A 461,373-nucleotide genomic window follows, 5' to 3' on the forward strand; every position below is an offset into this window, starting at 1 on the left:
CGACACCGTGATGTCGTTCAACGCCATGCGCACCCTGACCGGGTGCCTGCTGGACATCGAGGCCAGCGCCGACCTCGCCGACTGGGGCCACCCACCTCTGCTGCTGCTCGTCCAAGACCAGCCGGCCCCCACCGCATCCCACCGCGCACGACGCCACATGCGCGTCACTCATCTACCGGTCAACGACCGCCGCATGAGCCGCTACCGCGCCGGACTCGCCGAATTCCTGCCGGACCTCGCCGCCGCGCTGGAACCCGACCGGCCGGTCGCCCGGCCCACGCTGGCCGCCTGCGTCGACATCAGCCTGATAGCGGACCTCCTCGCCGACCCCACGCCCGGACTGCGACTGGTGGCCTGGGCCGTCTGCTACGAGGACGTCCTCGTCGAGCCCGACGAACTGCACGAGATCCGGCGGATCGACGCGGTCGACATCGACCGCCGCGGCTACCAGATCACAAGACTGCGCGGAGAGCAGCAGCCCGTGGTCTTCATCGACGAGCAGTGCGACACCGACGACGCGCCGGCTACCCGCCCCGGGCTGGCATACCTCGTCGCATCCACCCACCGGCCCGACCAATCCACACCAACGACCTCCTGAACGTCGACCTCGCGTCGACGAGCGCACCCACCTGACCTCGCCCCGCCGGTCGAGCACCGTGCTTACGCCCACACCCCGTGGCCGACGACTTGACCTTCGTCGAGAGAAAAGCGTCGATCAGACCGGTCATTGTCCGCGCCGGCCACCAGGGGCATCACCGCGCCGAGCCGGTCGGTGACCCCTGCCCGGAACCCGACGAAAGGTCACCCTCGATGTCTTCTCCGCGCCGCCGAATCCGCCCATCGCATCGGGCCCTGCTGCCCCGCGATGTCACCGACCCCCTGCTGTGGCGGCTCGCCGTCGATGTCCTCACCGCCCACCAACCCGGACCAGGCAACCGGTGCGCCAACCTGCAGTGCCCCGACCAGGCCGGGCCATGCGAGCCCGCCAGACAGGCACAGCGGGCGATGCGTGCCGCGCGAGCCACGCCACCGGCACACCGACCGCAGCCGGTGATCAACCGCGAGCGCGTACCTCAGCGGCCGGGGCGCGACGCCGGCGGGTTCGTCGGCTGGTTCACCGCCGGTCTCGCCGCCACCGCGACGCACCTGCGATCGCGGATCCCGCAGCGGCTGCCCCGCCGGATCCCCGGCGCGACCCTCACCCCCGCGTACGCCGCGTAGCCGCAGCCCAGACGCAACGACCAACGCCACCGAACCCCCGACCAGGAGGACCTCATGACCTTCCGTACCGAGACGACCCTCGCCGGCTACGCCCGAGCCGCCATCGAGATGAAGACCCGCATGCACGAGTACTGCGCCAGCACCGCTGGCGGCGAGTACACCCGGCCCTTCGTCGAGACCCTCCTCGCCAGCCGTCCCGAAGACCACGGCGACGAGGCGCATCCCCACCAGAAGCTCACCGACGTCATCAACCGCGCCAGCAGCGCGGTATGGGCGCGGGGCGAGGCATACTTCCTCGCCCTCGCCATGACCGCCGTCGTCGCCGCAGCCGCCGAATCCCTCGACCTCACCGGCGACCTCCTCACCGCCGACGCCGCCCCCACCGACGGCGGCGTGCTCTTCCTGCCCGAACCGAACCACCACCGCAACCTGGCCGGACAGGTCAGCGCCATCGCGGCGATCACCTGGGCCACCATCGCCTCCCCCAGCGGACGGTCATGGCTGATCTGCGGCTGGGCCAACCGCGACGACCCGAGGATCCCCATGCCACCCGCATCCAGGGCTACGCCCGACAGGACCCGACCCTGCCGTCGCGCCTCGGCCCGTACGTGATGACGGACATGAACATGCTGCCGATCGCGGCACCCGTGCCTGCCGTCACACACCCGGACATCGACGAGCCCGACCGCGACTGGGAGACCGCACCCGACGGCCGGTACGTCATCGCCGACGCCACCGCCCGCACCCGCGTCTGCGCGGCGATCGCCTACGCGTTCTGGCGCATCCAGGCCCAACCCATCAGCGTCGCCACGCCCGCGCCACTGGACCGGCCCGCCCGGCGCCGCGCCGCACGCGCCCGCATCGTGCACGACACCCGCGTCGTGATGCTGCGGCGCACCTCGGCGTTGCCCGAACCCGCCGACGGTCCCGCCAAATGGCACTACCACGTCCGGTTCGTCGTACGAGGCCACTGGCGCCGCCTCATCGACAAGCACGGGCAGGCGCAGAGGATCTGGGTCCGCGTGCACCTCAAGGGACCGGACGACGCGCCGCTGCTGCACGGCGAGAGGGTCGCCGTCCTCGCTCGCTAGCCCCGTCACCCACACCGAACCGACACCGACCGCGCGGTCCACGACGACCGCGCGGTCGTCGCCGTACCCGAACACCATCACGACGAGGAGACACGAACCGTGGGAACCACCTGCTACGTCAGCGCCACCGACCCCGGCCAGCCGAGTATCGTCCGCGCCCGCTACGTCCACTTCGACGGCTACCCCTTGGCGCTCATCGCGCAACTGCGCGGCATCTGGGCCAGCGCCGCCCGCCGCGACACTCAAGCCCTCATCGACGCGGTCCTCGCCCACGACTGGTACTACCTCGGATCCGACGTCACCCCATCATTGCGGTCGTTCCCCCACCAACACCCGGTCGGGGGAGTCGGCGTGACGTTCGACGACACCGAGCCGGAGCCCGCCACTGTCTTCCCGCTCAGCCGCGCCGCCGACCTCGGCGCCTCGTGGATCTACGTGATCAACCCGGCCGACGACACCGTCACCGTGCACACCGGCGACGGCGAACCGGTCGGTGTCCACAGCCTCGGATAACCGGCAACCAGGAGGGCCAACCGTCATGCCCGGCCACGTCTCACACCCAATCCAGCGACACGCCACGCCATGCCGCGCCCCCACCGCGCGGCCCTGCCGCACACGCCCCCTCGACCGTCGGGAGCGGAGATGAAGCTCCGATCCCTGGTGTCACTCGCGGTGGCGCTCGTCGCCGTGTTCATCCTCTGCGCCGGTGGCCTCGGCGGATTCCTCGGCAGCGGCACCGCCGCCGGCTGTGTCCCCGTGGCCACCTCACCCGGCTCCTCTTCAACCATGACGGCGTCACCGCCGGGGCCGTCGGCCCTGTGGCCGGCGATCGGCGACTGGGACAGCGACCAGGTCGGCAACGCCGCCACGATCGTCACCACCGGTGCACGCCTCGGGCTACCAGCCCGTGGGTGGGTGATCGCGGTCGCCACCGCCATGCAGGAGAGCACCCTGCGGAACCTGGCCGGCGGCGACCGGGACTCGGTCGGGCTGTTCCAGCAGCGCCCCAGCCAAGGGTGGGGCAGCCCCGCCCAACTCCAGGACCCCGTCTACGCCTCGGAGAAGTTCTTCGCAAAGCTGACCACGATCAGCGGCTGGCAGACGATGCCGCTCACCGACGCCGCCCAAGCCGTGCAGATCAGCGCCTTCCCCGACGCCTACGCGAAATGGGAGGCACCGGCCACCCAGCTGGTCACCGCGATCGCCGACATCGCCGGCTTACCTGCCGACGGCCTGGCCGGATGCGGTGCCAGCGGTCCGTGGACGCAGCCGGTGCTCGCCCCCGTGGGCTCCGGGTTCCGCAGCTCCGCCCGGCCCGGCCACGACGGCGTCGACCTCAGCGCCCCGCGCGGCACCATCATCCGCGCCGCGTCCGCCGGAACCGTCCGCACCGTCCGCTGCAACGCCGTCCACGCCGACACCGGCGCCGAATGGGGCTGCGACCGTGACGGCGACCCCGTTCTCACGCGCGGGTGCGGCTGGTACGTCGACATCGACCACGTCGGCGGGCTGCTCACCCGTTACTGCCACATGGACCAACCCCCGATGGTGGCGGTCGGGCAGCCGGTCGCCGCCGGCCAGCCCATCGGCGTCGTCGGCTCGACCGGCCACAGCTCCGGCCCGCACCTGCACTACGAGGTGCACCACAACGGCGATGCCAGCCCGAACGGCGCCATCGACCCGGTGCCCTTCATGGCAGCTCACAACGCCCCGCTCGGGCGAGCAACGTGAACGGTGATGGGACACCGATCAGGGGCGGTCGTGCAGGAACCACGCGTCACCCCGGGTAAGCGCGATCGCGAGTTGCCACTGTTCGCACTGCAAGCTGCCACCGACGGCCATCAGTTGCCCGGCGAGCTCCCACGCCTGCGAGCCTGGTCGCGGCCGGCGTTGTGCGGTGAACTGCAGCATGGTTCCCCAGGCGGCGATGAGGGCAGCGCCCCACCGCTGCTCCCACTGCCACATGGCCGCTGCCAACGCTGGACGACCGTTCTCGCGGGTCGCTCCGAAGTAGGGCACCCAGCCGGGGGCCAGCCACTGCGACGTCGTGGGCAGCAGCACCAGCTGAACCTCAGGCCAGGTGTGCCATCTGCTGGTGCCGACGAGGTATTCAGACCCGCTGAAGGCTCGGGAGGCGAGCCCCGGGTCGGCGAGGAGGGTGTCATAGGTCCACCGCTTTAGAGCTGTCGAGGTGGTCGGCAGGGTCAGCTGCTCGAGTGCCGAGGCGACCATGTCGAAACCCAGAAACGCCTGAACATAGCGCTCAACGTCTTCCTGCTCCTGGACGTCAGCGCTGCCGTATCGCTGATACACCGACCACGGATCCAGCGTCCGAGCCACTCGATCCAGGCCGGCGAGCTCATCAGCATCCGGTTCGTGGTAGTGGTCGCCCGGCAACGTGAAAACGGGCCACCGGCCGGTAGCCGGCATGGCCGCATGAGCCGCCCGCCACGCATCGAGTAGTCGAGCAGGATCGACCTCCCCCACCAGGAAGGTGTGGCCGAGCCCCTCCCGCACGGGGTGGCCCTGCAGAGCAGTCCCCCGCAGGGCAGATGCGATGTCGCCCGCGTCGTCCATCCGTGCAGCCATACGAGCACGGTAATTCCAGCCATCGACACGCCCGCCTGAGCCGCAGCCTTCCTCCCACCGGAGGTGGCCGGTGGGAGGAATACCGCGCGGATCGAATACCGCCGTCTCCCAGCAAGGCCATGAGCAATGCCGGCGGATCCCATAGCCCCCGAGCGGCGGTCGTCCCAGCCGGCACGACCGCCGCGACCCCCATCCACATCCCTGAGGAGGAAATGCACGTGAGCACACCCACGCTGATCGGTGTCGCCGCGTTCCGCGGCAGGTACACCGCCCGCTACATCCAGTTCGGTGAGGATCCGGAGGTCCTGGTGCCGCTGCTGCGCCGGATCTGGACCGACACGTTCGGCCGCGACACCGACGCCATGGCCGCCGCACTGCTGGCCCGCAACTGGTGGTCCCTCGCCGTCAATCCCAAGCCTCGGCGATGGGACCGGCAGCTGCCTGTGCCCGGACTGGGCTACCCGGCCACCGGCGAGAACGACACGGTCCGGCAAGGCTCGCTGCGTGAGGCCGTCGACGGGTTTCTCGAGTGGCTGTACCTGCTGCATCTCGACCAGCGGCGGCTGGTGGTGTACGAGGCGACGGTCCACGGCCGCTGGCTGCGGCACAGCGCGCACCACCTCGACCCGGTCGAGGACCTGTTCGTCACCGAACCCGCCCTCGACGAGGGCGGCCCGGGGATGACGGTGTGCACCGTCTGCGGCGCGGTCGACGAGATCGACCACGTCGAGGTGCCGTCCATGGCCGGCTACGGCTACGACACCGCCACCAGCTGCACCCGCTGCGGCTCCTCGGTCGCCACCGACCCGATGTTCGGCGACCGCGTCACCCGCAAGCCCTGGCCGCCGCACGCCCCCAAAACGGGTGACGCGACGGGCAGCACCCGATGAACACAACCCGCCCGACGCCGCCGCCTACCCGCAGCGGCGGCCCCTCCACTCACCGATCGGAGAGCACCATGATCTACCAGACCGGCCAGCGCGTCGCACTGGTCCACACCAGCGACCCGTACACCCGGTTGCGGCCCGGCGACACCGGCACCGTCCGCCGCCACGACCAGCGGCAGAACATCATCGAGGTCACCTGGGACAGCGGCTCGATCTTGTCGATGTGCCTCGACGACGGCGACCGCATCGCACCAGTCACCACCACCCCGCCGCCCACCGGCGGACTGGTCGCCGAGGCCACCGGATGGGCCGCCGCGCTGCAGCGGATGCGCGCCGCCGGCATCGAGGCCGGCCGCACCGCCGCCGAATGGTGGGCTCAGGACACCATCGGCGCCCGGGCCGGCGGTGACACGCGCCTGGCCGCGCGCCGGATCCTGGTCGGCGTCGAGGACGGCGATCCCGCCGTCCTCGACGCCCTACCCCACTTCACCTCGGTCGGCGAATCGGTCGACACCAGCGGATGGGAGCTGTTCGCCGACGCCACCGGCGACGTCACCGGCTGGTTCGGGCTGCGCATCCAGCCGCGCGACGAGGCGATGACCGTCTACCGCGACGCCTTCGACACCGCCGCCACCGACCGCGTCGCCGAATTGTGTCACCTCGCGGCCAGCCCCACCGGCCGCGACGTGTCCCACCTGCACCCCGACCGGGTCCGTATCGGCGACGTCGGCGTGTTCTCCGGCGAGTGGGCGCGCACCACCGGCCCCGACGGCGGCGACCGCATCGCGGTCGGGTTCGTCGGCACCCTGATCGACCACTGGAACGGGTGGGCGGTGTTCTCCTGCACCCGCGAAGTGGCCGAGGCGATCGTCGCCGACCAGCAGCGATACCGCGACCAACACCGCCACAGCCTGCGGGACAAGGGCGTGCCGGAGGACGAACTGGACCGGCGGGTCGACGCCGTGCTGACCAACTTGTCCTTCGACGGCGACGTGATCGTCGCCGACCAGCGCGCCCTGTCAGACGACCCGGAAGCCATCGAACGCATCGCCCCGGACGGCGACGGCCGGTACGTGGTGATGGGCCGGAGCTGGTGCTGGGAGGCCGTCGACCCGTACGCCTGCGACCGGATCGTCGGCGACCTGCCCGACCCCGACCAGGCGTAGGGCGCAGACCCGACCACGCCGGACCGGCACCGGCATAACCACCGCAGACAGGTGACACCGACAAGGAACCGAAACACCTTGCTCGGGCCGGACACCGGCCTGCGATTCCCGATTCCGACCGCGCCTTGCCACCAGGTAGGCGCTCGACCTGAACACCGCTCCGCGTAGCCGAGCACGGCTACGCGCGCTCTTCCCGCCCGCTGTGGCCCACCAACGCCGCCGCGCGCCCCGGGAAGGGGCGCGCGGCGGCTTCAATCGCCAAGGAGCACCCATGCCACACCTGACCTGCACCCCGACCCGCCGGACGCTGACCGGCCAGACGCCGGACCTGCTCGGATGCGACTTGATCAGCTCCGAGAGCGCGGGTATCGGTTGCACGCCGACCGCAGCCATCGTCGGAGGTGCCCGGTGACCTCACCCACTCGACCCGCCAAGCCGAAGGCCAAGCCCCGCCCCATGTTCGGGCCGGTCCTGGCTCTACTCGCGGCTGAACCGAGCCGTGCCTTCTCGATCAGCGACTTGGGCAAGGAACTGCACGGCCGTTCGTCGGGGGCAATCGGCTCCGCGCTGAATCGCCTCGTCGACCGCAAGTGGGCGACGATGTCGACCGGAACACCTCGCCGATACACCATCACCGCCGAGGGCGTCGACGCGTTCACCGCAGGAGCCGGCACCAGCCGCGCCCCCAAGGCCGTCGCCCCCACGCCCACGGCGCCCGCCGCGCCGGCACCTGCCCCGACCGGCCCGGTTCCCCCGCGTCCCGGCGCTGTCCTGCGTCCCAACGGGGTCTGGTACCTGCCCCGCCAGCTCGGCGACAGCACTGACGTCGAGGTGCTGCGCCGGCTGCGCCGAGACACCATCGCGGTCCTGCTCTACGGGCCACCCGGCACCGGCAAGACCAGCCTCATCGAGGCCGCCTACGCCGACGCGATCACCGTCGCCGGCCACGGCGACACCACCGTCGAGGACCTCGTCGGCAACTACGTCCCGCTGCCCGACGGCGGCTTCGAATTCGCCTACGGGCCGCTCGTGACCGCCATGCGCGAGGGCAGAGCCCTGTTCATCGACGACGCCACCCTCATCCCACCCCGCGTGCTCGCCGCTTTGTATCCGGCGATGGACGGCCGCGCCACCATCACCATCGCCGCCCACCACAACGAAGTCGTGACCGCCACCGACGGATTCTTCGTCTGCGCCGGCCACAACCCCGGCGTGCACGGCGCCATCCTCACCGAAGCCCTCGCCTCCCGGTTCTCCGTGCACATCGAGGTCACCACCGACTTCCAGCTCGCCCGCTCCCTCGGCGTACCCAACGGCGCCATCGACGCGGCGATCGCCCTCAACGCACGGATGCGCACGCACGAGATCGACTGGGCGCCGCAACTGCGCGAGCTGCTGGCGTTCAAGCGCGTCGCCGCGAGCCTCGGCCTCGCCGCCGCCGTGGCCAACCTCGCCGCGATCGCACCCGAGGCCGACCGGCAAGCCGTCGTCGAGGCCCTCCAGCGGGCCTACCGCGGCGCCACCATCACCCCCCTCACCCTCGGCAAGCAGAAGTAAGGCAGGCCTCCATGACCAGCGTTTCCGCGCACCTGCGCCCCTCCAGCATCGGCCCCGCTCCGGCCCCGGCCGCCTCACCCTGGAGCCCCTGGTCAGCGGCCTGGACCACACAGGCCGCGCTGCTGACCAGCCGACCCGACGCCCGCGTGACCGTCACCCCGGCCGCCGGCGGCCCACCCGGGTTCAGCTACCCCGCCACCGCCGACATCCAGGTCGACGCCGACCTCATCGGCGACCCGGAGATCGCCGACCCCTGCCGGCCCGGGCACCGGTCGAAGGTTCCCGTCGCCTACGGCGTCCTACTGCACGAATGCGCCCACGTCATCCACTCGAAGTGGGATCCACCACCGACCGTGGCGCCCGTCGTCCGGGAAGCCGCGCTCCTGCTCGAGGAGTCACGCATCGAGGGACGCTACCGCGACACTCGATCCCGCGACCGGCGGTGGCTACGACGCGCCGTCACCAGCATCATCGACCCCGCCGACACACCCACCGACACCAAATGGAGCGCCGCCTACGCCGCCGGACTGCTCCTCGCCCGCGTCGATGCGAAGATCCTCTACAGCGGCGACGTCCGCGAGCCACGACGCGCCATCACCAAGGTCCTCGGCCGCAAGCTGATCCGGGGCCTGCGTGCCATCTGGCGGGAAGCCCACACCGTCGGCGACACCGATACCACCCGCATGATCGAACTCGGCGAACGCTGGTGCCGCCTGCTCGGCATCGACCCGACCGTCACACCGAGCCTCCCCGCCGACGACGCGGCCACCAGCGCGATCGCGGCAGCCATCGCTGGTGCCCTCGACGCCATTCTCACCAACCCCGCCGACGCGCCGGAACCGGCAGGCAACGGACCCCGGGCCGACGGGCCCGGCATCCACGTCGACACTGACACGCCGATCACCTGGGCCGAACGCGACGCCCGCGACGCCGAACGCCAGGCCGCCAACCGGCTCACCGCCCTGCTGCGCCGCGCCCGCCACCGAGAACCCGCCCGCACCCGTGAACCCAGCAGCGCACCGCCCGGACGGCTGCGTACCCGTGCGGCGGTCACCCTCGCCGCCCAACGAGCCAGCGGTGCCATCCCCACCGCGCAGCCGTGGCAGCGCACCGTACGCCGCCCCGTCCCCGACCCCGAGTTGACCGTCGGCATCCTCATCGACGCGTCCGGCTCGATGGAGGACTTCGCGAAACCCATGTCCTCCGCCGCGTGGATCATCGCCCAGGCCGCCACCCGTGCCGGGGCCACCAGCGCGACCCTCGCCTACGGTGACCGGATCACCGTGCTCATCCCACCCGGTCGCCGCCCGGCCAAGGTCCGCGACATGCGCGCCGACGCCGGCACGGAACGGTTCGTCGAAGCCTGCGCCGAAGCCGACCGGCTCCTGCACCTGTCCACGCCCGGCACCGGACGGCTGCTCGTCGTCGTCTCCGACGGCCACTACGTCAACCCCGACGAAAGCCAGGCCACCATCACCCGCCTCCACCACGCCGGCTGCGCCGTCCTCTGGCTCGCACCCGACAACAAAGGCTGGCCGTCCAGGGTCTACGACAACACCACCACCGTCACCGTCGATGACCCCACCACCTGCATGAACCTCATCGGCCAAGCCGCCATCGACGCCCTGACCAGGGCTTAGGAGAGGCCGGACCGGGCTCTCGGCGATCGCGTCGGGAGCCCGGTCCGACCCGCCCGGTCACACCGCAGGGCTTCATTCCACATCTGCGAACGCCCCTGCTTCCATCGAAACGGAGAGCAGCATGCCCGACAGTGGGCAGCGCCTACTGGGCCTGGGCGGCCAGCGGCTTCTCGGCGGCTGGGCCCTCGGCTGCCGGCGACGACGTGGCGCGGGCGGCGGCGATCGCGGCCTGTCCGGACGGCACCATGATCGCCACGATCATCACGGCGATGGTGACCAGGCCAGCCACGATCAGCAGGGCTTGGACGCTGATCACGTCGGCCAGCGGGCCGAACACCACCATGCCGATCGGGGTGGCCAGGGCCATCACGATGCCGACGTAGCTGAACACCCGGCCGTGCTTCTCCGGCTCCACCGTCTCCTGGATCAAGGTCATGAACGGGGTGGAGAACAGGGGAACCGCGAACCCGAACAAGAACATGAAGCCGTAGAAGACCCACAGGTTGGTGCTGAGGCCCATCGCCACGGTGAAAATCGCGAAGCCGAAGGTGGAGATCAGGACCAGTCCGATCCGGCTGCGCTTGGCCAGCCAGGTGGAGATCAACGCTCCGCCGAGCAACATTCCTACGCTGAACGCGATCTCCAGTACGGCCAGCATCCACTTTTCGCTACCGAAGGTGCGGGCCACCATCAGCGGCGTGACGAACGACGGCGCGACGGTGAGCATGAAGATGATCGCGAAGACCAGCAGCAGCCAGCGGACGATCCGGTGGGTCCAGATGTACTGCATGCCCTCGACCAGGTCCTGTCGGTAGCTGGTCGTAGCCTCGGTCACCCGATCCAGGGTGGGCACCGCGACCAGGGCCAGCAGCCCGATGCCGATCACGGCGGTGATCACGTCCAGGAAGAAGACCGGCACCACTCCGAAACCGGCGTAGATGGCGGCAGCCGCCGCCGGAGCCAGCAGGGCCATCGCGGAGCTGATGGTCTGGAACATGCCGTTGACCCGCATCAGCTGGTCAGCCGGCACGATCTGCGGAATGATCGCCTGCACCGTCGGTGTCTGCACCCCGGCCCCGAACGAGCGGACCGCGACCGCCAGCAGGATCACCCACAGGTCCGTGATGCCGTTCAACATCAACAGGGCCAGGACCAGCGTCGCCGCCGCGATGCCCGCGTCGGCGATGATCGTCAGCGTCTTGCGGTTCATTCGGTCGGCCAGCACCCCGGCGAAGATCGACACGACACCCTGGGGGGCGAACGCGCAGACGGCGTAGAGCGCGATCGCCAGGCCGGACCTGGTCTCCAGCGTGACGTACCACATAACCGCGTACTGGACGACCATTGAACCGAACAGCGACACGGTCTGGCCGGACAGGAAGAGTGCGACGTTGCGTTTCCAGTGTGCGGGTGCCGGCGCGGGACTGGTCTCGGAGGCAAGGCTTGTCTCGGGCACGGTCTCCTCAATCAGGGCGGTCGGCAGCGCCGGCAAGATAACCGCAGGGCGTGAGACCGTCGGGGCGCTCGCGAACGGCCCAGCCCGGTTCGAAAGGCCGGTTCACCCGTACGTCGGTGAGCACTCGCCCAATCAACCCAACCCGGCAACCGTCCGGGCGGAGCCGCGGTCACGCCTGGTGAGGCAGTTGACTTCCGGCAGCGTGAAAGCTCTCGTGGCGCGCCCAAGATTGTACCGTTGCAGGGTGGCTGCGGCTCGCAATTTAATCGGGAGCGGCGCTGGTCGCCGCCCACCTGAACAGGGCGCCTCCACATACCTCCTTGACGGTCCGGCGGTCCTTGCGCGGAGGTCGCTCCGTGGCCGTCGCCGCCTTCTGGTGGCATCACTCGCTCTGGCCGATTCGTCATGTGGGCGCCGAAGGCTGTTGTGTCCGTTTCCTCGCGACGCCCGGCCTGCGGGGGTAGTCCGGCGGCAGGTGCCGATAGACCGAACGCAACGACCTGCCGATTCTCTCGGCAAGTAGTTCAGGGTCCATGTTCGGTTCTTTGCGCAGCCAGTAAGCCACTGCTTCTGCGATTGCCCGGGGAGGTTCGGCCTTTCGGTCATCGCCAGCAACGTCCTCGCCGTCTACCAGGTGTGCGGCGGCTGGTTCGTCCAGCGGCGGCACGGCTTGTGGCAGAACAACGCCCTGGCTCTGGGCAGGCAGGTGTTGCTCGCCGACGGGAGCGCGTTGGCGGTCCCGCTCGGGCTTTGGATGCGGCTCGTGCCGGCCACTGCCTGGTGTGTCCGCTGCGGAGGTGGTGCCCGCCGGGGGCAGCGACGGGGCGGGCTCGGCTGCCCGTGGCATCTCGGCGTGGCCTCCTCGTCTGCACCAGCGACGGCGGCGGCCGGCGCCGTTGGCTGCGATGATCCGTTCTGGGGTCAGGTCCGCAGCGAGCAACGTGGTCAGGCCGCTGTAGTCGGCGGTGGCCGAGAGGTGCGCGGCGATCTTGTCGAGGTCGTACACCCGCACGGCGATGTCGGCGGTGGTGGTGTCCAGGGCCGCTCGGATCCTGCGGTGCAGCACTCTGACGATCGCGGCGTTGCGGTGTTCCCGGGTGATCGCGGCGCGGGCTTGCCGTAGAGACTCGTAAAGGTCCAGTCCGTCTGCCTTGGAGATCGCCCGGGCGCGAAGGGTGACGGCGGGATGTCGGATCCAGTGCCCGAGCAATTCGTATGCGGGTGGTGCGGGTGAAAGGTTTCCGGTGGCACGCAGGCGGTCGCGGCGTTGGTTGCCGGCGTGAATGAGCCAGACGAGGTATCCGAGGGCGGACATGCCGGCGTAGAACCCGCCGAGTAGGTGCTCGGGATGGGCGGCCCAGTTGAACGTCACCGCGCCGGCGGCGATCGCCGCTGAGAGCAGGCGGGAGGCGAGTGCCCGTTCGCCGAGGCGGCGTCTGACGTCCGCGTCGGCCATCACCACCACGCCGCCGAGTTCCAGCGTGGCGACGGCGGGGACGGCGATGGCCAGCGGAATGTCGAGGGCCTGGGCGGCACCGGTCACCTGACCGACGAGTCCTACGGCCAGCACCAGGACGTAGAACGCCTGCCGGGTCCGGGTGGCACGCCTAACCGCCTTGAGTACCTCGGCGTCGAGGTCATCGCAGGTCACCGGTACGGCGATGCGCCGCCGCGAGTAGGCCGGCTGGTGACCGGTTTCCGGCGATGTACCTTCGCCGAAGGGCGGGGTCGGTCGCGGGTCGGCGCGATCATCGGTGGCTGGCGCCGGAGGCCCGGTCGAGTCGGTGGCGGTTTGGTCGGCCTGATCGGCACGTGCCGTCCAGGGCGGGGGGACCGAAGGCGCGGTCATGCCAGGCGTCCGTTGTCGCAGGGGCGCGGTCGTCCGGCGGGCCGGTGGGGTTGTGGGCCGGCGACCAGGTAGTCGGCGAGGGCGAGGGTGGCCTCGCTCGGGGTGGCGTCAATCTCGGCGAGGCGGCGAGTGAGGATCTGGCGTAGGGCGTGGATCTCGTCGAGGTGTCCCAGGGCGGCGTGAGCCCGCATCGCCTGCTGGTACAGCGGCTCCGCGTAGGGGTCGTGCCTGATGGCAGCCTCCACGACCGCGAGGGCCTCGTCCGGATCCGGTGTCGTGGTAGCCAGAGCGAGGTGGGCGTCGCGTGCCTGCCGGCGGATGCCTTCGCGGTGGGCTTCGATCCACTCGTAGTCGAAGCCGTCGGCGAGGCCGCCGCCATAGGCGTCCACGGCGCGACGCAGTGCGGCAAGCCGGTCGACGCTGCTGGTGGCGCCCTCGGCGTCACGCAGCGCGGCACGCATCCGCCACAGGTCCGTGTCGATCGCCTGTTGGTTGAGGGCGTAGCGGCGGGCGGGGTGGGTGAGGTAGGTGCCGCGGCCGCCGGTGCGGGCGAGGGTCTTGCGCAGCGCGGACACGTAGGTGTGCAGCCGGTGCGGTGCCTTCGCCGCGGGTGCGTCGGGAAGCAGGTCGTCGAGGATCGCGTCCTGGGTCGCTTCGCCGTCGTGCACGGTGAGGTAGACCAGTAGTTCGAGGGCCTTTGCCCGCAATGGCAGGCTGGTGTCTCTGTCGAGGATGCGGACGCCTCCGAGGACCTGCACCCCGACCAGCCCTCCACCACTTTCCGGCTGGTCGTCGGCAGCGGGCGATGGGGAACTCAGGCGGTGGATGTCCGTCGTCGCGGGGTGGCTCGCGCTGGGTGGCGGCGTGGTTTCGCCGTCGGGCGGCAGGCCAGCGTCGACTGCCGGACCGCCGTCCGCCGCTGGACGAGGCTGCGGCTCTCGGATGCTTGCGTGTCGGCCCTGGGCCGGGGGCTGGTGTGAGCCGGCGTGTGCCTCGGCGAGCGTCGCGAGCAGGTCGATGGTGTCCGCGGGGGTCAGGACGGTCAATCGGCCGGCAGCCGGCAAATGCGTTCCCTGCTTTCTTTTCCCGTCGGCGGCCGTGGTGGTCCCGTCGACGTCGACGTCGACGGTGTCCCCGTCGGGCCAGGCGCCGAGCAGGACGCCATGGATGTCGAGGCGCTGCCCTTGGGTGAGCAGCGCGGTGGTGCGGGCCCGCTCGTGTGCTGCGGTGGCGTCGGCGATGAGCAGCAGCGGTGGCAGCGCTTCGGCCGACGGGTGGGCGTCGCGCAGCGCGGCGACGGTGTCGACCTCGTATTCGCAGCACACCCTGGTGCGGTGCAGGATCTGCTCCTCCACAGCGCTGAGAGCGTCGGTGAGGGTATCGGTGACGGTCAAGCGAGGCGTGTCCACGACGAGGCCTGCGTTGTCATCCAGCAGGGTGGCCAGCATGGCGGACGGAATGACCACCCGGCCGCGCTCGTCACGTTGCCCTATGGCGTCGGCGGCGAGTGCGGACACCAGGAATCCGCGTACCGCTGCCTGCGCGGCCGGACCGGTCAGTCCGAGCCCCGACGCCGGCCGGACCCCGGTCACCCGGCTGGCCAGCGCGGCTGTGACCATGCCCGCGTCGGCCGAAGATCCGTACTGGCCATTGTTGGGAAACTCGGCCAGGGCAGGGTCGACGTCGGCGTGGAGGTGGCCGGAGGTGGCCGCCACGGGGATGGCCCTTGTCGCTGCCTGACCGGAGGTGCTGTCGGAATCCCCGCTGGTGACCGCAGAGGTGGACGTTGGCGTGGAGCCGGGCAGCGCGCGGCGGATACGGGCCAGGACGGCGGGCAGCGGCGGTACCTGCGGATCGTGCCCGGAGTTTTCCGCTGACGCGTTGCGGATGGGGGTGTGGTGGTGTTGCCGGTAGGCCCAGGCGAGAGTGCCGGCGGCGAGCACCGCAGCGGCCAGTGCCGCATCGATCCACCCTCGGTCGCCGAGGGATACCCCGGGATGGTCGCAGTCCCGCGACGATCCGTCGGGATGGGGTGAGGCCGGCGCCTCGGGTGTGGCGGTGGCCGGTGCGGTCGACGGGCTGGTGTCCTTGTCAGGTGAGGGTGGCGTGTTGTCCGGGGTGGTGTCGGGTACCGGGCGTGGGCTGGTGGACGGCGCGGGTGGGGCTGGAGTATCCGCGCGGGTGGGCAGGCTCAACGTCCAGCCGGGCCGGATGAGGTCGGGGTCGGTCAGGCTGCCGGTGGTGAACCGTGCGCCACGGTTGAGGGAATAGATCTCCCGCCACCGGTCGGCGTCATCGAGCCGACGAGCGGCGATTGCCGACAGGGTGTCGCCCCGGCGCACCGTGACGGTCCGCCGCTTCGAGGTGTCACCGTCGTCCGGCTTCGCCGAAGACCCGGCGGCGCGAGCGTCGCTGTCACCGTTGGCGGGCGGCGGGATGGTGCTGTTTGGGGAATCTGTGGCCGTAGCGGCGAGGGCGGCGGGAGCAGCGCCGCCGACACCGACGGTCACGGCGGTAGCCCCGAGCAATGCTGCGGTCAACCCCTGCAACGGTCCCGGAAGGCGCAGCCGGGCAAGCCGCTGCAGGCGACGGCTCGCCCGGGCGTACAGGTGGGTGAGCATAACGGTGGCTAGCAGCGCCCAGAGCGCCCAGCCCACAGCGATCGCCAGGACGGCGAGGAATCTCGGTGTCAACGGCTGGCTGACCCACGCCCGTACCTCGTCGCCGTCCGGCCACCGCACACTGGGGCGGCCGAGGCCGCACAGCAGCAGCGCGGGAGCGCCGATAACGGCCAGAGCGGTCAGGGCCCTGCCGACGCGAGCTGTTGTCCGGATGCCCATGACGTCCTTCCTGCCGACCGGGTGAGGTGTGCGGGGAACGTTAGGCCCGGACAGGCGGGTAGAGACGGTTTGGGCGTGACACACAAGGTCACAGCGCCTTACACGACCTTACAAACGCAGGTCACGCCAATTGCGATAGTCCTTCCATCCGGTCGCGTGGCCGGAGTGGGCACTGGCTATGACGGCCGAGATGGGCTACACCGGGACGGCCATAACTGGACCCACCACGGGCGGTCTCGCCGAGAGCCAAGTAACGGTACGTAAGGGCCCAGACTGCTGGTGTGCCGCACAACAGTGCGCAGATCTGCCGATGAGCGCGCACCTGATCATGGCGGTACGTAAGGCGCCACTCCGCGCAAGGGTCAGTCCGGGACTGCCGGGCGCAACACGTGTCGGGGAGCCGGCTGCGGCGGTTCCTCGTCGGTCGTCGCCGCAGGCTCTCTCTGGGCGTGCCCCGTGGTTTCAACGCCCGGCTGGATACCGGCATCGTTGATGGGTTGCGGCCCGCTTGGGCGCACCGGAAGCAGCAACAGCGCCACCAGGTTCTGCCAGATGTGCACCATGATGGCTAGCAGCAGGCTGCCCGAGATCAGGTAGATGGCGGTGAACAGGGCGCCGAGGATGGCGACGCCGATCATCCCCTTGCGCCCCTGGTAGGCGTGGGCCGCCACGAACAGTGCCAGGCTGGCCGTCACTACCAACGCCAGGGGCAGGTCGTACAGCCGCGTGCCGGCGGCGATAAGGAGCCCGCGGTAGACCGCCTCCTCCGTGATGCCGGCGGTGGCCGCGACCGCCACCGACAACCGGCGCTCGTGCGGGGTCTGCGGGACTATCAGAGCGGTTCCGACCGGAATGGGGATTATTTCTCCCCGGCGTGTCCGGCGGCGTGCCCGCAGAGCACCGACTGTGGTGGTCACCAGCATGTACGCCGCGAGCAGGTAATCGATGCCGTCGCCGCTCGGCCAGGTCCAACCAAGGTCGATGACGGACAGGTCGGCGCTCACGAACGCGATCAGCGGGACGAAGGCCGCGGTGACCCATGACTGAACGATGAAGTCGCGGTAGAACCGGGTCCGCCGTCTCGGGTCGGCGGTGAGCTGCTGAATGAAGCGGTCGCGGTACCGCACGCCCAGACCTGTCCCGACCAGGATGATGGCCAGCAGTGTCGCGACCAGAACATGCGTGGTCAGTTCCAGAGCCGCGTTCACAACGACGATCATGGTTACCCGGGGGGATAGAGGCAACCCTTCACTCGGCGCGAGCTTGGGCCCTGTCACCCAGGCCAACCGACGATCGCGCGGTGGACGAGACATCCGCACATGCCGCAGACAACGCGCGTGGGGTCGGCGCCAATCGCCGCTCGGTAAGCATCAGCGCCTGACTACGTTCGGTAGCCGAGAGTAGCGACAGTCAGCCCATGGTGGGGCCAGTTATGGCCCGTCTCGGTGGACCCCATTTTGTCCGTCATAGCCAGGGCACGGATCGCTGACGGCAAGCATCGATGTTCCGTCGTACTGGCGTCTTGCTCCGACCGACTTGAGCCCCTGGCGCCACGGCGTGAGGGGAGGTGCCGTGATGGTGGCCGACAGGACCGATGGGATCCCGGGTGTGGGTGGCAGCAGGCGAATGCTGTGGTTACAGGCGGACCGGGCCGCTGCTGGCGTGCGGGATCTGGTGGATGCTGTCGGTGGCGCGCAGTCCCGCGAGGGTCAGCCGGCGGGTGTAGGCGTCGCGCAGCCGGACAGCGGCGCTGTGGTCCCCGAGTGCGGTAAGGATGTCGATGGCCCGGCGGTGCAGGTCCTCGTTGTAGGGGTCGACGCGGATGCCGCTCTGAAGGATCTTCAGAGCCTGATGCGGGTCGGGTTCGGCGGACGCGGCGGCGGTGTGCGCGTCGATGACGAGGCGGCGGGTGGCCTCCCGTGGTGGGTCGGCCCAGGGCCAGGTGTGGTTGTCGGCGAGGTCGCCGGTGTAGGCGTCTATGGCGGCGCGCCATGCGGCGCAGTGGTTGGTGAGGGTGGTGGCGGCGTGGTGGGCCGCAGTGTGGAGCCGCCACAGGTCGACGTCGATCTGGTCCGGGTCCAGGCGGTAGCGGTCGTCGGTGTGCTCGATGATCGCGACGGTGGTCGCGGCGCGGATGGTGGCGCGTAGGTCGCTGAGGGTGGTGTAGAGGCGGCGGGTGACGGTGTGGGCGGGTAGGCCGGGCCAGATGGCGTGGACCAGTTGTGTGGTGGTGGCGCCGTCGGGGTGCACGGCGAGGAAGACCAGCACTTGCAGGGCGGCGCTGCGGCGGATCGTGACCGGTTGTCCGTCGACGAGTAGGGCGGGTTGGCCGAGCACCCGCAATTGGACGAGGGACGGTGCGGGCACCGGTGACTGGGGTGTGGTGTGCGAAGTGTGCCTGCTGGGCTGGCGGGGGATCCGCAGGTGGCCGCCATCCACACTTCGGGGCGTGGTGGGTTCGGTGGTGTCGTCTTGTAGCGGGGGAGTGGGGTGGGCGAGGACGGTGAGCAGGTGCGTCGCGGCGGTCTGGTCGAGGACACACAGCCGCGGTTCGGCCTGCCCGGTCTGGTCGTCGCGGGTGTGACCGTGGCGATCGACGTGCCAGGTACGCCCGAGCGGTTCGGCGCCGAGCGTGACGAGGTGGGCGTGCCCCGCCAGGGCGGTCAGCTGGCTGGCCGTCGCGGTGGACGCCGGATTAGTGACCAGCACCAGGGGTGTCATGGTCGTGTCTCCGTCGAGCCCCGCTGGTGGGGGCGAAAGGGCGGACAACAGCGTGACAGCCTCCTCGCCCGTGTCCACGACCCGCAGTCCGGGGATGGAGTCGGCCACTGCGGTGATGTCAGGTACGAGGGTGGTGAGAGCGGCGCGGGTAATGACCACCCGGGTCGTAGGGGGTGGGTCGCGTAGGGCGGTGAGGAGCCGGGTGACGAGGACACCGCGGGCGGCGTCGGCGGCGCCGTCGCCGGTGAACGCCACGCCGGTTCCTGGCAGGCCCGGCACCGCCGCGCTGGAGGTGGTTGCCGGCTGCTGGCGGTCGGCGACGGCTGCTTGCACGGCGGTGACCGTGGCTGGCAGCGGTGCCAGCTGCGACACTTCGTCCGTGGTGTAGCCGGGTTGGTAGGCGCGGCGGCGGCGCAGCCACACCAGGGCAGCGGCAGTGGCGATCTGCTGGGCGGTGTTGTCGGGTAGCCAGCCGCCCGGCACCGCCACCCCGGCGTTGGTGTGGTTCCACGCTCCGTCGGCGGTGTGCGGTTGGACGCCGCCGACGGGGGCGGGTGCGGGTGGGGCTGGGGGGTTTGTGGTGGGGGTGTGGGCGGTGGTGAGGGCGGCGGCGCCAGCCACGCTGGTGGCGGCGGCCTGCCACGGTGTGGGCAGCGGCAGGCGGCGCAGCCATCGGGCGCCTGCCCGTATCCGGTGTGCGGCGGTCACCGCGACCGTGTAGGCCAGGCCCAGCCAGAGGAGCCAGGCCAGGGCGGTGAGCCCGGCGGTGAGCGTGCGAGAGGTGAGCGGGTCGGCGATCCAGTGGCGTAGCTGCGCGCTGGTCGGCCAGCTAGTCAGCGGCGGCTCGGTGAGGGTGGCTAGCAGCCAAGGTGGTATCGCCAGCATCGCCGCGACGAGGGCTGCGCCGGCCAGCCGGCGAGGCCACCTCATCCCCGATCCTCCCCGACGGCCATGTGCTCGTGGGACGCGACGGGTCGGCTCATCCGGCCAGCCTGACTGGGGTGTGGGGGCGCAAGAGGCGGGTCCACAGCTGGCGCAGCCACCACACGGCCACGGCGACCGCGTAGATCGCCCCGAGCATTCCCGTGGCCGGCCAGCTGACCAGCGCGGCGGCGATGACCGCCAGGGGCGCGCCCAGGATCAGCCGCAGGACCGGCTGGGACACCACGGCCATGACCGTCCCGACGCCGAGGAGCGCCCCACCGACGCGGCCGGCGACGTCGATCCACAGCACCATGTCCGGCCACCGGTCCGCGGTGACGCAGTACTGGATGAGCAGCATCCCGAGCCCGGCGGTGACCACCGACCCGGTGGGGAACGCCAGCAGCCGCGACCACCCACCCTCCGGGATACGCCACTGCCGGGCGGCGACCAGGGCCATCACCGCCGCGGCGGCGACGACCGGCGCGACCGGCAACAGCGCCCAGCGGAGGAAACCGTTGACGGGCTCGCCGATGTAGAGGCTGCCGACCACGGCGTACATGCCGGCGACCGCGACAGCCAGAGACGCTGACGCCAGGATCCCGGTACCGATCTGGGAACCGGGGCTCACCGGCGTGGTGGGCCGGGCGGCGAGCGCGGACGCGAGGACGGTGCCGGCGCCGAGGCTGGCGATCATGGCGAACACAGCGGCCATCGCCAGTTCACCCCAGTTGAGCCAGGCCTGCCGATACATGAGGGCGCCGTGCCACTCGGCGGTGAGAAGGAACTGGGAGACCAGGCCCAGCGACGCGAAACCCGGCACCGCGATCCCCGCTGCCCGCCGCACCGGCGGCACCGGCTCCCCCTCAGGCGACACCGCCGCCGCTGCCGCGTCAACAGCGCCGACGTCCGCGGCGCCGCGCACGGCCGCCGATGCGGGCTCCATGACCACGATCGGCGTCAGCGGTAGAGCCTCGGTGAGAACCTTCTGCAGCAGCGGCAGCCGCGCGACACCACCGACGCAGTAGACACCAGCAACCTCTTGCGCGCTGACCTCCGCCGCGGCGATCGCCTCCGTCGTCAGTTCGGCGACCCGCTGCAGGACGGGCTGGGCGGCCTGTTCCAGCAGGCCAGCGGTGAGCACCACGGCCGACGCGTCCGGCAGAGGCACCGTCACCGCGGCGCGGTCGGCCAGGGCCTGCTTCGCCGCGCGAACACTGGCCGCGAGAGCCCACCGCTGGCCATCTCCCTGAGGTGGGCTGGTGGCCGTCAGCGTGGCGGTGAGGGCGTCGTCGATCGCCGTACCGCCGGCGGCCGGGTCCGACAGGGTGGCCAGGACCTCGAACCCGGCGGGACCGCGCCGCAGAACGCTGACCTCCGCACCGGCCCCGACGTCACAAACGACGATGAACGCCCCGACCGGCAGTTGAACCCCGGTCGCGAGGAGGTGCCCGGCAACCGCCACTGGCGCCTCGACAAGACGCGGCTGGGGAAGGCCCGCCCGGTGCGCGGCGCGGCGCAGCCAGGTGCGTCGGCGCGGTCCCCAGCCGGCCGGCACCACCAGCCGCACGTCCTGCAGCGGAGACCCAACCGTGTCCTGCGCCTGCGCCGCGACACGGCGCAGCGTCGCGGCGACCAGGCCCACGACCTCGACCTGCTGCCCTGCAACGCTCAGGTGCTGCTCCGGGGACTGTCGCGGAGCCGGGATGAACCTGTCCGGGGCACCGACGGCGGCCTGCCAGGCCTGATGGCCTGTCAGCGTGTACCCCTCGATGGGCAGGAGGACCGCGCTGGGCAACTCGGGCTCACCATCGAACAGCAGCGGCGTCCAGGTGCCGTCCGACCAGGCCAGCACAGCGGTCGTGCTCGCGCTACCACAATCGATCGCCAGCCGCGCCTGCCCCGCCCCCATAGGCCACAGTCAAACATGAGGATCACAATCACGTCACCCGGCAATTACTCACCGGGATCTACGGGGTGTGACAACGTCGGCCCACGTGCGGGCCATGCGCGGGACAGCGCCTGACCGACCCTTTCTCGAAGACCAGCCACGCCTGCCGCTGCACCGCTCCGGCTTTCCCGCCGGCACACCTTCCGCCACCACGCGGTGACCGCCTGCTCGTTCCGCTCCACCGCCTTTTGCGCCGGCATTACGGGCGGCCGGACTGGTAAACGACAGTCCCGACGGCATGCCGCTGGTCGCGGTGTGGCTTGTTGCGCTGTACGCCGACCTGCTGCTCGCCGTCGTCGTCGACATCGTGACGCGGAGACTTCCCACGCCCACCGTGGTACCACGGGCGCTCGCCGTGGGTGAGCTTCTCGCCGGCCACGCCGTAGCCACCGGCCAGGCACGCACCCTGGTCACCGCTGCGATGCAGGCCGGAGTGCTCGGCGGCGGCAACCTGCTCCTAGCCATCGGCGGTGACAGCGGGATGGGAGTGGGCGACGTGCGGCTGGCGACGCTGCTCGACGCGTCGCTGGGCACTCTCGGCTGGCCCGCGGTGCTGTGGGATGGCCTGCTGCCCTACGGCTCGCCCCCATTGCGCTCACCCGCCTCACGCTGCCGCCAGCCCGACCACGCCTGCGGCCCGTACCTGCTCGCCAGCGCCTTCCTATCGGTTGCGCTCGTCGGCCCCTGAATCCCCGGCAAACAGGCGCGGGGCCGGGGCGGCACGCAACCTCGCCGCCCCGGCCCCAGCATCCCTCGTACCCCGGCTCGCGGTCGCCATCGGGACACTGGCCCTGGTTCCACCGGCCTATCGATGGTGTTGGTGCAATGATGGAAGACGTGGGAACTACGAGAACTGCTACGCCTGCTATCTCACCGCTTGCCGGCGAGCCCATTAAGCGGGCCGATGCCGAACAACTCGCGGGAGTGCTGAAGGCATTCGCCGACCCGGCCCGACTGCGACTGCTCAGTCTGATCCAGTCCGCTCCGCAGGGCGAGGCATCCGTGAGTGACCTCACCGCGCCGCTCGGTCTCTCCCAGCCGACCGTGAGCCATCACCTTCGGATCCTCACCGAGGCCGGCCTGATCGAGCGCGAGCAGCGCGGCGTCTGGGCGTACTACCGCCTGGTCCCGTCCGCGATCGCTGCCATCGCTGACCTGCTGACGCCGCCCCGCAAGCGGGCGACGAAGCGGGCCCGCTGAGCGGCACTGCCGAAGGCCGGCGCCGGCCGGTCCCTATCCGTGGTCCGCACACCACCCCAGACCGCCCGGCATCGTCTTACTCGACGAGGCTGGCTTGCCGGCGGCGCAGGGTACGGATCCATCCCTGGGCGGTGTGCCGCAGCACGTTGTAGTGATCGACGACAGCCGCCACACCGCAGCCTGCTGGTACACCGACTCGATCAGCGCGTCCCCGACGACCCGGACCTACCGTGGGGGCTCCCCCAGTGCTGCTCGGTAACCGGCGCGAAGGGTCAGCTGTCGGAGACACCCGAGATGTCGTCGTTGTCCGGAGCGCCGTCCGTGGAACTGCTCGGGGAGTTGCTCACCGGCCTCCGGGCGAGTGCCGAGGAACCGACGATACCTTCAGCAACCGACCACCACCGCCCCAACCCGCTCGTGTTCAGCCCAACCCGCCGATACCTGCCGCATCACCTGCGCCTGCAGTTGCTGCGGATCCGCGGCGAGGAGACGGCACGACCGACACAGAGCTGGTAACGCGGTGTTGCTCTCCACAGGATTGTTCGGCTGGCAGCGGAACCCGACCGGTACCTCTTCTGATGTGGGAATGCAGTACTTCAAGAGTGTCCCAGCACGCTTACACATGAGAAGCGCCTTGACGTGTTGCGGTTGCATCCGAACCTCCTAGCCGGCGACGCCAGCGACCTTGTGCCACAGTCCACCAAGACCGGCGGTGAGAGGCTTCAACCAACCCATCACGCGCGAGCTGTTGACGTAGCAGCTCGCGACGGGCGGCCTCCACCTGCAGCGTCCGCTGGTCGCGCTAAACGGCTCTTACCTCTACAAGCGACAGGCGACCGACCTCTCTGTGCTGTTACATGAAACTCGTACGGCACCCACCGCCGGAAGCCTCGATCTTGCCGTCGGAGACGACGCCGATTGCCGAACCCAACTCAAACCCCGTGCTGCGGAGGTGCGGCCGGTGGGAGCCACCGCTGGTCGTCTCCGACGGCCGGACCATACGGTGCCGAACGTGCGAGCCCCTGCTTTCAAGCTCCCATGAACTCGTGCGCGATTGCGAACCCCCTAGGCATCGATAACCGTTGTTCGCGTCATGGCTGGCGCTGCGATCATGATGAACGCGAGGCGTAGGCCTTGGCAGTTGGCACGGCCATCGACGAGTACCCCCGCGCGCTGATCTGGGCGTGGCTGGCCGCTCTGGTTGCGGCGAGGGTCCTGTTCGTGGTGGCCGGTCTCCTCGCGGCGTCCGGAAGGAGCAGACCACCGGACGATGCAAGAACGTCGGCTCGGTGCAGCAGACCGCTCCACGGTTTGGGCGGGACCTGGGGGTCGAAGGCCCCGCCCACCGTGGAGGCGCGTACCTCATCCTCCAATATGGATAGCGTGGTGAGTCGAGGTGCTGTTACACCGATTCCGACCGCCTCAACCCTTAATGTGGTCTTCGAGCGCCTTGCATACCCACGCGCGGCAGTAACTGGGCGGACGCGAGTGCGTTGTTGCGCTACCCGGGCAGTGGCGAAGCCCATAGCAAGAACCATCACCCCGCGCGGAGGCGCCCCGGGCGATGGCGGCCTGGCGGTGGCTGTTTCCCGGCACACCGCCCTGCCGGCGCTGCTGCGGTTAGCGCTGCCCTGCGCGGCGAGAGTCTCCGCCCTGACGGCCTCGGGCACGGTGCCGGAGCGGATACTTGTGGAGAGCTACCATGATTTCCTGTATTCGCCCCTGGCGAACGCGGTGCAGGCCGCCTCGCCTGGCTTGACTCCGGATGGGTGCCCGATGAGCGTCGACCACGGTGACCGCGTCGCCGCCGACCCGCACGGTGAGACGACCCGGGCGTTACCGGTGTTGAAGGCGCGCTGGGTTCGCGGCGTTCAGTTGGACGCGGATGAGGTGGCCGGTGTGGCCGGGTCGGCCGACGAGCGGCTGATGTTCCTCAGTGGTGAGGTGGACCGGCTGCGGCGGGAGAACGAGCTGTTGACGCAGCGGGTGGAGTCGCTGCGCTATGGGGCCCTGCCGAGCGCCGCCGATCGGCAGGGCCCGGACCCGATCGTGGTGGAGTTGGCGGCGCGGGCGCTGGACGAGGCGAACCGGGCGCTCGGTGAGGCTAGCAAGGAGGGCGCGGAGATCATCGCCGAGGCCCGGCGGCAGGCTGACGAGATCATCATCGAGGCGCACCGCCGGGCCGAGGCGGTCAGCGCGCAGCTGCGGCAGGCCGTCGGCGGGTAGCCATTTTCAGGACAGATCAGTCGACCCCGCGCTTCCTGAGGGTGCGGCGGGTGGCGGGGCTTGAGTAGGCCTTGTCGGCCCGCACGCAGTCTGGTCTCTTCCTTGGTCGCCCAGGGCCGGAGGTCTTGACCCTGACCTGGTCAAGCAGTGGCAAGAGCTGGGGGTTGTCCCGGCCTGCCCGGGCGTGAGCAGCACGATCACGGGCAGACCTCGGGCGTCGGTCGCCAGATGGATCTTGGTGCTCAGTCCGCCGCGCGAGCGGCCGAGGGCCTCCCCGGGTTGCGCGAGACCCTCGATCTCGACTGCGTGGCAGGCCCCCGTTTTCCGGGCGCCGGCTGCGTGCTGGTGTGCACGCACCACGTGGAGTCGATCGAGAAGATCCATTCGATCTTCCCGGCGTCGCCCTTACGGGTCTGGACGTGGGCGAGGATGCGGTCCTAGGTTCCGTCGGTGGTCCACCGCCCGTAAGCGTTCGTGCAAGGTCTTCCAGGGCCCGTAGCGTTCCGGGACGTCCCTCCAAGGTGCGCCGGTGGGCAGCTGCCGTAGGACGCCGTCGACGACCTGCCGGTGGTCGCGCCACTGCCCGCCCTTGCCGGAGGAATGCAGGAGGGGGCCGATCAGGTCCCACTGTTCGTCGGTGAGGTCGTCACGCCCAGTCATGTCGTGCTCTGCCTCAGGAACTGGTGCGTGCGCGGCACCCTGAGCCGTTTCGGCTCAACGGCTCACCGAGGCGCGACGTGACGGAAACGTCGCCGCTGAGGGAAGTTGTAGCTGGGGGAGAGAGGCATGATTGCCTGGGGCGCCCGACGATCGACCGAGCTGCAGGTACTTTGATCGGGTAAGGGCCGTAGTGCTGCGAAGCCGCTGGCCAGTAAGGGTGAGGATCGTGTTCGGGGCGGTTCGCTTGATCTTCAAGGGTGGAGTGATTCCCCGTGGGGTTCGAGCGAGATCTGGCATCAGTCGCGGAGCGCGGGTGGTCAGCGGTAGCACCGCCAGGCGTATGGATCCTCAGAGTTCAGCGTTCGGGCGTAGGCGCCCGATCCGTACGTGTCGCGGCAGGCAACGTCCATGTCAACGACGGACGCGAAGAGAAGCTGCCTACATTGCCAACCGCTGTCGTTGCGAGGCTCCGCTGAGCCCCCGCCGTGCTGATCGCAGTATTGCTGGACCATGCTCTTCACCCCGTCGTTCGATGGGCCGAGCAGGAGCGGACTCGAGCTTTGGGTCTGCGTCGGCGTAGCCGGGGTCGGTGTCGGGGGCGACGTGGCGGAATGTGTGACTGACGGCGCGGCGCTAGGCGCGGCGGGACGCATGGCTGATGGTGTAGTCCGGGGCGCGGCGGAGGAGGTGCGCGGTATCACGGAACTTGGCACCGCCGACGGCTTGTCGGGGAGGGCAATCGGTTCCGCAGATGAGCCCGGCGGAATGGTTGCCGTCGACAGCGGCAGCCCGCCTTCCGGCGACCGGTCCGACCCCCACAGAAATGCCAGAGCGCAGAGCAGCGTCCCCAACGCGAGCCCGACGACCGCGATCAACCGGCGCCGCTGCCGGGCCTGTCTTGGGCGGGTATCAAACTCCCGGGTGAGCTGCCCTCGGGGCTGGCCGCCCTCGACCGGCGTGACGTGCCGGGTGTCGGGCTCATCGTGGCGGTAATCGTTGTGGCCGGCGAGATCGTCGTGTGGGTAGTACTGCTGGTCGGCATAGCCGACCTCCGGTAGGGCGTATGTCTCCTGCGGCGCGGCGTACGCGTCCTCGTGGGCCGGACCGGCGTCGATCGGTCCGTACGGCTCCTGGGTCCGCTGTTCCTTCCGACAGTCCAGCCCGTGCTCGTTGTACTGATGGGTCTGGTCGGACTGGTAACGCTCCGGTTCCCGGTAGGCCGCTGGGTCGGGCCGCCGGTACGCGTACTCGTGCTGACCGTACGCCCCGCCGGGCTGCTCGTACTCATCCTCGTACTGCTGGTGTGCCCCGTGCCTTGCGTGCCGTCCTTCGTGCTCGTGGTTTGTTTCCCCAGGTGGGTATTCCTCGTACGGGCTCGACACGCTCTCGCGCCAATTCGGCACGGCAGCCGGCTGCCACTCGGAGTACGTGTCTGAGCCGCTTGCTGCTGGTTCCGACAGTTGAGAGGTCCAGCTGTCTATGTCACTCGGCGAGTCGTGACGTTGGGCAGCCCCATCGGCGGGGCGATTGGTCGATCTCTCGGCCACGATTGTCTGCCTCCTAGAAGCACAGGTGCGGACAGCTAGCTGACCTTACCCGCCATCGGCCGAAAGTCCACCGACCCATCCGACGAACAGGTGACAACGGGCCCCGCTGGCCGCCTCCGATGAGTGCGACAAGATCCGAAAAGGTGCTGCTCGAGCAACCAAACGCCGACAGGAGCTCGGCCCCCGCCCCCGGCTCGGCTGCGGTGGAACGTGGGGGGTCGGCGTGAGGAACGCGCAAGAGGTCTGGCGCCGCGGGGTGGCCGACGACGGCGTGGCGCTGGACGTCGCGGGAGACCTGCGGGGCGTCCCGGAGCTTGCCACCGTCGATGGCGACCGTTTTGTGGTGGCCTTAACACGTACCGGCCACCCTGCTTCCTCCTCGCCAACACACCGATCAGCAGAACACTTGGGCGAGGCATGGCCCATCCCGCGTCGGCCCGGCGGTCCGCCCGAGCCCTGACAAACTATCGAAGTCGAGCCCGGCGTTGCTCGTGTCGTCAGTCCTCGAGGGCACTCGGCGACGCATACGCAACGCAGGCTGTTGGCTTGCCGGTCATGAGCAGGTTTACCTCGGCAACAGCCTCGCCCGAAGGCGGGATCAGCTCGGGGAAGGTGAAGCCACCGCCGGCGATCTTCTTGCTGGCGTCGTAGCAGACGACGTCTACCTTTGGGCTCTTGAGCGGCTCCGTTTTAGGGTTAGTTACCTCGACCTTGGCCGCGAATTCGTCGCCGTACTCCGATTTTGCCACGGTGACGGGGCCAGTCTTGATCTCGGGAAAAGGCTCGGAGGGAAAGCTGCCCTTGTCCTCGATGAGCAGGGTTGCCTCGACCTTGGCGGCCTTCTTGCCCTTGGGTACCTCCACTTGTGTCTGGACCGGAAACTCCTGTCCGACGCGAGAGAAGAACTCGACCTGCGACTCGCTCGCGAGTAGTTCACCGTTGGCGTCCTTGACGTTGAACTGGACCGTCACGGTTTGCCCCACCTTGTCGGAGGTGTTCTGTACGATGGCAATGAGCGACACATAGACGTCCCTCTGACCGAATCCGGTCTTCAAGAGCGAACCAGATGGCTTTTCCTCAGCCCCTGCTGCCGGCCTGTTAGTCCCACCCGTCGAAGAGTCCTGCTCGACTTTGTCGGACCCACCGCATGCGGCGAGGAACAGTGCAGAGCACGCGACGAGGGCGGCAACCCGCGTATTAATCAAGTTGGTCTCCATTCAGATCGTTGATGGGCTCGAAGACGATAGCGCTGCTTACAGCCGTCAAGCCCGATGTGGTCATGACTGCCCGGTGCGACGCGTCTGGGAGCGGCAGGAGCAAGACCACCTCCGAGGTGGAGAAGCGGTCGCATCGCCTGCTCCTGTCGCGTCCATGGGGGCATCCGTACATATCGGCGTTGACAGGTAACGGATCGTTACGTCTGCAGGGCGTGGTGCTCATGCCGGGACAGGGCTTGCTCAGCACTAGGCACGGTGACAGTGAGCCCCGGCCCGCCTGTAGAGCTGGAAGGGAGGGCTTGAGTCCTCACCGTCGACGTCGTCGTACTGATCCACGCACTGTCGGCCGAGCTGGTCCATGCCGTGGGCTCACTCAACCCGCAACGCCTCACGTCGCTCGGAAGCGTTCGCGCACGATGGCGAACATCGCGGTGGCGCTCCCACCAAGCCCTTGCCGCACGGCGCCCAAATGTTGGTGCACCGTCCCCAACATCAACTCCTCTAGGGAGGGAGAGCGCACCATGTGCGTCCGCGCTACGGCACCTGCCATCCGGCACGGGGGCGCGCGCCACCTGGATGTCGGCCTGCACTGGCTGAGAGTTGGCCAGGGGTCACCGGCTCGCACGCTGACGGTTCAGGCAGCTGAGGGAGCGGTGGATCGGCTGCCGGGCGCCGGAAGCTGCTGCCCAGGGAGGGTGGCCGATTGTCGGGCCTGCCGGCATCAGTCTAGTTCTTTCGGGCGTGTGGGCCGGCTGGGTGCAGTCCAGGTCAGCCGTTTGGTGAAGCGCAGCCGCGTGCAGGTCCCGGCGGTGGAGACGACGTCGAGGTGGTCAACGAGCGCGGCGACGATGTGCAGGCCCCGTCCCGAGGTGGCCGATGAGTCGGGCATCTGTGACCGCGGAAGTACGAAGCCATCGCCTCGGTCGGAGACCTCGATTGTGCATTGGTCGTCGTTGACGGTGACGTCGACGGTGTAGTCGGCCGCGGCCACGGCGTGGACGACGACGTTGCCGCACGCTTCGGTGAGCGCCAGTTGGATGTCGGTCCGGCAGTCGTCCTCGACTCCGACGCCGGCCAATGCGCCGTCGAGTGCGCGGCGAGCCATCGCGACGGTCGCCGCGTCACGAGGCAGATCTAGCGACAGCCGCAGCAGCACGAGGGTCACCTCCCGTGCGCCGTTGCTTACTCCTCTGATGCTGCGATACCAGGGGACGATGGCGAGAAACGGTCCTCAGGCTCAGCCGAGATTGAGCAGCCGGCAGACGAAGGGGCTGCCACGTGGACGGGGTGAGCTGAGATTTCGGTTCCCGTTCAACGTTGCCGTCATCGACGGGCACACCGACTGCCAGCGCTTCGACCACAGCGACTGGGATCGTTATCTGGGGGCAATAAATGGCTGTGTTGTACATGGTCATTCAGTTGGGCCTCAAAGTCGATCATGGTTGTGTCAGTCGTTGCGGTAGCGATCGTCCCCGCCCTCGATGTATGCGGTCTGGCTCTCGCTGGCGTAGCACCTCTCATCAGCGGTGGCGGCCGATCGATGCCGAATCCCGGCTTGTGGGCCGTGCCGGACAGCACTCGCACGGCCTAGCCGGGCCGGTCAGGAACAGCACCGAGTTGTCGCCGCGACTGGGAGACAGACGTTGGGGCGGTGAGGTCTGAGGGTTGCCGAGATGACACTCCCATCGGTGATCGCAGCAACCTGCTTAGGCGACCGAGCGGCGGATCCCCGGGGGCCGGGTTGATCCGGGGCCGGGGGCCGCGCTCGCAAGTGTCCCTTTAAGTACAGGCGACGGATGTCCCGATGCCGTTACATCAGCCGATCGAAGGCTCCGAGTAGACCTTGGGTCCCGAGACAAAGGGGATGTTTGTACTGGCCTTTCGGTCCCTTCCCAGCAGTAGATCGGGTCAGCTTCGTCGTGCGGGCGGTGCCGGAGGGCGGCGCGGATGTGCCGCCAGCGCGGGTGGTGACGGCGACGCGAAGGCGAAGCTTGCGTCGAGACGACGAGGTTGCCTCGGGGTGTGATGAGCCCCAACATCTAGTGCGTAATAGGTCGGCGCCACGGGAGTGATGCGAGGCAGCAACCGACACAAGTTCTCCCAGTCGGGGCGAAGATTCACGGGCAGATGCCCCGACCTGCAGACGCTTGTCGGTGAACAAGGGTCGCGCAACTTTCAGGGATAGGTAGCCTGCCACCATGAGCGACGACCCGGGGGCAGCCGACCGGTTTAAGTCGGCACAGGCACGCCCTGGCGGTGGCGCGCCGCTGATGTCACAGCACTTCACCGGCGAGACCGTCACCGCGCTCCGACACGCTCTCCAGGCGAAGGTCTTCGCTGCGGGTCTTGTGGGCGATCCGGGTCTCGACTTCGTGCTCGCGGTGCATGAACTGGTCACCAACGCCGTCCGACACGGCGGCGGTCACGGGCGCGTTGACCTACGCCGTGAGCAAGACGTCCTGATCTGCGAGATCACCGACCACGGTGCGGCGGCTGACAACCTGCCTGTGCGGCTACCGGCGGTCGATGTCGCCGGTGGCCGTGGGTTGTGGCTGGCCCACCAGTTGACGGAAGGGCTCATTCTCACCCGCCGACCCGACGGGGTGACCGCCACAGTCGCCGTATGCTTGCAGCCATTGGCCGACCCCGACATCAGCGCATTATCGGCCGCACCACCGAACGACGGCCTTAGCAGCCCTGGGGAGGGCAACGAGTGACGAACCTCCAGCCAAGCTGGCAGCATCAGGTTCGCGTCGAGCCGGACCGCAGGACCGTCTTGCTTTCTGGGGAAATCGACGTAAACGGAGCGGAACACCTCCTAGACCTTCTCAGTCACACGATCACCGCGGCGCAGCGGGTCGACGTCGACATGGCAGCGGTCCAGTTCCTGGACTCGACTGTTATCGGCGCACTGATTACCGCCCGGAACACGGCGGCGGCAGCTGGGAGACAACTCGTCGTCACGAATCCCAGCAGGATCGCCCGTCGAGTCCTGGGTATCACCGGTGTACTCGACGCCCTTTCATCCACCAGCGCCTGACGAACCTTCATCGCCCGGAGAACCAGCCCGGTGGTGGCCGGATCGAGGTGCCGGAAGCACGGTGTCGAGGTGGACCTCGAGGCCGTCGCCTGAACCCGGCGTGTAGGAGCGGCTCCGCCCCGCTGGCCGGGGCGACGGTGACAGCCCCGGCCAGTTGGGTGGATCAGCGCAGCGCCCACCGGGTTGGTGGGTTGTTGCGGGGTGGGACGAGCGGACGCTGCAGGGGTGAGCGGGTGTTGCGGCTGGACCGGTCGGTCCAGAACGGCGATAACCGCCACATCGTGTGTGTGGTGGTGTGGTCGCCGACGGGGAAGGTGTCCCGGTGGGTGTAGCCGTGTCGTTGGAACAGGTCGCGGTCGGTGTCGGTGAAGACCTCGGCGTAGGTGGGCAGGCTGAGCGTGTCCATCCGGCGCTGCGCCCCAGCCAGGACCGCTGCGGCGCGGTTCGAGTCCGTCGGATCGGGCGCGGCGAGCAGCGCCAGGTGGTTGTGCGCTCCAGTGGGACGGCGCGCGGCGAGTGCCTGGTCGAACTGGAGGAACCTGTCCTGGTGCTCGCCGCAGGCGTCGGCGAGCCGGTCCGTATACCGGGCGGGGGGCGGGATGGGTCGGTAGCGGTGGAACCAGATGGTGGCGGCCGTGCCGTCTGCGAGCAGGAAGGCGTCGCCGAAGAGTAGTGCGTGTTCGGTCCAGATCCGGGCCACTGCGGCGAGGATGGTCGGCCGGCGTTGCTCGTCGGGGACGAGCCAGGCTCCGAGGGCGGTGGGGGACAGGGTCTCGGTGACGAGATCGGCGATCCGGTCGATGTCGCACCACCGGGCGCGGACGATGGGCATGCTCACGTTCATGTGTAGCTCCTGGTCACCAGGTGATCGGGTACGTCAGGGAGGTTGCCGGCGTCGTCGCGGGACCGCCGCGGGCCGGCGCGGGCCGTCAGGCATACAGGTATGCGGAGGCCGCCGGTGCCGCGCGGACGGCACGGATCGGCCCGCTGGTCAGGCGGGTCGGATGCCCGGGCGGGGCGAGTGGGACAAGATTGCGTCGCTGCCGGTCCGGTGGCAGCGGTGCTCGACCAGGCTGGGCGTCCATACCGATGTCAGGGCGTCGGCCGGGTCCCCGTGAACGGTGCTGGGCGAGCCGCATCCGCTGCTGCTGGGGGCGGGCGTGGCTGGCGTGGAATCGGCGTTGGGCGGAGGCAGGTGCGGCCTGTCTGATCGGGCGAGGCGCTGCGGGGACGACAGCTTCGCCGAATGCCAGTCCGTCGGGGCGTAACCCGAAACGGGCCGGGCAGCTTCGCTGACTGCTTCGGTACCGGACCCGGTGCAGCAGCGCGGGCCGGCGCCGTTCATGCCGCCGCCAACTGTGCCGCTCGGCGGCGCGGGTAGCGTCGGCGTGGGCAGTGGTGTGGCCGGCGGGCCGGTGGGCGGGTCCAAGAGGTCCGTCACCGGGTCAAGGGTTTCGAGCACGGGGTCTAGCGGCTCGAGCACCGGTTCCAGTTCTCGCCAGACGGGGGAGAAGATCGGGGCGAGCGGCTGGGCCACCGGGCTAAGGACGTCGGCTACGGGGGCGAGCAGGCCGACCCGCACCGGGCTGGTGATCGGTCGTAGCTCCTTGCTCACCGGGTTGATTACCGCGGTGCGGACCGGCTCTGTGACCGGACGGAGAACGTCACTTACCGGTGTCAGCGACTTCTCGCTGCGCGGCCGGGCGCCCGGGCGGCGGGCGCCGTCGACGGGGAACTTCGGCGTGTCGACCTGGACGGGTGGGTCGGCGGTGGGGTGATCTTGGTTCGCTGGCCGGGCTGGGGGACGGCCCGGTGCGGGGTGAAGGCCGGCTCCGCCCGGCGTGGTGCGGCGGGCCGGCTCGTCGGTGGGCACTTCCGGTGCCGGCAGTGGTGTCGTCGTGAGGATCGGGCGAAGGACGCCGGTGAGCATGTCGACCGCGGCGTCCACCGGCACGGTCGACGGGCGGTCGGCGGCGTAGGCGACCGCAGTGGTGGCGGCTTCGTGGACGCCCCACGCCGCGACAACCCCGCCGAGCAGGAGCCCGAGGCGCAGCGTGACCTGCGTCCACCGCCCGCCCCGTCGACTCATCCCGGCACCCCCAACTCCAGGCCATCGCCGACGATCAACGTCCGTACTCTACCGAACGCGATCCGTCGCTCACAGTTTGTCGCCGATCGAAGTTGGGCGCGTCGCGCTGCCTGTCATGTGGGGTGCTCCGGCCCGATGGAGCCGCCCCCGGGCGTATTAGGATGAGCATCGCCGACGCTGCGCTGTCGACCATTTGCGTCCGGGCAGCCCCTGTCAGCCCGTCGACGACTCGGCAGAGGCAGCCCGCACCCCGCGCCGCTCCGCCGTCCGCATCGAGAAGACGGCCGTTCGTTGCGTCACGTGCATCGTTGTAACGGAATCGAGGAGGGTGAGCGCTTCCCTGGTATGGAAGGCCTGTCGCCTGCCGAAGCAGGAAGAGCGCCGGAGGTAGCACCACGAAATTGGGCGGGTGAACATCGCAGAGCGCCGATGCTGATTGCCTGTACCACCGAGGCCACCGCTAAGGACTCTCTCGCCCACTCCGGCTGCCGTCCGTCGCCCCCCGTTCTGACACAACAGGCGCAGCACGGCGAAGGGCCCGGACCGCACCAGCTGGCGTTCGCCCAGTTCGTCCGTCACGCTGTGGATGCCTCGCGCCGTCAACGCGGTTGGACGCTCAACCAGACCGCAGCGTGCGCCGGCGTGGGCCGGTCAACGATCTTTCGGTGGCTCAACGGGGATTGGACCGACTATCCCCAACTGGAGAGGGTGCGCCGCTTCTGTCGGGCGGTCGACGCGCCCGTGGCTGAGGCGATGCGAGCGCTCGGAGTGCCATCATCGGAGGCCACACCGCCAGGGGTAGCCGCCACTGACGGCGTCGAGGCCGACATTCACATGATCCTCGCGCGGCTATCCGACCCTGAGGTAGTGGCGGAGGAGAAACACCACATCCGCATGCTGCTCCGCTACCTCGCTCACCGCAGGGCCCAACGGCCAGCTTAGACCTGCAGCTGCCCCCGAGCTGCCGTTCCTTTCCCTCGCGAGAAGGAGGTAAAGAGCAGGTGGCCTGGAGGATGGAAAGCAGGAACTCCCGGGGGGCCGCAGTGGACGATGACGGGCAGTTCGACTGCGACGACGAGACGGTCGCGAAGCTGACCGCGTTCGCCGGCTGTCCTGTGCCGGTCACCCGACAAGGCCGGAATATGGCCTAGCGAGCGACCACGACCCCGTGTGGCGATGTCTGGCGGTGTGGGCGTCAGCACCTCACGCCTTGCCGGAGGTCTCACCTCGTCTCGAGCCGCCACACGTCAAATCTCATGGTCACAACAGCCAGGTCGTCGGCTCACTCGCTTACTAGCACGTCGCGACGCCTAGCCCGTATTTGGGTCTGCAGTGATAGGTGGCATTTGGGGCGGCTTGCCCTGGTGGCGGCTGAAAGGATGTCGTTGCGCCCAAGCCCTACCCTCGCAAGTTCCGGGATGATGTCGTGCGGGTGGCCCGTGACCGTGATCCGGGCGTGACGGGCGAGCAGGTCGCGAAGGACTTCGGAGTCCACCCGATGACGTTGTTCAAGTAGCTGCGCCAAGCTGACGTTGACGCAGTCGTGGCTGCCGGCACCCAAAGTGTGGTTCAACCGCCGCACCTGAACACCTGAGGAGGCTGCGCCGTCGGCCCCCACGCCGAGGTGAGGATGGGCCTTCCGCGCCGAGGTGAGGATGGGCCTTCCGGTCGTTCCTGCACCCCTGGTGACGAAGATCGAGATTTGACCGTGTCAGCTTAGGTTGGCGAACGCCTCGACGTTGCGGGTTTTGCCGGCGACAACAAGGATGTCGCCGGCATAGACGACTGTGCCGGCGGTGGTGTAGGTGAAGTCCTCACCTGGTCGCTTGATCGACACCACCGTGACGCCGTGCTTGGAGCGAAGCCCTGCGTCGGCGAGGGTCTTGTCGAAGGCCTCCTCGGGGGCGCGAGTCTTGGCGATGGCGTAGTCGTCTTCGAACTCGATGAAGTTGAGGATCTTGCCGGTGACGAGATGGGCGACGCGTTCGCCCATCTCGTGCTCGGGAAGTACGACGTGATGGGCGCCGACGCGCTCGAGGATGCGGGCGTGCTGCCGGCTGACGGCCTTCGCCCAGATGTTCGATATACCGAAGTCGGCCAGCAGGGCGGTGGTGAGGATGCTTGCTTCGAGGTCGGTGCCGATGCCGACGACGGCGTGGGTCATCTCGTGCACGCCGAGCTGTCGCAGGGCGACCTCGTCGGTGGTGTTGGTGACGGCAGCGTGGGTGAGCTGGTCGGCGTAGGTTTGCACCACAGTGGGGGCGGCGTCGATGCCGACGACCTCCCAGTCCTGGCGGATGAGCTCGAGCGCCAGGGAACCGCCGAAGCGGCCCAGGCCGAGTACGGCGATGCGGTTGCTGCTCGCGGACTTCCTAGCCAACGATTGGTCGCTCCTCAGGTAATTCGTAGCGGCGGGTGCGTTCGCGCAGCGCCAGCGCGGTCGCGGCGGTGATCGGACCCAACCGGCCGACGAACATCAGCATGATCAGGATGACATGCCCCGCGGTGCCAACCTGCGCGGTGATGCCGGTGGACATCCCGACGGTAGCGAACGCCGAGGTGACCTCGAACAGCACCTCGTCGAGTCGAAACGGGGTCAGCGCCAGCAGGGCGGCGGTCGACGCGGCGACGGCGGCGACGCTGAGCAGCGCGATGGTCAGCGCCTGACGCTGCACGCCGGCGGGTAGCCGACGGCCGAGGGCGTGCACGCTCGGCTCGCCGCGGATCTCGGCGAGGATGACGAAGCCGAGCAGCGCGAACGTGGTGACCTTGATGCCGCCAGCGGTGCTGGCGCTGCCGGCGCCGATGAACATCAGCGCGTCGTGGATGAGCAGCGTGACGTCGTTGAACTCGCCCACGTTGAGGCTGTTGAACCCGGCGGTGCGCGGCATGACCGCGGTGACGAATCCGGCGAGCAGCTTGCCGCCGATCCCGAGGCCGCCCAGTGTGCCGGGGTTCGACCACTCCGCGACGCTGATCGCCAACCAGCCACCGCCGAGCAGCACGACCGTCATCCCCACCGTGATCTTGGTGTGGATCGACCAGCGGCGCGGCGTGCGGAACTCGCGGCGCAGCTCGAACAGCACCGGGAAGCCGAGCCCGCCGATGATCACCGCGGCGGCGATGGGCAGGCAGATCAGCGGGTCGTCGACGAACTGCATGAGGCTGTCGGCGTATAGGCCGAAGCCGGCGTTGTTGAACGCCGAGATCGCGTGGAACACCCCCAGGTACAGTGCTCGGCCCGTGCCGTGGCCGTAGCCGTCGGCGAACCGCCAGGCCAGCACGGCCGCCACGACCGTCTCGACGATGAGACTGATCCGCATGACACCTAGCACGACCCGGCGGACCTCACCGACTCCGATCGCCTTCGTTTCCGCCTGGGTACCCAGCTGCAGGCGCATCCGCAGCCGGCGCGCCACCAGAAGGCCGAGTAGCGACGCCAGCGTCATGATCCCGAATCCGCCGATCTGGATCAGGCCCAAAATCACTGCCTCGCCGAACCCGGACCAGAAGGTGCCGGTGTCCTCGATGACCAGCCCGGTCACGCACACCGCCGACGTTGCGGTGAACACCGCCGTTATCAGCGGTGCGCTGCGGCCACTCTCGGTGGCGAACGGCAGCGACAACAGGGCGGAACCGGCCAGCACCGCCACCGCGAAGCCCAGCACCACCAGCCGAGCCGGATGCCGCACCGTATCGGTCAGCCGCGTGGTCACCGCCGATGGCACGCGGAACCGACGTATCCCGGTCCCTACGAGGGCTGCCAGCCGTCGCGTACCTTCGCGCAGGCCACGTGCCACTGAGCGCCACCGACCGTGCGCTTTCACCGGATCGCGGCCGGCCATCGGTTCCCAGACCAACAGCGCCGCACCCAGCACCGCCGCGACGAAAACCGCAACGACCGCAAGCAGCCCCACCAGTAGCTGCACCCAGGTCGACTCCACCACGTCATGATTCACCCTATGGGCGTGCCGCCCAGTGTGAGCCTCCCACATCGCGCGGCCGCCGCCCGCTGGACCGCCCGTACACCGTCGCCCGAACCACCCAAACAACTCCTCCGCCAGGTTGTCGCCGGCGCGCTCCCCAGCAGCGTGCAACGCCACCAGGTGGCCTCCTGTCGCCGGTTCAGCCTGGGCTGCTTGCCACTTGCCCGCGCCGGCTGGGGTTCGCCCTCCGGCCGCCTCACCTCCTCGGGCAGGAACAGCGCCGTGGGGTCCTTCGTGGTGAAGTCGTACAGGACCACGGAGTCCGGTAGTCCGACCGCGAGGTATCGCGCGTCAGGAGAAAAGTCCATGCTGATCCGGGCGCCTCCGGCACCGGTGGCGAACCGGTCGAACTCGGCACCGTCGGCGGTAGAGACGACCACCCAGTCGCCGGCCAGCCGGGCCTGGTATTTACCGTCCCGGGTGAGCTGGGCGCCAGCGAGTCTCCGACGGGCCAGGTCGAACTCAGGACTGGGCGGCGCCGCGCTAGGTCGTCGCTAGGAGTTGTCGAGGTGTCGGTACCTGTCCTTGGACAGCGGCCTCGCCTACCTCGGACGACCGGCCCCATCAGCCCGCGCCTGCATTGTTAGTCGTCGTCTTCCTTGCCGCGCTCCTGCGAGTATTCAGCGAGTAGGTCCTGCAGGCGGGTGACGGTGTCGGCGCTGATCCGGCCCCGGTCGGCCGCCTCGGCAATACGCTCGCTGAGTTCGCGGATTCGTTTGGTCCGGTCCTTGGGCTTGCCTCGGTGGAGGCCGGCGAGCTTGTCGCGCAGCTCGTCGGCCGTCTCTCGGTCGATCTCGTTGCGGCTTTCCGCGTTATCGATCACCGCCGCCAGCTGCGCGGCCAACTGTCGCAGGCTGATCGGGGTGAGCTTGCCGGTCGTTGGTCCGGCGCTATCCGAATCCGGCGACGTGCTCGGCACGGGCTGCTCGACGGGTGTGACGACGACCGGCCCTTCGACGGGCCGACTGTCGGGTTCGTCGCCGAGGGAGAGCATCCCGGCCAGCCCAACGACGAGGGCGATGCCGGCCGCGACGAGCACCGTATATAGCCGCTTCGACTGAGTCGGCGAACGGCCCGGCGACGCGGGGCGCACCAGCCGCGCTACCGGGGAACGGTCGATGAGAGTCGGCGGGTGAGCGGGTGCCGTCACCCGGGCGGTCGCGCGTCCGGTCGGCAGGGTGGGCAGGATGGCGGTGGGCGGGTTGGTCGGCCGGCCGACGTCGAGCCGGCTGGCTAGCTGCGCTGCGGTGGGGCGGCGGGCCGGGTCGGTGGCGAGGCAGGCCAGGGTCAGCTCGGCGATGTCGGGCGGCAGCCCGGGGATCCGCGGGGGCGGCACCGGCGGGTGCCCGGCGTGCACCTGCAGCGCGTCCTCCCAGGTCTGCACGGGCAGCGGGGCCCGGCCGGTGAGGGTGCGGTAGAGCAGCGCACCGAGGGCGTAGACGTCGCTGGCCGGGTTCGGCGGCCCGGGCCGCATCCGCTCCGGGGCGAAGTACGCGGGCGTGCCCATCAGCAGCTCGCCGGTCTGCCCCGCCCGCGGGTGATGGGGCCCGGCGAGCGCGGCGATGCCGAAGTCGAGCACCTTGGCGCCGGTCTCGGTGAGCATGACGTTGCCGGGCTTGACGTCGCGGTGCACCACGCCGATGCGGTGGGCGGCGGCGAGCGCCGCGGCGGCCTGCCCGGCCATCCGGACCGCCTCCGGCCAGGGCAGCGGCCCGGCGGCGAGCCGGTCGGCGAGGCTGCGCCCCTCGACCAGCTCCATCACCAGGTACGGCACGACGATGCCGCCGTCCAGGGCCGCCTCGCCGTAGTCGTACACCTGGGTGACGTGCGGGTGGGTGAGCCGCGCGGCGGCGCGGGCCTCGCGCTGGATGGTGGCCCGCAGCTGCGGGTCGGTGGCGAACTCGCGGGTGAGGGCCTTGACCGCGACGGGGCGGTGCAGCACCTCGTCGTCGGCGCGCCACACCTCGGACATCCCGCCGAGGCCGATGCGCTCGCGCAGGACGTAACGGTCGTGCAACCGCAGGGTGGGCGAGAACGGCGACATAGCCGTTCAGTTTGCCTGGCTCGCCCGACCGGCTACCGACCGCCGTGCCCCAGTCCCGCCCCGCCGCACCTGCCCGGCCAAATCCCGGGGCTGCGGAAGTTTCCGTGTTTTTACTTGGGTTCGTTGGACGGGCTTGGGCATCACTAGGTGCGCGTCATGCCCTTCCGTAGCCCAAGCTAGCCGTATGCAGGATCCTGCCGTCGCGGTACGGGTTGGTCTGGCGGGCTGTCGGAGGGTCAGGCGGGTGTAGCGGGTAGGCAGAGGGGCGTACCCGTAGTGGGGTCCTGGCACAGGTAGCGGTCACCTTCGTGCATCCATCCCCACAGCGACTCCTGGAACAGGGGTTGCCCACAGTGCCGGCACGCCACAGTTTGCTGCTGTTGTGGCGTCTTTGCTGGTGCCTGGCGGACCGGGCGGGGTACGTCATTCATCGTGGTTGCCCCAGTACGGCATCGGAGGGTTGAGTGGCTGGGCGGGTTTGCGGCCTGGGTCGGGTCTCTCACATGCTGAGGGCGACGACCAGCAGTGCGAGGGCTCCAGTGAGCAGGGTGATTCCCTCGAGCAGCACGTAGGGCCGCCACTGGGCGGTGTGCCAAGTCGTGACGGGCGGTGGGTGGGCCAGGTTCGTTCCTGGCGGTCGGGTGGACACCGTCCGGGAGTTCAGTAGGGGCCACTTCGCTGGTGGGTGCTGCGCTCGGGACCTCGTCATGCTGTCTCCGCGTATATCGGTGTCAGAGCCCGGGCGGCCCTCCGGAGGGTCGGGGGGAGGAGGGGCGAAGAACCGCCCGGGCGTGAAGGCCGTTCGGCCTTTCATTTCTATAGGCGATGCGCGGACGGTCCACATTACATAGATGTGTCACACTGGATTGCCTCGGAAGGTAACGCCTCGGCTACCGAGTGTTCTGGTGGGCGCGCCTCCTGCGCGCTGGAAAGCCTCTTTAGCCCGATCCCGCCCAAGCAGGGCGCAAGCAGCGGCTTGGCCTTCTCGCACCGCCTTCTGACAGGAATGGCCCCGCTACAATCTGTCGCCCCTGTCGCGTGTGGCACCCGCCGATGAGGCAAGCAGAGTTTTAATTGCTGCTCGACGAGGGGTTTACAGCCTGGTCCCCATTGGTGGCGTCATCGGCGGTGCGGTCTGTCGCGACGAAGGACGGCTCGTCGATGATGAAGCGCCGAACGACCGGCCCATTGGGGTCGCCGTAGTCGAGCACAATGTCTGTGGCCGCGGCGCTGGTTCTGCGGCTGCCCTCCGCCGGGCCGCCGGACCTAGAGGACGGGGTTTCAAAGCGGCCCTCGATGAGGCGCACGCTGACGCGGTAGACCGCGTCATCTGTGGATGTAGGTCCACCGACGATTACGGCGATGGCCGGGTCGACAGGAGTCATGCCCGTCGCGAGGTGGTCCGCCGGTGAGCTGTTTGGCGTCGGTGTGATGCAACGGCAGGCGCGGCCGCGAGCGTGCAGAGCTCTGGTCAGTTGCCCTGCGAAGGTCAGGTGTGCCGGGGAACACACAACCGCCACGCGCAGTGCCCGTCCTGCTGCTGCCGCGACGATGCCGTCGGCAACGCCTGCCAGGACCTCCCGCTCCTGCGTCTCGAATGCCAGATCAATGGCCACCTGCGCCTCCGGTTCAAGTTTGCCGCTATGGCCATGCCCGGTCGACCTGACATCGGTCAAGGGCATGGTGTTGCTGGTCCGATCGCCCGTTCCTGAAGGGCTTCGAGTACCGCCCGATCAGCGCACAGGAGGGGCCTGTCGTTACAACATGCCCGTTGGGTCGATTTGAGTACGTTGAGACGCTCCGCGGGAGACTCCCTCTTTCGTCGCAATCATCCGTTGAGGGAATGCGGTGCAAATTCCACGGGGCGGGGGAGTGCCGCAGCCCTGGCCAGTCCCGAGCGACTTGTCCGGAGTGGACGCGGTTTCGGCCGGGCATGGGCATGGGGAAGCGGCGATTGTGAAGGGGCAGCTGACAGATCCCCGGGCGTGTGTGAGAGGCAGGCCCGGTCAACGCATCCACGTCGGCATACGCCACGCCGGAGCGACTCATGACGCCGTCGATCACCAGCGGCAACAGGCCCGACGGCACTCGCAAGATCATCAACCTTGGTTACATGATCTTAAAGAACATCGACTGCGGTAGCCGCTACGTGTCGTCCTGTCATCCCATGATTGCTTTGCGCTGTCCGTTTTGAAATGCTGTCGGCGAAGGCATCGAGGAGGGGGTCCCGTGTCGGAGGATGAGCTGGTTCTGGCAGCCGGCGAGCCTCCGATCAACTTTCGCGCGCACGAGCTCCGAGCCGGTAACCTCGCCGGTGCGCGCGACGACTTCGAGCAGCTGATTCGTGAGTTGGTGGCCGCATGCCACCGAGGTGCGCGCCTGATCGCGGCCAACCCGGGCGACTGGGGTATCGACGTCGTGGTCGGTGACCTGGCGGGACAGATCGTGATCTGGCAGGCGAAGTACTTCATGCCTGTGGTGACCGCCTCCCACCAGGGCCAGATCCGCGAGTCCTTTTCGTCGGCGATGAAGGCTGCGGCGGAGCATGGCCACAAGGTGCGCAGGTGGACCTTGTGTGTTCCCGCGAGCATGGACGCCCCGATGGACAAGTGGTGGTCCACGTGGAAGAAGAAGGCGGAGAAGGACTTCGAGGTCAAGATCGAGCTGTGGCACGAGGGTGAGTTGCGGCAGCGTCTGATCTCGCCGGACGCTGCTAACGTCCGGCGCCACTACTACGACCCGTACCGCAACCCGGCAAAGCCGAAACTGGACCGACCCGGGGTGGTCCAGGTCGAGCCGGAGAAGGCGACCGCCCTAGAGACCGCGCTGTTCGTCAGGCAGCTCCGGGAAGCCGGGCACCAGCAGGTCAGCTCCGCGAAGCTGGAGTTCTTCAACGCCGAGCTGATCGCGCGCGAGATCGTCGACAAGGATGTGCCCGCTGAGGTAACTGCCCTCGTTGAGGCAGATGCGACCGTGCACAGCATCTGGGAGACGTCTTTCAACGAGGTGGCCGAACTGCACCCCACTGGCCCCAAACTGCCGGGTCTGCACGCGTCGGTGATGAGGCAGATTCGCGGCATGGGCGGCTCCTGGCCGGCGGAGCTACGGTCGACGCCCGTGCATCGGTGCGGCATGATGCACCGGATTGTCGAGGACGGCCGTGCGGGCTGGGTCCCTCACTGGGAAGACGTGGTTGTCAAGCATCGGGACGAGCGGCCCGCGCAGATGCCTGCGCCGGCCCAGCGGGATCCTGACGTCGAGTCCGCTGGAGCCCTCACATGACCGCGCCGTCGGACTCAATCCACACCGTCCACCGGTCGCCAGTGGCGGTGCCGGAGGACGACACGGTGTTCCGGCTGGCTCAACTTGTGCTTCTCCTCCACGTGGTCGCCGAGTTCCATCCAGATGGTGTAGAGCTGGAACGGCTCGGCGCATACGACTTCATCGCCGCGAACCCCCTGCTAATGGCGTCGAGCGATGACGACCCGGACCGGTTCGAACTTCTCATGGCGGGCTTCGACGACCGGGCGTTGTCCTATGCGAGCGCGGCGCAGAGGTTTGCCACCCGGCGAGAGCGGCTCAAGCACGACTTGGCGCTCCTGCTCGCCTACGATCTGGCGACCACCGCAGTCCGTGGCCACGTGCTATACCGATTGACGAACGCTGGCGTCGACATGGCGATGCGGTTCACCGCCATGTATGCGCGCTCCTACACGACCGCGGCGACCATTGTCGTGCGCAGGTTGAGGAAGGTCCGACCCGGACCGCTTCGGGAGCGGGTGAGCGAGTGGACCCGCCAGTCCTCGGGCCCTAATCGCATCGACCTGGCCGACCTGTTCGTGGAGCCCGAAGCGCTGAACGAAGCGGACGCCTTCGCTCAAGACAGCGTGGGTAGGCCGTCATGACAACACCCGCGAACTCCGCATTGCCGCCGCAGGGCAGACGAGGCATCCGAATCCGCCGGCTACGGCTCGTCGGACCCGAACGTCACTACCAAGTCGACTTCGTCGATACTGAGACAGGCAATCGCAACTCCTTGTCTGTCATTGCTGGGGCCATCAGCACGGGCAAGTCGACCGTCCTGGAGTTCATCGACTACTGCCTAGGCGCGAGTGACTACCCTCGCCACCCGGAAGTGATCGCGAAGGTCCTACACGCCTTTGTTGAGCTGGAACTGTCCGGTGTGCCCTATGTCATCGAGCGTGGCCTCGGCGATCAATCCGGCCACGTCTTCCTCCGCCCAGGCAGGCTCGATGACGGCGCTGGCCCCCCTGTCGAACGGCGGCCGATCAAACCGCCTGGCAGCCCGGACAGCCTTTCCTCCCTCCTGCTGATGCATTGTGGGCTGGAAGGCGTCCAGCTCCGCGAGGCCCCTACCCAGGCAAACTCCGGCACAGACCCGCTTAGTTTTCGAGATTTGATGAGTCTGTGTTTTCTACCCAACGAGCGCGTGGCCAGCAAGTCCCTGCTGTTCGAAACCCAGCATATGAAGGCACTCAAGCTGCGCCAGGTCGTCGACGTGATGTTCGACGTCCACGACGACCGAGCGGTAGACCTCGGACAGCGCATCAAAGACCTGGAGACACGGCTTGCCCGGGCACGGGTGGCGTACGAAGCGGCACAGCAAATTGTCGAGGAACAGCGACTCGGTGGTCGTATGGAGCTGGAAATGGCCCGTGACCGAGCGGCCGAGGAGCTCGCCGTCCTTGCCCGAGAACAGGACGCAATCGACCAGCGTGTAGCCGCCGCCGCAGGATTCGCCGAGGCACAGCGGCGGCGACACCAAGCAGCCGCAGAAGAAGCACGTCGCGCTGATGCGATCCTTCGTGACCGGGAAACCCAACTCCGCCGGATGGTTCCGCTGCGGGCACAGTACGCCGCCGACGTGGCCAAGCTGATCATGCTCACTGAGGCACATCAGCTCTTCGACCCACTCCAGATCAAGGTGTGCCCAGCATGTTTGTCCGCCCTCGGGCGAACCATCAAGGTCGAAGACGGGGCGTGCGGCTTGTGCCATAAACCGGTCGCCGAGGCGACTGGCGCGCTGACTCTCGGCGACGTAGTGCCCTGCGCCCCGCCGGAGCGGGACGAGGTCATCAATGGCACGGCTGCCGGGCCGAGCGAAGAAGACGGCACCCTGCCGGACGTCGACAGCTTCCTCAGCCCGTTCGATGTCAGCACTGAGCTGCGCGCGACCAAAGCACGCCTGGCCGAACTAACCAGGTTTGTGGATGACTTGGACGCCGAGGTTAACCAGATCAGGCGGCGCGTGGAAGCCGCTCGCACTGCTGAACAGCAAGCAGCAGCCGAAGTTGACCACGTCACCACTCGGGCGATCAGCCCGTACCTCGCCGAACGTGACGCTCTTGCCCGGCGGCGCCAAGACGCCACCGCCACGGCTCAGCTTGCTGCGGCGGGGTTACAAATGGTCAGCAGCCTTGAACGACGAGCCAACGACGTGCTTCGCTTGGAAACCTCGGTCAAAGCCCTTCGCGAGGAGCTCGCCACTGCTGGGCAAGATCAGACGGACCGATCCGCGGTCATCCGAACCATCAGTGACCGGTTCGCCGCGATCCTGGCTGACTGGCGGTATCCGAAACTCAGTGGCGCTCGTCTGAACGACGAACTGGTCCCCTTCGTGCGCGACCTCCGATACACCTCGGCATCCTCCGGCGGCCGGACCCTGATCTCCCTCGCGTGGATCCTCGCGATCTTCGAGGTCTCCTGGGAGTCGGGTGGCTCCCACCCCGGCTTTCTCTTCCTGGACAGCCCTCAGAAGAACCTCGGGCAAACAGGCGAACGCGATGCCGAGTTCGCCGACACCGTCACGATCGCGGACTTCTACAAACATCTGCACACCTGGCTCACCGGCCGCGGGGCCGGGGCCCAGATCGTCATCGTCGACAATGCGCCGCCCGCCGAGGTCGAAGACGACGTTGTCGTTCGTTACTCCGGACGGGCGGACCAACCGCCCTACGGCCTCATAGACGACGCAGTCGCCTGAAGCCCTGCGCGGGCTGTGCCCGCAAGCGGCCGAGCGCATCCCGGCCTCACCCGGCCACATATGTGTTCCGCTTTGAGCGCACTGCCATAGACAGCCGCAATCGTGGCCGGGCTGGCGCGGACGAGCCACCTAGCCATAGCGCCTGTGCGCTACCCGAGCAGGACCGCGACCACGATGCTGATGAGCGCGACGAAGAACCCGGCTATGGTCCACAGCGTCTGCCGGCGGGTCCATCGCAGGCTTGACCGGGCCACGTTCTCGCTATCCGGCGATTCGGGACTCGCACCGGCGTTGCCGCGACCAGCCTGGTTGACCTGGATCTGGTTGTTAGAGCCGCTGACGTACAGGGCGACAGCCTGGTCGGCAGCCGCCGACAGGGGAGCAGCACCGCCTGCATCCTGCTGCGCTTCACCCGCTTCCACCCGCACCTCCATCACGATCGAGACGGCCGCGGTGCGCACCCGGTCGAGCAGGCCTTCGTAGGCTGCGGCGGCGATGCTCCAGTAGATGCGGCTGTACACCGGACGGCCGGCGTTCTGCGCGATGGCGGCACGCAGCCTTGATTCGTCAGGCACGTCGAAGACGATGAGCCCGCGGCTGTGCTGGTTTGCTCTGGCAACGATCGCCGCGATCTCGGCGACGCTGTCGCGAACCTCGCTGCGGCCGTCCATCTCGATGAGAATCTTCCGCACCTCGTCAGGGACCAGGTGCAATGCGATCCGCTCAGGCTGGCCCCGGACCGAGCCGCGGTGAACGTCGCCGAGCAATGCCGCACCGACCGTCCGGTATGCCGGCAGGGCGTCATCGGCACGATAGCCGTTCAACTCGCGCTGAGCCCATTCACGTAGGCGCACTGAGCGGACTTCCGCTCCGATGGCGAGACACATGCGTAGGCAATCTGGGAGCGGGGTGTCGCCGAGCAGCGCACGCTCGATATCAGCGAGACGCCGCATAGTGGAATCGGGCACGGGCAACATGATGCCATCGACAGGCTCGGCTGACGGAGGTGACGAGTGACCCCTCTGTTCCGGGGGGTTCCCATGGCGGTGATTCCACGGTGCCCGGCGGCACTTGCATTCGAGACGGGGAGGTGACGATGAGGATCAAGAACCTCATCGCGTCGGCAATGATCGTAGGGACGGGTCTGGTGCTCGTTCCGGGGACCGCCACTGCGGCCCTGAGTGACTGCGACGCGGCCTACGGATCAGAAGGTTAGGGGTTCGAGTCCCTTCGGGCGCACAAGATCATCAGGGGTCCGAGCTGCGGGAACGCGGTTCGGGCCCTTTCTGCTGTCCGGCCTGTTGGGACGGTGGGTGTCACGTGGGTGCGATGTGGGTGCAGCCCCGGAAGCGACCTTCTCGCGGGTCTGTCGGGACGTGACCTGCGGCTTTGCGGCCTGCTTGCGCTTCGTCGGGGCCGGAGCACCTGTTTTCGGTTCGTCGGCGCCGGGGTGCCGGCTTTGGGGCCGCGGTCGGGCCGGTTCTTGCGGGCACTGGCTTTGATCTTTTTGCGGGTGCGACGGGCGGCGTTGAGGACCAGTCGGGCGGTGGCGTCGGCGCAGCGGCGTTGGATCTGCGGCAGGACGCTGGTGTAGGTGTCGGCGGTGACCACGACGCTGGAGTGCCCGAGGAGGTCCTGCAGGGTTTTCAGGTCGGCGCCGGCTTCGTGGGCGAGGGACGCGGCGCCGTGGCGCAGGTCGTGCAGCCGCACCGGCGGCAGCCCGGCCCGGCGGACGAGGATTCGGAAGCGGGTGGTGGCGTAGTTCGGGTTGATCGGTTTGCCGTCGGCGCGGGTGAACACGTATCCGCTGTCGGTCCACGGCGTGCCGTTCTCCGCCGCCTCCGCCTTTCGGTCCTGCTCATGACGGCGGTGCACGCGCAGGATCTGCACGCTGCGTTTGTCGAGGGCGACCGACCGCCGCCCGGCGGGGGTCTTGGGTGCGCCTTGACGACCTGGTAGCCGGCGGTGGTGCGGTTGCGTTCGATGGTCAGGGTGCCGCGGTCGAGGTCGATGTCTGACCACCGCAACCCGCACAGCTCACCGCGGCGCAGTCCGCGCAGCCCGGCGAGCCACCAGAGGGCGAACAGAGGGTCGTCGTTCACCGCACTGAGGAACTCGGCGAGCTGGTCGGCGGTCCAGACCGCCACGGCCGGCCGGGCGCCGGTCTGTTCCCAGGACTCGACGCGGGCGTCGGTCCAGACCGTGGCGTGGGGTTGCTGGTAGCCGCTGATCTCGATGTGCCGGGCCGGGTTGCAGTCCAGGACTCCTTCCTTGACCGCGAGGTTGAGGGCGGCCCGCAGGGTGGTGCGCAGATGGTTCATTGCCGAGGCCGACTGGGGGCGGCCCTTGCTGTTTCTCGTCGCCGCTATCTGAGCGAACACGGTGCGCAGGAGCGGGGCGTCGAGGTCGGCCAGGCGGTAGCGGCCGAGGTGGGGGATGAGGACGGTGTCGACGTCGCGGGTGTAGTGAAAGCGGGTGGTGGGCCGGATCTTCGTGCGGTTGTCGAGCCAGTGCCGCAGCCACCGCTCGACCGTCCAGCCCTGAGCCGTCCGGTCGGCCTCGGTCGTGGTCAGCCATCCGTCGCGGGCGTGGCGGGCGGCGGCCTGCGAGGGGTAGCCACCGCGGCGGACCCGCTCGGAGCGGCCGAGCAGGTTCGTCGCGGAGCAGTGGAAGTACCAGGTGCCATGGCCACGTTCGCCCAGTCGGGGGCAGGACTGTTCTAGCCGCCGCCGTTGGTCGTCCCGGCACCCGCACCGTTTGAGGATCACACCCGAGGCCGTCATGAGCGTGCCCTTCTGAAGGAGTCACCTGTTGCACCGACGCTGCCCGACCTGTGGGTACGGGCACGTCTCTCGACGCTCGCCACCTGTGACTTCCGGACATCCGCACACTTGCCCACCCGAGAACCACGGTGCAACTCTCGTCGACGGCCGAGGCCCAGGCAGTGGGTAGGGCCGGTCTGGCCAGGTCGCTCCAGCTGGCGTCATGGGGCACTCATGGGCGACGGTGACGGGACAAAGGTTCCTCTCCGCGAGATGCCGATACGTCGATCGCTGAGCGCCACGGCCCGAATGGACCAGGGTCCTGGTAAAGACGAAGTGTGGGGCGGCGCGTTCTTGCTGCGGACGCAGGAGAGTCGCCGTCGCTCTTGCGGGCCGCCGCCTCCCGACCACGTCGTCGCACCCTGAACGGCGACCGGTGCAGGACCTACCGCGCTAGTTGTCCGGTTCGCCCGGTTGCGCTGCCACAAGATTTAACTGGAGTCGCGCGTTTGCCCATGACTGCTAAATCCTGGATTTGTGGCAAACTTTGACGCATGAACGGCCCCACTGAGCAGGAATTGCTGACCGCCGCGTTCGACCAGTTCACCGAGCTGATCACGGACGACGACATGAAGGTCAACCGCCGGGCCTTCGAGGACGGCGACGCAGGACACGACGCCATGTGGGACATCCAGGCGGCGAACTACCACTGCACGCTCATCGTCCAGGCGTTCAGGCGCTTCATCCCGCGCGACGTTGACCGTGTGCTAGGTGGAAACCACCAGCTCATGCGCCGGGTCGTCCGAGAACCGATCATCGTCGTCGCGCCCTGGCTCAGCCCGCGTTCAAGGGAAGTGCTCCGCGAGCAGGACATCAACTACATCGACCTCACCGGAAATGTTCTAGTCCGGATCCCGCGGCCAGCGATTCACATCAGGCTCGATGGCGCCCAGCAGGACCCGAACCCGCCGGCGAAGCCACCCGTCCGGCTCAAAGGTCCCGGCAGCAACGCTCTGGTACGCGTGCTCACCGACTACGCACCGCCGTATCGGCTCGTAGATCTCGCTGCGGCCAGTGGCCTCAGCAACGCCTACGTCTCGCGCACTCTGACCGCACTCGTCGACGACCGCCTAGTCGAACGCGACCCGAGCAGCAAGGCTGTCACCCGCGTCGACTGGCGAGAACTGCTGCGCGCCCGAGCGCAGCACTACAACCTGCTCAAGAGCAACCGCAGCCAGACCTATATCGCACGAACCGGCGTCCCATCGCTGCTGCGGAGGCTCAGCAACGACGACCAGGCCGTCATCACCGGCAGCTATGCCGCAAACGAGTACGTGCAGATTGCCGCCCCGACGCAGCTCGCCCTCTACGTCCCCGACATCGCCGCGACCGCATCCCGATTCGAGCTCATGCCCACACAGCAGGGCGCCAACATCATCCTGCTCACCGCAGCCGACGCATCCCAACTGGCCCGTGCCCGCATGGCCGAAGACGGCACATTCCACGTTGGACTTTCACAGCTCGTCATGGATTGCCTGGCGGGCAACGGCCGTCTCCCAGAGGAGGGCGAGGCACTGCTGGACTGGATGTCGGGCGATCCCGCGGCCTGGCGCCAAGACCATCTGCCCAAGCCGGTGTAGCGTCGGCGGGTGACCGCGCCCGATCCCCTCGTGTACGTGGCTGCCCGCCGCGTCCTCCTCAACGCACTGGACGCTCTTGGCGAGCACCGCGCCGCCGTTGTACTGGTGGGCGCGCAGGCGATCTACCTGCAGGCGGGCGAGGCGGACCTAGAGGTCAGCGTCGCCCCGTTCACCGCCGACGCTGACCTGAGCATCGACCCGGCCAGGCTCGGCCCCGACCCGCGCATCGCCGAAGCGATGACCGAAGCAGGCTTCACCCTCAAGGTGAAGACCGACAACGGCGGCATCGAACCGGGCACGTGGCTGGCACCCGCAAAGATCGAAAAAGAGACCGTGTTCGTCCCCGTCGACCTCCTCGTTCCCGAAGCGCTCGCACCCGGACGAGGCAAACGCGACGCCCGGCTGCCCGACCACGGAAAGAACGCCACCCGCTGGACGCCAGGACTCGAAGCGACCATCGTCGACAACACCGAGATGACGGTCGGCAGCCTCGAACCAGACCTCGACATCCGGCAAGCCACGATCAGAGTGGCGGGCCCCGCAGCCCTCCTGGTCGCCAAGAGCCACAAGATCGCAGACCGGCTGACTGACAGCGACCGCGGTCGCGCGCATCGCGTCAAGCCCAAGGACTGCGCCGATGTCATCCGGCTAATGCGGGCTCCCACACCGCCGGACGCCGTCGGCACCCGTCTGGCCGAACTCGCCATGAACCCCATATGTGGCGCCAGCGTCGCCGCCGGCGTCGACCGCCTAGTCGCGCAGTTCGGCGGGCCAAGCAGCCCTGGCGTCGATCTCGCAGTCACGGCGCTGGCCGGAGCGCTTCCCGAGGAACTGCTGCGTGGGCTAGCCCCCATCTACGTTGAGACGATGCTCCGCGCCTATCGGGGGCGCTCTTAAGGATCTTGCTCCCAGGTATCGAGTAGTTGATCAAAGCATCCAGTTCGGGCCCCGGTCGGTGCCGGTGGGGCTCCCGCTGCGGCGATGGTGATGGGTGTGGTGCTCCATGGGTGCTCGGATGTCGGCACTCCATCAGCACGGACGCGACTGTTCCAGCATCGCAGCAGTTTCACCCTACGGATCAGATTCGAGTCCCTTCGGGCGCACTACAGGATCAAGGCCGTGACCAGCGAAACGCCGGTCACGGCCTTGATCCTTTGCCCGGATGTGCCGTGATCTCCCACGATGTGGGAGTTTGGTGCTCGGTTGTCACTGTGCTGTCAGAGCGGGGGATCGTGTCGCCCTCGTCGGGTACGGCCGGGTCTCTACCCGCGAGCAGTACCTCGATCGGCAGGAGGCCGCGCTGACGGCGGCCGGCTGCACGCGGTGCTTCTTCGGTAAGGCCAGCGGAAGAAACGCCGGCCGGCAGGGCATCGCCGACGCGTTCGGCTATATGCGGCCTGGCGACGTGCTGACCGTGGTGTCGCTCGACCGGCTTGTTGGGGCTGGTCAGGGTAGTGGGGCACAACCTTGAGTGCAGGTTGTCGATGCATGGTGTTCGCCTTGCATCACGAAACTAGAGCATCGACACATTGACATTCCTGATATCCTTCGCGGACTGTGATCATCCCGTAACGGAGGGTGTTGGATTGTGGGTAGGTTACGTTGGCCATTGATCGTGGTCCTGGTGTTGGCCCTGGTGGTCACGCTCGGCGGGATGGAGACGCTGTCGTCACGGCGAGATCCCGGGGGTGAAACGACAGCGGCCGCCGACGGTCGGGGCGGGGAGGGTCTTCTCTCCCGGCTGGGCGATGCCGCGAAGGGCTTGGTCGACGGCGGGTCGCGTCCGGCGAAGCCGGAGGTCGTCGCTGCCGGGCTGGCGGTGCAGGAGAAGGCGGCGCCGGCGAAGGTGTGGCCGGCGCAGAAGCGCGTCAGGGAGCTCGTCGGTAAGCGTACTGAGCGCGGTCGTGTGTATCAGCTGTCCGATGGGCGGATGCAGGCGGAGATTTCGGCGGTGCCGCTGCACTACAAGGACGGCAAGGGGCGATTCCAGCAGATCGATACGACGGTGCGCCCGACGAAGGACAAGGGCTATGTCCAGGGCAACCGGACCAACAGCTTCGCCAGCCTTTTCGGCGACAGTTCCGATGATCTTGTGCGTTTCGAGCGCGACGGCCGCAGCATCGAGTTGGGTCTGGCTGGCGCAGCCAGAGGCGTTACGCCGAAGGTCTCAGGTTCGACGGTCACCTATCCGGGCTTGGCCGGCGGGGCGGACATCGTCTACGACGTGACGTCCACCGCCCTCAAGGAGAAAATCGTTCTGCGTCGGGCGCCAGCTGGGCCGGTGTCGTGGACGTTCACGCTGGAAACAGCCGGCTTGACCGTGCAGCAGCGTAAGGACGGGTCGATCGCGTTCGTACCTCCGTCCGGTGGCGAGCCGGTCTTCGTGATGCCAGCGCCGTTCATGTACGACGACAAGGACGACGTGTCCTCGCCGCACGGGAAGGTGTGGAGCGACAAGGTCACCCAAAAGGTGACGCGGGTGTATGGCCAGACGACGGTGACGGTGTCGGCGGACGCTGGCTGGCTCGCCGACCCGGCGCGGGTCTATCCGGTGGTCATCGACCCGACCATCAAGATCCAGCCTGTTCCGGACGACGCGCAGGACGTGGCCATCTACTCGGGCAACACCGCCAAGAACTACAACGACACGTACCAGTTGCCGGTTGGTACCGACGAGACCCAAGCGTGGCGGTCGCTGCTCAAGTTCGATGTGGCGGGCGCGGTACCGGCGAACACGCCGATCGACGACGCGCAGTTGCAGTTGTACTACTCGCAAACCCTCCCGCAGTGGGCCTACGACGTGCCGATGGAGGCGCGGCGGGTCACCACGGCATGGACCGAGGATGGTGCGACGTGGGCGAACATGAACGCCAACATCGCCGGCGCCCCGGCGGGCAATGTGGTGGTCAAGGACGACGGTGACGCCGGCACGTCCGTGGTCGGTAGTTGGCCGTCCTCGGGCAGCACGCTGACCTCGAAGGCGGTCGGTACCGACTACCGATACCACGGCAGTTCCGCCTCGACAGACACCCACACGTGGGTGCCGACGATCACCGAGTCGGGTGACTACCAGGTGGAGGTGCACTACGTCGGCTATTCCGACCGCCCCACGAATGCGCCCTACACCGTCCATTATAGCGGCGGATCGAAGACCTATCCCGTGGACCAGACCACTCCGGCGAGCGCCGGGAAGTGGGTCACCCTCGGCACCCACCCGTTCGTGGCGGGCACGACCGGGAAGGTCGTTCTCAACGGTGTGCCGGGAACGTCCGCGATCGCCGACGCGGTGCGGTTCACCAAGGCCGGCGCGGTGAAGAAGTACGCGAAGTCGAGCGTGTGGAACTCGTTCCCGGTCCGCAATCTCGTGCAGGACTGGGTCAACGGCACTCACCCCAACCACGGCTTCATGATCAAGGCGCTGGACGAGTCGACCAAGGACCGTGGTGGGCCGGTCTACGAGGCGTCGGAGTACGCGTACGCCAACGACCGGCGGGACTTCAACCTGCCGAAGCTCGTCGTGACGTACGGCCGGCCGGGGGTGACGGTCGCCCCGCCGACCACGATCACCTCGACCGGTGCGGTGCTGGGCTGGCCGGCGTATGTCGATCCGTCGTCAGGCACCGGCGACGACATCGTGGAGTACCAGGTGCACCGCAGTGTGCACCAGACGTTCACGCCGTCGGCGGCGACGCTGGTCGCGCCGGTCTCGGCAGGCACACTGACCTATCAGGACACGACGGCGGTGCCGACGGCGGCGGACAACACCAACCCGATGGCCCGGAAGTTCTACTACTACATGGTCGCGGTCAAGACCCAGGACGGGCAGCTGACCGCCGGGCCGACGCAGCCGGCGATGCTGCCGAAGGCCGGTCAGATCACCCGGATCTACCGCACCGGGGTCACCGACACCACCCTGTCGGCCGCCCGGCCCACTCAGAACGTGGACGTCTACGACGGCGACCCGTACGTCGGACCGGGTAACAACTCGACCGTCTACGGTGACAGTCGTGGTGTGGTGAAGTTCCCGACGCTGACCGGCGTCCCGGCCGACGCGCAGGTCGTTGGTGCCGAACTGCGGATGTACAACACGTACCTCTACCCCGGCAGCGACACCGACGAGTACGTCGACGTCCACCGCCTCACCCGCACGTTCGACGAGGCCACCGCTACGTGGACGAAGGCCAATGCCACCACCGCGTGGACCACGCCCGGCGGTGACTACGACACCACCTGGAAAGCCGGCTTCAACGGGTTCACCAACGACCCGGAGTGGGCGACGTGGGACGTCACCAACCCCGTGAAGGGCTGGGTCGCCACGCCGACGAGCAACACCGGCTTCCTGCTGCGCATGCGCGACGAGGCCACCGCGACCGCCCGGGCGATGCTGCTCTCCTCCGAAGGTGAGGAGCCGCTGCTGCGCCCGACGCTGGAGGTGACCTACCTCGAGCAGAGCGCCGAGTCGACCTACTACGCGGCCTCCACGCCGCAGACGCTCACCCCAAACGCCACCTACACCGTTCCGGTGACTGTGTCGAACCCGACGCTGGCGGCGTGGAACCCGACGGACTGGGAGTTGTCGTACGACTGGAAGCGGGCCGACGGCGTCACCGACGGCACGGACGCCAGCTACGAGCTGCGCACCCCGCTGCCCGCGAGCATCGCGGCGGGCGGCACCGTCGACGTCACCGCTCAAGTGAAGACGCCGCCGTCGTCGACGGAGGGCAGTAAACGCACCGAATACATCCTGCGGTGGCAGCTACGCAACAAGATCACCGGTAAGTGGCTCTCCGAAACCACGCCGATCCAGGCGCTGCCGCAGAACGTGGCGGTGGAGGAGCCGACCTCCGACCAGCTCGGTCTGGAGAAGTTCTACTCGTACGCGGGCAAGAACACCGGCGCCGGCGGCACCCTGATGAACAACCTGTACGCCGGCAACACCGTCTGGTCGTACAACGCGTTCAGCAACCCGTCACGAGGCCTGTCGACGTTCGTCCGCCTCGCCTACAACTCCCTCGACACCAGTGACACCGTCGCAGGGTACGGCTGGTCGTTGCAGGCGTCGTCGATGATGCGCCTGGGCACCCCCCTCGATTTCCACCCCAACCCGAATCCGACGAAGGTCACCCTCACCGACGGTGACGGCACCAGCCACTGGTTCACCTGGGACGTCACCGCGAACGAGTGGAAGGCGCCCAAGGGTGTGCACCTGCACCTGCAGAAGCACAGCAGCGTGGACTGTAAGCCGAACACGCAGGAGCCGAGGGCGTGGGTGCTCACCAGGCCCGACCGCACGCAGTTCTTCTACGACTGCGAGGGCTTCCTGTCCAGCACGGTCGACAACAACGGCAATGAGATGCGCTTCGTCTACGAGGAGCGCAAATCCAACAACAAGCCGACGAAGTTCCTCAAGTACCTGCTTGACGCGACCGGCCGGCAGACCTTGACGATCGACTACTTCGCCAAGGGCCAGGCGTTCGACTACATCGACGACACCACCTGGACCCGACAGTCGGGCACCAACCTGACCAACCCGAAGATCATCGACCACGTCTCGCAGATCACCGACATCTCCGGACGCAAGCTCACCTTCACCTACACGGACAAGGGCCTGCTCGGTGAGCTGATCGACGGCGCCGGCTCCAGCCAGCCGAAGACGTTCAAGTTCGCCTACGACATGACCCAGGGCAACAAGAACGTCAAGCTGGTCAAGGCTACCGACCCGCGCGGCAATGCCACCGACGTGACCTACAACTACCCGCAGACCGGTGACGACCCGAAGTGGCACTGGACCACCAAGTCGTACACCGACCGGCTCGACAACCTCACCCAGTTCGCCTACGTCGACCCGGACGGCCCGCAGGAAAACGCCGTCCACACGACGGTGACGGACGCGGAAAACCATGCCACCCAGTATCAGATGGACGGCTACGGCCGGCCCGCGCAGACAACCAACGCCAAGAACCAGGTCACGAACCTCGAATGGGACGGCGACCACAACGTCACCAAACTCACCGAGGCCAACGGCGCCGTCTCCACCTGGGCGTACGACGCCAAGACCGGCTACCCGACCGAGATCAAGGACGCCGAGGCGGTCAGGAACGGCACGTCGGGCACGGTGTTGACCTACCAGCGGCAGCTCAACGGCTACGTCGCTGACCTTACCGAGAAGACCAGCCCTCAGGGGCGTAAGCACACCTTCGGCTACGAGGCCGACGGTGACCTCGCCTGGCTGGTCGACCCGATGGGCAACACCACCACCGACCCGGACGACTACAAGACCACCTACACCTACGACGCGTGGGGCCAGATGCTGACGGCCACCGACGCCAACGGCAACACCACCGTCAACAACAACTTCGATGCCAACGGCTATCCACAGACCATCACCGACGCGAAGAGCAAGTCGACGACCTTCGTCTACGACGTACGCGGGCAGGTCACGACGGTCACCGACGCAGACCAGAAGGTCACCCAGCAAAACTACGACACCTTCGGCCGCCCGCTGGACACCATAGTCCCAGTAAAGCAGTCCGAGGGGCGGTTCATTACCACTCCCGCGCCGACGTATGACCAGAACGACAACGTCCTGCAGTCGTACGCCCCGAACGGCGCGGTGAGCACAGCGCTCTACGACGAGGCCGACCAGATCATCCACACCTTGGCCCCGGTGGACGTCGCCGGAGACCCGCAGCGAAAGACGTCGTTCACCTACGACAAGGTCGGCAACCTGCTCACCACGATCGAACCGAAGGGCAACCTCACTCCTGACGTGCCCGACGACTACGTCACCACCACCACCTATGACGCGATCTACCAGTTGACCAGCGTCGTCAACGCCGAAGGCGACACGATCAGCTACGAGTACGACAACGTCGGCAACGTCGTGACGGTGGTCGATCCGCGTAAGAACGCGACCGCCGACACCACCGACTACACCACGAAAATGGAGTACGACTGGGCGCACCGGCTTGTCAAGAGCATTGACGCGCTGGGCAAGTTCACCACCGCCACCTACGACCTTGACGGTCTGGTCACGTCCACCGCCGACCAGCTCGGCAACATCACCGAGGTCACCCTCGACCCACGGGGCAAGCCGTCGCAGGTAAGGGTGCCGCACGTCGACAACGCCGGCACGATCACCCACCGCACCACCAAGTACGAGTACGACCAGGTCGGCAACCAGACGAAGGTGATCAGCCCGCGCGGGGTGGCGACCACCAACGACCCGGACGACTTCGCCACGGTTACCGTCTACGACGAGCTGAACCGGGTGAAGGAGACCCGCACCGCGTACGACGAGGACGATCCCCGCTACACCACGGCGGACGTCACCACCTACGACTACGACAACGTGGGCCGGCTGGCGAAGACGAGCATGCCCCCGTCGACGGGGGAGACGGTGCGCAACGACACCACCTACACCTACTTCGACAACGGTTGGGCGCAGAGCAGCACCGACCCGTGGGACATCCGAACCACCTACGACTACAACGAACTGGGTGGGCAGACCCGTCGGATGGTCACGTCGGCGGGTGGTTCATCGAACCGGACGATGACCTGGACATACTTCCCCGACGGCAAGCTGAAGACCCGCGCTGACGACGGCGTGCCGGTCGGCAAGCAGGTCGTCCTGGTCGACAACTCCGACTTCAACAACACCACCGCTACCGGGCAGTGGACGGCGGCGACGACACCGGATACCGGAAAGTACGGCCACAACTACGCCACTCGCCCCGCAGGCACCGGTACGAACGTCTTCACCTGGCAGTTGAACGTGCCACAGGCCGGCACGTACGAGGTGTTGGCACGTTACCCGCAGGTCAGCGACGCGGCGACCGACGCGAAATACGCGGTCGCGCACAACGGCGGCAACACGGCGAAGAGCGTCAACCAGAGCACCAACACCGGCACCTGGGTCAGCCTCGGCTCGTACAGCTTTACCGATGGCAACACCCACACGGTGTCATTGTCGGATCAGGCCAGCGGCACGGTTGTTGCGGACGCGGTGAAACTGGTTCGCGACAACTCCGGGGACACCGACAGCGAGAAGCACGACTACGCCTACCAGTACGACCCGAACGGCAACCTAACCACAATCACCGACTCGTCACCGAACGCCCGCGTCGACGCCTACACCGTCGAGTACACCGGACTGAACCAGGTCCAAAAGGTCATCGAACGCGACGGCGGAACCATCAAGAACACCACCGAGTTCGCCTACAACGAGAACAGCGCCCCGCTGACCACCACGCACGACCGGCAATGGGCCAGCTACGCCTACGACCCCCGCGACCTGGTCTCAACGGTAATTAACGGCAAGTCCGAGACCGATCCGGACAAGAAGACCACCACCTTCACCTACACCGACCGGGGTGAAAAGGCGACCGAGGTCAAGGGTAACGGCAACACCGTCGACTACACGTACTACCTCGACGGGCTGCTCAAGACTCAGGTCGAGAAGAAGCCGAACGCGACAATCGTCTCCCAGCACACCTACACCTACGACCTCAACGGCAACCGCGCCCGCGACGTCGCCAAGAAGATGAACGCCGACAACCACGCGGCGTACCTGAACACCACCAGCGACTACACCTATGACCCCCGGGACCGCCTGTCCACGCTCGTCAAGACCGGTCACGGCGCCGACACCGAAACCTACATCCACGACGCCAACAACAACGTCATCAACCAAACCATCAAAAACACCACAACCACCTTCAACTACGACCGCAATCGACTGCTCACCGCCACCACCAGCGGCGGGACCGCCTCGTACAACTACGACCCCTTCGGCCGCCTCGACACCGTCACCTCCGCGGGCACGGTCATCGAACGGAACATCTACGACGGCTTCGACCACATCGTGGAGAACCGCAAGGGCACCGGGGCGAACGCCACCACCACCCGGTTCGCCTACGACCCGCTCGACCGCACCACCACCAAGACCACCAACGCCGGTGCGGCGGACGAGAAGACCACCACCTTCAACTACCTCGGCCTATCCAGCGAGATCCTGGACGAAGAAGTCGCTGGCGAACTCACCAAGTCGTACCAGTACTCGCCGTGGGGTCAGCGACTCTCACAGGTCACCCACAACGACGACGGCACCGAGGAAGACGCCTACTACGGCTACAACCCACACACCGACGTCGAGACCCTCACCGACGACACCGGCAACACCAAGGCCACCTACGGATACACCGCCTACGGCAACAACGACGACACCCACTTCACCGGCATCGACAAACCCGACGCCGCAGACCCGACGAAGGAGGCATACAACGCCTACCGGTACAACGCCAAACGTTGGGACCAAGGCTCCGGTACCTACGACATGGGATTCCGAAACTACAACCCCGGCCTCAACCGATTCCTCACCCGAGACAACTACAACGGTGCCCTCTCCGACATGAACCTCGGCCTCGACCCCTGGAACAACAACCGCTACGCGTTCGGGGGAGGTAATCCCATCTCAAACGTCGAGATCGATGGGCACGGGTTCACTGACTTCGTTGCTGCGGGAGTGGCGATGCTTGCCAACGCCGCTGAGTCCGTGGGAAAGACTTTGCTGGGCGACGACGTCAACGTGCCAGGTGACCCGATCGCTGAGCAACTCGCGTACACCGACACGGTCATCCAGGCGTCCAACGAGGCAGGGGTGGACCCTCAGACCGTCATGGCACTGCTGCTCAAGGAGGGCAACATCCGTGCCCTGGGTGGGGATGCAGCGAAGGACGCGGAGCGGCTGCAGATCGGACTTCATCAGCGGGGTCTGTATCCGGCGGGCGGAAAGCCTTCGATCGGTATGGCCCAGATGCAGGAGGGGACGTTCGACAAGACCAAGGCGAACCATCCTGAGATATTTGCCGGCCGGGAGTGGAGTGAAATGGTCGATGATAACGAACTGGCCATCACGGCAATGGCGTACCATGTAAAGGATCTGCAAGCCGAACTCGCGGCGGTAGGGAACAGGTCGAGCCTGCGGACTGATGAGCTTATAGCAGTCGGTTACAATCAGGGTGCGAAAAACATGCTGGAGTTCGCGACCAGTGGCCGAGCGCCGAACCCTGAATCGGCAAGTGATGCGGAGAAATATCTAAATGGCCAAGACGTCCGCCCGGGCTATAACTTCTTCCGTCAGGTGGCGGCCTACGGGATGTCCCTTGGTCCGGCGGAGGCATGCGCCCAATGCCTGATCATGTGAGGGCGCTGTCGGGGCGGCGGATCATGTCGGCATTGTTGCTGGTGACGTTGCTGTGGTTAACAGCATGTCAGACCGCCAGACGCCCCAGCGAGAGTGTGCAGCGATGCGCCCGAGGGCTCACCGTCGACGGGTATGCCCAGACGCAGCCGTACGAGGACCGGACCTGGTTGGAAGTCGGATTCATTGGCCCGGCATCAACAAGCGGAGCAGAGAAGGTGAAGCTCGATCCGGCCGGGAAACTATCACTGGCACTGGTTCCGCAGCGGCCGAGTGGGCCGTATGTGGTGATCGCCGAAGGTGAGGTGCGGTTGGCGGCCGACACCTGCTCTATCTCGGTAGAGAAGTTGAAACAGGGTTTAGAACCGCCAGGGCACCTGGGCATCTCACCAGAGCAGTCGGCTGCCGTGGCTGGCGGGGAGAGCGAGTTGATCATCTTGATGATCGGCCCGGAGACGATCTGACGGGCACTGGTTCCTGGCATGCGGTTCGGAATGGTGGGGTGCGTACATCGAGGTACGCACCCCACCGCCGTGGTCGGCATCTTGTGTTCGGCACCGGGAGTGGCCTGGGAGCGCCGGCGATCAGGGCCGTTTTCCATTGAGTCGATCGCTGCGCCTACGGGTCGAAGCGGTTACGCAGACGCCGCCGGCTAGCAAGGAGAACGCCAGTACATGCAACAGTCGTACGCCCGACGCGGCGACATGGCGGGAGGCCGGTAGTTGCGGTAGCACCATTACACCGAGTGCGAGTGTGGTCGCTCCGACCGAATAGAACACTGCTGGCCACGCCGGCCGCCTCTGGTCTACGGGCGTATGTAGACGCGGGACATGGCGCGCCAGTCCGACGACGACTGCTCCCCCAATCGCCGTGCTGGTCAAATCCGATACGGTCCACCAATGCACGCCGGTGGCGGCGTACCAGTCGACGCCGAGTGCGCGTAGCCAGCCGTCAGTGTGGGTGAGGAAATCCCAGCCGAGGTGACTGGCGGAGCCCAGTAGTGCGGAGGCGATGGTGACCCACCAGCGGTGCCGGACCGAACTGAGCATGGCATATTCGGGCCAGTGGAAGGTGGTACTGGCCGGCAGGTGCGGGGCGACCACGGCGGCGCACTGGCGGACCAGCCAGGCGTATACGAGTGCCACCGGGAGGCACCACCAGAGCAGGCCAGTCACCGTGTGGGTGCCCGCGACCTCCCACCGAGTCCCCATCAGTAGGTACGCCATGTCGGGCGACATCGCCCCGGTGCACAGGGCAACGCCGTCGAACCACCTGGGCCGCCAGAGTTTCAGCGGTAGCACTACAGCCAGATGCGAGGGGAAGGTTAACGGCACCCAGCGGAGGCTACCGCTCCCTGACCGCCGCGCACATCCTGCTGCCGCCGAACGCAGATCTCGCGGGCCTGACGCTGTCGTTTGGTGCTCCGGTGGTGCTCGGACGTTCGGCACCCAATCAGCACGGGCGCGACTGTTCCAGCATCGCAGCGGCCCTGCCAGCCGTCGTCGGCGGCGGCCTGTTGAATGCAACGCCTGGACCAGCGGAAACGAAAAGCCCTCCGTGTGGACGGAGAGCCGCTGAACCAGTACGTTATAGGAGTCTAAGCTCACGATAGAGATATTTTGCCCGGTTCCGACTACGGATCAGAAGGTTAGGGGTTCGAGTCCCTTCGGGCGCACTTCACGACCAAGGCCGTGACCAGCGGAAACGCTGGTCACGGCCTTGATTGCTTCTGCGTGCTGGGACGAGTCTTCCCAGTATTTGCTGGTGCTCCTGTGATGCTCCGTTGTCGCTGTGCTGTTTCGGCAGGGGTCCGTGTCGGTCTGAGCTGTCCCAGTCGTTTGCATGTCGGCTGGTCTGGATCATGGTCGAGGCGCCGGTGCGTCAGGGCGCAACCGTCGTCCACTGCGGTTACGGCTGTGGATCTTGCCATGAGATGTTGGCGCTGGTCGGTATTGATCCGGTGCCGTCCTACGTCTGGTACCAGGGTTCGCCGCAGCGCTGCCCCGGTAGCTCGGACCGACCGGCGGCGGCCGTTCCGTCCACTCGCGGCCTGCGGGCGACCGGACGAAAGTGCCAGCCGGGGGTACGGCGCAATGCGGCACCGATCTCGTCAAGCACCTCTGTCGGTACCGGCGTCCTCGTTGTCGGGTCAACGAGACTGCCGAGAAGCTCCCTTGTGCTCTGCTGGAGCTCCCGACCAAGCTCGTTACGCTCGGTGCGGATCCGGTAGCGGCGGCTTACCGTCGCGAGCAGCAGGCACGCGGCAGTGCCGACCCCGATCAAGAGGCTCGGAGCCAGCCGTCCGGCCGGAACGCCCGTCGCCATCTGGCGGATGCAGAACACCACCAGCGACACCGGCGGCAAGAGGGCCAAAGAGGTGACTACGACCAGCCACCGGCGTTCCCGGCCGAGTGCGGCGCGCCAGCCGCCGTCGTTGAAGGTGGCGAGCCGACAACCAATGCGGTTTACCCGCAACAGTTTGATACGCATCGCCTCGCGGGAACGCAGGTCGGGTTGGATGGATTCGGTCAGCATGGCCTTGGCCCCAGCCACCACTGTTCGATAGCGGACCTTCGGTGTCAGACGGTTATAGCTGCCAGCGGCGTATCGCGAGAGGTACCAGCCGGCCAGCCCCACTCCGACCAGCACCCAGAAAAGACCCTGTGCGCCACGTTCGCCGCCGGCGTCGCTGGTCAGGTTGATCCCGTACGAGACGGGAATCTGAGCCACGACGGTGGCCAGGGGAATCGCCGCCGCCGACACCCAACGATCCTGAGGAATCCCGTGCCACCGACGCTCCAGACGCCACAGCACGGGCAGTCGGGCAAGCCACCGTGCCAGTTCGGCCGCGCCGAGCAGCACCATCACCAGCGCCGCAGCCACCGTAGAGATCGTCAGATACTGGATGACCAACACACCAGCCGTTCTCGTCAGAGCGGCCCTCGGCGGGCCGTACCACACCGCGCTGGTGCAGCGTAATCAATCGGCAACCCGGTGTGAAAGCCGTCCATGACGGTGTCTGCGACATCGGCCGCCCACGAAGGCAGAGCGGAGCCTCTCCGGTGGCAACCCGTATAGCGGCGTACGCGGGATCAGCGTGCAGAGCGGCTACGTTTTCGCCGTGGGCGACGTGATGGAGGCGGTGCGTGGGCCTCGTGACCGCAAGCTGGACGACGTCACCGCTGCCGAAACCGGCCCCTGGAGAGGTTCGTCGGGACAACTACGGGGACCCGCAAGAGAGTTCGAGGACGTGGATCGGGCGGCGCTCCGATGTGCTCGGACGTTCGGCACCCGATCGGCATGGGCACGACCGTTCCAGCATCGCAGCAGTTTCACCGCCCGCCGACCGTCTCGGCCCGTTGAGCGCAACGCCTGGACCAGCAGAAACGAAACAACCTCCGTTTAGGCGGAGGACAGCTGGATCAGTACGTTATGGGATTCTCCGGTGGTTTCGGAGATGTCTTGCCCGGTTCCAACTGCGGATCAGCAGGTCAGAGGTTCGAGTCCCTTCGGGCGCACTTCACGAACAAGGCCGTGACCAGCGGAACGCGGGTCACGGCCTTGATTGCTTCTGCAGGTCGGGGCAGAGCGTCCCAAGCATCGATCTTGGTTCGTGGAGTGAGCAGTCGGTCGGGGCGACTCGGACCGGCCCTACGCGGCCTGCTCGCTCCGTTTCCGATGCGAGCGGCTGACCGCGTGGGCCGGCCGGTGACAGGGCCAGGTCAGAGCGCCGGGGACAGGTACAGGAGACGGTTGGGCGAGCCGGCCCCCGGGTTGATCACGACCGGGCTGGCGACGCTGAACAGGTAGCTGGCCACCTGGGCCGGTGTCCAGGACGGGTTGTTGCTGAGCACCCGAGCGGCGACGCCGGCGACGAGCGGCGCGGCGTGTGAGGTGCCGCTGATCGTCTGGGTCGCGGTGATCGAGTTCCACCAGGCCGACGTGATGCGGTCGCCGGGAGCGAAGATGTCCAGGCAGGGGCCGAAGTTCGACCAGCTTGCCCGGTTGTCGTTCGTCAACGTCGCGCCTACGGTCAGCGCGGCTGGCACCGACGCGGGTGAGACGGTGCAGGCGCTCACGTTCGAGTTGCCGGCCGGAACCGTTACCGTGATGCCGTCGGCGACCGCGTTCGTCACTGCGGTGTTGAGCGCGACGGTGGGGCTGGTCAGCACGCCGATGTTCGCCACGGCCGGCTGCCCGGCGGAGTGGTTGGCGATCATCCAGTTGATCCCGTTGATCAACATCGACAGCGTGCTCGGCAGGGCGCAGTCGAACACCTTGACCGCGACCAGCACAACGTTCTTGGCCGCCCCGTAGGTCGTCCCGCCGACGGTGCCGGCGACGTGGGTGCCGTGCCCGCTGCAGTCGTTGGCCGGGAGCGCGCCGTCGACGGCGTCGTAGCCGTACACCGCCTGGCCGCCGAAGTCGACATGGCTGATCTGGATCCCGCTGTCCACGATGTACGCGCGGACGCCGGTCCCGACACTGGTGAAGTTGTAGGTACCACTGAGTCCCAGCGACGCGTCGATCCGGTCGAGGTTCCACGGCGCGTTCGTCTGGGTGGTGGCCAGGCTGATCAAACGGTCCTGCTCCACCACCGCTACCGCCGGGTCGGCGGCCAGCCGGCGGGCCACCAGCTCTGAGGTCCGCACGGAGAAGCCGTTCAGCGCGTCGCGCCAGACCTGGTCCGGGCGGAAGCCGTACCGGTCGGCGAGGCGGGACACGCCAGCCTGCCGATCGCCGACCGTACCGCCGCTGTCCTTGAGGGTGACCACGTAGCTGCCGGGTACGGGGGTGGCGTTGCCGGTGCCGATGATCTCGCCGGTCGTCCCGGACCGCGGATCGGTGGCGGGTGTCGCAGTGGCCGGTCCGGCAGCCACGGTGAGGAACATGACCGTGGTGGCGAGCGTGGCCATGGCGGCCGTCCCGGCTCGACGCTCGCGGGCGAAGATCGTGTGGCGGTGGAATCTCATCTCCCAGCCTCCTTTGTCCCGGCCATTCCGGCGGGCCTACGACGCACCGATTGAATGGTCCGAACGGTTTTGCTGGATCGTACAGCCGATATAAGGCCGGATTCCATGGTCGTATTCGTGAATACAATCGATAAAGGTCTTTTCCAGCGTGGAGTGAGAAGAGTTCTGGCTCGATGTATCAGGGCTGCTTCTGGGGCCTCGACTACGGCTTGCTGCTGTCTGCGGGGCCGTGGTCGGCCTCGTCCTGGGCGCGGCCCCGGGCCTCGTCGAACGTGGCTGGGTCAGAGTCCGATGAAACTCCACTGCCTTCGCTCGGGGAGCGACCTTGTTTCTTCCGCAGCGGACTCAACGGCACCGGAGGGCTCCGCCCGGCGGTCGCCAGGTGGGGCCTCCGCGCGGAGCCACAGAACGTTGACGGACAGACCTCAGCGGCGCACCGCATGCAGTGGCGCACGCACCGCTCCATCGTTGACCCGCAGAGACATCGCCTGCGGCGACGTTGCGGTCGGGACAGGCTGCGGCGGGGCGTTGCAGGTCACGTCAGGTTGGTTGCCGGGCTTGCGCTGCGGCAGCTTGCCCGTCGCGAGGTAGTCGGCGATGGCGCTGATGATGCACGGGTTGCCGTTGAGCGAGTTGACGTGGGTGGTCTGGCCGACCTCCGCCAACAGCGAGCCGTTCGGGAAGCGGCGCCGCGCCTCGAGGCTGCCCTCGAAGGGCGTGGCCGCGTCCAGCGTGCCACTGACGAACAGCACGCTCTGGACCTTCGAGCCGTCGACTTCGACCGGCTTGGAGACCTTGCCGGGCCAGAAGAGACACGGCGCGTTGTACCAGGCGTTGTACCAGGTAGCGAACGGTGCGCTGCGGAACGTGCGCCAGTTGTCGCGCCGCCAGGTGTTCCAGCTGTGCGGCCACCGGGCGTCGGTGCACTGCACCGCGTTGTAGACCGCGTAGCCGTTGTCGTTGGCAGGGCGGAAGGAGTTCTCGTACGCCGCGACCAGCAACTCGGCGTCGGGGTCGTTGACGGCGTTGGCGAACAACTCGGCCAGGGTCGGCCAGATCCACTGGAAGTAGCCGGCGTACATGAAGATGTCGGTGAACTCGGCCGGGCCGACGACGCCGCCGGCCGGCGCCCTGCGCAGGTTGTTCTGCACCGCGTACCACCGCTGTCTGACCTGGCCGGTGGTCTTGCCGAGGTGGTAGACGTCGTCGAACTTCGCCACCCACTCGAACCACATGCGCAGGTTGCGTTCGAAGTTCACGTCCTGATCCAGGCCGGTCAGGTACCAGACCTTGCGGGGATCGATGTTGCTGTCGAGCACCATGCGGCGCACCATCTTCGGGTGCAGCGTGCCGTACACCTGACCGATGTAGGTGCCGTAGGAGACGCCGTACAGGTTGACCTGGCCGACGCCGAGCGCCTTGCGGATCGACTCCACGTCCTTGACCGTGTCAAGCGTGGTCATGTGGTCCAGCAGCGCGCCGCCGGCCGCCCGGCAGGCGTCAGCGTAGTTCTTTGATCGGTTGAGCCAGGTCTGCTCGATGTTCCGGTTCCACGGGACGTACTCCGGGCGTGGCCCGTCGAAGTAGTCGTTGTCGCAGGACAACGCCGGCACACTGGAGCCGACGCCACGCGGGTCGAAGCCGATCCAGTCATATGCATTCCCGACGCTGGTGGGGACGCATTCTGCCGGCGACGTGCAGAGCCCGGAGTTGCCGGGGCCACCCGGAAGGGACAGGATGACGCCCTGGTAGTCCTTGGCGGCTACCGTCGACCTGATCCGCGAGACGGCGATCTGGATCTTCCTGCCGTTCGGCCTGCTGTAGTCCAGCGGCACGTCGAGCAGGCCGCACTCAGCGCCGACCCCTTGCGGATCGGGCGTCCCGCAGGGTTTCCATGTGATCTTGCCGGCCTTTGCCGTGTCCGCTCCGGGCGCCGCTGAGGCGCCGTTCGCCGCAGGTGCGACTGCCACGGCCGCCGCGGCGATGAGGAGGGCGAGGCCCTTCGCGATCTTCCGATCCACAATTCCCCCTCATTGCAGAACTGGTCGCGCTCAGGAATTGGCTCGAGCCGAACAATGGAACGCTGCCCCGTTTCGGGTATGCCAGGCGCGCAGGGATTGCGCGGGACTCATCCCCCCCACCCGGACAAGACCCACTGTAGACCGCAGATCAGGACGGCAATTCTCACAGAGTGCTGTGAGGGTAACCGAAAACAGGTCATTCACATGGCTCTGCCTGCGGCCGGGTCAGGGCTCGGTGCTCGCGTCCCACCTGGCCCAGCCATTGGCACCGCCCACCGTGGACGGCGCGCTCGCTCACCTGGAGCCGTTTATAGCCGACGGCCGCGAGCCGCCGCCTCGACCTACCGTAGGTCCACGCACGTTGGGAGGTGCCGGCAGTCGATCACCTACGGCAGTCTCGTGACGTGGGTCTCTCCCATCGCATTCCCCTGACGGCTTACCAGTCTGAACTCTGGTTTGCCAGCTCGTTGCGTCCCGAGCTTCCGCAGTTCAACACGCTTGCCTACGAGCGACTGACCGGAAAACTGGATCTGACCCACCTGAAAACGTGTGTCGAGCGGGTCGTGCGGCGCAACGACGGGCTGCGGCTTCGGTTCGACGAGACGAACGGGACGCCGTACCAGTGGGTGGATGAGGACGTCCCGGAAATCGAGGTCGTCGACCTGTCCGGTGACCGGGACCCCCGCCAGGCGTGCCTGTCGTGGATGCGGCGGCCGTTCTCCCGCGCGTACTCCCTGAAACGCGCCAGGATGTTCGACGTGGCTCTGCTCAAGGAGAGCGAGTCGAGTGTGTACGTCTACCTAAACGTGCACCACCTGGTGTGCGACGGGTGGGGAATCCATCTGCTGATCAGCCAGATCAGGGCGGAATACCAGCAGGAGTCGGCCGATCGGGCGCCGTCGTACCTCGATTTCGTGACGGAAGCGGGCCGTTACCTGAACTCCGACGAGCGTGCCACGGACATCGCGTTCTACCGCGAAGAGCTCGCTGGGGTCGAGCCGGTGTTGTTCACGAGGAAGGCGCCGGGTGGCTCGTACCGGACCGGCCGCCACACGTTCACCGTCGAACGGGCCCGGACCGGCGAGCACGGCTCGATGTTCGCCATTGTCGCCGCCGCGTTGACGGTCTACCTGTCCCGCATTCACCGCACCGGCGACGTCGTCTTCGGCGTCCCGCTGCTGAACCGGCGCACCGCTGCCGAGCGGAACACCGTCGGGCACTTTGCCAACGCATTGCCCCTGCGGATGAACACCACCGGGCGGGAGACGTTTCGGGAGTTGGTGACGCGCCTTCGCGGCTCCACCCGTGCCATGCGCGCCCACGAACGCCTGCCGGCCGGTGAGCTGCTCCGGGAGCTCAGGCCTTCGGACGCCGGGCCGCGCCACCTGTTCGACGTGACACTGTCGTCCCTGCGGTGGCCCAGCTCCGAGGAGATTCCGGGAGTGGCACGGGAACCGATGGTGTACGGCCACGCCCACGAGACCGACGCGCTGGCGATCGTCGTCAACGAGTTCACGGAGGACGGCCCGGTCGTCATCGACATCGACTACGCCGCGGACGTGTTCGACGACGACTTTCCCATCGAGTCGCTGGCCGGCCATCTCACGACGTTGATCGGCAACGCGTTGGACGCGCCCGACGCGCCGGTGTCGAGTCTCGCGATGCTGGCGCCGGCCGAGCACGCACGCCTCGTACAGGCGGCGAACCCGGCGCGGATCGGGTACCCGAGGCACCAGACGTTGCCCGGCCTGTTCGAGGAGCAGGTCGCGCGTACGCCCGACCGGACAGCGGTCGTGACCGGCGCCCTCACCTACGCGGAGTTGGACGCTCGCGCCAACCGGGTGGCTCGGGCCTTGCGGAAGGATGGGATCCGGCCGGACGACCGGGTGGCCGTGCTGATCGAGCGTGACGCGACGATGCTCGCCGCCATCCTCGGTGTGCTCAAGGCCGGCGGTGCCTACGTGCCCATCGATCCCAGCTATCCGGCCGACCGCATCCGGTTCCTCATCGAAGACAGCGGCGCCAAGGTCGTGCTCGTGTCCGGCGCGACAAGGCCGCCCGTCGTGGACGCGGTGGTGCGCGACGTCGACGCGCTGACCGGTTCGCGAGCGGCGGTCGAGCCGGTGGCGACCGCTGACGACCTGGCGTACGTCATCTACACGTCGGGCTCGACCGGAAAGCCCAAGGGCGTCATGGTGGAGCACCACTCGGTGGTGAACCGGTTGGTGTGGATGCAGCGGCGCTATCCCATCGGCGACGCCGACGTGTTGCTGCAGAAGACACCCATCTCCTTCGACGTCTCGGTGTGGGAGCTGTTCTGGTGGACGCTCGCCGGAGCGGGGCTGGCGCTGCCACCCGCCGGCGCGGAGAAGGACCCAGAGGCGATCCTCGGCGCGATCGCCGCACACGGCGTCACCGTGATCCATCTCGTGCCGTCCATGCTCGGGCCGTTCCTCGACCTGATCGAGCGCTCGCCGCGACTGCGCGACTCCGCCGGCACGCTGCGGCTGGTCTTCTGCAGCGGCGAGGAGCTGACGCCGGGCAGGGTCGAGCAGTTCACCCGGATATTCGGTGATGGCGGCCCGAAGTTGGTGAACCTGTACGGGCCGACCGAGGCCACGGTCGACGTGTCCGCCTTCGACTGCCCGCCGGGGCCGGTGTCCCGGGTGCCGATCGGCCGGCCGATCGACAACATCCGGCTCTACGTCCTGGGTCGTCACGGCGAGGTTCAGCCGGGTGGGGTCGCCGGCGAGCTGTGCGTGGCGGGTGCCGGTGTCGCCCGGGGTTACCTGGACCGCCCGGAGCTGACCGGGGAGAGGTTCGTCGAAGACCCGTTCCACCCGGGCGAGCGGATGTACCGCACCGGCGATCTCGCGCGCTGGTTGGCCGACGGCAACCTCGAGTTCCTGGGCCGTATCGACGGTCAGGTGAAGATCCGGGGCAGTCGCGTCGAGCTGGGGGAGGTCCGCGACAGCCTTGCCACGTTCCCCGGTCTGCGCGACGCGATCGTGATCGACCACCGGTCCGAGGCGCGGGGCACCTGTCTCGTCGGGTACTACGTCGCCAGCGAGGAGGTCGACCCGGCGCGGCTGCGGACCCACGTGGCGAACACGTTGCCGGAGTTCATGATTCCCGCGTTCTTCGTACGGCTCGACCGGATCCCGCTGACGCCGAACGGAAAGCTGGACCGGTCCGCGCTCCCGTCCCCGGCCGCCGTGGACGTGCCGGACGAGCCGCCGCGCACCGAGATCGAGGCGGCGCTCGCGGCGATCTGGTCGGATGTGCTGGGCGTGGAGCGGGTCGGCATCCACCGGAACTACTACACCATCGGTGGTGACTCGATCCTCGCCCTGCGGGTCAGAGCCGAGGCCGAGAAGCGTGGGCTTCACTTCGAGCTGGCCGACCTGGTGCGGTATCCGACCGTCGCTGCCCTGGCGCACCGCGTCTCGACCGAGGCGCTGGCGGACCCGATCCCGGACCTCGTCCCGTTCCAGCTCGTGTCGAGCACGGACAGGTCGCGGCTGGCCGGTGTGCAGGACGCCTACCCGGCGACGCAGCTCCAGCTGGGTCTGCTTTACCACGGCGCGGAACACGACGGATCCGCCGTCTACCACGACGTCTTCCGTTACACGGTCCGGATGCCGTGGCGCGAGGAGCCGTTGCGGGAGGCGTTCGACCGGCTCGTCGAGCGGCACCCGGTGCTGCGGTCCTCGTTCGACCTGGGCAGCTTCTCCGAGCCCCTCCAGCTGATCCATCCACGGGCGCGCGGCGGCCTGGAGATAGCCGATCTCCGCGCGGTCGGCGAGGACGCCGCCGAGGCTGAGGTCACCGCGCACATCGAGCAGCGCTGCCGCCACCGGTACGAGTTCGACCGGGCGCCGCTCTACCTGATCCGCGCGCACGTCAGGCAGTCCGCGGTGGACCTGGTGTTCAGCTTCCACCACGTGATCCTGGACGGCTGGAGCGTCGCGAGCCTGATGAGTGAGCTGCTGCGCGACTACCTGCACCTGTCCGGTGCGGACATCGCACCGGTCCCGGCCGCCGCGCCGCCCTCGGCGGCGGCATACGTGATCGACGAGCGCCGCACCATCGAGTCGGCCGTCAGCAGGCGCTTCTGGCGCGAGGCACTCGAGGGTGCCGAGCTGACCCAGCTCGACGGCTTCCGCCAGTATGAGCCGCCCGGTGACGACCGGCTGAATACCCGCTGGGTCAGGTTGCCGGACGGGCTCGACACACGGGTCCAGCAGTTCTCCAGATCCCACGGACTTCCGGTCAAGTCGGTACTGCTCGCCGCACACTGCCTGACGCTGCGGCTACTGTCCGGGACGGACGATGTCACCACGGGCCTGATCACGCATGGCCGCCCGGAGCGACCCGGAGCGGAGAGCATCGCCGGCCTGTTCCTCAACACCGTGCCGCTGCGGGTCGGCCCGGCGTCGAAGACCTGGCTGGAAGTGGTGGGCCAGGTCTACCGCCAGGAGCGGGACATCCACCCACACCGGCGCTACCCGCTGCATGCCATCCAGAACGACCGGGGCGGCGCGCCGGTGCTGGAGACCGTCTTCAACTACGTCCACATGCACGTGCTCACGCCGATCTTCGAACTGCCCGGCGTCGAGCTGCTGGATTTCCAGACCCGGGAAGAGACCAACTTCACGCTGCTGCTCAACGCCGTCGTCAGCCCGACGGACGGGCGCATCTCACTGCGGGTGGACACCGACGGCCGCACGATCACGCCGGCCCAGACCGACCTTCTGATCGACTACTACCTCGCGATCCTGCGCCGGATCGTCGACGACCCGCACGCCGCGGTGGACTTCACGTTCCTGGCCGACCCGCCGGCCAAACCGCTGCCCGCCGTCGAGTCGCCGAGCGACATCGTGCGGCGCCTGGAAAGCCACGTGGCGCGCACTCCGGACGCCATCGCCGTGGCGTACGGGACCGAGCGGTGGACCTACGCCGAGTTCGACCGCATCGTCAACCGGGTGGCCTGGCGGCTGGTGTCGCTCGGCGCGGGTCCGGGCACGTGTGTCGGCATCGCCATGGACAGGTCGCCGGAGATGATCGCGACGATCTACGCCATTGCCAGGTCCGGTGCGGCGTGCGTACCGATCGACGTCACCTACCCGCAGGAGCGGATCACGGCGATGATCGAGCAGGCCGCACCCGTGCGGATCGTCGCGCATGCCCCGCGCGCCGGCCTGATCGCGGATCCGGCCCTGCTCGTGACCTGGGAGTCCATCACGGAGGACGCCGATCCGGTCGCGCTTCCCGCGATCCATCCGGAAAGCCTCGTCTACATCCTGTTCACGTCCGGGTCGACCGGCACCCCGAAGGGGGTGGCCCAGCCGCACCGCGCGCTGGACAACTATCAGGCCTGGCAGACGAACGTGCCCAGCGGCGCGGTCGGAGGCACGACCCTGCAGTTCGCGCCGCTCAGTTTCGACGTGTCGTTCCAGGAGATCTACACGACGATCAGCGGCGGCGGCACCTTGCGGATCATCGACGAGGAGCAGCGGCGAGACATGCCGAGCCTGCTGCGCCTGCTCGACCGCGAGGGCGTCGAGCGGATCTTCCTGCCCTACGTCGCCCTCCAACAACTCGCCGAGGCCGCGATCATGCTCGGCATCGTTCCGAGCAAGCTTCGCGTGGTGATCTCCTCGGGCGAGCAGCTGCGGGTCACGGCCGAGATCCGGCAGTTCATGGCCGCCCTGCCCGGTGCCATTCTGGAGAACCAGTACGGCCCGACGGAAACGCATCTCGTCACGGCGTACCCGCTGGCCGGCGACCCCGCGGAGTTCCCGAACCTGCCGCCGATCGGTCCGGTCATCAACGACGTCGAGCTCTACCTGCTCGACGAGCGGCTGCGCCCGGTGCCGCGCGGAGTGCTGGGCGAGCTGTACTTCGGTGGAACCGCGTTGGCCGACGGGTATCACGGCCGGCCGGAGCTGACCGCGCAGCGTTTCGTCGCGAACCCGTTCGGCGAGCCGGGCAGCCGGCTCTACCGCACCGGTGACCTGGCCAGGGTGCTGCCCGGCGGAGCCCTGGTCTGGGCCAGGCGCACCGACACCCAGACCAAGATCCGTGGCTACCGGGTGGAGCCGCTCGAGGTCGAGATCGCGATCATGGCTCTGGCGCAGCGCTTCCCGGGCATCCGTGAGGCCGCAGTCGTCGCGCGGCGGCGGGATGGCGCCGACTCGTTCCTCGCCGCGTTCCTGGTCGGTGACGCGGGCGCGGTCGACCTGAACGAGGTGCGAGCCCTGCTGCGTGAGTCGTTGCCAGACCATCTCGTGCCGTCACACATGACCTGGCTGGACCGGATGCCGCTGACGCCGAGCGGCAAGCGGAACGACGCGGAGCTGCGCCGGATCCCGCTGGCTGCCGTCAGTGCCGCCGAGCAGGTCGCACCGCGCGACGCCTACGAGCGTTCGCTGGTGGAGATCCTCACCGAGCTGCTCCACCTGCCCTCGCTCTGCGTGCACGACAACTTCTTCGAGATCGGTGGTACGTCACTGACGGCGATGCGGCTGGTCGTGGTGCTGGAGAAGCGGTTCAGGGTGAGCGTGCCGCTCTCCGCGTTCGTCACCACGCCAACCGTCGCCGGGCTGGCGGCGCTGCTGCGTTCCGGCGGCGCCAGCCTGACCTACGACCCGCTGGTGCCGATCCGCGCGGGCGGAGACCGAACACCGCTCTTCCTCGTGCATCCGCTGGGCGGCAACGTGCTCTGCTACGTGCGCCTGGCCAGGCACCTGCCGGCCCAGCAGCCGGTGTACGGATTGCAGGCGGGCGGGAGCGACCCCGGGTCCAAGCCGCTCGGGTCGATTCCCGAACTCGCGCGCTCCTATCTCGAGGCGATCCGGCGGGTCCAGCCGAGCGGCCCGTACCGCATCGGCGGCTGGTCCTTCGGTGGGGTCGTCGCCTTCGAGCTGGCGCGCCAGCTTCGGCGCGAGGATCCAGCAAGTGTCGAGCAGCTCATCCTGCTCGATCCCATCGCCCGCCGGCCGGGCACGCGCGACCCGGTCGCCGACCACGCCTTGCTGGAATGGTTCTTCTGGGAGCTGATCTGGCTCGAGCGCAGCGGCAAGGCACCCGTCGAGGCCATCCCGGACGGGCTCGCCGAGGAGGAGAAGTTCGACTTCATCATGGCGCGCGCGACCGCTGCCGGGGTGCTGCGGCCCGGCAGCTCGCGGGCGTCGGTACGCCGGCTGTTCCGGATGTTCTCCGCGCACTGGGAGGCACTCATGGCCTATGAGCCCGGAGTCCTCGACCAGGACCTCACCCTGGTCCGGGCCAGCGACCGGCTGCCGATGGTGCTGCTGCCCATGCACACCGCCGCCGGGACCCTCCACACCGACCCCGCGAACGGCTGGGCGAGACACACCAGCGGGCGGATCGACGTGATCGACGTGCCGGGCGACCACATCGTCCTGATGGAGGAACCCTACGTGGCCGAGGTCGCCCGGCGGATCGCCGAGGCGCTGGACAGCCGGGAAGAGGCGGCGTGAAGGCGATCATCATTGGCGCCGGCATCGGCGGCCTCGCGGCGGCGGCGAGCCTGCGCCGGGTCGGTGTCGATGCCGAGGTCTACGAACGGGCCGGCGAGCTGCGCCCGGCGGGGTCCGCACTCTCGCTCTCGATCAACGCGCGGATCGCTCTGCGTACCCTGGGAATCGAGCTCGACGTCGAGCGCGGCAGCGTCTACTACAGCCTGGACTTCCGCACCGCCCGGGGCCGCCGGATCCGGCGGATCCCGTTCGGGCACATCGGCGAGCGGCTCGGCGCGCAGAACGTCGCCATCCACCGCGCGGATCTGCAGCAGGCGCTGCTCGAACACCTCGACGCCACGGCGGTCCGGCTCGGCGCGACCGCGACCGGGTTTCAGGTGGATGCCGACGGCGTCCGGGTCGACTTCGCGGCCGGCGGTGTGGCGCGCGGCGACGTGCTCATCGGGGCGGACGGCTTCAACTCGGCGATCCGGCGGCAGCTGGTGGGACCGGAGGAGGCTCGGGAGCCGGGCTACGTGTGCTGGCTCGCCACCTTGCCGTTCCGACACCCCACCGTGACCGACGGGTACTGCGCCCACTACTGGGGCCGGGGGCAGCGGTTCGGGCTCGTCGACATCGGCGGCGGGCGGATCTACTGGTGGGGCACCAAGAACGTCCCGGATGCCCGCGGGTGGGCCGGGGGCAAGGACGAGATTCTCCGCACGTACGCCGGGTGGGCGCCGGAGGTGCGGGCCGCGATCGCCGCGACACCGGCGGCGGCCATCATCAGTGTGCCGGCCCAGGACCGTCCGTTCCTCGAGCAGTGGGGGACCGGGCCGGTGACGTTGCTCGGTGACGCGGCACACCCGATGCTGCCGAGCATGGCGCAGGGGGCCGCCCAGGCCGTCGAGGACGCCGTCGTCCTCGCGCGCCACCTCGGCGCCGCCTCCGACGTGGACGAGGCCCTGCGGGGGTACGAGGCGGAACGCCGCGAACGGGCCAGACTCATGGTGGACTCCTCCTCCGCGTTGAGCCGGGTCGAGCAGCTCGACCGTCCGGTCGCCAGCCTGCTGCGCGACCTCTACATGCGATTCGTGCCGCGATCGGTGATCGACCGGCGCAACGAGGCGGCGATGACCTTCGACGCACGATCGCTGGCGGTGCATGATCATGGCCATTGATGCCCCGGCCCGGGCCGTGCTTCCGGAGGTCCGCCGGCCGTTGAGCCCACTCGAGCGCTGGTACTGGATCGCCGACCAGGTGTCCCCGCTCAATGTCATCGCCCGCGTCCGGGTCACCGGCCGGCTGACCCCGTCATTGCTCCGCCAGGCGCTCGGCGCGTTGCGGGTGCGGCATCCGTTGCTGCGCGTCGCGATCGAGTCCGGCGCGGACGGTCCCTGCTTCGTGCCGACGGACGCGCCCATCCCGCTCCGCTGGGTCGCGGGCACGGCCGACGACGACTGGCTTCGCCAGATCAACGAGCACGAGATGGTCCAGGCCGTCGACTGGCGCACCGGCCCGCTGTGCCGCACTGTCGTCGTGACCAACGACGACGTGCACGACCTGATACTGACGCTCCCGCACTGTATCGCCGACGGCACGACGGTGCTGTCACTCGTCAAGGACTGGCTCACGCTCGCGGCCGGCCGTGGATCGGACGTGCGCGAGCCCGGTCTGCCGGCGTCCGAGGAGATGTTTCCACGACGGCACCGTGGCCGGGCCGGTGCGCGTCGCCTGCGGTGGCAACGAAGTCGCGACGACCGCCGGCTGCGGCGCCTGCGGCCCGCCCGGGTGGAGCCGAGCGAGTTCGTCCCGTTCACCGCCCGCCGGACCCGCGTGGTGCACCGGTCGCTCTCGGCGGATCAGGTCGACGCGCTGCTGCGGGCCTGCCGCCGCGAGCGCACCACCGTGCACGGCGTGCTCGCCGCCGCCATGGTCGCCGCCGTGGCCGGCGACGGCCCGGAACGCCCCGCCGGCGTGGCGATCGGCTCGCCGATCAACTTCCGCGACGGGCTCGTGCCGCCGGTGCCGGACACCGCCGTCGGCACCTATGTCGCCACCGTCGGATCGCTCGTCCCGGTCGAGACGTCGCTCTGGTCGATGGCCAGGACCATCAGCCGGGACCTGGTCAGGCGCAAGCGCCGCGGAGAGCACTTCGGCATGGTCAACCTGGTCGGCGGCTCGTGCCCGATGACCGTCGAGGAAAGCGCGCCGCTGATCGACTTCATCGAGACGCAGGGCCCGGTCAACCTCTGCATCTCCAACATCGGACGGTACGACTTCCCGGCCAGCATCGGGCCGTGGCAGCTCTCCGGCGCCCAGTTCCTCGCCGGCCTGTCGGTGTGCGGGTACTTCGTCGCCACGGTCAACACGAGCCATGACCGGCTCCACTGGAACTTCAGCTACGTCGAGGGCGGGCTGCCGCGGGATCGGGCCGTACGCCTCGTCGCGGCGAGCTTCGACGCGGTCCTCGCTGCACTGGGAGAGGAGTAGGGCGTGTTCAGAAGGCGAAGACCGTTGTCACCAGGCGGAAGGCCGGTCGTCATCACCGGTGCGTCCTCCGGGCTCGGCCGGGCCGGGGCCCTCCATCTGGAACAGATCGGCTTCCGGGTGTTCGCGGCCGTACGGCGCACCGAGGACGGCAAGAAGCTTCTCGCCGAGTCACGGTACGACCGCATCTCCCCGATCATCCTGGACGTCACCAAGCCGGACGAGATCAGCTCGGCGGCCGACGAGGTGTCCGCCGCGGTGGGTTCCTCGGGACTGTGGGGTCTCGTCAACAACGCCGGCATCAGCGTTCCCGCCCCGCTGGAGTGCCTGCCGGCCGAGCAGTTGCGGCTGCAGTTGGAGACCAACCTGGTCGGTCAGCTCGCGGTGATCCAGGCGTTCCTGCCGCAGCTTCGCGCCCGCCGGGGCCGGATCGTGAACGTGACGTCCGGCCTCGGCCGCATCGCCCTTCCCTACCTCGGCGCGTACGCCGCCTCCCAGTTCGCCAAGGAAGGCATGAGCGACGCGCTGCGCCGCGAGCTCGCGCCGTTCGGGGTGTCGGTGTCGGTGGTCCAGCCGGGTGCGATCCGGACCCCGATCTGGGAGAAGATGGCCAGCGCCGGCCGAGACATCATGGCCACGGCCCAACGGCGTGACCTGTACCAGGGATCGTTCGACCGATTCCTCGCGATCAACGCGCATCAGCTCGAGGTCTGCCGGACCACCCCGGACGACTTCGCCGCGGTGGTGGCCGAGGCCCTCACCGCGCGGCGGCCCAGGACCCGCTATCCGGTCGGCGCGGACATGCGCAGGACCCGGGTGCTGACCCGGCTGCTCCCAGACTCCGCGCTCGACAAGCGGCTGTCCCCACTTGTCTCGACCGACTGAGGAGGACCCATGAGTGACCAGGAGATCCGTGCGCGGGCGCAGGCGGCGTTCGCTCGAAACCTGCAGTACATCGAGGCCGAGAAGATGCGGGAATGGGTGGACCTGTTCACGCCGGACGGCGTGCTGGAGTTCGCGTACGGCCCGCCGGGTGTGCCGTTCCGCTTCGCCGGCCACGACGCGTTGTACGAGCACATGAAGAACTTCCCGGAGCTGCTCCGGGTGCGCTTCGCAGACCTGGTCTTCCACGACACGGTCGACCCCGAGCTGGTGATCGCCGAGTTCCGGGCGGACGGCAAGGCGGTCCCCACCGGCCGCGCCTTCCACCAGACCTACATCTCGGTCGTGCGGACCAGAAACGGGAAGTTCGTGCACTTCAAGGACTTCTGGAACCCGTTGCCGGTCATCGAGGCGCTGGGGATGGACACGATCGAGCAGATCGACGCCGCATAGCCACCTGATCGGAGGCTCCATGCGCCCGGGCGATGCTTCCTCGGTGCTGTCTGCTCCCGCGCTCGCCGACGGGCTCGACCTGGTGGTCGACCTGACCGCGAGCCGAGGCTCCGCGCCGGTCGACACCAGGGCTGGCGGAGTGGAGTTCACCGGCCGGGCCGGGTGCCGGCCCGCTGTCCAACGAGGTGTGGGAAGTCGCGGCCCAGGGAGAGGGGCACCAATGCGGTTGGCCGACAAGATCATTATCGTCACCGGCGGCACCCGAGGCCTCGGCCGGGCCATCGCCGAGCAGTTCCACGCCGAGGGCGCGACCGTGATCTGCGCGGCCCGCAATCCCTACGACATCGGGGAGGTGGCCACCGATCGCCTTGTCTACCGTCGGGTCGACGTGACGGAGGAAGAGTCCGTCCGCGACCTCATGCAAACCACGGTGGATACCTTTGGACGCATCGACGTGCTGGTGGCCAACGCCGGCGTGAGTCGAGACGGCAAGATCGTCAGGCTTGCCCTCGACGACTGGGACATCACCGTCCGCACCAACCTCACCGGCGTCTTCCTCTGCACCAAGGAGGCCGCCGCCCACATGACCGCCCGTGGCGAGGGCAGGATCATCACGGTCTCCTCGTGCGTCGCGACCAAGCCCGTCCCTGGCGCCGCCGCCTACAGCGCCACCAAGGCCGCGGTGGAGGCCTTCACCCGCACCGCGGCCATCGAGCTCGGGCCCAAGGGTGTCACCGTCAACTGCCTGGCCCCCGGCTACATCAACGGTGGGATGGGTCGCCGGCTCGCCGCCGCGCCAGAACGCTGGCAGCGCTACCAGTCCCGGCTCGTCCTCGACCGTCTCGGCACCCCGGAAGAGGTCGCCGCCGCCGCGATCTTTCTCGCCACCCCCGCCAGCTCATACATCAACGGCCACATCCTCGAAGTCAGCGGCGGCCTGCGGTGGATGGCCTGACCGCCGGTCGGCACGTCCGGCTCGTCGCGTCGAACCGGTACCAGGAGTTGTCGCTCGCCGCGAACGCCGTCACCGCAGCGGTGCAGCACGCGGCGGCGACCGCCGGGGAAGTCCCGGGCCGCACTCGGCCCGCCAGGCCGGCGGCCGCCGTGGCCAGCCCGACGAGCCCGATGCCTCACCGGTGCGTGGCCTGCGCATCGCGGTCGACTAGCCCAGTGCACTGCGCGTGCACCGGGTCACCGCGTTGTCAGCCTCCGGGACCTCATCCCGCCGGCAAGGGCCCCGCTCGGCGCCGGAAGCGGCGCGGTAGCGCCTTTCCTGCCTTGCTCCGTGTGTCCGGCCGGTGGGCCGCCGGTAAACTGCGCGGCGGCCTCAGTCCGTGCCCTGCGCACTGTGGCCATCGTCAGCGACCGGCGCATCATCGATCGTTCCCCGCATCCGCGGACGAGAGGCGAACCCCAACATGACGGCGGTATCGGGCCAGCGACCGACTGCTGCGGATCCGGCGGTTGCCGGGCAGGCAGCGGAGGACCTACGGGCGTTGTTCGGGCAGTCCATCGCCGTCTTCGCGTCGCTCGGGGGGCCGGCACATCTGGTCGAGACGGCGAATGCGGCGTTCTTCTCCGCCATCGGCGAAGACCGGGCGCGTACCGGGGTCGCGATCGCCGAGCTGATGCCCGAACTGGCCGGTCAGGGTTTCATCGCGCTGCTCGACCAGGTCTACCGCACGGGTGAGCCCTACACCGGCCGTGACGTCCGGGTGGTGCTGGGCGCCGGGCCACACGCGCGGGAGGCGTTCTTCGACTTCACGTACGAGCCGCGTCGCGACGCCGACGGTGACGTGACCGGGATCCGTGTGATCGGGGTGGAGACCACCCAGGTCAAGCATGCCCAACGACTGATGGCCGAACATCGTGCCCTGTTGGAGCAGATCGCCCGCCAGGCACCCCTGACCGAGGTGCTCGACGGGATGGCCCGCTGTATCGAGAACCTCGCACCGCAGGAGATCCTCGTCTCCGTTCTGCTCGCCGACTCCGACGGCCGGCACCTGCGCCACGGCGCCGCGCCCAGCCTGCCCGACTTCTACAACGAGGCCATCGACGGGATCGCCACCGGTGAAGGCGTCGGCTCCTGTGGCACCGCCGCCCACCGGCGGGAACCGGTCGTCGTCACCGACATCGCCACCGACCCGTTCTGGGACGACTTCCGGGACCTGGCCGGCCGGGCCGGGTTGGCCGCCTGCTGGTCGACGCCGATCCTGGCCCGCGACGGCGGCCTGCTGGGTACCTTCGCCATGTATCACCGCACCCCACGCGTCCCGCAGGACACCGATCTCGCCCTCGCCCGGGTCTTCGCCGGCACAGCGGCCCTGGCCATCGAACGCCACCACATCGAGCAGGGGAAACTCGCCGCCGAAGCACGCGCCAAAGCAGCCCACGACGAATTGACCAAGGCGGTACGCGCGGAGCGGGAACTGCGCGCCGAGGCTGAGCAGCGCGCTGCCGCCGCCGCGGAACTCGCCGCCCAGATGCGTGCTGCCGCAGCCGCGCAGGCCGCCGCACCACACCCCGAGCACTGCCAACTCGGCGGCGTCCAAGGGTGCACCGCACCAGCCGAGATCAAGATCGCCGATTCGTGGGGCGACTCGGCGTGGGGCTGTCCCGTCCACGTCGAGGAGGCCATCCTCAACGTGCGGTCGGTCTTCATCGCCAGCGAGGTCCTCGGCGGGTTGGCGGCCTACCTCAACCGCTAGCCACGACCACGGCAGGGCCGCCCGGTCAGGGTTCGGGCGGTAGCGCCGCTGGTTCTCATCGCCGTCGGCGCGCCGGTGTCGACCCGGCATTGGCAACCGCGAGCGGGCTGACGGTCGGGCGCTCAATCAGTCGGCAGGAGCGGACGCATGAACGTCCGCTCGTATCGCACGACACAACCCGAGTCGTCGCGGATGCGATCAGCGGCGACGAACTCCGGGTCATCGCCGAACCGGGCGCGGTAACGCTCGTAGGCTGCCAGGCTTTCGAAGCTGAACAGCGCTTCGGCCTGGTCACTGGCCCCTTCGGAGGGCAGGAAATAGCCGTGGTGCACGCCACCGTGCTTGTTCACAAGCCGCATCCATGCGCGGGCAAAGCGTTCAAACGCCTCGATCTGCTCAGCATTGATGGTGTAGTGCACGACGCAAGTGATCATGGCACCACCATAGGGCCGTGGCCGGGAAGATTGAGCCACCTGTCACGCCCGCAGAAGAGCAGGGGCGTACAAAAAGATCCCCACCGGCGTTTCCGCAGGTGGGGATCTCTCCAGCCCGACGAGGTCAGTTGTCGGGCGGGGACGGATCGTCGGCCTTTCGAGGGCCGACGGGCCGCCCGGGAAGTTAGACCAGTTGCCGGGCGCGGGTGGCGATGACGGTGGCGGTGCCGCTGCTGGACAGGCCGGAGATCAGGTGCGCCCGGTAGGTGCCGTTCGGAAGCACGGTCCACAGGTCCGGGGTGCCGTCGGCGTTGATGTCGGCCGCCTGGAGCGTGCTGATCGTGACGCCGGTGTTCCAGTTCGCCGCCACCTGGTACTGGGTGTGGGCCAGCGTGCCGGTGCCGTCACCGTTGTCGACCATGGTGACTCCGGTCCACAGGTACAGGTCACCGGTGCCGGCGTTGCGCAGGAAGAGCGCGATCCCTGAGGCGGTCTCGGTGCTGGCGAGGCTCCAGTTCTGCCAGTCGGTCCCGCCGGTCGGCGTGGGGTTGGTCAGGCCGGTGACGCCGTAGTAGAGGCCCGGCGCGAAGTAGTTGGGGTGGTAGCCGAGCCGGTAGCCGTTGGTGGCGTCACCGGCGATGCCGAGGAGGTCCGGGATGCCGGTGTCGACGCCGTCAGCCTGGAACGCGTTCACCAGTTGCAGCGGGCTGTTGCCGTTGGCGTCGATCAGGTTGTCGTATCCGATGGAGAACTGGTTGCCGCTGAGGGCAGGGTTGGTCATCGTGCCGTCCCCGGCACCGCGGATGACGCCACCGTTACCGGCGGAGGTTCCGGTCGGGTGGTAGTACAGGAAGTCCTGGTGGTCGGCGCCGGTGAAGCGCCCGGTGATGACCTGGGCGCCGTCGAAGTCGGTCGGGGCGTTGTACTGAGTGACACCGGTGCCGCGCAGGCCGATGTTGCTGGCCGGGGCCTGTACCTGGCCGGTGCCGACGCCGGTCTTGTGGGACTTCACGCCGAGCCCGGACCAGACGCCGGAGCCGAGACCGGTGCCCGGGCCGCCGACAGCTACCAGGTCGGGGACCCCGTCGCCGTCGAGATCCTTGTCGACCGGGCCGGTGGTGACGGCGGGTGTGGGCCTCGGCGCGGCCTGGGCCGGCAGGGCCGGGACGAGCGCGGTCACCGCGAGCGCGACGGGCGCGGTCCAGGCGAGCATGCGTCGGGTACTGAACGAATTCGTCAAAGGATTCCCCCGTGCGGTGAGTGGGTTGCCGCCCGGACGGTACTGGACGACGGCAACACTTCCTGCCATCCCGGACGTCAGGAACCGCACCTCGGTGCCTGTTCTGGTGCGGCCGGTCGCGGCCGTCGACCGACCCGGCAAGACATTGACATGTTTACATGTGTCCATCAATTCGTGTATGAAGGCTGCAAGCACGTCTGGGTGCTGGTTCCTCGGAGGGAGCGACGATGAAACATGCCATGCGCCGCCTACGAACGGCGGCGGTCGCGCTCGGCGCCTGCACACTCGGGCTGAGTCTGATGTCGGTACCCGCCGCCGAGGCGTACTCGGTGCAACCCCTCGCGCCGCAATCCGTACGGGCACCCGAATCGGATCAGTTCTCGGCGGAGGGCGTCACCACGGTCGGTGAACTCCGCACCGTCACCGGCACGCTCTCCTCCGCCGGGGACGGCCGGACGCAGGTCATCCGGCACCCCGGTGCGTCGTACGTCAAGGTGCACTTCAGCGCGCTGCGACTGGCCCACGGCGACTACGTCACGGTGTCGAGCCCCGACGGCCGGGAGAGCTACCGGTACGACCGCTACCTGAACCGGGCGACCGGCTCGGACTACACCACCGACGGGCAGCCGGGCTTCTGGGCGATGTCGGTGGAGGGCGACACCGCGGTGGTGACGATGCACAGCAGCCGCGCCTCCCGCGGCAACGTCGCGACCATCGACCGGTTCTGGCGCGGCTACGACCGCGCGGAGATCGCGCAGCACAACCTCTCCACGCAGTCCGTCTGCAGCACCGACGCCCGTCGCGACGTGGTCTGCTACCAGAACAGCCACCCCACCGAGTACGCGCGCGGCAGGGCGGTGGCGCGGCTGCTGATCAGCGGCGGTGGGATGTGCACCACCTGGCGGGTCGGCAACACCAACCGGATGCTGACCAACAAGCACTGCTTCTCCACGCAGGCCGCCGTCAGCGGCAGCGAGATGCAGTTCAACTACCAGTGCGCCACCTGCGGCGGCTCGAACCCGGGCGCCGGCACCAAGGTCAGCGGCGCGACCCTCTACAAGGTGAGCAGCGGCGGCTCCAGCGAGCTGGACTACGCCCTGTACTCGGTGAACAACTTCACCAGCATCCAGAGCTTCGGCACGCTGTACCTGGCGACGACGGCCACCACCACCGGCACGCGGATGTACATCCCGGGGCACGGCGACGGCAGCCCGAAGCGACTGTCGATCTACGAGGACACCCAGAACGGTGCGACGTGCACCGTGAAGAACGCGAACTACAACGCCTCGAACATCAGCTACAGCTGTGACACCTCCGGCGGCAACTCGGGCTCGCCGGTGCTGAACTCCAGCCACCGGGTGATCGCCCTGCACCACCTCGGCGGCTGCCCGTCGAACCAGGGCGCGAAGGCGCACGTGATCTACAGCCAGATCGCCAGCCTGATCGACAACAACGGCTGACGACGACCGACGCCGACGGGCCGTCGGGGCGCGACACGCACCCCGGCGGCCCGTCGGCGACGACAGTGGCCCGCGGCGCCTATCCTCGCGGCCATGGGAGCTGTCAAGCCGTGGCACGTGTTCGCCCTGACGATCTGCTGCCTCCTGCCGGCCGTGGCGGCGGTCGTCGGCGGGGTCCTGGCGGCCCGCCGGTCGCGCAACCGGCGCTGATCGGCGGGCGCGGCGGCCTCCGTCCCGCTCGGTGAGGGCGCACAGGCGGAACCCGCTGCCTGCCGGGCACGCGAGCACGGTGGACACGTCAGGCCGGCACCGGCTGGTCGAACTGGGTGCGGTACAGCTCGGCGTACCGGCCGCCCCGGGCCAGCAGGTCGGGGTGCCGGCCGCGTTCCACGATCCGGCCCTGTTCGAGCACCAGGATCTGGTCGGCGGAACGGATCGTAGAGAGTCGGTGCGCGATGACCACGCTGGTCCGCCCGGTCAACGCCTCACCCAGCGCCGCCTGCACCGCCGCCTCGGAGGTCGAGTCGAGGTGTGCGGTGGCCTCGTCGAGGATCACCACGCGCGGGCGGGAGAGCAGCAGCCGGGCGATGGTGAGCCGCTGACGTTCGCCTCCGGAGAGGCGGTACCCCCGCTCGCCCACGACCGTCTCCAGACCGTCCGGCAGCGAGCGGATCAGGTCGGCCAGCCGGGCGCGACGCAGCACGTCCCACAGGTCGTCCTCGGTCACGTCGGGTCGGGCGTAGAGCAGGTTGGCGCGGATCGTGTCGTGCAGCAGGTGACCGTCCTGGGTGACCACCCCGAGGGCGTCCCGGACCGAGTCGCCGGTCAGGTCGCGGACGTCGCGCCCGGCGAGCCGGACGGCGCCCTCCTCCACGTCGTACAGGCGCGGCAGCAGTTGCGCGATGGTGGACTTGCCTGCGCCCGACGAGCCGACCAGGGCGACCATCTGTCCCGGCTCGGCGCGGAACGAGATCCCGTGCAGCACCTCCTCGCCGCCGCGGGTGTCGAGCTTCGCCACGTCCTCCAGCGAGGCCAGGGAGACCTTCTCGGCCGACGGGTAACCGAAGCGGACGTCGTCGAACTCGACCGCCACCGGCCCGTCGGGCAGCGGCCGGGCGTCCGGCCTGTCCTCGATCATCGGCTTGAGGTCCAGGATCTCGAAGACCCGTTCGAAGCTGACCAGCGCGCTCATGATCTCCACCCGCGCGCTGGCGAGCGAGGTCAGCGGCGCGTACAGGCGCGACAGCAGCAGGGCGAGCGCGACGACCGCGCCGGCGTCGAGCTGCCCGCGGATGGCGTACGCGCCGCCCAGGCCGTACACCAGGGCCAGCGCGAGGGAACCGACCACGGTGAGGGCCGTGATGAAGACGGTCTGCAACATGGCGGTACGGACGCCGATGTCGCGCACGCGCCGCGCGCGGGCGGCGAACTCGGCGGACTCCTCCGCCGGCCGCCCGTAGAGCTTGACCAGGGTGGCGCCAGGCGCGGAGAACTTCTCGGTCATCCGGGTGCTCATCGCCGCGTTGAGGCCGGCCGCCTCCCGTTCGAGCCGGGCCAGCTTCCGGCCCATCCTCCGCGCGGGCAGCACGAAGATCGGCAGCAGCACCAGCGCCAGCAGGGTGATCTGCCAGGAGAAGGTCAGCATCACCGCGAGCGTGAGGAGCAGTGTCACGGCGTTGCCGACCACGCCCGAGAGCGTGTCGCTGAACGCCTGCTGCGCCCCGATCACGTCGTTGTTGAGGCGCGAGACCAGGGCGCCGGTGCGGGTCCGGGTGAAGAAGGCGACCGGCATCCGCTGCACGTGGTCGAAGACGGCGGTCCGCAGGTCGAGGATCAGGCCCTCGCCGATCCGCGCCGACTGGTAGCGGGTGAGCAGCCCCAGCCCGGCCTCGGCGAGCGCGATCAGGGCGATCGCCACGGCCAGCCGTACCACCGTCGCCGTGTCGGTGCCGGAGACGATCGCGTCGACCACCCGCCCGGCCAGCACCGGTGCGGCCACGGTCAGCACCGCGGCCACGACGCTGCCCGCCAGGAACCACGCGAGCAGGCGGCGGTGCGGGCGGGCGAAGCCGCCGATCCGCCTGAGGGTCGCCTTGGAGAAGGGTCGCTCGTCACGCTGATGCATCGCGTGGTGCAGGGACATCCACGCGGTGACTTCCATGCTCATGCCGCGAACCTAGGACCTGGAGCGAGGTTGAGGTCAAGCGAATTCGTCCCCTGTGGAGGCGGAAACGCCTGGCGATCGAGGGGTGCCCCTCCGACACTCCGCGGCGGCGGTGTCCGTCCGCTCGCGGACATCGCCACACTGGGATACTCTCCGTGCTGCTCCAGTCACGATGTCGTCGTTCGAAGGGGAACCCATGGTGGGCCGTGAGCCGGTCGCGGAACCGTCCTTTGCCAGCGAAGACTCCAAGCCGATGCCCTGGTCGCAGGCGCGTGAGCGGCTGACGGAGGCGGGAGAGTTCTTCCTGTGCACCGTCCGGCCGGACGGCCGGCCGCACGCCGTGCCGCTGCTGGCGCTGTGGCTCGACCGGAGCATGTACTTCTGCTCCAGCGAGACCGCCCACAAGGTCGACAACCTCGCCGCCAACCCGCACTGCGTCCTCACCGTCGGCAGCCCCGAGCTGGACCTCTCGATCGAGGGCACGGCAGCCCGGATCAGCGACCCCGCGACGCTCAAGCGCGTCGCCGAGGCGTACGGGGAGAAGTACGGCTGGGAGGTGACCCCGGTCGACGGTGGGATCGACGGCGACGGGATCGGCCCGTCGCCGTACGTCGTCTTCGAGGTGACCCCGGCCAAGGTCATCGGCATGGACAAGGGGTCCGGCTTCAGCGCGACCCGGTGGCGGTTCGAGTGAGCACGCCGGCCGGGCGCGTCAGCTGAGCGCCGAGGCGTGCCGGGCGGTGCGGTGCGGCCACCAGTAGGCGATGGCGACGCTCGGCGTCGGGGGGCGCCGTCGCCGGGTTGATATCCTTCGCCGTGCCGACCCACCTGGCCGGCTCGACCCCGCTCCCCGCGTCACCGATGTCCCGGGCGCGGCCGTCGGCGACACGGAGCAGCTCAGCACAGTCGAGAGCCGAGGCGATGATGACCACCTTCAGTTGGTCGGAACTTCGGCGCGATCCCGTCCACGAGGACGACCACCTGCTCGTGCTCGACAAGCCGCCGGGCATCTCCGTGATGGGCGAGCGCCACGCCGAGTCCCTGACCGACCTGGCCGCCGCCGCCGGGGAGCCGGTGCACTGGGTGCACCGCATCGACAAGGTCACCTCGGGGCTGCTGCTGCTGGCCAGGACGCCGTCGGCGCACGCCTCGCTGACCCGGCAGTTCGCCAACCGGGGTGCCGACAAGCGCTACCTGGCCTGGGTCGAGGGGGCGCGGCTGCCCGAGACCGGCACCATCGACCTGCCGCTGCGGCCGGGCCGCAAGGGCACCATCCGGATCGCGGGCGAGCGCGAGGCCATCCGCTACGACGCCGACCGCCGCCGCTTCGCGCTGCCGGAGTCGGCCGTCGACCGGTCCAAGCCCTCCTACGAGTCCCGTACCGACTTCGCCACGGCGCTGGTCAGTGGCGACCGTACGCTGCTGGTGCTCAAGCCGGTCACCGGTCGGCGTCACCAGATCCGCGTCCACCTGGCCTGGCTCGGCTTCCCGATCGTCGGCGACCCCCTGTTCCACCGTGGGCAGGCGGACCAGCGGACGTACCTGCACTCGTGGGGCTGCGAGATCACCTGCGACTGGCGGGACGAGCCGCGTACCCGGTTCTGGGCCGCGCCCGGCGAGGAGTTCCTCGACGTGTTCGCCGACGGCCGGAAGCCCCGGCTCGACGACGCGCTCGACGCGCTCGCCGGCTGACCCGGCGCGCAGCGGCACCGCCGCTCCGGGCCGCGGCCCTCACGGGCAGCGGCCGACGACCGGGCGGACCCGCGCCCGGTCGCCCCGGACGGACCCCCGAAGGGCGTTCCGTTCGGCGGGGCAGCCGGAAGTTCCAGCCCAGGTGGGCCGTAGGTGTCGTTTCAGACAGATCCGGCCCCATGTTCCCGCTCGGCATAGCGGCGCGGCGGGCCCGACCATTAGGCTCGATTTGTTGAGTGGAGCCGTCCGACATCGTCTCTACTCGATGCCGGGTTGCGAGTATTGGCTGGTAGCGGCACCGAAGGGCAGGACGGAGTGACCCGAGACGGCGAGCCAGGGGCCGACTTCGCCGAACGCGAGGACAGCAGACGCGTGGCGTACGAGGTGACCGGCGCGCCCGACGGCTTCCCCGTCTTCCTGCTCCACGGCACACCCGGCAGCCGGCGTGGCCCGAAGCCCCGCGGCATCGTCCTCTACCGCATGGGCGTCCGGCTGATCGCCTACGACCGGCCCGGCTACGGCGACTCCGACCGTCGGGAGAACCGCGACGTCGCCGACGCCGCCCGCGACGTCGAGGCGATCGCCGACCACCTGGGCGTGGAGGAGTTCGCGGTCGTCGGACGCTCCGGCGGCGGCCCGCACGCCCTCGCCTGCGCGGCCGATGCCCGCCTGCGCGGCCGGGTGACCCGGGTGGCGGTGCTGGTCAGTCTCGCCCCGTGGAACGCCATCGAGTTGGACTGGGTCGGCGGCATGAACACCGGCAACGTGCGCGGGTTCGGCGCCGGCAGCCCCGACACCGCCGCCGTGGTGGAGGAGATCCGCCAGCGCGCCGAGCGGGCCGCCGCGGACCCACGGCTGCTCCTCGCGGACCTGAAGACGGAGATGAGCGCGGCGGACCGCCGGGCGGTCAACGACCCGGCGCTGCGCCGGCTCATCACCGACACCTACGCGGAGGCGCTCCGCTCCGGGCCGTACGGGTGGATCGACGACGTGCTGGCGTTCCGCCGCCCCTGGGCCTTCGACCTGCGGGCGATCGACACCGCGGCGACGCCGGTCCGGCTGTGGCACGGCGCCGACGACAACTTCGCCCCGGTCAGCCACGGCCGCTGGTTGGCCGCGCAGATACCCGGCGCCGAGATGGAGGTCCGGCCCGGGGCGGCGCACTTCGACGCGGTCGAGGAGTTGCCGCGCATCCTGCGTTGGCTCGTCGACCCCGACCCCGCGTTGAGCGCCGACCTGCTGATCGGCGCGCGGCCCGGTCAGTAGGGATGCGGGTCGAGCACCCGCCGCACGTACCGCCCGTCGCGGAGCACCACGACACTGGGGTGGTGCTGCCCGACCCGGTTGGCGAGCCGGTCGGCGATCCGCATCCGCCCGATGCTCACCCGGCCGCCGGACAACGCCTGGTTGACGGTCTCCAGGTTGCCCCGGGCCCGCAACGTGTCGGGGTGCTCGGGCCCGAGGACCTCCGCGAGCTGCTCCACCACCGCCAGCAGCCGGTCGCGTCCCCGCTCCGGCTCCCCGGTGAGGATGGTGAACACCGCGACGTTGTTGGCCGCCGCCATGGTGAACGGGTGCCGGTCGCCGAGCGCGGCGATCATCGCCGCCGCGGCCGCCTCGGTGAGCGACAGGCTGGTGCCCGTGTCGCCGGCGTCCCACTGGGCCACGCCCAGGTTGACCCGGCAGACCAGCGAGTACGGGTGGTCGGCGCCGAACACCTGGACGAACTGCTGCTCCACCTCGACCAGCTCCGCCAGGGCCTGCGCGTTCTGCCCCTGCAACATCAGGTTGGCCGTCCGGCTGAGCCGGCTGAACAGGGTGTCCGGGCTGGCCGGCCCGAGGGTGGCCAGCAGCCGCTGGTAGGTCTCGTCGAGCAGCTGGGCCGCCTCGGCGATCTCCCCGGTGCTGCGCAACGACACGGCCAGGTTGGCCTGCGCGGTGAGCAGGTCACGGGACTGCTCGCCGAAGAGGTTCCGGTAGCCGGTCACCACCTCCCGTAGCAGCGCCACGGAACCCTCGTAGTCGCCGGTCTCCCGCAGGTCACGGGCGAGGTTGTTGGCCGACACCAGGGTGTTCGGGTGCTCCGGCCCGAGGACGACCCGCAGCCGCCGGTTGGTCGCCTGGTCACCTTCGAGCGCCCGGTCGAACATGCCCATCAGCCGGTACGACACGGCCAGGTTGTTCGCCGCGGTCAGGGTCCGCCGGTGATCCTCGCCGAACACCTCGACCGATGCGGCGTACGTCCGCAGGCTGCGCTCCAGAGCCTCCGGGTAGCGGCCCAGGGTGCGCAGATCCGCCCCGTAACCGCCGGCGGTCATCAGCGTGTGCGGGTGGCTGTCGCCGATCAGCTCCTCCTGCTGGTGCAGGGTGTCCTCGTCCAGCCGGAGGGCCTCGTCGAACCGCCCGAGGCTGCGCAGCACGTTCGCCCAGTTGAACCGCAGGTGCAGCAGTTGGACGCGCAGCTTGCGGTGCTCCGGCCCGTCGGGCGGCAGCTCCGCCAACAGCCCCGACCAGACGGCCTCGGTCTCCCGCGCGTACCGTTCGCCCTGCTCGTACCCGCCGCTGACGTAGATGTAGCGGACCCGGTCGATGACCAGTTGCCGGACGTCGTCGTCCCGGCAGGAGATCGCGTCGGAGCCGTCGAGGTGCGGCCAGAGCATCCGGAACCGTTGCCGGTTCACCGGGTCCTCCACCTCACCCGGAGGTCGCGACCCGGCGAGGATCTGGTGCACCTCGTGCTTGGCCGTGACCAGCTCGTCGTCGGTCATCCGGGCGCGCAGCGCGGTCTGCAGGAGCCGGTGCACCTGCACCCGGTGGGCGTGCGGGTCGAGCTTGATGAGCGCGAGCTTGTTCATCCGCTGGACCAGCGTCGCCGCGATGTCACGTTCGGACACCCGGTCGGCGACCCGCGCGGCGACCACCGGGTCGTGCGGGGCGATTACCCGCGCCACCCGGTCGCTGTAGAGCAGGTCGAGGGAGATCTCCGGGGCGAGCACCGACGCGAGCTGGAGGAGACGGTACGCCCCCGGGGAACCCTCCTTCAGCCGCTGGAGCGGGAGGTCCCAGACCTCCGTCTCCAGGCCGGTGCGGCGCAGCCCGGCCAGGTATTCCTCGACCGGCGTGCGGGTGTCGGCCAACCACGCCCCGACCGTCGCGACGAAGATCGGCACGTTCTCCACGGCGTCGGCCACCCGCTCGGCCTCGGCGACGCTCATCAGGTGTTCGCCGAGGCGGGCGCGCAGGTGCGCCACGCTCTCCGCCCGCTCGAACTCGTCGACGTCCACCGCCCGCGCCAGGTCGCCCCAGTCCGGGTTGCGGGTGGTGACCAGCACGTGTCCGTTGCCCTGCGGCAGGTAGGGCCGGACGTCCTCGTACTGGTCGGCGTTGTCGAAGATGAGCAGCCAGTGCGGCGGCGGGCTGCCGTCGGGGCGGCGCTCGGTCTGACCCAGCCGCTGCCGCAGGGCGCGGTTGGTCTCCGGGATCGTCGTCTGGCTCGGCAGGCCCAGCTCGTCGCTGAGCTCCGTCATGATCACGTCGACGAACTGCGGCGGGTCGGCGGCGACCCACCAGATGATGTCGTACGCGCCCCGGAACCGGTGGGCGTACTCGATGGCGAGCTGCGTCTTGCCGAGACCGGGACCGCCCCGCAGGGCGACCGGGGTGCCGCTGCCGCCCGACGCCCTCAGCTCCTCACGGAGCCGGCGCAGCAGGTCCTCTCGCCCGGTGAAGCGGGCGTTGCGGGCCGGCGCGTTGAAGACCGTCGCGCGCACCCCGGGGAAGCGGGCGGGGCGCAGGCCGGCGGCGCCCACCGTGCGTCCCACCAGCTTCAGCAGGTGGGTCGCCGCGTCCTCGGCGGTGAGGTCGTGCACGGCCGTCCAACTGCCGACCGGGACGTCCGGCACGGGCGGGGTGTCGTCGACGTGCACGGCCAGCCAGCCCGGTGTGGCCCGGTCGTCACCGGCGCCGGAGCGGGCGCGCCAGGCCGCCAGGTAGGCGCGGGAGACCAGCCGGACCTCGCGGAAGGCCGTGCCCGTCTGCTCGGGCGCCGGCCCGTCCAGGGAAGCGGTGACCACCCGCAGGTCCGCGGAGTTCAACACGGCCTGCGCCCACTCCGCCCACACCTGGTCCTCGGGCACGTGCCGCAGCAGGATCAGCTCGTCCACGACCGTCGGCTTGCGTTCGAAGCGCTGCACCGTCCGGCGGCGCAGCTGGTCGTCAATCCGGGGCAGGCCGGTGATCCTGCCGTTGGTGATGTGGCTGGTCAACGTCTCGTACGCGGACAGCAGGGTGGTGCGCCCGCCCGGCTCGTCGCCGAAGGTCGCCAGCGTCTCCTCGTAGGCGTAGTACGCGCGGTAGGGCACCTCGACGGTGAGCCAGTAGGCCTGCCGCTCGCTGTCGGTCATGCCGCCCGGCAGGCCGGCGAACTTCTGCATGGCCAGCGACCGCCCGGCGTCCCGCTTGCCCTTCTCCCCGTCGTCGACCCGCATCGGCACGGGCAGCACCCGCCGGGCCCGGCGCCCCTCGTAGTCGCGGACCCGGGCGGCCACCGCCGCGGCGCCGTCGATGCCCTGGTCGCTGAGGGTGAAGCAGTCGACCAGGACGTCGGGCAGGTGGATGGTGCAGATCTCGGCGACGTCGCTGATCCCGGTGCGGCTGTCGATGAGGGCGTAGTCGTAGTGCCGCTTCATGTCCTCGCGCAGCGCGTCGAAGAACTGTGCGCCGCCGAGCCGGTTGTAGAAGTTGTCCCAGTTCAGGCCGGTCACGCTGGTCGCGTAGTCGGGATTGTGCCGCCCGGCCAGGAGCAGGTCGAGGCTGCCGCCGCCGGGGAACTCCCAGCTCACCGAGAACGCGTACCGGTGGACCCGCGCGTACTCCCGGTGCCAGTCGCCGGGCCGGGGGTCGGCGCCGGTCTCCTCGCGCCGGCGGGCGTTCTCCCATTCGTAGTCCAGGATCAGGTCCATGACGCCGCCGGTGGTGGCGACCTGCTCCGCGTCGAGGAACGGGGCGTAGAACCGGTGCAGGCCGGGAGACTCCAGGTCCCAGTCGGCGACGAGCACCCGCTGGCCGTTCGCGGCGAGGATCCAGGCGGTGTTGGCCAGAGCCATCGTGCGGCCCGTACCGCCCTTGTAGGAGTAGAAGGTGATGACCTGCCCTTCGCGCGATGGCGTCATCGCTCGTCCTTCCCTCGCGTCGTGTCGAACGGCCGCACCGGCGGCAGGGTCGCGCCGGACCCCGGCGGTCCGTCGAACGGCCGGGCCGGGCGCAGGCTCGGCCTCGGGGTGACCGGGCCGTCCGGCGGGTCGACCGGACCGTACCGGAGGAACTGCTTGCGGGCCTCGGTCACCAGCAGCGGGGTGCAGCGCTCGAACTCGTCGATCGCCCGTACCGGCATGACCCGGGGGAACCCGGCGGCCTGCAACGCTTCGGAGACCGACTCGGGTGCCGTCGCGCCACGCTCGTGACCGGCGGCGATGACCAGCGGGACGACCCAGCGGGGCAGGTCGTCCAGCGCCGAACGGATGGCGGCGGCACCGGTCGCGGCGTCCACCAGCACGACGGTGGGGCTCTGCGGCGCCAGGACCCGGGCCGCCGCCAGGTCGACGACCCGGGTGGGCAGACCGAGCCGCTCGGCGGTCGCGGCGACGTAGTCGGCCACGGCCAGCTCGTGCTGCCCCGCGTAGGGCCGCCACCGCGCGTGGTCGGTGAGGGTGGTGACCACCAGCGCCGGGCCGACGCTGTCGGGCACCGGGTGGCTGGACAGCGTCGCCGCCCGGGACCGGGCCAGCGGCTGGGTCTCGGTCACCGTGACGATCTGCCTCGCCAGTGCCTCGAGGACCCGCCGGTACTGGTCGTGGTAGGCGCTGAGCTTGCAGAGGGCGCGCAGGCCGTTCTCGGCGTAGTCGGCCCGGTCGCCGGCGTCCGGGACCAGGTCGAGGGCCCGGGTCGTCTCCGGCCGCTCGCCCCAGGACGGTAGCGGCAGCCACAGCACCGGCACCAGGTGCCGCTCGGCCTGCGCCGGGGCGAGCCGGGTGAGTCGGCTGCGGAACGACTCGCGTTCGCCCAGGGCCCACGCGTTGCGGAAGTAGTTCGGTGAGTGCAACGGCACGAAGACGTGCGCGAGGCTGAGCGCGTCGGTGAGCGTCTGCCTGAGGTCGGCTCCCGGGTTGACCTGGCCGTCGAAGAAGCCGGCGTCGAGGTCGCCGCCTCTCGTGGCAGCGTGCCGGACGGCGGTGGCCAGGTCGTTGAAGAACCGGTTGACCCAGTAGTCGGTGTCCGGCCGGACACCGGCCGACAGCGGCACCGAGTGGGCGTAGCTCAGGAAGAAGTAGGTCTCCCGGCGAGATGCGCCCCGGGGCGGAACGGGGTCAGACCACGTCATGTCCGCCCTCCTCGAACGTGGTGCGCAACTGCCGCACGTCGGCCGGGACCTGCGCCTGCACCCAGTGCGTCCGATAGGCCCGGGCGACCCGCTGCGCCAGCCGCCAGACCACCGCGTCGTAGGCGGCCTTGCCGGTGTCGCCGAGGCTCAGCAGACCGTAGATGCCCTCTTCGTGGTATTGCGGAGCGATCTCCGGGGGCAGCCGGGTGGGGGTGAACATCTGCCTCCGCGACACGGCCGCCGGCAGCCGGCGACGCTCCACCAGCGACCAGTTGACCGGGATGACGGGCGTCTCCCCCGCCGACGGCTCGGCGTCCGGCCGGGTCAGAATCGGCCGGCGGGTGAACGCGTCCCACTCCCGGGCGCACCACGCGCTGTTGAGGTAGTGAGTGGAGATCAACGGGATGAAGACCTGGCAGTGCCCGGCGGCGAAGGCGAGGTCGTCGGTCCACACCTGCCCGCCGTCGAGCATCCGGTCCATGAATCCGGCCGTGCGTCCCGGGCCGAGGCCGAGCAGCTCGACGACATGGTCGGAGAGGTCGACGAAGAGCTGGAAGACCTTCTGGTTGGTGTCCCGGGGCGCCGCGACCTGGTTCTTCTTGTGGGCGTAGCTGAGAAAGAACACGGGGGCGCTCTCGTCCTCCCAGAACGTTCCCTCTGGCAACTGAGGCTCCCGACCGGTGCGGTGACTCCCGACCGTCCACAGTATCGACCGTGGCCAACCCTCCGCTGCCCCGCTCGTCACCGCCGGTGCTCATCCATCCACCCCCGGGCGAAGTCGACGGCCACCCGGATGTCCGTGAGCCGACAGTCGGCGCCCCCGACCGACCCGCGCCGCACCGCGCCGGCGTCCGTCAGGGCCCGGCCGATCAGCGGAAAGTCGGTGTCGTGGAGATCGAGGGCCCGGAAGTCGCGCCGGACCCGCCGCCCGGCGGCGTCGCGCACGTAGCACCGGTACGCCCGGTCGGCCGGCGGCCGGCGCAGCCGGTACTCGGCCAGGTGGAACGCCGTGCAGGCCGACCAGTCGACGCCGAGCAGCAGCACCACGGCGTCGGCGGCGTAGAGCGCGCCGAGGGGCGAGCGTTCGCCGAGGTGGCAGTCGAGGTCGTGGACGGCGGTCAGCCGGGCCGCGTCGGGGCCGAGGGCGGCGAAGGAGGTCTGCGGGTGGCGGCTCCGGGACGCCCCCGGCTGCCGGCGTACGTGCTCGGCGAAGATCCCCATGCCCTCGGCGGGGCTGCGCTCCGGGTCGAACGGAGCGATGGCCGCCTCCGCCGCCGCGACCCCGGCGGCGCCCAGGCCGGCGGTCGCCACCCGGAACGCCCGCGAGGTGGTGGAGTTGCCCGCTGTCTGCGCCGGTACGACCACCGTGCCCGACGCGCCCAGCACGTCGGACAGGGCGGCCAGCAGCGCGGCGGGGCCGCCCGCCACCCGACCGACGCGGGACAGGGCGCAGTGCACCAGCACGGTGGCCCCCGGCCGCAGTCCCAGCGCCCGCAGGTCCGCCGTCAGCGTGTCCCGCCGGAGCGGGCCGGCGGTCACGCCCACCCGTCCACGGTGGCGCGCATCCCCCGGACGAACCGCTCGCCGGCGGCGGTCAGCGCGCCGAGGCGGAGCAGGGCGTCGATGGCCCCGTCGGTCCAGTCCCGGTAGCGGCGGAAGTGGCCCCCGGCGGCCGACCCGGGGCGGTGGCGCCACACGTCGGCGACCGCCAGGTGGGCGTAGACGCCGTGCAGCACACCCTCCACCGGGCGCTGGTCGTCCCGCCACGGCACGCGCAGCGTCCGGGTGTCGTCGCGGTCGAACAGGTCGCAGACGTCCAGCACCGCGCTGAGCTTGAGGTGCTGCACCTCGTGCACCAGCAGCACGGCGAGGGTGGCGTCGTCGGGTACGGCCGTGACGGCCACCGCGCCGAAGGCGGCGCCGGCGGCGGCGCTGCGGAACCGGCCGGTCGGTTCCGCGCGCAGCGGCACGACGGCCCGCAGCAGGGTGCGCACCCCCGCCGCGTAGCCGACGGCCTCGGCGTCGATCCGGCGCACCGCCCGCTCCACCTGCCGCGTCCACCGCGGCGCGGCGGCGCCGGACAGCCGCGGTTGCACCGGCAGGTCGTAGCAGTCCCGGTGCGGATCGGTGTCCTCCACCAGCAGCCGGTGCCCGTCGATCCGGACGGAACGCACCGGCCGCCAGCCGTCCGACCCGTCCTCGCCGGCCGGGTCGCCGTCGCGGCCCGCGTCGGCGGTGACCCGCCGGCCGGCGAGCCGCACGTCGCCGTCGTCGGTGACGAGCCGGACGACGCCCCGCTCGCAGCCGACGGCGAGCGCGCCGAGCGTCGGCAGGCTGACCACCCCGTCCCGCACCGGGACGGGCAGGTCGGCCCGGACCCGGGCGCGGACGGCGGCAGCCGCCGCCACGCAGGCCAGGTACGACAGCTCGGCCGCCCCGTCCCGGCAGCGCCCGGCCCACCGGCGCACGAAGGGGTGGGCCAGCACGGCCCGGACGGCGTCGGGGTGCGCGTCGTCCAGGTGGACCAGCAGCCGCCACCCCTCGGCCGCCACCGGGTCGCTCGCGGCCCGCTCGCTGAGCGCGACCAGCAGGGCACGCACCAGCGCCAGATGGACGGCGGCGAGCTGCGCGGCCGAGCCCGCCGTGCCCGCGCCGGTGGCGAGGTCGTCGAGCACGCGCGGGCTGAGCTGGTCGGCGGGCCGGGCGTGCTCGTCGGCGACCGGGGCCGCCGTCACCACCCGAACGAGCTCCAGCAGGTCCGGGCAGTAGACGGACGGGTTGTCGAAGCCGTCCCCGGCGCGGTAGCGGTGGGCGTAGAGCCCGCCGCCGCAGTGCCCGACCGCCGGGCACGCGCGGCAGGTCGCGCAGAGACCGGCAAGACCGGTCTGCCGCACGGCGATCGCCGGGTGGGCCGCGGCGTCGTCCACCCGGTGGCGGAAGACGTCCAGGCCGGTGGCCGCCGCGCCGTCGAAGGCGGACTTGAGCGAGTCGACCTGCTCGAAGGTGCCGTCGGTCTCGACGACGACCAGGTCGGCCGGGCCGAGCCCGACCGCCTCGCTGCGGCTGCCGTGCCCGGACGCGGTGGAGAGCAGGGACTCCAGCAGGCGGATCGGCACCGGACGCCCGTCGGCCAGCCAGCGCCGGTGGACGGCCAGCAGCCAGTCGGCGTACGGGGTGGCGAGGCCGTCGGGCCGGGCGGGCGGGTTGTCCCAGTTGGCGTGCGGCAGCAGGAAGTCGACGTGCGGCGGTTCCTCGGCGAGCAGCGCCTCGTACACCCGGATCGGGTCGTTGGCGAGGTCGACGGTGCAGAGGATGCCCGCGTAGCTGCTGCGGTACGCGGGGCTGCGCAGCAGCGACAGCGCCCGCAGCACCTGGCGGTGGCTGCTCGACCCGTTGGCGTGGCGGCGGTGCCGGTCGTTGGCGGCCCGGTCGCCGTCGAGCGAGATCCCCACCTTGACGTCGTGGGCGACCAGCACGTCGCAGGTCGCCGGGGTGAGCAGCACACCGTTGGACTGCATCCGCAGGTCGAGCCGGGCCACCGGGCCGACGACGCGCCGCAGGGTGGCGGCGGTGGAGTCGAGCCGGGCGGCGCCGGCGAGCAGGGGCTCGCCGCCGTGCAGGACCACGCGTACGGCGTCGAGCCGGTGCGCCGCAGCGTGCTCCGCGATCCGCTCGGCGACGGCCGTAACCGTGGCGGGGTCCATCACCCGGGGCTGGCGCCGCCAGGACTGGTCGGGGTGTTCGTAGACGTAGCAGTGGTCGCAGGCGAGGTCGCAGCGGCTGACCAGCTTCAGCACGTACTGCGTCAGCGGGGCGACGTGCCCGGTCGGCTGCCCGTCCGGCTCAGATCGCAGAGCTGAAGGCCGCGACATCGACACGCGCCGGACGATCCTCCCTCCGGCCGGCCACCTGCGCGACGGACCGGGCCCGGTCGAGGGAGATCCGGCCGAGCGGGGTACGCCGGAGGTCGTCCAGTGGCGGCGGGGTCGGATCGGGCTGGCGTACGGTGCGCTCCACGTCGGTTCCCCCATTTGGAGTCGGGAGTGGACGGACGGCCGCCCACAACGACGGTCAACGACGACTATCGACGATGCTATATGGCACAACCTGTGATGTCACGGCTGCGCAGCGCCATCCTGCTCGATCATCCTGGCCATCCAGCCCTCGTTGGACAGCGAGATGACGCGCTCCGCCTCGGCGACGAACGCGTCGTCGTCGGCCCAGCCCAACCCGGCCTCGCGGACCGTGCGCAGCCGGGTCAGTTGGTCGGCGGTGCGGGCGTACTCGATCTGGTGGTGCTCGTACTGCTGGGCGGAGCCGTAGCCGACCAGCGCCGTGGTCACGGCCGCCGCGACACCGATCCAGGCGGTGAGCCCGAGGTTGTCGCCGAGCACCCCGACCGTCGCGGAGACCAGGGCGGCGACGATCGTGAGCCCCGTCGCCGCGTACCGGACCCGCCTCGCGGCGCGGGCCATCCGGCAGGCCGCCGGCAGGTAGTAGACGTCGACCTGCCGCTGGATCCGTTCCGTCACGTAAGTGGCCACGTCGGAGACCGCCGGCAGCGCACGGACGGCCGGCGGCGCGTCCAGGGTGCGGCCGACCAGGTCGCCGGCGTCGTCCATCAGCGCGTCGAACCGGCCGAGCAGGACGGCGTCCCGGTCCGCGCCGCCGAACGGGGCGACCCCGGCGAGGTAGCGGTAGGTGTCCGCCTTCAGCGCCTCGGAGACCGAGCGGAGCCGGGTCCACGCGTGCACCGCGTCCCGGGAGGACCACCGGGCCGCCAGCGGCACCACGAGCAGCGCCGCCGCCGCGACGATCGCGAGCGCCCGCCCCGCACCGGGATGGGAGTGCCCGAGCTGATTGGCGAGGGTGCCGCACACGGCGGCCCCCACGGTGAGCGCGGCGATGGTCAGCCGTGCACGGGTGATCGCACGCTTGGCCTCGCCGGACGCCCGTGACCAGGCAGCCTGCCGCTGCCAGACCGTCGCGACCGCTGCCGGGACATCGAAGTTCGCCACGATCCGATGGTAGGACGGCCGCGCCCGTGCCAGGGGGACCCGAAATGGCCGGAGCCTGACTCGGCGGCCGGCGGGTCAGCGGGGCAGGAAGCTGTCGTACGCCTCGTCGTACCAGTCGGCCTCGTTGTGCCGGCGGATCGTGCCGTTCACCCGGGTCAGCATCAGCCAGTTGTCGTTGAGCACCAATGCCGCGTCCTCGGGCCGGCTGGCCAGCACCCGGCCCACGGTCCGCAACATGCGCGGCCTGCCGAGGTCGCTCAGCGTCTCCTTGCGCATGTGAAAGCCGATGTCGACGTGGTTCTCCGGCTCCCACGCCCACACAGTTCCGTCCGCCTCCGCCTCGTAGTACCCGTGGCTGCCCGACGTGATGCTGACGGCGAACCCGCACTCATCGTTGAGATCGGCGCTGAGCAGGCGGTTGCCGGCCGGCGTCGGTGTCTCGGCGGCGCCCGGAGCGGTGAGTTCGGCCAACAACTCCAACGGGATGTCGCCAGCGAGCGTCAGTCGATAGGTGATGGACATGTTCGGCCTTCCTCAGTCCCGCCGGACGATCTCGATGATCGTGCCGTTCCGTGTGACCGCCACCAGTTTCCTTCAACGCCGGTACCGGCCAGTCGTCGAACTGTTTCCGCAGGGCGGCGAGGTCCCCCCGCCAGTCCTGGAGATTCAGCACCACGCGCTGCGTCTGGGCGTCCGTGATCTTCCTCGTGACCGCGCTTCCGATGGCACGGACCGAGGTGGTGGGACCGGGAGCGTAGCAATCGAAGACTTGCCCCTCGACCAGGTAATCCGGTGATCTTCCTGGATCGACGACATCGCCGGTGTTCCGCTGCGCATCGACGATCTCCTGCTTCGTCGGGTTCTGGTGCACCCGGTAGCCCCTGTCGGCGATCAGGTCGGCGGCCTCGTTCTCCAGTTCCAGGCTGCGGCGTTCCGTCGGTCTCTCCTTGGCCCGGATCGGGGTGCGTCGGCCGGTCGGCGTGCCGCCGGAGGTGCCGGTGGCCGGCTTGCTCCATGGCGTGGGGCTGTCCGTGTGGCCTTCGTGCGTCGGGTCCTCGTGCCTTGGGCCTTCGGGTGTTGGGCCGTGGTCGGCGGTGGCGGTGTCGTCCGTCGGCGTGGCGACGGTGGGGGCGGGGTCTGTGGTGGTGGGGCTGGCCGGGGTGGGGCCGCCAGCCCCGGTCAGTTTCCCGCCGACCCCAGTTGCCGGGCCTCGGCGATCGCCGTCTCGACCGCCTGTCGGGCGGTGGCGGTGCGTTGGACGACCAGCGTCAGGACCTGCGTGATCTGCTCCAGGGACTGGATGAGGGGTCCGGGTTGGCCGCCGTGCAGGACGGTGGTGACGAGTTGTCGTGTCTGGCCGACCTGGGCGATGGTGGCGGCGGCGGTGTCGCGGATGCCGTCGACGGCGTGGTGCACGGGTGTCAGGCCGGTGATCGTCTCGTGCGGGCTGGCTTCCTGCGGGACGGCCGCGGTGCTCTTCGTGGCCTCGCCGATCGTGGTCGCGAGGCTGCCCAGGCCGCCCCTGACGGTGGCGATGCCGTCGCGTATCCGGGTGAGGCCCGCCGCCACGGCGGCGAAGCCGGCGCCGGCGGCGCGCAGGGCCACTTCCTGCGCCTGGTTGTCGGCGGCGGACGCCAGTGTCTGCGCCCTGTCGACGCCGGTCGTGAGGGCGCGCAGTTCCCCGGTGATCTTCTCGATGTGTGACACGCGGCCGACTTCCCCCGATCGACGACGGTGCGGTACCCGAAGCTGAAACCTAGCGACAACCGCCCCGGGCCACCAGAGAGTTCGGTCCGGGGCGGATCAGTCGGCCCGGTGCAGCGGTCCCCACTCCGCCGACGCCTGCGCCTCGACCACCCGGTCCGCCTCCCGCAGCGCCCGCTCGGACACCCACGCGACCGGCCGGCGACACCGCACCAGCGGCTCGTTGTCCGGTCCCCGGCCGCGCTGCTCGCCGGCCAGCACCCAGGGACGTACGCCCGGGCCGCGTAGCCGACGCAGGTGGCAGTAGTCGTAGAGCCGCCGGGCCACCCAGAGCCGCAGCGGCCGATCGCCCCACCACGACTCGACGGCGAGCGGATTGGCGGAGAGGCCGGGCAGGTCGATGCCGGTCAGCGCGTCCTTGCTGGACTGCCCGGACCCGTGCTCGCCGGACAGGTCGACGCCGGGACCGCGGGACCACCGGACGTACAACTGCTCGCCGGGGGCCGCCTTCCGCAGCAGGTCGACGAGCTGGTCCAGCTCGTCGACGACCGGCATCACCGCCTCGTACCGGACCACACCCATGTGTTCCAGATGCCCCACCCGGAGCCACTCATTCATCCCGCTGCGACCGCTCCGCGCGATCCGGCCCGGTACCGGAGCAAGATCCCCGGTACCGGGCCGGACGCCGGTCGTACGACCGCTTCAGGCCGGCGTGGCCGTGGCCTTGCGGTGCCGCTCGGCCCGGCGGCGCACCTGCGTGTACGCGCTGGTCAGCCCCATCGCCCGGCGGACCTCGACGAGCGTCTGCCGCACCTCGTGGCGGGTCCGTTCCGTGCCCTCGAAGATCAGCTGGTCGACCAGCCCGGGCTCGGCCTCGATCCGGGTCCGGCGCTCCCGGATCGGGTCCAGGAACCGGTCGAGCGCGACGGCCAGTTTCTCCTTCACCTCCACGTCGCCGACCCGCCCGGCCCGGTAGCGCTCCTTGAGGTCGTCAACCTGCGCCCGATCGGGGTTGAAGATGTCGTGGTACGCGAAGACCGGGTTTCCCTCGACGGTGCCGGGCACGTCGGCGCGGATCCGGTTCGGGTCGGTGTACATGCCCATCACCGCGCGGCGGACCGTCGCCGAGTCGGCGGAGAGCGCGATCGTGTTGCCCAGGCTCTTGCTCATCTTCGCCCGGCCGTCCGTGCCGACCAGGGGCGGCGTCTCGGACGCGATCGTCTCGGGCACGGGGAACACCGCACCGTAGAGGTGGTTGAAGCGCCGGGCGATCTCCCGCGTCACCTCCACGTGCGCCGCGTTGTCCTTGCCGACCGGAACGACCTGTCCCTTCACGCAGAGGATGTCGGCGGCCTGGAGCACCGGGTACCCGAGCAGGCCGTACGGCATCTCCTCCTTGCCGGCGTCGCGCGCCATGTCCTTGAGCGAGGGCACGCGTTCCAGCCGGGGCACCGTGACCAGGTTCTGGAAGAGGGTGTTCAGGTCGCCGACCTCCGGGATGGCCGACTGGAGGTAGAAGGTGGCACGCTGCGGGTCGACGCCGGCGGCCAGGATGTCGGTGACCATCTCCCGGGCGTTGCCCGCGACCCGCTCGATGTCCTCGCGGGTGTTCCGCGTGGTGAGCATGTGCAGGTCGGCGATGATGAAGAAGCTCTCGTAGCGCTGGTGCAGCCGCACCCGGTTGGCGATGCTGCCGACGTAGTGGCCGAGGTGCAGCCGCCCGGTGGGGCGGTCCCCGGTGAGCATCCGTGCAACGGACATGGTGGTACGCCTTTCGTGCCTGGTGGACGAGGGTGTGCGCGGGCGCGCGCCGACCGGGGAGGTCATCCCGGGCCGGTCAGGGTCGGCTCAGTGAGCCGAACGCCATCGCGCGCCGTCGCGGAACCGCAGTCCACCGGCACGAAGTACGTCGATCATCCGCTCGCGGCCGTCGTCGGAGCGGGTCGGAGAGAGGGTCACGACACCGAGCGGGAGGCCGTCGACCGGGTCGACGACCTCCGGCGCGTAGCTGATCGGCCGGACCATGCCCCCACGGTAGCGGGTCCGGCCGTTTTCCGTGCCCGCGCTCAGCCCTGCCGGTAGCTCTCCCGGTAGTAGTCGCCGATCCGGTCCCGGTAGCCGGGCTCGCCGTACGCGTCCGGGTCGAAGGCCGGTGACTCCTTGACCTGCTCGCGGGTGCGGTCCACGTGCACCGTGCGGTCCAGGTGGTCCACCCGCGTCACCGTGCCGGCCGGCAGCAGGACCTTGCGGCCGAAGATCCACGGTCCGGTGTCCACCACCAGCCAACGGGCGTCGGTGTCGTCGCTGGCCTCGTCGACCGAGCCGATCCGCCCGTCGGTGGCCTCCACCCGGTAGCCGACCAGGTCGAGCGGGGTGCCGGGGCCGGGGGCGTCCGGTCCGTCGCCGCCGGACTTCGGCCCGTCCGGAGGGGCGGAGTCGGGGCTGGCCCCGGAGTACCCGCCGGCGAGGGCGGACGGGTCGCGCCAGGCCCAGGGATTGAACGTCGACGGCTGCACGGGTCACCTCCGATGACGGTCTGCGCCGGTCCCGGAACTCAGTGCCCCGCCCGCGCCCCCGGGAAACAACACGGCAATTCCTGGTTCTGGTGACGCATCTGCCGCAGAAAAGGGGGACACGGATGTACCGCACCATTCGTCGGCTCGGGGTCGTGCTCGCCGTCGCGCTCGGGCTGGTCGCCGGGGCCGGCGCAGCCGCGCAGGCGGCCGTCGTCAACCCGGTCACGCCGCAGTCGCTCTGCGGGCTCGGATACACGGTCCTGGACCAGGACCCGATCCGGCACGCGGAGACCGGCGCCCGGCTCGGCACCGTCTATCTGCTGCACAACCCGATGGTCGGCTACGGCTGCACGGTCACCGTCAAGTCCGCGTACGCGGGGGCGCTGACCCGCACGCAGGTCTACCTCGCCGCCCAGTACCTGCCCACCCAGACCGACGACGGCGACAAGCTCTGGGCGGCCGGACCGGCCCGGGCGTACGTCAAGGGCGGTTGCATCATCTGGGGTGGTTTCATGGCCGATCCGAGTGGCGCGATCCATTATCACGACCGGGCGAACCCCGCGATCGGTGGCATCGGCACCTGCTTCTGAGGGAGTGATTCGGGAGGTCCGCGATCTGCGGGCCTACCGTTTCCGGAATCCCGTCCGATTCGCCCACCGCAGTTTTGAAATGGCGAAAGAAACCGTCACTGCTCACCCCCTCTCCGGCCTTCGGCGCTGCCGCGCGCCCGACTTCGGGCCGGCCGTGGCCGGACTCTCGCCGGGCTTCGTCTGCCTGTTGCGCTTCGACCGGGGCACGGGCCACGACCGCAGGGTGTACGAGTGGTGCCCGCGCCGCGGTCGGCGTACGCGCTCGCCGGCGCCTGCGCCGGGGAGCCGGCAGCACAGCGACCCGCCGTGCCCGGCCTGCGCCACCCGGTCACCTTCCGGCAGCTCCGTCACCCCTGACCGTCGACGACGCCGGCCCCGGCTCCCGATCGTGGGGTCACCGGTTCCGTCGCTATCGGTGCCGGCGGTGGCGGGCCGCTGACCTGCGCCTCGGGCCGGCCGGCCGACCGGCCCGCCAGCTCGCGCTGGCATACTCGGCAGCCATGGTGTTGTCGCGCGGCTGGGCGCTCTTCCTCATCGGGGTCGGAATCTGGACCTGGGTGATCTGGCCGAGGTTCGCCGTCGCCATCTGGAAGGACCCGCAGTCCTGGTCCACCGGCACGATCGGGGAGTTCCCGGCCACCGGCTTCCTCTGGATCCATGCCCTGCTGATCGCGGCGTCCCTGCTCATCGGCACCACCGTGGGTGTGCTCGGCGTCCGGGCGTGGCGGGCGGCCCGCCGGCGCGCCGACCGCCAGGCATCCTGACCGACGCCAGAGGGCCACTCCACCACTCACTGGGTTGCACCGCCGCCGGGCCACTCCACCGGCCACTGCGGTGCACCGCCACTGGGCCACTCCATCACCCACTGCGGTGCACCGCCACCGGGCGACTCCACCGCGCACCCAGGCCGACCGTCACCGGACCGCTTCACCGCCACCGGGCCCGTTCCACGTCGGGGAAGGCGCACGACGAGCTGGCCACCTCCACGCTGGGGGAATACCGGCGGTCCATGGCGCGCTGACTACCTCCGTCGGCCACCCAGCGGCTGGCGTGTGCGGATCAGGCGCGACGGCCCCGGGTGTGGACCTCGGCAGGCGGCGACGCTGCCCGTGGCGGTGCCCTGCGACTGGGACGGAAGCGTCGCACTGCTGAGCAGGCCATATAGCGAGCGGGAAATGATGTGACCGGGGACGCTACCCCCGGATTTGACGTTCAAACCCGCAGACGCGTAACTTTCTCTCTGCCAGCGCGGAACGGGGCAAACAGGGCGAAAGTCCTGAGGCGCCGAACCGGACTGGCGCCGGGTCAGACGGGTCGAAATCCCGGACGACGCGGCCCCGGGCGGGGCTCGCCGGATCTGCTGCGAGGCGGATTTGGCGCAGCGAAGCCGACCGGGTAAGGTTCACGGCCGGCAGGGAACCGGGCGAGCTCGCGGGAAACCGCAGAGCGGCCGGTCTGCCAAATCCGATGATCAACGCGGCGGTTCGCTGCTGCGTGCGCTTGTCGGAGCCAACCCGTACGAAGCACGACAGACCGGGACAAACGGTTTGACACGGCGGAGACGGTGAGGTAACGTAGTAAAAGTGCCCGGCGCGAGAGCGGCGGGTGCGGTGAACGAAATGCCCCGGGTCGGGGGCTCCACGGTGTGGGGTTTCCGGGCGGTGTGTGGTTGTTCTTTGAGAACTCAACAGGGTGCTTGATAAGCCAGTGCCAAATTGATTTATACCCCGGACTGGCAAGCCATTCGTGGTTTGTTGGTCTTGGATTCCTTTGGCAACACTTTTTGTTGCCGGGATGACTGTTTCAACAAGTTTTTGTTGGAGAGTTTGATCCTGGCTCAGGACGAACGCTGGCGGCGTGCTTAACACATGCAAGTCGAGCGGAAAGGCCCTTCGGGGTACTCGAGCGGCGAACGGGTGAGTAACACGTGAGCAACCTGCCCTAGGCTTTGGGATAACCCCGGGAAACCGGGGCTAATACCGAATAGGACCACCGGTCGCATGGTTGGTGGTGGAAAGTTTTTCGGCCTGGGATGGGCTCGCGGCCTATCAGCTTGTTGGTGGGGTGATGGCCTACCAAGGCGACGACGGGTAGCCGGCCTGAGAGGGCGACCGGCCACACTGGGACTGAGACACGGCCCAGACTCCTACGGGAGGCAGCAGTGGGGAATATTGCACAATGGGCGGAAGCCTGATGCAGCGACGCCGCGTGAGGGATGACGGCCTTCGGGTTGTAAACCTCTTTCAGCAGGGACGAAGCGTAAGTGACGGTACCTGCAGAAGAAGCGCCGGCCAACTACGTGCCAGCAGCCGCGGTAAGACGTAGGGCGCGAGCGTTGTCCGGATTTATTGGGCGTAAAGAGCTCGTAGGCGGCTTGTCGCGTCGACTGTGAAAACCCGCAGCTCAACTGCGGGCCTGCAGTCGATACGGGCAGGCTAGAGTTCGGTAGGGGAGACTGGAATTCCTGGTGTAGCGGTGAAATGCGCAGATATCAGGAGGAACACCGGTGGCGAAGGCGGGTCTCTGGGCCGATACTGACGCTGAGGAGCGAAAGCGTGGGGAGCGAACAGGATTAGATACCCTGGTAGTCCACGCTGTAAACGTTGGGCGCTAGGTGTGGGGGGCCTCTCCGGTTCCCTGTGCCGCAGCTAACGCATTAAGCGCCCCGCCTGGGGAGTACGGCCGCAAGGCTAAAACTCAAAGGAATTGACGGGGGCCCGCACAAGCGGCGGAGCATGCGGATTAATTCGATGCAACGCGAAGAACCTTACCTGGGTTTGACATGGCCGCAAAACTCGCAGAGATGTGAGGTCCTTCGGGGGCGGTCACAGGTGGTGCATGGCTGTCGTCAGCTCGTGTCGTGAGATGTTGGGTTAAGTCCCGCAACGAGCGCAACCCTCGTTCGATGTTGCCAGCGCGTTATGGCGGGGACTCATCGAAGACTGCCGGGGTCAACTCGGAGGAAGGTGGGGATGACGTCAAGTCATCATGCCCCTTATGTCCAGGGCTTCACGCATGCTACAATGGCCGTACAATGGGCTGCGATACCGTGAGGTGGAGCGAATCCCAAAAAGCCGGTCTCAGTTCGGATCGGGGTCTGCAACTCGACCCCGTGAAGTCGGAGTCGCTAGTAATCGCAGATCAGCAACGCTGCGGTGAATACGTTCCCGGGCCTTGTACACACCGCCCGTCACGTCACGAAAGTCGGCAACACCCGAAGCCGGTGGCCCAACCCTTGTGGAGGGAGCCGTCGAAGGTGGGGCTGGCGATTGGGACGAAGTCGTAACAAGGTAGCCGTACCGGAAGTGCGGCTGGATCCACCTCCTTTCTAAGGAGCACCTTCACCCGAAAGGGTGCAAGGAGCCCGCGACCTGCGAATGTCGGGTCGGGGTGCTCAATGGCGGAGACACTGGCGAGTTGGATGCCGGCAACGGCCGGGATACCTAGTACGGCCACCTTCGGGTTGGTGTGGAACGGTTCCTCCTGGTGCGGCTGGGTTTGGCGACAAAGCACCCTGTTGGGTCCTGAAGGAACAACCGTTGGTTGTCTTTCAGAGGCTGGTTCGGAGTTTGAACTCCGGAAGCTTGCCAGGCATGGCCTGGTCTCGCATACCGATCACTGTGGTGGTGCTGGTGTGGGGCTGTGGGTTGTGGGTTGGTCGTTTGTTGAGAATTGCACAGTGGACGCGAGCATCCTTTGTGGTCAAGTTGTCAAGGGGCGAACGGTGGATGCCTTGGCACCAGGAGCCGATGAAGGGACGTGGGAGGCCGCGATAGGCCTGGGGGAGCTGTCAACCAAGCTGTGATCCCAGGGTGTCCGAATGGGGAAACCTGGCTGGAGTCATGTCCAGTCACCCACACCTGAACACATAGGGTGTGTGGGGGGAACGCGGGGAAGTGAAACATCTCAGTACCCGTAGGAAGAGAAAACAAATAGTGATTCCGTGAGTAGTGGCGAGCGAAAGCGGATTGAGGCTAAACCGGCTGCGTGTGATACCTGTCAGGGGTTGCGTGGTTGGGGTTGTGGGACCCTGCTGAACAAGCTGACACTTGTTCGAGAAGTTACAAAGCCAGTTGCTAGCCGAACAGTCTGGAAAGGCTGACCGTAGGCGGTGAGAGTCCGGTAGGTGAAAGTGGCTGGTCTTCTGTGGGTGTTCCCGAGTAGCGGCGGACCCCTGTAATCTGCCGTGAATCTGCCAGGACCACCTGGTAAGCCTAAATACTTCCTGGTGACCGATAGCGGACGAGTACCGTGAGGGAATGGTGAAAAGTACCCCGGGAGGGGAGTGAAATAGTAACCTGAAACCGTTCGCCTACAATCCGTCGGAGCCTTGCGGGGTGACGGCGTGCCTTTTGAAGAATGAGCCTGCGAGTTAGTGGCATGTGGCGAGGTTAACCCGTGTGGGGGAGCCGTAGCGAAAGCGAGTCTGAATAGGGCGTTCAGTCGCGTGTCCTAGACCCGAAGCGGAGTGATCTAGCCATGGGCAGGCTGAAGCGCGGGTAAGACCGCGTGGAGGGCCGAACCCACCAACGTTGAAAAGTTGGGGGATGACCTGTGGTTAGGGGTGAAAGGCCAATCAAACTCCGTGATAGCTGGTTCTCCCCGAAATGCATTTAGGTGCAGCGTCGCGTGTTTCTTGCCGGAGGTAGAGCACTGGATGGTCTAGGGGGCCCACAAGCTTACCGAAATCAGCCAAACTCCGAAATGCCGGTAAGTGAGAGCGCGGCAGTGAGACTGCGGGGGATAAGCTTCGTAGTCGAGAGGGAAACAGCCCAGATCACCAGCTAAGGCCCCTAAGCGTGTGCTAAGTGGAAAAGGATGTGGGGTCGCATAGACAACCAGGAGGTTGGCTTAGAAGCAGCCACCCTTTAAAGAGTGCGTAATAGCTCACTGGTCAAGTGGTTCCGCGCCGACAATGTAGCGGGGCTCAAGCACACCGCCGAAGCTGTGGCATTCACATTTTTACCTCGCTTGGACTTGATTCCTTGTGCAGGTGTGTGGATGGGTAGGGGAGCGTCGTGCCGGGGGTGAAGCAGCGGGGTGACCCAGTTGTGGACGCGGCACGAGTGAGAATGCAGGCATGAGTAGCGAAAGAAGGGTGAGAAACCCTTCCGCCGGATGACCAAGGGTTCCAGGGCCAGGCTAATCCGCCCTGGGTGAGTCGGGACCTAAGGCGAGGCCGAGAGGCGTAGTCGATGGACAACGGGTTGATATTCCCGTACCCGCGAAAGAGCGTCCCTGATGAACCTCGTTGTGCTAACCACCCGAACTTGGGGCGGTCTTCGGACCAAACTGGGGGAGCGTGGGAACCTGGCGGGTAGTAGTCAAGCGATGGGGTGACGCAGGAAGGTAGCTGAGCCCGGCCGGTGGTTGTGCCGGGGTAAGCGTGTAGGCCGTGTTGTAGGCAAATCCGCAACACATGAAGGCTGAGACGTGATGCCGAGCCGATTCAGGTGAAGTCAGTGATCCTATGCTGCCGAGAAAAGCCTCTAGCGAGTTCTTAGCGGCCCGTACCCCAAACCGACACAGGTGGTCAGGTAGAGAATACCGAGGCGATCGGGCGAACTGTGGTTAAGGAACTCGGCAAATTGCCCCCGTAACTTAGGGAGAAGGGGGGCCGGAGACGTGAAGCCCCACGCGGGTGGAGCGTTGTATGGCCGCAGAGAGCAGGGGGAAGCGACTGTTTACTAAAAACACAGGTCCATGCGAAGAAGTAATTCGATGTATATGGACTGACGCCTGCCCGGTGCTGGAACGTTAAGGGGACCTGTTAGCTCTTCGGGGCGAAGCGGAGAACTTAAGCGCCAGTAAACGGCGGTGGTAACTATAACCATCCTAAGGTAGCGAAATTCCTTGTCGGGTAAGTTCCGACCTGCACGAATGGCGTAACGACTTCCCCACTGTCTCAACCACAGGCCCGGCGAAATTGCATTACGAGTAAAGATGCTCGTTACGCGCGGCAGGACGGAAAGACCCCGGGACCTTTACTATAGCTTGACATTGGTATCCGAATTAGCTTGTGTAGGATAGGTGGGAGCCGGTGAAGTCCATACGCCAGTATGGGTGGAGGCAATCTTGAAATACCACTCTGGTTGATTTGGGTATCTAACTTCGGACCGTTATCCGGTTCAGGGACAGTGTCTGGTGGGTAGTTTAACTGGGGCGGTTGCCTCCTAAAGGGTAACGGAGGCGCCCAAAGGTTCCCTCAGCCTGGTTGGCAATCAGGTGTTGAGTGCAAGTACACAAGGGAGCTTGACTGTGAGACTGACAGGTCGAGCAGGGACGAAAGTCGGGACTAGTGATCCGGCACTTGCGAGTGGAAGCGGTGTCGCTCAACGGATAAAAGGTACCCCGGGGATAACAGGCTGATCTTCCCCAAGAGTCCATATCGACGGGATGGTTTGGCACCTCGATGTCGGCTCGTCGCATCCTGGGGCTGTAGCAGGTCCCAAGGGTTGGGCTGTTCGCCCATTAAAGCGGTACGCGAGCTGGGTTTAGAACGTCGTGAGACAGTTCGGTCCCTATCCGCCGTGCGCGTAGGATACTTGAGAAGGGCTGTCCCTAGTACGAGAGGACCGGGACGGACGAACCTCTGGTGTGCCAGTTGTCCCGCCAGGGGCACGGCTGGTTAGCTACGTTCGGAAGGGATAACCGCTGAAAGCATCTAAGCGGGAAGCTCGCTTCAAGATGAGGTATCCCACCCACCTTTGGTGGGGTAAGGCCCCCAGCTAGACGACTGGGTTGATAGGCCGGAAATGTAAGCCCGGTAACGGGTTCAGTTGACCGGTACTAATAGGCCGAGGACTTGACTACCAAGCTGCTACGCGTCCACTGTGCAACTCTCGATAAACGAACAACAGACCACTCGTGTTGTGGTGTTGTTTGACATGTCGATAGAGTTACGGCGGTCATGGCGGAGGGGAAACGCCCGGTCACATTCCGAACCCGGAAGCTAAGCCCTCCAGCGCCGATGGTACTGCACTCGGGAGGGTGTGGGAGAGTAGGACACCGCCGGACAACTTTTCCAGTCGAGGGCCGCCCCATCCGGGTCGGCCCTCGACTGCGTTAGCGTCGTGGGTGACGCAATGAGGAAGGATGTACCTGTGAGTTCAGGATCGCAGGGCGGAGATCGTCCCCGTCGCTACGAAGACCGTTCGGGTGGGCGCGAGGGAGCACCGCGCCGCGACGACCGGCCCCCGTACCGGGAGGACCGGGGCGGCCAGCGCGGCGGGTACGCTGGCGGCAACCGTCGTGACGGTGACTCCCGTGGTGGCGACTCCCGTGGTGGCGACCGCCGAGAGGGCGGCTTCCGGTCCGGTCCGCGTGACGGAGACTCCCGCGGTGGTGGCGCCCCTCGTCGGGACGCCGGCGACCGCCAGGGCGGCTTCCGCGGCGACCGTGAGGGCTTCCGGGGCGGAGACCGCCGCGAAGGTGGCTTCCGTCGGGACGGTGACGAGCGATCCGGCGGCTACCGCGGCGGCGACCGCCGTGAGGGTGGCGACCGTCCGGGCGGCTTCCGTGGGGGCGACCGCGACGGTGGTTTTCGCGGTGGTGACCGTCGTGAGGGTGGTTTCCGTTCGGGTCCGCCGCGTGAGGGTGGCTTCCGTGGCGGTGACCGTCGTGAGGGTGGCGACCGTCCGGGCGGCTTCCGTGGGGGCGACCGCGACGGTGGTTTCCGTGGTGGTGACCGCGAGGGTGGTTTCCGTGGCGGCGAGCGTCGTGAGGGTGGTTTCCGTTCGGGTCCGCCGCGTGAGGGTGGCTTCCGTGGCGGTGACCGTCGCGAGGGTGGTGACCGTCCGGGTGGCTACCGGGGCGGTGACCGCGAGGGCGGTTTCCGCGGCGGCGACCGGCGCGAGGGCGGCGACCGCCAGGGTGGCTACCGTGGCGGCGAGCGCCGCGAGGGTGGTGACCGTCCGGGTGGTTTCCGCGGTGGTGACCGTCGTGAGGGTGGTTTCCGTTCGGGTCCGCCGCGTGAGGGTGGCTTCCGTGGCGGTGACCGTCGCGAGGGTGGTGACCGCGAGGGCGGTTTCCGTGGCGGCGAGCGTCGTGAGGGTGGTTTCCGTTCGGGTCCGCCGCGTGAGGGTGGCTTCCGCCGCGAGGGTGGCGACCGCCCGGCCGGTTTCCGTGGTGGCGACCGCCCGGCCGGTTTCCGTGGTGGTGACCGCGAGGGCGGCTTCCGCGGTGGGGATCGCCGTGAGGGTGGCGACCGTCCGGGTGGCTTCCGTGGTGGTGACCGCGAGGGTGGTTTCCGCGGTGGCGACCGTCGCGAGGGCGACCGTCCGGGTGGCTTCCGTGGCAGTGACCGCGAGGGCGGTTACCGCGGTGGCGATCGCCGTGAGGGTGGTGACCGTCCGGGCGGTTTCCGTGGCGGCGAGCGTCGTGAGGGTGGTTTCCGTTCGGGTCCGCCGCGTGAGGGTGGCTTCCGTCGCGAGGGTGGCGACCGTCCGGGCGGTTTCCGTGGCGGTGACCGCGAGGGCGGCTTCCGTGGCGGCGACCGTGACGGTGGCTTCCGTGGCGGTGAGCGTCGCGAGGGCGGCGACCGCCAGGGCGGGTACCGTCGCGAGGGTGGCGACCGGCCGGGTGGCTACCGTGGCGGTGACCGCGAGGGCGGCTACCGCGGTGGCGACCGGCAGGGTGGCTTCCGTGGCGGTGACCGCGAGGGCGGCTACCGCGGTGGCGACCGGCAGGGTGGCTTCCGTGGCGGTGACCGCGAGGGCGGCTACCGGGGTGGAGAACGGCAGGATGACCGTCGTGAGGGCGGCTTCCGGGGCGGAGAGCGTCGCGACGAGCGGCGGGAGCGTCCGGCGGCGGAGGGGGAGCGTACGGCGGCCCCCGCGCTGCCCGACGAGATCGTCGCGACCGACCTCGACAAGGACGTCCGGGCCGAGCTGCTCTCGCTGGCGAAGCCGGTCGCCGAGACGGTCGCCCGGCACCTGGTGGCGACGGGTCAGCTGATCGACGAGGACCCGACCGAGGCGCTGGCGCACGCGCTGGCGGCCCGTCGGCTGGCGTCCCGGATCGCTGCCGTCCGCGAGGCCGTCGGCCTGGCCGCGTACCACGCGGGGGAGTGGCAGACCGCGATCGCGGAGCTGCGTACGTACCACCGGATGAGCGGGTTGCAGAGCCACCTGGCGGTGCTCGCGGACTGCGAGCGGGCGCTGGGCCGGCCCGAGCGGGCGATCGACCTGTTCCGTGGCGCGGACCGGGAGAAGCTGGATCAGGCCGTGGCGACCGAGCTGCTGATCGTGGCGGCCGGGGCGCGCGGCGACCTAGGCCAGAAGGACGCCGCCGTGGCCATGCTCCAGGTTCCCGAGCTGACGGCCGAGACGGCCGAGCCGTGGACGGCCCGGCTGCGGTACGCGTACGCCGACGCGCTGCTCGCGGTCGGTCGTCGCGACGAGGCCCGCGAGTGGTTCTCCCGGGCCGCCGACGTCGACACCGAGGGCGAGACCGACGCCGCCGAGCGGCTGCTGGAGCTCGACGGCGTGCTGATCGAGGGCGACGAGGAGGACGAGGAGTCCGCCGAGTCGATCGCCGCCGGCCCCGGCGCCCCGGGTGCGGTGCCGGCCCGACCGGACGCCGACCTCGCCGGCGACACGGAGCCGACCGCCGACGAAGACGACGCCGACGAGGACGACGCCGAGGACGAGGACGACGAGGACGACCTCGACGACGAGGACGACGAGGACGACCTCGACGACGAGGACGACGAGGACGACCTCGACGACGAGGACCTCGACGACGAGGACCTCGAAGACGAAGACGACGACGAGGACGACGAGCAGGACGAGGCCGCGGTCGCGGCGGTGCCGTCGGACGACCTGGCCGACGACGAGCTGACCGACGACGAGGCGGGCGCCGTCGCCGCCGGGACGCCCGGCGACGGCAGCGGGACCGCCACCGACGGTGGCGAGCCCACCGCCTCCGGCGAGTCGGAGACCGCGCGGCGATGACGACGGGTGCCGGGGAGCGGCTGGTCGACGGGTACGCCCTGGTCGTCTTCGACCTGGACGGCGTGATCTACCTGATCGACCGGCCGGTCCCCGGTGCGGTCGAGGCGGTCGGCCGGCTGCACGCCGAGGGCCGGTCGGTGGCGTACGCGACCAACAACGCCTCGCGCCGCTCCAGCGAGGTGGCCGACCTGCTCACCGGGATGGGCGTGCCCGCCCGGCCCGAGGAGGTGCTCACCTCCGCGGCGGCCGCCGCCGAGCTGCTTCGCGATCAGCTTCCCGCTGGCGCTCCGGTGCTGGTCGTCGGCACCGAGGCGCTGCGGGCCGAGCTGCGCGCGGTCGGGCTGACCCCGGTGTCGCGGGCCGACGAGTCGCCGGTCGCGGTGGTGCAGGGGTTCGGCCCGCAGGTCTGCTGGGCGGACCTGGCCGAGGCGTCGGTGGCCGTACGCGGCGGCGCGACCTGGGTCGCCACCAACACCGACCCGGCCCTGCCCAGCGGTCGCGGACCGCTGCCGGGCAACGGTGCCCTGGTCGCCGTGCTGCGCACCGCGCTCCGCCGGGATCCCGACGTGGTCGTCGGCAAGCCCGAGCCGGCGCTGTTCACCACGGCGGCCCGCCGTGCCGGCGAGGGCCGGACGCTGCTGGTCGGCGACCGGCTGGACACCGACATCGAGGGTGCCCGGCGGGCCGGGCTGGACAGCCTGCTGGTGCTCACCGGCGTGAGTGACGCGGCCGAGCTGCTCGCCGCCCCGGCGCACCGCAGGCCGACGTACGTCTCGATGGACCTGGCGGGGCTCTTCGACCCGGCGGCCGTGGTGCGGGTCCCGGGCCCGGCCGACGCCGGCGGATGGTCGGTGGCCTCGCGGGACGACGCGCTGGAGCTGTCCGGGTCGGGCCGCCCGCTGGACGCCCTGGCGGCGCTCTGCGCGGCCGCCTGGTCGACGCGGCCGGCGCCGATCCGTCCCGGCTCGGTCGAGGCGGAGAAGGCACTGGCCGAACTCGGCCTGTCGGGCTGACGTCCGCCGGCACCACCGGTCGGAGATGCGCTGCGCGTCGGCGGGGCCGACCGCCCCGCCCCGCGCCGGTGACCTCAGAGCAGCTTGCGCAGCTTCATCAGGTCGAGCGGGTTGGCCTTGATCGACACCCGCCGGGACGTGACCGCGCGGGTGATGTCGAGTTCGCCGCGGACCAGTGCGAGCAGGTCGTCGCTGCTGGTGCTCAGCGCGATCTTGGCCTTCGGGTCGTCGCCGTCGGCCAGGTCGACCAGGCGGCCGCCGGAGAGCCGGCCGTGGAAGGCCGTCTCCAGGTCGGTGATCCGGCAGGCCAGCGTCCGGTCGAAGTCGACCTTCTCCCGCACCGTCTCCGCGTTGCGGTCCAGCCGGGCCGCCAGATCCCGCAACGCCTGCCGGCATTCGTCCACGCTGGCCACGATCGCCCCCTCACCGCTCGCCACGCCGTCCCCGGCACCGTACCGCACAGGGCGTCGTGAGGTCCCCGGTAGCGTGGCACCTGCACACCCCCGCCCCGCGGAAGGAATCAGGCATGCAGGACGCGTGGCGCGCCTACCTCGAGCTGGCCATGGGCCTGACGGAGGCGCCCCGGAAGAAGGCCCAGGACGCGGTTCGCCGGGTCGTCGGCTCGGGCGGGGCGACCGCCGCCCAGCTGCAGACCCTCGCCGAGGAGCTGGTCTCCACGGGCGCGGCCAACCGTGAGGCGCTGACCAAGCTGGTGCGGTTCGAAGTGGACCGGGCCCTCGGCGCGGTGGGGCTCGCCACCGCCGACGAGGTCGCCGAGCTGACCCGACGGGTGCACGAACTGGAGCGCCAGCTCCGGGACGCCAGGGCGACCCTCGGCGCCCCGCCGCCCGTGCCCGCCGGCACCGCGGAGCCGGCGCACCCGGTGCCCGCCGGTGCCGGGCCGTCGCCCGCCCCGGGCGCCGCCGAGCCGGCCGTACCGACCTCGGCGGCCCCCGCCCCGGTGGCGAGGCCGGCCGTCGCGAAGAAGGCGCTGGCCAAGAAGGCGGTCGCGAAGAAGGCGGTGGCCAAGCGGACGCCGTCGGCCCTCGCCCCGACCGAGGACGCCGCGGAGCCGGTCCGGCCGGCGAAGAAGGCACCGGCCCGCAAGCGGCCGCCGGAGGGCGAGGCGTGACGCGCCCGGCCCTCGCCGGGGGCGGGTCGTGAGCGGCCCCTTCCGGCCCGGCCCGCCACCCGGCGCCCGCCCCGGCCCGCCGGGTGCCGGCCACGGCCCGGCGACCGGTGCCTTCCGCCCCGGCCCGCCGCCCGGGGCCCGGCCGGGCCCGCGCCCCGGTCCGCCGTCGCTGCCGGAACCAGTCGAGGACCTCGGCGAGGACCGGCATCCCGCGGTGGACGCCGCCGTACGGGCGATGGCCAACGCCGCGACACTCGCCCCGGCCGACCAGATCGCGCAGTACGAGGCGGCGTACGAGACGCTGCGGGAAACCCTCGCCACCATCGACCAGACCTGACCCGACCGGAGAAGAACCACGCATGGCACGTCGTAACCGGCTGGACGCCGAACTCGTCCGCCGCGGGCTGGCCCGGTCCCGGGAACAGGCCGCCGCGCTGGTGGAGGCCGGCCGGGTCCAGTTGCGCGGCGTACCGGCCCGCAAGCCCGCCGCGATGGTCGACCCCGCCGATCCACTCCTGGTCACCGGCGAGGACCCCAGCGCGGAGTACGTCTCCCGGGGCGGACACAAACTGGCCGGCGCATTGGCCGCCTTCGCCCCCGGTGGGCTGACGGTGGCCGGCCGGCGGTGCCTGGACGCGGGCGCCTCCACCGGCGGCTTCACCGACGTGCTGCTGCGCGCCGACGCGGCCGAGGTGGTCGCGGTCGACGTCGGCTACGGGCAGCTCGCCTGGCCGCTGCGCAACGATCCCCGGGTGCGGGTCTTCGAGCGCACCAACGTCCGTACGCTGACGCCGGAGGTCGTCGACGGCCCGGTCGACCTCACGGTCGCCGACCTGTCGTTCATCTCCCTGCGGTTGGTGCTGCCGGCGCTGGCCGGCTGCACCCGGCCCGACGGTGACCTGGCGCTGATGGTGAAGCCGCAGTTCGAGGTCGGCAAGGAGCGGGTCGGCGCCGGCGGGGTGGTCCGGGACCCGTCGCTGCGCGCGGAGGCCGTGCTCGACGTGGCCGCCGCGGCGGCCCGGCTCGACCTCGGCCTGGCCGACGTGGCCGCGAGTCCGTTACCGGGGCCGAGCGGCAACGTCGAGTTCTTCGTATGGTTACGCCGGGGCGCACCGCCGGCCGACCCGGAGCGGGTGCGCGCGGTGGTGACCGCCGGGCCGGGTGGTCCGGTGCCGTCCGGCGACCTGCCGGACGCGGCGACGGAGGAGGTGGCCGGGTGAGTGAGCTGGCGAGCCCCGCGGTCGCGGGCGTGCCGCGCGGAGGCCGCGCGGGCGTGACGGGACGGCCGTCCCGGTGAGCCGCGCGGCGCTGCTGGTGACGCACACCGGTCGCCGGCGCAGCACCGAGCACGCCCGCGCCGTCGCCGCCGACCTGATCTCGGCCGGCTTCGAGGTGCGGGTCGTGGCCGAGGAGGCCGACGACCTCGACCTGCCCGGGGTGGTGCCGATGACCGGCCCCGAGGCGGCCGAGGGCGCGGAGATCGTCTTCGCGCTCGGCGGGGACGGCACCTTCCTGCGGGCGGCGGAGCTGGCCCGCCCGGCGAAGGTGCCGCTGATCGGCATCAACCTCGGCAAGGTCGGCTTCCTCGCCGAGGCCGAGATCGACGACCTGGACAGCGCGGTACGCGACGTGGTCGAGCGTAACTACACCGTCGACGAGCGGCTCACCCTCGACGTGACGGCCGAGTTCGACGGCGGCCCGACCATCGAGTCCTGGGCGCTCAACGAGATCAGCGTCGAGAAGGGCGAGCGCGCCCAGATGCTGGAGCTGCTCGTCGACGTGGACGGCCGCCCGCTGTCGCGCTACGGCTGCGACGGCGTGGTCTGCGCGACCCCCACCGGCTCGACGGCGTACGCGTTCTCCGGCGGCGGGCCGGTGGTCTGGCCCGAGGTGGAGGCCCTGCTGCTGGTGCCGATCAGCGCGCACGCGCTGTTCAGCCGGCCGCTGGTCACCGCGCCCACCTCCACGTTCGCCATCACGGTCGACCCGTTCACCACCCTCGCCGTGATGTCCTGCGACGGCCGGCGGGTCTACGACCTGCCGCCCGGGGCACGGGTCACCGTGCGGCGCGGCGCGCTGCCGGTGCGCGTCGTACGGCTGCGGGACCGCCCGTTCACCGACCGGCTGGTGGCGAAGTTCGACCTGCCCGTGCACGGCTGGCGCGGCAACCGCCGGTGACCCGGGGGCCCGGGCGGCGCCGACGGGCCGCACCCGGGCTGCCCCGGCGGGGTGTCGGCGGGCGGACGCACCGGCGCGCCCACGCCGGCTGGTCAAGTGTCGGGGGCCGCGTCTACTGTCGGTTGCTGTGCTGGAAGAGCTGCGCATCACCGGACTGGGCGTCATCGAGGACACCACGCTGCCGCTGACCGGCGGCATGAACGTCATCACCGGCGAGACCGGGGCGGGGAAGACCATGGTGGTCACCGGCCTCGGCCTGCTCTTCGGCGGGCGCGCCGACGCCGGCCGGGTGCGCGCCCAGCCGGGCCGGGCGGTGGTCGAGGGCCGGCTGCGGCTCGAGGGCCGCGTCGCCGCCACGGTGCACGCGCGGATCACCGACGCGGGCGGTGAGCCCGACGAGGACGGCTCGGTGCTGCTGAGTCGCACCGTCACGGTGGAGGGCCGCTCCCGGGCGCACCTGGGCGGCCGGAGCATGCCGGTGTCGATGCTCGGCGAGGTGGGCGAGCAGGCGGTGGCCGTGCACGGCCAGTCCGACCAGCTGCGGCTGCTGCGGCCGGCCGAGCAGCGGGCCGCGCTGGACCGCTTCGCCGGCCCGGAGCACGAGAAGCTGCTCGACGCGCTGCGCGAGGCGTACGCCCGCTGGCGCGCGGTGGTCGACGACCTGACCGACCGGCGGCGCAACGCCCGCGAGCGCAACCAGGAGGCGGACCTGCTGCGGCTCGGCCTCGACGAGATCACCCGGGTGGACCCGCAGCCCGGCGAGGACGACGAGCTGAAGGCGGAGGCGCAGCGGCTGGAGCACGCCGAGGGGCTGCGCACCGCGGCGCAGGTGGCCCACCAGTGCGTGGCCGGCGGCGTGGAGGCGACCGACGAGACCCCGGACGCGGCGGCGTTGCTCGGCACCGCCCGCCGCACCCTGGAGGCGCAGGCCGGCACGGACCCGGCGCTGGGTGAGCTGGCGGGGCGGCTGGAGGAGGCGGCGACCCTCGTCACGGACGTCTCCGCCGAGCTGTCGGCCTACCTCGCCGCGTTGGACGCCGACCCGGCCCGGTTGCAGACCGTCTACGAGCGGCGGGCGGCGCTGCGCGCGCTCACCCGCAAGTACGCCGACGACGTCGACGGGGTGATCGCCTGGGCCGAGCACGCCCGCACCCGGCTGTCCGACCTGGACACCTCCGACGACCTGCTGGAGGAGCTGGACCGGGAGGCCTCCCGGCTGGCCGGCGAGGTGGCCGACCTGGCCGGCCGGGTGTCGACGTCGCGGCAGGAGGCGGCGACCCGCTTCGCCGAGCAGGTCACCGTGGAGCTGGCCGGGCTGGCCATGCCGCACGCCCGGATCGAGGTGGCGGTGCTGCCCCGCGCGGCCGGCCGCACCGAGCCGACCCTGACGGTCAACGGCACCGAGGTCGGCGTCGGCCCGGACGGCGGCGACGAGGTCGAGCTGCGGCTGCTGGCCCACCCGGGCGCGCCCTCGCTGCCGTTGCAGCGCGGCGCCTCCGGCGGCGAGCTGTCCCGGGTGATGCTCGCCATCGAGGTGGTCTTCGCCGGCTCGGGCGGTCCGCCCACGCTGGTCTTCGACGAGGTCGACGCCGGGGTCGGCGGCCAGGCCGCGGTGGAGATCGGCCGGCGGTTGGCCCGGCTGGCCCGCAGCCACCAGGTGCTGGTCGTCACGCACCTGCCGCAGGTGGCCGCCTTCGCCGACCGGCACCTGGTGGTGGCGAAGGACACGGGCGGGGCGGTCACCACGAGCGGGGTCCGGGTGGTGGAGGACACCGAGCGCGCCCGGGAACTCGCCCGCATGCTCGCGGGTTTGCCCGACTCCGACCTGGGTATCGCCCACGCCGAGGAGCTTCTCGCCGTGGCGGCCCGCGAAAGGCGCCCGTGAGGCCGGCGATTGTGAGCACAGGCACACCAGCCTGCGCGTTAGTGTGCTTCCCTGGGTAGGCGGCCCTGCTCAGGCATGTCGCGACAGAATTGCCTGCCTCACATGCCAGGATGGTCACGATGCGTCTACCCACGTTGCGCCGGACCCGGAACGCGGAACCGGGCAGGATCCTCGGCACCGCACGCCTTGACCGCCGGACAAAACGCCTGGTCGGCCGGCTCCGCCCCGGTGACATCGCGGTCATCGACCACGTCGACCTCGACCGTGTCGCCGCCGACTCGCTCGTCGCCGTCGGTGTCGGCGCCGTGCTCAACGCGAAGCCGTCGGTCTCCGGCCGCTACCCCAATCTGGGGCCCGAGGTGCTGGTCGCCGCCGGCATCCCGCTCCTGGACGACCTGGGGGAGGGGGTCTTCGAGCGGATCCGCGAGGGCGACACCGTCCGGATCGAAGGCAACACCGTTTTCCTCGGCGACGAGCCGGTGGCACACGGCAGCCTCCAGGACGCCGAGACGGTGGCCAAGTCGATGGCCGACGCCCGGGAAGGGCTCTCGGTCCAGTTGGAGGCGTTCGCCGCCAACACGATGGACTACCTCCGGCAGGAGCGCGACCTGCTCCTCGACGGGGTCGGCGTGCCGGAGATCCAGACCGAGATGCAGGGGCGGCACTGCCTGATCGTGGTGCGCGGCTACGACTACAAGGCCGACCTGGACGTGCTGCGCCCGTACATCCGCGAGTTCAAGCCGGTCCTGATCGGCGTCGACGGCGGCGCGGACGCGCTGGTGGAGGCCGGCTACACGCCGGACATGATCATCGGCGACATGGACTCGGTCACCGACGACGTGCTGCGCTGCGGCGCCGAGGTGATCGTGCACGCCTACCCGGACGGCCGGGCGCCCGGCCTGGCCCGGGTCAACGGCCTCGGGGTCCCGGCGGTGACCTTCCCGGCGGCGGCGACCAGCGAGGACCTGGCCATGCTGCTGGCCGATGAGAAGGGCGCCTCGCTGCTGGTCGCCGTCGGCACCCACGCCACCCTGGTCGAGTTCCTCGACAAGGGCCGAGGCGGGATGGCCTCCACGTTCCTGACCCGGCTCAAGGTCGGCGGCAAGCTGGTCGACGCCAAGGGCGTGAGCCGGCTCTACCGGCAGAGCATCTCCGGGTCGTCGCTGCTGCTGCTGGTGCTCTCCGCGATCGCGGCGATGGCCTCGGCCGTGGCGGTCTCCACCGTCGGCAAGGCGTATTTGGGCGTGGTCTCCGAGTGGTGGAACAATTTCGTGTTCCAGCTCGAACAGCTTTTCTAGCGTCCCACCGACCAAGAGGCGACAGGTGTGATCAACTTCCGGTACCACGTGGTGTCCCTGACCGCTGTCTTCCTCGCGTTGGCCATCGGCCTGGTGGTCGGCACCGCCGCCCTGAACGGGCCGGTGGCCGACTCGCTCAAGGAGAACGTCAACGGGCTGCGCAAGGACAACCAGTTGATGCGCCAGGCGGTCCAGAACATGGAGAAGGAACTCGAGCTCGAGGAAGAGTTCGCCGCCCAGATCGCGGAGGTCGTCCTGCCGGGCACGCTGACCGGCAAGCGCGTGCTGGTCGTCAGCCTGCCCACCGGGCGCGACCACACCGAGGGCGTGGTCAAGATGCTCCAGCTCGCCGGGGCCCAGGTGACCGGTCGCATCGACCTGCAGGACAAGTTCATCAACCCGGACAACAACAACAACCTGCTGGAGCTGGCGGTCACCGCAGCGCGCCCCACGAGCGCGCCGACCGCCGGGCTGCCCGGCAACGGGCACGGCGTGGAGACGTCGACCGCCCTGCTGGCCAGCGTGCTGCTCGACCGGGCGCCCGGCGCGACCCCGGTCAGCGAGGCCGACCGGCGGGCGGTGCTCGCCGCCTACAACAACGCCAACTACCTGACCACCGAGAAGCCGGTCACCGCGTCGGCGGAGGCCGTCGTGCTGGTCAGCGGGCAGCCGTACGTGGACAAGGACTCGGCGAAGAAGGACGAGTCGGTGCTCATGGTCGCCGAGCAGCTCGACCAGGCCGGAACGATCGTCGTCGGCGGCAACGGCTCGGCCGGGGGCAACCTGGTGGCCGCCGTCCGGAGCGACCCCGTGCTGGTGCAGACCATCTCGACCGTCGACAACGCCAACACCAACCAGGGCCAGCTGGTCACCGCCCTCGCGCTGGTGCAACAGGTCACCGAAAAGAAGGCCGGTCAGTACGGTGTCGCCGACAACGCCACCCTGCTGCCTAGACTGCCCCAGTGAGCGAACGACGTACCCCGGTGTCCGGATCCAGCTTCGCCGACGTACGGCGGGAGGGACGCGCGTGAGCCTGCTCGGTCGACTGCTGATCGCCGGCGCGGGCGCCGCCGCCGCCCGGTACGCGCTGCGCGAGGTGCGCACCTCACCGGCCGGGCCCGCGCTCGACCGGACCAACTTCCGCGGTCGCACGGTGACCCTGGCCGCCGGCCCCGCACTCGCGGCCGGCGCCGCCGCGACGGGCGCGTTCGGCGCCTCCAGCGGCCCCTCGGGAGCCGCGGCCCTGGTCGCCGGGGTGGGCGCCGGGGCCGTCGGCCTCTACGACGACGTGGTCGGCGCCCGGCCGGAGCAGAAGACGGCCAAGGGCTTCGCCGGGCACCTGGCCGCGCTGCGCGAGGGCCGGGTCACCGCCGGGCTGGTCAAGGTCGTCGGAGTGGGGGCCGCCGGCCTCGGCGCCGCCGCGCTGCTCGCCGCCGACCCCCGGGTCGCCGCGCACCGGCGCCGCCAGCGGCAGGGCCCGCTCCGCCGGGGCGTCGACGTGCTGCTCGGCGCCGGTGTCATCGCCGGCACGGCGAACCTGCTCAACCTGCTGGACCTGCGGCCCGGCCGGGCGCTGAAGTCCGGCCTCCTGCTCGGCGCCCCGCTGGCCGGCGGCCCGCACGGCGGGATCGCCGCCGGTGCCGTCGGCGCCGCCGCCGGCCTGCTCCCCGCCGACCTCGGCGAGGACGTGATGCTCGGCGACAGCGGCGCGAACGCGCTCGGCGCGCTGCTCGGTGTGGCGCTGGCCGCGCGTACCGGGCCTCTCGGGCGGGCCGGGCTGCTCGCCGTGCTCGCCGGCCTCACCGCGGCCAGCGAGAAGGTCAGCTTCACCCAGGTCATCCAGCGCACCCCCGGGCTGCGCGAGCTCGACGCACTGGGCCGGCGCGCCGACTGACGTGACGACCCCGGCACCCCTCGCCGGCGCCGGCCGTGTCGCCGGAGCGGCCGCGCTCATCGCCGTACTCACCGTCCTCAGCCGGCTCGCCGGCTTCGGTCGCACCGCCGTCTTCACCTGGGTCGTGCAGAAGAGCGACCTCGGCGGCATGTACGTCATCGCCAACACCGCGCCGAACATCATCTTCGAGATCGTGGCCGGTGGCGCGTTGGCGAGCCTGGTCGTACCGCTGCTGGCCGGGCCGGTCGCGGCCGGCGACCGGCGCGCGGTGTCCGCCACCACCGGGGCCCTGCTCACCTGGACGGTGACCCTGCTGGTGCCGCTGGCCGTCCTGGTCGCGGTGGCGGCCGGCCCGATCGTGTCGCTGCTCAGCGAGGGGCGCTCCGAGGCCGAGCTGGCGGCCGGGGCGCGGATGCTGCGGGTCTTCGCCCCGCAGCTGCCGCTCTACGGCGTCGGCATCGTGCTCACCGGGGTGCTCCAGGCGCACCGCCGCTTCGCCTGGCCGGTGATCGCGCCGCTGCTGTCGAGCCTCACCGTGATCGTGGTCTACCTCGCCTTCGGCGGTGCCGAGGGACGCGGCGCGAGCGTGGCGCAGGTGAGCCGCGGCAGTGAGCTGATCCTGTCCGCCGGCACCACGCTGGGCGTGGTGGTGCTGTCACTGTCGCTGCTGATCCCGCTGCGTCGGTTGGGTCTGCGGCTGCGCCCCGGCTACGCGTTCCCGCCCGACGCCCGGGCGCGGGTGGGCGGGCTGGCGATGGCCGGGGCCGTCACCGTCACCGCGCAGCAGCTCGCGCTGCTGGTGCTGCTCAACCGCGTCTCCGGCGGCCCGACCGGTTCGCCGCAGGTGTTCAACCTGGCCCAGACCATGTACCTGCTGCCCTGGGCGGTGCTGGCGGTGCCCCTTGCGGTGGCGGCGTACCCGACGCTGGCGACCGCAGCCGCGGCGGGGCGGGACGAGGACTACCGGCGCACGCTCTCCTCGACCGTGCGTGGGGTGCTGCTGTTCAGCTGCCTCGGCGCGGCGGCACTGGTCGGCACGGCCGCGCCGGTCGCCGCGTTCTTCTACCCGGGCGACCCGGGCTCCACCGCCGCGGCCATCGTCGGTTTCGCCCCCGGGCTGCTCGGCTACGGCCTCTTCGCGGTGCTCTCCCGCGCCCTCTACGCACGGGGCGACACCCGCCCGGCGACCTTCGCGATCACCGCCGGCTGGCTGGCGGTGCCGGTGGTGGCGGTGCCGCTGGCGGTCCTCCTGCCGGTGGCGGACCGGGTGCTCGCGGTCGCCCTGGCCAACTCGGTCGGGATGGTGCTGCTCGGCGGGCTGCTGCTCGTAGCGGTGCGGCGCTCGGCCGGGCGCCCCGCGCTCGCCGGAGCGGGCCGGGCCGGCGCCGCAGGACTGCTCGCCGGGGCCGTGGCCGCGCTCGCCGGAACGGCCGTCGCCCGCTGGCTCGACGCGGCCACCGGCGGCACCCCGACGACACCGGGCGCACTCGTGCAGGGCATGCTGTCCGGAGTCCTGGTCGGCGTCGTGTTCCTCGCCGTCGTCTGGCTGGTCGACCGGCGGGACGTGACGCCGCTGCTCGCCGGGGTGCTCCGGCGGCTGGGCAGGGCGGGCCGGCGTGGGCCGGCGGCCCCCGCCGATGGGACGGGCGAGGGCGACATCCCCCCGGAACGGGGTGGCGGGAAGGAGACGGTGTCCCGGTGAGCGGGTGCAGGACGGGTGACCGGCCGACGACTACCGACGAACGGGGGTGGTCGCGGTGACGCAGCCGGCACCGTTTCCCGGCTGGCGCGGCACGGTGGCCCTGCTGCTCGCCTCCAGCACCGGTGGCGTCGGGCAGCACGTCCGCTCGCTGGCCGGGGGCCTGACCGCCGCGGGTGCCTCCGTGCTGGTCTGCGGCCCCGCCGCGACGCAGGAGCAGTTCGACTTCACGGGCGTCGGCGCCCGGTTCCTGCCGGTGGAGATCCCGGCCAGCCCGACCCCGGCCGACGCCCGCGCGGTCACCGCGCTGCGCCGGGCCCTCGCCGCCGAACCGGTCGACGTGCTGCACGCCCACGGCCTGCGCGCCGGGCTCGTCGCCGTGCTCGCCCGCCCGGCCGCCCCCCTCGTGGTCACCTGGCACAACGCGGTGCTCGCCGGCGGCCTGCGCGGTGGCGTGTCCCGCCTCGTCGAGCGGGTCGTCGCCCGGGGCGCCCGGGTGGCGCTCGGCGCCTCCACCGACCTGGTCGAGCGGGCCACCGCGCTGGGCGCGGCGGACGCCCGGCTCGCCCCGGTCGCCGCGCCAGCGCTGCCCGCGCCGCGCCGCCGCCGGGCCGCCGTCCGCGCCGAGTTCGGCGTCGGCCAGGAGCGGCCGCTGATCCTCTCCGTGGGCCGGCTGCACCCGCAGAAGCGGTACGACGTGCTGGTCGACGCGGCCGCCCGGTGGCGTACCCGGACCCCGGCGCCGGTCGTGGTGATCGCCGGCAGCGGCCCCGCGTACCTGCCGTTGGCCGCCCGGATCTCCGCCGCCCGGGCCCCGGTGACCCTGCTCGGGCACCGCACCGACGTGGCCGACCTGCTCGCCGGCGCCGACCTGGCGGTGGTGACCAGCGACTGGGAGGCCCGCCAACTCTTCGCACAGGAGGCGATGCGGGCCGGCGTACCGCTGGTGGCGACGGCGGTCGGCGGCCTGCCGGAGCTGGTCGGCGACGCCGCGGTGCTGGTGCCGCCGGCGGACGTGGACGCCGTCGACGCGGCCGTGCGTGCCCTGCTCGACGACGAGGCCGGGCGGGCCGAGCTGGGGCGGCGCGGCGCCGCCCGGGCCGCCACCTGGCCCAGCGAGGCGGACACCCTGGCCCAGCTGGCGGCGCTCTACGCCGAGCTGGCCCCGCACGGCGCCGGACCGGCCGCTCCCGGCGCCGACGCCCCGTCGACGGGACGCCGGTGATGCGGCGCAGAATCGCCCCGATCCTGCTGACCCTGGTCGTGGTGGCGCTGGGCATCACCGCGCTGACCGCCCGCCCCGAACGGGAGGCGTCGCCCCCCGGGCGCACCGCCGACTTCGTGGTGCTGGTCGGGGTCGCCGGACTGCGCTGGGAGGACGTCGACCCGCAGACCACGCCGACGTTGTGGCGGATGGCCCAGAACGGCTCGATCGGCTCCCTGTCGGTCCGTTCCGCGCACCGGCCGACCTGCCCGGTGGACGGTTGGCTGACCCTCGGCGCCGGCAGCTACGCCGCCTGGAACGGCAGCCGCCAGGCCGGGGGCTGTCCACCGGCCCAGGTGACGGTCGAGCAGCCCGACGGCATCGGCGCGAACCTGCCTGACCAGGAGAGCGTCGTCCTGCACAACCAGGAGCGGCTGCCCTGGGGCACGGTGCCCGGCGCGCTGGCGGAGTCGGTGCGCTGCTCGGTGGCGGTCGGGCCCGGCGCGGCCGTGGCCGCCGCCCGACCGTTCGGCCGCGTCGACCGGTACGCGCCGGCGCTCCCGGCGGACCCGGCGGGCCTGCTCGGCTCCTGCGTGCTGAGCATCGTCGACCTCGGCACCGTCACCGGCGAGGATCCGGCGGCCCGGGCCGCGGTCGCGCGCGAGGCCGACGCCCGCCTGGCCCGGGTGCTGGCAGCCCGGCCGCCCCGCTCGTTGGTGATCGTCGCCGGGGTGTCCGACACCGACGCCCCGTCCCGGCTGCACGTCGCCGTCGCCGACGGGCCGGGCTGGGAACGCGGGTGGCTCACCTCGGCCAGCACCGGCCGCGAGGGCTACCTGCAACTGGTCGACCTCGCGCCGACCGCGCTCACCGCGCTGGGCCGGCCGATGCCGGAACGGCTCTTCCTCGGCCGGCCGGCCGAGTCGGTCGGCGGGCGGCCGGCGGACCTCGCCGCCGCGATCGCCGCGCCGGCGGACGCCGACCGGGAGGCGGCCGCCCAGCGCCGGGTGGCCGACTGGTTCTTCACCCTGCTGGCCGGCGCGCAGGTGCTGCTGGCCGTGGCGGTGCTGCCGCTGCTGCGCCGGGCCCGCCGGCACGCCGGCCCGTACGGCCCGGAGCCGGTCTCGCGGCGGGTGGTGGCGGTCGTGGAGCTGCTGCTGATCGCGGCGGCCCTCGCCGTCCCGGCCGCCCTGTTGGCCGACGCCGTGCCCTGGTGGCGCGGGGACCACGCGGGCGTCTACTTCGCCGGGGTGACCGTGCTGCTGCTGGTCGCCGCGACCGCCGTGGTGCGGCTCGCGCCGGGGCACGCGAGCACCCTCGGCCCGCTCGGCGCGGTGGCCGGCCTGACCACGCTGGCCGTGGGGCTGGACGTGCTCACCGGCGCCCGCCTCCAGCTCAACGGGGTGGTCGGCTACTCCGCCCTGGAGGGCGGCCGGTACGCCGGGCTGGGCACCGTCGGGCTCGGGGTGTTCCTGGCCGGCTCCCTGCTGAGCGCGGGGTGGCTGGCCCAGCGGGTCCGCCGGTCCTGGCGGCCGCCCGTGATGGTGGCCGTCGGCGGCGCCGCCGTGCTGGTCGTCGGCAGCCCGTACCTGGGCTCCGACCCGATCGGCGCGATCGCGCTGACCGCCGGGCTGAGCGTCGCCGCGGCGATCAGCGCCGGTGGCTGGCTGACGATCAGCAGGCTGGCCTGGGCCACCATGGCCGGGCTCGCGCTCACCATCGGCTTCGCGGTGCTCGACCTGCGCCGGCCCGCCGCCGAGCGGGGCAGCCTCGGCCGGTTCCTGGCCGCCGTCGGCGACGGCACCGGCGGGCTCACCGTTCACCGCTCCAGCACGGCCAACTTCGAGACCCTGGTCAACAGCCCGCTGACGGTGCTGGCCCTGGCCGGTGCCCTGCTGGTCTGGTTCGCCCTGCTCCAGCCGTGGGGTGGGCTGATGCGGCTGTTCGGCATCTATCCGGCGATGCGGGCGGCGATGGCCGGCACCGCCGTCGCCGCGGTGATCGGCGGGGTGCTGGGCGGCGACGCCCTGGACGTGGCCGGCGCGGCCGCCGCCCTGGTGGTGCCGATGGCGGCGCTGGCCGCGCTCCGGGTGCTCGACCACTCCACCGACCGCACGCTGCCCGACGCGGGCCGCCCGCGCGACGAGGGGCCCGGCGGCTCGGGCGACGGCTCGGGCGGTGACGCCGGCGGGGGGCCGGACGGCGACGGCCCGGACCGGCCGGCACCGACCGGCGCGGGGTCGGGCGCCGCCCGTACCGCGGATGCGGGCGCGGGACCGGTCGCGGCACCGGCGCCCCCGGCCCCGCGCGCCCCGGGCCCGGCTCCCGGGGCGTCCGGGCCGACGGCCGGGACCGGCGCGGGGAAGCGCGCGCCGGCCGGCCGGGCATCGATCGAGGTCACCGCCACCTGAGTCGGGGGCGGCACGTCCCGCAGCCCGCTGCGGGTGCGCCCGGCGGGCGGGCCGGCAGAGGTGTTACCGTGGAATCCCGTGGATCGCGTGATCACTTGGCTGATCGGCACGGCGGTCTGCACGACCGCGACGGACGACACGGGAGCAGGCCTTGGCCCCTTCAGCACGGACGACCAGGCACATTTTCGTCACCGGGGGAGTCGCCTCCTCGCTGGGTAAGGGCCTCACCGCCTCCAGCCTCGGCAACCTGCTCACCGCGCGCGGTCTGCGCGTGGTCATGCAGAAGCTCGACCCCTACCTCAACGTCGACCCGGGGACGATGAACCCGTTCCAGCACGGCGAGGTCTTCGTCACCGAGGACGGCGCCGAGACCGACCTCGACGTCGGGCACTACGAGCGGTTCCTGGACCGGGCGCTCTCCGGCAAGGCGAACGTCACCACCGGCCAGATCTACTCGGAGGTGATCGCCAAGGAGCGGCGCGGCGAGTACCTGGGCGACACCGTCCAGGTCATCCCGCACATCACCAACGAGATCAAGTCGCGGATCCTGGCGATGGCCGACCCGGACGACGACGGCCAGGTGCCGGACGTGGTGATCACCGAGGTCGGCGGCACCGTCGGCGACATCGAGTCGCTGCCGTTCCTGGAGTCGATCCGCCAGGTCCGCCACGACCTCGGCCGGGACAACTGCTTCTACCTGCACGTCTCGCTGGTGCCCTACCTGGCGCCGTCGGGCGAGCTGAAGACGAAGCCGACCCAGCACTCGGTGGCCCAGCTGCGCAGCATCGGCATCCAGCCCGACGCGCTGGTGCTGCGCTGCGACCGGGAGATCCCCGACAAGGTCAAGCAGAAGCTGTCGCTCTACTGCGACGTCGACCGCGAGGCCGTCACCGCCGCCCCGGACGCGCCGAGCATCTACGACATCCCGAAGGTGCTGCACCGCGAGGGCCTCGACGCGTACGTGGTGCGCCGGCTCGGCCTCTCCTTCCGCGACGTCGACTGGACCAGCTGGGACGACCTGCTGGACCGGGTGCACCAGCCCCGGCACACCGTCACCGTCGCCGTGGTCGGCAAGTACGTCGACCTGCCCGACGCGTACCTGTCGGTGAGCGAGGCGATCCGGGCCGCCGGCTTCGGCCACCGGGCCCGCGTGCAGCTGCGCTGGGTGCCCAGCGACGAGTGCGTCACCCCGTCCGGCGCGGCGGCCGCCCTGGCCGGCGTGGACGGCATCGTCATCCCGGGCGGCTTCGGGGTGCGCGGCATCGAGGGCAAGATCGGCACTGCCCGGTACGCGCGGGAGAACGGCATCCCGCTGCTCGGCCTCTGCCTCGGTCTGCAGTGCATGACGATCGACGTGGCCCGGCACCTGGCCGGCCTGGAGGGCGCCAACTCGCTGGAGTTCGACGAGGAGGCCGCGCACCCGGTCATCGCCACCATGGCCGACCAGGAGGACATCGTGGCCGGCAGGGGCGACCTGGGCGGCACCATGCGGCTGGGGGCCTACCCGGCGGCGCTCGCCGAGGGCTCGCTGGTCGCGGAGGCGTACGGCAGCACCGAGGTCAGCGAGCGGCACCGGCACCGGTACGAGGTGAACAACGCCTACCGCGACGCGCTGGCCAAGGCGGGCCTGCACATCTCCGGCACCTCGCCCGACGGGCGGCTGGTGGAGTTCGTCGAACTGGACCGGGGCCTGCACCCGTTCTTCGTCGCCACCCAGGCGCACCCGGAGCTGAAGAGCCGGCCGACCCGGCCGCACCCGCTGTTCGCCTCCTTCGTGAAGGCGGCGGTGACCTACTCGGAGGCCGACCAGCTCCCGGTCGACCTGGACGCCGCCGAAAGCGCGGCGGCGAAGAACGCCGCCCGCAACGGCGGCGCCGCCGCGAAGGCGACGTCGGCCTCGTGAGCGAGCGGGGCACCGGGCACGACGGCGGCGTGAGCGCCGTCGAGCACCGCTACGAGGTGCGTTCCCGCACCGAACGCTACCGGGGCAGGATCTTCGACGTGGTCAGCGAGGAGGTGACCATGCCGGGCGGCGGGACGGGGGTCCGCGACTTCGTCCGGCACGTCGGCGCGGTCGCCGTGGTGGCGCTCGACGCCGCCGGTCAGGTGGTGCTGATCCGCCAGTACCGGCACCCGGTCGGGCGGCACCTGTGGGAGTTGCCCGCCGGGCTGACCGACGTCTCCGGCGAGGACCTGGCCGCCGCCGCGGTCCGGGAACTGGCCGAGGAGGTCGACCTGACCGCCGGGCGGATCGACGTCCTGGTGGACCTGCACAGCTCGCCGGGCTTCACCAACGAGCTGGTCCGGGTCTTCCTGGCCCGGGACCTGGCCGACGTGCCGGCGGAGCAGCGGCACGAGCGGCGCGAGGAGGAGGCCGACCTCCAGGTCGTCCGCATCGACCTGGACGAGGCGGTCGGCATGGTCCTCGCCGGCGAGATCACCAACGCCTCCTGCGTGACCGGGCTGCTCGCCGCCGCCCGGGCCCGCGACACCGGTTGGTCGGCGCTGCGCCGGGCCGACGCGCCCCTGCCGGGCTGAGCCGGGGGAGAGAACGCGAAGGGGCCGTGCGGTACGTCCGCACGGCCCCTTTCGTCGTTCCGGGTCGGTCAGTCGCGCAGCGGCCGGCCCTGCCCGTCGACGCCACCGTTGATCAGGATCAGGATGCCGTCGATGAAGCCCCAGAGGCCGCCGATGCCGCACGTCACGAGGGACACGATGAGCTGGATGACGCCGGTCTTGGTGTCGCCCATGTAGAAACGGCCGATGCCGAAGGTGCCCAGCACGATCTGCAGGACGCCCGCGACGACCTTGCTCTTGTCGGAGACACCCGACGGGTACCCGGGCTGGTTGGGGAAGCCGGGCTGGTAAGGAGGTGTGGTCATGAGGCGACACCCTAGTGATCCACTCGTCTCCTGTCCGCAGCGGCACCCGAAGAGTGGGACGATAATGGATGAACACTGTCCTGACGGCTGAGGTGCGGGTCCCACCGCCGGCCCGGTTCACGCCTGACACATCGTCAGCGGGTGCGGGCACCGGATGTCACTGTGCTGCCTCTTCGGGGGCGGCGACGCGCCTAGACTGCCGCCGGCGGGACCGGTGGACCGCGGCGGCAAAGGGGCCGTCGTGGCACCGCGCAGTCGGGGGAGCGCAGCCCCGAAGAGAGGTGTCTGCATCGTGAAGGTCGGAATCCCACGCGAGGTCAAGAACCACGAGTACCGCGTGGCGATCACGCCGGCGGGCGTCAACGAGTTCGTCCGCAGCGGTCACCAGGTCTTCGTCGAGTCCGGCGCCGGCGTCGGGTCCAGCATCGGCGACGACGAGTTCGTCGCCGCCGGGGCCAAGATCCTGGCCACCGCCGACGAGGTGTGGGAGACCGCCGAGCTGGTGCTCAAGGTCAAGGAGCCGATCGCCGAGGAGTACCACCGGATGCGCGAGGGGCAGGTGCTCTTCACCTACCTGCACCTGGCCGCCTCGAAGGCCTGCACGGACGCGCTGGTCGACCGCAAGGTCACCGGCATCGCGTACGAGACCGTCGAGCTGCCCGACCGGTCGCTGCCGCTGCTCGCCCCGATGTCCGAGGTGGCCGGTCGCCTCGCCCCGCAGGTGGGCGCCTACCACCTCCAGCGGCAGGGCGGCGGGCGCGGCATCCTGATGGGCGGCGTCTCCGGCGTCTACGCCGCGAAGACCGTGGTCATCGGCGCCGGTGTCTCCGGCATGAACGCCGCCGCGATCGCGCTCGGCCTCCAGGCCGAGGTGCTGCTGCTCGACAAGAACGTGGCCCGGCTGCGCCAGGCCGACGCCATCTACCGCGGCCACCTCCAGACGGTCGCCTCCAACGCGTACGAGATCGAGCGGGCCGTGCTGGACGCGGACCTGGTCATCGGCGCGGTGCTGGTGCCCGGCGCGAAGGCCCCGACCCTGATCTCCAACGAGCTGGTCTCCCGGATGAAGCCGGGCAGCGTGCTGGTCGACATCTCCATCGACCAGGGCGGCTGCTTCGAGGACTCGCGTCCCACCACCCACGCCGAGCCGACCTACCAGGTGCACGACTCGATCTTCTACTGCGTGGCGAACATGCCGGGCGCGGTGCCGCACACCAGCACCTACGCGCTGACCAACGTCACCCTGCCGTACGCGCTGGAGCTGGCCAACCACGGCTGGCGGGAGGCGCTGCGTCGCGACCCGGCGCTGGCGCTCGGCCTGAACACCCACGACGGGCAGGTCACCTACGGCCCGGTCGCCGAGGCGCACGGCATGGCGACCCTCGCGCTGGCCGACGCGCTGGCCTGAGGGGTGGCGGGCTGACCGGCACACCGGACGGGGCCGGCGCGGGCGTGGAGCCCGCGCCGGCCCTGCGTCGTGCCGTGCGCGGCTACCTCGACCACCTCACCGTCGAACGGGGACTGTCGGCGAACACGCTGTCGTCGTACCGTCGGGACCTGGAGCGCTACCTGGCCACCCTGGCGGCGGCCGGCGTGCCGGACCTGGCCGCCGTGGGCCCGGGGCAGGTCGAGGCGCACCTGGCCCGGCTGCGCGCCGGCGATGAGGAGCACCCGCCGCTCGCGGTCTCCTCCGCCGCGCGGGCGGCCAGCGCGGTGCGCGGCCTGCACCGGTTCGCGCTGCGCGAGGGGCTGGCCGGCGCCGACCCGAGCCGGGACGTCCGCCCGCCCACGCCGCCACGCCGGCTGCCCCGCGCGCTGCCGGTCGACGCCGTGGTGCGGCTGCTGGAGACCGCGGGGTCGGTGACCGCCGCCGGCGATCAGGCGCCGCTCGCGCTGCGCGACCGGGCGCTGCTGGAGTTCCTGTACGGCACCGGGGCGCGGATCTCCGAGGCGGTCGGCGCCGCCGTGGACGACCTGGACGTCGACGAGGGCACCGTGCTGCTGCGTGGCAAGGGCGGCCGCACCCGGCTCGTTCCGATCGGGGGGTACGCCGTCGAGGCGGTGCGGGCCTGGCTGGTGCGGGCCCGGCCCGGGCTCGCCGCCGCCGGCCGGGGCACCCCGGCGGTCTTCCTCAACGCCCGCGGCGGCGCGCTGACCCGGCAGGGCGCCTGGACGATCCTGCGTCGCGCCGCCGAGCGGGCCGGGCTGCCGGTGGACGGCCCGGAGGCGGTCTCCCCGCACACCCTGCGCCACTCCTACGCCACCCACCTGCTCGACGGGGGCGCGGACGTACGGGTGGTGCAGGAACTGCTCGGCCACGCCTCGGTGACCACCACCCAGGTCTACACCCTGGTCACGGTCGAGCGGCTGCGCGAGGTGTACGCCACCGCCCATCCCCGGGCGCGGGGTTGACCCCGCCCGGCCCTCGCCCGGGCGGAGGGGCGACCGCCGGCCGCCCCGCTCCGGTGGCCGCCGGCCGGTTCGCGCGGCGCGACGGCGCCCGGGGCGGTGTGCGGTGTACGCCGCCGACGGCTGGCCTGGTCGGCGGGGCGGCGACACGCCGAGCGGGTGCGACCGGGCCGCCGGGCGGTGGCGTACAGTCGGCATCGGCGCGGACCTCCTGGGGCGATGGTGATGCGGACCGGGGTGCGCAGCGGCGCCGCGAAGGACGTCGGACGGCTCCGACGCCGGGTGGTCGTCGGGAGGGGGCAACGAGCACATGGCTGGCAACGGTGACCGTGCCGAGACCTGGACGTCGGAGCTCCGCGAGCAGCAGGCCACGCTCGGGGCGGATCTCGGTCCGGCGGATCCGGCGGCATACACGATGCGTAAGCCGATTCCCGAGCCGATGCCGACCGATCGGCACGGCCCGGCCCGGATCATCGCGATGGCCAACCAGAAGGGTGGCGTGGGCAAGACCACCACGACCATCAACCTGGGCGCCGCGCTGGCCGAGTACGGCCGCAAGGTGCTCCTTGTCGACTTCGACCCGCAGGGCGCCCTCTCGGTCGGGCTGGGGGTCAACCCGCACAACCTCGACCTGTCGGTCTACAACCTGCTCATGCAGGACGACGTCACCGCCGAGGACGTCCTGATCAAGACCGACGTGGCGGGGCTGCACCTGCTGCCGGCCAACATCGACCTCTCCGCGGCCGAGATCCAGCTGGTCAACGAGGTCGCCCGGGAGATGGCCCTGGCCCGCGTGCTCCGCTCGGTCCGCAAGGAGTACGACTACATCCTGATCGACTGCCAGCCCTCGCTGGGCCTGCTGGCGATCAACGCGCTGACCGTGGCGCACGGCGTGCTCATCCCGCTGGAGTGCGAGTTCTTCAGCCTGCGCGGGGTGGCCCTGCTGCTCGACACCATCGACAAGGTGCGCGAGCGGCTCAACTTCGACCTGGAGCTCGAGGGCATCCTCGCGACCATGTACGACAGCCGCACCACCCACTGCCGCCAGGTGCTCCAGCGGGTGGTGGAGGCGTTCGGCGACAAGGTCTACCAGACGGTGATCACCAAGACCGTCAAGTTCCCCGAGTCCACCGTCGCCGGTGCCCCGATCACCACGCTCGACCCGGCCTCGTCCGGTGCCCGCAACTACCGCCAGCTGGCCCGCGAGGTGATCGCCGCCCAGGCCGAGCGGTAGACGGCGATGCACCTTCGCGCCGACCCGGCCGGGGCGTGGACTACGGTCTTCCGGTGACCGCGCCACCCCTCGACCCTCCGACGACGCCGGAGCAGCCGCCCGTACGGGCCGCCGAGGCCGTCGCCGAGGTGCCGACGGACCCGGCCGGCGTGCCCGAAGCGGCGGAGAGCGCCGGGTTCACCGTCCGGCTGGCGAACTTCACCGGCCCGTTCGACCTGCTGCTCCAGCTGATCGGCAAGCACAAGCTCGACGTGACCGAGGTGGCCCTGCACCGGGTCACCGACGAGTTCATCGCCTACATCCGGGCGATGGGCGACCAGTGGGACCTGGACGAGGCCAGCGAGTTCCTGCTCATCGCCGCGACCCTGCTCGACCTGAAGGCGGCCCGGCTGCTGCCCGCCGCCGAGGTCGAGGACGAGGAGGACCTGGCGCTGCTGGAGGCGCGGGACCTGCTCTTCGCCCGGCTGTTGCAGTACAAGGCGTACAAGGAGGCGGCGGCGCACATCGCCGCGCTGGAGGAGGTCGGCGGCCGGCGCTACCCGCGCGCGGTCACGCTGGAGGCCCGGTACGCCGACGCGCTGCCCGACCTCGTGCTCGGCATCGGCCCGGAGCGGTTGCTGAAGCTGGCGGTCAGGGCGATGACGCCGAAGCCGGTGCCCGAGGTCTCCATCGCCCACGTGCACATGGTCCGGGTCAGCGTTCGGGAGCACGCGGGCATCCTCACCGAGCGGCTGCGCCGCGCCGGCACGGCCACCTTCTCGCTGCTCTGCGCCGACTGCGAGGCCACCCTGGAGGTGGTGGCCCGGTTCCTGGCCCTGCTGGAGCTCTACCGGGAGGGCCTGGTCGCCTTCGTCCAGGAGCAGGCCCTGGAGGAGTTGACCGTACGCTGGACCGGTCCCGCCGAGGGCGGCCCCGACCTGCACGTCGACGAGTACGCCGGCACCCCGCCCGAGCCCGCCGAGGCGGCCGGGGGACCGGACGGGAACCAGGGAGGAGTAGAGGGATGAGCAGCGACGAGCGCCGGGACTCCCTGGCCGACCAGGCCGCCGCCTGGGTGCCGCCCTGGCAGCGCCCCACGGCCCCTTCCGCAGCTCCCGAAACCAGAGATCCTGTTATCTCCACGCCCACGGAGGGGCCTGAACCTACCGAGATCTCTGGAGCTGCTGAGGGTGCGGCAGAGCCTGCGGTGGCGGACGCTCCTGCGGAGGCCGGCGGGTCCGGGGAGGCTGGCGGCGGGGAGGGTAAGGGCCCTCGGGGCGTATCGGCGAAGGCTGCTGCGGGGCGACGGCGGGCGGCACCGGCACCCGAGCCGGCGCCGGAACTCGACGACGCGGAGCTGCGCGGGGCGCTGGAGGCGATCCTGCTGGTGGTGGACGAGCCGGTCAGCGAGCTGGTCCTCGCCCAGGTGCTGGAGCAGCCCGCCGAGCGGATCGGGCCGATGCTGGACGAGATCGCCGCCGGCTACACGGCCGCCGGACACGGCTTCGAGCTGCGCCGGGCCGCGGGTGGCTGGCGTCTCTACACCAGGCCGGAATACGCCACCTATGTTGAGCGGTTCGTACTGGACGGGCAGTCCGTGCGGCTGACCCAGGCCGCGCTGGAGACACTGGCCGTGGTCGCCTACAAGCAGCCCGTCACCCGGGGGCGGATCTCCGCCATCCGGGGTGTCAACTGCGACGGGGTGATCCGTACCCTGGTCTCCCGCGGGTTGGTCGAGGAGTGCGGCACCGAACCGGACAGCGGGGCGTTCCTCTACCGGACCACCACGATGTTCCTGGAGAAGCTCGGGCTGAACAGCGTCGACGACCTCCCGCCGCTGGCCCCGTTCCTTCCCGACGACGTAGAAGAGCTTGCCGATGCCACGCGATGACCGCACGCCCCGCCCCGACGCGCCCGCCTTCGAGGGGGCCGAGCGCCTGCAGAAGGTGCTGGCCGCCGCCGGCGTGGGCTCCCGGCGCGCCTGCGAGGACCTGATCTTCCGCCGCCGGGTCACCGTCGACGGCCGGGTCGCCCAGCTCGGCGACAAGGTCGACCCCGCCACGGCCGTGATCCACGTCGACGGCGAGCGCCTCGTCGCCGACACCCGACTGGTCTACCTGGCCATGAACAAGCCCCGAGGGGTCGTCTCCACCATGGCCGACGAGAAGGGCCGCACGGCGCTCGCCGACTTCCTCGGCAACCGGGTGGAGCAGCGGGTCTACCACGTCGGGCGGCTCGACGCCGACAGCGAGGGCCTGCTGCTGCTCACCAACGACGGCACCCTCGCCCACAAGCTGATGCACCCGTCGTACGGGGTGCAGAAGACTTACCTCTGCGAGGTGTCCGGGCCGATCCCGCGCAACCTCGGCAAGCGGCTGATGGCCGGCGTGGAGCTCGAGGACGGGCCGGCGAAGGTCGACTCCTTCCGGGTGGTGGACACGCTGGGACGGACCGCCCAGGTGGAGCTGAGCCTGCACGAGGGGCGCAAGCACATCGTCCGCCGCCTGCTCGGCGAGGCGGGCCATCCGGTGAGCCGGCTGGTACGTACCGCGATCGGGCCGATCCGGCTGGGCGACCTGCGAGCCGGGCGGACGCGGCGGCTGACCAACGCGGAGGTCGCCGCCCTGTTCAAGGCCGTGGGTGACTGACCCCCGAGTTCGGGGTACGGCTGCCGGTAGGCTCCCTGGCGGCCCGGCGCCGGCGGCGCCCGTCGGGCGGCGCGACGCCGGGCATCATTGAGAACGTTTGGACAACCGCTCGCGGCACATCCGGTGTTTCGTGAGGTACGGGCTGAGGAGGACGACGGTGGAGGAAAACGAACGGGCCGGGCGATGTGTGGTCGCTGTGGACGGACCGTCCGGTTCGGGTAAGTCCACCGTCTCGCGGCGGCTCGCCGTCGGCATCGGTGCCCGCTATCTCGACACCGGCGCAATGTACCGCGCCATCACCTGGGCGGTGCTGCGCTCGGGGGTCGACCTGACCGACGCCGAGTCGGTGGCCAAGGTCGCCGGCGAGGTGGACCTGCGCATCGGCACCGACCCCCAGGGGTACGGCGTGACCGCCGACGGCGTGAACGTCGACGCCGAGATCCGCGGGCCGGAGGTGACCGGGGCGGTCTCCGCCGTGGCCGCCGTGCCGGCGGTGCGCGCGCTGCTGGTCACCCGGCAGCAGGAGATGATCACCAACGCCGGCCGGATCGTGGTCGAAGGCCGCGACATCGGGTCCGTGGTGGCCCCGGACGCCGACCTGAAGGTCTACCTCACCGCCTCCGAGGCGGCCCGGGCCGCCCGACGCAGCGCCGAGGACGCCACCGACGTGGCGGCGACGGCGGCCGACCTGGCCCGGCGGGACCGGCTCGACTCGACGCGCAAGGCCGACCCGCTGACCCAGGCCGCCGACGCCGTGGTGCTGGACACCACCGAGTTGGGCATCGACGAGGTCGTCGGGCGCCTGCGCGACCTGCTGACCGATCGGGGAGTGGCATGACCGACACCGACGGGTGGATCGAGCTGCGGGAACCGGACGTCGACACCGAGGAGCCGACCGGTCCGCAGCCGGTCGTGGCCGTGGTCGGCCGCCCCAACGTGGGCAAGTCGACCCTGGTCAACCGGATCATCGGCCGCCGCCAGGCGGTCGTCGAGGACGTCCCCGGGGTGACCCGGGACCGCGTGCCGTACGACGCGCAGTGGGCCGGCCGGCAGTTCACCGTGGTGGACACCGGCGGGTGGGAGCCCGACGCCAAGGACCGGGCGGCCGCGATCGCGGCGCAGGCCGAGACGGCGGTCGCCACCGCCGACGTGGTGCTGTTCGTGGTCGACGCGATGGTCGGCTCGACAGACGTGGACGAGGCGGCCGTACGGATGCTGCGCCGCAGCGCCAAGCCGGTGATCCTCGTCGCGAACAAGGCCGACAACACCGCCATCGAGATGGAGGCGACCTCGCTGTGGTCGCTGGGCCTCGGTGAGCCGTACCCGGTGTCGGCGCTGCACGGGCGTGGTTCCGGCGACCTGCTCGACGCCATCATGGACGCGCTGCCGGAGGCCCCGAAGATCGTCGAGAACCGTCCGCGCGGCCCGCGCCGGGTGGCCCTCGTCGGTCGGCCGAACGTCGGCAAGTCCAGCCTGCTCAACCGCTTCTCGGGCGAGGAGCGGGCGGTCGTCGACTCGGTCGCCGGCACCACCGTGGACCCGGTCGACAGCCTGGTCGAGATCGGCGGGGAGACCTGGCAGCTGGTCGACACGGCGGGCCTGCGCAAGCGGGTCGGCAAGGCCAGCGGCACCGAGTACTACGCCAGCCTGCGGACCGCCTCGGCGATCGAGGCCGCCGAGGTCGCCGTGGTCCTGCTGGACTCCAGCGAGCCGATCAGCGAGCAGGACCAGCGGATCCTGTCCATGGTCACCGAGACCGGCCGGGCGCTGGTGATCGCCTTCAACAAGTGGGACCTGGTCGACGCCGACCGCCGGTACTACCTGGACAAGGAGATCGAGCGCGAGCTGCGCCGCATCCCGTGGGCGATCCGGCTCAACCTGTCGGCGCAGACCGGCCGGGCGGTCGACAAGCTCGCGCCGGCGCTGCGCAAGGCCCTGGCCAGCTGGGAGACCCGCGTACCGACCGCGCAGCTCAACTCGTGGCTGACGGCGCTGGTGCAGGCGACCCCGCACCCGGTGCGGGGCGGGCGGGCGCCGAAGATCCTCTTCGCCACCCAGGCGGGCGTGGCTCCGCCGCGCTTCGTGCTGTTCACCACCGCGCCGCTGGACGCCGGCTACCAGCGGTTCGTCGAGCGCAAGCTGCGCGAGGAGTTCGGCTTCGAGGGCAGCCCGATCGAGATCTCCGTACGCCCCCGCAAGAAGCTCGGCCCGGGCGGCCGGGGCAAGGCGCACGGCTGATCCGCCGAACCTGAAAGCCGGGTGGGAGCACGCTCCCACCCGGCTTTTCGCTGCCCAACCACCTCCCCTATCCTCCTAGGACGCCTTAGGGGAGGTGGGCGGGACGACGCGTTCCGGCCCGGGAGGGGGCAGTGCGGACGGCGCGAAGATCCTGCGCTAAGCTGTACCGGCTGTCGCGGGGAGATCCGCGCGGGAGCATCGGGACGTGGCGCAGCTTGGTAGCGCACTTGACTGGGGGTCAAGGGGTCGTCGGTTCGAATCCGGCCGTCCCGACAAGGTGTTATCGCAGGTCAGAAGGCTGATTCGAGAAATCGGGTCGGCCTTCTTGGGTTCTTGGGAACAACTGCGGTCAAGTGCGCCGTCTGGCAGCGTTCCTTGACCGCTGGTCAAGCCGTGTGGCCAGCCCTGTTACTTGCCGAGTCGCTTTCTTCGTTTCGTCAAGGCGGCCCGGCCCCGGCCTGCTGGCGACCTCCGGCCGGCATCGGCCGGGCTGGCCGGCCACGCTTCTCGACAGGCACCCGCAGCCGACTAGCCACCTCGGTTGGCACTTGGGGTAGTTCCTGACTCCGAGGCGGTCGAAGACGGGTTGGAAGTGGCACTTGCAGTTGCCTCGATCTGCCACGGGACAACCGGCGTGGAAGCCGCAGGGTCGGGCTGCGCTCGAGCCCACAAGAGGAGTAGGGCGGCAGTCATCACTATGGGAGTCAGGACGCACGCGACAGTTACCACCACCACGGTCCGAGTGCCGTTGCGAGAAGACTCCAGCACCTCGGTCCCCGCTTCAGCACCCATGCCAGGGGAGCCGGTGGCACAGTCGGTCCGGTTCTGTCGCCTCGGGAGGGCGTACACGCCCACCGGCAGGAGGACGAGCCACAGCGGCGCCAGCAGGGGAGCGAGCGCCGGCCAGATGGGCCACACCGGTTCGGCGAGCCTGTTCATGTCCAGGACCCTCCAGGTTAGTCCGACGCCTGGGAGTAGGCCGACCGTCACCAGGGTGCCGACCAGCAGGGGTACGGGTGGACGGCGCCGTGCCAGCAGCCAGAACAGCGCCGTGCCGGCAGCGGCGCCGAGGAGGGTGCCCGTGATCGTGACGGCAAGAAACTTGTCGGGCACGGCCGGTGCGACGGTCAGCCTCGACCCGCTCGCCGAGTGGGCAAGCGTGACCGTCAGCCCGTCCCGCTCGGCCCGCCAGTCGTCGCACGGGTAGCTCGGCTTGCGACGGAGGCCCTGCCATCCCTGCGTTGCTGCGTTGCGTCGTAGCTGCTCGGAGAGCGCGCAGTCGGCACGGCTGTCGTACCAGAAGTCCACCTGACCCGAGCCGAGGTCGTCGGCTGCGAAATTGACGCCCCACCGGGAGCCATGCACGACCCGATCCGAGTCGTACGGCACCGCATCGGGGAGCAGCTCCGCCGCCACGCTCCGCGCCCGGTCGTAGCTAGGCGGCGTGACGCCGCGGCCGCCGTACCAGGAGCCGACGCTCAGGCCGACGGTGCCCAGCAGCACCGCGCCGAGCAGCAGCATCGCAACGCGCCGCAGCCGATGACCCACCGGCCCACCCCCTGTCGCAGTGCGGTACAGGGTAGCCCCCGCCACTGTCTCCCTGGTGCCCGGCGAATGCCCGCTGCGGTCGCCAGGCGTCAGCATCCGGGGACCAGGAGGGGACCACACGGTGTGCACGATGGTGGCCGGCATGCCGTCGACTGCACGGCCTGATCTTGGGTATAGCGTGCGTGACGTGCGTGGACGTGTGGCGAAGCGTCCTGGGGATCAAGGGGTCGTCGGTTCGAATCCGGCCGTCCCGACAGTAAAACGGCAGGTCAGGGCCTTGATTCACCTCGGTGGGTCGAGGCCTTCTTGCTGTTCCCTCTCACAATTCATCATGTACGCGCGTACTGCTGAATCTCGGGGCGTTGGAGTCACCCGAACAGCCTTGATTCGAGGTGCTCAGCCGCCACCTTCAGATGGTTGCTGTCGACGTAGACGTCGCCCGCCTTCAGCCGCTCCTTCTTCTGCAGAGTCTGAAACGCCTTCAGAACCTTCGCGGCCGTCGCCGGCATGGTGAGCCGCGTTTGCCGGCCGCCGACTTGGCCTGCTTCTCCTCGACCTCGCGTCGACGAGCGTCCGGTGTTCTCCCCGGCCGCGATCGTGCCGGCCTCGAGGTCGACATCGGACCAGGGCAGCCCACACACTTCGGCCGGTCGCAGGCCCATCGGCGACAGCAGGCATACGGCGTACAGGCGGTCCTTCGTGAAACCGGTCAGGAATGCCTTGACCTCTTCCTGGGTCCAGGGCCTGCGCTCAGCTTGTGCTTCGGCGGTCCGGTCGGCGAGCTTCGGCGCGTCCTCGATGGGGTTGAGCCGCAAGTTGTGGATGGGCGTCGGCCGCCGTGAACGTGGCGATGTCGGGGCCTGTCGATCGGCGGCCATCACTCGCTCCGGGTGCGCCCTGCCCGAGCGCCTGTGAACGATAACAGAGCCGCAGCCGGTCGCATCCGCGGTAGCGATCCCATCCGGCTCGCCGAGCGTTTCGTGAGGCAGAAGTGACCAAGCGGCTGGGCCGTCCTGACGGATGAGTGCGTCGTGGGGCTGAGGAATTGATGATTAGTTACGTCTTGACGACGGTGATGTTATCGCTCACCCTCGATGTCGAGGCTGACTGCGGCCGTGGCTCACCGGGCGGGCCCTCGCTGGTCGACCTCGCGATCGTGACGTCCCCCCCCAGGGCATGCGGACGTCACCTCAGGACATCCGCTGGCGACAGCGACCGGACTGCCGGTGTCGGTGCCGTCCACCTCGCTGACCGTCCGCGAGTCGCGTCCGCCGTTCCGGACCGGCTTCCCGAACCAACTGGCACATCACCACCACCGGTATTGATGACTGGATAGGAACGCCATGACATCCAAGAGAACCCTGCTGTCGGCGATGGCCCTCGCCGTGGCGCTGACTGCGGGTATGACGGCGACGCTGGACTCCACGGCCAGTGCCGGGACCACCCTGAAAGCGTCCGCAGCCGAGAGGGGTCGCTACTTCGGCGCGGCCGTCGCGACGGGCAAGCTCTCCGACAGCCAGTATGTCGGCATCCTCAACCGCGAGTTTAACAGCGTCGTCGCCGAGAACGAGATGAAATGGGACGCCACCGAGCCCCAACAGGGCCGGTTCAGCTACACCGGCGGCGATCGTCTCGTCAGTCACGCTCGGGCCAACGGCATGAGCGTGCGGGGTCACGCCCTGCTCTGGCACGCGCAGCAACCGGGTTGGGCGCAGAGCCTCTCCGGTAGCGCGTTGCGCAACGCCGCGATCAACCATGTCACCCAGGTGGCCAGCCACTTCCGAGGCCAGATCCACTCCTGGGACGTAGTCAACGAAGCGTTTGCCGACGGTGGCGGCGGCGGACGGCGTGACTCCAACCTGCAGCGCACGGGCAACGACTGGATCGAGGCGGCGTTCCGCGCCGCCAGGGCGGCCGATCCCGGTGCGAAGTTGTGCTACAACGAATACAACACCGACGGCGTCAACGCGAAGTCGACCGGTGTGTACAACATGGTGCGGGACTTCAAGGCCCGAGGCGTGCCGATCGACTGCGTCGGTATCCAGTCCCACCTGGGCACCTCGCTCCCGGGTGACTACCAGGCCAATCTGCAGCGCTTCGCCGACCTCGGGATCGACGTGCAGATCACCGAGCTCGACGTCATGAAGGGCTCCAACCAGGCCAACATCTATGCCGCGGTCACGCGCGCCTGTCTGGCCGTCTCGCGTTGCAACGGCATCACCGTGTGGGGTGTGCGGGACAGCGACTCCTGGCGCGGCACCGACGACGCCCTGCTCTTCGACCGATCGGGCAACAAGAAGCCGGCGTACACCGCCGTCCTCAATGCCCTCAACGAGGGCGGCAGCCCGCCCTCCACACCGCCACCGGGCTTTCCGGTGGACACCAGTGCCTGGTATGTGCTGGTGAACCGGAACAGTGGCAAGGCATTGGACGTGTACAACCTCGCGACCAATGACGGTGCACGGATCACGCAGTGGGCGCGGAACAACGGCAACCAGCAGCAGTGGCAGTTCGTGGACTCGGGTGGTGGCTACTACCGGTTGAAGTCCCGGCACTCCGGCAAGGTGTTGGACGTCTACAACTTCTCCACCTCCGACGCCGCGGCGATCGTGCAGTGGAGCGACGGCAACGGCACGAACCAGCAGTTCCGGCTCGCCGAATCGTCCGGAGGTTACGTGCGTGTGATCAACCGCAACAGCGGCAAGGCCGTGGAGGTGCAGGGCGCGTCCACTAGCGACGGGGCGAACGTCGTCCAAAACACCGACTGGGGCGGCAACAACCAGCAATGGCAACTGATCCGTATCGGTTAGCTGGTCTTCCGTTCGGTGGCGCGGACGGCATCCGTTCGCGCCATCGCAGGCGGGCAACCGGCCAGGGACGTGGCCCGGTAGCCGCATCGCGCCCGCACGACGAACACCGTGCCGACGCCGGACGTCGGCACGCACCCCAAGCGACCCGCGTGCGTTCCGCTCGCCGATGACCCCGACCAGAGGAGTGGACCATGAGTGCCATCGGTACGGCCCGTCCCGCCCTTCCATCGAGGCGTCGCTGGCGGTCAGGCCTGGCCGCGGCGGCTGCGGCGGTCATCGCGGCCGGCACGTTGGTCGCCGTGAACGCGGCCCCCGCGGCCGCGGCGCCCGTGGACACCAACGCCTGGTACGTCCTAGTGAACAGGAACAGCGGCAAGGCGCTGGATCTCTACGCCTCGGCCACTAACGACGGTGCGCGGATCAGCCAGTGGACGCGGAACGGCGGGGCGAACCAGCAGTGGCAGTTCCTGGACTCAGGTGGCGGCTACTACAGGCTGAAGTCCCGGCACTCCGGCAAGGTCCTCGATGTGCACAACTGGTCGACCGCCGACGGCGCTGCGATCGTGCAGTGGTCCGACACCAACGCGACGAACCAGCAGTTTCGGCTCGCGGACTCGGACGGCGGTCACGTCCGGCTGATCAGCCGGCACAGCGGCAAGGTCGTGGAGGTGCAGGGTGCCTCCACCGCCGACGGTGGGGACATCGTGCAGTACTCCGACTGGAACGGCGCCAACCAGCAGTGGCAGCTTGTCCGCGCGGGCAGCGACGATCCGCCGCCGGGAGGCACCGGGTGCGGTAGGGCCCCGACGCTGTCCAGCGGCACGCACACGATTCAGAGCAACGGCAAGAGCCGCTCCTTCATCCTGCGGGTGCCCGCCAACTACAACAGCTACAAGCCCTACCGGCTGATCTTCGCGTTCCACTGGCGTGGCGGCACCATGCAGGAGATCTCCTCGGGCGGCACCAGTGGGACGGCATGGTCCTACTACGGGCAGCAGGAACAGTCGAACAACAGCGCGATCCTGGTCGCGCCCCAGGGAATCGGCAACGGCTGGGGCAACGCCGGCGGTGAGGACGTCACCTTCGTCGACGACATGATCACACGGATCGAGAGCGACCTCTGCGTCAACCCGAGGCAGCGGTTCGCCCTCGGCTTCAGTTGGGGCGGCGGCATGAGCTATGCGCTCGCCTGCGCGCGGGCCACTGTCTTCCGGGCGGTCGCGGTCATCGCTGGCGCACAGATCAGCGGGTGTAGCGGTGGTACGCAGCCCATCGCGTACTTCGGGCTGCACGGCATCTCGGACAACGTCCTGAACATCGCGCAGGGGCGTTCGTTGCGCGATACGTTCGTCCGGAACAACGGTTGCGCCGCCCAGAACCCGCCCGAGCCGGGGCCGGGCAGCCGTACGCACGTCACGACCGCCTACTCCGGCTGCAGGGCCGGCTACCCGGTCCAGTGGGCCGCGTTCGACAACGGTCACATGCCCGGGCCGGTGGACGGGACGTACGCCGAGAGTGGCGTTACCACCTGGACCAAGGGTGAGATCTGGAGGTTCTTCGCGCAGTTCTCGTGACGCGGACGGGTCAGCCCGCGCCGGCTTCCGCGATGCGGGGGTCGGCGCCGGCTGACCTCGGGTCGGGATGGCGAGGATCCTGAGCTCGGCCTCCTGTCTGGCTCTCGAGCATGGCGTCGGGCACCCTTACCGCCCAGGAATACGACGACTGGATCGCCGGGAAGCGGGACTGGAGCTCGGCCAACGTCAAGCGGATCTTCCAGCTTTGGAAGGAGGCCGGTTGACGCGGTGATGAACAACGACGGGGCCAACTCGACCGCGATGTTCAACGACTCCTTCGCGCTCTTCCAGTCCGGCAAGGCCGCCCACGTCATGGGCCTGAGGTCGGACGTGGGGCACTGGCAGGACTTCAACGAGTTCCTGACCGCCGACAAGCTCGGCGTCATGAAGGCTCCGGTCGTCACCGCTGGCACCACTGCGAACCTTCCGTACGACGGTGGCATCGGCTACGGGGTCGCCAAGTGGACGAAGGACCCCAAGGTGGCCGTCGACCTGGTGCGCTCCCTGACCTCGACCGAGGCGCTGAAGGCGTTCCACGCCGACGCGGGCGCCATCGCCGCCGACACCACGATCGACGTGCCACAGGGCGGTCCGGCTGTCGCCACCATCGTCTCCGAACTCAAGGGCGGCAAGCCCGCTCTGCACGTGGCCCTGTCCTCGAAGACGCTGGACCTGATGGGGTGGCTCTCCCAGCAATTGCTCAGCGGGTCGGTCACCGTCGACGAGGTGGTGAAGCAACTGGCCGCTTCCGACCAGGTGGGTTGACCTCGTGCCCATCGGAGACACGCGACCGTCGGTCCGTTCGGCGCAGCCGCGACGGGCTGGCGGGGCGGCGGTCACGTTCCCCGCCCCGCGAGCCGGCTCGCGTCCCCGGCGCGCCCGCGATGGCCTGAGGTCCGAACGCTTCGCCCCCTACGTCCTGGTCGCTCCGGCCGTGCTGACGATCGTGGCGCTGCGGCTCTACCCGTTGCTCCTCGGCGTCAACTTCTCCTCAACGGTGACGGTGCGCAGAACGGGACGTCCTTCACCGGTGACGGTGCGCAGAACGGGACGGCGGTTGGATTCGGCAACTACCGTGAGCTGTTCGAGGATCCGCTCTTCCGGACCGCGCTGGGCAACGTCGGACTGCTGGTGCTGCTGCTTCCGGTGGCGGTGGCGATCCCCGGTCTGCTCGCGACGTTCATCCACCTCCGGGTGCCCGGCCACCGCTTCTACCGCAGCGTCTCCTTCTTTCCGGCGGTGCTCTCCCCGGTCATCGTCGGTGCGATCTTCAACCTGCTGCTCGCCTTCGACGGCCCTCTCAACGCCGTCCTCGGGTCGGTCGGCGTCAGCCCGGTGGACTGGCTCGGGGACCCGGACCTCGCGATGTTCATGGTGGTGGGCGTGCACCTCTGGACCACGTCCGGGATGGCCCTGGTGGTGTTCCTCGCCGGCTTCGCCACCCTGGATCCCGCGCTCCTGGACGCCGACCGGGTGGACGGGGCGTCCCTACGTCAGGTCGTCTGGCATGGGAGCGTCCCGAGCTCACGCGCAATCCAGTTCGTCTTCGTGACCACGATGATCGGGATGCTCACCTCCATGTTCGGGCTGCTCTTCGTCATGACCAGCGGCGGCCCGGAGTGGTCGACGTACCTGCCGGAGTACTACATCTGGATCCAGCAGGGCCAGATGAACCGGCCGGCCCTCGCGTCGGCCGCATCGACGATCCTCTTCATGATCATGATCGTGGTGGGGCTGCTGCAGATCAAACTGCTCGAACGAACGGGAAGGGAGGACTGATGTCCCGCGTCCGTCCCGGACGATGGTTGGTCGCGATCCCGATGTCGCTGCTCGCGCTCGCGACGATCCACCCCCTGTCGTTCACCGCCAACGTCGCGATGAAGACGCGGCGTGACTATATCCTCGACCGGTTCTCCCTGCCGACGCTCTGCGCTGGGAGAACGTCGACACCGCGTGGAGCAGCGTCGGCATGGGCCGCTACTTCGCCAGCTCCCTGCTCGTGGTGACGTCGTCGGTGGTCCTGCTGCTACTGCTGGGATCGATGGCCGGGTTCGCGCTCAGCCAGCTGCGGTTCCGCGGCTCGTCGGCGCTGTTCCTGGGCTGCCTCGCGGGCCTGTTCGTCCTTTCGGATGATCATGGTGCCGCTCGCCCGGATCATGGCCGACACCGCGCTCATCGACACGTACCCCGGCCTGGTCCTCGTCTACGTGGCCCAGTTCCTGCCCTTCACCGTCTTTCTGATGACGAGTTACTACAACGGCATCCCGCCCGAGATCGTGGATGCCGCCCGGATCGACGGCAACACCGTGTACGGCTTGTACCGGCGGATCATGCTGCCCCTGGGCACCCCGGCGCTGCTGTCGGTCGGCATCCTTGACGCTCTGTTCTGCTGGAACGACGTTCTCATGGCGTTGGTGATGATGCCCTCGGCCGAGCACCGGACGCTCATGGTCGGCGTCACCTCGTTGCGGGGGCAGTACTCCGACGACATCCCCACCTCCGCGCGCGTCCCGAGCGGGACGCGCGCGGATGGCCCGTCCGGTAGGGAACAGGCCCGGCGCGGGCGCCCGGCCTGTTCCCTACCGCTTCTAGACGAACCGCCAGCGCTGGTCGGCCGACCCGCTGTCGTTGCCGAGCAGGACCTGCGCGCCCTGGCTGCCGGAGCCGCCGCTGACGCCGAGGACTCGGCCGCCGTTGGCGCACTGGATACGGAAGTAGGCGTTACCGCCGTAGCGCAGCCGCCACCGGTGGTCGATCGTGCCGTTGTCGGCCCACTGCACGATCCGGGCGCCGGCCGCGGCGGAACCACCCTCCACGGCGAGCACCTTGCCGCTGTGCGAGTTTCGTAGGCGCAGGTACCCGGCGGTGTCGACGATCGCGGTCCACAGGTGGTCGGCGGTGCCGCTGTCGCCCCATTGGATGACGAGGCCGCCGTCGGCGGTGGACATGTTCTGCACGCCGAGGACGAGCCCACTGGCGAGGTTCTGGATCCGGCGGGCGCCGTTGGGCAGGAACCGCCACTGGTTGTCCAGCGTGCCGTTGTCCTGGTCCTGCACCCCCTGGGCACCCTGGCTGACGGAGCCGTCGATGATGGCGAGGAGCTTGCCGGTGTGCGTGTTGCGCAGCTTGTGCGTACCGTCGCCCACGTCGACGATCGACCAGGTGTGATCGGCCGTGCCGTTGTCGGCCCACTGGAGGATCCGCGCGTTGTCGGCGGTGGACATGTTCTCCACCCCGAGGACCTTGCCGCTGTTGACGTTGCGGAGTCGGATCGCCGAGCGGTCGACCAGCAGCTGCCAGTCGTGGTCCGCCGTGCCGCTGTCACCCCACTGGATGGCGAGCCCGCCGTCGGCCGTGGACATGTCGCGGATGCCGAGCACGAGACCACTGGCCGTGTTGGCAAGCCGGAAGCTCGCGACGGTGCCGTCGGCCGTCCCGCCAGCTCGCCAGTACACCGTGTAGTTGTGCCCGTGCGCGTCGTAGAACGGCCCGAGGTTGACGGTGACGCCGTTGGCGACTGCGGTGAAGGCCAGCGCGCTGCTGCTGGTACGGGTGATCGAGCCGCTGGTCAGCGAGGGCAGGTCGCTCAGGGCGGTGTTGCCGTAGTTTCCGGAGAGCACCACCGGGCCGTAGGTGACCGCCTGGACCGCCGCGTTGTCGTTGGCGGCAACCATCACGACGCGCATCGGCAGTCGGACCGTGACCGTGTCGCCGGAGGCCCAGGATCGGGTGAGCTTGGCGTAGCTGCCCGGCGTCGCGGTGACGTTCTGCGGCGTGCCGTTGACACTGACGGTGGCACCGCTCGTCCAGCCCGGGATCCGGATCCGCATCGTCCACGAACCGCCGACCGACCCGGTGACGGTCAGGGTGGTGGTGTCGCCGACCGGGTACGACGTGGTCTGGGTGACCGTGATCGTCCGCTGTGTCCACGTGAGGACCGATGGCATGAACAGGTTCACGGTCAGCGTCGTGTCGTTGTGAAAGTAGATCGAGTCCATCAGCGTGGTATTGGTCTCCACGCCGGTGCCCTGACAGCACCAGAACGAGTTGTAGTCGGTGCTCCAGGTGCCGCCACCCCACGCCGGGCCGACGCCGCGACGGCCGCCCGGGTTGAGCGGGGTGAAGTAGGTGACGTGCCCGTGGCTGTCGGCCGGATTCTGTTGGCCGATCATGTGATTGAGCAGCGCACGCTCGTAGAAGTCGAAGTAGGCCGCCCGGTCCGGGTCGAGCAGCCACAGCTCCCGGGTCAGCTTGAGCATGTTGTACGTGTTACAGGCCTCGCAGGTGTCCGCGCGCAGATATCCGGCGATGGCGTTCGGTGCCCGGAAGTGTTCGGCCTGGCTGTTCCCGCCTATCACGTAGGTGTGCGCGTTGACGGTGATGTTCCATGCGTTGCTGGCGATGTCCCGGTACCGGGTGGTGCCGGTGGCCTTGTACTCGCGGGCGGCGCCGATCCACTTGGGCACCTGCGTGTTCGCGTGCAGCCCGTTGAGCTGGTCGGAATTGGCGGCGAGAGGACTGAACACGGCGTCGTGGTCGAAGCGCTGCGCGGCGGTGAGCCAACGGGCGGTACCGGTCTGCTGGTACAGGTCGGTCAGGACGGCGTTCATGCCGCCGAACTCGGTGTCCAGCATGGCCTGCATCTGGCTGGCGGTGAGCCGGCCGGTGCGCCAGTCGACCCATCCGGCGAGCGCCAGCAACACGTCGCGGGCCTGGGTGTTGCCGATGAGGCGCCAGACGTCGAGCAGCCCGGCGAGCGTCTTGTGGATGCAGTAATACGGCACGTTGCCGTTGCTCAGCGTCCGTGCCTCGAGCGCGGTGAAATCCGACTCGGGGAACCCGGACAGGTAGCCGGTGTTGAAGCCGGCGGTGCCGTTGTTGGCCTGGCACTTCGCCAGCTCGGCCACCATCTGGTTGGCCTTGTCCCGGCAGGTGGTGTCCCCGAGGACGGCCCAGGCCTGGGCCCAGGCGGTCAGGAGGTGCCCCTGCATGTGGGTGCGGAAGGGGAACGTCGGCGCGTCCCAACCCCCGTTGGGCGTGGCGCCGGCGGTGGAGAGCCGGTGGTTGGCACGGAAGTTGTAGAGCAACCGGTTGACATCCACGAAGCGCAGATAGTTGAGGGTGCGGTTCTGGTTGTCCTGCCAACGGCTCCCGGTCAGCCTGACCTGGCTCGGCTCGAACGCGTGGGCGGAGACACCTATGTCGGCGCGGGCCGGGGGCAGGGCGGCACTGGCGGCACCGGCGAGGGCGGGGCCGGCGGCGCTCGCGACAGCGGCTCCGCCGGCTGCCTTCAGCAGGGTACGACGGTTGACGAAGGGAGCGGGCATGTCGGCCTCCATTGGTGGCGGGGTGGTGGGCTCGCGCGGCAGCGGGATCCTCACGAACTGATCCGGAAGGTGGCGTCCTGCCGCCTGCCCCGGCTCCTCGCGGCGGCGTCCGGCAACCCGCTCCTGCCGGCCGGTGGCACTGGAGGGCGTGCTCAAACGAGTTGGTGCGCCAGCAGCATCCGGCGGTGCGGATGGCAGCCGTAGCCGCCCCTGGTGCGACGGCGAGGTCGGTGGCGGTGGCCGCGCCGGCTGCACTGGGCGAAGCGCGTGCCAGGCGTCTCGTCTGCCGTCAAAGCGCATCGTGTGCGGTCCCCACGAGCACGGTCGGGCCGGCGGCGCTTCACCGACCCGTCAATGGCAGGCCAATCGGTATGCTTCGATGTTATCGATAACATAGCGTCCGCCTCGGCTTCGTGCAAGACCTGGTAGTTCGCTCAGGCACGGCGTCCGGCACCGTGGCGACGGTGAAGCAACTGAGCGCATCGCTGCCGGTGGACCATGCGGGACCGGCACGGAGGGCGTGTCGGATCACTCGGTTTCGCTGCCACGCTCGGGTGGCTCAGGTCGCGCCGATGGCGATGTGTTTCCGGATGCTCCAACGAAACAGCTCGTTAGCGATAACAGTGGCCCTCGCCGAACGGCGGATCGCGAGTCCTCGATCGTCGATGCGGGTCGCGCGTGTAGCGACATTGCTCTGCGACCTGGTCAGGGTGGCGGGCGATGGTGAACTTCCGCCCGTGACGACCAGCGGAGCGAAGGTACTGCCCAGGCGGCGCTGCTGGGCCACGGCTTCGTCGTGGCTGGCAGATCCGTAATGCCCCGCGGCCACAACGTGCCTCTCGGTGTGCTCATCGACTGCGGTGCGAGGCAGGTCTCCACCGCAGGATGATCACACAGACGTTCTCGGACCAGCCCGCTGAAGTGACGCAGCCGAGCCGCCGCTCCCCGTTGCATGCCGAGATGCCGACGCGTTGGCCGTTCGCGTCCCTGGCCCGTGGACGGCGGAAAGGTGGACCCCCTCGTGGCTGCCATGCGGCCGGCGACCGTGGTATCGAAGCGGGTCCGGGCGGTGACCCGATGACTAGCGTGGAAACCTCAAGTCCCTTCGGGAGGTGGACGGGACGACAGAGGATCTCGCAGCCCAGGTGGCGCTGTTGACCAGGCAGGTCGCCGAACTTCAGCAGGTTGTCGCCGACCGCGCGGTCAGCGGTGGCGGGCAGGGGCAGCCACCGCTGTACGCGACCGTCGAGGAGTGGGTCCGCGACTACCTCCTGCCGGGATTTCCCCGGCCGGTCGGCGAGGTCGGGCTGGTGCGGTGACACTGGTGCGAGCAGTGGTGGCGCCACGACGAAGCCGTCACCCGGCTGACCGCCTTGTTGGTACGGCTGGGAACACGCCCGGATCGAGATGACCGGCATGCTCGGCTGGCTACGCGAACTGGACCACCACCTGCCGATGCTGCTCGGCCCCGACGGCCCGTTCCGCTCCTGCGTTCCTGGCATCGACGACAGCGCTGCCAGACACATGGACACCCCCCGAAAACCCGAGCCAAATCTTGGCGAAGAGTGACAAGGGTTGGTGAGGGCTAAGCGGCGTAATTGCAGCTCAACGACCATCTCAGGCAAGTAATGACAAGCCCGCTCCGGCTACTTTCCGTTACAAGGGAGATGCGCACGACTCGACCCGCCGAACGTTGCGGCAACGCGGGATCCGGCACGTCATTCCCGAACGGTCGGACCAGGTCGCCCGCCGGACCGCCAGAGGAAGCGCCGGCGGCAGGCCACCCACCTTCGACAAGACGACCTACCGCAAGCGCAACGTCGTGGAACGCTGCTTCAACCGCCTCAAGCAGTGGCGTGACCTGGCCACCCGCTACGCCAAACACGCATCCCTCTACCGGGCCAGCCTCGTATTGACCGCCGCCATCATCTGGCTTCCATGATCGGCAGGACGGGCCCTAGTCGAAACCCGCCGCGACCTGGTTCCCGCCAATTTCCTGCGCTTTGCTGGGAACTTTTCCGGCCGGTCGAGCGACAGGGGCCCGCGGCTGGCGGGCATGGTGCCGGCGTACGTCCCACGTCATAATCACTGCATGGAGGATATGAACGGGACGATTCGGCAGAACAGCTTGTTCACCCCCGAGGCGCGGGAAAACCCGACCCGCCTGTTCCACCGGATTCGGGCGGAAAACCCGGTGACCTGGGTTCCGGAGCTCAACGCGTACCTCGTCACCCGGCACGCGGACATCGTCGCCGGGATGAAGGACCGCCGCCTGGCCAACGCGAACATGGCCCAGGGTCTCCGGCGGCTGAGTCCCGCCGAGCAGGACGAACTGCTGCCGCTGCGCGCCTCGATCGACATGTGGATGGGGCACACCAACCCCGCTGACCACGTCCGCTTTCAGCAGCTGTTGAAGCGGTACTTCACGCGCGCCACAGTGGACGCGCTGCGCCCGCGGGTACGGGAGTTGACCCACGAGCTGCTCGACGCCGTGGCGCCGCAGGGCCGGATGGACGTGGTCAAGGACCTGGCGTACCCGCTGCCGGCGAACGTCATCGCCGAGATGCTCGGTATGCCGATCCGCGACCGCGAGCTGCTCCAGGCCTGGTCGCGGGACGTCCTCGCCGTCTTCCAGATCGCCAGCCTGGCCCGGCTGCGCCAGTGCCAGCGCAGCATCGTGGAGATGCAGGACTACCTGCGGCCACTGCTGGCGGAGCGCCGGCAACGGCCGCGCGAGGACGTGCTGGGCACGTTCGCGGCCGCCGAGAAGGACGGCCTGGTCACCGAGGACGAGATCGTCGCCAACTGCGTGCTGCTGCTGTTCGCCGGTCACGAGACGACGGCCCACCTTATCGCGAACGGGCTGCTCCTGCTGTTCCAGAACCCCGAGCAGCTCGACCTGCTCAAGAGAAAGCCAGAGCTGACCCCGTCAGCCGTGGAAGAGATGCTGCGTTGCGACGGCCCGGGCGGGAGCGTCGTGCGGACGACCACCGAACCGGTGGTGATCGGCGACGTGCCCATTGCGGCGCACCAGACCATCTACCTCGCCATGGTGGCCGGCAACCGCGACCCCGAGGTGTTCGACGAACCCGACCGTTTCGACATCACCCGCACCCCCAACCGGCACACCGCGTTCGGCATGGGCGCGTCCTACTGCCTGGGCGCCGCGCTGGCCCGGATGGAAGCGGACGAGTGTTTCCGCATCCTGCTTGATCGTTTCCCGGACTTGCGCCCGGTCGACGCGACACCGGACTGGCAGGCCAGCTCGCCGTTCCAGCATGACCTGAACACGCTGCGGGTCGAGTTCACCGCCCGCGACTGACCCGGCCGCCCGCCCTCCGGCCGCCCGCCCTCCGGCCGCCCGCCCTGCGGGTGCCGGAAACCCTGTCCGTGCAGTTCAGGCCGCATGCTCGTATTCGTGGAGGAGTCCGCCGAGGCGGTCACGGCGGCGGATGGTCAGGTGCGTGATCGTGTCTGGGCTGGTGATCGGTTTGGGCAGCGGATGCAGCGGCCGTGCGTTGGAAATCCCGCGGTGGGCTCGGTGCTCGTTGTAGTGCCACTCGTATTCCCGAAGGGCGTGCAGCAGGTGGCGCTGGTTGAAGATCAGCATGCGGTCGAGCAGCTCATAGCGGCAGGTCCGAATCCAGCGTTCCATGATCGCGTTCATCCGGGGCATCTGGACGCGTTGAGGACGACCGTGATCCCTGTGTCGGCGAGGATCGTGTCAAACAGCGCCGGGTATCTGCCGTCCCGATCGCGGATCAGGAAACGGGCCTGGCAGCCGGCGTCGTGGATCTCCATACCGAGGTTGCGGACCGCTTGGGTGACCCAGGCGGCGGTCGGGTGGCAGGCCGCGCCGAGGATCCGAACCCGTCGTGCGACGTGCTCGATAGCCGCCAGGACGTACATCCTGGCGCCGGTCAGCGTCACTGTTTCGAAGAAATCGGCGGCGATGATCGCTTCGGCCTGGGACCGCAGAAACGCAGCCCAGGTGTGGGACGTGCGGTGGGGTGCCGGATCGGTACCGGCCTCCTTGAGGATCTCCCAGCCGGTGGACGCGCCGACCTTGACACCGAGGACGAGCAGCTCGCCGTGGATGCGCCGACACCCCCACGAGTTGTTCCCGAGCCAGGCGCAGCACCAGCACGCGGATCGAGCGGACTGTCGGCGACCGGCCGAGCCGTCTCGGGCGGGAGATGCGGGCGTGCCGGGCAGCGATCAGGTCACGGTGCCAGCGAAGCACGGTCTCGGGACGAACCAACAACCGGATCCGGCGCAGCACGTCGCGGGGAGTCGGTGCAGCAGAGCGGCGAGCAAGGCACGATCAGCGAGAGCGAATCGGACCTTGTGGCCGTGCATCTGCCGTTCGAGGACGGCGATCTGGTGTCGCAGGGCCAGAATTTCCGCGTCCTTGGCCCGATCGCTCATAGGCGGCAGCCGCAGCATCGCCAGCGCGTTGGTCATGCCGAGGTACGCCAGTCGTAGGAGCACAACCAGGCATCCTCGCCCAGTGGTGGTCACCGATACGAGCAGCCTGGACAGGTCGAGGAGCACAAGATCTCGTCCTGGCCGTCAAACCTGTCATGACCAGGGCGGACGTCATTGCCGGCACCCGCAAGGCGAAGGACTAACATGTCGGGATGACTGTTTTTCGTGTCGCTGTATCAACGGATGACGATGAAGCTGCTGGTGCGGTTCAACTCCTGATCAGGGTTGAAGCCAGCGGCGGCGTGCACCGGATCGCTGAGATAACGATGCGCAGCAATGGCCCGGCCGGTTTGACTGTCAGCTCGCTGCCTGAGATAGATCTTGAGGCGATCGGGCAGGCACTAATTGGGGGTGCGGGAGCCTCGCGTGCCAGTAGTTCGGCAGTGGGGGCCGGCGCGGCGACTGGAGTCGTTGGTCCCAGCGCGCCCGCTGGCGGTCGGGTTACGACTCGCAGGCGGTCCGACACTCAGCAGTCGGTTGACGGTTCGGCGGATCATGGCCGGCTTGCCGCGGTGCAACCCGCAGAGGCGACGCGCTCTCAGGGGACGGGGTCGGGCCGCGCCTACCGGCGCATGCCTGATGCGGAAGAGGTCAGGGCCGTGTACGAGGCCGCTGGTACCGTCACCGGCGTCGCCGAACACTACGGGGTTCCGCGGCACACCGCGAAGGGTTGGATAGGCCGGTTGCGGAAGCTGAACGGTAAACCATCGTAACAATGTGCTGCCCGTGGCCGGGCTCACCGCATAAAGGAGAGCTTTGATGAGCGAGTACCTCATCACAGTTGAGCAGGTTGGCGGCAGCGGGCAGATAAAGGTCGTTGTGGACCTGGCCTCAGATGGCCCTACCCTCCGGGAGATTTCGGTACGGCCTGACGACGGTGGCTCCGCCGTGCCGCAGACGCTGGCTGAGCTGGACTTTCGACAGGTTATCGAGATTGCGTTTCGGCTATCCGGAGAGGCGGAAACCCCTGGCTCGGTGCCAGACATCGTTGACAGACATGACATAGAACGCGACGAACCTGCGCAGCCAACCGACGGAGGGCGGACGTCGGCGCCTGCGGACAAGGTGCCGCCCAGACGCGTCGGTAAGCACGTAAGCGACATGCCGCCCGACTTCCCCGTCAAGTACTGGAAGATGGGGAGTGCGGCGAGGGTCGCCGAGCACTACTCGGTTCCCCGGCAGATCGCCAACGGCTGGATTAAGGAGCTGCGACGAACCGGTAAGGCGCCGGATCCATGGCGCCAGGGACGGACGCGCGGGCGGCCACTCTGAGCCAGACCATGTCGCACGCCTCCCGGACACGGGTACAGGCCGCTGCAGGCAGAACGTGAGTGCGAATGACCTTGCCGACGTCGGCTTCGAGGGCCGAGAACCCGTACGAATTCGTTCCAGGCGTTCCCACACCGGGACGACGCTCGGCGCTGGCGGTCCTGCACCCGATTGAACGCGGCCCGTCGGGCCCGGCAGTGGCGGTATTGATCGCAGCGCCGGTCGGGCGTACCGCCTTGGCGGTAAGCTTGCGGCCGCCGTAGGACAGGTAGTGCGGGCCGCGCACGCCTCGGGGAGGGGCCCAATGCGGATCCGATGACTCGCTTGATAGCCTGCGCAGCAGTCCATCCTCGCCAGTCTCCCGTGGCCGGGTCTCCACGTGCCGGCGTACGCTAGGCGAACTGCTAATCGTGTGCTGCGATGGGTGACCGACGCGATCGACGAGACTTGGCGCGGAACGGTCGTACGGGCCTCATCTATCCGAAATGGTTAGCGGAGATCGTCTGGGCGGTCGCCTACACTGTCCCCGCCCGGACCTGTACAGAGGTGTCAAACTCGGAGGTTCCGGCTCCTGCCCGTTCAGAGATTGGCTTCTCGTCTACCAGCACGGGCAGCGCCAGTGCGCGCCCAGATGAGGTCCGACGAAGCCGGCTACGATGCGGTGGCCGGAAGTCTTGAAGGACAAGAGCGGTGTCGCAAAGAGGCGACACCGCGATGTCTGGCGCGGTGTCCGTCGGTATCGCAAGGGAGGCCGCCCGCACCACGGCAGCTCGTGGTCGCCGGCCAAGCGCCCGGACCGGACGCCCGGCCAACTACCCCCGTACGCACGGGATCCGCTACCTCCACGGCTGCTACAGCCAGCCTAAAGGATGTCTCGTAACTGGGTGATGGCGTTGCCGGGCAACGGTGTTGGTGTCACCCGACGAGGATGGTGTTGTGGAGGTGGGCGATGCCGGAGGCGGTGTCGGCCAATGTGTGGGCGGCGCGGCGGTAGTCGCGCAGGATCTTGAAGGTCTTCATGCGGGCGAGTGCGTGTTCGACCTGGGCGCGGATGGTGCGGTGTTGCTTGTTCAGGTCGGTTTTCCAGTCGGGTAGTTCGCTGCCGTCGGCGGGTTTGCGGTACGGGATGATCACGTCGGGGTTGCCGCGGTAGGCGCCGTCGGCCATGACCGGGCGTCCGGTCAGTTTCTGGTCGATGCCGCTGGTGCGGTAGACGATGGTGTCGTTGCGGTTGCCGGGTTGCGGGTCGCCGAGGGCGACGACGAGGCGGGTGTGGGCGTCGATGACGACCTGCAGGTTGGTGCTGTAGCGGTAGTTCTTGCTCGGGGCGGCCAGGCGGTGGTCCCGGGTCGGGATGAGAGTGCCGTCGACGATGGTGATCTGGTCGACCCGACGCCGGCGCCCCGGCACCAGAGCGAGCAGAGGGCCGACGGTGTCGATGACCCGATGTGCGGCGGAGTGCGATACCCCGAACAGCGGGCCGATCTGCCGCATCGTCAGGTTCGTGCGCCAGTACGCCGCGACCAGCAGTACCCGGGCGGCGAGGTCGAGAGACCACTGCCGTCCCGGCCGGCCGTCAGCGATCGTGGCACCGCCACGCTCGGCGACCAACCTGACGAGGCGGCGGAACTGGGCGGGCTGCAGCCCGGTGAACGGGAAGATCCACTCCTGGCGGGCCGCCGAGATCACCTGCACCCCGACATGATCCACCATGGACCGACCACCGAGTTACGAGACGTCTCTTAGGCGACGAACAGCTCTGGGTCATGCGGCGCCGCAAAGGCGGCGACCACACACCTGACCGCGCTCTAGGCGATCCGCCCGCCCGGACGGTGCACCCTCTGCGTAATCCTGGACAACCTGGCCACGAGCAAGACGCCGCCTCCGGACCTGGCGCGGAACAGGTCGAACTGCCTGACCCCGACCAGCGTCGCCTGAGCCAACCCGATCGAGGCCCAGTTTAGGCCGCTACGCAGCGTCACCATGATCGCTTCCAACTACCCCAACCGCACCCGTTCTCGCCCGCGACCGGCAGGCATACCTACGCTGGCGCAACGCCGACGCCCGCCACCCCAGGGTCCTAGTCATACAATGCCGCGAACGCGCAGGCATCCGTCGCGAACGCCAACAACGCTGGGGCCGACCGCGCTCCAAAGCCGCCTGACACCACACCCGGAGAACGTTCGTGGTCAGCGCACTAGCCGCGCGGAGCCGCCCGGATGGAGGAGGCGCCACTGCCACCAGTGCGATGGGTCAGCGGCGTCTCCAACCTCATCGGGTGAGAGATCGCGCCGTAGGGCGCAGTGAGACCTCGTGCGCAAACGACGACCACCGTCTGCACCACGGCACCGCGAAGGCATGACCTGTTACCCCGGTTGCCTCACCGCGCCGGCTCAGACAAGATCCGTATCTAGGCTCGGCATCCCGAGGCTGCAACGGCATCGGCGGAGACCGGCTTCGTTACCGACCACTTCCGGGCGCGGTTGTGCTTCCCGCCAACGACCCCGGCGGCCGGCGCACCCGAGCAGATCGAGCCGGGCCTGCCCGAGGTGCCGCTCGACCCGGCGACCGACCTCTACGGCCCGGTGCTGTTCCAGGGACGCCGGTTCCAACGCCTGCGGACCTACCACCTCGCCGCAGCCCGCGACGTGGACGCCACCGTGGCGGCCGACGCCAGACCGACTGGTTCGCGGCCTATCTGCCCTCCACGCTGCTGCTCGGCGATCCGGGTGTGCAACGCGATGATGCACGGCAACCAGGTCTGCGTGCCCGACGCGACGTGGCTTCCGGAGGGGATCGAGCGGAACGTGCCGGCCGGCACGGCCATGTTCGACGCCGACTCGCTCCGGTTCCGCGCCACGGAGCGCTCACGGGACGGGGGACGCCCACGTCTACGACATCGCTTTGCGCGACGCGGCCGGCGCGGTCGTCGAACGGTGGGAGGGCCTGCGGCTGCGTGCCGTACGGAAGCGGGACGGGTCGGGCTCCGGCATCCGGTCCTGCTCGTTCCTACCTGGAACGGGCTGCACGACGTGCCGGGTCGGCGATCGCGGTCGCGGTCGAGCCCGCACCGGCAGGGCCGCTCCAGCCGATCACCACGGTCGCGGTCGGCCGGGTCCTTGGTATGCCGGTCATGGTCCGGTACAGCGAGGACGGTCAACCGCGGGTCCCCGGCAAGCGCACGGTGTCGGCCAGTTCGGGGGTCGGTCTCGCCCTGAGCGTCGCGGCCACGGATTTGGTTGGCTGCGCCGTCGCCGCGGTGGAGAGCCGGACCGGGCAAGCATGGGCCGACCGACTGGGCGAGCACGCGTCGGTGGCGCACCTGGTTGCCGAGGCCGCCGGCGAACCACTGGACGCGGCGGCAACGCGTCTCCAGGTCGCCCGGCAATGCCTGCCCGACGCCGGCGAGTGGCGTGTGACGGCGGCCGAGCCGATCGGCTGGGTCGTGCTCGGGTGCGGCGACCGACGGGTGGCCACCTTTGTCACTCGAGTGTCCGGCGTCCGCGACAAGGTTGCCGTGGCCGTTCTCAGCGGCGGGCGTGAATAGACCGTGGAGGAGTATTACGAGTACCGCCATACCGTGGGGTTCGAGGAAACCAACATGGTGGGCAACGTCTACTACGTCAATTACCCGCGCTGGCAGGGCCGGTGCCGGGAGATGTTCCTCAAGGACCGGGCGCCTTCGGTGCTCGAGGACCTCCAGCAGGACCTGAAGCTGTTCATTCTCAAGGCGGACTGCGAGTTCTTCGCTGAGCTCACCGCGTTCGACGAGCTCTCCATCCGCATACGACTGATCGAACTGGCCCAGACACAGCTGCAGTTCGGCTTCGACTACGTGCGGCTGGCCGCGGGCGGGGAAACGCTGGTCGCTCGCGGCAATCAACGGATCGCCTGCATGCGGGGGCCCCACACCCGGACGTCCCCGGCCCGCGTGCCGGAGGCGTTGGCCAAGGCCCTGCAGCCCTATTCCTAGGCGGCCCCAGGAGGGAATGTGGAAAGGCTCCAGCTGGCTCACGATGCCGTCCACGAGCAGGCATCCGTGCGACGCGTCCTCGGCGCCTTCGTCACCGGGGTCACCGTGGTGACGGCGGGCGGAGACCTGGCACACGGCATGACGGCCAACTCCTTCACCGCGATATCCCTTGCCCCGCCACTGATCCTGGTCTGTGTCGGAGGGGACGCCCGGATGCACACGTGCTCGATCGGCAGGCCACCTTCGCGGTGTCGATCCTGGCGTCCGACCAAACCGAGGTGGCGCGGTACTTCGCCGACAAACGACGGCCGGTCGGTCCGGAACAGTTCGACGCCGTGTCGTGGTTCCCCGGCGCCTACAGTGGCGCGCCGCTCATCGACGGGGCGCTGGCCCACCTCGAATGCGAACTGGACCAGAGCCACGAGGCGGGCGACCATACGATCTACGTCGGTCGGCTGCTGTCGTTGTGGCGCCGGCCCGGTGAAGACGCGCTGATGTTCCTCAACGGCCAGTTCCTCCGTGCCGCCTGATGGCCGGACCCGCAGGCGTGGCGGTCGCCCAGCCGACTGCCACGTGTGGTGCATCGACCCGGCCGACGCTCCCGACTGATGCGAGGACCTGCTCAGCGATTCGGAGCGGGCCCGCGCCGGGTCCCTCCGCCGGGTCGCGGCGCGACGGCGGATCACAACGGCCACCGCGCTCCTCAAGGTCGCGGTTGCCGAGTCGGCCGATGACGATCCGGGGAAGGCCAAGCTTCGCCGCGAGTGCCCGGACTGCCGAAGGCCGCACGGGCGCCCTGAGGTCGTCGGAATCACGCTCAACGTCTCCCTCACGCATGCCGCCGACCGGGTGGCGGTCGCGCTGTGCGCGGACGCAGCCGTCGGAGTAGACGTCGAGCAGGTGATCGCCGACATCGACGTCGACAGCATGCTGGGACTGGTGCTCAGCGATGCCGAGCGCGCGGACTTCCGCGCTGTTCACGGCCGGCCGGCCCGGACCCAGGCATTCTTCCACTGTTGGATGCGCAAGGAGTCGGTGCTGAAGGTGACCGGCGACGGGCTGCGGATCCCGATGTCGAACCTGACAGTGTGGGCGCCGCACGACCCGGCCCGGCTGATCGGCTTCATCGACCGCCCGGACCTCGTCGGGACGGCGCAGATCGTCGATCTGGATCCCGGACCGGGTTATGTCGGGGCCGTCACAGTGTTGTCGGTCCGGCCCGTGCGGGTCCGCGAACGCGACGGCGCGGAGGCGTTTGCCGCCACCGGCTTTGTCCGCTGACCTGGACCGACGGTCAGAGCCAGCCGAACTCGCCGGTGTCGCCGAACGACACGACCAGCCGGGCCCGTCATCGCGCCACTTCTTCGTTATTGCGGTCGTTGCGCCGGACCCTTGACAAGGTGCGCGGAGATTGAGAATCGTGTATGGAGTAGTCGTTCCGGTGAAGAAAACTTCTACGGGGGAATGATCATCGATGCCTCGTCCACGTTCGCCCCTTCAGCCGTGGAATCGGCGTTGATCGCCGGGCGGCTCGTCACGCTACCTCAACCGCCGCCGCTCCAGGCATCGGCTCCTAGGGTCCAGCGAGTTAGCCCGGTCGTGACTTGCACGATCTCGTCATTGCCTTCGTTGCCTAGCATCAGGTTCACCGTGTTCCGAACGCAGATCCCTAAGCTTCTTGATCGCGGGCTGCACCGTTCACCTCGAAGTGTCTTACCAACCAGGTTGGGGCAGTCGGCTGCTTTAAGGCGGGCCTGCCGAATCATTGCTAATAACGTCTCGTCAAACGATTGAGTGTCAAGACTCCGACCGCGTGGCGCTGACCTGTTGGCCCGTGATCGAAGATCGCGTGTAGGTCAGGTGACTGTGTGAGCCCAGCCGGGGGCGTCACCGGCAGGCTCACTTCCAGGCCGCTGGTTCGTGTTTTCCGCAGTGTGGATTAGGATATCTGAGGATGGCGATGTCTGAGACCTTCAGCGATGTCTGAGACCTTCCGAGGCCAGGATAGTGCGATTGCCGTTATCGGTGTGTCGTGCCGTCTACCACGCGCCGCTGGTCCGGCAGCATTCTGGACCCTGTTACGCGATGGGCTGGACGCGATCTCATCCACTCCTGCTGATCGCTGGGGCGTCACTCCGTCCGACCCGGGCAATCCGTCCCTGGGTACAGGGTATGGGGGCTACCTTGACGGGGTTGACCAGTTCGATGCTGGGTTTTTCGGGATTTCGCCACGGGAAGCTGCCGCCGTTGACCCGCAGCAGCGACTGACGCTTGAGCTGAGCTGGGAGGCGCTTGAGGACGCTGGCGTCGTGCCGGAGCGAATTAGGGGCACCCGCGTCGGGGTGTTCATTGGTGCGAATAAGGATGACTACGCAACCCTGTTGCGCCGGTACGGTTTGGAGGCAATCACTGAGCACAGCAACACCGGCCTGCAGCGTGGCATGATCGCCAACCGGGTGTCGTATACGCTCGGGTTGACGGGACCGAGCATCACCGTCGATACCGCCCAGTCGTCGTCGCTAGTCGCCATTCACCTCGCCTGTGACAGCCTGCGTCGCGGCGAGTGTTCCAGCGCAATTGTCGGCGGCGTTATTCTCAATCTCAGCTCAGAGGCTGCCGTTGAGTTGTCGAGGTTCGGGGCGCTGTCGCCGGATGGCCGCTGTTTCACGTTTGATGCCCGAGCCAACGGGTTCGTGCGAGGCGAGGGCGGTGCAGTAGTTGTACTGAAACCGTTACGGCAGGCATTGGCCGACGGTGACCACGTGTATTGCATCATTCGCGGCAGCGCTGTCAACCACGATGGGATAAGCGAAGGTCTGACGGTTCCTAGTGCCTCCGCGCAGGAGGAGGTCATTCGGTTCGCGCATGAACGCGCAGGCGTACAAGCAGCAGACATTCAGTATGTCGAGTTGCACGGCACTGGCACGAAGGTTGGTGATCCGATCGAGGCGGCCGCGCTGGGCGCGGCCGTTGGCAGGCCCCGCCGTGCTTACGGTCCACTGCGGGTGGGATCGGTTAAGACGAACATTGGCCATCTTGAGTGTGCCGCGGGCATCGCCGGATTACTCAAGGTGATCTTGGCTATCTACCATCGCCAGATTCCAGCCAGCTTGAACTTCCGGCAGGCGAGTCCGTGGGTTCGGCTGGAGGAACAGAACCTACAGGTTCAGACGCAGACCGCTGGATGGCCGGATCCCAGCCGGCCGCTGGTTGCGGGCGTTAGCTCGTTTGGCATGGGCGGCACCAACTGCCACGTCGTCGTAAGCGAGGTCGCCGACGTTGAGGTTGTTGAGAGTGTCAGGCTCGGCGGGCCGATGGGGTCGGCGCCGTTGGCACTGTCGCTGTCGGCGAGAACGGCCCGTGCGTTGGGTGAGCAGGCGATGAGGCTACGGGCGTTCGCGACCGAGCAGCCGGAGATCTCGGCCCGGGATGTGGCCTGGACTCTGGCCACCGCCCGGTCGGTGTTTGCGCATCGGGCGGTGGTGGTGGCCGAGGATTTGGACGGGTTCCTGGCCGGGTTGCAGGATCTGGCCGGGTTGCAGGATCCGGCCGGGTTGCAGGATCTGGACGCCTCGCCGGTGGTGGTGCGTGGTGTCGCGGCGGGTGCGGGTAGCGCGACGGGTCCGGTGTTTGTGTTTCCGGGTCAGGGAGCGCAGTGGGTGGGCATGGGTGTGGCGTTGTGGGATGCCGAGCCGGTGTTCGCGCAGGCGATGACCCGGTGCGCGCAGGCGTTGGCGCCGTTTGTGGACTGGTCGTTGCGGGAGGCGTTGGCGGATACCGCGTTGCTGGACCGGGTGGATGTGCTGCAGCCGGTGTCGTGGGCGGTGATGGTGTCGCTGGCCGAGTTGTGGCGTTCGGTGGGAGTGACGCCGGCGGCGGTGGTGGGACACAGCCAGGGAGAGATCGCCGCGGCGTGTGTGGCCGGTGGCCTGTCCTTGGCCGACGGGGCCCGGGTGGTGGCGTTGCGCAGCCGGGCGATCGTAGCCCTGTCCGGGTCGGGGGGCATGGTGTCGGTGCCCGCACCGTTGCATGAGGTGCAACGGCTGATCACCGGGTGGGGTGAGGACCTGTCGGTCGCGGCGGTCAACGGCCCGGCGCAGGTGGTGATATCCGGAACCACGAGCGCGTGTGAGGAATTCGTCCAGGCGTACACGCAGCGGGGAGTCCGGCGCATCGCGGTGGACTACGCCTCGCATTCGCCGCAGGTACAGGCGATCCAGGACCGGTTGCGCACAGACCTGGCCGACCTGCAACCCCACAGCGGGCAGGTGCCGTTCTACTCGACCCTGCAAGCGGCGCAGGTCGACACCGCCAGCCTCGACGGCGACTACTGGTACCGCAACCTGCGACACACCGTCCGGTTCGCCGAGGTGATCCAGACACTGACCGAAGCCGGCCACCAGACGTTCGTGGAAATCAGCCCACACCCGGTACTGACCATGGCGGTCGAACAGGCCGGCGAGCACCTGGTAGTGACCGGCACTCTCCGCCGTGACGACGGCGGACGTGACCGCTGGCTACGCTCGATGGCCACCCTGCACGTGGCCGGCATCAACATCGACTGGACCCCCGACCTTCGCCGGTGACTTGCCCCGACGCGTGCCGCTGCCAACATACCCGTTCCAGCGCCAGCGCCACTGGCTCCCGGACACGCTGGCCGAGCTCCCTGGCCGCAGTATCGCCCCGATCGACCAGTCCCAGGACGCGGTCGAGCGGCATGACATCGAGGCCAGCGCGGCCGCGCTCGACCTTGCCGAGACCGAACGCTCCGCGAGGCGGGGCCGCCCTGGTGAAGCCGATGTGAGAATCGAGCCGGCAGTGGGTGGGGGCGAGTGGCAACTACTTGACCTGATCCGTACCCATGCGGCCGCAGTGCTTGGTCATGCCGGGCCGCAGGATGTCGACGCTGACCGGAGCTTCAAGGAGCAGGGCTTCGACTCATACTCCACCATCAAAATGTGTGACCGACTCACCGCGGTGACAGGGCTGCGGCTGCCGACCACCCTGCTATTTAACTACCCCACGCCCGTGGCACTGCTGGGATACCTGCAGCAGCGGTTGGACGGGGTGTCTGAGCCGGCAACTGGACCGGTCGCCGCAGTCACTGTGCTCGACGAGCCGGTGGCGATTGTGGGGATGGGGTGTCGGTATCCGGGTGGGGTTGACGACCCGGAGGCGTTTTGGCAGTTGCTGCTCGAGGGTGTTGACGCGGTGGGTGAGTTCCCCGCGGATCGGGGTTGGGATCTGAAGGCGCTGTACGACCCCGGTCGGCAGCGGTCGGGGACCCGGTACGGAACATTCCTTTCCGGGGCCGGGATGTTCGACGCGGGGTTCTTCGGGATCAGTCCGCGGGAGGCTGTGGCGATGGATCCGCAGCAGCGGCTGTTGTTGGAGGTTTCCTGGGAGGCGTTGGAGCGGGCCGGGATCGACCCGTCCGGGTTACGCGGGTCGGACACCGGCGTGTATGTGGGCCTCATGTACCACGACTACGCCATGCAGTTGGCGGCGAGCCCGGCCGAGACCGAGGGACACGTGCTGACCGGGACCAGCGGAAGTGTGGCGTCCGGGCGGGTGGCGTACACCTTGGGCCTGGAAGGTCCGGCGGTGTCGGTGGATACGGCGTGTTCGTCGTCGTTGGTGGCGGTGCATTTGGCGGCGCAGGCGTTGCGGTCGGGTGAGTGTTCGATGGCCCTGGCCGGCGGTGTGACGGTGATGGCCACTCCGGGAGCGTTCGTGGAGTTTTCCCGGCAGGGCGGGTTGGCCGCCGACGGGCGGTGTAAACCGTTCGCGGACGCGGCTGACGGCACGGGTTGGGGTGAGGGTGTCGGGATTTTGGTGTTGGAGCGGTTGTCGGATGCCCGCCGGCGGGGGCATCAGGTGTTGGCGGTGCTGCGAGGCAGCGCGGTCAATCAGGATGGTGCTTCCAACGGGTTGAGTGCCCCGAACGGGCCGTCGCAGCAGCGGGTGATCCGTCAGGCCCTGGCCAACGCGCGGCTGTCGCCGGGCGAGGTGGATGTGGTGGAGGCGCACGGCACGGGCACCACGTTGGGTGATCCGATCGAGGCGCAGGCGCTGATCGCCGCTTACGGCCAGGACCGGCCCGCGGACCAGCCGCTGCGGTTGGGGTCGGTGAAGTCGAACATCGGCCACACCCAGGCAGCCGCGGGCGTCGCCGGGATCATCAAAATGGTCCTCGCGATGCGGCACGGGCTGATGCCCAGAACGCTGCACGTGGATACCCCGTCATCACATGTGGACTGGTCGGCCGGATCGGTGCGACTACTCACCGAGGCCACACCATGGCCGGACAACGGCCGGCCACGACGGGCCGGGGTGTCCTCGTTCGGGATCAGCGGCACCAACGCCCACGTCATCCTGGAAGAGGCCGAACCCGCACCGGACACGGCGTTGGGTCATGAACCGGCCCCGCTGCCCGACGCGGTGGTGCCGTGGTTGCTGTCGGCTAAGACTGAGGTGGCGTTGCGGGCGCAGGCGCAGCGGCTGGCCGGGTTCGTGGCCGACCGGCCCGAGGTCGGGCCGGTTACGGTGGGGCGGGCGTTGGCGGCCCGGTCGGTGTTTGCGCATCGGGCGGTGGTGCTCGGCCAGCATCGGTCGGTGTTGATGGACGGGCTGCAGGCGCTGGCCGCGGGTGATCAGGCACCGGGGGTGGTTGACCGGGATCGCCGGGTCCGGTCGGCTGGCGGCGGTGTTTTCCGGGCAGGGTAGCCAGCGCCTCGGGATGGGCCAGGGCCTGTATGAGGCGTATCCGGTATTCGCTGAGGCGTTCGATCAGGTCTGCGCACACTTCGACCAACATCTCGAGCGGCCGTTGCGGGAGGTGGTCGCGGGCGAGCCGCGGTTGCTGGACCAGACGATGTACACCCAGGCAGGGCTGTTCGCGGTGCAGGTGGCGTTGTACCGGTTGGTCGGCTCGTGGGGGGTGGTTCCGCAGTATCTGGCCGGACACTCGATCGGTGAGTTGAGCGCGGCGTATGTGGCCGGGGTGTGGGATCTGGCCGATGCGGTGGCGGTGGTAGCCGCGCGGGGCAGGTTGATGCAGGCGCTACCTGCGGGTGGAGCCATGGTGGCGTTGACCGCCAGTGACGCTCAGGCCCACGAGTTGATCGCCGGGCACACCGACCTGGTAGGCGTGGCGGCGGTCAACGGCCCCCACTCGACGGTGATCTCCGGCGACCAGGACGTGGTGCTGGATCTGGCGCAGCAGTGGCGAGACGGGGGTGGCAAGGCGCGGCGGCTGCGGGTCAGTCACGCGTTCCATTCGCCGTTGATGGAGCCGATGCTGGCCGAGTTCGCACACGTGTTGGCTGAGGTGGCCTTGGCGAGAACCGACCATCCCGGTGGTCTCCGGCACCCCCGGCGCAGAAGTCACCGAACCGGGATACTGGCTGGCACACGCCCGCCAGGCGGTGCGGTACCACGACGCGGTAAGCGCGCTGCGCGAGCAAGGCGTGGGTGTCTTCCTCGAACTGGGCCCGGACGGCACGTTGACCTCGATGGCCGACTCCGAAACCCCCGAAACAGGCGTATGGCTACCAGCATTGCGTGCCGAACGGGACGAGCCGCAGACGTTACTGACCGCCCTCGCCGGTGTCCACGTACACGGCGGGCCGGTGAACTGGCCGACACTGCTCGACACGAGTGCCGGTCCGGCCGAGGCCACAGGCGTGGGCAGGGCGGTGGACGGGACCATCCCGCTGCGGGCTCTGGAACTGCCTACCTACCCGTTCCAGCATCAGCGGTACTGGCCGCAGACGGTGCGGGGTTTGCCGGTGCAGGGTGTGGACGGTGGGTTTGATGCGGAGTTTTGGCAGGTGGTGCAGCGCGGCGACGCAGCGGCTTTGGCTACTACCTTGGGGGTGGATGAGCAGGGTCTGGCCATGGTTCTGCCTGCGTTGTCGGCGTGGCAGCGGGCCCGTCAGGACCGGCGGTCCATTGACACGTGGCGGTACCGGGTCGTCTGGGAGCCATTGACCGGTGGCCCTGAGGCGGTGTTGAACGGCAGGTGGCTTCTGCTGTATGGCGCGGATCTGGCGGCCGATCCCGCCGAGTCGGGGTGGATCGGGCTGGTCGAGCAGATCCTGGTCGGACATGGCGCGCGGGTGTTGCCGGTAGCTGTTGACGGCACCCGGGTGGGGGTTGCTGCGGCGCTGCGGGCAGTGATGGCCGGGCTGGACGTGGCCGGGTTGGGCGGGGTGGTGTTCCTGCCGGGCCGGGCGCCGGTGCATGAGCTACTGGCGCTGCTGCAGGGTCTGAACGACACCGACACGGGTAGCGACGCGGGCCTGTCGGGGCGGGTGTGGGTGCTCACCCGCGGCGCGGTCGGTACCGGCCGGTTCGACGCTCCCGCTGACCCGGTCCAGGCTCAGGCGTGGGGTTTGGGTCTGGTCGCGGCGTTGGAGTATCCCCGCCGCTGGGGTGGTCTGGTTGATCTGCCCACGGTCTGGCCTGACACGTCGCGGGACGCGGCTGCGACAGCGCGTCGTTGTGCCGCGGTACTGGCCGGGTGGGACGGACAGGACCAGGTCGCGGTGCGCGCGAGTGGCGTGTACGGGCGCAGGTTGGTGCATGCCAGGCCGGATGAGTCGCCGCGGGTGTGGAAGCCACGGGGAACGGTGCTGGTCACCGGTGGTACCGGTGGTCTGGGCGGACACGTGGCTCGCTGGGTGGCCAGGCATGGTGCAGAGCATGTGGTGTTGATCTCCCGCCGGGGCATGGACGGGCCGGGCGTGGTCGAGTTGATCGGTGAGCTGACCGCTGCAGACCGGGTACGGGTGAGCGTGCTGGGTTGCGACGTGGCAGATCGTGACGGGTTGGCCGCGGCCCTGACCGAGGTGGGGCCGATCGATGCGGTGGTGCACGCGGCCGGAGTCGGTCAGCTCGCGGCCATCGATGACGTCGATCCGCAGTTGGCAGACCAAATCTTGGCGGCGAAGGTCGCAGGTACCCGTAACCTGCACGAGCTGCTGGTCGAGGGATCCGAGCACCCGCTGGACGCGATGGTGCTGTTCTCCTCGAACGCCGGTGTATGGGGCAGTGGCGGGCAGGGGGTATACGCCGCCGCCAACGCGTTCCTGGACGCCTACGCCACCCAGCAGCGTGCCCTGGGACGGGCAGTGACCAGCGTGGCATGGGGCTTGTGGGCCGGCGAGGGAATGGCCGAGCAGGCCGACGCCGAGCAGTTGCAGCGGCGTGGAGTACGGAGCATGGACCCGCAGCGGGCGGTGCAGGCACTGGCCGAGGCGGTCGGCCAGGACGAAGACTTCCTCGCGGTCGCTGACGTGGACTGGGCCCAGTTCACCCGGACGTTCACCTCCGCACGCCCGAGTGCGCTACTGGCCGGGCTGCCCGAGGCACAAGCCGCCATCGCCGACGCCGAGCCCGGCCCACTCGACGATTCAGAGCTGGCCACTCAGCTGCAGGCATTGACCGGCCCGCAGCGCCAGCAGAAGATGCTCGAACTGATACGTACCCACGCGGCCACAGCCCTCGGTCACCACAGTGCCCAGGCGATCGCACCTGATCGAGCGTTCCGCGAGCTCGGCTTCGACTCGCTGACCGCGGTGGAACTACGTAACCGGCTGGCCACCGCCACCGGGCTGCCGTTGCCGGCCACGCTGGTCTTCGACCATCCGACACCGGTGGTGTTGGCCCGGTACCTGCTGACCGAACTGCTCGGTGAGCAGACCGATGTCCTCGCGGCGGTGGCGGTCGGTGTGGGTGTCGATGAGCCGGTGGCGATTGTGGGGATGGGGTGTCGGTATCCGGGTGGGGTGGGTGACCCGGACGGGTTTTGGCAGTTGCTGCTCGAGGGTGTTGACGCGGTGGACGGGTTCCCGGCGGATCGGGGTTGGGATGTCGGGTCGTTGTATGACCCGGATCCGGCGCGGTCGGGGACCAGTTATGTCCGGCAGGGTGGGTTCCTGACTGGTGCGGCGTTGTTCGATGCGGGGTTCTTCGGGATCAGTCCGCGGGAGGCTGTGGCGATGGATCCGCAGCAGCGGCTGTTGTTGGAGGTTTCCTGGGAGGCGTTGGAGCGGGCCGGGATCGACCCGTCCGGGCTACGCGGGTCGGACACCGGCGTGTATGTGGGCACCACCGGGCAGGACTACATCTCGATGATCGCCGACGCGCAGACCGGCAGCGAGGGACACCTCCTTACCGGCAACGCTGCGAGTGTCATGTCGGGGCGGGTGGCGTACACCTTGGGCCTGGAGGGCCCGGCGGTGTCGGTGGATACGGCGTGTTCGTCGTCGTTGGTGGCGGTGCATCTGGCGGCGCAGGCGTTGCGGTCGGGTGAGTGTTCGATGGCCCTGGCCGGTGGTGTGACGGTGATGGCCACTCCGGGAGCGTTTGTGGAGTTTTCCCGGCAGGGTGGGTTGGCCGCCGATGGGCGGTGTAAACCGTTCGCGGACGCGGCTGACGGCACGGGTTGGGGTGAGGGTGTCGGGATTTTGGTGTTGGAGCGGTTGTCGGACGCCCGCCGGCGGGGGCATCAGGTGTTGGCGGTGCTGCGGGGCAGCGCGGTCAATCAGGATGGCGCTTCCAACGGGTTGAGTGCCCCGAACGGGCCGTCGCAGCAGCGGGTGATCCGTCAGGCCCTGGCCAACGCGCGGCTGTCACCGGGCGAGGTGGATGTGGTGGAGGCGCACGGCACGGGCACCACGTTGGGTGACCCGATCGAGGCGCAGGCGCTGATCGCCGCTTACGGCCAGGACCGGCCCGCAGACCAGCCGCTGCGGTTGGGGTCGGTGAAGTCGAACATCGGCCACACCCAGGCAGCCGCGGGCGTCGCCGGGATCATCAAAATGGTCCTCGCGATGCGGCACGGGTTGATGCCCAGGACGCTGCACGTGGACGCCCCGTCAACACATGTGGACTGGTCGGCCGGATCGGTGCGACTGCTGACCGAGGCCACACCGTGGCCGGGCGGCGGCCGGCCACGACGGGCCGGGGTGTCCTCGTTCGGGATCAGCGGCACCAACGCCCACGTCATCCTGGAAGAGGCCGAACCCGCACCGGACACGGCGTTGGGTCATGAACCGGCCCCGCTGCCCGACGCGGTGGTGCCGTGGTTGCTGTCGGCTAAGACTGAGGTGGCGTTGCGGGCGCAGGCGCAGCGGCTGGCCGGGTTCGTGGCCGACCGGCCCGAGGTTGGGCCGGTTACGGTGGGGCGGGCGTTGGCGGCCCGGTCGGTGTTTGCGCATCGGGCGGTGGTGCTCGGCCAGCATCGGTCGGTGTTGATGGACGGGCTGCAGGCGCTGGCCGCGGGTGATCAGGCACCGGGGGTGGTGACCGGGATCGCCGGGTCCGGTCGGCTGGCGGCGGTGTTTTCCGGGCAGGGTAGCCAGCGCCTCGGGATGGGCCAGGGCCTGTATGAGGCGTATCCGGTATTCGCTGAGGCGTTCGATCAGGTCTGCGCACACTTCGACCAACATCTCGAGCGGCCGTTGCGGGAGGTGGTCGCGGGCGAGCCGCGGTTGCTGGACCAGACGATGTACACCCAGGCAGGGCTGTTCGCGGTGCAGGTGGCGTTGTACCGGTTGGTCGGCTCGTGGGGGGTGGTTCCGCAGTATCTGGCCGGACACTCGATCGGTGAGTTGAGCGCGGCGTATGTGGCCGGGGTGTGGGATCTGGCCGACGCGGTGGCGGTGGTAGCCGCGCGGGGCAGGTTGATGCAGGCGCTACCTGCGGGTGGAGCCATGGTGGCGTTGACCGCCAGTGACGCTCAGGCCCACGAGTTGATCGCCGGGCACACCGACCTGGTAGGCGTGGCGGCGGTCAATGGCCCCCACTCGACGGTGATCTCCGGTGACCAGGACGTGGTGCTGGATCTGGCGCAGCAGTGGCGAGACGGGGGTGGCAAGGCGCGGCGGCTGCGGGTCAGTCACGCGTTCCATTCGCCGTTGATGGAGCCGATGCTGGCCGAGTTCGCACACGTGTTGGCTGAGGTGGCCTGGCGAGAACCGACCATCCCGGTGGTCTCCGGCACCCCCGGCGCAGAAGTCACCGAACCGGGATACTGGCTGGCACACGCCCGCCAGGCGGTGCGGTACCACGACGCGGTAAGCGCCCTGCGCGAGCAAGGCGTGGATGTCTTCCTCGAACTGGGCCCGGACGGCACGCTGACCTCGATGGCCGACTCCGAAACCCCCGAAACAGGCGTATGGCTACCGGCATTGCGTGCCGAACGCGACGAGCCGCAGACACTACTGACCGCCCTCGCCGGTATCCACGTACACGGCGGGCCGGTGAACTGGCCGACACTACTCGACACGAACACCAATCGGCGGGCTCTGGAACTGCCCACCTACCCGTTCCAGCATCAGCGGTACTGGCCACAGACGGCGGTGGCCGGTGTGGGAGACGTCCGGGTGTTGGGGCTGGGTTCGGCTGATCATCCGTTGTTGCGTGCGGCGGTGTCGTTGGCCGATGGCGACGGGGTGTTGTTGACCGGCCGGTTGTCGTTGTCTGCGCAGCCGTGGCTGGCCGATCACGCGGTGTTGGGTTCGGTGTTGCTGGCGGGCACGGCGTACGTGGAGTTGGTGATGTATGCCGGCGACCAGGTGGGCTGTGCGCTGGTGCAGGAGTTGACGCTGCAGACACCGTTGGTGTTGCCCGAGCAGGGTGGGGTGCAGGTGCAGGTATGGGTCGGCGATGCCGACCAGGACGGTCGACGGCCGGTCAACGTGTACTCCCGGGTGGAGGGTATGGAGGGTTCGTGGACTCGGCATGCCACTGGTGTGCTGAGCCCGCAGGTTGCTCGGGTCCCGGCCGGGTTGGGGCAGTGGCCGCCGGCCGGTGCCCGGCCGGTGGCTGTTGACGGCTTGTACGAACGGTTGGCCGACGGCGGGTACGTGTACGGGCCGGTGTTTCAGGGTCTACGGGCGGTGTGGCGTGCCGAGCGGGATGTGTACGCCGAGGTGACACTGTCCGAGCACGTCGAGGCGGACGGGTTCGGGTTGCATCCGGCGGCGCTGGACGCGGCGCTGCACCCGATCGGGTTGGCCGGGCTGCTCGACGACGACGAGACGGTGTTGCCGTTCGCGTGGAGCGGGGTACGACTGCACGCGACCGGAGCGAGCACGCTACGGGTCCGGCTGACACCGGCCGACGACGGCGGTATCGCGGTGGCCGTGTTCGACACCGCCGGCCAGCCGGTGCTGACCGCGGACTCGTTGGTGTTGCGGCCGGTGACCCCCGACCAACTGGACGCCGGAATGCCGGACGCGACGCAGTCACTGTTCGAGGTGCAGTGGATGCCACTACCAGACGCGCAGCCCGCCACCACGCCGGTGACTACCGAACCCGTCTGGGCATGGCACGGGCAGCGGCCGCAACCTCTACTGGTGCCCCACCCGCCAGGCCGGCTTGATGGCGAGCTGCCCACGCTCGTGGTGGCCGAGCTACCAGCTCCAGACGATGCTGTCGGCGTTGTCGAGGCCACACACGCGGCGAGCACGCTGGTGTTGGGTTGGATCCAGGACTGGCTGGCCGATGCGGCCACGGACGGTTCCCGGCTGGTGGTGACCACCCGCGGCGCCACCGACGGCAGGGACCTGGCCGCGGCCGCGGTATGGGGCCTGGTCCGCTCCGCGCAGTCCGAACACCCCAACCGATTCATCCTGCTCGACCTCGACGACGACACCGGCCGCGGTGGCGAACTGCTTGACCTGGACGACGACACCGACCGCGGTGACGAACTGGGCAGGATCCTGACCGCGGTGCTCGACAGCGGCGAACCGGAGATCGCGGTACGTGCTGGTGAGCTGTATACCCGCCGGTTGACCCGGGCTGGTGGTACTGGCCGTCTGCCCCTGCCCGGCCCTGACCGGTTGCCGGCCGGGTTGGATTCGCGTGGCACGGTGGTGATCACTGGTGGGACCGGGGTGTTGGGTGGCTTGGTGGCCCGGCATCTGGTCGCCACGCACGGGGTCAGGCATCTGTTGTTGTTGTCCCGGCGGGGCCCGGCCGCGGCGGGAGCCACGGAGCTGGTCGCTGATCTGACCGAGCTGGGCGCGCGGGTGCAGGTGGCGGCGTGTGATGTCGCTGACCGGAACGCCCTGGCCGAGGTGTTGGCGGCGGTACCGGCCGAGCATCCGGTGGTCGGGGTGGTGCACACCGCCGGAGTCCTCGACGACGGGGTGATCGAGGCGTTGACGCCGCAGCGGCTGGAGACGGTGCTGCGGGCCAAGGCCGACGCGGCGTGGTGGCTGCACGAACTGACCCAGGACATGGATCTCGCGTTGTTCGTGGTGTATTCCTCGGCCGCGGCCACCCTCGGGGCACCAGGACAGGGCAACTACGCCGCAGCGAACGCGGTTCTGGACGCCCTGGCACTACGGCGGCAGGCCGCGGGTCTGGTCGGACAGTCGCTGGCGTGGGGACTGTGGGCCCCACAGTCGGCGATGACCGGACATCTCGACGAGGTCGACCTGGACCGGATGCGACGCAACGGCATCCTTGCCATGTCCTCCGAGCAGGGCCTGGCATTGTTCGACGCGGCAGTACGTACCAACCAGCCACAGCTCGTGCCGATCCGGGTGGACCTGGCCACGCTACGTCGAGCCGGCGCCGGTAGCGTACCGCCGCTGTGGCGGGTGTTGGCCGGTGGCACGACCCGCCGGGCGGCGACCACAGCCGATACGCGGGTGGACCTGGCCGCCAGGCTGGCCGCTATGGGAGTCGAGGAACGCCAGCGGACAGTCCTGGAACTGGTGCGGACACAGGTCGCCGTCGTGCTCGGCCATCCCGGCCCCGCGACGATCGACCCGGACAGCGCGTTCCGTGAGCTCGGCTTCGACTCGTTGACCGCGGTGGAGCTGCGTAATCGGCTGGCCACCGCGACCGGGCCTGTCGTTGCCGGCCACGCTGGTCTTCGACCATCCGACACCGGTGGTGTTGGCCCGGTACCTGCTGACCGAACTGCTCGGTGAGCAGACCGATGTCCTCGCGGCGGTGGCGGTCGGTGTGGGTGTCGATGAGCCGGTGGCGATTGTGGGGATGGGGTGTCGGTATCCGGGTGGGGTGGGTGACCCGGACGGGTTTTGGCAGTTGTTGGTCGAGGGTGTTGACGCGGTGGGTGGGTTCCCCGTGGATCGGGGTTGGGATGTCGGGTCGTTGTATGACCCGGATCCGGCGCGGTCGGGGACCAGTTATGTCCGGCAGGGTGGGTTCCTGGCTGATGCGGCGTTGTTCGATGCGGGGTTCTTCGGGATCAGTCCGCGGGAGGCTGTGGCGATGGATCCGCAGCAGCGGCTGTTGTTGGAGGTTTCCTGGGAGGCGTTGGAGCGGGCCGGCATCGACCCGTCCGGGCTACGCGGGTCGGACACCGGCGTGTATGTGGGCCTCATGTACCACGACTACGCCATGCAGTTGGCGGCGAGCCCGGCCGAGACCGAGGGATATGCCACCGGGACCAGCGGAAGTGTGGCATCGGGGCGGGTGGCGTACACCTTGGGCCTGGAAGGCCCGGCGGTGTCGGTGGACACGGCGTGTTCGTCGTCGTTGGTGGCGGTGCATCTGGCGGCGCAGGCGTTGCGGTCGGGTGAGTGTTCGATGGCCCTGGCCGGCGGTGTGACGGTGATGGCCACTCCGGGAGCGTTTGTGGAGTTTTCCCGGCAGGGTGGGTTGGCCGCCGATGGGCGGTGTAAACCGTTCGCGGACGCGGCTGACGGCACGGGTTGGGGTGAGGGTGTCGGGATTTTGGTGTTGGAGCGGTTGTCGGATGCCCGCCGGCGGGGGCATCAGGTGTTGGCGGTGCTGCGGGGCAGCGCGGTCAATCAGGATGGTGCTTCCAACGGGTTGAGTGCCCCGAACGGGCCGTCGCAGCAGCGGGTGATCCGTCAGGCCCTGGCCAACGCGCGGCTGTCGCCGGGCGAGGTGGATGTGGTGGAGGCGCACGGCACGGGCACCACGTTGGGTGACCCGATCGAGGCGCAGGCGCTGATCGCCGCTTACGGCCAGGACCGGCCCGCGGACCAGCCGCTGCGGTTGGGGTCGGTGAAGTCGAACATCGGCCACACCCAGGCAGCCGCAGGGCGTCGCCGGGATCATCAAAATGGTCCTCGCGATGCGGCACGGGTTGATGCCGAAGACGCTGCACGTGGACGCCCCGTCATCACATGTGGACTGGTCGGCCGGATCGGTGCGACTACTCACCGAGGCCACACCATGGCCGGGCGGCGGCCGGCCACGACGCGCCGGGGTGTCCTCGTTCGGGATCAGCGGCACCAACGCCCACCTCATCCTCGAAGAAGCCGAACCGTTCGAGATCCTGGAAGAGGCCGAACCGTTCGAGATCCTGCAGGAGCCCGAACCGTTCGAGTCGTCGCAGGATACACCGGCCGACCCGGCGGCCTCGGGCCAGCAGTCGCCGGTACTGCCGGGCGGGGTGGTGCCGTGGTTGCTGTCGGCCAAGACTGAGGTGGCGTTGCGGGCGCAGGCGCAGCGGCTGGCCGGGTTCGTGGCCGACCGGCGCGAGGTTGGGCCGGTTGCGGTGGGGCGGGCGTTGGCGGCCCGGTCGGTGTTTGCGCATCGGGCGGTGGTGTTCGGCCAGCATCGGTCGGTGTTGATGGACGGGCTGCAGGCGCTGGCCGCGGGTGATCAGGCACCGGGGGTGGTGACCGGGATCGCCGGGTCCGGTCGGCTGGCGGCGGTGTTTTCCGGGCAGGGTAGCCAGCGCCTCGGGATGGGCCAGGGCCTGTATGAGGCGTATCCGGTATTCGCTGAGGCGTTCGATCAGGTCTGCGCACACTTCGACCAACATCTCGAGCGGCCGTTGCGGGAGGTGGTCGCGGGCGAGTCGCGGTTGCTGGACCAGACGATGTATACCCAGGCAGGGCTGTTCGCGGTGCAGGTGGCGTTGTACCGGTTGGTCGGCTCGTGGGGGGTGGTTCCGCAGTATCTGGCCGGACACTCGATCGGTGAGTTGAGCGCGGCGTATGTGGCCGGGGTGTGGGATTTGGCCGATGCGGTGGCGGTGGTAGCCGCGCGGGGCAGGTTGATGCAGGCGCTACCTGCGGGTGGAGCCATGGTGGCGTTGACCGCCAGTGACGCTCAGGCCCACGAGTTGATCGCCGGGCACACCGACCTGGTAGGCGTGGCGGCGGTCAATGGCCCCCACTCGACGGTGATCTCCGGTGACCAGGACGTGGTGCTGGATCTGGCGCAGCAGTGGCGAGACGGGGGTGGCAAGGCGCGGCGGCTGCGGGTCAGTCACGCGTTCCATTCGCCGTTGATGGAGCCGATGCTGGCCGAGTTCGCACACGTGTTGGCTGAGGTGGCCTGGCGAGAGCCGACCATCCCGGTGGTCTCCGGCACCCCCGGCGCAGAAGTGACCGAACCGGGATACTGGTTGGCGCACGCCCGCCAGGCGGTGCGGTACCACGACGCGGTAAGCGCGCTGCGCGAGCAGGGCGTGGATGTCTTCCTCGAACTGGGCCCGGACGGCACGCTGACCTCGATGGCCGACTCCGAAACCCCCGAAACAGGCGTATGGCTACCGGCATTGCGTGCCGAACGCGACGAGCCGCAGACACTACTGACCGCCCTCGCCGGTGTCCACGTACACGGCGGGCCGGTGAACTGGCCGACACTACTCGACACGAACACCAATCGGCGGGCTCTGGAACTGCCTACCTACCCGTTCCAGCATCAGCGGTACTGGCCACAGACGGCGGTGGCCGGTGTGGGGGACGCTCGGGTGTTGGGGCTGGGTTCGGCTGATCATCCGTTGTTGCGTGCGGCGGTGTCGTTGGCCGATGGCGACGGGGTGTTGTTGACCGGCCGGTTGTCGTTGTCTGCGCAGCCGTGGCTGGCCGATCACGCGGTGTTGGGTTCGGTGTTGCTGGCGGGCACGGCGTACGTGGAGTTGGTGATGTATGCCGGCGACCAGGTGGGCTGTGCGCTGGTGCAGGAGTTGACGCTGCAGACACCGTTGGTGTTGCCCGAGCAGGGTGGGGTGCAGGTGCAGGTATGGGTCGGCGATGCCGACCAGGACGGTCGACGGCCGGTCAACGTGTACTCCCGGGTGGAGGGTGTGGAGGGTTCGTGGACTCGGCATGCCACTGGTGTGCTGAGCCCGCAGGTTGCTCGGGTCCCGGCCGGGTTGGGGCAGTGGCCGCCGGCCGGTGCCCGGCCGGTGGCTGTTGACGGCTTGTACGAACGGTTGGCCGACGGCGGGTACGTGTACGGGCCGGTGTTTCAGGGTCTACGGGCGGTGTGGCGTGCCGAGCGGGATGTGTACGCCGAGGTGACACTGTCCGAGCACGTCGAGGCGGACGGGTTCGGGTTGCATCCGGCGGCGCTGGACGCGGCGCTGCACCCGATCGGGTTGGCCGGGCTGCTCGACGACGATGAGACGGTGTTGCCGTTCGCGTGGAGCGGGGTCCAGCTACACGCGACCGGAGCGAGCACACTGCGGGTCCGGCTGACACCGGCCGACGACGGCGGTATCGCGGTGGCCGTGTTCGACACCGCCGGCCAGCCGGTGCTGACCGCGGACTCGTTGGTGTTGCGGCCGGTGACCCCCGACCAACTGGACGCCGGGAATGCCGGACGCGACGCAGTCACTGTTCGAGGTGCAGTGGATGCCACTACCAGGACGCGCAGCCCGACACCACGCCGGCGGCTACCGAACCCGTCTGGGCATGGCACGGGCAGGTTGATGGCGAACTACCCACGCTCGTGGTGGCCGAGCTACCAGCTCCAGACGATGCTGTCGGCGTTGTCGAGGCCACACACGCGGCGAGCACGCTGGTGTTGGGTTGGATCCAGGACTGGCTGGCCGATGCGGCCACGGACGGTTCCCGACTGGTGGTGACCACCCGCGGCGCCACCGACGGCAGCGACCTGGCCGCGGCCGCGGTATGGGGCCTGGTCCGCTCCGCGCAGTCCGAACACCCCAACCGATTCATCCTGCTCGACCTCGACGACGACACCGACCGCGGTGGCGAACTGCTTGACCTGGACGACGACACCGACCGCGGTGACGAACTGGGCAGGATCCTGACCGGCGGTGCTCGACAGCGGCGAACCGGAGATCGCGGTACGTGCTGGTGAGCTGTATATCCGCCGGTTGACCCGGGCTGGTGGTGCTGGCCGGCTGCCCCTGTCCGGCCCTGACCGGTTGCCGGCTGGGTTGGATTCGCGTGGCACGGTGGTGATCACTGGCGGGATCGGGGTGTTGGGTGGGTTGTTGGCCCGGCATCTGGTCGCCACGCATGGGGTCGGGCATCTGTTGTTGTTGTCCCGGCGGGGCCCGGCCGCGGCGGGAGCCACGGAGCTGGTCGCTGATCTGACCGAGCTGGGCGCGCGGGTGCAGGTGACCGGCGTGTGATGTCGCTGACCGGAACGCCCTGGCCGAGGTGTTGGCGGCGGTACCGGCCGAGCATCCGGTGGTCGGGGTGGTGCACACCGCCGGAGTCCTCGACGACGGGGTGATCGAGGCGTTGACGCCGCAGCGGCTGGAGACGGTGCTGCGGGCCAAGGCCGACGCGGCGTGGTGGCTGCACGAACTGACCCAGGATATGGATCTCGCGTTGTTCGTGGTGTATTCCTCGGCCGCGGCCACCCTCGGGGCACCAGGACAGGGTAACTACGCCGCGGCCAACGCCGTTCTGGACGCCCTGGCGCTACGACGGCAGGCCGCGGGTCTGGTCGGACAGTCGCTGGCGTGGGGACTGTGGGCCCCACAGTCGGCGATGACCGGGCATCTCGACGAGGTCGACCTGGACCGGATGCGACGCAGCGGCATCCTTGCCATGTCCTCCGAGCAGGGCCTGGCGTTGTTCGACGCGGCGGTGCGTACTGACCGGCCGCAGCTGGTGCCGATCCGGGTGGACGTGGCCGCGCTGCGTCGTGCCGGGGCCGGTGGCGTGCCGCCGTTGTGGCGGGTGTTGGCTGGTGGCACGACCCGCCGGGCGGCGACCACAGCCGATACGCGGGTGGACCTGGCCGCCAGGCTGGCCGCTATGGGAGTCGAGGAACGCCAGCGGACAGTCCTGGAACTGGTACGGACACAAGCCGCCGTCGTGCTCGGCCACACCGACCCAACGACGATCGACCCGGACAGCGCGTTCCGCGAACTCGGCTTCGACTCGTTGACCGCGGTGGAACTACGTAACCGGCTGGCCACCGCCACCGGCCTGTCGTTGCCGGCCACGCTGGTCTTCGACCATCCCGCCCCGGAGGTGTTGACCGATCATCTGATGAACAAGCTGGCCTCCGCCGTGAGTGCCGGCAGCGACCGCAGTACCGGAGCCGAATCGGCCGGCTCGGGAGCCGTTCGAGTGTCGAACCTCGCGGAGATGTACATGCAGGCCGAGGTCGACGGCAGACACGACGAGTTCTCCGACGTGATCGGGCGATTGGCGAAGCTCCGCCAGACGTTCGGTGTGGACACGGCCGACGAGGCGGTCCGGCCTCCCACACGGGTCGCCACCGGCGACGGCAAGCCCAAGTTGTACCTCTTCACCCCATACGTAGCCCCGGCCAATTTCCAATATGCGCGGCTGGCGTTGGCCTTCCAAGGCACCCGTGACGTGTCGGTGTTGCACCCGCCCGGCTTCCATGCCGGTGAGAAACTGCCGGAGAACATCGAGGCGATGACTCTCGCGTACGCCGAGACAATCATCCGAGACAACGCGAACGGCGAAGAATTCGCACTGGGCGGCCACTCCAGCGGTGGGCTGATCGCCCACCGGGTTGCTGCCAAGCTGGCGCGGATGGGCGTGGCGCCGGCTGGTGTCATTCTGCTCGATACACCCTCGCAGGCAGACCTTCAAACCGTATCGGAGGACGGGCCGCTGTGGCGAAAGCAGATTTTTGAGGGACTCAGGCGGACTGGCGATGACGGCGATGACAGCTGGGTCTTCGCGATGGTCCATTACCTCTCCCTCCAGTGGTGGCCTGCGGAGCAAATCGAGATACCGACGCTCCAGGTCCGTGCATCCGAACGGATCAGCGGACCGGCAGACAATAACGACTGGATGTTCACCTGGAGCTACGCCACCACAGTCACGTTGGCAGATGTGCCAGGAAATCATGTACAAATAACCGACCAATACGCTTCGGTGAGCGCGTTGGCGGTCAATGACTGGTTCTCCCACTCGCCCGAGGAGCGCCCAGCGTTCGTAGACTACCGGGGGTCAAAGTAGATGGGGCCCTCCCGAGCTCAATCAATTCTAAGCGAGCTCAATGGGCTCAGCTTTGCTGAGCCACCGAATCCTGACTCGGGTGGGGGACCACCAACCTGTTCGGAGTTGACCCGGCAGGTCGCCTTGTGGGTCGAGGATCCGCAGGTGGCAGAGATGATGTTGGTGAGCACCTCCCGCCGGGGTTTGACCCAGCAGGTGACTGACCTCGGGGTCCTTTCCGCGATTTGTCGGCCTCCGCCGGTGGGGGCCTGTCTCGCTAAGAACTCCTAACTGTGGGTGCGTTGGAGTTGGCGCCAGCAGATGAGGGCGCAGGCGAGGCTGAGGAAGGCTTCGTGGATGTCGTCGCGGATCTCCCAGCGGATGCGGAGGCGGCGGAACCAGTGCAGCCAGGCGATAGTGCGTTCCACGATCATCGTTTGGTGCCGAGGCCGGAGCCGTGGGGTGTGCCGCGTCGGGCGATGACGGGGGTGACGCCGGGCGCGGATCTGGCGACGGTGGCTGGCGTAGTCGTAGCCCCGATCGGTGTACAGCCGGTCGGGGCGCCGCCGTGGTGGTCCCGGGCGTCCGCCGATGGGTGAGATGGCGTCGAGCAGGGCGGTGGTCTGGGTGGAGTCGTGCCTGTTCCCGCCGGTCAGCGTGACCGCGAGGGGGATGCCGCCGGCGTCGGTGATGACGTGGTGTTTCGAGCCAGGCTTGCGGCGGTCGACCGGGCTCGGACCGGTTTTGGGCCGCCCTTGAGCGCCCGGATGTGGGAGCCGTCGATCATCGCCCTCGACAGGTCCAACTGGCCCGCGCCCCGCAGCCGGGCCAGGAGCACCTCGTGCAGCCCCCGGCGTCGTTCCAGTCCCGTAACCTGCGCCAGCAGGTCATCCCCGAGCCGAACCCAACTCCTGCGGCAGGAACTCCCACGGAATCGCGGTGTAGAGCACGAACAAAATCCCACACAGCACCTTCCGGTCATCCAGCGGCTTACGCCCCGGATACCGGCTCCGCCGTGGTGGGCGGGGTGGCACCAGCGGCGCGATCTCGGCCCACAACTCGTCCGAGACGATCCACGGCGGCTGCTCACCCCTCCTCACGTTCAGACGAAACGACCCTCACGTCCAGTCGGTTACGCCCAACATCATAAGTTAGGACCTCTAAGGGTGTTTCCGGCGATCTTGGTTAGTAGGTTTCAGCGGCGGGGAAGCGGTCGCTGAAGGTGATGGCGAAGGCGTTCAACGCGGGTTTCCAGCGCGGCCGAACCACCCGGCGGTGTCAGTGCCGAGCCGGACGGCCATGCGCTGGGCCGGTCCCGTGGCGGGTTGACCACGAAGCTGTACCTGGGCTGCGAGCAGGGCCAGAAACCCCTCGCCATCGTGCCGACCGCCGGGCACCGCACATCTACCAGCAGCGCCACGCCGTGGAGTGCGGCATCAACCGGCTCAAGCGCAACCGAGCCGTGGCCACCCGGTTCGACAAGCTCGCTGTCCGCTACGAAGCCACAGTCCACCTCGCCGCCATCAACGAGTGGCTGTGACCGACTTCGACACAGGTCCTAGGTGGACCTACTCGACGGAGCCCACCCCTATTTCCCGGTACTCCCCGAGCCACCCCGTCGCGCGATGGTCGCCCCGCCAGGTGAACACGACGACGCCCAGGTCTCCGTCCCCGGGCGGGAAGGTAGTACCCGCCGTGCCCCGGCGGATCGGCTCCGCGCGGTGGGTGCGGCCGGCCCAGACCGTCACCACCGCGCCGGAAGGACCGGTCGCGACGACGTCCCGGCCGGAGACCGCGATCGCGCATCCAGTGGCCCGCTCGTACAGCAGCTGCCGGTAGGCGCTCTCCGGCAACCGGCAGGCGCGAGGCGGCCTGCCGGGCGGCCAGTCCGGCGCAGTGTGGCCGTTGCCGACGGCCGCGTGCCAAAGCTCAGGCACCGCGTCGGCCAGATGCACGGGCGTGGCCATCAGCTCGCAGATCCACAGGAGCCTGCCCGCTCCGCGTGGCGGCCGGCAGCGCCGCCACCTGACCCGGCGGCCGAGGTCTCCGGCGACCACCGCGACCCACGGGTGGACCGTGCCGAGCAGGCCCTGGCTCGCGAGCCAGTGCAGGTACCGGGGAGCGTCCTCGAGGATGGGATAGATCGCGGCGTACGGCATGCCCGCGATAGTGGTGACGCTCTCGCCGAACAGCTCCGGCGCGTTCGCTACCGCGAGCAGGGCAGCCTGGGCCAGGTCGCCGCGCTGAGGCTCGGGCAGGTTGGTCGCTGCCGCCGCGGGCTCCGCCGGCGGGCCGGTCGGCACGACCCCGGAGTTGATGATGCCGGCGACCGCGTTCCTGGCTTCCTCGGGCACGGCGACCTGCGCGAGCTTGGGCACCAGCGTCGCGACAGTACGGATGAGCGCGCGCTCGGCCTCGGCGGCGCTGGCGGGTACCGGTAGGTCGTTCAACGTCCGGCGCAAGTGGTCGCATACCGTGGCCGGGACCATGAGCCGTGCGGTGAGCTGGCCGAGGTCGGTCGGGGCCAGGAGCGTTTCCTCGAGGTCACTCCCGGCGTCTGCCGGTGTGTCAGCGACCATGCCCGCGCCGGCGAGGAACTGGATGGCCTGCCGCAGCGGACCGAGGCTGCGACGGCCCTGCTGGTGGGCCAGCGTCCCGACCCACCAGCGGTCAGCCGCTGTCCGCGAGGTCACCTCCTCCCGTACCACCTCACCGAGGACATGGTCGGGCAGGCTGGACTGGATCTGTGACCGCACCACGTATCCCTCGGTCAGCCGTGCCTGCCAGGCCGGCCGTTCGCTGTCGTCGACGATGAGGAACGCCCAACCTTGGTCCTCACCCGCGCCGACCCGTCCGGCGCGGCCGAACATCTGCTGGACGGTGGCCACGTCCAAGCCGTCCAGCCCGACCTGGGTGTCGCGGACGACGACAGCGCGCGCGGGCAGGTTGACCCCGGCGGCCACGGTCGGCGTGGCGACGAGGACGTCGAACTGCCGGGCGCGGAAGGCCGCCTCGGCGTCCCGCCGGTACGGCCAATCCTTGTAGTGCAGGCCCACGCCGGCCTGGCCGCACACCATGTGCACCTGCGCGGCATCGTCCGGCCTGACCCGGGTGGTGTCCACGCCCCGGCTGGCCGCGAGCAGCAGCGCGGTCCGGCGTACGTTGCGTTTGCTGCCACAGAACACCAGTACGCTGCCGCCGTCGGCGGTCACGAGGCGGCTTATCACGGTCGCCAGCCGGCTTCGGGAGGCTTCCGTCACGTTCCAGTCGGCGTGCGCCGCGACCGCGGGCAACTGCCAGGTCAGCCGGCTGGACCGCCACGTCAAGTGCAGCAGCCGGGCCCGCAGCCAGACGGCGATCTCCTCCGCGTTGCCGACCGTGGCCGACAACCCGACCACCCGGATCGGCGGCTGGGCGTCGCGCATCCGGGCCAGCATTGCCTCCAGCGTGGGACCACGAGCGGGATCGCCGAGCAGATGGATCTCGTCGACGATCAAGCAGTCGACCTCCGCCAGCGCCTCCCGCAGGGCCGAGCTGCGCGAGACGGCCTCGAACTTCTCAGTGGTCGCCAGCCACAGATCGGCCTCCCGCATCCGGTCCGCGTCGACGGCGTACTCGCCGGAGAGGCGCTCGACCCGCACCCCCTTTGCCTTCCAGGCCTCCAGGTCGTGGTTGAGCTCATCGGTGAGCGAGCGTTGGGGTACCAGCCAGACCGCCTTCCGGCGCCGCAGGAGCACGCTCTTGAGCGCGGCGGCCATGCCCATCACCGTTTTGCCCGCTCCCGTGGGTGCGACGACGAGCAGGTTCTCGTCGCCGTCGAGGATGGCGGGAAGCACCTGTGCCTGGGCCGGGTTGAATGTCGGGTACGGGAAGAAAGGGGACAGGGTGGGCGGCAGCAGGCCGTTGGTGGCGACTGAACCGGCATCCGGTGATGGTGCGCCGTCGTACGCCTGCCACGTCAGCGCGAAGGCGTCCCGCGCGGCTACCGCGGCGGCGCCGCTCGCCCGGCTCGGCCGTCGGGTGGGGCCACGCAGCAGCGCACACGGGTAGGTGACCGACTGGAGCGACCGTTCAGACGGATCGTCCGGGAGGCGGCGGATGGCCTCGTCCTCGACGAGGTGCGGGACTCGCCGCACCTCGGCACCCTCGGCGGCGAGCTTGTCCGCCAGGACGGTGAACCGCGGATCAGCGGGGAGCAGGACGCGGACGTCGGTGCGGTCCGTGATGGGCGGCAGGGGCAGATCCGGGTCGGCGATCTTCATCCACAGCAACCCTCGGTCGCGAGGGCCGGCCCGACTCGTCCCGTCCACCGTTGTTCGCCACGCCCTCACCGCCGTCGACTCCGGACCGTCGAACCTTACCGGTGGGCCCGAGGGCGGCCGGCCGGCGGGTGCTCGGCCGCCACTCTCGCCAGGCGGCCGCCCTGGGATCATCTCCTCCGATGACGGCCACCCCCGCACCTGGCAGCACGGAACGGTCGTCCAGGCTTGCTCGAGCGGGTCGCCTACGTCAACGAGGAGACCGGCTACACGATCGCCCTCGTCGCCACCAGCCGGCTCCGGCACCGGCATGTTGACCGGGGTGGGTCCCTGCTGGGTGTGCAGCCGGCGAGAGCCTGTGAATGGTCGGTTGCTGGGGATGACACCGGAAGTACAGGCTGCAATTCGAGGTCCAGTCGTACACGACGATCCTGCCGCCACCGTCCAAGGCATCAAAACGCTATCCGGCTCCGGACTGATCGAGGGCATCGGGCCCAAGACCGCCGCCCGCATCGTCGAAACTTCTCGGCACGGATGCGCTGCAGATCATCGAGGAAGAACTGGGCCGGCTCGTCGAGGCGAGCGTGTCAGCGTCCCGGGGACCAAGTGAGGACCACACGGCCCGCGCGATGGTGCGCGGCACGACGTCGACCGCACGGCCTGATCTTGGGGATAGCGTGCGTGACGTGCGTCAAGGTGTGGCGAAGCGTCCTGGGGTCAAGGGGTCGTCGGTTCGAATCCGGCCGTCCCGACAAAGTGTTATCGCAGGTCAGAAGGCTGATTCGAGTATTCGAGTCGGCCTTCTTGGGTTTCTGGGGGACCACTTCGGTCAAGTGCGCCGTCTGGTAGCGCTCCTTGACCGCCGGTCAAGCTTCACCGGCCAGAGCGGTTGAGTGCCGAATTCTTCTTCTGCTGTGACAAGGCGGCCCGCAAGCAGGCCGCGCCGGCCCGGCCTCGGCCTGCTGGCGACCTCCGGCCGGCATCGGCCGGGCCGCATGAGTTACGACTTGGCGGTCTGGGAAGGCGAATTGCCGGCCGATGACGGCGCTGCTGGCGAGGTTTACGTCCAGCACGTCGATGGCCGACTGCGCCAGCAGCGTGAGCAGGATAGAGCGCTCCGGCTCGCGCCGCTGTAACGCCTGCTCGGTCAGCCGCCGCCTGACCCAGCCAGGAACAGGCGCCGCTCCGTTGGCAGCATCGACAGATCCAGGGTGTAGGCCGGGGCAGCCAGTCAGGTGGCCAAAGCGGGTGACGTAGCCATCGAACGTCTGTGCGCTCGGCGGAGGCCGGCTCCAGCCACGGGTCGGCGGCGGGGTTCGGCCGGGAGGCTGCCGCCCTATGGTGCGTCGATGACTTCGCGGCCGAGGGGCCAGAGCGCGGCGGGGACGAGTTTGAAGTTGGCGATGCCGAACGGGATGCCGATGACCGTGACGCAGAGGGCGATGCCGGCGAGGATGTGGGACAGCGCCAACCACCACCCGGCCAGCACCACCCAGAGGACGTTGGCCAGCCCTGACGCGATCCCGGCGCCGGGCTTGGGCACGACGGTGCGGCCGAACGGCCACAGGGAGTAGACGGCCAGGCGTAGCGACGCGACGCCGAACGGGATCGTGACGACCAGAGCGAAGCAGATCAGCGCGGCGATGCCGTAGCCAGCGGCGAGCACGAGACCCCCGCCGAAGACGAGCCACAGTACGTTGAGCACAAACCGGATCATGTCTTTGAGCATGACTGCCGGGCGCCACCCTGGGTGGCGCTGCGGAAGGGGCCGCTCGTCGGCTTCGACGACGGGTGTGTTGACGGGCTTCAAAGGGCAACGAGGCAGCCGGGTGCCGCGATCGGTCGGGCGACTCACGGCGGTTTCGGCACTCGCAGGGCAGGGCAATGATCGGAGCCGACGACAACAGCTCTGGAGGGATGGCTCTCGTGGAGGTCACCGGCTTCTTCACCGCGATCATCATCGGCCTGATCATCGGCGCACTCGGTCGGCTGGTCGTACCCGGCAAGCAGACCATCCCCATCTGGCTGACGCTGCTCATCGGTGTGGTCGCCGCGATTCTCGGCACCCTCGTCGCCGGTGCACTCGGTGTCGACGACACCGCCGGTGTCGACTGGATCGAACTGGCCATCCAGGTCGTCTTCGCCGCGATCGGCGTGGCCGTCGCCGCCGGCGCCTACGGCCGCCGCCGCATCCACTGACCGTCACACCGCCCGTACCGCCGGCCCGCCCCTCAATGCGGGCCGGCGGCGTGCTGCCGGCACCTGCGGCACCACCCCGCCGCACCGCTGGCACAACTGACCACCCACACCCATGACGTACGACGAGGGGGAACAACTGATGGCGGCGGAGGGCAGCACCAAGGCCGTGGTGACAGCGCTGGTCGCGAACCTGGGCATCGCGGTGAGTAAATTCGTCGCCGCAGCGGTCACCGGGTCGGCGTCGATGCTCGCCGAGGGCGTGCACTCGGTGGCGGACTCCACGAACCAGGCGTTGCTGCTGGTCGGCGGTAGACGCGCCCGACGCGCCCCGTCGGCGCTGCACCCGTTCGGGTACGCCCGCGAACGCTACGTCTACGCCTTCATCGTCGCGATCATCCTGTTCACCCTCGGTGGCCTGTATGCGCTCTACGAGGGCTACCACAAGATCAGTGATCCACACGAGCTGACCGCACCGCTGATCGCCGTCGCCGTACTGGTCATCGCGATCGCGCTGGAGAGCTACGCCATGTACACCGCCGTCAAGGAGGCCAACAAGGTCCGCGGCAACCGAGGCTGGGTCTCCTTCGTACGCCACGCCCGCGCCCCCGAACTGCCAGTGATCCTGCTCGAGGACGCCGGAGCCCTGCTCGGCCTGATCTTCGCGCTGTGCGGTGTCGGCCTCAGCGTGCTCACCGGCAACGCCATCTTCGACGGCATCGCCACACTGTGCATCGGTGTCCTGCTCGTCGCCATCGCCGTCGTCCTCGCCGTCGAGACCAAGAGCCTGCTCATCGGAGAGGCCGCCCTGCCCGAAGAAGTCGCCGCGATCCACACCGAACTGGTGTCCACCTCCGGCGTCAATCGGGTCATCCACCTGCGCACCCTGCACCTCGGGCCGGAAGAGCTCCTCGTCGTGGCGAAGATCGCCGTCGGCACCGCCGAGCAGGGCGCCGACGTCGCCGCCACCATCGACGACGCCGAGGCGCGGATCCGGCGGGCCCTACCCACCGCCACCACGATCTACCTCGAACCCGACATCGACCGACAGCCCACACGCACCGATGCCAACCTGACCCCTTGAGCAAGGTTCAGGATCAGAGTCGGAGGTACTGACGGCAGTTGTAGCGCCACATCGACGGAGGAGGCTCCATGGGTATCGATGACAAGATCGACAACGCCTCCGAAGAGGCCGCCGGCAGACTGAAGGAAGGCGCCGGCCGCGCCACCGACGACGAGCAACTCGAAGCCGAAGGCCGCGCCGACCGGACCCGTGCGAACCTCAAGCAGGCCGGCGAGAAGGTCAAGGACGCCTTCAAGAGCTGACCTGGGCCGCGCAGTGCGCGGCAGGGGAGATGACTGAACGGCCACGACGCACAACCCGTCGTGGCCGTTCCCTGTGCGAGCTGACCTAGTGTCTGGGCGCGCCTGGCGGTAAGTCGTCACCCGTCGTCATCGTCCTCGGCAGAGGGGCGATGACGTTCCCAGGCCCGTCAGCGGCCACGAGGGCGGGGACCTTGCCGGTACGCCGAGGCTAGCCGAACGAAGCCTTCCTCAAGCGTGACCTGCGGTGACCAGCACAGTGCTTCTCGGGTCCGGCGTTGGTCGAACCAGTGTGCGGTGGACAGCTGCTCGGCCAGAAACCGGGTCATGGGCGGTTCTTCGGTGCGCCGAAGGGCCGACCACAGCCACTCCACTGCGGTGCCGCCGGCCTTTGCTACGGCCACCGGCACCCGAAGCCTCGGTGGCACCGTCTCGGCGGCGACGCAGATCCGGTCGATGAGCTCGTGTACGGTCCGTGGCTCGCCGTTGGTGACGACAAAGGCCTGTCCGTGTACGCCGGCTTCGGGCGCCCGGTCGAGCGCGGCGACGAGGGCGTCGACGGCGTTACTGACGTACGTCGTGTCGATCAGGGCGGTTCCCTGGCCGACCAGTGCCAGCCGGCTGGCCTGGGCCCGTGCGACGATCCGGCCCACCAACTGGGTGTCGCCCGGTCCCCAGACCAGGTGGGGCCGGATCGCCACCACGGCGAAGTCGGGCGAGTCGGCGGCCAACGCGAGCAACTCAGCCGAGGCCTTGCTGCGGGCGTAGTGACCCCGGGCCCGGTCTGGGTCGGCTGCGCCGGCGCCGGCGCCGACCAGGCCAGTGCCGTGGTGGGCGACCGACGGTGAGGACACGTGCACGAATCGCGTCACGCCGGCTGCCCGGGCGGCGGCGAGCAGGGTGGCCGTGCCACCGATGTTGGTGTGCTCGAATTCTTGCCACGGCCCGGTCATCGATACTTTCGCGGCCAGGTGCACCACGGCGTCGACCCCCTCAGTGGCCGCCCGTGCGGCTTCCGGATCGGTGATGTCGCCGCGACGCTCGTCGACCCCATCCAGGCCGCTGGGCCGACGCTGCAGGACGCGGACGTCGTCGCCGCGCATCCGCAAAGCTGTAGCGACGGCACTGCCAAGCATGCCGCTGGCACCGGTGACCAGGATCTTCACAGTCTGCTGACCCTTCCGCCAGCGAGCACTCGTTCCGCCCAGTGACGGAGCCGGGTACGGTCGATCTTCGAGTTGTGGCGGATGTCCGTGGGCAGGGACGGGACCACCAACACGGCCGCGACCGGCGGCGCGGCTGCGGTGCGTACCGCGTCGGCCAGTTCTCGGCTGGCCAGTCGGGCACGGCGGGTCCCGGGCAGGGTCTCGGCGATGACCACGACCTTCGCCACACCGGGCGGTCCCACACCGACCACTGCGGCCCGCGCGATCTGCGGCAACGACTCGACCTGCTGCTCGATCCCGACCGGGCTGAGCACGCCGTCGGACGTGAGCAGGATATGGGCCAGTCGACCCTGCACCCACAGCCGGCCATCGGGATCCAGGTAGCCTACGTCGCCGGTACGGTGCCATCCGGGATTGCGGGAGCTGTCCCGCTCGGTCAGCCAGAGCCCGTCGTAACGATCCTTCACATGCCCGGCCCTGACCAGGATTTCGCCGGTCAGCCCAGGAGCGCAACCGGGTTGTTCGGAAGGCGTGCCGGTCGAGTCCAGGGCCGCGATCGCCACCTGGACACCGGGCAACGGTCGGCCGACGCAGACGCCGTCACCCGGCTGGGCGTCGACGATCTCGTCGAGGGTGATGTCGGTGACCGGGAGGACCTCGGTCATCCCGTAGGGGGTGTGCGGCTGCGCCTTGGGCATCAACGCCCGCGTCCGGGTGAGCAGCGCGGCGGGCACCGGCGCGCCCGCGCTCAGCAGCAATGTCACCCCCTGCAACGCGGTGCGCTGGCGATCGTTCAACACCTCGCCGGTGTCGACCACGTTGCGTAACGCGGCCGGTGATGCGAACACCGCTGAACCGTCGACTGCGGCTGTCGCCTCAGCTAGAGCGGTGGCGGTCAACGTCCGTGGTGCGGTAAGGCTCATGTCCGGGATCGCCGAAGGGGCACCGAGAGCCGGCCCGAAAAGCGCGAATGGCGCGAATGCCGCCACGATTCCGGCGTCGGCGTTCACGCCAAGTCCGAGCAGTGCGTCACGCATCGCGGCGAGTTGGCGATGGGTGTAGACCACGCCCTTCGCCGGCCCGGTAGAACCGGAGGTGAACAACACGGCCGCGTCGTCGTCCGGGTCTGGCGTGGCCGGAAGTTCCTGGACGCCGGCGCCGAGGCGGGCGAGTTTGCCCAGGGTGAGCGCACCCATCGCGGCGGCGCCGGGCCCGGCCCCGATACGCCGTCCGGGCCAACGCAGGGCCCGGGCGACGGCGAGTCCGCGGCCGATGGCGACCAGGTGTGAGGGGTCGGCGCTGCGCAGTGCCCGGCTCATGCCGGCCAGACCCAGACCTGGATCGACCACCACGATCACCGCACCGATGCGCAGGCACGCGTAGACGGCTGCGGTCAGGTCGGCGCCGGGTGGTACGAGTAGTGCCACCCGGTCACCGCGACGCACTCCGGAGGCCGACAATCCGGCCCCGATCTCCCGGATCCGTTGCCACAGCAGGGACCAGCTGACCTGCCGGCCGTTGTTCGCTAGCTCGACCACAGCGACTGACCGGTCTTCGGCACGTTCGGCCAGTGCCGCCCACAGCGGACGCCATGGCACTGCCGGTTCCGGCGTCGGGGTCGGGTCGGCGGGCCGGCCGTCCAGGTCAACCAGCCACTGCGCGACCGCACCGGCGACATCGGCGTCCTCGGTGAGTAGGTGACCCGCGCCTTCGAACCGGTGCAACTGCGCATGCGGCAGCCGGCTTCGCAAGTCCCTGAGGTGTACATCGCCGAAGACCGGGTCGCGGGGGCCCCACAACAGCAGTGTCGGTATCTCCGCCAGCGTGTGCAGACCCTGCGCGACCTTTTGCAGCGCCTGCCAGCTCGAATGGTCGGGACTGAGCGGGATGTCCGCGACGAAGCCGCCGATCGCCGCCCGTCGGTCCACAGTGCGGTACGGAGCGAGATAGCCCTCTCGGACAGGCTCCGGCAGCCAAGGGTTCGCCAATGCGAGGGTGGCCTGCAGGAACGTCGGCGTCCGAACGGTCACCGCCGGCAGCACGCCGGGCAGGCGGGCCAGGCGAATCAGGGTGGGCGCCGGCGACCCACTCGGCTGGTGCACCGCAGTGTTGGTCAACACGACACCGCGTAGCTGATCGCGGTGGCGCAGTGCCCAACCCAACGAGATGGACCCGCCCCAGTCGTGTCCGACCGTGACGACCGGCCCGGTCAGACCCAGCGCGTCGGTGACCGTGGTGAGGTCGTCGATCCGCTGCGCCAGCCCGCGCACGGTGCCAGTGCGCTCGGAAAACCCCATGTCCAAATGGTCCACGGCGACCACCCGCCACGGCGGTGCGTCAGCCCGCGCGAACCGGGCCAGCAGATGCCGCCACAGGTACGACCAGGTGGGATTGCCGTGCACGCACAGCACAGTCCCAATGGGCCGGATCGCACTACCGGAGTCCGTAGCGGCGGTATCCAGGACATGCCAGGTGCGCTGCACACCCTGACTGTCCGCCGCAGTGACCCACCGGGACCAGGCACTGTCCAGACCCGGCAACCCGGGCGGCGGCACAGCCTGTCGATTGCTCACCACACGACCTCCAGGGCGCACGTGTTCAGGCCGGAGCCAACCCCCATACACAGCACCCGGTCACCGGAGTTGAGCGATCCGGCGTGGTGGGCCAGAGTCAACGGCAGCGACGCCGGGCCGACGTTTCCCCACAGCGGAAACGTCTCCGGGACCTTCCGGGGGTCAAGGCCAAGCCGGCTGACGACGCCCTGCGTGTGGGCCACCGAGACCTGATGCATGACATAGAGGTCCATGTTCTGCCAGTCCCACGACCCGGCATGCGCCCAGGTCGCCTCAGCGAGGCTCACCCCCGCGTCGAGTAGACCCTTTGCATCGGTACGCATCCGCGTGCTGTCCCCGACGCACAGCTTGTGGTGTTGGGTGGCCGCCCGGCTCACACCGCCGATCAGCCGGTGCCCCTGTTTGTGGGTGTCCGCGGCAGACAGCACCATCGCGGCCGCGCCTGAACCGAGGGTCAACGTGGCGAACTGCTCCCGGACGTCGTCCCGGGTGGAGTCGGGTCTACGTAACCGCTCGATCGTCGCCTGTTGGGCCTCACGGGAGCTCTCGCCCGCCACGATCAGCGCGTACCGGATCTGTCCTGCGTCGATCATGTTGGCAGCGACCTGGATCCCATTGACGAACCCGAGGCAGGCGTTGGCGATGTCGAAGTTCAAGGCCGATGACGGCAGGTCCAGAGCGTGGTGGATTGCCACTGCCGTCGATGGCTCCAGATACGCTCGAGACACGGACGTGTTGATCAGCAGGCCGACGTCACGCGCGTCGACACCCGCCTCCGACAGTGCCTTGGCCCCGGCCGTCGCCGCCGCGTCGGCGAATCCAAAGCCCTCCGGCCACCAGCGCCGCTCCTGGACTCCGGCGATTCGCTGAAGCATCCCCGGGCGCAGCCTCAACCGCCGGAAGGTTTCGCTCAGTTGCTCGTCGAACTGATCAGAGGTGACGATGACCGGCGCCTCCAAAGCCGCCACCGACAATATCGCCGTGTTCGTGTAGCGATACTCAGCGTTACCATGCGTCATCCAGCCTCCGCCCGTCGCCCACCCTGAGGGCTCGAAGTTATCCACTCGGTCCCCCCATCCACCAATGGCCGATCGGCATCGCGGTCAACATCACTCACCCGCCCACACGCACCCAGGACGCAGGGGCCGCTCTGCCGGCGGACCGGGTGATTCCACGGATGCTGCTGTACAACGTCGGCGTGAAGATCGGCCTACTTCGCCAAAAGTCGCTGCCGTCCACGACAAAGGCCGCGCAGCGCTGGGAACCGCAACCCTCGCGTCAGGTTCGAGTCGATCACGCCCTGCTCGAAGTCATCGCCCGCCTGGTCCTCGCCGCACCCGCCGCACCCGGGAAGAGATCAGAAAGAGCGGCCAGGGGGATCAGTCAGGAGCGGGATTGCCAGGTTGCTGCCAGGCAGCCATGCCACACTTCGATCACTGCTGACACGAGGAGGAGCACGACCCGATGGGCGACGGCCAACGTCCGAGACCACTGGCCCGCCGCTGCGGGCCTGATTCACCCGGCGCCACCCGCATCAGGAGCGTGGCCCCGTGTGGGTGCTGAGTCTCCTCCTGGGGCTGCTGGTGGTGTTGGCGATCACCGCGGCCACCGGCTACTTCGTGGCGCAGGAATTCGCGTACATGGCCGTTGACCGGTCGCGGCTCAAAACCCGTGCCGCGGCGGGTGACACCGCCGCCAGGCGAGCGCTGGACGTGACCCGCCGGACCTCGTTCATGCTGTCCGGCGCCCAGCTCGGGATCACAGTGACCGCCCTGTTGGTCGGCTACGTCGCCGAACCGTTGATCGGTGAGTCGGTCGGCGCCGCCCTCGGCGGGGTCGGCGTCCCTACCGGCGTCGGCGTCGCCGTCGGCACGGTGGCCGCGCTGCTGCTCTCGACCTTCGTGCAGATGCTGTTCGGCGAGCTGTTCGCCAAGAACCTCGCCATCTCGCGGCCCGAGCCGGTGGCCCTCTGGCTGGCCAGATCCACCCAGATCTACCTACGGGTGTTCGGGTGGCTCATTGCCTTCTTCGACAAGTCCTCCAATGCCCTGCTGCGCCTGTTCGGCATGGAACCGGTGCACGACGTGGAACACGCCGCCAGCCGCCGGGACCTCGAACACATCGTCAGCGATTCCCGCGACTCCGGGGACCTGCCCGCCGAGCTGTGGATGCTGCTCGACCGGGTGCTCGACTTCCCTGACCGCGACGCCGCCCACGCGATGGTCCCGCGGGCTCGGGTGGATGTCGTGGAGCCCGGCCTGACCACCCAGGAACTCTGGACCAAGATCGCCGGCGGCCACTCGCGCTACCCGGTGCTCGACGACCGCGACGACGTGATCGGGGTGGTGCACCTCGCCGACCTGCTCGCCGTCGACCGCGACGGTGCCGGCACGGTGGCCGACATGATGCGGCCGCCGGTGCTGGTCCCGACCTCGATGTCACTGCCCCGGGTCGTGCAGACCCTCGCCGAGCGGAAAGCCCAGCTCGCCTGTGTGCTCGACGAGCACGGCGGGCTGGCCGGCGTGGTGACCGTGGAGGACCTTGCCGAGGAACTGGTGGGGGAGATCGAGGACGAGCACGACGACGCCACGGCACCCACGTCGCCAGCAGGGCTGGCCGCGGCGGACGGCACCTGGGAACTGGTCGGCACGCTGCCGCTGGACGAGGTCGAGCGCACCATCGGGCATGACCTGCCCGCATCGGACAGCGAGACCCTCGCCGGCCTGGTCATCGAACTGCTCGGCGAACTGCCCGCCCCCGGCGCCGTGGCCCGGCTGAGCCTCGGCGAGGTCGCCCTGACACTCGAGGTGGTGGAGTTGGAGCGGCACGTCCCGTCGCTGGTCCTGCTGCGGACGGAGGAGAACCGCTGATGGGTGACCCGTGGGTGGTGGTGGCTGTCACCGTTGTGCTGATCGTGCTCAGCGCCTTCTTCGTGGCCGCCGAGTTCGCGTTGCTGGCGGCCCGTCGGCACCGCCTCGACGCGCGTTCCGAGCACAGCCGGTCGGCCCGCGCGGCGGTGCGCAGCTTCGACGAGCTGACCGTGCTGCTGGCCGGCTGCCAGCTCGGTATCACCGCCTGCGCGCTCGGGCTCGGCGCGGTCACCAAACCGGCCGTCAACTACGCGCTGACTCCGATGTTCCTGTCCTGGGGCGCACCCGGCTGGACGGCCGACGCGGTCGGTTTCGCACTGGCGTTGCTGGTCGTGACCTTCCTGCACCTGGTCATCGGGGAGATGGCCCCCAAGTCGTACGCCATCGCCCACCCGGAGAGAACCGCCATCGCCCTGGCGATGCCGATGCGCGCCTTCATGTGGTTCACCCGCCCGGTGCTGCGTGCCCTCAACGCCAGCGCCAACTGGTGCCTGCGACGGGTCGGCGTAGAGCCGCGGGACACCATCGCCACCGGCCAGAACGCCGCCGATCTGCGCCACCTGGTCGAGCACTCGGCCAACGTCGGCGCGCTCGACGCGTCGTACTCCGCGCAACTCACCGATGCCCTCGACCTCGACCAACTCACCCTGGCCGACCTCACCGGCACGGAGCGTGAGCTGACCGCGGTGGGGACGGCCGACACCGTTCTGACGGTCCGCGCGGTGGCCCGCGACACCGGCCACCTGCGGGTGGTCGTCCTGCACGACGGCGCGGCCGTCGGCGTGGTCCACGTCCGCGACACCATGGACCAGCCGGACGACCAGACCGCCGGCGAGGTGATGCGCGACGTCCTCGTGCTCGACGGCTCGACGCTCGCCTACGAGGCCCTGGCCATCATGCGGACCACCCGCCACCACCTCGTGGTGGTCACCACCCCAAACGGCCCGGCGGTGGCCACCCTGACCGACGTGGTCGGGCGGCTGCTCCGAGCCCCCGCCGGGGCCCGCTGACCCTCCACCCGCCCGCCGGTGCGCGAACGGGCCACTCCCTGCGTGCTGCCGCTGGTGCCGGGCTGTCTGTCCTACGTCACCGGTCTTGCCGGCGCCGACCTCGACGCAGCGGCCCAGCCGGCATCGTCGGACGCGCGGGGCGCGCTGGCCGTGACGACGCGACATCGGGCGCGAGGGCGGGTGGTGGCCGGCACGCTCGGGTCCATCGTCGTGTTTGCCGTCGTGTTCGTGGCGGTGTCAGTGTGTTTAACGCCGCCGGTCGGGCGCTGGCCACCAACGCCGGCACGATTGAGATCGTGGCGGGGGCGATGACCGTACTGCTCGGTGTCGGCTACCTCGGCGCGTTTCCGCTGTTGCAGCGTCAGGCCCGCATCAGCAGGCTCCCCGCAGCCGGCGTGGCCAGCGCGCCGGTGCTCGGTGCGACGTTTACTTCGCCCTGGACGCCGTGCGTATCCCCGACGCTGGGCGCGGTGCTCGGCCTGGCCGCGGTCGGTCTCGTGCTTGATTCGGGCGTACTCGGCCTGGCCTTTCTTCCTGGTGTCGAAGGTGTACGTCCGCTGGTCTCGGTGAGCTGGCAGCTCGGGTCGGGCCGCCAGGGGGCACCGGTGCCGGTGGTCAGCACGACGACGGCGAGGACGAGGACGAGGACGGACAGCTTCGGCGGTCGCACGAACCGGCACCGTGCCGGACATCGGCGTCGGTGCGTACCGACGCTGGTCGGACGGATTCTCCCGCGTGGGTCGGAGCCCGGGTCATCCCCGGTGGGGAGGCCGATATGGGTCCGCAGACTGACGCTTGCGGTTGTCAACCCGGGGCACCATGAGCAGCAGCTACGTCACACGGGAGGCGACATGCACCTGTCACGCCGCAGTTTCCTGCTAGCCACCACCGGTACGGCACTCGCGACGCCGCTGCTGGCCGGTGCCGGCCCGGCACTCGCGGCCGGCCGGCCGCCCGTCGGGTCGCTGCCGGACGCGGCGCTCACCGCCGACCTGCGCGCGATCACCGAGGCCGGCATGCCCGGTGTGTTCGCCGAGGCGCGGGACGGACGGGACCGGTGGCGGGGCGCCAGCGGGGTGGCCGACGTGACGACCGGTCGACCGGTGCTGCCCGGGTTCCAGCACCGGGTCGGCAGCATCACCAAGACCTTCGTGGCAGCCACGCTGCTGCAACTCGTCGGTGAGCGCCGGATCGCGCTGGACGCCCTGATCGGCCGGTACCTTCCGGAGTTCGCGGTTGCCGGGGTGACCGTCCGGATGCTGCTCGACCACACCAGCGGGATCAGCGACTACGACCACGTCATCTTCGCCACCCCGGAGGACATCGAGCGGCACCGGTCCACCACGTTCACGCCGCGCCAACTCGTCCGGGCCGGCCTCGGTCAGCCGTCGACCGGGGCACCGGGCGCGGCCTTCTCCTACTCGAACACCAACTACATCCTGGCCGGGCTGATCATCGAGCGGGTCACCCGCCGGTCCGCCACCGACGAGGTGCACCGGCGGATCCTCCGGCCGCTCGGGCTGCGGCAGACGTACTTCCCCGGCGTGCGTCCCCGGATCGCCGGTCCGCACAGCAGGGGCTACGTCCCGTGGTACGAGGGTGAGCTGCGCGATTTCAGCGTCAGCAACATGTCCTGGGCCTGGACGGCCGGGGCGCTCGTGTCGACCATGGCCGACCTGAACACCTTCTTCCGGGCGCTGCTCGGTGGCCGGCTGCTCCGCCCGGCTCAACTGGCCGCGATGAAGACCACCGTGCCGTTCGACCCGGCTCAGCCGGAGGCCGGCGGCTACGGGCTCGGCCTCTACCGGATGACCTGGCCCACCGGCGACGTCTGGGGGCACGACGGCCTGGTCTTCGGGCACAGCGCCATCTCGCTGCACACTCCGGACGGTCGGCGGCAGGTGAGCCTCGCCCAGAACGTGACGCACTACGCGCTGCCCGGCACGCCGGACCCGATCGGCGAGGCGGTCGGCAGGTTCCTGAACACGGCACTGGTCGGTGAGAGCGCCATCGCGGCGCGGACCGCCACCGTTGCCCGGGTGCCGGCGGTCGTCCCGGCGCCGGGCGCACCGACCCTGGTCAGGCCACTGCCGCAGCGCTGACGCTGTCGCCCGGCAGCCGCGACCGGACACCGTACCCCGGTCGCGGCTGCCGCACGGCCCGGCCGTGGCGTTCCGGCCACGCCGGATCGCGCCGCCCGGGTGCCGCGTTCCGATCGCGGCGGATCGCGCCGCTCGGGCGCCGCGTTCGGTCGGGCGTCGATCGCACCTGTTGGGGACGGTCGGATGCCCACCCCGCCGGTCACCTTGGCCCATAGCAGGTCCAGCAGTTCGGGTGGCGCGACCGGGGCCGGTCCGACCGGCGACGGCAGCGCCGCGTTGACGAACAAGCAGCCGACGATCCGCCGGGTGGGAACGGCCACGATCACCGGCGCGAAGAGCCTGACGTTGCTGTGCGTCACGATGACCACGGACTGGTCCTGCGGCAACCGGGCGATCGCCCCGCCGACCCGCTCGGCGTCCGGCTCGCCCGCGTGACCGGTTCAGCAGGTCATGTCGATCTCCAGGACCGCGACCTCGTGCCGGTCGACCAGCAGCACGGTGGTCTGTGGTTCCTTCTCGAAGTCCTCGCCGTCGGGTGGCCAGGTCGTCGGCAGCAGGCCGGCGTACCCGATGTGGACATCGGCACCCATCCGGGCCAGGACGAGATCGATCAGGTCGTCGCCCAGGAACGTCGCGAGGTGGTCGGCCGGAAGCTCCCGGAACTCGTCGATGCCGTCCCAGCTCCCGTCGAACAGCTCGCTCAGGTGCATGCGTACCAGATTGCGGAGACCGGCACGCAGGTCGGCGGCCGGTACGGGCCGGAACGCCTCCTCGTCGTGTCCGTCCGCGTCCTCGCGGTTCTCGACCCACCAGCGGGCTGCGGCGGCCACCGGATCGCCGTCCCCGGGGTCGAGCCGGCCGATTCGGAACCGGAAGGTGACCGGGCTGTTGTTGTTGACCCAGAGCAGGTCGCTCAGCAACGTCAGGATGCAGGCCAGCCGGGTCCGCAGGGCGGCGTCGGCGCCATCGGAGTCGCTGACCGGCGGCTGTTGAATCTCCGGAGCTGGATGCAGCGAGACCCGCAGGGTGCTGCCGTCGAAGTCGCGGTGCAGCAGGTGCAGCGGCGCCGGCCGGCCCGGCTCGTCCGGCCGCTCGCTGTCGGTGGTCAGCCGGAGCAGATCGGCGTACGGGCCGGCCATCTCGTCGGCGAGGAACCGCACCAGCACTTCCGCGCGCCGGTCGGGTGTCCCCACCACGGCCGAGATCAGGCTGCCGAGTCCGCTCGCCACTTCCTCGTCGGTGCACACCGCTCGTACGACCGTCCCGGCCCGACGGACACCCGACTGGTCAGCACCGTCGCTCCGGTGACCTCCGGAAGGCGGGCGGCGTCCGCGATCTCCATCAACGGCGGCGGCTCCGGCCACTGCTGATCCCGGCGGGACCTGGTCCGCCCGGACACCATCATCGACGACCAGCCAGCAGCCTGCTGCGGCGACCACGTCGCCAGCAGCCACACCGCCGCCACGCGTACCCAATGCTGGTTCGTCAGCCGGCGGCCATCCTCCCGCTCGACCGGGTCGGGCTGTCGGTACCAGGAGTCGGTGTAGGCCGTGGTGCGTTCCACTGCGGCAACCCTTTCCACCTCGGGGAGGTGCGAAGGTAACAGGTGACGGTGGCATTCTTGTCCACAGTCCGAGACGGACTTCGAGGTCCGGCTCCGGCCGACGGCGTCATGTCCGGGAACTGTCGGTCGGGGTTCCTACGATCACGGCCATGTCGGCTACCTTCACCGCCCTGTGGACCCAGGACGTCTGCCGGGAGTTGCGTAATCACCGGGTCGGCGAGCGGCCTCCGGTGGCGTTCAGCGGGGTGCACCAGTCCTTGCCCAGTTGGACCAGCGTCGGGGTCGGCGATTCCGTCTTCGCGCTGCACGTCAACCGTTGCGTGCTGCACGTGGTGAGCCGCCTCCGCGTCGTCGACAAGCAGCGGCGCGACTGCTGCGGCAGCGCCCCGGTGACCTGGCGGGATCCGGCCCATCCGGGCCACGACGCCTGGGCGATGCTCGGTGCGGACGGGTGCGGAGCGGTCCCGGTGCATGTCGAGGCCACCCCGATCCGCTTCGACGTCACCGTCCCCGGTGACCTGCTCGGCACGCTGACCTGGCGCAACCGGCGCGGTGACCGGCGCACCCTGAAGTACGTCGTCGACGGCCGTCTTGAACGCTCCGTCAGCCTCCAGGGGGTCTACCGCCTGACCGACGAGTCCGCCGTCGCACTGGACGCTCTGCTCGACAGCTCGCCAACTCCGAGCCGATCGGCACAGCCGCTCCACACGGCCCGCTAAGTCCCTGTTCGGCGCGGGCGCGGGTCACCGATTCCACGTCTGCGTCGACGATCTGGAGGACGAGCTGATCCGCGCCATCGGCAGCGCGGAGATCGAAGCGCTTTTCGACTCGCAGGGCGACCTCGGGTCGCTGACCGCACCTTGCCGGGTCAGCCCGCCTGACGCGGCCAGCGACCCGAGGCGCAGATGCGGCGGTTCCTGCGCCGGCGGGGCGAAACGTCGGCATTGGCGGTTGGTGAACGACTGCTATCCCGGGCGGCGGTCGGCCGCCGATCATTGCCCGGAGATAGATATGAGCCAATCTCACCTCCGGGTGGAACGCCCGGGCGCGGAGGGCGAGACGTCGGCACGGCAGCCGGGCGTACCAAAGGCCGACTCCGCGTCCCCGGAGGAATTCTCATGCCCCGTTCCCCACTCCGCGCCCGGCTCGCGGCGCTCACCGCCGCCGTCCTGACCGCGAGCGTCCTGACCGTCACCCCGCCGGCACCGGCGCTGGCCGCCGGCACGTTCGCCGCCAACGACTACTGCCTCGGCCAGTGCGCCGACATCCTGCCCCCGGGGCAGAACGGCAACGCCACGCTGGCCGCCATCCTGGCCCACCAGGCGCTCGGCACCCGCCCTGCGCACTCCAGCGACCAGCTCGACGAGTACGCGAACCTGGTCTACAACTACGCCGGGCTGACCGACGAGCAGATCGCCCACTTCTACAACGACGCCTCCTTCGGCGTCCCCGCCGCGCAGGTCGAGAGCACCATATCGCCGCGCGCCGACGTCACCATCGTGCGGGACAAGGCCACCGGCGTCCCGCACGTCACCGGCACCACCCGCGCCGGCACCATGTTCGGCGCCGGCTACGCCGGGGCCCAGGACCGGCTCTGGGTGATGGACCTGCTGCGGCACGTCGGCCGCGGCAAGGTCACCTCGTTCGCCGGCGGCGCCCCCGGCAACCGGGAGCTGGAGCAGAGCGTCTGGGCCAACTCGCCCTACACCGAGGCGGACCTCCAGGCCCAGGTGGACGCGCTGCGCACCAAGGGCGCCCGGGGCCAGCAGCTCTACACCGACGTGGTCGACTACATCGCCGGCATCAACGCCTACATCGACAAGTCGATCGCCGACGACAACTACCCCGGCGAGTACGTGCTCGCCGGCGCCGGCAAACCGAAGCACTTCACCATGACCGACCTGATCGCCACCGCCGGCGTGATCGGTGGCCTCTTCGGCGGGGGTGGCGGCAGCGAGATCCAGTCCGCGCTGGTCCGGGTGGCCGCCCGGGCCAAGTACGGCGCAACCGAGGGCGACCGGGTGTGGGCGGCGTTCCGGTCGCAGAACGACCCGGAGACCGTGCTCACCCTGCACGACGGGCAGAGCTTCCCGTACGGCGCGACGCCGCCCGGCGCGACCAGCGCGGTGCTCCCCGACGCCGGCACGGTGGTCGCCGAGCCGCTCGCCTACGACCAGACCGGCGGGGCCGCCGCGCGCACCGGCGCCAGCACCGCCACCCAGGAGCTGGTCGGCGGCCTGGCCAACCTGCGCGCGCACGGCATGTCCAACGCGGTCGTGGTCTCCGGCCGGCACACCACCACCGGCAACCCGGTCGCCGTGTTCGGCCCGCAGACCGGCTACTTCGCCCCGCAACTGCTGATGCTCCAGGAGTTGCAGGGGCCGGGCATCAGCGCGCGCGGCGCCGCGTTCGCCGGGCTGAACCTCTACGTGCTGCTCGGCCGCGGCCAGGACTACGCGTGGAGCGCCACCTCCGCCTCGCAGGACCTCACCGACACCTACGCGGTGCCGCTGTGCACCACCGACGGCAGCGCGCCGACGCTGCGCAGCAACCGCTACCTCTACCACGGCCAGTGCCTCGCCATGGAGACGCTGGAGCAGCGCAACTCCTGGTCGCCGACGCTGGCCGACTCCACCCCGGCCGGGTCCTACACGCTGCGCGCGCTACGCACCAGGTATGGGCTGGTCGCCTACCGGGGGCTGGTGAACGGCCAACCGACCGCGTTCACCAAGCTGCGCTCCACCTACCGGCACGAGGCCGACTCGGCGATCGGCTTCCAGGCCTTCAACGATCCGTCGGCGATGGGCAGCGCGGCGGCGTTCCAGGCGTCCGCCGCGAGCGTCGGGTACGCGTTCAACTGGTTCTACGTCAACTCCACCGAGGCGGCGTACTTCAACTCCGGCTCGAACCCGGTCCGCCCGGCCACCCTCGACCCGAACCTGCCGGCGAAGGCCGAACCGGCGTACGAGTGGGTCGGCTGGAACCCGGACACTAACGACGCCAGCTACGCCCCGCTCTCGGCCCACCCGCAGTCGGTCAACCAGGACTACTACGTGAGCTGGAACAACAAGCAGGCGCGGGACTTCGGGGCGGCGGACGGCAACTTCAGCTTCGGCTCCGTACACCGGGGTCAGCTGCTCGACGGTCCGGTGCGCGCGGCGATCGCCCAGCGCAAGCTCGGCCGCGCCGACGTCGTGAAGATCATGGCGGACGCGGCGGTGACCGACCTGCGCGGCCAGCAGGTCCTCGGCGACCTGCTGCGGGTGCTCGACAGCGCGCCGGTCACCGACCCGGCGCTGGCCGACGCGATCGGCAAGCTGCGGGCCTGGCAGCAGGCCGGCGCCCGGCGGGTGGAGACCACGCCCGGCTCCAAGGTCTACCAGCACGCCGACGCCATCCGGATCTTCGACGCGTGGTGGCCGCTGCTCGCCTCGGCGCAGTTCCGCCCCGGCCTCGGGCCGGACCTCTACGCCGCGCTGGTCGACGCCATCGAGGTCAACGAGGCGCCGTCGGGCGGCCAGAACGGCGGGCGCGACGGCGCCGCGAGCTGGGCGTCGCAGGGTCAAGCGCACAAGGGCTCGTCGTTCCAGTACGGCTGGTGGGGCTACGTCGACAAGGACGTGCGCACCGTGCTCGGCGACCCGGTGGCCGGCGGCCTCGGGCGGACGTACTGCGGCGGCGGCAACCTGGCCGCGTGCCGGACGGCGCTGCTCGGCGCGCTCGGACAGGCGGCGGCCGTGCCGGCCACCACCGTCTACCCGGGCGACAAGTCCTGCTCCGCCGGCGACCAGTGGTGCGCCGACTCGATCGCCCACTCCGGGCTGGGTGGCATCACCCACCCGCTGATCGCCTGGCAGAACCGCCCCACCTACCAGCAGGTCGTCTCGTTCCCGGCCCGCCGGGGCGACGACGTCACCAACCTGGCCCAGGGCCGCCCCGCCACCGCGTCGAGCACCCAGTTCCTGACCAGCCACACGCCGGACAAGGCGGTCGACGGCAGCCTGAGTAGCCGCTGGGCCAGCAGCTACAGCGACAACCAGTGGCTCCGGGTCGACCTCGGGGCGGCCCGCACCGTCAGCCGGGCGGTGCTGCGCTGGGAGTCCGCGTACGGCACGTCGTACCGGATCGAGGTCTCCGGCGACGGCAGCTCCTGGACGCCGGTGTTCGCCACCACCACCGGCAACGGCGGCGTCGACAACGCCACCTTCGCCCCGGTCACCACCCGCTACGTGCGGGTGTACGGGGTCAAGCGGGCCACCTCGTACGGGTTCTCGCTGCACGAGTTCGAGGTCTACGGCCGGTGACGCCGAAGGCCGGCCGGCGGGGAGCCCCCGCCGGCCGGCCGAGCGACAGGAGCAGGCCGGCGGCGGCGAGGGCGGCTCCGGCGGCGGCGGTGTACGCGGGGAGTTGGGCGGGGATGCCCAGGTGGACGGTGATGCCGAGGATGCGGGACAGGCCCCAGGGCAGCAGCGCGAGCTGGTCGTTCCACACCGTCAGCGCGCGTTCCAGGCCCACCACCGAGACCAGGGCGGACAGCACGCCGAGGGGCACGCCCGCGGCGGTGATGGTCAGCCCGACGGCGCTTCGGGGGCGCAGGCCGTACCGGTCCCGCAGGACCACGGCGGCGGCCACGAACAGCCAGCAGAACGCCGCGAACGCGACGGTGACATACGCCGCGCGCAGACTCGGCGCGGTCCAGAAGGCGAACCAGTACCCGCCCGGTCCGCGCCCGGCGAGCGCGGCCAGCAGCAGCACGCTGCGCAGCAGCGCGACGCCGCCGACCACGGCCCACAGGTGGAACGGGTCCCGCCGGCCGACGACGAGGCGTACGACGAGGGCGAACAGCGCCCACCCGCCGAGGGTGACCAGCAGGTGTGCCGGCGCGGCGAACCAGGTCAGCACGAGCCGGCTCGCCACCAGCACCACGGCCGGGACCAGCCACACCAACATCCGGTCCGCCCGTGCCCCGGGCGTCGGCAGCGCGGCGACCCGCCACGGCCGGAGCGCGCCGAGCAGCAACCCGCGCGCGGCGGCCGCGCCGAACCCGCGCCCGCGCAGGCCGAGCAGCACCACGAGCAGGATCGACCCGAGCAGCGCCCGGGCCGCCCAGGCCATCGCCGGGTCCCGGTCGGCGCGCCGCGCCCCGAGGTCGGCGGCGGTGAAGTTGTACGCGGGCAGGTCCAGGTCGGTGCCGTAGCGCTGCCGGTGCGCGTCGCGTGCGTCGTGGTACGCCGCGGCGGCCAGCCGCCAGTCGTGGCGGGCGGCGGGGGAGCCGGTGTCCAGCCACTGCGCGTGCCGCAGCACCATGGCCCGGTACGCGCCCAGCGTCTCGAACAGGTCGACCTGGTAGTCGAGCGTCGCGGTGAAGCGCCCGCGCAGTTCGGCGTCGCGCCAGGTCTCCGGGTCGGTCGCGGCGACCAGGTCGCGCATGCGCCGGGCCAGCGCGACGGCCTGCGTGCCCTCCTCGATCGCCTCGTCGACGCGGCCGCCGGTCACCGCGTAGATGCTGTTCAGCGCGGCGGAGTCGCCGGTCGGGATGTCCCACTCGAAGATCCACATCATGGGCGGCGGTTCCAGCCCGAGCGCCCGCACCGACCGGTCGGCGTACGGGCCGATGTAGAGGCCCTTGGTGACCGCCTGCCGGGACAGCGCCATGGCCTGCCCGATCGCGGCGACGGTGGCCGGGTCGCCGGAGAACGTGCGGTACGCCCAGTCCGCCGTGACCTGCGCCGGGTCGGCGTGCGGGTCCCAGGCCAGGCGACCGACGGCGTACGTGTTGAGGTCGTAGAGCTGCCAGAAGCCGGCGCGCAGGTGCAGCGACATGGGGCCGGCGCGCAGCGGCCCGCCGTCCTGGGTCCAGTTCCACACGCCCTCGACGTTCGGGTTGGCGGCGAGGAACGCGCGCAGCGCCTGGCGGTGCAGCGGGCCGAGGTCGTTGGGCAGCGAGCCGAACGCCTCGAACTCGCGCCGGGCCTGGAACTCGACGATGCGGCGGTGTCCGCCGCCCAGCAGGGTGGTGTTCAGCGGCAGGTGGCTGTAGAAGTCGCCCAGGGTGTACTTGGTGGACACGACCAGGTGCGGGTCGTCGAACCCGCCGAGCACCTGCGTGTAGGACTCCGGGTTGGTGTGCAGGTCGCCGACGGCGCCGACGCCCACCGTCCAGGTGCGGAAGATGATCTCCTTGCCGGCCGGGCCCGCGGTGTCCAGCAGCGCCCGCAGCATCGCGCGCACGGACGTTTCCGTGGTGACCGCGAGCCTTGACGAGTAGTCCCAGCCTGTCCCGGCGTACACCTCGCCGCCCTCGCCGACGCGGACCATCAGGCCGTCGACGAACGGCATGCTCTCGAACAGCTCGGCCAGACCGGCCTGGTAGACCGCCCACAGCCGAGGGTCGGCCACGTCGAGGCCGCCGACGGTCCGCGTCAGGTACGCCTCCAGCGGGGGCGACACCGCGAGCATGTCGGTCAGCAGGAAGACCCGCACGCCCATGTCTTCGGCGTACCGGAAGACGGGGCCGAACGCCGCCACCATCGCCCGCGCGCGGTCGACGTGCGGGTCGCCGGGCGGGTAGACCGCGCGCCCGTCGCCGACCTTCGCGAACGTGACGTACTCCAGGAAGCCGGGCACGACGATCCCGTTGAATCCCTGCGCCACCGAGTGGTCGACGAACTGCCGGAACTGCGCGTCGATGCGGGCCACCGCGTCGGCGTCCACCCACGGCGCGTCAGGCAGCACCGCCGACCCGACCACGTCGGTGTTCAGGCCATAGTCGTCGCCAGCGGCGAAGGCGGCCGGGTCGGGCTCGCGCCCCACCGAGCCCGCGTCGGTCAGCCGCAGGCCGAGCCGGGGGATGACCACCCGACCCGCGTCCGCTGCGGGGAGCGCCTCGGCACCGGAGCGGATCCGGTCGGCCAGCCGGTACATCCCGGCTGCCACGCCCGCGACGTCGCCACCCTGGACGGCCAGTTCGGCGCCGTGCACGTCGAGCCGGTACGACTCGGGCACCCCGCCGAGGGTGGCCAGCACGCGCGCCCGCAGCGTGGTCACCGCCGACAGGTCCGGAGCCGCGACGCGCGCCGCGCCGGCGCCCGGCGCAGCCGTCGCGGACCTGGCCGGGCGCGGCGTGGCGGGGGCGAGCACCGGTCGGGGCAGGCCGCGGGAGACGACCGCGTCGGCCACGGCGGCTGCGGCCTTCCTGACGCGCGGCTCGTCGGGCACGACGAGGGACGCCAGCGGCGGGACCGGTGCGGGCGTCCGTGCCGGCGCGGCGACGGCGTCCTCGCGCGGCACGGCGGCGGGGGCGTGGCTCAGCCCCAGCGTGTCGCCGATCCCCCAGGCCGTGGCCGCGCCGAGCGCCAACAGGACCGCCGCGGCGACGAGCAGCGGGTACGGCCTGCGGGCCCGAGCAACGGGAGTCACGCCCGCATGGTAGTGGCCCGCCGGCCTGCGGAAGCGCTCCCTCAGTAGCCAGCGTGTGGGGCCAGCGCGATGGTCGTGTTCGCCTGACCCGGACCGGCGATCAGAGCTGCACCGGAACGTCGATCACCTGGATCGGCTCCTGTTTCCAGGCCGCCAGCAGACCGTTGACCACGTCGACCGTGTCCGTCCAGCCGGCACGGCCACTCACGCCCGCGGCCAGCAGGTTCGACGGGACCTGCCCGGCGCGCAGCAGCTGCTGCCAGCCCGCGACGTCGAGCTGCAGGTATTCCAGCGCGGGCAGCTCGGTGATGGCGGGAAGATTGGCGACGACGGCGGATTCGGTGACCAGGGTGCGCAGCCGGTGGCCGGCCAGCGCGGACAGGTCGCAGGGCGCGGCTCCGGCGCTGACGTACAGCACCTCGGTCGTCGGCTGGACATCGGCGAGCGTCTTGCCGCTGTGCGATCCGACCCGCACCAGCAGCCCGCCTTCCGGACCCAGCTTCGCCAGGGTGGTGGGCCGCTCGGTGAGCAGCTCGGTCAGCGAGGGCGCCAGCCAGCGGGCGCCAGCCGACATCTCGTGGTCCACGAACAGCACCTGGCCGAACGTCCCCTGCGGCCCGGGGGCGAGGTCGACGACGTACAGGTTGCCGCCGCCGTCCTCGCCGACCACGAACCACGCCAGCGAGGCCGCCAACTGCTGCATCCGGCCGTCCGGATCGGGCGCGACGACCTCGGTCGCGCCGTACCTCCAGGACAGGTACCGGGCCTGCGGTTCCAGATAGGCGCGGGCGGCGGCGTCGGCCAGCGGCACGATCCGCAAGCCGTAGAAACGCTCCCGGTCGGCGGGCTGCAGGACCAGGGTGCCCTCGGCCGCGGCGAGGAAGAGCGCCCGGACGTCATCGGGCAGCGCGACGCCGAGGTCCGCCTCCGCTGCGGCCAGCTCCGACGGGTCGGCCGGCCGCGCGTCCGGCAGCAGCTGTCGGACCAGCGCGGTGACCGTGGCCGCGTCGGCGCCGGCGGAGAAGGCCATGTCGTAGCGGACCGGCTCGCGGCGGTACGGCTCCGGATGCGCTCCGGCGGCCAGGTGCACGTCCTCCAGCAGGTCACTGCCCATCCCGAACGAAACCTGCGGCGCGCTGGGGACGATGCTCACCGTCGCCGCCCCGGAGCGTGTCGTGACGCCGCGCACCGCGAGGACCTGCCCGCCGGTCAGCTCGGTCAGCGACCCGAGCATGTCCGTCGGACGCTCACCCCGCTCCAGGTCCAGACCGGGGTGGCGGTGGTCACCGTCGTAGGCGATCGAACCGCCGAACGTGCCCGGCGCCATCGTGCCGCGGAACTCGGCCTCTCCCACCTCGGGGGGCATGCTGTTGCGCAGCGCGGTCACGAACGGACGCCAGGCATCGGCCTGAAACAACGTAGCGTCGATCATCGCCTGAGAGTAGGCGGCGGGTCGAACAACCCGGCAGGCGCCGGCAGGTCCAGCAAGCGCCGTCACGTCGGTGGCCCGGCCCTCGGTGCGGACCAGGTCCGCACTGCGGTATGGGCTTGTCGCGACAGTTCTGTCCGGCGTGACGGCCGGTGTCGGTCCGGCCGCTGTGGACGGTGGGTAATCCAGACCAGTTACAGGATGCGTTCAGTGATCGATTGCTACCGTTCTCCCGCCGACGCCTGAAGGGGGAGATCGGTGATGACCCTTCCGTCGGCACCAGATCCCGGCCCCCGGCCGCGACGACACCCCGGCCCGGCGCTCCCGGCCACCGCACTGCTGCTGCTCCCGGTGCTGGTGGCCGCCGCCGCGGTCGTCGTGTACCGGGCGACCGGCCGGTTCTGGGGCGACCTCGCGGCCTACCGGACGGGCGCGCTGGCCGCCGCCGGCGGCGACGGGCAGCTCTACGACGTCGCCCACCGGGGCGCGGACGGCATCGCGCTGGGCTTCACGTACCCGCCCTTCGCCGCGCTGCTGCTGCAACCGCTGGCGTACGTCGACGCCGCCGTCGGCCTCGGGCTCTGGACGCTGGCCTCGGTCGTCGCGTTGTCGGCGGTGGTGCGCGTGGCGCTGCACGCCGCCGGCGCGGGCCCGCCGGTACGCCCCGGCGCGGTGCTGGCGGGCACCGTCGCGGCGCTGCCGATGTTCCCGGTGGCCGGTCACCTCCAGGTCGGCCAGGTGGGCCTGTTCCTGATGCTCATCGTGCTGCTGGACCTCACCTCCGGCCCCGCGAACCGCTGGCGGGGCCTGGGCGTCGGCATCGCCGCGGGGATCAAGCTCACCCCGCTGATCTTCGTGGCGTACCTGCTCTGCACCGGCCGGTGGCGCGCGGCGGGGGTGGCCCTGGCCGGGTTCGCCGCCACCGTCGGGCTCGGGTTCGCCTGGCGGCCGAGCGACTCGGCACGGTTCTGGGGCGGCGGCCTGCTCGACACCGCGCGGGTCACCGGCGATCCCCGTACCGTCCTGAACCAGTCGCTGCACGGCGCGCTGGCGCGCCTCGGCGACGTCGCCGACGTGCGTGCCGTCTGGCTGCCGGTGGCGGCGCTGACGGCGGTGGCCGGGATCGTCGTCGCGGCCCGTTGCGCCCGCGCCGGCGACGAGCTGCGCGGGGTGCTCGCCTGCGCGACGACGGGCGTGCTCGTCTCGCCGGTCTCCTGGCACCACCACTGGGTCTGGTGCGTACCGGCGCTGGTGCTGCTGGCGGCGCGGGCCCGGCCGCGGGCCGGCCGGGCCGCCGCGCTGGCCGGTGCGCTGCTCTGGACGCTCTGCGTGGCCAGCGCGGCCTGGACCCTCGTCGGCCTGCGCGGCGAGGACCTGCACTTCCAGGGCTGGGAGCTGCTGCACAGCAACGCGTACGTGCTGGCCGGGCTCGTGGCGCTGGGCGTGCTGGCCCGGCGCCCCGGCGGGCCGCGGGCGGGCGCCGACCCGACCGGGCCGGCGTCCGCCGCGCCCCGGCACGACCAACCGCAGGAGAGGGACGGTGAGACCGTGACCCGCGCCGACGCCATCGAGGACCCGATCCGGTGAGGATCTCCGTGGTCGTCCCCAACTTCAACAAGGAGCGGACGCTGCACGAGTGCCTGTCGGCGGTGTACGCCCAGAGCCCGCCGCCGGCCGAGGTGATCGTCGTCGACGACGCGAGCACGGACCGGTCCCGGCGGATCGCGGCCGCGTTCCCCTGCGCGGTGGTGGCGTTCCCGGTCAACCGGGGCGTCTCGGCGGCCCGCAACGCCGGCGCCGCCCGCGCCACCGGCGACGTGTTGTTCTTCGTCGACTCCGACATCGCGCTGGCGCCCGGCGCGCTGGCCGCCGCGGTACGCACCCTCGAGGCGCACCCCGACTGCGGCGTGGTGCAGGGCATCTACGACCTGCGCCCGCTGCACGACGACGGGCCGGTCGAGGCGTACAAGACGCTGTTCGAGCACTTCTGGCGGCGCCGGGCCACCGGGGTGACGGCGACCACCATGTTCGCGCTGACCGCCGTGCCCAGGGCCGTCTTCGAGCTGGTCGGCGGCTTCGACGAGCGGCTGCGCGACGCCGAGGACGTGGAGTTCGGCACCCGCCTGCCGAGCCGCTACGAGATCCGGGTCAGCGACGAGATCGTCGGCCGCCACGACGACGTGGACCGGCTGTGGCCGTACCTGTCGGAGCTGTTCCGCCGTGCGGTGACGTACGCCGACGCCGTGGTCGTGGCCCGCTGGGAGCGGCCGGTCACCGGCGCGGACGACGCGGGCCGGACGCCGCACCGGGTCGACCTCGCCTCGGTGGTGGGCATGGCGGCCAGCGCGCTGGCCGTCGGCACCGCGTCGCTGGCCCTGGTGTCACCCCGGCTGGCGCTGCTGGCGCTGGGCCCGCTCGCCGCCTTCGTCGTGGCCGACCGGGAGCTGCTGGCGTTCGCCCTGCGCCACCGCGGCCCGTGGTTCCTGCTCTACGCCGCGGGGCTGCGGTGGCTGACGCACCTGACGGAGTTCGTCGGGATGGGGCTGGGGGTGTGCGGCGCGCTGCTGCGGCGGGTCCGTGCCGGCCGCGCCCGCCGGGTGGCCCCGGTGTCGCAGCGGTGAGGGCCCGCTGGTGGCGGCTGGCCAACCACGTCCTCACCGCGGCCTTCGTGGTGGCCCTGACCGTCGGTCTGGTGCTGTTCGTGCGCGCCCAGGACTGGACGCCCGTGGCGACGCTGGCCGCCCGCCTCGACCCCGTCCGGGTGACCGCCGCGCTGACCGCCGCCCTGCTGATCAACTCGGCCGGGCTGCTGCTCGGGCTGGCCTCGTGGCGGGCGCTCTTCGTCGACCTCGGGGCGGCGGTCGACCGGTGGACGGCGTACCGGATCTTCTTCGTCGGGTTCCTGGCCAAGTTCGTCCCGGGCCGCTTCGTCGCCCTGCCGCTGCTGCTGCGGATGGGCAAGGAGATCGAGGTGGGTCCGGTCCGGCTGGCCGGGGTGTTCCTGCTCAGCTGGGCGGTGGTCGCGATGACCGGGACGACGGTCGCGCTCGCGGCCGGGCCGGCGCTGCTGTCGGGCGCCGCCGGGTGGCTGCTGCTCGCCACGGTCCCCCTGGTCGTGCTCTTCGTCCGTCCGGACCTGCTCAACCGAGGGCTCGGCGCGTCGGCCCGGCTGCTGCGGCGACCGCCCCCGCAGGTCGCCGCGTCCCCGGCCGGCCTCCGCCGGGCCATCACCGCGCAGTCGCTGTCCTGGCTCGTCTCCGGGCACCACCTGTGGCTGCTCGCGGTGGCCGCCGGCGCGCCGCCCCTGCGGTCGTACCTGATCTGCGTCGCCGGCTTCGCGGCGGCCACCGTCGCCGGCCTGGTGGTGGTGGTCGCCCCGGACGGCCTGGGCGTACGTGAGGCGGTGCTCATGGTCGGGCTGGCCACCGTGCTGCCGGTGACCGTGGCGACGCCGGTGGTGCTGGTCAGCCGGCTGGTCTGCGCGCTGAGCGAGGTGGCGGTCGGCGGCGGCGGGCTGCTGGTGGCCCAGTACATGCACCGGCGCCGCGTCGGCCCCGTCGAGCGGGCGGCGCCGGTCGGCTGACCCGGCCCGTCACCTGAGTCTGAGTCTGATTCGGAGAGAGAGTCGGTGACACCATGTCGATCGCGCCACTGCGGACGATGGCACGGCTGGTCGGAGTCCCGGTCCGGGCGCTGGTGCGTCGCAGCACGAGGCTGAACGCGGCGCTCTGGGACACCCAGTACGCGCTGGGCTTCTGGGGCTACCTGGACGGCGCGGGCGACGGGGCCGTGCCGCTGTCGCTGATCGAGACGTGGGCGCCGCGCCCGACGATCCTCGACCTCGGCTGCGGCACCAGCGCCAACCTTGCCCTGACCCGGGGCCGGTACCGGCACTACCACGGCGTGGACATCAGCCGCCGGGCGATCGAGGTGGCCCGGTCGCTCGACCGGCCGGACGCGTCGTACGAGGTGGCCGACATCCGGGCCTACCGGAGCCTGGAGCGGTACGACGCCATCCTGCTGCGCGAGGTCATCTACTACCTCACGGTGGCGGAGGCGGAGCACCTGCTGCGCCGGCTGCCGGACATGCTCACCGCGCGGGGCCGGATCATGGTGCAGATCTACGACGTCGACCGGTCCCAGCAGTTCGTCGAGGTGATCCGTGGCTGCGGGCTGGACGTCACGACGCGGCTGCCGACGGACCGCGCCGACGGCGCGACCGGCGCCTTCTTCGTCCTGACCCCCGCGGCCGCCCCGCCGCGCTGAACCCCGCCGGCGCCCGGCCGCTGCCGGGGCGGGGGAGGGGCCCGTCGGGCGTCCCGCGCGCCCCGGGCCCCGCCCGCGCTCAGACGGAGACCCGGCGCTCCCACCACGGCCACACCGTCACCGGTTCGCTGCGCAGCAGCCGGCGATGCAGGTCCTGGAGCCGGTGCCCGGGTTCCACCCCGAGCCGGTCGGAGAGGGTGCTGCGGGCGTCCTGGAAGGCGGTGAGCGCCTCCGCCCGCCGGGAACTCTGCCCGAGCGCGACGAGCAGCAGCTCCCATAGCCGCTCCCGCATCGGGTGCTCGGCCAGCATCCAGCGCAGCTCGGCGACCACGTTCTCGACGTCGCCGAGCAGAAGCCGTACGCCGGTCGCCTCCTCCAGGACGTCCTGGCGCAGCTCGGTCAGCCGGATGCGTTCGGCCTCGGCGAGCGGGCCGGTCGCCTCGTGCAGGGCCCGGCCGGCCCAGTGGGCCAGACCCCGCTGGAAGAGGTAGAGCGACTGGGACAGGTCGGCCTGGGACCGGGCGGCGCGGGCCGCCCGGACGTCCTGTTCGAAGCGGATGATGTCCACGGCGTCCGACGGGATGTCGAGGGTGTAGCCGGGCCGGGTGGACCGGAGCACCCGGGCCAGGGCCGGCCGCCGGCCGGGCGGCTCCAGGACCCGGCGCAGCCGGCCGATGTAGGTGTGCACCATGTTCTCCACCGAGTCGGGCCGGCGGCCGGCCCAGATCGCGTCGACGATCTGCGCGACGGACATCACCATGCCGCTGCGCAGCGCCAGCACCGCCAGGACCTCCCGTTGCCGTGGCGTGCCCAGGTACAGGTGCGTGTCCCCGCGCTGGGTCCGGATCGGCCCCAGGAGCAGTATGGACAGTTCATCGTGCGACATCAGGTGTCTCCCCCACCAGAGGAACCGGGTGCCAGGACCCGGCTCGGCACTTGTCGACGGCGCTGTCCGGGCACCGGACAACCACGGCGTCGGGGCGGGTCCGGGACGGCAGGCGAGTCGACGGTTCGACGCGCGTTCGGCGGCTCCCCGCAGCGGGAGGGCCCTCGGGGCATCCGCGCCACCTACCGGTCGTCCGGGACGGTGACGAAGCGCAGCCCGCGATCGGTCAGCCTCGGGAGGACCTCGGCCAGGGCCGCGACGGTCTGCGACCGGTCGCCGCCGCCGTCGTGACAGAGCATGATCTGCCCGGGCCGGGTGCGCGACAGCGTCCGGGCGATCCGGGCGACGCCGGGGCTGCGCCAGTCGCTGGGGTTGACCGTCCAGTCGACCGGGACGAGGCCGAGCTCGGCGGTGGTCCGCAGCACCCCGGGCGACCAGTTGCCGCCGGGGGCGCGGAACAGCCGCGGCGTGTGCCCGGTCGCGTCCTCGATCTCGCGCTGGGTCCGGTCGATCTCGGCTGTGATCTCGTGCCGGGCCAGCGCGGCGAACGGCTGCGGGTGCGTCATGGAGTGGTTGCCGATCAGGTGACCGGCGGCCAGCACCTCCCGGGCCAGCTCCGGGTGTTCCCGCACCCGGTCGCCGACGAGGAAGAACGTGGCCCGCACGCCGTGCCGGTCGAGCAGGTCGAGCATCGGCGCGGTCCACCGCGGGTGCGGGCCGTCGTCGATGGTGAGCGCCACGTCGTCGCCCGGCACGCCGAAGGCCGGCCGGCGGGGACCGCCGAGCGAGGGGCGGCGGCGCAGGAGCTGCCGGCCGCGGTAGGCGAAGAGCAGGTAGTGCAGGGCGTGCGCGCAGAGCTGGGCGCCCAGCCGGGCGGCCGGTTTCCGGGCGCCGCTCATCGGGGCGTTTTCGCGGTGGTCACCCGGGTCGGCCCGAAGTCGCGGTCGGCGAGGTGGCGCAGCCCGCCCACGACGGCGCCCGTGACGACGGCCAGTTGGACCAGCAGGTGCACGGCGAAGAAGAAGACCGCGTACGCGGGCCCGCGCCGGTGCAGGACGAACCGCAGCAGCCCGGGCTCGGCCACCACGAACAGGGCGAGGAGGAGCAGCGACGCGGCCGGCCAGCCGCCGACGAGCGGGGCCAGCGGCAGGGTCGCCGGCACCAACGTCGCGGCGACCAGGGCCACGGGGCTGTTGGCGCGGATGCCCGCCGGTCCGCGTTCGGCCAGGGCCACCGGGATCAGCAGCTGCGAGCGGTGGAACTGCTTGCGTAGCAGCGCCCCGAGCCGGCTGTCGTCGTCGTGCCGGCAGACGACGGTGTCGGTGAGGACGATGCCGTACCGGTCACCCATCCGGTCGCCGAGTTCGACGTCCTCTGAGGCGCGCAGGTTCTCGTCGAACAGTCCGACCGAGGTGAAGACCTCGCGGCGGATAAGGCAGACCGCGAAGAGGGTGGTGCGCACCCGCCCGACGTTGCGCAGCCGCCAGTAGTGCCCGTGCAGCAGCCGGTACGCCTCGACCGGCCCGTCGTCGATCAGGGGTTCCAGCGCGTAGATGCCGTGTACGCAGGCGACGTCCGGCTCGTCGCGCAGGATCGCGAGGGCGTTCTCCAGCGCGTCCGGTTCCGGGGCGCAGTCGGAGTCGAGGAAGAAGAGCAGCTCGCCGGTGCTGGCCCGGATGCCGCGGTTGCGGGCTGCCGCCGGCCCGGCGTTGCGGCCGGTGACCAGCAGCCGGCACCCGAAGCGCCGGGCGATCGCCCGGGTGTCGTCGGTGCTCGCGTCGTCGACGACGATGACCTCGGTCACCGGCTGTCGCTGTCGGCGGACCGCCTCCAGACACGCGCCCAGGGTCTTCGCGCTGTTGTGGGCGGGGATGATGACCGACACCGTCGGCGGCATGATCAGCACCTCACCGGTACGTAGGGCAATACGTATGCGAATTGACAGGTGGAAATTCCGTTGTGCCGCGACCAAGTTATCGACCGGTCACCCCGTCCCGCAAGGGTTGCCTTGCGTAGTCAAGGTTCCATCCAGTGCCGGTCCAGGAAAGATTTCGGGCCGATAGATACCGTCGCGGCATGCCCAATCTGGTCAGCGTCGAGGAATGCGAGCGGTTCACCGTTCGCGAGGTGCACGACCTCTATCGGCGGTACGTGAACGCAAGCCAGGTCAATCTCATGACCTCGTTCGGCTTCGGCCGGGAATTGGTCGAGCACGCCGAGGGGGCCTACCTGACATTACGGGACGGCCGGCGGGTCCTCGACCTGACCGGCGGCGTGGGGGTGCTCAACCACGGCCACAATCATCCACGCATCGTGGCGGCCCGGCAACGGTTCGCGGAGCGCCGGCGGATGGAGGTGCACAAAACGTACTTCTCTCCCTACCTCGCGGCGCTCGGCCACAACCTGGCGCAGCTGCTCCCCGACGACCTCTCGATGTCGTTCCTGCCGAACTCCGGGGCGGAGGCGGTCGAGGGTGCGGTGAAGCTCGCCTTCAAATACCACGGCGGCCGACGGGGAACCATCCTTCGCGCGGACTGCGGTTTCCACGGAAAGTTGCTCGGTTCCGGCGGACTGACCGGGCAGCCCCACTTCGACTTTCCGACAATTCCGGGAATCGTCCCATTCGCTTACGGCGATCTGGATTCCGTCCGGTCGGCCATCGACCGGCACCCGGACGACGTCTATGCGCTCATCGTCGAACCGTTCAGCGCCTCCACCATTCAGTGGTGCGACGAAGGCTTCCTGCGCGGCGTGCGCGAACTGTGCGACCGGCACGACATCGTGCTGATCTTCGACGAGATCTACACCGGCTGGGGCAAGACGGGCAGCCTCTTCTACTTCATGCGCTACCCCGGCCTGGTGCCGGACGTGCTGACCACGAGTAAATCGTTCGGCGGCGGCAAGTCGTCCATTTCGGCCTTCGTCGCCCGGGAGCCGGTGTTCCGCAAGGCGTACGACAATCTGACCGACGCGCTGCTGCAGAGCACCAGCACGACCTACTACGGCATGGGGGAGGAGTGCGTCACCGCCATCGAGGCGATCAACGTGGCGGTGGAGGACGACTACCCGGCGCGGGCCCGCGAGCTGGAACGCGTGCTGGAACCGGCCCTGACCCGGCTGGGCAAGGAGTACCCGGACGCGGTCGGCCGGGTGGCGGGCGCCGGGGCGCTCTGGGGCGTCCAGATCGACGGCGGGCCCAAGCTGCTCGACCTGGTCTCCCGGCTCGCCCCGGGCGGCGTGGCCCGGGACCCCAGGTTCAAGGCGAAGCTGGTGACCTGCGCCGTCGTCAACGCGCTCTACCGGGACCACGACATCTTCACCTACTACACGCTCAACGGCCTGAACCCGCTGGTCATCGGTCCGTCGCTGATCACCGACCCGGCCGACGCGCAGCGCGCCGTCGACGCCCTCGGCGAGGTGTTGGCCCAGGGATTGAACCGGCTGGTCACCCGGTTCGTAGCGCAGAAGGTGGGATCGCTGTGGTGATCGCGATCACCGGCGCGGCGGGCATGCTCGGCTCCCGGCTGGTCGACCGCCTCGGCGCCGACGGCCACCACGTACGCGGCGTCGACCTGCGGCCGGAAAACGGGGTCACCCACGTGGGGGACGTCCGCGACGCCCGCCTGCTGGACCGCGCCTTCGCCGGCGCCACCGTCGTCATCCACTGCGCGGCGGCGCTGCCCAGCTACCCGGCCGACCAGATCCGCTCCGTCACCGTCGAGGGCACGCGCGCCGTGTTCGCGGCCGCGGAGCGGGCCGCGGTGGCCCGGGTCGTGCACGTCTCGTCGACCGCCGTCTACGGGCTGCCGACGCGGGTGCCCACCCCGGAGGAGCACCCGCACGCGCCGGTGGACACCTACAGCGCGGCCAAGGCGGCGGCCGAGGAGATCGCCGTCCGGCACCGTGCCGGCAGCCTGCCGGTGGCGGTGCTGCGGCCCAAGACCTTCCTCGGCCCCGGCCGGATGGGACTCTTCTCGATGCTCTTCGAGTGGGCCGAGGAGGGCCGCAACTTCCCGGTCCTCGGCCGCGGCGACGTGCGGATCCAGATGTTCGCCGTCGACGACCTCGTCGACGCGGTGGTGACCGTCCTGCACGCCCCCGACGAGGTCGCCAACGACACGTACAACCTGGCCGCCGAGCGCTTCGGCACCCTCCGGGAGGACTTCCAGGCGGTCCTGGACGCCGCCGGCCACGGCCGACGGGTGGTCTCGCTGCCGGCCCGGCCGGCGCTCGCCGCGCTCAGCCTGCTGGAGCGCAGCCGGCTCTCGCCGGTCTACGGGCGGCTGCTGCACAAGCTGATGGCCGACTCGTACGTCAGCATCGACAAGGCCCGGCAGCGGCTGGGCTTCCAGCCGAAGCTGTCCAACCAGGACGCCATCCTGCGCACCTTCGAGTGGTGGCGGACCGAGCGGCACCGCGAGCGCCCGGCGCGGGACGGGCGGACCAGCCGCGATCCCTGGCGGCAGGGCGCCCTCGCCGCCGCGAAGATCTTCTTCTGACAGGGGCCCTGATGACCGCCGTCGAAAGCGTGGTGGAGCCGGTCGCCCCGGTCGCCACCGGACCCGTCGCGCGCGTGCCCACGCTGCTGCGACACCTCGTGGCGCTGGCCCGGCCGGGCCACGCCGTCAAGAACCTGCTCGCCGTCCCGCTGGCCCTGACCGACACGCCGGTCTGGACGGCGACCGCGCTGTGGCGGTGCGTCTGGGCGGTGGCCGCGTTCACGCTCGCCTCGTCGGTGATCTACGTCGTCAACGACATCGCCGACCACCGCCTGGACCGGGCGCACCCCACCAAGCGGCGTCGGCCGATCGCCGCCGGTCACGTCCCGGTGCCGGTGGCCGGGGCGTACGCGGTCGTCCTCGCCGTGCTGCTGGCCACGCTGACCGTCAACGGGCCGGCGATGACGTGGTGGCCGCTGATCGCGTACCTCGCGCTGAGCACCGCGTACAGCAGGTGGCTCAAGCACGTGCCGCTGCTGGACGTCTGCGTGGTCTCGGCCGGCTTCGTGCTGCGCGTCATGCAGGGCTACGCCGCGACCGGCGCGGCCGCCTCCAGCCTCCTGCTCACCGCGGTGTTCAGCGGCTGCCTGGTGCTCGTCCTCGGCAAGCGTCGGCACGAGCTGGCCGCCCTCGGCACGCCGCACCGGCCCGCGCTGGTCGGCTACAACCTGCTGCTCGCCGACCACCTGCTCGGTCTCACCGCCTCCCTGGCCGGCACCGCCTTCCTGCTCTACCTGCACGTCGACGCGCCGATCGACGCCTACCCGCCCGTCGCGCTGGCGATCGTCGTACCGCTGGGGCTGCTCGCCGCGTTCCGCTACCTGCAGGCGGTGCTCGTGCTGCGCACCGGCGGCGACCCGATCCGGATGCTGCTGCGCGACCGGATGATCGTCGGTTGCGCCGTACTCGCCGGCGCCACGCTGGCCCTGGCACAGATCACCGCCCGCTATCCCCACCTGCTGACCTGGACGGACAGATGAACCATCCCCTGGTGTCGGTCATCGTGCCGAACTACAACTACGCCCGCGCGCTGCATCTCTGCCTCGACTCCCTGCGCGCACAGACGTACCCGCATCTGGAGATCATCGTGGTCGACGACTGCAGCACCGACGACTCGGTCGCGGTCGCCGAGGCCCACGGCGCGCGGGTCGTGCGGACGCCACGCAACGGCGGGCCGGCCGCGGCCCGCAACCTCGGCGCGGCGACCGCGGCGGGCGAGATCCTGTTCTTCATCGACTCCGACGTGGCGGCCAAGCCCGACGCGGTGGCCAACGCGGTGGAGTTGCTGGCCGCCGACCCGACGATCGGGGCGGTCTGCGGCAACTACGACCCGGTGCCGCTGATCCGCGACAGCCTCCTGGAGGAGTACCGCTGCCTCCAGCAGTCCTACTGGCTCATCGCGGACGAGGGACCGATCATGACGCTCTACACCGCGCTGCTGGCCGTGCCGGCGCGGGTGTTCACCGAGATCGGGCCGTTCAACCCCCGGCTGCGGGAGACTGAGAACGCCGACTACGGGATGCGGCTCGCGCAGCGCTACCAGATCCTGCTCTCCCCGCGGGTGCGCGGCGTGCACGACCACGACCACGAGCTGGGGGTGCTGGTGCGCAAGGTGTTCACCCGCACGGCGCTGCACATCCCGATGTACGCCCGCAAACCGGAGTTCCCCGGCGGGCTGAGCAGCGGCCCCCGGGCCTGGGTCAGCATCGCCGCCCCGCTGGCCCTGCTCACCGCCGCCCTGCCCCCGCTGCTCGGCCCGGCCTACCTGCTGGTGCCGCTGGCCGCGTTCGTCGCCTTCCTCGCCGGGGACCTGCCGATGCACCGGTTCGTACGGGGCGAACGCGGGCCGCTCTTTCTGGTCTACTTCGTCGCGATGCACTTCTTCCTGAACCTGGTCATCGCCGTCGCCGCGGCCTGCGGCGTGGTCGCCTGGCTGACCTCGGGCCGGTTCCGGCGGCTCTACGACCGACCGGAGGTCGCCACCCGATGAACGAACTCCCGCTCGTCTCGGTGATCGTGCCGAACTACAACTACGCCGAGTCGCTGGACCTGTGCCTGCGCTCGATCCTCGACCAGACCTACCCGAACATCGAGCTGCTGATGGTCGACGACTGCAGCACGGACCAGTCCGTCGCGGTGGCCAGCGCCCTCGGCGTCCCCGTGGTCAGCACGGGGGTCAACGGCGGCTGCGGCACCGCCCGCAACGTCGGCGCCGCGGCGACCCTCGGCGACCTGATCTGCTACGTCGACTCCGACCTGGCGCTGGCGCCCGACGCGGTGGCCACCGCGGTCCGGCTGCTCGTCGAGGATCCCGCCGTCGGGGCGGTCTGCGGCATCCAGGACGCCGAGCCGTTGCTCCACGACACCGTGGTCTCCCGGTACCGCGGCCTGCAGTACCACTACTGGTCGATCAGCTCCGAAGGCGACGTGTCGTTCCTCTTCCCGGCCATGTGCGTCATCCGGCGGGCCGTCTACGACGAGGTCGGGCCGTTCAACCCGGCGCTGCGGCAGACCGAGGAGGTCGACTACGGCTACCGGCTGACCCGCCGGCACCGGATGCTGCTCACCTCCGAGGTACGCGGGCGGCACGACCACGACCACGAGCTCTCCGGGCTGCTGCGCAAGCTGTTCCACCGGGGGCGGCTGCGCATCCCGCTCTACGCACGCGCCCGCCGCTTCGGCAAGGGCTTCGAGACCGCCTCGCGCGCCTGGGGCAGTCTCGCCGCGTTCGCCGCCCTGCCGGCGCTGGCCGTACCGCTGCTGCTGGGGCCCTGGGGGGCGGTGGTTCCCGCCGCGCTGCTCGCCGCCTCCCTGGCCTGCGACGCCGGGATGTACGGCTTCGTGCTGCGCCGGCGCGGCCTGCCGTCCCTGCTCGGCTTCGCCGGGCTGCACTTCCTGGTCAACGTCACGATCACCGCCGGGGTGGCGACCGGCGCGGTGCAGTGGCTGCTGTCGCGCACGTTCCGGCAGCTCTACGACGCCTCGTTCCCGGTCGAGGGCACCCGCCGGTGGGAATCGGCGTGACGACGGCCGCGCCGGTGACCGCCGCCGGCACCGAGCCGAAGCCGCCCGCCACCGCGCGGCCGCGGCGCTGGCCGGCGGCGGTCCTGGCCGGCGCCGGCGCGCTCTGGCTCGCGTTCACCGTCGCGCACCTGGCGCTCAGCGGGCGCTGGTGGCTCTGGCTCGCGGTGGACGCCGTGCCGCCGCTCTCCTTCCTCCTGGCGCCCCTGGCGCTGGGGGCCGGCGCGGCGGCGGTCCGGCGGCGGCGCCGCACGGTGGCGCTGCTCGCCGCCGCCGCGTTGCTGCTCGGCGCGGGGCAGAGCGGCGTCAACGTCCGCCGATGGCAGGGCGGGGACGGCCCGGCCCCGCCCGACGCCCTGCGCGTGTTCGTCTGGAACACCGGCTACTGGGACGAGGGGGGCGAGACCGAGGCGCTGTACCGGTCGCTGCGCGACGCGGACGCCGACGTCTACCTCTTGCAGGAATACTGGTACGAGAAGAGCGCCGGACCGACGCCGGCCACGCTCGACCGGCTGCGCGCCGAGTTCCCCGGCTTCCAGGTCGTGGTCGCCGGCGAGTTGGTCACCGTCTCCCGCCTGCCGGTGCTGCGGCAGGTGCCGTTGGAGCCGGCCGGCCTGCCGCCGGCGGTGGCGGGAGCCGGCGACCAGTGGCGCTACAAGACCCTCCGCACCGACCTGGACCTCGGCGGCGGCCGCGTGCTGTCGGCGTACAACCTGCATCTGCCCGTGCAGCTCTCGCCCGAGCACGGCCCGTTCGACGGCGACTTCTACCGGGTGCTGCGCGAGCAGCACGCCCAGCGGGAACCGCAGTGGCGGGCGCTGGCCCGTGACGTGGGGTCCAACCCCCATCCGGTGCTGCTCGCCGGGGACCTGAACACCAGCCCGGCGATGGGTGACCTGCGCAAGCTGCCCGACGGCCTGCGCGACGCCGGTCACGCGATGCCGTCGCTCTACCCGGCGAGCTGGGCGGAGTCCGCCGGCTGGCCGCGGTGGTGGCGGCTCGACTGGGCGCTCGCCTCGCCGGCGGTGCGGGTGCACTCCTACCGCTTCGGCGACGCGGGCGGGGTCTCCGACCACCGTCCGCAGGAGCTGCTGGTGTCGTTGGGCGACGGCTGACGCGTCGCGTCCGGTCGTGCCGGCCCGTGCGGACGCACCCGCCGGCCGGGATCGGCGCCGCGTCGCGGAGCGCGTTTCAGCATGCCGCCCCGTCTATCCGCCGGTGGCGGCGGTAGACCCGGCCGCCGTGGACCGCGGCTCCACGTTGGCCGCAGCCCCGGACATCGACCATCTAGAATTCCTGGCATCGTGGGCCGGCTCGACCGGCCCGGTCCCGGGTACCCACCGACGGAGGCCCGCTGATGACCCGCTCCCGTACCGGCAAGGCAGCTGCCGCGATCGGCCTGGTCGCCGCCCTCGTCGGGCTGGGCGCGACGGCCCTGGCCTTCGCGCCCACGGCGCACGCCGCCGCGCCCGAGCTGACCGCCGCGTTCGCCCGGACCTCGGTGTGGAGCACCGGATACGGCGCCCAGTACCTCGTCACCAACCGGGGCGACGCCGCCAGCACGGGCTGGGTGGTGGAGTTCGACCTGCCCGCCGGCTCCGAGGTGAGCAATTCGTGGAGTTCCGTGCGTACGCGGACCGGCCAGCACTACCGCTTCACCGACGCCGGCTACAACGGCAACGTCGCTCCCGGCGCCGCCGAGAGCTTCGGCTTCAACGTCCGCGGGCTGGGGGAGCCCCTCAACTGCACCGTGGACGGCCGGCCCTGCGCCGGCTCCGCCCCGCCCACCACCGCCCCGCCGACGACGGCTCCGCCCACGACCGCTCCGCCCACGACTGCTCCCCCCACGACCGCCCCGCCCGCCGGTCCGGTGGTGGACGTCTCCACCGCGGCCCAACTCCAGGCCGCCCTCGCCGCCGCCCGGCCCGGCCAGACCATCCGGCTCGCGGCCGGCACGTACCGCGGGGCGTTCCTGACCCAGCGGGCCGGCACCGCCTCGTCGCCGGTCACGCTGACCGGGCCGCGCGCCGCGGTCCTGGTCAACGACGGGCCGGCGGGCACCGGGCCGTCCTGTCCGGTGCCCACGGCCGGCTGGGACTCCGGGTACGGTCTCTGGCTCTTCGACGCGCCGCACTGGAACCTGACCGGCTTCACCGTCGCCGAGTCGAAGAAGGGCATCGTGCTGGACAACTCCCACCACGTCACGATCGACGGGGTCCACGTGCACCACACCGACGAGGAGGCGGTGCACTTCCGCCGCTCCTCGGCGGACGGGATCATCCGGAACTCGACGATCACCGACACCGGCCTGGTGCAGCCGGGCTACGGCGAGGGGGTCTACCTCGGCTCGGCGCAGTCCAATTTCGGCTGTCACGGCAACTCCGGTGGGGTGGACCGCTCCGACCGGGTCCAGGTGCTGGACAACCACATCGGCCCGAACGTGCGGGCCGAGCACGTGGACATCAAGGAGGGCACCCAGGGCGGCGTGCTGCGGGGCAACCGCTTCGACGGCCGGGGCATCTCCGGCGCCAACTCGGGCGACTCGTGGGTCGACGCCAAGGGCAACAGCTACCTCATCGAGGGCAACACGGGCACCTTCCAGGCGCCCGGCACGTTCGCCAACGGCTACGAGACGCACAACCTGCTCGACGGGTACGGCTGCGGCAACGTCTGGCGGGGCAACGCCTCGGAACTGGGCGGTGTCGGCGGGTACGCCGTCCGGGTCTCCTCGACCTCGAAGTGCGCCGCGAACCCCAACGTCGTGTACGCCTCGAACACCGTCACCGGTGCCCGCTACGGGCTGACCAACATCAGCGTCGCCCCGTAGCGGGCGGGCCGCGCCGCCTGCACCGGCGACCCGGTGCGCGACCGCGCGCCGGGATCGATGCCCGCGCGCGGGCCGCCTACCGGGAGGCGCCTGCCACGGCGCCTTCCGGCCGGTCACCCGTCGCGTGGGTGACCGGCCGGTCGCGTCGCCGGCACGGATGCCGGTCGAGGTCGATCAGGACGACGCGGCGCAGGAGATGTCGCCGGGCACGGTGTCGGGGCCGTTGGCGGTGAAGCCGAAGGCGGTCGTCCCGCTCGGGGGCAGGGCGCCGTTCCACGCCTCGTTGCGAACCGTCACCGTCGAGCCGGAGACGGTGTGCCGGCCGCTCCAGAGCGAGCCGATCGAGGTGCCGCTCGGCGAGGTCCAGGTGACCGTCCAGTTCCGGGTCGCGCTGGTGCCGGTGTTCTTCACGGCCACCTCGGCCTGGTAGCCGCCCGACCAGGAGGTGGTCACCCGGTAGGTCGCCGTGCAGCCGGCGTCGCCGCCACCGCCGTCGAGGGTCGTGAAGGTACGTCCCGGCGAGGGGGCCGAGACATTGCCGGCGGCGTCCCGGGCCCGGACGCTGAAGGTGTAGCTGGTGTTCGCGGTCAGCCCGGTGGCGGTGTAGCTGGTGCCGGTGACGGTGCCCACCACGGTCGCCGCGCCGGTTCCGGTCGCCCGGAGCACATCGTACGAGGTGACGCCGACGTTGTCGGACGCGGCGGCCCAGGCCAGCGAGGCGCCGGTGGCGGTGATGCCGCTGACGGTGGGCTGCCCCGGGGCGGTCGGCGCGACGGTGTCGCCGCCCCCACCGTTGGCGTAGCGCTCGGCCAGGCTGATACCGGTGGTGCTGGCCGCACCGCCCAACCGGACCGCGTGGTCCAGCCCGACGAACTTGTTGTTGTGTTGCCACAGCGCCGGCTTGAGCAGGGCGTACTTCTGCTCGTCCCAGGTCTTCCAGTCGTCGAGCAGCAGTCCGCCCGTGTCGCCCGAGTTGGGGTTGAGCACCCAGAACGTCTGGTGCAGCCCGTGCTCGACGATCAGGTCACGCAGTGCGGTCATCCACTTGTCCTGCCGGGCGTCCTGGCCGAGTCGGCCGCCCCACTCGCCGATCAGCAACGGCGCGGTGTCGTTCTCGTGGATGAAGAGCCAGTTGGGCCGCCACACGTCGTTGGTCAGTGAGGTCTTGTCGAACTCCTTCTGGAACCAGGGCTGCTCGAAGACCAGTGGACCGTAGTCGTGCGGCGAGTACACCAGTTGGTCCTGGTGGGCGCCCAGGTTGATGGGCAGGGTGCGCACGCCGCGCAGGTTGCCGCCCCACCAGTTGTAGTAGTAGTTCGGCGAGAGGTCGGGGTCGGTGTTCGGCGAGCTCCAGCTCTCGCCCTCGCGCGGGTAGACCTCGATTCCCTCGACCAGGATCAGCAGGTTGGGGTTGATGGCCAGGATCCGTCGGGCGGCAGTTTCCGCAACGTGCTTCCAGTTGTCCTGGTCGGTCGAGTTGTCCCACTTCGCGCGCGGCGGCTGGTTCGGCGTGCCGTGCGGTTCGTTCTTGAGGTCCATCGCGACGATGGTGTCGTTGGTGAGATAACGCGCGGTGACCCACTCCCACGCCTGGTAGAAGTGCTCGGTGGTGATCGTGCCCTTGTACCACATCGGATGGATGTGTCCGGAGTTGTCGGCCTCCGCGCTGTGCACGTCCAACATGACCTTGAGGCCGTACTGCTCGCAGAGCTGAAGCCAGTGATCGAAGACCTGCAGGCCGTTCTTGCCGGCCAGCTCGGGGTTGGCGTAGGTGTTGACGTTGACGGGGCCGAACGTTCCGGCCTTCCACTCCAGCAGCAGCTGGGTGGAGACGGGCACTCGGACGATGTTGATGCCCCGGTCGGCCATCGACTTGGTGATCTGGGTGATGTTGCCGGACCACAGGCCGTGGAAGACCCGTTCCGAGGCGTTGAATCCGAACCAGTTGGTCCCCGTCAGCCAGACCTCGTTGCCGGCCTCGTCGACGATCTTGTTGCCCTCGGTGTGCAGCCAGTCGTTGGCAGGAACCGCGGCTGCGGCGGGTGCGGTGGTGGGGATGGCTCGGGCCGGGGCGGCGACGCCGGGGCCGGCCGCGACGGCGCCGGCCAGCACGGCAGCGGCGGCGGCGGCGGCGGCGGCAAGAGCTTTTCGTTTCATGGACACTGGCGCCTCCAGGCGGTGGTGGGCGGTATCGCAACGCATCCAGTGGGACGAATGGAAGCGCTCCCATAGAGTATTGCCGAGACGTTCGGGGTGGAAGCCCTCCGGTCCTCCTGGCGCGGTCAGAGCCCGGCCGCTGCGTCGTACCGGCGACGCAGATCTGCCATTTCCGGCCCGGTCAGCGCCTCCTCGCGCGCCTGCTCCACGTACTTCTGCGGGAACATCTCGCGCAGCCGGTCGACGAACGCGACGTCGGCGCTCGCCGCGACCACCCGGATGCCGGGGGGGTCGGTGGACATGTCCATGATCACCGGACCGACGAGCTTGACGGCCCAGTCCCACGGACGCTTCTGCTCGGCGATCCCGCAGAGGTGGAAGCCGTAGACCGTTCGCACGTCGGCGAGGGCGGTGGCTTCCGCGGGCTCGTGACCGTAGACGCGGACTCCGCAGATCACCGCCGGTTTCGCCCGGCCCTCGGTGGCGTGCGGTGCGTCATGCCCAGCGTGGTGGTGTTGCCCCGGGTCCACCTGTTCGAGCGTGCTCCGCATCCGGTCCATGATCCGCGTCCGCAGATCCGCCGGCTCGGCTTCCGATCCGGCGGAGCTGGTCAGTACGACCGCGCCGGCCGTCAAGGTCAGGATCGCCGCCACCCACACGAATCGATTTCGGTACCATCCCGCGAAACTCTGCCGGGAGAACATGCTCACCTCTTGTCTGGTCGCCGTTTCCGGTGCGTCGACAGACGGCCCGGATGCCTCCGGCGGGTCGGATCTCGGGCGTCGGCCGTGGTGGGACACGTACGGCGGGGACGGTTGCCCAGGGGCCTGCCCGTCGTACGTGGAGATGGCCCGGCGAGGCGGCGCGAAGGGCCGGTGAGACCGGCGCGCTGCCGGCGCTGCTGCTCCCGTGCTGCCGTTCCCAGCGCGGTTGCCCCCGCGCTGCGGCGATGTGAGCCATTGCAACACGACCGGGACCGCTCCGGCAACATCGACGATGCTCATCGTGGCGCCGGTCCGGTCGGCCGGCGCCCGCGTCCGATCCCCGTGCGCCAGCGGATCATCAACGCCCGGAACGCCCAGGTCAGCCAGGCCGGGTCCGGGGTGACCGTCCGCAACGTCAGCTGGAGCGGTGCGATTGCGCGGGGCGGCACCGTGAGCTTCGGGATCCAGGGCACCCAGGCAGGGCGGGGTTGGCAGCATGGTCGCATGAGCTTCGAGGTCATCGTCATGACCAGGACGGCCGGATACCGGCACGACTCCATCCCGGACGGCATCCGCGCCGTACAGGCACTCGGCGAGGAGCACGGCTTCGCCGTGACCGCCACCGAGGACGGCGACACGTTCACCATCGACCGGCTGGCCGAGGTCGCGGTGGTGGTGTTCCTGAACACCTCGGGCGAGGTGCTCGACGCGGCCGCACAGCGGGCCTTCGAGTCGTTCATCGGCGCGGGAGGCGGTTTTGTGGGCGTGCACGCCGCCGCCACCACCGGCTACTCGTGGCCCTTCTACAGCCGGCTGCTCGGGGCCGCCTACTTCACTGATCACCCCGAGGTGCAGCAGGCCACGCTCCGGGTCGAGGACCACGACCACCCGGCGACCGCCCATCTGGGATCGACCTGGACCCGCCGTGACGAGTGGTACAACCACCGGTGCGGCGTCCGGTCGACCGCGCGGGTCCTGCTGTCGGTGGACGAGACATCGTACGAGGGCGGGACGATGGGCGCCGACCATCCGCACGCGTGGTGCGTCGAGATCGCGGGCGGGCGCTCGTTCTACACCGCGGGTGGGCACACCGCCGAGGCGTACGACGAGCCGGACTTCCGGGCCCATCTGCTGGGCGGGATCCGGTGGGCGGCCGGTGGCCGGGCGGGGCACAGGGGGCCCGTGGCCGGGTGACGAAGCCGGGCCAGGCCTGTCGGGGGTGCTGTCTAGGGTGTGGGTGCCAATGACTGCTTCTTGTGATCCGTCAGCTGATGTGCGACGCGGTTCTGCCAGGTGACGTGCGTCGGGTGGTCTAGGAAACCGAGGTAGCGATCCGCAGTCGCCGGCCCTTGATGCTACGGACTGGTGGGTGGTGGTGCGTCGGACGAGTTCAGGGAAGCTGGAGCAGCCCACGTTTGGCCATATAGGTTCGCAACGTCTCGGCGTCCTCGGCGGACATCAGGCGGCGTGGGATTACGGTCGCCGGCATCCGACCGACGTAGACGATCCAGAACTCGGGGGTGTCCCCTACCTGGGTGACCCCGTCCCAGGCGATGCCGCCGGACTCCGAGCCACTGCACATCATGATGTTGTCGTCGGTGATGTCGTACGCGCCCTCGACGGCGTAGTGACTGGAGCGGCGTCGGGCGCGCAACCGCACCCACGGCGAGTACAGCATCGACAGCACGCCAGCTGCAACGATGGCCATGCACAGCGGCGAAATCTTCTCGCCCCACGCGAACCCCCGTGAGACGGCGAAAGCGATCGCCCCGGCCGCCGCCAGCACCGCGCCGATATGGCCGTACCTGCGTAGCCGAACCCTGCTGAGCGCAGCGGCCACGCGGCCTGGGTAGGCGGGATCAGCTGGGACGTCAAACCGGATGTGCACGCCAGAACGATAGTGCCCCCATCTGCCCTCGGGCAGCGCCTGACTCACGCCCAGCTGGCCGGCTCGCCGGGAGCCGCCTGCTCTCGGCGGCACGAGCGTGCGCCGACCCCTGGAGGTGCCGCGCCAGGTCATGCTCCTGTTCGACCTCGTCCCTCCTGGCTACGAGGACATGCCGCCGGACGCACTGCGGGCCTCGGTGGCAGACCTCGTACGACGGACCAGGCACCCTGCGACCGAGCGGTCAGGTGCCTGCATCGAGCCAACGTCGCCAGCTCGTGCGGGTAAGAGCTTGCTCGGGATGCGTGGCCACATGGAGAACGAACTGTGCTCGGAGCCGGACCAGGGGATCGTCGGCGGACGTCAGCATCTCCACCTCATGGAAGAGCAGCGAGTCGTGGCGATGACGGACCAGCCTGGCGTACAGCCAGTCCTTGCACCGGTACGGTCGCCTCAGTGCCGCGAGGATCTCCGCAAACACCATGGCAGCGTGCCATCCCCGCCCCTCCAGGAAGTGGCGGCATTGGCAGGTGTCAAGACAGGTGGTGCGGGACTCGCGGCAGATCCGGACGCCGGACGCGGCACCAACCACGGCTGGCTCAGGCGACGCGAAATCCGTTGCCTTCGTGGTCGCGCATGACGACGTCCCCGAGGGCGTCGCCGTACCGCTCCTCCGGGATCACCGTCGCGGCGGCAGTAACCAGCTTGGGCACTTTCTGCCGAATCAGCCGGGCACGCTCTGCCACGTCCCAGGGGCCTGGGTCGGCTACCCGGACGTCAATGTGACCTTCGCGGGCAAGGGCCATCAAAGAGCCGGCGGAAGCGTGCGCACGCCGTTCGAGCGCCACCGATACCGACCGAAACTGTCCCGCCGACAGTGGGCCGCCAACCGTGGTCATGCCCGGCTCCGCGCCTGTGGCGAGGGAGCCATCGCCACGCTGAAGACCTGGAAGGTGCCGTCCGGGCTGCGCTGCTGTCCCCGCCGCGCCACGGTGATCGCGCACGCCATCCTCGTCCTGCACCGCGTCGGAGACCAGCCGCAAGTGAGGATGAAACGGCTCAACGCATACCGGGCTGGACAACCCGAGCCGAACGGCGCCGGATAGCACATCCGGATGTTGTCGTAGACACCTGCTCGGCACGGTGGTCACCAAGCCGCCTGGCACCTTCTCGCTGATGTGATCGGCGAGCGCACCACCGATACGGCGGTACACCGTTCCGCGGGTTCCGTGGCCAACCGCACATGAGTCCTGGCGGCCTCGCATTGCGAGGAGCAACGGCGAGCAGCCCGCCAACGATCACGAGAAACGCCCGCCGGTCGAGCCGAAGCTCCTCGTTCAGTGCATGCCGAAAGGGTGCGCGAATAGCACGACCCGCATTGACCCGCAGCCGAGTCGTGACCAGGCATGCGATCCCTCGAACGCTGCTGCGCACCTATGGCGGTGGCGCGGCCGTCCTGCTGCATCCTCAGATCGCGGCCGGACCTTGGCGCCGATCCGAAATTCCGCTCCACACTCATTTGACGGGAAGGCGCGAAAGGCGCGATGACCCCTCAATTCGTGCTCCACCAGCAACGCCGAAAATGCCAACGCCCTTGTCTGCCGTGCCGCCCGCGCCTGTGGCCTATCTCAAGGGAATGGCAATCAGCAATCCGAGTTGCGCATTCGTCGACAGGTCCTCACCGCGAGCGTGAAATGATTCCGTCGCCCCGCAGTCTCGACCGGAATGTCAAGGTGCGTTGGAGCCCTGGTGTCGGGCCGGCCGAAGTGCGGAGCCGAGGACCACCGCGACGTCGCGGTTCGGCATGAGCACGCGCGGTGCCGAGCGCCTGGCTGGTCCGGGCGTGGTGTGCGGACCGGGACGACTCGGGGCGCGGACCAGTCCGGCTTGCTGCCTGACGTTGTTCGGAGGTCGACTGTCCGGCGTCGATCGCATCTTGACGACGCCTGGTACGGATCGCCTGGCCGCAGCCGGCAAGGTGGCGGCTCGCCCGCACGGCTGTCAGGGGCGTCGGTCGGCCGCGTCCACGAGTTCCCCGTTCTTCGCGGACTGGTGCTCCGCCCGCCTTCCGTGGGTGCCTCTGCCCACAACCAGGTCACTGTCACGGGGCGGATGGCGGCAATCACTTTGGGTGCGTTCCGTTGCGGCGGGCAGGCATTCGCTGTTCGCAGGGTAATGAGATCTTGGTCCTGCGCGACTTGTCCTGCGTGCTTTAGGGGTGTGATCCATGTCACATTTGGACCAAAAGATCGAACTGATACGGTTGCCGCCGGTCAACGAATTATCCAATAGGTATTCCTGCGTCGAAACTCTCCTGTGCGCCGACGCGGGTCTTATGTAGGGCATCCCCCACGTCACGCGCAGCGGGTAGGGCGACGGCGGCGGCGGACTCAGCAATGCGTCCATGGGGGATTCTCGAGGAGTCGGCATGCATCGCGGCTGGTCTTCGGCATCTGCGTCAGCAGCAATAGTTTACTTGCGGAATATCGGTGTGATCTGGTGGACTTGAGCTGGGATCCAACAACCATGTCAGCTGATTCCGTGTACAGCTACGTGCGTGAGCGCGAGTCCGGCGCTCGTACCTATGCCGACAACGTCGACCGCGTCATAGAGCGGGGCTCGCTCGCCCGGCTGTGGGACACCGAAGGTCGGGAGTACCTGGACTGCCTCTCGGTCGCGGGCACGTTGGCCCTGGGGCACAACCATCCCGCCGTCACCCAGGCGGTGCTGAGCTTCATCGGGTCCGGCCATGTGCAGCAGGCGCTCGATCTGACCACGCCGGCCAAGTACCGGTTCCTCCGCCAGTTGTTCGACGTGTTGCCCGCGGACTTCAGTGCTTCCGCGAAGGTCCAGTTCTGTGGGCCGTCCGGCGCGGACGCGACGGAGGCGGCGGTCAAGCTCTTCAAGACCGCCACCGGCAGGCGCACGGTCCTCGCCTTCCACGGCGCCTACCACGGCATGACGGCGGGTTCGCTCAGCCTGACCGGCAACCTGTCCGCCAAGCAGTCGGTTGCCTCGCTCATGCCGGACACGCACTTCCTGCCCTACCCGTACGACTACCGATGCCCGTTCGGCATCGGCGGGGAAGCGGGTGTGCAGGCGAACCTGCACTACCTGGAACGGGTACTCACCGATCCGGAGAGCGGGATCACGACCCCGGCCGCGGTGTTCGTCGAAGCCGTGCAGGGGGAGGGCGGCGTGATCCCGGCGCCGGTGTCCTGGCTGCGCGGACTGCGGGAGCTGACCTCCAGGCTGGACATCCCGCTGGTGATCGACGAGATCCAGACGGGGTTCGGGCGGACCGGCTCCATGTTCGCGTTCGAGGAGGCGGGTGTCCGGCCGGACGCCGTGCTGATGTCGAAAGCCCTCGGCGGTGGCTACCCGATCGCGCTGGTGGCCTACGACTCCCGCTACGACGCGTGGGGCCCGGGCGCGCACGCCGGCACGTTCCGGGGCAACCAGATAGCCATGGTCGCGGGCACCACCACGATGTCCGTGATCAAGGACGAGGGCCTGGTGGAGGCGGCGGCGACCAAGGGCAAGCTGCTCGCCGCAGGGCTGGCCGAACTCGCCGAACGTCATCCCGAGATCGGCGACGTGCGTGGCCGCGGGCTGATGTGGGGGATGGAGGTCGTGGACGCCGGCCTGCCCGCCGACGCGCTGGGCGCCCATCCGGCCGACGGCGCGCGCGCCGCCCTGATCAAGCGTCGTTGCCTCGAGCTGGGCCTGATCGTCGAACGCGGCGGCCGTCATGGTGCCGTGCTGCGGCTGCTGCCTCCGCTGGTCATCACCGAGGACGAGATCCAGGAAGTGCTCGAGAAGCTCGGGGAGGCATTCGAGACGGCCGGCGACCGCACATGACAGACGCCACCGTCCCACCGTGCAACCCGGTCCCGCGCTCCGGCGTACGGACCGCGCAACCGTCGTTCAGACCACCGGCCATTCCAGCGGACGTAGTCCCGCCGACCCGCGAGCGCGGGCCGGTCATCGAAACCATTGGGGTAGGACATGCTGACTCCTGACTACACGTACGAGCACGACTTCGCCGCCGAGTGCGCGGCGGCCGGAGAGGCGCCGCGCATCGCCGCCGCCGCCGCGCTGCTCGAGATGGGAGATCGGCTCGGCCTCGTCTCCCTGATCGCGACCGGCGACGAGGTGACCGTCGAATCGCTGGCCAAGGCGGCAGACCTGCCGGAGGCCGGGGTGGCCGGCTACTGCGAGGCCCTGGAGTCGGCCGGCATCATCGTCCCGGTGGGGACCTCCGGCACGACCTTCCGCGCGGCGGACGACTTCGCGCAGATCCGCCACCAGGCCGGTTTCGTCTCCTGGACGATGAACGCCAACCGGCCGTTCATCGAGAACGCCCGCAAGTTCCTGACCGACCCGTCCCTCGGTAGCGGCATCGACATGCGCGACGGCCGCGAGGTCGCGGTCAGCTCCGAGTGGATGGGTTCCAAGGCCTTCTACCCCGCCGCGCTGTCCACGATCCTCAAGTCGAAGCCGGAGGTCGTCGTCGACCTCGGCGCGGGTACGTGCCGTCTGCTGATCGAGGTCCTGCAGCGGGTGCCGCACAGCCGGGCCGTCGGGCTCGACCTGGACGGTCCGTCGTGCGCGGCTGCCCGGCAGGCGGGCGAGGCCGCGGGAGTGGGCGACCGGCTGCGCGTCGTGGAGCGGTCGATCCAGTCCATCGCGGACGACCCGTCGCCGCTGGAGGGCGCGGATGTCATCCACGGCGGGTTCGTGTTCCACGACATGTTTCCCGAGGAGGAGGAGACGGCGGAACGCGTGCTGGCCAACTGCCGCGAGGCGCTGCGCGAGGGCGGGATCATGGCCCTCACCGAGGCCGTCCCGTACGTGCGTAACGAGCGTGAGCGTCGGTTCAGCGCCGCGGTCACCTACTACCACCGACAGTTCATGAAGCGTCGTCTGCAGAGCGAGGACGAGTGGAAGGCCCGGCTCCGCGCGGCCGGGTTCACCCACGTCGAGTCGATCGAGCTGGCCTTCCCGACGGGCCGCCTGTTCGTGGCGCAGCGCTGACCGATCCTCCGAACCCAACCCGTGGAGACCGCATGGACACGGTGGCACAGTGCCCGTTCGCGGCAGGCGCGGGCGTCGACCTTGTTGATGCCGACCTGTATGGCAGCGGCGACCCGCACGCGATCTGGGCCGAGCACCGGAGAGACAGCCCGGTGCGCTGGCAGCAGGTCGGCGCCGACAAGGGCTTCTGGTCGGTGACCCGGCACGCGGACATCAGCCGCGTGCTGCGCGAACACGAGACCTTCAGCTCGCAGCAGGGCACCCTGCTGAACCTGCTCGGCGCGGGCGACCCCGCGAGCGGCAGTCAGCTCGCGGTCACCGATCCGCCGCGACACGGCGAGATGCGCGAGCCACTGCAGCGCGCGCTGTCGATCCGCGCGGCCGAGAACTACCAGGCCGACATCCGCGCGTTGGTGGCCGATCTGGTGGCGCCGTTGGCCGAGGGCGGCCCGTTCGACCTCGCCGAGGCGATGTCCAGCCTCCCGATGGCGGTCACCGGGACGATGATGGCCATTCCCGCGGCGGACTGGCCGTTGCTGACCCGGGCCGCCATCGCCGCGCTGGCCGCCGACGATCCCGCCTACCAGTTCCGGGGCAGCGCGGAGGCGACGCTGCGTCGGTCCCACCGGGAGATCTTCGCCTACTTCCAGGACGTAGTCACGAGCAGGCGTAAGCACCCCGGCGACGACCTGATCGGCACGTTGCTGACCATGCGGGTGGACGGGAAGGGCCTGACCGACGGCCAGATCACGGCCAACTGCTACAGCCTGCTCATCGGCGCGATCGTGACGACGCCGCAGGTCGTCACGTCGGCCGTGGCGCAGCTGGCGGGCACCGGCGAGCTGGACCGGTGGGCGGACGACCCGAGCCTGATGAACACCGCGGTCGAGGAAGCGGTGCGGTGGGCGTCGCCGACGAACCACTTCATGCGCTACGTGGTCCGGGACACCGAACTCGCCGGCGTGCCGATCCGCGCCGGCGAGGCGGTGGTCACCTGGCTTGGATCGGCGAACCGGGACGAGGCGGTGTTCCGCGATCCGTTCCGCTTCGACATCGCGCGCAAGCCGAACAAGCACATCGCGTTCGGCGTCGGCCCGCACTACTGCATCGGCCACACCATCGCCCGGGTGACACTGCGGATCGCGTTCGCCGAGCTGTTGGGCAACTTCACCGATCTGCAACTGGCGGCGAAACCGGTACGGCTGCGGTCGAACATCATCGCCGGTATCCGTGAGCTCAAGGTCACGGGGCGCCGTCGGAGTTCACCCGCCGCGGTCATCGGCTAGGAGGGGACCTGGTGCGCGCCTTCAAATCCTGGTACGAGGACGCCGGTGTCCGCGTCGGACCCCGCCGGCGACCCGGAGACGACCTCGACAAGAAGTTCTTCCCGGAGCACCTCATTCCGCATCTGGGGCATCCGCTGGTGCAGGACGCACCGGAGGAACTGCGCCGGTACCTGTCGGCCCAGCACCTGTACCAGTGGCTGAACTTCACCGCGGAGTTCGAGGTAGCCGTCGTCATGCGCGCGACGCAGCAGATCGCCGACGGTCGCAGCGGCGTACCGCTGGCACGTGAGCTGCGCCGGGACGCGATGCGGATCTGCGTCGACGAGCGGTACCACGCGCTGTACAGCGTGGACGTCGTCGATCTGATCGAGGACAGCACCGGCATCCCGTCGCTGCCGTACGACTTCGCGCCGTTCCTCGCTCATCTCGACGGTGTCGGGGACAGCTACCCGCAGCACCGCGAGCTGGTCCAGCTGCTGCAGGTCGTGGTCTTCGAAACGCTGATCACCTCGCTCATCGAAGACGTCCCGAAGGACCCCGAGGTGATGACGGTCGTACGCGACACGGTGCGCGACCACGCCGAGGACGAGCGCCGCCACCACGCCTACTTCGCGGTGTTCTTCAAGGAACTCTGGGCCCAGCTGGGTAGTTCCGAGCGGGAACTGGTGTCGCGGCTGCTCCCGGAGGTGATCATCCGGTCCCTGCAGCCCGCCACCCAGGCGGCGCGCGCCGCGCTCGGTGTGGCCGGGTTCTCCGCGGCCCACACCGACCAGATCGTCGCCGAGTCCTTCGACCGCACGTCGGTCATGGCCGGCATCGTCGTCGCCTCTGCCAAGACGGTGGCGCTACTGGAGCGCTGCGGAGTGCTCGACCTCCCCGGTGCCCGAGAGAGGTTCCAGAATGCCGGATTCACCACTGTCCGCTGAGACCCGCGTCGGCCAGCCGCTGCTGTCGCTGTCCGCCCTCACCCCGGACGACCTCGGCTTCGTCGCCGACCTGGCGTCGGAGTTCGGCCGCGATCCCGGCCGTTTCGCCGGCCTGCTGGCGGGCTCGCGGGTCGGGCTGCTGTTCACCGCGCCGTCGACCCGCACGCGTACGTCCTTCTGGAGCGCCGCGACCACGCTGGGCTGCCACATCATCCACTTCGGGCCGGGCGACATCCAGGTGAGCACGGGAGAGACCTGGCGCGACACGGGTTTGGTGCTGGCCACCTACCTGGACGCCGTGGTCGCCCGTACGAACGGGCCACAGGCGGACCTGGCGGAGATGGCGACCGCGATGCCCGCCACGGTGAACGCGTTGACGAAGGAGGAACACCCCACCCAGTCGATCGCCGACCTGAGCGCGTTGCGCGATCACTTCGGCCCCGACGCGCGGCCGAGGATCGCGTACCTCGGGCTGGTGAACAACACGGCGCGTTCGCTCGCGCAGCTCGTGGCGCTGCGGGACGGGATGCGGCTCGACGTCTACAGCCCGGCGGGCCACGGACTGGGCGAGGCCGAGTTGGCCGAGCTGAACCGGCTGGCCGGGCGGGAGGCGGTGCGCCAGTTCGACACGATCCCGGTCGAGCCGGACCCCGTCGACGCCGTCTACACCTGCCGGTGGCAGTCGATGGGATCTGCTCCCGAGCGGGCGGGCGAGGGCTGGATCGAAGCGTTCCGGCCGTTCGCGGTCTCGCGCGAGACGCTGCGCCGCTTCGGCGGCGGCGAACCGGCCGTGTTCATGCACGACCTGCCCGCGAGGCGTGACGAGGAGGCCACCTCGGATGTGCTCGACGGCGAGGGCTCGCTGGTCGCCCGGCAGGTCTTCCACAAGAGGTCGGCGGCCGCCGCCGCGCTGATCTGGACCCTGCGTGGCCGTGACATCGGCTGAATCCCCCTCCCGCAGACGTCACGTAAGGAGAACCGTGCCCAACGAAAGACCGTCCACCGGCGAGTTCGCGGTGGTCCTCAACGACGAGAGCCAGCGGCCGAGCTGGCTCGCGTGCCGCCTCCGCGAGGCAGCCGGAGGGAAGTGGTGACCGTCTCGACCTCCACCACCGAGGCCGCGCTCGACCTGGGCACGGCCGAGAAGCTCGCGGCCGTCGTCGTGGCGTCGCACCGACGGTCGCTCGACGAGCGCGTGGTGCTCGACCTCCAGTTGGGTGACCGCGCGGGGACCGAGATCGTCGACGTGCCGGGCACCAGCACGTTCGCCGTGTTGCGCGAGCGACTGCGCACTGCGGGCACCGTGACCGGTGATGCCTCCGAGCCCTCGGTACGCGTCGTACTGCCGGGTGCCGTCGTCCCGTTCGCGGGACCTGTCGTCGAGCTTCTTCCGGAGGGTGTCCGCGTCCACCCCGGTGACCCGGCTGCCGGCTGGGACGCCGCCGAGGCCGATCTCTTCGCCGATCTCGTCGGTCGGGTGCTCGCCGCCGGCCGCGCGCAGGCGGACGTTCCGGTCACCCGGCTGCGTCTCACCCGACCGGACGAGCCCGCCTTCTGGGGAGACCCGGACGCCCCGGTCCCGGTCGAGCGGTTGGAGAAGCTGATCGCGAGGCACGCGGTGGACCGCCCGGACGCACCGGCCGTGAGCTGCGGAGATGTCCGGATCAGCTACCGCGAGCTGGACGAGCGCGCGAACGCGGGCGCCGAGGTGTTGCGGCGGCACGGGGTACGCCCCGACGACGTCGTCGGGTTGTTCGGTGAGCGCTCGGCCGAACGCGTCGTCGCCCTGCTCGCCATCCTCAAGGCCGGCGCGGCCTACCTCGCGCTGAATCCGGACGACCCGGCGTCGCGGCTCGCCATGCAGCTACGGGACGCCGGGGCCCGGCTCGTCGCCGCCGAACCCGCCTTCGTCGACGCGGTGCCCGAGGATGTCGCGACGCTACCGCTGGACGAGCTGGCCCCGGTCGAGGGGACCGCGACAGCTCCGCTGTTCGCGGCCGGCCCGGATCACCTGGCGTACGTCTGCTACACGTCCGGATCGACCGGGGTGCCGAAGGGGGTGGGCGTCCCGCACCGTGCCGTCGCGCGCCTGGTGTGCGGCCCGAACTGGGTGGACCCGCGGCCGGACGACGTCTTCCTGCAGCTCTCGCCGCTCTCGTTCGACGCGGCGACCGTCGAGATCTTCTCCGCGCTGGTGAACGGCGGGCACCTGGCCGTGCTGCCGCCCGGTCGGGTGGAGCCCGACCGGCTGGAGGAGACCGTGCGGCGGGAGGGCGTCACCGTGCTGCTGCTGCCGACCGGTCTGCTCCACTACACGATCGAGGCGCGGCCCGGCCTGTTCACCGGCGTGCGGCACGTGCTGACCGGTGGTGACGTGGCATCCGCGTCGCTCGTGCGGCAGCTGTTCAGCCATCACCCCGGGATGCTGTTCACCAACGGCTACGGCCCCACGGAGAACACCTCGTACACGACGTGCTGGACGTCCCGGACGCCGCCCGCCACCGCGAACGTGTCGATCGGTGACCCGGTCAGCGGGTCCTCGGTGGCGGTACTCGACGAGGGCCTGCACCCGGTCCCCGCGGGCGTGTGCGGGGAGCTGTACGCGGCCGGCGACGGCCTGGCCCGCGGCTACCTCTCCCGCCCCGGCGCCACGGCCGACCGGTTCATGCCGCACCCGGACGTTCCGGGCGCCCGGATGTACCGCACCGGTGACCTGGCCCGGCGGGCCGCCGACGGCACCGTGGTCTTCGTCGGCCGTGCCGACGACCAGGTCAAGGTCAACGGTTACCGGGTCGAACCGGGGGAGATCGAGGACGCGCTGCTGCGCCAGCCGGAGGTCGCCCAGGCCGCCGTCACGGTGCAGCGCGACGAGAACGGCACGGCGACCCTGATCGCCTACGCCGTGCCCGCCGCGGAGGCCACCCCGGAACTCGGCGCGCGGCTGCGCGAGCGCCTGCGCGATTCGCTGCCCGCCTACATGATCCCCACGGCGGTGCTCGTCCGGCCAGGTCTCGCGATCACCCCCAACGGCAAGCTGGACCGCAACGCGCTGCCCGCCGTCCACCGCCATCCCCGCAACGTGTGGAACGACTACGTCCCGCCGAGCAGCCCGACCGAGATGCAGCTGGCGGAGATGTGGGGCGAGCTGATCGGTGTGGAACCGGTCGGCGTCGAGGACGATTTCTTCGAGCTCGGCGGCCACTCGCTGCTCGCCGCCGAGCTGATGGCCAAGGTGAGTCGGGACATGAGGGTGGAGGTGTCCGCGCGGACGCTCTACCTCCAGCCCACGGTCGCCGAGATGGCCGCCGCGATCGAGGAAGCCATCGCCGATGGCCGGACGAACGAGGTCTCCGGGTGACTGCCACAGCGCGACGCGGCAAGTGGTTTCTGAAGGAGCCGCGCGCCGACGCCTCCGCCAGGATCTTCCTGCTGCCCTACTCCGGGTGTGGCGCGACGATGTACCGGCAGTGGCCGTCGATGCGCGACGGGGTGGAGTTCTGCGCGGTCCAGCTTCCCGGCCGGGAGAACCGGATGCGCGAACCCGCGTTCGACTCCTACGAGCAGATGGCCCTCGCCCTCGCCGAGGCGCTGCGGCCGTACCTCGACGTGCCGTTCGGGCTGTTCGGGCACTGCAGCTCGGCGCTCGCGGCGTTCGAGACCGCGGCGCGCCTCTGCGAGACGGGGCCGGCGCCCGCGCGACTGTTCGTGTCCTCGGAGGTGGCTCCGCAGGATGGCCCGTACGGCTACTTCCTCGGCCTCGACGACGAGGGGCTGTCGCGTGAGCTGGCCGGGCTGCTCATCGGTATGGGCGTCCAGCCGCATCCGGGGCTCATCGACCTCACGCTCGGTGTGCTGCGGCACGACGTCGACGTGAACAAGCGCTACGTCAAGCCCGATCCGCCTGTCCTGTCCTGCCCGATCACGTCGATCGGTTGGCGGGACGACTACGGTGTCGAGCCCCGGCTGATGGACGGCTGGTCGCGGTGCGGCGAGACGCAGACGGTGCTGTTCGACGGTGGACACTACGAGTTCGTCGGCGCGCCGGACGGGCTGCTCGACCTGCTGGTCCGGGGAGTCCGATGACCGGTCGTTTGTCGGCCGCCAAGCAGCGCCTGCTGTCGTCGCGTCGAGGGGCCGGCGCTGCCGTCCCCCGACGCGATCAGGACGTGCCGGTGGAGGCGACGCACCAGCAGCGGGCGCTGTGGTTCCTCGACCGGTACCTGGGCGCCGGCGCGAACTCGGCGTACAACCTGTACCACGCACTGCGGCTGCGCGGCGATCTCGACGTCGATGTCCTGCGGGAATGCCTGCGGCAGCTCGTGGCGCGCCACGACGCGCTGCGCACGTCCTTCGCGGAGTCTTCGGACGACCGGCTGTTGCTGCGGGTCGCGCCCGTTCCCGACACCTTCCCGCTGACGGTCGGTCCGACAGGCCCCGACCTCACCGCGACGGTACTGGCCGAGGCGTCGGTGCCGTTCGATCTCGCGTCCGGGCCGCTGTTCCGGGCTGCGCTGTTCGAAGCGTCCCCGCGCGAGCACGTGTTGCTGCTGGTCGCGCACCACACCGTGTTCGACGGCGCGTCGCTCGACCTGGTGACGGCTGAACTGGCCGCCTCGTACGCGGGGCGGGACGTCGAGCCGCCACCGGTCGACTTCGCGGACTGGGCGGCGTACACGCACGGGCCGGAGCACCACGCGGTGATCGCGGCGCGGCTCGACGCCGCCGTCGCGCGGCTGTCCGGGGCGCCGCCGCTGCTCGACCTGCCGACGGACCGGCCGCGCGGGCCGGAGCTGTCGACGGCGGGCGGCACGGTGTCGATCGGCGCCGACGCGGCGGCGCTGAGCGAGCTGTGCCGCGCCGAGGGCGTCACGATGTTCACGGCGGTGCTGGCCGCCTACCAGCTGCTGTTGTCCCGCTGGTCCGGGCAGTCCGACGTCTGCGTCGGCATGCCGGTGGCCGGGCGCGGGCGGGCGGAACTGGCCCGCGTCGTCGGCTGCTTCGTCGCGACCGGGGTCGTGCGGACGACGGTCGACCCCGGGTTGACGTTCCGCGCGCTGCTGGCCCGTGTCGCGTCGGCGGTGCACGCCGCCCGGGAGGACGCCGACGTGCCGTTCGAGCAGGTGGTCGCGCGCCTGCGTCCGGACCGGGCGACCGGCCACAACCCCGTGTTCCAGGTGTTCCTCGACGTGGTCGCGGACCAGGGCGCACCCGAGTGGCGCGGCCTGACCGCCGAGCCTGTGGTGTTGCCGGTACGCGAGGCGAAGTTCGACCTCAGCCTCACCGTGACGGGGCGCGGGGACGGCATCGTCGCCGAGCTGACCCACCGCACGGACCTCTTCGACGCCGCCACCGCGTCGCGCTTCCTCGACCAGTTCGTGACACTGCTGGACCGGCTCACCGCGCGTCCCGACGTCCCGGTGGCCGACGTCTGCGCCCTGTCCGAGGCCGAGATCGCACAGTGGCGCGCCGACGGCAGCGGGGACCTCGTCCCGGTGCCCGACGTGACGCTGCCGCAGGCCCTCGCGGCGGCCGTCGCCGACCACGCCGACGAGATCGCCGTCCGGTCAGGCGAGGACTCGCTGACCTACGCGGAGCTGGACCGGCGCGCCACCGCGCTGGCACACCGCCTGGTGGCGGCGGGTGCTGGCCCCGGCGCCACCGTCGCCGTCGCCGTGCCGCGTTCGCTCGACCTGGCCGTCGCGCTGGGCGCGGTGCTGCGCGCGGGTGCGGCGTACCTGCCGATCGACCTCGACCATCCGGCCGACCGGCTGCGTTTCGTGCTGGACGACGCGCGCCCGGTGTGTGTGCTGACCACGTCGGCGTCCGTGGAGGTGTTCGCCGGGGTGCTCGTCCTGGCGGTCGACGCCGACCCGGCGACCGCGCCGCGACCGCTGCCTGCCCCGCACCCGCTCGACCCCGCCTACGTGATCTACACCTCCGGCTCGACGGGGCGTCCCAAGGGAGTCGCGGTGCCGCACCGTGGCATCGTCAACCGGTTGCGGTGGATGCAGCACGCGTATGGCCTCGTGCCGGGGGAGCGGGTGTTGCAGAAGACGCCGACCACGTTCGACGTGTCGGTGTGGGAGCTGTTCTGGCCGTTGGTCGAGGGCGCCACCCTCGTCTTCGCCCCGCCCGGCGCGCACCGCGATCCCCTCGCGCTGGCGCGGCTCGTGGTCCGGGAACGGATCACGACGATGCACTTCGTCCCGTCGATGCTGGGCGCGTTCCTGGAGGAGCCGGAGGCCGCGCGGGCCGGCGACTGCCTGCGCCGCGTGGTGTGCAGCGGCGAGGAGTTGCCGGCGGCGACGGTGGCGCGTTTCGCCGCGGTGCTGCCGGGTGTCGAGCTGCACAACCTGTACGGCCCCACCGAGGCGTCGGTCGACGCCACCGCGTGGGCGTGCGGGCCCGAGGACGCCACGGCGGCGCCGCCCATCGGGCGTCCCGTGTGGAACACGGGCGCGCGGGTGCTCGACGACCGGCTCGGCCCGGTGCCTGTGGGCGTGGCCGGCGAGCTCTACCTGTCCGGGGTCCAGCTCGCGCTGGGTTACCACCGACGGCCGGGGCTGACCGCTGAGCGGTTCCTGCCCGACCCGTGGGGGCAGCCCGGCAGCCGCATGTACCGCACCGGTGACCTGGTGCGACGACGCCCGGACGGTGCCCTCGTCTTCCTCGGACGCGCGGACCACCAGGTGAAGCTGCACGGCCAGCGGATCGAACTCGGCGAGATCGAACAGGTCCTGCGGGACGCCCCGTCGGTCGGCTCCGCCGTCGTCGTGGTCCGCAGCGACCGTCCCGGCATGGCGCAACTGGTCGCCTACGTCACCGCCGCGCCCGGGACGACCCCGGACGGGCCGGAACTGATCGCGCGGATGCGTGCCGTGCTGCCCGCCGTGATGGTGCCGGAGCAGGTGGTGGTGCTCGCCGAGTTCCCGCTCACGACCAGCGGGAAACTCGATCGGAAGGCCCTGCCGGCCCCGGCCGCGCCGCTGTCGTCGGCCAAACAGCGTCTACTCGCCAGCCGTCGCACGGTGGTCCGGGACACCCGCGTGGAGCTGCTGTGCGACCTCTTCGCGAAGCTGCTGGGCTTGGACGAGGTCGGCCCGGACGACGACTTCTTCCGGCTCGGCGGCGACAGCATCGGCTCCATCCGGCTCGTCAGCCAGGCGCGTCGCGCCGGCATCGGCTTCTCCGAGCGGGCGGTGTTCGAGCAGCGTACGCCGCGTGCGCTTGCCGCCGCGGCCACCGAACCCGTCCCGGAGTCGGGCCTCGCCTCCGGGGCCGACGACGGCGTCGGGGTCGTCCCGCTCACGCCCATCATGCGGTGGTGGTTGGCGGGCGGCGGCCCGGTCGCCGGATTCCATCAGTCGGTCCTGCTCGACCTGCCGTCGGGAGCCGGCGAGCCGGCTCTCGTCGCGCTGCTCTCCGCACTGGCCGTACGCCACGACATGCTGCGGGCCAGGCTCTCCGCCGAGGACGGGCGGACGCTGGTGGTGCCGCCCGCCGCCGAGGTGGACGCGGCCTCCTGGCTCACCCGGGTCGACGACCTGTCCCCGGCCGAGGTGCCGGTGGCCGACCGCCTCGATCCGGCACATCGCATGGTCAGCGCCTTCTGGTGCGACCGCGGCCCGGACCGGCCCGGGCAGCTGCTGCTGGCCGTGCACCACCTTGCGGTGGACGGCGTGTCCTGGCGGATCCTGCTCGACGACGTCGCGGCCGGGTGGGACGACATCACCGCCGGGCGCCCGGTGCGGCTGCCCGCCGTGCCGACCTCGTTCCGTACGTGGGCGAACAGGCTCGTGCGGGAGGCGCCCGGACGGCTCGCCGAGTTGGACGTGTGGAGGCGTGCGCTGTCCGCGCCCGAACCGCCCCTCGGCGGTCGGCTCGACCCGGCGACCGACACCGTGGGGAACGCGGGCGAGCTGGTACGCGAGGTGGAGGCGGGCCCGCTGCTCAGCGTGGTGCCCGACCGCTTCCGCGCGGGCGTGGACCACGTACTGCTGTGCGCCCTGGCGCTGGCCGTACGGAGCTGGCGCGCACGCCGGGGGACGCCGTCGCAGGTCCTGCGGGTGATGATGGAGGGCCACGGGCGGCAGGACGTCGGGCTCGACCTGTCGCGGACGGTCGGCTGGTTCACCGTGCGGCACGTGGCGGTGCTCGACCTGACCGCCACCGACACCACGGCTGCGGCACTGCGGGCCGTCAAGGAACAGGTTCGCGCCCTGCCGGACGGCGGCCTGGGCTACGGCCTGCTGCGTCACCTCACCGACAGCCCGCTGGCCGCCCTCGCGGAGCCGGAGGTCGCGTTCAACTACCTGGGCCGGTTCCGCTCCGGCGGCGCGGGCGGCCTCGTCGCGCTGGACGGCGGGACTCCCGCCGCCACCCCGCTCACCAACGCGCTCGACGTGACCGCGATCGCCTTCGACCACGCGGAGGGCGCCCGGCTGCGGACGACGTTCACGTGGGCGCCGGGCGTGCTGGACGAGGCGTCGGTGCGCCAGCTCGCCGACCTGTGGGCGGAGGCGCTGAGCACGGTGGCGGGACTGGCCGACAACTCGGACACGCCCCAGGTGACGGCGTCCGACGTGTTCGTCGACATGGACCAGGACGAGCTCGACATCCTGCGACTGGAACTCGAGTCGGACTGGGGGGCACGATGACCGGCAGGACCCATCCGGTGTCGATGGGCCAGCGCAGCATGTGGAATCTCGACCGCCTCATCGGCGGCGGGCCGGTGCACACGCTCGCCTGGCGGGTGCGGTTGCGCGGGGCGCTGGACGAGGAGGCGTTGCGCGACGCGTTCGTGGCCGTCATCGACCGCCACGAGCCGTTGCGGACCCGGTTCGCGCAGGACGCCGGCGGGCCCGTCGCGATCGTCGAGGACTCGGTCGAGCTGCCGTTTCCGGTCGACGACCTGCGCCGGCTGCCCGACGCCACGCGGCAGGCCGCGCTGCGCTGCGCCGAGGACGTGGCGACCGGTTTCGCGCTCGACCGCGCCCCGCTGCTGCGGGCCCGTCTGCTGCGCCTCGACGACGACCGGTACGACCTGCTCGTCGTCGTACACCACATCGTGTTCGACGGCATCTCGCTCGACCTGCTCCTCGACGACCTCGCCCTGGCCTACGGCGGTGGCGACAGGACGGGCCTGGACGTGAGTTACGCCGACGCCGTGGCCGAGGAACGGGAGCTGCTCACCGGTGAGCGTCGGGTCCCGTTGGCGGCGTTCTGGCGCGAGCGGCTCGCCGGGGCGCCACCGGTGGTGCTGCCACCGCCGGACCGGGAACCCGCGGTGGAGCGCTCCTGGGTCAGCCGGACGTGCAGCCGGAAGCTGCCGGACGTGAGCGGGTTCGCGCGGGGCGAGCGCTGCATGCCGTACGTGGTGTATCTCGCCGCGCTGAACGCCCTGCTGTCCCGGCTCACCGGCTCGTCCGACGTCGTCGTCGGCACCCCGGTGTCCAGCCGCCACCGCGCCAGGTTCGAGCGGCTCGTCGGCTACTTCGTGAACACGGTGGTGCTGCGGACCGAGGTCGCTGACGTGTCGTTCCGAGAGCTGGTACGCCGCCAGCGCGGGGTCGTCTTCGACGCGCTCGACCACCAGCGGCTGCCGTTCGAAGCGGTCGTCGAGGAGGTCAACCCGGGCCGCGCGAGTGGTTACAGCCCTCTTTTCCAGGTGCTGTTCGCCCTGGTCGAACCGACCCGGAAGGACGTGTTCGCCGACCTCGCCGTCGACGCCGTCGAGCCGGTCGACAACAACCGGTCGCCGTTCCCGGTGACGTTCAGCGTGATCGACGACCACCTCCAGGTGGAGTACGCGCCCGCGCTGTACGACGACGCGACGGCCGCGCGGATGGCCGAGCAGTTCGCCACGCTGCTCGACGCCGCGCTGGCCGATCCGGACGGCAGGATCGGCGAGCTGACCGCCTTCGTACCCGCACCCGCACGGGGCGAGCGTCCACCCGAGGACGCCGTCCAGGCGGCGGGCGACGAGAACCTGATCCGCGTCGTGCAGACGGTGTGGAGCGGGCATCTGCACACCGAGGTGACCGATCCGGACGCGGACTTCGTCGGACTGGGCGGGCACTCCCTCGTCGCGTCGCGGATCGCGATCGAACTCCGGGAACTGTTCGGCCTGGCGGAAGGTCTCTCCGACCTCACCGTGTTCCGCGCGCCGACACCCCGCCTGCTCGCCGGCCACCTGGCCGCCGCGCTGGGGGAGAACGCGGCCGCCGAGGCGGAGTTCGTCCTGCAACTGCTGACCATGACCGACGAGCAGGCCGAGGCGCAGCTCGCACGGGAGGAGTCGTGATGAACACGGACCGGCGCTGGTTTCCCGGCTCCCCGGCCGCCACCGAGGGGATGCAGCTGCTCTGCCTGCCACACGGCGGCGCCGGAGCCTCCGCCTACCGCTCGTGGCGGGGCAGGCTCGCCGGAACGGCCGATGTCGTGCCGGTCCAGCCGCCAGGACGGGAGGGCCGCTCCGCCGAACCCGCCGAGTGGTCCATGACCGCCATGACGGAACAGTTCCTCGAACCACTCCAGCGACGGGTGGGGGACCGGCCGTACGCGATCTTCGGGCACAGCATGGGCGCGTTGCTCGGGTACGAGGCCACGGTCGCCATGTCCGCGGCGGGACGGCCGCCCGAGCTGCTGGTCGTCTCCGGCGCGTCCGCCCCGCAGCTGCCCATGCTCAAGGAACGTCCCGTGCACAAGATGCCCGAGGACGAACTCGTCGGTCACCTGCGTGAGCTGGCGGGGACCCCGGACTCGGTACTGCGCAACGCGGACCTGCTCGAAATGCTCGTTCCGACCGTGCGCGCCGACTTCGCGGCCTGTGAGACCTACGTCCACCGGCCGCACCCGCTCCTCGACGTGCCGCTGCTGGTACTCGGCGGCGAACAGGACGCCGGCGTGCCGGTCGCGACGCTTGCTCCGTGGGGGGAACGGACGACGGCGGGCTGCGCCGTGCACACGTTCCCCGGCGGCCACTTCTTCCACTTCGACCGGACCGACCAGGTCCTGTCGCTGATCGCCGGTGCGCTCACCGGCTCGGCACGGGGAGCGATCCGATGACCAACAAGATCGATTACGTGATCAAGCCCGCCGCCCGGCTCGACGCCGCCGCCAGGGCGGAGCGGAGCCGGGACGCGACGTTCGGCCGGGTGTTCACCGAGCACATGGTCACGCTGCGCTGGAACGAGGAGTCCGGGTGGCACGACGGCCGCGTCGAGCCGCTGGCTCCGCTGTCGATCGACCCGGCGACGGTCGGCCTGCACTACGGCCAGATCGTCTTCGAAGGGCTCAAGGCGTACCGACTGGCCGACGGTGGCATCGGCGTGTTCCGCCCGGACCGCTACGCCGAACGGTTCCAGCGTTCGGCGGCGCGGCTGATGATGCCACAGCTGCCGACAGACGAGTTCGTCGGCGCGATCGAGCACCTGATCCGCCTCGACGCCGACTGGGTGCCGCGCGAGGCCGACCGCAGCCTCTACCTGCGGCCGCTGCTGTTCGCCGCCGACGCCGACCTGGCACTGGGCCCCTCGCGCAGCTACACGTTCGTGCTGATGGCGTTCGTCACGGAGATGTTCTTCGGTGCCAAGCGGGCGATCGACGTGTGGCTGTGCGAGGACTACGTGCGCGCCGCGCCCGGCGGTGTCGGGGCCGCCAAGTACGCGGGCAACTACGCGGTCACCTACGCGGCACAGGCACAGGCCACCGAGGAGGGCTGCGACCAGGTCGTCTGGCTCGACGCACGGGAACGCCGCTGGGTGGAGGAGCTCGGCGGGATGAACCTGCTCTTCGTCGAGGGGCAGGACGGGCGACTGGTCACCCCACCGCTGGCGGGCACGATCCTGCCCGGCGTGACCAGGCAGTCGATCCTGGAGCTGGCCGACACCGTCGGTCTGACCGCGGTCGAGCGCCCGATCTCCGTCGACGAGTGGGAGGAGGGCTGCCGGACCGGCCGCATCACCGAGGTGTTCGCCTGCGGCACGGCCGCCCAGATCACCTCCGTCGGACGGGTCCGGGGCCGCGACCGTGAGTGGCTGATCGGCGACGGCAGCCCAGGACCTGTCGCCGAACGGCTCGGCGCGCTGCTTGCCGGCATCCACCGGGGCACCGAGCAGGCCCCCGGCGACTGGGTGCACCGCGTCGGTGGGCCCGACGCCGACATCGGCGAGACCGTGACCCTGATCTGGCGGGAGGTCCTGGCGATCGCCGTCGACGCCGACTCGGACTTCTTCGAGTCCGGCGGGCACAGCGTGGCCGTGCTGCAGGTCCTCAACCGGATCCAGGAGCAGCTCGGCACCGAGATGTCGGTGCGTGACCTCTTCGAGAATCCCGTGCTCGGCGACTTCGTCGACGTGGTGCGGACGCGGGTGCACGGATGAGCGGGAAGCGCCCCCGGCTGCTGCTGCTCTACGCCCCCGGCGCGCTGGGACCCGTCGAGATGCTGCGCCTCCTGCGGCCCGTGGTCGACCTCGTCGTCGCCGTGCCGGATGAGTTCCGCGACGACCCGGGCGTCGCCATGCTGCGCCACTTCATCGAACCGGTGATCTTCGATCCGGAGGGCGAACTGCCGGACGCCTCCGACTGCGACGGGGTGGTCTCCTTCACCGACCTGCTGGCCCGGACCGCGGCGCAGCTCACCGACCGGTACGGCCTGCCGGGGCAGTCGCCCGAGGCGGCGCTCGCGTTGACCGACAAGGAAGTGCAACGCCGGGTGCTGGCCGAGCACGGCGTCGACACGCTGCGCACAGCGACGCTGCACCAGCCGCAGGACTGGGAGCGCGCCGTGGCACACACCGGTCTGCCCGCGGTGCTCAAGCCGCGCACGGGCGCGGGCAGCCGTAACAGCTACCGGATCGACGACGCCGACGAGGGCGCCCGGCTGGTCGAACGGCTGCTCGGTCGCGAAGAGAGCGTCATGGTCCTGGAGGAGATGCTCATCGGCGTCGACCAGGGCCGCCACGGCGACTTCTGCTCGGTGGAGAGCGCCACCTTCGACGGCGTCACCACGCACCTGCCCGTGCTGTCGAAGTACCCCCTCGTGGAGCCGTTCCGCGAGCAGGGCCAGTTCTGGCCCAGCCACCTCGACGAGGCCACCCAGCGGAGGGCGTGCGAGGTCACCACGGCCGCGCTGCGCGCGCTCGGCTTCCGGTACGGCCTGTCGCACACCGAGCTGAAGCTGACCGCGGACGGTCCGAGGGTGATCGAGGTGAACAGCCGCCTCGGCGGGTGGATGAACGAGCTGTCCACACACTCCAAGGGGCCGGACCTGGTCGTCGCCGCGGCCCGCCTGGCACTGGGTGAGCGGCCTGACCTCGACTTCGACCTCGGCCCCGGGGTGGTGTTCCAGTTCAACCACCTCGCGCCGCCGGACGCGGTGGCCATGCTCGGCGCCGAGGGCCTCGCCGAGGTGCGCGCACTCGACGGGGTGATCGCGCACCGGGTGCTGTTCGCCCCCGGCGCCAGCATGACGCCGGGGGTGTCCACCCAGGAACTGGACATGCTCAACGCCACCGCCCCCGACCAGGACGGGATGTACGCGCTGATCGGGGCCGTCTCGGCCCGGCTGCGGTTCGGGTTCCGCCTCGTCGACGGCAGCGAGGTGTGGCTGCCCGCCACCGAGCTGCCGACCGCCATCCCGGCCGCGAGCACGCGGTGAGCCCCGTGGCGGGTGCGGAGACCCCGACCGCCGAGACGACGCCGGAGTCGCGCTCGGCACGGCACGGCATCATCGCGATGTACGGCCTGGAGTCGTTCGGCACCGGCGCGTTCACCTCGGTGCAGATCGTGTTCTTCACCCAGGTCCTCGACCGCAGCCCCGAGCAGACCAGCACCGCGCTGTCGGCGGCGAGTCTCGTGGCGCTCGCCTTCATCCTGCCCTTCGGCAAGTTTGCGGACCGCTTCGACAGGCGGCTCCTGCTGGGCCTGATGAACGCGGCGGTGGCCCTGTTCCTGCTCGGCTACGTGCTGCCCCCGTCGGCCATCGCGTTCTTCGTCACGACCGCCCTCGTGGTGCTGCTCCAGCGGCTGATCGGCCCCATCCGCGCGGCGGTGATCGCGGAACTGTTCCCCGTCAACAGGGTCGCGCTGCGGGCGGCGACGTACGTGGCGCACAACATCGGCTTCTCGCTCGGCAGCCTCTTCGCGGCGGGCGCGCTCCTCCTCGTCGACGGCGAGGGCGTGTTCCGGACGCTGTTGCTGATCAACGTCGCCACCTTCGCCGCGTGCGTGCTCATCGTGCTGCGCCTGCCCTCGACCAGGCGGGAGCCGGTCGAGCCGGGGCAGCGTCGGGGTTGGGCCGCGTTGAAGGACCGGCCGTTCGTCGTGGCCACCGTCGCGAACACGTTCGGGTCGCTGCACGACGCCGCACTGTTCGTGGGCCTGCCGCTGTGGCTGCTGCACCGCACCAACGGCCCGGGCTGGGGCATTCCCGCGATCATCGCGCTCAACTGCGTGCTCGTCGTCGCGCTCCAGGTGCGGCTCAGCAAGGGCACCGACACCGTGCGGGACGCGAACCGCAGGCACTGGCACGGCACCCTGGTGATGGCGATCGGGTGCGCGCTGCTGGTCTTCACCGGGGGCAGGCTGAACCCGCTGTCCTGGACACTGCTCACCGCCGCCGTCGTGCTCCTGACGATCAGCGAGATCACCCAGTCCGCGGGGGCGTGGGGGCTCTCGTTCAACCTCGCCGACGAGCGGCGCATGAGCGAGTACCAGTCCCTGTTCGGCTTCGGCCTGAACGTCCAGGAGGTCATCGGGCCCATCCTGGTCACCGCCCTCGTGCTGGCCGTGCCGCACGGGCTGGGGTGGCTGGTGCTCGCGGCCATCGTTCTCCTGCCGGTCGGGGTGGCCACCCGGCTGCTGCACCGGTGGGCTCCCGCCGAAGGAACCGCATGATCCCCGACACCGTGGCCGCCCGGTTCGCCCGGCAGGTCGCCCTCCGTCCCGACGACGAGGCCGTGGTCAGCGCCGCCGGCCGGTGGAGTTACGGCGAGCTGGCCGCGGACGTCAACCGCGTGACCCGGTTCCTCGTCGAACGCGGTGTCGGGTGGGAGGTCCACGTCGGGGTGCTGCTTCCGCGCAGCTACGAGTTGGTCGTGTCGATGATGGCCGTGCTCGCCGCGGGCGGCGTCTACGTACCGCTCAACCCGTCCCTGCCGGACGCCCGGCTGCTCGACCTGGTCGACGTGACGCGGCCGTCGGTCATCCTCACCGCCGGCGGCCGGACGCTGTCCGACCTCCCGCACACGGACGTCGCGGCCGTGCTGCGCGACGGCGATCCGGCGCCGGTGGCGGACCGGCACCACCCCGACGCCGCGGCCTACGTCATCCAGACCTCCGGGTCGACCGGCCGCCCGAAGTGCGTGCAGCTTGAGATGGGGTCGCTGGTCAACCTGCTGGACTGGTGCGCGGGCGCGTGCGGGATCGGGCCGGGCGAGCGGGTGCTGCAGGTGATCGCATCCAGCTTCGACGCGTCCGTCCGCAGCTACCTGACGCCGCTGGTCACCGGCGCGACGCTCTGCCTCTACGACGACGGCCCGTTCGATCCGGTCACGCTCACCGACTGGCTCGGGCGGGAGCGGATAACCGTGTTCAACCCGTCGGTGCCCTCCATGTTCTACCCGGTGGTCGAGCTGGCGTCCGCCGACGACTTCCGGCCCCTGGAGTCGTTGCACACGCTCGCGCTCGGCGCGGAGACGCCGGACATGTCCCTGTTGCGGCCGTGGCTCGACTCGCCGCGTTGCCGGGCCCGCGTGCAGAACGTCTACGGCCCGACCGAGGCCGCCGACATCGCCCTGTACGCCGAGCTGGACACGAGCCTACGATGATCATGGTGGCCGAGCGGTACGCCGGACCGCCCGGGCGTGCGCACGGCGGCTACCTCGCGGGACTACTCGTCGACCACGTCGGCGATGCCACGGTGACGCTGCTCGAACCGGTGCCCACCGGCCTGGCACTCGTGGTGGAACGCGACCCGGTACGTGACCGCGTCTACGCCGGGGACGAGCTGGTCGCGACGGCGACACACCGGATACCCCCGATCATCGACGTGCCACCGGTGCCCGAGCAGACAGCCAGGGCTGCGGAGGCGCGGTTCGCCGGACGCCACGGTCACCCGTTCCCCAGCTGCTTCGTCTGCGGCACCGACCGGGACCGTCCGTTGGCGCTGGACATCGCGCCCGGCCCGGTCGGGGGCGGCCTCGTGGCCTGCACCTGGACGCCGGACCGGTCGCTGGCGGCGGAGGACGGCCTCGTGCCACCGGCGCTCGTCCGCGCGGCGCTGGACTGCCCGGGCGGCTGGACGCTCGACCCGGTCGCGGAGCCGGTGGTGCTCTCGACCTTCGCCGCCCGGGCGGGCGCGGTCCGCGCGGGGGAGTGCCACGTCCTGGTGGCCGCCGCCGAGCGGCGCCGGGGCCGGATGGCGGTCGTCCATATCAGCATGTACGCACCAGACGGTCGTCGGACCGGCAGCGCGCGCGCCACCTGGCTCGCCGTTGACGAAGGAGTGAGACATCGGTGAGTGCCCCGAAGATCGAGGACATCCTTCCGCTGACCCCGCTGCAACAGGGACTGCTGTTCCACTCCGAGCTCAGCGCGGGCGAGGAGGACGTGTACACCGTGCAGCTCGAGGTGGTCCTGGACGGGCCGCTGCGAGCCGACGACCTGTGGGCGGCGGCGGACGCGCTTCTGCACCGCCACGCGGCCCTGCGCGTCACGTTCCGTCGCCGCCGCAACGGCGACCCGGTGCAGGTCGTGACCAGCGGGGTGCGGGTGCCCCGCCGGGTCGTCGATCTCTCCGACCGCCCGGCTGACGCGGCGGAGGTGGCCGCCGCCGACCGCGCCGAGGCGTTCGACCTCACGCGTGGGCCCGCGTTGCGCCTCACGCTGCTGCGCCTGGGCCCGGAGCGGCACACGCTGATCCTCACGAGCCACCACATCCTGCTCGACGGCTGGTCGATGCCGTTGCTCGTACAGGAGTTGACGGCACTGCACGCGGTGTACGCCGCCGGCGGCGCTCCCTCGCCCGCGGAAGCAGCGGACCGGGCGGGCCTGCCCCCGATCACGCCCTACCGGGACTACCTGCGGTGGCTCGGCTCGCGTGACGATGCCGCCGCGGCTGCCGCGTGGTCCACCGAGCTGGCCGGGCTGCACGAACCGACGTACCTGGTCCCGATCGAGCGTGGGCGGCCGAGGCCCGTCCATGTCGAGACCACCCTGCCGTTCGGCGGCCGGCTGAAGTCCGTCGCCCGCGAGCACGGCCTCACCGTCAACACCGTGCTGCAGGTCGCGTGGGCGGTGGTGCTGGGCCGGCTGACCCGCCGGGAGGACGTCGTGTTCGGCGCCACGGTGTCCGGGCGTCCGCCGGAGCTGCCGGGTGCCGACCGGATGCTCGGGCTGTTCATCAACACACTGCCGGTCCGGGTGCGGGTGCGGGACGACACCTCGTTACTGGAAACCGCCACCGCGCTCCAGCAACGGTGGGTGGCACTGCGCGAGCACGGCCACCTCGGCCTGTCCGAGATTCGCCGTACGACCGGGGTCGGCGACGTGTTCGACACGCTGATCGTGTTCCAGAACTTCCCGACCGCCCGGGACGGCGAGTCCGCAGGAGACGTAAAGGTCGTCGACGTCACCGGCCACGACGCGACGCACTACCCGGTCAGCCTCGTCGTCGACGCGTCCGAGGAGATCACGCTGAGGGTCACCCGCCGGGACGGGGCCGTCGTGCCCGGCGGACCAGAGGAACTGCTGGCCAGGGTGAGTCGGATTCTGGAGGCGTTCGCCGACGACCCGCACCGCCGGATCGGCGATCTCGACCTGTTGTCGTCCGCCGAACGTCACCTGCTGCTGGGCGAGTGGATCCACACCGGACTCGACCGCACCCGGGTGGTGCCGGGCAGCCTGCCGCCGATCGGGCGCCCCATTCCGAACGCCCGCGCCTATCTGCTCGGCCCCGGGCTGCACCTCATGCCGCCCGGCGTGACCGGAGAGCTGTACCTCGCCGGTGCCGGAATCGCCCGCGGCTACCTCGGCCAACCCGCGCTGACCGCGGAGCGGTTCATTCCCGACCCGTTCGGCGAGCCGGGCAAGCGCATGTACCGCACCGGCGACCTGGGGCGCTGGCGCGAAGACGGGCAGATCGAATACCTGGGCCGGGTCGACCACCAAGTGAAGATCAACGGGTTCCGGGTCGAGCCCGCCGAGGTGGAGGCACAACTGGTCGAGCGGGCCGACGTGCACCGTGCCGTGGTCGTGGTACGCGAGGACGTGCCCGGAGTGCGGCGCCTGGTCGCCTACGTCGTCGCTACGCCCGGGGCGCAGACGTCGACTGCCGAGTTGCTCGCCGGGTTGCGGGAGAGGCTGCCGAACTACCTGGTGCCCGGCGCTGTCGTGTGGCTGGACAAGATCCCGACGAATGCCCACGACAAGGTGGACCGCGCGGCGCTGCCCGCTCCCGAACACGGCGCCCTGGCTCACTCGCGGGCTGGAGGTTCGCCCGCCGAGCAGTTGATGAGTGATCTGTTCGCCGAGGCACTTGGCCGCAGCCGGGTCGGTGTCGACGACGGGTTCTTCGATCTGGGTGGGCATTCGTTGCTCGCCGCCAAGCTGGTCAACCGGATCAGGGTCGTCTTCCGTACGGAGGTCGGCATCCGTGACGTGTTCCAGGTACTCACGCCGGCCGGGTTGGTTCGCCGGATCCGTGAGTTGGCTGGTGCGTCGGTGCGGCCTCCGTTGGTGGCGACGGGTGTGGTGGGTGTGGTGCCGTTGTCGTTTGCGCAGCGTCGGTTGTGGTTCATTGATGAGTTGAATGGGCCGAGTGCGGTTTACAACATTCCGGTGGCGTTGCGTTTGGATCGTGATCTGGATCCGGGGGTCTTGGCGGCGGCGTTGGCGGATGTGGTGGGTCGGCATGAGGCGTTGCGGACGGTGTATCGGACTGTTGACGGTGAGCCGTATCAGGTGGTTCTTGATGATGTGCGGCCGGTGTTGACTGTGCGGGATCTGGCGCCTGGTGAGGTGTCTGAGGCGGTGGAGTCAGCGGCGGGTCATGTTTTCGATCTCGCTAATGATGTTGTTTTGCGGGCGTGGTTGTTGCGTCCGGTTGGTGCGGCTCAGGTGTTGGTGGTGGTGATCCATCACATCGCCGGGGATGGTGCGTCGATGGGGCCGTTGTTGCGGGATCTCGCGACGGCGTATCAGGCGCGGGCGGTTGGTGAGGCGCCGGGTTGGCTGCCGTTGCCGGTGCGGTATGTGGATTACACGTTGTGGCAGCGGGAGCTGCTTGGTGACGTTGGTGATCCGGAGAGTCTGTTGTCGCGGCAGTTGGGTTTCTGGCGGGCGGCGTTGGCTGGTGTGCCGCAGGTGTTGGAGTTGCCCACGGATCGGCCTCGTCCGGTGCAGGCGAGTCATCGGGGTGGGGTGGTGCCGTTCACGTTGGACGGTCGTGTTCATGAGGCGATGCTGCGGTTGGCGCGTGCTGCCGGGGTGTCGATGTTCATGGTGTTGCAGGCGGCCTTGGCGACGATGTTGTCGCGGCTGGGTGCCGGCACGGACATCCCGATCGGCACGGTCGTGGCCGGACGGGGTGACGAGGCGTTGGACGACGTGGTCGGTTTCTTCGTGAACACCCTCGTGCTGCGTACCGACGTCTCGGGCGATCCCAGCTTCGATGATCTGTTGACCCAGGTCCGTGACACCGACCTGGCCGCCTACGAGAATCAGGATCTGCCCTTCGAACGCCTCGTCGAGGAGCTCAACCCCAGCCGCACCACCGCCCACCATCCCCTTGTCCAGGTGATGCTGCTTCAGGAAGGCGACGGCGACCCGGCACCCTCAGCGGGTGGGCTGGCCGGCAACGAGTTGTCCTTCCGGGCGGGGGTGTCGAAGTTCGATCTGACGGTCGCCTTCGCTGAGTCCCACGAGCCGGATGGTCGGCCGGCTGGCATCGCTGGCGGGATCGAGTACGCGTCCGACCTGTTCGACGAGGTGACGGTAGCGGAGTTCAGCGTCGCTTTCGCTCGGTTGGTTGCTGTGTTGGTGGCGGAGCCGGGGGTGCCGGTCGGTCGGCATGAGTTGCTGACGGTTGCGCAGCGTCGCGAGTTGGTGGAGGTCTTCAACGAGACTGGTTCTCCTGGGCCGGATGTGCGGGTGACGGAGGCGTTCGCCTGGCAGGTTGCTGCTGGTCCGGATCGGGTCGCGTTGGTGGACGGCGATGTGCGGATGACGTACGCGCAGTTGGATGTGGCCGGTGACCGGTTGGCGGGGCGGTTGGTGGCGGCTGGTGTGCGGCGCGGTGACGTGGTGGGTGTGTTGTTGGAGCGGGGCGTGCCGATGGCGGTGGCCATGCTGGGCGTGCTGCGTGCCGGGGCCGCGTACGCCATGCTCGACCCGGAGTTCCCCGATGCCCGGCTGGCGGCGATGGCCGAGGACGCCGAACTGGCCGCGTTGGTGACCGACGAGAGCCTTGCTGGCCGGCTTGCCTGTGCGGGCCCGGTTGTGTTGGTCGATGGGGCTGCCGTGGAGGCCGGGTCGCCGATGGGTCCGCTGGTGGTGGCGGGTGATCCTGGGGATGCGGCTTGTGTGATGTTCACGTCGGGCTCGACGGGTCGGCCGAAGGGGGCGTTGGCGTCGCATCGGGCGATCGTCGGCACCGTCGTGGGGCAGGATTTTGTTGATCTCGGGCCGGAGCAGGTGTGGTTGCAGTGTGCGCCGGTGTCGTGGGATGCGTTCGCGTGGGAGTTCTGGGGTCCGTTGCTGAACGGGGCGGTCTGTGTGTTGCATCCGGGTCAGCGGCCGGAGCCGGCGCGGATCGCCGAGTTGGTTGCCCGTCATGGGATCACGACGTTGTTCCTGTCGACGGGGTTGTTCAACCTGATGCTCGATGAGTTTCCGGAGACGCTCGCTGCGGTGGGGCAGGTGATCACGGGTGGTGAGGCGGCTTCGGTAGAGCATCTGGCCCGGGCCTGTCAGTTGCCTGAGCTGCGGTTGGTGCATGCTTATGGGCCGGTGGAGAGCATGATCTTCACGAACTGTCATCGGATCGAGTCGCCTCCGCGGCATGCGCCGGTGCCGGTTGGCCGGCCGTTGGTGAACCGTCGCTGCTATGTGCTGGATGAGCGGTTGCGGCCGGTCCCGGTGGGTGTCACCGGCGAGTTGTATGTCGCCGGCACGGGGTTGGCGGATGGTTATCTGCGTCAGGCCGGGTTGACGGCTGAGCGGTTCGTCGCCGATCCCTTCGGTGGTGCGGGTGCGCGGATGTATCGCACGGGTGACCTGGCGCGGTGGACGCGCGACGGCATGGTGGAGATCATCGGTCGGGCTGACGACCAGGTGAAGATTCGGGGGTTCCGGATCGAGCCTGGCGAGGTCGCCGCGGCTCTCGCCGCGCAGCCCGGCGTCGGTGCAGTGGCTGTCGTGGTCCGTGAGGACCGGCCTGGCGACAAGCAACTCGTGGCCTACCTGACCCCGGCAGCCGGCGCACAGTCGGACCTGGCGGCGGCCGACCTACGCCGCGCCGCCGCCGGGACGCTCCCGGCCCACATGGTGCCCGCCGCCTTCGTACTACTCGACCGGCTACCACTGACCGCCAACGGCAAACTCGACAAGACAGCACTACCGGCCCCGGAGTTTGGTGTGGGGGTGTCGTCGCGGGTGGGGCGTACTCCTGCGGAGCAGTTGATGGGGGAACTGTTCGCCGGGGTGCTTGGCCGCAGCCGGGTCGGTGTCGACGACGGGTTCTTCGATCTGGGTGGGCATTCGTTGCTCGCCGCCAAGCTGGTCAACCGGGTTCGGGTGGTCTTCGGTGCGGAGATCGGCATCCGCGATGTGTTCCGTACGCCTACTCCGGCTGGATTGGTCCGTCGGGTGCGTGAGTTGGCTGGTGCGTCGGTGCGGCCTCCGTTGGTGGCGACGGGTGTGGTGGGTGTGGTGCCGTTGTCGTTTGCGCAGCGTCGGTTGTGGTTTATCGATGAGTTGAATGGGCCGAGTGCGGTTTACAACATTCCGGTGGCGTTGCGTTTGGATCGTGATCTGGATCCGGGGGTCTTGGCGGCGGCGTTGGCGGATGTGGTGGGTCGGCATGAGGCGTTGCGGACGGTGTATCGGACTGTTGACGGTGAGCCGTATCAGGTGGTTCTTGATGATGTGCGGCCGGTGTTGACTGTGCGGGATCTGGCGCCTGGTGAGGTGTCTGAGGCGGTGGAGTCAGCGGCGGGTCATGTTTTCGATCTCGCTAATGATGTTGTTTTGCGGGCGTGGTTGTTGCGTCCGGTTGGTGCGGCTCAGGTGTTGGTGGTGGTGATCCATCACATCGCCGGGGATGGTGCGTCGATGGGGCCGTTGTTGCGGGATCTCGCGACGGCGTATCAGGCGCGGGCGGTTGGTGAGGCGCCGGGTTGGCTGCCGTTGCCGGTGCGGTATGTGGATTACACGTTGTGGCAGCGGGAGCTGCTTGGTGACGTTGGTGATCCGGAGAGTCTGTTGTCGCGGCAGTTGGGTTTCTGGCGGGCGGCGTTGGCTGGTGTGCCGCAGGTGTTGGAGTTGCCCACGGATCGGCCTCGTCCGGTGCAGGCGAGTCATCGGGGTGGGGTGGTGCCGTTCACGTTGGACGGTCGTGTTCATGAGGCGATGCTGCGGTTGGCGCGTGCTGCCGGGGTGTCGATGTTCATGGTGTTGCAGGCGGCCTTGGCGACGATGTTGTCGCGGCTGGGTGCCGGCACGGACATCCCGATCGGCACGGTCGTGGCCGGACGGGGCGACGAGGCGTTGGACGACGTGGTCGGCTTCTTCGTGAACACCCTCGTGCTACGCACCGATGTCTCGGGCGATCCCAGCTTCGATGATCTGCTGATTCGGGTCCGCGACACCGACCTGGCCGCCTACGAGAATCAGGATCTGCCCTTCGAACGCCTCGTCGAGGAAATCAATCCCACCCGTTCCAACGCGTATCACCCGCTGGTGCAGGTGATGCTGCTTCAGGAGGCCGACGGCTCGATGCCGTCAGTAAGCGGGCTGGCCGGCGAGAACCTGTCGTTCCGGGCGGGGGTGGCCAAGTTCGATCTGACCGTCGCCTTCGCCGAATCCCACGAGCCGGATGGTCGGCCGGCCGGCATCGCTGGCGGGATCGAGTACGCCACCGACCTGTTCGACGAAGCGACCGTCAGTGGGTTCTGTGCGACCTTCGCTCGGTTGGTTGCTGTGTTGGTGGCGGAGCCGGGGGTGCCGGTCGGTCGGCATGAGTTGCTGACGGTCGGGCAGCGTCGCGAGTTGGTGGAGGTCTTCAACGAGACTGGTTCTCCTGGGCCGGATGTGCGGGTGACGGAGGCGTTCGCCTGGCAGGTTGCTGCTGGTCCGGAGCGGGTCGCGTTGGTGGACGGCGATGTGCGGATGACGTACGCGCAGTTGGATGTGGCCGGTGACCGGTTGGCGGGGCGGTTGGTGGCGGCTGGTGTGCGGCGCGGTGACGTGGTGGGGGTGCTGTTGGAGCGGGGCGTGCCGATGGCGGTGGCCATGCTCGCCGTGCTGCGTGCCGGGGCCGCGTACGCCATGCTCGACCCGGAGTTCCCCGATGCCCGGCTGGCGGCGATGGCCGAGGACGCCGAACTGGCCGCATTGGTGACCGACGACAAGCTGGCCGGCCGGCTCGCCTACGCGGGCCCGGCTGTGCTGGTCGACGAGGCCGCCATCTGGGACGGGTGTCTGTCCCTGCCGACGGGCAGGACGGTGCCGAACGGTGTCATGGGGTCTGTGGATTCGCTGGTGGTGGCGGGTGATCCTGGGGATGCGGCTTGTGTGATGTTCACGTCGGGCTCGACGGGTCGGCCGAAGGGGGCGTTGGCGTCGCATCGGGCGATCGTCGGCACCGTCGTGGGGCAGGATTTTGTTGATCTCGGGCCGGAGCAGGTGTGGTTGCAGTGTGCGCCGGTGTCGTGGGATGCGTTCGCGTGGGAGTTCTGGGGTCCGTTGCTGAACGGGGCGGTCTGTGTGTTGCATCCGGGTCAGCGGCCGGAGCCGGCGCGGATCGCCGAGTTGGTTGCCCGTCATGGGATCACGACGTTGTTCCTGTCGACGGGGTTGTTCAACCTGATGCTCGATGAGTTTCCGGAGACGCTCGCTGCGGTGGGGCAGGTGATCACGGGTGGTGAGGCGGCTTCGGTAGAGCATCTGGCCCGTGCCTGTCAGTTGCCTGAGCTGCGGTTGGTGCATGCTTATGGGCCGGTGGAGAGCATGATCTTCACGAACTGTCATCGGATCGAGTCGCCTCCGCGGCATGCGCCGGTGCCGGTTGGCGGGCCGTTGGTGAACCGTCGCTGCTATGTGCTGGATGAGCGGTTGCGGCCGGTCCCGGTGGGTGTCACCGGCGAGTTGTATGTCGCCGGTACGGGGTTGGCGGATGGTTATCTGCGTCAGGCCGGGTTGACGGCTGAGCGGTTCGTCGCCGATCCCTTCGGTGGTGCGGGTGCGCGGATGTATCGCACGGGTGACCTGGCGCGGTGGACGCGCGACGGCATGGTGGAGATCATCGGTCGGGCTGACGACCAGGTGAAGATTCGGGGGTTCCGGATCGAGCCTGGTGAGGTCGCCGCGGCTCTCGCCGCGCAGCCCGGCGTCGGTGCAGTGGCTGTCGTGGTCCGTGAGGACCGGCCTGGCGACAAGCAACTCGTGGCCTACCTGACCCCGGCAGCAGGCGCACAGTCGGACCTGGCGGCGGCCGACCTACGCCGCGCCGCCGCCGGGACGCTCCCGGCCCACATGGTGCCCGCCGCCTTCGTACTACTCGACCGGCTACCACTGACCGCCAACGGCAAACTCGACAAGACAGCGCTACCCGCCCCGCACCAGGACCGGAACCCCGGGCGGCCCCCCAGGACACCGAGCGAGCGGGTCATGTGTGACGTCTTCGCCGAGGTCCTCGGAGTCGCCTCGGTCGGTCTCGACGACGGGTTCTTCGAGCTTGGCGGTCACTCGCTGCTGGCCCCCCGGCTGGTCAGCCGGATCCGCAACACCCTGGGCCGCGACATCAGCGTCCGCGATCTGTTCGAGCGGCCCACCGTCGCCGGACTCCTGGGCGAGGGGCGGGGCGTCGACACGCTCGGCGTGCTGCTGCCGCTGCAATCCGGTGGGACGCGCCGTCCTCTGTTCTGCGTGCATCCCGGGATAGGGATGAGTTGGTCGTACGCCGGACTGGCCCGGCACCTCGGCGCGGACCAGCCGATCTACGGCCTGCAGACCCGGGCGTTGACCGTGCCCGGCTACCGCGCGGCGAGCCTGCCGGAGTTGGCCGAGGAGTACCTCGAGGAGATCCGGCGGGTGCAGCCGCACGGCCCCTACCGGCTGCTCGGCTGGTCGTTCGGTGGTGTCGTCGCGCACGCCGTGGCCACCGCCGCGCAGCAGGCGGGGGAGCAGGTCGAGCTGCTGGCCATGATGGACGCCTACCCGGTCCGCGCCGAGGAGGCGGCCCGGCCCCGAAGTGACCGCGACACCATGCTGATGCTGATGGGCGAGGACGACCAGCCCGGGGACCTGCCCGACGAGATCCTCGACCGGTACGACCCGACGGTGGCGGCCGAGGTGTTGCGCCACCGCGACCCGGTACTCGCCAGCTTCACCCACGACGAGGTCCACGCGCTGGTTCTCGCCGCTGTCAACCACGCCGACATCATGGCCGCCCACCGGCCAGGAGTCTTCTCCGGTGACCTGCTGTTCTTCTCCGCCGAACGGGTCGAGGCCGACGAGGACCTGTCAGCGAGGCGCTGGGAGGAACACCTGGACGGCACCATCGAATGCCACTCCGTAGCCGCCACCCACCATCGGATGACCGAGCAGGCGCCGCTCGCGGAGATCGGTCAGATCCTCGCCGCCAAACTCACCTGAGAACGTGACGGCTGCCCCGAACCACGAGAAGGGAAATGACATGGCAAACCCGTTCGACGACGAGAGCGGCACGTTTGTGGTCCTGGTGAACGCGGAAGGTCAGCACAGCCTCTGGCCCGTCTTCGCCGCGGTACCCGATGGCTGGCAGACGGCCTTTGGGCCCGCGGGGCGGGCGGAGTGCCTGGCGTATGTCGAGGCGTCATGGACCGACATCCGGCCCAAGAGCCTACTGGAGCACCAGCCATGACAACTCCCCGCCAGATGACGTAGGCATGACCGACTGGATCGGCCCTCTGCGCCCCGCCCGGCCCGGCGCGGCGGCCCCGTACCTGGTGGGGCGGTCAGCCGCTCCCAATTGGGTTGGCCGATCCGTGCTGCCGTGCGAACGTACGGCGGCACGGAAGCCGCACGCTGGAGGGTCGATGGAGACGGCTGTGTTCGACTATGACCACGACGCCCCGCTCGAGGTCCAACGCCACGACCATGTGGTGACGGGGGACCTCACCATCAGCGAACTCACCTACGACCATGGCGCCGGTGGCCGCGCCCGCGCCACCCTCATCGTCCCTGCCCGGCCGAACGGCACCGGCGTCATCCTCACCCACGGCGGTACGGACGACGGCCGGCACTTCTTCGTCGACGAGGCCACCAACATGGCCGAGCGTGGCATGACCGCGCTGCTGACGGCCTACCGACTGCCGCCGCACGGCGACCAGGGGGTTGTGGCCGACGCCGTGCGGGTCGCGGTACTGACCCAGCTCCGCGGTCTCGACCTGCTGACCGGGTGGGCCGACCGGCTCTGCTACTTCGGACACAGCGGCGGCGCGCAGTTTGGTGCCATCCTCAGCGCGGTGGACCCGCGCCTGTCTGCGCTGGCCCTCGCGTCCTACGGCGCCGGCACCCTTCAGCGCGTCGCCGCCGCCAGCCTGCCGCAGAACGATCCGGTAGCCGACGCCTACCTGGAGTTCCTGCGCCGCTACGAGCCGGCGTCCTACGTCGCGGTGCCGGGCGCCCGGCGACTGCTGTTCCAGCATGGCAGGGACGACGATGTCGTCTACCTGTCGGAGGGGCTGCGCTTGTTTGACGCGGCTGCCGAACCCAAGGAGTGGCGCGAATACCCCTGCGGACACGACACGTCGACGCCGCCGCAGGCCCGGGCCGACCGCCTGCGGCTGTTCGCCGCCACCTCGGAGGGCTGAGACGGGCCGATCGCGAGTCGGTGCTGGTGTTCTAGGTGGAGGGCGACGTCGCGCGTAACGTGTGCCGCAGTCATGCAGCTGCCCTGGAGGTCGACGATGCATCCGACGGCCAACTCGTTCCGCACGCCCGACGGCGTGACGCTCGGGGTCGAGCACTTCGGCGATGCGGCGGCGCCCCTCGTGCTGCTCGCGGGCGGCCCGACCATGCTCTCCTGGCCCGACGCGCTCTGCGAGACGCTCGCGCGCGGCGGACGTCACGTCGTGCGCTACGACCTGCGCGACTCCGGCGCGTCGACGACGGTCGACCCCGAGGCGCCGGCGTACACGCTGCGCGACCTCGCCGCCGACGCCGCCGCGCTCGCCCGCGGACTCGACGACCGACCGGCGCACCTGGCGGGCATCGGCGTCGGCGGGATGGTCGCCCAGGTCGCCGCGCTCGACCACCCGGAGGCGTTCTCGGCACTCACCCTCGCCGGGACGCGGCCCGTCGCACCGGGCCCGGTCGACGACGACCTGCCCGACCACGACGCGGCGACGATGGGCCGGCGGTTCGCGCTGCCGATGCCCGACTGGTCCGACCGCGCTGCCGTGGCGGAGTTCGCCGCCGCCAGCGCGGAGATCCTCGGCGACGACCCCGCCGCGGCGCGCGCGAAGGCCGAGCGCATCTTCGACCGTACGCCGGGCAAGGAGCCCGCGATCCAGATGGCCAACCAGATGGGCATGGTGTTCTCCAGGCTGGACTGTGAGCCGCGCTGGCGCGAGCGCCTGCCCGAACTCGCGATACCGACGCTCGTGGTGCACGGTCGTCACGACCCGTTCTTCCCGGTCGGCAACGGCGAGGCGCTCGCGCGCGAGGTCCCCGGCGCGCGGCTGCTCGTGCTCGAACAGGCCGCGACCGCGATCCCCGACGCGGCCGCCGATGAGGTCACCGCGGCGATGCTCGCGCTGTAGACGTCAGCACGCCTGCCTGGGGGGTGGCGCGCTCTTGCTCATCGGGGCGGGGCCCGCTCTGGCGACGGGCGGAAGGCTGGCCCGCGGTGTCACGCAGGTCCTGATGCCGATCCCTGACGGAGGGCCCTGAGACCGTGCGACGCGAGCAGGTACCCGCCTACCTGTCCGGCTTCGCCGCCAGGTCGTGGGAGTAGCGCCCCCCCCTTGCCGAGATCCATTCACGAGCGTAGGAAGAACACCACGCCCCACCCACCATCGTCGGCCCCCGCATCGGACCACGGTCCGGTGTCGAAGGAGATGCGCGTGACCACACCCAGACGGCTCCGTCTCGCCGTGTCCGTGCTGGTGACCGCCGGCGCCGTCCTGCTCGGCGCGGGCGCCGCCGCGGCGACGCCCGCACCGGCCGGGCAGCAGGACTGCGACCCGATCGACCCGACTGCCTGCCTGCTGCCGTTCCCGAACGACTACTTCACCGTGCCGGACCGGAGCAGCCCGACCGGCAAGCGGGTGCGGTTCGCGGCCTCCGCGATGCCCGCCAACGCGCAGGGGACCCCGATTGACCCGACGGAGTGGAACCGGCAGGACGGGTTCAGTCCCGGCTCGCCGATTCTGGTGCGCGTGCCCGGCCTCGACGCGGCGGCGACCGGGATCGCGCCGGTCACCGACATCGGCCGCTCGCTGGCGCCGGACGCGCCGATCGTGCTGCTCGACGCCCGCACCGGCAGGCGCACGCCGTACTGGGCCGAGCTGGACGCGCACGCGACCGGCCAACCGGAGCGGCAGTCGCTGATCATCCGGCCCGCGGTGGCGCTGACCGAGGGCACCCGCTACGTCGTCGGCCTGCGCGGCCTGCGCGACGGCGACGGGGCGCTGATCCCCGCGCCGAAGGCGTTCACGGCGTACGTGACCGGTGCCGGCCTCGGCCACCGGGACCGTCGCGTCCCACAGATGAAGCGGATCCTCGCCGACCTGACCCGGGCCGGCGTCAAGCGGCACAGCCTCTACCTGGCCTGGGACTTCACCGTGGCCAGCCGGCACGGGCTGACCGGGCGGACGCTGGCGATCCGGGACGGCGCGTTCGCCGCGCTCCGGCGGGCCGCACCGTCGTTCACCGTCACCCAGGTGACCGACTACCCGCCGGAGCAGGAGCCGCTGATCGCCCGGCAGGTGACCGGCACCATCGGCGTACCGTCGTATCTGACCGGCGATGGCGGGCCCGGCTCCCGGCTGCACTACGGGCCGGCCGGCGGCGACGGGACGCCACCGACGCCGAACGCCCTGCCCACGCCGTCCGGCGCGACGGTGGCGGCCGACTTCGTCTGCAACATCCCGCGCAGCGCCTCCGCCGCGAAGCCGGCGCACCTGTCGCTCTACGGCCACGGCCTGCTCGGCAAGCCGACCGAGATCAACGCCGGCAATGTCAGGACGATGTCGCACACGTACGACTTCACCTTCTGCGCCACCAGCTGGATCGGCATGGCCGCCGCCGACGTCCCCTACGTGGCCGGCGCCTTCACCGACCTCAGCGGCTTCCCCGCGGTGGTCGACCGGTTGCAGCAGAGCTACCTGAACTTCCTCTTCCTGGGTCGGACGATGATCCACCGGGGCGGGTTCGCCGCCCACCCGGCGTTCCGGGACGCCGCCGGACGGCCGCTGATCAACGTGGCCGGTGGTCTGCACTACGACGGCAACAGCCAGGGCGGCATCAACGGCGGCGCGCTCACCGCCATCGCCCAGGACTGGACCCGGTCGGTGCTCGGCGTGCCGGCGATGAACTACTCCACGCTGCTGCAACGCAGCGTGGCCTTCACCCCGTTCCAGACGATCATGGACGGCCACTATCCGGACAAGGTCGACCAGCAGCTGATTCTCGCGCTGTTGCAGATGTTGTGGGACCGGTCCGAGGCCAACGGGTACGCCCAGCACATGACCGACCGTCCGTTGCCGGGCACCCCGGCGCACCAGGTGCTGATGCACGTGGCCTTCGGCGACCAGCAGGTTTCCCCCGCTGCGGCGGAGGTCCAGGCGCGCACCATCGGCGCCCGCCTGCACACCCCCGCGCTCGCCGACGGCTGGTCACGGGACGTGCGGCCGTACTGGGGCATCGCGCCGATCCGCAGGTACCCGTACACCGGCTCGGCGATCGTGATCTGGAACAGCGGCGCGGCGTACGCGCCACCCCCGACCAACCTCGCCCCGGCCGGGCCGGAGTACGGCGAGGATTCGCACGAGTTCCCGCGCGCCCAGGCCGGAGCCCAGAAGCAGAAGGCGGTGTTCCTGCTCACCGGAAAGGTCATCGACGTCTGCGCGCGGACGCCGTGCCCGTGACGCGGTGACCGGTCACGCCGAGGCGCGCGCCCGGCCGCAAGCAGATACGTGTCTGTGGATCAATGCCGACAGACCACTGCCCGGCGCCGGGTCGGCGCCCTAGCGTCACCGGTGCCGGGCCCGTGGCGGATGGCCACCCGGGCCGGCTCCAAAGGAGGCACGGGTGCGAAGGCGTTACGGCATCATCTCGGCGGCCACCGCCATGCTCTGCGGGCTCGCTCTGGCCGGCACACCGGCACAGGCGAGCGCGACCACGCCGAACGGGATCCCCGCCGGGGCGGAGGCGACGTTCCACGGCCGGCCGATCCGGGACGCGGCGACCGCGCAGGCCCTGGCCGACGCGTACTGGACGCCGGAGCGGATGCGAGCCGCGACGCCGCTGGAACCGTTGGTGGGCGGGGAGGAACTGGCCGGGGAGGCCGTGGACCGGCCGGGTCGGGTCGGCGAACCGCGGTCGGGCGCGGAGCCCATCGGTCCGCGCGGCACCGGCACGGCGGTCCCCGGTGCCCCGGTCTCGGCCCGCAACGCCTCCGCGGGGGCGGGAACCCAGTCCGTCAATCCCTCACCCGGTGTCGGCCGGGTCTTCTTCACCGACGCCAACGACGAGGACCACTACTGCTCCGCCAGCGCGATCAACACGGCCAAGGCGAACCTGGTCTCCACCGCCGGGCACTGCCTGCACCCCGGCGACGGCTCCGACAACTGGTACACCAACTGGGTCTTCGCCCCGAACTACGCCGACGGCCCGTCCGCCTGGGGGCTGTGGAGCGCCCGGAGCATGACCTCCACCAAGGGCTGGGTCGACCACGACATCCTGTGGTGGGACTACGGGTTCGTCACCGTGTGGCCGCGCAACGGCAAACGACTGGTGGACGTCACCGGCGGGGAGGGCATCAGCTTCAACTACCCCCGCAGCGTCGCCGCCACCCTGCTCGGTTATCCCGGCGCCGCGCCCTTCGACGGCAGGTGGCAGCACTACTGCCAGAGCACGACGCAGGCCGCGGGAACCCAGCGGGTCAAGCTCATGAACTGCCCGCTGAACGAGGGCACCAGCGGCGGGCCCTTCCTGCGGGCCTGGAACAACTCGCAGGGCTTCGGGCACGTGAACTCGGTGGCCTCGTACAAGTTCTCCGGCAACATGTACGGTCCGTACTTCGACGAGGACGTCGCCGACCTCTTCGACTACGCGAAGGCCAAGAACTGACCGGCGCGGGCCGGGCCAGCCGCGCCGGGAGTTGAGGCGTCCGCCGTGGTACCTGCTGCCACGGCGGTGCCATCGAGATCCTCGGTCGCCCAGGTGGTGGTGTCGATCACCCCTGGGCGGCCGACCCGGTCCGTCCGGTGCACGGCACGGCCCGTGACATGATGGCGCCCATGGGGAAACAGCAGGACGTCGGCGGACCCGACCGTCACAGTGGGTCAGGTACCGCCGCGGACGGCGCGACGGGTGGCGGCGTCGACGCGCGGCTCGCCGTCGCCCAGGACCCCGCCACGCCACAGATGACCCTCATCGACCTGGCGTCCGACCCGTCGGCCGTGGTCCGTAAGGCGGTCGCGACGCGCACCGACGCGCCCGCGCAGGCACTGCGACCGCTGGCCCGGGACCATGACCGTCAGGTCCGCGAGGCCGTGGCGAGAAACCCCTCGACCTCGATCGGCAACCTCCTGCTACTCGTCAAGGACGCCGACCGGTGGGTCCGCTGGGCGGTCGCCGGTAACCCGTCCTGCGACGAGTCGGTCCGTCGGGTGATGGCGGAGGCTCCCGACAAGGAGCTTCGCGGTCTCCTCGCGGAGACGCGCGACCTGGAACCCGAGCTGGCCGCGCGCTTGGCCGACGACGTCTCTCCCGAGGTACGGGAACGACTCGCCACTCACACCCACGACCCCGACGTGATCACCGCCCTGATGGCCGACCGCACCGCGCGCGTACGCAAGGGGCTCGCCCGCAACCCGCGGACCACCGCCGCCCAGCGCAGCGCGCTCGCCCAGGATCCCGTGGTGGACGTCCGCGTCGCGCTGGTGCTCGCGGTCGAGCTGGACGACGCGGATCTGCGACGCCTCGTCGACGACCGCTCGGTGCAGGTGCGGATGGCGTTGGCGACGTCGGAGATGGTTCCGCCACACATCCGGCAGGCCCTCGGCAGCGATCCCGACGAGATGGTTGCCGGCGCGGCGCGGAACTTCCGCCCCGGGGCGGGCGGCGCCGCGGTGGTACGGGCTCCGCGCATCGGCCACCGGGCCCCCGGAACCGGCCGAGGTCGACCCGGCGGCGCCCGGCGCTGAGGCCGGCGCGAGGACCGGACTGTCGAGGCGTCACTCGCAGCGGTCCTCGCCGCCCCGCCCGTACGGCTCGCAGCAGTCCGGCCGGTGCCGGAACACGACCAGCGTGTGACCGTGGCGCTCCTCGCGGTCGCCGGTCCGCTCGTACAGGCAGGCACCCCACACCACCGTCTCGCCTTGGCCGTCGACCACCTGCCCGTCGCCAGGGCCGTGCCGCAGCAACACCCTCACACCGGCGACGCTACCCGCGCTCGCCGCGGTGCCGTCAGGACTTGCGGAACGAGGCCGGGCGTTCCGGGGTGGTTGCGCATTCGCCCGCCCCGCTTGCTGCGGGTCTGTCAGTGTTCGCCGCCGTCGCCGGCCGGATGCGACGACCGTCCCGGTGGCTTCCGCAACCACAGCCACACCCCGGTCAGGAGGCACGCCGCGCCCAGGAACGCGATCGCCGACTCGGCCAGCTCGGAGAGGTCGTCGAGGAACGGGAACGTGTGCGAGGCGGCCAGGGCCAGAAGCGCGATCGAGAACAGAAGGACGGCAAGGGCCCGCTGTCGAAGCATGGGTGCCATTGGACCACGGCGGTCGCCGCGGCTACCTCCCGCGCGGGAGGCCCCCGCCAGTGGTTCAGGCGGCGTAGATGTACTTGTTGTTCCCTACCGCCAGCACGGCCGCCGTGGCGCCGCGGACCCCACTGTTCAGATTGCGCCAGCCCGCGTTGCTGGCCGCCTCGAAGATCCGGCCGCCGTTGAGGGTGTAGACGATCTTCGTGGTGCCCGCCGCGATCGCCGCCACCGCCGAGCCCGGAGTCAGTGCGGTCGCCGGTCGGCTGGTACCCGGTCGGCGACAGGTTCACCGACGGCAGCCTCGCCGGCCGCTGCCGTCGTCGACTGACGACGGTGCCCGTGACCGAAGCTCGCGTTCGGCGGAGGCGCCACCGGCACCCGGCCGTCCGGTGTTTGCTGTCCACATGAGCTTCCCGTCCCACCGGCAGCGTCGGCGTCGGTCATCTCGGCGCCTGGTGGCACGACTGGGCGCGGAGCGCTACATGCTGCTGATGCTCATCGGTTTCGGCGGCGCGGTCCTCGGCACCCGCGCGTTCCTGGCGCTGACCGGTTATCCGCAGGTCGGCGGCGGTACGTTGCACATCTCGCACGCCCTGTGGGGTGGCCTGTCGTTGTTCGTCGCCTCGCTCGTCCCGCTGCTCGTCGTCAGCCGGGCCGCGCTGCTCTGGGCGGCGCTGCTGGCCGGGATCGGCGCAGGACTCTTCATCGACGAGGTCGGCAAGTTCATCACCGCCGACAACGACTACTTCTTCCCGGCCGCCGCGCCCATCGCCTACGCGGCCTTCCTCATCGCCGTGTGGCTGTACGTGCGCGCCCGGGGCACGCGGGTCGAGGGCACGCGTGCGCAACTGCACGCCGCGCTGGAGCTGCTCGGCGAGGCCGTCGACGGGAGACTCGGCGAACGGGACCGGGCGCAGCTGCGGCGACGACTCGGCACCGCCGCCGCGAGCCCGGACGGCGATGAGCTGCGACCGCTGGCTGCGGCGCTGCTGGAGCTGACCGGGCCCGGGGTGCTGCCGCCGTACGAGCAGCGATCAGGACGGATCTCCCGGATCGCGGTCGCCGTGCGGGCGTGGGTGGCTCGGTCGTTGACCCGGGGTCGGCTGCGCGTCGGGCTGGTCGTGGCACTCGGGCTACTGGGCTTCGCCGCCCTCAGCGACCTCACCACGATCGTCGCCGTCGCTCTCGACCTGCGTGACGGGACCACCGGTGGGGTGCTCGCCACCGCCAACGAGTTCGCCCGCATCGACATCCAGGACCGCCGCGGGGTGCTGCTCCTGCTCGTCCGGGCGTTGCTGGACGCCTGCGTCGGAACCGCGCTCGTCCTGGCCGCCGGGCTGCTGCTCCGTGGGGTGGCCCGCCGAGCCGTGGAGATCGCCCGGGCGGGTCTGGTCACCTCGCTGAGCGTGGTGAACCTGCTGGTGTTCTACCTCGACCAGTTCGCCGCCGCCGTCAGCGCGCTCGGTCAGTTGGCGGTCCTGCTCGCGGTGCAGCACTACCAGCGGCTGGTCGATCGGCCGGCCGACGCCGACCGCTCCGGCGGCGCTGACGGTGACTGAACGCGAACGCCGCGCCGAACCTGAACGTCGCCCGGGCCCATGCTGACGGCGGGCGTCCTCAGCGGACGGCGTCGCCCATGCGGGCGACGGCCTCGGTGAGGATCGCCGGCGAGGTGGCGAAGTTGAGCCGGACGAAGCCCGCCCCGCCGGTGCCGAAGACGTGCCCGGAGCTGAGGGCGACCCGCGCGTGGTCGAGGAACATCTTCGCCGGCCCGGCGACGTCGCTGACCACGCCGATGTCGTCGGCCGGCTGTTCCGTGTCGACGCCGAGCCCGGTGCAGTCCAGCCAGGCGAGGTAGGTGCCCTCGGGGCGGTGGTACGGGACGGACGGCAGGTGCTTCGCCAGCAGCGTCGCGAGCAGCGTGCGGTTGCCGTCGAGACCGTCGAGGAGGAGGTCGAGCCACGGCCCGCCCTCGCGGAACGCGACGGTGTGCGCGATGACGCCGAGGTGGCTGGGCCCGTGGCTGACCTCTTCCGGCATGCGGCGGAGGTCGGGCACGGCCTGCGGGCCGGCGACCGCGAGCGCCGCCTTGAGGCCGGCGAGGTTCCAGGCCTTCGAGGCGGAGGTCAGGGCGAACGCGTTCTCGGCGCCGGCCACCGTCAGGTACGGGGTGAAGTGCGCCCCCGGCAGCACCAGGGGGGCGTGGATCTCGTCGGAGATGACCCGTACGCCGTGCCGGTCGGCCAGCGCGGCGACGGTTTCGAGCTCGTCGCGCCGGTGGACGACCCCGGTCGGGTTGTGCGGGTTGCACAGCAGGAACGCCGGCCGGCGGCCGTGGGCCCGCGCGCGGCGGAAGGCCTCGTCGAGGGCGGCGGGGTCCATGCGCCGGTCGGGCCCGAGCGGGGCCTCGACCACCTGCCGGTCGGCGTGGCTGACAAAGGCGTAGAAGGGCGGGTAGACGGGGGAGCAGACCACGACCGCGTCGCCGGGGTCGGTGACGAGCCGGAGCACCTCGACGATGCCCATCATCACGTCGGGCACGACCGAGGTGTGCGCGACGCGGAAGTCGGGCCAGCCCCAGCGCTGTGCGGCGAAGTCACCGACCGCCTCGGCGTACGCCGTCCCGTACGGGTAGCCGGTGTCGCCGAGGTCGACCGCGCGGCGGAGCGCGTCGGCCACCGGGGGAGCGAGGGGCACGTCCATCTCCGCGACCCAGAGCGGGAGCACGTCGGGCGCGAACATGCGCCACTTCACGCTGGTGCGCTGCCGGAGTTCGTCCAGCGTGAGCAGGGTGAGCGGGTTCCGGGCCGCCGAGCCGTCGGCGGAGGGGCCAGGGCTTGCCATACCGCCCACCATAGGACCCGGCGTCGCCCCCGGTCCCGCCCGCCCGGCGCCCACGTCCGGCCCTCGACGCCGCTACCAGCGGTTGCGGGCCTCCTCGGCCCAGCCGACCAGTCCCTCCAGGTCGACGCGCTCGCCGTCGTCGGCCGCCGCCCAGCCGGTGAAGTGCCCGAAGCACTGGTGCGTCTCGTTGGCGAGCACACCGAAGTTCGTCCTGGCGATCTTCTCGTGGAAGGGGTGGAACTCCACCGCCACCCGCTCACCGCTGATCCGCCACGGCCGCAACCAGTCGGCACGGTCGTACTCCCAGCGCAGCTCGTCGCCGATCTTGTGCAGCCGGCCGTCGACGAAGAGGCCGTTCTCGGTCGAGCCGGTGCCGTCGGTCCACCGGCCGCCGAGCTGGATCGCCCGACCCGGGCCGCTGCCGGCGGCCCAGTTCCAGCGGATCGCGTACGGCCACCTGCCGCGACCGTGGTCGAGGACGGCGAAGGAGTCCGCCTCGGCGACCGGATGCTCCACCCCGTCGACCCGCAGGGTGCCGCGCACCGGGCGGCCGAGGTCCTTGACGGTGTACTGGAACCGGCGGGTGCTCCAGGGCACCACCACGCCGAGCGACTCGTGCCCCGCCGGCAGCGGCACCACGAGGTCGACCTCCAGACCGGGGGCGGTGGCGCGGATGGTGGTGCCCGACGCCGCCTGGTCGATGTCGATCGAGAGCCCGCCGCCGCGTGCCCGCACCGCGCCCGCCCCGCTGACCGGCGGGAAGAGCGTGCCCCGGGCGAAGGGGACCACCGCGTTCCTGTCGATCTCGGCCTTCGTCGCGCGGTCGAGCACGTAGAGGCTGTGCACGCCCGCGTAGTCCAGCGACGAGGCGACCACGCCGACGATGTGGGTCGGCGTGACGACGCCCCAGTACTCCCAGCGTTTGTTGCGGCCCCAGCCACGCAGGTTCGCCCGGTGCAGTGGACGGCGGCTCCAGCCCACGGCGGCGGGATCGAGCCGCCCGCCCGCAAGGCACAGGTCGACCGGCTCGGTGATCTCGTTCTCGCGCGTCACGACGGGGAGGCTATCCGGCCCGGCTCCGGCGGGGACACCGCCGGCCGTCGCCCGGTGGCGGCGGCGTGGCGGTCGAGGGCGCGCAGGAGGTTGCCGCCGAGGACGGCGTCGCGGTCCCCGGCCGACAGCCCGTCGAGACCGGTCGGGTGGGCCGCCTGGGCGAAGGACACGTGGTCGAGGCTGGGGGAGAAGTCGGATCCCCAGTACAGGCGCCGTGGGCCGAAGCGGTCGAGGAGCAGGTCGACGAAGGGGCGGGCCGCCCGGTGCGGGAAGGCGTGTGCCGGGTGGCTGACCGCGTACAGGCCGGAGACCTTGACCCCGACGTGGGGTGACCGGGCGATCCGCGTCAGGGGAGCGAGGACGGCCTCCGCCGTATCGCGGGTGGGCACCTCAGCGTGTTCCCCGGGCAGGCCGAGGTGGCTGAACAGCACGGTGCAGCCGTCCAGGGCGGCCAGGGCCGGGCCGAGCCGCGTGGTCGCCGCGGGGGTGGCGTTGAGGCTCACCACCGCCCCGGCGCCGTTCAGCGTCGGCGCCTCGTGCGTCGTCCAGGCGGCGAACGCCTCGGCGGCCGCCTCGTCGGGCAGGTACGCAGCGACGCCGACGAAGCCGGCGGACAGCCAGGTCCCGGTCCCGCCCGCTCCGGCCGGTCCGCCTGGTGGGACGTAGGCGACCGGGGCGATCCAGTCGTGCGCGGCGGCCAGCCGGGCGAGATGGTCGTTGTTGCCGGCGAAGCGCGGCTCGCCCTCGTAGCCGACCACGAGTGCCCGTTCGATGCCGTGCTCGCGACGTATGCCCTGGTAGACGGCCAGTTCGTCGCCGCCGGCGGGGGAGCGGCCGTAGCGGCCGGGGTAGCCGTCGGCGAACAGGTGCAGGTGGGCGTCAGCGCGTCGCATGGTCGGACCCTAACCCAAATTTCCGCAGGCCATTGACGTGGCGGCACCCCTGACTTAGGTTCTTGTCTCAATTAGGTCCGTAACTGAGGGCGCGAGCAAGGGGTGAACCGCGTGACGCTGGAAGGCGACGACGTTGATGAGCTGGTCCGGCTGCGGCGCCAGCTTCACCAACACCCTGAGCTGCGGTTCGCTGAGCGACAAACAGCCGCCATCCTCGTGGAGCTGTTGCGGCCCCTGGGCCGGATCCGGACCGGAATTGCCGGCACCGGCCTGGCTCTGGAGATCGATGGAGCTGCGCCCGGACCCGAGGTTCTCCTTCGGGCCGATATGGACGCCTATCCCGTTCAGGACGCCAAGCAGGAGCCGTACGCCTCCCGCAACCCCGGCGTCTGCCACGCCTGCGGGCACGACGTGCACATGACCGTCGTCTACGGAGTCGCCGCCCGGCTCGCCGCCGACCCGCCGGCCCGGGGCTCGGTGACCCTGCTGTTCCAGCCCGCCGAGGAGATCCCGTTCGGAGCCGACTCCGGCGCCGCCGCGGTGCTCGCCGACGAGGCGTTCCGTGACCGCCGGTTCGCCGCGGTGCTCGGCCTGCACTGCTGGCCGGACCTGGCGGCGGGCACGCTCGGTGTCGACCGGAGCACCGCGATGGCGGCGAAGGACGCGTTCCGCGTCGAGTTGCTCGGGGTGGCCGCGCACGCCGCGACCCCGGCGCTGGGGCGCGACGCCATCCTGGGCCTCACCGCCATGGTCACCACCCTGCACGCCGCCGTGGCCCGGGCCCGCAACCCCGAGGAACTGGTCGCCTTCAACATCGGCACCATCTCCGGCGGGGCGAGCCAGAGCCAGGTCGCCGACTGCGCCGAGGCGACCGGCACCCTGCGTACCCACGACCCGGCCGTCCGGGAGCGGCTCAAGGCGGTGATCGAACGCGTCACCCGCCAGCAGGCCGCGGCGCTCGATCTCGGCGTGCGCTTCACCTGGGCCAACGAGATGCCCCCGGTGCGCAACGCCGCCGAGCTGGTCGCCCTCGCGCACGCCGAGCTGCCCGGGACCGTCGACGTCGTCGATCTGCCGGTGCCGCCCCTGACCACGGACGACTTCGCGCTGCTCGGCGCGCTCGGTCCGAGCCTCTACGTCAAGCTGGGCGTCACCGGCGAGCGCGGCGGAGCCCCGCTGCACTCCGGCGCGTTCGACGTCGACGAGCGGTGCCTGGTGACGGGGGTGGCCGCCCTGGAGCGGCTCACGCGGGCGGTCCTCGACGGTCGACTGCGGGCCGACGTCGCGCAGGGCGCGCCGGCGTCCGCCGGGGCGGTGGACGGATGAAGGACGGACCGCGGGTGGCGGTGGTCGGCGGGGGCGCGTTCGGCGTCCGGCACGTGGCCGCCTACCAGGCATTGGGCGTACGCGTCGACGCGCTGGTCGACCCCGACGCGGCCACCCGGCAGCGGGTGGCCGGCCGCCACGGCATCCCGCACAGCTATCCCACGGTCGCCGACCTGCTCGCCGCCGGCACGCCGGACGCCGCGTCCGTGTGCGTACCCGGCTCGGCGCACCGTGCCGTCGCCGTCGCCCTGATCGCCGCCGGGGTGCCCGTCCTGGTCGAGAAGCCGCTGGCCGCGACCGTCGCCGACGCCGCCGCCATCGTCGCCGCCGCCGAGGCGCACGGGGTGCTCTGCCAGCCGGGGCACATCCTGCGGTACAGCCCCGCCCACCGGGCGCTGCACGACGCCGTCCGTGCCGGCCGGCTGGGTCAGGTGCTGGCCGTCTCCTCGCGCCGGGACCGCCCCCGCACCCTGACCCGGCTCTTCCCCGAGGAACATCCCGCCCTGCTGACCGCCGTGCACGACATCGACCTGGCGCTGTGGTACGCGCAGTCGCCGGTGGTCGAGGTACGCGCGGCGGCCCGGACCCGCCCGGGATCGGCGACGCCGGTGCTGGTGTGGGCGGAGCTTCGACACGCCAACGGCGTCGTGTCGTCGGTCCGCAACAGCTACCTCCTGCCCGAACACACCCCCAACCACACCTTCGACCTGGTCGAGGTGTACGGCACCGACGGGGTCGGCCACGTCGACCTCGGGCACCCCACGCTGCTCGTGCAGGCCGAGCGGACGGAGGCGCCGGACTGGCTGCTCTCCCCGGCCGACGGCGGTGGCGCGCTCGCCGCCGAGCTGCGGCACTTCCTGCGCCGGCTGGACGGCAGCGAGCCCACCCCGGTCGTTCCCCTCGCCGACGGGCTGCACGTGGTGCAGATCGCCGCCGCCGTCGTCGACAGCGCCACCGCCGACGGCGCCCCCCGCCGAGTTCCCCATCCCCCTCGCTGACAGGAGCTTCTGCTGATGATCCGACGTAGATTGGCCGCCGGCGTCGTCGCCGCCGGCATGGCCGCCGCCGCGTTGCTCTCCGGGTGCGGAGGTGACGACGCCTCGGACGGCCCGGTCACCCTCAAGGTGCTGACCTGGGAGCCGGGCGGCACCGAGTACTGGAAGCAGGTCAAGACCAGCTTCGAGGCCAGCCACCCGGACATCAAGCTGGACATGCAGTCGGTGCCGTTCGACAAGTACCCCGAGGTGCAGGGCCCTTACATCACGTCCCAGTCGGGGCCGGACGTGATGGCCAACAACGCCGGCCTGGAGCTGTTCGACCGGCGCGGCGCGTACGTGCCGCTGGGCGACAAGGCCGCCGAGATCAACAAGGACCTCGTCACCTACAGCGGTGCCTGCGAGGGCTTCGACACCGCCAAGCCCTGCTACGGCGTGCCCTTCTCGTACCAGGGCAACGTCCTCTACTACAACAAGAGCATCCTGACCGCCGCCGGACTCGACCCCGAGAAGCCGCCGGCGACCTGGACCGAGTTCAGCGCCGCCTGCGAGGCGGTGAAGAAGGCCGGCAAGACCTGCCTGGCCCTGGGGCTGTCGGGCACCTTCCCCGCGTACTGGGACTTCCCCGAGATCGCCCGCAGCTACCTCAGCGAGGACGACATCCGCGGCCTGCTGGCCGGCACCCTGTCCTGGAAGGACCCGAAGCTGGTCGCGGTGCTGGAGAAGCTCGCCGAGATCACCACCAAGGGCTGGGCGAACAGCAACGCGCCGTCGATCACGATGCTTCCCGACGGCGCGGACATCTTCCAGCGCGGCGACGCCGCGTTCGCCGGGACGATCATCTCCGACGCCGTGAACTGGGAGGCGTTCGGCAAGGCCCTTGGCGACGACAAGCTCGGCGTCACCCGCTGGCCGGCAGCCGAACCCACCGCCGCGCTGGCGCAGAAGTTCTCCGGCATCGAGGGCGCCGTCTACGGCGTGACGAAGTGGAGCGAGAAGAAGGACGCCGGGCTGGAGTTCATCACCTGGCTCGCCGGCAAGGAGAACGGCGAGCTGTGGGTGAAGCACGCCAAGGGCCAGCCGCTGAACAAGAACGTCGACAAGGCGCTGCTGCCCTCCTCGCCGGCCTTCCAGAAGATCCAGGAGCTGGTCGCCGAGCCGACCCTGCACGCCGGGGTGATGCTCTCCGGACCCGAGGCCGACGCGCTGGCCCGCGGCTGGCAGCAGGTGAGCCTCGGTCAGCTCACCGTCGACAAGTGGGCCGAGCAGATGCAGCAGGCGCTGGAGCGCAGCCCCACCAAGAAGCAGGGCAACTAGCCGTACGGGGCGGGGCGGAGACGCCCCGCCCCGCCAGCCGGAGAAGGAAGCCAGATGACGATCTCCACCGCGCCGGTGCCGGAGCCGGTGGCCGCCGACAAGCCGACCCGACCCGCCCGGCGGCCCCCGCGCCCCGGCCGTGCCCGCGAGTGGTGGCTGGGCGCCGTGCTGGTGCTGCCCGCGCTGGTCCTGGCCGTGATGTTCAAGGTGGTGCCCCTGATCCGGGGAGTGATCACCAGCACCGAGTCGTCCAGCGGGTTCGGTGGCAGCTCGTTCGCCGGGGCCGACAACTACACCCGCATGCTCGACGACCCGATGGTGCTCACCAGCTTCCGCAACGCCCTGCTGGTGGTGGCCACCCTGCCGGTGTGGATCGTGCTGCCGCTGGTGCTGGCGCTGCTGATCCACCAGCGTTCGCCGGGCTGGAAGTTCTTCCGGGCCGTCTACTTCGTCCCGTACACCATCGCCCCGATCGTCGTCGGGATCATGTTCCGGCAGATCCTCGCCCCCGACGGACCCCTGAACGCCCTGCTGCGTACGGTCGGCCTCGAACCGCTGGCGATCCAGTGGCTCAACGGCCGCTACAGCGCGCTGTTCGCACTGGTCGCGGTCGCGCTGTGGAGTTTCTTCGGCCTGGGCGTGATGACCTACCTGGCCGGGCTGGCCACCATCCCCGAGGAGACCCTCGAAGCGGCCTACCTCGACGGCGCCGGGTTCTGGCGGCGCCTGCTCTCCGTGGTGGTGCCGATGCTGCGGCCCACCGTGGCGTACTGGAGCGTGCTGTGCGCCTCGGGCGTCCTGATCTGGCTCTTCCCGCTGATCTACGCGCTGACCCAGGGCGGGCCGGGCGACGCCACGATGCTGCCGGAGTACCTGGTCTTCCTGACCACCTTCCAGTTCCTCGACCGCGGCTACGGCTCCGCCATCGGCATCGCGCTGTTCGTCTTCGTCGCCGTGCTCTCGATCTTCAGCGTGCGGCACATGTTCACAGAGGGGACCAGGAAGCCGCGATGAACCAGCGCCAATTCGCCCGCGCCGGGCGCTACCTGCTCACGTTCGCGCTGGTCGTCGTCGCGGTCGCGGCGGTCTACCCGCTGCTGTTCACGGTGGTCAGCTCGCTGAAGACGCAGACGGGCTTCGCCCAGGACCCGCTGGGCCTGCCGAGCGGGATCACCCTCGACAACTACCTCGAGGCGTTCCGCCGGATGGACATGCCCCGGCTGCTGCTCAACTCGCTGATCACCACCGTGGGCGGGCTGGTGCTGTCGGTGCTCGCCGCGCTGCTGGTCGCGTACGCGGTGACGAAGCTGCGCTTCCGCGGCGGCAAGGTGGTCTTCCTGCTGATCATCATCACCCTGACCATCCCCGGTCAGGCGATCATCTACCCGCTCTACCAGACGGTGCTGGACCTGGGCATGTCCGGCGAGTACCAGGGGCTGATCCTGGCGTACGCGGCGTTCGGGCTGCCGCTGGGCACCTACCAGCTCGCCGGCTACTTCCAGCAGGTGCCCGACGAGCTGATCGAGGCGGCCCGGGTCGACGGCGCGGGCCACTTCACCATCCTGTTCCGGCTGCTGGCGCCGATCGCCGCGCCGGCACTCGCGGCGCTGGCCATCTTCAACTTCGTCTGGATGTGGAACGACCTGCTGCTGCCCCTGGTCATCATGGGCGGTTCGGACAGCAAGACCCTGATGGTCGGCGTCTCCCTGCTCAGCGGCCAGTACGACGTGTCGGTGCCGCTGGTCAGCGCCGGCCTGATCGTCGCCCTGCTGCCGGTGCTGATCATCTACCTGGTCTTCCAGCGTCAGCTCGTCTCCGGCGCGCTCGCCGGCTCCGGCAAGTGAGCCCGCCGGCGGAGGGCCCCGGTGCCGGCGGCCCCGGCTCCGGCGGTCTCGTGCCCGGTTCCGGCGGCACCGGGCCGGCGGCCGATCCCGGGGCTTCGGGGCCCGGGGCGCAGCTGTGCCACCTCTACCGGCTGCGCCCGGGCGCCGAGGGGGAGTACGAGCGCCGGCACGCCGAGATCTGGCCGGAGATGTCGGCGCTGCTGGACGAGGCCGGCGTCTACGACTACCACATCTACCGGCACGGACTGCTGCTGATCTGCGTGCTGCGGACCCGCGACGGCTACCCGCGGGCGCGCCGGGTCACCGCGGCCTCCGCCGTGCAGGCGCGGTGGACGCGGTCACTGGCGCACCTGTTCGCCGAGATCGCCGACGCCGACGGCGAGCCGCTGTGGGCCTACCCGGTCTTCCACCACGCGGGCCGGCCGCCACCGGCGTGAGCGTGGCGGTCCGTACGACGGTTGCCCGGCGGGCTCGCCCGCCGGGCAACCGTCGCGTGTGCTCAGACCGCGTACGCGACGGAGCCGTCCGCGCGCAGCGGGATGCGGTGCAGGGGGCGGCCCGTCAGGTCCAGGGGCACGGCGTCGGTGAGGTCCAGGGTCACGCCGAGCCCGGGCTCCTCGGGCACCGGCAGGAACCCGCCCTCGCGCCGCACGCAGGCCCGCGCCGGTCCGTCGGCCAGCTGGTCGTCGAGGGGGGAGTACTCCTGCACCACGAAGTTGGGGATGGCGGTGTCCAGGTGCACCGAGGCCATCGTCAGCAGCGGGCCGAGGCAGTTGTGGCTGACCACGGCGGCGTGGTGCGCCTCGGCCAGCGCCGCGATCTTGCGGGCGTGACTGATGCCGCCGGCCAGGCCCAGGTCGGGGCGGACGTACTGGGCGCCGCCCTGGGCGAGCAGCTCCTTGAACTCCCAGATGGTGTGCAGCCGTTCCCCGTTGGCCATGGGCACGCCGAGCGCCCGGCGGGCGACGTCGGCCTGGCTGCTGACGCTGTCGATCTGGATCGGGTCCTCCACCAGCAACGGCAGGTGCCGGGCCAGCGCGGGCACGACCGCCTCCGCCTGCAACGGGGTGAGCTTGCGGTGCAGCTCGACGAGCAGGTCCACGTCGGGGCCGACGGTGTCGCGGACGGCGGCCGTGGTGGCCTCGGTGGACATGACCAGCCGGGCCAGCGACAGGTCGGCGTAGTCGGCCGGCAGCGGGTCGAACTTGACCGCGGTGAAGCCGTCGGCCACGGCCGCCGCCGCCTGCGCCGCCAGCGCCTCCGCGCCGGTGCCCGGCAGCAGCAGGTGCAGGCGGATCCGTTCGCGTACCCGGCCACCCAGCAGTTGCCAGACCGGGACACCGAGTCGCTTGCCGAGCAGGTCCCACAGGGCGATGTCCACCGCGGCGACGGCGGCGGAGAGCACCGAACCCCGGAACGGGCCCATCCGGTAGAGGTGGTGCCAGTGGTGCTCGATGCGGCCGGGGTCGGCGCCGAGCAGATGGGGACGGAACGCCTCCACCACGGCGTGCACCGCGGCGGGGTAGCCCCAGCAGGCGGACTGCCCGACGCCGACCAGCCCGTCCGATGTGTGCAGCTGGACGAAGTGCGCGTCGCCCAGCACCACCGAGTCGACGGCGGTGATCTCCATACCTGCCCCCAAAATTAGAGACCAATAACGGCCAGAAACTTGCTACTGCACTCTTCCATAGGCTTGCAGGGCTGGTCTAGGCTTCGGAACGAACGAGCCGCAATAAGGCTCTAACTGCTTTTGGGGGTGTGATGGGTCTGCCGGACGACTATCGGCTCATGGCCCGGATCCGCCGGTTCGAGGAGCGGCTGGCCGCCCTCAAGGACGACGGCGAGATCCCGGGTTCGATCCACCTGTGCAATGGCCAGGAGGCGATCCCGGTCGGCGCCTGCCGGGCGCTACGCGACGGCGACCACGTGACCGCCACCTACCGGGGCCACGGCTGGGCGGTCGCCCGGGGCGTGGACATGGTCGGGCTCTTCGCCGAGATGATGGGGCGCGACTCCGCCCTCTGCGGCGGTCGGGCCGCCTCGCCGTACCTGTCCGACCCGAGCCGCTGGTTCGTCGGGGAGAACTCCATCGTCGGCGCCGGAGTGCCGGTCGCCGCCGGCGCCGCGCTCACCGCGCAACGCACCGGCAGCGGCGCGGTCTCGCTGGTCAGCATCGGTGACGGCGCGATGAACCAGGGCAACGTCCACGAGGGGATCAACCTCGCCGCCGTGCTGGACCTGCCGCTGGTGCTGGTCGTGGAGAACAACGTCTACTCCGAGATGTCCCGGATCGAGGACATGGTCCGCGTCCGCCAGCTCGCCGAACGCGCCGCCGGGTACGGCATCCCCGGCCGGGTCGTCGACGGCAACGACGCCGACGCCGTGGCCGAGGCCGTCACCGAGGCCGTCACGCGGGCCCGCGAGGGCGCCGGACCCTCCATCGTGGAGGCCATGACCGAACGGCTGGTCGGCCACTACAGCGGCGACGTGCAGCACTACCGGCCGGCCGGCGAGATCGCCGCCGCCCGTGGCCGCGAGCCTCTGGCCCGGATCCGGCAGGCCGCCGACCCCGCGCTCACCGCCCGGCTCGACGCCATCGACGCCGAGGTGGCCGCCGAGGTCGAGGCCGCCGTCACCGCCGCCCGCGCCGTGCCGTTCCCGGACCCGGCGACCGCCAAGGAGCACGTCCATGTCTGAGTCCCTGCGCTACATCCAGGCCGTCAACGCCGCGCTCACCTGGGCCCTGGACAGCCGCGACGACACCGTCTACTTCGGTGAGGACGTCGCCCTTCCCGGTGGGCCGTTCGGCGCCACGAAGGGGCTGCACAAGCGGTTCGGCTCCGCCCGCATCTTCGACACCCCGATCTCCGAGACCGGCTTCCTCGGCATGGCCCTCGGGGCGGCGATGACCGGCCTGCGCCCGATCGCCGAGATCATGTACGCCGACTTCTCGTTCGTGGCGATGGACCAGTTCGTCAACCAGATCTCCACCATCCACTACTCCAGCAACGGCCGGTGGAGGGCCCCGCTGGTGATCCGGATGCAGCAGGGCTACTCGCCCGGCGCCTGCGCCCAGCACTCCCACTCGCCGGAGGCGTACTTCGCGCACACCCCCGGCCTGCGGGTCGCGCTGCCGGCCACCCCCGACGACGCGTACCAGATGCTGCGCACCGCCGTGATCAGCGACGATCCCGTGGTCGTCGCCGAGGCGCGGATGCTCTACCCGACGCGCGGACCCGTGCGCACCGACGCCCCGGTCGAACCCGTCGGCGGTGCCCGCGTGGTCCGCCCGGGCGACGACGTCACCGTGGTCGCCTGGTCCCGGATGGTCGGCGCCGCCCTCGACGCGGCGGGTGAGCTGGCCGAGGAGGGCATCGAGGCCGAGGTGATCGACCTGCGCTGGCTCAACCCGCTCGACTTCGACACGGTCGCCGCCTCGGTGGCGCGCACCGGCCGGCTGGTCGTCGCCCACGAGGCGAACCTGACCGGCGGGTTCGGCGCGGAGATCGCCGCCCGGGCCGCCGCCGAGTGCTTCGCCGACCTGCGCGCCCCGGTCGCCCGGGTGGCCACCCCGGACGTGCCGATGCCCGCCGCCCCGGCCCTGCAGGCCGCGGTGGTGCCCGAGGCCGCCGACGTGGTGGCGGCGGTACGCCGGACGGTCCGTCCGTGACCGTCGACGCCCCGCCGGCCGGGCTGCTGGCCGGCCGGCGGGTGGTCGTCGTCGGCGGCGCCTCCGGCATCGGCCTGGCCACCGTCCGGGCCGCGGCCGCCGCCGGCGCGTCGGTGGCCGTGCTGGACGCCGACGGCGACGGCGCTGCCAGAGCCGCCGAGCAGGCGCGCGGCGGCGGGGCGAGGGCCTGCGCCCGGCAGGTCGACGTGACCGTCGAGGCCGAGGTCGCCGCCGCTCTCGACGCCGCCGCCGCCGAACTCGGCGGGATCGACGCCGTGCTGCACGTGGCGGGCGTCATGCGCGGGCAGGGCCTGGACATCCGGGAGGTCAGCGCCGAACTCTGGGCCCACGTGATCGCCGTCAACCTGACCGGACCGTTCCTCGTCGCCAAGCACGCCGTGCGACACCTCACCGGCCGCCCGGGTGTGCTCGTGCTCGTCGGGTCCAAGGCGGGCGTACACAACGGATCCGGGTCGGTACCCTACGGCGCGAGCAAGGGAGGGCTGCACGGCCTGGCGCTCACCCTGGCCCGACAACTCCGTCCGCACGGGATCCGTGTGCACGCGCTCTGCCCCGGCGACATCGACACGCCGCTGATGCGCAGGTCGTTGGCCGAGGCACGGGCCAACGGCGCGGACGGGGACCGGGTCGCGGAGATCGAGGCCGCCCTTGGTCGGCCGGAGGACGTCGCGTCCACGCTGGTCCTGCTGGCATCGCCGGTCAGCGACGGTGTCGTGGGCACCGTCCACACCGGCTGAGCAGCCAACCCGAGGGCGGCGACGACGTGGAGGCAACAAGGTGATCGGCATCATCGGCCCGGAGGACTCGATCCGGCTCGTGCAGGAGGTCTCCGCCGGCGAGGGACGCGCCGGGGACCTCACGGCCCGCGCCTACACCCGACCCGAGCAGGCGCCCGAGTTGGCCCGCGAACTCGACGAACTGTGCCAGGTGCTGCTGTTCACCGGGCGCATCCCGCACGCCTTCGCGGCCTCCGCCGGAGGGCTGCGCGCCGAGATCGACTACATGCCGCACGCCGGCATCGACCTCTACCGCACGCTGTCGCGGATGCTGCTGGCCAACGGTGGACGGCTGCCCACGGTCAGCGTGGACACCATCGAGGCCGACACCGTCCGGGAGACCTACCACGACATCGAGCTGACCCCGCCCACCGAGATCCTGCCCATCGCCGACTCCTCCGGCCTGCTCTTCTCCGGCCTCGACGAGATCGTCGCCTTCCACCGCGAACGGTACGCCTCCGGCGCCGTCGAGGCGTGCCTGACCTGCCTCGGCGCGGTCCACCGGGACCTGCGCGAGAGCGGCGTGCCGGTCTGGCGTGTCGAACACACCCGCGCCTCGGTCCGCGACGCCCTGCGCCGGGCCTGGCTCGCCGCGGAGATCCGGCAGTCCCGGGCCACTCAGATCGCGGTGATGATGATCGAGCTGGCGGAGCAGGCCGGTCGCGGGCACGACCCGTACCAGGTGGAACGGCAGCGGCTGCGGCTGCGCGAGGCGCTGCTGGAACACGCCGAGCGGATGCGGGGCAGGCTGAGCACGATCGACGACCGTACGCTGCTGATCACCACCACCCGGGGCACCGTGGAGAGCGCCATCGCGCGGCAGCGCTCCGGTCACGCGACGCTGCTCACCCTGCGTGGCGTCGACGTCGAGCACACCGTCGGCTTCGGCGCCGGCACCACCATCGCCGCCGCCGAGGACAACGCCCGCAAGGCGCTGGCGCTCGGCCGTGCCAGCGGCGACACCCACGTGGTCTTCCCCGACGGGGAGATCTACTCCAGCCGCGAGAGCCCGGTCAAGCAACGGCTGCGCGAGACCGCCTCCGGGGTGCTGCGCATCTCCGAGCAACTGCGGCTCGGGCCGTTGTCGACCCGCCGGCTGCTGGAGGCGCTGCACCAGACGGACCCGAACGAGGTGACCGCGCGGGGCCTGGCCGACGCGTACGGGGTGGAGGTCCGCTCGGCCCGCCGGCTGCTCAACTCCCTGCGCGCCGCGGGCTACGCCGAGGAGATCGGCGTGCACGTTAGCACCGGCGCGGGCCGGCCGCAGACCGTCTACCGGGTGGAGATGCAGCGGCTGTTCGACGAGATCGGCGGTGGCGTGTGAGGTTCGAACCGACCTTCCTGGTCACCGCCACGTTCGCCGCCGACGCCGCCGTCCGGCGCGAACCCCACCGGCAGGCGCACCTCGCCCGCGTCGAGTCCCTGCTCGCCGACGGCACCGCCCTGCTCGCCGGAGCCCGGGCCGACCTCGGCGCCTCCGTCCTCGTCCTGCGGGCCGCCGACGCCGGCGCCGCCCGCGAGCTGTGCGAACAGGATCCCTACTGGCGGCACGGGGTGTGGACGGCCATCGAGGTGGCCGACTACCTGGCCGCCGTCCCGCCACCTGACGGAAGGTCATGATGTCGCAGTACCGCCAGATCACCGGAATCCGGGTGCGGGGCGCCGCGTCCGCGCCGTACGCCGCCCGGCTGCTGACCGAGGCATGGGGGGAGAACCCCGAGGGAGTCACCGTCGACCTCGACGTCGACCCGGCGCTTCCCGAGGGCGGCTACCGCATCGAGGTGCCCGGACAGGGCGACATCCGGCTCACCGGCGACCCCTTCGCCGGCCTGATCTACGCCGCTCGGGAGCTGACCGACCTGGCCACACCGGCCGGTCTTCCCCTGGGCGTGCGCACCGGGGCGCCCGGGCTGCCGCTGCGGACGCTGTGGACCTGGGACCACTCCACCAACTGGGACCTGCGCCAGCTCGGCCAGCAGGAGATCGGGGCGCTCAACCCGTACGCCAAGGGCGCCGACGCCTTCGGCGCCGACTACCGCCGGCTGGTCGACTTCTGCAGCCGCGAGCGCATCGGCGGCATCGTGGTCTACGGGCTGCTGCGCGACGCCCACGGCGGCGTCGAGGCGGCCCGCGAGCTGTGCGAGTACGCCAACGCCCGGGGCGTGCGCATCATCGCCGGCATCGGCGTCAACGCCTACGGCGGCATCTACTTCGACGGCCGGCACCGCTACAACCTCGCCACCTGGCTGCGCCAGCGGCCCGACCTGGGCGCGGAGCTGCCGAAGAAGGTCGGCTTCGACATCGACGACTTCGGCGACCTGCACTTCCCGGCCAGCGAGTACATGATGGCCGCCTGCCCCTCGCAACCGGACAACCTCGCCTGGCACCGGGACGCCGTCGACTGGCTGCTGGACACCCTGCCCGTCGGGGGGATCAACTTCGAGACCGGCGACTACGGCAGCTGCGCCTGCCAGCGCTGCGCGGCCCGCACCGGAGGCGAGCGCACCTCCTGGTCGTACGAGGCGATGCGGTCGGTCTACCCCACCCTGCTGGAGACCGCCCGCCGCAAGGGCCCGGCGGGGGTGCCGCTGCGGCACCTGGTCGAGGTCTACTGGGACAACATCTTCGACCTCGACGCGCAGAAGCCGCTGGCTGAACTGCCCGACGACGTGGCCTACCAGTACTGCGTCAACCGGGGCTTCTGGTACGAGAACCGGCACCGGCTCACCGCCGCACACGTCGACCGGCTCCCGCACACCACCAACGTGCTGCGCACCCACGCCGGCTCCCAGTGGAACCGGCAGCGGCACTCCTGGGTGCCGGACATGTACGCCGACATGGGTATCCGGGCCGGCGGCGCCGGGATGCGCGGGCTGACGATCTTCGCCGAGGCGTCGGCGTACCACCCGACCAACGAGATCAGCTACCTGGCGTACGCCCGCTTCACCTGGAATCCCGACCTGGCCTGGGCGGACTTCTGGCGCGACGAGGTGGCTCCCCGCTTCGGCGGCGCGGCGGAGGCCGAGGCGTTCCGCGACGGCGCGGCCGTACTGGACGACGACTCGGCGACGGCGGCCGCCCTCGTCGCGGTCCGCGAGGACGCCCTGGCGATGGTCGCCGCCACCGGTGGCGAGGTGCAGCGCCGGTGGCTGTGGCTGGCCGAGCGGGCCACCCGCCACGCCCACTCCGCCGGCTGATCCCGCCACGGCCCCGCCGGCGGCAACCGGCTCGGCCGGCCGTCCCGCCGTGGGCGGGGCCCGGCGCAGGTGCTCGCGGCACTGCCGATGGAACGGAACCGGCGCGGCCGGGGACCTGACCGGTACGCCAGGCGGCCCCGCTGTGACGTCAACGGCCGCGCCGTCGCTGTAGAGAGCGAGCCGATGACGGTCGGCTGCCGGCGGGTGTCCCCGTTCCGTCGAATGTGAAAACCACCCCAACCTTTCTCGCAAACATTGCGATCGGTCGAAGACGATGGTTGACTGCTCCATCGTGTCAGAACGCGTGAAAACCGATAGGTCGGGAACTTCGTGAAACACGACGTAATGACAACGCCGCATCCCGAAGGCCGACGCCGGGTGACCTGGCGGCAGCGGATGGCTCGCTTGCTGGATCCGACGGCCGCGCAGTGGGCGATCACGCGGGAGGAACCGCCGTCACCACGGCGGCCGTCGTCCACACCGGAGCAGGCCGAGAACCTGTGGCCGGCGATCTGCGAGCAGTTCGCGTTGCGCATCCTCGCCTCGGCCTACCAGATGGGCAGTCACCTCGAGGCCGTGGAGGCCGACGAACAGGATCCGGAGCGGCTCGAGAGGCTCTACCGCATCGACCACGCGAACACCCGCATCCGCCGCCACGCGGAGAACCTGCAGGTCCTCCTGGGCCGACGCGTCGAGGACGCCAACCCGCAGAAGGTCGCGTTGGTGGACGTGATCCGGGCCGCGAGCTCGGCGGTCGAACACTACCCCCGCATCCGGGTCGGACACGTGGTGAGCCTCGGGATCGTGGAGTTCGCCGCCGACGACGTGATCCGGGTGCTCACCGAACTGTTGGACAACGCGACCCGCTTCTCGCCGCCCACCTCCTCCGTGATCGTCTCCGGGTACGTCACGGAGGCCGGTGGCGTGCTGCTCCGTCTCGAGGACTCCGGCGTCGGCGTCAAGCCCGACCAGCTCGGGGCGCTCAACGCCATGCTCGCCGGCAACGCGTCCGCCCCGGCAGCGGTCAACCCCGCGGCGCACCTGGGCCTCGTTGTCGTCTCGCACCTGGCCCGCGCCCACCATCTGCGGGTGAACCTGACCAACCGGCCATCGGGCGGCACCACCGCGACCGTGCTGGTTCCCGGGGCGTTGCTGTGCGAGATGACGCCCGCGGCCCGGCCGGGACCCGCGCCGTCCCCACCGTTCGAGACGCAGCGCCCCGTGCCGCCCGATCGGCCGTCGGCGCAGGACGGCGGCCGCCGAGGAGTGGCGCAGGCACCAGCCGCCGACGCCCGTGCGCAGACGCCGACGTCGCGCCTGACGCTCGTGCACGGCCAGCCCACGGGGGACAGCCGCGGCCCCGCCCCACGTCAGCCGGCTGCCAGCGGCAGCGGCCTTCCCCGACGCGTACGCGCGAGTGTGCGCGCGGACGGGCCGCCTGGCGGCGGTAGCCGGTCGCCGGGGCCCGAAGCGCCACCGCCGCGGGCATCCTCGTCGGACCGCGACAGCTGGCCGGACGAGACGGCGGCTTTCGCGGCCGGAATCGCCGACGCGCAGGCACCTACGAGCACGCAACCCCAAGGACAACTGCCATGACCTACCCGAACAGCGGCAGCGGCGGACCACAGGCCGGCCACCCCGGCCATCAGGACTTCGCGTGGCTGGTGAGCCAGTTCGCCGACGAGGTGCCCGGCGTCACCCACGCACTGATCGTGTCCCTCGACGGTCTGCAGCTCGCGGCCTCCCGCGGGATCTCCCGGGACCTGGGGGACCAGCTCGCCGCGTTGACCGCCGGACTGCTCAGCATGGCCGACCGCAGCGCCGACCTGCTCGACCTCGGCGCGTCGGAGTACCTGACGGTCCGACTGCCGCGCGGACACCTGATGTTCATGCGGGTCGGCGAGTCGGCGGGGCTGACCGTGGCCGCCGCCGCCGGCTGCGACCTGCGGGTCGTCTCCTACCACATGGCGCAGTTCGTGGGAGCCGTCGGGCACGTGCTCACCCCGCAGTTCCGCAACGAGCTGCACCGCCTCACCGCCAGCCAGTCACCCCGCTAGTGTCCGGAGCCGAGGGAGTGAACGTGCCCACCACGTACTGGAAGGTGCGGCCCTACGTCTTGACCGGGGGGCGCACCCGCACCCGGCAGCCCTTGCTGGTGCACACCCTGGTGTCGGTGCCGTACTACGACGCCGTCTTCGCCTCCGGTCTGCTGCCGGAGGCGCGGACGCTGTACGAGCAGGCCAGGAGCATGCGGTCCGTTGCCGAGCTGTCGGCGGTGTGCGGCACGTCGTTGGGTGTGACCCGCGTGGTGATCGACGATCTCGCCGCCACCGACCGGCTGCAGATCCACGCCGACCCCTACACCTCCCCATTCGACGACCGCCTTCTGGAGAGACTGCGCGATGGCCTTCGCCAGCTTGCCTGACAGCCCCCTGGTGACCTCCGCGAAGATCGTCATCGCTGGCGGCTTCGGGGTCGGCAAGACGACCTGCGTCCGGTCCATCTCGGAGATCCCCCCGATCAACACCGAGGCGTGGATGACGGCGGCGAGCGAGACCGTGGACCGGCTGGACCCGGGAATCGACAAGACGACCACCACCGTGGCGATGGACTTCGGGCGGCTGACGATCGGCCCGGACCTGGTGCTCTACCTGTTCGGCACGCCTGGCCAGCCACGGTTCTGGCCGATGTGGGACGACCTCTGCCGGGGGGCGGTCGGAGCGCTGGTCCTGGCCGACACGCGGAACCTGGAGGCCTCGTTCGCGGCGGTGAACTACTTCGAACAGGACAGCGATGTGCCGTTCGTGGTCTGCGTCAACCTGTTCGACGGCGCGCTGACGCACCATCTCGAGGACGTCCGCGAAGCCCTCACGCTCCCCACCGAGGTCCCGCTGATCACCTGCGACGCGCGCGAACCGTCGTCGGTCGCCAGGGCGCTGCTGGCGGTCGTCGAACACACCATGGCACGCACCACCGGCCCGGTCCCGGGCGCGCTCGCGGTCCGGTAGCTCACATCGCTGGAGGCATCACATGCGCAGAGTTCTTATCGTGGGAGCTGGTCAGTCGGGGCTGCAGCTCGGCCTGAGCCTGCTCGCCGAAGGGTACGAAGTGACCATCATGTCGGCGCGTACGCCCGACGAGATCCGTCGTGGCTGGGTGATGAGCACGCAGGCCATGTTCTCCGCCGCCCTGGACACCGAACGCCAGTACGGGCTGAACCTCTGGCAGGAGCAGTCGCCGCGCATCGAGGGGCTGCACGTGTCCCTGTCAGCCCCGCCCGGCCAACGCGCCCTGCGCATCCCCTGCCCCTTGGACCGCTACGCGCAGAGCACCGACCAGCGGCTGAAGATGGCTGCCTGGCTGGAGCTGTTCGAGCAGCGCGGCGGCACCGTCCACTACCAGGGGGTGACGACCGCCGACCTGGACGGGCTGACCCGGCTCGGCCGCTACGACCTGACCATCGTCGCGGCCGGTAAGGGCGACCTCGTGGGCGTCTTCGACCGGGACCCGCAACGATCGGTGTACACCGCGCCCCAGCGAGGGCTCGCCGTCGCCTACGTGCACGGCATGACGCCGGACCCGCTGTGGCCGGTGCCGCACGTCAGCTTCAACGCGGTGCCGGGGCTGGGGGAGCTGTTCGTCATTCCCGGGCTGACCCTGTCCGGGCCATGCGAGATCCTCTTCTGGGAGGCGGTGCCCGACGGCCCGCTCGACCTGTGGAAGGAGCGGCGTGATCCGGCGGAGCATCTCAAGCTGACCCTCGAGCTGGTGCGGCAGTACACGCCCTGGATCCACGAGCGGTGTGCCGACGTCGAGCTGACGGACGGGCGGGCCACCCTGTCGGGCCGGTACACGCCGACCGTCCGCCGCCCGGTGGCGAAGCTGCCCTCGGGCGGACTCGTGCTGGGTATGGCGGACGTCGTGGTCGCCAACGACCCCATCACCGGTCAAGGCAGCAACACCGCGGCGAAGTGTGCCTCCTCGTACCTGGGATCCATTCTGGAGCGCGGTGACCAGCCGTTCGACGGACAGTGGATGACCCAGACCTTCGAGCGGTTCTGGGAGGGCGCCGGGCAGGCGGTCACCGCCTGGACCAACGCGATGCTCCAGCCGCTGCCGCCGCACGTGCAGCAGATCCTCGGCGCGGCGTCCACCAATCCGACGATCGCCCGCCGCTTCGCCAACGGGTTCTCCGACCCGAACGACTTCCAGGACTGGTTCATGACACCCGACGCCGCGGAGCGCTACCTGGCCCTCGTGGCCACCACCTGATCCGGCCAGCTCTCGGCACCACCCTCTCCGACGAAAGCTGTCCACAGCGGAGGCCATCACCCGGTCGCGGACGGGTGGCAGGGACAACCTCGCCCGCGGCTCCGTCGGGGGTAGCGACCCGGCTGGCGCGGAATCGCCGGCGGGTTCGGGCGTCCCGGCCCGGCGGGCACGCATGCGGTCAGGACCTCCGGGCGGTGGTGGCGCCGAGGGCGGTCTGGACCATGCCGGCGTACCCGACGTGGCCGGCGCGGTTGGGGTGGTACGACTCGCCGAGCGGGTTCGAGGTGCCGTTGAGCCACTCGACGTCGTCGCAGACGGCGTGGCCGGTGAACGGGCCCCGGGCGTCGACGAAGGTGAAGCCGTGGGCGACAGCCCGGCTCCGGATGGTCGTGGCGAGCAGGTCCGCGGCGGCGTTCAGTTCGGCCTGCTCGCCGGGGGAGATCCTCGCGATGAGGTTGCACTCCTCGCCGTTGAACAGCCTCGGGTAGCCGACCACCGCGACCCGGGCGTTCGGGGCGAGGCTGCGGATCCGGGAGTAGAGCTGGTCCAGCCGGCCCGGAAGGATGTTGCGGATCTGGTTCTCCGCGTTGTCGATCTGGGACCAGCAGGTGGCGGGCCAGGGCAGCGCGCACTGCAGGATCACCGACGACCAGCCGATGTCGTTGCCGCCGGCGGACACCGTGACGTGGTTCGTCGACGCGGTCAGGCTGCCCAGCTGTCCGGTCAGCACGCCGGAGACCGTCGCGCCGGCGCAGGCCGGGAAGGTGAGGGTGGCGCCGAGCCGGGCGGCGCTCAGGACCGGATAGGAGTGCCTGGAGCGCTGGCACGAGCCGCTGTCGGGGTAGTACTCCCGGGTCCCGGTGCCCGAGGCGTACGAGTCGCCGAGTGCGGTGTAGGTCGGGGCGGCGGCCTGGGCGGGTGCGGCGGCCAAGCCGACGGTGAGCGTGGTGACCATGGGCAGGACGATCGCGGCGAGGGTGGACGCCGCACGACGGGACAACGACACGGACGCTCCAAACATCGAAGACGATGGATCCCAGATTGGCAGAAGCCTGCGTAGGGCGGAAGTGGCCGCGTAGAGATCCTTCAGATTTGTCCGGCACCGCATCGGTCGTACGCCGGTGGGTTCGCCGCTCTGGTGGGTCAGTCGCCCCAGGCGTTGGAGTCCAGGAGCATGTCCCAGGTCAGGTAGGGCAGCTCGGGGTGGCGCTGGTGCAGGATCTCGCCGGGAAGGGTGGCGGCCGGTGCCTTGCGGGGATTGGTGAGTGCCTGCGCCACGATCGCGTCGGTGACGGCCCGGGCGCCGCCGAGGCGGGGAAGGAGCCGGTGGACGCGGTCGGCGTAGTCGGGGGGCACCGGGCTGTTGGTGCCCATGAGGTCGACGCTGATCCCGGTCTGGGCGATGCCGATCTCCGGCGGGCGGCGCCGCTGGAAGACGGGTGAGTCGCGGAAGCTGCGCGTGGTGTGCATGGCGATCGCGTCCCACACGGTGTCGACCCGGTGGTCGGTGACACCCCGCTGTTCGAGGAACCGGGCGGCGAAGTCGGCGCCGTCCATCTCGAACCGCTGGTCGGAGTTGGCGTGCGCCGTCAGGCCCATGTCGTGCAGGGCGCAGATCAGGAACACGACCTCCTCGTCGTAGTCGCGGCCGGGCAGCCGACCGGCCCGCGCGGCGGCCTCGCGGGCGAACAGGAAGCTGCGCAGGCTGTGGTTGCGCAGGTAGACCTCCTGCGTCTCGCCGATCAGCCGGGCCGCCTCGCGGGCCAGCCGGGTCGACGGGAAGGGCAGGTCGGCGTCCGGTCCACCGTGGGCGGCGGCCGCAGCGGCGGGCACCAGCCCGGTGATCATGCCGGCGCCGGCGGCCAGGCCGGCGCCGAGGGCGGTTCGCCGCGAGAGGGAAGGCGTCACGGGTACCTCATCTTTCGGGTGTCGGGTGCGCGGACCGGAAGCGTTGGCGGTACTCGGCCGGGGTGATGCCGATGCCGCGCAGGAACGCGCGGCGCATGCTGTCGTCCGAGCCGAAGCCGCAGGCACGGGCGATGCGGGTCACCCCGTCGTGGGTGGCTTCGAGCAGGGTCTTCGCGGCCTCGACCCGGACCCGCTCGACGTACCGGATGGGGGTCGTCCCGACCGTGTGGCGGAACAGGCGCGTGAGGTGCCGTTCGCTGACCGACGCGTGCGCCGCCATCGTGGCGAGCGTGTGCGGTGCGGCCGGGTCGGCGGCGACGGCGTCCAGCACGCGGCGCAGCGCGCTGCCGGGAACGGCCGTGGTGCTGCCGCGGACGGTGAACTGGGACTGGCCGCCGGGGCGGTGCAGGAAGACCACGAGGTACTTGGCGGTGGTGCGGGCGCGCTCCGGCCCGTGGTCCTCCTCGACCAGCGTCAACGTCAGGTCGATGCCCGCGGTCACGCCGGCCGAGGTGAACAGCGGACCGTCGCGCACGTAGAGGGCGTCGGGCCGGACGCGGACCGCGGGAAACCGCGCCGCGAGGTCGGCGCAGGCCGCCCAGTGCGTGGTGGCCCGGCGGCCGTCGAGCAGGCGCGCCGCCGCGAGCAGGAACGCGCCGGTGCAGATGGCCGCCGTGCGACGGGCGAGCCCGCTGAGGCGGGGGAGTTCGGCGACGAGGGCCGGGGGCGGCTGCGCCGTGGCGAGGGCGTAGCCAGGCACCAGGAGCGTGTCGAAGCGATGCCGCACCTGGTGCACGGGCAGCTCCACGTCGAGGGGTACACCCACGTCGGTGCGCACCGCGCGACCGTCCACGGAGGCCAGTCGGACCCGGTAGCCGCCGCTGCCGTGCAGCACCTGCACGGGCCCCGCCACGTCGAGCAGCACGACGCCGTCGTGCACCATCACGACCACCTCGCGGCTTCCGGGGATCTCCACACCGGAAGTCTGGTCACCTTCTCCCGGGGGCCACAAGGACGGCCGCACCGCACATCCGGCCATTCGCGCCCCTGCCCACGGCCCGGAGGACCGTACGGCGGCACTGCGCTCTTGCGTCGAGGCCCCCTGGACAGGTATATATTCAGGACCGTAAATAGTTAAGTTTGTTTAGAGTTGGAGGTGGGCGCGTTGCGAAGACGGTTCAGCAAGCTCCTCGTCGGCGGTGCGGTCGGTCTGCTGGCCGCGGCGACGGCGCTGATTGTGGCCCCCGCCGCACATTCCTCCGTCGGGCAGGACGAGGCGTGCCGGCCGGACGGGCTGTACCGGACGCCAGGCGTGGCGGTGCCGTACTGCACCGTCTACGACACCGACGGCCGGGAGAAGCTGGGCGCCGACCATTCCCGGCGCATCATCGGCTACTTCACCAGCTGGCGCACCGGACGCAACGGCGCCCCGGCGTACCTGGCCCACCAGATCCCCTGGGACAAGGTCACCCACATCAACTACGCCTTCGCCCACGTCGACGCCGCCAACAAGATCTCGGTCGGCAACCCGAAGGCGGCCGACAACCCGGCCACCAACATGACCTGGCCGGGCGTCGCCGGCGCCGAGATGGATCCGCAGTACGCCTACACCGGGCACTTCAACCTGCTCAACAAGTACAAGAAGCAGAACCCGAACGTGCGTACGCTGATCAGCGTCGGCGGCTGGGCCGAGACCGGCGGCTACCTCGACGACAACGGCGACCGGGTCGACGCGGGCGGCTTCTACCGGATGACCACCACCGGCAGCAACACCGTCAACACCGCCGGCATCGCCACCTTCGCCGACTCCGTGGTCGCCTTCCTGCGCACCTACGGCTTCGACGGCGTGGACATCGACTACGAGTACCCGACCTCCAACAACAAGGCAGGCAACCCGCTCGACTTCGCCCAGGCGGACGCCAAGCGGGCCGGTCTCAACGCTTCCTACCAGGTGCTGATGAAGACGCTGCGGGAGAAGCTCGACGCGGCCGCCGCCACGGACGGCAAGCACTACCTGCTCACGGTGGCCGCACCCGCCTCCGGATGGCTGCTGCGGGGGATGGAGTCCTCGCAGGCGTTGCGGTACCTGGACTACGTCAACATCATGTCGTACGACCTGCACGGGTCCTGGAACCACCATGTCGGCCCGAACGCCGCCCTCTTCGACAACGGCGACGACGCCGAGCTGGCCGCCGGCGGCGTCTACGGCGCCTACGGCAACATCGGGTACCTCAACACCGACTGGGCCTACCACTACTTCCGGGGGGCGCTGCCCAGCGGGCGGGTCAACATCGGCGTCCCCTACTACACGCGCGGCTGGCAGGGCGTCACCGGTGGCACCAACGGGCTGTGGGGCCGCGCCGCACTGCCGGACCAGACCAAGTGCCCGCCGGGCACCGGCTCCTCGATCGGCTCCACCACCCCCTGTGGAAACGGCGCGGTCGGCATCGACAACCTCTGGCACGACCTGGACGGCGCCGGCAGGGAGGTGCCAGCCGGGGCGAACCCGATGTGGCACGCCAAGAACCTGGAACGCGGCATCACCCCGGACTACCTGTCCGCGTACGGCCTCACGCCGGCCACCGACCCGACCGACCGGATCAGCGGCAGCTACGCCCGCCACTACTCCGCCGCGCTGGTCGCGCCCTGGCTGTGGAACGCGCAGAAGGGCGTCTTCCTCTCCACCGAGGACGAGCAGTCCCTCGGCGCCAAGGCGGACTACGTGGTGGACAAGGGCATCGGCGGGGTGATGGTCTGGGAACTCGCCGGTGACTACGCCTACGACCAGGCCAAGGGCCAGTACGGCATGGGCGAGACGCTCACCACCCTGCTCTACGACAAGTTCCGGACGGCGCCCGCGTACGGTGCCCGTCGTGCCGCCGTCACCCTGCCGACCCGGACCATCGACGTGACCGCCACGGTCGGGGGCTTCGCTCTCGGCGACAACAACTACCCGATCAACCCCGAACTGCGGCTCACCAACAACACCGGCAGCCCGATCCCGGCCGGGGCGCAGCTGGAGTTCGACTACCCGACCACCACGCCGACCCTCACCCAGCAGTCCGGCTGGGCCTTGACCACCGTGTCCACGGGCCACACCGGCAGCAACGTGGGCGGGCTCAGGGGCGACTACAACCGGGTGCGGCTCACCGTACCGGCCGCCATCGCCCCGGGCGCGTACGCGGAGGTGACCCTCAACTACCAGCTGCCGATCTCCGGACCGGCCAACTTCACCCTCAGCTTCGGCGGGCAGACGTACGCGCTGGCCAGCGACCACGCCCGTGGGGCCGTGCCGGTCGGCCCGACGCCCAGCCCGAGCGGCTCGACCCCGCCGGGCGGGACCTGCACGGTGCCGGCCTGGTCGGCGGGCACCGCCTACTCCGGCGGCGCGGTGGTCTCCCACGACCGCCACCGGTGGACCGCGAGGTGGTGGACCCAGGGTGACGTGCCGGGAGCCAACGCCCAGGGCGTCTGGACCGACAACGGCCCCTGCTGAATTCGCGGGCGGGGTCGCCGGTCGACCGGCGACCCCGCCCGGCGGGTGACCGCGCACGCGCTCGGCTGGCTACGCCCCCTCGGCGCGCTGACGTCCAGGCAGTTGCAGCAGGCCTGCGGACGTGGGGCGGAACCCGCACCGATCGAGGTAGAACGGCTCCAGGTGCGCCTCATAGTCGACGTGCAGCCACTCGCAGCCCGCAGCCGCAGCGTCGTCGACCGCAGCCCGCACCAGGCCCGCGCCGATTCCCCGGTGCTGCCATTCCGGGTCCACCGCCGTGTCGAGCAGGAAGGCGTGCGCCCCACCGTCCCAGCAGACCTGGACGAAGCCCACCAGGCGGCCGGCGTCGAAGGCGCCGACCCAGGTCAACGCGTGTCGCTCCAGCCGCTCGGCCCACGGCGTGACCTGCCCGACCGCGCCACCGAAGGCTCGGGCGTGAAGGACGCTGAGTGCCACGTCATCGACAGGGAAGCGCGACACCATCTCGATCGACACGCTGGCACACTATCGCGGTGTTCCGGCATCGACCGGCCGACCGCTCCCGCCGGGCGTCAGCGGGCGGCCGGCGGCGCGGGCGTGCCGGTCGGGTCGGGCGTGACGATCGGGTCTGACGTGACCGCCGGGGTGGTGGCGGTCTCGGCGAGCGCGGTGCGGAGGATGTCGAGCAGCGGGCCGTCGGGGTGGTCGATCCAGTGCTGGATGGCGACGCGCAGGGAGGCCAGGAAGGTCGCCGCCAGGACCCGGGAGCGCAGCGTCCGGTCGGGGCCGGTCAACCGGCGGGCGACGTCGTCGGCGAGTTCGCGCTCGATGGCGGTGTAGGCCGCGATCTGGTGCGCGACGAGGCCCGGGTGCCCGCGTAGCTGACGGCGGTGCAGCAGCCAGGAGGGTGGGGCGTTGCCGTACGCCTCGACGGCGAGGCGTTCGGCGGCCCCGCTCAGCACGGCCCACGGCGGCGCGTCGGCCGGCTGCCGGCGGACCAGCTCCAGCAGCCGGCGCAGCCGTACGGCGTCACCGTGGAAGACCGCCTCCTCCTTGCTGGAGAAGTAGTTGGAGAACGTCCGGCGGGAGACGTTCGCGGCGTCGGCGATGGCCTCCACGGTGACCCGGTCGAGCCCGTGCTCGGTGGCGAGGCGCAGGGCCGCCTCGTGCAGGGCGAGGCGGGTGGCCGCCTTCTTGCGCTCCCGCAGGCCGGTGGTCTCCTCCATGGGCGACAGCCTACGGGGCCGTGACTCAGTTCTCATCGCGCAAACTTGCACTTTGAGCAAGATCGGCAGATGCTTGTGTGCGGCAACCATCTGCGACAAGGGAGGCGGCGTGGAAACTGCCGGCCGCGAACTCGGTGCGAGGCTGTCCGAGCTGGTCAGGAGCGTACGGTTGATCAAACGGCACCGGGCCGACGTCCGTCCGGCCGTGCCCGTCGGTCTCGCCGGCCTCCTCATGCAGATCGAGAAGCTGCCCGCCGACTGCCACGCCCGCGAGCTGGCGGCCCGCAGCGGGCTCGACCCGTCGACCGTCAGCCGCGCCGTCGCCTCACTCGTCAGCCACGGCCTGGTCGAGCGGCGCGCCGACCCCGCCGACAAGCGGGCCAGCCTGCTGACCGTCACCCCGGCCGGGCGGGCCGCCCTGACCGACACCTACGACTGGTACGGCCGGATCCTCGACACCGCGCTCGCCGACTGGACCCCCGCGGAGGTGGCGGCGTTCGCCACCGCGCTCGGCCGGTTCACCCGCGACATCGAGACCGTCCTCGGACACCACGACACCCTGGAGGCCGCGCGATGAGCGCACCCACCACCACGGCCGGCGACGCGCCGATGACACACCGGCAGACGCTGGAGGCCCTCAGCGGCCTGCTGCTGGTGCTGTTCGTCGCGATGCTCAGCGGCACCGTCGTCTCGACGGCGCTGCCGAACATCATCGGCGCGTTGAACGGGTCGCAGACCCAGTACACCTGGGTGGTCACCGCCACCCTGCTCACCGCGACCGCGACCACCCCGATCTGGGGCAAGCTCGCCGACCTGTTCAACAAGAAGCTCCTGGTCCAGGTCGCCATCGCCGTCTTCCTGGTCGGCTCGGTGATCGCCGGCTTCGCCCAGACCGCCGAGCAGCTCATCGCCGCCCGCGCGTTCCAGGGCATCGGCGTCGGCGGCCTCCAGGCCCTCGTCCAGGTCGCCATCGCGGCGATGATCCCGCCCCGGGAGCGCGGCCGGTACAACGGCTACCTCGGTGGCGTCATGGCGGTGGCGACGGTCGGCGGCCCGCTGCTGGGCGGGCTCATCGTCGACACGTCCTGGCTCGGCTGGCGCTGGTGCTTCTTCGTCGGCGTCCCCGTCGCCGCCATCGCGCTCGTCCTCCTGCACTTCACCCTGCGCCTGCCGACGGTCCGTCGCGAGAACGTGAAGATCGACTACCTGGGCGCGGCGCTGATCGCCGCTGGCGTCAGCGTGCTGCTCATCTGGATCTCCTTCGTCGACGACTCGTTCGCCTGGGCCTCCTGGCAGACCGCCGCCATGGTGGGCGGCTCGGTCGCGCTGCTCGCCCTGGCCGTCTGGGTGGAGTCCCGGGCCGACGAGCCGGTCGTCCCGCTCGACCTCGTCCGCCAGCGGACCACCTTCCTGGCCATCCTGGGCAGCCTGGCGGTCGGCATGGCGATGTTCGGCGGCGCCGTCTTCCTCGGCCAGTACTTCCAGATCGGCCGCGGCTACAGCCCGACCGAGGCCGGGCTGCTCACCATCCCGATGATGGCCGGCGTCCTCGGGTCGTCGATCATCGCCGGCCGGCTGATCACGAAGACCGGCAAGATCAAGCCGTACATCGTGTTCGGCGCGGTCGTGCTCGTCATCGGGTTCGCCCTGCTCGGCACCATCGACCACGAGACCTCGCTTCTGCTGGTCGGCGTGGCCATGTTCATCGTCGGTGTCGGGGTCGGCATGACGATGCAGAACCTCGTCCTCGCCGTGCAGAACACCGTCTCGCTCCGCGACATCGGCGCGGCCAGCTCGACCGTCGCGTTCTTCCGGTCGCTCGGCGGCACGATCGGCGTCTCCGTGCTCGGCGCCGTCCTCGCCCGGCGGGTGACCGACCAGATCACCACCGACCTCTCCGCCGCCGGCATCCCCACCTCCGGCAGCGCGGCGGGCGGCAGCCTGAACCTCGACGCCATGCCCGGCGCGGTCCAGCAGATCGTCCGCGCGGCGTACGGGGACGCCACCGGCCACATCTTCCTCATCTCCGCCGCGATCGCCGTCGTCGGCATCATCGCCGCGGTCCTGTTGAAGCCGGTCGGTCTGCGCAGCAGCCTGGATCTGCCCGACCCCGCCAGGTCGACGGCCGTGGCCGCCGATGCCGTCGACGGCGCTCCGGCCTTCGACCAGGTGACGGTGGACGCCGCCGGTCGGGAGACGTCGGCCCGCCGCTGAGGCTCGACCAACGGAAGCGGGGTCGCCACCGTCTCGGACGGCGGCGGCCCCGCTCTGCTGGAGGTGTGAGGAAGGGGCCCTTCCTGGCGCCTGGTGTACAGGAAGGGCCCCTTCCGCATCCGAGCAGGTGCCTGGCGGGGCGTGTCACGAGCGTGACGGCACCGACCGGCGGCCGGGCTCAGTTGACGCCGGCGCCCGCGGTCACCGGGTCGTCGTCCCGGTTGCAGGTGGGGAAGAGGTTGTCCCACAGCTCCGGCACGCCGTTCTGGTCTCCGCAGATCGTCGTCGTGGGCAGCGGCGGAAGCGGGGTGCCCGGCCTGACGACCGTCAGGCCGGGGCTCGACGATCCGGCGACCGTGTGGTTGGCGGCGCCGTCGGCGGAGGTCCCGCCGACCGCCGGCGCGCCGAGTGCGATGAGCAGGAGCGCGCCGGGTACGAGCAGCCGTGCACCGAGGCGACCGTCGACTACCGTCCGCATGTGACCTCCCTGGAGTTGTCCGTCCGATGCGAGCGTGATCGAGCCGGGGGACGCGGTCAAGCCCGTCCCGGTCACGACCCGGTCACACGCCTCCACCTGTTACGCGATCCGTCAATGGGTGTCGCGGAGTGGGTCGGGCGGCTTTCCGGGGCGTTTCGGGCGGCGCCGGCATCGTGACGAAGTCGTCACCCAAGGTGATGCGGGCAGTGTCCTCGCCGCCTGCCGGGAAGAAGGGACACGGCGGCCGGTGTGCCCCTCGTCCCTGTGGTAGAAAGCCCGGGTGGCCGCCATGCGTTTCCAACTTCTGGGGCCGCTCGAGGTGCGGATCGACGGTCGGCCGGTGCCGCTCGGTACGGTGAAGCAACGGCTGCTCTGCGCCACCCTGCTGCTGGATCCGAACGAGGTGCTGCACACCGGACACCTCGCCGAGATGCTGTGGGACGAGCCTCGGCCGGCGTCCGCGGCGGCCAACCTGAGGACGTACGCCCACGGGCTGCGCCAGGCCCTGCGTGACCGGTCGGACGGGGCGAGCCGGCTGCACACCGGCACCGGCGGCTACCTGCTCGAGGTGCGCCCCGGCGAGCGGGACCTCGACGAGTTCGAGGAGGCGGCCCAGCACGGCCGCGACGCCCGTGCCCGAGGTGAGCTGCGGCAGGCGGAGGCGAGCCTGGCCCACGCGCTCACGCTCTGGCGCGACTCACCGCTCGCCGGGCTGCCCCTGCCCCACACGGTCGCCGTACGCCTGACCCGCCTGCACGAGCAACGGCTGATGGTCGAGGAGGAGCACGTCCAGGCCAAACTCGACCTGGGCGCGTCCGCCGAGCTGGTCGGGCGGCTGCGCGAGCATGTCGACGACCATCCCCTGCGGCAGCGTGGCTGGGGTCAGCTGATGACCGCGCTCTACCGCACCGGCGACATCGCGGGTGCGGTCGACGCGTACCTGCGGGCCCGACGGGCGCTGGCCGATCAGCTCGGCATCGATCCCAGCCCGTGGCTGGAGGCGCTCTACCGCGACATCCTCGACCACAGCCCCGACCTGACCGGCGAGCCGCAGCGGTCACCGCCCGCGCGGATCGTGGTGCGCGGGCTGCCGCCGGCCGTCGACATCCTCGTCGGCCGACAGGCCGAGATGGACACCGTACGCGGCTGGCTCGACGAATCCGCGACGTGCCCGGTGGTCGCGTTGCACGGCCCGGGAGGGGCCGGCAAGTCGGCGCTGGCCGTCCGGCTCGCCCACCACCTCGCCGACCGGTACCCCGGCGGTGCCCTCTACGTGGACCTGCAGGGATCGGACGTCGACCTGCCACCGCTGCGACCCATCGACGTCCTCGGCCGCTTCCTCCGCGCGCTCGGGGTGCCGGGCAACGCCGTGCCGGGCGACGTCGGCGAAGCCACCGTCGCGTACCGGTCCGAGCTCACGGGGCGGGGCGTGCTCGTCGTCCTCGACAACGCCCGCGACGCCGCCCAGGTCAGGAGCCTGCTGCCAGCGGACGCCTCGTGCGGTGTCATGGTCACCAGCAGGCGGATGCTCGCGACCCTGCCCAACGGCCGGCATCTCGCTGTGGGGCTGCTGTCCCGCGCGGAGGCGGTCGAGCTGCTCGCCGGCGAGTGCGGCACCGACCGGGTGGCGGCCGAGCCGGACGCGGCCGTCCGCCTTGTGGATCTCTGCGGCCTGCTGCCGCTGGCCATCCGCATCGTGGGCGCCCGCCTGGTCAGCCGGCCGGGCTGGCCGATCGCCCGCCTGGTCGAGCGGCTCGCCGACCCCGGACTCCGCCTCAACGAGCTGGAGTTCGACGACCTCAGCGTCCGGCCGTCCATCGCGCTCACCTACGCCGCGCTGCGCGACGGGGGCCCGGGGGAGCAGCTGTGCGCCCGCGCCTTCCGGCTGATCGGCGACAGCCGGCTGCCCGCCGTCACCACCCGCGCCGTCGCCGCCCTGCTCGGCGAGTCGCCCGCCCGGGCCGAGACCGTTCTCGAACGCCTCGCCGACGAGCGGTTGGCGGAGCCCCGGGAGCCGGGCGTCTACGGCATCCACGACCTGGTCCGCCTGTACGCCGTCGAACGGGCCGAGGACGAGACGCCGGGGGACCGGGAGGCCGCGCTGCGGCGGCTGCTGGAGGCGTACGTGCAGGGGGCCCGGGAGTTGGAGCGGATGGCCAACGCCGGCTGGTCGCCGACCGGTGCCAGCGGCCAGGACCGACCCGCCTGGCAGGAGCCGCCGCAGACCCCCGCGAAGGCCGTCCGGTGGCTGGCCGAGGAGCACCTCAACATCCTGGCCGCCTTCCGGCAGGCGTCGACCGCCTCCACCGGCACCGCGAAGCTTGCGGCCGAGCTGGCCTGGGGGAGCGTCGCCTCGTTGCGCCGGCACGGCTACCTCCAGGAGGCCCTCACCCTCGTCGACGGCGCCGCCGCCACCACCGAGCGGCTGGGCCTCACGCTCGAACACTGTGCCGCGCTGTTCTACCGGGCGGCGTTCAACAAGGGCACCGCCGACCCGTCGGTGGTCGAGGCGGACCTGCAGCGCTGCCTCGAACTCCTCCAGTCGCTCGGCGACCGCGACCGGATCGCCACCTGCCTGGAGGCCCTCGGCAACCTGCGTCACCGGATGGGCGACGTGTCGCGCGCCCTCGTCTACCACGACGAGGCGCTCGCGCTCCGCCGTGAGTCGGGCCGACTGCTCATGATCGGCGCGACCCTCAGCAACTCCGCCCAGGTGCGCCTCTCCGCCGGGGCCGGGGAGCAGGCCTTCGCGGACGTCGAGGAGGCGCTGCGGATCGCCCGCGACATCGACGCGGTGGGCCTGATCGGTGCGGCCCTCACCATGCGGGGGCAACTGCTGTGCCGCACCGACCGATGGTCCGAGGCCCGCGAGTGCCTCGACGAGGCGCTGGTCGCCACCGACCGCTCCGGCGACCTGCCGTCGCGCTGCGAGGCGCTGCTGTCGCGCGCGGCGGCCCACCTCCGGCTCGGGCGTCACGCCGCTGCCGCCCACGACGCCGACGAGGCGGGCTCGGCGGCCGTCCGGATCGGTGACCGCTACCTGCTGGCCGTCGCGCGCCAGGCCCTGGGCCGGATCGCCGGGGCCGCGGGCGACGCCGGCGCCGCAGCGAAGCTGGACTCCGACGCCCGGGTCCTGTTCAGGTCGCTGCCGGGCTATCGGGAGCCGCAGTACGTCGAGTACTTCGGCCAGCACTGACCGGCGACGCTCATCCTGGCCTCTCGCGTCACGTCATCGCGAGTGTCACTCAGGGTGAGGGTGGTGGCGTCCGGTGTGGCGCCCTGGGCATCCCGTAACGCGCGCCCGACCAGCGCTTACCACCGTCCGCCCGCGATCGGGCTGCCACGCCCCGAACCGGATCGCATCCGCCGCGACGACCCGACCCTGACGGCGGTGCTGGAGTCGCGCCGCTCCGTGCGGGAGCACGACGACGACCGTCCGATCACCCTCGACCAGCTGCTGCCTGCGGCGCGGGACAGCGCGGGGGCGACTGGCAACTCGCAGGTGCTGGTCGTCGTCACCGCGAGGTCCGGTCGGCTGATGTGGAAGTACGAGGACTTCGACAGCTGGTTCCTGGTCCAAGGGCTCGTCGCCGCGGTCCGTCGGCCCGCTACCGCCGGGATCTCCTTCGACGAGGCCCTGCCTGACCCGATGGCGCCGGGCACCGGCCCGGAGCATCACGTCAGCGAGCTGGTCATCGACGTCGCCGGCGCGGACTGACGACGGCTCGCCCCCTGCACGGAGACGACGGTGGGGAGGGACGGATCACCGTCCCTCCCCACCGTCGACCGTGCCGCTCAGGACAGGAACTTGTCCAGGGCGGCCTCGATGCTGCCGGAGTCCGGCGCCGCGTGCGACTTCATGGTGGTCTTGTTGTACGAGATGAAGCTCGGGCAGCGCGCCGCCGGGGCGCTGATGGTGCCGCCGTCGCCGATCTTCTCGCCGGTCTTCGCGGCGTAGAAGGTCAGGGTGTAGCGCGACGAGATGTAGTCGATGGTGACCTGCTTGCCGGCGCTGTCCTTGTACTGGCACTTCTTCGGCGCGCCCTCGCTGCCTTCCACGAACTTGAGGCAGCCGACCACGGACACCGTCTGGAAGTCGGCGCTCTTGGCGTAGTACGGCTTGTTCGAGGCGACCGACTTCGACGACCAGAAGTTCGGCCGGTCAGGGTTGTTCGAGAACGTGTACGCCTTGGCGCCGGACGGGCCGTTGTACGCGGCCGCGTTCAGGATCTGGCCGCCGTCGCAGACGTTGGACAGGTCGCTGGAGTAGCGGGCGGTGACCGCGTTGTTGCTCGGCTCCTGCGTCTCCTGCTGCCCGGGGGTGGGGGAGGCGTCCGTGCCCGGCGTGCTGCTGGCACCGGCGTCGGGGCTGGGACCGCCGGTCGCGACGATGGTGGGCTCGTCGTCGTCACCGTTGACGAGGATGAGGCCGATGCCGGCGCCGCAGATGGCGAGCACGAGGACCACCGCGCCGGCGACCAGCCCGATGATCAGGCCCTTGTTCGACTTCTTCGGCGGCGGGAAGGGAGCGCCGAACTGCGGCGCCTGCGCTGGCTGCCCGTATCCCGGGTACCCGCCCTGCTGCGGAGCCGGCGGCCCGCTCCAGGGGGTGACGTTCGGGTCAGGCTGCTGCCCTCCGTACGGAGGGTAACTGTCGCTCATGTGAAGCCCTTATCGCTGTCGACGTGTGCCCAGGCACGGGATCAGGGATCAGGGTAGTGAGCGCCGCAAACCGCGACGATGGGCGGCTGAACCCGGGGGAAGGCACAGTACGGCAACGACGGCGTCACGCGTGACTCTGCGTACGAGTTACGGGTCAGTACGTGGCGAGATGCCCGAACCTCCGGGGGCCGTGGACGGCGCGGATCCGGGCCGCCGGAAGGGAATTCCGTTGTGTGGCCCCGGGCGCGGGCCGACGGGGGTCGCCGGGTCCAGCAGTGTGACTAATATCACTGCCTTGTAAGCCGAGATGTAGCCGACATTCGGCTAGGAAGGCCGCAGATGTCGGCCCGTCGGGGTCGTCCCGGCACCAGTCGGCCCGGGCGCCTGCTTGGGGCGCCCGGGCCGACCGCGCCGGTGGGCGTGGCCGGTGTCAGGTGGCCGTGCAGGTCACCGTCCCCGCCGCGGCGCCCCCGGTGGTGCTGCCGAGGAGGCCGAAGGTGGCCTGCGCGGTGGGGGCGAGTGCGCCGTTCCAGTCCACGTGCCGGGCGGTGACCTCGGCTCCGTCCTGCGTCAACCGGGTGTTCCAGGACTGGCTGACCCGCTGGCCGTCGGCGAACGCGAAGCGGACCGTCCATCCGGAGATCGGCGCGGCGCCGGAGTTGCGTACCGTCACCTCGCCCTGGAAGCCGCCCTGCCACTGGCTGACCACGCGGTAGCTCGCCGCACAGCCGGCGGTCGGGCCGGTGGGCGTCGGCGTGGGGCTGACGGTGGGACTCGCGGTGGGCGTCGGCGTCGGGCTGCCGGTGGGCGTCGGGGTGACGCCGCCCAGCGCCGCGGCCAGGGCCGGGTACCAGCGGTCGGCCATCTTCTGGTCGCCGGCCGCGTTCGGGTGTACGCCGTCGTAGGTGTCGGTGGCCGTGCTGAACCCGGTCCACTGGTCGACCACCACCACCGGCGAGGCGGGGGTGGTGGTCGCCGCCGCCCAGCCGTCGATCGCGTCGTTGAGGGCCGTCACCCGCTGGCTGCACTCCGGGCACGTGGGCGGCGCCATGGGAATGATCTTCGCGACGAGGACCCTCATCGCCGGGTTGCTGGCCCGCATCTGGTCCACCAGCCTGCCGTACGCGGCGAGGATCGTGGCGGGCGGGATGTTGCTCCACACGTCGTTGGTGCCGAAGTGCATCAGGACGATGTCGGGCCGGGTGGCGGCGAGCCAGCCCGGCAGCAAATTCTGGTTGGCCACGGTGGTCACCAGGTAGCCGCCGTGTCCCTCGTTGTCGCCGTCGTGGGGCTGGCCGCAGCCCTGCGGGCCGAGCGTCCCGACGAAGTCGACGTCGGTGTGGCCGGTGGACTGGAGACGGTTCCAGAGCACGGAGCGCCAGCAGCCGGGGGAGCCGGTGATCGAGTCGCCCAGCGGCATCACCCGCACCGGCGCGGCGGCCGCCGGCCGGGCGGGAGCGGGGGAGGCGAGCCCGGCGGCGAGGGCGAGGGGGATCGCCGCCAGCGCGGCGAGCAGGGCGTGGAGCAGGGGCCTTCGGAGCATGGTGGAGGAACTCCTGTCACAGGTCGAGGTGCGGTGTGTGACGGCCCGGTACTCCCCCGACAGTCAACCAGCAAAGTCGACGTATCTCAATGGAATCCCGTTTCACGCAAGGCATTCACGACCACTTTCTCTCAACATCGTCCTCATATCGTGAACATCAACAAAATTCACGATCATGAATGTGACGGCTAAGGTTTGCTCATCGTCCAGACCGCCTGTCGGGTGCGCCACGAGCCACCCGGGGGCCACCACAGTAGGAGGACCGGGAGATGACACTCCCTCGCACTCATCGGCGAACCCTCGCCGCTGCGGCCAGCGTGTTCGCCAGCGCCGCCATGGTCACCACCATGATCGGCGCGCCGGCGGCGGCCTCGGCCACCGGCGAGATCCTCAGCGCCGGTGGCGCGACCGCCGTGGCCGACAGCTACATCGTGGTACTCAAGGACACCAGCGTCGGCGGTCGCGCCGGCACCCGGCAGGGCGAGGTGAAGAGCACGGCGGGCTCCCTCGCCGCCCGCTTCGGCGGCAGCGTCGGCCACGTCTACGGTGACGCGCTCAACGGCTTCGAGGTGAAGCTGTCCGAGCGGGCCGCCAAGCGCCTCGCGGCGCACCCCGCCGTCGACTACGTCGAGCAGAACCACACCGTGTCGATGACGGCCACCCAGAACAACCCGCCGTGGGGCCTGGACCGCATCGACCAGCGGAACCTCCCGCTGAGCCGCACCTACACCTACAACAGCACCGGCTCCGGCGTGACGGCGTACATCATCGACACCGGCATCCGGACCACCCACGTGGACTTCGCCGGTCAGGCCGTCGACGGCTACGACGCGATCGACAACGCGCTGCCGGCCGCCGACTGCAACGGCCATGGCACCCACGTCGCGGGCACCGTCGGCGGCAACACCTACGGCGTGGCGAAGGACGTCCGGCTGGTGGCCGTCCGCGTGCTGAACTGCCAGGGCAGCGGCACCTGGGCGCAGGTCATCGCCGGCATCAACTGGGTGACCTCGAACCACCAGGCGGGCCAGCCGGCGGTGGCGAACATGAGCCTGGGCGGCTCCACCAACGCCTCCCTGAACACCGCGGTGGCGAACTCGATCGCCGACGGCATCACCTACGCGGTGGCCTCCGGCAACTCGAACGCCAACGCCTGCAACTTCTCGCCGGCCTCCGTGCCGACGGCGCTGACCGTCAACGCGTCGCAGAGCAACGACGCCCGGGCGTCGTTCTCCAACTGGGGCACCTGCACCGACCTGTTCGCGCCCGGCGTGGGCGTGCTGTCGGCCTGGTCCACCAGCGACACCGCCACCTCGTCCATCAGCGGCACGTCGATGGCCTCGCCGCACGTCGCGGGGGCGGCCGCCCGGGTGCTCAGCGTCAACCCGAGCTGGACGCCCGCCCAGGTCCACTCGTACATCGTCAGCCAGGCCACGCCCAACGTGATCACCAGCCCCGGCACCGGCTCGCCGAACCGGCTGCTCTACCTGGCCCCCACCTTCTGATCGGACAGTCGGCACACCGGCCCCGGGGCGTGGACGCCCCGGGGCCGGCGCGCGTGCGGAGAGGTCGACGGGCGTCCATGTTGCGAGGGAGCCCGGGGCGCGCCTAAGCTGCCGTCAGTGGGAGCGCTCCCGGGCCCGTGGGCAGGGATCTGTCGCGAGCCTCCCGGCCGGACGATCCGCCTGCGGGCCGCCGGCGTACGAACTGCCGTACCCGTCCGGGCGGACGTGGCGTCCCGCCGCCCTGCGCTGCCGGCACCCCCACCACCGATCGGAAGCGAAGGCACCCGAATGAAGCTCCTACCGCGCCTGTCCCGGCGCACCCTGGTCATGGCCGGCGCGGTCGGCGCGCTGACCGTCGCGGCGTCGGCCGCCGTCCCGGCCGCCGACGCCCAGGCCGCCACCGGCTGCGCCGTCACCTACACCACCAGCAGCTGGTCCGGTGGCTTCACCGCCAACATCACGATCAAGAACCTGGGCGACGCGGTCGACGGGTGGACGCTCGGCTTCGCCTTCCCCGACCCCGGCCAGCAGATCGGCCAGGGCTGGTCGGCGACCTGGAGCCAGGCCGGCACCGCCGTCACCGCGCGCAGTGTGAGCTGGAACGGCGCGCTGGCGACCGGCGCGTCGACAAGCATCGGGTTCAACGGCACGTGGAGCGCCGCAAACCCCGCGCCGGCGGCGTTCACCCTCAACGGCACCGCCTGCACCGGCGCGACCACGCCGACCACCCCGCCGGTCCCCACCACGCCGCCGCCCACGACCCCGCCACCGACGACCCCGCCGCCCACGACCCCGCCGCCGGGCGGTCAGACCCCGGTCGCGATCAACGGCCAGCTACGGGTGTGCGGGGTCAACCTGTGCAACCAGTACGGCCGGCCGATCCAGCTGCGGGGCATGAGCACCCACGGCATCCAGTGGTTCGCCCGCTGCTACAACGACGCCTCGCTCGACGCGCTGGCCGACGACTGGCGGGCCGACCTGCTGCGGATCGCCATGTACGTCCAGGAGGACGGCTACGAGACCGACCCGGCCGGCTTCACCAACCGGGTCAACGCCCTGGTCGACGAGGCCGAGCAGCGGGGCATGTACGCGCTGATCGACTTCCACACCCTGACGCCGGGCGACCCGATGCACAACCTCGACCGGGCCAAGACCTTCTTCGCCGCCGTCTCCGCCCGCAACGCCACCAAGAAGAACGTCATCTACGAGATCGCCAACGAGCCCAACGGCGTCAGCTGGGCGACCATCAAGAGCTACGCCGAGCAGGTCATCCCGGTGATCCGCGCCAACGACCCGGACGCGGTGGTCGTGGTCGGCACCCGCGGCTGGTCCTCGCTGGGCGTCTCCGACGGCTCCAACGCCAACGAGATCATCAACAACCCGGTGAACGCCACCAACGTCATGTACACGTTCCACTTCTACGCCGCGTCCCACCGGGACAACTACCGGGCCGAGGTGGAGCGGGCCGCAGCCCGGCTGCCGCTGTTCGTCACCGAGTTCGGCACGGTGGACTACACCGGTGACGGTGGGGTCGACGTCGCCAGCAGCAACGCCTGGCTCGACCTGCTGGACCGGCTCAAGATCAGCTATGCGAACTGGACCTACTCGGACAAGGCCGAGGGCAGCGCCGCGCTGCGGCCGGGCACCTGTGCCGGGAGCACCTACACCGGCCCGGGCGTGCTCACCGAGTCGGGCGCCCTGATGCGCGAGCGCATCCGTACGCCGGACAACTTCCCCACCGCCTGATCCCGTTCCCGCGCGAGGCCCCGCCGCACCCGGCGGGGCCTCGCCATGCCCGTCATGAACGGGGCGCCGGCCGGCGGAGGATCCACCCGCGTGACCCTGTCGAGCTGATGTCGTAGACGATTCACGCCGCCCGGCACCTCGGTCGTCCGGAAACCGCCTGATGTCACGGACGACTCAGCTCGACAGCGTCGCGCGACCCTTCCGCCGCGGACCGGCTCGGCGGCCACCACCCGCAGCGCGGAGCGCGGAACCACCCGTCACCGGGCCGGCGGTCGCGTGACCACCGCAGGCGACCGGTCGCACCGCGCCCCCTCAGGCGGGTACGGCGTGGTCCGACTCGAACCGCTCCCGGGTCAGGAACGCCAGCTGGGCCCGCTTGTCGGGCATGTCGATCTCGTCGGCGAAGGTGAACCCCTCCCGCCGCAGCCGGTCGAGCGCGCGCTCGTTGCGGACGTCGGGCTCGACGACGATCCGCAGCCGGGTGGGATCGGCGAACAGGTAGCGGGCGAGGGCGGGGCCGATGGCCGTGGTGAGGCCCTTCGGCGGGCGCCTCCCGGGAGCGAGCAGCAGGTGCATCCCGACGTCGCCGGGCCGCACGGTGTAGCGCTCACCGACCGGGTCCGCCTCCGGCCGGTAGGTCTGGAACAGGCCGATCGGCGCGTCGTCGAGCAGGATCAGGTACGCGTGGTGGGTGTCGAGGCTGTCGACGAACTCGTAGATCTCCCGCACCTCGTCGACCGAGTGCGAACCCATGCCCCAGAACGCCGCCCGGGGCTCGGTCACCCAACCGTGCACCAGCTCCGCGTGGGCCTTCGGGTCCAGCGCGACGAGCGACAGCTTGCCGAAGCCGGGGATGTTCTCCTGATATGTCACGGTGCCGCGTCTCCTGCTTCTGGGGTGAGTTCTCGCCAGTCGGTGACCACCGGAACCAGCTCGCCGCCGGCCCACAGTGGCAGTTGGTCGTCGAAGTGCGGGTCGCTGGGGCGTCCGGACGCGCCGAAGGGGACGATCCAGCGGCTCTGCGCGCGGTCGGTCAGGTCCCACACGTAGCGGGCCACCGGGCCTCGCCAGCACGCGTCGGACACGCCGGGCACGCTCGACGTAGCCAGCACGCAGTCGGCGTCGCCGGCCAGCGCGACCCGCTCGCGCATGCCGCGTACCGCCTCGTCGACGGCCGCCGCCACGCCGAGGTGGACGGGGTGCAGCACGTGCCGCCGGCCCCACGGCCCCGGCGGGTCGCCCGCCGCGACGTCCTCGAGCGCCCCGGCCGCCACGGGGCCGATCTCGCCGCCGAGGCGGTGCAGCCCGCTGGCCACCCCCTCCAGGGCGTGGCCGATGCGGGACAGCGGGTCGGTCCACGGCGCGAACAGGCCGTCGAACGCGCTCGGGGTGTCGCGCAGCGGGCGCAGGCACGGGTGGTCGTACAGCCGGCGGGCCAGGGCCGCGCGCCAGGCGGCCCAGGAGCCGGCGTCGGCGCTGTCGGCCCGCATGTCCCCGTCCCACGTGGTCAGCCGGTCCCGCAGGCGCCGCGCCGGTTCGCTGAGCGCGACCGGGTCGACCCGGTCGAGCACGCCGCGCAGCGTCCCGGCCTCCAGCCGGGTGTCCATGTGTACGGCCTCCGCCCGGGCGCCGTCGGCGAGCAGGGCGCGGATGCGGCGGGCCCGGTGCGGCGGGGCGAATCCGGTGCCGAGGTCCGCCACGTCGGGGCGGCGGTCGTTGGCGCAGACCGCGAACCCGTCGACGGCGGTGCGGCGCGGCTCGGCGTAGCCGCCGTGCCACCGATACCGGGGATCGTCGCCGGGCACCGGCTCGCGGCGGCACCGGTCGTCGCGCAGCGGGACGAGCCCGGCGACCAACTGGTGGACCGTTCCACGCCGGTCGGCGACCAGGACGCTGTTGACCGGCTCGACCCAGTCGCGCAGCGCGTCGGCGACGTCGTCGGCGCTGCGGGCCCGCAGCAGCGGCAGTAGCGCGTCGAAGCCGAGCCGCTGCTCGACCCGGCTCGGGGTACGCAGGCTGATCGCCTCGCCGGTGCGCCGGTCGTGGTCGACGACCGGTCCGCGCGGCGTCTCGATCACCTCGACGGACTCCGGTTCGCCGCCGCGGACCTCGATCCGCTCGACGTGCCGGTGCGCCGGCGCCCAGCCGTCCGCCTCGCGGACGAGGACCCGGTCACCGTCGTGGCGTAACTGTTCGCGGTAGAGGTCCTGGTAGTCGGCCATGGCGTTGGTGACGGCCCAGGCGACCTCGCCGGCGTGTCCGAAGTGGGGGAGGCCGGGGACCCCGGGGAACGCGAAGCCGAACACGTCGAACTCGGGGCAGGCGAGGCGCACCTGCTGGTAGATGCCGGGCAGTTCGAGGATGCGGTGCGGGTCGCCGGCGACGACCGGCGCCCGTCCGGTGCCGGGGTCGCCGGGCACGGCCCAGGCGTTGCTGCCCGATCCGTCGGGGCCCTCGACGGCGAACAGGTCGGTCGCGGACGGGCCGAGGGTGGCGGCGACGTGGGCGTGCCACAGCTTGTTGGGGAAGGTGGAGAAGAGCACGTGCTGGACGAGGAAGACCCCCAGCGGCGACCACGGCCGCCACCGGCCCGGGGCGCAGCCGACCGCCGCGAACTCGGGCGCCGCGGCGGCACCCTCGGTGAGCCCCTCGTTGACCCCGTCGACGTACGCGCCGACCCACCGCCGGGTGGCGGGGGCGAGCCGCTCGAAGCACCGCCGGGCGGTGTCGTCGAGGCGGGCCCGCCGGGCGAAGAGGTCCCAGCCCAACTCGGCGGGGCCGACGTGCTCGGCGAGCCGGCCCTCGGAGCGCCACCGTTCCACTTCGATCTGCCAGGCCCGGTCGACCGCGGCGATCCGCCCCTGCAACCGGGCGAGGCCGTCGACGCTGTCGGCGCGCAGGTGCGGGACACCCCACCGGTCGCGATGGACGCCGGTCATCGTGGCGCCTTGCGGATTAGCGGCCGTCCCACCTGCCACAGGAATGTCAACTTAGGCTACCCTCCCCTAACTGAGGCAGACCTTACCTGGAGGGGTGCGTGAAGCGAAACTGGGAAGCCCTGGTGCTCAAGGCGATGGGTGGCCGCGAATTCCGGCTGACCGTGCTCGGCACCGAGTCCGTCGGCGAGCACTACCGCCGACTGCGCATGGACGGCGGCGGGCTGCTGGAGGCGTGCGGCGTACACCCCACCATGTGGGTGCGGCTGTGGTTCGACAACGACGGCAAGCCGCACCAGCGCGCGTACACCCTCGTCGACCCCGACCCGGCGACCGGGCGGTTCGACCTGGAGTTCGCCATCCACGACGGATGCGCCGCCCGCTGGGCCGCCGCCGCCCAGGCCGGCGACACCATCGACGCGACCGTGCAGGGCACCGGGTTCAGCCTGCCGGACCCCGCCCCGCGGCACCTCTACCTGGTGGGCGACGCCGCCTCGCTGCCGGCGGTGAACAGCCTGCTCGCCGCGGCCCCCGACACCCCGGCGACGGTCTGGCTGGAGTACGCCCACGAGGGCGAGAAGGAACTGGCGCCGCGCGCCCACGCCAAGCACCAGGTCACCTGGGTGCCGCGCCGCGACGAGGGTCAGCACCTGGTCGAGACCGTCTGCGCGGCCCTGCCCGCCGCCGAGGACGCCCACTACTGGGTGGCCTGCGAGGCGGCCAGCACGCGCGGCATTACCAAGCACGTACGGCGGACGCTGGGCGTCGGCAAGCACCAGCTCACCTCGCTGGCCTACTGGAGCGCCAGGTGAGGGGTCGGCTCGGCACGCTGACCGCGCTCTACGTCACGCAGTACCTCGGCATCGGCTTCATCACCGTCGGGCTGACCGCCATCCTGCGCGACGGCGGCACCTCCCTCGACACGCTGGCGCTGTTGCAGTTCGTCGGTCTGGTCTGGCCGATCAAGTTCCTCTGGGCGCCCATCCTCGACCGGTACGGCTCCCGCCACCGCGGCCACTACCGGTCCTGGCTGCTGGTGCTCCAGGGCGGCCTGGTGCTCGCCCTGCTGGCCCTGCTGCCGTTCGACCGCCCGGCCGGGCAGCTCGGCCCGGTCGTCGCGATCTGCGTCGCGTACGTGTTCCTCTCGGCGACGCAGGACATCGCCGTCGACGCCGTCGCGGTCCGGCTGCTCTCCGAGCGGTCGCGGGGGACCGGCAACGGCATCCAGGTCGCTGCGAGCTACGTCGGCAACCTGCTCGGCGGCGGCGCCTGCGTGATCGTCTACGACCGGTTCGGCTGGGCGCCCGCGATCCTGCTGCTCGCCGTGCTGACCGCCGTCGGCCTGCTGGTGGTGTGGCGGTTCCGCGAGCCGGACCGCGCCGACCGCGTCGCCAGCGCCGGCCAGGCCTACCGGGCGCTGCTGTCCGTGCTCGGGCAGCCCGGCTGCCGCCGCTGGACCTTCGGCGTGGTGCCGCTGGTCTACATCGGCGCGGGCGCGACGTACGCCCTGGTGACGCCGGCCCTGGTGGACGCGGACTGGTCGCTGGCACGCATCGGCGTGGTGACCGGCGTGGTGACCAGCCTGCCGGCCATCGTGGCCGGTCTGGCCGCCGGGGCCGCGATCGGGCGGTTCGGGCGCGCCCGCGTGCTCGTCGCCGGGGGAGTGGCGCTCGCGCTGTCCACGGCGATGCTGCTGCCGTTGATGAACGGCCGGGCCCCGCTCGCCGGGACGGTCGTCGCGCTCTGCTGCTTCATGGCCGCCTACACGGTCGCCAACGTCGTGCTCTACACGGTCAACATGGACTACTCCCGGCCCGGCACGGGCGGCACGGACTTCACGGTGCTGTCGTCGTTCGGGTTGGTCTGCTCGTTCGTGGCGGCCTCCATCGCGCTGGCCGCGGCCGAGGTGTTCGGCTATCCCGCGGTCGCGGTGGCCTCCGTCGTGCTGGTGGCGCTCGGCGTCGCGCTGGGCCTCGGACACCAGCGGCGATTCCCGCCCCGATCCGTTGTGGCGCCGGGCGAGCGGGAGCTGACGAAGGTGTCGGGCTGAGTGATATCGCTCAATGTGGGCAACGATGTTGACACATCCTTAGGTTAGGGTAACCTAAGCTCGCTCGATCACCTAGTGCGGGCGGATGGTGACGTCCCGCCATCTCGCCCCACCGTCCATTTCCGACCGCTGAGGACCCGCATGAGCCTGCCCGGATCCACCGTCCAGGTGCCTTCGACCGGGGTGACCCCCGCCTCCGACGGCGCCCGCGCCCACCTCTTCACCGCCGGCACGGTCGAGGACTACCGGCGCGTGCTGGCCGAGGGGATCGGCCGGGTCGCGACCCGGATGGCCGAGGTGGACCGGCCGTTCACCGGCGTGACACCGGACGAGCTGGTGCCGCGGATCGCCGGCATCGACCTGGACCGGCCGCTGGGCGACAGCGGCGCCGCGCTCGACGAGCTGCACGACGTCTACCTGCGCGACGCCGTCTACTTCCACCACCCCCGCTACCTGGCGCACCTCAACTGCCCGGTGGTGATCCCGGCGCTGCTCGCGGAGGCGGTGCTCAGCGCCGTCAACTCCTCGCTGGACACCTGGGACCAGAGCGCCGGCGGCACCCTGATCGAGCGCCGCCTCGTCGACTGGACCGCCGACCGGATCGGCCTGGGGCCGGCCGCCGACGGCATCTTCACCAGCGGCGGCACCCAGTCCAACCTCCAGGCGATGCTGCTGGCCCGCGAGGAGACGTGCGCGAACCTCGTCGGCCGGGCGACCGAGCGGCAGTCCCGCCCGGAGCTGCTGTCGCGGCTGCGCATCATCACCTCGGCGGCCGGCCACTTCAGCGTGCAGAAGGCGGCCAAGCTGCTCGGCCTCGGCGCCGACGCGGTGGTCACCGTGCCCACCGACGCCGACCGGCGGATGCGCACCGCCGACCTGGCCCGGGAGATCGCCCGGTGCCGGGAGGAGGGGCTGGTGGTGATGGCCGTGGTCGCCACCGCCGGCACCACCGACTTCGGCACCATCGACCCGCTGCCGCAGATCGCCGACATCTGCGCTGCCGCCGGCGTCTGGCTGCACGTCGACGCCGCGTACGGCTGCGGGCTGCTGGTGTCGCCGACCCGGCGGCACCTGCTCGACGGCATCGAGCGGGCCGACTCGGTCACCGTCGACTACCACAAGTCGTTCTTCCAGCCGGTCAGCTCCAGCGCGCTGCTGGTGCGCGACCGGCGCGTGCTGCGGCACGCCACCTGGCACGCCGACTACCTCAACCCGGCGCGGATGGTCGAGCAGCGCATCCCCAACCAGGTCGACAAGAGCATCCAGACCACCCGCCGCTTCGACGCCCTCAAGCTCTGGCTGACCCTGCGGATCATGGGGCCGGACGCGGTCGGCGAACTCTTCGACGAGGTGGTCGACCGCGCCGCCGCCGCGTGGCAGCTGCTCACCGAGGACCCCCGCTTCGAGGTGGTGACCCGGTCGCAGCTGAGCACCGTGGTCTTCCGCTACCTGCCGGCCGCCGCCGGCCGGGAGGTCGTCGACGACGCCAACCTGTACGCCCGCGAGGCGCTGGCCGCCTCCGGCGCCGGCCTCGTCGCCGGGACCAAGGTCGACGGCGCGCACTACCTCAAGTTCACCCTGCTCAACCCCGAGACCACGATGGACGACATCGCCCACGTCCTCGACCTCATCGCCGAACACGCCGGCTGGTACGCCCAGACCAGGGCCACCGCCGAGCTGTCCTGCTCCGTCGGCTGACGATCCGCCCCCCGCTCTGGAGAACCGCATGTCGACGCACGACTTCATCGCCGTCGGGCTGGGCCCGTACAACCTGGGCCTGGCCTGCCTGACCGAGCCGATCGACGAGCTCGACGGGCTCTTCCTCGAGGCGCGGGACGCCTTCAGCTGGCATCCCGGGATGCTGCTGGAGTCGACCCGGCTCCAGACCCCGTTCATCGCCGACCTGGTCACGCTCGCCGACCCGACCTCGCCGTACTCCTTCCTGAGCTACCTCAAGGAGTCCGGGCGGCTGTACCCGTTCTACATCCGGGAGAGCTTCTTCCCGCTGCGCAGCGAGTACGACGACTACTGCCGCTGGGCCGCCGGCAAGCTGCGCAGCGTCCGGTTCGGCCAGCAGGTCACCGCCGTCGGGTTCGACCCGGCCGACGAGCACTACACCGTGCGGGTCACGGTGACGGCCACCGGGGAGTCGGTCACGTACCGGGCCCGGCACCTGGTGCTCGGCACCGGCACCCCGCCGTACGTGCCGGAGGCCTGCGCGGGGCTCGGCGGTGACGTGATCCACAACTCGCGGTACCTGGAGCACCGGGCGGCGCTGCGCGCGAAGCGGAGCATCACCGTCGTCGGCAGCGGGCAGAGCGCGGCGGAGATCTACCACGACCTGCTCGGCGACATCGACGCGTACGGCTACCAGCTCAACTGGGTGACCCGGTCGCCCCGGTTCTTCCCCCTCGAATACACCAAGCTCACCCTCGAGATGACCTCGCCGGACTACGTGGACTACTTCCACGCCCTGCCGGAGCCCACCCGCTACCGGCTGGAGTCCGAGCAGAAGGGGCTGTTCAAGGGCATCAACTCCGACCTCATCAATGAGATCTACGACCTGCTCTACGCCAAGAGCATCCCCGGCCCGGTCCGCACCCGGCTGCTGACCAACACCGCGCTGACCAGCGCCGCCCACGACGAGTCGAACGGGACGTACACCCTGGGCCTGCGCCACGTCGAGCAGGAGCGCGACTTCACGCTGGACACCGAGGGGCTGGTGCTGGCCACCGGCTATCACTACCGGGTGCCGGAGTTCCTGGAGCCGGTGCGCGACCGGATCCGCTGGGACGCGCACGGGCGCTTCGACGTGGCCCGCAACTACAGCATCGACCACACCGGACGGGGCATCTTCCTGCAGAACGCCGGCACCCACACGCACAGCGTCACCTCGCCCGACCTGGGCATGGGCCCGTACCGCAACTCGTGGATCATCCGGGAGCTGCTGGGCCGCGAGCACTACCCGATCGAGAAGGGCATCGCCTTCCAGGAGTTCGGCGTGCCGGCCGGGGCCGCGTCGTGACCGAGGTGGTCCACCACCGCGTCGACGACCGGCTCGGCGAGTTCGCCCTGCGTACGCTCGACCCGGACGCCGACGCGCCGCTGCTGCACCGCTGGGTCACCCACCCGAAGGCGGCGTTCTGGCTCATGCAGGACGCCGATGTGGCCCGGGTCGCCGAGGAGTACCGGCGGATCGCCGCGCACCCGCACCACGACGCGTTCCTCGGCCTGCACGAGGGCCGGCCGGCCTTCCTCGCCGAGCGGTACGACCCCGCCCACGTCGAACTCGTCGGCCTGTACGACGCGGCGGACGGCGACGTCGGCATGCACTTCCTCTGCGCGCCCGCCGACGCCCCCGTGCACGGCTTCACCCTGGCGGTGATCACCACCGTGATGGCGTGGCTCTTCGCCGACCCGGCGACCCGGCGGGTCGTCGTGGAGCCCGACGTGCGCAACACGGCGGTGCACGCGCTCAACGCGGCCGTCGGCTTCACCGTGGTCGGCCCGATCCGCAAGCCCGAGAAGGACGCGCTGCTCAGCGTCTGCACCCGTGACCAGTTCCATGCCGCAACCCGAGGAGACGTGCCCGCGTGAACCCGCTCGCATCCGTGGCCCACCTGACGCCCGCGAACTGGGCGCACGCCAACCGGCTGTTGGTCCGCAAGGCGCTGGCCGAGTTCGCCCACGAGCGGCTCCTCGCGCCCGAGCCCGTGCCCGCCGAACCGGCCGCCGAGTCCGCTTCCGCCGGCCCGGCCGCCGGGGAGCGGCGCTACCAGGTGCGCGGCGACGACGGCGAGGTCGTCTACCGGTTCACCGCGAGCCTGCTGGCCCTGGACCACTGGCGCATCGACGCGGACAGCATCACCCGCCACCGTGGCGACACCGAGCTGCCGCTGGACGCCCTGGAGTTCTGCCTCGACCTGCGCGGGGCGCTCGGGTTGAGCGATGCGATCCTCCCCGTCTACCTGGAGGAGATCAGCTCCACGCTGGCCAGCACCGCGTACAAGCTCGACAAGCCGGCGGTCAGCGCCGCCGAGCTCGCCGACGCGGACTTCCAGGCCATCGAGACCCAGATGACCGAGGGCCACCCGGGCTTCGTCGCGAACAACGGCCGCATCGGCTTCGGCATCGACGAATACCACGGGTACGCCCCGGAGGCCGGACGCCCGCTGCGGCTGCTCTGGGTGGCCGGGCACCGCGACCGGACGAGCTTCAGCTGCGCCGCCGACCTCGACTACGACACCCTGATCCGCGCCGAACTCGACGAGGAGACCCGCGCCGGGTTCGCCGACACCCTGACGGGGCTCGGCCTCGACCCGGCCGACTACCTGCTCATCCCGGTGCACCCGTGGCAGTGGTGGAACAGGATCTCCGTCACGTTCGCCGCCGAGGTGGCGCAGCGCCGGCTGGTGTGCCTCGGCCCCGGCCCCGACGAGTACCTCGCCCAGCAGTCCATCCGCACCTTCTTCAACGTCACCGACCCGTCCCGGCACTACGTCAAGACGGCGCTGTCCGTGCTGAACATGGGCTTCATGCGGGGGCTCTCCGCCGCGTACATGGCGGCCACCCCGGCCATCAACGACTGGCTCGCCGACCTGATCGACGGCGACGAGATCCTCAAGCGCACCGGGCTGACGATCATCCGCGAGCGGGCCGCGGTCGGGTACCGGCACCTGGAGTACGAGGCGGCCACCGACCGGTACTCCCCGTACCGGAAGATGCTGGCGGCCCTGTGGCGGGAGAGCCCGGTGCCCGCGCTGGAGCCGGGCCGCCGACTGGCCACCATGGCGTCGCTGCTGCACACCGACCGCGAGGGCCGCTCGTTCGCCGCCGCGCTCATCGCCCGCTCGGGGCTGGCGCCGCAGGCGTGGCTGCGCCGCTACCTCGACGCCTACCTCACCCCGCTGCTGCACAGCTTCTACGCCCACGACCTGGCGTTCATGCCGCACGGCGAGAACGTCATCCTCGTCCTGGACGGCGGGACGGTCGAGCGGGCGATCTTCAAGGACATCGCCGAGGAGATCGTGGTGATGGACCCGGACGCCGACCTGCCCCCGCTGGTCGAACGGATCAGGGCCGACGTGCCGGAGGACATGAAGCTGCTGTCCATCTTCACCGACGTCTTCGACGGCTTCCTGCGCTACCTCAGCGCCATCCTCGTCACCGAGGGCGTCCTGGACGAGGACACCTTCTGGCGGACGGTCGCCGGGTGCGCCGCCGACTACGCCGACAGCGTGCCGCACCTGGCCGAGCGGCTACGGCGCTACGACCTGTTCGCCCCGGAGTTCGCGCTGTCCTGCCTGAACCGGCTCCAGCTGCGCAACAACCAGCAGATGGTCGACCTCGCCGACCCGTCGGCCGCGCTGCAACTCGTCGGGACCCTGACCAACCCCGTCGCCCGCTTCGCCCCGGCGGCCCGATGACGACCACGACGCTCGCGCCCCCCGCCGGGGCGCCGGCCGGCGACGCCGACGGCCGGGTGCGGGGCCGGTGGCTGATCCTCGCCGTGCTCTGCCTCGCCCAGGTCACCGTGGTGCTCGACAACACGGTGCTCACCGTGGCGATCCCCGTGCTCACGACCGAGCTGTCCGCCAGCACCGCCGACGTGCAGTGGATGATCAACGCGTACGCGCTGGTCCAGTGCGGACTGCTGCTCACCGCGGGCAGCGCCGCCGACCGGTACGGCCGCCGCCGGATGCTGCTCGCCGGCCTCGTGCTGTTCGGGCTCGGGTCGCTGGCGGCCGGGCTCGCCCAGACCAGCGGGCAGCTGATCGCGGCCCGCGCCGGCATGGGGATCGGCGGCGCGCTGCTGGTCACCGCCACCCTCGCGGTGGCGATGCAGGTCTTCGACGACGCCGAGCGGTCCCGGGCGATCGGCCTCTGGGCGGCGGCGAGCGCGCTGGGTTTCGCGGCCGGGCCGCCGTTCGGCGGGCTCGTCCTCGCCCACCTGCCGTGGGGGGCGATCTTCCTGGTCAACGTCCCGATCGTGCTGGTCTGCCTGGTCGCGGCCCGGGCGCTGGTGCCCGAGTCGCGCCGGCCGGCCGGCGGCCGGCTCGACCTGGGCGGCGTGCTGCTCTCCACGGCCGGCCTGACCGGGGTCGTCTACGCGATCATCGCCGGGCCGGAACACGGCTGGGGGGCCACCCCGGTGCTCGGCGCGGCGGTCGCCGGGGTGCTCCTGCTCGCCGCCTTCGTGGCCTGGGAACGCCGGGTCGCCGACCCCATGCTGGACATGCACTTCTTCCGCAACCCCCGCTTCGTGGGCGCGGTCTCCGGCGTCGTCCTGATCACCTTCGGCGCCACCGGCGCGCTGTTCCTGCTCACCCAGCACCTGCAGTTCGTACGCGGCTACCCGGCCTGGGAGGCGGGGCTGCGGATGATGCCGTTCGCGCTCTCCATCGTCCTGCTCAACGTGGGCGGGGTCGCCGCACTGGTGATCCGCCGGATCGGGCTGGCGTACTCGATCGCCCTCGGCATGACGCTGCTCGCCGCCGGTCTCGCCCTGATCACCCACGCCCCGTCTGACGGCTACGGAGTGCTGCTGTCGGGTTTGCTGGTGATGGGCGCCGGCTGCGCCGTGGCCAACCCGGCCATCGTCGAGGCCGTGATGAGCGCGATCCCGCCGGAGAAGGCCGGGGCCGGGGCGGGCGTGGACGGCACCATGACGGAGGTCGGCAGCAGCCTCGGCGTCGCCGTGCTGGGCGCGATCCTCAACGCCCGCTTCGCCGCGCTGCTGCCCGCCGCCGTGGCGGGCGCCGGATCGTTCCCCGCCGCGCTGGCCGCCGCGCGGACCGAGCCGGAGCGCGCGCTCGTCTCCGACGCGTTCCGCTCGGCCCTGGAGACCGGCCAGACGGTCGGCGCCGTGGCCGTCTTCGCGGGCGGCTGCGTCGCCGCCGCGCTGCTGCGCCGCGCCGAGCGGGCCGGCTGAGGCACCTCCGCCCCCGACGCCGCCGCGAACCGGTCCGTCCGGCCCTCCCGGTGGTGGTCGGCGGGGACGACGCCGCCGTGCCGGCGGCGTCCCTCCAACCCGCACGGCCGGCCGCCCCGGGTGGACGGGTGGCGCCGCCCGGTCACGATGGCGTGGTGCGTGCAGGGTTGCAGGTGAGCCGGGCGGTGCGGGGATTTTCCCGTACGCCCCCCGTGCGGCAGGTGCTGGCGGCGGGCCTGCTCGTCGTCGCGGTGGTGCTCGTCGCGCCGGCCTGGTGGGCCGACGTGGCGCTCTCGGCCGCTCGCTGGGTCGGCCGGTTCTGGCTGGTGGCGGCCATGGTGGTGCTGGCGGCGGCGGTGTGGGGCGGCGGTCGACGCCGGAGGATCAGGACGGCCGTCGGAAGGCGGCCCCGCACCCCCGCCATGCCGTTCCTCGTGCACGTCGTGCTGCTGCTCGTACTGGCGGCGGCCGTCGCATCGCTGGTCGGGGTGCTGCTGTGGCACGTCCTCGGGCAGCCGGTGGTCGGTGCCGGACCCGACGCGGGGTCGACGCCGGGCGCACCGGCGGCCACGACGTGGAGTGCCCGGGACGCGCTCGACGCGGTGAAGATCGTGCTGACCCTGGTCGGAGGCGTCGGCGCCGTGGTGGCGCTGACGGCGGCCTACCGGCGGCAGCGCCTCAGCGAGGTGGAGGCGTACCGCGAGGAGACGAGGACCCTGCTCGACCGCTTCTGCAAGGCGGCCGAACTGCTCGGGGCGCGGGACGTCGCCGTCCGCACCGCCGGCGTCTACGCCTTCGCGGCCCTCGCCAACGACGCGCCCGAGAGCCGCCAGGGCAGCATCGACGTGCTCTGCGCCTACCTTCGCCAGCCCTGGGGTTCGCGACCGGAGGCTCCCGGCGTGGGCGCTGACCGGCAGGACCGGGACGAGCAGGGCCCCGGCACCGCGCACCCGGTGGAGGACGCCGCGGATCCGAGGCAGGAACGCCAGCTCAGGCACACCGTCGTCCGGCTCGTCCGCGACAACCTCCACCTGCCCGACGACGACCCGCGCACCTGGCGCGGCCACGACTTCGACTTCTCGGGAATGGTCCTGGACGGCGGGGACTTCAGCGGGGCGACCTTCACCGGTGATGGTCGCGTCACCTTCGCCGACGCGACCATCACCGGCGCGCTGTCGTTCGCCGGTGCCACGTTCGCCGGCGGAACCGTCTCGTTCGACGGTGCCCGCTTCGCCGGAGGCAGCATCTCCTTCGCCGGCGCCACCTTCAACGGGGGCTTGGTCGACCTGTCGAGGATCGACGCGGAGCACCGGCCGCCGGCGTCGACACTGTGGCCGGTGGGGGTCCGGGTACCCGCCGGGCTGCGGCTGCCAGCCCCGGCACGCGACGCGTGACCGCCGCAGCGGCCCGGGATCGCGTACGAACGGGACCCGCCCGACCGCCTCAGCTCCGGCGGAGCGTCCGCAGCGCGCCGGCCCAGGCGACCACCTCGTCGAGCATGGTGCCGAGGGCCTGCTCGTGGTGCGCCGCCGGCCGGAAGTCGCGGAAGTTGACGAAGTCCGTCGTCAGCGAGAGCGCGACCTGGGACCGGACGTCGGCCACGCCGAGCTGCCCGAGCACCAGCCGCAGGTGCTCCGCCGCCCGGGTGCCGCCGTGCACGCCATAGCTGACCAGGCCGGCGGACGCGTGCTGCCACTCCTGGAACAGGAAGTCGACGGCGTCCTTCAGCGCGCCCGGGATCGAGTGGTTGTACTCCGGGGTGACGAAGACGAACCCGTCGAACCCGGCGACGGTCGACGCCCAGCGGCGTACGGCGGGGCGCCTCGACGGCGCCATCGACGGCGGCAGCACCTCGTCGAAGTGCGGCAGGTCGTAGTCGGCGATGTCGACCAGCTCGACCGTGGCGTCGCCCCGCTTGGCGGCGACCTCGGTCACCCAGCGGGCCACGGCGTCGGCCTTGCGCCCGGGCCGCGTGCTGCCGACGATGACACCGATCCTGACCATGCTGATCTCCTTCTAGAGGGTGGGAATGGAACGCGCGGGGGCCGGCGTGCCGGTCAGGCCACGGGCCAGCTCCACCGCGCCGTGCAGGGACGACAGCGCACCCAGGGCGGCGGCCCGCACCGGTGGCGCCGGCCGTCCGGGCCGGCCGGCGGACCGGGCCCGCTCGGCGACGAGCGGCACCAGGGCGGGCAGGCCGGCGGCGAACCCGCCGCCCACGATCGCCAGCGCCGGGTCCAGCAGCTCGCCGAGGCTGACCACCGCCGCCGCCAGCGCCCGGCAGCTCGCGTCGACCGCCTCCACCGCCCACGGTCGGCGCTCGTCGAGCCCCGCCCGCAGGTCGTCGAAGCTCACCTCGCCGCCGCGGCCGGCGCTTGCCCGGCGCAGGGTGGCCGGGCCGGACGCGATCGACTGGAGGCAGCCGCGTCGGCCGCAGTCGCAGCGCTCGCCGTCGAGGGCGACGACCATATGACCGATCTCGGCGGAGGAGCGGCCGGGCACCGACCGCCCCGCCAGCACCACGCCGCCGCCGATCCCGGTGCCGACGCCCAGATAGACCACGTCGTCGCGGCCGGCGTGCCGGGCCTCGGCCAGCGCGGCGAGGTCACCGTCGTCGGCGACGGCCGTCGCCGCGTCGGGGAAGAGGCGGCGCAGCGCGCCGGCGAGGTCCAGCCCCGCCCAACCGGGCCGCCCGGGCCAGGTGGTGACGGTGCCCGCCGGGTCCGTGGTCGCCGGCATCGCCACCCCGACCGCACCCACCGGTCCCCACGCCTCGCGCAGCCGCTCCACCTCGGCCGCCAGCACGGCCAGGTCCGCGACCGGGTCGGCGCCCCGCGGCCAGCGGAAGGTCCGCTCGTACGCCGGCAGTCCGGGCGCCTCCGCGCGCAGCGCCACCTTGGTGCCGCCGACGTCGACGCCCAGCACACCGGGAGTCCGCTGTGGACCGGTCACGCCCGGACCTCAGCCCTGGAGCACGTGCAGGACCACGAGCGCGACGGCCGCCAGAGCGAAGATCACCGGCGTCAGGGTCATCGGGGCCGGGTCCTTCGCGCGGGCGTGGTAGACCACCGCGCCCACCATCTGCAGGGCGAGGCCGATCGCCGCCGCGATGCCCAGCGGCGGCCAGAGCAGACCGAGCAGCAGCCCGGCGACCGCGGCGAGTTCCAGCACCCCGAGCAGGCGCGTCAGGCCGGGCGAGACGCCGAGGTGGTCCATCCGCTCGCGCATCTGCGCCTGCCCGGTGAGCTTCGGCACGGCGGTGCCCAGGAACACCGCGGCGAGGATGAGGGTCAGGACGAGGATGGGAATGTGCACGTGATGTCCTTCGGGAAGAGTCGGAACGTGCGGACGACCGTACCGCTGGCGCATCGACGCCGATGGGGCCGGACGGTGCGGTACCGGGCCGTCACCGGACGGTCGCGACGAGGGCGCGGGCGGCCAGGCGGTAGCCCAGCGACCCGAGCCCGACGATGACGCCGCTGGCCAGCGGGGCGATCACCGAGTCGTGCCGGAAGCTCTCCCTGGCCCAAACGTTGGACAGGTGCACCTCGACGAAGGGCCGGGGATAGTTGGCCAGCGCGTCGCGCAGGCTCCAACCCGCGATCATCAGGGCGCCCGGGTTGACGATGGCGCCCACGGTGTCGTAGTTGCCCTGGATGGCGCGGATCAGGGCGCCCTCGCAGTCGTGCTGCTCGGCCACCACCCGCCAGCCCCGCCCCGCGATCTCCTCGCCGACCGCGCGTTCGATGTCGTCCAGGGTGTCGGTGCCGTAGATCTCCGGCTCCCGTCGGCCGAGGATGCCCAGGTTCGGGCCGTTCAGCAGCAGCACGCTCGACACACTTCACCTCGCGGGGCGCGGCCCTGTCCCGACAAGGCCCGATGACTGGTCCACCGCAGTCTTACTACGCCCGCGACGCCAGGCGAACCGGCGCTGGCCGTGGCGCGGCGGACTAAGGGGTGGCTAGGGGCTGTTAGGGGCGGTGACCGCCTGTCCGCTTCGGTTACCGTCCTCCCTGCCGAAGCGACGCCGCCGGCTCCAACGGATGCGTCACCTACCTCGAACCGGCCATCGGCGCCCCGGTGCGCCCGGACCGCGTACCGGCGGTCCCCGGTCGTCCCGCCCGATGGTCCGGCGAAGCCCCTGGTCTGCCCGAGTTGGGAAGTGGGAAGTCATGAGTGGTCAGCCCTCGACGGTGTCCGAGTTCCCGGAGTGGCCGCAGTTCGGCGACGAGGAGCGCGCCGGACTGATCCGCGCCCTCGAACAGGGCCAGTGGTGGCGGATGGGCGGCAGCGAGGTCGACTCCTTCGAGAGGGAGTTCGGCGACTACCACGGCACGCCGCACGCGCTCGCCGTCACCAACGGCACCCACGCCCTCGAGGTCGCCCTGGAGGTGCTCGGCGTCGGGCCGGGCACCGAGGTGATCGTCCCGGCCTTCACGTTCATCTCGTCCTCGCTGGCCGCGCAGCGCCTCGGCGCGGTCGCCGTGCCGGTCGACGTCGACCTCGACACCTACTGCGTCGACCCGGCCGCCGTCGAGGCCGCGATCACCCCGCGCACCAAGGTCGTCATGCCGGTGCACATGGCCGGCCAGTTCGCCGACATGGACGCGCTGGACAAGCTCGCCGCCGACGCGGGGGTGGCGGTGCTCCAGGACGCGGCCCACGCCCACGGCGCGCAGTGGCAGGGCAAGCGGGCCGGGGCGCTCGGCTCGGTGGCCGCGTTCAGCTTCCAGAACGGCAAGCTGATGACCGCCGGCGAGGGCGGGGCGGTGGTCTTCCCCGACGAGGAACTGCGCGAGCGGGCGTTCCTCGTGCACAGCTGCGGCCGGCCCCGCACCGACCGGGACTACCTGCACGGCACCACGGGCTCGAACTACCGGATGGGCGAGTTCACCGCCGCCGTGCTGCGCGCCCAGCTGTCCCGCCTGGACGACCAGATCGCGGTACGCGAGCAGCGCTGGCCGCTGCTGTCGAGCCTGCTCGCCGAGATCCCCGGCGTGGTTCCGCAGACCACCGACCCGCGTACCGACCGCAACCCGCACTACATGGCGATGTTCCGCGTTCCCGGCATCACCATCGAGCGCCGCCGCGCCGTGGTGGACGCGCTCATCGCCCGGGGCGTCCCGGCGTTCGTGGCGTTCCGGGCGATCTACCGGTGCGAGGGCTTCTGGAAGGCCGGCGCCCCCGACGAGTCGGTCGAGGCGATCGCCGCCCGCTGCCCCAACGTCGAGCAGATCCACTCCGACTGCATCTGGCTGCACCACCGCACGCTGCTCGGCACGGAGCAGCAGATGCACGACATCGCCGCCGTGCTCGCCGACGTCCTCGCCGGATGACGGCCCTGCCCCCGGCCGCCGCGCCCGACCGACCGGTGCGGGTCGCGGTGGCCGGTCTCGGGTGGGCCGGGCGGGAGATCTGGCTGCCCCGGCTCGCCGCGCATCCGGGCTTCGAGGTGACCGCCGTGGTCGACCCGCAGCCCGCAGTCCGCGACCGGGCCCGCGCCACCCACCACGTCCCGTCCGCGTACGCCGACGTCGACGACCTGCCGGCCGGGGCGGTCGACCTGGTGGTGGTCGCCGTACCGAACCACCTGCACGCCAACGTCGCCGTCCGGCTGCTGCGCCGGGGCGTACCGGTGTTCCTGGAGAAGCCGGTCTGCCTGACCTCCGCCGAGGCGACGCTGCTGGCCGACGCGGAACGCGACGGCGGCGCGGTGCTGCTGGCCGGCAGCGCCGCCCGCTACCGGGCCGACATCCGGGCCCTGACCGGCGTGGCCGGCGAGCTGGGCCCGATCCGGCACGTCGACGTGGCCTGGGTCCGCGCCCGGGGGGTGCCGGACGCGGGCGGCTGGTTCACCCGGCGCGACCTCTCGGGCGGGGGAGCGCTGGTCGACCTCGGCTGGCACCTGCTCGACACGGTGCTGCCGATGCTCGGCCCGACCCGGGTCACCCACGCCATCGGCAGCGTCTCCGACGACTTCGTCAACGACAGCGCCGCCCACGCCGCCTGGCGCAGCGACGCCGGCGCCGGTGGCCGCGCCCCCGGAGACGTCGAGGACACCGCCCGGGGCTTCCTGCTCACCGCCGAGGGGGCCTCGGTCGCACTGCACGCCTGCTGGGCCTCGCACGAGTCGCTGGACCGCACCACCGTCACCGTGCACGGCGCCGCCGGCTCGGCGACGCTGCGTTGCACGTTCGGCTTCAGCCCCAACCGGGAGCCGACGCCGGTGCTGACCCGTACCCGGGACGGCGAGACCGTGCGGCTGTCGCTGCCCGAGGAGCCGATCGGCGCCGAGTACGACCGCCAGCTCGACGCCCTCCCAGGGTTGCTCGCCGACCCGACCGGCCGGGGCGCGGCCGTGGCCGAGGCCCACCGGACCATCGACATCATCGAGCGGATCTACCAGTCCGCCCGGCCCACCGCGCCGGAGCGGCAGCACGCGTTGGCGGGCCACCACGACCGGTGAGAACCACCGTCGGCCCCACTCGCTTCCGGGAGCAGCCATGAGCCATCCGTCCTCCACCGTCGAGGTGACCCCGCCGTCGCCGGGCCGCGGCCCGATCCGCGCGGTCGTGTTCGACCTCGACGGCGTCATCGTCGACAGCTCGGCCGTCATGCGGGAGGCGTTCAGCATCGCGTACGCCGAGGTGGTGGGCGACGGGCCGGCGCCGTTCGAGGAGTACAACCGGCACATGGGCCGGTACTTCCCGGACATCATGCGGCTGATGGGGCTGCCGCTGGAGATGGAGGAGCCGTTCGTCCGGGAGAGCTACCGGATGGCACACCTGGTGCCGCTCTTCCCCGGCGTGCGGGAGACCCTGGAGACGCTGCACTCCCGGGGGATCCGGATGGCGATCGCCACCGGCAAGGCCGGCCCCCGGGCCCGTTCGCTGCTCGACCAGCTCGGCGTGCTGGGCCTCTTCGGCCAGGTGATCGGCTCCGACGAGGTGGCCCGCCCGAAGCCCGCCCCGGACATCGTGCTCCAGGCGCTCGGCCACCTCGACGTGCCGCCGCACCAGGCGATGATGGTCGGCGACGCGGTCATCGACCTGCTCAGCGGCCGGGACGCCGGGGCGACCGCCGTCGCGACCACCTGGCACGGCGGGGACGTGGCCGCGCTGCTCGCCGCCGGCCCGGACCTGGTCCTCCACACCCCGACGGACCTGCTCGCGCACTGCCCCGCAGCCCTCGTCCACTGACCCGCACCGGGTGCTTCCGGCTACTCGCCGGCCTGCCCGTCGATGCTCTCGCGCAGCAGGTCCAGGTGGCCGCAGTGACGCGCGGTCTCCTGGATCATGTGCGCGAGCGCGTATCGCAGGGTGAAGGAGACCCCGGCGGCCCGGGCGCGATCCTCGAGCGCCGCGCCCGCCACGACGGCCGAGGACCGCGCGCACTCGGCCTGGTAGGCCTCGACGATTTCCGCCAGCGAGTCCTCCGGGCCGAGAGCGAACGCGCCGGGCTCGTCGTCGGTCCACGGTGGGGGCAGCTCGTGACCGGCGAAGTCGATGCTGAACCAGTACCGCTCCACCCCCGTGAGGTGCTTGACCAGCCCCGCGGGCGTGAGCGCGGACGCGGGCACGGATCGACCGAAGGCCTGCTCGTCGGTGAGCCCGGCGACCTTGTTCACCACCGAGGCACGCAGGAAGTCGAGCAGGCCGGACAGGGTCTCGCGTTCGTCGCCGTCCTCGGGAGGGCGGCTGCGGACCAGGGGCGCGACGGGAACATCGGTCATCGGGCCACCGTAGTGTCCAACACCGACGTTTTCGGACGTCGGGACCTGCCGGCCCTTCCGCCATCGTCCCGCCCCACCCCGGCGGGCGCGTGCGGCCCAACCAGGCCGCCTGCGCCGAACCCGTGCGGGAGGTGCACCATGACCGGGTGGACTTTCTGGAGTTGCAGCAGCGCCTGCGCGCTGCGGGCCACGACCCGTTCCAGGTGCACGCCCCGCTCTACGACACGCTGGACAGCCGGAGCCGCGCAGCGGGCAGGTCGAGGTCGATCTGCCACGGTGCGTGGAACCTGCTGATCGAGGACGGTCGGTACATCGTCACCGTCCGGGATCTGTATCGCCCCGCCCGCTTTCCCCCCGACACGCAAGGCCCGGAGCCGGTCGTCTTCGACAGCGAGCAGGCCGCCTGCGAGGAGCTGTGGGCCATCGCCAGCAAACTCGATCCGCCCGGCAGCGTGCGGGCGGTCACCGTCGACGAACTCGATCCCGTCGCGGGCGACTGGCTGCGCGAGTGCGGCTGGTGGCCGCCGGCGGAGTTGTACGGCAACCCCTTCGTCGCCACCGGCGAGCGGATGTCGTACCGGATCGCCGAACGCGACGGCCGGTTCGAGCTGCACCTGCGCGACCACGGGGTGGCCAAGCTCGGCGATCCGGTGCACGCCGCCGACGACCTGGCCGACGTCACCCGGGTCCTGCTGACCGAGGTCGGCAACCGTTCCGCCCCACGCCCGCTGGGCTGGCCGTGCGTGGCGTTCCGGATCCGCTGGGCCGACGAGGAGGAACTCGCCGCGCTGCGTGCCCTCGACCTCGCGGCGATCACCCGGGCGTACCGCACCGAGCGGCCGGACCCGCCGCTGCGGATCATCTCGGAGGGGCCCGACCTGTCCCTGGTGACCACCGAACTCGTGGCACAGGCGGAACGCAGCGGCCATCCGCTGGGGCGGTTCGTCAGCACCCGCGAGTCGGCGGCGTTCGGCGTGGACGTGCGGTACGTCATCCGGCGTCACCACGAGCCGCTGCGCTACAGCGTCGACCGCTACGGCGAGCGGGAGAACCACGCCACCACCGTGTTCACCGCCGGGGACCTGGCGTCGATCCACGATTACCTGAGGCAACGCTTCCGGCGCTGACCCGTGGCGGCCGCCGTCGGGCCGGGGAACCCTGTCTCGACCTTCCGCCACACCGGTCCGGATCCTGCCGCAGGTTGCCTGCCAGGCCGGTCGCGGCGGCCGCGGGGCCTCTCAGCGCGCCTCGTCGGCGGCCCCGGGTCCGGCTTCCAGGAAGCGCAGCATGGCGGCGGCCAGCATCTCGGCGACGGGGGGCGGGACCAGGTCGGTGCGGATGGTGACGCGCAGGAGGGCGCCCGCGGCACCGGGAAGCACCTCGGCGACGCAGGAACCCGACCACTCCCGGGCGTACGGGTCGACGACCTCCTCGGTCCGGCAGCCGGGCAGTTCCAGCGGAGGGACGAGGTTGTCCTGGTAGGCGAAGGAGGGCAGGCTGTTCGCCACCTCGCGGGACATGCCGAGGACCGGGTCGGTGGTCATCTCCACGAAGGAGACGTCCTGGGCGGCCATCAGCCCGTCCGCGGTGTGCTGGACCGCTCGGATCAGGTTCTTCTCCGGCCCGTCGAACCGGACCCGGAGGCAGTTGGAGGTGATCCTGCTCGTGAAGGTGGAGTCGAGGATCCGGCTGCCGCGCTGGGCGACGATCATCAGCAGGGCGATGTCGTCCTGCTGGTGGATGGTGCGCAGCGCGGAGGCGTACGCGGCGGCGAAGTAGGTGGAGCGGCTGAACCGGTGTTCCCGGGCGGCCCGGTCCCAGCGGTCCAGCACCTCGGGAGGGACGGCGACGACGTGCCCGGTCCTGGGCCCCCAGGTCGGGGTCTGCTCCAGGAGCGACTGGGGCCGGCCCTCGCCCTGGCGGGCGAGTCCCCGCAACTGCTCGCGCCAGTAGTCCCGCTGTGCGTCGAGGTCGGTGGCGGCCCGCAGGCGGGTGTGCTCGTCGTAAAACTGGCGCAGCGTGGGTGCGGGGCGGTCCCACGTGGGCGCCCGGCCGGCCAGGCGGGCGGCGTAGGCGCGGCCGAGGTCGCGGACGAGCAGCCCGTGTGACCACCCGTCGAAGGCGATGTGGTGGATGCCGACGCCGAAGAGGATCCGTCCGGTCGATCTCTCGCGGACGAGCGCGGCCCGCCAGTTGCGGCCCTGGGTGTAGTCCAGCGGCTGCTGCACCGCCTCGGCGAGCTGGTCGAGCGCCTCCTGTTCGCTCGTGGCGTCGGTGAGCAGCCGGAGTGGGGGCTTGCCCGGGTTCGGCGGGACGACGGCCACGGGCGGGTCCACCCGCCGGTAGCGGGCGTGCAACGCCTCGTGCCGCCGGTGCACGTCGCCGAGCGCCGCCATCAGCGCACGGAGGTCCAGTTCGCCCTCGATCCACCAGGTGGCCGGGCAGACCAGGTCGAAGGGGAGCCAGACGAACTTGCCGACCGACAGGGTCAGCGGGACGGGCCCGGTCGGGCCGGGGCGGCCGGTGCCGGGCGGTTCCGGTTCGGCCATGGGGCGGCGGGGCGCGGTGGTGAGCCAGTGCGCCAGGCCGTGCGGTGTGGGCGTGCGGTGGATCTGCGAGACGGGTACGACGACGTCGGCTGCCTCGTCGACGGCGGCGGCGACGGCGGCGGACTGCAGGGAGGTGCCGCCGAGGGCGAAGAAGCTGTCGCGCGTGCCGACCCGGTCGATACCGAGGACGGTCGCGAACACTCCGGCCACGAGACGTTCCTCGTCCGTCGCGGCTTCGACGTAGTCCACGCCGACGTCCGGGCGCTGCGAGCCCGGTTCCGGCAGCGCCCGTCTGTCGATCTTTCCGGTGCCGCCGACGGGGAACCGGTCGAGGACCATGATCACGGCGGGGACCATGTACGGGGGCAGCACGCCCGCGGCGTGCGCCCGCAGCGCGGTCACGACCGGGTTCCGGCCGTCGCGGCCGGTCACGTAGCCGACCAGGCGGGCGACGCCCCGGTCCTCGCGGCGGACGACCACGGCCGTGCCGACGTCCGGGTGCTGTTCGAGGACGGCCTCGATCTCGCCGAGTTCGATGCGGATGCCGTTGACCTTGACCTGGTGGTCCATCCGGGCGAGGATCTCCAGCGCCCCGGAGGCGTTCCACCGGCCCAGGTCGCCGGTGCGGTAGGCGATCCCGCCGCCGTGCGGGTCGGTGACGAACCGTTGCGCGGTCAGGTCGGGTCGGTTGAGGTAGCTGTCGGCGACCCCGGCGCCGGTGATGAGGATCTCGCCGGGCACACCCATGGGGACGAGGCCGAGGTTGGCGTCGACGACGCGGATCTGCCGGTTGGGCATGGGCCGACCGATCGGCACGTACGCGCCGCCCCAGCCCTCCGACGCGTCGAACCACGTGCACGCCACGGCGGCTTCGGCGGGCCCGTACGCGTTGATCAGGCGGGCGCCGGCGGCCATCCACCGGCGGGCCATGCGCGGCGGGACGGGCTCCCCGGCGAGGGTCACGCACGACATGCTCGGGCAGTCGGCCGGGTCGACGGCGGCGAGGTTCGTGGGCGGGCAGAACGCGTGGGTGGTCTCCTCCTTCGCGATCAGCTCCGTCAACCGGCGGGCGTCGAGCAGGTCGTCACGGGAGCAGACCACGACGCGGGCGCCGGAGGTCAGCGCGGTGTAGATCTCGCCCAGGGCGACGTCGAAGACCGGTGCGCAGCAGTGCAGCATCCGGCTGTCCGGGCCGACCGCGCACTCGTCGCGCATCCAGGTGACGAAGTTCGTCAGCTTGTCGTGGGTCAGCACGACGCCCTTCGGCGCCCCGGTCGATCCCGACGTGTAGATCACGAACGCCGGCCGGGAGGCTTCCACCACCGGCAGCTCGATCGCTTCGGCCGCCTCCACGGCGGCCCAGTCGTCGTCCAGGGCGACCACCCGTACGCCGTCCGGTCGGGGGATGCGTGGGGCGACCTCGCCGACGGTGAGCACGACCCGTGCGCCGTGGTCGGCCAGGAGCATCCGCATCCGCTCCGCCGGCCACGACACGTCCATCGGCGTGTACGCCGCCCCGGCCCGCAGCACCGCCAGGGTGGCGACGAGGGTCCGCATGCTGCGGTCCAGCGCCAGTGACACCACGTCCCCGACGCCGACACCGGCTGAGCGCAGGTAGCGGGCCAGCAGCTCCGATCGGCGTGCCAGCTCCGCGTACGTGACGACCTCGCCGTCGGCGACGCCCGCGACCGCGTCCGGCGTCCGGCGTGCCCACCGCAACACCAGTTCGTGCAGCGGCTCGTCCGGCACCGGGCGGACCGGGCCCCGGCCCCACGCGAGCAGCCGCTCCCGCTCGGCCGTGCCCAACAACGGCAGCCCGGACAACGGGGTCCCGGGTTCCCGCACGCCGGCCGACACCAGCGTGGCCGTCTGGTCCAGCAGGCCCCGCACCCAGTCCGCGGAGAAGCCCTCCGCCGCGTGGTCCGCCCGCAGCCCGGACCCGTCCGAGGCCACGCTCACCACCAGGTCGACGTCCACCGTCTCGGGGCCCACGGCGGCCACCGGGCCGTCGACCAGGGCCACCGCCACCGGACCCATCACGCCCGCGCCCGCCACCGGCGCGGTCCACGCCGCAGCCACCCGGCTCACCAGCTCACCGAACGCCGGATCGTCCGCCACCCCGACCCGCAGCACAGATCCACCCGAGGACAGGCCGAGGGCCACCTCCTCCTGGCCGGTGTACCGGGCCAGCACCCCGACGAGGCCCGCCAGCACCACCAGCCCGGCCGGCCCCGGGCCCGCCGGGCCGGGCAGTTCCAGCGTCCGCAGTCGCGACGCCGCCCGGGCCGGCCACACCAGCGGCCGCCGCAGGTCACCCATCAGGTCGAGGGCCTCGTGGTCGGCACCGGGCCCGGCGACACCCGTGGTCGGGGCCCGACCATCGACGAACCCGACGGACATGGGTCAACCTCCGATCAGGACCGGGCCACCCGCAGGGGGTACGGCCGGGTCACGAAATCCGGGAACCGGTGGGCGCGCCCACAACATGAGGAGCGCGGGGTGCGGGTTCAGTCGGTGGCGGCGGCCGGGGCGGGCCCCGTCTCGAGGAAGCGCAGCATGTGCGCGCCCAGCTCCTCGGCGAGGCTGAACGGGATCAGGTCGGTGCGGATGGTGATGCGCAGCAGGGCGTCGGTGTCCCGGGGGATCGCCTCAACGGTCAGCCCGCTCATCACCTCCCGCGCGTAGGGCTCGACGACCTCCTCGGTCCGGCAGCCGGGCAGTTCCAGCGGAAGGACCACGTTGTCCTGGTAGGCGAAGCCGGGGATGCTGGCGACCACCTCGCCGGGCAGGCCGACGGCCGGGTCGGCGGCGGTCTCCGAGAAGGGGATGTCCTGGGCGGCCATCAGCTCGTCGACGGTCTGCTGGACGTGCCGGAGCAGGTCCGTCTCCGGCCGGAACCGGACCCGGACGCAGTTCGAGTTGATCCGGGTGGTGAAGGCGGAGTCGAGGATGCGGCTGCCGCGCCTGGCCACGATCATCAGCAGGCCGATGTCGTCCTGCTGGTGGATGGCGCGCAGCGCGGAGGCGTACGCGGCGACGAAGTAGCTGGAGCGGCTGAACCGGCGTTCCCGGGCGGCCCGGTCCCAGCGCTGCACGACCTCGCCGGGAACGGTGACGATGTGTCCGGCCTTGGGGCCCCAGGCCAGCGCCTGCTCCAGGGGCGCCTGAGGTGCGCCCCGGCCCTGGCGGGGCAGGCCGCGCAGTTGTTCGCGCCAGTAGGTCCGCTGCGCTTCGAGGTCGGCGGCGTCGCGTAGCCGGGTGTACTCCTCGTACGACTGGCGCAGCGTGGGCGCGGGCCGGGCCCACACGGGGGCCGCTCCGGACAGCCGGGCGGCGTAGGCGTGGCTGAGGTCGCGCACGAGCAGCGCGTGGGACCAGCCGTCGAAGGCGATGTGGTGGATGCCCACGCCGAACAGGACCCGCCCGGTGGACTTCTCCCGGATGAGGGCGGCCCGCCAGTTGCGGCCCTGGGTGTAGTCGAGCGGCTGCTGCACGGCCTCGGCGAGCTGGTCGAGGGCTTCCTGCTCGCTGTTGGCGTCGGTGAGCAGTCGCAGCTGCGGCATTCCCGGGTTCGGCGGGACGAGCGCGACCGGCGGTTCGACGCGGCGGTAGCGGGCGTGCAGCGCCTCGTGTCGGCGGTGCACGTCGCCCAGCGCCGCCATCAGCGCCCGCAGGTCCAGCTCACCCTCGATCCACCAGGTGGTCGGGCAGACCAGTTCGAAGGGGAGCCAGACGCACTTGGCGACCGACAGGGTCAGCGGGACGGGCTTCGACGGGCCGGGGCGGCCGGTGGCGGGCGCCTCCGGTTCGGCCTTGGGGCGCCGGGGCGCGGTGGTCAGCCACTGGGCCAGCCCCTGCGGTGTGGGGGTGCGGTGGATCTGCGAGACGGGCACGACGACGTCGGCCGCCTCGTCGATGCCCGCCGCCACCGCCGCCGACTGCAGGGACGTGCCGCCGAGGTGGAAGAAGCCATCGCGCGCGCCGACCCGGTCCAGCCCGAGCACCGTCGCGAACACCCCCGCGACGAGGCGTTCGGAGTCGGTGGCCGGCTCGGTGTACGGCACGTCGAGGTCGGGGCGCTGCGAGCCCGGTTCGGGCAGCGCCCGCCTGTCGATCTTGCCGGTGCCGCCGACGGGGAAGCGGTCGAGGACCATGATCACGGCGGGGACCATGTAGGGCGGGAGCACGGCGGCGGCGTGCTCCCGTAGCTCGGCGGTGACGGGGAGGCGACCCTCGCGCCCGGTGACGTAGCCGACCAGCCGGGCGGTGCCGTGGTCCTCGCGGCGGGTGACGACGGCGGTGCCGACGTCGGGGTGCTGTTCGAGGACGGCCTCAATCTCGCCGAGTTCGATGCGGATGCCGTTGACCTTTACCTGGTGGTCCATCCGGCCGAGGATCTCGAGTGCTCCGGTGGCGTTCCACCGTCCGAGGTCGCCGGTGCGGTAGGCGACGCCGCCGCCGTACGGGTCGGTGACGAACCGTTGGGCGGTCAGTTCGGGACGGTTGAGGTAGTGGTGGGCGACTCCGGCGCCGGTGATGAGGATTTCGCCGGGCACACCCATGGGGACGAGGCCGAGGTTGGCGTCGACGACGCGGATCTGCCGGTTGGGCATGGGCCGGCCGATCGGCACGTACGCGCCGCCCCAGCCCTCCGACGCGTCGAACCACGTGCACGCCACGGCGGCTTCGGCGGGCCCGTACGCGTTGATCAGGCGGGCGCCGGCGGCCATCCACCGCTGCGCCATGCGGGGCGGGATCGGCTCCCCGGCGAGGGTCACGCACGACATGCTCGGGCAGTCGGCCGGGTCGACGGCGGCGAGGTTCGTGGGCGGGCAGAACGCGTGGGTCGCCTGCTCCTTCGCGATCAGGTCGGTGAGGCGGCGGGTGTCGAGGAGATCGTCGCGGGAGCTGACGACGACGCGGGCGCCGGAGGTCAGCGCGGTGTAGATCTCGCCCAGGGCCACGTCGAAGACCGGTGCGCAGCAGTGCAGCATCCGGCTGTCCGGGCCGACCGCGCATTCCTCGCGCATCCAGGTGACGAAGTTCGTCAGCTTGTCGTGGGTCAGCACGACGCCCTTCGGCGTGCCTGTGGAGCCGGACGTGTAGATGACGAACGCCGGCGCGGACGCCTCGACGATCGGCAGGTCGACGAGTTCGGCCGCCTCCACGGCGGGCCACTCGTCGTCGAGGGCGACGACCCGTACGCCGTCCGGTCGGGGGATGCGTGGGGCGACCTCGCCGACGGTGAGCACGACCGGTGCGCCGTGGTCGGCCAGCAGCACGCGCATCCGCTCCGTCGGCCAGGACACGTCCATCGGCGTGTACGCCGCGCCCGCCCGCATCACGCCCAGGGTGGCGATCAACGTCCACAGGCTGCGGTCCAACGCCAGCGACACCACGTCGCCGGCCCGCACACCCAGCGACCGCAGGTACCCGGCCAGCGCCCCCGAGCGGCGTTCCAGCTCCGCGTACGTCAGCACCTCACCGCCGGCGACGCCCGCCACCGCCTCCGGCGTGCGCCGCGCCCACTCCAGCACCAACTCGTGGATCGGCTGACCAGGCACCTCACGCACCGGGCCCCGGCCCCACGCCAGCAGCCGCTCCCGCTCCGCGTCCCCCACCAGCGGCAACCCCGACAGGCCAACCCCCGGCTCCGCCGATCCCGCCGACGCCAGCAGCACCACCTGGTCCACCAGGCCCCGCACCCACTGGGCCGAGAACCCGTCCGCCGCGTAGTCCACCCGTACCGCCGACCCGTCGCCCGCGACGGCCACCACCACATCCACGTCCACGGCATCCGGTCCCACCTCGGCCACCGGAGCGTCCACCAGCCCCACCACCACCGGGCCCACCGTGCCCGCGTCCGGCGCGACCGGCCCGGCCAACGCCGCACCCACCCGCGACACCAACTCCCCGAAACCGGGGTCGTCCGCGACGTCGATCCGCAACACGCCACCCGACGACAGCCCCACCACCACCTCGGCCTGGGCGGTGTACCGGGCCAGCACTCCCACGACACCGGCCAGCACCACCGCGCCGGGGGACCCCGCGCCCGCCAGGTCGGGCAGGTCCACCGTCCGGAACTCGGAGCCCGCCCGGGCCGGCCACACCGTCGGCCGGCGCAGGTCCCCCACGAGGTCGAGAACCTCGAAGTCGGTGCCGGTCCCGGCGACACCCGCGGCCGGGACCCGGCCACCAACGAACCCGACAGACATGAGCCAACCTCCGATCAGTCCCGGCGTCGCCCGAGGGGGCACGCCGGGAGGGGAAGAACCACGAACTCCGGGGACGCGGCCCGCGCGCCCACGGCCATGACGAGCAGTCCGGTGTGTACGGGGTGAACGGTCAACCGGCGGTGGGGGAGCCCGCCGGCCCGGCTTCCAGGAAGCGCAGCATGTGCCCGTTCAGCTCCTCGGCGAAGCTGTACGGCAGGTAGTCGGTGCGGATGGTGACGCGCAGGAGGGCGTGGTCGGCGCGGGGCAGCACCTCGACCGTGAGGCCGTTGGGCACCTCCCGGGCGTACGGGTCGACGACCTCCTCGGCCCGGCAGCCGGGCAGTTCCAGCGGAAGCACCACGTTGTCCTGGAACACGAAGGTCGGCAGGCTGGCGACCACCTCGCCGGAGAGCCCGGCGGCGGGGTCGTCGGCGGTCTCCGCGAAGGGCACGTCCTGGGCCCGCATGAGGTCGCTGATCGTCTCGTTAACCCGCAGGACGAGTTTGTCGTCCTCCGGCCCGTCGAAGCGCACCCGGACACAGTTGAGGTTCAGCCGGGTGGTGAAGGCGGAGTCGAGAACGCGGCTGCCCCGCTTGGCCACGACCATCAGCAGGCCGATGTCGTCCTGCTGGTGGATGGCGCGCAGCGCGGAGGCGAACGCCGCGACGAAGTAGCTGGACCGGCTGAACCGCTGTTCCCGGGCGGCCCGGTCCCAGCGCCACATGACCTCGGGGGTGACGGTGACGGTGTGCCCGGCCTTCGGACCCCAGGCCAGCGCCTGCTCCAGCGGTGCCGTGGCCTCGCCCCGGCCCTGGCGGGGCAGCCCGCGCAACTGTTCGCGCCAGTAGGCCCGCTGCGCGTCGAGGTCGGCGGCGTCGCGCAGGCGGGCGTACTCCTCGTACGACTGGCGCAGCGTCGGCGCGGGCCGGGCCCACACGGGGGCCGCGCCCGACAGCCACGCCGCGTAGGCGTGGCTCAGGTCCCGCACCAGCAGCGCGTACGACCAGCCGTCGAAGGCGATGTGGTGGATGCCCACGCCGAACAGGACCCGCCCGGCGGACTTCTCCCGGATCAGGGCAGCCCGCCAGACGCGGCCCTGCGTGTAGTCGAGCGGCTGCTGCACCGCCTCCGCCAGCTGGTCCAGGGCTTCCTGCTCGCTGTTGGCGTCGGTGAGCAGTCGCAGCTGCGGCATTCCCGGGTTCGGCGGGACGAGCGCCACCGGAGGGGCCGTCCGCCGGTAGCGGGCGTGCAGCGCCTCGTGCCGGCGGTGCACGTCGCCCAGCGCCGCCATCAGCGCCCGCAGGTCCAGCTCACCCTCGATCCACCAGGTGACCGGGACGACGACCTCCAGCGGCGACATCAGGCACTTCGCCACCTGCTGCGCGAGCGGAACCGGGCCGGGGCGCTGACGGGCCTGCGCGGCGGTCGAGCCGGCGTCCGTACGGCGGGGCGCGGTGGTCAGCCAGTGGGCCAGGCCCTGCGGTGTGGGGGTGCGGTGGATCTGCGAGACGGGCACGACGACGTCCGCGGCCTCGTCGATGCGCGTCGCGACCGCCGCGGACTGCAGGGAGGTGCCACCCAGGTCGAAGAAGCTGTCGCGCGTGCCGACCCGGTCGATGCCGAGGACAGTCGCGAACACCGCGGCGACGAGGCGCTCCTCGTTCGTCGCCGGCTCGACGAACTCCACCCCGAGGTCGGGGCGTTGGGTGTCGGGTGCGGGCAGGGCGTTCCGGTCGATCTTTCCGGTGCCGCCGACGGGGAAGCGGTCGAGGACCATGATCACGGCGGGGACCATGTAGCTGGGCAGCACGGTTGCGGCGTGGTCCCGTAGTTCGGCGGTGACGGGGGCGCGGCCGTTGCGTCCGCTGACGTAGGCGATGAGGCGGGCGGTGCCGTGGTCTTCGCGGCGGGTGACGACGGCGGCGCCGACGTCGGGGTGTTGGGCGAGGGTGGTTTCGATTTCGCCGAGTTCGATGCGGATGCCGTTGACTTTGACCTGGTGGTCCATGCGGCCGAGGATCTCGAGTGCGCCGGTGGTGTTCCATCGGCCGAGGTCGCCGGTGCGGTAGGCGAGGCCGCCGCCGTGGGGGTCGGTGACGAAGCGTTGGGCGGTGAGTTCGGGGCGGTTGAGGTAGCCGTCGGCGACTCCGAAGCCGGTGATGAGGATTTCGCCGGGTACGCCGGCGGGCATCAGGTCGAGGTTGGTGTCGACGACGCGGATCTGCCGGTTCGGCATGGGCCAGCCGATCGGCACGTACGCGCCGCCCCAGCCCGCCGACGCGTCGAACCACGAGCACGCCACGGCGATCTCCGCCGGCCCGTACGCGTTCACCACCCGCGTACCCGCCGCCAGCCACCGCTGGGCCAGCTGCGGCGGGACGGCCTCGCCGCCGAAGATGATGCAGCGCAGACCCGGGCAGGCGGCAGGGTCGAGCGGGGCGACGTTGGTGGCCGGTCCGAACGTGTGCGTGACGTCGTGCCGGTTGATGAGTTCGGTGAGCCGGCGCGCGTCGAGCAGGTCGTCGCGGGAGCAGACGACGACGCGGCCACCACCGGTGAGCGTCGCGAAGATCTCCCCGAAGGCGGCGTCGAAGACCGGTGCCGCCGAATGCAGCATCCGGCTGTCGGGGCCGATGGCGCACTCGTCGGTCATCCACGCCAGGAAGTTCGTCAGCCTCTCGTGCGTCAGCACGACACCCTTCGGCGTACCCGTCGAACCCGACGTGTAGATCACGAACGCCGGCGCGGACGCCGGCACCACCGGCAGCTCCACCGGCTCACCCGCCTGCACCACCGACCAGTCGTCGTCCAACGCCACCACCGACACCCCGTCGCCACCGGGAACCCGGGGCGCCACCGCACCGACGGTCAGCACCACCCGCGCGCCGTGGTCGGCCAACAACACGCGCATCCGCTCCACCGGCCACGACACGTCCATCGGCGTGTACGCGGCACCCGCCCGCAACACCGCCGTCGTCGCCACCAACGACCACAACCCGCGCTCCAACGCCAGCGACACCACATCACCGGCCCGCACACCCAGCGACCGCAGATACGCCGCCAGCACGGCCGACCGGCGATCCAACTCCCCGTACGTCAACACCTCGCCGCCGGCGACACCCGCCACCGCATCCGGCGTGCGCCGCGCCCACCGCAGCACCAACTCGTGGATCGGCTCACCCGGCACCTCACGCACCGGGCCCCGGCCCCACGCCAACAACCGCTCCCGCTCCGCGTCCCCCAGCAGCGGCAACGCCGACAGTCCCACCTCCGGTCCCGCCAACCCGGCGGAGACCAGCACCACGACCTGATCCACCAGACCCCGCACCCACTGCGCCGAGAAACCCTCCGCCGCGTAGTCCACCCGCAGCGCCGACCCGTCCGACGCCACGCCGACCACGAGGTCGACGTCCACCACGGCCGGCCCCGCGTCCGCCACCGGGGCGTCCACCAGCCCCAGCACCACCGGGCCCACCGGCTCCCGGCCCACGGCCACCGGCGCCGCCAGCGCCGAGCGCACCCGCCCCACCAACTCGGGGAAACCCGGATCACCCGCCACGTCCACCCGCAGCACCGATCCGCCGCCGCCGGACGACAGGCCCACCACCACCTGCTCCTGGGCCGTCCAACGGGCCAGCACCGCCACGAGCCCCGCCACCACGACGTCGCCGGCCGGCTCGACTCCCGGCGACCAGGAGGGCAGCACCCGGTGCACGGAGGCGGCCCGGGCCGGCCACACCGTCGGCCGGCGCAGGTCCCCCACCAGGTCCAGCGCACCGGCGTCGACCGCGCCGTCCACGGCCCGCGCACCATCGAACCCGACAGACATCAGCTCAACCTCCGATCGAAAGGGGGTGACCGGAAGGCGCGGGGCCTCGGTGCCGCACCAGCGGGCGCACCCCGGTCGGCGCGGCAGGGGCGGTTCGCGGGCGCCGCGGCCGATTCGGGTGGCCGGGACCGCGGTGCGACCAGGACAGGGTCACCGTCCGGATTCCGGCCCGCCACCACGTCGTCGATCGAAAGGAGCAGGTCGGTGCCCGATCCGATCACCGGCGCCTCCCGTCCATCCGGGGCGCCGCGCACCCACATTCGTCCCCCGTCCGGTGCAACGAAAAAGGGAACGACGAACCGATGGGGCCCGACCCTACGAAGCGCGGTGGAGCGGCGTACACCCCTAGAGATGCACACGTCGACCCCTAGCGCGACGGCCGCAGATTCCGACCGGGGGCCACCGAGGAAACGTCCGGAGTAATGACCGGCCGCAGGGCCACGTCCGGTGTTGCCGCCGCCGGATCGGCAATTTGCGCTGGTCAGTGTGGTGTCTGCCGGGGATGGATGATCAGGATCTCGGCCGGATGCCGCGACTTTTCGGCGAAAGCACACGCCGCTATATCTTTTCTATAGTGGATGGTTGGTGCCCTCCGAGAGGGTCGGTGCACGAATGTCCGGTTTCGACGGAGAATGGTCCCAGGATCTTCTTCGAAAACGGCTATTCGGTCAGCGCGGGTCCAGGGTTCGGGTCGGAGAATTGGCGATCCGGGCGGCGAAAAGGGCCGCCCGCGGTCGGCTGACCGGCCCATCCCGGGGAAATGAGGATTGACTATGCTTTCCCGATCATGACCCAGTCGGTGGCTGGCAATTCAGCCACCGACCGTTGGTGTGCACCATGCCAAAAGCAGCGCTGACCACAAGTCAGCCCGCTATCCGGCCGGTCCAGCAAGGGACCGTCCGGTCGGTGCACGCGGTACGCCCGACTCTCGTGGCCGAGCGGCCTCATCAGGACCGGGAGCGCACGCATCCGTCCACGTTCTCCGCTGTTCGTGGTCGTTGCGCACCCGGACTCCGTGCCACCCCGAGGCCCTTTGTGGGCCGGCATGTCAGGAGATCCAATGGATGGACCTATCCAGGTGCAGGTGTTCGCTCACGACGGGGTGGTCCTGGCCCGGCCACCGGACCCGGTGACGACCGCCGGCAGCCGCTATCTCGCCGGTGCGGGCGCCGCCCTGTACAACGGGCTGGACATGATCACCGGTCTCCACCTGACCCTCCCGCACCAGGCGTCGGCCATTTGCAGCACCGGTTCCAGCGCGGACAAGTCGCTGCGTCTGCTCAGTCGGTGCGGTCTCAAGACGCCGAGTGATCTGCGCGAGTTCCGCTCCGGCGCGCAGGCGGTGCAGTTCGCCCGGGACGCCGCCGAGCGGGGCGAGACGCTGGAGTTCCAGTTCCCCCCGCACGATCCGCAGCTGCGGGCCGCCCGCGCCCGGGTTTCCCCGGACCTGTTGGCCCGCCTCAACAACAAGACCACGTTGGAAACACTGATCGCACCGGAATACCTGCCCCGTCGCCAGGTCGCCAGCCCCGCCGAGGTGCGCCGCATCGTGCAGCAGGACCGGCGGCCGGCGGTGGTCAAACCGGCCGGCGTCGAGGTGTACAGCGGAATTGCGATCTTCACCAGGCGGTTGCAGGACCGGCGGCACCGGGCACTGTTCAACCAGCTGGAACAGGTCAGCGATCGGTGGATCGTCGAGGAGGAGGTGCCCTTCCGGACGATCTGGGGACTCCAGTTCGGCGTGACGGAGAGCGGAGCGGTGCAGTACTTCGGTGCGTCCGTACACCTGCCGCAGCCCACCTCGACGTGGGTCGGTTGTGTGCTGGACGACGACCAGCCGCCGGCGGAGCTGATCGAAGCGCTGACCGTAGGGGTCCGAAAGGCCAGTGCTCTCGGGTACCGGGGGTACTGCTCCTTCGACGCCGGGATCGGTCGGGACGGCGAGCTGCGGGTCATCGACCCGAACTTCCGGGTCAGCGGGGCCACCACGTCGGTGCTGCACCGCAGCTCGCTGCTGGGGCAGCACCCGTGCGCCATGACCACGTTCTTCTCGCTGCGCCCCGGCGTCGACGCCGAGCCGATCCTCGCGCCGTTCATCGACCGGGGGCAGTTCGTCGCGTTCATGCACCACGACCCGGCGGAGACGGACAACGGCCCGCTGCCGGCGACCATCGTCGGCATGGTCGGCGCCTCGGACCGGTACGCCTGCGGGGTGCTGGTCGCGCAGATCCAGCGGGCGCTGGGCGGTTGACGCGTCGTCCCCCGGGCCGTGGTGACGGTCCGGGGGCGGCCCGCCGGTGGCCACAGCGGCGTCCGTCCCGTGCCGGGCGAAACTCCGTGCGCGGTCGCCGGCCCCGCGTCCATGATGAGGATCATGAGCGTACGCGTCGACGATCCGGTCCGCCCCGGTGAGAGCCGGCTCCCCGACGGGCGGTTGCTCGGCTGGGCCGAGTGGGGGCCGCCGGACGGTGTCCCGGTGCTGCTGTGCCCGGGGGCGGCCACGAGCCGGTGGCTCGGCTTCGGCGCGGACGTCGTCGACGCGCTCGGGGTGCGTCTCGTCTCCGTGGACCGTCCCGGTCTCGGCAGCTCGACCCCCGCGCCCGGCCGGACGGAGATCGGCGGCGCGGTGCTGTGGACCCGTGCCGAGCCGATCCTCCGCGCCCTGCTCGGACGACGGCCCACCTGAGCCGGGGTGCCGGCCGTGGGCGGGTGCCGGCCGCTACATGCCGGCGAGCGCGGTGCGCACGGCGGACTCCGGGACGTCGGCGACGAGTTCGGGCCCGGCTGGGCCGTCCAGGACGAAGGACAGGCCCGAGGTGGCCTTCTTGTCCCGCCGCATCAGCGCGACCAGCTCGTCGTGGTCGACGCCGCCGGGCAGCGCGGTGTCGAGGCCGTAGCCCGCCACCACCTCGTGGTGCTCGGCCACCCGGTCGGCCGGGACGCGGCCGAGGACGCCGGCGAGCCGGCCCGCGAAGACCGTGCCGACGCCGACCGCCTCCCCGTGCCGCAGGCCGAAGTCGGTGGCCCGCTCCAACGCGTGCCCCAGCGTGTGACCGTAGTTGAGGATGTGCCGTAGACCGGAGTCGCGCTCGTCGGCGGCCACCACCCGCGCCTTCAGCGCCACGCAGGCGGCGATCTGCTCCGCCACCGGGCGGTCGCGCAGCTCGCCCGCGCCGATGAAGTGCGCCCGGGCGATCTCCCCGTAGCCGTTGCGCCACTCCCGCTCCGGCAGCGTGCCCAGGTGCTCGGTGTCGCAGAGCACCGCCCGGGGCTGCCAGTACACCCCGACGAGGTTCTTGCCCTCCGGCAGGTTGACCGCGGTCTTGCCGCCGACGCTGGCGTCGACCTGGGCGAGCAGCGAGGTCGGCAGGTGGATCACCGCGACGCCCCGGTGGTAGAGGCCGGCGGCCAACCCGACCACGTCCGTGGTGGTGCCGCCGCCGCAGGAGACGACCGCGTCGGCGCGGGTCAGCCCGAACTCGGCGAACGCCCGGCAGAGCTGCTCGACCGTGGCCAGGTTCTTGTCGTGCTCGCCGTCGCGGGCCGGCACCACCCGGTGCGGCACACCCGGGTCGGGCGTCCACTCCGGCGGCCGGGCCGAGACCACCACGACCCGGCGCGCGCCGATCCGCGCCACCTCCGCCGGCAGCCGGTGACGCACACCGGGGCCGATCAGCACCGGGTACGCGCGCTCGCCGAGCGCCACCTCGATGCGGGCCGGCTCGGCGGGGGCGCAAGGGTCAGGTGCACACGCGTGCATGTGGCTGCTGCCTCCTCGGGACGACGGGCACCGGCGCGGCCGCGAGCGGGCGTTCCCGGACCATCGACAGGCGCAGCGCCAGCGCGGCCAGCGAGTCGACGTCCGGCCCGATGCCCCAACGGTCGTGGGTGAGCTGGGCGTGGTGCGCCAGCAGGAAGCCCGACGGCGTCGCCGGGTGGTTCCGGCCGACCACGTCGGTCACCCGGTCCAGGTAGCGCTGCCAGGCCACGGCGACCTCCCCGCACAGCGGCAGGTCGCCGGCCGCCAGGACGATCTTCTCCGCGCCGGCGTCCGCCTGCGCGGCCAGGTCCCGCCGCTGCGCGCCGGTGAGCCGCTGGCTGCGCTCCTGCCAGTGCAGGAAGAGGAACGCCAGCCGGTCGGCCGCCGGCACCAGCCCCGTCAGGTACCGCAGGTGCGCCACGGCCAGCGGCAGCTCGACGCCGGCCAGCCAGGGAGTGTCCCCGCCCAGCAGGGCCAGGGCCAGGTCACTGCCCGCCGACGCGAGCGGACCGCCCCGGGCGGCGTCGCGCACCACGTACCGGTCGGCGGCGAAGGACACCCCCGGGTCGTACGCGAGCAGCCGCGCCCGTACCACGTCGAGCGCGGCCGGGGCGGCGTGGAAGCCGAGGCTCACGTGTGGCCCGGCGGGGGAGCCCGCCGGGTCGAAGAACCACTCCATGCCCGGATCGGCCCGGCGGGCGGCGGCGACCAGAGCGGTGAGGACCCTTCCGACCAGCTCGGTCACCCGCGTCTCCGGGCACCCGTCGGCCGGCACGGCCGAGCGGGCGAACAACCAGCAGCGTTCCAACGACGGCACCTCGGCTGACGGGCGGGTGGAGCACAGGACTCGACGGTCTGCGGGGGTCGCCCCATCATCGACCTGCGGCCCGTCCCACCACCGGATCAGCGGTCCGAACTGGGGACGACTTAGGGGGTGACAGGGGTAGGACACCGGCAGGGTGCTCGGAAGACTTGGGCCGCTACGGCGAGCGGGGTCTACGCCGCGGATGAGAAGTCTCGCCGACGGACGGATGTGGTGACATGCTTCGGAGCGACCTGATCCAGCCGTTGTCCGATCTGATCGAGGCGCACGCCGCCAGGTTGGGGAGCAAGGTCGCGTTCCGCGACGACCGCCGGGCGGTCGGATACGCCGACCTGGCGGCGCGGACCCGTCGGCTGGCCGGTCATCTGGCGGCGTCCGGGGTGGGGCGGGGCGACCGGGTGGCCTTCTGCCTCGGCAACCGGGTGGAGACGGTGGAGACCTGGCTGGCCGTGACGCGGGCGGCCGCGGTCGGCGTACCGGTGAACCCGCACAGCACCGACGCGGAACTGGCTCACCTGCTGGACGACTCCGGCGCGGTGCTGGTGGTCACCGACCCGCGGCACCTCGACCAGCTGCTGCGGCTGCGCGCCGACCGGCCGGCCCTGCGGGTCGTGGTCACCGGGGACGGCCCGCTGCCCGCCGGCGTCACCGCGTGGCGGGACCTGGTCGACACCGAGCCGGGTGTGGACGCCCGCGACGACCTGGGCCTCGACGAGGTCGCCTGGATGCTCTACACCTCCGGCACCACCGGCCGGCCCAAGGGCGTGCTCTCCACGCAGCGCACCTGCCTCTGGTCCGTCGCCGCCTGCTACGTGCCGATCCCCGGGCTCACCGACGCCGACCGGGTGGTCTGGCCGCTGCCGCTGTTCCACAGCCTCTCCCACATCGGGTGCGTGCTCAGCGTGACCGCCGTCGGCGCCACGGCCCGGCTCATCGACGGCTTCTCCGCCGACGACGTGCTGCGCGCGGTCGACGAGGACGAGGCCACCGTGCTGGCCGGGGTGCCGGCCATGTACCACCACCTGGTCACCGCCGCCCGGGAGAGCGGCTTCCGCGCCCCGGCCCTGCGGGTCTGCCTGGTCGGCGGGGCGATCACCACCGGCGCGCTGCGCCGGGCGTTCGACGAGGTCTTCGACGCGCCGCTGCTCGACGCGTACGGCAGCACGGAGACCTGCGGCTCGATCGCCGTCACCCGGCCGGACCAGCCCCGCGTCGAGGGTTCCTGCGGGCGCGCGGTGCCCGGCGTCGAGGTACGCCTGGTCAGCCCGCAGACCGGCCTGGACGTGCCGGCCGGCGCCGAGGGTGAGGTCTGGGTCAGCGGGCCGAGCGTCATGCTCGGTTACCACGGCCTGCCGGAGGTCACCGCCGCCGCCCTGCGCGACGGCTGGTACCGCACCGGTGACCTGGCCCGCCGCGACGCCGACGGCAACATCTTCGTCACCGGGCGGCACCAGGAACTGATCATCCGGGGTGGCGAGAAGATCCACCCGGCCGAGGTGGAGGAGGCCCTGCGCGGGGTGCCCGGCGTCGCCGACGTGGCGGTGACCGGCCGGCCGCACGACGTGCTCGGCGAGGTGCCGGTGGCGTTCGTGGTGCCCGGGCCGGAGGGCTTCGACCCCCGGGCCGGGTACGCGGCCTGCCGGGAGAAGCTCTCCTACCACAAGGTCCCGGAGGAGCTGTACGAGATCGGGCAGGTGCCCCGTACCGCCTCCGGCAAGGTCACCCGCCGGCTCCTGCTGGACCGACCGGCGCGGCTGCGGGCGGTCAACGGCAGCCACCACGAGGCGCTGAGCGTGCTCGCCTGGCGGCCGCTCGACCTGGCCGCCGTACCGCCGGTCGAGGCGCCCGTCCTGACGGCCGCGCAGGCCGCCGCCGCCCCGGCCCGCCACTGGGCGCTCGTCGGTCGCGGGAGCGAGGCGTTGGTGGAGCCGCTGCGCGCGGCGTCGCCGGGCGACCGGTTCCGGCCCCACCGTGACCTGGCCGCCCTGCGCGACGCCCCGGACGTGCCCGACGTGACGGTGCTGCTGGTCGAGCCGGCCGACGGTGTCGCGGCGGGCCTCGCCGACCGGCTGCGCGGCTGGCTCGACGACGACCGGTTCGCCGGCACCCGGCTGGTGCTGCTGACCGGCCCGGCCGGCGCCGCCGCCGCGAGCGACGCGCCCGGTGACACGGCCCTCGGGAGCGTCGCCACCGCGTCCGGCGTGGCGGCCGGACGGTCCGAGCCCGATCCGGCGGCCGGCGCGGTCCAGGCCCTCGGCCGCAGCCTGCAGGCCGCGTACCCGGACCGGATCGTGCTGGTCGACCGCGACGCCGGAGACGGTTCCACCGCCCTGCTCCCCGCCGTGGTGGACGCCGGCGCCGCGCAGGTCGCGCTGCGGGCCGGCGCCGCCCTGCACGCGGTCCTCGTGCCCGCCCCCGCGGCCGTGCCGGCGCGGCCGGTGACCGTTGCCGACCCGGACCGCCCGGTCCTGATCACCGGCGCCGACGGGGCGACCGGCGCGGCGCTGGCCCGACACCTCGTCGCCGCGCACCGCGTCCGCCGGCCGAGGCTGCTCCACGTCGGCGCCACGCCCGGGGCCGACCTGGCGGACCTGGTCGCCGAACTCGTCGCCGCCGGCGCCGACGCCGCCGCGGTGCCCGCCGACCGGGCGGGCGACGAGCCGCCCGGTGGGGTCTTCCTCTGCCCGTCCGACGACGACCTGACCGGCGACGAGGCCGTGGCCCGGCTGCTCGGCCTCGCCGGGACGCTGGACGCCGCGACCCGGCACCCGGCAGCCGCGTTCACCGTCCTCGCCCCCTCCGCCCTGCTGCTGGGCGCCGCCGGCCAGGAGCGGGCCGCCTCGGCCGTCGGCGCCCTGCACGCCCTGGCCGCCCGCCGCCGGGCCGCCGGTCTCCCGGCCCGGGTCGTCGGCACGACCGCGCGCGCCGGCCGGGAGCCGTCGCCCGCCACCGCCCGCCCGGGGGAGGGCGGCGGCGACGCGCGGGCTGCCGTACGCGCCGACCTCGCCGCGTTCGACGTGGCCCACGACGGCGACGACCTGGTCCTGCTCGCCCGTCCGGCGGGCCACGCCGACGCCGCGCACCCCGCCTGGCGTACGCCCGTCGCGGCGGCTCCCGACGCCACGGACGACCGGGACGCCGCCGAGTTGCGCCGCCGGCTGGCCGGGCTGAGCACCGCCGAGGGGGATCGGCTCCTGCTGGACCTGGTCCGCGCCGCCACGGCCGAGGTGGCCGGCCTGCCCGGGCCGGCCGCGGTGCGCCCCGGCCGCGCCTTCAAGGAACTCGGCTTCACCTCGGTCAGCGCGGTCGCCCTGCGCGACCGGCTGGCCCGGGCCACCGGGGTACGGCTCTCCGCCACGGTCGCGTTCGACCGGCCCAGCCCGGACGCTCTCGCCCGGCACCTCGCCGCCCGGCTGCGCGGCGGCACCGGGCAGCCGGGCCCTGCGGCGGACCGGCCGTCCGCACCGTCCACGGTGGACGACCCGGTGGTCGTCGTCGCCATGGCCTGCCGGCTCCCCGGCGGTGTCGCCTCCCCCGAACAGCTGTGGGACCTGGTCGACGAGGGCCGCGAAGGGCTCACGGAGTTCCCCACCGACCGGGGCTGGGACCTGGCGCACCTGTTCTCCGACGACGCCGACCGTCCCGGCACCTCGTACGTCCGGGTGGGCGGCTTCCTGACCGACGCGGCGGACTTCGACGCGACCCTGTTCGCGATCAGCCCGCGCGAGGCGCTGGCCATGGACCCGCAGCAGCGGCTGCTGCTGGAGACGTCCTGGGAGCTGTTCGAGCGGGCCGGCATCGACCCCACCTCGCTGCGCGGCAGCGCCACCGGGGTCTTCACCGGCGTCATGCACCACGACTACGCCGCGAACCTGCGCCAGGCGCCGCCCGGCACCGAGGGCTACCTCGGCGTCGGCACCGCCGGCAGCGTCGTCTCCGGTCGCGTCGCCTACGCGCTGGGGCTGGAGGGGCCGGCGATCACCGTCGACACGGCGTGCTCGTCGTCGCTGGTCGCGCTGCACCTGGCCGCCCAGGCGCTGCGCGCGGGCGACTGCTCCCTCGCCGTGGCCGGCGGCGTGGCGGTGATGGGCACCCCGCAGGCGTTCGTGGAGTTCAGCCGGCAGCGCGGGCTCGCCCCGGACGGCCGGTGCAAGGCGTTCGGCGAGGGCGCCGACGGCACCGGCTGGTCCGAGGGCGTCGCCGTGCTGCTGCTGGAACGGCTCTCCGACGCCCGCAGGCGCGGACACCCCGTCCTCGCCGTGCTGCGCGGCTCCGCCGTCAACTCCGACGGCGCGTCCAACGGGCTCACCGCCCCCAGCGGGCCCGCCCAGGAGCGGGTCATCCGCCGGGCGCTGGACGCGGCCGGGCTCTCCACCGCCGACGTGGACGTCGTCGAGGCGCACGGCACCGGCACCCGGCTGGGCGACCCGATCGAGGCGCAGGCGCTGCTCGCCACGTACGGGGCGGGCCGCGGCGACGCCGAACCGCTGCGGCTGGGCTCGCTGAAGTCCAACCTCGGCCACACCCAGGCCGCCGCCGGGGCCGCCGGGGTGATCAAGATGGTGCTCGCGATGCGGCACGGAAAGCTGCCCCGCACCCTGCACGTGGACGCCCCGACGTCGGAGGTGGACTGGTCCGCCGGCGCCGTCGAGGTGCTCACGGAGGCCCGCCCGTGGCCCGAGGTGCGACGCCCCCGCCGGGCCGGCGTCTCGTCGTTCGGCATCAGCGGCACCAACGCCCACGTCATCGTCGAGGCGCCTCCCGCCGACCAGTCGTCGTCCGGAGCTGCGGACCGGCAGTCGTCGCCCGGGGCGGCCTCCGTCAGCCGGCGGCCGCCGGTGCCGTGGCTGCTCGCCGCGGCCACCGGCGAGGCGCTGCGTGACCAGGCGGCCCGCCTGCTGACCTGGCTCGACGGGCCCGGGGCGGACGCCGACCCGGCCGACGTCGGGCACGCGCTCGCCACCACCCGCGCCGCTCTCGAACACCGGGCCGTGGTGCTGGCCGGCGATCCGGCCACCGCCCGGACGGCCCTGACCGCGCTGACCCGGGGGGAGCCGGACCCGGACGGGCCGACCGTGCTGACCGGCCGGGTCGTCGACGGCCAGCTCGGCCTGCTCTTCGGCGGGCAGGGCGGCCAGCGCGCCGGCATGGGCCGTGAGCTGCACGCCGCGTACCCGGTCTTCGCCGACGCCTTCGCCGCCGCCTGCGCCGAACTCGACCGCTGCCTCGCCGGCCACGCCCCGCACCCCGTCGCGGACGTCGTCCTCGCCGCCGAGGGCGGCGAACTGGCCGACCTGCTCGACCAGACCCTGTACACCCAGCCTGGGCTGTTCGCCTTCGAGGTGGCGCTGTACCGACTCCTGGAGTCCTGGGGGGTACGCCCCGACGCGGTGCTCGGCCACTCCGTCGGCGAACTGGCCGCCGCGCACGTGGCCGGGGTGTTCCCCCTGGCCGACGCGGCGGCGCTCGTCGGCGCCCGGGCCCGGCTCATGCAGCAGCTGCCCGCCGGGGGCGCGATGGTCGCCGTCGAGGCCGACGAGGCAGAGGTCGCCGCGCACCTGACCGACCGGGTGGGCCTCGCCGCCGTCAACGGCCCCACCAGCGTCGTCGTCTCCGGCGACACCGACGCGGTGCTGGCCGTCGCGGCCACCCTGCGCGCCGCCGGGCGCCGTACCAGCCGGCTGCGGGTGTCGCACGCGTTCCACTCGCCGCGCATGGAGCCGATGCTCGACGAGTTCCGTGCCGTGGCGGCCGGCCTCACGTACCGCACCCCGCACCTGCCGGTGGTGTCCAACCTGACCGGCCACCCCGTCGACCCGGCCCGGCTCTGCTCGCCCGACTACTGGGTGGCGCACGTCCGGGGCACCGTCCGCTTCCACGACGGCGTACGGGCCCTGCACGGGCAGGGCGTCACCACCTTCCTGGAGATCGGCCCGGCCGGTGTGCTCACCGCGATGGCCCAGGACTGCCTCGTCGCCGAGGCCGACGAGCTGGCCTTCGTCCCCGCCGTCCGGGGCACCGCCGGCGAGGCCGAGGCGCTGCTCGCCGCCGTGGCGCGGCTGCACGTCCGGGGCGTTCCCGTGGACCGCGCCGCCCTCGCCGGCCCCGGGCCGCACCGCCGCGTCGACCTGCCCACGTACGCCTTCCAGCGCCGGCACTACTGGCTGCCCGCCTCGGCCGTGGCCGGCGGCCCGGTCGGCGTCGGGCTGGCCGACGCCGGGCACCCGCTGCTCGGCGGCGTGCTGCCGGTCGCCGGCACCGGGCAGGTGGTCTGCACCGGGCAGGTCTCCGTGGCCACCCAGCCGTGGCTGGCCGCCCCCGGTGACGACACCGCCGCGCTGCTGCCCGCCACCGCCCTGCTGGACATGCTCACCCACCTCGGCGAACAGCTCGGCACCCCGACGGTGGAGCGGCTGCGCGTCCCCGAGCCGGTGCCGTTGCCCGCCGAGCCGACCCTCGAGGTGCAGGTCGGCGTCTGCGCTCCGGACGAGCACCGGCGCCGGGTGGCGCACTGCCACGTCCGGGCCGGTGAGGGGCAGCCGTGGCGGGAGGTCGCCGAGGCCGTGCTCGGCCCGGTCGACCCGGAGAGCGGGCGGGGCGCCCTCGCCCCGACCTGGCCGCCGACCGGGGCCCGGCCGGTGGACCTGACCGCCCCGCAGCACCGCGCGCTGGCCGGGGAGCTGGCCCGGGCCGCGTGGGTCGCCGCCGACCGGCTCTTCGTCGACGTACGCCTGCCCGAGGACGCCCGGGACCCGGACGCCGAGCGGTACGGCGTGCACCCGCTGGTGCTGGAGGCGGCCCTGCGCCTGCTCCCGCTCGCCGACTTCGCGCCCGGCGCCGGCGTCGACGCCGCGCCCGCCGCCCGGCTGCTGCCCACCGAGTGGGCGGGGGTGCGCCGCCACGCCACCGGGGCGCACGCGCTGCGCGTCTGCCTCGCCCCCGCCGGGGCGGACGCGGTGACGCTGAGCGCCGTCGACGACGCGGGCGTGCCCGTGCTCGACGTGGACCGGGTGGTGCTGCGGACCGTGGACCTGCCGTCCGCCGACGCGCCGACGCCTCCGGCCGCGCCCGCCGGGCTGTACGCCGTCGACTGGCTGCCCGCGGCGTTCCCGGCGACGCCGGCGCCCTCCTGGACGCTCGCCGACGGCACGCCCCCGGACGGGCCGCTGCCGCCGCTGCTGGTGCTGCGGGCCGGCGACGGCGAGCCGGGCCGGTCGGTGCCCGACCGGGCGCACGCCGTCGGCCTCACCGTGCTCGGCGTGCTCCAGAGCTGGCTGGTCGACCCCCGCGCGGAGACCACCCGCCTGGCCCTCGCCGTCCGCGACGGCGACCCGGTGCACGCGCCGGTGACGGGGCTGGTCCGGGTCGCCCAGGCCGAGCAGCCCGACCGGTTCCTGCTGCTCAGCCTCGACGCCGCCGACGACGCCACCGTCCGTTCCGCGCTGGCCGTCGCCGGGGACGAGCCCGAGATCGCCGTCCGCGACGGCCGTGTCCTGCTGCCCCGGCTCCGCCCGGTCGCCCAGCCCCCGGCCGGTACGCCGCAGGCGGCGCTGGCCGGCGGCACCGTGCTGGTCACCGGCGGCACCGGCGGGATCGGCCGGCACGTCGCCACCCACCTCGCCACCGTGCACGGCGTCGCCGAGCTGGTCCTGGTCAGCCGCACCGGCCGGGCCGGCGACTGGACGACCGCCCTGACCGACGCCGGCGTCACCGTCCGGGTGGTCGCGGCCGACGTCGCCGACCGGGCGGCGCTCGCCGAGGTCGTCGCCCCGCTGGCCGACCGGCTGGTCGCCGTCGTGCACGCCGCCGGGGCCACCGACGACGCCCTGCTCACCGACCTCGACCCGGCCCGCTGGGAGCGGGCCCTGCGGTCCAAGGTGCACGGCGCGTGGCACCTGCACGAGCTCACCGCCGGCCTCGACCTGGCCGCGTTCGTGCTCTTCTCCTCGGCCGCCGCCACCTTCGGCAGCCCCGGCCAGGGCAACTACGCGGCCGGCAACGCGTTCCTCGACGCGCTCGCCGCGCACCGCCGCGCCCAGGGGCTGCCGGCGACCGCCCTCGCCTGGGGGCTGTGGGCCGCCCAGGACGGGATGGCCGGCCGGCTCACCCCGGCGGACCTGGCCCGGCTCGCCCGGGGCGGCACCCGCCCCCTCGACACGCCCTCCGGGCTGGCGCTGTTCGACGCCGCCCTGCACGTCGACCGGCCGGCGCTGGTGCCGATCGGGCTCGACCTGGCCGCCGTGCGGACCTCCGGCGAGGTGCCCGCCCTGCTGCGGGCGCTCCTGCCCCCGCCGCCCCGCCGGGCCGTCAACGCCGACGCCGCGCCCGCCTCCGCCAGGGGCTTCGCCGACCGGCTGGCCGAACTGGCCGAACCCGACCGCGCCGCCCTGCTGCTGGACCTCGTACGCACCCGGTGCGCCACCGTGGTCGGGCACACCGGCCCCGACGACGTCGAGCCGCGCCGCCCGTTCAAGGAACTCGGCTTCGACTCGCTGATGGCGGTGGAGCTGAGCAACCGGCTCACCGCCGTCACCGGCGTCCGGCTCGCCCCGCACGCCGTGTTCAACCACCCCACCCCCGAACTGCTCGCCGCGCACCTGCACGCCCGGCTGCTCGGCACCGCCGCCACCGAGGTCACCGACGCGAGCACCGTCGCCCTGGACGAGCCGGTCGCCATCGTCGCCATGGCCTGCCGGTTCCCCGGCGGCATCGGCTCCCCGGAGGAGCTGTGGCGGCTGCTCGACGCGGGCGCCGACGTCATCGGCGACCTGCCCGGCGACCGGGGCTGGCCGCTGGCCGACCTCTACGACCCGGTGCCCGGCACGCCCGGCCGGACGTACGTGCGGGCCGGCGGGTTCCTCACCGGCATCGCCGACTTCGACGCCGCGTTCTTCGGCATCAGCCCCCGCGAGGCCCTCGCGATGGACCCGCAGCACCGGCTGCTGCTGGAGACCTCCTGGGAGGCGCTGGAACGCGGCGGCATCGACCCGGCCACCCTGCGGGGCAGCCGCACCGGCGTCTTCGCCGGCACCCACGGGCAGGACTACGGCGACCAGGTCGCCCCCGGTGTCGTCTCCGACGACGGCGAGGTCACCGCCGACGAGGGGCACCTGCTCACCGGTACGGCCGGCAGCGTCCTCTCCGGCCGGGTCGCGTACGCGCTCGGGCTGGAGGGGCCGGCGGTCACCGTCGACACCGCCTGCTCGGCGTCCCTCGTGGCGCTGCACCTGGCCGTCCAGGCGCTGCGTCAGGGCGACTGCGACCTGGCCCTGGCCGGCGGCGTGTCGGTGATGTCCACTACCGCCGGGCTGACCGGCTTCAGCCGTCAGCGCGGTCTCGCCGCCGACGGGCGGTGCAAGGCGTTCGCCGAGGACGCCGACGGCTTCGGCATGTCCGAGGGCGTCGGGATGCTGGTGGTGGAGCGCCTCTCCGACGCCCGCCGCCGGGGCCACCCCGTGCTCGCGGTGGTCCGCGGCTCGGCGGTCAACCAGGACGGCGCCTCCAACGGGCTGACCGCCCCGAACGGGCCGTCGCAGGAACGGGTCATCCGGGCCGCGCTGGGCGCCGCCGGGCTGAGCGCCGCCGAGGTGGACGTGGTGGAGGCGCACGGCACCGGCACGTCGCTCGGCGACCCCATCGAGGCGGAGGCGATCCTCGCCACCTACGGGCAGCGCCCGGCCGACGCCCCGCCGGTGCTGCTCGGCTCGGTCAAGTCCAACCTCGGGCACACCCAGGCCGCGGCCGGCGTGGCCGGGGTGCTCAAGATGGTCCTCGCCATGCGGCACGGCCGGCTGCCCCGCACCCTGCACGCCGAGCGCCGCAGCTCGCGCATCGACTGGGACTCGGGCTCGCTGGAACTGCTCACCGAGGCCCGCCCGTGGCCCGTGGCGGACCGGCCGGCGCGGGCCGGTGTCTCGTCGTTCGGCATCAGCGGCACCAACGCCCACGTCATCGTCGAGGCGGTCGCCGAAGCGACGCCGACCCCGGACGCCGACGCCGCAGCCGCGCCGCCGGAGGCGTACGCGCTGCCGTGGCTGCTCTCCGCGCGTAGCCCGGAGGCGCTCGTCGGTCAGGCCCGCCGGCTGCGGGAGCACCTCGCCGAGCGGCCCGACCAGCGGCCCCTCGACGTGGCCTGGTCGCTGGCCACCAGCCGGAGCACCTTCGACTCCCGGGCGGTGCTGGTCGGCGCCGACCCGGACCGGATCGCCGCCGCCCTCGACGCGCTCGCCGAGGGCCGTCCCGACCCGGCGGTGACGCGGGGCGAGGCCCGGCCCGCCGGCCGGTGCGTCTTCGTCTTCCCCGGGCAGGGCTCCCAGTGGCTCGGCATGGGGCTGGACCTGCTCGACCAGGCCCCGGTGTTCGCGGAGCGGATGGCGGCCTGCGACGCGGCGCTGCGGCCGTACCTGGACTGGTCGCTGCTGGACGTGCTGCGCCAGGCGCCCGGCGCGCCCGGCCTCGACGAGGTCGACGTGGTGCAGCCGGCCCTGTTCGCGATGATGGTGTCGCTGGCCGAGCTGTGGCGCTCGTACGGCGTGCAGCCGGCCGCCGTGGTCGGCCACTCGCAGGGCGAGATCGCCGCCGCCTGCGTCGCCGGGGTGCTCTCCCTGCCCGACGCCGCCCGGGTGGTGGCGCTGCGCAGCCGGGCGCTGCGGGCCCTGGCCGGGCACGGGGCGATGGCCTCCGTCGCGCTCCCCGCCGACACGGTCCGCGACCGGATCGCCCGGTTCGGCGACCGGATCTCGGTCGCCGCCGTGAACGGCCCGGCCGCCGTCGTGGTGTCCGGCGAGCCGGCGGCGGTGGAGGAACTCCTCGCCGAACTGGCCGGCGAGCAGGCCCGGGTCCGGCGGATCGCCGTCGACTACGCCTCGCACTCCGCCCAGGTGGAAGGCATCCGCGACGAGCTGGCCGAGGTCCTGGCGGGCATCGCCCCCGGCCCGGCGGCCGTGCCGCTCTTCTCCACCACCGACCTGCGCTGGCTCGACGGCGAGGAGATGGGGCCGGACTACTGGTACCGCAACCTGCGGCAGCCGGTCGAGCTGGAGCAGGCGGTCCGTTCGCTGGCCGCCCAGGGCCACGACACGTACGTCGAGTGCAGCCCGCACCCGGTGCTCACCGTGGGCATCGAGGAGACCCTCGCCGACCACGACGGCGAGAGCGTGGTGGTCGGCTCGGTGCAACGCGACCAGGGCGACCGGGCGCGGTTCCTGCTCTCCCTGGCCCAGCTGCACGTGTGCGGGGTCGCAGTGGACTGGCGGCCCGCGCTGGCCGGCGGCCGGCGGGTCGACCTGCCCACGTACGCGTTCGCCCACCGCCGCTACTGGCCCCGGCCCGTCTCCGGCCCCGGCGACGTCGGCGCCGCCGGCCTGGACGCCGCCGGGCATCCGCTGCTCGGGGCGTCGGTCGCGCTGGCCGAGGCGAGGGGCCACCTGTTCACCGGCCGGCTGTCGACCGACGCGCAGCCGTGGCTGGCCGACCACCGGGTCACCGACAGCGTGCTGGTGCCCGGCACCGGCCTGGTGGAACTCTGCCTCCGCGCCGGCGACGAGATCGGCCTGCCGCTCCTCGACGAGCTGGTCATCGAGGCCCCGCTGACCCTGCCCGCCGACGGCGCGACCCAGGTGCAGGTGACGGTCGGCGCGGGCGGCGACGACGGCCGCCGTCCGGTGACCGTGCACTCCCGGCCCGCCGACGGCCCAACCGCCGGCCCGTGGACCCGGCACGCCACCGCCACCCTCTGCGCCGACCAGCCCGCCGCGTCGCCGCAGCCCACCACGTGGCCGCCGCGCGACGCCCGCCCCGTCGACCTGACCGGCTTCTACGCCGGCCTGGCCGCCGACGGCTACGCGTACGGGCCGGCGTTCCAGGGGCTGCGCGCGGTGTGGACCAGCGGCGACGAGGTCTACGCCGAGGTGGAGCTGCCGGCGGCCCAGCGGATCGACGCCGACCGGTACGGCCTGCACCCCGCCCTGCTCGACGCCGCCCTGCACGCCGCGCACTTCGGCGGTCTCGCCGAGGCCGGGGCCGGCCGACTGCTGCTGCCGTTCGCCTGGAACGGCGTCACCCTGCACGCCACCGGCGCGACCGCCCTGCGGGTGCGGCTCACCCAGGTCGGGCCGTACGCCATCGCGTTGACCGCCGCCGACCCGACCGGCGCTCCGGTCGCCGAGGTGACCGCCCTGACGATGCGGCCCATCTCCGCCGCGGAGCTGGCCGTCACCGACGACCGCGCCACCCGCGACGCCCTGTTCCGGCTCGACTGGACGCCCCTGCCGCCGGTCGACGCGGCCACCCCGGTCGACGCCGTGGCCGTCGCCCCCGGCCTGGACGGGTTCGGGCTGCACCCCGGGCTGGACGGGCTCGCCGACGCCGTCGACGCGGGACTGGCCCTGCCCGGGGCCGTGCTCGTGCCGCTCGACGCGGAACCCGCACAGCCCACCCCCCGCGCGGCGCGCCACGCCGCCGTCCGCGCCCTCGACCTGGTCCGACGCTGGCTCACGGAGCCCCGCTGGGCGGCGTCGCGGCTGCTGCTGGTGACCCGGGGCGCGGTGGCCGTGCACCACGCCGGCGAGGTGACCGACCCGGCCGCCGCGGCGGCGTGGGGGCTGGTCCGCTCCGCCCAGTCGGAGAACCCGGACCAGGTCGTCATCGTCGACGTCGACGGCGACGGGATCGGCCCCGACCAGGTCGCCGCCCTGTTGGCGGCGGCCGAGCCGCAGGCGGCGCTCCGGGGCGGCACGGCGTACGTGCCACGGCTGGCGCGGGCCGGGTCGGCGGGCGAACTCGCCGCGCCGCCCGCCGCCGCGTGGCGCCTGGACGCGCCGGTGCGGGGCAGCCTGGAGAACCTCACCCTGAGCCCGACCGACGCCGCCGACGCCGTTCTCGGCCCCCGCGACGTGCGGGTACGCGTCCGCGCCGCCGGCCTGAACTTCCGCGACGTGCTCAACGCGCTCGGTCTCTACCCCGGCGACGCGGGACCGCTCGGCGGCGAGGGCGCCGGCGAGGTCGTCGAGGTGGGCGCCGAGGTGACCGGCCTGCGGCCCGGCGACCGGGTGTTCGGCGTGTTCGTGGGCTGCTTCGGGCCCGTCGCGGTCACCGACCGCCGGCTGCTGGCCCCGATGCCGGCCGGCTGGTCGTTCGTCGAGGCCGCCTCCGTGCCGGTGGTCTTCCTGACCGCGTACCACGGCCTGGTCAACCTGGCCGGGCTCAGCCGGGGCGAGTCGGTGCTGGTGCACGCGGCGGCCGGCGGCGTCGGCATGGCCGCCGTGCAGCTCGCCCGGCACCTCGGGGCCGAGGTGTACGCCACCGCCAGCCCCGCCAAGTGGGACGCCCTGCGGTCGATGGGCATCGACGAGGACCGCCTCGCCTCGTCCCGGACCCTCGACTTCGAGACCCGGTTCGCCGAGGCCACCGGCGGACGGGGCGTCGACGTGGTGCTGGACTCGCTGGCCCGCGAGTTCGTCGACGCCTCGCTGCGGCTGCTGCCGCGTGGCGGGCGGTTCGTCGAGATGGGCAAGACCGACATCCGCGACGCCGCCCGGGTCGCCGCCGACCACCCGGGGGTGGCCTACACCGCCTTCGACCTGACCCTGGAGGACCCCGACGAGGTGCAGCGCATGCTCGTCGTGCTGCTGGGGCTCTTCGAACGGGGAGCGCTCAGCCCGCTGCCCACCCAGGTGTGGGACGTCCGCCAGGCGCCGGAGGCCTTCCGGCACGTCAGCCAGGCCCGGCACGTCGGCAAGGTGGTGCTCACCATGCCCCGGGCGTGGGATCCCGACGGCACCGTGCTGCTGACCGGCGGGACCGGAACCCTGGGCGGGCTGGTCGCCCGGCGACTGGTCGAGACGCACGGCGTACGGCGGCTGCTGCTGGTCAGCCGCCGCGGCGAGTCGGCACCCGGCGCGGCCGAGACGGTCGCCGAGCTGCGCGCCCTGGGCGCCGAGGCCACGGTGGTGGCGGCCGACGTGGCCGACCGGGACAGCCTGGCCCGGGTCCTGGACGCGGTACCGGCACGGCACCCGTTGACCGCGGTCGTGCACCTCGCCGGGGTGCTCGACGACGGCATCGTCACCGCCCTCACCCCGCAGCGCGTCGACACGGTGTTCGCGCCGAAGCTCGACGCCGCGTGGCACCTGCACGAGCTCACCCGCGATCTCGATCTGGCCGGGTTCGTGCTGTTCTCCTCCGGCGCGGGCGTCTTCGGCGTACCCGGTCAGGCCAACTACGCGGCGGCCAACGCGTTCCTCGACGCGCTGGCCCTGGCGCGCCGGGCCGAGGGCCTGCCGGGCCGGTCCTTCGCCTGGGGGCTGTGGGAGCAGGCCAGCGAGATGACCGCCAAGCTGGACCGGTCCGACCCCCGGATCACCGCCCGGGACGGGCAGCTCGCGATCCCGTCCGATTTGGGGATGGCCCTGTTCGACGCGGGCCTGCGGCTGGCCGAGCCGGTGCTGGTGCCGACCAGGATCGACATCGCCGCGCTCGGCGAACGGGTCGAGCGGCCCCCGGCCCTGCTGCGCGGGCTGATGCGACGGGAACGGCCGAGCGCCCGGTCGAGCGCCCCGACCGGCGGCGGGCGCACCCTGGCCGACGAGCTGGCGGCACTGGCCGCGCCCGACCGTCACGGCCTGGTGGTCGACCTGGTACGCGAGCAGGCGGCGAGCGTGCTCGGGCACGGCAGCCGCGCGGCCGTCGCCCCCGGCCGGGCGTTCAGCCAGATCGGCTTCGACTCGTTGACCGCCGTCGAGCTGCGCAACCGGCTGACCACGGCGACCGGCCTGCGCCTGCCGGCAACGCTGATCTTCGACTACCCGGACCCGAACGAGCTGGCCACGTTCCTGGTGTCGCAGCTGGCGCCGGACACCGGCCCGGCGGACCCGCCGGTCCTCGTGGACCTGGAGAACCTGGAACGGTCGCTGACCGAGGCCAGCGTCGAGGCGGAGCTGCACGCCCAGATCGGGTCCCGGTTGGAGGTGCTCATCGCCAAGTGGCGCACGATGCGCGCCGGCTCGGGCGGCGATCCCGACCTCGACCTCGAACTGGCCAGCGACGACGACCTCTTCGACCTCATCGACTCCGAACTCGGTCTCTGATGGCCCTCCGGCCGCCCCGCACGGCGCGAGCCGTCCCCTCCGACACCGTGTCCGACCGACCCGCGAGGAACCGATAGCGATGCTGATGACCGACGTCCTGATCGTGGGCTACGGCCCCGTCGGTGAGATGCTCACGATCCTGCTGGCGCAGCGAGGGCTCACCGTCACGGCGGTCGAGCGCTGGGCCACCCCGTACAACTTCCCGCGCGCGGTCTCGTACGACGGGGAGGCGAGCCGCATCCTCGCCGCCGCCGGCGTCGCCGACCGGCTCGGCCCGGTGGTCGAGTCGTCGGGCGAGTACACGTTCAAGAACGGCTTCGGCCGGACCCTGCTGCACGTCAAGGTGACCGGCGACGGCCCGATGGGCTGGCCCGACTCGGTCTCCTTCTACCAGCCCGGGCTGGAGGCGCTGCTCGCCGAGCGGGGAGCGGAACTGCCGGGCGTGACGGTGCTGCGCCCGTACCAGGTGACCGGCCTGGTGGAGCACGACGACCGGGTCGAGGTCACCATCGCCGGGCCGGAGGGCGAGGAGGTCCACGCGGCCCGCTGGGTCGTCGGCTGCGACGGGGCCAACAGCTTCGTCCGGGAACACCTGGGCAGCGGCGTCACCGACCTCGGCTTCACGTACGACTGGCTGGTCTGCGACGTGGTGCCGCACGAGGCGCGCGAGTTCAAGCCGAACAACCTCCAGGTCTGCGACCCGGCGCGCCCCCGCACGGCCGTGTCGGCCGGTCCGGGGCACCGGCGCTGGGAGTTCATGCGGGTGCCGGGGGAGAGCCGGGAGGAGTTCGAGACCGTCGAGAGCGTGTGGCGGCTGCTCGGCCTCTTCGACATCACGCCCGACAACGCGACCCTGGAGCGGTACGGCGTCTACACCACCCAGGCGTGCTCGGCCGACCGTTGGCGCTCCGGCCGGATCCTGATCGCCGGCGACGCGGCGCACGTGATGCCGCCGTTCATGGGCCAGGGCATGAGCTCGGGTTTCCGGGACGCCATCAACCTCGCCTGGAAGCTCGACCTGGTGCACCGCGGCCTGGCCGACGAGGCGCTGCTGGACACCTACCAGGAGGAGCGCTGCGCGCACGTGCAGCACGCCATCCGGATGTCCATGGACTCGGGCACGGTGATCTGCGAGACCGACCGCACCGCCGCGGCCGGCCGGGACGCCGTCATGCTCGCCGAACTACGCCGGCGCACCTCCCGGCCGCGCACCCGTTCCCTGCTGGAGCCCCTGGCCGGCGGGGTCCTGCACGGCCGTACGGCCGACGCCCCCGGCACCGGCGCGGGCATGCCGATGCCGCAGGGGCGCGTCGAGGTCGACGGTCGCGCCGGGCTCTTCGACGAGGTCGTCGGCACCGGCTTCGTCCTGGTCTGCGCCGAGGACCCCGACGGCCTGCTCGACGCGGAGGCCCGGGCCTTCCTGGACTCGCTCGGCGCCCGGGTCGTCCGGGTCGTCCCCGCCGGCGCGCCCGCCCCCGGGCCCGGCGCCACGCCGACCGCCTTCGACCTCGACGACGTGTACCTGTCCCACCTCAAGCGGTACGACGCAGTGGCGGTGCTCGTCCGGCCCGACTTCTACGTCTTCGGCACGGCCGCCGACCCGGCCGGTGTGCCCGCGCTCGTCGAGGACCTGCGTCAGCAGGTCCGGCGCGGCTGATCGGCATCCATCCACCGGAAGGAACCCACATGTTCGAGAACCTGAAGATCGCCGGCCGGGCGATCCGCACGGTCTTCACCGCCGACCCCATCACCCGGGTCCGGCGCTTCTACGAGATCCAGTCGCCCGACGTGGAGTTCGCGGCCCGCCGTACCCACTACATGAACGTGGGCTACTGGGAGGACGGGGTCACGGACCTCGACACGGCCGCCGAGGCGCTGGCCGACAAGCTGGCCGACGCCGCCGGGCTCAAGCCGGACGACACCGTGCTCGACGTGGGCTTCGGCTACGCCGACCAGGACTTCAAGTGGCTGCGCGAGCGCCGGGTCGCCAAGGTGTACGGCCTGAACATCACCCCGCACCACGTCGAGGCGGCGCAGCGGCGGGCGCAGGAGGAGGGGCTCGCGGACCGGACCGACTTCCGGCTGGGCAGCGCCACCGAGCTGCCCTTCGAGGACAACACCTTCGACCGGGTCGTCGCCCTGGAGTCGGCCTTCCACTTCTACCCGCGCAGCGCGTTCTTCGCCGAGGCGCTGCGGGTGCTCCGCCCGGGTGGCGTGCTGGCCACGGCCGACATCATCCCGGTCAGCGGGGACGTCGTGCGGGCGGCCATCCAGTCCGGCCCGCTGAGCTTCGTCAAGTTCAGCATCCCGAAGGAGAACTGGCACGACCGGGACACGTACCGGCAGGAGCTGGTCGAGGCCGGCTTCGCCAACCCGGAGGTGCACTCCATCAAGGACCGCACCTGGGAGGGCTGGCGGGCGTACATGGCGGGACGGACCAACGACCCCGAGTTCCGCGCCGTCGTCAAGCCCGCCGTGCGCAAGAGCATGGCCGCGCACTGGAAGAACCAGGACCTCATGAAGCGCGAGATGGCGCAGCTCGACTACGTGATCGCGGTCGGCCACAAGCGGTGACGCCCCGCACGGACGAGGGGCCCGCCGACCGGTCGCGACACCGGTGGACGGGCCCCTCGGCCGTGGAGATCAGATGGCCGACGCCCCGGTCAGGGCCGTCGAGATGGCCCGCAGGACCGCCGGCTGGTGCTCGGCCAGGAAGAAGTGCCCGCCCGGGTAGACCTTGAGGTCGAACGGCCCGGTGGTGTGGGTCGACCAGGCCTTGGCCTCCTCGACCGTCGTCTTCGGGTCGTCGTCGCCGGTGAAGGCGGTGATCGGGCAGCTCAGCGGCGGACCCGGCCGGTAGGTGTAGGTCTCCGCGGCCCGGTAGTCGCTGCGGATCGCCGGCAGCGCGGCCCGCAGCATCTCCGGGTCCCCGAGGACGGCGGAGTTGGTGCCGCTCAGCTTCCGGACGTCGGCCAGCAGGCCCTCGTCGTCGAGCAGGTGCACCGTCTCGTGCCGCGCCTGGGACGGCGCCCGGCGTCCGGACGCGAACAGGTGCGCCGCCGCGCCGCCGTCCTGCTCGATCAGGCGGGCGAGCTCGAAGCCGACGCTGGCCCCCATGCTGTGCCCGAAGATGGCCACCGGCTCGTCCAGCCACGGCCGCAGCACGGTGTGGACCTCCCGCGCGAGCTGGTGGATGTCACCGATGCACTTCTCGTGGCGCCGGTCCTGCCGGCCCGGGTACTGGATCGACAGCACCTCGACGGCGGGGGAGAGGCTGCGGGAGACGGGAAAGTAGAAGCTGGCCGACCCGCCGGCGTGGGGCAGGCACACCAACCGCCTGGCGCCACCCGGAGCCGGGTGGAAGCGTCGCACCCACAAGCCGTTGTCGGTATCTGGCGTGGTCATCCCTTGGCGGTCCTTCCGGCGGCTGCGGTTCCCGACCGGATCGACACAGACCCGGTCGAGGCGACGCTAGTGCGACGGGTGGGGACCGGACACCCCTAGCTGGCCCGTTGCCTGGTTAGGGGTTGTCCGCGCTCGCGCACACCCAATAACTTCTCCCCGCAGATGGGGATCTGCGTGGCTCTCGGCCGAGCGAGCCGAACGACAGATACAGGTGTCGCCTGAGACTTCTGCGCATTCGTACCGTCGCTTACGTCGAGTCTCCGCCGTGAATCGCGATGGGCTGGGTTGATGGACACCGAAGAGAAGCTCCGGGAGTACCTGAAGAGAGTCACCGCCGACCTGCGGCGGACCCGGCAACGGCTCCGGGACGTCGAGGCCGAGGCGCAGCAGCCGATCGCGATCGTCGGCACGGGCTGCCGGTTCCCAGGCGGGGTACGCACGGCCGAGGAGCTGTGGGAACTCGTCGCGGCCGGCGGCGACGCCATCGCCTCCTTCCCCACCGACCGCGGCTGGGACCTGGACACGCTCTACGATCCCGAGCGCTCCTGGCCGGGCACCTCCTCGGTCCGCGAGGGCGGATTCGTGCCCGACGCCGCCGAGTTCGACCCCCGGCTGTTCGGGGTCTCGCCGCGCGAGGCCCTCGCGATGGACCCGCAGCAGCGGCTGCTGCTGGAGACGTCGTGGGAGGCCGTCGAGTCGGCGGGCATCGACCCCACCAGCCTGAAGGGCGCCCGCGTCGGGGTCTTCGCCGGCATGACCCACAGCGGGTACGCCCACCCGCCGGAGACCCCGCCGGCGGGCGTGGAGGACTACCTGGGCCTCGGCAACGCGGGCAGCATCGCCTCGGGGCGGGTGGCGTACTCGTTCGGGTTCGAGGGGCCGGCGGTGACGGTGGACACGGCGTGTTCGTCGTCGCTGGTGGCGTTGCACCTGGCGGTGCAGGCGTTGCGCTCCGGGGAGTGCGACCTCGCCCTGGCCGGCGGCGTGACGGTGATGCCCACCCCGGCGGTGTTCGTCGACTTCACCCGGCAGGGCAACCTGTCCCCGGTGGCCCGGTGCCGGGCGTTCGCCGACGCGGCGGACGGCACGGCCCTCGCCGAGGGCGTCGGGATGCTGCTGGTGCAGCGCCTGTCGGACGCGCAACGCGACGGCCGTCGGATCCTGGCGGTGGTACGGGGCACGGCGGTGAATCAGGATGGTGCGTCGAACGGGTTGACGGCGCCGAATGGTCCGTCGCAGCAGCGGGTGATCCGTCAGGCGCTGGCGGGTGCGGGGTTGTCGGCGGCGGACGTGGACGTGGTGGAGGCGCACGGCACCGGTACGACGTTGGGTGATCCGATCGAGGCGCAGGCTCTGCTGGCGACGTACGGGCAGGGTCGGGATGTGCCGCTGCTGCTCGGCTCGGTGAAGTCGAACATCGGTCACACGCAGGCCGCTGCGGGGGTGGCGGGCATCATCAAGATGATCTTGGCGATGCGGGCGGGTGTGGTGCCGGCGACGCTGCATGTGGATGCTCCCTCGTCGCACGTGGACTGGTCGTCGGGTGCGGTGGAGTTGGTGACGCAGGCGCGCGAGTGGCCGGCGGTGGAGCGTCCGCGTCGGGCGGGCGTGTCGTCGTTCGGCATCTCGGGGACGAACGCGCACGTGATCCTGGAGCAGCCGGAGCCCGAGACCGAACCCGAGGCCGAGGCGGAGCCGGTGGCGGGCCCCGTGGGGCTGCCGGTGCCGTGGGTGGTGTCGGGGCGCTCGGAGCGGGGTCTGGCGGGTCAGGCCGCGCGGTTGGCGTCGTTCGTGCGGGACCGTTCCGTATCGCCGGTGGATGTGTCGTGGTCGTTGGCGACGACTCGGGCGGCGTTGGAGCACCGGGCGGTGGTGTGGGGCGCGGACGTCGACGAGCTGGTCGCCGGCCTGTCGGCGGTCGCCGAGGGCGGGCCGGCGGTGTCGGGTGTGGTGTCGGCGGGTCGTCGGGCGGTGTTGTTCACCGGTCAGGGTTCCCAGCGTGCCGGCATGGGTCGGGAGTTGTACGAGGCGTTTCCTGTCTTCGCGTCGTCCTTCGACGCGGTGTGCGCTGGGTTTGACGGGCATCTGCCGCGTGCGTTGCGGGAGGTGGTGTTCGCCGAGGCGGGCTCGGCCGAGGCCGCTCTGGTGGATCAGACGGTCTTCGCGCAGGCCGGTCTGTTCGCGGTGGAGGTGGCGTTGTGGGAGTTGCTCGCGTCGTGGGGTGTGCGGGCGGATTTCCTGGCGGGTCACTCGATCGGTGAGGTGACGGCCGCGTACGTGGCGGGGATGTTGTCGCTTGCCGATGCGTGTGTCCTGGTGGCGGCGCGGGGTCGGTTGATGCAGGCGTTGCCGTCCGGTGGGGTGATGGCGGCGGTCGGTGCGTCGGAGGTCGACGTGCGGGAGGTCATCGACGCTGCGGGTGCGGGCGTGGACATCGCGGCGGTGAACGGTCCGGCGTCGGTGGTGGTCTCCGGTGCCGTCGACGAGGTGGCTTCGGTGGTGGCGACCGCCCGCGAGCGGGGTTGGCGGGTCAAGGAACTGTCGGTCAGTCACGCGTTCCATTCGCGGTTGATGGACCCGATGCTGGCCGAGTTCGCCTCGGTGGTGGCGGGCCTGTCGTGGCAGGCGCCGAGGATCCCGATCGTGTCGAACGTGACCGGTGCGGTGGCGGACGCCGCAGAGATCACCGACCCCGGCTACTGGGTGCGGCACGTGCGACAGCCCGTCCGGTTCGCCGACGCGGTGCGTACCCTGCACCAGCAGGACGTGACGCACTTCCTGGAGGTGGGCCCGGACGCCGTGCTCACCGCGATGGCGCAGGACTGCGTCGAGGCGACCGGCGACGTCCGGTTCACGGCCACGCTGCGTGCCGGCCACCCCGAGCCCGACACGCTGCGCACCGCCCTGGCCGAGCGGTACGTCACCGGCGGCCACGTCGACTGGGCCGGGTACCTCACCGGCGCCGGGGCCCGGCCCCGCACCGTCGCCCTGCCCACGTACGCCTTCGACCACCAGCGCTACTGGCTCAACGTCACCACCGCCGGCGCGGGGGCGCCCGGGCTCGGCGTCCGCCCCGTCGACCACGCGCTGCTCGACGGCGCCGTACGCGTGGCGGACGACGACGTACGGGTCTTCGGCGCCGAACTCTCCGCGCGGACCCACCCGTGGCTCGCCGAACACGTCGTCTGGGACTCGGTCGTGGTGCCCGGCGCCGCCCTGGTCGAGATGGTGCTGCACGCGGGCGCGCAGGTCGGCTGCGACGCGCTGGACGAGCTGACCCTGGAGGCGCCGCTGGCGCTCGCCGAGCAGGGCGCCCGGTCGGTGCAGGTGAAGCTGGGCACGGCGGACGAGGAGGGACGCCGGCCGGTCACCATCCACTCGCGGGCCGCGGCCGACCCGGACGGGGAGTGGGAGCGCCACGCGGCGGGCGTCCTCGCACCCGCCGCACCGCAGCCCGGCGGCTCCGAGCCGTCGCCCTGGCCGCCCACGGCCGCCACCGTCGTCGCGGTCGACGAGGTCTACACCGAGCTGTCCCGCCTGGGCGTCGAGTACGGCCCGCTCTTCCGTGGCCTGCGCGCCGTCTGGCGTGCCGACGACGAGGTGTGCGCCGAGGTGGCGGTGCCCGACGGCACCGAGGTCACCGGCTTCGGCATCCACCCCGCACTGCTGGACGCGGCGCTGCACGTCGTCGGCCTGCTCGACTCCGACCAGGAGGCCTCCGGCGTACGGCTGCCCTTCGCCTGGACCGGCGTCACCCTCTCGGCGGTCGGCGCGACCGCGCTGCGGGTGCGTGCCCGGCGCAGCGGCGGCGGCGTCACCCTGACCCTGACCGACCCGGCCGGCGCCCCCGTCGCCCGGATCGCCTCCCTGGTCTCCCGCCCCGTGACCGCCGAGCAGGTACGCGGCGCCGGCGCGGGCGTCGACTCGCTGTTCGACGTCGCCTGGCAGGCCGTGCCGGTGGGCGCCCCGGCGACCGGGCGCGCGGTGCTCCTCGGCGACGCCCCGGCCGACCTGTCGGGACTCGCCCGGTACGGGCTCACCGAGCTGGCCGAGGCGGTCGACGCCGGCCAGCTCGACCCGGGGCTGGTGCTGCTCGCGGCGTACGCCGACGACGAGCGCGCCCCGGTCCCTGCCGCGACCCGGACCCGACTCGCCGCCGTGCTGACCGCCGTGCAGGGCTGGCTCGCCGACGACCGGCTGGCGGAGCGGCGGCTGGTCGTGCTGACCCGGGGGGCCGTCCCCGCCGGTGACGGCGGCCGGACGACCGACCTGCCCGGCGCCGCGGTCTGGGGCCTGCTGCGCTCGGCCCAGGCGGAGCACCCCGACCGCTTCGTGCTCGTGGACCTCGACGAGGCGCGGCGACCGGAGCCCGGCACCGTGGACCTGGTGGCCCGCGCGGTCGCCACGGGCGAACCCCAACTGGCGGTCCGGGACGACCGGGTGCTGGCGCCCCGGCTCACGCCCGCGGTCCTCGACCCGGCGCTGGCCGCCGAACTCGACCCCGACGGGACGGTCCTGCTCACCGGGGCCACCGGCGCCCTCGGCGGCCTGCTGGCCCGGCACCTGGTCGCCAGGCACAAGGTGCGCCACCTGCTGCTGGTCAGCCGGCGCGGGCCGGACGCCCCCGGCGCGGCGGAGCTGCTGACCGAGCTGACCGAGCTGGGCGCGCAGGCCCGGTTGGTGGCCGGCGACGTGGCGGACCGGGACTCCCTCGCCGCGCTGCTGGCCGGCGTCCCCGCCGAGCACCCGCTCACCGGCGTGGTCCACGCCGCCGGTGTCCTCGACGACGCGGTGATCTCGGCGCTGACCCCCGGGCGGGTGTCCGCCGTGCTCTCCGCCAAGTCCGACGCCGCCTGGCACCTGCACGAGCTGACCCGGGGGCGGAACCTGGCGGTGTTCGTCCTCTTCTCGTCGGTCGCCGGCGTCCTCGGCGGCCCCGGGCAGGGCAACTACGCCGCCGCGAACGCGTTCCTGGACGGCCTTGCCCAGCACCGGCGCGCCGCGGGCCTCGCCGCCACCTCCCTGGCCTGGGGGTCCTGGGCCGCCGACAGCGGGATGACGGGCGCCCTCGACGCCGCCCAGCGGCAGCGGATGAGCCGCAACGGCCTCAGCCCGCTCGACACCGACCAGGCGCTGCGCCTCTTCGACGCCAGCCTGCGCGGCGGCCGCCCCCACCTGGTGCCGGCGCTGCTCGACCCCGCCGCGCTGCGCCGCCAGGCCGACGCCGGCCAGCTCCCGGCGCCGCTGCGCGGCCTGGTCCGGGCCAGGCGGCGCGTCGTCGACGGCGGCGGCGACAGCGGGCCGTCCTTCGCGCAGCGCCTGGCCGGCACGCCCGAGGCCGAGCGCGGCCGGCTGGTGGAGGACCTGGTCAAGGCGCAGGTCATCGAGGTGCTCGGCTACCCGCCGGCCACCGTCGTGCCCTCCGGGCAGACGTTCACCGGCCTCGGCTTCGACTCGCTGACCGCGGTGGAGCTGCGCAACCGGCTGACCGCCCTCACCGGGATCCGACTGCCGGCGAGCCTGATCTTCGACTGCCCCACGCCCGCCGCCCTCGCCGACTTCCTGCTGGTCGACGCCGCCCCGCCGGCGCCCGAAGCGGGCCTGCTGGCCGAGCTGGACCGGCTGGAGGCCGCGTTCGCCGCGACCGGGCCGGAGGAGCTGGAACGACTGGCCGGCGACGACGAGACGCGGACCGCCGTGGCGGTCCGCCTCCGCGCGCTGGTCACCAGGTGGAGCGACGCCACGGACCGGCCGGCGGACGTCAGCCAGGCCCTCGACGACGCCTCGGACGACGAGCTGTTCGACTTCATCGACCAGAAGTTCGGCCGATCCTGACCACGAGTCCGCCGCTTGCCCCTTAGCGACAGGTGATCAACCCGATGGCGAACGAAGCCAAGCTCCGCGAGTACCTCAAGCGCGTCACGGCTGACCTGCACGAGACCAGCGAACGCCTGAGGGCCGTCGACGAGCAGAACCACGAGCCGATCGCGATCGTGGGGATGGGCTGCCGCTACCCGGGCGGGGTGCGGACCCCCGAGGCGCTGTGGCGGCTGGTCGAGTCCGGCGTCGACGCCGTCACGCCCTTCCCGGCGGACCGGGGCTGGGACGTGGAGAACCTCTACGACCCCGACCCGGACGCGCACGGCAAGTCGTACACCCGGGAGGGTGGCTTCCTGCACGACGCCGGCGAGTTCGACGGCGGCTTCTTCGGCATCTCCCCCCGCGAGGCGCTGGCGATGGACCCGCAGCAGCGGCTGCTGCTGGAGGTCGCCTGGGAAGCGGTCGAGCGGGCCGGCATCGCCGCCGACTCGCTCAAGGGCAGCCGGACCGGCGTCTTCACCGGCGTGATGTACCACGACTACGTCTCCCGCCTGAACGGCGTGCCGGAGGAGGTCGAGGCGTTCGTCGGCACCGGCAACCACGGCAGCGTCGTCTCCGGCCGGATCGCGTACACCTTCGGATTCGAGGGCCCGGCGGTGACCGTCGACACCGCCTGCTCGTCCTCGCTGGTGGCGATGCACCTCGCCGTGCAGGCCCTGCGCTCCGGCGAGTGCACGCTCGCGCTGGCCGGCGGCGTCACCGTCATGTCCAGCCCCGACACCTTCGTCGGCTTCAGCCGCCAGCGCGGCCTGTCCCCGGACGGGCGCTGCAAGTCCTTCGCCGCCGCCGCCGACGGCACCGGCTGGAGCGAGGGCGCCGGCCTGCTGCTGCTGGAACGGCTCTCCGACGCCCAGCGCAACGGCCACCCGGTGCTCGCCGTCGTACGCGGCACCGCCGTCAACCAGGACGGCGCCTCGAACGGCCTCACCGCGCCGCACGGCCCGTCGCAGCAGCGGGTGATCCGCCAGGCCCTCGCGAACGCCCGGCTCTCCCCGGCCGACGTGGACGCGGTGGAGGCCCACGGCACCGGCACCCGCCTCGGCGACCCCATCGAGGCGCAGGCGCTGCTCGCCACCTACGGCCGGGACCGGGCCGACGACCAGCCCCTCTGGCTCGGCTCGATCAAGTCCAACCTCGGGCACACCCAGGCCGCGGCCGGCGTCGCCGGCGTGATCAAGATGGTCATGGCAATGCGCCACGGCGTCCTGCCGCGGACCCTGCACGTCGACGAGCCGTCCCCACACGTCGACTGGTCGGCCGGCGCGGTGAGCCTGCTCCGCGAGCCGCGCCCGTGGCCGCGCGCCACCCGGCCGATGCGGGCCGGCGTCTCCTCCTTCGGCGTCAGCGGCACCAACGCCCACGTCATCGTCGAGGCCCCGCCCGCGCCGCAGCCGGCCACCGGCACCGTCGTCGGCCCCGACCCGCTGCCGTGGGTCGTCTCCGCGCGCAGCACCGCCGCGCTCGGCGCCCAGGCCGACCGGCTGCGCTCCTGGCTCGCCGACCACCCCGACGCCGCGCCGGCCACGGTGGGCCGCGCCCTGGCCGCCGGCCGGTCGGTCCTTGAACACCGCGCGGTGGTGCTCGGGGCCGACCGGGACGAGCTGGTCGCCGGGCTCAGCGCCCTGGCCGACGGCGTCCCGGCGGCGTCCGTGCGGCGCGGGGTCGCCAGCCCCACCCGGGTCGCCGTGCTCTGCACCGGCCAGGGCGCCCAGCGCGTCGGCATGGGCCGGCAGCTGTACGCGGCGTTCCCGGTCTTCGCCTCGGCCTTCGACGCCGCCTGTGCGGAACTCGACAAGCACCTCGACCGGCCCCTGCGCACCGTGCTCGACGGTCCCGCCGAGGTGCTCGACCGCACCGGCCACGCCCAGGCGGCGCTGTTCGCCGTCGAGGTGGCGGCCTACCGGCTCGTCGAGTCCTGGGGCGTCGTGCCGGACTTCGTGACCGGGCACTCGGTCGGCGAGGTGGCCGCCGCGCACGTCGCCGGCGTGCTGTCGCTGCCCGACGCCGCCCGCCTGGTCGCCGCCCGGGGCACCCTGATGCAGGCCCTGCCCACCGGCGGGGCGATGGTGTCGGTCCGCGCCACCGAGGCGGAGGTACGCGCGCACCTGGCCACCGCCGGCGACGCGGCCGGCGCCGGGCTGGCCGCCGTCAACGGCCCGGAGTCCGTCGTCGTCTCCGGCGACGAGGACGCCGTGCTGGCCGTCGCCGGACACTTCGCGGCCCTCGGCCGTAACACCAGGCGGCTGCGGGTCAGCCACGCGTTCCACTCCGCCCGCATGGACCCGATGCTCGACGCGTTCGGCGACGTGCTCGGGCAGCTGACCTTCGCCGCGCCCCGGATTCCCGTGGTCTCCACCGTGACGGGCGAGGTGCTCGACCCCGACGAGGTGCGCTCCCCGGCGTACTGGCTGCGCAACGTCCGCGACACGGTCCGCTTCGACGCGGCCGTGGCGATCCTGCGCGAGCTCGGGGTGGGCGCGTACGTCGAGGTGGGGCCGGGCGGGGTGCTCTCCGCGCTGACCCAGGAGATCGTCGGCGCGGACCAGGCGGCCTGCGCCCCGATGCTGCGGGCCGACCACGACGAGGCGGCGACCGCGCTGGCCGCGGCGGCCACCGTCTGGGCCCGGGGCGTGCCGGTGAACTGGGCGGCCCTGTTCGACGGCCCGCCCGTGCCGGTCGACCTGCCGACGTACGCGTTCCAGCGCGAGCGCTACTGGCTGCTGCCGCTGCCGCAGGCCGCCGACGTGACCGCCGCCGGGCTGACCCCGACCGGTCACCCGCTGCTCGGCGCGGTGTTCCGCTCGGCCGACGGCGACGAGGTGACGCTCACCGGCCGGCTGTCGGTGCAGAGCCAGCCCTGGCTGGCCGAGCACGCCGTACGCGACGTGGTGCTCTTCCCCGGGACCGGGTTCGTGGAACTGGCGCTGCGGGCCGGCGCGGAGGTCGGCGCCGACCGGCTCGCCGAGCTGACCCTGGAGGCGCCGCTGGTGCTGCCGGAGACCGGCGGCGTCGACGTGCAGGTCGCCGCCGAACGTACCGGCGGCGAGGCGTGGCAGCTGACGGTCCACGCCCGCCGGTCCGGCACCGACGACCTGTGGGTCCGGCACGCCACCGGCCTGCTCGCCCCGGCGCCCGCGGACGGCGGGGCCACGCTGGCGGACTGGCCGCCGGCCGCCGCCACCGCCCTGGACGTGTCGGAGCTGACCGGGCGGGCGGCGCAGGCCGGGTTCGCGTACGGCCCGGCCTTCCAGGGGCTGCGCGCCGCGTGGCGGCTCGGCACCGACGTGTACGCCGAGGTGGCGCTGCCCGAGCCGGCGGCCGACGAGGCCGGCGCGTACGGGCTGCACCCGGCCCTGCTCGACGCCGCCGTGCAGGCGGTCGGGCTCGGCATCGTCGACCCCGGCGAGGCCCGGCTGCCGTTCTCCTGGTCGGACGTGACGCTCTCCGCCCACGGCGCGGACACCCTGCGGGTACGGCTGACCCCCACCGGCTCGGACACGGTGGCCATGCTGGTCGCGGACGCCGCCGGTGAGCCGGTCGCCCGGGTCGGGTCCCTGGTGCTGCGGCCCCTGCCGGCCGGGGAACTCACCTCCGGCGGATCCCCGTGGCGTCGCTCGCTGTTCCGCCTCGACTGGCCCCGGCACGCCGGCGGCGTGGGCGCGCCCGACGGCACGACCTGGGCGGTGCTCGGCGACCGCCCCGCGCCGCTGCCGGCCGGCGTGACCGCCGTCCGGCACGCCGACCTCGACGCGCTGTGCGACGCGGGGGTGCCCGACGTCGTGCTGTTCCCGGTGGCCGGCGCCGCCGCGACCGACCCCGGCCCGGTCCACGACCTGCTCGCCGAGGTCCTCGCCGTGCTCCAGGGCTGGCTCGCCGCCGAGCGCCACACCGGCGGGTCCCGGCTGGTGGTCCTCACCAGCGGCGCCGTCGCCGTGGACGACGACGCGGACGTCACCGACCTGGCCGGCGCCGCCGTGTGGGGTCTGCTCCGGTCGGCGCAGGCCGAGCACCCCGGCCGGTTCCTGGTCGTCGACCTCGACGACCGGGAGAACGCCGCGTCCGCCCTCGCCGGCCTGCTGTCGGCCGACGAGCCGCAGGCGGCGGTGCGCGACAGCATGCTCCGGGTGCCCCGGCTCGTCGCCGCCCCAGAGCCCGCGGCCCCGGAACCCGCCGCGCCGGCGCTGGACCCGGACGGCACGGTGCTGGTCACCGGCGGCACCGGTGCCCTGGGCGCGCTCCTCGCCCGCCACCTGGTCGCCCGGCACGGGGTCCGCCACCTGGTGCTGACCAACCGCCGCGGGGCCGCCGCGGACGGTGCCGCCGACCTGCTCGCCGATCTCGCCGACCTGGGCGCCACCGCGACTGTCGAGGCGTGCGACGCCGCCGACCCCGACGCCCTCGCCGCGCTGCTCGACCGGATCGACCCGGCGCACCCGCTGACCGGCGTGGTGCACACCGCCGGCGTGCTGGCCGACCGCACCCTCACCTCGCTCACCGCCGGGTCCCTCGAGGAGGTGCTCCGGCCGAAGGTGGACGCCGCCGCGCACCTGCACGAGCTGACCGCCGCCCACGGCCTCGCGCTCTTCGTCACCTACTCCTCGGCGGCGGGCGTGACGGGCAGCCCCGGGCAGGCCAACTACGCGGCGGCCAACGCCTTCCTGGACGCGCTCGCGCACCGGCGGCGGGCCGCGGGCCTCCCGGCGCTCTCCCTGGCCTGGGGGCCGTGGGCCGAGTCGGGCGGCGGCATGACGGCCGGCCTCGACCGGGCCGACACCGACCGGCTGGCCCGCGCGGGCGTCCGCCCGATCTCCCAGGCGGACGGCCTCGCACTCTTCGACGCCGCCCTGTCGACCGGCCTGCCCACGGCGGTGCCGATGGCGCTGGACGGCCCGGCGCTGCGCGGCCAGGCCGAGGCGGGCACCCTGCCGTCGGTCCTGCGCGGCCTGGTCCGCACCCCCCGCCGCCGCGCCGCGCGGTCCGGCCCGGCCGAGACCGCCGCCCTGACCGAACGGCTCGCCGGGCTCGACCGCGAGGAGCGCGCCGCGGCCCTGCTGCGGCTCGTCCTCGACCAGGTCGCGGCGGTGCTGGGGTACGCCGACGCCGCCGCCGTCGAGGCCGGCCGCCCGTTCACCGAGCTGGGCTTCGACTCGCTCACCGCCGTCGAGCTGCGCAACCGGCTGGGCGCGGTGACCGGCCTGCGACTGCCGGCGACCCTGGTCTTCGACCACCCGACCCCGCTCGCCCTGGCCGACCACCTGGACGCCGAGACCGGGACCGACGCCGGCGCGCTGCCGACCCCGGTCGCCGCCGTCGCGGCGCTCGACGAGCCGATCGCGATCGTCGGCATGAGCTGCCGCTACCCCGGCGGCGTGCGCAGCCCCGAGCAGCTGTGGGACCTCCTCGTCTCCGGTGGGGACGGCATCACCGGCTTCCCGGCCGACCGCGGCTGGGACGTCGACGACCTGTACGACCCGTCGGGCGCGCGCCGGGGCAGCAGCTACGCCCGCGAGGGCGGCTTCCTGACCGACGCCGGCGACTTCGACGCCGACCTGTTCAAGATCTCGCCGCACGAGGCCCTCGCGATGGACCCGCAGCAGCGGCTGCTGCTGGAGACCTCGTGGGAAGCGATCGAGGACGCCCGGATCGACCCGCTCGCGCTCAAGGGCCGCCCGGTCGGCGTGTTCGCCGGCATGATGTACCACAACCACGCCGCCGGGCTGGCCGACGTTCCGGAGGCCCTCGACGGCTACCTCGGCGTCGGCACCGCCAGCAGCGTGCTGTCGGGTCGGGTGGCGTACTCGTTCGGGTTCGAGGGCCCGGCGGTGACGGTGGACACGGCGTGTTCGTCGTCGCTGGTGGCGTTGCACCTGGCGGTGCAGGCGCTGCGGTCGGGCGAGTGCGACCTCGCCCTGGCCGGCGGCGTCACCGTGATGGCGACGCCCGAGACGTTCATCGACTTCTCCCGCCAGCGGGGCATGGCCCCCGACGGCCGGTGCAAGTCCTTCTCCGACGGGGCGGACGGCACCGGCTGGTCCGAGGGCGTGGGCGTGCTGCTGGTACAGCGCCTGTCGGACGCGCGGCGCGACGGGCGCCGGGTCCTGGCGGTGGTGCGGGGCACGGCGGTGAACCAGGACGGTGCGTCGAACGGGCTGACGGCGCCGAACGGTCCGTCGCAGCAGCGGGTGATCCGCCAGGCCCTCGCGAACGCCCGGCTGGGCGTCGGGGACGTCGACGTCGTGGAGGCGCACGGTACGGGCACGACGCTGGGCGACCCCATCGAGGCGCAGGCTCTGCTGGCGACGTACGGGCAGGACCGCGACGAGCCGTTCCTGTTGGGGTCGGTGAAGTCGAACATCGGTCACACGCAGGCCGCCGCCGGGGTGGCGGGCATCATCAAGATGATCTTGGCGATGCGGGCGGGTGTGGTGCCGGCGACGCTGCACGTCGACGCGCCGTCGTCGCATGTGGACTGGTCGTCGGGCGCGGTGGAGCTGGTGACCGAGTCGCGCGAGTGGCCGGCGGCGGGGCGTCCGCGTCGGGCGGGCGTGTCGTCGTTCGGCATCTCCGGCACGAACGCGCACGTGATCATCGAGCAGGGCGAGCCGGAGTCCGCTCCGGCGCCGGTCGCACCGGTCGGGCTGCCGGTGCCGTGGGTGGTGTCGGGACGCTCGGAGCGGGGTCTGGCGGGTCAGGCGGGGCGGTTGGCGTCGTTCGTGCGGGACCGTTCCGTATCGCCGGTGGATGTGTCGTGGTCGTTGGCGACGACTCGGGCGGCGTTGGAGCACCGGGCGGTGGTGTGGGGCGCGGACGTCGACGAGTTGGTCGCCGGCCTGTCGGCGGTGGCCGAGGGCGGGCCGGCGGTGTCGGGTGTGGTGTCGGCGGGGCGTCGGGCGGTGTTGTTCACCGGTCAGGGTTCCCAGCGTGCCGGCATGGGCCGGGAGTTGTACGAGGCGTTTCCTGTCTTCGCGTCGTCCTTCGACGCGGTGTGCGCTGGGTTTGACGGGCATCTGCCGCGTGCGTTGCGGGAGGTGGTGTTCGCCGAGGCGGGCTCGGCCGAGGCCGCTCTGGTGGATCAGACGGTCTTCGCGCAGGCCGGTCTGTTCGCGGTGGAGGTGGCGTTGTGGGAGTTGCTCGCGTCGTGGGGTGTGCGGGCGGATTTCCTGGCGGGTCACTCGATCGGTGAGGTGACGGCCGCGTACGTGGCGGGGATGTTGTCGCTTGCCGATGCGTGTGTCCTGGTGGCGGCGCGGGGTCGGTTGATGCAGGCGTTGCCGTCCGGTGGGGTGATGGCGGCGGTCGGTGCGTCGGAGGTCGACGTGCGGGAGGTCATCGACGCTGCGGGTGCGGGCGTGGACATCGCGGCGGTGAACGGTCCGGCGTCGGTGGTGGTCTCCGGTGCCGTCGACGAGGTGGCTTCGGTGGTGGCGACCGCCCGTGAGCGGGGTTGGCGGGTCAAGGAGTTGTCGGTCAGTCACGCGTTCCATTCGCGGTTGATGGACCCGATGTTGGACGAGTTCGCCTCGGTGGTGGCGGGCCTGTCGTGGCAGGCGCCGAGGATCCCGATCGTGTCGAACGTGACCGGTGCGGTGGCGGACGCCGCAGAGATCACCGACCCCGGCTACTGGGTGCGGCACGTGCGACAGCCGGTGCGGTTTGCCGACGGGGTGGCGGTGCTGCGGGCGCAGGGCGTGGACACGTTCCTGGAGGTCGGCCCCGACGCGACGTTGACGGCGATGGTGGCGGAGATCGTCGCGGATGCCGCGGTGCGGCGGATTCCGGCGTCGCGCCGTGACCAGGCGGAGGTCGCCGCGCTGACCGAGGCGCTGGGGCAGTTGTGGGTCGCGGGTGTGCCGGTCGACTGGGCGGCGTACCTCGGCCAGACCGGCGCCCGGCCGCGCGTGGTCGACCTGCCCACCTACGCCTTCGACCATCGGCGCTACTGGATCAACGTCGCGACGCGTGCCTACCGGCCCCCCGCCGCCCGGCGTACCGCCGCCGACGAGGACTTCTGGCGGGCGATCGAGGCGGAGGACCTGACGACCCTCGCCGAGAGCCTGGCCGTCGACGCCGACGCCCCGCTCGCGGACGTGCTGCCCGCCCTGTCCACCTGGCGACGCCGCCGGGACGCCGAAGCGGCCCTCGACTCCTGGCGCTACCGGGTGACCTGGCAGCCGCTCACGGACGACGTCGCCCGCGCCGAGGCGACCGACTTCCTGCTCGTCGTGCCGGCCGACGCCGACGCGGCCGTGACGGACTGGGCCGCCGCCCTCGGCGCCGCCGGCGGGCGGATCGTCGAGGTCGACGCCGCGTGCGACCGGAAGCGGCTCGCCCACGACCTCGTCGAGGCGTCGGCCGGCCGCGACGGGGACGTGCTGCCCGTACTCTCCCTGCTCGCGTTCGACACCCGGCCGTACGCCGGGGCCGCCTCCGTGCCGACGGGCCTCGCCGGCACGGTCGCGCTCGCGCAGGCACTCGGGGACGCCGGGATCACCGCCCGGCTCTGGATCGCCACCCGTGGCGCGGTCTCCGTCGGGTCCCGGGACCGGCACGTCGACCCCGTGCAGGCCATGGCGTGGGGCTTCGGCAGCGTGCTGCGCGCCGAGCACCCGCACCGGTGGGGCGGGCTCGTCGACGTCCCCGAGCAGCCCGACCAGGGCGTCGTGCGCATGCTCCGGACGCTGATCGCCGGCACCGGTCGCGAGGACGAGGTCGCCCTGCGCCGCAACGGTGGCCACGCCCGCAGGCTCGTTCGTGCGACGTACGGGGACACCGGTCCGCGTCGTTCCTGGACGCCGCGCGGCACGGTGCTGGTCACCGGCGGGACCGGGGCCCTCGGCCGGCACGTCGCCCGCGCCCTGGCCGCCGAGGGTGCCGAGCACCTCCTGCTGGTCAGCCGGCGGGGTGGCGGGGCGCCGGGCGCGACCGCCCTCGCCGAGGAACTCGCCGGGCTCGGCAGCCGGGTCACCCTCGCGTCCTGCGACGTGGCCGACCGGGCCGCGCTCGCGGCGCTGCTCGACTCGATCCCCGCCGAGCTTCCGCTGAGCGCGGTCGTGCACACCGCCGCCGCCCTCGACGACAACGTCGTCGACGCGGTCAGCGTCGACCAGCTGGCCACCGCCCTGCGGGCGAAGGTCGACGCCGCGCGCAACCTGGACGAGCTGACCCGGGGCCTGGACCTCTCCGCCTTCGTGCTCTTCTCCTCCCTCGCCGGTCTCATGGGTGCCGCCGGGCAGACCACCTACGCGCCGGGCAATGCCTTCCTCGACGCGCTGGCGCAGCGGCGTCGCGCGGAGGGGCTGCCGGCGACCTCGCTCGCCTGGGGCCTGTGGGCCGAGGGCGGGGTGAGCGCCGGTGAGTTCGAGCAGCGGCTGAGGCGTACCGGCTTCGGCGCGATGGCACCGGAGACGGCCGTGCGCGCCCTGACCCGGGCGCTGGACCGCGACGAGACGTACCTCGTGGTGGCCGACATCGACTGGGCCCGGGTGGCCGCCGCCGGCGGCCCACGCCCCCACCCGCTGGTCCGGGACCTCCTGGCCGAGGCCGGCGCGGCGGGAACCACCGACGCCCCCGTGCCGGCGGCCGACCTGCGCCTCCGCCTGGCGGGGATGTCCGGCGCGGAGCAGCTGCGCGCCCTCGGCGAACTCGTGCGTGCCGAGGTCGCGGCCGTGCTGGGCCACGAGTCCGCCGAGCGGGTGGCGCCGGACCGGGCCTTCCAGGACCTCGGTTTCACGTCGCTGGCGGCGGTCGAGCTGCGCAACCGGCTCGACGCGGCGACCGGCCTCGCGTTGCCGACCACGCTCGCCTTCGACTACCCGAACTCGGCGGCCCTGGCCGGGTACATCCACGCCGAGTTGCTCGGCGGGCAGGCCCTTCCCGTCCCCGCCGCCCTCACCGGTCCCGTTGTGGGCGACGACCCGATCGTCATCGTCGGCATGGGCTGCCGTTTCCCCGCCGGCGCCGAGTCCCCGGAGGGGCTCTGGGACCTGCTGGCGGCCGGCGTCGACGCGATGTCGGACTTCCCGACCAACCGGCACTGGGACCTGGGGTCCCTGGCCGGAACCGACTCCTACGTCTCGCGGGGGGCGTTCCTGGCCGACGCGGGCGGCTTCGACGCGGAGTTCTTCGGTATCTCACCGCGTGAGGCGCTGGCCATGGACCCGCAGCAGCGGTTGCTGCTGGAGGTCGCCTGGGAGGCGTTCGAGGACGCCCGGATCGAGCCGCTCGCGCTGCGCGGCGGCCGGGTCGGGGTGTTCGCCGGCACGAACGGGCAGGACTACGAGACCGTCGTGCGTCAGGCCGGGGAGTCGCTGGCCGGGTTCGGCGCGACCGGCGCCTCGGCGAGCGTGTTGTCGGGTCGGGTGGCGTACTCGTTCGGGTTCGAGGGGCCGGCGGTGACGGTGGACACGGCGTGTTCGTCGTCGCTGGTGGCGTTGCACCTGGCGGTGCAGGCGCTGCGGTCGGGCGAGTGCGACCTGGCCCTGGCCGGCGGCGTCACCGTGATGGCCACCCCGGGTGCCTTCATCGAGTTCTCCCGCCAGGGCGGACTGTCGGCGGACGGCCGCTGCAAGGCCTTCGCCGAGTCGGCGGACGGCACCGCGTGGGGCGAAGGCGTCGGGGTGCTGGTGGTGCAGCGCCTGTCGGACGCGCGGCGTGACGGGCGTCGGGTCCTGGCGGTGGTGCGGGGTTCGGCGGTGAATCAGGATGGTGCGTCGAACGGGTTGACGGCGCCGAATGGTCCGTCGCAGCAGCGGGTGATCCGTCAGGCGCTGGCGGGTGCGGGGTTGTCGGCGGCTGACGTGGACGTGGTGGAGGCGCACGGCACCGGTACGACGTTGGGTGATCCGATAGAGGCGCAGGCTCTGCTGGCGACGTACGGGCAGGGTCGGGACGTGCCGCTGCTGCTCGGCTCGGTGAAGTCGAACATCGGTCACACGCAGGCGGCTGCGGGGGTGGCGGGCATCATCAAGATGATCTTGGCGATGCGGGCGGGTGTGGTGCCGGCGACGCTGCATGTGGATGCGCCGTCGTCGCATGTGGACTGGTCGTCGGGTGCGGTGGAGTTGGTGACGCAGGCGCGCGAGTGGCCGGCGGTGGAGCGTCCCCGGCGCGCGGGCGTGTCGTCGTTCGGCATCTCGGGGACGAACGCGCACGTGATCATCGAGCAGCCGGAGCCGGTGCTGGGGCTTGTGGCCGTGTCGGGTGCGGAGCCGGTGACTGCGGCGGCGGAGTCCGTGCACGCGTCGGACGGGGAGCTTCGCGGCGAGGATGGCCTGATCGGGGCGGCGGACGGGGTGCCGGGTTCGGCGTCTGCCGGGGGCGCGTCCGTGGGGCTGCCGGTGCCGTGGGTGGTGTCGGGGCGCTCGGAGCGGGGTCTGGCGGGTCAGGCCGCGCGGTTGGCGTCGTTCGTGGGTGGGCGTTCGGGTCTGTCGCCGGTGGATGTGTCGTGGTCGTTGGCGACGACTCGGGCGGCGTTGGAGCACCGGGCGGTGGTGTGGGGCGCGGACGTCGACGAGCTGGTCGCCGGCCTGTTGGCGTTGGCCGAGGGCGGGCCGGCGGTGTCGGGTGTGGTGTCGGCGGGGCGTCGGGCGGTGTTGTTCACCGGTCAGGGCTCGCAGCGCGCCGGCATGGGCCGGGAGCTGTACGAGGCGTTCCCGGTGTTCGCGTCGTCTTTCGACGAGGTGTGTGCGCAGTTCGACGGCTTGTTGCCGCGTCCTCTGCGTCAGGTGGTGTTCGCGGAGGCGGGTTCTGACGAGGCCGGTCTGGTGGATCAGACGGTCTTCGCGCAGGCCGGTCTGTTCGCGGTGGAGGTGGCGTTGTGGGAGTTGTTGTCGTCGTGGGGAGTGCGGGCGGATTTCCTGGCGGGTCATTCGATCGGTGAGGTGACGGCGGCGTACGTGGCGGGGATGTTGTCGTTGGCGGATGCGTGTGTGTTGGTGGCGGCGCGGGGTCGGTTGATGCAGGCGTTGCCGTCCGGTGGGGTGATGGCGGCGGTCGGCGCGTCCGAGGAGTCGATCGGTGAGCTGATCGGTGCGATCGGTGCGGCGGTGGACCTGGCGGCCGTGAACGGTCCGGCGTCGGTGGTGGTGTCGGGTGCGGCGGTCGAGGTTGCTGCGGTGGTGGCGGCCTGCCGTGAGCGGGGTTGGCGGGTCAAGGAGCTGTCGGTCAGTCACGCGTTCCACTCGCGGTTGATGGAGCCGATGCTGGACGAGTTCCGGTCGGTGGTGGCGGGGCTCGACTGGCGGGTGCCGCGGGTCGCGGTGGTGTCGAATGTGACGGGTGCGGTGGCGGACCCGTTGGAGTTGGTGGATCCGGAGTACTGGGTGCGCCACGTGCGGCAGCCGGTGCGGTTCGCCGACGGGGTGGCGGCGCTGCGGGCGCAGGGCGTGGACACGTTCCTGGAGGTCGGCCCCGACGCGACGTTGACGGCGATGGTGGCGGAGATCGTCGCGGATGCCGCAGTGCGGCGGATTCCGGCGTCGCGCCGTGACCAGGCGGAGGTCGCCGTACTGGCCTCCGCGCTGGGGCAGTTGTGGGTCGCGGGTGTGCCGGTCGACTGGGCGGCGTACCTCGGTCAGGCCGGCGCCCGGTCGCGCGTGGTCGACCTGCCCACGTACGCCTTCGACCACACCTGGTACTGGCCCGAGGCGGCGCCCTCGGCCCGCCGGGACGCGCACGGCGAGGCTCTCGACGGGCGGTTCTGGGCGGCCGTGGAGTCCGGCGACCCCGACCTGGTCGGCGGTGAGCTGGGCGTCGGCGCGGACGAACCGTTCAGCGCGGTTCTGCCGAAGCTCGCGCAGTGGCGGCGGGCCGCACAGCAGCGGTCGACGGTGGACTCCTGGCGCTACCGGGTGGTGTGGCGACGCCAGGACGTGACCGGGAACGAGACCCTGACCGGCTCCTGGTTGGTGCTGATGCTCCCCGGCCAGGAGGACCACCCGTTGCTGGCCGGGCTGGCGGAGCGGGGCGCCGAGGTGGTCCCGGTGGTGCTCGACGCGCTGGACCGGGACGAGATCGCGCGCCGACTGACCGGAGCGGTGGAGGCCGGGAAGCCGGTCGCCGGGCTGGTCTCGCTGCTGTCGCTGGCCGGTGCGGGCGTGGTCGAGGCGCTGGCGGTGGCGCAGGCGCTGGCCGTCACGGAGATCCAGGGGCGGCTCTGGTGGCTCACCCGTGGGGCGGTCTCCGTGGACGAGGCGGAGGCGCTGACCGACGTGGTGGGTGCCGCGGTGTGGGGTTTGGGTCGGGTGGTGGGTTTGGAGGTGCCGTTGCGGTGGGGTGGTTTGGTGGATTTGCCGGGGGATTTGGGTGGGGGTGTGTGGGTTCGGTTGTGTGGGGTGTTGTCGTCGGGTGGTGGTGAGGATCAGGTGGCGTTGCGGTCGTCGGGTGTGTTTGTGCGGCGGTTGGTGCGTGCGGGCGCTGGTGGTTCTGCGGGTGCTGGTGCTGGTGGTTTCCGGTTGTCGGGGACGGTGTTGGTGACGGGTGGTACGGGGGCGTTGGGTGCGCGGGTGGCGTTGTGGGCGGTGGGTGTGGGTGCGGAGCATGTGGTGTTGGTGAGTCGGCGTGGTGGTGGTGCGCCGGGTGTGGGGGATTTGGTGGGGCGGTTGGAGGGGTTGGGGGTGCGGGTGTCGGTGGTGGCGTGTGATGTGGCGGATCGTGGTGCGGTGGCGGGGTTGTTGGGGGATTTGGTGGGTCGTGGTGAGCGGTTGCGGGCGGTGGTGCATGCGGCGGGTGCGGCGCAGTTGACGCCGTTGGGTGAGGTGGGTGTGGGTGAGGTGGAGGAGGTGTTGCGGGCGAAGGTTGGTGGTGCGGTGGTGTTGGATGAGTTGACTGCTGGTGTGGATCTTGATGCGTTTGTGGTGTTCTCGTCGATTGCGGGGGTGTGGGGTTCGGCGGGTCAGGTGGGGTATGCGGCGGCGAATGCGTTTTTGGATGGGTTGGTGGTGTCGCGGCGTGCTCGTGGGTTGGTGGGGACGTCGGTGGCGTGGGGGCCGTGGGCTGAGGCGGGTATGGCGGTGGGGGTGGCGGGGGAGCAGTTGAGTCGGCGTGGTTTGCCGGGGATGGCTCCGGAGTTGGCGGTGGTGGCGTTGCAGCGGGCGTTGGATGGTGGTGAGGGCCAGGTGGTGGTGGCGGATGTGCGGTGGGATCGGTTCGTGCCGTCGTTCACGGCGTTGCGTCCGTCTCGGCTGTTCACCGACATCCCCGAAGCGCAGGCGGCGATCGAGGCGGCGGCCCGAGCCGAAACCGGTCCCACCGACCAGGCTTCCGCGCTGCGCGAGCGGCTGGCGGCCCTGACGTCGCCGGAGGTCGAGGCGTCCCTCCTGGACCTCGTACGCTCCCAGGTCGCCACGGTGCTCGGCCACGCCACCGTGGAGGCGGTGCGGCCGGACCGGCCGTTCCAGCGTCTCGGCTTCGACTCGCTCACCGCCGTCGAGCTGCGCAACCGGCTGACCGCCGAGACGGGCCTTACGCTGCCCTCCACCCTCGTCTTCGACCACCCGACGCCGGCCGCCCTGGTCGCCTTCATCCGGGAATCCGTGCTCGGCGCCTCGGCTGACGCGCCGGCCGCCCGCAGGATCGTCGCCGTGGACGACGACCCGATCGTGATCGTCGGAATGGGCTGCCGCCTTCCGGGTGGCGTCGCATCCCCGGACGAGTTGTGGCAACTGCTCTCCACGGGACGCGACGGCATCTCCGAGTTCCCCCTCGACCGGGGCTGGGACAGCTTCCTCAGCAGCGGCCTGTCCGACACGTCCTTCGTCCGCAGGGGCGGCTTCGTCTACGACGCCGGTGAGTTCGACGCCGAGTTCTTCGGCATCTCGCCGCGTGAGGCCCTCGCGATGGACCCGCAGCAGCGGCTGCTGCTGGAGACGTCGTGGGAGGCCGTCGAGTCGGCGGGTATCGACCCGACCAGCCTGAGGGGCGGCGCGGTCGGCGTCTTCGCCGGGGCCAGCTTCCAGGGGTACGCCAGCGGGTCGGTCGGTCGGGCCCAGGAGGTCGGCGGCCACCTGCTCACCGGCAACGCGACAAGCGTGTTGTCGGGTCGGGTGGCGTACTCGTTCGGCTTCGAGGGCCCGGCGGTGACGGTGGACACCGCGTGTTCGTCGTCGCTGGTGGCGCTGCACCTGGCGGTGCAGGCGCTGCGGTCCGGCGAGTGCGACCTCGCGCTGGCCGGCGGCGTCACCGTGATGGCCTCACCGGCCACGTTCGCCGAGTTCTCGATCCAGGGCGGCCTGTCCGCCGACGGCCGCTGCAAGTCGTTCTCGGATGCCGCGGACGGCACCGGCTGGTCCGAGGGCGTGGGCGTGCTGGTGGTGCAGCGCCTGTCGGACGCGCGGCGTGACGGGCGTCGGGTCCTGGCGGTGGTGCGGGGTTCGGCGGTGAATCAGGATGGTGCGTCGAACGGGTTGACGGCGCCGAATGGTCCGTCGCAGCAGCGGGTGATCCGTCAGGCGCTGGCGGGTGCGGGGTTGTCGGCGGCTGACGTGGACGTGGTGGAGGCGCACGGCACCGGTACGACGTTGGGTGATCCGATAGAGGCGCAGGCTCTGCTGGCGACGTACGGGCAGGGTCGGGACGTGCCGCTGCTGCTCGGCTCGGTGAAGTCGAACATCGGTCACACGCAGGCGGCTGCGGGGGTGGCGGGCATCATCAAGATGATCTTGGCGATGTGGGCGGGTGTGGTCCCGGCGACGCTGCATGTGGATGCGCCGTCGTCGCACGTGGACTGGTCCTCGGGCGCGGTGGAGCTGGTGACCGAGTCGCGGGCGTGGCCGGATGCGGAGCGTCCGCGTCGGGCGGGCGTGTCGTCGTTCGGCATCTCCGGCACCAACGCCCACGTGATCATCGAACAGGGCGAGCCGGAGTCCGCTCCGGCGCCGGTCGCACCGGTCGGGCTGCCGGTGCCGTGGGTGGTGTCGGGACGCTCCGAGCGGGGTCTGGCGGGTCAGGCCGCGCGGTTGGCGTCGTTCGTGCGGGACCGTTCCGTATCGCCGGTGGATGTGTCGTGGTCGTTGGCGACGACTCGGGCGGCGTTGGAGCACCGGGCGGTGGTGTGGGGCGCGGACGTCGACGAGCTGGTCGCCGGCCTGTCGGCGGTGGCCGAGGGCGGGCCGGCGGTGTCGGGTGTGGTGTCGGCGGGGCGTCGGGCGGTGTTGTTCACCGGTCAGGGTTCCCAGCGTGCCGGCATGGGCCGGGAGCTGTACGAGGCGTTTCCTGTCTTCGCGTCGTCCTTCGACGCGGTGTGCGCTGGGTTTGACGGGCATCTGCCGCGTGCGTTGCGGGAGGTGGTGTTCGCCGAGGCGGGCTCGGCCGAGGCCGCTCTGGTGGATCAGACGGTCTTCGCGCAGGCGGGGTTGTTCGCGGTGGAGGTGGCGTTGTGGGAGTTGCTCGCGTCGTGGGGTGTGCGGGCGGACTTCCTGGCGGGTCACTCGATCGGTGAGGTGACGGCCGCGTACGTGTCGGGGATGTTGTCGCTTGCGGATGCGTGTGTCCTGGTGGCGGCGCGGGGTCGGTTGATGCAGGCGTTGCCGTCCGGTGGGGTGATGGCGGCGGTCGGTGCGTCGGAGGTCGACGTGCGGGAGGTCATCGACGCTGCGGGTGCGGGCGTGGACATCGCGGCGGTGAACGGTCCGGCGTCGGTGGTGGTCTCCGGTGCCGTCGACGAGGTGGCTTCGGTGGTGGCGACCGCCCGCGAGCGGGGTTGGCGGGTCAAGGAACTGTCGGTCAGTCACGCGTTCCATTCGCGGTTGATGGACCCGATGCTGGCCGAGTTCGCCTCGGTGGTGGCGGGGCTGGACTGGCAGGCGCCGAGGATCCCCGTCGTGTCGAACGTGACCGGCGCGGTCGCGGACGCCGCAGAGATCACCGATCCGGAGTACTGGGTGCGGCACGTGCGGCAGCCGGTGCGGTTTGCCGACGGGGTGACGGCGCTGCGGGCGCAGGGCGTGGACACGTTCCTGGAGCTCGGCCCGGACGCCGTCCTCACCGCCATGGCAGCCGAGGCGGACGCGGACGACGACGTGCGGTACGTCGCCACGCTGCGCCGCAACCAGCCCGACGTCACCACCCTCACCAACGCCGTCGGGCAGCTCTGGGCTGCCGGCGTGGCCGTCGACTGGGCGGCGTACCTCAATCAGACCGGTGCCCGGCCGCGCGTGGTCGAGCTGCCCACCTACGCCTTCGACCGGCAGCGCTACTGGCTGGAGGACCCCCGGCCCGGCTCGGCTCCGGAGGGCGCCAACACCCCGTCCGACGAGCAGTTCTGGGCGGCGGTCGAGTCCGGGGACCTCGGCGTGCTCGGCGACGAGCTGGCGGTGGGCGCGGACGAGCCGTCCACCGCGCTGCTGCCCAAGCTCGCCCGGTGGCGGCGGGCCACGCAGCAGCGGGCCGCCGTCGACTCCTGGCGGTACCGGGCGACGTGGCGTACGGCCGCGGTGCCGGAGTCCGCGACGTTGGCGGGGACCTGGCTGCTGCTGATGGCGCCGGGGCAGGCGGACCACCCGGTGGCCGCGGCCCTGGCCGCCCGGGCCGACCGGGCGGTCCCGGTGCTGGTCCCGGCCGGCGCCGACCGCGACCTGGTGGCGCGGCTGCTGCGGGAGGCGATGGGGACCGACGACCGGGACGCCGACGTGGTGTCCCTGCTGTCGCTGGCCGACCCCCGGGAGTCGGTCACTTCCGGGGAGGCGGCCACGGTTCCGGCCGCCGCCGAGGTGTCGACGGCGCTGGCCGTGGTGCAGGCGCTGACCGACGTCGGCGGGACGGGCCGGTTGTGGTGGCTGACGCGTGGGGCGGTGTCGGTCGGCGGCTCGGACGTGTTGGCGGATGTCGCGGGTGCCGCGGTGTGGGGTTTGGGTCGGGTGGTGGGTTTGGAGGTGCCGTTGCGGTGGGGTGGTTTGGTGGATTTGCCGGGGGATTTGGGTGGGGGTGTGTGGGGTCGGTTGTGTGGGGTGTTGTCGTCGGGTGGTGGTGAGGATCAGGTGGCGTTGCGGTCGTCGGGTGTGTTTGTGCGGCGGTTGGTCCGTGCGGGCGCTGGTGGTTCTGCGGGTGCTGGTGCTGGTGGTTTCCGGTTGTCGGGGACGGTGTTGGTGACGGGTGGTACGGGGGCGTTGGGTGCGCGGGTGGCGTTGTGGGCGGTGGGTGTGGGTGCGGAGCATGTGGTGTTGGTGAGTCGGCGTGGTGGTGGTGCGCCGGGTGTGGGGGATTTGGTGGGGCGGTTGGAGGGGTTGGGGGTGCGGGTGTCGGTGGTGGCGTGTGATGTGGCGGATCGTGGTGCGGTGGCGGGGTTGTTGGCGGACTTGGTGGGTCGTGGTGAGCGGTTGCGGGCGGTGGTGCATGCGGCGGGTGCGGCGCAGTTGACGCCGTTGGGTGAGGTGGCTGTGGGTGAGGTGGAGGAGGTGTTGCGGGCGAAGGTTGGTGGTGCGGTGGTGTTGGATGAGTTGACTGCTGGTGTGGATCTTGATGCGTTTGTGGTGTTCTCGTCGATTGCGGGGGTGTGGGGTTCGGCGGGTCAGGTGGGGTATGCGGCGGCGAATGCGTTTTTGGATGGGTTGGTGGCGTCGCGGCGTGCTCGTGGGTTGGTGGGGACGTCGGTGGCGTGGGGGCCGTGGGCTGAGGCGGGTATGGCGGTGGGGGTGGCGGGGGAGCAGTTGAGTCGGCGTGGTTTGCCGGGGATGGCTCCGGAGTTGGCGGTGGTGGCGTTGCAGCGGGCGTTGGAGGCTGGTGAGGGCCAGGTGGTGGTGGCGGATGTGCGGTGGGATCGGTTCGTGCCGTCGTTCACGGCGTTGCGTCCGTCCCGGCTGTTCACCGACATCCCCGAGGCACAGCCCGCGCAGGGCGAGGAGGCGCCGAAGAACGAGGACCGCGGCGCGGCGTCGGCGCTGCGCGGGCGCCTGGCCGCCGCCTCCGGTCCGGAGCGTGACCGCATCCTGCTCGACCTGGTCCGCAGCACCGCCGCGGCGGTGCTGGGCCACGCCACGCCGAGCGGGATCAGGCCCGCCCGCGGCTTCCTCGAACTGGGCTTCGACTCGCTCACCGCCGTCGAGCTGCGCAACCGGCTGACCGCCGCGACGGGAATCGGACTGCCCGCCACCCTCGTCTTCGACCACCCGACGCCGGCCGCGCTCGCCGGTCACCTGCGGGCCGAGTTGGCGCCCGAGCAGCCGGCGTTGCCGATCGCGGCGGAGATCGAGCGCCTCGACAAGCTCCTCGGCGGGCTGCCGGGCGACCAGGTCGACGACGCCGTCATCGGCCGGCTGGAGGATCTGGTGGCCAGGTGGCGGGGACGTCCCGCCGCCACGCCGGCGCCGGCCGCCAGGGAGGAGTTGGAGTCGGCGAGCCGGGATGAGCTCTTCGACATCATCCAGCGGGAGTTCGGCAAGTCCTGAGCGGACGGTTGGCGCCTCTCGCGCGTACGCCGTGAGCTGGCCGGCGGCGGCCAGGCCCACGGTCGCCTAGGGGTGCGCGGCGCCCGTCTAGGGGTGTGCCTGTGCGGGCCCGGCTCCGTAGGGTCAAAGCCCGTCAGGCCGTCTCGCCCTGCCCACCGGCAGCCGAGCGGTACGGATGTGGGTGCGTGCGGTACCCCGGATGGACGGGAGGTCCGCATGGCCGGATCCGGCCTGCCTCAGTTGCTCGCCATCAGTGACCTGCACGTGGTCCACGCGGAGAACAAGGCCATCGTGGAACGGCTGCGGCCGGAGCGCGACGGCGACTGGCTCATCGTCGCCGGCGACGTCGGGGAGTTCGTCGCCGACATCGAGTGGGCGCTGGGACTGCTCAGCCGCCGGTTCGCCAAGGTGATCTGGGCTCCCGGCAACCACGAGCTCTGGACCCCCCGCGAGGACCCGATCCAGCTGCGGGGAGACGCGCGCTACCAGCACCTGGTGGAGCTGTGCCGCGGGCTCGGAGTGGTGACTCCGGAGGACCCGTACCCCGTCTGGGACCCGCAGGGCGACGACCCGGTCCTGATCGCGCCGCTGTTCGTGCTCTACGACTACAGCTTCCGGCCGGCCGGGACGTACACGAAGGAGCAGGCCCTGGCGCGGGCCCACGAGGTCGGCGTGGTCTGCACCGACGAGATCCTGCTGCATCCGGACCCGTACCCGACCCGCGACGCCTGGTGCCGAGCGCGGCTGGCCCTGACCGAGCGCCGGCTCACCGCGGAACGCGGTGGGCTGCCCACCGTCCTGGTCAACCACTTCCCGCTCGTCCGCGAACCCACCCGGATCCTGCGGTACCCGGAGTTCGCGCAGTGGTGCGGCACCGAGGCCACCGCCGACTGGCACGTCCGGTTCGACGCCCGCGTCGCCGTCTACGGCCACCTGCACATCCCGCGCACCACCTGGTACGACGGGGTCCGCTTCGAAGAGGTCTCGGTGGGCTACCCACGGGAGTGGCGTCGCCGCTCGACGCCGCCGGGGCGGCTGCGCCGCATCCTGCCGGCGGTCGCCGGACAGCCCGCCTGAGTGGCCCTCGCGACGCTGGTCACCGCTGCCTCGGGGGCCCGCCGCGACGGCCCGAGCGGGCCGGTCGATCAGGGGTTCTCTAGGGGTTGGGCGCGTGATGGGCGCTCAGTACCGTCCAGTCACGGTGGCGGGCATGTGTCGGCGGGACGGCCCGGCGTGGCGGGCTCCTGAGCAGGCACGACAACCGGAATCGGGAACAGGTGTCGGGATCGTGAGCCGAGCGGCCATGTCTCCACCCACCTGTGCACGAAGCCGGTCCGTCGGCGGTGGTGTGGTCAACGAATCGGCAGATTCCGATCGATAGCAAGCTCTGGGCGGGTGGGTCATGGCGGACGAAGACAAGCTCCTCGAACACCTGAAGTGGGTGACCTCCGAGCTCCGCCTGGCGCGCCGTCGCCTGACCGAGCTGGAGAACGAGGACGCCGAGCCGATCGCGATCGTCGGCATGGCCTGCCGCTTCCCCGGCGGGGTCACCTCGCCGGAGGACCTCTGGGACCTGGTCGCGGGCGGGGTGGACGCCACCGGCACGTTCCCCGACGACCGCGGCTGGGACCTCGACGGGCTCTACGACCCCGACCCGGACCACCCCGGCACCACCTACAGCAACCGGGGCGGCTTCCTGCGCGACGCCGGCCTGTTCGACCCGACCCTGTTCGGCATCTCGCCGCGCGAGGCGCTGGCCATGGACCCGCAGCAGCGGCTCCTGCTCGAGGTGACCTGGGAGGTCTTCGAGCGGGCCGGCATCGACGCCGCGTCGGTGCGGGGCAGCCGTACCGGGGTGTTCGTCGGCACCGCGGGACAGGACTACACGTCGGTGCTGCGGCAACTGCCCGAGGGCACGGAGGGCTACGTCCTCACCGGCACGGCCGCGAGCGTCATGTCCGGCCGGCTGGCGTACTCCTTCGGGCTGGAGGGCCCGGCCGTCACGATCGACACCGCCTGTTCCTCGTCGCTGGTCGCCCTGCACCTCGCCGGTCAGGCCCTGCGCGACGGCGAGTGCTCCCTCGCCGTGGCCGGTGGCGTGACCGTGCTGGCCACGCCCGGCGCCTTCGTCGAGTTCTCCCGCCAGCGGGGGCTCGCCTCCGACGGCCGGTGCAAGGCGTTCTCCGCCGACGCCGACGGGACCGGCTGGTCCGAGGGCGTCGCCATGCTGCTCGTCGAGAAGCTCTCCGACGCCCGGCGCAACGGTCACCCCGTCCTGGCGGTGATCCGGGGCAGCGCCGTGAACCAGGACGGCGCCAGCAGCGGCCTGACCGCTCCCAACGGCCCCTCGCAGCAGCGGGTCATCCGGCAGGCGCTGGAGAACGCCCGGCTCAGCCCGTCCGACGTGGACGTGGTCGAGGCGCACGGCACGGGTACCCGGCTCGGCGACCCGATCGAGGCGCAGGCGCTGCTCGCCACGTACGGTCAGGGACGCTCCGCCGACCGGCCGCTGTGGCTGGGTTCGCTGAAGTCGAACATCGGCCACCCGCAGGCCGCCGCCGGTGCCGGCGGCGTCATCAAGATGGTGATGGCGATGCGGCACGGCGTGCTGCCGCCCACCCTGCACGTGGCCCAGCCGTCCCCGCACGTCGACTGGTCGACCGGTGCCGTGTCCCTGCTGGACGAGGCCCGCCCGTGGACGGGTGGCGACCACGTCCGCAGGGCCGCCGTGTCGTCCTTCGGCATGAGCGGCACGAACGCCCACCTGATCCTGGAGCAGGCCCCGGCCCCCGACGCGGCTGCCGACGAGGCCACCCCGTCCCGCCGTCCCGTGGTCGCGCCGGTGCTGCTCTCCGCCGCGCAGCCGGCCGCGTTGTCCGCGCAGGCCGAGCGGCTGGCCCGTTGGCTGGGCGACGAGGAGCCGCGCCCGCTCGACGTGGCGTGGTCGTCGGTGGTGTCCCGGTCGACGCTCGACCGGCGCGCGGTGGTGCTCGCCGAGGACCGCGCGGGCCTGCTGGCGGGCCTGGAGTCCCTGGCGGCGGGAGCGCCGTCGGGCACGGTGGTCACGGGCCAGGCCGGGGACCGGGGTCCGCTGGCGGTGCTCTTCTCCGGCCAGGGCGCGCAGCGCGCCGGCATGGGCCGGGAGCTGTACGCCGAGTTCCCCGTCTTCGCCGCCGCCCTCGACGAGGCGTGCGGACACCTGGACCGGGTGCTGCCGCGCCCGCTGCGTGAGGTGCTGTTCGCGCCGGAGGAGTCCGCCGAGGCGGAGCTGCTCGACCAGACCGCGTTCACCCAGGCCGGCCTGTTCGCCGTCGAGGTGGCGCTGTTCCGGCTGATTGAGTCGTTCGGCGTGGTGCCGGACTTCGTGGGCGGGCACTCGATCGGCGAGATCGCCGCCGCGCACGTGGCCGGGGTGCTGTCCCTCCAGGACGCCTGCCTGCTGGTGGCGGCGCGGGGCCGGTTGATGCAGGCGCTGCCGGAGGGCGGCGGCATGCTCGCCGTGGCCGCCGACGAGGCGGCGGTGGTCGAGTCGATCGCTGGGCTGACCGACCGGGTCGGCGTCGCCGCGGTGAACGGCCCGACCTCGGTCGTGGTCTCCGGCGCCGTCGACGCGCTCGACGAGGTGGAGCGGACCTGGCGGGACCGGGGCGTGCGTACCCGCCGGTTGACCGTCAGCCACGCGTTCCACAGCCCGCTGATGGAGCCGGTGCTGGAGCGCTTCCGCGGCATCGTCGAGCGGTTGACCTTCGCCGCGCCCGCGCTGCCGATCGTGTCGAACCTGACCGGGGCGCTCGCCGACGCCGAGGAGATCCGCACCGCCGACTACTGGGTGCGGCACGTGCGCGAGGCGGTGCGCTACGCCGACGGGATCGCGGCCCTGCGCGACGCCGGGGTCGACACGTTCCTGGAGGTCGGCCCGCAGAGCGTGCTGACCGCGATGACGGCGGACGTGCTGCCCGACGACGACGTGCTGACCGTCGCCACCCAGCGCCGGGACCGGCCGCAGGCACAGGCGCTCCTGGCGGCGCTGGCCGAGCTGCACGTGCACGGGGTCCCGGTGACCTGGCAGGAGTGGTTCGCCGACACCGGGGCGCGGCGGGTGGACCTGCCCACGTACGCCTTCCAGCGGGAGCGGTTCTGGCCCGAGGTGGTGCCGTGGCGGGTCGGCGACGTGTCGGGCGCCGGCCTGGGCGTGGCGGGGCACCCGCTGCTCGGTGCGGCGGTGCGCCTCGCCGGCGACGACGAGGTGGTGCTGACCGGCCGGCTGTCGACGTCGACGCACCCGTGGCTGGCGGACCACGTGGTCGGCGGTGCCGTGGTGGTGCCGGGCACCGCGCTGGTCGAGCTGGCGGTGCGCGCCGGCGACGAGGTGGGCGCGTCGCGCGTACGGGAGCTGACCGTGGCGGCGCCGCTGGTGCTGCCGGAGTCCGGCGCGGTACGCGTGCAGGTGCGCGTCGGCGCGGCCGACGGCTCCGCCGTCCGGTCGGTGTCGGTGTACTCCCAGCCCGAGGACGACGGCGACGGCGAGTGGGTGCGGCACGCCGACGGTGTGCTCGAACCGGTGTCGGCCGACGAGCCGGGCGTCGGCGCGTGGCCGCCGGCGGGCGCGACCGAGGTGGACCTGAACGGCTGGTATCCGGCGTTGGCGGAGCACGGCCTGTCGTACGGGCCGGTGTTCCAGGGCGTGCGGCGGGCCTGGACGGCCGACGGTGCGGCGTTCGCCGAGGTGGCGTTGCCGGACGGGGCGGCCGGGGACGCGAGCGCGTTCGGGGTGCACCCGGCGCTGCTGGACGCCGCGCTGCACCCGGTGGCGCTGCTGCTGGCGGCGGAGGCGGCGGGCGGGCCGCGCGTGCCGTTCGCGTTCGAGGGCGTGCAGGTGCACGCCTCCGGGGCCAGGACGCTGCGGGTGCGCCTGACGCGGGACGGCTCCGGGGTGCGGCTGGTCGCCTGCGACGGCTCGGGCGCGCCGGTGGTGTCGGTGGACTCCCTGGTGCTGCGGGAGATGACCGGTACGGCGACCCGGGGCGCCGCCGCCCGGTCGCTGTTCGAGGTGGCCTGGCAGGCCGACGAGATCGTCGGCGTCGACGACGTCGCGGGGTGGGCCGCGCTGGGCCGGCCGGCGTCGGCCGCGCTGCCGGAGCTGCCGGTCTTCGCGGACGTGGCGGCGCTGGCGGCGGGCGGGGCCACGGCCCGGCGGGTGCTGCTGACGGTGCCCGCCGGCGATCCCGGCGTCGCCGTGCCGGAGGCCGTGCGGGCGGCCACCAACGATGTGCTGGAGGTGCTGCGGTCCTGGCTCGCCGCCGAGCCGCTGGCGGACACGAAGCTCGTGGTGGTGACCCGGGGCGCCGTGGCCGCCGGGGACGACGACCGGGTCACCGACCTGGCTGCCGCCGCGGTCTGGGGCCTGCTGCGCTCGGCGCAGTCGGAGCACCCGGGGCGGATCGTCCTCGCCGACGTCGACGGCGAGCTGAACCCCGCGACCCTCGCCGTGCTGGCCGGCGCCGCGGCCGACCCGTCGGTCTCCGGCGGCCAGCTCGCGGTGCGGGGCGAGCGGACCCTCGTGCCGAGGCTGGTGCGGCCGGTGGGCGACGAGCTGACCCCGCCGTCCGGGCCGTGGCACCTCGCCCCCGTCACGCCCGGCACCCTGGACGGAATCGGGCCGGTTCGGGCCACGCCCGTGGAGTTGGGCGCGGGGCAGGTGCGCATCGCCGTGCGCGCGGCCGGGGTGAACTTCCGGGACGTGCTGATCGGCCTGGGGATGTACCCGGATCCGACGGCGGTGATGGGCAGCGAGGGCGCGGGCGTGGTGGTCGAGGTCGGCCCCGGCGTGACCGACCTGGCGCCCGGCGACCGGGTGATGGGCATGTTCGAGCTCGGGTTCAGCCCGCAGGCGGTCGCCCACCGGGAGCGCATCGCGAGGATGCCCGCCGGCTGGTCCTTCACCCAGGCGGCGTCCGTCCCCCTGGTCTTCCTGACCGCGTACTACGCGCTGCGTGACCTGGCCGGGCTGCGGGCGGGCGAGTCGGTGCTCATCCACAACGGCGCGGGCGGCGTCGGCATGGCCGCCATCCAGCTCGCCCACCACCTCGGCGCCACCGTCCACGCGACGGCGAGCCCCGGCAAGTGGGGCGTGCTGCGGGACCTGGGGGTGGCCGAGGAACGCATCGCGTCGTCGCGGACCACCGAGTTCGAGCAGACCTTCGGCGCGGCCACCGGCGGCGCCGGGGTGGACGTGGTGCTCGACGCCCTGGCCGGCGAGTTCGTCGACGCGTCGCTGCGGCTGCTGCCGCGCGGCGGCCGGTTCGTGGAGATGGGCAAGGCCGACCTGCGCGACCCGGAGGCGGTCGCCGTCAAGCACCCGGGCGTGACCTACCGCGCGTTCGACCTGAACGAGGCGGGCAGCACCCGCATCGGCGAGATGCTCGCCGAGGTCCTCGACCTCTTCGCGCAGGGCGCGCTGCGCCCGCTGCCCGTGCGTTCGTGGGACGTGCGCCAGGCCCGGCAGGCGCTGCGGCACGTCAGCCAGGCCCGCCACGTCGGCAAGGTGGTGCTGCGCGTCCCCGCGCCCGTGCACCCCGACGGCACCGTGCTGCTCACCGGCGCGGCCGGGACCCTGGCCGGCGTACTCGCGCGGCACCTCGTCGCCACCGGCCAGGCGCGGCACCTGCTGCTGGCCTCCCGCCGCGCACCCGGCCGCGACGGTGCCGACGACTACGCCACCCTGGTCCGGGAACTGACCGACGCGGGCGCCACCGTCACCGCCGTGACGGTCGACGTCAGCGACCCCGCGCAGGTCACCGAGCTGGTCGCCGGGATCGACCCGGCGCACCCGTTGACCGCCGTCGTCCACACCGCCGGGGTGATCGCCGACGCGACCATCGGCTCGCTGGACGAGTCCGCCCTGCGCACGGTGATGGCGCCGAAGGTGGACGCCGGCTGGGCGCTGCACGAGGCGACCCGGCACCTTGACCTGTCCGCGTTCGTGCTGTTCTCCTCCGTCGCGGCCACCCTCGGCTCCCCGGGGCAGGGCAACTACGCCGCCGCCAACGCGTTCCTCGACGCCCTCGCCCGGCACCGCCGGCAGCAGGGGCTGCCCGCCACCAGCGTCGCCTGGGGCATGTGGGCCACCGACAGCACGATGACCGCCCACCTCGACGGCGACGACCAGCAGCGGCTGCGGCGGGTCGGCATGAGCCGGCTCTCCCCGGCCGAGGGCGCCGAGCTCTTCGACGCCGCCCTGCCGGCGGTCCAACCGGTCGTGGTCGCGGCCCGACTCCACGTCACCGGCGAGGCGAGCGGTGTACCGCCGCTGATGCGGCACCTGCTGCGCGGCGGCGGCCGACGCCGCACCGCCACCGACCAGCCGACCGCCGGGACGTCGTGGCGGGACCGCCTCGGCGGCCTGTCCGAGGCGGACGCCCGGCAGGCGCTGGTCGACCTCGTCTGCGGACAGGCCGCCACGGTGCTGGGTCACGCCTCGGCGCAGGCGGTCCCCGCCGCCCGGGCCTTCAAGGACCTGGGATTCGACTCGCTGACCTCGGTGGAACTGCGCAACCGGCTGGGCGCCGCGACCGGGCTGCGGCTCTCCGCCACGCTGGCCTTCGACCACCCCACCCCGGCCCGGCTGGCCGAGCACCTGTTCGCGCAGCTCGGCCCGTCCACCGGCGCCGGCACCACGGTCCGTACCGTCGTCACGGCCGACGCCGACGAACCGATCGCCATCATCGGCATGGCCTGCCGCTACCCCGGCGGCGTCGCCACCCCCGAGCAGCTGTGGCAGCTCGTCACCTCCGGGTCCGACGCGATCGGCGGGTTCCCCACCGACCGCGGCTGGGACCTCGACCGGCTGTACGGCACGGACGGCGACCAGGCCGGCGGCACCGTCACCGACCAGGGCGGCTTCCTCTACGACGCGGCCGACTTCGACGCCGGCTTCTTCAACATCAGCCCCCGTGAGGCCCTCGCCATGGACCCGCAGCAGCGGCTGCTGCTGGAGACCGCGTGGGAGAGCTTCGAGTACGCCCGCATCGACCCCACCGCGCTCGGCGGCACCGCCACCGGTGTCTTCATCGGCGCGGCCTCCTCCGGCTACGCCACCAGCGGACGCGACGACCTCGACGGCCTCGAGGGGCACCTGCTGACCGGAACGGCGGGCAGCGTCGCCTCCGGGCGGGTCGCCTACACGTTCGGCCTCGAAGGCCCGGCGGTCACCGTCGACACCGCCTGCTCCTCGTCCCTGGTGGCGCTGCACCTCGCCGCCCAGGCGCTGCGCGGCGGCGAGTGCGACATGGCCCTGGCCGGCGGGGTGGCGCTGATGGCGCAGCCCGGCATGTTCTCCGAATTCTCCCGGCAGGGCGGCCTGGCCCCGGACGGGCGGTGCAAGGCGTTCGCCGCCGGCGCCGACGGCACCGGCTGGTCCGAGGGCGTCGGAATGCTGCTGGTGGAGCGCCTGTCCGACGCCCGGCGCAACGGGCACCGGGTGCTCGCCGTGCTGCGCGGCTCCGCCGTCAACCAGGACGGCGCGTCCAACGGGCTGACCGCCCCGAACGGCCCGTCCCAGCAGCGGGTGATCCGGCAGGCCCTGGAGAACGCGCGGCTGACGCCGGCCGACGTGGACGCCGTCGAGGCGCACGGCACCGGCACCACCCTCGGCGACCCGATCGAGGCGCAGGCGGTGCTGGCCACCTACGGGCAGGACCGCGCCGGCGGGGAACCGCTCTGGCTCGGATCGATCAAGTCGAACATCGGTCACGCGCAGGCCGCGGCGGGTGTCGCCGGCGTGATCAAGATGGTGCTGGCGATGCGGCACGGCGTGCTGCCACCGACCCTGCACGTGGACGAGCCCTCGCCGCACGTCGACTGGAGCGCCGGGGCGGTCGCCCTGCTCACCGACGCGCGGCCGTGGCCGGCGGTGGAGCGGCCGCGTCGGGCGGCGGTGTCGTCGTTCGGCATCAGCGGCACCAACGCGCACACCATCATCGAGCAGGCGCCCGACGAGCCGACCCCGGCGGCGCCCCCGCCGGCCGGGGACCTTCCCGGCCTGGTCGGGCCCGCCGCCGTGCCCCTGCCGGTGTCCGGCAGGAGCCCCGGCGCGCTCCGCGCCCAGGCCGCCCGCCTCGGCGAACTGCTCGCCGGCGACGCCGCGCCGGAGCCGCTCGACCTCGGGTTCTCCCTGGCCACCCAGCGGGCCCACCACCCGTACCGCGCGGTCGTCGTGGCCGCCGACCGCGACGACGCGGTCACCCGACTGGCCGCCCTCGCCTCCGCCGACAGCTCGCCGGCCGGCGCGGACGCCGCGCCGAAGGTCGTCTTCGTCTTCCCCGGCCAGGGCTCCCAGTGGCAGGGGATGGCGCTGGACCTGCTGGAGACCTCGCCGGTCTTCCGGCAGCGGATGGCGGAGTGCGCCGAGGAACTGTCCCGGCTGGTCGACTGGTCCCTCGAGGACGTGCTCCGGGAGGCGCCGGGTGCGCCGCCCCTGGACCGGGTGGACGTCGTCCAGCCCGTGCTCTTCTCCGTCATGGTGTCCCTCGCGCAGCTCTGGCGCTCGTGCGGCATCGAACCGGCCGCCGTCGTCGGACACTCGCAGGGGGAACTCGCCGCCGCCTGCGTCGCCGGCGCGCTGACCCTCGCCGACGCGGCGCGGCTCGTCGTGGCGCGCAGCCGCGGCCTGCTGGCGATCGCCGGCCGGGGCGGCATGGTCTCCGTCCCGCTCCCGGCCGCCGACACCGAGCAGCTCATCGCGCCGTGGCGGGGGAGCCTCTCCGTCGGCGCCCTCAACGGCGCCGCCGTGACCGTGGTGGCCGGTGACTCGTCGTCGGTCGCCGAGCTGCTCGCGCACTGCGCCGAGCGCGACATCCGCGCCCGGCAGGTCGCCGTCGACTTCGCGGCGCACAGCGGTAACGTCGAGGCGATCCGCGACGACGTGATGGCCGGATTCGGCACCGTGCGGACGCGGTCCACCACGGTGGCCTTCCACTCCACCGTCACCGGCGAGCCGATCGACACCGCCGAGCTCGACGCCGACTACTGGTACCGCAACCTGCGCGAGACCGTCCGGCTCGCGCCGGTCGTGGACCGGCTGATCGAGCAGGGCTTCCGCGCCTTCGTCGAGGTCAGCCCGCACCCCGTGCTCAAGGTGGCCGTCCAGGACGCACTCGACCGGGCCGCCGGCGCCGGCGTGGTGGTGGGCTCGCTGCGCCGCGACGAGAACGGTCCGCACCAGCTGCTGGCCAACCTCGGCGACCTGCACGTCGCGGGCGTGTCCGTCGACTGGACGAGCGTGTTCGCCGGCTCCGGCGCCGCCCCGGTCGACCTGCCCACGTACGCCTTCCAGCGGGACCGGTTCTGGCCGGCGGTCGACCGGTCCGCGACCGGCGACGTGTCGGGCGCGGGGCTGGGCGCGGCCGGACACGGGCTGCTCGGCGCGGCGGTGCGCCTCGCCGGCGACGACGAGGTCGTGTTGACCGGCCGGCTGTCGGCGTCGACACACCCCTGGCTGGCGGACCACGTGGTCGGCGGCGCGCTGGTGCTGCCGGGCACCGCCCTGGTCGAACTCGCGGTGCGCGCCGGCGACGAGGTCGGCGCCTCGCGGGTGCGGGAGCTGACCGTCGCCGCGCCGCTGGTGCTGCCGAGCTCGGGCGCGGTCCGCGTGCAGGTGCGCGTGGGCGCGGCCGACGGCTCCGGTGCCCGACCCGTGGCGGTGCACTCGCAGCCCGACGGCGACCCCGAGGACGCGTGGACGCGGCACGCCGACGGCCTGCTCGAGCAGGCCACCGACGAGCCGACGTTGGGCACCTGGCCGCCGAGCGGGGGCACCGAGGTGGACCTCGCCGGCTGGTATCCGGCGCTGGCGGAGCGCGGCCTGGCCTACGGGCCGGCGTTCCGGGGCCTGCGGCGGCTCTGGACCGCCGGCGACGAGGCGTACGCCGAGGTCGCCCTGCCGGACGAGGCGGCCGGCGACGCCGCCAGCTTCGCCGTGCACCCCGCGCTGCTGGACGCCGCGCTGCACCCCGTCGGGCTGCTGCTGAGCGAGCGGTCCGGCGGACCGCGCGTGCCGTTCGCGTTCGAGGGCGTGCAGGTGCACGCGTCCGGCGCCAGGGCGCTGCGCGTACGGCTGACCCGGTCGGGCTCGCGCGTCCAGCTGGTGGCCGGCGACGAGTCCGGCGCGCCGGTGGTGTCCGTCGAGTCGCTCGCCCTGCGGGAGATGACCGACGCCAGCGGCGCGGAGGCCGCGGAGCGGTCGCTGTTCGAGGTGACGTGGCAGCCCGAACCGGTCACCCCGGCGGGGGACGTCTCCGGCTGGGCGCTGCTCGGCGACGGTGACGCGCCGGCGGGCCTGACCACACCGGTTTTCCCGAGCGTCGACGAGCTGACCGCGGCGGTCGCGGCCGGGTCGGTCGAGGCGCCCCGCGCGCTGGTCCTCCCCGTGCCCGCCGGCACGCCGGAGGGCGACCTGCCCGACCTCGTCCGTACGGTCACCGCCCGGGTCCTGGCCGTGGTGCGGTCCTGGCTGGACAGCGCGGCCCTGGCCGACACGACGCTGGTGGTGCTGACCCGCGGCGCCGTGGTCGCCATCCCCGCCGACGCGGTGCGGGACCTGCCCGGCGCGGCGGTCTGGGGCCTGCTGCGCTCCGCCCAGTCCGAGCACCCGGGCCGGATCGTCCTCGCCGACGTCGACGGCGAACTCACCCCGGCCACCCTCGGCCTGCTGGCCGCCGTGGCCGACGACCCGACGCCCACCGGCGGGCAGGTGGCCGTACGCGGCGACGAGGTGCGCACCCCCCGCCTGGGCCGCTCCACCGGCCCGGCCGCCGACGAACTCGTCCCGCCGGCCGGTCTGTGGCAGGTCGGGGCGGTGAGCCCGGGCACCCTGGACGGCATCGGCATGGTGCCCGCCACGGCCGTCGCCCTGGACGCGGGCCAGGTGCGCATCGCCGTGCGCGCGGCCGGGGTCAACTTCCGGGACGTGCTGATCGGCCTGGGAATGTACCCGGACCCGACGGCCGTGATGGGCAGCGAGGGCGCGGGCGTCGTGGTCGAGGTCGGCCCCGGCGTGACCGACCTGGCCCCCGGCGACCGGGTGCTCGGCATGTTCGAGCCCGCCTTCGCCCCCGAGGTGATCGCCACCCGCGACCTCGTCGCGAAGATCCCCGCCGGCTGGTCCTTCGCGCAGGCCGCGTCGGTGCCGGTGGTCTTCCTGACCGCGTACTACGCGCTGCGTGACCTGGCCGGGTTGCGGGCGGGCGAGTCGGTGCTCATCCACAACGGCGCGGGCGGCGTCGGCATGGCCGCCATCCAGCTCGCCCGGCACTGGGGCGCGACGGTGTTCGCCACCGCCAGCCCCGGCAAGTGGGGCGTGCTGCGGAGCCTGGGGGTGGCCGAGGAGCGCATCGCGTCGTCGCGGACCACCGAGTTCGAGCAGACCTTCGGCGCGGCCACCGGCGGCGCCGGGATGGACGTGGTGCTCGACGCCCTGGCCGGCGAGTTCGTCGACGCGTCGCTGCGGCTGCTGCCGCGCGGCGGCCGGTTCGTGGAGATGGGCAAGGCCGACGTACGCGACCCGGAGGCGGTCGCCACCCGGCACCCGGGCGTGACGTACCGCGCCTTCGACCTGAACGAGGCCGGCCACCGGCGCATCGGCGAGATGCTCGCCGAGGTCCTCGACCTCTTCGCGCAGGGCGCGCTGCGCCCGCTGCCCGTACGGGCGTGGGACGTGCGTCAGGCCCGGCAGGCGCTGCGGCACATCAGCCAGGCCCGGCACATCGGCAAGGTCGTGCTGCGGGTGCCCGCGCCCGCCGACCCGGACGGCACCGTACTGATCACCGGCGCGGGCGGCGCCCTCGCCGGCGTGTTCGCCCGGCACCTCGTCGCCACCGGCCAGGCGCGGCACCTGCTGCTGGCCTCCCGCCGCGGCCCGGAGCAGTACCGGGACCTGGTCGAGGAGCTGACCCGGGCGGGCGCCCGGGTCACCGTCGGCACCGCAGACGTGGCCGACCCCGCGCAGGTGAGCCGGCTGCTGGAACTGGTGGAGCCGGCACACCCGCTGACCGCCGTCGTCCACACCGCCGGGGTGATCGCCGACGCCACCATCGGCTCGCTCGACGCGCCGGCCCTGCACGCCGTGCTGACGCCGAAGGTGGACGCCGGCTGGGCCCTGCACGAGGCGACCCGGCACCTGGACCTGTCCGCGTTCGTGCTGTTCTCCTCCGTCGCGGCCACCCTCGGCTCCCCGGGACAGGGCAACTACGCCGCCGCCAACGCGTTCCTCGACGCCCTCGCCCGGCACCGCCGGCAGCAGGGGCTGCCCGCCACCAGCCTCGCCTGGGGACTGTGGGCCACCAGCAGCGCCATGACCGCCCACCTGGGCGGCACCGAACACCGCAAGGCGATCCGCGCCACCAGCGCCCCGCTGACCGACCAGCAGGGCGTCGCGCTCTTCGAGCTGGCGCGGCAACGCGGCAACGCGCACCTCGTCCTGATGAACCTGCCGCCGGCGGCGTCGCGCTCGACCGGCCAGGCCGTGCCCAGCCTGCTGCGGGACGTGGTCCGGGTCAGCGGCCCGGCCCGGCGCGCGGTCGGCCGCGGCCCGGCGGACACCGCCTCGGTGCGGGACCGGCTGGCGATGCTCAGCCCGGCGGAGCGGCGCGGGCACCTGCTCGACCTGGTGGCCGGCAGCGTGGCGGCAGTGCTCGGGCACCGCTCGGCGGAGAGCGTCGACGCCCAGCGCGCCTTCAAGGAACTGGGCTTCGACTCGCTCACCTCCGTGGAGCTGCGCAACCGGCTCTCCGCCGCGACCGGATTGCGGCTGCCGGCGACCGTGGCGTTCGACTACCCCACCCCGGTGGTGCTCGCCGAGTTCCTCGACGAGGAACTCGGTGGCGCGGCGGCCGTGGACCGGCCCGCCGCGGTGGGCACCGCCGCCGCCCTCGACGAGCCGATCGCCATCATCGGCATGGCCTGCCGGTTCCCCGGCGACGTGCAGACGCCCGAGCAGCTCTGGGACGTGGTCACCAACTGCGCCGACGTCATCTCGCCGTTCCCCACCGACCGGGGCTGGAACCTCGACGACCTGCGGGCCGGCGGCGAGGACGCCGTACCGCGCCAGGGCGGCTTCCTGCACGACGCCGCACAGTTCGACGCCGCCTTCTTCGGGATCTCCCCCCGGGAGGCCCTCGCCATGGACCCGCAGCAGCGGCTGCTGCTGGAGACGTCCTGGGAGGCCTTCGAGCGGGCCGGGATCGACCCCCACGCGGCGCGGGGCAGCAGCACCGGCGTCTACGTCGGACTCATCTACCACGACTACGCCTCCCAGGCCGCCGGCACCGACGACGAACTGGGCGGCCACGTCGGCAACGGCAGCGCCGGCAGCGTCGCCTCGGGCCGGATCTCGTACCTGTTCGGCCTGGAGGGCCCCGCGGTCACCGTCGACACCGCCTGCTCGTCGTCGCTGGTGGCGCTGCACCTGGCCACCCAGGCGCTGCGGCAGGACGAGTGCCGGCTCGCGCTGGCCGGCGGGGTGAGCGTCATGTCCACCCCCGGCATGCTCACCGAGTTCTCCCGGCAACGCGGCCTGTCGCCCGACGGGCGGTGCAAGGCGTTCGGCGCGGGCGCCGACGGCACCGGCTTCGCCGAGGGCGTCGGCATGCTCCTGCTGGAGCGCCTCTCCGACGCGCAGCGCAACGGTCACCGCGTCCTCGCCGTCGTCCGCGGCAGCGCGGTGAACCAGGACGGCGCCAGCAGCGGCCTGACCGCGCCGAACGGCCCCGCCCAGCAGCGGGTGATCCGGCAGGCGCTCGCCAACGCCCGGCTTGCCACGACCGACGTGGACGCCGTCGAGGCGCACGGCACCGGCACCGCCCTCGGCGACCCGATCGAGGCGCAGGCGCTGCTGGCCACGTACGGGCAGGGCCGGCCGCAGGACCGGCCGCTGTGGCTGGGGTCGGTCAAGTCCAACATCGGCCACGCCCAGGCGGCGGCCGGCGTCGCCGGCGTGATCAAGATGGTGCTGGCGATGCGGCACGGAGTGCTGCCGCCGACCCTGCACGCCGAGAAGCCGTCCCCGCACATCGACTGGACGACGGGGTCGGTCGCCCTGCTCACCGAGGCGCGGCCGTGGCCGGCTCAGGACCGGCCCCGCCGCGCGGCGGTGTCGTCGTTCGGCATCAGCGGCACCAACGCGCACACCATCATCGAGCAGGCCCCGGAGTCCGCCCCGGCGCAGCCGGTACCGCCCGCCACGGGCGTCCCGGGCGACCTCGTCGCCTGCGTCCTCTCGGCCCGCGACGACGCCGCCCTGCGCGATCAGGCGCGCCGGCTGCGGACCCTGGTCGACGCCGAGCCGGAGCTGACCGTCGCCGACGTCGGCCGGGCGCTCGCCACCGGCCGGACCGCCTTCGAGCACCGCGCGGTGCTGCTGCCCGGCGACCGCGCCGGACTGCTCGCCGCCCTCGGCGCGCTGGCCGACGACGAGCCCTCGGCCGCCGTCGTGCGGGGGGTCGCCCGGAGCGGCCGGACCGCCGTCCTCTTCTCCGGTCAGGGCGCGCAGCGTGCCGGCATGGGCCGGGAGCTGTACGCGGCCTTCCCGGTGTTCGCCGCCGCCCTGGACGAGGTGTGCGCGCAGCTCGACCCGCTGCTGCCGCGCCCGCTGCGGGAGGTGCTGTTCGCACCCGAGGGCTCCGCCGAGGCGGAGCTGCTGGACCAGACCGCGTTCACCCAGGCCGGGCTGTTCGCCGTCGAGGTGGCGCTGTTCCGGCTGGTGGAGTCGCTCGGCGTCGTGCCGGACCTGGTGGCCGGGCACTCCATCGGCGAGATCGCGGCGGCGCACGTCGCCGGCCTGTTCCGCCTGACCGACGCGTGCGCGCTGGTCGCGGCGCGCGGCCGGCTCATGCAGGCGCTGCCGACCGGCGGCGGCATGCTGGCCGTGGCCGCCGCGGAGGACGCGGTGGCCGAGTCGATCGCGGGCCTGACCGACCGAGTCGGCGTCGCGGCGGTGAACGCCCCGACCGCCGTGGTGGTCTCCGGTGCCGTCGAGGCCCTCGACGAGGTCGAGCGGGTCTGGCGGGACCGGGGTGTGCGCACCCGCCGGCTGACCGTCAGCCACGCGTTCCACAGCCCGCTGATGGAGCCGATGCTCGACGAGTTCCGGCAGGTGCTCGACGGGCTGACCTTCCACTGGCCCGTCCTGCCGATCGTGTCGAACCTGACCGGGCAGGTCGCCGACCCCGACGAGATCGGCACCCCCGACTACTGGGTGCGGCACGTCCGGGAGACGGTCCGGTTCGCCGACGGCGTCGCGAGCCTGCGCGAGCGCAACGTCCGTACGTTCCTCGAACTGGGCCCCGACGCGGTGCTCGCCGGCATGGTGGGCGCCTGCCTGCCGGACGAGGGCGCCGCGCCGTCGGCGGCGGTCGTGGCGACGCTGCGTCCCGGCCGGCCCGAACCGACGTCGCTGGTCCACGCGCTGGCGGAGCTGCACGCGCACGGCGTGCCGGTCACCTGGACCGCCCTCCTGCCGGGTGCGACCCGCCCGGTCGACCTGCCGACGTACCCGTTCCAGCGGCAGCGCTTCTGGCCGGCCGTGGGCCGGCTGCGGGCCGGCGACGTCAGCGGCGCCGGCCTCGGCGTGGCGGAGCACGGGCTGCTCGGCGCGGCGGTGGACCTGGCCGGCGACGACGAGGTCGTGCTGACCGGCCGGATCTCCCTGACCACCCACCCCTGGCTGGCCGACCACGTGGTCTCCGGCGTGACGCTGGTTCCGGGTACGGCGCTGGTGGAGCTGGCCGTGCGCGCCGGCGACGAGGTGGACCTGCCCCGGCTGCGTGACCTGACGGTGCTCGTGCCGCTGGTGCTCCCCGAATCCGGCGCCGTACGGATCCAGGTGCGGGTGTCCGCGTCGGAGTCGCCGCAGCGGCCCGTCGCCGTCTACTCCCGCCCCGACGACGACCCCGAGGCGGGCTGGACCCGGCACGCGGAGGGCGTGCTCGAACCGGCGACGGCCGACCAGCCGCGGACGACCGCCTGGCCGCCGGCCGGCGCCGCCGAGGTGGACCTGACCGGCTGGTACCCGGCGCTGCTCGGGCACGGCCTGGCGTACGGGCCGGTGTTCCAGGGGCTGCGTCGGGTGTGGACCGGCGGTGACGACGTGTACGCCGAGGTGGTGCTGCCGGAGGAGGCGGCGGCGGAGGCGGCGCGCTTCGGCGTGCATCCGGCGTTGCTGGACGCGGCCCTGCACCCGATCGGGCTGCTGCCGGGCTCGGAGGAGTCGGGCGGGCCGCGGGTGCCGTTCGCGTTCGAGGGTGTGCAGGTGCACGCCTCGGGGGCGGGGCTGCTGCGGGTGCGACTGACCCGCAACGGTTCGGCGGTGCGGCTGACCGCGTACGACGAGGCGGGCGCGCCGGTGGTGTCGGTGGACTCCCTCGTTCTGCGCGAGCTGACCGGCGTGGCCGCCGCGAGCGCGGCGTCCCGCTCCCTGTTCGAGGTGGTCTGGCAGGCCGAGGAGGCCGAACCGGCCGACGACGCGTCGGGCTGGGCGGTGCTGGGCGGGCCGGCCCTGCCGGGCGTGCCCGGCGGCCCCTCCGCCGAGACGATCAGGCAGCTGCGAGCCGCGATCGACGCCGGCATCACGCCGCCGCGCCTGCTGCTGTTCACGCCGGCGGCGTCGAGCGCCGACGACGCCGACCCGGCGCGGGCCGTACGCGCGGTGACCGCCGACGTGCTGGGCCTGGTGCGGGCCTGGCTGGCCGTCGACGCGCTGGCGGACTCGAAGCTCGTGGTGGTGACCCGGGGCGCGGTGGCCGTCCGCGACGAGGACCGGGTGACCGACCTGGCGGCGGCGGCCGTGTGGGGCCTGCTGCGCTCCGCGCAGTCCGAGCACCCGGGCCGCATCGTCCTGGCCGACGTCGACGACGCGATCAACCCCGGCGTGCTCGGCATCCTGGCCCGGTTCGCCGCCGACCCGGCCGGCGGCCAGCTGGTCGTCCGCTCCGGCGCGGTGTTCGTGCCGCGTCTGGTGCGCGCGGTCGCCCCGGCGCCGGCGGACGGCGCCGTGGTGGGCGACGGCACGGTGCTGGTGACCGGCGGTACGGGCGCGCTGGGCGCGTTGGTGGCGGAGCACCTGGTGTCGGCGCATCGGGTGCGGTCGCTGGTGCTGGTGTCGAGGCGTGGCCCGGAGGCCGCCGGTGCGGGCGAGTTGTCGCAGCGGCTGTCCGCGCTGGGTGCTGCCGTTCGGGTGGTGGCGTGTGACGTGACGGACCGGGACCAGGTGTTCGGGCTGGTCGACGAGGTCGCTGCCGAGGGCAGGCTGGCGGGTGTGGTGCACACCGCCGGTGTGTTGGACGACGGCGTGATCGAGCGGGTCACCGACGAGCGTCTGGCGGGGGTGTTGGCGCCGAAGGTGTCGGCGGGTTGGCTGCTGCACGAGGCGACCGCGTCGCTGGATCTGGATCTGTTCGTGGTGTTCTCGTCGGTGGCGGGGGTGTTGGGTTCGCCGGGTCAGTCGGCGTACGCGGCGGGCAACGCGTTCCTGGACGGGTTGGCGGTGTACCGGCGGCAGCTGGGGTTGCCGGCGGTCAGCCTGGCGTGGGGCATGTGGGACACCGCCGGCATGGCCGCCTCGATCGGCGGCAACGACCGGGCCCGGACCGCGCGCGCCGGACTCCGGCCGATGAACGCCCGCACCGGGCTGGAGCTGTTCGACGCCGCGGTGGGGGCCGAGCGGGCGGTGCTGGTGCCGGCCGTGATCGACGTACCCGCGCTGCGGGCGGCGGCCTCCGGCGCGGTCGTACCGCCGATGCTGCGCAACCTGGTCGACGTGGCGACGACCCGCCGCCGCGCCGGGCAGGGCGCCGGCGGCTGGGCCGACCGGCTCGCCGGCCTCGGCGCCGAGGACGGCCTCGCGCAGGTGGACCAGCTGGTCCGCGGCCTGGTCGCGCAGGTGCTCGGGCACGGCGGCGCGGAGGCGGTGCCGGCGGACCGGGCGTTCAAGGACCTGGGCTTCGACTCGCTGACCGCCGTCGAGCTGCGCAACCGGGTGAACGGCGCGACCGGCCTGCGCCTCACCTCGACCCTGGTGTTCGACTATCCGTCCCCGCAGGCCCTGGCGGCCCACGTGTACGCGGAACTCGCCGGCACCCGGCCCGGCGTCGTCGTCGCCGACGACGAGTCGACGGCCGGCGACGCCGACGAGGCGATCGCGATCGTCGGCATGGCCTGCCGCTACCCGGGCGGCGTGGAGTCTCCCGACGAGCTGTGGAGGCTGGTCAGCACCGGCGGGGAGGGCATCGGGGAGTTCCCGGCCGACCGGGGCTGGGACCTGGAGTCGCTGTACGACCCGGATCCCGACCACGCCGGCACCTCGTACACCCGGCACGGTGGCTTCCTGTACGGGGCGGCGGAGTTCGACCCCGGCTTCTTCGGGATTTCGCCGCGCGAGGCCCTGGCGATGGACCCGCAGCACCGCCTGCTGCTGGAGGCGTCGTGGGAGACGTTCGAGTCGGCGGGCCTGGACCCGACGGGTCTGCGGGGCAGCCGGACCGGTGTGTTCGCGGGCGTCATCTACCACGACTACTCGACGCGACTCATGGAGACGCCCGAGGTCGAGGGCTACATCGGCACCGGCAACTCGGGCAGCGTGCTGTCGGGCCGGGTGGCGTACACCTTCGGCCTCGAAGGACCGGCGGTGACCGTCGACACGGCGTGCTCGTCGTCGCTGGTGGCGCTGCACCTCGCCGTGCAGGCGTTGCGCAGCGGTGAGTGCGACCTCGCGCTGGCCGGTGGTGTGACGGTGATGGCGACGCCGGGCACCTTCGTGGAGTTCTCGCGGCAGCGGGGCCTGTCGGCCGACGGCCGGTGCCGGTCGTTCGCCGCCTCCGCCGACGGCACCGGCTGGTCCGAGGGCGTCGGCGTGCTGCTGGTGCAGCGCCTGTCCGACGCGCGGCGCGAGGGCCGGCGCATCCTGGCGGTGGTACGCGGCAGCGCCGTGAACCAGGACGGCGCGTCGAACGGGCTGACCGCCCCGAACGGACCCTCGCAGCAGCGCGTGATCCGCCAGGCCCTCGCGTCGGCGCGGCTGTCGACGTCCGACGTGGACGTGGTCGAGGCGCACGGCACGGGAACGACGCTGGGCGACCCGATCGAGGCGCAGGCCGTGCTGGCCACCTACGGGCAGGACCGGCAGGGCCGGGAGCCGCTGTGGCTCGGCTCCATCAAGTCGAACATCGGCCATGCCCAGGCGGCGGCCGGCGTGGCGGGTGTGATCAAGATGGTGATGGCGATGCGGCACGGTCTCGTCCCGCCGACCCTGCACGTCGACGAGCCGTCGCCCCACATCGACTGGGCCTCCGGGGCGGTGGCCCTCGCGACCGAGCCCACCCCGTGGCCGGCGGTGGACCGGCCGCGCCGGGCGGCGGTGTCGTCGTTCGGCATCTCCGGCACCAACGCGCACGTGATCATCGAGCAGCCGCCCGCCGAGGTGGTCGAGGGCGAGATCGTCGCCGACGCTGTGCCTCCGGTGGAGCCGGTGCTGCTGTCCGCCCGCGACGCGGCCGGGCTGTCGGCGCAGGCCGCCCGGTGGGCGCGCTGGCTGTCGGCGGACGGGCAGCTGCGCGCGGTGGACGTGGCGTGGTCGTCGGTGGTGTCGCGGTCGGCGTTGGAGTACCGGGCGGTCGTGTCCGGTGCGAGCCGCGACGAGCTGCTGGCGGGCCTCACGGCGGTGGCGGCGGGCGAGCCCTCCGGGGCCGTCGTGACCGGTTCCGCCGCCGCGCGCGGCCAGCTCGCGCTGTTGTTCTCGGGTCAGGGTGCGCAGCGTGCCGGGATGGGTCGGGAGCTGTACGGGGAGTTCCCGGTGTTCGCCGCCGCGCTGGACGAGGTGTGCGCGCACCTGGACCCGCTGCTGCCGCGTCCGTTGCGGGAGGTGCTGTTCGCGTCGGCGGGCTCCCCGGAGGCCGGTCTGTTGGATCAGACCGTGTTCACCCAGGCGGGCCTGTTCGCGCTCGAGGTGGCGCTGTTCCGTCTGGTGGAGTCGTTCGGGATCGTCCCCGACCTGCTGGCCGGTCACTCGATCGGTGAGGTCACGGCCGCGCATGTCGCGGGCGTGTTGTCGCTGGCCGACGCGTGTCAGCTCGTGGCGGCGCGGGGCCGGCTGATGCAGGCGCTGCCGGCCGGCGGCGGCATGCTGGCCGTGGCAGCCGACGAGGCCGCAGTAGCCGAGTCGATCGCCGGGCTGGGTGACCGGGTCGGCATCGCGGCGGTCAACGGGCCGACCTCGGTGGTCGTGTCCGGCGCCGTCGACGCGCTGGACGAGGTGGAGCGGGTCTGGCGGGACCGTGGCACGCGCACCCGCCGGCTCACCGTCAGTCACGCGTTCCACAGCCCGTTGATGGAGCCGATGCTGGCGGAGTTCGGCGCGGTCCTGGACGGGTTGACGTTCGCGGAGCCGTTGCTGCCGGTCGTGTCGAACGTGACCGGAGCCCCGGCCGGCGACGAGATCCGTACGGCCGAGTACTGGGTGCGGCACGTGCGCGAGGCCGTCCGTTACGCCGACGGGATCACCGCGCTGCGGGCCGCTGGGGTGGACACCTTCCTGGAGGTCGGCCCGCAGAGCGTGTTGACCGCGATGGCGGCCGACGTGCTGCCCGGCGACGACGGCGTGCTGGCCGTCGCCGCGCAGCGCAGGGACCGGCCCGAGGCGCAGGCGCTGCTGCACGCCCTGGCGGAGCTGCACGTGCACGGCGTTGCCGTGACCTGGCAGCCGTGGTTCGCCGACACCGGCGCGCGGCGGGTGGACCTGCCCACGTACGCCTTCCACCGGGAGCGGTACTGGCCCGAGCCGGCGGGCCGGCGGCGACAGACGGCGACCCACGGCGGCGACGCCGACTTCTGGACCGCCGTCGAACGTGGCGACCTGAGCGCCCTCGCCGCGCAGTTCGGCGACGACGGCGCGGCCCTGGACGCCCTCACCCCGGCCCTGCCGGTCCTGTCGACCTGGCACCGGGCGCGTACGCAGCGGGCGGTCGTGGACGCGTGGTCGTACCGGGTCGGGTGGAAGCGGACCGACATCACCGCCGAACCGGCGCGGCCCGGCGCGTGGCTGCTCGTGACGGCGCAGGACGACCTGGCGGACGGCACCCGGGCGGAGGCGGTCACCAAGGCACTCGCCGAGGTCGGCGCCGACGTGGTCCGGCTGACCGTGGACCCGGTCGGCACCGACCGGGCGGAACTCGCCCGCCGGCTGGCCGACGCGCTGGCCGACGGGCCCGTCACCGGCGTGCTGTCGCTGCTCGGCCTCCGCGACCAGCCGCACCCCGCCCACCCGGCCGTACCGGTCGGGACGGCCGCCACGCTGCTGCTGCTCCAGGCCCTGCACGACACCGGGGCGACGACCCGGCTGTGGTGCCTGACCCAGGGCGCGGTCAGCACCGGCGACGGGGACGCGGTGCACGGCGTCGCCCAGAGCGGGCTCTGGGGCCTGGGGCTCGTGGCGGGCCTGGAGCACCCCCAGCTGTGGGGCGGACTGGTGGACCTGCCCGACCAGGTCGACGCGACGGCGTGGGACCGGCTGGCGCGGGTGGTGACCGGTTCCGGCGACGAGGACCAGCTGGCCGTACGTCCCTCCGGGGTGTTCGTCCGCCGCCTGGTCCGCTCGGCACCCGCCGCCCCCGACACGGCGGAGCGGTGGCGGCCCTCCGGCACGGTGCTCGTCACCGGGGGCACCGGCGCCCTGGGCGCCCACGTGGCCCGCTGGGCGGCGGCCAACGGCGCCGCGCACGTCGTGCTGACCAGCCGCCGCGGCGAGCGCGCCCCGGGGGCGGTGGAGCTGCGCGAGGAACTCACCGCACAGGGCGTACGGGCGTCGGTCGTCGCCTGCGACGTGGCCGACCGCGACCAGGTGGCGGCACTGCTCGCCCGCCTCGACGAGGACCCCGCGCCGTTGACGGCCGTGGTCCACGCGGCGGGCGCCGGCGAGTCCGGCCTGATCGCCGACACCGACCTGGCCGCGTTCGCCGGCGTGCTCGACGGCAAGGTCGCCGGCGCGCTGCACCTGGACGCCCTGCTCGGCGACCGGCCGTTGGACGCGTTCGTGCTCTTCTCCTCCATCGCCGGGGTGTGGGGCAGCGGCGGGCAGTCCGCCTACGCCGCGGGCAACGCCTTCCTCGACGCGCTGGCGGCGCACCGGCGCGGACGGGGCCTCACGGCGACGTCCGTGGCCTGGGGACCCTGGGCCGACGGCGGCATGGCCACCGGCGAGGCCCAGCAGCTGCTGGCCCGGCGCGGCCTGACCGCGATGGCACCGGCCGACGCCGTGCACGCCATGCGGTACGCCGTGGGCCTGCCCCGGGCGGCGCTGACCGTGGTGGACGTCGACTGGGCGGTCTTCGCCCCGGCGTACGCCTCGGCCCGCCCCCGGCCGCTGCTCGACGACATCGCCGAGGCCCGGGAGGCGCTGCACGCCCACGCCGGGGAGCAGCAGCCGGGCGGGGTCGCCGACGCCCTCCGGGAGCACCTGCTCACCCTGCCCCGCCCCGAGCGGGTCCGGCACCTGGTCGACCTGGTCCGTACCCACGCCTCCGCCGTGCTCGGCCACGCGGGCACGGACCGGGTCAAGCCCCAGCGGGCCTTCAAGGAACTCGGGTTCGACTCGTTGACGGCGGTCGAGCTGCGCAACCGGCTGACCGGAGCCACCGGCCTGCCGCTGCCGGCGACCCTCGTCTTCGACTACCCGAACCCGGCCGTGCTCGCCGAGAACCTGCTCGACGGCCTGGTGCCCGAGGCGGCACAGGCGGACGACGGCGATCCGGCGGAGGCGGCCGTCCGGCAGGCGCTCGCGGCGATCCCGCTGGCCCGCCTCCGCGAGGCCGGGCTGCTGGACCTGCTGCTCAACCTCACCGACGCCGACGGCGGTGCCGGGGACGAGTCCACCGACGAGGCCCTGGACCTCGACGAGCTCGACACCGACACCCTCGTCAGGCTGGCGCTTGACGGAACCGATTCCTGACCGTTGTCCCCAGTACGGAGCTCATGATGTCTACGTCCGCAGACAAGGTCGTCGAGGCGCTTCGCGCGTCGCTCAAGGAGACGGGCCGCCTCCGCCAGCTCAACCAGCAGCTGACCGCTGCCGCCCGGGAGCCCATCGCGATCGTTGCGATGTCCTGCCGCTACCCGGGCGGTGTCGCCAGCCCCGAGCAGCTCTGGGACCTGGTGGCCTCCGGCGGCGACGCGATCGGCGGCTTCCCGACGGACCGCGGCTGGGACCTGGACAACCTGTACGACCCGGACGCCGACCGGGCCGGGCGGTCCACCACCCGCGAGGGCGGCTTCCTCTACGACGCGGCCGACTTCGATGCCGAGTTCTTCGGCATCTCGCCCCGTGAGGCCGTGGCGATGGACCCCCAGCAGCGGCTGCTGCTGGAGACGTCGTGGGAGGCGTTCGAGCACGCCGGGATCGCGCCCGCCTCCATGCGCGGGCAGAAGGTCGGCGTCTTCGTCGGCACCGCCGCCAACGGCTACGGGATGGGCCCGCAGAGCGAGGCCGAGGGCACCGACGAGGGCTACCTGCTGACCGGTACGGCCACCAGCGTCGTCTCCGGGCGGATCGCGTACGCCCTCGGCCTGGAGGGCCCGGCGGTCACGGTCGACACCGCCTGCTCGTCGTCGCTTGTCGCCCTGCACCTGGCGTGCCAGGCACTGCGGCAGGGCGACTTCGACCTGGCCCTGGCCGGCGGCGTCTGCGTCATGGCCACTCCCGGCCCGTTCGTGGGCTTCTCGCGGCAGCGGGGGCTCGCCCCCGACGGCCGGTGCAAGTCGTTCGCCGCCGCCGCCGACGGCACGGGCTGGTCCGAGGGCGTCGGCATCCTGCTGGTGGAGCGGCTGTCGGACGCGCAGCGCAAGGGGCACCCCGTCCTCGCCGTGATCCGGGGCAGCGCGGTCAACCAGGACGGCGCGTCCAACGGCCTCACCGCGCCCAACGGCCCCGCCCAGCAGCGGGTGATCCGGCAGGCCCTCGCGAACGCCCGGCTGACCACGGCCGACGTGGACGCCGTCGAGGCGCACGGCACCGGCACCGTCCTCGGCGACCCGATCGAGGCGCAGGCGCTGCTGGCCACGTACGGGCGGGACCGGCCCGCCGACCGGCCGCTGCTGCTCGGCTCGATCAAGTCGAACATCGGTCACAGCCAGTCCGCCGCGGGCGTGGCCGGCGTGATCAAGATGGTGATGGCGATGCGGCACGGCGTCGTGCCGTCCACCCTGCACGTCGACGAGCCGACGCCGAAGGTGGACTGGTCGGCCGGCGAGGTGTCGCTGGTGACCGAGGCCCGGCCGTGGCCGGCGACCGACCGTCCCCGGCGGGCGGCGGTCTCGTCGTTCGGCATCTCCGGCACGAACGCGCACACCATCCTGGAGGAGCCGCCCGCCCCCGACGCCGACGCCGCGGCCCCCGCCGACGCCGGCCCGGCCCCCGCCCTGCCGGCGGTGCCCGTGCTGCTGTCCGCCCGGTCGGAGGCCGCGCTGACCGCGCAGGCGGGCCGCTGGGCCCGGTGGCTGGACGCCGACGAGACCCTCCGCACGGTGGACGTCGGCTGGTCGTCGGTGGTGTCGCGGTCCGCGCTGGAGCACCGTGCGGTCCTCACCGCCACCGACCGCGAGGACCTGCTGGCCGGCCTGCGCGCCCTCGCCGCCGGGCAGCCGTCCGGCGCGGTGGTCGCCGGGCAGGCCGCCGACCGGGGCCCGCTCGCGGTGCTCTTCTCCGGCCAGGGCGCGCAGCGCGCCGGCATGGGCCGGGAGTTGTACGCCGGGTTCCCGGTGTTCGCCGCCGCGTTGGACGAGGTGTGCGGGCGGCTCGACCCGCTGCTGCCGCGCCCGCTGAAGGAGGTGCTGTTCGCACCCGAGGGCTCCGCCGAGGCGGAGCTGCTGGACCAGACCGCGTTCACCCAGGCCGGCCTGTTCGCCGTCGAAGTGGCGCTGTTCCGCCTCGTCGAGTCATTCGGGATCGCGCCGGACTTCGTGGGCGGGCACTCCATCGGCGAGGTCACCGCCGCGCACGTGGCCGGGGTGCTGTCCCTGGCCGACGCGGCGGCGCTGGTGGCGGCGCGGAGCCGGCTGATGCAGGCCCTGCCCTCGGGCGGCGGGATGCTCGCCGTCGCCGCCGCCGAGGCCGACGTCCTCGCCACCCTGGACGCCCTGACCGACGTGGGGATCGCGGCCGTCAACGGGCCGACCTCGGTCGTGGTCTCCGGCGCCGTCGACGCCCTCGACGAGGTGGAGCGGCTCTGGCGCGACCGGGGCGTCCGCACGCGCCGGCTCACCGTCAGCCACGCGTTCCACAGCCCGCTGATGGAGCCGATGCTCGCCGAGTTCCGCAGCGTCCTCGACGGGCTGGAGTTCGCCGCGCCGTCGCTGCCGCTCGTGTCGAACGTGACCGGCGCGCTGGCCGACCCCGACGAGATCCGCACCGCCGACTACTGGGTGCGCCACGTCCGCGAGGCCGTCCGGTACGCCGACGGAATCACCGCGCTGCGGGCGGCGGGTGTCGACGCGTTCCTGGAGATCGGCCCGCGCAGCGTGCTGACCGCCATGACCCGCGACGCGCTGAGCCAGCAGGAACCGGCCGACGACGACACCCCGGTCATCGCGGTGCCCGTCCTGCGCGCCGACCGTCCCGAGGCCCGGGCCCTGCTCGCCGCCCTGTCCGAGCTGCACGTCAACGGGGTGCCCGTCGACTGGCCGGCCCTCTACTCCGGCGCCGGCGCGACCCCGGTCGCCCTGCCCACGTACGCGTTCCAGCGGCAGCGCTACTGGCCCGAGCAGATGCCGGCGTCGGTCACCGGCCCGGTCAGCCCCGACGTGGTGGACGTCGAGTTCTGGTCGGCCGTGGAGCGCTCCGACGTGGCGGCCCTCGCCGCGCAGTTCGGCGACGACGGGGCGGACGTCCTGGCCCCGGCCCTGCCGGTCCTGTCGTCCTGGCGCAAGGCCAGGCTGCGGGACGCGGTCGTCGACGGCTGGTCGTACCGGGTGGTGTGGAAGCGGACCGCCGCCCCCGCGCCGGTCACCCCGTCCGGCCGCTGGCTGCTGGTTGAGCCGGCCGGCGACGCGCCCGTGACGGAGTGGGCCGAGGCGCTCGCGGGGGCGCTGACCGCCGCCGGCGGCGAGGTGTCCCGGCTGGCGGTCGACCCGACGGCGGAGCGCGAGCACGTGACGACGCGGGTGGCCGAGGCCGTGGGGGACGACCGGTTCTCCGGCATCGTGTCCCTGCTGGGCCTGCTGGACCGGCCGCACCCCGGCCAGCCGGCGGTGCCGCTCGGCACGGCCGCCACGATGGCGCTGGTGCAGGCCCTGCACGAGGCCGACGTCTCGGCGCCACTGTGGATGGTCACCCGGGGCGCGGTCGGCACCGGGGACACCGACCCGGTCCGCAGCGTCGCCCAGGGCGGCCTGTGGGGCCTGGCCCGGGTCGCCGGGCTGGAACACCCGCAGCTCTGGGGCGGCCTCGTCGACCTGCCGGACGGGCCCGACCGGAACGACTGGGACCACCTGGTGGGCGTCCTGACCGGCGGCGGTCACGAGGACCAGGTCGCCGTACGGCCCTCGGGCGTGTTCGTGCGCCGCCTGGTGCGCGCCACGCCGGCGGCCGTGGGCACCGTCGAGCGCTGGCAGCCCTCGGGCACGGTGCTGATCACCGGTGGCACCGGGGCGCTCGGCGCCCACGTGGCCCGCTGGGTGGCGGCCAACGGCGCGGCGCACGTCGTGCTGACCAGCCGCCGGGGCGAGCGCGCCCCCGGGGCGGCCGAGCTGCGCGACGAGCTGACCGGTCTCGGCGCCCGGGTGACCCTGGTCGCCGCCGACATGGCCGACCGCGCCCGGGTCGAGGCGCTGCTGCGCGACGTCGACGCCGACGAGGCGCCGCTCACGGCGGTGGTGCACGCCGCCGGGGTGGGCCAGCTGAACATGCTGGCCGACACCGACCTGGCCGGGCTGGCCGGGGTGCTGGACGGCAAGATCGCCGGTGCGGTGCACCTCGACGAGCTGCTGGGCGACCGGCCGCTCGACGCGTTCGTGCTCTTCTCCTCCATCGCCGGCATCTGGGGCAGCGGCGGACAGGCCGCGTACGCCGCCGGCAACGCCTTCCTCGACGCGCTCGCCGAGCGGCGCCGGGCCCGCGGCCTGGCCGCCACCGCCGTGGCCTGGGGACCCTGGGCCGACGGCGGCATGGCCAGCGGCGAAGGCCAGGAACTGCTGGCCCGGCGCGGCCTTAGCCCGATGTCCCCGGCCCAGGCCGTGTACGCGCTGCGCAGCGCGGTGGGCCGGGCCGTGCCGTCGGTGACCGTGGCGGACGTCGACTGGTCCCTGTTCACCCCGGCGTTCGCCGCCGCCCGCGCCCGCCCCCTGCTCGACGACATCGCCGAGGCCCGCGACGCCCTGCGCGTGGTCGACGCCGAACCGGAGGACGCCGCCGGCGGCGGGCTGCGGCAGCACCTGCTGACGCTGCCCCGCGCCGAGCAGGACCGCTACCTGACCGACCTCGTACGCACGCACACCGCCGCCGTGCTCGGCCACTCCGGCACCGAGCTGGTCAAGGCGAACCGGGCGTTCAAGGAACTGGGCTTCGACTCGCTGACCGCCGTCGAGCTGCGCAACCGGCTCGGCGCCGCCACCGGGCTCACCCTGCCCACCACCCTGGTCTTCGACTACCCGAACCCGGCCGCCCTGGCCGACCACCTGTCGGCGACGCTGCGCCTGCACGAGGTCGACACCGTCACCACCTGGGGCCCCGCCGGGCCGGTGGACGACGACCCGATCGTCATCGTCGGCATGAGCTGCCGGTACCCGGGCGGCGTGGCCAACCCGGACGACCTGTGGGACCTGGTCGCCACCGGGCGCGACGGGATCAGTGGCTTCCCCGAGGACCGGCACTGGGACATGGGCCGGCTGCTGGCCGTCGACGCCGACGGGCGACCCGTGTCGCACACCCGCGAGGGCGGCTTCGTCGACGGCGCCACCACCTTCGACCCGGGCTTCTTCGGCATCTCGCCGCGCGAGGCGGTCGCCATGGACCCGCAGCAGCGCCTGCTGCTGGAGGCGTCCTGGGAGGCCATGGAGCAGGCCGGGATCGACCCGGACGAGCTGCGCGGCAGCCGTACCGGCGTCTTCGTCGGCGCCTCCCCGTCGGGCTACGGCACCACCGACACCCCGGCCGAGCTGGCGGGCTACCAGCTCACCGGCGGCGCGCACAGCGTCATCTCCGGCCGGGTGTCGTACACCTTCGGGCTCGAGGGCCCGGCGGTGACGGTCGACACCGCCTGCTCGTCGTCGCTGGTGGCGGTGCACCTCGCCGCCCAGGCGCTGCGCGGCGGCGAGTGCGACATGGCGCTGGCCGGCGGCGTCACCGTCATGGTGACCCCGGGCGCCTTCGTCGAGTTCTCCCGCCAGGGCGGCCTCGCCCCGGACGGACGCTGCAAGTCCTTCGCCGCCGACGCCGACGGCACCGGCTGGTCGGAGGGGGTCGGCGTGCTGCTGGTCCAGCGGCTCTCCGACGCCCGGCGGCACGGCCGCCAGGTGCTCGCCGTGATCGCCGGCAGCGCCGTGAACCAGGACGGCGCGTCCAACGGCCTCACCGCCCCCAACGGCCCCGCCCAGCAGCGGGTGATCCGGCAGGCCCTCGCCAACGCCCGCCTCACCACGGCCGACGTGGACGCCGTCGAGGCGCACGGCACGGGAACGACGCTGGGCGACCCCATCGAGGCGCAGGCCCTGCTGGCGACCTACGGCCAGGGCCGCCCCGCCGACCGGCCGCTGCTGCTCGGCTCGATCAAGTCGAACATCGGCCACAGCCAGGCCGCCGCCGGTGTCGCCGGCATGATCAAGATGGTGCAGGCGATGCGGTACGGCCTGCTCCCGCGGACCCTGCACCTCGACGAGCCGACCCCCCACGTGGACTGGTCCGCCGGCGCGGTGTCCCTGCTGGCCGAGGCGCGTCCCTGGCCGGCGGTGGACCGGCCGCGCCGGGCCGCCGTGTCGTCGTTCGGCATCAGCGGTACGAACGTCCACCTGATCCTGGAGCAGCCGCCCGCCCCGACCGGCGGGGACGAGCCGGACGGCGGCGACGAGCCGTCCCGGACGCCGTCGGCGGTGCCGGTGCTGCTGTCGGCCCGCGACGCGGCCGGGCTGTCGGCGCAGGCCGACCGCTGGGCGGCGTGGCTGAGCGGGCACGAGACCCCCCGCCCGCTGGACGTGGCCTGGTCGTCGGTGGCGTCGCGGTCGGTGCTGGAGCACCGGGCGGTCGTGTCCGGTGCGAGCCGCGACGAGTTGCTGGCGGGCCTCGAAGCCGTGGCGACGGGCGAGCCCTCGATCGGCGTGGTCACCGGCCCGGGTGGGCAGCGCGGCCAGCTCGCGCTGTTGTTCTCGGGTCAGGGTGCGCAGCGTGCCGGCATGGGCCGGGAGTTGTCGGCCCAGTTCCCGGTGTTCGCCGCCGCGCTGGACGAGGTGTGCGCGCAGCTCGACGCGTTGCTGCCGCGTCCGTTGCGGGAGGTGCTGTTCGCCGAGGCGGGCAGCCCCGAGGCGGAACTGCTGGATCAGACCGTGTTCACCCAGGCGGGCCTGTTCGCGGTCGAGGTGGCGCTGTTCCGTCTGGTGGAGTCGTTCGGCGTCGTGCCGGACCTGCTGGCGGGTCACTCGATCGGTGAGGTGACGGCCGCGTACGTGGCCGGGGTGTTGTCGCTGGCGGACGCGTGTCAGCTCGTGGCGGCGCGGGGGCGGCTGATGCAGGCGCTGCCGGCCGGCGGTGGGATGTTGGCGGTGGCAGCGGACGAGGCGGCGGTGGTCGAGTCGATCTCCGGGTTGGGCGACCGGGTCGGTGTCGCGGCGGTCAACGGGCCGGCCGCCGTGGTGGTCTCCGGCGCCGTCGACGCGCTGAACGAGGTGGAGCGGGTCTGGCGGGAGCGGGGTGCGCGCACGCGCCGGTTGACGGTGAGTCACGCGTTCCACAGCCCGTTGATGGAGCCGATGCTGGCGGAGTTCCGCGCGGTCCTGGACGGGTTGACGTTCGCGGCGCCGCTGCTGCCGGTCGTGTCGAACGTGACCGGAGCCCTGGCCGGCGACGAGATCCGTACCCCGGAGTACTGGGTGCGGCACGTGCGCGAGGCCGTGCGCTTCGCCGACGGGGTCACCGCGCTGCGGGCCGCTGGGGTGGACACGTTCCTGGAGGTCGGGCCGCAGAGCGTCCTGACGGCGATGGCGGCTGACGTGCTGCCCGGCGACGACGGCGTGCTGGCCGTCGCTGTGCAGCGTCGGGACCGGCCGGAGACGCAGGCGCTGCTGCACGCCGTGGCGGAGCTGCACGTGCACGGAGTTGCCGTGTCCTGGACGCCGTGGTTCGCCGACACCGGTGCGCGGCGGGTCGACCTGCCCACGTACGCCTTCCACCGCGAGCGGTACTGGCTGCCGCCGGTCGGCCAGTCGGCCGACGTCTCGGGAGCGGGCCTCGGCGTGGCGCGGCACCCGCTGCTCGGCGCGGCGGTGTCGGTCGCCGGCGAGGACATGGTGGTGCTGACCGGCCGGCTGTCGGTGTCGACCCATCCGTGGCTGGCCGACCACGTCGTGTCCGGCACCGTGATCGTGCCCGGCACCGCACTGGTGGACCTCGTCGTCCGGGCGGGCGACGAGGTCGGCGCCTCCCGTGTGCGTGAGCTGACCGTGCTCGCCCCGCTCGTGCTGCCCGCCAGCGGCGGCGGGGTACGGGTGCAGGTCCGGGTCGGTCCCGTCGACGGGACCGGCGCCCGCTCGGTGACCGTGCACTCCCAGCCCGAGGACGACCCCGAGTCGGGCTGGACCCGGCACGCCGACGGCCTCGTCAACGCCCCCACGGCCGACGAGCCCACGGTGGGCGCGTGGCCGCCGCCCGGCGCGTCCGAGGTCGACGTCACCGGCTGGTACCCGGCGGTGGCCGAGCACGGGCTCTCCTACGGTCCGGTCTTCCAGGGCCTGCGGCGGGCGTGGACCGCCGAGGGCGAGGTGTTCGCCGAGGTCGCCCTCCCCGACGAGGTGATCGGGGACCCGGCGGGCTTCGGGGTGCACCCGGCACTGCTGGACGCCGCCCTGCACCCGGTCGGGCTGCTGCCCGCCGACGAGACCGGCGGCGGGGCCCGGGTGCCGTTCGCGTTCGAAGGGGTGCAGGTCCACGCGGTCGGGGCACGGACCCTACGGGTCCGCCTCACCGCCGCCGGCAGCTCCGTGCGGCTGGTCGCCGTCGACGAGACGGGTGCGCCGGTGGTGTCGGTGGACTCGCTGACGCTGCGCGAGCTGACCGGCATGGCGGCGCCCTCCGACGAGGCGCACCGCTCCCTGTTCGAGGTGTCCTGGCAGCCCGAGCAGATCACCGCGCCCGACGGCGCGTACGGCTGGGTCGTGGTCGGTGAGCGCCCGCTCGACGGCGCGCCGCAGCTTCCGGCGTACGCCGAGGTCGCGGCCGTGGCCACGGCGGTGACGGACGGAACGGCCCCCGCTCCCGCGGCGCTGCTGCTGCCCGTCTCTCCGGCGGCGCCCGGGGCGGACCTGCCCGACGCGGCGCGGTCGGTCACGGCGGACGTCCTCGGCGCGGTGCAGGCCTGGCTGGCCGCCGATGCCCTGGCGGACTCGCGGCTGGTCGTGGTGACCCGTGGCGCGGTGGCCACCGGCACGACCGACCGCGTCACCGACCTGGCGGGCGCCGCGGTCTGGGGCCTGCTGCGCTCGGCCCAGTCGGAACACCCCGGCCGGATCGTGCTGGCCGACCTCGAACCGGGCGTCGACCTGGACGCCGACCTGCTGGCCCTGCTCGCCGCAGCCGCCGACGACCCCGCCCTCGGCGGGCAGCTCGCGGTGCGGGCGGGCACGGCGTACCTGCCGCGGCTGGTCCGTGCCACCGGCGACGCGCGCACCCCGGCGACCCTCGGCCGGGGGACCGTCCTCGTCACCGGCGGCACCGGCTCGCTCGGCGCCCTGGTGTCCGAGCACCTCGTCACCGCGTACGGCGTGCGTTCGCTGGTGCTGGCGTCCCGCCAGGGCCCGGCGGCCCCCGGCGCCGACGACCTGGTGCAGCGGCTGGCCGCGCTGGGCGCGGCCGTCCGGGTGGTCGCCACGGACGTGACCGACCGCGCCCGGGTCGGCGAGCTGGTCCGGTCGATCACCGACGAGGATCGCCTGGCCGGGGTGGTCCACACGGCCGGCGTCCTGGACGACGGCGTGGTCAGCGGGATCACCGCCGAGCGGCTGGCGGACGTGCTGGCCCCGAAGGTCACGGCGGGCTGGTGGCTGCACGAGGCGACCGCCGAGCTGGACCTCGACCTGTTCGTGCTCTTCTCCTCCGTCGCCGGGGTGCTCGGCTCTCCCGGTCAGGCCGCCTACGCGGCCGGCAACGCCTTCCTGGACGCCCTCGCCGTGCTGCGGGGGCAGCGAGGGCTGCCCGCCGTCAGCCTCGCGTGGGGCATGTGGGACACGGACGGCATGGCCGCGTCGATCAACGACGCCGACCGGGCCCGGGTCACCCGGGCCGGTCTGGTCCCGATGACCGCCCCGGTCGGGCTCGGGCTGTGGGACGCCGCCCTGGCCCACGGCGGTGCGGCGCTGGTACCGGCCGTGGTCGACCTGCCCGCCATGCGGGCGCAGACCGCTGCGGGCCGGGTGCCGGTGATGCTGCGGGCCCTGGTGGGACCGGCCACGAAGCGTCGCCGCTCCGGCTCCGGAGCCTGGGTCGACCGGTTGGCCGGGCTCGACCCGCAGGAGGCGCGGGCGCAGGTGGCCCTGCTCGTCCGCGGCATGGTCGCGCAGGTCCTCGGTCACGGCGGCGCCGACCAGGTGCCGGCGGACCGGGCGTTCCGGGAACTGGGCTTCGACTCGCTGACCGCCGTCGAGCTGCGCAACCGGATCAACAGCGCGACGGGGCTGCGGCTCACGTCGACGCTCGTCTTCGACTACCCGACCCCCGGCGCCCTGTCGGAGCACCTGTACGAGCAGCTCTCCGGCCAGGTCGCCGACCAGCAGCACGCCGTGCGGGCGACCACCGTCGACGAGCCGATCGCCATCGTGGGCATGGCCTGCCGCTATCCGGGCGGCGTGACGAACCCGCAGCAACTGTGGGACCTGGTCGCCGTCGGGGCCGACGGCATCGGCGAGTTCCCCACCGACCGGGGCTGGGAACTCGACCGGATCTTCCACCCCGACCCGGACAACCCCGGGACGTCGTACACCCGGCACGGTGGCTTCCTGTACGGGGCCGCCGAGTTCGACCCGGACTTCTTCGGCATCTCGCCGCGCGAGGCCCTGGCGATGGACCCGCAGCAGCGGCTGCTGCTGGAGACCTCGTGGGAGACGTTCGAGTCCGCCGGTCTCGACCCGCAGCGGCTGCGCGGCAGCCGGACCGGCGTGTTCGCCGGCCTGATGTACCACGACTACGCCTCCGGCGTGCAGGACCTGCCCGAGGGCGTGGGCGGTTACCTCGGCACCGGCACCTCGGGCAGCGTGCTGTCCGGCCGGGTCGCGTACACGTTCGGCCTGGAGGGGCCGGCGGTCACCGTCGACACGGCATGCTCGTCGTCGCTGGTGGCGCTGCACCTCGCGGTGCAGGCGTTGCGCAGCGGCGAGTGCGACCTCGCGTTGGCCGGTGGTGTGACGGTGATGGCGACGCCGGGGACGTTCATCGAGTTCTCGCGGCAGCGTGGTCTGTCGCAGGACGGCCGGTGCAAGTCGTTCGCGGCGTCGGCCGACGGCACGGGCTGGTCCGAGGGCGTCGGCGTGCTGCTGGTGCAGCGCCTCTCCGACGCCCAGCGCGAGGGCCGGCGGATCCTGGCGGTGGTACGCGGCTCGGCGATCAACCAGGACGGCGCGTCGAACGGCTTGACGGCGCCGAACGGCCCGTCGCAGCAGCGGGTGATCCGGCAGGCCCTGGCGAACGCGCGGCTCACCACGGCCGACGTGGACGCCGTCGAGGCGCACGGCACCGGCACGACGCTCGGCGACCCGATCGAGGCGCAGGCCCTGCTGGCGACGTACGGACAGGACCGCCCGCAGGACCGGCCGCTGTGGCTGGGGTCGATCAAGTCGAACATCGGCCACACCCAGGCCGCCGCGGGGGTGGCCGGCATCATCAAGATGATCATGGCGATGCGGCACGGGCTGCTGCCGTCGACGCTGCACGTCGACGAGCCGTCCCCGCACATCGAGTGGAGCGCCGGGGCGGTCTCCCTGCTCACCGAGGCGCGCGACTGGCCCGCGGCGGGCCGGCCCCGCCGCGCGGCGGTCTCGTCGTTCGGAGTCAGTGGCACCAACGCGCACGTGATCATCGAGCAGCCGCCCGCCGAGGCGGAGCCGACCCGGGGCGGGGGCGCCCCGACGCCCGGCGGGCTGCCGGCCCCGGTGCTGCTGTCGGCCCGGTCCGAGGCCGCCGTCGCGGCGCAGGCGGACCGCTGGGCCCGCTGGCTCGCCGGAGACGAGGAGCTGCGCCCCGTCGACGTCGGCTGGTCGTCGACGGTCAGCCGGGCCGTGCTGGAGCACCGCGCGGTGGTCACCGCGACGGACCGGGACGAACTGCTGGCCGGGCTGCGGGCCCTCGCCGCCGGCGAGTCGGCCGCCAGCGTGGTGACCGGCACCGGAACGACGCGTACGCAGCTGGCAGTGCTCTTCTCCGGCCAGGGTGCGCAGCGCGCCGGCATGGGCCGGGAGCTGTCCGCCCTGTTCCCGGTCTTCGCGACCGCCCTGGACGAGGTGTGCGCGCAGCTCGACCCGCTGCTGCCGCGTCCGCTGCGGGAGGTGCTGTTCGCCGAGGCGGGCTCCGCCGAGGCGGAGCTGCTGGATCAGACCGTGTTCACGCAGCCCGGGTTGTTCGCGGTCGAGGTGGCGCTGTTCCGGCTGGTGGAGTCGTTCGGGATCGTGCCCGACGTGGTCGCCGGTCACTCGATCGGCGAGGTGACCGCCGCGTACGTCGCCGGGGTGCTGTCCCTGGCGGACGCGTGCGCGCTCGTGGCGGCGCGGGGCCGGCTGATGCAGGCGCTGCCCACCGGCGGCGGCATGCTGGCCGTGGCCGCCGACGAGGCGGCGGTGGCGGAGTCGATCTCCGGCCTGACCGACCGGGTGGGCATCGCCGCCGTCAACGGACCCGCCGCCGTGGTGGTCTCCGGCGCCGTCGACGCCCTCGACGAGGTGGAGCGGCTCTGGCAGGACCGGGGTGCGCGCACTCGTCGGCTGACCGTGAGTCACGCGTTCCACAGCCCGCTGATGGAGCCGATGCTCGACGAGTTCCGCGCGGTCCTGGCGGGGTTGACGTTCCGGGCGCCGCTGCTGCCGCTGGCGTCGAACCTGACCGGGGCGCTCGCCGAACCGCAGGAGATCACCCGCGCCGAGTACTGGGTCCGGCACGTGCGGGAGGCCGTCCGCTACGCCGACGGCATCGCCGCCCTGCGGGCCACCGGCGTCGACACCTTCCTGGAGATCGGCCCGCAGAGCGTCCTGACCGCGATGAACGCCGACCTGCTCGCCGAGGACGCGCTCGCGCTGGCCGTCCAGCGCCGGGACCGTCCCGCCCCGCAGGCGCTGCTGCACGCGCTCGCCGCGCTGCACGTCCACGGCGTCCCGGTGACCTGGACGCAGTGGTTCACCGACGCCGGCGCCACCCGGGTCGACCTGCCGACGTACGCCTTCCAGCACCAGCGGTACTGGCTCGGCGCGGGTCAGGCGCGTGCCGCCGACGTGTCCGGCGCGGGCCTCGGCGTGGCCGGGCACCCGCTGCTCGGCGCGGCGGTCACCGTCGCCGGCGCGGACATGGTGGTACTCACCGGCCGGCTGTCGCTCGCCACCCACGCGTGGCTCGCCGACCACGTCGTCTCCGGCGTGGCGATCGTGCCCGGCACCGCCCTCGTCGAACTGGCCGTCCGGGCGGGCGACGAGGTGGGCGCGTCGCGGGTACGGGAGTTGACCGTGGCCGCGCCGCTGGTGCTGCCGGAGGGCGGCGCGGTGCGGGTGCAGGTGCGCGTCGGCGCGGCCGACGAGTCCGGCACCCGGGTCGTGGCCGTGCACTCGCAGTCCGAGGGCGACCCGGAGGCCGAGTGGATCCACCACGCGGAGGGCGTGCTGGAGCCCGCGTCGGCCGACGAGCCGGGCGTGGGGGAGTGGCCGCCGCCGGGTGCCGTCGAGGTGGACCTGGCGGGCTGGTACCCGACGCTGGCGGAGCACGGCCTGACGTACGGGCCGGTGTTCCAGGGGCTGCGTCGGGTGTGGACCGGCGGTGACGACGTGTACGCCGAGGTGGTGCTGCCGGAGGAGGCGGCGGCGGAGGCGGCGCGCTTCGGCGTGCACCCGGCGTTGCTGGACGCCGCGCTGCACCCGATCGGGTTGCTGCCCGGCTCGGAGGAGTCGGGCGGGCCGCGGGTGCCGTTCGCGTTCGAGGGCGTGCAGGTGCACGCCGCGGGCGCGCGGGTGCTGCGGGTGCGGCTGACGCGCGCGGGCTCGGCGGTGCGGCTGGTCGCGTGCGACGAGTCGGGCGCGACCGTGGTGTCGGTCGACTCCCTCGTTCTGCGCGAGCTGACCGGCGTGGCCGCGGCGAGCGCCGCGTCCCGCTCGATGTTCGAACTCACCTGGCAGGCCGAGGAGATCGCCGCCGCCGGGGACCTCTCCGGGTGGGCGCTGGTCGGCTCGCCCGCCGCCGTCGACCTGCCGGCGTTCGGCGACGTCGAGGCGCTCATTGCGGCGGTCGACGCCGGTCGGGCGGTCGCGCCGAAGGGTCTGCTGCTGACGCTCGACGCGTCGCAGGTCGCCGTCCCCGACGCCGTTCGCGCGGCGACGTCGCACGTGCTGGCGACGGTGCGGTCCTGGCTGGCGGCGGAGGCGTTGGCGGATTCGCGGTTGGTGGTGGTGACGCGGGGTGCGGTCTCGGTTGCCGCTGACGACCGGGTTTCGGATCTGGCGGGTGCGGCGGTGTGGGGTCTGCTGCGCTCGGCGCAGTCGGAGCATCCGGGTCGTATCGTCCTGGCGGATGTCGCCGGTGACGTGGACGCCGGTCTGTTGGGTGTGCTGGCTGTGGTGGCTGAGGAGCCGGTGGCGTCCGGCGGTCAGGTGGCGGTGCGGTCGGGTTCGGTGTTCGTGCCGCGTCTGGTGCGCGCGGTCGCCCCGTCGGCGGTGGAGATGCCGGTCGTGGGTGACGGTGCGGTGTTGGTGACCGGTGGCACGGGTGCGTTGGGTGCGTTGGTGGCGGAGCATCTGGTGTCGGCGTACGGGGTGCGGTCGCTGGTGCTGGTGTCGCGGCGTGGCCCGGAGGCCGCGGGTGCGGGTGAGTTGTCGCAGCGGTTGTCGGCGTTGGGTGCGTCGGTGCGGGTGGTCGCGTGTGACGTGACGGACCGGGACCAGGTCGGCGCGTTGGTGGCCGAGGTTTCCGCGGGGGGTCGGCTGGCGGGCGTGGTGCACACGGCCGGTGTCCTGGACGACGGTGTCGTGGAGGGGCTGACCGTCGAGCGTCTGGCGGGGGTGTTGGCGCCGAAGGTGTCGGCGGGTTGGCTGCTGCACGAGGCGACGGCGTCGCTGGACCTGGATCTGTTCGTGGTGTTCTCGTCGGTGGCGGGTGTGTTGGGTTCGCCGGGTCAGTCGGCGTACGCGGCGGGCAACGCGTTCCTCGACGGGTTGGCGGTGTACCGGCGGCAGCTGGGGTTGCCGGCGGTCAGCCTGGCGTGGGGCATGTGGGACACGGCGGGTATGGCCGCGTCGATCGACGAGGCGGATCGGGCGCGTTCGGCGCGGGCGGGTCTGACGCCGATGAGCGCCGAGGTCGGGTTGGAGCTGTTCGACGCCGCCCTGGTGGCGGAGCGCCCGGCGTTGGTGCCGGCCGTGATCGACGTACCCGCGATGCGGGCAGCACTCGGTGCCGGCCCGGTGCCGGCCGTGTTGCGTACCCTGATCGGGTCGACGGTGGCCCGGCGACGGGCCGCGCGGGGCGGCGACTGGGCCAACCAGCTGGCGGGCCTGGCGCCCGACGAGGCGCGCGCCCAGATCGACGTGCTGGTGCGGGGCCTGGTCGCGCAGGTGCTCGGGCACGGTGGGGCGGAGGCGGTGCCGGCGGACCGGGCGTTCCGGGAGCTGGGCTTCGACTCGCTGACGGCGGTCGACCTGCGTAACCGGTTGAACGCGGCCACGGGGCTGCGGTTGGCCTCGACGCTGGTCTTCGACTACCCGACCCCGGCCGTGCTCGTCGACCACCTATACGAGCAGGTCTCCGGGCAGATCACCGCCCGCCAGACGGCGGTGCACGCCGCCAGCACCGACGAGCCGATCGCGATCGTGGGCATGGCCTGCCGCTATCCGGGCGGCGTCGAGAGCCCGGACCAGCTGTGGGCGTTGCTGGCCGGTGGCGGCGACGGGATCTCGGAGTTCCCCACCGATCGCGGTTGGGACCTGGAGAGCCTGTTCGATCCGGACCCGGAGCACAGCGGCACGTCGTACACGCGGCACGGCGGTTTCCTGTACGGGGCGGCGGACTTCGACCCCGGGTTCTTCGGGATCTCGCCGCGTGAGGCCCTCGCCATGGACCCGCAGCAGCGGCTGCTGCTGGAGGCGTCGTGGGAGTCGTTCGAGTCGGCCGGTCTGGACCCGCAGCGGTTGCGGGGCAGCCGGACGGGTGTCTTCGCCGGCGTGATGTACCACGACTACGCCTCGCGCCTGATGGACCTGCCGCCGGACGCCGAGGGCTTCGTCGGCACCGGCACGTCGGGCAGCGTGCTGTCCGGTCGGGTCGCGTACACCTTCGGCCTGGAGGGCCCGGCGGTCACCGTCGACACCGCCTGCTCGTCGTCGCTGGTGGCGCTGCACCTCGCGGCGCAGGCGTTGCGCAGCGGTGAGTGCGATCTGGCGTTGGCCGGTGGCGTGACGGTGATGGCGACGCCGGGCACGTTCATCGAGTTCTCGCGGCAGCGGGGCCTTTCCCAGGACGGCCGGTGCAAGTCGTTCGCGGCGTCGGCCGACGGGACGGGCTGGTCCGAGGGCGTGGGCGTGCTGCTCGTGGAGCGGCTGTCGGACGCGCGGCGCAACGGGCACCGCGTGCTGGCGGTGGTACGCGGCACGGCCGTGAACCAGGACGGCGCGTCGAACGGCCTGACCGCCCCGAACGGCCCGTCGCAGCAGCGCGTGATCCGGCAGGCCCTGGCGAACGCCCGCCTGACCGCCGCCGACGTGGACGCGGTGGAGGCGCACGGCACCGGCACGACGCTCGGCGACCCGATCGAGGCGCAGGCGTTGTTGGCGACGTACGGGCAGGAGCGTCCGCAGGACCGGCCGCTGCTGCTCGGGTCGGTGAAGTCGAACATCGGGCACACGCAGGCCGCCGCCGGCGTGGCCGGCGTGATCAAGATGGTCATGGCCATTCGCCACGGCCTGGTGCCGCCGACCCTGCACGTCGACGAGCCGTCCCCGCACATCGACTGGACCGCCGGGGCGGTGGCGCTGGCGACCGAGGCGACGCCGTGGCCGCAGGTGGACCGGCCGCGTCGCGCGGCGGTGTCGTCGTTCGGCATCTCCGGCACCAACGCGCACGTGATCATCGAGCAGCCGCCGGCCGAGGCGATCGAGGGTGAGATCGTCGCCCGCGAGGTGCCGCCGGTGGTGCCGGTGCTGCTGTCGGCCCGCTCCGACGCGGCCCTGGCCGGCCAGGCGGGCCGGTGGGCGCGCTGGCTCGCGGCCGACGAGGCGCCGCGTCCGCTGGACGTCGCCTGGTCCTCGGTGACCATCCGGCCCGCGCTGGAGCACCGGGCGGTGGTGACCGCCGCCGACCGGGACGGCCTGATCGCGGCGTTGACCGCCCTCGCTGACGGCGACCCCACCGGTACGGCCGTCTCCGGCGCCGCCGGCCAGCGCGGCCAGCTCGCGCTGTTGTTCTCGGGTCAGGGCGCGCAGCGTGCCGGCATGGGCCGGGAGTTGTCGGCCCAGTTCCCGGTGTTCGCCGCCGCGTTGGACGAGGTGTGCGCGCAGCTCGACGCGTTGCTGCCGCGTCCGTTGCGGGAGGTGCTGTTCGCCGAGGCGGGCAGCCCCGAGGCGGAACTGCTGGACCAGACCGTCTTCACCCAGGCGGGCCTGTTCGCGGTCGAGGTGGCCCTGTTCCGGCTGGTGGAGTCGTTCGGGGTCGTGCCGGACCTGCTGGCCGGCCACTCGATCGGCGAGGTTACGGCCGCGCACGTGGCGGGGGTGTTGTCCCTGGCGGACGCGTGCGAGCTGGTGGCGGCGCGGGGCCGGTTGATGCAGGCGCTGCCCACGGGTGGCGGGATGTTGGCGGTGGCTGCCGACGAGGCGGCGGTGGCGGAGTCTCTTGCCGGGTTCGCCGACCGGGCGGGCATCGCTGCCGTCAACGGTCCGACGGCCGTGGTCGTCTCCGGTGCTGTCGAGGCCCTGGACGAGGTGGAGAGGGTCTGGCGGGAGCGGGGTGTCCGCACTCGTCGGCTGACCGTGAGCCACGCGTTCCACAGTCCGCTGATGGAGCCGATGCTCGACGAGTTCCGCGCGGTCCTGTCCGGACTCACCTTCGCCGCGCCGCTGCTGCCGATCGTGTCGAACGTGACCGGAGCCCTGGCCGACGCCGACGAGATCCGCACCCCGGAGTACTGGGTGCGGCACGTGCGCGAGGCCGTGCGCTACGCCGACGGGGTCACCGCGCTGCGGGCCGCCGGTGTCGACACGTTCCTGGAGGTCGGCCCGCAGAGCGTCCTGACGGCGATGGCGGCTGACGTGCTGCCCGACGACGATGCCGTGCTGGCCGTCGCCGTGCAGCGCAAGGACCGGCCGGAGACGCAGGCGCTGCTGCACGCCCTGGCGGAGCTGCACGTGCACGGCGTTGCCGTGACCTGGCAGCCGTGGTTCGCCGACACCGGCGCGCGGCGGGTCGACCTGCCCACGTACGCCTTCCAGCACCAGCGCTACTGGCCCGCCGCCAACCGAGCGCGTACGGGCGACGTGTCCGGGGCCGGGCTCGGCCGCACCGAGCACCCGCTGCTCGGCGCGGCGGTGGACCTGGCCGGCGACGACGAGATGGTGCTGACGGGCCGACTCTCCCTGGCCACGCACCCCTGGCTGGCCGACCACACGGTCTCCGGGCTGACGCTGGTACCGGGCACCGCCCTGGTCGAGCTGGCCGTACGGGCCGGCGACGAGGTGGGCCTCTCCCGGCTGCGGGAGCTGACCGTGGCCGCCCCGCTGGTCGTCCCCGGCACGGGAGGCGTGCGGATCCAGGTGCGGGTGTCCACGTCGGAGTCGCCGCAGCGTCCCGTCGCCATCTACTCCCGCCCCGACGACGACCCCGAGGCGGGCTGGACCCGACACGCGGAGGGCGTGCTGGAGCCGTCCACCGCCGACGAGCCCGACCCGGTCACCTGGCCCCCGGTCGGCGCGGCGGAGGTGGACCTGGCTAGCTGGTACCCGACGCTGGCGGAGCACGGCCTGACGTACGGGCCGGTCTTCCAGGGGCTCCGGCGTGCCTGGACCAGCGGCGGCGAGGTGTACGCCGAGGTGGTCCTGCCGGACGACGCCGCGACGGAGGCCGTCGGGTTCGGGGTGCATCCGGCGCTGCTGGACGCGGCCCTGCACCCGATCGGGTTGCTGTCGGGTGCGGAGCAGTCGGGCGGGCCGCGGGTGCCGTTCGCGTTCGAGGGTGTGCAGGTGCACGCCTCCGGCGCGGGGGCGCTGCGGGTGCGCCTGACCCGCGACGGCTCCGGCCTGCGGCTGGCCGCGTACGACGAGACGGGCGCGCCGGTCGTGTCGGTGGACTCCCTCGTCCTGCGGGAGCTGACCGGCGTGCCCGCGCCGGGCACGGCATCGCGGTCGCTGTTCGAGCTGCGGTGGCCGGCCGTGGAGGTCACTCCTGCCGGGGAGATCTCCGGATGGGCGCTGGTGACCGGCGGCCGGGAGCTGGCGGCACCGGTCGGAATGCCCGCGTACCCCGACGTGGCGACGATCGCGGGGGAGGAGTCCGTCCCCCGATCGGTGCTGCTTCCGCTGTTCCCCGGATCGGGGTCGGCGGCGGAGACGCCGGAGTCCGTCCGGGCGGTGACCTCGGAGATGCTGACGACCGTGCAGTCCTGGCTGGCGGCGGACGCCCTGTCGGCGTCGCGGCTCGTGGTGGCGACCCGGGGTGCCGTGTCGGTCGGTGACGAGGACCGGGTGACCGACCTGGCCGCTGCGGCCGTGTGGGGCCTGCTGCGCTCGGCGCAGTCGGAGCACCCGGGTCGCATCGTCCTCGCGGACGTCGACGGCGAGCCGGATGCCGCGCTGGTGGCCCTCCTGGACGGCGCGCTGCGCGAACCGGCCGCGACCGGCGGCCAGTTGGCCGTCCGTAACGGGGCGGTGTACTCGCCGCGCCTGGTCCGGGCCGGCGTCACGGTGGCGGAGACGCCGACCGTGGGTGACGGTGCGGTGCTGGTGACCGGTGGTACGGGCGCGCTGGGCGCCCTCGTGGCGGAGCACCTGGTGTCGTCGTGGGGCGTGCGGTCGCTGGTGCTGGTGTCGCGGCGTGGCCCGGAGGCCGCCGGTGCGGGTGAGTTGTCGCAGCGGCTGACGGCGCTGGGCGCGTCGGTGCGGGTGGTCGCGTGTGACGTGACGGACCGGGACCAGGTCGGCGCGTTGGTGGCCGAGGTCGCTGCCGGGGGCCGGTTGGCGGGTGTGGTGCACACCGCCGGCGTCCTGGACGACGGGGTGGTCGAGGGGCTGACCGCCGAGCGGCTCGGTGCGGTGTTGGCGCCGAAGGTGTCGGCGGGTTGGCTGCTGCACGAGGCGACGGCGTCGCTGGACCTGGATCTGTTCGTGGTGTTCTCGTCGGTGGCGGGTGTGTTGGGTTCGCCGGGTCAGTCGGCGTACGCGGCGGGTAACGCGTTCCTGGACGGGTTGGCGGTGTACCGGCGGCAGCTGGGGTTGCCGGCGGTCAGTCTGGCGTGGGGCATGTGGGACACGGCGGGTATGGCCGCGTCGATCGACGAGGCGGATCGGGCGCGTTCGGCGCGGGCGGGTCTGACGCCGATGAGCGCCGAGGTCGGGTTGGAGCTGTTCGACGCCGCCCTGGTGGCGGAGCGCCCGGCGTTGGTGCCGGCCGTGATCGACGTACCCGCGCTGCGGGCGGCGGCCTCCGGCGGCCCCGCGCCGGCCGTGCTGCGCACCCTGATCGGCGTGACCAGCACCCGCCGCCAGGCGGGGCAGGGCGGTGGCGGCTGGGCCGACCGGCTCGCCGGGCTGACCGAGGACGAGGGCCGGGCCCAGGTCGACGTGCTGGTGCGGGGCCTGGTCGCGCAGGTGCTCGGGCACGGTGGCGCGGAGGCGGTGCCGGCGGACCGGGCGTTCCGGGAGCTCGGCTTCGACTCGCTGACGGCGGTGGACCTGCGTAACCGGTTGAACGCGGCCACCGGGCTGCGGTTGGCCTCGACGCTGGTCTTCGACTACCCGACCCCGGCCATGCTCGCCGACCACCTGTGGTCGGAATTGGCCGGGGTGCGTCAGTCCACCGGCGACCTGGTCGCCGGTACGGTCGTCGGCACCGACGAGCCGATCGCCATCGTGGGCATGGCCTGCCGCTACCCGGGCGACGTCGAGTCTCCCGACGAGCTGTGGGAGCTGTTGGCCGGCGGCGGCGACGGGATCTCGGAGTTCCCGGCGGACCGGGGCTGGGACCTGGAGTCGCTGTTCGATCCGGACCCGGACCGCAGCGGTACGTCGTACACGCGGCACGGCGGTTTCCTCTACGGTGCCGCCGAGTTCGACCCCGGGTTCTTCGGGATCTCGCCGCGCGAGGCCCTGGCGATGGACCCGCAGCAGCGGCTGCTGCTGGAGGCGTCGTGGGAGAGCTTCGAGTCGGCCGGTCTGGACCCGCAGCGGCTGCGGGGCAGCCGGACGGGTGTCTTCGCCGGCGTCATGTACCACGACTACGCCTCCCGACTGATGGACCTGCCGACCGAGGTGGAGGGCTACGTCGGGACCGGCACCTCGGGCAGCGTGCTGTCCGGCCGGGTCGCGTACACGTTCGGCCTGGAAGGGCCGGCGGTCACCGTGGACACGGCGTGTTCGTCCAGCCTCGTCGCGCTGCACCTCGCTGCGCAGGCGTTGCGCAGCGGTGAGTGCGATCTGGCGTTGGCCGGTGGCGTGACGGTGATGGCGACGCCGGGGACGTTCATCGAGTTCTCGCGGCAGCGGGGCCTTTCCCAGGACGGCCGGTGCAAGTCGTTCGCCGCCTCCGCCGACGGCACCGGCTGGTCCGAGGGTGTCGGCGTCCTGCTCGTGCAGCGCCTCTCCGACGCCCAGCGGGAGGGCCGGAAGATCTACGCCGTGGTACGCGGCACGGCCGTGAACCAGGACGGCGCGTCGAACGGCCTGACCGCGCCGAACGGCCCGTCGCAGCAGCGCGTGATCCGGCAGGCCCTGGCGAACGCCCGCCTGACCGCCGCCGACGTGGACGCGGTGGAGGCGCACGGCACCGGCACCACGTTGGGTGACCCGATCGAGGCGCAGGCGTTGTTGGCGACGTACGGGCAGGACCGGCCCGTCGATCGGCCGCTGCTGTTGGGGTCGGTGAAGTCCAACATCGGGCACACCCAGGCCGCCGCCGGCGTGGCCGGCGTGATCAAGATGGTCATGGCCATTCGCCACGGCCTGGTGCCGCCGACCCTGCACGTCGACGAGCCGTCCCCGCACATCGACTGGACCGCCGGGGCGGTGGCGCTGGCGACCGAGGCGACGCCGTGGCCGCAGGTGGACCGGCCGCGCCGGGCGGCGGTGTCGTCGTTCGGCATCTCCGGCACCAACGCGCACGTGATCATCGAGCAGCCGCCCGCCGAGGCGATCGAGGGCGAGATCGTCGCCCGGAACGTGCCGCCGGTCGTGCCGGTGCTGCTGTCCGCGCGCTCCGACGCGGCCCTGGCCGGCCAGGCGGGCCGGTGGGCGCGCTGGCTCGCGGCCGACGAGGCGCCGCGTCCGCTGGACGTGGCCTGGTCCTCCGTCACCACCCGGCCCGTGCTGGAGCAGCGCGCCGTCGCCGTGGTGGCCGACCGGGACGACCTGCTCTCCGCGCTGCGGGCCCTCGACGCGGGCGAGCCCTCCGGGGCCCTCGTGACCGGTTCCGCCGCCGCGCGCGGCCAGCTCGCGCTGTTGTTCTCGGGTCAGGGTGCGCAGCGTGCCGGGATGGGTCGGGAGTTGTCGGCCCAGTTCCCGGTGTTCGCCGCCGCGTTGGACGAGGTGTGCGCGCACCTGGATGTGTTGCTGCCGCGTCCGTTGCGGGGGGTGCTGTTCGCGTCGGCGGGCTCCCCGGAGGCCGGTCTGTTGGATCAGACCGTGTTCACGCAGGCGGGGTTGTTCGCGGTCGAGGTGGCGCTGTTCCGTCTGGTGGAGTCGTTCGGGGTCGTGCCCGACCTGCTGGCGGGTCACTCGATCGGTGAGGTGACGGCCGCGTACGTGGCGGGGGTGTTGTCCCTGGCGGACGCGTGCGCCCTCGTCGCCGCGCGGGGCCGGCTGATGCAGGCGCTGCCGGCCGGCGGTGGGATGTTGGCGGTGGCAGCGGACGAGGCCGCGGTGGTCGAGTCGATCTCCGGGCTGGGTGACCGGGTCGGCATCGCGGCGGTCAACGGGCCGGCCGCCGTGGTGGTCTCCGGCGCCGTCGAGGCGCTGGACGAGGTGGAGCGGGTCTGGCGGGAGCGGGGTGCGCGTACCCGCCGGTTGACGGTAAGTCACGCGTTCCACAGCCCGTTGATGGAGCCGATGCTCGACGAGTTCCGCACGGTCCTGTCCGGACTCACCTTTGCGGCGCCGTTGCTGCCGGTCGTGTCGAACGTGACCGGAGCCCTGGCCGGCGACGAGATCCGTACGGCCGAGTACTGGGTGCGGCACGTGCGCGAGGCTGTGCGCTTCGCCGACGGGGTCACCGCGCTGCGGGCCGCTGGGGTGGACACGTTCCTGGAGGTCGGGCCGCAGAGCGTGTTGACCGCGATGGCCGCCGACGTGCTGCCCGACGACGATGCCGTGCTGGCCGTCGCCGTGCAGCGTCGGGACCGGCCGGAGGCGCAGGCGCTGCTGCACGCCGTGGCGGAGCTGCACGTGCACGGAGTTCCCGTGACCTGGCAGCCGTGGTTCGCCGACACCGGCGCGCGGCGGGTCGACCTGCCCACGTACGCCTTCCAGCACCAGCGCTACTGGCCGGAGGGCACGCCCGCGAAGCAGGCCGCCCCGGACGGCGGCGACGCCGAGTTCTGGGCCGCCGTCGAGCGCGGCGACCTGGCCGCCCTCGCCGCCGAACTCGGCGACGACACCGAGGACCTGGACGCGCTCGGCCCGGCCCTGCCGCTCCTGGCGCGCTGGCGTCAGCACCGGTCCCGGGACACCGCCCTGGACGGGTGGTCGTACCGGGTCGGGTGGGAGCCGGTGCGGCCGGCCCCGGCAACCCGGTTGTCCGGGCGGTGGCTGGTCGTCACCGTCGACAGCGGCGCCGACGCGGGCGTGGCGAAGACCCTCACCCAGGCGGGCGCCTGGGTGGACACGCTCACCGTGTCGTCCACCGTCGCCCGCGCCGACCTGGGCGAGCGGCTGCGCCGGATCAGCGGGGAGGGCTGGGCCGGGGTGCTCTGCGTGCTGCCCCGCCAGGACCGGCCGCTGACGCACACCCCGGCGGTGCCCGCCGGCACGGCGGTGCTGCTCACCCTCACCCGGGCGCTGACCGACACCGGCCTGCCGGGACGGGTGTGGGCGCTCAGCCGGACCGCGATGCCGGTCACGGCCGGGGAACGGGTCGGCGACGTCTGGGCGGCCCTGGCCTGGGGCCTGGGCCGGGTCGTCGCCCTCGAACAGCCGGACCGCTGGGGCGGCCTGGTCGACCTGCCCGACCGCGCCGACCGGAGCACCCGCGCCGGGCTCCTCACGGTCCTGGCCGACGGCACCCTGGACCAGGTGGCCGTCCGCCGCAACGGCCTCTTCGGCCGGCGGCTGGTGCCGGCCGCGCCGCCCGCGGGTGCGGGTTGGCGGCCCGCCGGGACGGTGCTGGTGACCGGCGGTACGGGTGCGTTGGGTCGGCACGTGGCCCGCTGGCTGTTGGCCAACGGGGCGGCCGAGGTGGTGCTCGCCTCGCGGCGGGGTCCGGCGGCGCCGGGCGCTGCGGAGCTGGTGGCCGAGTTGGGTGCGGTGCGGGTGGTGGCGTGCGACGTCACCGACCGGGCGGCGGTCGACGCGCTGGTGGCCGGGCTGCCGGAGCTGACCGCCGTCGTGCACACCGCCGGCGCGTCCGGCGGCACCACCCCGGCGTACGAGGTGACCGACGGCGAGTTGTCGGAGACCCTGGCCGGCAAGGTGCTCGGCGCCGTCCATCTCGACGCCGCCTGCCGGGGCCGGGACCTCGACGCGTTCGTGGTCTTCTCCTCGGTCGCCGGCGTCTGGGGCGGCGGCGGCCAGGCCGGCTACGCGGCCGGCAACGCCCTGCTCGACGCGCTCGTCGCCGCCCGCCGGGCGGCCGGCCTGCCCGCCACCGCACTGGCCTACGGCCCGTGGGCGGAGGACGGCATGGCCGCCGGCGAGACGGCGGACGGCCTGCGCCGCCGCGGGTTCACCCCGCTCGCACCCGACGCCGCCGTCGCGGCGCTGGGCCGCTGGGTGAACGCCCCGGAGGCGGCGCCGGTGATCGTCGACGTCGACTGGTCCCGGTTCGTCACGGCGTTCACCGCCGCGCGGCCGAGCCACCTCTTCGACCGGGTCGCCCCCGCCGCCGCCGAGGAGCCGGAGCGGCCGGAGAGCGCCGCCGCCACCGACGGGCTGCGGGCCAGGCTCGCGGCGCTGCCGGCGACCGGCCAGGAGGCGCTGCTGGTCGACCTCGTCCGCGCGGAGGCGGCGGCCGTCCTCGGGCACCCCACCACCGACCAGGTGCCGGCCGGTCGGGCGTTCCGCGAGCTGGGCTTCGACTCCCTCGCCGCCGTGCAGCTGCGCGACCGGCTGGGCCGGGTCACCGGCCTGACCCTGCCGTCGACCGTGGTCTTCGACCATCCGTCGGCGGCGGAACTGGCCCGCTTCCTGCGTACCGAAATCGTGGTCGGCGCGGACGGCGGCCCCGCCACCGGCGGCGTGGCCCCGGCCCGGCCGCCGGCGGACGAGCCGATCGCGATCGTCTCCATGGCCTGCCGCTTCCCCGGCGGGGTGTCCTCGCCACAGGAACTGTGGCGGCTGCTGGCCGACGGCGTGGACGCCGTCACGCCGATGCCCGCCGACCGGGGCTGGGACCTCGACGCCCTGTTCGACAGCGACCCGGAGCGGGTCGGCACCAGCTACACCCGCAGCGGCGGGTTCCTGCACGACGTGGCCGGCTTCGACGCCGCGTTCTTCGGCATCAACCCGCGCGAGGCCCTCGCGATGGACCCGCAGCAGCGGCTGCTGCTGCACACCACCTGGGAGGTCTTCGAACGCGCCGGCATCGACCCGCACCGGGTGCGCGGCTCCGCCACCGGCGTCTTCATGGGCACCAACGGGCAGGACTACGCCACCCTGCTGCTGGGCGCCCGGTCCCAGGTGGAGGGCTACCAGGCGACCGGCAACGGCGCGTCGGTGGTCTCCGGCCGCCTGGCGTACTCGTTCGGGCTGCACGGCCCGGCGGTCACCGTCGACACGGCCTGCTCGTCGTCGCTGGTGGCGCTGCACCTGGCCGCGCAGGCCCTGCGCAGCGGCGAGTGCGACCTCGCCCTGGCCGGCGGCGTGACGGTGATGTCGACCCCGGGCGCGTTCCTGGAGTTCTCCCGGCAACGCGGCCTCGCCGCCGACGGGCGGGTCAAGGCGTTCGCCGAGGCCGCCGACGGCACCGGCTGGGGCGAGGGCGTCGGCGTCCTGCTGCTCCAGCGGCTCTCCGACGCCCAGCGCGACGGCAACCGGATCCTCGCCGTCGTACGGGGCAGCGCCGTCAACCAGGACGGCGCGAGCAACGGCCTCACCGCGCCGAACGGGCCCGCGCAGCAGCGGGTCATCCGGCAGGCGCTGGACAACGCCGGCCTGACCCCGGGCGACGTGGACGTCGTCGAGGCGCACGGCACCGGCACCACCCTCGGCGACCCGATCGAGGCGCAGGCGCTGCTGGCGACGTACGGCAGGGACCGCTCCGCCGACCGGCCGCTGTGGCTCGGGTCGGTGAAGTCGAACATCGGACACACCCAGGCCGCGGCGGGCGCCGCCAGCCTGATGAAGATGGTGCTGGCCCTGCAACACGAGGTGCTGCCGGCGACCCTGCACGTCGACGCGCCGACCCCGCACGTCGACTGGACCTCCGGCGCGCTGGCGCTGCTCACCGAGGCGCGGCCGTGGACCGCCGAGGACCGGCCCCGCCGGGCCGGCGTCTCCTCGTTCGGGATCAGCGGCACCAACGCCCACGTGATCCTGGAGCAGGCCCCGCAGCGGCCGGAACCCGTCGCCCCCGACGGGGAACGGCCAGGGACGGCCCTGCCGTGGCCGGTCTCCGCCGCCGACCTGCCCGCGCTGCGCGAGCAGGCCGGCCGGCTGGCCGACCGGGTCGCGACGGGCGGCGACCCCGCCGACCTGGTCGCCTGGGCGCTCGCCGACGGCCGCGCCCACCTCGGCCAGCGGGCCGCCGTGGTCGCCGCCGACCAGGAGACCCGGCTGGCCGCGCTGCGGGCGCTGGCCGGCGGCGAGGCCCACCCCGCGCTGGTCACCGCCCGGCGGCGCGGAGGCGGCCTCGCGGTCCAGTTCTCCGGCCAGGGCGCCCAGCGCCCCGGCGCCGGCCGGCAGCTGTACGACACGTTCCCCGTCTTCGCGGCGGCCCTCGACGAGGTCTGCGCGACGCTGGACCACCAGCTGCCGCAGCCGCTGAAGCCGGTGCTGTTCGCGGCCGACGGCAGCGCCGAGGCCGCGCTGCTCGACGAGACGGTGTTCACCCAGGCCGGGCTCTTCGCGTTGGAGGTGGCCCTGTTCCGGCTGGTCGAGTCGTTCGGGGTGGTGCCCGGGCACGTCGCCGGGCACTCGATCGGCGAGATCACCGCCGCGCACGTCGCCGGCGTGCTGTCCCTCGCGGACGCCGCCACGCTGGTGGCCGCCCGGGGCCGGCTCATGCAGGCCCTGCCCACCGGGGGCGGGATGCTCGCCGTCGCCGCCGACGAGGCGGCCGTGGTCGACTCCCTGGCCGGGCTGGGCGACCGGATCGGCGTCGCCGCCGTCAACGGTCCCACCGCCGTGGTCCTCGCCGGGGCCCTCGACGCCCTCGACGGGCTGGAGCGGCTCTGGCGGGAGCGCGGGGTACGCACCCGGCGGCTGCGGGTCAGCCATGCGTTCCACAGCCCGCTGATGGAGCCGATGCTGGCCGAGTTCCGGGCCGTGCTCGACGGGCTGACGTTCGCCGCGCCGCTGCTGCCGATCGTGTCGAACCTGACCGGGCGGCTCGCCGGGCCCGACGAGATCCGCACGCCCGACTACTGGGTGCGGCACGTCCGGGAGGCCGTCCGGTACGCCGACGGGATCGCCGCGCTGCGCGACGCGGGCGTGGACACCTTCCTGGAGCTCGGCCCGCAGGCGGTGCTGACCGCGATGACCGCGGGCCTGCTGCCCAGCGACGAGGACGGGACGGCCGTGGCGGCGCTGCGCGCCGGCACCGACGAGCCGGCCGCCCTGCTCTCCGCGCTGGCCGTCCTGGACGGCACCGGGCGCGACGTCGACTGGCCGGCGGTGCTCGCCGTGCTCGCCGGCCCCCGTCCGGATCCCCGCCGGCTGCCCGAGCTGCCGACGTACGCGTTCCGGCCGCAGCGCTACTGGCCGACCCTCGACGCGGCCCCGACCCCGGCCGCCGACCCGGTCGACGACGCGTTCTGGCGGGCCGTCACCGACGGCGACCTGGGCCGCCTCGGTCTCGACCCCGACCAGCCGATGCGCGAGCTGCTGCCGGAACTGGAGTCGTGGCGGCGCCGCCAGCAGCTCGACGGCACCCTCGCCGGCTGGCGGTACCGGGTCACCTGGGAACGCCGGGCGCTGACCGGCGCCGACCCCGGCACGTGGCTGGTGGTGGCCCCGCCGCACCAGGTCACCGACCGGGTGCTCGCCGCCCTCACGGCCGGTGCCGCCACGGTGCACCTGCTGACCGTCGACCCGGCCACGGCCACCCGCGACGGCCTGGCCGCCGACCTCGACCGGCTCGCCGCCGCGCACCAGCCGACGGCACTGCTCTCCCTGCTGGCGCTGGACGAGGCGCCGCACCCGGAGCAGACCGCGCTGCCGACCGGCCTGGCGGCGAACCTGCTGCTCGTGCAGGCGCACACCTGCCGCTCCGGCCCGGCCGTGCCGCTGTGGCTGGCCACCACCGGCGCCGTCGCCGTGGACGACGAACCGGTCGTGCACCCGACGCAGGCCACCACGTGGGGCCTCGGCCTCGTCGCCGCCCTGGAGCACCCCCGGCACGTCGGCGGAGTCGTCGACCTGCCGGCGGGCCCGGACGAGGCGGCGTACGCGGCCCTGGCCGGGGCCCTGGTCAACGTCGACGGGGAGGACCAGCTCGCCGTACGGGAGGCCGGCGTGCACGCCCGGCGCCTGGTCCGCGACACCGCACGGCCGGCGGCCGGCGGCGGGTACCGGCCGAACGGCACCGTCCTGCTCACCGGCGGGACCGGGGCGCTCGCCCGGCACGCGACCGACTGGCTGGGCCGCAACGGCGCCGAGGTGCTTCCGCTGGCCGAGCCGGCCACGGGCAAGCTCGGTGACCTGATGGAGCAGCTCGACGCCGAGAGCCGGCCGGTGACCGCGCTCGTGCACGTCCCGGCGGAGACCGGCTCGGTGCCACTGGCCGAGCTGACCCTCGCCGGCCTGGCCGCCGACCTGGCCGCCACCGTCGGCGACGTGCCGAGGTACGCCGACGAGCTGGCGCACCGGCCGCTCGACGCGTTCGTGCTGTGCACCTCCACCACGGGGGTGTGGGGCGCGGGCGGCCGGGCCGGCCAGTCCGCCGGCGACGCGCTGCTGCACGCGCTCGCGGCGAACCGGCGGCACGGCGGCCTGGCGGCGACCGCCGTGGCGTGGGGCCCGTGGGACGACGACCCCGAGTCGGTCGAGCTGGCGCAGCTGCGCCGGCGGGGCCTGCCGGGCCTGCCCCCGGAGCTGGCCGTCGAGGCCTTCGGTCAGGCGCTGCGGGAGGAGGCGGCCCTGGTGCTCGCCGACGTGCGCTGGGACCGGTTCGTGCCGACGTTCGCGTCGATGCGGCCGTGCCCGCTGCTGACCGGGGTCCCCGAGGCGGGCGCGGCGATGCCCGCCGACGACGACCGCCAGCCGGCGGACGACGAGGCGGCGACCGCGCTGCGGGAGCGGCTGCGCCCGTTGGGCCCCGGCGAACGGGAGGGCGTCCTCGTCGAACTCGTGGGCAACCTGGCGGCGGCCGTGCTCGGCCACACCGGGGGCGGAGGGCTGGAGCCCGACCGCGCGTTCCGCGAGGTCGGCTTCGACTCGATGACGGCCGTGGAGCTGCGCAACCGGCTCCGCGCCGCCACCGGCGTCCAGCTGCCCGCCGCCGTGGTGTTCGACTACCCCACGCCCGCGGCGCTCGCCCGGCACCTGCGCGACCAGCTCGTCGAGGACGGCGCCGCCGCGGCCGCGCCGCTGCTCGCCGAGCTGGAGCGGCTCGACGGGGTCTTCGCGGCCGACGCACCGGACCGGCTGACCCGGCAGAAGCTGCTGGTGCAGTTGCAGGCGTTCGTCGCCCGGTGGGGCGACGAGCGCGGCCCCGTTGAGGAGAAACCGGCCACGCACACCCTCCACGACGCCACCGACGCCGAGATCTTCGATTTCATCCACCGCGAGCTGGGCGGCCCCGGCGGCAATTTGCCGGGCATCTAGAAATGGTGCCGCGCGATCGTTGTCGACGGTCGTGACGCACGCGGCCGGGCGGGCTCGGACACCCGCCCGGCCGCACCCCGCGAGGGCGGTGCGCCGGACCGCTCGGAGGGCGGGTCGGCCCAGCCTGCGCCCCCGCCGCCTAGGGGCACCCGTAGGGGCACGCTAGGGGTTGTGACCGCCGTCCGGCGACAATTACCTTTCGTCCGGCGCGTAAGACCTGGTGGGGGCTGAAACGCTTTTTGTCTGGCAATTCGTGGTCGGCTGAATGGGCTTAGATCTTCGCGGCTTGTGGCGTCTGTGGACGGTATTGGGTCGCCTGTTTCTTTCCGGCCCGAAGAGGTGGCGTCAATGGCGACTGAAGATACGCTCCGGGAGTACCTGAAATGGGTCACGGCGGACCTTCACCAGACCCGGAGGAAGCTCGGCGAGCTTGAGGCGGCCAACCGGGAGCCGATCGCCATCGTCGGCATGGCCTGCCGGTTCCCGGGCGGGGTGGGCTCGCCCGAGGAGCTGTGGGAACTCGTCGACTCCGGCCGGGACGCCGTCTCCCCGTTCCCCGCCGACCGCGGCTGGGACCTGGCGCGGCTGTTCCACCCGGACCCCGACCACCCCGGTACGTCGTACGTCGCCGAGGGCGGCTTCGTCGACTCGGCCACCGACTTCGACGCCGCGTTCTTCGGCATCTCGCCGCGCGAGGCGCTCGCCATGGACCCGCAGCAGCGGCTGCTGCTGGAGGCCGCCTGGGAGGCGTTCGAGCACGCCGGGCTCGACCCCTCGGCGCTGCGCGGGCACCAGGTGGGGGTGTTCGCCAGCACCACCGGCCAGGACTACGTGGGGCTGCTCCAGCAGCCGCCGCCCGGCACCGAGGGCTACATCCTCACCGGCACCGCCGCGAGCGTCGTGTCCGGCCGGATCTCGTACGCGCTCGGCATCGAGGGCCCCGCCGTCACCGTCGACACCGCCTGCTCGTCGTCGCTGGTCGCCCTGCACCTGGCCTGCCAGGCACTCCGGCAGGGCGAGTGCACCCTGGCGCTCGCCGGCGGTGCCACCGTCATGTCCACCCCGTCCGCCTTCATCGGTTTCAGCCGCCAGCGCGGCCTGGCCTCCGACGGCCGGGTCAAGTCGTTCGCCGCCGCCGCCGACGGCACCGCCTGGGGCGAGGGGGTCGGCCTGCTGCTCGTCGAGCGGCTCTCCGACGCCCGCCGCAACGGTCACCCCGTCCTGGCCGTGGTGCGCGGCAGCGCGGTCAACCAGGACGGCGCGAGCAACGGGCTGACCGCCCCCAACGGCCCGTCCCAGCAGCGGGTCGTGCTCCAGGCGCTGGCCAGCGCCCGGCTCGCGCCGGAGCAGGTCGACGTCGTGGAGGCGCACGGCACCGGCACCACCCTCGGCGACCCGATCGAGGCCCAGGCGCTGCTGTCGACGTACGGGCAGGGCCGACCGGCGGACCGGCCGCTCTGGCTCGGCTCGGTGAAGTCGAACATCGGCCACACCCAGGCCGCCGCCGGCGTGGCCGGCGTGATCAAGATGGTGATGGCGCTGCGGCACGACACCGTGCCGGCGACGCTGCACGTCGACGAGCCCACCCCCAACGTGGACTGGACGGCCGGCGCGGTGTCGCTGGTGACCGAGCCGCAGCCGTGGCCCGCCGGGGAGCAGCCCCGCCGCGCGGGCATCTCCTCCTTCGGCATGAGCGGCACCAACGCCCACGTGATCATCGAGGAGGCGCCCGCCGCCGACCCGGCCCCGGCCGAAGCCCCGGACGGCCCCGCCGCCGCGACCGACGCGGGCACCGCGACGGACGAAGCGACCGACCTCGCCCCGGTCACCGGGGCCGGCCTCGTGCCGGTGCTGGTCTCCGCCCGCGACGCCGACTCCCTGGCCGCGCAGGCGACCCGCTGGGCCGACTGGCTCGACGACCGCCCCGAGCTGCGGCTGACCGACGTCGGCTGGTCGTCGGCGCGCACCCGGGCCAGCCTGGAGCACCGGGCCGTGCTGGTCGCCGCCGACCGCGCCGACCTGACCGCCGGACTGCGCGCGCTCGCCGCCGGCGGCGACGCCCCGGGCCTGGTCACCGGCGCCGGCCCGCGCGGCGGCAAGCTCGCGTTCCTCTTCTCCGGCCAGGGCGCCCAGCGCAGCGGCATGGGCCGCGAGCTGGCCGCCGCGTTCCCCGTCTTCGGCCGGGCGCTCGCCGAGGTCTGCGCCGAGCTGGACCGGCACCTGCCCCGCCCGCTCACCCCGGTGCTCTTCGCGCCCGAGGGCGACGAGGCCGCCGCGCTGCTCAACCAGACCCTCTACACCCAGGCCGGCCTGTTCGCCGTCGAGGTCGCGCTGTTCCGGCTCCTGGAGAGCTGGGGGATCGTCCCGGACGTCCTGCTCGGCCACTCGATCGGCGAGCTGTCCGCCGCGCACGCGGCCGGCGTGCTGTCGCTGCCCGACGCCGCCGCGCTCGTCGCGGCCCGGGGCCGGCTGATGCAGGCCCTGCCGGCCGGCGGCGCGATGCTGGCGGTCCAGCTCCCCGCCGACGCCGTCCGGGCCGCCCTGGCCGGCGTCGAGGACCGGGTCGCCGTGGCCGCCGTCAACGGGCCCACCGCCGTGGTCGTCTCCGGCGCGGCCGACGCCGTCGAGGAGCTCGAACGCCGCTGGGCGGACGAGGGCGTACGCACCAGGCCGCTGCGGGTCAGCCACGCCTTCCACAGCCCGCTGATGGAACCCATGCTCGCCGAGTTCGCCGCCGTGGTGCGCGGGCTGGAGCTGCACCCGCCGGCGCTGCCGATCGTGTCGAACCTGACCGGCGCGGTCGCCGACCCCGACGAGATCCGCACCGCCGACTACTGGGTGCGGCACGTGCGGGAGGCCGTCCGGTTCGCCGACGGCGTCGACCAGCTGCGCGCCCTGGGCGTGCGTACGTTCCTGGAGGTCGGCCCCAGCGGGGTGCTCACCGCGCTGGCCCGCGACGTCCTGGCCGCGGCCGGCGCGGACGACGACACCGCCGCCGTGGCGCTGCTGCGCCGCGACCGCCCCGAGCCCGCGTCCGCGCTCACCGCCCTCGCCGAGCTGCACGTCGGCGGGGTCGAGGTGGGCTGGGAGCAGCTGTTCGCCGGCGCCGGCGCCGCGCGGGTGCCCCTGCCCGCGTACGCCTTCCGGCGGCAGCGGTTCTGGCCCGAGCCGCCGCCCGCCGCCCCGGACGGCGGCTCACACGACGGCGACGACGAGTTCTGGACCGCACTGGAGCAGGCGGACGTCGACACCCTCCGCAGCGAACTGGGCGACGACGACGAGCAGGTGCGGGCGCTGCTGCCGGCCCTGCCCGTGCTCACCTCCTGGCGCCGGTCCCGGCGGGAACGATCCCTGGTGGACGGCTGGTCGTACCACGTGACCTGGCAGCCCGTGCCGGTCGAGGACACCGACGGCCCGGCGGGCCGCTGGCTGGTCGTGCTGCCGGCCGACGACGCGCCGGCGTGGGCCGACGGCCTGGCCGGGCTCTTCGGCGACGACGAGCCGCTGGTGCTGCGCGTCGGCGCGGCGGACCTCGACCGCGCGGCGCTCGCCGCCCGGCTGCGGGACCTCCTCGACGGCCGGCCGGTCGACGGCGTGCTCGCCGTGGTCGCCGGTCAGGACCGGCTGCTGGCCGAGCACCCCGGCGTGACCCTCGCCGCGGCCAGCACCCTCGCCCTGGTCCAGGCGATGACCGACCTGGACCTGGTCGCGCCGCTGTGGTGCGTCACCAGCGGCGCGGTCGCGGCGGCCCCGGGCGACCGGGTCGCGCACCCGTTGCAGACCGAGGTCTGGGGCCTCGGCCGCGCGGCGGCCGTCGAGCAGCCGCACCGTTGGGGCGGCCTGGTCGACCTGCCGGCCACCGTCGACGACGCCACCGCCCGGCGGCTCGCCGCCGTGCTGGCCGGTCACGTCGGCGAGGACCAGGTGGCCGTGCGGCCCGGCGGGACCTGGGCCCGCCGGCTCACCCCGGCCCCGCACGCGGCGGACGAGCCCCCCGCCGGCGACTGGTGCTCCGGCACCGTCCTGGTCACCGGCGGCACCGGCGCCCTCGGCGGCCACGTCACCCGCTGGCTGCTCGGCCGCGGCGCCGGGCGGGTGGTCCTGGCCAGCCGCCGGGGCACCGCCGCCCCGGGCATCGCGGACCTGCTCGACGCGTACGGCGCCGACGGGCGGGTCACCGTCGCCACCTGCGACGTCACCGACCGGCGGTCCGTGGCGGACCTGGTGGACGCGCTGCCCGACCTGACCGCGGTCGTGCACGCCGCCGGCACCGACCAGCTCACCCCGCTGACCGACACCACCCTCGGCGAGTTCTCCCACGTCGTCGCGGGCAAGGTGCTCGGCGCCCTGCACCTCGACGCCTGCCTCGCCGAGCGCGAACTCGGCGCGTTCGTGCTCTTCTCCTCCATTTCCGGCGTGTGGGGCAGCGCCGGCCAGTGCGCCTACGGCGCCGGCAACTCCCTGCTGGACGCCCTGGCCGTCAACCGGCGCGACCGGGGCCTGCCGGCCACCGCCGTCTCCTGGACGGCCTGGGGCGGCGAACACGGCATGGCCGCCGAGAACGTGGCCACCGGGCAGCTCAACCGGATGGGCCTGCCGCCGATCGACCCGGAGAAGGCGCTCGTCGCGCTCGACCGGGCGCTGCGCCGCCCGACGCCCTGCGTGACCGTCGCCGACGTCGACTGGACCCGGTTCCACCCCGCGTTCACCGTGGCCCGGCCCAGCCCGCTGCTCGGCGACCTGCCGCAGGTGCGGGCGCTCGTCGCGCAGGAGGAGGCCGCCGCGCCGGCCGCGGGCGCGGTCGCCGCGCCGCTGCGTCACCTCGCGGCGCTGCCCGCGGCGGAGCAGGAACGGGAGCTGCTGAAACTGGTCAACGAGCAGACCGCGGCGGTGCTGGGCCACGCCACGCCCGACGAGCTGCGCGGACGCCCGTTCAAGGACCTCGGCTTCGACTCGCTGACCGCCGTGGACTTCCGGGGACGGCTGAACACCGCCACCGGCCTGCGGCTGCCCACCACGCTGGTCTTCGACTACCCCACCCCCGCCGAGCTGGCCGCGCACCTGCGCGAGCTGGTCTCCGGCGCCGCACCGGCCGACGCCCCGCAGACCGTCGTCGTCGACGCCGACGAGCCCGTCGCGATCGTCGGGATGGCCTGCCGCTACCCCGGCGGCGTCGACGGGCCGGAGGCGTTCTGGCGGCTGGTCGCCGACGGGGTGGACGCCATCTCGCCGTTCCCCACCGACCGGGGCTGGGAGATCCCTGAGCCGGCGGAGGGGACCCACCCTCCGGCGGGCGGCTTCCTCTACGACGTGGCGGACTTCGACCCCGCCTTCTTCGAGATCTCGCCCCGCGAGGCCCTCGCCATGGATCCGCAGCAGCGGCTCACCCTCGAGACGTCCTGGGAGGCGCTGGAACGGGCCGGGGTGGACCCCGCGACGCTGCGCGGCACCCGTACCGGCGTCTTCGTGGGCGCCTCCACCTCCGGCTACGGCACCGGGCTGACCGAGGTCCCCGAGGGCGTCGAGGGCTACCTGATGACCGGCGCCGCGCACAGCGTGATCTCCGGCCGGGTCGCGTACGCGCTGGGGCTGGAGGGGCCGGCCGTCACGGTCGACACCGCCTGCTCCTCGTCGCTGGTGGCGCTGCACCTCGCCGGGGCGGCGCTGCGGCGCGGCGAGTGCGACCTGGCGCTGGCCGGCGGCGTGGCCGTGATGGCCACCCCCACGGCGTTCCAGGAGTTCTCCCGCCAGGGCGGCCTGGCCTCCGACGGGCGGTGCAAGTCCTTCGCCGCCACGGCGGACGGCACCGGCTGGTCCGAGGGCGTCGGCATGCTGCTCGTGCAGCGGCTCTCGGACGCCCGGCGGCAGGGCCGCCGCGTCCTCGCCGTGGTACGCGGCTCCGCCGTGAACTCCGACGGCGCGTCCAACGGCCTGACCGCCCCCAACGGCCCCTCCCAGCAGCGGGTGATCCGGCAGGCGCTCGCCAGCGCCCGGCTGACGGTCACCGACGTGGACGTCGTCGAGGCCCACGGCACCGGCACCGTCCTCGGCGACCCGATCGAGGCCCAGGCCCTGCTGGCGACCTACGGGCAGGACCGGGGCGACGCGGGCCCGCTGCTGCTGGGCTCGGTCAAGTCGAACATGGGCCACGCGCAGGCCGCCGCCGGCGTGGCCGGCGTGATCAAGATGGTGCTGGCGATGCGGGAGGGCACCGTCCCGGCGTCGCTGCACGCGGACACGCCGTCGCCGCACATCGACTGGTCGGCCGGCGACGTGGAGCTGGTGACCCGGTCCCGGCCGTGGCCGACGGTCGACCGGCCCCGCCGGGCGGCGGTCTCCTCGTTCGGCATCTCCGGCACCAACGCCCACGTGGTCGTCGAGCAGCCCGTCGACACCGACGTGACCGGCGAGGCCGAGCCGGCCCCCGAGCCGGCCACCGGGCTGGTCGCCGCCGACACGGTGGTGTGGCCGGTCTCGGCCCGCTCGACCTCGGCCCTGGCCGCGCAGGCATCCCGGCTGGCCCGGCACCTGCGGGCCCACCCCGGCCTCGCCCCGGCGGCGGTCGGCTGGTCCCTCGCCGCGACCCGCTCGGTGTTCGACAGGCGCGCCGCGGTGCTCGGCGCGACCCCCGGCGAGCTGCTGGCCGGCCTGGACGCGCTCGCCGCCGGCACCCCGGCCGGCAACGTGCTGACCGGCACCGTCGCCAACCACGGCCCGGGCCCGGTGTTCGTCTTCCCGGCCGCCACCCCGGCGGGCGCGGCGGCCGGCCTGGTGGGCCGCTGCCCGGTCTTCGACGCCACCCTCGCCGAGTGCCGGCAGGCCCTGGCGCCCTGGGTCGACGTCGACCCGGCCGCCCTGCTGACCGGCACCGACGCCGCCTGGGCCGAGCGGCCGGAGCTGGCCCGGCCCGTGCTGTTCGCCGTCGGGGTGGCGCTCGCCGCCGTCTGGCGGCACGCCGGGCTCACCCCGGCCGCGGTCGTCGGCGACGGCGACGGCGAGGTCGTGGCCGCCCACGTGGCGGGCCTGCTGTCCCTGCCCGACGCCGCCCGGACGGTGGCGCTGCGGGCCCGGGCCGCCGCCGGCGAGCTGGACCCTGCCGGCCTCCGCGCCGCCCTGGCGGGGATCGCCCCGCAGCCCGGTGCCGCCCGGCTGGCCTCCACCGTCACCGGCGACTGGGCCGACCCCGCCGGCCTCGGCGCCGACCACTGGGCCGACCCGGCCACCCTCGGCGCCGGCCACCGGGCCGGGGGAGCGGAGCAGTTCGACGCCGCCCTGCGCGCCGCCGTCGACGCCGGACACGTGACCTTCGTGGAGGTCTCGCCGGAGCCGGCGCTGACCGGCCGGGTCGCCGCCGTCCTCGACGCGACCGGCGCCACCGGCCACGTCCTGGCCACCCTCGCCGGGTCGGGCGACACCGCCACCCGGCTGCTGACCGGCCTCGCCACCGCGCACACCCTCGGCCTGGCGGTGGACCACCGCCGGCTGCTGCCCGAGGCCGAGCCGGTCGACCTGCCCACGTACGCCTTCGACCGGCACCGCTACTGGCTGGAGCGCACCGGCGCCCACCGTTCGGTCCTGCCCGCCGTGGGCCTCGACGTGGTCGACCACCCGCTGCTCAGCGCCGTGGCCGACCTGCCCGGCGACGAGGGCCTGCTGTTCACCGGCCGGATCACCCTCACCACCCACCCGTGGCTGGCCGACCACGCCGTGCTGGGCACGGTGCTGCTGCCCGGGACGGCGCTGGTGGAGCTGGCGTCCTGGACCGGCCGGCAGGCCGGCGCGGCGACGGTCGCCGAGCTGAACCTGGAGGCGCCGCTGGCGATCCCCACCGAGGGCGGCATCGACCTGCGGGTCCGCGTCGGCCCGCCGGACGAGACCGGGCACCGGCCCGTCGCCATCCACACCCGGCGCGACGACGACACCGGACCCGACGGCACCCGGTCCTGGCAGCGGCACGCCTCCGGCCAGCTCGCCGACACCGTCGACCCGGACCCCGCGCCGGCCGCCGTGTGGCCGCCCGCCGACGCCGAGCCGATCGCCCTCGACGGGCTCTACGCCCGGCTCGCCGCCCAGGGCTACCACTACGGCCCGGTCTTCCGCGCGCTGCGCGCCGCCTGGCGGTCGGGTCCGGACATCCTGGCCGAGGTCGCCCTGGACGCCGACGCGTCCACCGACACCACGGCCTTCTCGGTGCACCCGGCCCTGATGGACGCGGCACTGCACGCCATCGGCGCCAGCGCCACGACCGGCGCCACCGACGCCCCGGCCGGCGGCGCGACGCCGGCCCCCGACGGTGGCCCCGACATCCGCCCGGGCCTGCCGTTCACCTGGTCGGGCGTGACCATCCGGCCCACCCGCGCCCGCGAGCTGCGGATCCGGCTGCGCGCCACCGACGCCGGGTCCGTGGCCCTGACCATCACCGACACCGGCGCGACGCCGGTCGCCTCCGTCGACGGTCTGGTGCTGCGGCCCATCTCCGGCGAGCAGCTCAGCGCCGCCCGCCGCTCGGCCAGCCGGTCCCTGCACCGCCTCGACTGGGTCGCCCCCGTCACCGGCCGCGCCGACGGCACGTCCCGGCTCGTCGCCCTCGGCGACGACTGGCCCGGCGCCGACCGGCACCCGGACCTCTCCCCGCTGGTCGCCGAGGTGCGCGCGGGCGGTCCGGTGCCCGACGCGGTGGTGGTGACCTGCGCCGGACCGACCGCCGACGAGCCGCACCCGGCCCGCCAGGCGCACCGGGTCGCCCACCGCACGCTCGCGCTGGCCCAGCAGTGGCTCGCCGAGGAGTCCCTCGCCGCCGCCCGGCTGGTGGTGGTCACCCGCGGCGCGGTCCGGGTCGAGCCGGACGAGCGGATCGCCGACGTGCCGGCCGCCACCGCCTGGGGCCTGCTGCGCTCCGCGCAGTCGGAGAACCCGGACCGGATCGTGCTGCTCGACGTCGACGACGACGCCCTCGCCGCCGCGCTGCTGCCGGCGGCCCTGGCCACGGGCGAACCCCAGCTCGCGGTACGCGCCGGCCAGCTCCGGGTGCCCCGGCTGACCCGGCTCGGCCCGCCCCCGGCCGAGGTGCCCGGCCCCGACCTGGCCGCCGGCACCGTCCTCGTGACCGGGGCGACCGGCCTGCTCGGGCGGCTCGTGGCGCGACGGCTGGTGACCCGGCACGACGTACGGCACCTGCTGCTGGTCAGCCGCAGCGGGGCGGACGCCCCGGGCGTCGCCGCGCTGGTCGACGAGCTGGCCGGACTGGGCGCCACCGCCCGGGTGGTCGCCTGCGACGTCACCGACCGCGACGCGCTCGCCCTGCTGGTCGAGCAGATCCCCGCCGACCTGCCGCTGACCGGCGTGGTGCACGCGGCCGGGGTGCTCGACGACGGCGTCCTGCCCGCGCTCACCCCGGACCGCTTCGACACCGTGCTGCGCCCCAAGGTCGACGCGGCCTGGCACCTGCACGAGCTGACCGAGAAGCTGGACCTGGCCGCGTTCGTGCTCTTCTCCTCGGCGGCCGGCCTCTTCGGCGGCCCCGGGCAGGCCAACCACGCGGCGGCGAACTGCTTCCTCGACGCCCTCGCCCAGCACCGGCGCGACCGGGGGCTCCCGGCGCTCTCGCTGGCCTGGGGCCCGTGGGTCAACGACACCGGCGACGGTCAGACCGGCCACGTCGACGAGGCCCGTATGAACCGGGGCGGCTTCGTCCCGCTCGGCGCCGACGAGGGCATGGACCTGTTCAGCGAGGCGCTGCGCTTCGCCGAGCCGGTGGTCGTACCGGTCAACCTGGACCTCGCGCTGATCGGCCGGCACGGGCCGGCGGCGGTGCCGCCGGTGCTGCGGTCGCTGGTCCGGCCGGCGTCGACCGGCGCGGTGCGGGCCGCCGAGCGCGACCCGGCCGAGGCGCTGCGGGAGACCCTCGCCGCCACGGCGGAGGCCGACCGCGACCAGGTGCTCTCCGACCTGGTCCGCACCCACGCCGCCGCGGTCCTCGGCTACGCGTCGATCCGCTCGATCGACGCCGAGCGCGGCTTCGTCGAGCTGGGCTTCGACTCGCTGACCGCCGTCGAGTTCCGCAACCGGCTCAACGCGGCCACCGGGCTGCGGCTGCCGTCCACGCTGATCTACGACCGGCCGACCACGGCCGCGCTGGTCGAGTACCTGCGGGGCGCGCTGCTGGCGGAGCGGAGCACGTCCGCGCTGACGGTGCTCGGCGAGCTGAACAAGCTGGAGCACGCCATGCGGGCGGTGGCCACCGGTGACACCGACCGGGCCGCCGTCGGCGCCCGGCTGCGCGAACTGCTCTCCCTGTGGACCTACACCGAGTCCGGTGCGGACTCCGCCGCCGCCGACGACGCCAGCCTCGAGTCGGCCTCCGCCGAAGAGATCTTCAGCCTGCTGGACGAAGAGTTCGGCTCGGCCTGATCCGGCATGTCGCACACCTCGAACCCCGATACGGAGTGGCCCGATGCCCACTGAGGCAGAGTTCCTCGACTACCTCCGGCGTGCGACTGCCGACCTGCGCGACGCGCGCCGGCGGGTGCGCGAGGTGGAGGCCAAGGACCGCGAGCCGATGGCCGTCATCGGGATGGCGTGCCGGTTCCCGGGCGGCGTCTCCAGCCCGGCGGAGCTGTGGGACCTCGTCGACCGGGGCGGCGACGGGGTGGGTGACTTCCCGACCGACCGGGGCTGGGACCTGGAGCGGCTCTTCCACGTCGACCCGGACAACCCGGGCACGTCGACCAGCAACCAGGGCGGCTTCCTCTACGACGCGCCGCAGTTCGACCCGGGCTTCTTCGGCATCAGCCCCCGCGAGGCCCTGGCGATGGACCCCCACCAGCGGCTGCTGCTGGAGACCTCCTGGGAGGCGTTCGAACACGCCGGCATCGACCCGCAGCGGCTGCGCGGCAGCCGGACCGGCGTCTTCGCCGGGGTGATGTACCACGACTACGCGTCGCGGGTGCTGGACCTGCCCGAGGGCGTCGAGGGCTACATCGGCACCGGCAACTCCGGCAGCGTCGTGTCGGGGCGGGTGGCGTACACCTTCGGGCTGGAGGGCCCGGCGGTCACGGTGGACACGGCGTGCTCGTCGTCGCTGGTCGCCGTGCACCTGGCCACGCAGGCGCTGCGCCAGCGCGACTGCGACTTCGCGCTCGCCGGTGGCGTGACGGTGATGTCCACCCCGGGCACCTTCGCCGACTTCTCCCGCCAGCGGGGCCTCGCCTCGGACGGCCGGTGCAAGTCGTTCGCCGCCGCCGCCGACGGCACCGGCTGGTCCGAGGGCGTCGGCGTGCTGCTGTTGCAGCGGCTCTCCGATGCCCGCCGCGACGGCCGGCGCATCCTCGCCGTGGTCCGGGGCAGCGCCGTCAACCAGGACGGCGCCAGCAGCGGGCTCACCGCACCCAACGGCCCGTCGCAGGAGCGGGTGATCCGGCAGGCCCTCGCGAACGCCCGGCTCTCGCCGGCCGACGTCGACGTGGTCGAGGCCCACGGCACCGGCACCACGCTGGGCGACCCGATCGAGGCGCAGGCGCTGCTGGCCACGTACGGGCAGGACCGGGGCGACGGCGGGCCGCTCTGGCTGGGCTCGGTCAAGTCGAACCTGGGGCACACCCAGGCCGCCGCGGGCGCCGCCGGTCTGATCAAGATGATCGAGGCGATCCGGCACCGCACCATGCCCGCCACCCTGCACGTCGACGAGCCGTCCCCGCACATCGACTGGTCCGCCGGGCAGGTCTCGCTGCTGACCGAGGCGCGCCCGTGGTCGGCCACCGACCGGCCGCGCCGGGCCGCCGTGTCGTCGTTCGGCATCAGCGGTACGAACGCGCACGTCATCCTGGAGGAGGTGCCCGTCGACGACGCCCCGTCCACGGACGGGGCCGCGCCCGTCGCCGACGCCCCGGTGACGCTTCCGCTCGCCCCGGTGTTCCTCTCCGCCCGTACGCCCGAGGCGCTCGCCGGGCAGGCCGGGCGCTGGGCCGACCACCTCGCCCGCGTCGACGACCTCCGCCCGGTGGACGTCGCGCTCTCCTCGGTCAACCGCGCCGGGCTCGAACACCGCGCGGTCGTCCTGGCCGGCGACGTGGGCGACCTGCTCGCCGCGCTGCGGGCCCTCGCCGCCGGCGAGCCGAACGGCACCGTGACCACCGGGGCGTCCGCCCCGCGCGGCCGGGTGGCCTTCCTCTTCTCCGGTCAGGGCGCGCAGCGCGCCGGCATGGGCCGCGAGCTGTACGGGGCCTTCCCGGTCTTCGCCGCCGCCCTCGACGAGGTGTGCGGGCACCTCGACCCGCTGCTGCCGCGCGCGCTGCGCGAGGTGCTGTTCGCCGCGGCGGGCACGCCGGAGGCGGAGCTGCTGGACCAGACGGTCTTCACCCAGGCGGGGCTCTTCGCCGTCGAGGTGGCGCTGTTCCGGCTCGTCGAGTCGCTCGGCGTCGCGCCGGACCTGGTGGCCGGGCACTCCATCGGCGAGATCGCGGCGGCGCACGTGGCCGGGGTGCTGTCCCTGGCCGACGCGTGCGCGCTGGTCGCGGCGCGCGGCCGGCTCATGCAGGCCCTGCCGGCGGGCGGCGGCATGCTCGCCGTGGCGGCCGACGAGGCCGCGGTGGCCGCCTCCCTGGCGGGGCTGACCGGCCGGCTCGACGTGGCCGCCGTGAACGGTCCCGCCGCCGTGGTGGTGGCGGGCGACGTCGAGGCCCTCGACGAGGTGCAGCGGGTGTGGTCCGAGCGGGGCGTGCAGACCCGCCGGCTGCGGGTCAGCCACGCGTTCCACAGCGCGCGGATGGACCCGATGCTCGCCGAGTTCGCGGCCGTCGCCGATCAGCTGACGTATCGGCCGCCGACGATCCCGGTGGTGTCGAACCTGACCGGCCGGATCGCCGACGCCGACCAGCTCTGCGACCCGGGCTACTGGGTGCGCCACGTACGCGGCACGGTGCGCTTCGCCGACGCCGTCGACTGCCTGCGCGCCGAGGAGGTCGACACCTACCTGGAGGTGGGGCCGAACGGCGTCCTGACCGCCATGGCGCAGAACTGCCTCGCCGAGCGGGCGGAGGACGAGACCGAGCCCCTGCTGGCCCCGGTGTCGCGCCACGACCGGCCCGAGCCGCAGGCCCTCCTGGAGGCCCTCGCGCTGCTGCACGTGCACGGCGTGACCGTCGGCTGGGCCGACCTGCTCGACCGGGCCGGCGGCCGGCACCTGGACCTGCCGACGTACGCCTTCCAGCACCAGCGCTACTGGCTGGAGCCGGCGGGCCGCTGGACGGACGTCTCCGGGGCCGGCCTCGGCGCGGCCGGGCACCCGCTGCTCGGCGCGGCCGTCTCGGTGGCCGGCGAGGACATGGTGGTGCTGACCGGCCGCCTGTCCACGTCGACCCACGCGTGGCTCGCCGACCACTCGGTCTCCGGCGTGGTGATCGTGCCGGGCGCCGCACTGGTGGAGCTGGCGGTGCGGGCGGGCGACGAGGTGGGCGCGTCGCGGGTGCGGGAGCTGACCGTGGCGGCGCCGCTGGTGCTGCCGGAGGTCGGCGCGGTGCGGGTGCAGGTGCGCGTCGGCGCGGCCGACGAGGCGGGCACCCGGTCGGTGACCGTGCACTCCCAGCCGGAGGAGGCCGTCGACCCGGAGTGGGTCCGGCACGCGGAGGGCGTGCTGGAGCCGGCGTCGGCCGACGAGCCGGGCCTGGGGGAGTGGCCGCCGGCCGGCGCGTCCGAGGTGGACGTGGCGGGCTGGTATCCGGCGCTGGCGGAGCGCGGCCTGGCGTACGGGCCGGTGTTCCGGGGGCTGCGCCGGGTGTGGACGACCGGCGGCGACGAGGTGTTCGCCGAGGTGGCGTTGCCGGACGAGGTGGCGGGCGACGCGGCGGGATTCGGGGTGCACCCGGCCCTGCTGGACGCCGCCCTGCACCCGATCGGCCTGCTGCCGGGTGGCGAGGAGTCGGGCGCGCCGCGGGTGCCGTTCGCGTTCGAGGGCGTGCAGGTGCACGCCTCGGGCGCGCGGGTGCTGCGGGTGCGGCTGACGCGCGCGGGCTCGGCGGTGCGGCTGGTCGCGTGCGACGAGTCGGGTGCGGCCGTGGTGTCGGTCGACTCGCTGGCGCTGCGGGAGCTGACCGGGGTGTCGTCCCCGGGCGAGGCGGCCCGGTCTTTGTTCGAGGTCGCCTGGCAGGCCCAGGAGGTCACCCCGACCGGCGAGGCCTCCGGGTGGGCGCTGGTGGGCTCGCCGGCCGCCGTCGACCTACCGGCGTACGCCGACGTCGAGGCGGTGACGGCGGCGTCGGACGTGACGCCGCGCCTGCTGCTGGTGCCGGCGGGCGGCGCGCAGCGATCCGAGCACGCGGACGCGGCGGACGCCGGCCACGACAACGACCCCGAGGCGGTACGCGCGGCGACGTCGCACGTGCTGGCGACGGTGCGGTCCTGGCTGGCGGCGGAGGCGTTGGCGGATTCGCGGTTGGTGGTGGTGACGCGGGGTGCGGTCTCGGTTGCCGCTGACGACCGGGTTTCGGATCTGGCGGGTGCGGCGGTGTGGGGTCTGCTGC

Annotated in this window: 266 protein-coding genes, 2 tRNA genes, 3 rRNA genes and 15 pseudogenes (1 of these 286 only partly in view); 189 read left to right on the plus strand and 97 right to left on the minus strand. The window is 72.0% G+C overall.

The genetic code is table 11. The features are described from left to right. Nucleotides 1-10: 10 nt before the first annotated feature. The 6 genes from DER29_RS13060 to DER29_RS13080 all read left to right on the plus strand — a co-directional run bounded on the left by DER29_RS13060 (nt 11) and on the right by DER29_RS13080 (nt 4,043). Entirely contained in the window at nt 11-598 is a 588-nt protein-coding gene (locus DER29_RS13060; protein WP_233599745.1) for a hypothetical protein, read from the plus strand. A 452-nt stretch (nt 599-1,050) separates the two neighbouring features. Then, nucleotides 1,051-1,221, plus strand: coding sequence for a hypothetical protein (locus tag DER29_RS35210; protein ID WP_233599746.1), 171 nt, complete (start codon nt 1,051-1,053; stop codon nt 1,219-1,221). A 54-nt stretch (nt 1,222-1,275) separates the two neighbouring features. After that, nucleotides 1,276-1,833 carry a hypothetical protein gene (locus DER29_RS35215; RefSeq protein WP_233600089.1) on the plus strand — a complete coding sequence of 186 codons (558 nt, stop codon included), beginning with the start codon at nt 1,276-1,278 and terminating at the stop codon, nt 1,831-1,833. An 8-nt stretch (nt 1,834-1,841) separates the two neighbouring features. After that, nucleotides 1,842-2,312: a hypothetical protein gene (locus DER29_RS35220; protein WP_233599747.1), complete on the plus strand. Its 471-nt coding sequence runs from the start codon at nt 1,842-1,844 to the stop codon at nt 2,310-2,312. A gap of 99 nt (nt 2,313-2,411) precedes the next feature. Then, on the plus strand, nt 2,412-2,825 hold the full coding sequence (locus DER29_RS13075; RefSeq protein ID WP_121397594.1) for a hypothetical protein: 414 nt from the start codon (nt 2,412-2,414) through the stop codon (nt 2,823-2,825). A gap of 129 nt (nt 2,826-2,954) precedes the next feature. Next, nucleotides 2,955-4,043, plus strand: coding sequence for a M23 family metallopeptidase (locus tag DER29_RS13080; RefSeq protein WP_121397595.1), 1,089 nt, complete (start codon nt 2,955-2,957; stop codon nt 4,041-4,043). Nucleotides 4,044-4,061: 18 nt separating this feature from the next. Here DER29_RS13080 and DER29_RS13085 read toward each other — a convergent pair whose 3' ends face one another. After that, nucleotides 4,062-4,901, minus strand: a complete 840-nt coding sequence (locus tag DER29_RS13085; protein ID WP_121397596.1) for a DUF4253 domain-containing protein — start codon at nt 4,899-4,901, stop codon at nt 4,062-4,064. A 212-nt stretch (nt 4,902-5,113) separates the two neighbouring features. Here DER29_RS13085 and DER29_RS13090 point away from each other — a divergent pair, with 212 nt between their 5' ends. The 5 genes from DER29_RS13090 to DER29_RS13105 all read left to right on the plus strand — a co-directional run bounded on the left by DER29_RS13090 (nt 5,114) and on the right by DER29_RS13105 (nt 10,151). Then, the gene (locus tag DER29_RS13090; RefSeq protein WP_233599748.1) at nt 5,114-5,791 is read left to right on the plus strand and encodes a hypothetical protein; all 678 of its coding nucleotides are present in this window, start codon (nt 5,114-5,116) and stop codon (nt 5,789-5,791) included. Between the two features lie 68 nt (nt 5,792-5,859). Further along, nucleotides 5,860-6,954, plus strand: a complete 1,095-nt coding sequence (locus DER29_RS13095; protein ID WP_233599749.1) for a DUF4314 domain-containing protein — start codon at nt 5,860-5,862, stop codon at nt 6,952-6,954. Nucleotides 6,955-7,225: 271 nt separating this feature from the next. Beyond that, on the plus strand, nt 7,226-7,366 hold the full coding sequence (locus tag DER29_RS34520; RefSeq protein WP_199729245.1) for a hypothetical protein: 141 nt from the start codon (nt 7,226-7,228) through the stop codon (nt 7,364-7,366). Beyond that, complete coding sequence (locus DER29_RS13100) at nt 7,363-8,511, plus strand: AAA family ATPase (protein WP_233599750.1); 1,149 nt, start codon at nt 7,363-7,365, stop codon at nt 8,509-8,511. Before DER29_RS34520 ends, DER29_RS13100 begins: the two co-directional genes overlap by 4 nt. A gap of 11 nt (nt 8,512-8,522) precedes the next feature. Beyond that, nucleotides 8,523-10,151, plus strand: coding sequence for a VWA domain-containing protein (locus tag DER29_RS13105; protein WP_148710026.1), 1,629 nt, complete (start codon nt 8,523-8,525; stop codon nt 10,149-10,151). A gap of 142 nt (nt 10,152-10,293) precedes the next feature. Here DER29_RS13105 and DER29_RS13110 read toward each other — a convergent pair whose 3' ends face one another. From DER29_RS13110 to DER29_RS13135, 7 genes and pseudogenes are all read right to left on the minus strand, one after another. Continuing rightward, entirely contained in the window at nt 10,294-11,607 is a 1,314-nt protein-coding gene (locus tag DER29_RS13110; protein ID WP_199729247.1) for an MFS transporter, read from the minus strand. 403 nt (nt 11,608-12,010) lie between these two features. Further along, entirely contained in the window at nt 12,011-13,456 is a 1,446-nt protein-coding gene (locus tag DER29_RS13115) for a hypothetical protein (protein ID WP_148710027.1), read from the minus strand. Then, entirely contained in the window at nt 13,453-15,399 is a 1,947-nt protein-coding gene (locus DER29_RS13120; RefSeq protein WP_233599751.1) for a BTAD domain-containing putative transcriptional regulator, read from the minus strand. The genes DER29_RS13115 and DER29_RS13120 overlap by 4 nt, the downstream gene beginning before the upstream one ends. A 252-nt stretch (nt 15,400-15,651) precedes the next feature. Further along, a pseudogene (locus DER29_RS36240) lies at nt 15,652-16,296 on the minus strand (LysM peptidoglycan-binding domain-containing protein); the annotation flags it as partial. A gap of 362 nt (nt 16,297-16,658) precedes the next feature. Further along, on the minus strand, nt 16,659-17,504 hold the full coding sequence (locus tag DER29_RS13125) for a CPBP family intramembrane glutamic endopeptidase (protein WP_158619008.1): 846 nt from the start codon (nt 17,502-17,504) through the stop codon (nt 16,659-16,661). Between the two features lie 427 nt (nt 17,505-17,931). Further along, nucleotides 17,932-19,947, minus strand: coding sequence for a BTAD domain-containing putative transcriptional regulator (locus tag DER29_RS35915; protein WP_121397604.1), 2,016 nt, complete (start codon nt 19,945-19,947; stop codon nt 17,932-17,934). A 49-nt stretch (nt 19,948-19,996) separates the two neighbouring features. Then, nucleotides 19,997-21,850 (minus strand): Hsp70 family protein, encoded by a 1,854-nt coding sequence (locus DER29_RS13135; protein ID WP_121397605.1) that lies wholly within the window; start codon nt 21,848-21,850, stop codon nt 19,997-19,999. Between the two features lie 277 nt (nt 21,851-22,127). Between DER29_RS13135 and DER29_RS13140 the strand changes: the two genes are divergently transcribed. The 3 genes from DER29_RS13140 (at nt 22,128) to DER29_RS13155 (ending at nt 25,315) form a co-directional block, all read left to right on the plus strand. Further along, a complete protein-coding gene (locus DER29_RS13140) occupies nt 22,128-22,577 on the plus strand; it encodes a prepilin peptidase (RefSeq protein WP_121397606.1) in 450 nt (149 codons plus the stop codon). Nucleotides 22,578-22,717: 140 nt separating this feature from the next. After that, nucleotides 22,718-23,089: a helix-turn-helix transcriptional regulator gene (locus DER29_RS13145; RefSeq protein ID WP_199729435.1), complete on the plus strand. Its 372-nt coding sequence runs from the start codon at nt 22,718-22,720 to the stop codon at nt 23,087-23,089. A 1,578-nt stretch (nt 23,090-24,667) separates the two neighbouring features. After that, nucleotides 24,668-25,315, plus strand: coding sequence for a DivIVA domain-containing protein (locus DER29_RS13155; RefSeq protein ID WP_121397609.1), 648 nt, complete (start codon nt 24,668-24,670; stop codon nt 25,313-25,315). Nucleotides 25,316-25,337: 22 nt separating this feature from the next. Here DER29_RS13155 and DER29_RS35230 read toward each other — a convergent pair. From DER29_RS35230 to DER29_RS13180, 4 genes and pseudogenes are all read right to left on the minus strand, one after another. After that, nucleotides 25,338-25,975 (minus strand): annotated as a pseudogene (locus DER29_RS35230) (IS5 family transposase); the annotation flags it as partial. A gap of 317 nt (nt 25,976-26,292) precedes the next feature. After that, nucleotides 26,293-27,357 (minus strand): hypothetical protein, encoded by a 1,065-nt coding sequence (locus DER29_RS13170; protein ID WP_121397612.1) that lies wholly within the window; start codon nt 27,355-27,357, stop codon nt 26,293-26,295. Between the two features lie 662 nt (nt 27,358-28,019). Beyond that, a complete protein-coding gene (locus tag DER29_RS13175; protein WP_148710030.1) occupies nt 28,020-28,739 on the minus strand; it encodes a hypothetical protein in 720 nt (239 codons plus the stop codon). 721 nt (nt 28,740-29,460) lie between these two features. Continuing rightward, complete coding sequence (locus DER29_RS13180) at nt 29,461-29,895, minus strand: ATP-binding protein (RefSeq protein WP_148710031.1); 435 nt, start codon at nt 29,893-29,895, stop codon at nt 29,461-29,463. A gap of 1,042 nt (nt 29,896-30,937) precedes the next feature. Here DER29_RS13180 and DER29_RS13185 point away from each other — a divergent pair. After that, nucleotides 30,938-31,456 carry an ATP-binding protein gene (locus tag DER29_RS13185; protein ID WP_121397615.1) on the plus strand — a complete coding sequence of 173 codons (519 nt, stop codon included), beginning with the start codon at nt 30,938-30,940 and terminating at the stop codon, nt 31,454-31,456. Next, nucleotides 31,453-31,779: an STAS domain-containing protein gene (locus DER29_RS13190; RefSeq protein ID WP_121397616.1), complete on the plus strand. Its 327-nt coding sequence runs from the start codon at nt 31,453-31,455 to the stop codon at nt 31,777-31,779. Before DER29_RS13185 ends, DER29_RS13190 begins: the two co-directional genes overlap by 4 nt. Before the next feature lie 163 nt (nt 31,780-31,942). Here DER29_RS13190 and DER29_RS13195 read toward each other — a convergent pair whose 3' ends face one another. Both DER29_RS13195 and DER29_RS33875 read right to left on the minus strand, forming a co-directional pair. Continuing rightward, nucleotides 31,943-32,623 (minus strand): hypothetical protein, encoded by a 681-nt coding sequence (locus tag DER29_RS13195; RefSeq protein ID WP_121397617.1) that lies wholly within the window; start codon nt 32,621-32,623, stop codon nt 31,943-31,945. 147 nt (nt 32,624-32,770) lie between these two features. Beyond that, nucleotides 32,771-33,868, minus strand: a complete 1,098-nt coding sequence (locus DER29_RS33875) for a hypothetical protein (protein ID WP_148710032.1) — start codon at nt 33,866-33,868, stop codon at nt 32,771-32,773. Nucleotides 33,869-34,420: 552 nt separating this feature from the next. Here DER29_RS33875 and DER29_RS13200 point away from each other — a divergent pair. Then, a complete protein-coding gene (locus DER29_RS13200) occupies nt 34,421-34,810 on the plus strand; it encodes a helix-turn-helix transcriptional regulator (protein ID WP_233600054.1) in 390 nt (129 codons plus the stop codon). A gap of 769 nt (nt 34,811-35,579) precedes the next feature. Here DER29_RS13200 and DER29_RS13205 read toward each other — a convergent pair. The 5 genes from DER29_RS13205 to DER29_RS33885 all read right to left on the minus strand — a co-directional run bounded on the left by DER29_RS13205 (nt 35,580) and on the right by DER29_RS33885 (nt 41,580). Then, complete coding sequence (locus tag DER29_RS13205; protein WP_199729249.1) at nt 35,580-36,248, minus strand: TrkA family potassium uptake protein; 669 nt, start codon at nt 36,246-36,248, stop codon at nt 35,580-35,582. Then, nucleotides 36,241-37,812 (minus strand): TrkH family potassium uptake protein, encoded by a 1,572-nt coding sequence (locus tag DER29_RS13210; protein WP_233599752.1) that lies wholly within the window; start codon nt 37,810-37,812, stop codon nt 36,241-36,243. Before DER29_RS13210 ends, DER29_RS13205 begins: the two co-directional genes overlap by 8 nt. Nucleotides 37,813-38,437: 625 nt before the next feature. Continuing rightward, entirely contained in the window at nt 38,438-39,898 is a 1,461-nt protein-coding gene (locus DER29_RS13220; protein WP_121397620.1) for a serine/threonine-protein kinase, read from the minus strand. Between the two features lie 499 nt (nt 39,899-40,397). Beyond that, nucleotides 40,398-40,607 (minus strand): hypothetical protein, encoded by a 210-nt coding sequence (locus DER29_RS33880; RefSeq protein ID WP_148710033.1) that lies wholly within the window; start codon nt 40,605-40,607, stop codon nt 40,398-40,400. Between the two features lie 361 nt (nt 40,608-40,968). Beyond that, complete coding sequence (locus DER29_RS33885; RefSeq protein WP_148710034.1) at nt 40,969-41,580, minus strand: hypothetical protein; 612 nt, start codon at nt 41,578-41,580, stop codon at nt 40,969-40,971. A 365-nt stretch (nt 41,581-41,945) separates the two neighbouring features. Here DER29_RS33885 and DER29_RS34135 point away from each other — a divergent pair, with 365 nt between their 5' ends. Genes DER29_RS34135 through DER29_RS13240 form a run of 4 tightly spaced genes read left to right on the plus strand, consistent with a single transcriptional unit; the run spans nt 41,946 to nt 45,902 of the window. Next, nucleotides 41,946-42,092 (plus strand): hypothetical protein, encoded by a 147-nt coding sequence (locus DER29_RS34135; protein WP_158619009.1) that lies wholly within the window; start codon nt 41,946-41,948, stop codon nt 42,090-42,092. A 35-nt stretch (nt 42,093-42,127) separates the two neighbouring features. After that, a complete protein-coding gene (locus DER29_RS13230) occupies nt 42,128-43,180 on the plus strand; it encodes a hypothetical protein (RefSeq protein WP_199729251.1) in 1,053 nt (350 codons plus the stop codon). Next, nucleotides 43,177-43,803 (plus strand): hypothetical protein, encoded by a 627-nt coding sequence (locus DER29_RS13235; RefSeq protein WP_233599753.1) that lies wholly within the window; start codon nt 43,177-43,179, stop codon nt 43,801-43,803. The genes DER29_RS13230 and DER29_RS13235 overlap by 4 nt, the downstream gene beginning before the upstream one ends. Further along, a complete protein-coding gene (locus tag DER29_RS13240; RefSeq protein ID WP_121397622.1) occupies nt 43,800-45,902 on the plus strand; it encodes a DNA recombination protein RecN in 2,103 nt (700 codons plus the stop codon). The genes DER29_RS13235 and DER29_RS13240 overlap by 4 nt, the downstream gene beginning before the upstream one ends. A 149-nt stretch (nt 45,903-46,051) precedes the next feature. Here DER29_RS13240 and DER29_RS13245 read toward each other — a convergent pair whose 3' ends face one another. Then, on the minus strand, nt 46,052-46,870 hold the full coding sequence (locus tag DER29_RS13245) for a hypothetical protein (RefSeq protein ID WP_148710035.1): 819 nt from the start codon (nt 46,868-46,870) through the stop codon (nt 46,052-46,054). A 244-nt stretch (nt 46,871-47,114) separates the two neighbouring features. Beyond that, the gene (locus DER29_RS35235) at nt 47,115-47,936 is read right to left on the minus strand and encodes a tyrosine-type recombinase/integrase (RefSeq protein WP_370040068.1); all 822 of its coding nucleotides are present in this window, start codon (nt 47,934-47,936) and stop codon (nt 47,115-47,117) included. A 1,282-nt stretch (nt 47,937-49,218) separates the two neighbouring features. Between DER29_RS35235 and DER29_RS13255 the strand changes: the two genes are divergently transcribed. From DER29_RS13255 to DER29_RS33890, 5 genes are all read left to right on the plus strand, one after another. Beyond that, on the plus strand, nt 49,219-50,304 hold the full coding sequence (locus tag DER29_RS13255; RefSeq protein WP_121397624.1) for a helix-turn-helix domain-containing protein: 1,086 nt from the start codon (nt 49,219-49,221) through the stop codon (nt 50,302-50,304). A 9-nt stretch (nt 50,305-50,313) separates the two neighbouring features. Beyond that, nucleotides 50,314-51,201 carry a hypothetical protein gene (locus tag DER29_RS13260; protein WP_121397625.1) on the plus strand — a complete coding sequence of 296 codons (888 nt, stop codon included), beginning with the start codon at nt 50,314-50,316 and terminating at the stop codon, nt 51,199-51,201. A 265-nt stretch (nt 51,202-51,466) separates the two neighbouring features. Then, nucleotides 51,467-51,775 carry a recombinase family protein gene (locus DER29_RS13265; RefSeq protein ID WP_121397626.1) on the plus strand — a complete coding sequence of 103 codons (309 nt, stop codon included), beginning with the start codon at nt 51,467-51,469 and terminating at the stop codon, nt 51,773-51,775. Between the two features lie 459 nt (nt 51,776-52,234). Beyond that, the gene (locus DER29_RS13270) at nt 52,235-60,508 is read left to right on the plus strand and encodes a DNRLRE domain-containing protein (protein ID WP_158619010.1); all 8,274 of its coding nucleotides are present in this window, start codon (nt 52,235-52,237) and stop codon (nt 60,506-60,508) included. Nucleotides 60,509-60,723: 215 nt separating this feature from the next. Then, on the plus strand, nt 60,724-60,969 hold the full coding sequence (locus tag DER29_RS33890) for a hypothetical protein (RefSeq protein ID WP_148710037.1): 246 nt from the start codon (nt 60,724-60,726) through the stop codon (nt 60,967-60,969). Nucleotides 60,970-61,089: 120 nt separating this feature from the next. On the opposite strand, the gene DER29_RS36245 is transcribed toward DER29_RS33890, so the two are convergent. The 4 genes from DER29_RS36245 to DER29_RS13290 all read right to left on the minus strand — a co-directional run bounded on the left by DER29_RS36245 (nt 61,090) and on the right by DER29_RS13290 (nt 67,313). Next, entirely contained in the window at nt 61,090-62,112 is a 1,023-nt protein-coding gene (locus DER29_RS36245) for a DUF4184 family protein (protein ID WP_370040069.1), read from the minus strand. 361 nt (nt 62,113-62,473) lie between these two features. Next, on the minus strand, nt 62,474-63,421 hold the full coding sequence (locus DER29_RS13280) for a hypothetical protein (protein ID WP_121397629.1): 948 nt from the start codon (nt 63,419-63,421) through the stop codon (nt 62,474-62,476). A gap of 806 nt (nt 63,422-64,227) precedes the next feature. After that, entirely contained in the window at nt 64,228-65,478 is a 1,251-nt protein-coding gene (locus tag DER29_RS13285; RefSeq protein WP_121397630.1) for a S8 family peptidase, read from the minus strand. Nucleotides 65,479-65,903: 425 nt separating this feature from the next. Further along, nucleotides 65,904-67,313 (minus strand): alpha/beta hydrolase, encoded by a 1,410-nt coding sequence (locus tag DER29_RS13290; RefSeq protein WP_199729253.1) that lies wholly within the window; start codon nt 67,311-67,313, stop codon nt 65,904-65,906. Nucleotides 67,314-67,903: 590 nt separating this feature from the next. Between DER29_RS13290 and DER29_RS13300 the strand changes: the two genes are divergently transcribed. The 7 genes from DER29_RS13300 to DER29_RS13330 all read left to right on the plus strand — a co-directional run bounded on the left by DER29_RS13300 (nt 67,904) and on the right by DER29_RS13330 (nt 81,516). Further along, nucleotides 67,904-75,004, plus strand: coding sequence for a non-ribosomal peptide synthetase (locus DER29_RS13300; RefSeq protein ID WP_199729255.1), 7,101 nt, complete (start codon nt 67,904-67,906; stop codon nt 75,002-75,004). Continuing rightward, complete coding sequence (locus tag DER29_RS13305) at nt 75,001-76,164, plus strand: FAD-dependent monooxygenase (RefSeq protein WP_121397632.1); 1,164 nt, start codon at nt 75,001-75,003, stop codon at nt 76,162-76,164. The genes DER29_RS13300 and DER29_RS13305 overlap by 4 nt, the downstream gene beginning before the upstream one ends. Continuing rightward, a complete protein-coding gene (locus DER29_RS13310; RefSeq protein ID WP_158619012.1) occupies nt 76,154-77,476 on the plus strand; it encodes a condensation domain-containing protein in 1,323 nt (440 codons plus the stop codon). The genes DER29_RS13305 and DER29_RS13310 overlap by 11 nt, the downstream gene beginning before the upstream one ends. Nucleotides 77,477-77,500: 24 nt before the next feature. Then, nucleotides 77,501-78,358 (plus strand): SDR family oxidoreductase, encoded by an 858-nt coding sequence (locus DER29_RS13315; protein ID WP_233599755.1) that lies wholly within the window; start codon nt 77,501-77,503, stop codon nt 78,356-78,358. Between the two features lie 9 nt (nt 78,359-78,367). Then, on the plus strand, nt 78,368-78,808 hold the full coding sequence (locus DER29_RS13320) for a nuclear transport factor 2 family protein (RefSeq protein ID WP_121397635.1): 441 nt from the start codon (nt 78,368-78,370) through the stop codon (nt 78,806-78,808). Between the two features lie 220 nt (nt 78,809-79,028). Then, complete coding sequence (locus tag DER29_RS13325) at nt 79,029-79,763, plus strand: SDR family NAD(P)-dependent oxidoreductase (RefSeq protein ID WP_121397636.1); 735 nt, start codon at nt 79,029-79,031, stop codon at nt 79,761-79,763. A 541-nt stretch (nt 79,764-80,304) separates the two neighbouring features. Then, on the plus strand, nt 80,305-81,516 hold the full coding sequence (locus DER29_RS13330; protein ID WP_233599756.1) for a GAF domain-containing protein: 1,212 nt from the start codon (nt 80,305-80,307) through the stop codon (nt 81,514-81,516). A 122-nt stretch (nt 81,517-81,638) separates the two neighbouring features. Here the strand turns inward: DER29_RS13330 and DER29_RS13335 are convergent, their stop codons facing one another. Together DER29_RS13335 and DER29_RS13340 are read right to left on the minus strand one after the other, a co-directional pair. Continuing rightward, the gene (locus tag DER29_RS13335) at nt 81,639-81,950 is read right to left on the minus strand and encodes an NIPSNAP family protein (protein WP_121397638.1); all 312 of its coding nucleotides are present in this window, start codon (nt 81,948-81,950) and stop codon (nt 81,639-81,641) included. Nucleotides 81,951-82,134: 184 nt separating this feature from the next. After that, the gene (locus tag DER29_RS13340) at nt 82,135-83,163 is read right to left on the minus strand and encodes a hypothetical protein (RefSeq protein ID WP_121397639.1); all 1,029 of its coding nucleotides are present in this window, start codon (nt 83,161-83,163) and stop codon (nt 82,135-82,137) included. 326 nt (nt 83,164-83,489) lie between these two features. Between DER29_RS13340 and DER29_RS13345 the strand changes: the two genes are divergently transcribed. After that, complete coding sequence (locus tag DER29_RS13345) at nt 83,490-84,650, plus strand: serine protease (protein WP_233599758.1); 1,161 nt, start codon at nt 83,490-83,492, stop codon at nt 84,648-84,650. 298 nt (nt 84,651-84,948) lie between these two features. On the opposite strand, the gene DER29_RS13350 is transcribed toward DER29_RS13345, so the two are convergent. Next, a complete protein-coding gene (locus DER29_RS13350; protein ID WP_121397641.1) occupies nt 84,949-86,817 on the minus strand; it encodes an ABC transporter ATP-binding protein in 1,869 nt (622 codons plus the stop codon). A gap of 250 nt (nt 86,818-87,067) precedes the next feature. Between DER29_RS13350 and DER29_RS13355 the strand changes: the two genes are divergently transcribed. From DER29_RS13355 to DER29_RS13365, 3 genes are all read left to right on the plus strand, one after another. Beyond that, nucleotides 87,068-87,508 (plus strand): pyridoxamine 5'-phosphate oxidase family protein, encoded by a 441-nt coding sequence (locus tag DER29_RS13355; RefSeq protein ID WP_158619013.1) that lies wholly within the window; start codon nt 87,068-87,070, stop codon nt 87,506-87,508. Between the two features lie 230 nt (nt 87,509-87,738). Next, nucleotides 87,739-88,506 carry an RluA family pseudouridine synthase gene (locus DER29_RS13360; protein WP_158619014.1) on the plus strand — a complete coding sequence of 256 codons (768 nt, stop codon included), beginning with the start codon at nt 87,739-87,741 and terminating at the stop codon, nt 88,504-88,506. 315 nt (nt 88,507-88,821) lie between these two features. After that, nucleotides 88,822-89,772 carry an alpha/beta fold hydrolase gene (locus DER29_RS13365; protein ID WP_121397644.1) on the plus strand — a complete coding sequence of 317 codons (951 nt, stop codon included), beginning with the start codon at nt 88,822-88,824 and terminating at the stop codon, nt 89,770-89,772. On the opposite strand, the gene fxsT is transcribed toward DER29_RS13365, so the two are convergent. From fxsT to DER29_RS13430, 13 genes and pseudogenes are all read right to left on the minus strand, one after another. After that, nucleotides 89,766-93,677: an FxSxx-COOH system tetratricopeptide repeat protein gene (gene fxsT / locus DER29_RS13370; RefSeq protein ID WP_121397645.1), complete on the minus strand. Its 3,912-nt coding sequence runs from the start codon at nt 93,675-93,677 to the stop codon at nt 89,766-89,768. The genes DER29_RS13365 and fxsT overlap by 7 nt on opposite strands. Beyond that, nucleotides 93,674-94,885 carry a TIR-like protein FxsC gene (locus DER29_RS13375; RefSeq protein WP_233599759.1) on the minus strand — a complete coding sequence of 404 codons (1,212 nt, stop codon included), beginning with the start codon at nt 94,883-94,885 and terminating at the stop codon, nt 93,674-93,676. Before DER29_RS13375 ends, fxsT begins: the two co-directional genes overlap by 4 nt. After that, nucleotides 94,872-95,549, minus strand: coding sequence for a TIR-like protein FxsC (locus tag DER29_RS13380; RefSeq protein ID WP_121397646.1), 678 nt, complete (start codon nt 95,547-95,549; stop codon nt 94,872-94,874). The genes DER29_RS13375 and DER29_RS13380 overlap by 14 nt, the downstream gene beginning before the upstream one ends. 77 nt (nt 95,550-95,626) lie before the next feature. Then, nucleotides 95,627-96,424 carry an aminoglycoside N(3)-acetyltransferase gene (locus DER29_RS13385; protein ID WP_121399193.1) on the minus strand — a complete coding sequence of 266 codons (798 nt, stop codon included), beginning with the start codon at nt 96,422-96,424 and terminating at the stop codon, nt 95,627-95,629. After that, a complete protein-coding gene (locus DER29_RS13390) occupies nt 96,421-98,757 on the minus strand; it encodes an FxsB family cyclophane-forming radical SAM/SPASM peptide maturase (protein ID WP_121397647.1) in 2,337 nt (778 codons plus the stop codon). Before DER29_RS13390 ends, DER29_RS13385 begins: the two co-directional genes overlap by 4 nt. Nucleotides 98,758-99,000: 243 nt before the next feature. After that, nucleotides 99,001-99,903 (minus strand): DUF4231 domain-containing protein, encoded by a 903-nt coding sequence (locus DER29_RS13400; RefSeq protein WP_121397649.1) that lies wholly within the window; start codon nt 99,901-99,903, stop codon nt 99,001-99,003. A 75-nt stretch (nt 99,904-99,978) separates the two neighbouring features. After that, nucleotides 99,979-100,425, minus strand: a complete 447-nt coding sequence (locus tag DER29_RS13405) for a SitI3 family protein (protein WP_121397650.1) — start codon at nt 100,423-100,425, stop codon at nt 99,979-99,981. 12 nt (nt 100,426-100,437) lie between these two features. Further along, nucleotides 100,438-100,861 (minus strand): annotated as a pseudogene (locus DER29_RS13410) (hypothetical protein). A 221-nt stretch (nt 100,862-101,082) separates the two neighbouring features. After that, on the minus strand, nt 101,083-101,610 hold the full coding sequence (locus DER29_RS13415; RefSeq protein WP_121397651.1) for a DUF6244 family protein: 528 nt from the start codon (nt 101,608-101,610) through the stop codon (nt 101,083-101,085). Between the two features lie 96 nt (nt 101,611-101,706). Beyond that, nucleotides 101,707-102,207 (minus strand): DUF6098 family protein, encoded by a 501-nt coding sequence (locus DER29_RS13420; protein ID WP_199729257.1) that lies wholly within the window; start codon nt 102,205-102,207, stop codon nt 101,707-101,709. Between the two features lie 102 nt (nt 102,208-102,309). Further along, nucleotides 102,310-103,368 (minus strand): tryptophan--tRNA ligase, encoded by a 1,059-nt coding sequence (gene trpS / locus DER29_RS13425; protein WP_121397652.1) that lies wholly within the window; start codon nt 103,366-103,368, stop codon nt 102,310-102,312. Between the two features lie 87 nt (nt 103,369-103,455). Further along, nucleotides 103,456-103,632, minus strand: a complete 177-nt coding sequence (locus DER29_RS34525) for a hypothetical protein (protein ID WP_199729260.1) — start codon at nt 103,630-103,632, stop codon at nt 103,456-103,458. A gap of 41 nt (nt 103,633-103,673) precedes the next feature. Further along, entirely contained in the window at nt 103,674-104,123 is a 450-nt protein-coding gene (locus DER29_RS13430; RefSeq protein ID WP_121397653.1) for a PRC-barrel domain-containing protein, read from the minus strand. 122 nt (nt 104,124-104,245) lie between these two features. On the opposite strand from DER29_RS13430, the gene DER29_RS13435 reads away from it, so the two are divergent. From DER29_RS13435 to rrf, 6 genes are all read left to right on the plus strand, one after another. After that, nucleotides 104,246-104,713: a hypothetical protein gene (locus DER29_RS13435; protein ID WP_121397654.1), complete on the plus strand. Its 468-nt coding sequence runs from the start codon at nt 104,246-104,248 to the stop codon at nt 104,711-104,713. A gap of 234 nt (nt 104,714-104,947) precedes the next feature. Further along, a complete protein-coding gene (locus DER29_RS35920) occupies nt 104,948-105,070 on the plus strand; it encodes a hypothetical protein (protein ID WP_255421035.1) in 123 nt (40 codons plus the stop codon). Between the two features lie 143 nt (nt 105,071-105,213). Next, entirely contained in the window at nt 105,214-105,477 is a 264-nt protein-coding gene (locus tag DER29_RS13440; RefSeq protein WP_121397655.1) for an SCO4848 family membrane protein, read from the plus strand. Between the two features lie 1,050 nt (nt 105,478-106,527). After that, nucleotides 106,528-108,041, plus strand: a 16S ribosomal RNA gene (locus tag DER29_RS13445). A 372-nt stretch (nt 108,042-108,413) separates the two neighbouring features. Continuing rightward, nucleotides 108,414-111,526: ribosomal RNA gene (locus DER29_RS13450) — 23S ribosomal RNA — on the plus strand. A gap of 87 nt (nt 111,527-111,613) precedes the next feature. Further along, nucleotides 111,614-111,730, plus strand: a 5S ribosomal RNA gene (rrf, locus tag DER29_RS13455). Together the 16S, 23S and 5S rRNA genes form the textbook arrangement of a ribosomal RNA operon. 92 nt (nt 111,731-111,822) lie before the next feature. On the opposite strand, the gene DER29_RS34530 is transcribed toward rrf, so the two are convergent. Further along, on the minus strand, nt 111,823-113,646 hold the full coding sequence (locus tag DER29_RS34530) for a hypothetical protein (protein WP_199729489.1): 1,824 nt from the start codon (nt 113,644-113,646) through the stop codon (nt 111,823-111,825). 3 nt (nt 113,647-113,649) lie between these two features. Here DER29_RS34530 and DER29_RS13460 point away from each other — a divergent pair, with 3 nt between their 5' ends. Together DER29_RS13460 and DER29_RS13465 are read left to right on the plus strand one after the other, a co-directional pair. Beyond that, nucleotides 113,650-114,666: a tetratricopeptide repeat protein gene (locus tag DER29_RS13460; RefSeq protein ID WP_370040070.1), complete on the plus strand. Its 1,017-nt coding sequence runs from the start codon at nt 113,650-113,652 to the stop codon at nt 114,664-114,666. Beyond that, nucleotides 114,663-115,679 carry an HAD-IIA family hydrolase gene (locus DER29_RS13465; protein WP_121397656.1) on the plus strand — a complete coding sequence of 339 codons (1,017 nt, stop codon included), beginning with the start codon at nt 114,663-114,665 and terminating at the stop codon, nt 115,677-115,679. The genes DER29_RS13460 and DER29_RS13465 overlap by 4 nt, the downstream gene beginning before the upstream one ends. A 74-nt stretch (nt 115,680-115,753) precedes the next feature. Here the strand turns inward: DER29_RS13465 and DER29_RS13470 are convergent, their stop codons facing one another. Further along, a complete protein-coding gene (locus tag DER29_RS13470) occupies nt 115,754-116,092 on the minus strand; it encodes an SCP2 sterol-binding domain-containing protein (protein ID WP_121399196.1) in 339 nt (112 codons plus the stop codon). A 113-nt stretch (nt 116,093-116,205) separates the two neighbouring features. Between DER29_RS13470 and DER29_RS13475 the strand changes: the two genes are divergently transcribed. The 13 genes from DER29_RS13475 to DER29_RS13535 all read left to right on the plus strand — a co-directional run bounded on the left by DER29_RS13475 (nt 116,206) and on the right by DER29_RS13535 (nt 131,918). After that, nucleotides 116,206-116,811 (plus strand): phasin family protein, encoded by a 606-nt coding sequence (locus DER29_RS13475; RefSeq protein ID WP_121397657.1) that lies wholly within the window; start codon nt 116,206-116,208, stop codon nt 116,809-116,811. Nucleotides 116,812-116,839: 28 nt separating this feature from the next. Beyond that, nucleotides 116,840-117,148, plus strand: a complete 309-nt coding sequence (locus DER29_RS13480) for a hypothetical protein (protein ID WP_121397658.1) — start codon at nt 116,840-116,842, stop codon at nt 117,146-117,148. 22 nt (nt 117,149-117,170) lie between these two features. After that, nucleotides 117,171-118,031 (plus strand): TlyA family RNA methyltransferase, encoded by an 861-nt coding sequence (locus DER29_RS13485; RefSeq protein ID WP_121397659.1) that lies wholly within the window; start codon nt 117,171-117,173, stop codon nt 118,029-118,031. A 73-nt stretch (nt 118,032-118,104) separates the two neighbouring features. After that, a complete protein-coding gene (locus tag DER29_RS13490; protein WP_121397660.1) occupies nt 118,105-118,989 on the plus strand; it encodes an NAD kinase in 885 nt (294 codons plus the stop codon). 127 nt (nt 118,990-119,116) lie between these two features. Beyond that, entirely contained in the window at nt 119,117-120,874 is a 1,758-nt protein-coding gene (gene recN / locus DER29_RS13495; protein WP_121397661.1) for a DNA repair protein RecN, read from the plus strand. Nucleotides 120,875-120,993: 119 nt separating this feature from the next. After that, nucleotides 120,994-122,172, plus strand: coding sequence for a putative cytokinetic ring protein SteA (steA, locus tag DER29_RS13500; protein ID WP_121397662.1), 1,179 nt, complete (start codon nt 120,994-120,996; stop codon nt 122,170-122,172). 27 nt (nt 122,173-122,199) lie between these two features. Beyond that, entirely contained in the window at nt 122,200-123,138 is a 939-nt protein-coding gene (locus DER29_RS13505) for a copper transporter (protein ID WP_121397663.1), read from the plus strand. 61 nt (nt 123,139-123,199) lie between these two features. Continuing rightward, nucleotides 123,200-124,066: a hypothetical protein gene (locus tag DER29_RS13510; protein WP_121397664.1), complete on the plus strand. Its 867-nt coding sequence runs from the start codon at nt 123,200-123,202 to the stop codon at nt 124,064-124,066. Nucleotide 124,067: 1 nt separating this feature from the next. Continuing rightward, nucleotides 124,068-125,768 carry a murein biosynthesis integral membrane protein MurJ gene (gene murJ, locus DER29_RS13515; RefSeq protein ID WP_121397665.1) on the plus strand — a complete coding sequence of 567 codons (1,701 nt, stop codon included), beginning with the start codon at nt 124,068-124,070 and terminating at the stop codon, nt 125,766-125,768. Nucleotides 125,769-125,823: 55 nt separating this feature from the next. Further along, a complete protein-coding gene (locus DER29_RS13520; RefSeq protein ID WP_121399197.1) occupies nt 125,824-126,990 on the plus strand; it encodes a glycosyltransferase family 4 protein in 1,167 nt (388 codons plus the stop codon). Next, nucleotides 126,990-129,380, plus strand: a complete 2,391-nt coding sequence (locus DER29_RS13525; RefSeq protein WP_121397666.1) for a hypothetical protein — start codon at nt 126,990-126,992, stop codon at nt 129,378-129,380. Before DER29_RS13520 ends, DER29_RS13525 begins: the two co-directional genes overlap by 1 nt. 151 nt (nt 129,381-129,531) lie before the next feature. Beyond that, the gene (locus DER29_RS13530) at nt 129,532-131,283 is read left to right on the plus strand and encodes a CTP synthase (RefSeq protein WP_121397667.1); all 1,752 of its coding nucleotides are present in this window, start codon (nt 129,532-129,534) and stop codon (nt 131,281-131,283) included. 29 nt (nt 131,284-131,312) lie between these two features. Next, nucleotides 131,313-131,918 carry an NUDIX domain-containing protein gene (locus DER29_RS13535; RefSeq protein ID WP_121399198.1) on the plus strand — a complete coding sequence of 202 codons (606 nt, stop codon included), beginning with the start codon at nt 131,313-131,315 and terminating at the stop codon, nt 131,916-131,918. A 68-nt stretch (nt 131,919-131,986) separates the two neighbouring features. On the opposite strand, the gene DER29_RS13540 is transcribed toward DER29_RS13535, so the two are convergent. Beyond that, nucleotides 131,987-132,328 carry a TM2 domain-containing protein gene (locus DER29_RS13540; protein WP_366644599.1) on the minus strand — a complete coding sequence of 114 codons (342 nt, stop codon included), beginning with the start codon at nt 132,326-132,328 and terminating at the stop codon, nt 131,987-131,989. Between the two features lie 226 nt (nt 132,329-132,554). Between DER29_RS13540 and ald the strand changes: the two genes are divergently transcribed. The 9 genes from ald (at nt 132,555) to DER29_RS13585 (ending at nt 141,043) form a co-directional block, all read left to right on the plus strand. Continuing rightward, on the plus strand, nt 132,555-133,670 hold the full coding sequence (gene ald, locus DER29_RS13545) for an alanine dehydrogenase (RefSeq protein ID WP_121397669.1): 1,116 nt from the start codon (nt 132,555-132,557) through the stop codon (nt 133,668-133,670). A gap of 11 nt (nt 133,671-133,681) precedes the next feature. Continuing rightward, nucleotides 133,682-134,674 carry a site-specific tyrosine recombinase XerD gene (locus DER29_RS13550; protein ID WP_121399199.1) on the plus strand — a complete coding sequence of 331 codons (993 nt, stop codon included), beginning with the start codon at nt 133,682-133,684 and terminating at the stop codon, nt 134,672-134,674. Between the two features lie 307 nt (nt 134,675-134,981). Then, a complete protein-coding gene (locus DER29_RS13555; protein ID WP_121397670.1) occupies nt 134,982-135,905 on the plus strand; it encodes a ParA family protein in 924 nt (307 codons plus the stop codon). A 53-nt stretch (nt 135,906-135,958) separates the two neighbouring features. Then, nucleotides 135,959-136,912, plus strand: a complete 954-nt coding sequence (locus tag DER29_RS13560; RefSeq protein ID WP_370040071.1) for a ScpA family protein — start codon at nt 135,959-135,961, stop codon at nt 136,910-136,912. Then, the gene (gene scpB / locus DER29_RS13565; protein WP_121397672.1) at nt 136,909-137,775 is read left to right on the plus strand and encodes an SMC-Scp complex subunit ScpB; all 867 of its coding nucleotides are present in this window, start codon (nt 136,909-136,911) and stop codon (nt 137,773-137,775) included. Before DER29_RS13560 ends, scpB begins: the two co-directional genes overlap by 4 nt. Further along, on the plus strand, nt 137,762-138,532 hold the full coding sequence (locus tag DER29_RS13570) for a pseudouridine synthase (protein WP_121397673.1): 771 nt from the start codon (nt 137,762-137,764) through the stop codon (nt 138,530-138,532). Before scpB ends, DER29_RS13570 begins: the two co-directional genes overlap by 14 nt. A 157-nt stretch (nt 138,533-138,689) precedes the next feature. Beyond that, complete coding sequence (gene cmk, locus DER29_RS13575) at nt 138,690-139,370, plus strand: (d)CMP kinase (protein WP_121397674.1); 681 nt, start codon at nt 138,690-138,692, stop codon at nt 139,368-139,370. Further along, the gene (gene der / locus DER29_RS13580) at nt 139,367-140,770 is read left to right on the plus strand and encodes a ribosome biogenesis GTPase Der (protein WP_121397675.1); all 1,404 of its coding nucleotides are present in this window, start codon (nt 139,367-139,369) and stop codon (nt 140,768-140,770) included. Before cmk ends, der begins: the two co-directional genes overlap by 4 nt. A 199-nt stretch (nt 140,771-140,969) precedes the next feature. Beyond that, nucleotides 140,970-141,043, plus strand: a tRNA-Pro gene (locus DER29_RS13585). Nucleotides 141,044-141,298: 255 nt separating this feature from the next. On the opposite strand, the gene DER29_RS13590 is transcribed toward DER29_RS13585, so the two are convergent. Beyond that, nucleotides 141,299-142,318, minus strand: a complete 1,020-nt coding sequence (locus tag DER29_RS13590; RefSeq protein WP_199729262.1) for a hypothetical protein — start codon at nt 142,316-142,318, stop codon at nt 141,299-141,301. Nucleotides 142,319-142,686: 368 nt separating this feature from the next. Continuing rightward, complete coding sequence (locus DER29_RS13595) at nt 142,687-143,196, minus strand: tyrosine-type recombinase/integrase (RefSeq protein WP_148710038.1); 510 nt, start codon at nt 143,194-143,196, stop codon at nt 142,687-142,689. 465 nt (nt 143,197-143,661) lie between these two features. Between DER29_RS13595 and DER29_RS13600 the strand changes: the two genes are divergently transcribed. The 5 genes and pseudogenes from DER29_RS13600 to DER29_RS35245 form a co-directional block, all read left to right on the plus strand. Continuing rightward, the gene (locus tag DER29_RS13600) at nt 143,662-145,128 is read left to right on the plus strand and encodes an endo-1,4-beta-xylanase (protein WP_121397677.1); all 1,467 of its coding nucleotides are present in this window, start codon (nt 143,662-143,664) and stop codon (nt 145,126-145,128) included. Between the two features lie 191 nt (nt 145,129-145,319). After that, nucleotides 145,320-146,702, plus strand: coding sequence for an RICIN domain-containing protein (locus DER29_RS13605; RefSeq protein ID WP_121397678.1), 1,383 nt, complete (start codon nt 145,320-145,322; stop codon nt 146,700-146,702). Between the two features lie 228 nt (nt 146,703-146,930). After that, nucleotides 146,931-147,467, plus strand: a complete 537-nt coding sequence (locus tag DER29_RS13610; protein ID WP_233599762.1) for a hypothetical protein — start codon at nt 146,931-146,933, stop codon at nt 147,465-147,467. Between the two features lie 366 nt (nt 147,468-147,833). Beyond that, nucleotides 147,834-148,481: a carbohydrate ABC transporter permease gene (locus DER29_RS35240; RefSeq protein ID WP_233599764.1), complete on the plus strand. Its 648-nt coding sequence runs from the start codon at nt 147,834-147,836 to the stop codon at nt 148,479-148,481. 377 nt (nt 148,482-148,858) lie between these two features. Beyond that, a pseudogene (locus DER29_RS35245) lies at nt 148,859-149,095 on the plus strand (ABC transporter permease subunit); the annotation flags it as partial. 195 nt (nt 149,096-149,290) lie between these two features. Here the strand turns inward: DER29_RS35245 and DER29_RS13625 are convergent. Continuing rightward, complete coding sequence (locus tag DER29_RS13625; RefSeq protein ID WP_121399200.1) at nt 149,291-152,029, minus strand: beta-L-arabinofuranosidase domain-containing protein; 2,739 nt, start codon at nt 152,027-152,029, stop codon at nt 149,291-149,293. 1,112 nt (nt 152,030-153,141) lie between these two features. Between DER29_RS13625 and DER29_RS35250 the strand changes: the two genes are divergently transcribed. The 4 genes and pseudogenes from DER29_RS35250 to DER29_RS13640 all read left to right on the plus strand — a co-directional run bounded on the left by DER29_RS35250 (nt 153,142) and on the right by DER29_RS13640 (nt 155,351). Beyond that, the gene (locus tag DER29_RS35250; RefSeq protein WP_233599766.1) at nt 153,142-153,348 is read left to right on the plus strand and encodes a hypothetical protein; all 207 of its coding nucleotides are present in this window, start codon (nt 153,142-153,144) and stop codon (nt 153,346-153,348) included. Between the two features lie 88 nt (nt 153,349-153,436). Beyond that, a complete protein-coding gene (locus DER29_RS35255) occupies nt 153,437-153,598 on the plus strand; it encodes a DUF4913 domain-containing protein (protein WP_255421036.1) in 162 nt (53 codons plus the stop codon). A 91-nt stretch (nt 153,599-153,689) separates the two neighbouring features. Further along, nucleotides 153,690-153,971 (plus strand): annotated as a pseudogene (locus DER29_RS13635) (transposase); the annotation flags it as partial. 252 nt (nt 153,972-154,223) lie between these two features. Further along, the gene (locus tag DER29_RS13640; RefSeq protein ID WP_199729264.1) at nt 154,224-155,351 is read left to right on the plus strand and encodes a cytochrome P450; all 1,128 of its coding nucleotides are present in this window, start codon (nt 154,224-154,226) and stop codon (nt 155,349-155,351) included. Between the two features lie 75 nt (nt 155,352-155,426). On the opposite strand, the gene DER29_RS35260 is transcribed toward DER29_RS13640, so the two are convergent. The 3 genes from DER29_RS35260 to DER29_RS13650 form a co-directional block, all read right to left on the minus strand. Continuing rightward, nucleotides 155,427-155,696, minus strand: a complete 270-nt coding sequence (locus DER29_RS35260) for a transposase (RefSeq protein ID WP_233599767.1) — start codon at nt 155,694-155,696, stop codon at nt 155,427-155,429. Next, nucleotides 155,693-155,959 (minus strand): hypothetical protein, encoded by a 267-nt coding sequence (locus DER29_RS35265; RefSeq protein WP_233599769.1) that lies wholly within the window; start codon nt 155,957-155,959, stop codon nt 155,693-155,695. Before DER29_RS35265 ends, DER29_RS35260 begins: the two co-directional genes overlap by 4 nt. Before the next feature lie 288 nt (nt 155,960-156,247). Beyond that, nucleotides 156,248-156,493 carry a hypothetical protein gene (locus tag DER29_RS13650; protein WP_233599771.1) on the minus strand — a complete coding sequence of 82 codons (246 nt, stop codon included), beginning with the start codon at nt 156,491-156,493 and terminating at the stop codon, nt 156,248-156,250. Nucleotides 156,494-157,276: 783 nt separating this feature from the next. Between DER29_RS13650 and DER29_RS13660 the strand changes: the two genes are divergently transcribed. After that, complete coding sequence (locus DER29_RS13660) at nt 157,277-157,789, plus strand: hypothetical protein (RefSeq protein WP_121397681.1); 513 nt, start codon at nt 157,277-157,279, stop codon at nt 157,787-157,789. Between the two features lie 912 nt (nt 157,790-158,701). Here DER29_RS13660 and DER29_RS13670 read toward each other — a convergent pair. Beyond that, entirely contained in the window at nt 158,702-159,481 is a 780-nt protein-coding gene (locus DER29_RS13670; RefSeq protein WP_121397682.1) for a transposase family protein, read from the minus strand. Here DER29_RS13670 and DER29_RS36250 point away from each other — a divergent pair. From DER29_RS36250 to DER29_RS35930, 14 genes and pseudogenes are all read left to right on the plus strand, one after another. Continuing rightward, a pseudogene (locus DER29_RS36250) lies at nt 159,463-159,950 on the plus strand (IS630 family transposase); the annotation flags it as partial. The gene DER29_RS13670 and the pseudogene DER29_RS36250 sit on opposite strands and share 19 nt — an antisense overlap. Nucleotides 159,951-160,919: 969 nt before the next feature. Then, nucleotides 160,920-161,333, plus strand: a complete 414-nt coding sequence (locus tag DER29_RS13685; protein WP_148710040.1) for a hypothetical protein — start codon at nt 160,920-160,922, stop codon at nt 161,331-161,333. A 3-nt stretch (nt 161,334-161,336) separates the two neighbouring features. Then, a complete protein-coding gene (locus DER29_RS13690) occupies nt 161,337-161,759 on the plus strand; it encodes a thioesterase family protein (RefSeq protein ID WP_121397685.1) in 423 nt (140 codons plus the stop codon). Nucleotides 161,760-161,792: 33 nt separating this feature from the next. Next, nucleotides 161,793-162,289 (plus strand): annotated as a pseudogene (locus tag DER29_RS13695) (flavin reductase family protein). Nucleotides 162,290-162,608: 319 nt separating this feature from the next. Next, nucleotides 162,609-163,040, plus strand: coding sequence for a 4'-phosphopantetheinyl transferase superfamily protein (locus tag DER29_RS34140; protein ID WP_255421037.1), 432 nt, complete (start codon nt 162,609-162,611; stop codon nt 163,038-163,040). A gap of 698 nt (nt 163,041-163,738) precedes the next feature. Next, a complete protein-coding gene (locus DER29_RS13705) occupies nt 163,739-166,345 on the plus strand; it encodes a type I polyketide synthase (protein WP_121397687.1) in 2,607 nt (868 codons plus the stop codon). A 13-nt stretch (nt 166,346-166,358) separates the two neighbouring features. Continuing rightward, on the plus strand, nt 166,359-168,485 hold the full coding sequence (locus tag DER29_RS35270; RefSeq protein WP_233599772.1) for a beta-ketoacyl synthase N-terminal-like domain-containing protein: 2,127 nt from the start codon (nt 166,359-166,361) through the stop codon (nt 168,483-168,485). Between the two features lie 13 nt (nt 168,486-168,498). Next, a pseudogene (locus DER29_RS35275) lies at nt 168,499-169,038 on the plus strand (acyltransferase domain-containing protein); the annotation flags it as partial. A 79-nt stretch (nt 169,039-169,117) separates the two neighbouring features. Then, nucleotides 169,118-176,713, plus strand: coding sequence for a type I polyketide synthase (locus tag DER29_RS35280; protein ID WP_233599774.1), 7,596 nt, complete (start codon nt 169,118-169,120; stop codon nt 176,711-176,713). A 67-nt stretch (nt 176,714-176,780) separates the two neighbouring features. Then, a pseudogene (locus DER29_RS35285) lies at nt 176,781-177,758 on the plus strand (beta-ketoacyl synthase N-terminal-like domain-containing protein); the annotation flags it as partial. Nucleotides 177,759-177,864: 106 nt separating this feature from the next. Continuing rightward, on the plus strand, nt 177,865-180,600 hold the full coding sequence (locus DER29_RS35290) for a type I polyketide synthase (protein ID WP_233600058.1): 2,736 nt from the start codon (nt 177,865-177,867) through the stop codon (nt 180,598-180,600). Further along, nucleotides 180,597-180,839, plus strand: a complete 243-nt coding sequence (locus tag DER29_RS13735) for a hypothetical protein (RefSeq protein ID WP_148710041.1) — start codon at nt 180,597-180,599, stop codon at nt 180,837-180,839. The genes DER29_RS35290 and DER29_RS13735 overlap by 4 nt, the downstream gene beginning before the upstream one ends. A gap of 97 nt (nt 180,840-180,936) precedes the next feature. Next, nucleotides 180,937-181,116: a KR domain-containing protein gene (locus DER29_RS35925; protein WP_158619016.1), complete on the plus strand. Its 180-nt coding sequence runs from the start codon at nt 180,937-180,939 to the stop codon at nt 181,114-181,116. A 28-nt stretch (nt 181,117-181,144) separates the two neighbouring features. Further along, on the plus strand, nt 181,145-182,935 hold the full coding sequence (locus DER29_RS35930; RefSeq protein ID WP_158619017.1) for a type I polyketide synthase: 1,791 nt from the start codon (nt 181,145-181,147) through the stop codon (nt 182,933-182,935). 266 nt (nt 182,936-183,201) lie between these two features. Here DER29_RS35930 and DER29_RS35935 read toward each other — a convergent pair. Together DER29_RS35935 and DER29_RS35940 are read right to left on the minus strand one after the other, a co-directional pair. After that, nucleotides 183,202-183,693, minus strand: a pseudogene (locus DER29_RS35935) (IS5 family transposase); the annotation flags it as partial. Nucleotides 183,694-183,801: 108 nt separating this feature from the next. Next, entirely contained in the window at nt 183,802-184,014 is a 213-nt protein-coding gene (locus tag DER29_RS35940) for a transposase (protein ID WP_255421038.1), read from the minus strand. Nucleotides 184,015-184,139: 125 nt separating this feature from the next. Here DER29_RS35940 and DER29_RS36255 point away from each other — a divergent pair, with 125 nt between their 5' ends. Then, nucleotides 184,140-184,454, plus strand: coding sequence for a transposase (locus DER29_RS36255; protein WP_370040072.1), 315 nt, complete (start codon nt 184,140-184,142; stop codon nt 184,452-184,454). A 28-nt stretch (nt 184,455-184,482) separates the two neighbouring features. Here DER29_RS36255 and DER29_RS13760 read toward each other — a convergent pair whose 3' ends face one another. Continuing rightward, a complete protein-coding gene (locus DER29_RS13760; RefSeq protein WP_121397691.1) occupies nt 184,483-187,176 on the minus strand; it encodes a DEAD/DEAH box helicase in 2,694 nt (897 codons plus the stop codon). Between the two features lie 677 nt (nt 187,177-187,853). Here DER29_RS13760 and DER29_RS33900 point away from each other — a divergent pair. After that, a tRNA-OTHER gene (locus DER29_RS33900) sits at nt 187,854-187,925 on the plus strand. A 584-nt stretch (nt 187,926-188,509) separates the two neighbouring features. On the opposite strand, the gene DER29_RS13765 is transcribed toward DER29_RS33900, so the two are convergent. Continuing rightward, the gene (locus tag DER29_RS13765) at nt 188,510-188,890 is read right to left on the minus strand and encodes a YccF domain-containing protein (protein ID WP_121397692.1); all 381 of its coding nucleotides are present in this window, start codon (nt 188,888-188,890) and stop codon (nt 188,510-188,512) included. Between the two features lie 209 nt (nt 188,891-189,099). Here DER29_RS13765 and DER29_RS13770 point away from each other — a divergent pair, with 209 nt between their 5' ends. The 3 genes from DER29_RS13770 (at nt 189,100) to DER29_RS13780 (ending at nt 190,695) form a co-directional block, all read left to right on the plus strand. Next, on the plus strand, nt 189,100-189,372 hold the full coding sequence (locus DER29_RS13770) for a GlsB/YeaQ/YmgE family stress response membrane protein (protein WP_121399202.1): 273 nt from the start codon (nt 189,100-189,102) through the stop codon (nt 189,370-189,372). A 139-nt stretch (nt 189,373-189,511) separates the two neighbouring features. Then, entirely contained in the window at nt 189,512-190,453 is a 942-nt protein-coding gene (locus DER29_RS13775; protein WP_121399203.1) for a cation diffusion facilitator family transporter, read from the plus strand. A gap of 68 nt (nt 190,454-190,521) precedes the next feature. After that, nucleotides 190,522-190,695 (plus strand): CsbD family protein, encoded by a 174-nt coding sequence (locus DER29_RS13780; protein WP_121397693.1) that lies wholly within the window; start codon nt 190,522-190,524, stop codon nt 190,693-190,695. Between the two features lie 167 nt (nt 190,696-190,862). Here DER29_RS13780 and DER29_RS13785 read toward each other — a convergent pair whose 3' ends face one another. The 3 genes from DER29_RS13785 to DER29_RS13795 form a co-directional block, all read right to left on the minus strand. Beyond that, on the minus strand, nt 190,863-191,858 hold the full coding sequence (locus tag DER29_RS13785) for an NAD(P)-dependent oxidoreductase (protein ID WP_121397694.1): 996 nt from the start codon (nt 191,856-191,858) through the stop codon (nt 190,863-190,865). Further along, nucleotides 191,855-194,341 (minus strand): alpha/beta fold hydrolase, encoded by a 2,487-nt coding sequence (locus tag DER29_RS13790; protein WP_199729269.1) that lies wholly within the window; start codon nt 194,339-194,341, stop codon nt 191,855-191,857. Before DER29_RS13790 ends, DER29_RS13785 begins: the two co-directional genes overlap by 4 nt. Nucleotides 194,342-194,427: 86 nt before the next feature. After that, nucleotides 194,428-195,450 carry a 3-oxoacyl-ACP synthase III gene (locus DER29_RS13795; protein WP_121397696.1) on the minus strand — a complete coding sequence of 341 codons (1,023 nt, stop codon included), beginning with the start codon at nt 195,448-195,450 and terminating at the stop codon, nt 194,428-194,430. Between the two features lie 531 nt (nt 195,451-195,981). Between DER29_RS13795 and DER29_RS13800 the strand changes: the two genes are divergently transcribed. The 5 genes and pseudogenes from DER29_RS13800 to DER29_RS35945 all read left to right on the plus strand — a co-directional run bounded on the left by DER29_RS13800 (nt 195,982) and on the right by DER29_RS35945 (nt 200,848). After that, complete coding sequence (locus tag DER29_RS13800; protein ID WP_121397697.1) at nt 195,982-197,301, plus strand: hemolysin family protein; 1,320 nt, start codon at nt 195,982-195,984, stop codon at nt 197,299-197,301. Then, the gene (locus DER29_RS13805; protein WP_121397698.1) at nt 197,301-198,311 is read left to right on the plus strand and encodes a hemolysin family protein; all 1,011 of its coding nucleotides are present in this window, start codon (nt 197,301-197,303) and stop codon (nt 198,309-198,311) included. The genes DER29_RS13800 and DER29_RS13805 overlap by 1 nt, the downstream gene beginning before the upstream one ends. Nucleotides 198,312-198,553: 242 nt before the next feature. After that, nucleotides 198,554-198,793: pseudogene (locus DER29_RS36260) on the plus strand (cytochrome c biogenesis CcdA family protein); the annotation flags it as partial. A gap of 369 nt (nt 198,794-199,162) precedes the next feature. Beyond that, nucleotides 199,163-200,413 carry a serine hydrolase gene (locus DER29_RS35310; protein ID WP_148710042.1) on the plus strand — a complete coding sequence of 417 codons (1,251 nt, stop codon included), beginning with the start codon at nt 199,163-199,165 and terminating at the stop codon, nt 200,411-200,413. Between the two features lie 306 nt (nt 200,414-200,719). Then, nucleotides 200,720-200,848 carry a hypothetical protein gene (locus DER29_RS35945; RefSeq protein ID WP_255421039.1) on the plus strand — a complete coding sequence of 43 codons (129 nt, stop codon included), beginning with the start codon at nt 200,720-200,722 and terminating at the stop codon, nt 200,846-200,848. A gap of 5 nt (nt 200,849-200,853) precedes the next feature. On the opposite strand, the gene DER29_RS13820 is transcribed toward DER29_RS35945, so the two are convergent. Then, nucleotides 200,854-201,642, minus strand: coding sequence for a hypothetical protein (locus DER29_RS13820; RefSeq protein WP_121397701.1), 789 nt, complete (start codon nt 201,640-201,642; stop codon nt 200,854-200,856). Next, nucleotides 201,618-201,977, minus strand: coding sequence for a hypothetical protein (locus DER29_RS13825; RefSeq protein WP_121397702.1), 360 nt, complete (start codon nt 201,975-201,977; stop codon nt 201,618-201,620). Before DER29_RS13825 ends, DER29_RS13820 begins: the two co-directional genes overlap by 25 nt. Nucleotides 201,978-202,126: 149 nt before the next feature. Between DER29_RS13825 and DER29_RS13830 the strand changes: the two genes are divergently transcribed. After that, a complete protein-coding gene (locus DER29_RS13830; protein ID WP_121397703.1) occupies nt 202,127-202,696 on the plus strand; it encodes a hypothetical protein in 570 nt (189 codons plus the stop codon). Nucleotides 202,697-203,095: 399 nt separating this feature from the next. Further along, the gene (locus DER29_RS13835) at nt 203,096-206,281 is read left to right on the plus strand and encodes a penicillin acylase family protein (RefSeq protein ID WP_121397704.1); all 3,186 of its coding nucleotides are present in this window, start codon (nt 203,096-203,098) and stop codon (nt 206,279-206,281) included. On the opposite strand, the gene DER29_RS13840 is transcribed toward DER29_RS13835, so the two are convergent. Together DER29_RS13840 and DER29_RS13845 are read right to left on the minus strand one after the other, a co-directional pair. Then, nucleotides 206,223-209,396 carry a hypothetical protein gene (locus tag DER29_RS13840; RefSeq protein ID WP_233599777.1) on the minus strand — a complete coding sequence of 1,058 codons (3,174 nt, stop codon included), beginning with the start codon at nt 209,394-209,396 and terminating at the stop codon, nt 206,223-206,225. The two genes, DER29_RS13835 and DER29_RS13840, sit on opposite strands and share 59 nt — an antisense overlap. A gap of 100 nt (nt 209,397-209,496) precedes the next feature. Further along, on the minus strand, nt 209,497-210,828 hold the full coding sequence (locus DER29_RS13845; RefSeq protein ID WP_121397705.1) for an SMI1/KNR4 family protein: 1,332 nt from the start codon (nt 210,826-210,828) through the stop codon (nt 209,497-209,499). 258 nt (nt 210,829-211,086) lie between these two features. Here DER29_RS13845 and DER29_RS13850 point away from each other — a divergent pair, with 258 nt between their 5' ends. The 4 genes from DER29_RS13850 to DER29_RS13860 are packed head-to-tail and all read left to right on the plus strand — an operon-like array spanning nt 211,087 to nt 215,091. Beyond that, nucleotides 211,087-212,412 (plus strand): glycosyltransferase 87 family protein, encoded by a 1,326-nt coding sequence (locus DER29_RS13850; protein WP_121397706.1) that lies wholly within the window; start codon nt 211,087-211,089, stop codon nt 212,410-212,412. Continuing rightward, entirely contained in the window at nt 212,409-213,446 is a 1,038-nt protein-coding gene (locus DER29_RS35315; protein WP_233599779.1) for a glycosyltransferase, read from the plus strand. The genes DER29_RS13850 and DER29_RS35315 overlap by 4 nt, the downstream gene beginning before the upstream one ends. Next, a complete protein-coding gene (locus tag DER29_RS35320; protein WP_233599781.1) occupies nt 213,443-214,408 on the plus strand; it encodes a lysylphosphatidylglycerol synthase domain-containing protein in 966 nt (321 codons plus the stop codon). The genes DER29_RS35315 and DER29_RS35320 overlap by 4 nt, the downstream gene beginning before the upstream one ends. A 53-nt stretch (nt 214,409-214,461) precedes the next feature. Next, nucleotides 214,462-215,091, plus strand: coding sequence for a trans-aconitate 2-methyltransferase (locus DER29_RS13860; RefSeq protein WP_121397707.1), 630 nt, complete (start codon nt 214,462-214,464; stop codon nt 215,089-215,091). Between the two features lie 79 nt (nt 215,092-215,170). Here the strand turns inward: DER29_RS13860 and DER29_RS13865 are convergent, their stop codons facing one another. The 3 genes from DER29_RS13865 to DER29_RS13875 form a co-directional block, all read right to left on the minus strand. After that, complete coding sequence (locus DER29_RS13865) at nt 215,171-215,977, minus strand: BTAD domain-containing putative transcriptional regulator (RefSeq protein ID WP_121397708.1); 807 nt, start codon at nt 215,975-215,977, stop codon at nt 215,171-215,173. 182 nt (nt 215,978-216,159) lie between these two features. Beyond that, the gene (locus DER29_RS13870; RefSeq protein WP_121397709.1) at nt 216,160-216,876 is read right to left on the minus strand and encodes a polysaccharide deacetylase family protein; all 717 of its coding nucleotides are present in this window, start codon (nt 216,874-216,876) and stop codon (nt 216,160-216,162) included. After that, nucleotides 216,873-217,883, minus strand: a complete 1,011-nt coding sequence (locus tag DER29_RS13875; RefSeq protein WP_121397710.1) for a glycosyltransferase family A protein — start codon at nt 217,881-217,883, stop codon at nt 216,873-216,875. Before DER29_RS13875 ends, DER29_RS13870 begins: the two co-directional genes overlap by 4 nt. A 269-nt stretch (nt 217,884-218,152) precedes the next feature. Here DER29_RS13875 and DER29_RS13880 point away from each other — a divergent pair, with 269 nt between their 5' ends. The 7 genes from DER29_RS13880 (at nt 218,153) to DER29_RS13910 (ending at nt 226,324) form a co-directional block, all read left to right on the plus strand. Further along, nucleotides 218,153-219,463, plus strand: a complete 1,311-nt coding sequence (locus DER29_RS13880) for an aspartate aminotransferase family protein (protein ID WP_233600061.1) — start codon at nt 218,153-218,155, stop codon at nt 219,461-219,463. Further along, nucleotides 219,457-220,476, plus strand: a complete 1,020-nt coding sequence (locus tag DER29_RS13885) for an NAD(P)-dependent oxidoreductase (protein ID WP_121397712.1) — start codon at nt 219,457-219,459, stop codon at nt 220,474-220,476. The genes DER29_RS13880 and DER29_RS13885 overlap by 7 nt, the downstream gene beginning before the upstream one ends. 11 nt (nt 220,477-220,487) lie before the next feature. Further along, nucleotides 220,488-221,456, plus strand: coding sequence for a UbiA prenyltransferase family protein (locus tag DER29_RS13890; protein WP_121397713.1), 969 nt, complete (start codon nt 220,488-220,490; stop codon nt 221,454-221,456). Beyond that, on the plus strand, nt 221,453-222,466 hold the full coding sequence (locus tag DER29_RS13895; RefSeq protein WP_121397714.1) for a glycosyltransferase family 2 protein: 1,014 nt from the start codon (nt 221,453-221,455) through the stop codon (nt 222,464-222,466). Before DER29_RS13890 ends, DER29_RS13895 begins: the two co-directional genes overlap by 4 nt. After that, on the plus strand, nt 222,463-223,500 hold the full coding sequence (locus tag DER29_RS13900) for a glycosyltransferase family 2 protein (RefSeq protein WP_121397715.1): 1,038 nt from the start codon (nt 222,463-222,465) through the stop codon (nt 223,498-223,500). The genes DER29_RS13895 and DER29_RS13900 overlap by 4 nt, the downstream gene beginning before the upstream one ends. Then, nucleotides 223,497-224,612, plus strand: coding sequence for an endonuclease/exonuclease/phosphatase family protein (locus DER29_RS13905; RefSeq protein WP_148710043.1), 1,116 nt, complete (start codon nt 223,497-223,499; stop codon nt 224,610-224,612). Before DER29_RS13900 ends, DER29_RS13905 begins: the two co-directional genes overlap by 4 nt. A 242-nt stretch (nt 224,613-224,854) precedes the next feature. Then, nucleotides 224,855-226,324, plus strand: coding sequence for a cellulose binding domain-containing protein (locus DER29_RS13910; RefSeq protein ID WP_121397717.1), 1,470 nt, complete (start codon nt 224,855-224,857; stop codon nt 226,322-226,324). Nucleotides 226,325-226,498: 174 nt separating this feature from the next. Here DER29_RS13910 and DER29_RS13915 read toward each other — a convergent pair whose 3' ends face one another. Together DER29_RS13915 and DER29_RS13920 are read right to left on the minus strand one after the other, a co-directional pair. After that, nucleotides 226,499-228,481 carry a cellulase family glycosylhydrolase gene (locus DER29_RS13915; RefSeq protein ID WP_121397718.1) on the minus strand — a complete coding sequence of 661 codons (1,983 nt, stop codon included), beginning with the start codon at nt 228,479-228,481 and terminating at the stop codon, nt 226,499-226,501. Nucleotides 228,482-228,606: 125 nt separating this feature from the next. Beyond that, entirely contained in the window at nt 228,607-229,032 is a 426-nt protein-coding gene (locus tag DER29_RS13920; RefSeq protein ID WP_370040332.1) for a hypothetical protein, read from the minus strand. Here DER29_RS13920 and DER29_RS36265 point away from each other — a divergent pair. Both DER29_RS36265 and DER29_RS34150 read left to right on the plus strand, forming a co-directional pair. Further along, nucleotides 228,979-229,659 (plus strand): annotated as a pseudogene (locus DER29_RS36265) (cellulose binding domain-containing protein); the annotation flags it as partial. The gene DER29_RS13920 and the pseudogene DER29_RS36265 sit on opposite strands and share 54 nt — an antisense overlap. Before the next feature lie 30 nt (nt 229,660-229,689). Continuing rightward, on the plus strand, nt 229,690-230,379 hold the full coding sequence (locus DER29_RS34150; RefSeq protein WP_199729441.1) for a ThuA domain-containing protein: 690 nt from the start codon (nt 229,690-229,692) through the stop codon (nt 230,377-230,379). Between the two features lie 196 nt (nt 230,380-230,575). Here DER29_RS34150 and DER29_RS13930 read toward each other — a convergent pair whose 3' ends face one another. After that, entirely contained in the window at nt 230,576-231,073 is a 498-nt protein-coding gene (locus DER29_RS13930) for a YcxB family protein (RefSeq protein ID WP_121397721.1), read from the minus strand. Between the two features lie 241 nt (nt 231,074-231,314). Continuing rightward, the gene (locus DER29_RS13935) at nt 231,315-231,554 is read right to left on the minus strand and encodes a hypothetical protein (protein ID WP_233599786.1); all 240 of its coding nucleotides are present in this window, start codon (nt 231,552-231,554) and stop codon (nt 231,315-231,317) included. A 298-nt stretch (nt 231,555-231,852) separates the two neighbouring features. On the opposite strand from DER29_RS13935, the pseudogene DER29_RS13940 reads away from it, so the two are divergent. From DER29_RS13940 to DER29_RS14050, 24 genes and pseudogenes are all read left to right on the plus strand, one after another. Further along, nucleotides 231,853-232,176 (plus strand): annotated as a pseudogene (locus tag DER29_RS13940) (hypothetical protein); the annotation flags it as partial. A 1,435-nt stretch (nt 232,177-233,611) separates the two neighbouring features. Then, nucleotides 233,612-234,931, plus strand: a complete 1,320-nt coding sequence (locus DER29_RS13945) for a diaminobutyrate--2-oxoglutarate transaminase family protein (protein ID WP_199729271.1) — start codon at nt 233,612-233,614, stop codon at nt 234,929-234,931. A 147-nt stretch (nt 234,932-235,078) separates the two neighbouring features. Beyond that, the gene (locus DER29_RS13950) at nt 235,079-236,107 is read left to right on the plus strand and encodes a class I SAM-dependent methyltransferase (RefSeq protein ID WP_121397723.1); all 1,029 of its coding nucleotides are present in this window, start codon (nt 235,079-235,081) and stop codon (nt 236,105-236,107) included. A gap of 32 nt (nt 236,108-236,139) precedes the next feature. Further along, nucleotides 236,140-237,393: a cytochrome P450 gene (locus DER29_RS13955; RefSeq protein ID WP_121397724.1), complete on the plus strand. Its 1,254-nt coding sequence runs from the start codon at nt 236,140-236,142 to the stop codon at nt 237,391-237,393. Between the two features lie 11 nt (nt 237,394-237,404). Then, nucleotides 237,405-238,319, plus strand: coding sequence for a diiron oxygenase (locus DER29_RS13960; protein WP_158619019.1), 915 nt, complete (start codon nt 237,405-237,407; stop codon nt 238,317-238,319). After that, entirely contained in the window at nt 238,294-239,265 is a 972-nt protein-coding gene (locus DER29_RS13965; RefSeq protein WP_121397726.1) for an ornithine carbamoyltransferase, read from the plus strand. Before DER29_RS13960 ends, DER29_RS13965 begins: the two co-directional genes overlap by 26 nt. Nucleotides 239,266-239,409: 144 nt before the next feature. Further along, a complete protein-coding gene (locus tag DER29_RS13970) occupies nt 239,410-241,677 on the plus strand; it encodes a non-ribosomal peptide synthetase (protein WP_199729273.1) in 2,268 nt (755 codons plus the stop codon). Next, nucleotides 241,674-242,402: a thioesterase II family protein gene (locus DER29_RS13975; RefSeq protein WP_121397727.1), complete on the plus strand. Its 729-nt coding sequence runs from the start codon at nt 241,674-241,676 to the stop codon at nt 242,400-242,402. The genes DER29_RS13970 and DER29_RS13975 overlap by 4 nt, the downstream gene beginning before the upstream one ends. Continuing rightward, nucleotides 242,399-246,976: a non-ribosomal peptide synthetase gene (locus DER29_RS13980; protein WP_121397728.1), complete on the plus strand. Its 4,578-nt coding sequence runs from the start codon at nt 242,399-242,401 to the stop codon at nt 246,974-246,976. The genes DER29_RS13975 and DER29_RS13980 overlap by 4 nt, the downstream gene beginning before the upstream one ends. Continuing rightward, complete coding sequence (locus DER29_RS13985) at nt 246,973-248,622, plus strand: condensation domain-containing protein (RefSeq protein WP_121397729.1); 1,650 nt, start codon at nt 246,973-246,975, stop codon at nt 248,620-248,622. Before DER29_RS13980 ends, DER29_RS13985 begins: the two co-directional genes overlap by 4 nt. After that, nucleotides 248,622-249,386: a thioesterase II family protein gene (locus DER29_RS13990; protein ID WP_121397730.1), complete on the plus strand. Its 765-nt coding sequence runs from the start codon at nt 248,622-248,624 to the stop codon at nt 249,384-249,386. The genes DER29_RS13985 and DER29_RS13990 overlap by 1 nt, the downstream gene beginning before the upstream one ends. Next, nucleotides 249,383-250,465: pseudogene (locus DER29_RS13995) on the plus strand (branched-chain amino acid aminotransferase); the annotation flags it as partial. The gene DER29_RS13990 and the pseudogene DER29_RS13995, both read left to right, overlap by 4 nt. 30 nt (nt 250,466-250,495) lie before the next feature. After that, nucleotides 250,496-250,702 carry a phosphopantetheine-binding protein gene (locus DER29_RS36270; protein WP_370040294.1) on the plus strand — a complete coding sequence of 69 codons (207 nt, stop codon included), beginning with the start codon at nt 250,496-250,498 and terminating at the stop codon, nt 250,700-250,702. Then, nucleotides 250,699-251,979 carry an acetyl-CoA carboxylase biotin carboxylase subunit family protein gene (locus tag DER29_RS14000; protein WP_121397731.1) on the plus strand — a complete coding sequence of 427 codons (1,281 nt, stop codon included), beginning with the start codon at nt 250,699-250,701 and terminating at the stop codon, nt 251,977-251,979. Before DER29_RS36270 ends, DER29_RS14000 begins: the two co-directional genes overlap by 4 nt. A 5-nt stretch (nt 251,980-251,984) precedes the next feature. Then, entirely contained in the window at nt 251,985-253,217 is a 1,233-nt protein-coding gene (locus DER29_RS14005) for an MFS transporter (protein ID WP_148710045.1), read from the plus strand. Next, nucleotides 253,214-254,149, plus strand: coding sequence for an AMP-binding protein (locus DER29_RS14010; RefSeq protein ID WP_121397733.1), 936 nt, complete (start codon nt 253,214-253,216; stop codon nt 254,147-254,149). The genes DER29_RS14005 and DER29_RS14010 overlap by 4 nt, the downstream gene beginning before the upstream one ends. Further along, nucleotides 254,146-254,841 (plus strand): hypothetical protein, encoded by a 696-nt coding sequence (locus DER29_RS14015; RefSeq protein ID WP_121397734.1) that lies wholly within the window; start codon nt 254,146-254,148, stop codon nt 254,839-254,841. Before DER29_RS14010 ends, DER29_RS14015 begins: the two co-directional genes overlap by 4 nt. Further along, on the plus strand, nt 254,838-264,194 hold the full coding sequence (locus DER29_RS14020; protein ID WP_121397735.1) for a non-ribosomal peptide synthetase: 9,357 nt from the start codon (nt 254,838-254,840) through the stop codon (nt 264,192-264,194). Before DER29_RS14015 ends, DER29_RS14020 begins: the two co-directional genes overlap by 4 nt. A gap of 40 nt (nt 264,195-264,234) precedes the next feature. Further along, nucleotides 264,235-264,441: an MbtH family protein gene (locus DER29_RS14025; RefSeq protein ID WP_121397736.1), complete on the plus strand. Its 207-nt coding sequence runs from the start codon at nt 264,235-264,237 to the stop codon at nt 264,439-264,441. Nucleotides 264,442-264,616: 175 nt separating this feature from the next. Further along, complete coding sequence (locus DER29_RS14030; protein WP_148710046.1) at nt 264,617-265,393, plus strand: alpha/beta hydrolase; 777 nt, start codon at nt 264,617-264,619, stop codon at nt 265,391-265,393. Between the two features lie 96 nt (nt 265,394-265,489). After that, nucleotides 265,490-266,344, plus strand: a complete 855-nt coding sequence (locus DER29_RS14035; RefSeq protein ID WP_121399205.1) for an alpha/beta fold hydrolase — start codon at nt 265,490-265,492, stop codon at nt 266,342-266,344. A gap of 297 nt (nt 266,345-266,641) precedes the next feature. Further along, complete coding sequence (locus DER29_RS14040) at nt 266,642-268,672, plus strand: hypothetical protein (protein WP_233600062.1); 2,031 nt, start codon at nt 266,642-266,644, stop codon at nt 268,670-268,672. 163 nt (nt 268,673-268,835) lie between these two features. Beyond that, nucleotides 268,836-269,876, plus strand: a complete 1,041-nt coding sequence (locus DER29_RS14045; protein ID WP_121397739.1) for a serine protease — start codon at nt 268,836-268,838, stop codon at nt 269,874-269,876. A 170-nt stretch (nt 269,877-270,046) separates the two neighbouring features. After that, on the plus strand, nt 270,047-270,955 hold the full coding sequence (locus tag DER29_RS14050) for a hypothetical protein (protein ID WP_121397740.1): 909 nt from the start codon (nt 270,047-270,049) through the stop codon (nt 270,953-270,955). Between the two features lie 30 nt (nt 270,956-270,985). Here the strand turns inward: DER29_RS14050 and DER29_RS14055 are convergent, their stop codons facing one another. From DER29_RS14055 to DER29_RS34155, 3 genes are all read right to left on the minus strand, one after another. Next, entirely contained in the window at nt 270,986-271,183 is a 198-nt protein-coding gene (locus DER29_RS14055) for a hypothetical protein (RefSeq protein WP_121397741.1), read from the minus strand. A gap of 107 nt (nt 271,184-271,290) precedes the next feature. Then, nucleotides 271,291-271,509 carry a hypothetical protein gene (locus DER29_RS14060; RefSeq protein ID WP_233599788.1) on the minus strand — a complete coding sequence of 73 codons (219 nt, stop codon included), beginning with the start codon at nt 271,507-271,509 and terminating at the stop codon, nt 271,291-271,293. A 64-nt stretch (nt 271,510-271,573) separates the two neighbouring features. Beyond that, nucleotides 271,574-271,741 (minus strand): hypothetical protein, encoded by a 168-nt coding sequence (locus DER29_RS34155; protein ID WP_158619021.1) that lies wholly within the window; start codon nt 271,739-271,741, stop codon nt 271,574-271,576. A 226-nt stretch (nt 271,742-271,967) separates the two neighbouring features. Here DER29_RS34155 and DER29_RS14065 point away from each other — a divergent pair, with 226 nt between their 5' ends. Further along, nucleotides 271,968-273,071: a hypothetical protein gene (locus DER29_RS14065; protein ID WP_158619022.1), complete on the plus strand. Its 1,104-nt coding sequence runs from the start codon at nt 271,968-271,970 to the stop codon at nt 273,069-273,071. A gap of 58 nt (nt 273,072-273,129) precedes the next feature. Here the strand turns inward: DER29_RS14065 and DER29_RS14070 are convergent, their stop codons facing one another. The 3 genes from DER29_RS14070 to DER29_RS14080 form a co-directional block, all read right to left on the minus strand. Beyond that, nucleotides 273,130-274,356: a MalY/PatB family protein gene (locus DER29_RS14070; RefSeq protein ID WP_121397744.1), complete on the minus strand. Its 1,227-nt coding sequence runs from the start codon at nt 274,354-274,356 to the stop codon at nt 273,130-273,132. Between the two features lie 72 nt (nt 274,357-274,428). Then, nucleotides 274,429-275,409, minus strand: coding sequence for a DUF2804 domain-containing protein (locus DER29_RS14075; protein ID WP_121397745.1), 981 nt, complete (start codon nt 275,407-275,409; stop codon nt 274,429-274,431). Then, nucleotides 275,406-276,302 (minus strand): amidohydrolase, encoded by an 897-nt coding sequence (locus DER29_RS14080; RefSeq protein WP_121397746.1) that lies wholly within the window; start codon nt 276,300-276,302, stop codon nt 275,406-275,408. The genes DER29_RS14075 and DER29_RS14080 overlap by 4 nt, the downstream gene beginning before the upstream one ends. Before the next feature lie 111 nt (nt 276,303-276,413). On the opposite strand from DER29_RS14080, the gene DER29_RS14085 reads away from it, so the two are divergent. From DER29_RS14085 to DER29_RS14110, 6 genes are read left to right on the plus strand one after another with little or no spacing between them, the layout of a single operon-like run. After that, nucleotides 276,414-277,628, plus strand: coding sequence for a M20 family metallopeptidase (locus DER29_RS14085; protein WP_158619023.1), 1,215 nt, complete (start codon nt 276,414-276,416; stop codon nt 277,626-277,628). Then, on the plus strand, nt 277,625-278,626 hold the full coding sequence (locus DER29_RS14090; RefSeq protein ID WP_121397748.1) for a Gfo/Idh/MocA family protein: 1,002 nt from the start codon (nt 277,625-277,627) through the stop codon (nt 278,624-278,626). Before DER29_RS14085 ends, DER29_RS14090 begins: the two co-directional genes overlap by 4 nt. Nucleotides 278,627-278,641: 15 nt before the next feature. After that, nucleotides 278,642-279,940: an ABC transporter substrate-binding protein gene (locus DER29_RS14095; RefSeq protein ID WP_233599790.1), complete on the plus strand. Its 1,299-nt coding sequence runs from the start codon at nt 278,642-278,644 to the stop codon at nt 279,938-279,940. A gap of 54 nt (nt 279,941-279,994) precedes the next feature. Then, nucleotides 279,995-280,954 (plus strand): carbohydrate ABC transporter permease, encoded by a 960-nt coding sequence (locus DER29_RS14100; RefSeq protein ID WP_121397749.1) that lies wholly within the window; start codon nt 279,995-279,997, stop codon nt 280,952-280,954. Continuing rightward, nucleotides 280,951-281,784, plus strand: a complete 834-nt coding sequence (locus DER29_RS14105; RefSeq protein ID WP_101409386.1) for a carbohydrate ABC transporter permease — start codon at nt 280,951-280,953, stop codon at nt 281,782-281,784. The genes DER29_RS14100 and DER29_RS14105 overlap by 4 nt, the downstream gene beginning before the upstream one ends. Further along, nucleotides 281,781-282,221, plus strand: coding sequence for an L-rhamnose mutarotase (locus tag DER29_RS14110; RefSeq protein WP_199729275.1), 441 nt, complete (start codon nt 281,781-281,783; stop codon nt 282,219-282,221). The genes DER29_RS14105 and DER29_RS14110 overlap by 4 nt, the downstream gene beginning before the upstream one ends. A gap of 62 nt (nt 282,222-282,283) precedes the next feature. On the opposite strand, the gene DER29_RS14115 is transcribed toward DER29_RS14110, so the two are convergent. After that, a complete protein-coding gene (locus DER29_RS14115; RefSeq protein WP_121397750.1) occupies nt 282,284-283,414 on the minus strand; it encodes a mandelate racemase/muconate lactonizing enzyme family protein in 1,131 nt (376 codons plus the stop codon). A gap of 131 nt (nt 283,415-283,545) precedes the next feature. Here DER29_RS14115 and DER29_RS34575 point away from each other — a divergent pair, with 131 nt between their 5' ends. The 11 genes from DER29_RS34575 to DER29_RS14165 all read left to right on the plus strand — a co-directional run bounded on the left by DER29_RS34575 (nt 283,546) and on the right by DER29_RS14165 (nt 293,720). Continuing rightward, nucleotides 283,546-284,481, plus strand: coding sequence for a thiamine pyrophosphate-dependent dehydrogenase E1 component subunit alpha (locus tag DER29_RS34575; protein ID WP_199729277.1), 936 nt, complete (start codon nt 283,546-283,548; stop codon nt 284,479-284,481). Further along, nucleotides 284,474-285,454 (plus strand): alpha-ketoacid dehydrogenase subunit beta, encoded by a 981-nt coding sequence (locus DER29_RS34580; protein WP_199729279.1) that lies wholly within the window; start codon nt 284,474-284,476, stop codon nt 285,452-285,454. Before DER29_RS34575 ends, DER29_RS34580 begins: the two co-directional genes overlap by 8 nt. Further along, a complete protein-coding gene (locus tag DER29_RS14125) occupies nt 285,451-286,212 on the plus strand; it encodes an SDR family NAD(P)-dependent oxidoreductase (RefSeq protein WP_121397751.1) in 762 nt (253 codons plus the stop codon). The genes DER29_RS34580 and DER29_RS14125 overlap by 4 nt, the downstream gene beginning before the upstream one ends. A gap of 40 nt (nt 286,213-286,252) precedes the next feature. Beyond that, nucleotides 286,253-287,575 (plus strand): hypothetical protein, encoded by a 1,323-nt coding sequence (locus DER29_RS34160; protein WP_158619024.1) that lies wholly within the window; start codon nt 286,253-286,255, stop codon nt 287,573-287,575. Beyond that, complete coding sequence (locus DER29_RS14135) at nt 287,572-287,871, plus strand: YciI family protein (RefSeq protein ID WP_121397752.1); 300 nt, start codon at nt 287,572-287,574, stop codon at nt 287,869-287,871. The genes DER29_RS34160 and DER29_RS14135 overlap by 4 nt, the downstream gene beginning before the upstream one ends. Then, nucleotides 287,871-289,448, plus strand: a complete 1,578-nt coding sequence (locus DER29_RS14140) for a hypothetical protein (protein WP_121397753.1) — start codon at nt 287,871-287,873, stop codon at nt 289,446-289,448. Before DER29_RS14135 ends, DER29_RS14140 begins: the two co-directional genes overlap by 1 nt. Nucleotides 289,449-289,853: 405 nt before the next feature. Further along, nucleotides 289,854-291,044, plus strand: coding sequence for a sensor histidine kinase KdpD (locus DER29_RS14145; RefSeq protein ID WP_158619025.1), 1,191 nt, complete (start codon nt 289,854-289,856; stop codon nt 291,042-291,044). Continuing rightward, the gene (locus tag DER29_RS14150) at nt 291,041-291,505 is read left to right on the plus strand and encodes a roadblock/LC7 domain-containing protein (protein WP_121397755.1); all 465 of its coding nucleotides are present in this window, start codon (nt 291,041-291,043) and stop codon (nt 291,503-291,505) included. Before DER29_RS14145 ends, DER29_RS14150 begins: the two co-directional genes overlap by 4 nt. A 23-nt stretch (nt 291,506-291,528) precedes the next feature. Beyond that, nucleotides 291,529-291,873, plus strand: coding sequence for a DUF742 domain-containing protein (locus DER29_RS14155; RefSeq protein ID WP_199729281.1), 345 nt, complete (start codon nt 291,529-291,531; stop codon nt 291,871-291,873). Continuing rightward, on the plus strand, nt 291,851-292,456 hold the full coding sequence (locus tag DER29_RS14160) for an ATP/GTP-binding protein (protein WP_199729283.1): 606 nt from the start codon (nt 291,851-291,853) through the stop codon (nt 292,454-292,456). The genes DER29_RS14155 and DER29_RS14160 overlap by 23 nt, the downstream gene beginning before the upstream one ends. A 22-nt stretch (nt 292,457-292,478) precedes the next feature. After that, nucleotides 292,479-293,720: a styrene monooxygenase/indole monooxygenase family protein gene (locus DER29_RS14165; protein ID WP_121397757.1), complete on the plus strand. Its 1,242-nt coding sequence runs from the start codon at nt 292,479-292,481 to the stop codon at nt 293,718-293,720. A 178-nt stretch (nt 293,721-293,898) separates the two neighbouring features. On the opposite strand, the gene DER29_RS14170 is transcribed toward DER29_RS14165, so the two are convergent. The 3 genes from DER29_RS14170 to DER29_RS14180 form a co-directional block, all read right to left on the minus strand. Then, nucleotides 293,899-294,726 (minus strand): SGNH/GDSL hydrolase family protein, encoded by an 828-nt coding sequence (locus DER29_RS14170; RefSeq protein WP_233599795.1) that lies wholly within the window; start codon nt 294,724-294,726, stop codon nt 293,899-293,901. 137 nt (nt 294,727-294,863) lie between these two features. Next, nucleotides 294,864-295,628, minus strand: coding sequence for an HD domain-containing protein (locus DER29_RS14175; protein ID WP_121397758.1), 765 nt, complete (start codon nt 295,626-295,628; stop codon nt 294,864-294,866). Nucleotides 295,629-295,635: 7 nt separating this feature from the next. Continuing rightward, entirely contained in the window at nt 295,636-296,604 is a 969-nt protein-coding gene (locus DER29_RS14180; protein WP_233599797.1) for a GlxA family transcriptional regulator, read from the minus strand. 180 nt (nt 296,605-296,784) lie between these two features. On the opposite strand from DER29_RS14180, the gene DER29_RS14185 reads away from it, so the two are divergent. After that, nucleotides 296,785-299,124, plus strand: coding sequence for a glycosyl hydrolase family 18 protein (locus DER29_RS14185; protein WP_305036121.1), 2,340 nt, complete (start codon nt 296,785-296,787; stop codon nt 299,122-299,124). A 69-nt stretch (nt 299,125-299,193) separates the two neighbouring features. Here DER29_RS14185 and DER29_RS14190 read toward each other — a convergent pair whose 3' ends face one another. Beyond that, the gene (locus DER29_RS14190) at nt 299,194-299,619 is read right to left on the minus strand and encodes a GNAT family N-acetyltransferase (protein WP_233599798.1); all 426 of its coding nucleotides are present in this window, start codon (nt 299,617-299,619) and stop codon (nt 299,194-299,196) included. Between the two features lie 56 nt (nt 299,620-299,675). After that, complete coding sequence (locus tag DER29_RS14195; RefSeq protein WP_121397760.1) at nt 299,676-300,329, minus strand: TetR/AcrR family transcriptional regulator; 654 nt, start codon at nt 300,327-300,329, stop codon at nt 299,676-299,678. Nucleotides 300,330-300,438: 109 nt separating this feature from the next. Between DER29_RS14195 and DER29_RS34585 the strand changes: the two genes are divergently transcribed. Both DER29_RS34585 and DER29_RS14205 read left to right on the plus strand, forming a co-directional pair. Further along, nucleotides 300,439-300,906 (plus strand): MarR family winged helix-turn-helix transcriptional regulator, encoded by a 468-nt coding sequence (locus DER29_RS34585; RefSeq protein WP_233599799.1) that lies wholly within the window; start codon nt 300,439-300,441, stop codon nt 300,904-300,906. Further along, the gene (locus DER29_RS14205) at nt 300,903-302,543 is read left to right on the plus strand and encodes an MDR family MFS transporter (protein ID WP_121397762.1); all 1,641 of its coding nucleotides are present in this window, start codon (nt 300,903-300,905) and stop codon (nt 302,541-302,543) included. The genes DER29_RS34585 and DER29_RS14205 overlap by 4 nt, the downstream gene beginning before the upstream one ends. A 178-nt stretch (nt 302,544-302,721) precedes the next feature. On the opposite strand, the gene DER29_RS14210 is transcribed toward DER29_RS14205, so the two are convergent. Then, complete coding sequence (locus DER29_RS14210; protein ID WP_121397763.1) at nt 302,722-303,021, minus strand: hypothetical protein; 300 nt, start codon at nt 303,019-303,021, stop codon at nt 302,722-302,724. Between the two features lie 289 nt (nt 303,022-303,310). On the opposite strand from DER29_RS14210, the gene DER29_RS14215 reads away from it, so the two are divergent. Beyond that, a complete protein-coding gene (locus tag DER29_RS14215; RefSeq protein WP_148710047.1) occupies nt 303,311-306,217 on the plus strand; it encodes a BTAD domain-containing putative transcriptional regulator in 2,907 nt (968 codons plus the stop codon). A 195-nt stretch (nt 306,218-306,412) separates the two neighbouring features. Beyond that, nucleotides 306,413-306,739 carry a hypothetical protein gene (locus DER29_RS14220; RefSeq protein WP_121397765.1) on the plus strand — a complete coding sequence of 109 codons (327 nt, stop codon included), beginning with the start codon at nt 306,413-306,415 and terminating at the stop codon, nt 306,737-306,739. A 77-nt stretch (nt 306,740-306,816) separates the two neighbouring features. Here DER29_RS14220 and DER29_RS14225 read toward each other — a convergent pair whose 3' ends face one another. Both DER29_RS14225 and DER29_RS14230 read right to left on the minus strand, forming a co-directional pair. Next, nucleotides 306,817-307,683, minus strand: a complete 867-nt coding sequence (locus DER29_RS14225; RefSeq protein WP_121397766.1) for a hypothetical protein — start codon at nt 307,681-307,683, stop codon at nt 306,817-306,819. A gap of 430 nt (nt 307,684-308,113) precedes the next feature. Continuing rightward, nucleotides 308,114-309,226 (minus strand): cellulose binding domain-containing protein, encoded by a 1,113-nt coding sequence (locus DER29_RS14230; RefSeq protein WP_121397767.1) that lies wholly within the window; start codon nt 309,224-309,226, stop codon nt 308,114-308,116. A gap of 269 nt (nt 309,227-309,495) precedes the next feature. On the opposite strand from DER29_RS14230, the gene DER29_RS14235 reads away from it, so the two are divergent. Together DER29_RS14235 and DER29_RS14240 are read left to right on the plus strand one after the other, a co-directional pair. After that, on the plus strand, nt 309,496-310,731 hold the full coding sequence (locus tag DER29_RS14235) for a S8 family peptidase (RefSeq protein WP_121397768.1): 1,236 nt from the start codon (nt 309,496-309,498) through the stop codon (nt 310,729-310,731). A 288-nt stretch (nt 310,732-311,019) separates the two neighbouring features. Then, nucleotides 311,020-312,477, plus strand: a complete 1,458-nt coding sequence (locus tag DER29_RS14240) for a cellulase family glycosylhydrolase (RefSeq protein WP_121397769.1) — start codon at nt 311,020-311,022, stop codon at nt 312,475-312,477. 312 nt (nt 312,478-312,789) lie between these two features. Here the strand turns inward: DER29_RS14240 and DER29_RS14245 are convergent, their stop codons facing one another. Continuing rightward, entirely contained in the window at nt 312,790-313,350 is a 561-nt protein-coding gene (locus tag DER29_RS14245) for a GNAT family N-acetyltransferase (protein ID WP_121397770.1), read from the minus strand. Further along, nucleotides 313,347-315,416, minus strand: coding sequence for a penicillin acylase family protein (locus tag DER29_RS14250; protein ID WP_121397771.1), 2,070 nt, complete (start codon nt 315,414-315,416; stop codon nt 313,347-313,349). Before DER29_RS14250 ends, DER29_RS14245 begins: the two co-directional genes overlap by 4 nt. Nucleotides 315,417-315,514: 98 nt before the next feature. Here DER29_RS14250 and DER29_RS14255 point away from each other — a divergent pair, with 98 nt between their 5' ends. The 8 genes from DER29_RS14255 (at nt 315,515) to DER29_RS14290 (ending at nt 325,788) form a co-directional block, all read left to right on the plus strand. Beyond that, complete coding sequence (locus DER29_RS14255; RefSeq protein ID WP_121397772.1) at nt 315,515-316,225, plus strand: siderophore-interacting protein; 711 nt, start codon at nt 315,515-315,517, stop codon at nt 316,223-316,225. Further along, nucleotides 316,222-317,463 (plus strand): MFS transporter, encoded by a 1,242-nt coding sequence (locus tag DER29_RS14260; RefSeq protein WP_121397773.1) that lies wholly within the window; start codon nt 316,222-316,224, stop codon nt 317,461-317,463. The genes DER29_RS14255 and DER29_RS14260 overlap by 4 nt, the downstream gene beginning before the upstream one ends. Before the next feature lie 141 nt (nt 317,464-317,604). Further along, nucleotides 317,605-319,161, plus strand: coding sequence for an aspartate aminotransferase family protein (locus DER29_RS14265; RefSeq protein WP_121397774.1), 1,557 nt, complete (start codon nt 317,605-317,607; stop codon nt 319,159-319,161). A 28-nt stretch (nt 319,162-319,189) separates the two neighbouring features. After that, on the plus strand, nt 319,190-320,488 hold the full coding sequence (locus DER29_RS14270; protein ID WP_121397775.1) for a lysine N(6)-hydroxylase/L-ornithine N(5)-oxygenase family protein: 1,299 nt from the start codon (nt 319,190-319,192) through the stop codon (nt 320,486-320,488). Between the two features lie 5 nt (nt 320,489-320,493). Further along, nucleotides 320,494-321,060: a GNAT family N-acetyltransferase gene (locus DER29_RS14275; RefSeq protein WP_121399213.1), complete on the plus strand. Its 567-nt coding sequence runs from the start codon at nt 320,494-320,496 to the stop codon at nt 321,058-321,060. Then, nucleotides 321,057-322,889, plus strand: coding sequence for an IucA/IucC family siderophore biosynthesis protein (locus tag DER29_RS14280; protein ID WP_121397776.1), 1,833 nt, complete (start codon nt 321,057-321,059; stop codon nt 322,887-322,889). The genes DER29_RS14275 and DER29_RS14280 overlap by 4 nt, the downstream gene beginning before the upstream one ends. Continuing rightward, a complete protein-coding gene (locus tag DER29_RS14285) occupies nt 322,886-324,394 on the plus strand; it encodes an MFS transporter (RefSeq protein ID WP_121397777.1) in 1,509 nt (502 codons plus the stop codon). Before DER29_RS14280 ends, DER29_RS14285 begins: the two co-directional genes overlap by 4 nt. 155 nt (nt 324,395-324,549) lie before the next feature. Further along, a complete protein-coding gene (locus tag DER29_RS14290) occupies nt 324,550-325,788 on the plus strand; it encodes a pentapeptide repeat-containing protein (protein WP_148710048.1) in 1,239 nt (412 codons plus the stop codon). Between the two features lie 49 nt (nt 325,789-325,837). On the opposite strand, the gene DER29_RS14295 is transcribed toward DER29_RS14290, so the two are convergent. The 4 genes from DER29_RS14295 to DER29_RS14310 form a co-directional block, all read right to left on the minus strand. After that, nucleotides 325,838-326,398, minus strand: a complete 561-nt coding sequence (locus DER29_RS14295; RefSeq protein WP_121397779.1) for an NADPH-dependent FMN reductase — start codon at nt 326,396-326,398, stop codon at nt 325,838-325,840. 12 nt (nt 326,399-326,410) lie between these two features. Next, entirely contained in the window at nt 326,411-327,346 is a 936-nt protein-coding gene (locus tag DER29_RS14300; RefSeq protein ID WP_121397780.1) for an ROK family protein, read from the minus strand. Nucleotides 327,347-327,355: 9 nt separating this feature from the next. After that, a complete protein-coding gene (locus tag DER29_RS14305) occupies nt 327,356-327,709 on the minus strand; it encodes a DoxX family protein (protein ID WP_121397781.1) in 354 nt (117 codons plus the stop codon). 91 nt (nt 327,710-327,800) lie between these two features. Further along, nucleotides 327,801-328,232, minus strand: coding sequence for a type II 3-dehydroquinate dehydratase (locus tag DER29_RS14310; RefSeq protein WP_121397782.1), 432 nt, complete (start codon nt 328,230-328,232; stop codon nt 327,801-327,803). Between the two features lie 334 nt (nt 328,233-328,566). Between DER29_RS14310 and DER29_RS14315 the strand changes: the two genes are divergently transcribed. From DER29_RS14315 to DER29_RS14325, 3 genes are read left to right on the plus strand one after another with little or no spacing between them, the layout of a single operon-like run. Further along, complete coding sequence (locus tag DER29_RS14315; RefSeq protein ID WP_121397783.1) at nt 328,567-329,730, plus strand: DegT/DnrJ/EryC1/StrS family aminotransferase; 1,164 nt, start codon at nt 328,567-328,569, stop codon at nt 329,728-329,730. Then, entirely contained in the window at nt 329,727-330,860 is a 1,134-nt protein-coding gene (locus DER29_RS14320; protein ID WP_121397784.1) for a Gfo/Idh/MocA family protein, read from the plus strand. The genes DER29_RS14315 and DER29_RS14320 overlap by 4 nt, the downstream gene beginning before the upstream one ends. Before the next feature lie 37 nt (nt 330,861-330,897). Further along, nucleotides 330,898-331,593, plus strand: coding sequence for an HAD-IA family hydrolase (locus tag DER29_RS14325; protein ID WP_121397785.1), 696 nt, complete (start codon nt 330,898-330,900; stop codon nt 331,591-331,593). Between the two features lie 20 nt (nt 331,594-331,613). Here DER29_RS14325 and DER29_RS14330 read toward each other — a convergent pair whose 3' ends face one another. Continuing rightward, nucleotides 331,614-332,126 carry a DinB family protein gene (locus tag DER29_RS14330; RefSeq protein WP_199729287.1) on the minus strand — a complete coding sequence of 171 codons (513 nt, stop codon included), beginning with the start codon at nt 332,124-332,126 and terminating at the stop codon, nt 331,614-331,616. Nucleotides 332,127-332,272: 146 nt separating this feature from the next. Here DER29_RS14330 and DER29_RS14335 point away from each other — a divergent pair, with 146 nt between their 5' ends. Beyond that, on the plus strand, nt 332,273-333,253 hold the full coding sequence (locus DER29_RS14335) for a hypothetical protein (RefSeq protein WP_148710049.1): 981 nt from the start codon (nt 332,273-332,275) through the stop codon (nt 333,251-333,253). Nucleotides 333,254-333,364: 111 nt separating this feature from the next. Here DER29_RS14335 and DER29_RS14340 read toward each other — a convergent pair whose 3' ends face one another. The 3 genes from DER29_RS14340 to DER29_RS14350 form a co-directional block, all read right to left on the minus strand. Beyond that, nucleotides 333,365-337,075, minus strand: coding sequence for an amino acid adenylation domain-containing protein (locus DER29_RS14340; protein ID WP_121397787.1), 3,711 nt, complete (start codon nt 337,073-337,075; stop codon nt 333,365-333,367). A 107-nt stretch (nt 337,076-337,182) separates the two neighbouring features. Next, nucleotides 337,183-340,890, minus strand: coding sequence for a non-ribosomal peptide synthetase (locus DER29_RS14345; protein ID WP_121397788.1), 3,708 nt, complete (start codon nt 340,888-340,890; stop codon nt 337,183-337,185). A 130-nt stretch (nt 340,891-341,020) separates the two neighbouring features. Next, on the minus strand, nt 341,021-344,719 hold the full coding sequence (locus DER29_RS14350) for a non-ribosomal peptide synthetase (protein ID WP_121397789.1): 3,699 nt from the start codon (nt 344,717-344,719) through the stop codon (nt 341,021-341,023). 1,060 nt (nt 344,720-345,779) lie between these two features. On the opposite strand from DER29_RS14350, the gene DER29_RS14355 reads away from it, so the two are divergent. Then, entirely contained in the window at nt 345,780-346,970 is a 1,191-nt protein-coding gene (locus DER29_RS14355) for an ATP-grasp domain-containing protein (protein ID WP_121397790.1), read from the plus strand. Between the two features lie 123 nt (nt 346,971-347,093). Beyond that, nucleotides 347,094-347,330, plus strand: a pseudogene (locus DER29_RS35335) (alpha/beta fold hydrolase); the annotation flags it as partial. Between the two features lie 108 nt (nt 347,331-347,438). Here the strand turns inward: DER29_RS35335 and DER29_RS14365 are convergent. Next, entirely contained in the window at nt 347,439-348,479 is a 1,041-nt protein-coding gene (locus DER29_RS14365; RefSeq protein ID WP_121397791.1) for a 3-dehydroquinate synthase, read from the minus strand. Then, complete coding sequence (locus DER29_RS14370) at nt 348,460-349,296, minus strand: hypothetical protein (RefSeq protein WP_233599800.1); 837 nt, start codon at nt 349,294-349,296, stop codon at nt 348,460-348,462. Before DER29_RS14370 ends, DER29_RS14365 begins: the two co-directional genes overlap by 20 nt. A gap of 224 nt (nt 349,297-349,520) precedes the next feature. Here DER29_RS14370 and DER29_RS14375 point away from each other — a divergent pair, with 224 nt between their 5' ends. The 3 genes from DER29_RS14375 (at nt 349,521) to DER29_RS14385 (ending at nt 366,962) form a co-directional block, all read left to right on the plus strand. Continuing rightward, a complete protein-coding gene (locus DER29_RS14375) occupies nt 349,521-364,388 on the plus strand; it encodes a type I polyketide synthase (RefSeq protein WP_121397792.1) in 14,868 nt (4,955 codons plus the stop codon). A 79-nt stretch (nt 364,389-364,467) separates the two neighbouring features. Continuing rightward, complete coding sequence (locus tag DER29_RS14380; RefSeq protein ID WP_121397793.1) at nt 364,468-366,045, plus strand: bifunctional 3-(3-hydroxy-phenyl)propionate/3-hydroxycinnamic acid hydroxylase; 1,578 nt, start codon at nt 364,468-364,470, stop codon at nt 366,043-366,045. 29 nt (nt 366,046-366,074) lie between these two features. Continuing rightward, nucleotides 366,075-366,962 carry a cyclopropane-fatty-acyl-phospholipid synthase family protein gene (locus DER29_RS14385; protein ID WP_121397794.1) on the plus strand — a complete coding sequence of 296 codons (888 nt, stop codon included), beginning with the start codon at nt 366,075-366,077 and terminating at the stop codon, nt 366,960-366,962. 69 nt (nt 366,963-367,031) lie between these two features. Here the strand turns inward: DER29_RS14385 and DER29_RS14390 are convergent, their stop codons facing one another. Continuing rightward, nucleotides 367,032-367,793, minus strand: coding sequence for a thioesterase II family protein (locus tag DER29_RS14390; RefSeq protein ID WP_121397795.1), 762 nt, complete (start codon nt 367,791-367,793; stop codon nt 367,032-367,034). 285 nt (nt 367,794-368,078) lie between these two features. Here DER29_RS14390 and DER29_RS14395 point away from each other — a divergent pair, with 285 nt between their 5' ends. From DER29_RS14395 to DER29_RS14425, 7 genes are all read left to right on the plus strand, one after another. After that, nucleotides 368,079-373,628 (plus strand): type I polyketide synthase, encoded by a 5,550-nt coding sequence (locus tag DER29_RS14395; protein WP_121397796.1) that lies wholly within the window; start codon nt 368,079-368,081, stop codon nt 373,626-373,628. Nucleotides 373,629-373,672: 44 nt separating this feature from the next. Further along, nucleotides 373,673-393,052 carry a type I polyketide synthase gene (locus tag DER29_RS14400; protein ID WP_121399217.1) on the plus strand — a complete coding sequence of 6,460 codons (19,380 nt, stop codon included), beginning with the start codon at nt 373,673-373,675 and terminating at the stop codon, nt 393,050-393,052. A 216-nt stretch (nt 393,053-393,268) separates the two neighbouring features. Then, nucleotides 393,269-394,129, plus strand: coding sequence for a metallophosphoesterase (locus DER29_RS14405; protein WP_121397797.1), 861 nt, complete (start codon nt 393,269-393,271; stop codon nt 394,127-394,129). Nucleotides 394,130-394,454: 325 nt separating this feature from the next. Next, the gene (locus DER29_RS14410) at nt 394,455-417,041 is read left to right on the plus strand and encodes a type I polyketide synthase (RefSeq protein WP_121397798.1); all 22,587 of its coding nucleotides are present in this window, start codon (nt 394,455-394,457) and stop codon (nt 417,039-417,041) included. A gap of 26 nt (nt 417,042-417,067) precedes the next feature. Beyond that, the gene (locus DER29_RS14415; RefSeq protein WP_121399218.1) at nt 417,068-446,857 is read left to right on the plus strand and encodes a type I polyketide synthase; all 29,790 of its coding nucleotides are present in this window, start codon (nt 417,068-417,070) and stop codon (nt 446,855-446,857) included. Nucleotides 446,858-447,205: 348 nt separating this feature from the next. Beyond that, nucleotides 447,206-457,267, plus strand: coding sequence for a type I polyketide synthase (locus tag DER29_RS14420; RefSeq protein ID WP_121397799.1), 10,062 nt, complete (start codon nt 447,206-447,208; stop codon nt 457,265-457,267). A gap of 43 nt (nt 457,268-457,310) precedes the next feature. Beyond that, nucleotides 457,311-461,373, plus strand: the start of a protein-coding gene (locus tag DER29_RS14425; RefSeq protein WP_121397800.1) for a type I polyketide synthase. 10,499 nt of this gene lie beyond the right edge of the window; the window shows 4,063 of its 14,562 coding nt (coding positions 1-4,063); it begins with the start codon at nt 457,311-457,313; its stop codon lies off the right edge, out of view.

The organism is Micromonospora sp. M71_S20 (genome assembly GCF_003664255.1).
Classification (GTDB): Bacteria; Actinomycetota; Actinomycetes; order Mycobacteriales; family Micromonosporaceae; genus Micromonospora.

Bases quoted from the DNA above. Each gene is read 5' to 3' on its own strand.
- DER29_RS13405 (WP_121397650.1), bottom strand. From the start codon at position 100,425: ATGTCCATCACCTATCGACTGACGCTCGCTGGCGACATCCCGTTGGAG.
- DER29_RS13830 (WP_121397703.1), top strand. From the start codon at position 202,127: ATGTCGGCTACCTTCACCGCCCTGTGGACCCAGGACGTCTGCCGGGAG.
- DER29_RS13235 (WP_233599753.1), top strand. From the start codon at position 43,177: ATGACCGCGCCGTCGGACTCAATCCACACCGTCCACCGGTCGCCAGTG.
- DER29_RS14205 (WP_121397762.1), top strand. From the start codon at position 300,903: ATGAGCGCACCCACCACCACGGCCGGCGACGCGCCGATGACACACCGG.
- DER29_RS13475 (WP_121397657.1), top strand. From the start codon at position 116,206: ATGCAGGACGCGTGGCGCGCCTACCTCGAGCTGGCCATGGGCCTGACG.
- DER29_RS13760 (WP_121397691.1), bottom strand. From the start codon at position 187,176: ATGAAGATCGCCGACCCGGATCTGCCCCTGCCGCCCATCACGGACCGC.
- DER29_RS33885 (WP_148710034.1), bottom strand. From the start codon at position 41,580: ATGCCCTTGACCGATGTCAGGTCGACCGGGCATGGCCATAGCGGCAAA.
- scpB (WP_121397672.1), top strand. From the start codon at position 136,909: ATGAGCAGCGACGAGCGCCGGGACTCCCTGGCCGACCAGGCCGCCGCC.
- DER29_RS14320 (WP_121397784.1), top strand. From the start codon at position 329,727: ATGACGGCCCTGCCCCCGGCCGCCGCGCCCGACCGACCGGTGCGGGTC.
- DER29_RS13140 (WP_121397606.1), top strand. From the start codon at position 22,128: ATGCCGCTGGTCGCGGTGTGGCTTGTTGCGCTGTACGCCGACCTGCTG.
- DER29_RS14295 (WP_121397779.1), bottom strand. From the start codon at position 326,398: ATGGTCAGGATCGGTGTCATCGTCGGCAGCACGCGGCCCGGGCGCAAG.
- DER29_RS13080 (WP_121397595.1), top strand. From the start codon at position 2,955: ATGAAGCTCCGATCCCTGGTGTCACTCGCGGTGGCGCTCGTCGCCGTG.
- DER29_RS14115 (WP_121397750.1), bottom strand. From the start codon at position 283,414: ATGGAGATCACCGCCGTCGACTCGGTGGTGCTGGGCGACGCGCACTTC.
- DER29_RS13255 (WP_121397624.1), top strand. From the start codon at position 49,219: ATGAACGGCCCCACTGAGCAGGAATTGCTGACCGCCGCGTTCGACCAG.
- DER29_RS13375 (WP_233599759.1), bottom strand. From the start codon at position 94,885: ATGACGTGGTCTGACCCCGTTCCGCCCCGGGGCGCATCTCGCCGGGAG.
- DER29_RS13920 (WP_370040332.1), bottom strand. From the start codon at position 229,032: ATGCGGAGCACGCTCGAACAGGTGGACCCGGGGCAACACCACCACGCT.
- DER29_RS13845 (WP_121397705.1), bottom strand. From the start codon at position 210,828: ATGATCGACGCTACGTTGTTTCAGGCCGATGCCTGGCGTCCGTTCGTG.
- DER29_RS14340 (WP_121397787.1), bottom strand. From the start codon at position 337,075: ATGTCCGTCGGGTTCGTCGATGGTCGGGCCCCGACCACGGGTGTCGCC.
- DER29_RS14385 (WP_121397794.1), top strand. From the start codon at position 366,075: ATGTTCGAGAACCTGAAGATCGCCGGCCGGGCGATCCGCACGGTCTTC.
- DER29_RS14345 (WP_121397788.1), bottom strand. From the start codon at position 340,890: ATGTCTGTCGGGTTCGTTGGTGGCCGGGTCCCGGCCGCGGGTGTCGCC.
- DER29_RS14400 (WP_121399217.1), top strand. From the start codon at position 373,673: ATGGCGAACGAAGCCAAGCTCCGCGAGTACCTCAAGCGCGTCACGGCT.
- DER29_RS13880 (WP_233600061.1), top strand. From the start codon at position 218,153: ATGACCTCGTTCGGCTTCGGCCGGGAATTGGTCGAGCACGCCGAGGGG.
- DER29_RS13175 (WP_148710030.1), bottom strand. From the start codon at position 28,739: ATGGAGACCAACTTGATTAATACGCGGGTTGCCGCCCTCGTCGCGTGC.
- DER29_RS13145 (WP_199729435.1), top strand. From the start codon at position 22,718: ATGGAAGACGTGGGAACTACGAGAACTGCTACGCCTGCTATCTCACCG.
- DER29_RS13285 (WP_121397630.1), bottom strand. From the start codon at position 65,478: ATGAGATTCCACCGCCACACGATCTTCGCCCGCGAGCGTCGAGCCGGG.
- DER29_RS13060 (WP_233599745.1), top strand. From the start codon at position 11: ATGTCGTTCAACGCCATGCGCACCCTGACCGGGTGCCTGCTGGACATC.
- DER29_RS14215 (WP_148710047.1), top strand. From the start codon at position 303,311: ATGCGTTTCCAACTTCTGGGGCCGCTCGAGGTGCGGATCGACGGTCGG.
- DER29_RS13805 (WP_121397698.1), top strand. From the start codon at position 197,301: ATGGGTGACCCGTGGGTGGTGGTGGCTGTCACCGTTGTGCTGATCGTG.
- DER29_RS33880 (WP_148710033.1), bottom strand. From the start codon at position 40,607: ATGACGAGGTCCCGAGCGCAGCACCCACCAGCGAAGTGGCCCCTACTG.
- DER29_RS13600 (WP_121397677.1), top strand. From the start codon at position 143,662: ATGACATCCAAGAGAACCCTGCTGTCGGCGATGGCCCTCGCCGTGGCG.
- DER29_RS14225 (WP_121397766.1), bottom strand. From the start codon at position 307,683: ATGAGCGACAGTTACCCTCCGTACGGAGGGCAGCAGCCTGACCCGAAC.
- DER29_RS34150 (WP_199729441.1), top strand. From the start codon at position 229,690: ATGAGCTTCGAGGTCATCGTCATGACCAGGACGGCCGGATACCGGCAC.
- DER29_RS14080 (WP_121397746.1), bottom strand. From the start codon at position 276,302: ATGCGACGCGCTGACGCCCACCTGCACCTGTTCGCCGACGGCTACCCC.
- DER29_RS14150 (WP_121397755.1), top strand. From the start codon at position 291,041: ATGACCTACCCGAACAGCGGCAGCGGCGGACCACAGGCCGGCCACCCC.
- DER29_RS14165 (WP_121397757.1), top strand. From the start codon at position 292,479: ATGCGCAGAGTTCTTATCGTGGGAGCTGGTCAGTCGGGGCTGCAGCTC.
- DER29_RS13850 (WP_121397706.1), top strand. From the start codon at position 211,087: ATGACCCTTCCGTCGGCACCAGATCCCGGCCCCCGGCCGCGACGACAC.
- DER29_RS35915 (WP_121397604.1), bottom strand. From the start codon at position 19,947: ATGAGGTGGCCTCGCCGGCTGGCCGGCGCAGCCCTCGTCGCGGCGATG.
- DER29_RS13085 (WP_121397596.1), bottom strand. From the start codon at position 4,901: ATGGCTGCACGGATGGACGACGCGGGCGACATCGCATCTGCCCTGCGG.
- DER29_RS14025 (WP_121397736.1), top strand. From the start codon at position 264,235: ATGGCAAACCCGTTCGACGACGAGAGCGGCACGTTTGTGGTCCTGGTG.
- DER29_RS13135 (WP_121397605.1), bottom strand. From the start codon at position 21,850: ATGGGGGCGGGGCAGGCGCGGCTGGCGATCGATTGTGGTAGCGCGAGC.
- DER29_RS13765 (WP_121397692.1), bottom strand. From the start codon at position 188,890: ATGATCCGGTTTGTGCTCAACGTACTGTGGCTCGTCTTCGGCGGGGGT.
- DER29_RS13465 (WP_121397656.1), top strand. From the start codon at position 114,663: ATGACGACGGGTGCCGGGGAGCGGCTGGTCGACGGGTACGCCCTGGTC.
- DER29_RS34520 (WP_199729245.1), top strand. From the start codon at position 7,226: ATGCCACACCTGACCTGCACCCCGACCCGCCGGACGCTGACCGGCCAG.
- DER29_RS14410 (WP_121397798.1), top strand. From the start codon at position 394,455: ATGGCGGACGAAGACAAGCTCCTCGAACACCTGAAGTGGGTGACCTCC.
- DER29_RS14285 (WP_121397777.1), top strand. From the start codon at position 322,886: ATGACGACCACGACGCTCGCGCCCCCCGCCGGGGCGCCGGCCGGCGAC.
- DER29_RS13660 (WP_121397681.1), top strand. From the start codon at position 157,277: ATGAGCGAGTACCTCATCACAGTTGAGCAGGTTGGCGGCAGCGGGCAG.
- DER29_RS14035 (WP_121399205.1), top strand. From the start codon at position 265,490: ATGCATCCGACGGCCAACTCGTTCCGCACGCCCGACGGCGTGACGCTC.
- trpS (WP_121397652.1), bottom strand. From the start codon at position 103,368: ATGTCCGTTGCACGGATGCTCACCGGGGACCGCCCCACCGGGCGGCTG.
- DER29_RS14105 (WP_101409386.1), top strand. From the start codon at position 280,951: ATGAACCAGCGCCAATTCGCCCGCGCCGGGCGCTACCTGCTCACGTTC.
- DER29_RS13335 (WP_121397638.1), bottom strand. From the start codon at position 81,950: ATGATCACTTGCGTCGTGCACTACACCATCAATGCTGAGCAGATCGAG.
- DER29_RS13650 (WP_233599771.1), bottom strand. From the start codon at position 156,493: ATGACCAACGCGCTGGCGATGCTGCGGCTGCCGCCTATGAGCGATCGG.
- DER29_RS13360 (WP_158619014.1), top strand. From the start codon at position 87,739: ATGACCACCTTCAGTTGGTCGGAACTTCGGCGCGATCCCGTCCACGAG.
- DER29_RS14195 (WP_121397760.1), bottom strand. From the start codon at position 300,329: ATGGAGGAGACCACCGGCCTGCGGGAGCGCAAGAAGGCGGCCACCCGC.
- DER29_RS34575 (WP_199729277.1), top strand. From the start codon at position 283,546: ATGGGTCTGCCGGACGACTATCGGCTCATGGCCCGGATCCGCCGGTTC.
- DER29_RS14000 (WP_121397731.1), top strand. From the start codon at position 250,699: ATGAGCGGGAAGCGCCCCCGGCTGCTGCTGCTCTACGCCCCCGGCGCG.
- DER29_RS14235 (WP_121397768.1), top strand. From the start codon at position 309,496: ATGACACTCCCTCGCACTCATCGGCGAACCCTCGCCGCTGCGGCCAGC.
- DER29_RS14140 (WP_121397753.1), top strand. From the start codon at position 287,871: ATGTCGCAGTACCGCCAGATCACCGGAATCCGGGTGCGGGGCGCCGCG.
- steA (WP_121397662.1), top strand. From the start codon at position 120,994: ATGCGTCTACCCACGTTGCGCCGGACCCGGAACGCGGAACCGGGCAGG.
- DER29_RS14090 (WP_121397748.1), top strand. From the start codon at position 277,625: ATGAAGGACGGACCGCGGGTGGCGGTGGTCGGCGGGGGCGCGTTCGGC.
- DER29_RS14240 (WP_121397769.1), top strand. From the start codon at position 311,020: ATGAAGCTCCTACCGCGCCTGTCCCGGCGCACCCTGGTCATGGCCGGC.
- DER29_RS35290 (WP_233600058.1), top strand. From the start codon at position 177,865: ATGCCGAAGACGCTGCACGTGGACGCCCCGTCATCACATGTGGACTGG.
- DER29_RS14250 (WP_121397771.1), bottom strand. From the start codon at position 315,416: ATGACCGGCGTCCATCGCGACCGGTGGGGTGTCCCGCACCTGCGCGCC.
- DER29_RS13525 (WP_121397666.1), top strand. From the start codon at position 126,990: ATGCGGCGCAGAATCGCCCCGATCCTGCTGACCCTGGTCGTGGTGGCG.
- DER29_RS13320 (WP_121397635.1), top strand. From the start codon at position 78,368: ATGAGTGACCAGGAGATCCGTGCGCGGGCGCAGGCGGCGTTCGCTCGA.
- DER29_RS34135 (WP_158619009.1), top strand. From the start codon at position 41,946: ATGACGCCGTCGATCACCAGCGGCAACAGGCCCGACGGCACTCGCAAG.
- DER29_RS14160 (WP_199729283.1), top strand. From the start codon at position 291,851: ATGGCCTTCGCCAGCTTGCCTGACAGCCCCCTGGTGACCTCCGCGAAG.
- der (WP_121397675.1), top strand. From the start codon at position 139,367: ATGACCGACACCGACGGGTGGATCGAGCTGCGGGAACCGGACGTCGAC.
- DER29_RS13220 (WP_121397620.1), bottom strand. From the start codon at position 39,898: ATGTCGCCGTTCTCGCCCACCCTGCGGTTGCACGACCGTTACGTCCTG.
- DER29_RS13355 (WP_158619013.1), top strand. From the start codon at position 87,068: ATGCCCTGGTCGCAGGCGCGTGAGCGGCTGACGGAGGCGGGAGAGTTC.
- fxsT (WP_121397645.1), bottom strand. From the start codon at position 93,677: ATGACGCCATCGCGCGAAGGGCAGGTCATCACCTTCTACTCCTACAAG.
- DER29_RS14365 (WP_121397791.1), bottom strand. From the start codon at position 348,479: ATGCACGCGTGTGCACCTGACCCTTGCGCCCCCGCCGAGCCGGCCCGC.
- DER29_RS13605 (WP_121397678.1), top strand. From the start codon at position 145,320: ATGAGTGCCATCGGTACGGCCCGTCCCGCCCTTCCATCGAGGCGTCGC.
- DER29_RS14420 (WP_121397799.1), top strand. From the start codon at position 447,206: ATGGCGACTGAAGATACGCTCCGGGAGTACCTGAAATGGGTCACGGCG.
- DER29_RS13795 (WP_121397696.1), bottom strand. From the start codon at position 195,450: ATGACGCATGGTAACGCTGAGTATCGCTACACGAACACGGCGATATTG.
- DER29_RS13105 (WP_148710026.1), top strand. From the start codon at position 8,523: ATGACCAGCGTTTCCGCGCACCTGCGCCCCTCCAGCATCGGCCCCGCT.
- DER29_RS13340 (WP_121397639.1), bottom strand. From the start codon at position 83,163: ATGCTCGCCTGGACCGCGCCCGTCGCGCTCGCGGTGACCGCGCTCGTC.
- DER29_RS13950 (WP_121397723.1), top strand. From the start codon at position 235,079: ATGCTGACTCCTGACTACACGTACGAGCACGACTTCGCCGCCGAGTGC.
- DER29_RS13555 (WP_121397670.1), top strand. From the start codon at position 134,982: ATGGCTGGCAACGGTGACCGTGCCGAGACCTGGACGTCGGAGCTCCGC.
- DER29_RS14355 (WP_121397790.1), top strand. From the start codon at position 345,780: ATGGATGGACCTATCCAGGTGCAGGTGTTCGCTCACGACGGGGTGGTC.
- DER29_RS14040 (WP_233600062.1), top strand. From the start codon at position 266,642: ATGCGCGTGACCACACCCAGACGGCTCCGTCTCGCCGTGTCCGTGCTG.
- DER29_RS13185 (WP_121397615.1), top strand. From the start codon at position 30,938: ATGAGCGACGACCCGGGGGCAGCCGACCGGTTTAAGTCGGCACAGGCA.
- DER29_RS35310 (WP_148710042.1), top strand. From the start codon at position 199,163: ATGCACCTGTCACGCCGCAGTTTCCTGCTAGCCACCACCGGTACGGCA.
- DER29_RS13595 (WP_148710038.1), bottom strand. From the start codon at position 143,196: ATGGCCGCCGATCGACAGGCCCCGACATCGCCACGTTCACGGCGGCCG.
- DER29_RS14270 (WP_121397775.1), top strand. From the start codon at position 319,190: ATGTCGACGCACGACTTCATCGCCGTCGGGCTGGGCCCGTACAACCTG.
- DER29_RS34525 (WP_199729260.1), bottom strand. From the start codon at position 103,632: ATGGTCCGGCCGATCAGCTACGCGCCGGAGGTCGTCGACCCGGTCGAC.
- DER29_RS13865 (WP_121397708.1), bottom strand. From the start codon at position 215,977: ATGTCGCACGATGAACTGTCCATACTGCTCCTGGGGCCGATCCGGACC.
- DER29_RS13240 (WP_121397622.1), top strand. From the start codon at position 43,800: ATGACAACACCCGCGAACTCCGCATTGCCGCCGCAGGGCAGACGAGGC.
- DER29_RS13270 (WP_158619010.1), top strand. From the start codon at position 52,235: ATGCAGGCGGAGATTTCGGCGGTGCCGCTGCACTACAAGGACGGCAAG.
- DER29_RS13265 (WP_121397626.1), top strand. From the start codon at position 51,467: ATGTGCCGTGATCTCCCACGATGTGGGAGTTTGGTGCTCGGTTGTCAC.
- DER29_RS13090 (WP_233599748.1), top strand. From the start codon at position 5,114: ATGCACGTGAGCACACCCACGCTGATCGGTGTCGCCGCGTTCCGCGGC.
- DER29_RS14030 (WP_148710046.1), top strand. From the start codon at position 264,617: ATGGAGACGGCTGTGTTCGACTATGACCACGACGCCCCGCTCGAGGTC.
- DER29_RS13115 (WP_148710027.1), bottom strand. From the start codon at position 13,456: ATGACCGCGCCTTCGGTCCCCCCGCCCTGGACGGCACGTGCCGATCAG.
- DER29_RS14230 (WP_121397767.1), bottom strand. From the start codon at position 309,226: ATGCTCCGAAGGCCCCTGCTCCACGCCCTGCTCGCCGCGCTGGCGGCG.
- DER29_RS13955 (WP_121397724.1), top strand. From the start codon at position 236,140: ATGGACACGGTGGCACAGTGCCCGTTCGCGGCAGGCGCGGGCGTCGAC.
- DER29_RS33875 (WP_148710032.1), bottom strand. From the start codon at position 33,868: ATGAGTCGACGGGGCGGGCGGTGGACGCAGGTCACGCTGCGCCTCGGG.
- DER29_RS14265 (WP_121397774.1), top strand. From the start codon at position 317,605: ATGAGCCTGCCCGGATCCACCGTCCAGGTGCCTTCGACCGGGGTGACC.
- DER29_RS13935 (WP_233599786.1), bottom strand. From the start codon at position 231,554: ATGGTGTTTGCGGAGATCCTCGCGGCACTGAGGCGACCGTACCGGTGC.
- DER29_RS35260 (WP_233599767.1), bottom strand. From the start codon at position 155,696: ATGAACGCGATCATGGAACGCTGGATTCGGACCTGCCGCTATGAGCTG.
- DER29_RS13985 (WP_121397729.1), top strand. From the start codon at position 246,973: ATGACCGGCAGGACCCATCCGGTGTCGATGGGCCAGCGCAGCATGTGG.
- DER29_RS35255 (WP_255421036.1), top strand. From the start codon at position 153,437: ATGACCGGCATGCTCGGCTGGCTACGCGAACTGGACCACCACCTGCCG.
- DER29_RS14210 (WP_121397763.1), bottom strand. From the start codon at position 303,021: ATGCGGACGGTAGTCGACGGTCGCCTCGGTGCACGGCTGCTCGTACCC.
- DER29_RS14415 (WP_121399218.1), top strand. From the start codon at position 417,068: ATGTCTACGTCCGCAGACAAGGTCGTCGAGGCGCTTCGCGCGTCGCTC.
- DER29_RS13965 (WP_121397726.1), top strand. From the start codon at position 238,294: ATGCCGGATTCACCACTGTCCGCTGAGACCCGCGTCGGCCAGCCGCTG.
- DER29_RS14405 (WP_121397797.1), top strand. From the start codon at position 393,269: ATGGCCGGATCCGGCCTGCCTCAGTTGCTCGCCATCAGTGACCTGCAC.
- DER29_RS13435 (WP_121397654.1), top strand. From the start codon at position 104,246: ATGTACCGCACCATTCGTCGGCTCGGGGTCGTGCTCGCCGTCGCGCTC.
- DER29_RS13095 (WP_233599749.1), top strand. From the start codon at position 5,860: ATGATCTACCAGACCGGCCAGCGCGTCGCACTGGTCCACACCAGCGAC.
- DER29_RS13310 (WP_158619012.1), top strand. From the start codon at position 76,154: ATGGCCATTGATGCCCCGGCCCGGGCCGTGCTTCCGGAGGTCCGCCGG.
- DER29_RS13345 (WP_233599758.1), top strand. From the start codon at position 83,490: ATGTCGGTACCCGCCGCCGAGGCGTACTCGGTGCAACCCCTCGCGCCG.
- DER29_RS14010 (WP_121397733.1), top strand. From the start codon at position 253,214: ATGATCCCCGACACCGTGGCCGCCCGGTTCGCCCGGCAGGTCGCCCTC.
- DER29_RS14325 (WP_121397785.1), top strand. From the start codon at position 330,898: ATGAGCCATCCGTCCTCCACCGTCGAGGTGACCCCGCCGTCGCCGGGC.
- DER29_RS13900 (WP_121397715.1), top strand. From the start codon at position 222,463: ATGAACGAACTCCCGCTCGTCTCGGTGATCGTGCCGAACTACAACTAC.
- DER29_RS14375 (WP_121397792.1), top strand. From the start codon at position 349,521: ATGCTTCGGAGCGACCTGATCCAGCCGTTGTCCGATCTGATCGAGGCG.
- DER29_RS13890 (WP_121397713.1), top strand. From the start codon at position 220,488: ATGACCGCCGTCGAAAGCGTGGTGGAGCCGGTCGCCCCGGTCGCCACC.
- DER29_RS13325 (WP_121397636.1), top strand. From the start codon at position 79,029: ATGCGGTTGGCCGACAAGATCATTATCGTCACCGGCGGCACCCGAGGC.
- DER29_RS14380 (WP_121397793.1), top strand. From the start codon at position 364,468: ATGCTGATGACCGACGTCCTGATCGTGGGCTACGGCCCCGTCGGTGAG.
- DER29_RS14060 (WP_233599788.1), bottom strand. From the start codon at position 271,509: ATGCTTCGACAGCGGGCCCTTGCCGTCCTTCTGTTCTCGATCGCGCTT.
- DER29_RS13915 (WP_121397718.1), bottom strand. From the start codon at position 228,481: ATGAAACGAAAAGCTCTTGCCGCCGCCGCCGCCGCCGCCGCTGCCGTG.
- DER29_RS13485 (WP_121397659.1), top strand. From the start codon at position 117,171: ATGGCACGTCGTAACCGGCTGGACGCCGAACTCGTCCGCCGCGGGCTG.
- DER29_RS36255 (WP_370040072.1), top strand. From the start codon at position 184,140: ATGGCGAAGGCGTTCAACGCGGGTTTCCAGCGCGGCCGAACCACCCGG.
- DER29_RS14095 (WP_233599790.1), top strand. From the start codon at position 278,642: ATGATCCGACGTAGATTGGCCGCCGGCGTCGTCGCCGCCGGCATGGCC.
- DER29_RS13440 (WP_121397655.1), top strand. From the start codon at position 105,214: ATGGTGTTGTCGCGCGGCTGGGCGCTCTTCCTCATCGGGGTCGGAATC.
- DER29_RS13570 (WP_121397673.1), top strand. From the start codon at position 137,762: ATGCCACGCGATGACCGCACGCCCCGCCCCGACGCGCCCGCCTTCGAG.
- DER29_RS13775 (WP_121399203.1), top strand. From the start codon at position 189,512: ATGGCGGCGGAGGGCAGCACCAAGGCCGTGGTGACAGCGCTGGTCGCG.
- DER29_RS13390 (WP_121397647.1), bottom strand. From the start codon at position 98,757: ATGTCGCGGCCTTCAGCTCTGCGATCTGAGCCGGACGGGCAGCCGACC.
- DER29_RS14100 (WP_121397749.1), top strand. From the start codon at position 279,995: ATGACGATCTCCACCGCGCCGGTGCCGGAGCCGGTGGCCGCCGACAAG.
- DER29_RS13990 (WP_121397730.1), top strand. From the start codon at position 248,622: ATGAACACGGACCGGCGCTGGTTTCCCGGCTCCCCGGCCGCCACCGAG.
- DER29_RS13980 (WP_121397728.1), top strand. From the start codon at position 242,399: ATGACCGGTCGTTTGTCGGCCGCCAAGCAGCGCCTGCTGTCGTCGCGT.
- DER29_RS13625 (WP_121399200.1), bottom strand. From the start codon at position 152,029: ATGCCCGCTCCCTTCGTCAACCGTCGTACCCTGCTGAAGGCAGCCGGC.
- DER29_RS13910 (WP_121397717.1), top strand. From the start codon at position 224,855: ATGACCCGCTCCCGTACCGGCAAGGCAGCTGCCGCGATCGGCCTGGTC.
- DER29_RS13860 (WP_121397707.1), top strand. From the start codon at position 214,462: ATGTCGATCGCGCCACTGCGGACGATGGCACGGCTGGTCGGAGTCCCG.
- DER29_RS13350 (WP_121397641.1), bottom strand. From the start codon at position 86,817: ATGAGCATGGAAGTCACCGCGTGGATGTCCCTGCACCACGCGATGCAT.
- DER29_RS13835 (WP_121397704.1), top strand. From the start codon at position 203,096: ATGCCCCGTTCCCCACTCCGCGCCCGGCTCGCGGCGCTCACCGCCGCC.
- DER29_RS13195 (WP_121397617.1), bottom strand. From the start codon at position 32,623: ATGAACGTGAGCATGCCCATCGTCCGCGCCCGGTGGTGCGACATCGAC.
- DER29_RS14050 (WP_121397740.1), top strand. From the start codon at position 270,047: ATGGGGAAACAGCAGGACGTCGGCGGACCCGACCGTCACAGTGGGTCA.
- DER29_RS14390 (WP_121397795.1), bottom strand. From the start codon at position 367,793: ATGACCACGCCAGATACCGACAACGGCTTGTGGGTGCGACGCTTCCAC.
- DER29_RS13780 (WP_121397693.1), top strand. From the start codon at position 190,522: ATGGGTATCGATGACAAGATCGACAACGCCTCCGAAGAGGCCGCCGGC.
- DER29_RS13685 (WP_148710040.1), top strand. From the start codon at position 160,920: ATGGTCCGGTACAGCGAGGACGGTCAACCGCGGGTCCCCGGCAAGCGC.
- DER29_RS13895 (WP_121397714.1), top strand. From the start codon at position 221,453: ATGAACCATCCCCTGGTGTCGGTCATCGTGCCGAACTACAACTACGCC.
- DER29_RS35215 (WP_233600089.1), top strand. From the start codon at position 1,276: ATGACCTTCCGTACCGAGACGACCCTCGCCGGCTACGCCCGAGCCGCC.
- DER29_RS34580 (WP_199729279.1), top strand. From the start codon at position 284,474: ATGTCTGAGTCCCTGCGCTACATCCAGGCCGTCAACGCCGCGCTCACC.
- DER29_RS14070 (WP_121397744.1), bottom strand. From the start codon at position 274,356: ATGGCAAGCCCTGGCCCCTCCGCCGACGGCTCGGCGGCCCGGAACCCG.
- DER29_RS13705 (WP_121397687.1), top strand. From the start codon at position 163,739: ATGTCTGAGACCTTCCGAGGCCAGGATAGTGCGATTGCCGTTATCGGT.
- DER29_RS35220 (WP_233599747.1), top strand. From the start codon at position 1,842: ATGAACATGCTGCCGATCGCGGCACCCGTGCCTGCCGTCACACACCCG.
- DER29_RS14350 (WP_121397789.1), bottom strand. From the start codon at position 344,719: ATGTCTGTCGGGTTCGATGGTGCGCGGGCCGTGGACGGCGCGGTCGAC.
- DER29_RS13870 (WP_121397709.1), bottom strand. From the start codon at position 216,876: ATGAGCGGCGCCCGGAAACCGGCCGCCCGGCTGGGCGCCCAGCTCTGC.
- DER29_RS14330 (WP_199729287.1), bottom strand. From the start codon at position 332,126: ATGACCGATGTTCCCGTCGCGCCCCTGGTCCGCAGCCGCCCTCCCGAG.
- DER29_RS14015 (WP_121397734.1), top strand. From the start codon at position 254,146: ATGATCATGGTGGCCGAGCGGTACGCCGGACCGCCCGGGCGTGCGCAC.
- DER29_RS14315 (WP_121397783.1), top strand. From the start codon at position 328,567: ATGAGTGGTCAGCCCTCGACGGTGTCCGAGTTCCCGGAGTGGCCGCAG.